The 460,137-nt window shown below is 62.7% G+C and carries 406 protein-coding genes and 15 pseudogenes; 157 read left to right on the top strand and 264 right to left on the bottom strand.

All coding sequences use genetic code 11. The annotated features are described in order from the left end of the window. Positions 1-138 precede the first annotated feature (138 nt). Positions 139-339 (bottom strand): hypothetical protein, encoded by a 201-nt coding sequence (locus IVB18_RS18200; protein ID WP_247990384.1) that lies wholly within the window; start codon positions 337-339, stop codon positions 139-141. Positions 340-583: 244 nt separating this feature from the next. Between IVB18_RS18200 and IVB18_RS18195 the strand changes: the two genes are divergently transcribed. Both IVB18_RS18195 and IVB18_RS18190 read left to right on the top strand, forming a co-directional pair. Further along, on the top strand, positions 584-1,021 hold the full coding sequence (locus IVB18_RS18195) for a DUF5658 family protein (protein ID WP_247990383.1): 438 nt from the start codon (positions 584-586) through the stop codon (positions 1,019-1,021). A gap of 323 nt (positions 1,022-1,344) precedes the next feature. After that, positions 1,345-2,262: a phosphatase PAP2 family protein gene (locus IVB18_RS18190; RefSeq protein WP_247990382.1), complete on the top strand. Its 918-nt coding sequence runs from the start codon at positions 1,345-1,347 to the stop codon at positions 2,260-2,262. Between the two features lie 110 nt (positions 2,263-2,372). Here IVB18_RS18190 and IVB18_RS18185 read toward each other — a convergent pair. Beyond that, a pseudogene (locus tag IVB18_RS18185) lies at positions 2,373-2,612 on the bottom strand (IS256 family transposase); the annotation flags it as partial. 91 nt (positions 2,613-2,703) lie between these two features. Between IVB18_RS18185 and IVB18_RS18180 the strand changes: the two are divergent. The 3 genes from IVB18_RS18180 to IVB18_RS18170 are packed head-to-tail and all read left to right on the top strand — an operon-like array spanning position 2,704 to position 5,173. Then, complete coding sequence (locus tag IVB18_RS18180) at positions 2,704-3,048, top strand: transposase (protein ID WP_188106852.1); 345 nt, start codon at positions 2,704-2,706, stop codon at positions 3,046-3,048. Further along, on the top strand, positions 3,045-3,392 hold the full coding sequence (gene tnpB, locus IVB18_RS18175) for an IS66 family insertion sequence element accessory protein TnpB (protein WP_082758020.1): 348 nt from the start codon (positions 3,045-3,047) through the stop codon (positions 3,390-3,392). The genes IVB18_RS18180 and tnpB (IVB18_RS18175) overlap by 4 nt, the downstream gene beginning before the upstream one ends. A gap of 44 nt (positions 3,393-3,436) precedes the next feature. Then, positions 3,437-5,173 carry an IS66 family transposase gene (locus tag IVB18_RS18170; protein WP_247989757.1) on the top strand — a complete coding sequence of 579 codons (1,737 nt, stop codon included), beginning with the start codon at positions 3,437-3,439 and terminating at the stop codon, positions 5,171-5,173. 78 nt (positions 5,174-5,251) lie between these two features. Here the strand turns inward: IVB18_RS18170 and IVB18_RS18165 are convergent. Further along, positions 5,252-6,283 (bottom strand): annotated as a pseudogene (locus IVB18_RS18165) (IS256 family transposase); the annotation flags it as partial. A 395-nt stretch (positions 6,284-6,678) separates the two neighbouring features. On the opposite strand from IVB18_RS18165, the gene IVB18_RS18160 reads away from it, so the two are divergent. Beyond that, positions 6,679-7,662: an acyltransferase gene (locus IVB18_RS18160; protein WP_247990381.1), complete on the top strand. Its 984-nt coding sequence runs from the start codon at positions 6,679-6,681 to the stop codon at positions 7,660-7,662. 7 nt (positions 7,663-7,669) lie between these two features. Here IVB18_RS18160 and IVB18_RS18155 read toward each other — a convergent pair whose 3' ends face one another. Together IVB18_RS18155 and IVB18_RS18150 are read right to left on the bottom strand one after the other, a co-directional pair. Further along, complete coding sequence (locus IVB18_RS18155; protein ID WP_247990380.1) at positions 7,670-8,545, bottom strand: sterol desaturase family protein; 876 nt, start codon at positions 8,543-8,545, stop codon at positions 7,670-7,672. A gap of 81 nt (positions 8,546-8,626) precedes the next feature. After that, positions 8,627-8,917: a DUF5658 family protein gene (locus tag IVB18_RS18150; protein ID WP_247990379.1), complete on the bottom strand. Its 291-nt coding sequence runs from the start codon at positions 8,915-8,917 to the stop codon at positions 8,627-8,629. A gap of 731 nt (positions 8,918-9,648) precedes the next feature. Here IVB18_RS18150 and IVB18_RS18145 point away from each other — a divergent pair. The 6 genes from IVB18_RS18145 (at position 9,649) to IVB18_RS18120 (ending at position 15,922) form a co-directional block, all read left to right on the top strand. Beyond that, the gene (locus IVB18_RS18145) at positions 9,649-10,449 is read left to right on the top strand and encodes a sterol desaturase family protein (RefSeq protein WP_247990378.1); all 801 of its coding nucleotides are present in this window, start codon (positions 9,649-9,651) and stop codon (positions 10,447-10,449) included. A 589-nt stretch (positions 10,450-11,038) separates the two neighbouring features. Next, positions 11,039-12,682 carry a hypothetical protein gene (locus IVB18_RS18140; protein ID WP_247990377.1) on the top strand — a complete coding sequence of 548 codons (1,644 nt, stop codon included), beginning with the start codon at positions 11,039-11,041 and terminating at the stop codon, positions 12,680-12,682. A 55-nt stretch (positions 12,683-12,737) separates the two neighbouring features. After that, on the top strand, positions 12,738-13,082 hold the full coding sequence (locus IVB18_RS18135) for a transposase (protein ID WP_188106852.1): 345 nt from the start codon (positions 12,738-12,740) through the stop codon (positions 13,080-13,082). After that, a complete protein-coding gene (gene tnpB, locus IVB18_RS18130; RefSeq protein WP_082758020.1) occupies positions 13,079-13,426 on the top strand; it encodes an IS66 family insertion sequence element accessory protein TnpB in 348 nt (115 codons plus the stop codon). Before IVB18_RS18135 ends, tnpB (IVB18_RS18130) begins: the two co-directional genes overlap by 4 nt. Positions 13,427-13,470: 44 nt before the next feature. Beyond that, positions 13,471-15,207, top strand: coding sequence for an IS66 family transposase (locus IVB18_RS18125; RefSeq protein ID WP_247989757.1), 1,737 nt, complete (start codon positions 13,471-13,473; stop codon positions 15,205-15,207). 148 nt (positions 15,208-15,355) lie between these two features. Further along, positions 15,356-15,922 (top strand): fused MFS/spermidine synthase, encoded by a 567-nt coding sequence (locus IVB18_RS18120; RefSeq protein WP_256476956.1) that lies wholly within the window; start codon positions 15,356-15,358, stop codon positions 15,920-15,922. A gap of 63 nt (positions 15,923-15,985) precedes the next feature. Here the strand turns inward: IVB18_RS18120 and IVB18_RS18115 are convergent, their stop codons facing one another. From IVB18_RS18115 to IVB18_RS17985, 27 genes and pseudogenes are all read right to left on the bottom strand, one after another. After that, positions 15,986-16,534, bottom strand: a complete 549-nt coding sequence (locus IVB18_RS18115) for a tetratricopeptide repeat protein (RefSeq protein ID WP_247990375.1) — start codon at positions 16,532-16,534, stop codon at positions 15,986-15,988. A 174-nt stretch (positions 16,535-16,708) separates the two neighbouring features. Further along, positions 16,709-17,110 carry a hypothetical protein gene (locus IVB18_RS18110; protein WP_247990374.1) on the bottom strand — a complete coding sequence of 134 codons (402 nt, stop codon included), beginning with the start codon at positions 17,108-17,110 and terminating at the stop codon, positions 16,709-16,711. 12 nt (positions 17,111-17,122) lie between these two features. Then, positions 17,123-18,778 (bottom strand): type II and III secretion system protein family protein, encoded by a 1,656-nt coding sequence (locus tag IVB18_RS18105; RefSeq protein WP_247990373.1) that lies wholly within the window; start codon positions 18,776-18,778, stop codon positions 17,123-17,125. Between the two features lie 422 nt (positions 18,779-19,200). After that, positions 19,201-19,611, bottom strand: a complete 411-nt coding sequence (locus IVB18_RS18100) for a TadE family protein (protein ID WP_247990372.1) — start codon at positions 19,609-19,611, stop codon at positions 19,201-19,203. After that, the gene (locus IVB18_RS18095; RefSeq protein ID WP_256477109.1) at positions 19,611-20,942 is read right to left on the bottom strand and encodes a pilus assembly protein TadG-related protein; all 1,332 of its coding nucleotides are present in this window, start codon (positions 20,940-20,942) and stop codon (positions 19,611-19,613) included. The genes IVB18_RS18100 and IVB18_RS18095 overlap by 1 nt, the downstream gene beginning before the upstream one ends. 16 nt (positions 20,943-20,958) lie before the next feature. Continuing rightward, a complete protein-coding gene (locus tag IVB18_RS18090; protein WP_247990370.1) occupies positions 20,959-21,393 on the bottom strand; it encodes a hypothetical protein in 435 nt (144 codons plus the stop codon). A 129-nt stretch (positions 21,394-21,522) separates the two neighbouring features. Then, the gene (locus tag IVB18_RS18085) at positions 21,523-22,122 is read right to left on the bottom strand and encodes a methyltransferase (RefSeq protein WP_247990369.1); all 600 of its coding nucleotides are present in this window, start codon (positions 22,120-22,122) and stop codon (positions 21,523-21,525) included. A 52-nt stretch (positions 22,123-22,174) separates the two neighbouring features. Continuing rightward, positions 22,175-23,071 carry a type II secretion system F family protein gene (locus IVB18_RS18080; RefSeq protein ID WP_247990368.1) on the bottom strand — a complete coding sequence of 299 codons (897 nt, stop codon included), beginning with the start codon at positions 23,069-23,071 and terminating at the stop codon, positions 22,175-22,177. Continuing rightward, positions 23,068-23,994, bottom strand: coding sequence for a type II secretion system F family protein (locus IVB18_RS18075; RefSeq protein ID WP_247990367.1), 927 nt, complete (start codon positions 23,992-23,994; stop codon positions 23,068-23,070). The genes IVB18_RS18080 and IVB18_RS18075 overlap by 4 nt, the downstream gene beginning before the upstream one ends. Continuing rightward, a complete protein-coding gene (locus IVB18_RS18070) occupies positions 23,994-25,460 on the bottom strand; it encodes a CpaF family protein (protein ID WP_247990366.1) in 1,467 nt (488 codons plus the stop codon). The genes IVB18_RS18075 and IVB18_RS18070 overlap by 1 nt, the downstream gene beginning before the upstream one ends. Beyond that, the gene (locus tag IVB18_RS18065) at positions 25,457-26,662 is read right to left on the bottom strand and encodes an AAA family ATPase (RefSeq protein ID WP_247990365.1); all 1,206 of its coding nucleotides are present in this window, start codon (positions 26,660-26,662) and stop codon (positions 25,457-25,459) included. Before IVB18_RS18065 ends, IVB18_RS18070 begins: the two co-directional genes overlap by 4 nt. Continuing rightward, the gene (cpaB, locus tag IVB18_RS18060) at positions 26,662-27,627 is read right to left on the bottom strand and encodes a Flp pilus assembly protein CpaB (protein WP_247990364.1); all 966 of its coding nucleotides are present in this window, start codon (positions 27,625-27,627) and stop codon (positions 26,662-26,664) included. Before cpaB ends, IVB18_RS18065 begins: the two co-directional genes overlap by 1 nt. A 1-nt stretch (position 27,628) precedes the next feature. Further along, entirely contained in the window at positions 27,629-28,135 is a 507-nt protein-coding gene (locus tag IVB18_RS18055) for a prepilin peptidase (RefSeq protein ID WP_247990363.1), read from the bottom strand. Between the two features lie 65 nt (positions 28,136-28,200). Continuing rightward, entirely contained in the window at positions 28,201-28,410 is a 210-nt protein-coding gene (locus IVB18_RS18050; protein WP_247990362.1) for a hypothetical protein, read from the bottom strand. 127 nt (positions 28,411-28,537) lie between these two features. Next, positions 28,538-28,747, bottom strand: coding sequence for a hypothetical protein (locus tag IVB18_RS18045; RefSeq protein WP_247990361.1), 210 nt, complete (start codon positions 28,745-28,747; stop codon positions 28,538-28,540). A 319-nt stretch (positions 28,748-29,066) separates the two neighbouring features. After that, positions 29,067-29,411: an ankyrin repeat domain-containing protein gene (locus IVB18_RS18040; protein WP_247990360.1), complete on the bottom strand. Its 345-nt coding sequence runs from the start codon at positions 29,409-29,411 to the stop codon at positions 29,067-29,069. A gap of 193 nt (positions 29,412-29,604) precedes the next feature. After that, positions 29,605-29,769 carry a hypothetical protein gene (locus IVB18_RS18035; RefSeq protein WP_247990359.1) on the bottom strand — a complete coding sequence of 55 codons (165 nt, stop codon included), beginning with the start codon at positions 29,767-29,769 and terminating at the stop codon, positions 29,605-29,607. Positions 29,770-29,869: 100 nt separating this feature from the next. Next, positions 29,870-30,586 carry an HlyD family type I secretion periplasmic adaptor subunit gene (locus IVB18_RS18030; RefSeq protein WP_247990358.1) on the bottom strand — a complete coding sequence of 239 codons (717 nt, stop codon included), beginning with the start codon at positions 30,584-30,586 and terminating at the stop codon, positions 29,870-29,872. Beyond that, a pseudogene (gene traG, locus IVB18_RS18025) lies at positions 30,585-31,643 on the bottom strand (IncP-type conjugal transfer protein TraG); the annotation flags it as partial. The pseudogene traG and the gene IVB18_RS18030, both read right to left, overlap by 2 nt. A gap of 36 nt (positions 31,644-31,679) precedes the next feature. Continuing rightward, a pseudogene (locus IVB18_RS18020) lies at positions 31,680-33,255 on the bottom strand (DUF3363 domain-containing protein); the annotation flags it as partial. Between the two features lie 13 nt (positions 33,256-33,268). Continuing rightward, positions 33,269-33,535 (bottom strand): annotated as a pseudogene (locus tag IVB18_RS18015) (replication initiator protein A); the annotation flags it as partial. A 23-nt stretch (positions 33,536-33,558) separates the two neighbouring features. Continuing rightward, the gene (locus IVB18_RS18010; protein ID WP_247990357.1) at positions 33,559-33,840 is read right to left on the bottom strand and encodes a helix-turn-helix domain-containing protein; all 282 of its coding nucleotides are present in this window, start codon (positions 33,838-33,840) and stop codon (positions 33,559-33,561) included. Positions 33,841-34,054: 214 nt separating this feature from the next. Further along, on the bottom strand, positions 34,055-35,338 hold the full coding sequence (locus tag IVB18_RS18005; protein WP_247989419.1) for an IS256 family transposase: 1,284 nt from the start codon (positions 35,336-35,338) through the stop codon (positions 34,055-34,057). After that, positions 35,311-35,793: a DUF2285 domain-containing protein gene (locus IVB18_RS18000; RefSeq protein WP_346732642.1), complete on the bottom strand. Its 483-nt coding sequence runs from the start codon at positions 35,791-35,793 to the stop codon at positions 35,311-35,313. Before IVB18_RS18000 ends, IVB18_RS18005 begins: the two co-directional genes overlap by 28 nt. A 187-nt stretch (positions 35,794-35,980) precedes the next feature. Next, positions 35,981-36,175 (bottom strand): DUF6499 domain-containing protein, encoded by a 195-nt coding sequence (locus IVB18_RS17995; RefSeq protein ID WP_247990356.1) that lies wholly within the window; start codon positions 36,173-36,175, stop codon positions 35,981-35,983. Between the two features lie 151 nt (positions 36,176-36,326). Further along, positions 36,327-37,595: an IS256 family transposase gene (locus tag IVB18_RS17990; protein WP_247984146.1), complete on the bottom strand. Its 1,269-nt coding sequence runs from the start codon at positions 37,593-37,595 to the stop codon at positions 36,327-36,329. Positions 37,596-37,745: 150 nt separating this feature from the next. Further along, entirely contained in the window at positions 37,746-38,018 is a 273-nt protein-coding gene (locus IVB18_RS17985; protein WP_247990355.1) for a DUF2285 domain-containing protein, read from the bottom strand. Between the two features lie 98 nt (positions 38,019-38,116). On the opposite strand from IVB18_RS17985, the gene IVB18_RS17980 reads away from it, so the two are divergent. The 3 genes from IVB18_RS17980 to IVB18_RS17970 all read left to right on the top strand — a co-directional run bounded on the left by IVB18_RS17980 (position 38,117) and on the right by IVB18_RS17970 (position 41,661). Next, complete coding sequence (locus IVB18_RS17980; protein WP_247990354.1) at positions 38,117-38,347, top strand: helix-turn-helix transcriptional regulator; 231 nt, start codon at positions 38,117-38,119, stop codon at positions 38,345-38,347. A gap of 795 nt (positions 38,348-39,142) precedes the next feature. Next, entirely contained in the window at positions 39,143-39,508 is a 366-nt protein-coding gene (locus tag IVB18_RS17975) for a sulfotransferase domain-containing protein (RefSeq protein ID WP_247990353.1), read from the top strand. A gap of 947 nt (positions 39,509-40,455) precedes the next feature. After that, positions 40,456-41,661, top strand: a complete 1,206-nt coding sequence (locus tag IVB18_RS17970; protein ID WP_247990352.1) for an EAL domain-containing protein — start codon at positions 40,456-40,458, stop codon at positions 41,659-41,661. Between the two features lie 84 nt (positions 41,662-41,745). Here IVB18_RS17970 and IVB18_RS17965 read toward each other — a convergent pair whose 3' ends face one another. Next, positions 41,746-42,165, bottom strand: a complete 420-nt coding sequence (locus tag IVB18_RS17965; protein WP_247990351.1) for a hypothetical protein — start codon at positions 42,163-42,165, stop codon at positions 41,746-41,748. Positions 42,166-42,369: 204 nt separating this feature from the next. Between IVB18_RS17965 and IVB18_RS17960 the strand changes: the two genes are divergently transcribed. The 5 genes from IVB18_RS17960 to IVB18_RS17945 all read left to right on the top strand — a co-directional run bounded on the left by IVB18_RS17960 (position 42,370) and on the right by IVB18_RS17945 (position 47,083). Beyond that, a complete protein-coding gene (locus tag IVB18_RS17960) occupies positions 42,370-43,185 on the top strand; it encodes a tyrosine-type recombinase/integrase (protein ID WP_247985119.1) in 816 nt (271 codons plus the stop codon). A gap of 272 nt (positions 43,186-43,457) precedes the next feature. Continuing rightward, positions 43,458-43,640, top strand: coding sequence for a hypothetical protein (locus IVB18_RS17955; protein ID WP_247531465.1), 183 nt, complete (start codon positions 43,458-43,460; stop codon positions 43,638-43,640). Then, positions 43,621-45,678, top strand: a complete 2,058-nt coding sequence (locus IVB18_RS17950) for a recombinase family protein (RefSeq protein ID WP_247986026.1) — start codon at positions 43,621-43,623, stop codon at positions 45,676-45,678. Before IVB18_RS17955 ends, IVB18_RS17950 begins: the two co-directional genes overlap by 20 nt. Before the next feature lie 46 nt (positions 45,679-45,724). Next, entirely contained in the window at positions 45,725-45,853 is a 129-nt protein-coding gene (locus tag IVB18_RS51620; RefSeq protein WP_256476955.1) for a hypothetical protein, read from the top strand. 12 nt (positions 45,854-45,865) lie between these two features. Continuing rightward, complete coding sequence (locus IVB18_RS17945; protein WP_247990350.1) at positions 45,866-47,083, top strand: IS91 family transposase; 1,218 nt, start codon at positions 45,866-45,868, stop codon at positions 47,081-47,083. Between the two features lie 422 nt (positions 47,084-47,505). Here IVB18_RS17945 and IVB18_RS17940 read toward each other — a convergent pair whose 3' ends face one another. After that, entirely contained in the window at positions 47,506-49,755 is a 2,250-nt protein-coding gene (locus IVB18_RS17940; RefSeq protein ID WP_247990349.1) for an ABC transporter substrate-binding protein, read from the bottom strand. Between the two features lie 1,831 nt (positions 49,756-51,586). Here IVB18_RS17940 and IVB18_RS17935 point away from each other — a divergent pair. Next, a pseudogene (locus IVB18_RS17935) lies at positions 51,587-51,871 on the top strand (ABC transporter substrate-binding protein); the annotation flags it as partial. 352 nt (positions 51,872-52,223) lie between these two features. Here IVB18_RS17935 and IVB18_RS17930 read toward each other — a convergent pair. After that, the gene (locus IVB18_RS17930; protein WP_247990348.1) at positions 52,224-52,946 is read right to left on the bottom strand and encodes a hypothetical protein; all 723 of its coding nucleotides are present in this window, start codon (positions 52,944-52,946) and stop codon (positions 52,224-52,226) included. A 91-nt stretch (positions 52,947-53,037) separates the two neighbouring features. Between IVB18_RS17930 and IVB18_RS17925 the strand changes: the two genes are divergently transcribed. The 3 genes from IVB18_RS17925 (at position 53,038) to IVB18_RS17915 (ending at position 55,789) form a co-directional block, all read left to right on the top strand. Beyond that, a complete protein-coding gene (locus tag IVB18_RS17925; RefSeq protein ID WP_247990347.1) occupies positions 53,038-53,826 on the top strand; it encodes an integrase core domain-containing protein in 789 nt (262 codons plus the stop codon). Positions 53,827-54,060: 234 nt separating this feature from the next. Continuing rightward, complete coding sequence (locus IVB18_RS17920) at positions 54,061-55,083, top strand: alpha/beta fold hydrolase (RefSeq protein WP_247990346.1); 1,023 nt, start codon at positions 54,061-54,063, stop codon at positions 55,081-55,083. A gap of 169 nt (positions 55,084-55,252) precedes the next feature. Then, complete coding sequence (locus tag IVB18_RS17915; RefSeq protein ID WP_247990345.1) at positions 55,253-55,789, top strand: hypothetical protein; 537 nt, start codon at positions 55,253-55,255, stop codon at positions 55,787-55,789. A gap of 153 nt (positions 55,790-55,942) precedes the next feature. On the opposite strand, the gene IVB18_RS17910 is transcribed toward IVB18_RS17915, so the two are convergent. Further along, entirely contained in the window at positions 55,943-56,518 is a 576-nt protein-coding gene (locus tag IVB18_RS17910; RefSeq protein WP_247990344.1) for a lytic transglycosylase domain-containing protein, read from the bottom strand. A 1,115-nt stretch (positions 56,519-57,633) separates the two neighbouring features. Between IVB18_RS17910 and IVB18_RS17905 the strand changes: the two genes are divergently transcribed. Beyond that, positions 57,634-58,584, top strand: coding sequence for a hypothetical protein (locus IVB18_RS17905; protein ID WP_247990343.1), 951 nt, complete (start codon positions 57,634-57,636; stop codon positions 58,582-58,584). Between the two features lie 219 nt (positions 58,585-58,803). On the opposite strand, the gene IVB18_RS17900 is transcribed toward IVB18_RS17905, so the two are convergent. The 6 genes from IVB18_RS17900 to IVB18_RS17875 form a co-directional block, all read right to left on the bottom strand. Continuing rightward, on the bottom strand, positions 58,804-58,998 hold the full coding sequence (locus IVB18_RS17900; RefSeq protein WP_247990342.1) for a hypothetical protein: 195 nt from the start codon (positions 58,996-58,998) through the stop codon (positions 58,804-58,806). Between the two features lie 399 nt (positions 58,999-59,397). Further along, on the bottom strand, positions 59,398-60,270 hold the full coding sequence (locus tag IVB18_RS17895; protein WP_247990341.1) for a complex I NDUFA9 subunit family protein: 873 nt from the start codon (positions 60,268-60,270) through the stop codon (positions 59,398-59,400). Between the two features lie 61 nt (positions 60,271-60,331). Further along, a complete protein-coding gene (locus tag IVB18_RS17890) occupies positions 60,332-61,084 on the bottom strand; it encodes a cupin domain-containing protein (RefSeq protein ID WP_247990340.1) in 753 nt (250 codons plus the stop codon). A gap of 242 nt (positions 61,085-61,326) precedes the next feature. Further along, positions 61,327-62,475 carry a CapA family protein gene (locus IVB18_RS17885; RefSeq protein ID WP_247990339.1) on the bottom strand — a complete coding sequence of 383 codons (1,149 nt, stop codon included), beginning with the start codon at positions 62,473-62,475 and terminating at the stop codon, positions 61,327-61,329. Between the two features lie 113 nt (positions 62,476-62,588). Next, the gene (locus IVB18_RS17880) at positions 62,589-63,596 is read right to left on the bottom strand and encodes an MBL fold metallo-hydrolase (RefSeq protein WP_256476954.1); all 1,008 of its coding nucleotides are present in this window, start codon (positions 63,594-63,596) and stop codon (positions 62,589-62,591) included. 310 nt (positions 63,597-63,906) lie between these two features. After that, positions 63,907-65,631, bottom strand: a complete 1,725-nt coding sequence (locus tag IVB18_RS17875; RefSeq protein ID WP_247983724.1) for an IS1634 family transposase — start codon at positions 65,629-65,631, stop codon at positions 63,907-63,909. A 208-nt stretch (positions 65,632-65,839) separates the two neighbouring features. On the opposite strand from IVB18_RS17875, the gene IVB18_RS17870 reads away from it, so the two are divergent. Then, positions 65,840-66,289 (top strand): YbhB/YbcL family Raf kinase inhibitor-like protein, encoded by a 450-nt coding sequence (locus IVB18_RS17870; RefSeq protein ID WP_247990337.1) that lies wholly within the window; start codon positions 65,840-65,842, stop codon positions 66,287-66,289. An 18-nt stretch (positions 66,290-66,307) separates the two neighbouring features. On the opposite strand, the gene IVB18_RS17865 is transcribed toward IVB18_RS17870, so the two are convergent. Further along, the gene (locus IVB18_RS17865; protein WP_247990336.1) at positions 66,308-66,526 is read right to left on the bottom strand and encodes a hypothetical protein; all 219 of its coding nucleotides are present in this window, start codon (positions 66,524-66,526) and stop codon (positions 66,308-66,310) included. Positions 66,527-66,959: 433 nt separating this feature from the next. Between IVB18_RS17865 and IVB18_RS51480 the strand changes: the two are divergent. The 6 genes and pseudogenes from IVB18_RS51480 to IVB18_RS17835 all read left to right on the top strand — a co-directional run. Continuing rightward, positions 66,960-67,004 (top strand): annotated as a pseudogene (locus IVB18_RS51480) (hypothetical protein); the annotation flags it as partial. Between the two features lie 44 nt (positions 67,005-67,048). Further along, positions 67,049-67,789 carry a thiamine pyrophosphate-dependent enzyme gene (locus IVB18_RS17860; RefSeq protein ID WP_247990335.1) on the top strand — a complete coding sequence of 247 codons (741 nt, stop codon included), beginning with the start codon at positions 67,049-67,051 and terminating at the stop codon, positions 67,787-67,789. Continuing rightward, a pseudogene (locus IVB18_RS51475) lies at positions 67,782-68,760 on the top strand (alpha-ketoacid dehydrogenase subunit beta). Before IVB18_RS17860 ends, IVB18_RS51475 begins: the two are co-directional and overlap by 8 nt. Before the next feature lie 20 nt (positions 68,761-68,780). Then, positions 68,781-69,881, top strand: a complete 1,101-nt coding sequence (locus IVB18_RS17845; protein ID WP_247990334.1) for a dihydrolipoamide acetyltransferase family protein — start codon at positions 68,781-68,783, stop codon at positions 69,879-69,881. Positions 69,882-69,924: 43 nt separating this feature from the next. Further along, positions 69,925-70,656 carry a protein-L-isoaspartate(D-aspartate) O-methyltransferase gene (locus tag IVB18_RS17840; protein ID WP_247990333.1) on the top strand — a complete coding sequence of 244 codons (732 nt, stop codon included), beginning with the start codon at positions 69,925-69,927 and terminating at the stop codon, positions 70,654-70,656. Positions 70,657-71,746: 1,090 nt separating this feature from the next. Continuing rightward, on the top strand, positions 71,747-73,507 hold the full coding sequence (locus tag IVB18_RS17835) for an IS1634 family transposase (RefSeq protein WP_247983291.1): 1,761 nt from the start codon (positions 71,747-71,749) through the stop codon (positions 73,505-73,507). A gap of 449 nt (positions 73,508-73,956) precedes the next feature. On the opposite strand, the gene IVB18_RS17830 is transcribed toward IVB18_RS17835, so the two are convergent. Continuing rightward, positions 73,957-74,289 (bottom strand): GYD domain-containing protein, encoded by a 333-nt coding sequence (locus tag IVB18_RS17830; RefSeq protein ID WP_247990332.1) that lies wholly within the window; start codon positions 74,287-74,289, stop codon positions 73,957-73,959. A 629-nt stretch (positions 74,290-74,918) separates the two neighbouring features. Further along, positions 74,919-75,404 (bottom strand): adenosine-specific kinase, encoded by a 486-nt coding sequence (locus IVB18_RS17825; protein WP_247990331.1) that lies wholly within the window; start codon positions 75,402-75,404, stop codon positions 74,919-74,921. Between the two features lie 132 nt (positions 75,405-75,536). On the opposite strand from IVB18_RS17825, the pseudogene IVB18_RS17820 reads away from it, so the two are divergent. Next, positions 75,537-75,709, top strand: a pseudogene (locus IVB18_RS17820) (CopD family protein); the annotation flags it as partial. Between the two features lie 228 nt (positions 75,710-75,937). On the opposite strand, the gene IVB18_RS17815 reads toward IVB18_RS17820, so the two are convergent. After that, positions 75,938-76,867, bottom strand: coding sequence for a glutamate cyclase domain-containing protein (locus IVB18_RS17815; RefSeq protein WP_247990330.1), 930 nt, complete (start codon positions 76,865-76,867; stop codon positions 75,938-75,940). A 669-nt stretch (positions 76,868-77,536) separates the two neighbouring features. Between IVB18_RS17815 and IVB18_RS17810 the strand changes: the two genes are divergently transcribed. The 5 genes and pseudogenes from IVB18_RS17810 to IVB18_RS17790 form a co-directional block, all read left to right on the top strand. Continuing rightward, positions 77,537-77,896 carry a GYD domain-containing protein gene (locus IVB18_RS17810; RefSeq protein ID WP_247990329.1) on the top strand — a complete coding sequence of 120 codons (360 nt, stop codon included), beginning with the start codon at positions 77,537-77,539 and terminating at the stop codon, positions 77,894-77,896. A 66-nt stretch (positions 77,897-77,962) separates the two neighbouring features. Then, a complete protein-coding gene (locus IVB18_RS17805) occupies positions 77,963-78,553 on the top strand; it encodes a malonic semialdehyde reductase (protein ID WP_247990328.1) in 591 nt (196 codons plus the stop codon). 249 nt (positions 78,554-78,802) lie between these two features. After that, positions 78,803-79,606 (top strand): saccharopine dehydrogenase NADP-binding domain-containing protein, encoded by an 804-nt coding sequence (locus tag IVB18_RS17800; protein WP_247990327.1) that lies wholly within the window; start codon positions 78,803-78,805, stop codon positions 79,604-79,606. A 32-nt stretch (positions 79,607-79,638) separates the two neighbouring features. Next, the gene (locus IVB18_RS17795) at positions 79,639-79,848 is read left to right on the top strand and encodes a hypothetical protein (RefSeq protein WP_247990326.1); all 210 of its coding nucleotides are present in this window, start codon (positions 79,639-79,641) and stop codon (positions 79,846-79,848) included. Positions 79,849-80,069: 221 nt separating this feature from the next. Continuing rightward, a pseudogene (locus tag IVB18_RS17790) lies at positions 80,070-80,279 on the top strand (adenylate/guanylate cyclase domain-containing protein); the annotation flags it as partial. Here the strand turns inward: IVB18_RS17790 and IVB18_RS17785 are convergent. The 7 genes from IVB18_RS17785 to IVB18_RS17755 form a co-directional block, all read right to left on the bottom strand. Next, entirely contained in the window at positions 80,256-80,516 is a 261-nt protein-coding gene (locus IVB18_RS17785; RefSeq protein ID WP_247991666.1) for a reverse transcriptase domain-containing protein, read from the bottom strand. The pseudogene IVB18_RS17790 and the gene IVB18_RS17785 overlap by 24 nt on opposite strands. Before the next feature lie 874 nt (positions 80,517-81,390). Then, on the bottom strand, positions 81,391-82,608 hold the full coding sequence (locus IVB18_RS17780; RefSeq protein ID WP_247990325.1) for an acyl-CoA dehydrogenase family protein: 1,218 nt from the start codon (positions 82,606-82,608) through the stop codon (positions 81,391-81,393). A 106-nt stretch (positions 82,609-82,714) separates the two neighbouring features. Beyond that, positions 82,715-83,143 (bottom strand): TIGR01841 family phasin, encoded by a 429-nt coding sequence (phaP, locus tag IVB18_RS17775; RefSeq protein ID WP_247990324.1) that lies wholly within the window; start codon positions 83,141-83,143, stop codon positions 82,715-82,717. A gap of 38 nt (positions 83,144-83,181) precedes the next feature. Then, the gene (gene phaZ, locus IVB18_RS17770) at positions 83,182-84,042 is read right to left on the bottom strand and encodes a poly(3-hydroxyalkanoate) depolymerase (protein ID WP_247990323.1); all 861 of its coding nucleotides are present in this window, start codon (positions 84,040-84,042) and stop codon (positions 83,182-83,184) included. A 67-nt stretch (positions 84,043-84,109) separates the two neighbouring features. Continuing rightward, positions 84,110-85,813, bottom strand: coding sequence for an alpha/beta fold hydrolase (locus IVB18_RS17765; RefSeq protein ID WP_247990322.1), 1,704 nt, complete (start codon positions 85,811-85,813; stop codon positions 84,110-84,112). A gap of 2 nt (positions 85,814-85,815) precedes the next feature. Beyond that, positions 85,816-86,289: a MaoC family dehydratase gene (locus IVB18_RS17760; RefSeq protein WP_247990321.1), complete on the bottom strand. Its 474-nt coding sequence runs from the start codon at positions 86,287-86,289 to the stop codon at positions 85,816-85,818. A 60-nt stretch (positions 86,290-86,349) separates the two neighbouring features. Then, positions 86,350-88,002, bottom strand: a complete 1,653-nt coding sequence (locus IVB18_RS17755; RefSeq protein WP_247990320.1) for a fatty acid--CoA ligase — start codon at positions 88,000-88,002, stop codon at positions 86,350-86,352. 523 nt (positions 88,003-88,525) lie between these two features. Here IVB18_RS17755 and IVB18_RS17750 point away from each other — a divergent pair. Then, complete coding sequence (locus tag IVB18_RS17750; protein ID WP_247990319.1) at positions 88,526-89,479, top strand: AraC family transcriptional regulator; 954 nt, start codon at positions 88,526-88,528, stop codon at positions 89,477-89,479. 23 nt (positions 89,480-89,502) lie between these two features. Here the strand turns inward: IVB18_RS17750 and IVB18_RS17745 are convergent, their stop codons facing one another. From IVB18_RS17745 to IVB18_RS17730, 4 genes are all read right to left on the bottom strand, one after another. Further along, complete coding sequence (locus IVB18_RS17745) at positions 89,503-90,570, bottom strand: adenylate/guanylate cyclase domain-containing protein (protein ID WP_247990318.1); 1,068 nt, start codon at positions 90,568-90,570, stop codon at positions 89,503-89,505. A 146-nt stretch (positions 90,571-90,716) separates the two neighbouring features. After that, the gene (locus tag IVB18_RS17740; RefSeq protein ID WP_247990317.1) at positions 90,717-91,871 is read right to left on the bottom strand and encodes an OpgC domain-containing protein; all 1,155 of its coding nucleotides are present in this window, start codon (positions 91,869-91,871) and stop codon (positions 90,717-90,719) included. Positions 91,872-92,692: 821 nt separating this feature from the next. Next, positions 92,693-94,405 (bottom strand): thiamine pyrophosphate-dependent enzyme, encoded by a 1,713-nt coding sequence (locus IVB18_RS17735; RefSeq protein ID WP_247990316.1) that lies wholly within the window; start codon positions 94,403-94,405, stop codon positions 92,693-92,695. A gap of 129 nt (positions 94,406-94,534) precedes the next feature. Further along, positions 94,535-97,399 (bottom strand): winged helix-turn-helix domain-containing protein, encoded by a 2,865-nt coding sequence (locus tag IVB18_RS17730; protein WP_247990315.1) that lies wholly within the window; start codon positions 97,397-97,399, stop codon positions 94,535-94,537. A 397-nt stretch (positions 97,400-97,796) separates the two neighbouring features. Between IVB18_RS17730 and IVB18_RS17725 the strand changes: the two genes are divergently transcribed. Continuing rightward, positions 97,797-100,409, top strand: a complete 2,613-nt coding sequence (locus IVB18_RS17725) for a LuxR C-terminal-related transcriptional regulator (protein WP_247990314.1) — start codon at positions 97,797-97,799, stop codon at positions 100,407-100,409. Between the two features lie 12 nt (positions 100,410-100,421). Here IVB18_RS17725 and IVB18_RS17720 read toward each other — a convergent pair whose 3' ends face one another. The 6 genes from IVB18_RS17720 to IVB18_RS17695 all read right to left on the bottom strand — a co-directional run bounded on the left by IVB18_RS17720 (position 100,422) and on the right by IVB18_RS17695 (position 108,824). Next, positions 100,422-103,301 carry a winged helix-turn-helix domain-containing protein gene (locus tag IVB18_RS17720; RefSeq protein WP_247990313.1) on the bottom strand — a complete coding sequence of 960 codons (2,880 nt, stop codon included), beginning with the start codon at positions 103,299-103,301 and terminating at the stop codon, positions 100,422-100,424. A 109-nt stretch (positions 103,302-103,410) separates the two neighbouring features. Then, positions 103,411-106,260: a winged helix-turn-helix domain-containing protein gene (locus IVB18_RS17715; protein WP_247990312.1), complete on the bottom strand. Its 2,850-nt coding sequence runs from the start codon at positions 106,258-106,260 to the stop codon at positions 103,411-103,413. Then, positions 106,257-106,844 (bottom strand): AraC family transcriptional regulator, encoded by a 588-nt coding sequence (locus IVB18_RS17710; RefSeq protein WP_247990311.1) that lies wholly within the window; start codon positions 106,842-106,844, stop codon positions 106,257-106,259. The genes IVB18_RS17715 and IVB18_RS17710 overlap by 4 nt, the downstream gene beginning before the upstream one ends. Before the next feature lie 93 nt (positions 106,845-106,937). Continuing rightward, entirely contained in the window at positions 106,938-107,093 is a 156-nt protein-coding gene (locus IVB18_RS17705; protein WP_247990310.1) for a hypothetical protein, read from the bottom strand. Beyond that, positions 107,094-107,894 carry an acetoacetate decarboxylase family protein gene (locus tag IVB18_RS17700; RefSeq protein WP_247990309.1) on the bottom strand — a complete coding sequence of 267 codons (801 nt, stop codon included), beginning with the start codon at positions 107,892-107,894 and terminating at the stop codon, positions 107,094-107,096. It abuts the gene before it with no gap. 129 nt (positions 107,895-108,023) lie between these two features. After that, a complete protein-coding gene (locus IVB18_RS17695) occupies positions 108,024-108,824 on the bottom strand; it encodes an acetoacetate decarboxylase family protein (RefSeq protein WP_247990308.1) in 801 nt (266 codons plus the stop codon). Between the two features lie 654 nt (positions 108,825-109,478). On the opposite strand from IVB18_RS17695, the gene IVB18_RS17690 reads away from it, so the two are divergent. Further along, a complete protein-coding gene (locus IVB18_RS17690; RefSeq protein ID WP_247990307.1) occupies positions 109,479-109,766 on the top strand; it encodes a hypothetical protein in 288 nt (95 codons plus the stop codon). Between the two features lie 151 nt (positions 109,767-109,917). On the opposite strand, the gene cyoD is transcribed toward IVB18_RS17690, so the two are convergent. Genes cyoD through IVB18_RS17665 form a run of 5 tightly spaced genes read right to left on the bottom strand, consistent with a single transcriptional unit; the run spans position 109,918 to position 114,865 of the window. Continuing rightward, positions 109,918-110,262: a cytochrome o ubiquinol oxidase subunit IV gene (gene cyoD, locus IVB18_RS17685; RefSeq protein WP_247991665.1), complete on the bottom strand. Its 345-nt coding sequence runs from the start codon at positions 110,260-110,262 to the stop codon at positions 109,918-109,920. Between the two features lie 47 nt (positions 110,263-110,309). Continuing rightward, positions 110,310-110,942 (bottom strand): cytochrome o ubiquinol oxidase subunit III, encoded by a 633-nt coding sequence (gene cyoC, locus IVB18_RS17680; protein WP_247990306.1) that lies wholly within the window; start codon positions 110,940-110,942, stop codon positions 110,310-110,312. After that, the gene (gene cyoB, locus IVB18_RS17675) at positions 110,939-112,927 is read right to left on the bottom strand and encodes a cytochrome o ubiquinol oxidase subunit I (RefSeq protein WP_247990305.1); all 1,989 of its coding nucleotides are present in this window, start codon (positions 112,925-112,927) and stop codon (positions 110,939-110,941) included. The genes cyoC and cyoB overlap by 4 nt, the downstream gene beginning before the upstream one ends. Beyond that, complete coding sequence (gene cyoA / locus IVB18_RS17670) at positions 112,924-113,763, bottom strand: ubiquinol oxidase subunit II (RefSeq protein WP_247990304.1); 840 nt, start codon at positions 113,761-113,763, stop codon at positions 112,924-112,926. Before cyoA ends, cyoB begins: the two co-directional genes overlap by 4 nt. 40 nt (positions 113,764-113,803) lie before the next feature. Beyond that, a complete protein-coding gene (locus tag IVB18_RS17665) occupies positions 113,804-114,865 on the bottom strand; it encodes a heme o synthase (RefSeq protein WP_247990303.1) in 1,062 nt (353 codons plus the stop codon). Between the two features lie 290 nt (positions 114,866-115,155). Here IVB18_RS17665 and IVB18_RS17660 point away from each other — a divergent pair, with 290 nt between their 5' ends. From IVB18_RS17660 to IVB18_RS17650, 3 genes are all read left to right on the top strand, one after another. Further along, a complete protein-coding gene (locus IVB18_RS17660) occupies positions 115,156-115,515 on the top strand; it encodes a hypothetical protein (protein WP_247990302.1) in 360 nt (119 codons plus the stop codon). A 121-nt stretch (positions 115,516-115,636) separates the two neighbouring features. Continuing rightward, positions 115,637-116,974, top strand: coding sequence for an NAD(P)/FAD-dependent oxidoreductase (locus IVB18_RS17655; RefSeq protein WP_247990301.1), 1,338 nt, complete (start codon positions 115,637-115,639; stop codon positions 116,972-116,974). Between the two features lie 58 nt (positions 116,975-117,032). Further along, positions 117,033-117,482 (top strand): hypothetical protein, encoded by a 450-nt coding sequence (locus IVB18_RS17650; RefSeq protein ID WP_247990300.1) that lies wholly within the window; start codon positions 117,033-117,035, stop codon positions 117,480-117,482. 20 nt (positions 117,483-117,502) lie between these two features. On the opposite strand, the gene IVB18_RS17645 is transcribed toward IVB18_RS17650, so the two are convergent. From IVB18_RS17645 to IVB18_RS17615, 7 genes are all read right to left on the bottom strand, one after another. After that, the gene (locus IVB18_RS17645) at positions 117,503-118,078 is read right to left on the bottom strand and encodes an NAD(P)H-dependent oxidoreductase (protein ID WP_247991664.1); all 576 of its coding nucleotides are present in this window, start codon (positions 118,076-118,078) and stop codon (positions 117,503-117,505) included. A gap of 2 nt (positions 118,079-118,080) precedes the next feature. Beyond that, positions 118,081-118,866 carry an enoyl-CoA hydratase gene (locus IVB18_RS17640; RefSeq protein ID WP_247990299.1) on the bottom strand — a complete coding sequence of 262 codons (786 nt, stop codon included), beginning with the start codon at positions 118,864-118,866 and terminating at the stop codon, positions 118,081-118,083. 83 nt (positions 118,867-118,949) lie between these two features. After that, complete coding sequence (locus IVB18_RS17635) at positions 118,950-120,176, bottom strand: CoA transferase (RefSeq protein WP_247990298.1); 1,227 nt, start codon at positions 120,174-120,176, stop codon at positions 118,950-118,952. Between the two features lie 39 nt (positions 120,177-120,215). Then, positions 120,216-121,067, bottom strand: a complete 852-nt coding sequence (locus tag IVB18_RS17630; protein WP_247990297.1) for an enoyl-CoA hydratase-related protein — start codon at positions 121,065-121,067, stop codon at positions 120,216-120,218. Between the two features lie 54 nt (positions 121,068-121,121). Continuing rightward, positions 121,122-122,342, bottom strand: a complete 1,221-nt coding sequence (locus IVB18_RS17625; protein WP_247990296.1) for an acyl-CoA dehydrogenase family protein — start codon at positions 122,340-122,342, stop codon at positions 121,122-121,124. Positions 122,343-122,429: 87 nt separating this feature from the next. Further along, a complete protein-coding gene (locus IVB18_RS17620) occupies positions 122,430-123,380 on the bottom strand; it encodes a 3-hydroxyacyl-CoA dehydrogenase NAD-binding domain-containing protein (protein WP_247990295.1) in 951 nt (316 codons plus the stop codon). Positions 123,381-123,401: 21 nt separating this feature from the next. Continuing rightward, positions 123,402-124,220, bottom strand: a complete 819-nt coding sequence (locus tag IVB18_RS17615) for a 3-hydroxyacyl-CoA dehydrogenase (protein WP_247990294.1) — start codon at positions 124,218-124,220, stop codon at positions 123,402-123,404. Between the two features lie 502 nt (positions 124,221-124,722). On the opposite strand from IVB18_RS17615, the gene IVB18_RS17610 reads away from it, so the two are divergent. Genes IVB18_RS17610 through IVB18_RS17600 form a run of 3 tightly spaced genes read left to right on the top strand, consistent with a single transcriptional unit; the run spans position 124,723 to position 129,081 of the window. Then, positions 124,723-125,784, top strand: a complete 1,062-nt coding sequence (locus tag IVB18_RS17610; protein WP_247990293.1) for an efflux RND transporter periplasmic adaptor subunit — start codon at positions 124,723-124,725, stop codon at positions 125,782-125,784. Next, positions 125,781-128,123 (top strand): ABC transporter permease, encoded by a 2,343-nt coding sequence (locus tag IVB18_RS17605; RefSeq protein WP_247990292.1) that lies wholly within the window; start codon positions 125,781-125,783, stop codon positions 128,121-128,123. The genes IVB18_RS17610 and IVB18_RS17605 overlap by 4 nt, the downstream gene beginning before the upstream one ends. After that, positions 128,110-129,081 (top strand): HlyD family efflux transporter periplasmic adaptor subunit, encoded by a 972-nt coding sequence (locus IVB18_RS17600; protein WP_247990291.1) that lies wholly within the window; start codon positions 128,110-128,112, stop codon positions 129,079-129,081. Before IVB18_RS17605 ends, IVB18_RS17600 begins: the two co-directional genes overlap by 14 nt. 116 nt (positions 129,082-129,197) lie before the next feature. Here the strand turns inward: IVB18_RS17600 and IVB18_RS17595 are convergent. The 3 genes and pseudogenes from IVB18_RS17595 to IVB18_RS17585 all read right to left on the bottom strand — a co-directional run bounded on the left by IVB18_RS17595 (position 129,198) and on the right by IVB18_RS17585 (position 130,528). Further along, positions 129,198-129,621, bottom strand: a pseudogene (locus IVB18_RS17595) (DoxX family protein). A gap of 178 nt (positions 129,622-129,799) precedes the next feature. Next, the gene (locus IVB18_RS17590) at positions 129,800-129,940 is read right to left on the bottom strand and encodes a hypothetical protein (protein ID WP_247990290.1); all 141 of its coding nucleotides are present in this window, start codon (positions 129,938-129,940) and stop codon (positions 129,800-129,802) included. Between the two features lie 435 nt (positions 129,941-130,375). Beyond that, on the bottom strand, positions 130,376-130,528 hold the full coding sequence (locus IVB18_RS17585; protein ID WP_247990289.1) for a hypothetical protein: 153 nt from the start codon (positions 130,526-130,528) through the stop codon (positions 130,376-130,378). Positions 130,529-130,813: 285 nt separating this feature from the next. Between IVB18_RS17585 and IVB18_RS17580 the strand changes: the two genes are divergently transcribed. Then, on the top strand, positions 130,814-131,251 hold the full coding sequence (locus IVB18_RS17580) for a LysR substrate-binding domain-containing protein (RefSeq protein WP_256476953.1): 438 nt from the start codon (positions 130,814-130,816) through the stop codon (positions 131,249-131,251). A gap of 602 nt (positions 131,252-131,853) precedes the next feature. On the opposite strand, the gene IVB18_RS17575 is transcribed toward IVB18_RS17580, so the two are convergent. From IVB18_RS17575 to IVB18_RS17495, 17 genes are all read right to left on the bottom strand, one after another. Further along, a complete protein-coding gene (locus IVB18_RS17575; protein ID WP_247990287.1) occupies positions 131,854-132,633 on the bottom strand; it encodes an ABC transporter permease in 780 nt (259 codons plus the stop codon). Beyond that, the gene (locus IVB18_RS17570; protein ID WP_247990286.1) at positions 132,630-133,538 is read right to left on the bottom strand and encodes an ABC transporter permease; all 909 of its coding nucleotides are present in this window, start codon (positions 133,536-133,538) and stop codon (positions 132,630-132,632) included. Before IVB18_RS17570 ends, IVB18_RS17575 begins: the two co-directional genes overlap by 4 nt. Then, positions 133,531-134,643 (bottom strand): ABC transporter ATP-binding protein, encoded by a 1,113-nt coding sequence (locus IVB18_RS17565; protein WP_247990285.1) that lies wholly within the window; start codon positions 134,641-134,643, stop codon positions 133,531-133,533. The genes IVB18_RS17570 and IVB18_RS17565 overlap by 8 nt, the downstream gene beginning before the upstream one ends. Further along, complete coding sequence (locus IVB18_RS17560) at positions 134,628-135,740, bottom strand: ABC transporter substrate-binding protein (protein ID WP_247990284.1); 1,113 nt, start codon at positions 135,738-135,740, stop codon at positions 134,628-134,630. The genes IVB18_RS17565 and IVB18_RS17560 overlap by 16 nt, the downstream gene beginning before the upstream one ends. A gap of 30 nt (positions 135,741-135,770) precedes the next feature. Beyond that, the gene (locus IVB18_RS17555; protein ID WP_247990283.1) at positions 135,771-137,087 is read right to left on the bottom strand and encodes an NtaA/DmoA family FMN-dependent monooxygenase; all 1,317 of its coding nucleotides are present in this window, start codon (positions 137,085-137,087) and stop codon (positions 135,771-135,773) included. Positions 137,088-137,502: 415 nt separating this feature from the next. After that, complete coding sequence (locus IVB18_RS17550; protein ID WP_247990282.1) at positions 137,503-138,906, bottom strand: FAD-dependent oxidoreductase; 1,404 nt, start codon at positions 138,904-138,906, stop codon at positions 137,503-137,505. Next, a complete protein-coding gene (locus tag IVB18_RS17545) occupies positions 138,903-139,514 on the bottom strand; it encodes a cysteine hydrolase (protein WP_247990281.1) in 612 nt (203 codons plus the stop codon). The genes IVB18_RS17550 and IVB18_RS17545 overlap by 4 nt, the downstream gene beginning before the upstream one ends. Then, positions 139,511-141,571: a hydantoinase/oxoprolinase family protein gene (locus tag IVB18_RS17540; RefSeq protein WP_247990280.1), complete on the bottom strand. Its 2,061-nt coding sequence runs from the start codon at positions 141,569-141,571 to the stop codon at positions 139,511-139,513. The genes IVB18_RS17545 and IVB18_RS17540 overlap by 4 nt, the downstream gene beginning before the upstream one ends. Next, the gene (locus IVB18_RS17535; protein WP_247990279.1) at positions 141,568-143,259 is read right to left on the bottom strand and encodes a hydantoinase B/oxoprolinase family protein; all 1,692 of its coding nucleotides are present in this window, start codon (positions 143,257-143,259) and stop codon (positions 141,568-141,570) included. Before IVB18_RS17535 ends, IVB18_RS17540 begins: the two co-directional genes overlap by 4 nt. An 11-nt stretch (positions 143,260-143,270) precedes the next feature. Further along, a complete protein-coding gene (locus tag IVB18_RS17530) occupies positions 143,271-144,170 on the bottom strand; it encodes an isocitrate lyase/PEP mutase family protein (RefSeq protein ID WP_247990278.1) in 900 nt (299 codons plus the stop codon). Between the two features lie 13 nt (positions 144,171-144,183). Then, entirely contained in the window at positions 144,184-145,563 is a 1,380-nt protein-coding gene (locus tag IVB18_RS17525) for an MmgE/PrpD family protein (RefSeq protein ID WP_247990277.1), read from the bottom strand. A gap of 2 nt (positions 145,564-145,565) precedes the next feature. Continuing rightward, on the bottom strand, positions 145,566-146,267 hold the full coding sequence (locus tag IVB18_RS17520) for an ABC transporter ATP-binding protein (protein ID WP_247991663.1): 702 nt from the start codon (positions 146,265-146,267) through the stop codon (positions 145,566-145,568). Positions 146,268-146,271: 4 nt separating this feature from the next. Then, positions 146,272-147,030 (bottom strand): ABC transporter ATP-binding protein, encoded by a 759-nt coding sequence (locus IVB18_RS17515; RefSeq protein ID WP_247990276.1) that lies wholly within the window; start codon positions 147,028-147,030, stop codon positions 146,272-146,274. Next, positions 147,027-147,998, bottom strand: a complete 972-nt coding sequence (locus IVB18_RS17510) for a branched-chain amino acid ABC transporter permease (RefSeq protein WP_256476951.1) — start codon at positions 147,996-147,998, stop codon at positions 147,027-147,029. Before IVB18_RS17510 ends, IVB18_RS17515 begins: the two co-directional genes overlap by 4 nt. After that, positions 147,995-148,864 carry a branched-chain amino acid ABC transporter permease gene (locus IVB18_RS17505; RefSeq protein ID WP_247990274.1) on the bottom strand — a complete coding sequence of 290 codons (870 nt, stop codon included), beginning with the start codon at positions 148,862-148,864 and terminating at the stop codon, positions 147,995-147,997. The genes IVB18_RS17510 and IVB18_RS17505 overlap by 4 nt, the downstream gene beginning before the upstream one ends. Before the next feature lie 99 nt (positions 148,865-148,963). Further along, complete coding sequence (locus IVB18_RS17500) at positions 148,964-150,190, bottom strand: ABC transporter substrate-binding protein (protein WP_247990273.1); 1,227 nt, start codon at positions 150,188-150,190, stop codon at positions 148,964-148,966. Between the two features lie 41 nt (positions 150,191-150,231). Then, positions 150,232-151,029, bottom strand: a complete 798-nt coding sequence (locus IVB18_RS17495) for a GntR family transcriptional regulator (RefSeq protein WP_247990272.1) — start codon at positions 151,027-151,029, stop codon at positions 150,232-150,234. 119 nt (positions 151,030-151,148) lie between these two features. Here IVB18_RS17495 and leuC point away from each other — a divergent pair, with 119 nt between their 5' ends. The 11 genes from leuC to IVB18_RS17440 all read left to right on the top strand — a co-directional run bounded on the left by leuC (position 151,149) and on the right by IVB18_RS17440 (position 160,691). Beyond that, positions 151,149-152,555 (top strand): 3-isopropylmalate dehydratase large subunit, encoded by a 1,407-nt coding sequence (gene leuC / locus IVB18_RS17490; protein ID WP_247990271.1) that lies wholly within the window; start codon positions 151,149-151,151, stop codon positions 152,553-152,555. A gap of 7 nt (positions 152,556-152,562) precedes the next feature. After that, complete coding sequence (gene leuD / locus IVB18_RS17485; protein ID WP_247990270.1) at positions 152,563-153,216, top strand: 3-isopropylmalate dehydratase small subunit; 654 nt, start codon at positions 152,563-152,565, stop codon at positions 153,214-153,216. Between the two features lie 199 nt (positions 153,217-153,415). Then, a complete protein-coding gene (locus IVB18_RS17480; RefSeq protein WP_247990269.1) occupies positions 153,416-154,192 on the top strand; it encodes a GntR family transcriptional regulator in 777 nt (258 codons plus the stop codon). A 199-nt stretch (positions 154,193-154,391) separates the two neighbouring features. Next, entirely contained in the window at positions 154,392-154,901 is a 510-nt protein-coding gene (locus IVB18_RS17475; protein ID WP_247990268.1) for an ureidoglycolate lyase, read from the top strand. An 11-nt stretch (positions 154,902-154,912) separates the two neighbouring features. Beyond that, positions 154,913-155,824: an allantoinase PuuE gene (locus tag IVB18_RS17470; RefSeq protein ID WP_247990267.1), complete on the top strand. Its 912-nt coding sequence runs from the start codon at positions 154,913-154,915 to the stop codon at positions 155,822-155,824. 34 nt (positions 155,825-155,858) lie between these two features. Next, positions 155,859-156,722, top strand: a complete 864-nt coding sequence (locus IVB18_RS17465; protein ID WP_247990266.1) for an ABC transporter substrate-binding protein — start codon at positions 155,859-155,861, stop codon at positions 156,720-156,722. A 76-nt stretch (positions 156,723-156,798) separates the two neighbouring features. Further along, positions 156,799-157,470, top strand: coding sequence for an amino acid ABC transporter permease (locus IVB18_RS17460; protein ID WP_247990265.1), 672 nt, complete (start codon positions 156,799-156,801; stop codon positions 157,468-157,470). A gap of 9 nt (positions 157,471-157,479) precedes the next feature. Continuing rightward, positions 157,480-158,151, top strand: a complete 672-nt coding sequence (locus IVB18_RS17455) for an amino acid ABC transporter permease (RefSeq protein ID WP_247990264.1) — start codon at positions 157,480-157,482, stop codon at positions 158,149-158,151. Between the two features lies 1 nt (position 158,152). Continuing rightward, positions 158,153-159,136 carry an NAD(P)-dependent oxidoreductase gene (locus IVB18_RS17450; protein ID WP_247990263.1) on the top strand — a complete coding sequence of 328 codons (984 nt, stop codon included), beginning with the start codon at positions 158,153-158,155 and terminating at the stop codon, positions 159,134-159,136. After that, complete coding sequence (locus tag IVB18_RS17445; RefSeq protein ID WP_247990262.1) at positions 159,133-159,909, top strand: SDR family oxidoreductase; 777 nt, start codon at positions 159,133-159,135, stop codon at positions 159,907-159,909. Before IVB18_RS17450 ends, IVB18_RS17445 begins: the two co-directional genes overlap by 4 nt. Continuing rightward, complete coding sequence (locus IVB18_RS17440) at positions 159,906-160,691, top strand: amino acid ABC transporter ATP-binding protein (RefSeq protein ID WP_276581219.1); 786 nt, start codon at positions 159,906-159,908, stop codon at positions 160,689-160,691. Before IVB18_RS17445 ends, IVB18_RS17440 begins: the two co-directional genes overlap by 4 nt. A 245-nt stretch (positions 160,692-160,936) precedes the next feature. On the opposite strand, the gene IVB18_RS17435 is transcribed toward IVB18_RS17440, so the two are convergent. The 16 genes from IVB18_RS17435 to IVB18_RS17360 form a co-directional block, all read right to left on the bottom strand. Further along, positions 160,937-161,218: an acyl carrier protein gene (locus tag IVB18_RS17435; RefSeq protein ID WP_247990261.1), complete on the bottom strand. Its 282-nt coding sequence runs from the start codon at positions 161,216-161,218 to the stop codon at positions 160,937-160,939. A 661-nt stretch (positions 161,219-161,879) separates the two neighbouring features. Beyond that, complete coding sequence (dhaK, locus tag IVB18_RS17430) at positions 161,880-162,869, bottom strand: dihydroxyacetone kinase subunit DhaK (RefSeq protein ID WP_247990260.1); 990 nt, start codon at positions 162,867-162,869, stop codon at positions 161,880-161,882. A gap of 39 nt (positions 162,870-162,908) precedes the next feature. Then, positions 162,909-163,340 carry a hypothetical protein gene (locus IVB18_RS17425; RefSeq protein ID WP_247990259.1) on the bottom strand — a complete coding sequence of 144 codons (432 nt, stop codon included), beginning with the start codon at positions 163,338-163,340 and terminating at the stop codon, positions 162,909-162,911. Beyond that, positions 163,337-164,935, bottom strand: coding sequence for a phosphoenolpyruvate--protein phosphotransferase (gene ptsP, locus IVB18_RS17420; RefSeq protein WP_247990258.1), 1,599 nt, complete (start codon positions 164,933-164,935; stop codon positions 163,337-163,339). Before ptsP ends, IVB18_RS17425 begins: the two co-directional genes overlap by 4 nt. A 5-nt stretch (positions 164,936-164,940) precedes the next feature. Next, positions 164,941-165,255 carry an HPr family phosphocarrier protein gene (locus tag IVB18_RS17415; protein WP_247990257.1) on the bottom strand — a complete coding sequence of 105 codons (315 nt, stop codon included), beginning with the start codon at positions 165,253-165,255 and terminating at the stop codon, positions 164,941-164,943. Then, a complete protein-coding gene (gene dhaM / locus IVB18_RS17410) occupies positions 165,248-165,649 on the bottom strand; it encodes a dihydroxyacetone kinase phosphoryl donor subunit DhaM (protein ID WP_247432257.1) in 402 nt (133 codons plus the stop codon). The genes IVB18_RS17415 and dhaM overlap by 8 nt, the downstream gene beginning before the upstream one ends. Next, positions 165,646-166,260, bottom strand: a complete 615-nt coding sequence (gene dhaL, locus IVB18_RS17405; protein ID WP_247990256.1) for a dihydroxyacetone kinase subunit DhaL — start codon at positions 166,258-166,260, stop codon at positions 165,646-165,648. The genes dhaM and dhaL overlap by 4 nt, the downstream gene beginning before the upstream one ends. Beyond that, positions 166,257-167,264 carry an ABC transporter ATP-binding protein gene (locus IVB18_RS17400; RefSeq protein ID WP_247990255.1) on the bottom strand — a complete coding sequence of 336 codons (1,008 nt, stop codon included), beginning with the start codon at positions 167,262-167,264 and terminating at the stop codon, positions 166,257-166,259. The genes dhaL and IVB18_RS17400 overlap by 4 nt, the downstream gene beginning before the upstream one ends. Next, entirely contained in the window at positions 167,257-168,354 is a 1,098-nt protein-coding gene (locus IVB18_RS17395) for an ABC transporter ATP-binding protein (RefSeq protein ID WP_247990254.1), read from the bottom strand. The genes IVB18_RS17400 and IVB18_RS17395 overlap by 8 nt, the downstream gene beginning before the upstream one ends. Positions 168,355-168,360: 6 nt before the next feature. Continuing rightward, positions 168,361-168,573 carry a hypothetical protein gene (locus tag IVB18_RS17390; RefSeq protein WP_247990253.1) on the bottom strand — a complete coding sequence of 71 codons (213 nt, stop codon included), beginning with the start codon at positions 168,571-168,573 and terminating at the stop codon, positions 168,361-168,363. Continuing rightward, the gene (locus IVB18_RS17385; RefSeq protein WP_247990252.1) at positions 168,570-169,523 is read right to left on the bottom strand and encodes a carbohydrate ABC transporter permease; all 954 of its coding nucleotides are present in this window, start codon (positions 169,521-169,523) and stop codon (positions 168,570-168,572) included. The genes IVB18_RS17390 and IVB18_RS17385 overlap by 4 nt, the downstream gene beginning before the upstream one ends. Then, a complete protein-coding gene (locus IVB18_RS17380; RefSeq protein ID WP_247990251.1) occupies positions 169,520-170,479 on the bottom strand; it encodes a sugar ABC transporter permease in 960 nt (319 codons plus the stop codon). The genes IVB18_RS17385 and IVB18_RS17380 overlap by 4 nt, the downstream gene beginning before the upstream one ends. Before the next feature lie 102 nt (positions 170,480-170,581). Beyond that, positions 170,582-171,928 carry an ABC transporter substrate-binding protein gene (locus IVB18_RS17375; protein WP_247990250.1) on the bottom strand — a complete coding sequence of 449 codons (1,347 nt, stop codon included), beginning with the start codon at positions 171,926-171,928 and terminating at the stop codon, positions 170,582-170,584. A 507-nt stretch (positions 171,929-172,435) separates the two neighbouring features. After that, positions 172,436-172,702 carry a hypothetical protein gene (locus IVB18_RS17370; protein WP_247990249.1) on the bottom strand — a complete coding sequence of 89 codons (267 nt, stop codon included), beginning with the start codon at positions 172,700-172,702 and terminating at the stop codon, positions 172,436-172,438. Between the two features lie 428 nt (positions 172,703-173,130). Next, on the bottom strand, positions 173,131-173,445 hold the full coding sequence (locus tag IVB18_RS17365; protein ID WP_247990248.1) for a hypothetical protein: 315 nt from the start codon (positions 173,443-173,445) through the stop codon (positions 173,131-173,133). Between the two features lie 206 nt (positions 173,446-173,651). Next, positions 173,652-174,254 (bottom strand): Arm DNA-binding domain-containing protein, encoded by a 603-nt coding sequence (locus IVB18_RS17360; RefSeq protein ID WP_247990247.1) that lies wholly within the window; start codon positions 174,252-174,254, stop codon positions 173,652-173,654. A gap of 292 nt (positions 174,255-174,546) precedes the next feature. Here IVB18_RS17360 and IVB18_RS17355 point away from each other — a divergent pair, with 292 nt between their 5' ends. Both IVB18_RS17355 and IVB18_RS17350 read left to right on the top strand, forming a co-directional pair. After that, the gene (locus tag IVB18_RS17355) at positions 174,547-174,777 is read left to right on the top strand and encodes a hypothetical protein (RefSeq protein WP_247990246.1); all 231 of its coding nucleotides are present in this window, start codon (positions 174,547-174,549) and stop codon (positions 174,775-174,777) included. A 40-nt stretch (positions 174,778-174,817) separates the two neighbouring features. Further along, positions 174,818-175,216: a hypothetical protein gene (locus tag IVB18_RS17350; RefSeq protein ID WP_247990245.1), complete on the top strand. Its 399-nt coding sequence runs from the start codon at positions 174,818-174,820 to the stop codon at positions 175,214-175,216. 143 nt (positions 175,217-175,359) lie between these two features. On the opposite strand, the gene IVB18_RS17345 is transcribed toward IVB18_RS17350, so the two are convergent. Beyond that, entirely contained in the window at positions 175,360-175,926 is a 567-nt protein-coding gene (locus IVB18_RS17345; protein WP_247990244.1) for an SET domain-containing protein, read from the bottom strand. Between the two features lie 163 nt (positions 175,927-176,089). Between IVB18_RS17345 and IVB18_RS17340 the strand changes: the two genes are divergently transcribed. Beyond that, positions 176,090-176,695 (top strand): hypothetical protein, encoded by a 606-nt coding sequence (locus tag IVB18_RS17340; RefSeq protein ID WP_247990243.1) that lies wholly within the window; start codon positions 176,090-176,092, stop codon positions 176,693-176,695. 52 nt (positions 176,696-176,747) lie between these two features. Here IVB18_RS17340 and IVB18_RS17335 read toward each other — a convergent pair whose 3' ends face one another. Then, complete coding sequence (locus tag IVB18_RS17335; RefSeq protein WP_247990242.1) at positions 176,748-177,473, bottom strand: WHG domain-containing protein; 726 nt, start codon at positions 177,471-177,473, stop codon at positions 176,748-176,750. Between the two features lie 109 nt (positions 177,474-177,582). Between IVB18_RS17335 and IVB18_RS17330 the strand changes: the two genes are divergently transcribed. From IVB18_RS17330 to IVB18_RS17310, 5 genes are all read left to right on the top strand, one after another. Further along, a complete protein-coding gene (locus IVB18_RS17330) occupies positions 177,583-178,980 on the top strand; it encodes a carotenoid oxygenase family protein (protein ID WP_247990241.1) in 1,398 nt (465 codons plus the stop codon). Between the two features lie 250 nt (positions 178,981-179,230). Continuing rightward, positions 179,231-179,806, top strand: a complete 576-nt coding sequence (locus tag IVB18_RS17325) for a hypothetical protein (protein ID WP_247990240.1) — start codon at positions 179,231-179,233, stop codon at positions 179,804-179,806. Positions 179,807-179,818: 12 nt separating this feature from the next. Next, a complete protein-coding gene (locus IVB18_RS17320) occupies positions 179,819-180,373 on the top strand; it encodes a septation protein IspZ (protein WP_247990239.1) in 555 nt (184 codons plus the stop codon). A 106-nt stretch (positions 180,374-180,479) separates the two neighbouring features. Further along, positions 180,480-180,776 (top strand): hypothetical protein, encoded by a 297-nt coding sequence (locus IVB18_RS17315; RefSeq protein ID WP_247990238.1) that lies wholly within the window; start codon positions 180,480-180,482, stop codon positions 180,774-180,776. 15 nt (positions 180,777-180,791) lie between these two features. Next, entirely contained in the window at positions 180,792-181,715 is a 924-nt protein-coding gene (locus tag IVB18_RS17310) for an SH3 domain-containing protein (RefSeq protein WP_247990237.1), read from the top strand. Between the two features lie 428 nt (positions 181,716-182,143). Here IVB18_RS17310 and IVB18_RS17305 read toward each other — a convergent pair whose 3' ends face one another. Continuing rightward, positions 182,144-183,814 carry a fumarate hydratase gene (locus IVB18_RS17305; RefSeq protein WP_247990236.1) on the bottom strand — a complete coding sequence of 557 codons (1,671 nt, stop codon included), beginning with the start codon at positions 183,812-183,814 and terminating at the stop codon, positions 182,144-182,146. Between the two features lie 244 nt (positions 183,815-184,058). Between IVB18_RS17305 and IVB18_RS17300 the strand changes: the two genes are divergently transcribed. The 4 genes from IVB18_RS17300 to IVB18_RS17285 all read left to right on the top strand — a co-directional run bounded on the left by IVB18_RS17300 (position 184,059) and on the right by IVB18_RS17285 (position 187,567). Beyond that, positions 184,059-184,538 carry a hypothetical protein gene (locus IVB18_RS17300; protein WP_247990235.1) on the top strand — a complete coding sequence of 160 codons (480 nt, stop codon included), beginning with the start codon at positions 184,059-184,061 and terminating at the stop codon, positions 184,536-184,538. A 157-nt stretch (positions 184,539-184,695) separates the two neighbouring features. After that, positions 184,696-185,877 (top strand): IS110 family transposase, encoded by a 1,182-nt coding sequence (locus IVB18_RS17295; RefSeq protein WP_247983422.1) that lies wholly within the window; start codon positions 184,696-184,698, stop codon positions 185,875-185,877. A 724-nt stretch (positions 185,878-186,601) separates the two neighbouring features. Next, entirely contained in the window at positions 186,602-186,775 is a 174-nt protein-coding gene (locus tag IVB18_RS17290; RefSeq protein ID WP_247990234.1) for a hypothetical protein, read from the top strand. A 117-nt stretch (positions 186,776-186,892) separates the two neighbouring features. Further along, positions 186,893-187,567 (top strand): isoprenylcysteine carboxylmethyltransferase family protein, encoded by a 675-nt coding sequence (locus tag IVB18_RS17285; RefSeq protein WP_247990233.1) that lies wholly within the window; start codon positions 186,893-186,895, stop codon positions 187,565-187,567. Positions 187,568-187,876: 309 nt separating this feature from the next. Here IVB18_RS17285 and IVB18_RS17280 read toward each other — a convergent pair whose 3' ends face one another. From IVB18_RS17280 to flgB, 10 genes are all read right to left on the bottom strand, one after another. Next, complete coding sequence (locus IVB18_RS17280; protein ID WP_247990232.1) at positions 187,877-188,584, bottom strand: glutathione S-transferase; 708 nt, start codon at positions 188,582-188,584, stop codon at positions 187,877-187,879. Positions 188,585-188,662: 78 nt separating this feature from the next. After that, positions 188,663-189,352, bottom strand: coding sequence for a lectin (locus IVB18_RS17275; protein WP_247990231.1), 690 nt, complete (start codon positions 189,350-189,352; stop codon positions 188,663-188,665). A 143-nt stretch (positions 189,353-189,495) separates the two neighbouring features. Continuing rightward, positions 189,496-190,497 carry a Tim44 domain-containing protein gene (locus IVB18_RS17270; RefSeq protein ID WP_247990230.1) on the bottom strand — a complete coding sequence of 334 codons (1,002 nt, stop codon included), beginning with the start codon at positions 190,495-190,497 and terminating at the stop codon, positions 189,496-189,498. Between the two features lie 267 nt (positions 190,498-190,764). Next, positions 190,765-193,341 (bottom strand): PAS domain-containing protein, encoded by a 2,577-nt coding sequence (locus tag IVB18_RS17265; protein ID WP_247990229.1) that lies wholly within the window; start codon positions 193,339-193,341, stop codon positions 190,765-190,767. A gap of 154 nt (positions 193,342-193,495) precedes the next feature. Further along, a complete protein-coding gene (gene flhB / locus IVB18_RS17260; protein ID WP_247990228.1) occupies positions 193,496-194,575 on the bottom strand; it encodes a flagellar biosynthesis protein FlhB in 1,080 nt (359 codons plus the stop codon). A gap of 9 nt (positions 194,576-194,584) precedes the next feature. Further along, a complete protein-coding gene (fliR, locus tag IVB18_RS17255) occupies positions 194,585-195,355 on the bottom strand; it encodes a flagellar biosynthetic protein FliR (RefSeq protein ID WP_247990227.1) in 771 nt (256 codons plus the stop codon). Between the two features lie 17 nt (positions 195,356-195,372). Continuing rightward, positions 195,373-195,636, bottom strand: a complete 264-nt coding sequence (fliQ, locus tag IVB18_RS17250; protein ID WP_018321865.1) for a flagellar biosynthesis protein FliQ — start codon at positions 195,634-195,636, stop codon at positions 195,373-195,375. Positions 195,637-195,901: 265 nt separating this feature from the next. Next, a complete protein-coding gene (gene fliE / locus IVB18_RS17245) occupies positions 195,902-196,210 on the bottom strand; it encodes a flagellar hook-basal body complex protein FliE (RefSeq protein WP_247990226.1) in 309 nt (102 codons plus the stop codon). Positions 196,211-196,227: 17 nt separating this feature from the next. Further along, the gene (gene flgC / locus IVB18_RS17240) at positions 196,228-196,653 is read right to left on the bottom strand and encodes a flagellar basal body rod protein FlgC (protein WP_247990225.1); all 426 of its coding nucleotides are present in this window, start codon (positions 196,651-196,653) and stop codon (positions 196,228-196,230) included. 18 nt (positions 196,654-196,671) lie between these two features. Further along, positions 196,672-197,076 (bottom strand): flagellar basal body rod protein FlgB, encoded by a 405-nt coding sequence (gene flgB, locus IVB18_RS17235; RefSeq protein ID WP_247990224.1) that lies wholly within the window; start codon positions 197,074-197,076, stop codon positions 196,672-196,674. Between the two features lie 353 nt (positions 197,077-197,429). On the opposite strand from flgB, the gene IVB18_RS17230 reads away from it, so the two are divergent. Together IVB18_RS17230 and fliP are read left to right on the top strand one after the other, a co-directional pair. Continuing rightward, positions 197,430-198,404 (top strand): flagellar biosynthetic protein FliO, encoded by a 975-nt coding sequence (locus IVB18_RS17230; protein WP_247990223.1) that lies wholly within the window; start codon positions 197,430-197,432, stop codon positions 198,402-198,404. After that, positions 198,401-199,156, top strand: a complete 756-nt coding sequence (gene fliP, locus IVB18_RS17225; RefSeq protein ID WP_247990222.1) for a flagellar type III secretion system pore protein FliP — start codon at positions 198,401-198,403, stop codon at positions 199,154-199,156. Before IVB18_RS17230 ends, fliP begins: the two co-directional genes overlap by 4 nt. A 552-nt stretch (positions 199,157-199,708) precedes the next feature. Here the strand turns inward: fliP and IVB18_RS17220 are convergent. The 5 genes from IVB18_RS17220 to fliL form a co-directional block, all read right to left on the bottom strand. Next, the gene (locus tag IVB18_RS17220) at positions 199,709-203,491 is read right to left on the bottom strand and encodes a tetratricopeptide repeat protein (RefSeq protein WP_247990221.1); all 3,783 of its coding nucleotides are present in this window, start codon (positions 203,489-203,491) and stop codon (positions 199,709-199,711) included. Between the two features lie 102 nt (positions 203,492-203,593). Continuing rightward, on the bottom strand, positions 203,594-204,355 hold the full coding sequence (locus IVB18_RS17215) for a flagellar protein FlbB (protein WP_247990220.1): 762 nt from the start codon (positions 204,353-204,355) through the stop codon (positions 203,594-203,596). A 9-nt stretch (positions 204,356-204,364) separates the two neighbouring features. Continuing rightward, positions 204,365-204,811, bottom strand: coding sequence for a DUF6468 domain-containing protein (locus tag IVB18_RS17210; RefSeq protein ID WP_247990219.1), 447 nt, complete (start codon positions 204,809-204,811; stop codon positions 204,365-204,367). Beyond that, positions 204,808-206,013 (bottom strand): flagellar motor switch protein FliM, encoded by a 1,206-nt coding sequence (gene fliM / locus IVB18_RS17205; RefSeq protein ID WP_247990218.1) that lies wholly within the window; start codon positions 206,011-206,013, stop codon positions 204,808-204,810. Before fliM ends, IVB18_RS17210 begins: the two co-directional genes overlap by 4 nt. Before the next feature lie 19 nt (positions 206,014-206,032). Beyond that, complete coding sequence (fliL, locus tag IVB18_RS17200) at positions 206,033-206,521, bottom strand: flagellar basal body-associated protein FliL (RefSeq protein ID WP_247990217.1); 489 nt, start codon at positions 206,519-206,521, stop codon at positions 206,033-206,035. Positions 206,522-206,905: 384 nt separating this feature from the next. Here fliL and flgF point away from each other — a divergent pair, with 384 nt between their 5' ends. From flgF to IVB18_RS17175, 5 genes and pseudogenes are all read left to right on the top strand, one after another. Continuing rightward, positions 206,906-207,667 (top strand): flagellar basal-body rod protein FlgF, encoded by a 762-nt coding sequence (gene flgF / locus IVB18_RS17195; RefSeq protein WP_247990216.1) that lies wholly within the window; start codon positions 206,906-206,908, stop codon positions 207,665-207,667. A 16-nt stretch (positions 207,668-207,683) separates the two neighbouring features. Then, positions 207,684-208,472 carry a flagellar basal-body rod protein FlgG gene (gene flgG / locus IVB18_RS17190; protein ID WP_247990215.1) on the top strand — a complete coding sequence of 263 codons (789 nt, stop codon included), beginning with the start codon at positions 207,684-207,686 and terminating at the stop codon, positions 208,470-208,472. Between the two features lie 10 nt (positions 208,473-208,482). Further along, positions 208,483-209,553 carry a flagellar basal body P-ring formation chaperone FlgA gene (flgA, locus tag IVB18_RS17185; RefSeq protein WP_247990214.1) on the top strand — a complete coding sequence of 357 codons (1,071 nt, stop codon included), beginning with the start codon at positions 208,483-208,485 and terminating at the stop codon, positions 209,551-209,553. 3 nt (positions 209,554-209,556) lie between these two features. Then, a complete protein-coding gene (gene flgH, locus IVB18_RS17180) occupies positions 209,557-210,324 on the top strand; it encodes a flagellar basal body L-ring protein FlgH (RefSeq protein WP_247990213.1) in 768 nt (255 codons plus the stop codon). Positions 210,325-210,621: 297 nt separating this feature from the next. Next, a pseudogene (locus tag IVB18_RS17175) lies at positions 210,622-211,464 on the top strand (IS110 family transposase); the annotation flags it as partial. Between the two features lie 607 nt (positions 211,465-212,071). Here IVB18_RS17175 and IVB18_RS17170 read toward each other — a convergent pair. From IVB18_RS17170 to IVB18_RS17160, 3 genes are all read right to left on the bottom strand, one after another. Continuing rightward, the gene (locus IVB18_RS17170; RefSeq protein ID WP_247990212.1) at positions 212,072-212,851 is read right to left on the bottom strand and encodes a fumarylacetoacetate hydrolase family protein; all 780 of its coding nucleotides are present in this window, start codon (positions 212,849-212,851) and stop codon (positions 212,072-212,074) included. Between the two features lie 520 nt (positions 212,852-213,371). After that, positions 213,372-213,737 carry an RNA polymerase-binding protein DksA gene (dksA, locus tag IVB18_RS17165; protein WP_247990211.1) on the bottom strand — a complete coding sequence of 122 codons (366 nt, stop codon included), beginning with the start codon at positions 213,735-213,737 and terminating at the stop codon, positions 213,372-213,374. A gap of 214 nt (positions 213,738-213,951) precedes the next feature. After that, positions 213,952-214,563, bottom strand: a complete 612-nt coding sequence (locus tag IVB18_RS17160; protein WP_247990210.1) for an NAD(P)-dependent oxidoreductase — start codon at positions 214,561-214,563, stop codon at positions 213,952-213,954. Between the two features lie 155 nt (positions 214,564-214,718). Here IVB18_RS17160 and IVB18_RS17155 point away from each other — a divergent pair, with 155 nt between their 5' ends. Continuing rightward, positions 214,719-215,090 (top strand): helix-turn-helix domain-containing protein, encoded by a 372-nt coding sequence (locus tag IVB18_RS17155; protein ID WP_247990209.1) that lies wholly within the window; start codon positions 214,719-214,721, stop codon positions 215,088-215,090. A gap of 4 nt (positions 215,091-215,094) precedes the next feature. Here the strand turns inward: IVB18_RS17155 and IVB18_RS17150 are convergent, their stop codons facing one another. Then, the gene (locus IVB18_RS17150) at positions 215,095-215,508 is read right to left on the bottom strand and encodes a flagellar assembly protein FliX (RefSeq protein ID WP_247990208.1); all 414 of its coding nucleotides are present in this window, start codon (positions 215,506-215,508) and stop codon (positions 215,095-215,097) included. Positions 215,509-215,777: 269 nt separating this feature from the next. On the opposite strand from IVB18_RS17150, the gene IVB18_RS17145 reads away from it, so the two are divergent. From IVB18_RS17145 to IVB18_RS17130, 4 genes are all read left to right on the top strand, one after another. Next, positions 215,778-216,902 carry a flagellar basal body P-ring protein FlgI gene (locus tag IVB18_RS17145; RefSeq protein WP_247990207.1) on the top strand — a complete coding sequence of 375 codons (1,125 nt, stop codon included), beginning with the start codon at positions 215,778-215,780 and terminating at the stop codon, positions 216,900-216,902. Beyond that, the gene (gene flgJ, locus IVB18_RS17140; RefSeq protein ID WP_247990206.1) at positions 216,902-217,270 is read left to right on the top strand and encodes a flagellar assembly peptidoglycan hydrolase FlgJ; all 369 of its coding nucleotides are present in this window, start codon (positions 216,902-216,904) and stop codon (positions 217,268-217,270) included. The genes IVB18_RS17145 and flgJ overlap by 1 nt, the downstream gene beginning before the upstream one ends. A 12-nt stretch (positions 217,271-217,282) precedes the next feature. Next, positions 217,283-217,780, top strand: coding sequence for a hypothetical protein (locus IVB18_RS17135; RefSeq protein WP_247990205.1), 498 nt, complete (start codon positions 217,283-217,285; stop codon positions 217,778-217,780). A gap of 159 nt (positions 217,781-217,939) precedes the next feature. After that, on the top strand, positions 217,940-218,299 hold the full coding sequence (locus IVB18_RS17130; protein ID WP_247990204.1) for a hypothetical protein: 360 nt from the start codon (positions 217,940-217,942) through the stop codon (positions 218,297-218,299). Positions 218,300-218,302: 3 nt separating this feature from the next. Here the strand turns inward: IVB18_RS17130 and IVB18_RS17125 are convergent, their stop codons facing one another. From IVB18_RS17125 to IVB18_RS17100, 6 genes are all read right to left on the bottom strand, one after another. After that, the gene (locus IVB18_RS17125) at positions 218,303-218,671 is read right to left on the bottom strand and encodes a hypothetical protein (protein ID WP_247990203.1); all 369 of its coding nucleotides are present in this window, start codon (positions 218,669-218,671) and stop codon (positions 218,303-218,305) included. 12 nt (positions 218,672-218,683) lie between these two features. Then, on the bottom strand, positions 218,684-219,052 hold the full coding sequence (gene flaF / locus IVB18_RS17120; protein ID WP_247990202.1) for a flagellar biosynthesis regulator FlaF: 369 nt from the start codon (positions 219,050-219,052) through the stop codon (positions 218,684-218,686). Positions 219,053-219,345: 293 nt separating this feature from the next. Continuing rightward, positions 219,346-221,628, bottom strand: coding sequence for a DUF1522 domain-containing protein (locus tag IVB18_RS17115; RefSeq protein WP_247990201.1), 2,283 nt, complete (start codon positions 221,626-221,628; stop codon positions 219,346-219,348). A 248-nt stretch (positions 221,629-221,876) separates the two neighbouring features. Continuing rightward, a complete protein-coding gene (locus tag IVB18_RS17110) occupies positions 221,877-224,165 on the bottom strand; it encodes a DUF1522 domain-containing protein (protein WP_247990200.1) in 2,289 nt (762 codons plus the stop codon). A 327-nt stretch (positions 224,166-224,492) separates the two neighbouring features. Next, a complete protein-coding gene (locus IVB18_RS17105; RefSeq protein WP_247990199.1) occupies positions 224,493-226,781 on the bottom strand; it encodes a DUF1522 domain-containing protein in 2,289 nt (762 codons plus the stop codon). A gap of 364 nt (positions 226,782-227,145) precedes the next feature. Continuing rightward, complete coding sequence (locus tag IVB18_RS17100) at positions 227,146-229,434, bottom strand: DUF1522 domain-containing protein (protein ID WP_247990198.1); 2,289 nt, start codon at positions 229,432-229,434, stop codon at positions 227,146-227,148. Positions 229,435-229,755: 321 nt separating this feature from the next. On the opposite strand from IVB18_RS17100, the gene flbT reads away from it, so the two are divergent. Beyond that, on the top strand, positions 229,756-230,181 hold the full coding sequence (gene flbT, locus IVB18_RS17095) for a flagellar biosynthesis repressor FlbT (protein ID WP_247990197.1): 426 nt from the start codon (positions 229,756-229,758) through the stop codon (positions 230,179-230,181). 73 nt (positions 230,182-230,254) lie between these two features. Here the strand turns inward: flbT and IVB18_RS17090 are convergent, their stop codons facing one another. The 9 genes from IVB18_RS17090 to IVB18_RS17050 form a co-directional block, all read right to left on the bottom strand. Beyond that, on the bottom strand, positions 230,255-231,754 hold the full coding sequence (locus IVB18_RS17090; protein WP_247990196.1) for an aspartate aminotransferase family protein: 1,500 nt from the start codon (positions 231,752-231,754) through the stop codon (positions 230,255-230,257). After that, the gene (locus IVB18_RS17085) at positions 231,751-233,004 is read right to left on the bottom strand and encodes a hypothetical protein (protein WP_247990195.1); all 1,254 of its coding nucleotides are present in this window, start codon (positions 233,002-233,004) and stop codon (positions 231,751-231,753) included. The genes IVB18_RS17090 and IVB18_RS17085 overlap by 4 nt, the downstream gene beginning before the upstream one ends. A gap of 1 nt (position 233,005) precedes the next feature. After that, positions 233,006-234,655, bottom strand: coding sequence for a hypothetical protein (locus IVB18_RS17080; RefSeq protein ID WP_247990194.1), 1,650 nt, complete (start codon positions 234,653-234,655; stop codon positions 233,006-233,008). Next, positions 234,645-235,427 carry a hypothetical protein gene (locus IVB18_RS17075; RefSeq protein WP_247990193.1) on the bottom strand — a complete coding sequence of 261 codons (783 nt, stop codon included), beginning with the start codon at positions 235,425-235,427 and terminating at the stop codon, positions 234,645-234,647. The genes IVB18_RS17080 and IVB18_RS17075 overlap by 11 nt, the downstream gene beginning before the upstream one ends. A 69-nt stretch (positions 235,428-235,496) precedes the next feature. Beyond that, positions 235,497-237,371, bottom strand: a complete 1,875-nt coding sequence (locus IVB18_RS17070) for a flagellar protein (protein WP_247990192.1) — start codon at positions 237,369-237,371, stop codon at positions 235,497-235,499. Between the two features lie 20 nt (positions 237,372-237,391). Beyond that, complete coding sequence (flgK, locus tag IVB18_RS17065) at positions 237,392-239,275, bottom strand: flagellar hook-associated protein FlgK (protein ID WP_247990191.1); 1,884 nt, start codon at positions 239,273-239,275, stop codon at positions 237,392-237,394. Between the two features lie 35 nt (positions 239,276-239,310). Beyond that, on the bottom strand, positions 239,311-241,563 hold the full coding sequence (locus IVB18_RS17060; RefSeq protein WP_247990190.1) for a flagellar hook-basal body complex protein: 2,253 nt from the start codon (positions 241,561-241,563) through the stop codon (positions 239,311-239,313). Positions 241,564-241,742: 179 nt separating this feature from the next. Further along, positions 241,743-242,255 carry a peptide-methionine (R)-S-oxide reductase MsrB gene (gene msrB / locus IVB18_RS17055; RefSeq protein ID WP_247990189.1) on the bottom strand — a complete coding sequence of 171 codons (513 nt, stop codon included), beginning with the start codon at positions 242,253-242,255 and terminating at the stop codon, positions 241,743-241,745. A gap of 86 nt (positions 242,256-242,341) precedes the next feature. Beyond that, a complete protein-coding gene (locus tag IVB18_RS17050; protein ID WP_247990188.1) occupies positions 242,342-243,802 on the bottom strand; it encodes an FAD-dependent oxidoreductase in 1,461 nt (486 codons plus the stop codon). 93 nt (positions 243,803-243,895) lie between these two features. On the opposite strand from IVB18_RS17050, the gene IVB18_RS17045 reads away from it, so the two are divergent. Both IVB18_RS17045 and IVB18_RS17040 read left to right on the top strand, forming a co-directional pair. Next, positions 243,896-244,432: a histidine phosphatase family protein gene (locus IVB18_RS17045; RefSeq protein ID WP_247990187.1), complete on the top strand. Its 537-nt coding sequence runs from the start codon at positions 243,896-243,898 to the stop codon at positions 244,430-244,432. Positions 244,433-244,503: 71 nt separating this feature from the next. Continuing rightward, positions 244,504-244,929: a universal stress protein gene (locus tag IVB18_RS17040; protein ID WP_247990186.1), complete on the top strand. Its 426-nt coding sequence runs from the start codon at positions 244,504-244,506 to the stop codon at positions 244,927-244,929. 169 nt (positions 244,930-245,098) lie between these two features. On the opposite strand, the gene IVB18_RS17035 is transcribed toward IVB18_RS17040, so the two are convergent. Beyond that, a complete protein-coding gene (locus IVB18_RS17035) occupies positions 245,099-245,335 on the bottom strand; it encodes a DUF1127 domain-containing protein (RefSeq protein WP_247990185.1) in 237 nt (78 codons plus the stop codon). A 184-nt stretch (positions 245,336-245,519) separates the two neighbouring features. Between IVB18_RS17035 and IVB18_RS17030 the strand changes: the two genes are divergently transcribed. After that, positions 245,520-246,863 (top strand): PLP-dependent aminotransferase family protein, encoded by a 1,344-nt coding sequence (locus IVB18_RS17030; RefSeq protein WP_247990184.1) that lies wholly within the window; start codon positions 245,520-245,522, stop codon positions 246,861-246,863. A gap of 15 nt (positions 246,864-246,878) precedes the next feature. Here IVB18_RS17030 and IVB18_RS17025 read toward each other — a convergent pair whose 3' ends face one another. Further along, positions 246,879-247,478, bottom strand: a complete 600-nt coding sequence (locus tag IVB18_RS17025; RefSeq protein ID WP_247990183.1) for a YdcF family protein — start codon at positions 247,476-247,478, stop codon at positions 246,879-246,881. Positions 247,479-247,543: 65 nt separating this feature from the next. Beyond that, a complete protein-coding gene (locus IVB18_RS17020) occupies positions 247,544-248,131 on the bottom strand; it encodes a hypothetical protein (protein ID WP_247990182.1) in 588 nt (195 codons plus the stop codon). Positions 248,132-248,196: 65 nt separating this feature from the next. On the opposite strand from IVB18_RS17020, the gene IVB18_RS17015 reads away from it, so the two are divergent. Then, positions 248,197-248,631 carry a hypothetical protein gene (locus IVB18_RS17015; RefSeq protein WP_247990181.1) on the top strand — a complete coding sequence of 145 codons (435 nt, stop codon included), beginning with the start codon at positions 248,197-248,199 and terminating at the stop codon, positions 248,629-248,631. A gap of 3 nt (positions 248,632-248,634) precedes the next feature. Here IVB18_RS17015 and IVB18_RS17010 read toward each other — a convergent pair whose 3' ends face one another. The 4 genes from IVB18_RS17010 to IVB18_RS16995 all read right to left on the bottom strand — a co-directional run bounded on the left by IVB18_RS17010 (position 248,635) and on the right by IVB18_RS16995 (position 255,164). Then, positions 248,635-251,031 carry an EAL domain-containing protein gene (locus IVB18_RS17010; protein ID WP_247990180.1) on the bottom strand — a complete coding sequence of 799 codons (2,397 nt, stop codon included), beginning with the start codon at positions 251,029-251,031 and terminating at the stop codon, positions 248,635-248,637. 98 nt (positions 251,032-251,129) lie between these two features. Beyond that, entirely contained in the window at positions 251,130-252,890 is a 1,761-nt protein-coding gene (locus tag IVB18_RS17005) for an IS1634 family transposase (RefSeq protein ID WP_247990179.1), read from the bottom strand. Positions 252,891-253,107: 217 nt separating this feature from the next. After that, positions 253,108-254,514: an MFS transporter gene (locus IVB18_RS17000; protein WP_247990178.1), complete on the bottom strand. Its 1,407-nt coding sequence runs from the start codon at positions 254,512-254,514 to the stop codon at positions 253,108-253,110. Positions 254,515-254,657: 143 nt separating this feature from the next. Continuing rightward, a complete protein-coding gene (locus IVB18_RS16995) occupies positions 254,658-255,164 on the bottom strand; it encodes a ferritin-like domain-containing protein (RefSeq protein ID WP_247990177.1) in 507 nt (168 codons plus the stop codon). Positions 255,165-255,563: 399 nt separating this feature from the next. On the opposite strand from IVB18_RS16995, the gene IVB18_RS16990 reads away from it, so the two are divergent. The 10 genes from IVB18_RS16990 to IVB18_RS16945 all read left to right on the top strand — a co-directional run bounded on the left by IVB18_RS16990 (position 255,564) and on the right by IVB18_RS16945 (position 268,569). Beyond that, positions 255,564-256,643 (top strand): YbhN family protein, encoded by a 1,080-nt coding sequence (locus tag IVB18_RS16990; protein ID WP_247990176.1) that lies wholly within the window; start codon positions 255,564-255,566, stop codon positions 256,641-256,643. A gap of 101 nt (positions 256,644-256,744) precedes the next feature. Next, a complete protein-coding gene (locus IVB18_RS16985) occupies positions 256,745-258,697 on the top strand; it encodes a hypothetical protein (protein ID WP_247990175.1) in 1,953 nt (650 codons plus the stop codon). Between the two features lie 159 nt (positions 258,698-258,856). After that, positions 258,857-260,209 carry an MFS transporter gene (locus IVB18_RS16980; RefSeq protein WP_247990174.1) on the top strand — a complete coding sequence of 451 codons (1,353 nt, stop codon included), beginning with the start codon at positions 258,857-258,859 and terminating at the stop codon, positions 260,207-260,209. 127 nt (positions 260,210-260,336) lie between these two features. After that, positions 260,337-261,242, top strand: a complete 906-nt coding sequence (locus IVB18_RS16975; protein ID WP_247990173.1) for a LysR substrate-binding domain-containing protein — start codon at positions 260,337-260,339, stop codon at positions 261,240-261,242. Between the two features lie 125 nt (positions 261,243-261,367). After that, entirely contained in the window at positions 261,368-262,312 is a 945-nt protein-coding gene (gene kdgD, locus IVB18_RS16970; protein ID WP_247990172.1) for a 5-dehydro-4-deoxyglucarate dehydratase, read from the top strand. Positions 262,313-262,338: 26 nt separating this feature from the next. Further along, the gene (gene gudD, locus IVB18_RS16965) at positions 262,339-263,682 is read left to right on the top strand and encodes a glucarate dehydratase (RefSeq protein ID WP_247990171.1); all 1,344 of its coding nucleotides are present in this window, start codon (positions 262,339-262,341) and stop codon (positions 263,680-263,682) included. Positions 263,683-263,739: 57 nt separating this feature from the next. Continuing rightward, positions 263,740-265,188 (top strand): aldehyde dehydrogenase family protein, encoded by a 1,449-nt coding sequence (locus tag IVB18_RS16960; RefSeq protein ID WP_247990170.1) that lies wholly within the window; start codon positions 263,740-263,742, stop codon positions 265,186-265,188. Between the two features lie 113 nt (positions 265,189-265,301). Next, positions 265,302-266,843, top strand: a complete 1,542-nt coding sequence (garD, locus tag IVB18_RS16955; RefSeq protein WP_247990169.1) for a galactarate dehydratase — start codon at positions 265,302-265,304, stop codon at positions 266,841-266,843. Positions 266,844-266,886: 43 nt separating this feature from the next. Further along, positions 266,887-268,092, top strand: coding sequence for a mandelate racemase/muconate lactonizing enzyme family protein (locus IVB18_RS16950; protein WP_247990168.1), 1,206 nt, complete (start codon positions 266,887-266,889; stop codon positions 268,090-268,092). Between the two features lie 207 nt (positions 268,093-268,299). Further along, positions 268,300-268,569, top strand: a complete 270-nt coding sequence (locus IVB18_RS16945; RefSeq protein WP_247990167.1) for a hypothetical protein — start codon at positions 268,300-268,302, stop codon at positions 268,567-268,569. A 241-nt stretch (positions 268,570-268,810) separates the two neighbouring features. Here IVB18_RS16945 and IVB18_RS16940 read toward each other — a convergent pair whose 3' ends face one another. Then, a complete protein-coding gene (locus IVB18_RS16940) occupies positions 268,811-270,535 on the bottom strand; it encodes an IS1634 family transposase (RefSeq protein ID WP_247983724.1) in 1,725 nt (574 codons plus the stop codon). 165 nt (positions 270,536-270,700) lie between these two features. On the opposite strand from IVB18_RS16940, the gene IVB18_RS16935 reads away from it, so the two are divergent. Then, positions 270,701-270,841: a hypothetical protein gene (locus tag IVB18_RS16935; RefSeq protein WP_247990166.1), complete on the top strand. Its 141-nt coding sequence runs from the start codon at positions 270,701-270,703 to the stop codon at positions 270,839-270,841. Beyond that, positions 270,835-271,186, top strand: a pseudogene (garD, locus tag IVB18_RS16930) (galactarate dehydratase); the annotation flags it as partial. The gene IVB18_RS16935 and the pseudogene garD (IVB18_RS16930), both read left to right, overlap by 7 nt. Positions 271,187-271,327: 141 nt before the next feature. Here garD (IVB18_RS16930) and IVB18_RS16925 read toward each other — a convergent pair. After that, positions 271,328-272,833 (bottom strand): CYTH and CHAD domain-containing protein, encoded by a 1,506-nt coding sequence (locus IVB18_RS16925; RefSeq protein WP_247990165.1) that lies wholly within the window; start codon positions 272,831-272,833, stop codon positions 271,328-271,330. A gap of 105 nt (positions 272,834-272,938) precedes the next feature. On the opposite strand from IVB18_RS16925, the pseudogene garD (IVB18_RS16920) reads away from it, so the two are divergent. Then, positions 272,939-273,312 (top strand): annotated as a pseudogene (gene garD / locus IVB18_RS16920) (galactarate dehydratase); the annotation flags it as partial. Between the two features lie 16 nt (positions 273,313-273,328). On the opposite strand, the gene IVB18_RS16915 reads toward garD (IVB18_RS16920), so the two are convergent. Both IVB18_RS16915 and IVB18_RS16910 read right to left on the bottom strand, forming a co-directional pair. Then, positions 273,329-274,069, bottom strand: coding sequence for a hypothetical protein (locus IVB18_RS16915; protein WP_247990164.1), 741 nt, complete (start codon positions 274,067-274,069; stop codon positions 273,329-273,331). A 6-nt stretch (positions 274,070-274,075) separates the two neighbouring features. Continuing rightward, positions 274,076-274,969, bottom strand: a complete 894-nt coding sequence (locus tag IVB18_RS16910) for a MipA/OmpV family protein (protein ID WP_247990163.1) — start codon at positions 274,967-274,969, stop codon at positions 274,076-274,078. A gap of 349 nt (positions 274,970-275,318) precedes the next feature. Between IVB18_RS16910 and IVB18_RS16905 the strand changes: the two genes are divergently transcribed. The 3 genes from IVB18_RS16905 (at position 275,319) to IVB18_RS16895 (ending at position 279,798) form a co-directional block, all read left to right on the top strand. Then, positions 275,319-275,999, top strand: a complete 681-nt coding sequence (locus IVB18_RS16905) for a response regulator transcription factor (RefSeq protein WP_247990162.1) — start codon at positions 275,319-275,321, stop codon at positions 275,997-275,999. Beyond that, positions 275,996-277,339, top strand: a complete 1,344-nt coding sequence (locus IVB18_RS16900; protein WP_247990161.1) for a HAMP domain-containing sensor histidine kinase — start codon at positions 275,996-275,998, stop codon at positions 277,337-277,339. Before IVB18_RS16905 ends, IVB18_RS16900 begins: the two co-directional genes overlap by 4 nt. 191 nt (positions 277,340-277,530) lie before the next feature. Then, positions 277,531-279,798, top strand: a complete 2,268-nt coding sequence (locus IVB18_RS16895) for a TonB-dependent siderophore receptor (RefSeq protein ID WP_247990160.1) — start codon at positions 277,531-277,533, stop codon at positions 279,796-279,798. A gap of 9 nt (positions 279,799-279,807) precedes the next feature. Here the strand turns inward: IVB18_RS16895 and IVB18_RS16890 are convergent, their stop codons facing one another. Then, on the bottom strand, positions 279,808-280,164 hold the full coding sequence (locus IVB18_RS16890) for a hypothetical protein (protein WP_247990159.1): 357 nt from the start codon (positions 280,162-280,164) through the stop codon (positions 279,808-279,810). A gap of 508 nt (positions 280,165-280,672) precedes the next feature. Between IVB18_RS16890 and IVB18_RS16885 the strand changes: the two genes are divergently transcribed. Then, on the top strand, positions 280,673-280,861 hold the full coding sequence (locus IVB18_RS16885) for a hypothetical protein (RefSeq protein WP_247990158.1): 189 nt from the start codon (positions 280,673-280,675) through the stop codon (positions 280,859-280,861). Between the two features lie 57 nt (positions 280,862-280,918). Here the strand turns inward: IVB18_RS16885 and IVB18_RS16880 are convergent, their stop codons facing one another. Together IVB18_RS16880 and IVB18_RS16875 are read right to left on the bottom strand one after the other, a co-directional pair. Beyond that, entirely contained in the window at positions 280,919-281,533 is a 615-nt protein-coding gene (locus tag IVB18_RS16880; protein ID WP_247990157.1) for a DUF2147 domain-containing protein, read from the bottom strand. Between the two features lie 105 nt (positions 281,534-281,638). Continuing rightward, the gene (locus IVB18_RS16875; RefSeq protein ID WP_247990156.1) at positions 281,639-282,667 is read right to left on the bottom strand and encodes an NAD(P)/FAD-dependent oxidoreductase; all 1,029 of its coding nucleotides are present in this window, start codon (positions 282,665-282,667) and stop codon (positions 281,639-281,641) included. A gap of 172 nt (positions 282,668-282,839) precedes the next feature. Between IVB18_RS16875 and IVB18_RS16870 the strand changes: the two genes are divergently transcribed. Continuing rightward, on the top strand, positions 282,840-283,307 hold the full coding sequence (locus IVB18_RS16870; RefSeq protein ID WP_247990155.1) for a thioesterase family protein: 468 nt from the start codon (positions 282,840-282,842) through the stop codon (positions 283,305-283,307). 22 nt (positions 283,308-283,329) lie between these two features. Here the strand turns inward: IVB18_RS16870 and IVB18_RS16865 are convergent, their stop codons facing one another. Then, positions 283,330-283,650 carry a 2Fe-2S iron-sulfur cluster-binding protein gene (locus IVB18_RS16865; RefSeq protein WP_007602043.1) on the bottom strand — a complete coding sequence of 107 codons (321 nt, stop codon included), beginning with the start codon at positions 283,648-283,650 and terminating at the stop codon, positions 283,330-283,332. Between the two features lie 172 nt (positions 283,651-283,822). Further along, positions 283,823-284,197 (bottom strand): Hpt domain-containing protein, encoded by a 375-nt coding sequence (locus IVB18_RS16860; protein ID WP_247990154.1) that lies wholly within the window; start codon positions 284,195-284,197, stop codon positions 283,823-283,825. Between the two features lie 391 nt (positions 284,198-284,588). Here IVB18_RS16860 and IVB18_RS16855 point away from each other — a divergent pair, with 391 nt between their 5' ends. Both IVB18_RS16855 and IVB18_RS16850 read left to right on the top strand, forming a co-directional pair. Next, positions 284,589-290,423 (top strand): negative regulator of septation ring formation, encoded by a 5,835-nt coding sequence (locus IVB18_RS16855; protein WP_247990153.1) that lies wholly within the window; start codon positions 284,589-284,591, stop codon positions 290,421-290,423. A 169-nt stretch (positions 290,424-290,592) separates the two neighbouring features. After that, the gene (locus tag IVB18_RS16850) at positions 290,593-291,774 is read left to right on the top strand and encodes an IS110 family transposase (protein WP_247983422.1); all 1,182 of its coding nucleotides are present in this window, start codon (positions 290,593-290,595) and stop codon (positions 291,772-291,774) included. 720 nt (positions 291,775-292,494) lie between these two features. Here the strand turns inward: IVB18_RS16850 and IVB18_RS16845 are convergent. The 3 genes from IVB18_RS16845 to IVB18_RS16835 are packed head-to-tail and all read right to left on the bottom strand — an operon-like array spanning position 292,495 to position 295,296. Then, positions 292,495-293,373, bottom strand: a complete 879-nt coding sequence (locus tag IVB18_RS16845; protein WP_247990152.1) for an MlaD family protein — start codon at positions 293,371-293,373, stop codon at positions 292,495-292,497. A gap of 16 nt (positions 293,374-293,389) precedes the next feature. Beyond that, the gene (locus IVB18_RS16840; RefSeq protein ID WP_247990151.1) at positions 293,390-294,160 is read right to left on the bottom strand and encodes an ABC transporter ATP-binding protein; all 771 of its coding nucleotides are present in this window, start codon (positions 294,158-294,160) and stop codon (positions 293,390-293,392) included. Between the two features lie 2 nt (positions 294,161-294,162). After that, on the bottom strand, positions 294,163-295,296 hold the full coding sequence (locus tag IVB18_RS16835; RefSeq protein WP_247990150.1) for an ABC transporter permease: 1,134 nt from the start codon (positions 295,294-295,296) through the stop codon (positions 294,163-294,165). Positions 295,297-295,429: 133 nt separating this feature from the next. Between IVB18_RS16835 and dgcA the strand changes: the two genes are divergently transcribed. Further along, the gene (gene dgcA, locus IVB18_RS16830) at positions 295,430-296,425 is read left to right on the top strand and encodes an N-acetyl-D-Glu racemase DgcA (protein ID WP_247990149.1); all 996 of its coding nucleotides are present in this window, start codon (positions 295,430-295,432) and stop codon (positions 296,423-296,425) included. Here dgcA and IVB18_RS16825 read toward each other — a convergent pair. Next, on the bottom strand, positions 296,395-297,591 hold the full coding sequence (locus IVB18_RS16825; protein ID WP_247990148.1) for a major facilitator superfamily domain-containing protein 6: 1,197 nt from the start codon (positions 297,589-297,591) through the stop codon (positions 296,395-296,397). The genes dgcA and IVB18_RS16825 overlap by 31 nt on opposite strands. Positions 297,592-297,666: 75 nt before the next feature. Between IVB18_RS16825 and IVB18_RS16820 the strand changes: the two genes are divergently transcribed. Then, entirely contained in the window at positions 297,667-298,962 is a 1,296-nt protein-coding gene (locus IVB18_RS16820) for a hypothetical protein (RefSeq protein ID WP_247990147.1), read from the top strand. A gap of 386 nt (positions 298,963-299,348) precedes the next feature. Here IVB18_RS16820 and IVB18_RS16815 read toward each other — a convergent pair whose 3' ends face one another. Together IVB18_RS16815 and IVB18_RS16810 are read right to left on the bottom strand one after the other, a co-directional pair. After that, complete coding sequence (locus IVB18_RS16815) at positions 299,349-299,708, bottom strand: hypothetical protein (protein ID WP_247991661.1); 360 nt, start codon at positions 299,706-299,708, stop codon at positions 299,349-299,351. A gap of 97 nt (positions 299,709-299,805) precedes the next feature. Beyond that, positions 299,806-300,249, bottom strand: coding sequence for an RbsD/FucU domain-containing protein (locus IVB18_RS16810; protein ID WP_247990146.1), 444 nt, complete (start codon positions 300,247-300,249; stop codon positions 299,806-299,808). A 201-nt stretch (positions 300,250-300,450) separates the two neighbouring features. Between IVB18_RS16810 and IVB18_RS16805 the strand changes: the two genes are divergently transcribed. Next, positions 300,451-302,247 carry a caspase family protein gene (locus tag IVB18_RS16805; protein ID WP_247990145.1) on the top strand — a complete coding sequence of 599 codons (1,797 nt, stop codon included), beginning with the start codon at positions 300,451-300,453 and terminating at the stop codon, positions 302,245-302,247. 68 nt (positions 302,248-302,315) lie between these two features. On the opposite strand, the gene IVB18_RS16800 is transcribed toward IVB18_RS16805, so the two are convergent. The 4 genes from IVB18_RS16800 to thiD all read right to left on the bottom strand — a co-directional run bounded on the left by IVB18_RS16800 (position 302,316) and on the right by thiD (position 306,232). Further along, positions 302,316-303,299 (bottom strand): threonine/serine dehydratase, encoded by a 984-nt coding sequence (locus IVB18_RS16800; protein ID WP_247990144.1) that lies wholly within the window; start codon positions 303,297-303,299, stop codon positions 302,316-302,318. A 63-nt stretch (positions 303,300-303,362) separates the two neighbouring features. Then, complete coding sequence (locus tag IVB18_RS16795) at positions 303,363-304,403, bottom strand: glycosyltransferase family 1 protein (protein ID WP_247990143.1); 1,041 nt, start codon at positions 304,401-304,403, stop codon at positions 303,363-303,365. Then, complete coding sequence (locus IVB18_RS16790; protein WP_247990142.1) at positions 304,403-305,215, bottom strand: UDP-2,3-diacylglucosamine diphosphatase; 813 nt, start codon at positions 305,213-305,215, stop codon at positions 304,403-304,405. Before IVB18_RS16790 ends, IVB18_RS16795 begins: the two co-directional genes overlap by 1 nt. Positions 305,216-305,431: 216 nt before the next feature. After that, positions 305,432-306,232: a bifunctional hydroxymethylpyrimidine kinase/phosphomethylpyrimidine kinase gene (gene thiD, locus IVB18_RS16785; protein ID WP_247990141.1), complete on the bottom strand. Its 801-nt coding sequence runs from the start codon at positions 306,230-306,232 to the stop codon at positions 305,432-305,434. A gap of 155 nt (positions 306,233-306,387) precedes the next feature. On the opposite strand from thiD, the gene IVB18_RS16780 reads away from it, so the two are divergent. The 4 genes from IVB18_RS16780 (at position 306,388) to IVB18_RS16765 (ending at position 308,794) form a co-directional block, all read left to right on the top strand. Beyond that, a complete protein-coding gene (locus IVB18_RS16780; RefSeq protein WP_247990140.1) occupies positions 306,388-306,633 on the top strand; it encodes an Lrp/AsnC family transcriptional regulator in 246 nt (81 codons plus the stop codon). A 108-nt stretch (positions 306,634-306,741) separates the two neighbouring features. Continuing rightward, positions 306,742-307,164: a PqqD family protein gene (locus IVB18_RS16775; RefSeq protein WP_247990139.1), complete on the top strand. Its 423-nt coding sequence runs from the start codon at positions 306,742-306,744 to the stop codon at positions 307,162-307,164. Further along, positions 307,115-308,146: a hypothetical protein gene (locus IVB18_RS16770; RefSeq protein WP_247990138.1), complete on the top strand. Its 1,032-nt coding sequence runs from the start codon at positions 307,115-307,117 to the stop codon at positions 308,144-308,146. The genes IVB18_RS16775 and IVB18_RS16770 overlap by 50 nt, the downstream gene beginning before the upstream one ends. A 24-nt stretch (positions 308,147-308,170) precedes the next feature. Then, positions 308,171-308,794: a glycosyltransferase gene (locus IVB18_RS16765; RefSeq protein ID WP_247990137.1), complete on the top strand. Its 624-nt coding sequence runs from the start codon at positions 308,171-308,173 to the stop codon at positions 308,792-308,794. Positions 308,795-308,812: 18 nt separating this feature from the next. On the opposite strand, the gene IVB18_RS16760 is transcribed toward IVB18_RS16765, so the two are convergent. Further along, entirely contained in the window at positions 308,813-310,462 is a 1,650-nt protein-coding gene (locus IVB18_RS16760) for a nucleotidyltransferase family protein (RefSeq protein WP_247990136.1), read from the bottom strand. Positions 310,463-310,585: 123 nt separating this feature from the next. Further along, on the bottom strand, positions 310,586-311,512 hold the full coding sequence (locus IVB18_RS16755) for a c-type cytochrome (RefSeq protein ID WP_247990135.1): 927 nt from the start codon (positions 311,510-311,512) through the stop codon (positions 310,586-310,588). Between the two features lie 153 nt (positions 311,513-311,665). Here IVB18_RS16755 and IVB18_RS16750 point away from each other — a divergent pair, with 153 nt between their 5' ends. Further along, positions 311,666-312,085, top strand: a complete 420-nt coding sequence (locus tag IVB18_RS16750; protein WP_247990134.1) for a CHRD domain-containing protein — start codon at positions 311,666-311,668, stop codon at positions 312,083-312,085. Positions 312,086-312,193: 108 nt separating this feature from the next. Here IVB18_RS16750 and IVB18_RS16745 read toward each other — a convergent pair whose 3' ends face one another. From IVB18_RS16745 to IVB18_RS16705, 9 genes are all read right to left on the bottom strand, one after another. After that, positions 312,194-312,817 (bottom strand): class I SAM-dependent methyltransferase, encoded by a 624-nt coding sequence (locus IVB18_RS16745; protein WP_247990133.1) that lies wholly within the window; start codon positions 312,815-312,817, stop codon positions 312,194-312,196. A gap of 123 nt (positions 312,818-312,940) precedes the next feature. Further along, a complete protein-coding gene (locus tag IVB18_RS16740; RefSeq protein WP_247990132.1) occupies positions 312,941-314,224 on the bottom strand; it encodes a cystathionine gamma-synthase family protein in 1,284 nt (427 codons plus the stop codon). A 385-nt stretch (positions 314,225-314,609) separates the two neighbouring features. Continuing rightward, the gene (locus tag IVB18_RS16735; protein WP_346732641.1) at positions 314,610-315,059 is read right to left on the bottom strand and encodes a cytochrome c; all 450 of its coding nucleotides are present in this window, start codon (positions 315,057-315,059) and stop codon (positions 314,610-314,612) included. Between the two features lie 94 nt (positions 315,060-315,153). Continuing rightward, positions 315,154-317,463 (bottom strand): xanthine dehydrogenase family protein molybdopterin-binding subunit, encoded by a 2,310-nt coding sequence (locus IVB18_RS16730; protein WP_247990131.1) that lies wholly within the window; start codon positions 317,461-317,463, stop codon positions 315,154-315,156. Between the two features lie 74 nt (positions 317,464-317,537). Then, positions 317,538-319,067 carry a murein biosynthesis integral membrane protein MurJ gene (murJ, locus tag IVB18_RS16725; protein ID WP_247990130.1) on the bottom strand — a complete coding sequence of 510 codons (1,530 nt, stop codon included), beginning with the start codon at positions 319,065-319,067 and terminating at the stop codon, positions 317,538-317,540. A gap of 43 nt (positions 319,068-319,110) precedes the next feature. Next, positions 319,111-320,262 (bottom strand): DegT/DnrJ/EryC1/StrS family aminotransferase, encoded by a 1,152-nt coding sequence (locus tag IVB18_RS16720; RefSeq protein WP_247991659.1) that lies wholly within the window; start codon positions 320,260-320,262, stop codon positions 319,111-319,113. Positions 320,263-320,314: 52 nt separating this feature from the next. After that, on the bottom strand, positions 320,315-321,322 hold the full coding sequence (locus IVB18_RS16715; protein ID WP_247990129.1) for a Gfo/Idh/MocA family oxidoreductase: 1,008 nt from the start codon (positions 321,320-321,322) through the stop codon (positions 320,315-320,317). 182 nt (positions 321,323-321,504) lie between these two features. Then, positions 321,505-322,917, bottom strand: coding sequence for a mannose-1-phosphate guanylyltransferase/mannose-6-phosphate isomerase (locus IVB18_RS16710; protein WP_247990128.1), 1,413 nt, complete (start codon positions 322,915-322,917; stop codon positions 321,505-321,507). A 7-nt stretch (positions 322,918-322,924) separates the two neighbouring features. Beyond that, a complete protein-coding gene (locus IVB18_RS16705) occupies positions 322,925-323,914 on the bottom strand; it encodes an SDR family NAD(P)-dependent oxidoreductase (RefSeq protein ID WP_247990127.1) in 990 nt (329 codons plus the stop codon). A gap of 204 nt (positions 323,915-324,118) precedes the next feature. On the opposite strand from IVB18_RS16705, the gene IVB18_RS16700 reads away from it, so the two are divergent. Together IVB18_RS16700 and IVB18_RS16695 are read left to right on the top strand one after the other, a co-directional pair. After that, on the top strand, positions 324,119-325,078 hold the full coding sequence (locus IVB18_RS16700; RefSeq protein WP_247990126.1) for a lysylphosphatidylglycerol synthase transmembrane domain-containing protein: 960 nt from the start codon (positions 324,119-324,121) through the stop codon (positions 325,076-325,078). Continuing rightward, positions 325,075-326,094, top strand: coding sequence for a glycosyltransferase family 4 protein (locus IVB18_RS16695; protein ID WP_247990125.1), 1,020 nt, complete (start codon positions 325,075-325,077; stop codon positions 326,092-326,094). Before IVB18_RS16700 ends, IVB18_RS16695 begins: the two co-directional genes overlap by 4 nt. Here the strand turns inward: IVB18_RS16695 and IVB18_RS16690 are convergent. The 6 genes from IVB18_RS16690 to rfaD all read right to left on the bottom strand — a co-directional run bounded on the left by IVB18_RS16690 (position 326,091) and on the right by rfaD (position 334,037). After that, the gene (locus IVB18_RS16690) at positions 326,091-327,029 is read right to left on the bottom strand and encodes an NAD-dependent epimerase/dehydratase family protein (protein ID WP_247990124.1); all 939 of its coding nucleotides are present in this window, start codon (positions 327,027-327,029) and stop codon (positions 326,091-326,093) included. The genes IVB18_RS16695 and IVB18_RS16690 overlap by 4 nt on opposite strands. Next, entirely contained in the window at positions 327,026-328,246 is a 1,221-nt protein-coding gene (locus tag IVB18_RS16685) for a glycosyltransferase family 4 protein (RefSeq protein ID WP_247990123.1), read from the bottom strand. The genes IVB18_RS16690 and IVB18_RS16685 overlap by 4 nt, the downstream gene beginning before the upstream one ends. Before the next feature lie 2 nt (positions 328,247-328,248). After that, entirely contained in the window at positions 328,249-330,162 is a 1,914-nt protein-coding gene (locus IVB18_RS16680; protein WP_247990122.1) for a nucleoside-diphosphate sugar epimerase/dehydratase, read from the bottom strand. 120 nt (positions 330,163-330,282) lie between these two features. Further along, entirely contained in the window at positions 330,283-331,566 is a 1,284-nt protein-coding gene (locus tag IVB18_RS16675) for an O-antigen ligase family protein (protein WP_247990121.1), read from the bottom strand. Then, positions 331,563-333,047: a D-glycero-beta-D-manno-heptose-7-phosphate kinase gene (gene rfaE1 / locus IVB18_RS16670; RefSeq protein ID WP_247990120.1), complete on the bottom strand. Its 1,485-nt coding sequence runs from the start codon at positions 333,045-333,047 to the stop codon at positions 331,563-331,565. Before rfaE1 ends, IVB18_RS16675 begins: the two co-directional genes overlap by 4 nt. A gap of 12 nt (positions 333,048-333,059) precedes the next feature. Continuing rightward, positions 333,060-334,037, bottom strand: coding sequence for an ADP-glyceromanno-heptose 6-epimerase (gene rfaD / locus IVB18_RS16665; protein WP_247990119.1), 978 nt, complete (start codon positions 334,035-334,037; stop codon positions 333,060-333,062). Positions 334,038-334,194: 157 nt separating this feature from the next. On the opposite strand from rfaD, the gene waaF reads away from it, so the two are divergent. Continuing rightward, entirely contained in the window at positions 334,195-335,265 is a 1,071-nt protein-coding gene (gene waaF, locus IVB18_RS16660) for a lipopolysaccharide heptosyltransferase II (RefSeq protein WP_247990118.1), read from the top strand. A 223-nt stretch (positions 335,266-335,488) separates the two neighbouring features. On the opposite strand, the gene IVB18_RS16655 is transcribed toward waaF, so the two are convergent. Further along, positions 335,489-337,213 carry an IS1634 family transposase gene (locus tag IVB18_RS16655; protein WP_247983724.1) on the bottom strand — a complete coding sequence of 575 codons (1,725 nt, stop codon included), beginning with the start codon at positions 337,211-337,213 and terminating at the stop codon, positions 335,489-335,491. Positions 337,214-337,390: 177 nt separating this feature from the next. On the opposite strand from IVB18_RS16655, the gene IVB18_RS16650 reads away from it, so the two are divergent. Continuing rightward, on the top strand, positions 337,391-337,870 hold the full coding sequence (locus IVB18_RS16650) for a hypothetical protein (protein WP_247990117.1): 480 nt from the start codon (positions 337,391-337,393) through the stop codon (positions 337,868-337,870). A gap of 252 nt (positions 337,871-338,122) precedes the next feature. On the opposite strand, the gene IVB18_RS16645 is transcribed toward IVB18_RS16650, so the two are convergent. Then, positions 338,123-339,160, bottom strand: a complete 1,038-nt coding sequence (locus tag IVB18_RS16645; RefSeq protein WP_247990116.1) for a glycosyltransferase family 4 protein — start codon at positions 339,158-339,160, stop codon at positions 338,123-338,125. A 126-nt stretch (positions 339,161-339,286) separates the two neighbouring features. On the opposite strand from IVB18_RS16645, the gene galE reads away from it, so the two are divergent. From galE to IVB18_RS16630, 3 genes are all read left to right on the top strand, one after another. Continuing rightward, positions 339,287-340,300 carry a UDP-glucose 4-epimerase GalE gene (galE, locus tag IVB18_RS16640; RefSeq protein WP_247990115.1) on the top strand — a complete coding sequence of 338 codons (1,014 nt, stop codon included), beginning with the start codon at positions 339,287-339,289 and terminating at the stop codon, positions 340,298-340,300. Between the two features lie 118 nt (positions 340,301-340,418). Beyond that, positions 340,419-342,227: an ABC transporter ATP-binding protein gene (locus IVB18_RS16635; protein ID WP_247990114.1), complete on the top strand. Its 1,809-nt coding sequence runs from the start codon at positions 340,419-340,421 to the stop codon at positions 342,225-342,227. A 46-nt stretch (positions 342,228-342,273) separates the two neighbouring features. Further along, positions 342,274-342,975: a fumarylacetoacetate hydrolase family protein gene (locus IVB18_RS16630; protein WP_247990113.1), complete on the top strand. Its 702-nt coding sequence runs from the start codon at positions 342,274-342,276 to the stop codon at positions 342,973-342,975. A gap of 92 nt (positions 342,976-343,067) precedes the next feature. Here the strand turns inward: IVB18_RS16630 and IVB18_RS16625 are convergent, their stop codons facing one another. The 5 genes from IVB18_RS16625 to IVB18_RS16605 form a co-directional block, all read right to left on the bottom strand. Further along, positions 343,068-343,526 (bottom strand): nuclear transport factor 2 family protein, encoded by a 459-nt coding sequence (locus IVB18_RS16625; protein WP_247990112.1) that lies wholly within the window; start codon positions 343,524-343,526, stop codon positions 343,068-343,070. Positions 343,527-343,558: 32 nt separating this feature from the next. Further along, on the bottom strand, positions 343,559-344,488 hold the full coding sequence (locus tag IVB18_RS16620; protein WP_247990111.1) for an aspartyl/asparaginyl beta-hydroxylase domain-containing protein: 930 nt from the start codon (positions 344,486-344,488) through the stop codon (positions 343,559-343,561). A 137-nt stretch (positions 344,489-344,625) separates the two neighbouring features. Beyond that, entirely contained in the window at positions 344,626-344,781 is a 156-nt protein-coding gene (locus tag IVB18_RS16615; RefSeq protein WP_014493894.1) for a hypothetical protein, read from the bottom strand. 168 nt (positions 344,782-344,949) lie between these two features. Beyond that, on the bottom strand, positions 344,950-345,999 hold the full coding sequence (locus tag IVB18_RS16610) for an alpha/beta hydrolase (RefSeq protein ID WP_247990110.1): 1,050 nt from the start codon (positions 345,997-345,999) through the stop codon (positions 344,950-344,952). Between the two features lie 136 nt (positions 346,000-346,135). Then, positions 346,136-347,059, bottom strand: a complete 924-nt coding sequence (locus IVB18_RS16605) for a LysR family transcriptional regulator (protein ID WP_247990109.1) — start codon at positions 347,057-347,059, stop codon at positions 346,136-346,138. 224 nt (positions 347,060-347,283) lie between these two features. Between IVB18_RS16605 and IVB18_RS16600 the strand changes: the two genes are divergently transcribed. Together IVB18_RS16600 and IVB18_RS16595 are read left to right on the top strand one after the other, a co-directional pair. Next, a complete protein-coding gene (locus IVB18_RS16600) occupies positions 347,284-347,994 on the top strand; it encodes an SDR family oxidoreductase (protein ID WP_247990108.1) in 711 nt (236 codons plus the stop codon). Between the two features lie 19 nt (positions 347,995-348,013). Then, complete coding sequence (locus IVB18_RS16595; protein ID WP_247990107.1) at positions 348,014-349,246, top strand: YbfB/YjiJ family MFS transporter; 1,233 nt, start codon at positions 348,014-348,016, stop codon at positions 349,244-349,246. 25 nt (positions 349,247-349,271) lie between these two features. On the opposite strand, the gene IVB18_RS16590 is transcribed toward IVB18_RS16595, so the two are convergent. After that, positions 349,272-349,649: a phasin family protein gene (locus IVB18_RS16590; RefSeq protein ID WP_247991658.1), complete on the bottom strand. Its 378-nt coding sequence runs from the start codon at positions 349,647-349,649 to the stop codon at positions 349,272-349,274. 173 nt (positions 349,650-349,822) lie between these two features. On the opposite strand from IVB18_RS16590, the gene IVB18_RS16585 reads away from it, so the two are divergent. Further along, the gene (locus IVB18_RS16585; RefSeq protein ID WP_247990106.1) at positions 349,823-350,164 is read left to right on the top strand and encodes a hypothetical protein; all 342 of its coding nucleotides are present in this window, start codon (positions 349,823-349,825) and stop codon (positions 350,162-350,164) included. A 14-nt stretch (positions 350,165-350,178) separates the two neighbouring features. On the opposite strand, the gene IVB18_RS16580 is transcribed toward IVB18_RS16585, so the two are convergent. Next, the gene (locus IVB18_RS16580; RefSeq protein ID WP_247990105.1) at positions 350,179-350,472 is read right to left on the bottom strand and encodes a hypothetical protein; all 294 of its coding nucleotides are present in this window, start codon (positions 350,470-350,472) and stop codon (positions 350,179-350,181) included. A 239-nt stretch (positions 350,473-350,711) separates the two neighbouring features. Between IVB18_RS16580 and IVB18_RS16575 the strand changes: the two genes are divergently transcribed. Then, the gene (locus IVB18_RS16575) at positions 350,712-350,999 is read left to right on the top strand and encodes a hypothetical protein (protein WP_247990104.1); all 288 of its coding nucleotides are present in this window, start codon (positions 350,712-350,714) and stop codon (positions 350,997-350,999) included. Positions 351,000-351,079: 80 nt separating this feature from the next. Here IVB18_RS16575 and IVB18_RS16570 read toward each other — a convergent pair whose 3' ends face one another. The 8 genes and pseudogenes from IVB18_RS16570 to IVB18_RS16535 form a co-directional block, all read right to left on the bottom strand. Further along, complete coding sequence (locus IVB18_RS16570; protein ID WP_247990103.1) at positions 351,080-351,184, bottom strand: DUF2934 domain-containing protein; 105 nt, start codon at positions 351,182-351,184, stop codon at positions 351,080-351,082. A 170-nt stretch (positions 351,185-351,354) separates the two neighbouring features. Next, complete coding sequence (locus IVB18_RS16565; RefSeq protein WP_247990102.1) at positions 351,355-352,623, bottom strand: glycosyltransferase family 87 protein; 1,269 nt, start codon at positions 352,621-352,623, stop codon at positions 351,355-351,357. Between the two features lie 998 nt (positions 352,624-353,621). Next, positions 353,622-354,269, bottom strand: a complete 648-nt coding sequence (locus IVB18_RS16560) for a hypothetical protein (protein WP_247990101.1) — start codon at positions 354,267-354,269, stop codon at positions 353,622-353,624. Beyond that, the gene (locus tag IVB18_RS16555; protein WP_247990100.1) at positions 354,232-354,894 is read right to left on the bottom strand and encodes an AAA family ATPase; all 663 of its coding nucleotides are present in this window, start codon (positions 354,892-354,894) and stop codon (positions 354,232-354,234) included. Before IVB18_RS16555 ends, IVB18_RS16560 begins: the two co-directional genes overlap by 38 nt. Positions 354,895-355,036: 142 nt before the next feature. Continuing rightward, positions 355,037-356,496 (bottom strand): annotated as a pseudogene (locus tag IVB18_RS16550) (NAD(P)/FAD-dependent oxidoreductase). A 158-nt stretch (positions 356,497-356,654) separates the two neighbouring features. Next, positions 356,655-358,076, bottom strand: coding sequence for an adenosylhomocysteinase (gene ahcY / locus IVB18_RS16545; protein ID WP_247990099.1), 1,422 nt, complete (start codon positions 358,074-358,076; stop codon positions 356,655-356,657). A gap of 122 nt (positions 358,077-358,198) precedes the next feature. Continuing rightward, complete coding sequence (gene metK / locus IVB18_RS16540; protein WP_247990098.1) at positions 358,199-359,395, bottom strand: methionine adenosyltransferase; 1,197 nt, start codon at positions 359,393-359,395, stop codon at positions 358,199-358,201. A 61-nt stretch (positions 359,396-359,456) separates the two neighbouring features. Beyond that, positions 359,457-360,812 carry a hypothetical protein gene (locus IVB18_RS16535; protein WP_247991657.1) on the bottom strand — a complete coding sequence of 452 codons (1,356 nt, stop codon included), beginning with the start codon at positions 360,810-360,812 and terminating at the stop codon, positions 359,457-359,459. A gap of 174 nt (positions 360,813-360,986) precedes the next feature. Between IVB18_RS16535 and IVB18_RS16530 the strand changes: the two genes are divergently transcribed. After that, positions 360,987-362,702: a caspase family protein gene (locus IVB18_RS16530; RefSeq protein WP_247990097.1), complete on the top strand. Its 1,716-nt coding sequence runs from the start codon at positions 360,987-360,989 to the stop codon at positions 362,700-362,702. A gap of 205 nt (positions 362,703-362,907) precedes the next feature. On the opposite strand, the gene IVB18_RS16525 is transcribed toward IVB18_RS16530, so the two are convergent. The 6 genes from IVB18_RS16525 to IVB18_RS16500 all read right to left on the bottom strand — a co-directional run bounded on the left by IVB18_RS16525 (position 362,908) and on the right by IVB18_RS16500 (position 368,789). After that, complete coding sequence (locus IVB18_RS16525; RefSeq protein WP_247990096.1) at positions 362,908-364,026, bottom strand: cobalamin-independent methionine synthase II family protein; 1,119 nt, start codon at positions 364,024-364,026, stop codon at positions 362,908-362,910. 19 nt (positions 364,027-364,045) lie between these two features. Beyond that, the gene (locus IVB18_RS16520) at positions 364,046-364,762 is read right to left on the bottom strand and encodes an ABC transporter ATP-binding protein (RefSeq protein ID WP_247990095.1); all 717 of its coding nucleotides are present in this window, start codon (positions 364,760-364,762) and stop codon (positions 364,046-364,048) included. Next, positions 364,755-365,510, bottom strand: coding sequence for an ABC transporter ATP-binding protein (locus tag IVB18_RS16515; protein WP_247990094.1), 756 nt, complete (start codon positions 365,508-365,510; stop codon positions 364,755-364,757). The genes IVB18_RS16520 and IVB18_RS16515 overlap by 8 nt, the downstream gene beginning before the upstream one ends. Beyond that, positions 365,507-366,535, bottom strand: a complete 1,029-nt coding sequence (locus tag IVB18_RS16510) for a branched-chain amino acid ABC transporter permease (protein WP_247990093.1) — start codon at positions 366,533-366,535, stop codon at positions 365,507-365,509. The genes IVB18_RS16515 and IVB18_RS16510 overlap by 4 nt, the downstream gene beginning before the upstream one ends. Before the next feature lie 8 nt (positions 366,536-366,543). Further along, positions 366,544-367,413 (bottom strand): branched-chain amino acid ABC transporter permease, encoded by an 870-nt coding sequence (locus IVB18_RS16505; protein WP_247990092.1) that lies wholly within the window; start codon positions 367,411-367,413, stop codon positions 366,544-366,546. 185 nt (positions 367,414-367,598) lie between these two features. Next, the gene (locus IVB18_RS16500) at positions 367,599-368,789 is read right to left on the bottom strand and encodes an ABC transporter substrate-binding protein (RefSeq protein ID WP_247990091.1); all 1,191 of its coding nucleotides are present in this window, start codon (positions 368,787-368,789) and stop codon (positions 367,599-367,601) included. A gap of 527 nt (positions 368,790-369,316) precedes the next feature. On the opposite strand from IVB18_RS16500, the gene IVB18_RS16495 reads away from it, so the two are divergent. Then, positions 369,317-369,601 carry a hypothetical protein gene (locus IVB18_RS16495; RefSeq protein ID WP_247990090.1) on the top strand — a complete coding sequence of 95 codons (285 nt, stop codon included), beginning with the start codon at positions 369,317-369,319 and terminating at the stop codon, positions 369,599-369,601. A 77-nt stretch (positions 369,602-369,678) separates the two neighbouring features. Here IVB18_RS16495 and purU read toward each other — a convergent pair whose 3' ends face one another. After that, positions 369,679-370,542, bottom strand: a complete 864-nt coding sequence (purU, locus tag IVB18_RS16490; RefSeq protein ID WP_247990089.1) for a formyltetrahydrofolate deformylase — start codon at positions 370,540-370,542, stop codon at positions 369,679-369,681. 139 nt (positions 370,543-370,681) lie between these two features. Between purU and IVB18_RS16485 the strand changes: the two genes are divergently transcribed. Beyond that, positions 370,682-371,524 (top strand): uroporphyrinogen-III synthase, encoded by an 843-nt coding sequence (locus IVB18_RS16485; protein ID WP_247990088.1) that lies wholly within the window; start codon positions 370,682-370,684, stop codon positions 371,522-371,524. A 33-nt stretch (positions 371,525-371,557) separates the two neighbouring features. Here the strand turns inward: IVB18_RS16485 and IVB18_RS16480 are convergent, their stop codons facing one another. The 4 genes from IVB18_RS16480 to IVB18_RS16465 all read right to left on the bottom strand — a co-directional run bounded on the left by IVB18_RS16480 (position 371,558) and on the right by IVB18_RS16465 (position 377,983). Beyond that, the gene (locus IVB18_RS16480; protein ID WP_247990087.1) at positions 371,558-373,003 is read right to left on the bottom strand and encodes an adenylate/guanylate cyclase domain-containing protein; all 1,446 of its coding nucleotides are present in this window, start codon (positions 373,001-373,003) and stop codon (positions 371,558-371,560) included. A gap of 170 nt (positions 373,004-373,173) precedes the next feature. Beyond that, on the bottom strand, positions 373,174-373,854 hold the full coding sequence (locus IVB18_RS16475) for a redoxin domain-containing protein (RefSeq protein ID WP_247990086.1): 681 nt from the start codon (positions 373,852-373,854) through the stop codon (positions 373,174-373,176). Between the two features lie 21 nt (positions 373,855-373,875). Next, on the bottom strand, positions 373,876-377,184 hold the full coding sequence (locus tag IVB18_RS16470; RefSeq protein WP_247990085.1) for an adenylate/guanylate cyclase domain-containing protein: 3,309 nt from the start codon (positions 377,182-377,184) through the stop codon (positions 373,876-373,878). Between the two features lie 121 nt (positions 377,185-377,305). Then, entirely contained in the window at positions 377,306-377,983 is a 678-nt protein-coding gene (locus IVB18_RS16465) for a Crp/Fnr family transcriptional regulator (protein WP_247990084.1), read from the bottom strand. A gap of 336 nt (positions 377,984-378,319) precedes the next feature. Between IVB18_RS16465 and IVB18_RS16460 the strand changes: the two genes are divergently transcribed. Together IVB18_RS16460 and IVB18_RS16455 are read left to right on the top strand one after the other, a co-directional pair. Continuing rightward, entirely contained in the window at positions 378,320-379,141 is an 822-nt protein-coding gene (locus IVB18_RS16460; protein WP_247391785.1) for an ABC transporter ATP-binding protein, read from the top strand. Continuing rightward, positions 379,138-381,069 carry a long-chain fatty acid--CoA ligase gene (locus IVB18_RS16455; protein ID WP_247990083.1) on the top strand — a complete coding sequence of 644 codons (1,932 nt, stop codon included), beginning with the start codon at positions 379,138-379,140 and terminating at the stop codon, positions 381,067-381,069. Before IVB18_RS16460 ends, IVB18_RS16455 begins: the two co-directional genes overlap by 4 nt. A 62-nt stretch (positions 381,070-381,131) precedes the next feature. On the opposite strand, the gene IVB18_RS16450 is transcribed toward IVB18_RS16455, so the two are convergent. Next, entirely contained in the window at positions 381,132-381,497 is a 366-nt protein-coding gene (locus IVB18_RS16450; protein ID WP_247990082.1) for an endonuclease domain-containing protein, read from the bottom strand. Between the two features lie 83 nt (positions 381,498-381,580). Between IVB18_RS16450 and IVB18_RS16445 the strand changes: the two genes are divergently transcribed. The 4 genes from IVB18_RS16445 to IVB18_RS16430 all read left to right on the top strand — a co-directional run bounded on the left by IVB18_RS16445 (position 381,581) and on the right by IVB18_RS16430 (position 385,863). Beyond that, the gene (locus IVB18_RS16445) at positions 381,581-382,474 is read left to right on the top strand and encodes a branched-chain amino acid ABC transporter permease (RefSeq protein ID WP_247990081.1); all 894 of its coding nucleotides are present in this window, start codon (positions 381,581-381,583) and stop codon (positions 382,472-382,474) included. A gap of 3 nt (positions 382,475-382,477) precedes the next feature. Continuing rightward, on the top strand, positions 382,478-383,551 hold the full coding sequence (locus tag IVB18_RS16440) for a branched-chain amino acid ABC transporter permease (RefSeq protein ID WP_247990080.1): 1,074 nt from the start codon (positions 382,478-382,480) through the stop codon (positions 383,549-383,551). 46 nt (positions 383,552-383,597) lie between these two features. Beyond that, positions 383,598-384,881: an ABC transporter substrate-binding protein gene (locus tag IVB18_RS16435; RefSeq protein WP_247990079.1), complete on the top strand. Its 1,284-nt coding sequence runs from the start codon at positions 383,598-383,600 to the stop codon at positions 384,879-384,881. A gap of 145 nt (positions 384,882-385,026) precedes the next feature. After that, positions 385,027-385,863 (top strand): ABC transporter ATP-binding protein, encoded by an 837-nt coding sequence (locus IVB18_RS16430; RefSeq protein ID WP_247990078.1) that lies wholly within the window; start codon positions 385,027-385,029, stop codon positions 385,861-385,863. A gap of 59 nt (positions 385,864-385,922) precedes the next feature. On the opposite strand, the gene IVB18_RS16425 is transcribed toward IVB18_RS16430, so the two are convergent. Next, positions 385,923-387,074: an AGE family epimerase/isomerase gene (locus IVB18_RS16425; protein WP_247990077.1), complete on the bottom strand. Its 1,152-nt coding sequence runs from the start codon at positions 387,072-387,074 to the stop codon at positions 385,923-385,925. A gap of 86 nt (positions 387,075-387,160) precedes the next feature. Between IVB18_RS16425 and IVB18_RS16420 the strand changes: the two genes are divergently transcribed. The 4 genes from IVB18_RS16420 (at position 387,161) to IVB18_RS16405 (ending at position 391,698) form a co-directional block, all read left to right on the top strand. Continuing rightward, the gene (locus IVB18_RS16420; protein ID WP_247990076.1) at positions 387,161-388,384 is read left to right on the top strand and encodes an AMP-binding protein; all 1,224 of its coding nucleotides are present in this window, start codon (positions 387,161-387,163) and stop codon (positions 388,382-388,384) included. 517 nt (positions 388,385-388,901) lie between these two features. After that, the gene (locus tag IVB18_RS16415) at positions 388,902-389,309 is read left to right on the top strand and encodes a hypothetical protein (RefSeq protein ID WP_247990075.1); all 408 of its coding nucleotides are present in this window, start codon (positions 388,902-388,904) and stop codon (positions 389,307-389,309) included. Positions 389,310-389,406: 97 nt separating this feature from the next. Beyond that, positions 389,407-390,702 (top strand): DNA methyltransferase, encoded by a 1,296-nt coding sequence (locus IVB18_RS16410; protein ID WP_247990074.1) that lies wholly within the window; start codon positions 389,407-389,409, stop codon positions 390,700-390,702. Positions 390,703-390,831: 129 nt separating this feature from the next. Next, positions 390,832-391,698, top strand: a complete 867-nt coding sequence (locus tag IVB18_RS16405) for a DUF5681 domain-containing protein (protein ID WP_247990073.1) — start codon at positions 390,832-390,834, stop codon at positions 391,696-391,698. Positions 391,699-391,705: 7 nt separating this feature from the next. Here the strand turns inward: IVB18_RS16405 and IVB18_RS16400 are convergent, their stop codons facing one another. Then, on the bottom strand, positions 391,706-392,836 hold the full coding sequence (locus tag IVB18_RS16400) for an IS630 family transposase (protein WP_247984173.1): 1,131 nt from the start codon (positions 392,834-392,836) through the stop codon (positions 391,706-391,708). 38 nt (positions 392,837-392,874) lie between these two features. On the opposite strand from IVB18_RS16400, the gene IVB18_RS16395 reads away from it, so the two are divergent. Beyond that, on the top strand, positions 392,875-393,156 hold the full coding sequence (locus IVB18_RS16395; RefSeq protein ID WP_247983521.1) for a helix-turn-helix domain-containing protein: 282 nt from the start codon (positions 392,875-392,877) through the stop codon (positions 393,154-393,156). 661 nt (positions 393,157-393,817) lie between these two features. Next, complete coding sequence (locus IVB18_RS16390; RefSeq protein ID WP_247990072.1) at positions 393,818-394,063, top strand: helix-turn-helix transcriptional regulator; 246 nt, start codon at positions 393,818-393,820, stop codon at positions 394,061-394,063. 259 nt (positions 394,064-394,322) lie between these two features. Here the strand turns inward: IVB18_RS16390 and IVB18_RS16385 are convergent, their stop codons facing one another. Next, positions 394,323-394,655, bottom strand: coding sequence for a hypothetical protein (locus tag IVB18_RS16385; protein ID WP_247990071.1), 333 nt, complete (start codon positions 394,653-394,655; stop codon positions 394,323-394,325). Between the two features lie 809 nt (positions 394,656-395,464). On the opposite strand from IVB18_RS16385, the gene IVB18_RS16380 reads away from it, so the two are divergent. After that, on the top strand, positions 395,465-395,692 hold the full coding sequence (locus tag IVB18_RS16380; protein ID WP_346732668.1) for a recombinase family protein: 228 nt from the start codon (positions 395,465-395,467) through the stop codon (positions 395,690-395,692). Positions 395,693-395,823: 131 nt separating this feature from the next. Further along, on the top strand, positions 395,824-397,167 hold the full coding sequence (locus tag IVB18_RS16375; protein WP_247985020.1) for an IS1182 family transposase: 1,344 nt from the start codon (positions 395,824-395,826) through the stop codon (positions 397,165-397,167). 950 nt (positions 397,168-398,117) lie between these two features. Here IVB18_RS16375 and IVB18_RS16370 read toward each other — a convergent pair. Next, positions 398,118-398,945: an HAD family hydrolase gene (locus tag IVB18_RS16370; protein WP_346732640.1), complete on the bottom strand. Its 828-nt coding sequence runs from the start codon at positions 398,943-398,945 to the stop codon at positions 398,118-398,120. Positions 398,946-399,077: 132 nt separating this feature from the next. Between IVB18_RS16370 and IVB18_RS16365 the strand changes: the two genes are divergently transcribed. Genes IVB18_RS16365 through IVB18_RS16350 form a run of 4 tightly spaced genes read left to right on the top strand, consistent with a single transcriptional unit; the run spans position 399,078 to position 401,917 of the window. Continuing rightward, positions 399,078-399,938, top strand: a complete 861-nt coding sequence (locus IVB18_RS16365) for a YqaJ viral recombinase family protein (RefSeq protein WP_247990070.1) — start codon at positions 399,078-399,080, stop codon at positions 399,936-399,938. After that, positions 399,922-401,109 (top strand): ERF family protein, encoded by a 1,188-nt coding sequence (locus IVB18_RS16360; protein WP_247990069.1) that lies wholly within the window; start codon positions 399,922-399,924, stop codon positions 401,107-401,109. The genes IVB18_RS16365 and IVB18_RS16360 overlap by 17 nt, the downstream gene beginning before the upstream one ends. After that, complete coding sequence (locus IVB18_RS16355) at positions 401,109-401,759, top strand: hypothetical protein (RefSeq protein ID WP_247990068.1); 651 nt, start codon at positions 401,109-401,111, stop codon at positions 401,757-401,759. The genes IVB18_RS16360 and IVB18_RS16355 overlap by 1 nt, the downstream gene beginning before the upstream one ends. Further along, on the top strand, positions 401,756-401,917 hold the full coding sequence (locus tag IVB18_RS16350) for a hypothetical protein (protein WP_247990067.1): 162 nt from the start codon (positions 401,756-401,758) through the stop codon (positions 401,915-401,917). Before IVB18_RS16355 ends, IVB18_RS16350 begins: the two co-directional genes overlap by 4 nt. 229 nt (positions 401,918-402,146) lie before the next feature. On the opposite strand, the gene IVB18_RS16345 is transcribed toward IVB18_RS16350, so the two are convergent. Beyond that, positions 402,147-403,121: a GDP-L-fucose synthase gene (locus IVB18_RS16345; RefSeq protein WP_276581218.1), complete on the bottom strand. Its 975-nt coding sequence runs from the start codon at positions 403,119-403,121 to the stop codon at positions 402,147-402,149. Next, positions 403,102-404,172 carry a GDP-mannose 4,6-dehydratase gene (gmd, locus tag IVB18_RS16340; protein WP_247990066.1) on the bottom strand — a complete coding sequence of 357 codons (1,071 nt, stop codon included), beginning with the start codon at positions 404,170-404,172 and terminating at the stop codon, positions 403,102-403,104. The genes IVB18_RS16345 and gmd overlap by 20 nt, the downstream gene beginning before the upstream one ends. A 308-nt stretch (positions 404,173-404,480) precedes the next feature. Here gmd and IVB18_RS16335 point away from each other — a divergent pair, with 308 nt between their 5' ends. Both IVB18_RS16335 and IVB18_RS16330 read left to right on the top strand, forming a co-directional pair. Further along, entirely contained in the window at positions 404,481-404,990 is a 510-nt protein-coding gene (locus IVB18_RS16335; RefSeq protein ID WP_247990065.1) for an HAD family hydrolase, read from the top strand. A gap of 4 nt (positions 404,991-404,994) precedes the next feature. After that, entirely contained in the window at positions 404,995-406,206 is a 1,212-nt protein-coding gene (locus tag IVB18_RS16330) for a glycosyltransferase family 4 protein (RefSeq protein WP_247990064.1), read from the top strand. Positions 406,207-406,723: 517 nt separating this feature from the next. Here the strand turns inward: IVB18_RS16330 and IVB18_RS16325 are convergent. The 15 genes from IVB18_RS16325 to IVB18_RS16255 form a co-directional block, all read right to left on the bottom strand. Beyond that, on the bottom strand, positions 406,724-407,779 hold the full coding sequence (locus IVB18_RS16325) for a glycosyltransferase family 1 protein (RefSeq protein ID WP_247990063.1): 1,056 nt from the start codon (positions 407,777-407,779) through the stop codon (positions 406,724-406,726). A gap of 134 nt (positions 407,780-407,913) precedes the next feature. After that, positions 407,914-408,834 carry an SDR family oxidoreductase gene (locus tag IVB18_RS16320; protein ID WP_247990062.1) on the bottom strand — a complete coding sequence of 307 codons (921 nt, stop codon included), beginning with the start codon at positions 408,832-408,834 and terminating at the stop codon, positions 407,914-407,916. After that, a complete protein-coding gene (locus IVB18_RS16315; RefSeq protein ID WP_247990061.1) occupies positions 408,831-409,682 on the bottom strand; it encodes a class I SAM-dependent methyltransferase in 852 nt (283 codons plus the stop codon). Before IVB18_RS16315 ends, IVB18_RS16320 begins: the two co-directional genes overlap by 4 nt. A 28-nt stretch (positions 409,683-409,710) precedes the next feature. Continuing rightward, positions 409,711-410,523: a methyltransferase domain-containing protein gene (locus IVB18_RS16310; RefSeq protein WP_247990060.1), complete on the bottom strand. Its 813-nt coding sequence runs from the start codon at positions 410,521-410,523 to the stop codon at positions 409,711-409,713. A gap of 43 nt (positions 410,524-410,566) precedes the next feature. Next, positions 410,567-411,652 carry a glycosyltransferase gene (locus IVB18_RS16305; RefSeq protein ID WP_247990059.1) on the bottom strand — a complete coding sequence of 362 codons (1,086 nt, stop codon included), beginning with the start codon at positions 411,650-411,652 and terminating at the stop codon, positions 410,567-410,569. Positions 411,653-411,665: 13 nt separating this feature from the next. Continuing rightward, entirely contained in the window at positions 411,666-412,235 is a 570-nt protein-coding gene (locus IVB18_RS16300; RefSeq protein ID WP_247990058.1) for an acyltransferase, read from the bottom strand. A gap of 24 nt (positions 412,236-412,259) precedes the next feature. Then, entirely contained in the window at positions 412,260-413,618 is a 1,359-nt protein-coding gene (locus IVB18_RS16295) for an oligosaccharide repeat unit polymerase (RefSeq protein WP_247990057.1), read from the bottom strand. 8 nt (positions 413,619-413,626) lie between these two features. After that, positions 413,627-414,757 carry an N-acetyl sugar amidotransferase gene (locus IVB18_RS16290; protein WP_247990056.1) on the bottom strand — a complete coding sequence of 377 codons (1,131 nt, stop codon included), beginning with the start codon at positions 414,755-414,757 and terminating at the stop codon, positions 413,627-413,629. Further along, positions 414,757-415,527, bottom strand: a complete 771-nt coding sequence (locus IVB18_RS16285; RefSeq protein ID WP_247990055.1) for a HisA/HisF-related TIM barrel protein — start codon at positions 415,525-415,527, stop codon at positions 414,757-414,759. The genes IVB18_RS16290 and IVB18_RS16285 overlap by 1 nt, the downstream gene beginning before the upstream one ends. After that, entirely contained in the window at positions 415,524-416,141 is a 618-nt protein-coding gene (hisH, locus tag IVB18_RS16280) for an imidazole glycerol phosphate synthase subunit HisH (RefSeq protein WP_247990054.1), read from the bottom strand. The genes IVB18_RS16285 and hisH overlap by 4 nt, the downstream gene beginning before the upstream one ends. Continuing rightward, positions 416,138-417,517 (bottom strand): oligosaccharide flippase family protein, encoded by a 1,380-nt coding sequence (locus IVB18_RS16275; protein ID WP_247990053.1) that lies wholly within the window; start codon positions 417,515-417,517, stop codon positions 416,138-416,140. Before IVB18_RS16275 ends, hisH begins: the two co-directional genes overlap by 4 nt. A 25-nt stretch (positions 417,518-417,542) precedes the next feature. After that, positions 417,543-418,649, bottom strand: a complete 1,107-nt coding sequence (locus tag IVB18_RS16270) for a DegT/DnrJ/EryC1/StrS family aminotransferase (protein ID WP_247990052.1) — start codon at positions 418,647-418,649, stop codon at positions 417,543-417,545. 13 nt (positions 418,650-418,662) lie between these two features. Then, the gene (locus tag IVB18_RS16265) at positions 418,663-419,142 is read right to left on the bottom strand and encodes an acyltransferase (RefSeq protein ID WP_247990051.1); all 480 of its coding nucleotides are present in this window, start codon (positions 419,140-419,142) and stop codon (positions 418,663-418,665) included. Beyond that, a complete protein-coding gene (locus IVB18_RS16260; protein ID WP_247990050.1) occupies positions 419,139-420,200 on the bottom strand; it encodes a Gfo/Idh/MocA family oxidoreductase in 1,062 nt (353 codons plus the stop codon). The genes IVB18_RS16265 and IVB18_RS16260 overlap by 4 nt, the downstream gene beginning before the upstream one ends. Positions 420,201-420,522: 322 nt before the next feature. Continuing rightward, positions 420,523-422,250, bottom strand: a complete 1,728-nt coding sequence (locus tag IVB18_RS16255; protein WP_247990049.1) for a hypothetical protein — start codon at positions 422,248-422,250, stop codon at positions 420,523-420,525. Positions 422,251-422,479: 229 nt separating this feature from the next. On the opposite strand from IVB18_RS16255, the gene IVB18_RS16250 reads away from it, so the two are divergent. Beyond that, the gene (locus tag IVB18_RS16250) at positions 422,480-423,436 is read left to right on the top strand and encodes a glycosyltransferase family 2 protein (RefSeq protein WP_247990048.1); all 957 of its coding nucleotides are present in this window, start codon (positions 422,480-422,482) and stop codon (positions 423,434-423,436) included. Between the two features lie 10 nt (positions 423,437-423,446). Here IVB18_RS16250 and IVB18_RS16245 read toward each other — a convergent pair whose 3' ends face one another. From IVB18_RS16245 to IVB18_RS16220, 6 genes are all read right to left on the bottom strand, one after another. Then, positions 423,447-424,367 (bottom strand): NAD(P)-dependent oxidoreductase, encoded by a 921-nt coding sequence (locus IVB18_RS16245; protein WP_247990047.1) that lies wholly within the window; start codon positions 424,365-424,367, stop codon positions 423,447-423,449. A gap of 45 nt (positions 424,368-424,412) precedes the next feature. Further along, positions 424,413-426,170 carry a thiamine pyrophosphate-binding protein gene (locus IVB18_RS16240; RefSeq protein WP_247990046.1) on the bottom strand — a complete coding sequence of 586 codons (1,758 nt, stop codon included), beginning with the start codon at positions 426,168-426,170 and terminating at the stop codon, positions 424,413-424,415. 15 nt (positions 426,171-426,185) lie between these two features. After that, positions 426,186-427,544, bottom strand: a complete 1,359-nt coding sequence (gene rfbH / locus IVB18_RS16235) for a lipopolysaccharide biosynthesis protein RfbH (RefSeq protein ID WP_256476889.1) — start codon at positions 427,542-427,544, stop codon at positions 426,186-426,188. Further along, positions 427,541-428,677 (bottom strand): CDP-glucose 4,6-dehydratase, encoded by a 1,137-nt coding sequence (rfbG, locus tag IVB18_RS16230; protein ID WP_247990044.1) that lies wholly within the window; start codon positions 428,675-428,677, stop codon positions 427,541-427,543. Before rfbG ends, rfbH begins: the two co-directional genes overlap by 4 nt. Next, complete coding sequence (rfbF, locus tag IVB18_RS16225) at positions 428,674-429,444, bottom strand: glucose-1-phosphate cytidylyltransferase (protein WP_247990043.1); 771 nt, start codon at positions 429,442-429,444, stop codon at positions 428,674-428,676. The genes rfbG and rfbF overlap by 4 nt, the downstream gene beginning before the upstream one ends. A gap of 158 nt (positions 429,445-429,602) precedes the next feature. Continuing rightward, positions 429,603-431,189 (bottom strand): hypothetical protein, encoded by a 1,587-nt coding sequence (locus IVB18_RS16220; RefSeq protein ID WP_247990042.1) that lies wholly within the window; start codon positions 431,187-431,189, stop codon positions 429,603-429,605. Positions 431,190-431,730: 541 nt separating this feature from the next. Between IVB18_RS16220 and IVB18_RS16215 the strand changes: the two genes are divergently transcribed. Then, a complete protein-coding gene (locus IVB18_RS16215) occupies positions 431,731-433,389 on the top strand; it encodes a hypothetical protein (protein ID WP_247990041.1) in 1,659 nt (552 codons plus the stop codon). Positions 433,390-433,414: 25 nt separating this feature from the next. Here IVB18_RS16215 and IVB18_RS16210 read toward each other — a convergent pair whose 3' ends face one another. Then, positions 433,415-436,033, bottom strand: a complete 2,619-nt coding sequence (locus IVB18_RS16210; RefSeq protein WP_247990040.1) for a M10 family metallopeptidase C-terminal domain-containing protein — start codon at positions 436,031-436,033, stop codon at positions 433,415-433,417. Positions 436,034-436,316: 283 nt separating this feature from the next. Here IVB18_RS16210 and IVB18_RS16205 point away from each other — a divergent pair, with 283 nt between their 5' ends. Then, positions 436,317-436,529 carry a hypothetical protein gene (locus tag IVB18_RS16205; RefSeq protein ID WP_346732639.1) on the top strand — a complete coding sequence of 71 codons (213 nt, stop codon included), beginning with the start codon at positions 436,317-436,319 and terminating at the stop codon, positions 436,527-436,529. 130 nt (positions 436,530-436,659) lie between these two features. Further along, positions 436,660-437,853: a CoA transferase gene (locus tag IVB18_RS16200; protein ID WP_247990038.1), complete on the top strand. Its 1,194-nt coding sequence runs from the start codon at positions 436,660-436,662 to the stop codon at positions 437,851-437,853. A gap of 653 nt (positions 437,854-438,506) precedes the next feature. On the opposite strand, the gene IVB18_RS16195 is transcribed toward IVB18_RS16200, so the two are convergent. The 7 genes from IVB18_RS16195 to IVB18_RS16165 all read right to left on the bottom strand — a co-directional run bounded on the left by IVB18_RS16195 (position 438,507) and on the right by IVB18_RS16165 (position 446,706). After that, positions 438,507-440,024, bottom strand: a complete 1,518-nt coding sequence (locus tag IVB18_RS16195; protein WP_247990037.1) for a tripartite tricarboxylate transporter permease — start codon at positions 440,022-440,024, stop codon at positions 438,507-438,509. A gap of 11 nt (positions 440,025-440,035) precedes the next feature. After that, the gene (locus tag IVB18_RS16190) at positions 440,036-440,578 is read right to left on the bottom strand and encodes a tripartite tricarboxylate transporter TctB family protein (RefSeq protein ID WP_247990036.1); all 543 of its coding nucleotides are present in this window, start codon (positions 440,576-440,578) and stop codon (positions 440,036-440,038) included. A gap of 162 nt (positions 440,579-440,740) precedes the next feature. Beyond that, positions 440,741-441,715, bottom strand: coding sequence for a tripartite tricarboxylate transporter substrate-binding protein (locus IVB18_RS16185; protein ID WP_247990035.1), 975 nt, complete (start codon positions 441,713-441,715; stop codon positions 440,741-440,743). Positions 441,716-442,004: 289 nt separating this feature from the next. Beyond that, positions 442,005-442,802 (bottom strand): enoyl-CoA hydratase/isomerase family protein, encoded by a 798-nt coding sequence (locus IVB18_RS16180; protein WP_247990034.1) that lies wholly within the window; start codon positions 442,800-442,802, stop codon positions 442,005-442,007. A gap of 41 nt (positions 442,803-442,843) precedes the next feature. Continuing rightward, positions 442,844-444,043 carry an aminotransferase class V-fold PLP-dependent enzyme gene (locus IVB18_RS16175; protein WP_247990033.1) on the bottom strand — a complete coding sequence of 400 codons (1,200 nt, stop codon included), beginning with the start codon at positions 444,041-444,043 and terminating at the stop codon, positions 442,844-442,846. Between the two features lie 120 nt (positions 444,044-444,163). Next, positions 444,164-445,447, bottom strand: a complete 1,284-nt coding sequence (locus IVB18_RS16170; protein WP_247990032.1) for an MFS transporter — start codon at positions 445,445-445,447, stop codon at positions 444,164-444,166. Positions 445,448-445,503: 56 nt separating this feature from the next. Next, positions 445,504-446,706, bottom strand: coding sequence for an alanine--glyoxylate aminotransferase family protein (locus IVB18_RS16165; protein ID WP_247990031.1), 1,203 nt, complete (start codon positions 446,704-446,706; stop codon positions 445,504-445,506). Between the two features lie 133 nt (positions 446,707-446,839). Between IVB18_RS16165 and IVB18_RS16160 the strand changes: the two genes are divergently transcribed. The 3 genes from IVB18_RS16160 (at position 446,840) to IVB18_RS16150 (ending at position 451,094) form a co-directional block, all read left to right on the top strand. Beyond that, positions 446,840-447,577 carry a GntR family transcriptional regulator gene (locus IVB18_RS16160; RefSeq protein ID WP_247990030.1) on the top strand — a complete coding sequence of 246 codons (738 nt, stop codon included), beginning with the start codon at positions 446,840-446,842 and terminating at the stop codon, positions 447,575-447,577. A gap of 105 nt (positions 447,578-447,682) precedes the next feature. After that, the gene (locus IVB18_RS16155) at positions 447,683-450,673 is read left to right on the top strand and encodes an FAD-binding and (Fe-S)-binding domain-containing protein (RefSeq protein WP_247990029.1); all 2,991 of its coding nucleotides are present in this window, start codon (positions 447,683-447,685) and stop codon (positions 450,671-450,673) included. Further along, positions 450,666-451,094 (top strand): heme-binding protein, encoded by a 429-nt coding sequence (locus IVB18_RS16150; RefSeq protein WP_247990028.1) that lies wholly within the window; start codon positions 450,666-450,668, stop codon positions 451,092-451,094. The genes IVB18_RS16155 and IVB18_RS16150 overlap by 8 nt, the downstream gene beginning before the upstream one ends. 247 nt (positions 451,095-451,341) lie before the next feature. On the opposite strand, the gene IVB18_RS16145 is transcribed toward IVB18_RS16150, so the two are convergent. The 9 genes from IVB18_RS16145 to IVB18_RS16105 form a co-directional block, all read right to left on the bottom strand. Further along, positions 451,342-452,166 (bottom strand): aspartate dehydrogenase, encoded by an 825-nt coding sequence (locus IVB18_RS16145; protein ID WP_247990027.1) that lies wholly within the window; start codon positions 452,164-452,166, stop codon positions 451,342-451,344. Next, the gene (locus IVB18_RS16140) at positions 452,163-452,861 is read right to left on the bottom strand and encodes an ABC transporter ATP-binding protein (RefSeq protein ID WP_247990026.1); all 699 of its coding nucleotides are present in this window, start codon (positions 452,859-452,861) and stop codon (positions 452,163-452,165) included. Before IVB18_RS16140 ends, IVB18_RS16145 begins: the two co-directional genes overlap by 4 nt. Further along, entirely contained in the window at positions 452,861-453,601 is a 741-nt protein-coding gene (locus IVB18_RS16135) for an ABC transporter ATP-binding protein (RefSeq protein ID WP_247991653.1), read from the bottom strand. The genes IVB18_RS16140 and IVB18_RS16135 overlap by 1 nt, the downstream gene beginning before the upstream one ends. A 5-nt stretch (positions 453,602-453,606) precedes the next feature. After that, a complete protein-coding gene (locus IVB18_RS16130) occupies positions 453,607-454,632 on the bottom strand; it encodes a branched-chain amino acid ABC transporter permease (protein ID WP_247990025.1) in 1,026 nt (341 codons plus the stop codon). Further along, the gene (locus IVB18_RS16125; protein ID WP_247990024.1) at positions 454,629-455,540 is read right to left on the bottom strand and encodes a branched-chain amino acid ABC transporter permease; all 912 of its coding nucleotides are present in this window, start codon (positions 455,538-455,540) and stop codon (positions 454,629-454,631) included. Before IVB18_RS16125 ends, IVB18_RS16130 begins: the two co-directional genes overlap by 4 nt. A gap of 17 nt (positions 455,541-455,557) precedes the next feature. Further along, entirely contained in the window at positions 455,558-456,733 is a 1,176-nt protein-coding gene (locus IVB18_RS16120; RefSeq protein ID WP_247990023.1) for an ABC transporter substrate-binding protein, read from the bottom strand. 26 nt (positions 456,734-456,759) lie between these two features. Then, complete coding sequence (locus tag IVB18_RS16115) at positions 456,760-457,302, bottom strand: 3-hydroxyanthranilate 3,4-dioxygenase (protein WP_247991652.1); 543 nt, start codon at positions 457,300-457,302, stop codon at positions 456,760-456,762. Between the two features lie 45 nt (positions 457,303-457,347). Continuing rightward, complete coding sequence (locus IVB18_RS16110) at positions 457,348-458,322, bottom strand: dihydrodipicolinate synthase family protein (protein WP_247990022.1); 975 nt, start codon at positions 458,320-458,322, stop codon at positions 457,348-457,350. Between the two features lie 95 nt (positions 458,323-458,417). Then, complete coding sequence (locus IVB18_RS16105; RefSeq protein WP_247990021.1) at positions 458,418-459,848, bottom strand: NAD-dependent succinate-semialdehyde dehydrogenase; 1,431 nt, start codon at positions 459,846-459,848, stop codon at positions 458,418-458,420. Positions 459,849-460,137: the final 289 nt, after the last annotated feature.

Here is a 460,137-nt window from a genome sequence, read left to right as displayed (position 1 = left end):
AACGCGGTTGCAGCAGGGAAACTGGAGGAAATGGGATACGAAGTCGCGACAAAAATTGCGACTGTACGCAGAACAAAATAAGATGCGTGACCTCTACGACCCCTAAATTGAGGTACCTCGTTAGGAGTAAATGCCTGATCAGATCTCGGGGCTAATGTAATCCCTGTGCAGGACGGTTGGTCGTTGGGCACCATCGAACAAAACGGTGATGCCCGTGGTACGGGGGCTTGCGTCGACAACGACGCCAACCTTGCCAGCCAGTTCTGGGCAACGAATTGTTCCGAGCTTGCTGATCTTGAAACGAATGCCGACTGCAATCCTGTCTGTTTTCAAATCCATGGTTTGCCTCGCAAAAAAGAGAACAGATCGACTTGAGAAAGCGCAGATCGAGTAGCAATATTCTTCAGAAATACCTCTGATTGTGGCCGCTATCAATTTTCGCGGCTTCACTATTTCGTTAGACGGGTCAGAGTCCTTGACGCAACAATCGCGCCTGCCGTCATTGGTTCCCACCGGCCCTGGGCTAGCCGGCGGTGCAGCGCACATGGCAGGTCCAGCAATATCGATGCCTTGAGCGGATGAAATGAAAGTCTGGATATATACGAATACGGGCAAGAACGTTGGCGACCCACAGCACCTGAAGGTCTTTGCGACTAAGGAGGCCGCGCAGCCTTGGTTTAGGCAGAACGACCCTGAGGGCGTCGCATTCGCTTACGAGATCATCTTGGGCCGCGGTTACTTGGCTAAGACGCTCCTGGTGCTCTCCGTCCTCCTGCTTGGGATCGCCGATCTATTCACCACCAACATGATCCTCAATCTTGGCCTCGGCGAGTTGAACCCGTTCATGCATATTGCTCAGACGTTGCTAGGTCCTTGGTGGCTTATCCCGAAGCTCGGTTTGACCTATTTCATGATGTGGCTGCTTTGGCGAAGCAATAATCCTTACAACATCGCTCTCGTGGTGGCTTTCTGCTGTACGCCTGTACTGAACAATCTACTCATCATCGCAAGTTCACATTGAAGCGCTCACAAGCCACCTCACAGTCCCACACTTGGCGTCACGCGAACCATTGCCCGGCGACGATGCCGTTACTGATGCCGCGCCATCGATTATAGAGCGTCGTCGTGGCGCTTTCGCCTTTTGCCAAGGCTACGCATTTATACAACCCACCCCGTCGCCACCTCGATGCCGGAGCATAGCGCCGCCCCGACAAACATCAACATCCACCGATTGCCGCGGTCGCACCGAAGCTGCCCCCGTTAACTAATGGGTCCCTGCTCCGTTGCCCAACCTGGAAATGCAATGATACACTAGTCGCCATTTCGTGACTCGGGCCTATTTTAATGACCAATTCCGAAACGGTATTGCCGTCGGTTTCAGCCGCCCGGAAGCAATCGGGGATCACAGAGGCGAATGTGCTTTGGCTGATCGTAGGCATCATGATCGCCATCGACGCAGTGTGGCTCAGACGGTCTGGGATCGGGATTTCCGTCGGACCAGCGTTTGTCGTGGGACTGACAACTCTGGTTGCCCTCCATCTGATCTACAGTAGGCTTCGGCCTAACAGGCGAATTGCACAGTTCGCACTGACGTCTATGCAGTTGGTGGCGTTTACCGCCGCCGGCACGGTTCTCGTCTACCTGACCGTGACTTCTAAATTCCCATTAATCGACCGACAGTTAGAGACGGCCGACGCTGCAATTGGCTTCAACTGGCTCACGTTCTTCGATTGGGTAAAACGTCATCCAGCGTTAGATCGAGCATTCGGTATCGTTTACGATAGCTCCATATTTCAAATATTCATTCTGCTCCTGATACTGAATGCCACCGGTCGATTTGAACAGGCGCGAGACTTCACTTGGCTGTTCGTTTTGACGCTCCTAATCGTCGTAGTCTTTGCATGGTTGTTTCCGGCCGAAAGTGCCTGGGCGCATTTCGGCGTCGAAGACCGTGTTGACGCCTACCATCTAGCAGATTTCTTTGCGCTGCGAGCGGGACAGATGAAAGAGATCACGCTGGCCAAGGCTAACGGTCTCATCACCTTCCCCTCCTTCCACGCTGCGCTTGGTTTGATTCTCATCCTTGCCACCAAACGGACCTTCCTTTTTCTGATCTTCTTACCTCTTAATGTTGCGATGATCGTTTCGGCGCTCACATCAGGTGGCCACTATTTGATCGACATCTTCGCTGGTCTAGCTGTTGTTCCGGTTGCTGCATTGATCTGGCGATCATTGAAGCGACTGACGGAAGCAACTAGTTGAAGACATGGTTGAACGGACTGACCGGACCAAAAGTATCCAACCTCGAAGCCTCGATCGTTACCGCGGTAATATTCGCCCTGAGCTATGCAGGATTTTGGGTGACGAGGCGATCAGGCGGCGTGGTTTGCCGGCATGTGGATGACCTCGATGCCGTCGTTGAATCTGACACCTGCGATGACCTTCGGCAACTGATTTGTGCCTTTGAGCCGCCGCCAGGTTTTCGATGCGGCGACGACCAGCTTGAACACCATCAGCCTTGCTGTCGTTGACGACAGTGATCCTTTCGTCCGCACGGTTCTGTGCCGCACGGTTGCGAACACGCTTTCGATGGGGTTGGTCGTGCGCAAGTGATCCGTACGCCCACGATGAAGGCCGCCTTGTTCTGAGAGGCGGATTGAGCACTCATAAGCACGTGTTTAAGAGCGAGCTTAAGAGCGATTGATGGGTCAGATTTCGGTGCTGACGGGGCCGGAACGCCGGCGGCGTTGGAGCGAGGATGAGCGGTGCCGGATCGTTGCGGAGGCCTTTGCGCCGGGATCGTGTGTGGCGCAGGTTGCGCGGGATCACGATATTTCAACGGGGCTGATTTACACCTGGCGGCGTCGGCTTCGCCAGGACCTTGCTGACCAGGGCTTTGTGGAAGCGGCGATGGAAGCGGAGCCGATCAAGGAAGCGGCACCGTCCGGTGAAGTGATCGTGGTGGAATTGACGGGGAGCGGACGGATCAGGATTTGCGGGTCGGCGCCGCCCTTGCTGGTGTCGGCGGTGTTGAAGGCGCTGCGATGATTCCGATCCCCTCTGGCGTGCGGGTATGGCTGGCGACGGGCCATACCGATATGCGGCGCGGCTTTCCGAGCCTGGCTTTGCAGGTGCAGGAGGTCTTGAAGCATGACCCACTGGGGGGTCATTTGTTTTGCTTCAGGGGGCGCCGTTCAGATCTGATAAAAATCATCTGGCACGATTCTCAGGGAGCGTGCCTGTTTACAAAAAGACTCGAAAGAGGAAGATTCATCTGGCCTTCGGCTGCCGGTGAAGCCGTGACGATCTCTCCGGCGCAGCTTTCTTACCTGCTATCTGGGATCGACTGGCGGAATCCTCAAGAAACTTTGCGTCCAACGCGAGTTGGATAGCATTCTGCGATTGAACCTACCGGGAAATCTGATTCACTGGCTTCATGAGTTTGAAGCCGGATGACCTTCCTTCGGATCTCGCCAGCGCCCAGGCGGCGCTGTTGATCGAACGTGAGGCGTTGCGGGCTGAACGCGACGCGCGGCTGAGGGTCGAGGTCGAACGCGATGCGGCCGCGGCGAAGGTCAGCCGGATACAGGCCGAAGCCATCAATTGGCAAGCCGAAGCGGCCAACGCGCGGGCGAAGCTGTCGGACAATGAGGCGCTGATCGCGCATCTCGAGCTGCGGATCGAGAAGCTCAAACGCGAACTGTACGGGCCGCGTTCCGAGCGCACGGCGCGGCTGATCGAGCAGTTGGAATTGGAACTTGAAGAACTCGTCACCACGGCGAGCGAGGATGAGCTCGCCGCGCAGGCCGCGGCGGCAAAGGCGCAGAGCGTACGCGCCTTCACGCGCAAGCGGCCGGTGCGCAAGCCATGGCCGGATGACATCGAACGCGAGCGCGTCGTCATTGAGGCTCCAACGAGCTGCGCCTGCTGCGGTGGATCGCGGCTGGCGAAGATCGGTGAGGATGTGACCAAGACGCTGGAGGAGATCCCGCGCCGCTTCAAGCTGATCGAGACGGTACGCGAGAAGTTCACCTGCCGCGATTGCGAGAAGATCAGCCAGCCGCCCGCGCCGTTCCATGCCACGCCGCGCGGCTTCATCGGCCCACAATTGCTGGCGACGATCCTGTTCGACAAGTTCGGCATGCATATCCCGCTCAACCGCCAGAGCGCGCGCTTTAAGGCCGAGGGGATCGACCTGCCGTTGTCGACCCTGGCCGACCAGGTCGGCCACGGGACCTTTGCCGTCATGCCGCTCTTCCACTTGATCGAACGCCATGTACTCGCGGCCGAGCGCCTGCATGGCGACGACACCACCATCCGTATCCTGGCGAAGGGCAAGTGCACGACCGGGCGGATCTGGACTTATGTGCGGGATGACCGGCCCTTCGCCGGGCCTGCGCCGCCGGCGGCGGTCTATTACGCCTCGAGCGACCGACGAGGCGAGCACCCCCAGAAGCATCTGGCCGCCTTCGCCGGTATCCTGCAAGCCGATTGCTACAACGGCTTCGAGCCGCTGTTCGACCCGCAAAAGAAAGCGATGCCGATCACACCGGCGTTTTGCCTGGCCCATGCGCGGCGGGGCTTCTTCGAGCTGGCTGACATCGAGAAAAATGCTCGGGAAGGTAAGAAGGGCAAACCGGTCTCTCCGATCGCGCTGGAGGCGGTCAGACGCCTCGATGCGTTGTTCGAGATCGAGCGCGCCATCAATGGCTGCGGCGCCGACGAGCGGCGCGCCGTGCGCCAGGAAAAGAGCAAGCCGCTTCTCGAGGACATGCACGCCTGGTTGCTGCGTGAGCGCGAAACCCTCTCGCGCTCCTCCGAGGTCCTGAAGCCTATGAACTACATGCTCAGGCGCTGGGACGACTTCGCCCGCTTCCTCGACGATGGCAGGATCTGCTTGACCAACAATTGCGCTGAGCGCGCATTGAGGGGCATCGCATTGGGAAGGCGCAACTGGACCTTCGCCGGCAGCCAGCGTGGCGCCGACCGTGCCGCCATCATGCTGACGATGATCACGACCTGTCGCCTCAACGACGTCGATCCCAAGGCCTGGCTCGCCGACGTCCTCGCCCGTATCGCCGATCTTCCCGCGTCGCGTCTGCACGAACTGCTGCCCTGGGAATGGAAGCTCCTGCGCCAAGCCGACAAGCCCGCCGGTCAGCAGGCCGCCTGACCTTCACGCAACGCCATCATAGAGCTCGCCGTGCCCGCGCGCATGCGTCAATCAGGCGGTCCTCGTCGTATGCGTACAGTGATCCCAATGCTCGGCAGGGAAGTCGTAGAAGGCCAGCAGCGCGTCACGGTCCTTGGCGAGGCATTCGACCGCCCGGCCGTACTTGACGCGGTATTTCTCGGCGAAGACGTCGATCGCCGCCTCGGCGGCCGCCCGGTTCGGCGCCCAGTAGATTTCGCGCAGGTCCTTCTTCATGTTGGCCTGCACCGAGAGTGGCACCTTGTCCAGGACGTTCACGGTCTTGTGCACCCAGCAGCGCTGGTGCCGCGTGCCAGGAAAGACCTCGTCAAGCGCCTTCCAGAAGCCGAGCGCACCGTCACCAACGGCAATTTCCGGGGCGATCTGCAACCCGCGCTGCTTGACGTCGATCAGGAGCTCACGCCAGCTCTGCGTGCTCTCCCGGACGCCGACCTGAAAGCCAATCAGCTCCTTCTTGCCTTCCGGCGTCGCGCCGATCAGCACCAGCATGCATTCGCCGTGGTCTTCCATGCGTGCCTGCAGGAATATGCCATCAGCCCACACATAGACGTAGCGCCGCGCCGACAGATCGCGCTTTTGCCAGCGCTCGTACTCGCCCTGCCACTCGGCCGTCAGCCGGGAGATGACCGCCGGCGACAGGTTCGGCGCGTCCTTGCCCAGTAGGGCCGTCAGCGCCTCCTGGAAATCACCGGTCGAGATGCCGCGCAGGTACAGCACCGGCAACAGCGCATCCAGGCTCCTGGTCCTCCGCGCCCACAGCGGCAGGATCGCCGAGCTGAAGCGGATCCGCTCGCCGTCACCGGCCGCCCCGCGGTCTCGAATCTTCGCCCGCGCGATCTCGACCGGGCCGATGCCGGTCGCAATCGTTCGCGCCGGGCCGTAACCATGCCGCACGACACGGGCGCGCCCGTCGGCAAGCTTCAAATCCTTCACCGTGGCAAGAAACGTCTCGACTTCGATCTCGACGGCCTGCGCCAGAAGCTGCCGCGCACCAGTTCGCAGAATATTGGTCAGTGGATCGTCGATATTGTCGGGCTGACGAAGGGCAACAATATTGCTAGTCTCGTTCATGGCGTATCGCTCTCCTTGAGAGGTTCTGGCAGGCTCGACACCCGCCTCGATACGCCGCCTATCTCATTCCGTCATCACCCACTTTCCCGCATAGCTCCATTCGCCCTGCTTTTACTAGCCACGAGTACAATCTGAATCGCTATCCGCAGGCGGCCGAACGAACAGCCTCCAGCTCTGCCGAACTGTATCCGATCGCGCCCCATCCGAAGCTATCGCGGATGTGGTCGATGCCGCCCAATGTCGCGGGCTTTAAGGGCGGCCAGGACTGGACGAAGCGCCTTAGTTGAATTGTCGCGTCCGCGCTGACAATCGCCAGGAGCAACGATCTGCGAGCGGCTTGGCGGCTGCTGAATGCGATGATAGCCTCGCTCCGTTTCCTACTTCTGGCCTCTTTCATGAGTAATTTGGCATTGAAATTCACTCTTCAGCGAAATCGCTCTGAGCCGCTTGACGCGCTCCGCGGCTTGGCCATTTCACTTGTCATCGCCCGCCACTACTTCGGCTTCAAGTATGGCATGCTTGGCGTCGACCTGTTCTTTGTTCTCAGTGGCTTTCTGATTGGCGGCATTTTGCTCGATAGCCGTGAACAGCCCGGCTACTTTTCGTCGTTCTACGGCCGACGAGCGTTCCGGATCCTGCCATTGTACTGGCTGCTGCTGGTGCTCCTGCCGCCTGATCATTGGGGCTACTATCTGCTCTTCGTGCAAGCCGTGCCTTGGTTACAGTTCGGCTTTCCTCAATCCGATCTAACATTCGTCACCTGGACGCTGGCCATAGAGGAACAATTCTATCTGATCCTGCCGATCTTGATTTACTGGCTACCGCAGCAATGGTTAGTCCGGGTTCTATGGGGCGGGATTCTGCTTGCGCCGGTCTGGCGCTGGCTGTTCCACTCCTATTTGCCGGATCAATCGTGGCAGTTTTTGCTTCCGGGACGCTTGGATGAATTGTTCGGCGGCGTCCTGCTCGCCTGTTTCGCGCGCGGCTATTGCCGTTCCGCTATCGCGTGGGCAATGTTGGCTTGTGTGCCACCGCTTTGCGATGTGGCGTATGCCGCAACAGTTGAAGCGTTCGCCTTTCTTTCGGTAACAGCGTTCGTATGCTGTGCCATCGTTTGGCTGGGCGCCAATATCGAGCGGCCCCAGTTGCTTCGTCCGCTCGTCTGGCCGGGACGCCGATGCTATTCGCTCTACTTATTTCATATGGTCGTTTACGACGTATTCTTTGACCTCGGCCGGCCGCTTTCTGGCCTCGTTGCACTTCCAATTGTGTGCGTCCTCGCAGAAATAAGCTGGCGCCTTATTGAGGCGCCTTTAATCAACTACGCAAGAAGAAGTTTTGCCAGAGTCGAAACGACTCCCCTGGGCTGCGTAGGTTGAGCTCGCACTACTGGGTCAAGCGGTCGCGGTCATTGGAGCTGAGAAGGCGCGCAGGCTTGATGTCAGAGTTAAGGTCTTCCTCTATTTCCGGTCCTACCGGATCGCCGCATCTTTGCCTCGATTTCCATTCGAGAAACGGGTGCGCCAAAAGTGCCAAATATCCTGACGGCATCGCACGATCGACGCCAAATGTCTTCGGCTTCTGCCCCTTCGGAAGGTAGACACTTCCAAACAGCAAATCATAGAACGAGAACATACCGGCAAAGTTCTTGTCTCTGGCTTCCATCTCGCTGCTGTGGTGCCAATGATGAAATTCCGGCGAAACCAGAATGTAGCGCAGAGGGCCGTAGTTCAAGCGCACGTTGGCATGAACGAGATAGGCCTGCCAGTAATAGACCAGGATGTAAGTCCCGATTGCTTCTGAGGAGAAGCCGAGCGCGAAGAGCGGAAACAGCGAGCCAGCCTTCATGAATACAACGTCCAGCGGGTGCTGATGCACCGCAGCCAGCCAGTCCAGTTCTTCGACAGCGTGATGAACGGCATGGATGTGCCACATGGCGGGCACGGCGTGCAGGATGCGGTGAGTCCAGTAGACCCCGAGATCGCCGATCAGGATCACCAAGACGAATTGGACCAAATAAGGAAGACCGTCGATCGCCTGCTTTACTACTGACGGCAGTATCGATTGATTGACCACAATGGCCATCGTGACGACAGCGATCACGCCGACGATGATCAGCCATCCGTTGAGAAACTGGAAGGCCATATCGGTTAGCAGGCCACGTCTGAAAATCTTCTGAGGCCTCGCAGCAAATAGTCGCTCGATCGGAACGAAGATCAAAAGCGTCAGCACAAATCTACTGAGTCCAAAAAGCTCGTCCATTCAAACGGCCGCCTTGAGAATGGCGAAAGCTTAGCACTTGCCTCCTCATTCGCCAATCGCGGAACAGGGGGAGTGATTGGTTCAGCTCGTGCCGGCGGTGATAAGGATGAGGTTGTTTAGTACGGGGGTGGAGCAGAAAGCCACTACAAGAGCCACATTGTAAACGTTCTTGCTGCGCCAAAGCAGCCACGTCACGAGAAGCGTTAAACTGAGCTTGGGAACAAGCCACCACACGCCGAGCCAGGTCTGAGCCAGCCTCATGAACGGGTTCAGCTCGCCCATTCCGAGGTCTAGGATCACGTTCGTCGTTACGAGGTCGGCGCAACCCAGTAACAAGCAGAAGACCAACAGGAGCGCTTTAACCCGGCTCATTTTTAAGCCCTCGATGCTGAAGATGCCTGACTAGGTCACATGACTCTCAAGATGCAAAGTTCGATTTCTAAGCCAAAAAACTTTACATTTCCTCAAACTCCGAGCGATTCACCCGCAGATCCAGCTCCGTCAATTTCATCCCCTCCGGATTGTTCCTCCTCACGCGCAGCGCAAAGACGGAAGAAATCCGCTCTCCCGTCGTATCGCGCCAGGGAGCTCGGGGGCGATTGCTTCGACGGCCCTGAAGACCATTTTCGACAAACTTAGTCAGGCGCCAAAACCTCATGCGCGTGGACTATTGCCGCTCGCGCAGTGTTAACAAAGCATGTCGAGCTGATGGATCATCCAGATCTTGACTGCGCTTCACCGGCACGGTCTGCAGAAAGCGAGTCCGGTCGATCGACTCGCCGAAGTGGGCTCGTATTCAAGCCACGGCATCCAGAACAAACAATGAACGCTCTCGATATCTCGGCCGAGCCAAAATCTGTCGTTCTACTCGCGAGCCTCCGGGACCGGCGGTCGAGGACCGGGCGTTGTGCATGCCCCGCTTACGCGAGGAAACTCCGTCAAAAAACGCTGCTTGCGCTCGCGCAACGTTTCAGGAAGTATGGGCTACTCGTTCTCTGAGGGCAGAGCTTCTTATTTTTTATCCCTTTTCTCATTGGTATTAGGATCTGACGAAGCCAAAGGGCTGCCTTACCGAACAACACTGAAGCGGCGAGTCATTCCTCATGTCGGGTGAGATCGCAGACGCCGCTCGTCTTGCGGCAATATATTTAGGTGTCATCTACGGTACTCGTCTCTTGGAGACATGGTGGCCCATTGCGCCCGTTCCGGGTCCCGAGTTTCGCGATGATTGGTTAGCCGTTATCGTGAGCATCGGATTGGAAAACCTGCTCGGTCCGATCGCGGCAATATGCGCAGGTACGATCGCGAGCTTCACCGGGCTTGGCTGGATTGCACTACCGACTGATGGTTATTGGTGGTACGCCTCCCTCGCACTCGTAGTGGTTGCTCTCGATCTCTACAAGTACACGTTCCATCGTCTTCAACATGCAATTCCCTTCCTTTGGGCTATGCACTCGTTTCACCACAGCGCGAATGCCCTTACGTTCATCACTGCTGGCCGGCATTTTTGGCTGGAGAGGGTCCTTTCCGACGCCTTTCTTCCAATTTTGGCGATCTTGTTTCGGATCCCAGCGGATATGGCATTGGTCGCTGGATTGATCTTCTTTGTCCCCGACACTTGTGCTCATCTAAACCTCCGCATCCCGCTCGGTCGGTTCGTGACATGGATTAACAACCCGCAATGGCACAGGATCCATCACTCGGTCCTGATGGAGCATCGAGACAAGAACTTTGCCGCTTTTTTTCCGCTTTGGGACTTTCTATTTGGCACGGCGTGGGTGCCGAAACCAGACGAGTATCCCGCAACAGGACTTGTGCCTGCTGAACGAGTGGACATCATCAACAGTGTGATCTGGCCGGTCCGGCATCTGCGGCATCAAGAGTCCAAGAATGACTTGGGCTGAAGGCCTCTTGGGCTCTTCCACGTGTCCTGGGTACGCCGACCTCGTGGCGGAAACGTCTCGCAAGATTCGACTGAAATTGGGAAGCGAGACGCCGCGCCAACATGACAAGCCCGAGGTGAACAAGAAAGACTGATGCCGGTAGCGAACAGGCCCGCGCTCAGTCTCTCGGGCAGGAGATTCGGTTCACAGAGAGTACTTCAGGGCCGCTCGTTCGGCGGACGCTTGGGAGCCTCCGCGCATCGTCGGTAAGTCCTATCACAGGTAAAATGATTCCATCGCCGTGCTCGATGACGAACAAGGTGCGACTGGTCTGCGCGAAATTTGAGAGTCGCAACGGGGCGATCATCATCGGAGGACGAAGCAGCCTCGGCTCGAAGGAGTACTGATTCCAAACTAGATTCGCGCCGCAGGACGTCGGCCTGCCTTGGGCGGCCCTCTGGTAAACTTTCCTGAACGCACGCGATGATGCTATACTGAACCTGTTTTCCTCCGGGACGAATTAACCTCCCGGCGATTTCGTCGACTTTTCAGTTTTCGACGTCGGCAAATTTTTACACGTGACTTTGGCACCGCATATCTCGGAAACACCATGCATTTTGATGGCCAGGTAAATCTTCGAACGATATCCGCACCTGCACTGCGTTTTGCTCCCGTGATATATCCTGCGGCGCTTTTTCTCTCTGCGCTGTTGCTGTTTGCGATCGAACCGATGTTTGCAAAGATGGTGCTGCCTCGGCTTGGCGGTGCTGCAGCCATCTGGTCTGTTGCAATGGTCTTCTTCCAGTCGGCGCTGCTGCTGGGCTACGCCTATGCTCACGTGCTCAGCCGCACATTGTCGCCTGGGCCATCGGCTCTCGTTCATCTAGGGCTCCTGGCAATTGCCGCCGCGACATTGCCGGTCGGCATCGCTCAAGGCTTCGAAACGGCGCCACAGCAAGGGCTCGAACTCTGGCTGCTGACATTATTTGCCGCCTCGATCGGCTTGCCGTTCATCGCACTCGCCGCGACCGCTCCCCTGCTGCAAAACTGGTTCGCGGCGAGTGGTCATCCGCAGGCTGCCAACCCCTACCTTTTGTATGCGACTTCCAATTTGGGCTCGTTCGTCGCGCTCATGACCTATCCCTTCATTGTCGAACCGCTGTTGACGTTGCGGACACAAATTCAGCTGTGGTCGCTCGGCTACCTTCTTTTGACGTTGCTGATCGTGGCCGCGGCGATCATTGTCGCCGGCGCGGGCAAGCGTTCTATCAACCAGGCAAGCCCCGGAACCGCCCCCACGACCACCGAACGAGCGATGTGGACCGTGCTGGCCGCGATCCCGGCGGGCCTTGTGATCGCCGTCACGGCTGCGATCTCTGTCGACCTGGCGGCAGCGCCATTCCTCTGGGTTTTGCCACTGTCCCTCTACCTTTTGACCTTCGTGGCGATCTTCCGCGACCGCGCCTGGGTTGCACACAGGACCGTACTGAAGCTGGTGCCGTTTGCTGCTGTGGCCCTCGTCGCAACCGCCTCTACGCTGGTGCGGCCGTATTTCGGCATCCTGCTTGCGGTGCATCTCACGAGTTTCCTGGCGATAGCGCTGGCTTGTCATGGCGAACTCTATCGCCGCCGGCCGGAAACAGCGCACCTGACTGAATTCTATTTGTGGACCTCATTCGGCGGGATGATTGGCGGCATCTTCGCCGGATTGATCGCACCGCACATATTCAACGGTGTCGCCGAGTATCCCATACTGGTGCTGGCTGCACTGCTGATAATGCCTGGCGCGTTTGACGGCGGGCTGCGCAGGCTTTTGCGGCGGAGTGGCCCCGGTCTGGCATTGGCCGCGTTGACTCTCGGCATTGTCTCGCTGCACGTTCGCATTCCAACCAACACCGCGCTGCCCGTCGATATCGCGCTCATTGTGCTGGCCGGGCTCATGGTGCTGGTGCGTCGGCAACCGGCCATATTTTTCGGCCTTGCGGCGCTCGGCCTCATGACCGCCAAGCTCGACCCGCTGTTCGCCCCCATAGAGCAAGTCCGCAGCTTCTTCGGTGTGCATCGCGTGGTCGAGGACCGCTCCGGGCAGTTTCGTCTCCTGATGCATGGAACGACCGCGCACGGGGCCGAGCGCGTGCGCAATGCGGATGGAACACCGGTCAAAGGCCGCCCCGAACCGACCACCTATTTTTATTTCGGAGGACCGATCGGCGATGCGATCGGTACGCCCACGATGAAGGCCGCCTTGTTCTGAGAGGCGGATTGAGCACTCATAAGCACGTGTTTAAGAGCGAGCTTAAGAGCGATTGATGGGTCAGATTTCGGTGCTGACGGGGCCGGAACGCCGGCGGCGTTGGAGCGAGGATGAGCGGTGCCGGATCGTTGCGGAGGCCTTTGCGCCGGGATCGTGTGTGGCGCAGGTTGCGCGGGATCACGATATTTCAACGGGGCTGATTTACACCTGGCGGCGTCGGCTTCGCCAGGACCTTGCTGACCAGGGCTTTGTGGAAGCGGCGATGGAAGCGGAGCCGATCAAGGAAGCGGCACCGTCCGGTGAAGTGATCGTGGTGGAATTGACGGGGAGCGGACGGATCAGGATTTGCGGGTCGGCGCCGCCCTTGCTGGTGTCGGCGGTGTTGAAGGCGCTGCGATGATTCCGATCCCCTCTGGCGTGCGGGTATGGCTGGCGACGGGCCATACCGATATGCGGCGCGGCTTTCCGAGCCTGGCTTTGCAGGTGCAGGAGGTCTTGAAGCATGACCCACTGGGGGGTCATTTGTTTTGCTTCAGGGGGCGCCGTTCAGATCTGATAAAAATCATCTGGCACGATTCTCAGGGAGCGTGCCTGTTTACAAAAAGACTCGAAAGAGGAAGATTCATCTGGCCTTCGGCTGCCGGTGAAGCCGTGACGATCTCTCCGGCGCAGCTTTCTTACCTGCTATCTGGGATCGACTGGCGGAATCCTCAAGAAACTTTGCGTCCAACGCGAGTTGGATAGCATTCTGCGATTGAACCTACCGGGAAATCTGATTCACTGGCTTCATGAGTTTGAAGCCGGATGACCTTCCTTCGGATCTCGCCAGCGCCCAGGCGGCGCTGTTGATCGAACGTGAGGCGTTGCGGGCTGAACGCGACGCGCGGCTGAGGGTCGAGGTCGAACGCGATGCGGCCGCGGCGAAGGTCAGCCGGATACAGGCCGAAGCCATCAATTGGCAAGCCGAAGCGGCCAACGCGCGGGCGAAGCTGTCGGACAATGAGGCGCTGATCGCGCATCTCGAGCTGCGGATCGAGAAGCTCAAACGCGAACTGTACGGGCCGCGTTCCGAGCGCACGGCGCGGCTGATCGAGCAGTTGGAATTGGAACTTGAAGAACTCGTCACCACGGCGAGCGAGGATGAGCTCGCCGCGCAGGCCGCGGCGGCAAAGGCGCAGAGCGTACGCGCCTTCACGCGCAAGCGGCCGGTGCGCAAGCCATGGCCGGATGACATCGAACGCGAGCGCGTCGTCATTGAGGCTCCAACGAGCTGCGCCTGCTGCGGTGGATCGCGGCTGGCGAAGATCGGTGAGGATGTGACCAAGACGCTGGAGGAGATCCCGCGCCGCTTCAAGCTGATCGAGACGGTACGCGAGAAGTTCACCTGCCGCGATTGCGAGAAGATCAGCCAGCCGCCCGCGCCGTTCCATGCCACGCCGCGCGGCTTCATCGGCCCACAATTGCTGGCGACGATCCTGTTCGACAAGTTCGGCATGCATATCCCGCTCAACCGCCAGAGCGCGCGCTTTAAGGCCGAGGGGATCGACCTGCCGTTGTCGACCCTGGCCGACCAGGTCGGCCACGGGACCTTTGCCGTCATGCCGCTCTTCCACTTGATCGAACGCCATGTACTCGCGGCCGAGCGCCTGCATGGCGACGACACCACCATCCGTATCCTGGCGAAGGGCAAGTGCACGACCGGGCGGATCTGGACTTATGTGCGGGATGACCGGCCCTTCGCCGGGCCTGCGCCGCCGGCGGCGGTCTATTACGCCTCGAGCGACCGACGAGGCGAGCACCCCCAGAAGCATCTGGCCGCCTTCGCCGGTATCCTGCAAGCCGATTGCTACAACGGCTTCGAGCCGCTGTTCGACCCGCAAAAGAAAGCGATGCCGATCACACCGGCGTTTTGCCTGGCCCATGCGCGGCGGGGCTTCTTCGAGCTGGCTGACATCGAGAAAAATGCTCGGGAAGGTAAGAAGGGCAAACCGGTCTCTCCGATCGCGCTGGAGGCGGTCAGACGCCTCGATGCGTTGTTCGAGATCGAGCGCGCCATCAATGGCTGCGGCGCCGACGAGCGGCGCGCCGTGCGCCAGGAAAAGAGCAAGCCGCTTCTCGAGGACATGCACGCCTGGTTGCTGCGTGAGCGCGAAACCCTCTCGCGCTCCTCCGAGGTCCTGAAGCCTATGAACTACATGCTCAGGCGCTGGGACGACTTCGCCCGCTTCCTCGACGATGGCAGGATCTGCTTGACCAACAATTGCGCTGAGCGCGCATTGAGGGGCATCGCATTGGGAAGGCGCAACTGGACCTTCGCCGGCAGCCAGCGTGGCGCCGACCGTGCCGCCATCATGCTGACGATGATCACGACCTGTCGCCTCAACGACGTCGATCCCAAGGCCTGGCTCGCCGACGTCCTCGCCCGTATCGCCGATCTTCCCGCGTCGCGTCTGCACGAACTGCTGCCCTGGGAATGGAAGCTCCTGCGCCAAGCCGACAAGCCCGCCGGTCAGCAGGCCGCCTGACCTTCACGCAACGCCATCATAGAGCTCGCCGTGCCCGCGCGCATGCGTCAATCAGGCGGTCCTCGTCGTATGCGTACTGCGATCGTCGCGGCTCGCCGTGTGCAGGGACGGCTGGCGCGGGTAGCGGCTCGGACTTGGCACCGGCAGCTTGGCCTGCCATCGACAGGACGGCGAGGACTGGACGTTCTTCGAGCTTGATCCGCAAGTGGCGCGCATCGCGCGCGACCGGACTCTGTTCCATTTCCTGTCGGAATGTGCACCAGATATCCGCATTGTGCTCGGAGATGCGCGGCTCACCCTGACTGCCTCACCGGAGCGCTACGATCTGATCGTGCTCGACGCCTTCTCCTCCGATGCGATTCCCGTGCACCTGCTGACCCGCGAAGCGTTTGCCGGATATCTGGCGCACCTCACCGCTCACGGCGTCATCGTTCTGCACATTTCGAACCGGCATATGGCGCTGCGGGGGCCGGCGGCCGCGGTCGGCCTTACAGAAGGCCTCGTCGCCTTTGGCAAACTTCAGATTCCTCCTGTGACGGCGCAGGAGGACGCCCGGGCTGCATCTGAGGTGGTCGTGTTTGCCCGCGATGTAAAGGATCTTGGCGAGCTGCCGATGCAGGGGTGGACGCCCCTCGAACCTGGCTCGCGGGTTGCATGGACCGATGATTATGCAAACATTCTCGGCGCCGTTCTCGACGCCAAGCTCGGGCGCTGATCAAGCAGCCCGCTACGTTCCAGAAGCCTCGATCAAGCTGCTGTTCCGCGGCGGTGGTCAAGCCTACGGCTGATTGTTCGGCGGCCTCTCGATGAACCTGCGGCTGCCATTGAGAAGCTCGAGGTTGTTAGCGATCACCGGGTTGCCCGGATCGAGCGAATACGCCTTCTCGAACTTTCGCCGCGCACCACCCAGATTACCGCGCAGCATGAGCGAATAGCCCTGATCGTTCAGGATCTGGACGGTCTCGCCGCCAAGCCGGATCGCCTGGGCATAGGCCTGATCGGCAAGATCGAAGCGACGCAACTTGTCGTAGCTAGCCGCGAGCCCGACCCAGGCCGTTACATCCTTCGGCGCTTTCTCGACGGCGTCCTTGAAATAGCGCTGCGAGATTCCATAGTTGCCGCGATTGTATTGCTCCAGGCCCATCCGCACCGGCTCATCGGAGGGATAGTACTTGACGTCGGTCGGCTCCTGCACGGGATCGCCGCCCGGCGGATCCACCGGCGCAACGATCGCCGCCTCCCGAATCGTGTAGTCGCAGGCCGCGAGGCCCGTCGCCAACCAGCAGCAGGCGAGCGCCGGAATGAGACGCCGTAATCCCCGTCCCACGCTCCAGCTCCGACAACTTCCCTGCGTCATTCGACAAACCATTTGTGAAAACTACCTGCGAGAAACAGACGGCGCGACGAATGCTGTCAGCGCCAGAACCCAACGTCACAGCGTCACTTCCAAACTCTCTGTCCCAGCAGACGGACGCACCTGAGAGGTTGAAGCTTCAGCTGGTTACCTGCCCCCTCCGCCTATCCCAACGGCCACCGATCCTCCGGTCCCCGCTCCCAATCCAGTTGTGTTGACATTCTGAATTGTCGTGACGGGCGGCGGCTGGCCCATCGCTTTGGTCGGATCGCCCATGTCGGGAAGCTGATCCAGCGGGCGTTGCTGATAGCCATAGCGCGTCACCGCACCGCCCGTACGCCGCGCGTCGTACGCGATCCGGCGATCGCCGACATATGCCGGCCATGGGTGGATGGTGTGGGTGACGGCGTTGACTTGTTTGGCGTTGCCGGCGCTCATCGTGATGGTGTCGGAACGCTGGAAGTAGCGATCCATTTCGTCGTGCCCCGCAACCCCGTAGCAGCCTCCGAGCAGGAGCGGTGCGAGCAGAGCCAGATATCTGATGGTCATTCCTCGCCTCCTCTAGTTCAGGGTCTTCACGACCGGTTGGTTCGCACCAACGACCGGTGGCGGAGCGGGCACAATCGCGTTCGGCGCGATGATGTGACCATAGGGTCCCTTTACCTCGCCGCCGGAATTGACGTAGTCGTCGTAACGCTTGCGAACGTCCATCTGGCCATTGAGGAAGAAATCGACATCGTTGGCCGGCAAGCGGGAGTCGAGCGGCGAGGCCAGTTGCTGGCCGGGCGCGGCCGGCGCGACCAGACGCGGCGTCACGATGATGACCAGATCGGTTTCCTCCTGCTGATACGACTTGCTGCCGAACAAAGCGCCAAGCACAGGCACCGAGCCGATCCACGGCAATTGCGACACGTCCTGCCGGTTACGGGTCTGCAGCAGGCCGGCGATGGCAAAGCTCTGGCCATCGCGCAATTCGACAGTGGTGCGCGCATCGCGGCGGGTCAGCGACGGAACGGTGGTGCCCTGGATCGTGACTGCATTGGAGAAGTCGAGCTCGCTGACCGAGGGCTCGACGCGAAGGTTGATAACGCCACGCGAAAGCACGGTCGGCACGAATGCCAGTTCGACACCGAACTTCTTGTAGTCGATCGACACGGTCGGAAAGCCGGCTGCTGACTGCGTCGGGATCGGCACCGGGAATTCTCCGCCGGCCAGGAAGCGCGCGGCGTCGCCGGACAGCGTGGTCAGGTTGGGCTCCGCCAGCCGGCGTGCCAAGCCCTTTGTCTCAAGTGCATTAATGAGAAGATCCACCGAGCCACCGTTGCTGGTCCTGATGAGACTGGTCAGCAGGCTTCCAAACGGGGCCGGAGCGACACCGCCCGCTGAACCAATGAGCGTCCCCAGCGTTCCAAGCACGGGAAGGCTGCCTGTGGGAGGAGAGCCAACCTGTCCTCCCCCGGCACCCAAGGCGCTGGTGTTGGTATTGATCCCGCCTATGGGAGTCCGGCCCACGTTTGTGGTGCCGCCCAGCCCCGTATTTGCGACGTTGGTCCCGTTGGCGTTCGCCGCATAAAGATTCACGCCGAGGTCACGTCCCGCTTGCCGGCTGACTTCGAGAAAGCGCACCTCAAGCATCACTTGCTGCGGCGCCGCAACGCTCATCGCGTTGACGACGATGCCGCCCTCGGGAACGCTGCCTTTGGCAATCGCGAGCGCCTTCTCCGCCGCCACCGCATCGGCAGCCATTCCGCTCAGCACCACCTGGCCTTCAGACGCAGAGACGCGAATGCCACGCGTGCCCGTGCCCGATGCGATGTTCTGCTGCAGATTGCCGATGTCGAGAGTCACCTCGACATCGAGAATGCCGATCTGCTTCATCGAGCTGTCGAACAGGATGACGTTGGTGGTGCCGGTCTTCTTTCCTTGGACGTAGATCAGGTGATCGCTCAGGGATTTCACGTCGACGATGTCGGGCGAACCGGCCACGATCGTCGCAAAGGCCGAATCGACCCTGAAGGTCCGTGACTTGTTGAGGCTCACCTTGACCCGCTGGACCTCCGTCGCCTCGCTGACGAAGACGCTGCCGGAGGAGAGCCGCCGCTCTGCCGCCCCTGCGCGGTCGGTAGAATCAAACAAGGCCACCGACGCGCCAAGAGCTGTCATGCTCAAGACGACAATCGCGTGTCCCGCGCCACCCAATACGCGACCACCAACCATCCGAATCCCCTTCGCCGCATTTCCGACGGCCAATTCCGTAGATTTACGGCCTCCGACTTCCTGATCACTCTCCTTCGCGCACCACGCCGCAGAGCTTACAGTCTGTCCGACTACAAATAGTTACCTGCTGTTCTCATTCCCTGGCACGCCCGAACCGGAGCACACCCGAGCTCGGTCCGGACACGCCCCGGAGCCAGGCCGCAAAACGCGGCCCAAGGATCATCCCCCGCCACGCCCCTTGATTGCAAGGAGAGAGGCCCGCCCGGCCATGGCAACCCCTGAGAAAAGTCCCCGATGTTGCCAGCACGCACCACTTTCGTAGTCCGCTTGGGCTAATCGTCGGCCTGCCCAACGGGCCGAGACCATTCGGGCGCCCGCCGGCGCCGGTGCGCTCCAGATCAGCCGCAACGAATCGGGGCACGTCAGAATGGAACCTGGGTGGACACGCTCGGCGTGTTGAAGGACGTGCCCCATACCGGCACCAGCATGGTGAAACCCGACTGCGATGCCGTTATGGTAAGCGCGGAGGCTCCCGCCGTGGTGGTCACTGTAGGCGAGAGACCGCCATTATACAGGAAGGGAACAATGGCCTGCTTCTCTGCGTCCGACAGATAGTCAGTGGTGCAAGCGGATGGTGATGTGCCGGCTATTACAGCAGGCGTGTAGCAATTGATGATGTTCGCCCGCGCGCCGGCACTCGCAAGCATGCGCAACGATTGCACCGTGATCGCATATCGTCCGAAATCAAAGATGGCGAAGATCAGGGTGAACAAAGCCCCGCCGACGAGACAAAACTCGAAGGCCGCCACCCCGCGCTGGTCGAGCTTTCTCATCACTGCACCAAACGCACGGTTTGAACATTCGGCTTTGCTGCGCCATCGGATATACACTTGCTGTTGTCCAGGGTCGTATTGCCGGAGAATGTCACAGCGTAGGCTATGACCTGGTAGCAGCCGGGGCCAGTCTGCGAGCTGTTGCCTCCGTACGTGACAGGAGTATTTGGTATATAAACCGTGCCCTTGAAATAGCTGCTTGTGTTGCCGGTGAGGTTGACGCCCCCCTTCGTATAAGCCTCGCCATCATAGATGAGCAGGTCTACCATCTTGCTGCTGACCGACGAAAGCACCGATGGCCCCGCAGGATTCTTCACTGCAGTGATCTGGATTAATGGGCCGCCATTGACCTGCAGCGTTGCGCTCCCGATGAATATTAAGGTGGTCCCAAGCGCTCCAGACGTGATAGTCGTCGAAGAGCTGCTGATTTTGATGGTTCCGCTGCAAAAGTAGTAGGTGCCGTTTAACGTGCCATTTAACGACAGGTTGCCCGTAGGGGCGTTGCAGCAGGAGCCAGCTTCATACGACAGCAATGATGCGCACTGCCCCGCCGTCCCGCCCGGGAAATCCGACGTCTTCAACATGGCTAACGCCGCGCCTACTGCACTGAGTGGATCGGGGATCGGCTGCTGGTAGGTCAGCACGCCGGTGCACTGAGTGCCGCCCGTCTGGGAACAGCCGCCAACCGTGTAGCTCGGCGCACTCACCTGGATGCCATTATTGCCGACGAAGCCAATCGCGTTTGACGCGCTGCTGTCCGACGAAATACCGCACGTTGTCGACGATACAGTGGGGGAACCTTGAAAGGTAACAGAGTCCTTCAAAGCCAGCACACATGGAGGTTTCGCCAAACTGTCAACACCGGCGACCGCCGTCGCGACCACGTTGACCGTCGATAGACCAAGCAACTGAGCCAGGTATGCCGGCTGCTGCTGACTGACGGTGGCCTGAACGTAATTTCCGGCGGTCCCGTTCCACGACGTCAGCGTGGCGATCTGGACCGACTTCGACACGCCTGCGGGAAGGCTCGTCGCGCAGGTGGCGCCGGGATAGGAGGTGTCGCCGGAATTGCAGAACGAGTTCTGAGCAGCAACCTGCTTGCCGCGATAATCAACTGACTGTGTAGTACTGCAGGTTGTGCCAGGCTGTGGTGCGTTGTCGCACGCTAGCCGCAAGGCCCCCGAATAGGCGGCTGCGTCGGCCGCACCCTGGGCGCGTTGCTTAGTGACGTACCAAGACCCGGCTTCTCCGCCGAGCGCCATCACTCCGATCAATGGCACCAATGCAACCACAGTTGCAAACGCTGCGGATCCTCGACGGCAACGAAGCATGTTACGCATGGGACACCTATTGAAATCGCTCTGAATAAGTCAGTGTGAACGAACAGGCATTGCCGGTGGTGCTCGTGCACAACACCGACGTCAACACGATCGGCGCCAACGTAATTGTTGTTGAGTACTGATAATACTTCGCCAGCGAAGGATCGGAGTTTCCTGACGCGCAGACAGCATTGCTGTCGCCGCAAATCAGCTTGATGCTGGGGATCGGAAAGCGGCTATCGGCCTTCGCGAGCGCGGTCGACGCCCAACTGGACGCGTTCGTAACGTCAGGTGGTGGGGAATACAGGATGGATTGCCCGAACGCGCGCAATGCCGCGAGCGCCGATATGTACCGGTAGCCGGCCACGGCAAGATCAGCCAGCGGCAGCAGGATCAGCATGATCAGGAAAAGGTAGACGAACGGCATCTCGAACGCGACAGCGCCGCGCTGATCTGCGATCAAGTTACGTCTGCCCCTCACGAGCCTCTTTCGGCAGAGCAAAGAATGCATCACGTTGGCACCTTTACGCTCCAGTTTAGGACCGATACGTCCCATCATGCATTGTCCACGACTAATTCACGAGCCAGCCGATCACCACACGTACGGAATGAATCTCCAGCGCGACGCTTCGTAGCTCGTGTACTCTGGACAGTTGCGCCGGAGCAGATCTTCTTCGTAGTAGATCCGGCATACTTGAACGCCGATATGCAGCACAAACAGGGTCAACGTCACCGGCGAAAGGACCTTTAGAACCACGCCGAGTATCACAATCTCTTCCGCCAAATAGAGTGGATGCTTGATCCATTGGTACGGACCCGTTTGCACCACGGAACGCGCTTGCGGCACCAGGCTGAACGATTTACCAAGATGCCTGATCGTAACGAGCATCATGGTCATACCCGCCAACACGCAAACCGTGGATGCAAGGTTTGGTAACGCCTTGTCCGTCTCGCTGAAGAAGCCGATCGTCCACGGCATATAGGTGCCAACGAAGGCGGCTACTCTCGGCAGCAAGCCATCAGCATGCGCCTTTGCCGGTGGCCGGGTCATGACCAGCACCCCGAGAAGAATGTAGAAGCTGGCGAGACAAAAACTTGACACGAGTATCAGCCAAGAATCGGAAAACAATCCGATTTTGATCGCGTAGACGAGCGCCAGCAGCATGAACCACATGCCGCCGAGCAACTGCATGGTCCGCTCGTAAGTCGACTTATTCGATAGAGTGATGGTGCTCATAAATTACCTACTTGAACGCACGAACGAGATGCAAAAATGGGCTCGCGCCCAGAATGACGAACATGGCCGGAAGCATGAACAGCACCATCGGAATCGTCAGCTTGGCGCCCAGCTTGTGAGCTCGCTCCTCCAGCTTGGTGATACGCTCCCGCCGAAGGTCGACAGCAATGCCGCGCAGAGCCTGCCCCAGCGGCGTTCCGTACTGCAGGCTTTGGCCGATCACCGTTCCAAAGCGGCGAAGGCCATCCGACTTGGCGCCCAGCTTCTCGAATGCGTCGGCACGGCTCGGCAATATGCGGAGATCGTCGAGTAGGCCGCGCAATACCTGAGCCATCGCCGGATTGGTTTCCTTCATCTCATCCGCGACGCGCTCAAGCCCGCCCTCGAGGCCCATCCCCGCCTCACTGCACACAACGAGCAAATCGATGGTATCCGGCGTTCCCAGCCGAACAGCCGTATCAACGCGCCGTTTCATGACGAAAAGGATCAAGCGAGGTCCCATGATTCCGATCACCACCCCGATGAGCGTGAAAATCATCACGTCGGAGAGCGGTTTTCCGAGAAGCTGTGTCGCAAGGAAGGCCGCAAACGGAAACAGGAACATGCTGACGGCTTTGACCCCGATCCAGATCGGCAGGGTTTGATAATGGTTGAAACCTGCCGACTGAATGATCGTTCGGAGCTGCTCCAGATTTTCCTCCGCATAGAAGCGCTTGTAGCGAGCGCCTATCGAGGAAAGCCAGCCGACCAGATCCTGCGTAGAGCTTGACCGGTCCGGGATGCCGAGCACCGCGTTCGACACGCGCGTATCCAGCGCGCGAATATGCACTTCGCGAATGACCAGGACAAACATTGCGGCCGCAACGACCGTGGCAAGCGCCGCGAATCCGAGACTGGCACTCATAGCGCCGTCTCCCTCTTGATCATCCAACGTATCACGAAGTGTCCAACAACTACCGACGCGATTGCGTACGCCAGCAGCATGTTTCCAGTCGGGTCATAGAACAGCATATCTATCGACTGTGGATTGACCAGGTAGAGTAATCCGCCCACGATGAGCGGCGCTAGCGAAAGGGCACGCGAAGAGAAGATGACTTCTCCGGCCAGAGCCTTCGCGCGCGCAGCCAGCGCAACTCGTTGGCTTACAGTGTCGGCCAGTATCTGAAGGGTTTCTGCCAGACTGCCGCCCGCCTTCAACTGGACCGCGAGCGTTACTGCGAACATGGCGTATTCAGCAACCAGCGTTCGCCGATAAATCCCTTCGACAGCCTCTTCCGGCGCCCTCCCCATAGCCACCTCGCTGCAGACGATCGCGAACTGGCCGGATGTTGGTTGTGGCATCTCGCGCGCAATGGCGCGGAACGCTTCATTGACGGGCAACCCCGATCGAACGGTGCTGGTCACCAACTGAATTGCGTCGGGAAGCTGACGGAAGAGCTGATTGATAAAGCGATTACGTTGCCATCCGAACAGACCTCGTACCACGAGGAGGGCGATGACAGCGGCACTGATCGATAGCGTGGGCGCGGAGAGTTGCAGCATGCGATTGGCATAAAAGACGCCACCTGCCGCCAAGGCTCCGGCGAGAAACACGTAGGCCGGATGCCAAGCGTGGACGATCTCGGCGTTGTAGTTCACGAGCCGATAGAACATTTGCCAACGCGAAGCCTTGGCCGCTCGCCGGATGGACACCAAGGTTGCAGCCTGAGATGCGGGCAGAGCAATTTCGAGCTGGCGGTCCATCCGCCTCTGTCGCCCGTCGAGCCACAGAGTATTTACCGTTGCACACAGCAGAAGCACCAGAACGATGATCAAGGGCGTCGTCATCAGATCTGCCTCATCGCCTCTGCCCAGGCCCGCTCAAGCCCGTAATAGACAAGGCGGCTCTTGAATTTCGGAACTGCGTTCGTGGATCGGTATGTGCCCGATATGCGCCCGTGTACATCCTCGTCCTTGTACTCGAACAGCGCAACATCGTTGGTGGTGATCACCTCGCCTTCTAGGCCAATCACCTCAGTGATCTGAACGATCCGGCGCTGTCCGTCCCGCATGCGTTCGACCTGCACGATGAGATCGAGGGCGGCGACAATCTGTGCGCGGATTGCGCGCGACGGCAGATTGACCTGGCCCATCTGCACCATATTTTCGACGCGCGTCAGCGCATCGCGCGCACTATTGGCATGCACCGTCGAGATCGATCCATCATGGCCGGTGTTCATCGCCTGCAGCATATCGAATGCTTCGGCGCCGCGGACCTCACCCACCACGATACGATCCGGGCGCATACGCAGCGCGTTCCACAGGAGATCACGTTGCGTTACCTGCCCCGTACCCTCCAGGCTGGGCGGCCGCGTCTCCAGGCTGATCACGTGCGGCTGCTGCAGTTGCAGCTCCGCTGCATCCTCGATCGTTACGATGCGTTCGCTGTGGTCGATGAACTGGCTAAGGGCGTTCAGCAGAGTTGTCTTGCCGGACCCCGTACCGCCGGAGACCAGGACATTGAGCCGGCACCGGGAGGCAATCTCCAGCAGCTGGCCGAGGGCGGGGGTCATCGATCCGTTCTCGATCATCCCAGCGATGTTCAAACGCCGGCTTGGAAATTTTCGGATTGAGACGCAGGGGCCGTGGATCGCCAGCGGCGGCAGGATGATGTTGACGCGGCTGCCGTCCGGGAGACGGCAATCCACCATCGGACTGGATTCATCCACGCGCCGGCCAACCTGCGCAGCAATCTTCTGCGCGACCGCGGCAATATGGTCGTTGTCCCGGAATCGCACCGCGACGCGCTCCAGCTTGCCGCTCCGCTCGACATAGACATTGCTCGGCCCGTTGATCATGATGTCGTTGATCGTCTGGTCAAGCAGAAGCTGACGGAGCGGGCCGTAACCGGTCATATCATCAGCGATTTCTTCCGCCAACCGGAGCTGCTCGCGACCGGACAGCTCCAGCCGCTCCTGGTTGGCGATGCCGTGGATGATTTCCTCGATCTGCCGCCGCAGGACCTCGCGCGAGACCGACGCAGCCACTGCCGGCTCGATCTGCTCGATGACCCGTTCGCGCAACGACGCCGACATCACCGTGTGATGGGTTGAAGATTCTTCGCGCTTCGGGGCCGACGCAGACAGCGCCGGGGGCTCCGAACTCGGCACGGATGCGGATGATGCCACGCTTGGCGCAGTTAGCGGCGTAGCGAGCAGCACCGGCGGGAGGCCGGGCGCCACCGTCGGCGTGCTCGCCATCAGTGTGGGCAAACGGGTTGGCATCTCGTCTGAGCGCCTGCCGAACTTTTTCATAACCCGAGCCACCTTCTCCACCGTCCCTTTCGCTTGGGCCCCCCCACGCCGGCGATCTCACGTACGATCGGAGCGAGGTGACGCCGCAGCGCGGATACATGCTTGAGGGCCGGAATCCCGAGGTTGACCGCCTGGGTCATTCCCTTGCCGAGATCCGGGATCACCATGTCCGGTTCTGCGCCCAGAGCCTTGACGATCGTCGCCCTGGGCAAACCGCCGGCGCGATCCGCACGATTGAGCAGGGTGAAGACCCGATCCTTGCCCGCGATGTTCGTGACCGCGTTGCGTAGCGCATGCGCATTGCGCAGACCGGTCACTTCCGCTTCCAGCAGAACCAGCACTTGACGGGACATCTGAATGACCGGATAGATCGAGGCCGGGAACGGCACCGGCACATCGACAACGACGTAGTTGAACCTCTGACGAAGCAGGCCGAGCACGTGGCGGACGCCAGCTTCGGTGATGTCGAGCTTGGCATCGAGGTCTTCGTCGCCGGAAATCAGGCAAACCCGATCATTAACCGCGATTGCCGCGCGCTCCAGAAACAGCGTGTCGGCCCGCATGGGATTTTCAAGAGCAATGCGCAGCCCGGGGCCCGGGCGCACACCCAGCATCACGGCGGTCTCGCCGCCCTGCAGATGAAGATCGAGCAGCGCCACCTTGGCCTTCGTGGTCTCGGCCAATTGCAGGGCGAGGTTGATGGCGATGCTGGTCGCTCCGGCGCCGCCCTGCGCACCGCAGATCGAGACCACATGTCCTCCGCGGTCATTATGAGCGGGCGCGACGGCGCCAAGCAGCTTCGGGCGGAGTTGGTCCAGCACCATATCCCGGGTGATCGGCGTTGGAAGATACTCGGTAACGCCGGTCTCCATCAGTTCGCGGTAGAAAGTGATCTCCCTGTTCTCGCCGATCAGGCATACCCGCACATCGGGCGGGCAGACGCTGGCTAGCCGTTCCAGGTCCGTGAAGGGATCATCGATCCCGCTGATGTCGGTCACCAGCGCGAACAGATCGGTCTCAGTCTCCAGCATGCGCGTCGCATGACGGATGCTGCCCCGCCGGATCACCAGATTGCTGCCGTCGAGCCCCTTGCGTAGCGCAGCAGCGCTCAGCTCGTCGTTCACGAAGCAGACGATACGGTTACGTGTGAGAGCGGACGTCGTCTCTCCGGGTGATTCCACCACTGCCATGTTCACACTCATCAACGTTTCTCCAGCATCTTGCCAGCATCGCCCACCGCAGCAGCCGTGAGGCGCGCAGCCTCCGTCGCCCCATCGCAGGCGACAAGAGCGTCGTCGTCCAGGTCCTGCTTCCTGACCGAGTATTGCTTTAGCTCGCGGCCGGAATAGATCGCGACCGTTGTGCTCTGGCCGGCAACCGCACTCTGGCGGGCCAGCTCTGGCGACACATCGCAGCTGGAAGTCGCACCCGTATCGGCCTTCTCCCACTGCTCGGCCGCAGATCGGACGACGAGCGAGAGCGTACCAAGCTGCTTTGCGACGGAGACCTTCTTGACCTGTTCCGGCTTAAGCTCCAACGAAACAGTTTGCGTCGTCTTACCGGGGAGAGAATTGCTGACGGGGCGCCCGCCTTGCGCCATCTCCTGATCGATCGCGATGACGCGCACGTTGGAAAGTACGGTTTCGCTGACAGCGCGACGCACCGGATCCGCCTTCTCGAACACCTGGGTCAACACGACGTCGACATTGTCGCCCGGCCTGATCAGACCCGAGACGCCAGTCTCCTCGTCGACCTTGAGGCTTATCGCGCGGCTGTCTGGCGCCAGGACGCTGGCGAGGAAGCCGCGATCCTTCGGGCGCAGGATGTCCTGCAATGTAATGGCGCTGCCGGCGTCGACGAACTTGCGAACCAGAGAACCAGGAAGTCCGGCCTTGGTGTCAGGCGTTTCGAGGATTGCCCCTGCAGGGACATGATCAGACACCGCCTGGCGCACGGTGAAATCTTCGTCCCGCGCCAAGGTTCCTTTCGAAAGCGGGCGTGCCGCAACAAAGTAGCCGACGGTGGCACGCGCGACTTGGGGCTTTTCCGCGACCACCTCCGCAACAACCGGATCTTTCGGCAGGTTCACGCTGTATGCAATGAGCCCGAGCGCCGTAGCAGCAAGCAACAGCACCACGATAATCGAGACGCGCAATGCGGACGACATGTCAAAATCCTTTGCTCAAAATAGTCCAGATACCGCCGCATGCGATGGCGACACCGTAGGGCAGCGGCGCATGTCTCAAATGACGCCAGCGCTCGACCGCATAGATCCGGCGTGCCAAGGACGATCCGGCGGCCGCCAGCTTCGGCTGCGGTAGGCGGCGCATCATCAGATGCACCGCGGCCAGGACGCCACCGGCGAGTGCCGTTACCGTCAACAGCTCAATCACGCCGGTTAACGGAAGACCGATCGCCAGAGCAACCAGCAACTTTACATCACCGCCGCCGATCATTCCGCGCTGATAGATCACGATGAGCAGCACGAACAGGATTGCGGCGACAATTAGTGACTGGGCGACCGGCATCGGGCTGGCCAATTGGCCGACGATCCCGAGGAATGCCAGCGCCAGACAAATTTCGTTTCGGATCAATCGTGTCGCGATATCGATCGTTGCGACATAGAACAACAATGCGATTTCCAGACACGAGGTCGTGGACGCAATCCAGCTCATGAAAAATTGCCTCAGACGAGACGGGGGCGCGTTGCAACGCCCCGGCGTCAGACAGTCTCTCTGCCTCAAGCGGCAGTAGTGACCGCGGTGGTGACCGTGCCGATCGCGGTGGTCAGCGCCGCGCCGATGCCGCTGGCAGTCGTGGTACCGAACGCAGCAGCCACTGCAGCGACGATGCAGGCGGCGACGATCACGTACTCGAACGACACAACGCCGACCTCGTCGGTGCGCAGAAGTGTCAGGGCTTCTTGCGCCTTAATGTAGTATTTCCGCATGGGAGTGAACTCCTGCTTTGATAATGAACCTTGTAAAAATTGCGCGGCGACCGTTGGCAGGAAAAGCTGCCAACGGCATCCGGTCGGAGACCAGCCCGGAGCTGGCCTCCCGGCTACAGGCGATCGATTAGGCGGCAGTGGTGACCGCAGTCGTGACCTTGCCGATCGCGGTGGTCAGCGCCGCGCCGATGCCGCTGGCAGTGGTGGTGCCGAACGCAGCGGCAACTGCGGCGACGATGCAAGCGGCGACGATCACGTACTCGAACGAGACAACGCCCTTCGAGTCCGTGCGCAGTTGCTTCAGCGCTTCCGTGGTATTGATGTAATAACGCAGCATAGGGAAAGCCTTTCTTTGAAGAGGAATTTGCAGAGACGCTTGGCAAATTTCAGCGGCTGCGGACGATGTCCGACCCGCCACTCCGTAAACTCTCTATTAAATATTAATCCTCGTCAATATTTAATAGATAATTCGTTTTAAAGGGTAAACGAGCGAGAATAATAAATGTAGATGGGCAGAGGTCAAGAAAACCACATACTTACAAAGGCATAGCCAAACCACGCGTCAGACTGCCGCACAGAGCCGAAGGCTCACCGGAATTATACGGGAGCCTCAAGGAATGGAAATTTTAATACTTGGAGATTTTGCCTTGAGATTATCAATTTGTATATTGAATCTGCACGCAGATCGATACGTGCCGACGGTGCTCAATCGATGACTTTGCGAAAGCCAGCTGGTAGAAAATATCGCAGACGACCATCGCGGTGCTGAGGTGCGAAGCGAAACGACGCACCAGGAGGCGTCGGGTGATCGCTCTGAAGAGACTGATCTCTAAGTTGCAGCTGCATGATTCCGCTAGTTGTAGTCGCGTGGCGCAATCATCAATCCGCGTTCGCGCAGCGATATCCGCGCCGTGAGCAATCAGGAGCTCGACCGCTTCGCCATCGTCGAGGCTCACGGCGTAGTGCAGCGTCGTCCAGTCGTTTAATCCGCGTTGCTGCACGTCAGCACCTCACGCAAGCAACAGGCGCACGATGTCCAGCCGGTCGTCACGCAAGGTCGACAGCGCGGCGATCAGTGAGGGAAAGCCGGACCGGTCGGGATAATTCGGATCGCCGCCGCAATCGAGCAATCGAGCAGCATCTCGATAAAATGGAATGGACTCCAGTAAATCGCATACTCGAGCGGGAATTCGGTCAAGCCGAGACCAAGGGGGGCAGGCTATTCGGAAACTCGGCGGGATGCCCCAGCGCCGTCAGCAAGGCGTTGAGGTCGCCTGTGCGGTAAGCGCCATCGTTGGCCTTGAAAGCCTCGTACCTTTCACATCGCTGCTCTTGTTCGGCCTTGGCTTTCGCCGCCATTGGTGCCGCTGACCGAGCTCGGCTCCGGGGATGAGGCATTTGTCCCTCTTCGCTGCGACCAGCGGCTAGCGACCCCTCTTCCTTCGCTTGCCTGGTCGCGTCATTTCTGACGGAACGACTGATTGAATGACATTGCAAGCGGCCCAACGATGTACTCGAACGCGGTTCGTTGAACTGTCGGGATCATGACGGTCGCCGGCATGCCAGGATACAGGCGAATGTTCGGCATGCCCGCCAACTCACCCTGATCAATCCGGACAAAGGCCGTGTAGTACGGCGCATTCGTTTTTGGGTCCGTGAGCCGGTCAGCCGAGACCTGAATGACGTCGCCATGAATGATCGGCACGATGCGCTGCTTGTAGGCCGTGAGATGGACTTCAGCGCGCATATCGGGATGCACGTCGCTGATGTCCTCGACCGCGACCTGGGCTTCGATGGTGAGTGCGTCTTCCGCGGGCACGATGTCCAGGATCTTGTCGCCGCGCTGGATGACGCCTCCCACGGCGAATACGGTCAATCCCACCACCCGACCGGTATAGGGCGCCCGAATTTCCATGCGACCAAGTACCGCCTTTGCACTCAGCGCCTTCGGAATGACCTCGAGGAGTCTGGCCTGCGTATCGCGGAGGTCCTTGCTGACATCGGTCATTCGATCATTGTCGAGTTGGGCAATCTGCTGATCCTGCTCGGCGATCGCCTGGCGCGCCTTCGCGATACTGGCTTTTGTATCGACGATCTGGCCTTCCAAACCGTACGCCGTCCGCTCCAGCTGGAGAATTCGGGGGCGAGCAATCAGGCCCCGTTCAACGAGCGGCAAGGTCGGCTATCCGCCAGTCGCAGCGGCAGGTCACCCGGGCCACGACAGGATCGCGGTAAAGACCGAGGAACGACATGGCAGTGGACAGGACGCCGGAGCGTTCATTCTCAGATTTGTTGAGCAGCTCTCGCGCTGTCGACGCAACGACGGGATGGGCGCCCTGTTCATCGAGATGCGGCGTGGTCATCATCGCCTTCAACGTTGCCTCGATCGGTCGCTTCGGGTCGGACAGGAAGGCGGCCACGCCAGCCAAGGTCTTATCCGTCTCGGCATAGAGAACGTGAAGGATGGCGCCGACCAGGAGCGAATGACTGGTCTTCTCCCAATGGTTCCGCTTGTCGAGCGAGCCTTCGGGGTCGACCAGGACGTCGGCGACGTTCTGGACGTCACGGACCTCCCATTCCCCGCGCCGGACTTCTAGCAGCGGATTGTAGGCTGAGGATTTGGTGTTGGTCGGATCGAACAACAGGACACGACCATGTTGCGAGCGGAAGCCGGCTGTCAGTTGCCAGTTCTCACCCTTGATGTCGTGAACGATGGCCGAACCCGGCCAAGCCAACAGCGAGGGAACGACAAGGCCGACACCTTTGCCGGACCGGGTGGGCGCAAAGCACAACACGTGCTCCGGTCCATCATGGCGAAGGTAATCATCGTCGAGCTTACCCAGCACCACGCCATCCGGACCGAGGAGACCGGCCGCGCTCACCTCCTTCGGATCGGCCCAGCGCGCCGAGCCATAGGTCTCGACATTCTTGGCCTCGCGCGCCCGCCAGACCGACATGCCGATCGCCACTGCGATCGAAATGAATGTCCCTGACGCTGCAATGAAGGCCCCCTCGACAAAGACCTGAGGCGCATAGGCGTCGTAGACGAACCACCACCAGAAGAAGATTGGCGGGTAATAGATTTTGAAGCCCGACAGCTCGAACCAGGGCCGCCCAAGCTCCGGTTGATAGGCGAGCCGCCAAGCCGTCCACTCGGTTGCTCCCCAGATGGCCAGCAAAACGATCAGGCCTACAACGATCACCTGGCCCCATAGGATCTTGGTTCCGGACATCCCGAAAGTCCTTTCACAACGAAGTTGGCAAGGTTGTTAGAGGCCCAAGTCGCGCTTGCGACCAAACCCCCATTCGATGCCTCCGCCGTCCTTCGCGACGCCGGAGACGTGCTGGCCGAACCTCCTTTCGAGATCGCGCGACCACGGCACGAGCTGGAAGCCGAGCCCATTGTCGATCATGGCGAAACGCCCCGACGTCAGCGTCAGCCGCTGGCGATACGTACCTGCCACATGCTCCCCAGACGCCGCCTTCACGTGAGGCAGGCCGGTGTCGACCGCGACCTTTGCTCCCACCTCGTCCAGTTCGCGTCCGCGCAACGTATTCAGGAGGTCGCGCTGCAGAATGATGCGCTGGCCCTGCCGCCGTGCCAGACCTTCCTGAATCAGATGCTCGGTCCGGGCTTCCATGGCGTCGCGACTCTCTCGACCGAAGCCACCCATTGCGAGTGGCATCGGATCGCGTTCGACCAGCCGGTGGTCGAGCCAGGTCGCTCCCTTAGCGGTGACCTGCTCACCGAGATCGAGATCGGAACGGGACGCGAGCACCAGGGTGGGACGCGGATCGCCGGCTTGACCGAGGCGCCGGACTTCGACGATGCCGCCGACCGGCGGCGCATGTTCAAAGGCCTCGATCCCGCGAAAGCGGACGTGGTGCGCGCGCCCGTCGGTTCCGTCGATCAGGACGTAGGCCTCGCCAGTCAGCTCGTCATGCAATCCCCGATCGACCAGCCGTCCGATGATCTGGGAAGTCGACTGTTCACCTTCGATGGCGTAGTCGGAAACTCCACGCGCTTCCCCACGTTCAGCGAAAGCGCGATGCATGGTCTTGATAATGTCGCCGCGCATGCCGAGGTCGCGCAAGTTGCGCTCGGCCTCGAGCCCGACCATCCATTCCCCTGACGCAGCTGATGTTGCAAGACCCATCTTCTCCAGATGCTGGAGGCGACCAACCATCAGGCGTCGGATTTCGGGATCGGAACTGCCGGGATTGTCGGGGCGAAGATCGATATAGCCGGTTTCGTCAGCCGCCATCCGGATCTCTCGATCGAGGCGCGTCCACCGCTCTGCCGTGACTTCCCTCTCCAGGGAATTACGGATTTCTTGCTCCGGCTTCGGACCGAGTTCGATAGAGACGAGTTCTTCGGCGCGCAAACGCAGGCCACGGCTGATGTAATCGCGAGAAATCACGAGTTCAGCGCCCTCTTCGTCGACTCCCCGAACGAGAAGATGGACCGTGAGGGTTGTCGGTGTTCCAGTGATCGACAGCTACCCAATCGAGCCGCGTGCCGAGATCAATTTCCATCTGCTTGGCAAGGTCTCGGGTGAAGGCCCTGAGGTCGGTCATCTCGCCGGCGTCCTCGGGCGAGACGATGAACCTGAAATGGTGACGGTCGTCCCTGCAACGTTCTGCGAAAGCCGCGCCATCGGCGCGGTCGCTGCCGGCGTCGAACATCTCGGCCCGCTCGCCACTCCGGGTGACGCCGTCCCGCTTCAAGTATGAAAGATGGGCCGTCAGTGGCGCTGAGCGGAAGGCTCGCCCTTTGTGGCGAACAACACGCGCCTTCACCACAACGCGACGCGCGGGACTGAACAACCGGCTGCGGCCAAAGGCAGGCGCGAGGTCTTCCGGCGTCTCGCGCTTCGACGATCTGAGATGCAGCCCAGATCAGGACATCTGCATCCCAGATGGTCGCCATCCCGTGTTCTGGCACGGCCTCGACACGAATGGAGATCACGCCGGCACGGAAATCAATCGGCACGACGCGTTTTGTCTTTGCGAGCGAAAAGAACGGATACGCCATCAGATCCTGTGCGTCGCGCGGCGCGAGGTCGCCGGGCAGCGCACGAAACAGCGCAAGCTGGTCGCGCTCGGATAGGTGTTTGCGCCGCATTGCCAATCTCTCTTCCCCGGCGATTAGCGGCGCTCCTGGCCCGCATACGGGCGCAGGGTCGGATGCTTTTTGGCGGGCAGCACCGTTCCCTTGCCAGGATCGGACGTCGATGTCTTGGCGCCGAGATCGGCCCAGGCCTTCAGATCATCCGGCGCGTAGACGACGCGACCACCGATCTTCCGGTAGGTCGGCCCAGTGCCGTAGGTGCGGTGCTTTTCCAGTGTCCGGCCGGAAAGGCCGAGAAATCGCGCGGCCTCGGGCGTGCGCAAGTATCGCGGCGGCAAGCCGGCGTTCGGATCGGGCATTTGATAGGCTCCGTGACCATTTGGAGCGCCAGCGCGAGCGGCGGCGCGTCGACGGTCACGATCGCGGAGAAGACCCGCGAAGGGGATGCCGATCATGGTGGGGTATGTTTTCGATACCCCCAGGCTGCAGATGCTATTTGTCCTTGCGCCTGGGACGTAGCAATTCGCGATAGCCGCCGAGCTATCGCCAATTTTTGGTGACGGCCGGAGCCGGTCAGGCGGCGGCGGTTGCGGGCTGACGGTCGGTCGGCTTGGCGATGACCTCGATCCCGTTGTTGAATGTCACACCGAGAACGAGTTTTGGCAACTGGTTGTGGCCATCGAGACGACGCCAATTTTTCTGGGCGCCCTCGACCAGTTTGAAGACCATCGCGAGCGCGGTCTTGTTGGATAGACAGCCCTTCGATCGGATCGTGCGATGACGCACGGTGGCGAAGGTGCTTTCGATGGGGTTGGTCGTGCGCAGGTGTTTCCAATGCTCTGCCGGGAAGTCGTAGAAAGCCAGCAGCGTGTCTCGATCCTTGCGCAGGCAATCGGCGGCCTTCTCGTATTTCAGCGCGTAGCTCTCGATGAAGGCGTCGAACGCCAGCTCGGCTGTGGCCTTGGTTTCGGCCATCCATATCTCCTGCAACGCGCGTTTGGCTTTCGGCTGCTGGCTCTTCGGCAGCTTGGCAAGTACGTTGGCGGTCTTGTGCACCCAGCAGCGCTGCTCGCGCGTTTTCGGCCAGACCTCACCGGCCGCCTTCCAGAACCCGAGTGCGCCATCGGCGATGACGAGCTGCGGGGGCACGTCGAGCCCGCGCCGCTTCAGGTCGAGCAGCAGATCGCGCCAGTCGTGCGCGCTCTCACGGGCGCCATCGGTGAAGCCGACCAGTTCCTTGCGGCCCTCCGGCGTCGCGCCGATCAGCACGAGGATGCACTGCTTTTCGTCTTCGAGGCGGGCTTCGAGATGGATGCCATCAGCCCAGATGTAGACGTAGCGCTTGGCCGACAGATCGCGCTTCTGCCACGCGCCGTGCTCGTCGAGCCAGCCGTCCTTCAGTCGGCCGATGGCGGATGCCGACAACCCGGCAGCATCCTTGCCAAGCAGCGCCGCCAGCGCTTCGGAGAAGTCGCCAGTCGAAATACCCTTCAGATATAGGATCGGCAACAGCGTTTCGATCGACTTCGAGCGGCGCATGTAGGGCGACAGGATCGACGGCGAGAACCGGATGCGGCCAGGATCGGCAGCGGCCACCTCACGATCGCGTACACGTGGCTGGCGGACGGCGACCGGACCGATGCCGGTCATCACCTCGCGCTCCGGCAGGTGACCGTGGCGGACGACGCGCTGGTGGCCGTCCCGGGTCTTCAAATCGGCATGCTGGCCGAGAAAGTCCGCGACCTCAGCCTCGACCGCTTTGGCGAGAAGGGCACGTGCCCCGTTGCGCAAGACTTCTGTGAGTTGATCGTCGAAGATTCCTGGCTGAATCAGTTGGATGACGTTATCGTTGGACACGGCATATCGCTCCTTCGGTGGAGAAGTGGAGGCGTCAAGCACCCCCACGATATGCCGCCTTCCCGATTCCCGCCGTCACCAACTTTCGGCGACAGCTCATAGCCGCCTCGCATCAACGCGAGGCCGCCTTGCACGAGGCGGATGGTTCGATTGCGCAGATCGTGCGTTTTCCAGGCGCGATCAGGGACGCGCTTCTTGCCGAATAGCGCCTCGGCGACCGACCGGTAAGTGCCGCCAGAATTGCGAGCATCAAGCGCGCGAATGGCAGCGCTCAGGCGCTCGCGCCGCTGTTTGGATAGCTCATGAAAGGCGGGCCCCGGCGTGCGCCCATTCATTGCGCGCCACAGCCGCCGGGCGGCGTACGCGCGCGCGTCGAAGTCGCCGTCAAACGGCACCTCCGCTGCATAGTTGGCGCCGATTGTTGGCGGCTCCTTCAGCCAGACGCGATGCTCCACTGCGCCAACATAAAGGACGGCGTGCCACCCGTCGGAGGCGTGTCGCACCTGACCTGCTGCGAGATCGAGCAGTGGTTGAGGCGCTTCACGGCCAGGTACAGGCGACGAGGTCGCTACGACTGGCACGACGGCCGGCAGCACCTCGGGCGCCCAAAAGATGGTCTGCTCGCCGAAAGACCCGTGCGGGTCATGAGCGAAAGCAGATACCCCACCTCCTCCTGAACTCTGGCGTCACTTCGCCGTCCGGGCTGTTGACGATCATCTTTCGGTAGTCGCGTTGGTAGTCGACATTGCGACGCAGACATTCCCAGGCGATGTCGGTGATGTCAGCTTCTTGTAGGCTCTTATATGACTCCGGCGATCGCCAGACGAATGCAGGCATGCTTCCGCCCCTTTGGCACAGCTAACGAGGATTGCGGCGCAATAATTCTGATCGATTTGGTTGTAGGAAGCCCCTAGTTTGGCACCACATGGTGCTCCGAGGTGACCACGAGCCTGCGGCGAGCTATGCAGGATTTTGGGTGACGAGGCGATCAGGCGGCGTGGTTTGCCGGCATGTGGATGACCTCGATGCCGTCGTTGAATCTGACACCTGCGATGACCTTCGGCAACTGATTTGTGCCTTTGAGCCGCCGCCAGGTTTTCGATGCGGCGACGACCAGCTTGAACACCATCAGCCTTGCTGTCGTTGACGACAGTGATCCTTTCGTCCGCACGGTTCTGTGCCGCACGGTTGCGAACACGCTTTCGATGGGGTTGGTCGTGCGCAAGTGATCCCAATGCTCGGCAGGGAAGTCGTAGAAGGCCAGCAGCGCGTCACGGTCCTTGGCGAGGCATTCGACCGCCCGGCCGTACTTGACGCGGTATTTCTCGGCGAAGACGTCGATCGCCGCCTCGGCGGCCGCCCGGTTCGGCGCCCAGTAGATTTCGCGCAGGTCCTTCTTCATGTTGGCCTGCACCGAGAGTGGCACCTTGTCCAGGACGTTCACGGTCTTGTGCACCCAGCAGCGCTGGTGCCGCGTGCCAGGAAAGACCTCGTCAAGCGCCTTCCAGAAGCCGAGCGCACCGTCACCAACGGCAATTTCCGGGGCGATCTGCAACCCGCGCTGCTTGACGTCGATCAGGAGCTCACGCCAGCTCTGCGTGCTCTCCCGGACGCCGACCTGAAAGCCAATCAGCTCCTTCTTGCCTTCCGGCGTCGCGCCGATCAGCACCAGCATGCATTCGCCGTGGTCTTCCATGCGTGCCTGCAGGAATATGCCATCAGCCCACACATAGACGTAGCGCCGCGCCGACAGATCGCGCTTTTGCCAGCGCTCGTACTCGCCCTGCCACTCGGCCGTCAGCCGGGAGATGACCGCCGGCGACAGGTTCGGCGCGTCCTTGCCCAGTAGGGCCGTCAGCGCCTCCTGGAAATCACCGGTCGAGATGCCGCGCAGGTACAGCACCGGCAACAGCGCATCCAGGCTCCTGGTCCTCCGCGCCCACAGCGGCAGGATCGCCGAGCTGAAGCGGATCCGCTCGCCGTCACCGGCCGCCCCGCGGTCTCGAATCTTCGCCCGCGCGATCTCGACCGGGCCGATGCCGGTCGCAATCGTTCGCGCCGGGCCGTAACCATGCCGCACGACACGGGCGCGCCCGTCGGCAAGCTTCAAATCCTTCACCGTGGCAAGAAACGTCTCGACTTCGATCTCGACGGCCTGCGCCAGAAGCTGCCGCGCACCAGTTCGCAGAATATTGGTCAGTGGATCGTCGATATTGTCGGGCTGACGAAGGGCAACAATATTGCTAGTCTCGTTCATGGCGTATCGCTCTCCTTGAGAGGTTCTGGCAGGCTCGACACCCGCCTCGATACGCCGCCTATCTCATTCCGTCATCACCCACTTTCCCGCATAGCTCCGCCTGCGGAAGACAATTGTGTTCTCGACGGGGATGATGTCGGTGAATTTCTTCTAGTTCGAACCGGCACCGCGCAAGAGACGCCCCTGTTCGGTCATCCACTTCGCGCGCGCGAGGTGACTCTGGTATGCGTTCCGCGCGCGGTCTGGTTCTCGCTCAGGATCGATATGCAAGACTATTCGAGCGACCTCCCGCCAGTCCGCCCCCTCACTCTCGGCCTGCAGAAGACGAACGTAGGTTACAATGTGCTGCTCGTCGTAAGATGTCGGCGCTGGCTCTGTGGGAGCCAGGTCAGCCACGTTAGGATCGAGCGGCGGGGTCTGCATGATCTACGGTCGCGGACTTTACTTCTAACGGTCGTGGGACCGCACTTTGTTAAGTATATCGAGGTGCAATATACTGAACAAGCGGCATCTTTGCCCGCATGGATTTGCGGGAGACATTCGCCACTAATTTGCGTCGTCTGCGCAATGCGAGGGGATGGTCTCAAGACGAACTTGCTTTGGAAGCTGAGATAAGCAGGAGCTATCTGAGCCAGCTCGAGAAGGGCGTATATTACGTCAGCATAAAGGTCATTGGCCGCCTTGCCGATAAGCTCAACGTCGAGCCTGATGAGTTCCTAAAGCGCACGGCAAAGAGAGGTCGCGCCAAGTAAGCGTGCCCCAACCGCGAGCCGGGCCGAAGGCCCGGCGAGCGCCGGACGCGGACACGCGTCATCGCCGCCGGTCCGGCTTACCGGACCGGCGGCGGTGCACCGGGGGTTATGTGGAAGTAGCCGCGCAACCGATCCCGATTGCGCGGCTCGTCCCCTCAGATTGCGCTCGCGCGGAGGTGTCCCGCTTCCGTGACAGGAATGGTGCTGAGCATACCTGGAGAGATCGCGAGCTAACGGCAGACGGCTCCCTTGCCCCTGGCAACGTGGCGATCGATAGCAAGCCGCGTTACTGCGACACTATCGCATTCAGACAATGTCTGCGTTGGGTCAATCGCGTCGGCCCGCCCCTTGGATCGTGAATTCCGATCTACAGCCGACTCCGGACATCTCGCTGCAACGCACTACTGACGTGATGTGATGTGCCTGATACGGAAATTCGAATTTCGAGCTGAGGTCTTACGAACAGACTGGTATCCCGTCCCTTGACGAAGCAATGGGACGGATGCCGGCCTACAGGCCGAACCCGCGGCTGATCTCGCGCACAAGCCTGAGCGCCGCGTCACTATGTCGGCCGTAGAAGAACGCCTGATCGAACTGGGAGAGAATGCTCAATCCAAATAGCGCTATAGGCAATGCCTCTAATCATGGTTATGGATCGGGGTTGAACGATGCTGCGCAAGTTCAAGAAAACGGCCCCAGCCGCAGGTTGGGAGGACAGCCGGGGCCGGCATTCCCATTCCATGTGCCGCAATCAGCGGTAATCGGCACGCCGCCAGTTAGGCCCGCGCCGAGGGCGTGTCGCGCGGCGATGGCATGGTGGGATTTGCCCTTAACGCGCTGAAGGAGGCATATTTTGGTACGCATACCAAAAATCTCATGCTGCTGCGTTACGAAACGTTGACGTCGAAACCCGCTGAAGCGATGAAGGCGGTCTATGACTTCATCGGCGAAAAACCTTTTCAGCACGATTTCGATAATGTCGAATTCGATGCCGACGAATTCGATAACCGGCTTGGCACTCCTGGGCTGCATCGCCTTGGCCGCCGGGTCGAGCAAAAGAAGCGCGAGATGATCCTGCCGCCCGACATTTTCCGCCGCTACGAGAACGACAATTTCTGGAACGGGCCAGGATTGAATACACGCTGCGTACGCGTGGTCTGAGCCGATAAAAGCCGAGGCATAAGTGTATTTGTGAGTGCGGCCTCATGTGCCGGCGCCGCGCCGTTGACGACGAAGGAAGCGCCTGGCAGAAACACAGATGAGAGTCTCACTTTTTCCGCCGCTGCCATCGGCGGATTCTGATGCCTCTGGCGGATAAGATACGATTCAAGGAACCCGGGTCGGGCCCGAAACCGGAAGCTCGGTACACCATTTTTGTGAGCGGGCAACGATCGAAACTATCAGCTCCAAACAGCTGCAGGTAGTGCAGCCAGTATCTGTGCGGGAGCGCCCTGTCTAAAGATGAGAGGTTGCCAGCACCTCACATCCACACCGCACCACGAAACGAGGCGGCCTTATACAGCAACGTAGTAAGCGTCGCGGCTCTCTTTGCGTGTCACGACTACGCAGGTCGTTCCGCGTAGACCGGGGCGCTGAACGGATAATTCCGCCGCCAACCTTTGTGCGGCGCGGAAGGCCGCCAGATCAGTTTCAAATGGCAAGCCAAGCCTATCCTCTAAATTCTGCGCCCCCTGGAGGCCAAAGAAAAAGCGCGTCATGTTTCTTTGGTCTCAACATCGGGAGGACAGAAGCTGATATCGGATGCCCCTCGCCTCGTCAACTTTGGCTTTCAGATCAGCCGCTCGTTGGATGAGCGCCCCAGCTACATCGGGATCAGCGCTAGATCTCGCGAGTTTTAACAGCGTTTCGGCCTGCCTAAGCAGATAGGTCTGACTGATCATCCAGAAGCGCCCCATCCCCCGATAAAACCAATATTACGCTCAGACCGTCAATTTGGTTCCGCGCCGCGTCGAGAATATGTGGCAGGCGGGACAACGTGGGTAAGAAGTAGCCAATTCCATCCGATTGATCGACTTCTGCGCTTGTCCCTTTTCCTTATCAAGTATTGCTGTGAAGGACTCGGTGTGGACTTTTTGACGGGGAACGCCTTGGAAAAAGAGACTGCCGTCAAACCGGCTCGGTTTGGGCAACGAAAAATCGTGCCACGCGCATGTGTCGCAGACCCAAAGAAGCACGTCCGAGCATTTCTCTGTGAAACGCTTGAAGAACTTGGATTTATTACCTGTGAATGCGCTCACTCACGTGAAGTAGCCGCAGTGATTGACCTCGAAGTGCCCGACCTGTTCTTGCTCGGGTTTGTTGGTGATGGAGTAGAGACAGCCAAAGTTTTGCAAAGCTTGGCGGATGAGAGGTTCCAGGGTCAAGTGCTTCTAGTCGGCCCCCGTAATTCGCTTGCATTGTCAGCGCTCGGGCAACTCGGATTGAGGCTTGGCCTAACGATGCGCCCCTTACTCGCAATGCCTTACGGCGAAAAGGAATTGCGAGCGAGTTTAGCTAATTTTATGCCTATACGAGTGCCGCCGCCTCCTGCTGTTGATGCCGCGGAAGCCCTCCATAAAGGGTGGCTTGAACTCTGGTATCAGCCCAAAATAAATGTACGTACTTTATCCGTGTGCGGCACCGAGGGGTTAGTTCGCATTCGGCATCCCTATTGGGGCATCGTGTCTCCGAGCTATTTCATCCCGGATCACCGTGATCCACATTTTGTCGCGCTATCCGAGTTCATCATCAACCAAGCCGTGGCTGATTGGCATAGCTTCATTTCCGAATCGGGATCAATCGAGATTGCGATCAATCTTCCGCTCTCATTCCTCACAAGTCCGGATGCGCTGAAGACAATTCGGCGCTTGCTTCCCAAGCATCCGGCGTTCTCGGGAATAATTGTAGAAATCACTGCCGCGGAGGTACTTCGAGACTTGAAGCTAGCAAAGGACATTGCAGAGCAGCTCAAGTGGCACAACATCGGTGTTTCCGTAGACGAGTTAGGTACGGAGTGGCCCTTGCTCCTAAATCAAGATAAATTGCCGTTCCTGGAGCTAAAGGTTGATCGGGAATTTATCCGGGGTTGCGCAGATCACCTAGTTAAGCAGACGGTCTGCCGCAGGAGATTGGAGGTATCTCATAGCTTGGGAACAAGGACCGTTGCTGAAGGGGCGGAGACCCGAGGCGACTTCCTCACGGCAAGGGAATTGGGTTTCAATGTGGTCCAAGGTTACTATTTCGGAAAACCGATGGAGCGCAAGATGTTCGCGCGGCACATTTTTCGCCGCTCGGGATCCACGGTCGCAGACTAAGCCGGCAGAGACCGTTGGGGCCCCCCGGTTGCGTGCTTCTCGACGCATTTCTTCTGGTCGATCTTCTGGATGGAAGCGCCAGGACTACAATTTCCCTACAGGGCAGTATGATTGGCTATCGCTGACGTCATGGGCTGCGCCTGTGTAGAGGCCGAGCGGTTCCGCCTGGCGGCGTATCGCGTCGGCAAGCTCTTCGGCGAAAAACGTTTCGCTGACCGCGCAACCCCACGAATACCCTTCGCTCTTGCGGGTCCGCCCCGCGGCATTGCGGATGTGGGAGTCGAGCGGGTTGGCACGATCGTAGTTGGGTACAAACAAATTTGGCGGCGGCCATTCGTCATTGGCAGCGAACACCGATCCGCTTTCTTGCTGCCACGCCTCGCGCACCTTTCGCCATCGCTCTTGATTGCCATCCGAAAGCAAGGACAGAATCCACAATGTTACCTTGAGATGGTAGCGCGTCCTGGCCGGGTTCCCGACCGCCTTCAGCTCGCCAGCCGTCATGAAGTTCTGACTGGTGAGCTGCTGGGCCAGCTCGGGACCCCAGTGCCACTTGAAGCGGGCGTAGTCGCTCAGCGTTGATAGCCCGCTGAAGCGGGGGGCTTAGCCGAGGGTGCGGGAACCTATGAGAGATCATCGGTAGCCGGCCGGTCGGCCTGTCTTGAAGATCGAGGGTGTCGTCAACCTCATCCAAGACAGGAGTTGCCCATGAGTACGGTTACGGTCAGCCCGTTGCGCCAGCGCATGATCGAGGACATGAATGCACGCAAGCTCTGCGCGGGGACGCAGAGGGGTCATATTCACAGCTGCAAGCGGTTTGCTAGGTTTCTCAAGCAGTCCCCGGACACGGCCACGGCGGAGGATATCCGCCGGTTTCAACTGCATCTTTCCGAGACGGGCGCGAGCATCTGCAATCGCAACCGCATCATGACCGGGTTGCGGTTCTTGTTTCGCGTGACGTTGCGGCGACTGGATCTTGCGGCCGAGATTTATCACCTCCGTGAGCCGCAGAAGATTCCGCTGGTGATGAGCCAGGACGAGACCCGGCGCCTGCTCGCGGTCGCGAGTAGCCTCAAGGTGCGCGTGCTGCTCAGTCTCGGCTATGGCTGCGGCCTGCGCGCCGGCGAGGTGGTCAGGCTGAAGGTCAAGCACATCGATAGCGCGCAGAGGATCATTCGGGTCGAGCAGTCCAAGAGCCGCAAGGACCGCAATGTCATGCTGTCGCCCGACACGCTCGACCTGCTGCGCCAATGGTGGAAGACGCGCCCGCCGAGTTACGATTCCACAACGCCCGTGGCGGAACGCTGGCTGTTTCCCGGCCGCAAGCCCGGTAAGCCGGTGACAACCCGCCAACTCAACCGCCTGTTCCATGAGGCGGCCGATGCGGCCGGAATCCGCAAGGGCGTAACGCTCCATGCGCTTCGACACTCCTTTGCCACCCATCTCCTTGAACGTGGCACCGATATTCGCGTCATCCAGGCGCTGCTCGGAAGGGCGACATACTGCCCGCGAACAACAGGCTGAAGCACGCATCACTTACCGATTTCATCCTCGCTTCGGGGAGACGGTAGGTGTCAGGCGGCGGCTTGAGCGAGGTGGCGCCGCGTTTCTCGTTGTTCACCAACTTGACGGCACCTTTGCCTGCCTTCCGGCGTGGATGACTGACGAGGCTGCGTCCCGATTCGAGATCAGCGTTGAGCCGCATTTTCCCCTGAATGTTCTTCGCTCCCTACGCAACGAGGTCGATGCGCTTCTAGGCTTTCTGGCGTCCGAATCAAAAACGGAGCGACTAGAGAATGACGCAGCGATCCGAGAATTTCCAGCCAAGCCTGTTCGAGGCCGAGCGACCGTGCGTCGAACTGCGTGCAGCTCAAAAGAGCGAGCTCGCGATGGTCATCGAGGTGCTGCTGCGCGAGATCGCGGCGGCGCTGGCAAAGGCGGCAAGCGGGGGGAGCGGCGATGACCAAAATCACGACTGAGCATCTCGCCCGCAACGCCTGCGTCTACATCCGGCAATCGACAGCAGACCAGCTCGCGCATAATCATGAGAGCCGACGGCGCCAATACGGCCTCGTCGATCGCGCCAAGCAGCTTGGCTGGAGCAACGTCGAAGTCATCGACGACGACCTCGGCCGGTCCGGCGGCGGCATCGCGCGTCCCGGCTTCGAGCGGCTGCTTGCAACGATCTGCGACGGCCGTGTCGGCGCTGTGCTCGCGATCGAGGCGTCGCGTCTTGCCCGTAATGGCCGCGACTGGCATACGCTGATCGAGTTCTGTGGATTGGTCGGCACGCTCATCGTCGACGAGGACGGAATCTACGATCCTCGCCATCCCAACGATCGGCTGCTGCTTGGCATGAAGGGCACGATGAGCGAGCTTGAACTCTCGATGTTCCGCCACCGCTCGCAGGAAGCGCTGAAGCAGAAGGCGCGCCGCGGCGCGCTGGTCCTCGGTGTCGCCGCCGGCTATGTGAAGATCGGTCGCGATCGCATAGAGAAGAATCCGGACAAACGCGTGCAGGACGCCCTGCAGCTGGTCTTCACCAAGTTCGCCGAGCTGCAAAGTGCTAGACAGGTGCACATCTGGCTGAGAGAGGAGGGCATCGAGCTGCCGGTCAAGTCGCGCCAAGGAGAGGCGCACGGCGTCGTGTGGCGACTGCCGGCCTACAACATCGTGCACAACATCCTGACCAATCCGATCTATGCAGGTGCCTACGCGTTCGGGCGCACGACGAGCCGTGTGAGTGTCAAAGGTGGACGCAAGCATGTCCGGCGTGGTGTGCAAAAGCCCATGGCGGAATGGGATGTCTTGATCAAGGATCACCACGCGGCCTACATCACCTGGGACGAGTTCGAGCACAACCTCGAGGTGATCGCCAACAATGCGACCGGCATGAGCAGCGCACTCGCTCGCGGAGCAGCTCGTAAAGGCGAGTTGCTGCTGCCCGGACTGCTGCGATGCGGCCACTGCGGCCGCAAGCTCCATGTGCACTACAGCGGCAAGATCGGCCGCTACAATTGCTACGGTGCGCGTACGAACCACGGTGCCGCGCGCTGCATTTCGATCAGCGGCTTGAGCATCGACGCAGCGATCAGTAACGAGGTCCTGCGCGTGCTGAAGCCGCTCGGCGCCGAGGCAGCACTCAAAGCGATCAAGGCGCAATCGAGCACGACGACCGCGGCCGAGCGCCAGCTGGAGCTGTCGCTGCAGCAGGCGCGCTACGAAGCCGCGCACGCGCGCCGACAGTACGACGCCGTCGACCCGGCAAACCGGCTGGTCGCCGGCGAGCTGGAGCGCCGCTGGAACGAGGCATTGCAGGCTGTCGCAAAGCTTGAAGGAGAGATCGCCGCCCTGATTGCGCGCCGTCCGCCGCCGTTCGGTGAGCCGGAGCGCCAGCAATTGGTGGCGCTCGGTGCTGATCTGGAGCGCGCCTGGTTGCATCCCGCTGCAACCGCCGCAACGCGCAAGCGTATCCTTCGCGCGGCACTCACGGAGATCGTCGTGCGCAGGGACGGCGCAATCATCCATGCGGTCCTGCACTGGCAAGGCGGCGATCATACCCAACTGCAAGTCAAACAGCGACTGAATGCGGCCGGCCGGCACAATCCACGCATCCCCGACGACACGATCGCACTCGTGCGTGAGCTGGCGCGGCTGATGCCCGATCGGCAGATCGCGCGCCTGCTCAATCGCGCTGGCGTGGAGACCGGGCACGGCAATGCCTGGACGCAAGAGCGCGTGTGCGGCTTCCGCAATCACCACGACATCGCCGTCTTCCGCGACGGCGAGTGGGCGGAGCGCGGCGAAATTACGCTCGAAGCGGCAGCAAAACTCATCGGCGTCTGCAACATGACGGCCTTGCGTATGCTCCGCCGCGGCGACATCAAAGGCCGACAAGCTTGCGCGGGCGCGCCTTGGGTGATCAGGGCCGAGGACTTGGCAGGTTTCGCCAAGGGAAAGCGTCGGAAGCCTCCGCTAACACAAAATACCACGCAGCGGGTCCTTGACTTTCAATGAGTTAGCCGAGGTGCATTATGAATCGTGACTACTGGGGCACGACAAATTGGACACGACGGCGCGCTACGCCCGCGTCGCCACCGGCATGATCGCTGGCATCAAGAGCCCGCTCGACCTGCTGTCGCAGCCTTGCAAGAAGCCGAAGAAGAACAGGAAAGACCAGCCGCCGACGTAGCGGCCAGCGGTCATGTCTCGCCCGGTGCTGGAGGTCGCGGATATCTTCCGCGACCACGGAGCGGCGTGGCGTCGTGCCAATGTCGGTCACGTCAGCCTCGACCAGATGAAGGTGATGTCGGCCATCGAGCGCTGCCGCACGGCGGCGCTCGGCGGCCATGTGGCGCGCTGCGAAGATTGCCCGCACACGGTCATCGCTTACAACAGCTGTCGTAATCGCCATTGTCCGAAGTGTCAGGGCACCGCTGCCAAGGAATGGCTCGCCGCGCGCGAGGCCGATCTGTTGCCGGTGCCGTACTTTCATGTGGTGTTCACGCTGCCGGCCGCCATCGCGGACATCGCCTATCAGAACAAGGCCGTGATCTACGACATCCTGTTCACGACCTCGGCCGAGACCATGACTACCATCGCGGCCGATCCCAAGCACCTCGGCGCCCGCATCGGCATCACCTCGGTGCTTCACACCTGGGGCTCGGCGCTGACGCATCATCCCCATGTCCACATGATCGTGCCGGGCGGCGGCATCTCCATTGATGGCACGCGGTGGGTACCGTGCAGGACAGACTTTATCCTGCCCGTGAAGGTTCTCTCGTGCCTGTTCCGGGGATTGTTCCTGGCCAAGCTCGTCGCCGCCCACCGGGCCGGACGTCTCAAGTTTTTCGGCGTCCACGCCCGCCTCGATAACATCAGAGCCTTCAAGGCGTATCTGGCGCCGCTGCGCAAGATCGATGGGGTGGTCTATGCCAAGCGGCCATTCGGCGGCCCCAGGGCCGTGCTCGCCTATCTGTCGCGCTACACCCACCGGGTCGCCATCTCCAATCGCCGCCTGATCGCGGCCGACCACACCGGCGTCACCTTCCGGTGGAAGAATTACCGGATCGAGGGGCCTGGCCGCTATCAGACCATGACGCTGTCGACCCGCGAGTTCATCCGACGCTTCCTGATGCACGTGCTGCCCGGGGGCTTCCACCGCATCCGGCACTACGGACTGCTGGCCAGTGGCAGCCGCGCCGCCAACATCGCGCGGGCGCGCGAACTGCTCGCCGTGCCGATCCGCTCCGAACAGCAAAATGCCTCAGAGGCCCCAGCGGCCGACGAACCCCGCATGCTGCCACGACCGTGCCCCTGCTGCGGCGGACGCATGTTCGTCATCGAGACCTTCGCGCGCGGCAGCGAGCCAAAGCACCGACCCACGCCCACGCCGGCCGCGATCAGAATCGACACCTCATGATGCTGTCATCGCTGATCCAGCACCGCACCGAAGCGCACCATTTTGGCCGGCTCTCGCCCGGCAGCACATCCACTTGCGCCGATCAGCAAGACTGGCCCGTGATCGCGCCGCAAATCCTGTCGAGCAACCTGCGATCCGCTCGCTCGCGCCAGCACGCACGCCCAAGATTCGAGCTAAAGCGATCCGATCGCCACCATCAGCTCAACTTCCGCAACACTCACGCCGAAGCCAAATCCCCATAGCACCCGCTGCACAGTCGGTGCCCCACATCCCGCGATTTCGTGCCTTGGCGCTTTTCGGGCGCCGGCTGTCCGAGCGTGGGGATGGTCTCGGCATGCCGGCATCCGAAAACCTGCACAGATCCGGACTCATGCTGCGAATTCAAGAAGGTGTGGCGGGCCGGCGAGGTATCCACGCTTGCCTCACACGGCATAACGCCGGTAGAGCACGACGATGATAGCGAGCACCGTCCCGGCATAAATGACCTGCGCTACGTGATCCAAAACAACAGCGACGCGCTTTCGGCCAGCGTCCCGAAGTTTTTCATGTCGGTAGCCCGCCAATATCGCCATCAGGCATAGTACGAAGAAGATGTAGAACATCTCTTCGACCACCACCGTGTATCCGACATCGCCGATCTGACTGTTCACCGCTACGAGCAGCACCGCGCTCGCCAGGATCGAGGTCACTGGGATCGTCACCCGTTCACGAAACATGGTTTCGGGAAAGAACAGCGTCGCGAATACGACGAGCACGAGCAGAAACAGCGGCAGCAGGTTCTTCAGCATGTAGATGGCGGAGCTGCGGCGCAGCATGATGGCCGCATCGAAGCCTGCAAATTCCGTCCTTGCCTCGGCACCAAACAAAGACGCCTTTCCGAGCGTCGATCCGCTGGACAGGGATTCGACGAAATAGTTCAGTCCGAGAAATCGCCAGAGCGGAAGTCCGGAATAGGCCCCGTCCTCGGCCCGCGAGCTTCCGTCGTCGGCGAGGCGCAAGCCGAACCGATCGATGACATAGGTGATGAGTTCCCGCCGCTGTTCCGTGTTCTGGAAATGTAGATGCAATTGCTGCGTGTCGAATGGATAATCATGGAGATCGAAACGGGCCTTGAAATCGCCGTTGATGCGATAGAGCCGGTAGCTCAGGCCGTCTTCCTGTCCAGCCTGAATCGGCCGAGCTGGATCGAACGCCCCGCGATCCAGCAATGCCGGGAATTCGACGTGCGTCTGCGCCTCATCGTCGCCAGCGAACCGCATCCAGAGATAGAAGTCGACGTTGAACGAATTTTGCTTCACGTCGATCCGGCTGACGCGAATGATGTCGATGCCGGTATAAACGACGCGCTGAATCCAGTAGCGCCGATCCTCGAACGCGATGACATGGCCCTTCTCCTGTTCCGCGGTGAGATCGATTCCATCAGGCTGATCGATGCGCACGAGTTGCTGCGGCGCCGTGACGAACCGACCGTAATGGAAGAAACCCATTCGGATCGGGCGCGGAATGTCGCGGTTCGCGTTGAAATAGAGCCGCCCCGTTAGTCCGACGACCGCCGATTTCGGACTGTCGATCGCGGCCAGTGCGACGCGCACTCGGTCGCGATCCGCAACCTTGCTGTCGGATCGTTTCTGAATCCCCTGCCCCATAAACCGGCGATGTACGGCAGCTCGTTTCAGCGCATCGATCATCAGGCGCGCGGCGTCATACGCGCCGCCGGCAACCCAGCTTGGCGAGGTTCCCGCTTTCGCTTTGTAGTCGGCGGCAAAGGCCTGCGCCGCCACGCCGGCACTGTCGAACATCAACGATGAAGCGGCATACAGATTCTCGCTGAAGAAACCCGGATGCGCTTTTTCCTCGGGCTCGTTGGCGAAATTTTGCAAATAGCTTTCGCGGGCCGCGCCTTGGGATGCGATGATCGTTCCCTTGATGCCGTGGCGGCGCAGCGCCTTGACGATGTCTGCGCTAAAATCGGGTGCCGCGCCGACGACGATAACGCCGGGTCCGGGCTCCTGCGCGGCAGCGTCTAGCGGCCCATCCATCAATCCGATCTGACCGACTGCGACGTCCAGTCCGAACACACGCAACTGCTCCGCCGGATAGGCCGCCGCAAATCCACGCTCAAAACTCTTGCCGTAGGAATCGCGCGTGTGAACGAGACGGACTTTTGGCTCCTTTATCACGGCGCGCAGATGTTCCGCGATCGAGCGCGCCTGTGCTGAGACCGGCGCCAGCGCGCGAAAATAGTAATCATTGGTGGATGTCAGATCGTCGGCGGCCGCGCTTCCCGTGAGCGCCGGAATCCGCGCATCCTTATATGCCGGCGCTGCCGCGAGCGACGCGGAGCTGAGATAATGTCCGAGCACAGCGACGCATGGGCTGTCGGCGATCGCCTGCGCATTCGCGCGCGCCACGGCTGGATTGCTTGCGTCGTCGAACAGAACGAGTTCAATCGGCCGTCCGTTGACGCCACCCTTGGCGTTCACCTCGTCGATTGCAAGCTGCATCGCGACCAGGCTTTCCGTCCCGGCCGAGGCGGATGGGCCAGAGAGCGAATTGGCGAATGCAATGCGAATAGGCTCCGGGCGGGTCCAGAGGATGGCGGCCCAGGCGACAGCGAGCACCAAGACGACGCCCGCAACAACGGCAGGCCACATTATGAGCCGCTGCTTCATGGTCGATCCTCGCATCGATCGGCATAAGCCGAGATTCTCCAGATCGAGGCCTCAGTCGGGCCGAGATTGCCGCCGCTGAGAGCGTTTTTCAAGCCCGCCCCATCGCCACCGGCACGATCTATGACCACTCAAAGCGGATGGAGGAAAAGTGCGTGGTGCCCGAAAATCCGGGCCGTCGGCCGTGGCCTCGGTCATTCACATACCCGGCCTGACACCGCCCGCATTCGCCGGATGGCTCGGAACGGCTTTCGTTCTCGTGTAAAGCGCAGCCGATGAGGCGTTTTGAGGGCGCGGTCCCGATCATTCGATTTGAACGGATGACCAGGACGGCTTGCCCCAGGAGCCGCGCCCCACGGCTGGTTTGGGTGCGTCACTGTCGTTCGATGTGTCGCGGGGCGAAAGTGTCGCAAGCGACGCCACGGCTGTTATTTGAAGTGTTCTGCATCCGATAGATGCTGCCTCGCCAATGTCGCGTTTGGGTCAAAAGCGGCGGTCCGGCGCTCGCATACGGCAGGTCCGATCTACCCTTGATAGCGGACCTACCCACACCCACGCGCCAACTATCCCTACGCCGATCCGCCCCCCAACCGCGCAACAGATCAGGACGCGCGCACGGCCATCTCGCGAGCAGCTACAGCCACCGCCACCGGTTGGACCTCGTGGTGGTTCGTCGGCATCGGGCGTTACCTTCGTGATTGCGGAAAGGCACAACCCGTAAATTTCCCAAGTGTCGGCAACCAGGCGCACTGGTTAAGTGGTGGCAGGCGCCGCTTCATGAGAGCACCAAAGCCAAAGCAATGGGCCGACCGCGAGGTCCAGCAATTGTCCAAGCTGGCCCGGGCAGGAGCTGGCGTATCGAAGATAGCTGCCAAGCTGGGCCGCCACGCCGGATCAGTGAGGCGAATGGCGCGAACGATGGGAATACTGTTGAAGAAGTAGCCGTCGAGGGACCTCGTATGCCCCGCCAGAATGAGCGCAGCGCGGCTGACCTACAGCCCAAAACCGCGGCTAATCTCCCGCACAAGCCTGAACGCCGCGTCAGTATTTCGGCCGTAAAAGAACGCCTGATCGAACTGGGAGAGAATGCTCATCCCAAATAGCGCGATAGCAATGCCTCTAAACATGGTTGTGGACCGGGTTGAACGATGCAGCGCAAGTTCAAACGGCCCCAGCCGCAGGTTGGGAGGACAGCCGGGGCCGGCATTCCCATTCCATGTGCCGCAATCGGCGGTAATCGGCACGCTCCCAGCTAGCCACATGAAAGCTAACGAACTGTTTCGAAGGACCCGAATTCGGATCGAAGCGCTTCGATGTCGAATACGCGTGCTTCGTAGCGCAACATAGCCAGCGTCGCCCGTAATTGTACGGAGCCCGAAGTGAAGCCATTGCCGTTGCGTGTCGCCCATCTTTAGCATCTACTTCAGATTGATTTTATGACGATCCAATTTTTCAGACGAGGGCGGCCCTTGAGCGTCAAAGCATGATGGCGACCATTCTTCAAGACCAGATGACGTTGCGCGGCGTGCACTCAATGACACGATCTGACTATGAAGAGATCGTGGACCTTTTGGTCGAGCAGCTCAGAGAGCTGGAGCTTAGCTGCGCGAGAATTAGCCGACAAGCGCGAGCGATAGTTGCTAGCCGCACCACGATCTGCGCGGTGGACAGCGCGCCGCGCTGCACACGTAGCGCTCCGCAAGCCCCTCGCTGATCATGATCTGCCCCACGTCGCGTCCGTCAACCAGTAAACTCCGCATAGGCGCCCATAGTTGCAGAGCTTGGTGCCCTCCTGACCCGGCTTGCAGGCGCATGCGACGCGGCTTAGGCGCGCCCGTTGGGCGGCAACGCCGGCACTCAGATGGGCGGTTGGTTTCGGAAGGAGATCAACAGCCTGGAAGACCTCAGCGGGCTTAAAATGCGGATTGGCGGCTGGGCCGGCAAAACGCTTTCCAAGCAAGGCACGGTCCCGCAGCAGATCGCGGGCGGAGACATCTATCCGGCATTGGAAAAAGGTACTATCGATGCGAGCGAATGGGTCGGGCCCTACGACGACGAGAAGCTCGGCTTCTACAAGGTCGCCAAATACCACTATTTCCCCGGATGGTGGGAAGGTGGTACGGCGCTGCACTTCTTCATGAAATTAGGCAAATGGGACGCCCTGTCGTAGATGGCGAGCAAGTGTTGCACCGAGAAGCAAAGCGTCGTTTCGCCATTACCGAACGAAGATGGAGAGTTGCTTTCCTGCGCAGTCGTCGAAGACGGACCAATGCATGCTCTTTACGCCGAATGGCAGCCCGTCTCGATAGCTTCGTCTGACCGGGATCTCGAAATCTGCGCATGCACTACGGTGGCATCGTCCATACGCATGCATTTCCTTGTCACAAGAACGGATCCACTCGCGTCGATCGTTGGGATAAGACGCACGCCGACATTCGACCGCCCCATTGGCGCAAATTGACTGACTCACGCTAGCTAGGCGCGCGGTCCGCGCCCAACGCTGAACGAGATGTCATTTCCATCACCTGCCGCAGAACTACGCGGTTCTTCAGAACCGCGAGGGTCTCGCGCGCAGATAACTCGTCAAACAGCTCCTCGAAGCTGTCGCTGTCCTCGATCTTGGCGCGGGCAATCGCGAGATCGACATCGATCGTGCCAGATTTTCGGCGCGGCGGCGGCAGCGATTCGATGTGTCGCCACAACAGCGCAGGGTTCCGTCGCAGCTCGTCGAGCGCGGCGGGCGCCTCGGTGAAGCCGGACGAGGCAAGCTCCCTCGCCCTAACCAATACCTCAGGCGAGAGATTGTCCTCCGGCGTCGCAAACAGCCGTCCTATTCTCGTTGGCGACGAGGTAACGATTCCGATGGGAATGGCGAGCGCGAGACCGATAATCACCGGAGACATCCAGAGCAGCAACGGCACGGAGGTTGCGAAGGCACTGACCGCCATCACGATCCCACACAGCGTCGGGACTGTGAACTTGCGGCAAATCTCGTCCCGCGTGAGGCCGCCGTTGCTGCGCCGCTGAACCTGCCAGCCTCCATCCCGACCAACCAGAATCTCTGCCACCGCCGTGGACTGAAAGATCATCATTGATGGCGCGATCAGCGCCGCCAGCAGGGTCTCCGCGACCACTGCCACCAAAACGCGAGTACCGCCACCAAAGGCACGCCGTTCCTCCCGGTGGGCGACCATGACGAGATAGGCCAGCTGGTTCTTTATCCAGCTGTATCGCTGGTTTCCATCAATCCTGCAGGTTCTCGCGATCATTAAGCCCGAGACCCTCGTGCGTTGGCATAGGGTCGGCTTTCGGCACTACTGGCGCTGGAAATCGCGGTCGTCAGGAGGCCGACCGCGGATCAACACCGAGCTGCGCGTGTTGATCCGGCGGATCAGCGTCGAAAATCCGCTTTGGGGTGCGCCGCGCATTCACGGCGAACTGCTCAAGCTCGGGTTCGAGGTCGCGCAGCCGAGCGTCGCCAAGTACATGGTGAAACGACGGGAGCCGCCCAGCCAGGGATGGCGGACCTTCCTGCGCAACCACGCGCCGGAGATTGCCGCCATGGATTTCTTCGTGGTCCCGACGATCGGTTTCGACCTGCTCTATGCCTTTGTCATCGTCCGGCTAGACCGTAGAGACCTCATCTGGATCAACGTCACGGCAAATCCCACGGCCGAATGGGTTGCACGTCAGATCACCGAGGCATTTCCCTGGGATGAGGCTCCGCACTTCCTCATCCGAGATCGCGACCGGATCTATGGCAGCGTCGTCACGCGCCGATTGCGCGCCATGGGCATCCGGGACAAGCCTACCGCACCGGGTTCACCTTGGCAGAATGGCTTTGCCGAACGGCTGATCGGGTCGATCCGCCGCGATTGCCTGGATCACATGGTCGTTTTCGGCGAGGCCCATCTCCGCCGGATCCTGCGATCCTACGCACGCTATTACAACGACCTCAGAACGCATCGATCATTGGATAAAGATGCACCGGTCTCTCGCCCGGTTCAACGGACCGGGAGCATCAAATCGTCCCCGATCCTTGGCGGTCTCCATCACCACTACGCCCGTGTTTAGTTTTCGGTACACACAGGTGTTTTCTTTCCATTAGCTCAGCGCCTTACGCCCTATTTGGGCCGCAACGGATCAGACATTCGAATGGCGAAATCAAAATCAGTTTGATTGTTCAACTATTTCAATCCGCATTTGGAAAAAGCGGCGTGGGGCGACCCGCCCTTTTCTCGCCGCCATCATCATTCAGGAACGTGCAGGGGGCGGGCTCCTCCAGGGGGCAGTTCCTGAAGGTTCTGCGTGATCATCCGACCTTTGCTGCAACACGAAGTGATTGCGTCTCGCCGTGCACTCCTTGGCGGGCTTGCGTCCTCAGCCTGCGTTGTCGCGCTGGGCGGATGCGCCAGCTTGGGTGCTACCGGCGCACGCTACGACGCTTCGTCGCTCTCGGTGGACCCTACATTGCTCGTCGCAACCACGCGCAAGCCAGTGAACGGCGGCCGGGCGAAGCCGTGGTTCGGGCCGGAGCGGGCTTCTACGATGACCGTCGCACGAGCGAAGCTCGTGCCGCCTGGTGACAGCCGTTTTTCTCTGGCTGCAGCCGGGCTTGGCGATTGGCGTCTTGATGGGGTCGAGCCGATGTCGGGCGAGGTCAGCAGTTTTGTCGCGCAGGCCGACGGCGGACCAGACGTCCTGATCTACGTGCACGGCTTCAAACAGACGTTCGAGACAGCGGCGCTCGATGCCGCGCATCTCTCCGATGGCATCAGGTTCCGCGGCCAGACGATGGTATTCTCCTGGCCCTCGAAGGCTGGACTGTTCGACTACGCCTATGACCGCGACAGCGCAATGTGGTCCCGCGATGGCTTCGAACGCGTGCTCCAGTCTGTCGTGGCGAGCTCAAGCGCCGGCCGCGTCCACATCGTCGCGCACAGCATGGGCACCATGCTGACGCTCGAAAGCCTGCGCCAGCTCTATGCGCGATATGGTGACACCGTTGCGGGTAAGATCGGGGCCGTGGTGTTCGCCGCGCCGGACATCGACATGGACGTGTTCTCGTCGTCGATCAACCGCATCGGTCCGCTTTCGCGCAAGATCACCGTCATCGCCGCGACGAACGACCGCGCGCTGGCGTTGTCGGGGCAAATCGCTGGTGGGATGACACGGGTCGGCGCTGCCGAGAAGACCGCCATCGAAGGGCTCGGGGTGCGCGTGGTCGATGCTTCCGAGGCGGGCTGGGGCGTTATCAACCACGACCTATTCCTGTCGAATGCGGAGGTGCGCCAGGTGATACGCCACTCAATTGATGCGGTGGCCGCGTGAGTCCGGCGTGGCGGAAACGATATCGCGGAGTTTCTGCTGGCCGCGATGTCGCGTTCGGTGGCTTCATCACGGTGCTCCCATGCACGGGACTTGTTCCCGGTTCCCAAGTTTCCCCAGCCGGTTTCCGGGAACACATCCTTGGCGCCCGCTTTGATACGGCGGAGGCATCATGAACCGCGTTTGGTACTCACCGATTTTCGTGATCGCGCTCGTCTACTTCATCATCGACGGCATCTTTTCCTATGTCACGCGGCCGATCACAGCATGGATTGCCAGACAGAGGCTGCTTGAGCGCGTACGGCTCTGGATCACTTCCTTGCCGCCATATCCTTCGCTTGCCCTTTTTGCGGTGCCGGTGCTCATCCTCGAGCCGGCCAAACCGTTGAGCGGCTATTTGATCGGGACCGGGCATTTCTTCGCAGGCGCGGTCATTTTTATTGCAGCGGAAGTCCTGAAGCTTACCGTCGTGGAACGGCTATTTCAGTTGAACAAGGAAAAGCTGCTGTCGATCCCGGCCTTCGCGTGGGGATATCGGTATTGGCGAGCCATGATGGACATGGTCGAATCTCTCGCAGTTTGGAAGGCGGCAAAAAGGGTAGTTGTTCGGGCCGGAAACGTGTGGCGTGCGGTTTTTTACCGATCCCGAGACGCGCGACGCGAACCAGGCCCGCATGACGCGCGGATTGTCCGCTCGCGAGCTGGCTGACCGATATCAAGGGCGCGCTTCGTGGGTCGCCAATTGTGCTGCTGAACTGTTCAGTCACGTAGGAGATGCTGGCGCGCCGGCGTATCGCCTTATTGCCCCGGAACTGCGGTACTCTATCAAACGCCGGAGCCACAAACGCATGCAGCGTGGCCTTCACGAGCGCCCCGCCGAAATTCCTACTGCCATCTTGCGATCGGCCCAGCTCTTGATATCGCCGACCGTCAGCATCTTGAGGAACGGATTGGCGTTGACCAGCTTTTCGCGTGTGGTCCGACCCGTCACGTCAGCGGCGGCCATAAGGGACGCAGCATCGGCACTTTCTGCGCCGGACAAGAGCGCCACGGCGCCTGCCGGTCCCGCGAAATGGGCCAGATAGAGAGAACCGGGCGTGATCGGCAGACCGCGCCTGTTCAGCATCGCGGCATACTCCTCGACCAACCGTGTGGCGATCTCTCGCGCAAGCTCGGCATCTCGCCGCAAGTCCAACACTTCCTTGTCGCTGCGGCCCTGGATCAGATCGCGTCGGTGCCTTCGAACGGCTTCGCGCCACGTGTCATCGAGATACTGGGCGGCGCCGGTCGCGCTCGACCGCTTGTTCCTGGCATTCGGGTCACCATTGGACTCGGCTATGATGATGCGCTCGACCAATGCCTTGGCGGTCGTCTTGTCGATCGATTTCCCCTTCAAATGAGCGTCGCGAAACAGGACGAAACCTGCGACGAAAGCCAAGCCTAGCGCCATTCCAAGAGCGAGCGTAATGGACTCCGCCGACAGCCAGTTCCGCGCGGCGACAACCGACCCGCGCTCGTCCGGGCGAGGCGACCGGATTTCGTCGGCACGGCTTGTTTGCCCTGACGCATGCGCGAGGAGCCGCGGGTTGCCGTCGGCCATCTCTCCGATGCAGAAGAATCGTGGGGCTAGGTCTGACATCCCGTTGACAGGTTCAATGCTTTGAATAGGCCATCGAAGACACCTGACCGGCAGGGCTTGACCTCCGCGACCGGTTTGGCGCGCTTGGCATTCGCAATTGCCTTGGAAGTTCCCTGCCCGGGCCGAGGTCTGGGCAGCATGACCGCGGATTTTCCCCCGCTTGCGGTGCGCTTGTGTGGCTCGATGATCTGCAAAGGCTCTTGCGCATCAGTCGCTGTTTGATCCGGCGAAGGCATCGGTTCGCTCGAGGAAACCGGCCGCGGAGGCGCTTCAAATTGCATGTGCGGGGTATCGAGCCGGTCTGCCGTCGTCAGCGTATCGTGTGAGGCGCGTAACCCGACGGTCGCCTGAACGGGCGGCTCGTTCACAGGCTTTGTCATGCGCGGCGATGTCTCAAGCTCCATCACCGCGAGTGTACCGAAGCCAACAAGGATGAGAGCGGCTCTCATCTGATTTCACGCTTTCCGAACGAGAAGCCTCGTTCAAAGCCTGCCGGAAATAAGCTCCCGAAAATCGGAGATCAATTGCAAACGTCCAGTAAGGCGGCTTAGCGGCAGAAGTGAACCAGCCGGCGCGGTTACGGGGACAAGATCAGAGACAGGGTTAACGCGGGTCATGCGAACTGGCCTGCTTGAGCAAAGACCGTTGCGGCATCATCAGTCTCGAACCGGCGTGTCCGGAATCATCCTGGAACCGGACCTGCGGCGGAGACGCCGGAATCGGCCAAAATACCCCTTAGGCGACCTCGTCTTCAGCTCCAATTTCCGCTTCGCGCCAATAGCTGCCCTTCCCGCGAGGTCGCGTCTTGCCCCTTTTTGCGGAGTGCTCGCTGGCGCCCAACGACTGGTACCTAAGGCCCCCCTTGAGCTTGCAATATGCTAATTTGAGCAGGCATTCAGCCCGGACGTTGCACAGTGACCGATGGTCGTCACCCGGCATGGACCGAGGAAAGCCGCTTCCGCGGTGCCCTCGACGATGTGATTATCATCCCACTTGTTGTTATCACGCTCGCCACAAACAAAATCCTGCGTTTCGTTCTTTCGATCTTGATGCGGATGCTTGACTACGCCTTCCCTTTGGCAATGCAGATGGTCTGGCTTCCGCTCTTCGCGGCCAAGGTTCTCGGCGATGTCATCGTTACTGTCATAGACGGCGCGGTGCGCTTCCTTCCCCTATCCGAGGCGAAGCGTCGACAGTGGAGTAGATCGATTCGTCGGAACTGGTTGTGGTTCCGGCGGAAGATTAACTATCGGGCGTTCGAGCAAGCCGTACACAATGCCTTTGAAGACGGCATGGCATGGGTGTTCAGAAAATGCCGGCATCTCACGCCGAACACCGCATTGCTCGTGATCCTGTGCGCGGTACTTTGGCTGCCGATCTCTTTCGGAGCTGCAACGGCGATGCACGCGATATTGCTTGCCAAGGTCACGTCCTGGCCAGCCTGGATGCAACTCTTGCATCCGCTCGCAACGGTCATCGCGAAGAGCAAGCTTTTGGTGCTACCGGTCTATCCGGCAGCCTGGCCGCAGGCCAAAAAACATCCACTCGTTCAGCTCGTCTTCAAGGGCTACGAAATCATCAAGCGCGTGTATGTGATCAGAAAAGTCGGCCTTCGCTATCGGCAGGCAGAGATCGCCGGAATCGCGGCGGTTGAGAGGCTCGAGCACACCGCCGGCCTCACATCGGCGGTGAGGTGGTTGCGCGAGGCGCATGTCGCAAAACATTTCCGCGTCGAGAAGCCCACTCAGGAATTGCGTTCGTTCTTCGCGCGATGGTCAATTAAGTTCTCAGCTGAATACTACGAAGCGAAGGAACGGCAAGCCTCAGGCGTCCATCATCAAACAGCAGCAAGCTGCGAACGCTGAGTTGATCATCAATCGCCAACGGCCTCACCGTGCTGCCGCCGCTGCCCGATCTCTCTTCAAAACGGACAGCTGGATCCGCTCTTTCCAAATGGAGCAACGGTGACGGCGATTTGACGAGCAATATCAGTTGGCTGGGGCGGGAGGGATCGAACCTCCGAATGGCGGAATCAACGCGGGCGCCGCCGGCGACAGATCGGCCCGGGCGGGCTCTGCCAGCCTTTAGCTGCGCATCGCGGCGCGGAAGCCGACGAAGCTCAACGCGCTCGCCACGGTGACGGCAATCCAGCTCGCCCAGAACGGCACATCGACGCCATTCAAGGTGACGGACCACCCCATCACAATCCGGATCAACTGCAGAAGCGCGATCAGGGCAAAGATGGCGGCGGCAAGCGTGCAAAAGGTTCTTATGGTCATTGCCCGTCTCCGATGGCACACGAGGACGTGCTCGTCCCCCCGCCCCCCGCAGCCAAAATGGGGAGGGGCCGGCGCGGCGGCCACTCCCCTTAAGCAAGGAAGCGGCTTAACAGAGCCATTCTCGATGTGTTGCACAATCGCCGTTTCGCGACGCCGCGAGTCGGGATCACTTCCGCCTTTGTGCAGGTTTGAGACATGCCGGCTCATCTGCTCATCAGGGATCAACGGAAGTGGCCGGCCTGGGCTCAAAACGGCGCATTTGATCCCTCTCGGACATCCAGTGGCTGAATGCGGGCGGATGTCGCGCTGAACCGTCAGCCGTTGAACGGATTAACCGAGTAGCCTCCTTCACCCGCAATTCGACAGCATCTTCTGGAGTATCGCCTCGACCGACTGCGGCTAAATCCCAAGTTCGGCAAATCCAGGCAAATCCGGCGATGACACGGTGTCGATTTGCATCAGTTCCACTTGATTGCGCGTGAGGAGCGGGCTTGGGAACATTTCGGAGACCCACGCGAGTGCATTCCAGGCGGCAAACGGGATTGGAACCAGTCGGGGCGCAAGTCCAGCCTGGCGCGCAACGGCTCCAAGAAACTCCTCGTAAGAGTAGACGCGCGGGCCACCGAACTCGAAGATTGTTGAAGGCATCTCCGCTTGCCGCATGACCCGGCCAATTGCCTCCGCAACATCCTCCACATGGGCCGGCTGCAATCTGGTCAGGCTGCGCCCAAACATCGGATAGATCGGAAGTCGGCGGAGGAGCTCAAGGATGGTAGTGAGAAACGCATCGTCTGGTCCGAGCATCACTGCCGGGCGGACGAAAAGTGCATCGCCGAAGGCGGACCGGACCGCCAGTTCGCCTTCGCCGCGTTTTCGGATGTAGCGCGATCGTGAGCCGGCATCGGCGCCAATTCCTGAAATGTGAATGAGCCGATCAACACCGGCACGACGTGCTTGAGCCGCGACCCGTTGCGCAGACTCGACGTGAACGGAATGAAAAGTCTCCTGTCCGCGCTCGGCGTAAAGGCTAACCGCGTTTACAACGCCACAGGCGGCGGCAAGCGCATCCGCGACTGACCGCTCGTCGTGAATGTTGGCCCACACTGATTGAAGCTGCGGATCATCGGGACCAAACAGTCTGTGCCCCCGGTCCGGATGCCTTGACACGGCCCGAACAGGAAATCCGTGAGAGCGCAGATGCCGAACGATGCGGCGGCCGAGAAAACCGGTTCCGCCGAACACGGTGACGGTGCGATCGTTCGTTGCCACCATGATTAAGATTCGCCAATTCATGCGAACGGCCGTCCGGATGCTGTGGGCGGCCCGCCGTCAGCTATTGTTTCTTTTCCGGTCCGCCCGGAAGCACAGCTGCCACACCTTCCGGATTGATGTTGAAGGCCAAAAATACCAACGGCTCGTTGCCCGGGTTTCCCCATCGGTGCACGAGCGCGTACGGTTCATAGATCAAGGAACCTGGTCCCCTTGCTTCCGTCTTGCCGTCGATCGTGTTCGCTCCGGTGCCGGAAATAATATAGTACAGAGCCGCTCCTGAGCGATGGTGCGGCGGGTTGGAGGGCATCCGCGCCGGAAATGTAACTCGCGTGAGATTGAGATCATAACCCCCTGGCTGCAGGTCGGGGATTGGAGTCGCGGTCCGATATAGCTCTATCACGGCGGCAGGTGCCGTCTCGACAGGCCGACCCAAATCCAAAGCGGGAGCAAGGAAAAAATGGAGGAAAGTAGATGGCTCTCCGCCGCCCGCCGTTAGCGCCGCGGCTTTTCCGCCAGCGATGAATAGCCCCTCGCCGGCGTTGAGCATTTTAGCCTCGCCATCGAGCGCGACCTCGGTCGATCCTGATAGCTGGTAGAGGATGCCGTCGGCCGCCGAGACGCCGCACTTCTCGTCCGCTTGAAGGGTGATGCTCACCGCTTTGAAATGCAGCGGCACGTCCGTGACGGTCGGCAGTTTGGTTGCAGCGACCACCGTTCGTGTAATTGCCGGTGGAGCGGGCGCGGTTTGTGCGGTCCCGGAGACGGGAAGCGCCATCGCGCCGAGCAACAGTAGTCCGGTTGTCCTGAACTGCATGACTGCCTCCAGGTTCAGCGGGTAATCGGACCACCATACGCTCTCGCAGTACCTCTTGGAATGGCTGGCAGCTTCGAGCGGCTACCGCGCCATTCCAGCCGGCGATCCTGGTATCGGCTCTAGAGAGGTTCTCCGAGTCTAGGATAGCTGCTGCCTTAGAATTGCGAGATCTTAGCGTTCGCTCGATTTTCGAGTTTTTCAAGAGTGTCTGCCAAAAGCGGTACCGGGGAGGCTGACGAGGGTTAAGTCGTCGCCCTCTGCCCGACAAGTGCAAGCTGCCGTTCGGCATCAAAAATGACTCTTGTTCCGAACTGCTGACATTCCCCATCCAGTGTATTCCGGATCCATTCAATGTCCTGCCGCGATGGAATGGAGAGACGAAATTTCTTGATCTGCAGGGGAACCAGTTTGAGCGCATGGAGGTTTCCGTTGGCCGGATCCAGGTCGGCGAAATACATCAACGCCAGGTCGTCACGGTAGCGCTCGTAACTACGGATCCCTTCATAGTCGTTCAGAAAATCACCGCAGCCATAGAGAATGAGACGATCTCGATAGATTTCGATTGCTCTCGGATGATGCGAAGAATGCCCGTGAACGATCGACACGCCCGCCTGATCGATGAGCGCCCGTGCAAAGACCTTCTGCTCGTCCGGAATGTGATATCCCCAGTTGGATCCCCAATGGATCGAAACGACGATGAGATCGCCCGGCCTCCTGAGTGCCATGACCTGGTTGGCGACCTGCAACGCGCTTACCTCGCATAGGTCAGGCAGCAAGTTGACGCCCGGAGCGTCGGGCGTCGCAGCCCACCCGAACGGGATGCCGCTCGATGTCGATCCGAACGAGAAGATCAGGAGCCTTGCTTTGGCAAGGTTCAACACTGCAGGTGCGCGCGCTTCGTGATCGTTGCGTCCTGCGCCCGTCGCTTTGACGTTGAGTTTCTGCAGAACAGTCAGCGTCTCCAGCAGGCCGGCGCGGCCCCAATCGAGCACATGGTTGTTGGCCAATACACAGCAGTCGATCTTGGCAGCCACGAGACATTCTGCATTCTCGGGGCTCACGCGGTAGTTGATGCCCTTGTTCGCCCGGTCATTGCTGCGGGTCACAGCCGTTTCGAGATTGATGATCCGCGCGTCCGGCTGCATGCGCTCCAATTGGTCCAGTGCAGCGCCCCAAACGTAGGACGACCCGTTGCGCCGCGAAATGGGCCCGTTCGCCTGCCCGGCGAGCAGCACGTAAGTCTCCGCCGTTCGCACGTGGCGTTCGTAAATCTCGGAGCTGCAGGGATGCGCCAGCACCTGGTCGATGCCGCGGCCGCACATGACATCTCCGCATAGAAAGAGCCGCACCGATTTCCGATGCCCAGCCGCCAGATGTCGTTCCTCGGCCATCAATTACCGCCTGGTGCGGTGGATTTGACATTCGCTACCTTGGCTCAGCGAAGCAGTCATGGCGAATGTCAAATCCACCGCACTAGAAGTGATATTGGACACTAGTCTTCGCGTCAGGCGTGAGATCCTCTGAACGCCGTCATCACCTCGGCCAGCATCCGCACCTCGTCTCCCGCATAGCGCGGAGAGAAGTGAAACGGCTCGACGCGGCGCACATTGGCTTGGCGCGCAATTTCTCCTGCAGCCATGGTTGTAAGATGGGCCCGGTTCCTCGCCAATGCGACGTCGGCCTCCGCAAATGCCGCCTCGATGAAGAGAATGTCCGCATTCTGAACGAGCGCTGTGATGGCGGCACGATTGGCCGGCGTGTCGGCGACATCGGTAACATAGGCAATTTTCTGGCCGACAGTGACCGTCAGGAGATCACGCAGGCTGCCAAGCGGGACAAGACGATCGTCCGAGGTCGCCGATCCGTCGATACGGATCAAATGATCGTCCGCGCGACGCTCGACAACGGCCTGCTTGAGCGAGCGCAACCACGGACCAACGGGAAGCCCATGCTCCGACAATCGGTTCTTCCAGATGTTCACATGCGCCGCCTCGCGCAGCGCAAAAGCAAGGCAGGGCGTGCCGTGTTCGAGGATCGCGGCTGACACGCGATGTGTCGGTTCGTCGCAGAGGACGCCAGCAAGGGTTTTGCGTGAGACTAACGGCTCCGCGGCAAAGGCCCGCCTCAGCCGGAACCGCGTGGTAGACATGGAATTCTGCGTTTCGAGTTCGCTCACAGCGAAAACGAGATCGCAAGGATAATTTTCGACCAGATTCCACCGATAGGCCTGAAGTTTGTGAAAGACGCGCTCGGCGAAGCCGGCCGGGCCGTAAAGCTGTACTGTTTTCTCGTGTCCCACGAGCAAACGGAGCAGATGATCAAAGCCAACGAAATGGTCGATATGCGCATGCGAGACGAAGATTTGGTCGACGCGTCGTATCTTCCGCGCTGACAGTGAGGCGATTTCTCCGACATCGAACAGCAGACTGTGCTTTTCGAACAGCGTCTCCACATAGACCGTCGGGTCTCCGCAGCGACCGTTGACAAGGCTCGGATTGAAGATGGGGCGCATGGCAGTCTATTCTGCAGCGGGTTTTTCACGCATTTCGGGCGTCACTCTGCCTCCACTGCCCAAGGATACCCTTTTACACCGGGTTGAGTTTGGGCATGCCCAACGAATTCCCGATTTGAGCAGACATTACTGATTCCGCGCTGGGCAAAATCAAGCTATACCGCCGCGATCCGATCGCGCTCGCGGGCGATGTCGTCTGCGAACCTCATCCTCAGCGCAGCCGATCTAGTCCGAACTTCCCCTTGAGTAGCGACGTAAGCATTTGAGCTGGCGTGTAATTCCAGCGGGCGTGACGGCGCGTCTGCCTACATTATGGGGCGATAGGAATGCCGAGCCGATTGAAGACGTCTTGTTGTAGTGGGGTTGGACTTGTGAGCATAGCGGCCGGGGCGTCCTGACCGATGCGAACGATGTTGCGTGTGAGCGTGGCGAGATCCTGCAACAGCGTTCGAAAGCTGTGCACGGGCCGGCCATCGTGGGTGTGCTTGCGATTAGCCTTGGTTCTGGCCGCGGCCGAGACTCTGGCCTTGGCGACGGGCGAGACGCGCGCGGCGTCGGCGGCCTCGCGGTCGTGATCGTCGAACAGGATCGGGGCCAGCGCGCGGCGCATGTGCCAGACGATGTAATAAGCGAGCATGCAGAGGAAGACGTGGGCGCGCACGCGGCCAGCGAGGCGATGGTGGATCGGGCGCACCTCCAGTTCGACGGTCTTGATGGTGCGGAAGGCGCGTTCGACCTGGGCCAGGCTCTTGTAGGCACGCACCGTGGCGGCGGTGTCGAGGTTCTCGGCCGGCACGTTGGTCCGTAGCACATAGAAGCCGTCGAGCGACGCTTCGTTGGCGATGGCATCCTCGATCCGACTGAAGTCGAACGAAGTGTCGGTGATGGCGAGGTGGAAGTGCTTGGCCATCTTACGCTTGCCCAGCACGGCGCCGACCTTCAGACCGATCTCATCCTCGCCGCGCAAGGGGTTGCGCTGACGCTGCACGGCGGCCTTGACGCGGGCGAGATCCTTCTCGGTCGCCGCCAGCAACTCGCCGCGCTTGCGCCGACGCTCGTCGGCCAGATCCGGGTTGCGGCACACGATCAGGCGCTCGCCGGGGAAGTCGGGGGACGTGATCTCGGCCATATCGCGATCGTCGAACAGCGACAATTGCAGCGGGCCGCCGTCCTCGGCGAGCTTGCGGATCGCCGGCGCCCGCAGAGCGGTGATCCAATCGAGCCCGGCCGGCATCAGATCGGCTTCGATACGGGCGCTGGTGATCATGCCGCGATCGCCGACCAGTACCACACGCGACAGCTTGAAGCGGGCCTTCAGTTTGTCGACTTGCGCGGCCAGCGTGCTCGGGTCGGCGGTGTTACCTTCGAACACCTCCACCGCCACCGGGCAGCCGTCGGCGGCGCACAGCAAGCCGAACACGATCTGCAGCTTGTCGGAACGACCGTCGCGGCTGTAACCATGCCGCGCCAATTCGCAATGTCGCCCCTCCAGATAGCTGGAGGTGAGATCGTAGAGCACCAGCGAGCCGTCATGCAGATGGCGCTTGGCGAGCGTCGCCTCGATCCCCGGTTGGGCCGTGCCGAGCAGGTCGAGCGCTTCGTAAAGCTCGTCCTCGTCGACGGCGCTGAGATCGAGCAGTTCGCCCAGCGAATGCGCCGCCGTCGCCTCGCTGAGCTGGCGCGCCGTGGCCAGCTTGGCGGCCGGTTCGATCACCCGTGCCACGATCAAGGCCAAAGCCAGCCTGGCCAACCGTCTGGGCTTGTCCGGGACAAGGCGATGCAGTCCGAGCTGGCGCGCCATGCCGAGCACCGCGGCCACGTGGCCGTGCGGCAGCGAGCGCTCGATCCGCAGTTGCTCGGCCGGCGAGACCAGCTCCTCGCCTTTCAGGACGCGGCGCAGCGCATCGATCTTCTCATCCGGCCAATGCGACAGGTTGGCCAGCGTGCGCGACTTGATCTTGTCGCCCTCGCGATAGCTCTCGCGCAACAGGATCGCGGGCGGTGAGTTGCGGTTGGGAATGCGGGCGACGAACATGCCGGAATCGAATCACGGAAACCTGCCATTCGCAAGCCAAAAATCATCATTTACATGCCTACAAAATCAGCCCGATCCAAACTTCTCAAATCCTCTCAACGCTCTAACAAAAATCCCGAGGGGAAGTTCGGTCTAGTGAGGTCGAGCCCGTCTCTGAGGAACTCGTCAAGCCCGAGCCAATGTCTCCCGCAGCCCGATGGAGAGAGCCATGAAGCTCGTTTCAAGCGCGTTCGCTGACGGAGCAGCAGTTCCACGGCGCTTCACCTGCGATGGAGAAAACCTCTCGCCACCTTTGCAATGGTCGGACGCGCCGGGGGGAACGCGGAGTTTTGTCCTGCTCTGCGACGATCCCGATGCACCTGCCGGCACATGGCACCACTGGGCGGCCTACGATCTTCCGTCGGCAGTCACGGAACTTGCTCTCGGTGCCGCGCAGAACAAGAACATCAAGCAGGCGGTCAACGATTTTCGCAAAATGGGGTATGGCGGCCCGTGTCCGCCCCATGGCCATGGACCTCACCACTACCACTTCCGGCTACTCGCGCTCTCGACCGACCATCTTTCGGCAAAGACCAATGCGTCCTGCCCTGAGGTCGAGCGAGCGGCACGCAAGTACGCCATCGCGGAGGCGACCCTCGTTGGTTGGTATGAGAGATAGTACCGGGAGAAGTGCCGCTCACCCGTGCGTGAAGTCACCGGGTTTCAATCCGAGCGCTTTGACAGCGGCTTCGGGAAGCGTCCCCAACGCTTCGACGCTCTCATTCGGGGCCATGATCGCTGCGACAATTGCTTCGGCCTTGGCAGGATCTCCCTCGGCCACGAAATAGACCGAGCGAAGGGCTGTGCCGCCACCTCGCGGTTCAGTTGTTACCAGGACAACCTGACCATTCGCCATGGTTTGATATACCACCGTGGCAGTGCCGCTTCCATGTCGCATGGAGCCCCATAACCGCAGTGCGGCAGTGCCCCCTGCGCGCCGAGGCGACTCGCCACGGTATTGCAACGTCGCGGCACCAGCACCAAGTGAACTCTGGGGGGCGAAATCGTTCCCGGAGCGAGACCGTGGCCAGCAAACGGGTGGCAAACGAAGGGCTCCCGGTGATCGCGCACTTCGAGGTGCGCCGCCGCAATTACCTCGCGTCAGACGGCTCTATAGACCGGCCGCTCCCTGCGTTCGCCACCGATGCCAAGCTGCTCGTCGGGCTTTATCGGGCCATGGTGCTCCTGCGGCTTTTTGACAGAAAGGCTGTCGCGTTGCAGCGCACCGGCCGGCTCGGGACCTATGCGGTTTCGCTCGGGCAGGAGGCGGTGTCGGTCGGCATCGCGCAATGCGGGAAGAAGACGTGCTGTTGCCCTCCTATCGCGACAATGGCGCGCTTATCTGGCGTGGCATCAAACTGGAGGAGATATTGCTGTTTTGGGCGGGGACGAACGGGGCAATCGCTTCTCCGGACCGGTCCACGATTTCCCGTTCTGCGTTCCCGTCGGATCACAGGCACCGCATGCTGCAGGCGTCGCCTATGCGTTCAAGCTGCGGAGGGAACCGCGTGTCGCCGTTTGTATGTTCGGCGACGGCGCCACCTCGAAAGGCGATGTTTACGAAGCGATGAATTTTGCCGGTGTGCACAAATTGCCGGTCGTGTTCGTCGCCACCAACAACCAGTGGGCTATTTCGGTGCCGTTGCGACTGCAGACTGGCTGCGAAACGCTGGCGCAGAAGACCATCGCCGCCGGGTTCGCTGGCGAGCAGATCGATGGGTGTGACGCGGTGGCGGTGCGTGCCGCAGCTGAGGAGGCCATTGCCGCAGCCCGCGACGGCAAAGGCCCCCGCTTCATCGAGGCGGTCACCTATCGGCTCGGCGATCATACAACTTCCGATGATGCATCACGCTATCGCTCGGCCGACGAAGTACAAGCTCATTGGAAGGAAGAACCGATAACGCGCTTGAGGACCCATCTTGTTGGCCAAAAAATGTGGACCAAAGCGGACGAGGACCAGCTTGCCGCCGAGTGCCATGAGCGCATCGAAGCGGCGGTCGAACGCTATCTGACAATGGAGCCGCGTCGACCCGAAACCATCTTCGATCACCTGTATGCCGATCTGCCCGAGGCCTATGCCGTGCAACGCCGGGAACTCGCGGGAGAGAACGATGCCTGAGGTAACCTTGGTCGAAGCCGTCAATCTGGCGCTTGCCCGCGCGATGGGGGATGATCCGGGTGTACTCGTTCTTGGCGAAGATGTCGGCGTCGATGGAGGCGTTTTCCGCGCGCCCGTGGGCTTGCAAAAGCGCTTTGGATCGGAGCGCGTCCTCGTACGCCGCTTGCCGAACTCCTCATCAGCGGGCTCTGCGTCGGCATAGCGGTGCAGGGGCTAAAACCAATCGGCGAGATCCAGTTCATGGGATTTCTTTATCCTGCTTCGACCAACTCGTGAACCACGCATCCCGCATGCGCAATCGCACCCAGGGACGGCTCATCTGTCCCATGGTCCTGCGCACTCCGCATGGGGCCGGCATTCGCGCGCCCGAGCATCATTCGGAAAGCATGGAGGCGATGCTCGCCCATATTCCTGGCTTGCGCGTCGTGATGCCTTCCTCGCCGGAACGCGCCTACGGACTTCTGCTCGCAGCGATCCGGAATCCTGATCCAGTGGTGTTTCTGGAGCCAACCCGCCTTTACCGCGCGGCGAAAGGCGAGGTGGAAGATGATGGCGAAGCCTTGCCGCTGGATCTCGCCTTTGTCCTGCGGGAGGGGCGCGACATCACGCTGATCAGTTGGGGCGCCACGCTGAACGAAACCATGGCGGCTGCCGATGCACTCTCGGCCGAGGGCATCGCCGCCGAGGTTATAGATCTCGCCACGCTCAAGCCCTATGATGAAGATACCCTGCTTGGTTCGGTCGCAAAGACCGGGCCTTGCGTCATCGTGCACGAGGCGGCACGCACCGGGGGATTCGGAGCCGAGATCGCAGCACTTATCGCGGAGCGCGGCCTGTCCTTTCTGCTTGCGCCCGTGACCCGCGTCACCGGCTACGATACGGTCGTCCCGATGGCACGCCTCGAGCAACACTACATGCCTTCGGTCGAACGTATCGTGACCGCCGCCCGCAAGGTTTGCCAGTTCAGCTAGATTCCAACGGACTGTGTCCCATGCACCAGTTCACGCTGCCCGATCTTGGGGAAGGTCTTGAAGAGGCGGAGATCGTCAGCTGGTATGTCAGCGAAGGCGATCACGTCGTCACAGATCAGCTGCTCCTATCCGTCGAGACCGACAAGGCGGTCGTTGAGATACCGTCACCATCAAACGGACGCATCGCGCACCTGTTTGGCACCAAGGGCGATATCGTGAAGGTCGGCATGCCGCTCGTCGAATTTGCCGAGGGCGCCGAACCGGACACCGGCACCGTTGTCGGCGAACTCGGCGGCGGCGAAGCTGCGCAGGCCGTAGGAATCCCTTCTGCGCGCCCCACCGGGCAGGATCTCAGGGTGTTTCCGGCAGTGCGCGCGCTCGCGAGCAAACTCGGCGTTGCCCTTGACCTCGTCGACGGCACGGGATCCGGCGGCACCATCACGCGGGCCGATGTCGAACGGGCTGCCAAGAGCATGTCCCATAGTGGACCAGCCGAGCCCCTGCGCGGTATGCGGCGCGCGATGGCGCAACGCATGGCGGCATCCCATGCCGAAATCGCCCCCGCCACTGTCACCGATGACGCCGACATTGACGATTGGCGGCAAGGCGAGGACGTGACGATCCGGCTGGCGCGGGCCATCGCCGCCGCCTGCAAGGCTGAGCCCGCGCTCAATGCCTGGTATAATTCCGCGTCCGGCGAACGGCGTCTGATCGAGCGCATTGATCTCGGCATCGCCGTCGACACCGAGGGCGGCCTCATCGTTCCCGTGTTGCGCAACGTCGCTGAGCGGGGCATACCGGATTTGCGGGCAGGACTCGACCGCCTGCGGGCTGACGCGATCGCGCGCTCGATACCCCCGGAGGAGCTACGCGGCGCCACGATTACGCTGTCGAATTTCGGGATGATCGGCGGGCGGTTTGCGAATCTGATCATCGTGCCGCCGCAAACGGCAATCGTAGGCGCTGGCCGGATCTCCCAACGGGTCGTCGCGCATCGGGGCCAGCCTGCGGTGAGACGCACGCTGCCGTTGTCGCTCACCTTCGACCATCGCGTCGTGACGGGCGGCGAAGCCGCACGCTTCTTGGTCGCGCTCACGTCAGATCTTGAGCGGATTTCGTGAACCAGCAGTTCGACGCGAATCGTGGAGCGATTGGAGCACGATCATGAAGACCTTGTTGCAGCTCGTGCTTTCCATTGTTGCCGTCGCGCAGGAAGCGACCGCGCAGGACGTAGAATGTGTCCGCGAGCGCGCCGCCATGGTCGAAACCATCCGGGCCTATGCCTGGTCCGACAACGGCGCCTTGGGACAGCAGGGTTTGTTGGAGAGAGTCCTGGAGGCCATGGGGCGAACGAAACGGCATCTGTTCATATCCGAGCGATCTTGCTCCATCGCATACGCGGACAGGCCGGTTCCGATCGGCTTCGGCCAGACCATATCGCAGCCGTACATCGTGGCCTTGATGACGCAGTTGGCCGAGGTCGCACCCGATCATGTTGTGCTCGAAGTCGGTACGGGTTCGGGCTATCAGGCCGCCGTCCTTGCGCGCCTGGCGCGAAAAGTTTGCACCATCGAGATTGTCCCGCCATTGGCCGAGGCCGCCGCGAAAACACTTAAGGACCTCGCGTATGACAACGTGAGCGTCAGGCTTGGCGACGGCTATGGCGGCTGGCCCGAATGCGGTCCTTTTGACGCCATCGTCGTGACGGCCGCGCTCGGGCAAATACCGCCGCCGCTGATTGAGCAGCTTAAAGTGGGTGGCCGGCTCGTCATGCCGGTGGGGCCCGCTTACACCAGTCAGCAGCTCACGGTCGTCGAAAAAATCGCGCCTGGCAAGACGACAACGCGCGCCGTCGCCCTCGTGCGGTTTGTGCCCTTTACGCGCTCACAAGACTAAAAGCCGGTAGCGGTCCAGTTCTTGAGGAGTAGGACTTGGGGGGCGCTATGTGGCTCGAGCCTTGCGGGAATGCACGTTTGGAATGGCAACAAATGGCGCGGAGGCGAAGATGGTCGGAAACCGCATAAGGTCCGCTGTAGAGGGTGGACCGGACTCGCGCTGTCACCAATTCGTGACACGCTAATCGAAGGCTTCAGCCACTTCGTTACCTCCATGACTGCTCCGATGCTTCCGGCTGGAGCGGTTGCCGGGTGGGGTTTGCACCCACTGGAAAGCGCCGCCTTTGCACGGCGCACACCCAACTCGGACATTGCCGGGCAGTTCGGCGATAGTGGTATCGGATCGGCGAAGATCACTTCGTCATCCACAAAAGCCATCGGGCGGGAAACATTGGTTCTACTGGTACGTGGCCGGAGCCGTCCTTTCGCTCGTCGTTTATCTGATCATGTCTGAGACGTGCTCGAAATCACTACTCGACGATGCGAAAGCTGATTGTTCTGCACCCACAGCAGATCTTTCAAGCCCTGCGCAGCAGTCAACGCTGAAATTTAGCGCCGGCGTTCGGCCGGTGGAGCGTGGCGTGACTGGGGTCCATCACGTAGGGTGCTGCCGCGCGCGGAGATGTCAACCGAGGGGCGCCGACGATGACGGGCGGCCGCAGTGGCCTTTCGAAACTCGCTGCCATGGCCAGTGCCATCGATGGCGCAGCGATAAGGCTCGCGAGAATGAGAGCAGTAAGCAACTTGTGCGTCCGCATGGGGATTCCGACAAAGGAGTTACTATGCACAAGCCAACGTAGGCAGCGCGTACGAAAAGTTACCACGTCGACGCTTGCATGACTGATGCGACGTCCGACCATCGGCCTGGGACTAACATAATATCGCAATGTCGCCTTTTGGCAGCGGTCACTCCGTGAACCTCATTCGATCCGCCAATCGAGCGTGTGTGTGTGTGTCGGACTAGACCGAAGTTTGCGCTTGGTTTGACCTGAAAGACGAATCCTTTCGGGCGGATGGGCGGAGAGTAGTTTGCAGTTTGTATCCATGTAACGGGGATTCCCAAATCAGTCGAGATGTGATTCGATTTGGGAATGTTCATCGAGACGATTCCCAATCGAGGCTCGCCGCCTGCGGTGCTGTTGCGGGAGGCGTATCGCGACGAGCATGGCCGCGCGCAGAAGCGGACCTTGGCCAATCTGAGCAAGCTGCCGGTGGATTTGATTGGCGGACTGAAGGCTCTGCTCAAGGGCGGCACGGTGATTGGCACCGGACCGGACGAGATTCAAATCGAGCGCTCACTGCCTCACGGCCATGTTGCAGCGGCGCTCGGGACGATCCGCAGAATTGCACTGGATCGGCTGATTTTAAGCACGACGAAGGATGAGGCATCGCGACGCCATTACGATCTGGTGGTAGCCATGATCGTTGATCGGTTGATTGCGCCACGCTCGAAGCTTGGCTTTGTACGGGCGGTGGATCAGGAGACGGCAATCTCCAGCCTCGGATCGGTTCTGCGCCTGGGCAAGGTGAAGGAGCGCGAGGCCTATGAGGCGCTCGATTGGCTGGTCGAGCGCCAGGCGCGGATCGAGACCGGCTTGGCGCGGCGACATCTCCAGGACGGCGTGCTGGTGCTCTACGACGTCAGCTCGTCCTACTTTGAGGGCCGCTGCTGTCCGCTGGCGCGCTATGGCCATAGCCGCGATCACCGGGGCGACCGGCCGCAGATTGTCTACGGGCTGCTCTGTACGCGTGAGGGGCTGCCGATTGCGGTTGAAGTCTTCGACGGCAACACGGCCGATCCGAAGACGCTGAGTTCTCAAGTCCAAAAGATCAAGGATCGCTTCGGGATCAGCCGTATGGTGTTGGTCGGGGATCGGGGAATGATCACCTCGGCACGCATCCGCGATGATCTCAAGCCGGCGGGCGTCGATTGGATCACCTGCCTGCGCGCGCCGGCGATCCAGGCTTTGGCGGCGGAGAACGGGCCGCTGCAGCTGTCGCTGTTCGATGACCGCGATCTCGCCGAAATCAGCGCCCCTGACCTGTTCCCAGGCGAGCGGCTGATCGTCTGTCGCAATCGCGATCTGGCAGCCGAACGAGCGCGCAAACGCGAGGATCTGCTGGCCGCGACCGAGCACGAACTTGCCCGCGTTCAAGCGCAGGTCCAGCGCAAACACTCTGCGTTGCGCAGTTCCGCCCAGATCGGCATCGCGGTTGGTGCGGTTTTGGACCGCAAGAAGATGGCCAAGCACTTCGACGTCGAAGTGGCCGATGGCTATCTCTCATGGCAGCGACGGATCGAGCAGATCGAGGAAGAGGCTCGCCTCGACGGCATCTACGTCATCCGAACCAGCATACCCGCTGGGCATCTCGACGCTGCAGAGGCGGTTCAGGCCTACAAGGACCTGTCGCGAGTCGAACGCAGCTTCCGGTCCATGAAAACCATCGATCTCGAAATACGGCCGATCCGCCACTGGACGGCACAGCACGTGCGGGCCCATGTCTTCCTGTGCATGCTGGCCTATCACGTCGAATGGCACCTGCGAGAAGCCTTGGCGCCGCTGTTGTTCCACGACACCGACCTTGAGGCCGCCCGGGGAGAACGGACCTCTCCCGTCGCCAAGACCGAACCATCTGAGGCGGCGAAGGCCAAGAAGGCAACAAAGCGATCAGCCGACGGCCATCACGTCATGAGCTTCGATGCGCTCATCGCCCATCTCGGCACGCTGGTCCGAAACACGATGCGCGTGCCCCTTCACACCAAGCATCGCTTCATGCTCCATTCCACACCAACCTCCGTCCAGGAGGCCGCGTTCAAGCTGCTCGATCTTGACCCGCTGCGTGTCCAGTAATTGAAAACACCGACCGTCAACTTATCGAGTCGGATCAATCCCTTGCACACTTCCCAAGCGAAAACTTCGGACTAGACTAAGTCAAACGACGCCGAAGGACTACGGCCCCTTACCGTCAACCGCGACACCTCGGTCGGCCCCTTTGAACTTCGTCCCTTTCAAGTGAAGCGTTCGAAGTCGGAGCCGTAGATAATCGCGGCAACGTCCCGCAAGCGCACAGCATTGCGGTATCATGGCGCGAGAAAGCTGCTCCGCCAGCGTCCGCTGCTACCTCACCGTCACGGGCAGTCGTTTCGTGAGCGGCCGTTGCGCCACGTCAGCAACTTCCTCGACGTGAAGCAACTTTCAACGTCTCCGACGCGCTGCATCGCGGTCTGTCGTTGGTGCTGAACTGACAAGGATGCCCGGAGTGCGGGGCACTCCGGGTCGTGCTTTCTTGCAGCCCGCAATCACCGCCCGGGCGGAACGTAAACTTCCGCACACCGGGAGGCCTTTTCGGCGATGCCCTTGAACTCGCCAAGCGTCCAGGCACGTACCGTTTCGATTTTGGCCACGGCGCCGCTTGCAGCTGCGGCCATTCCAACGGCGACCGCATCCGATCCATCAGCCTGCTCGGTCACGATCACCACGTCATGCGGGCCCGTCGTCATATAGGCCGCTACAAGCTTGCCGCCCGCCTTCTCGACCAGCGTCCGGATCGGATCGGTGCGATCTATCGGCTTATCGATAATGCCCTTGATGCCGGTGTTGGAATACGAGGCGTAGGTGATGAATAAAGGCATTTTCTCCTCCGTTCGAAGGTTGTCTGAAGATGCACTTTAAATTTCGATGCACCCGGAATCCGGGTCTAGATCGATGCCCGCCGACGGCATGCAGGTTGCCATTGAAATATCAAAGGGGAACTTCGGCACGTCCAACTGGCAACTCAAGAAATCACTATATCGCTTCTGCACCGCCAGCACATCAGCCGCATCGTGGTTTAAGTGCAAGTCATGTAATGTCGTTTGCTGCAATGCACGAGTCCGTGCTTGGCCCGAACGGGCCGCCTTCGCGCGCTACGCTTTGCGTCATCTTCACAAACCGCTTCTTACAGCGTCCCGGCGGTGTCGTTCTCGCGCCGCGGCCGGCTTTCGGATAGCGCGATGCAGATGGAGGGCATCGTCTCCAAGAACGTCGCGGCACCAAACCGGTCGGGCCGCAACGAATCCTGGCTGAAGATCAAATGCGAGCGTTGAAGGCAACGTGGTCGAGCCGAAATATGTGGCGGACGTGGAATACCGCGACGTCACTGCGGAAGACTACCTCCGGGCATAGCTCATTCAAGGGCCTGGCGAGGATCGTTGAAAGCAGACCTGACGCGCTGCAATCTTCGCCGCGATCCTGGCGCGTGCTTCGTCGCTTCATCCAGCCACTACAGCTTGTAGCCAATCTTTCGCAGCAGGTCTTTCCGCCACACAATGTCGGCGTCGGCTTCGACACCCAGCGGCGAGGCGCCATCCACCACGCCGAGCACGCCGCGGCCCAGCTCAGTTTGCGCGACGATCACCTGTGTCGGGTTGGCCGTCGCGCAGTAGATGCGGCAGACCTCCGGCACCGCGCGCACCGCAGCCAGCACGTTGACGGGAAAGAAGCCGTCGCCCAGGAAGATCAGGAAAGTGTGGCCGGCGCCGACGGCCAATGCGTTGTCGCGTGCGAGGGTAAGGGCGGCTTCGTCATTGCCCGACCAGCGCACCAGCCGCTTACCGGAGGCCTCGCAGAAGGCCAATCCGAAGCGGATGCCCGGAACCGCGCCCACCAAGGCCTCGTGGAGGTCTTCCACGGTCTTGATGAAATGCGACTGGCCGAAGACGAAGTTGGCGGCGTCCGGCTTGACGATGGGCACCACGGTGAGTTCCATGGCTGCGCTCCTTCAAGGTAGGAAACCCAATTCATGGTAGGCCACCGGAAGGCGATTGCAAGCCGCCACAGGCGGCCCATTTCACCGGTTGAAAGCGCCGGCGATCCGGCAATGTCACGGCCCTTGATCACCAACCCGGCGATGACCGTGACTGGCTCGCCGGCCTCTATCTCGCGTGGTCCGGCCATTGGTTTGCGTCCGGCTGGTTGCACGTAAAGTTGGCATTGGTGCTGGCGCTGTCCGCGGTCCACGGCTTTTTTTCCCGCTGGGTGAAGGATTCCGCCGCCGACCGGCGCGTGCGGAGCACTGTGCGGATGTTCCGCGCCACTTAGTGCATACAGTTGGCGTCACCGCTGAGCTGCTCCAGTAGCGCTTTGGCCTCCTTCAGAACCGGCGGGTTACGTGATGGTTCGCTGGGACAAAGATCCACTCTACGTGAATGCGCGACCGTGGGCGGGGAGTCCGCGATCGGAGGCTCTCGAGGGGAACGGCTTCGCCCTTGATCACTAGAATGGCCTATCAGTTCAGGGGGATCATCGCGCCTGCGACGCCACCACGGCGGAGATCTCCTCAAGAAGGGCCGCGTGCTGCTCCCAGGGTATGCTGTCGACACTCATCTGCGGTCGCCCGGGATTATCGACCCGGCTGTCATCGACCGCCTGCCCGGTTTCCACCGCAGCCGAAAGGATCCGGTGATCCATGTCGCGATTGAAATAACGCAGGAGAACTTCCCGTAACGCTGGCTTCGTGCAGGCCATTGCAGCAAGGAGCCCATACCCTCCCCAGTTCGACACACCGGCGACGATGAGCGAATCGACCGGAGTCGTCGCGGCGATCACCTTGCCATTGGGAATTCCGCTTTCGATGATTTCCTTGGGCAAGGATCCCATCCCAATCTCATTGCCCCCGTCCCCGATGCCGATCGTGTACCAGCGACGCTTTGCGGCGGGGTCGTCAAAGAGAAGATGGAGCGGTGCTGTTTCGCGCGACATGTCCCATCCGTGCTCCCTGTGGGGCTTTCCATCCGAAGCCGGAGAAACCCGCTCTATCGCGATCAAGTGAGTGATCGGCCGATCGCCTGTCTCTAGGTACTGCCGCAGGCGGAGAACCGAACTCTCCGTCGTCGACACGACCTCAAGATTGACGGGCATCGGCAGCGCATCGACCACGGCCCATACCGCCTTTGCACACGGTGTGTCGGTAATGACCGTGACCGGGATGCCTGCATTTGCGAGGCCTGCGGCTAAGTGGGCCATCCCGCCGAGCCCGTCCGTTTCTGGAGAAGGCGGCTCCGCGTGCTGGATGTAGAAGCCGGTAACAATGCCGACATGCGCGTTGGGCGTGTTCATGATGGCCTCTGCGGCGCGGGCGAGATTGCCTTTTGCCCACTCGGTCATCTGGTCGATATCGCGTTTGACTTTGCGCCCAATGATCGCCTCGATCCGGGCTACCGACTCGTTCACTGTATCCACCTCGACTTGGCTTCTCGAAGGTGCCGGTTGGTTCTGGCAGGCTTTTCCGGTCTCCCTGCAATGGCATCGGTCCTTCTGCTCCGTTCGCGTACCGAGCACAAGCACCCGAATTTCCGAATGTCATCCAAAGATCGTCAGGTTCGTGTTGGCTTCCGGGGATGGAATAGCTCTTCGACGGACTGTTTCGGGTCCTTGATCCGAGAGCGGTCCTTGCGATCGTTCTTGTGTGCTTCGAGGTTCTGCAGGAACCGGAAGCGCGGCGATCGAGTCGCGTGTCCCGATCGGCCGTGCTTGGTCATGCCGAAACCCTTTTGGCCACCATGCGTCATCTGATCACCAACGAACGCGTGCGGCTCGTTTCTTCCCCGGGAACCGCCACCGGGGCCGAGCTTCATGCAGTTCGCCGAAAGCACAATCAAAGGGAAAGATAGCCCTGATCGTCAAAAGGCGCGAGACTGGGGCGGTCGGTTTGGGAGAACAGAGCCAAGTAACCAGCGCGAGCGTGCCTTCACGGGAGTCGCGCGAAGTGCTACACTATTTTCAATATCAACACCGGTGCCGTGAGCTTGCCGTTGCGAGGAGATCGACAAAGATATCCCAACGCGGCAATGCGTTTTGCGCGTGAGCGAGGGGGCGGCAAACTCTGAAAGGAGACCCTCCATGGCTCTTTATGCCTTGCAGACGGCTTACGCCCCTGTCGGGTGGGCAGCCCTGCTCAAAGATCCTCAGAACCGCATGGAGGCCGTCAAACCCGTTGTTCAACGGCTCGGCGGCAGTGTCGTCGACGGCTGGTTGACGTTCGGCGATTACGACGTGCTGGTGATCTGTCAGCTGCCGGACAATGTGAGCGCCACGGCGCTGTCCATGGCGATCTCAGCTGGTGGGGCGGTTAAGAGTGTCAAGACCACGCCGCTCGTGACCTTCGACGAAGGGCTTGAGGCTCTCAAGAAGGCCAAGGACGCAGGATATACGCCGCCACCAGGCGAATTCCCGTACTTTGGCGTGTATCGCGGCGCGTGACGCCTCGACGAGTAGTGAACCGCAACTTGAATCAAAAGGAAAGCTTTAAGAGCGAGGAGGCATCTTATGGTGACGCTGCTCGATGATTCCGCGCTTGATACGATCTTTCGTGAGGCGCGTACCCAAAACAAGTGGTTCGATAAGCCGGTTTCGCGTGAGCAACTCGCTGCGCTGTACGATCTGATGCGCTGGGGTCCGACCAGCGCGAACTGCTTCCCCGTGCGCATCGTGTTCGTGACGACGCCGGCGGCGAAGGAGCGATTAAAGCCCCTCGTCCTCGAGGGTAACCGGCAAAAGGTGACAGACGCGCCGGTGACAGCGATCATCGGTTACGACACCAGGTTCTACGACTGGCTGCCGCGCCTGTTTCCGCACGTTGATGCCCGATCCTGGTTTATCGACAAGCCCGGTTTTGCCGAAACAACAGCTTTCCGCAACAGCAGCCTGCAGGGCGCCTACTTTATCATGGCGGCGCGGGCCATCGGGCTCGACTGCGGACCGATGTCTGGGTTCGACAATGAGGCTGTCGATCGGGAATTCTTCCCCGGTGGCCAAGTCAAATCGAACTTTATCTGTGCCATCGGCTATGGCGATCCGGCGGGCTTGTTTGAACGTCTGCCGCGTCCGGATATCAACGAGGTGTGCTCGTTCGTGTAACTGATGTGCGTGTGCAGCGTGATCGCGGTCGCCATGCTGGCTCGTTTGAGTGTCAATCGGCGTTGGATTGGGACCCTGTGTCGGCGCCCAAAAGGGCCCCCAGCCAGTGGAAGACCGGTCTGAGTAAGGGTTAGCGCCCGCCTGGTAGCGAATGTTGCGTGGCCCCTGGCGACAGTGGCCGCGAGGCGTACAGCGCGATTGCACACGGATCTGAAGATAGCTCTCCGGGCCTCGAGGAGGACCAACGTCGTGAAACGGGATTTCGACCTCATCGTCTATGGCGCGACGGGCTACACCGGCCGTCTCATCGCCGAATATCTGGCGACGTCCTATCGCGGCGACGATGCTCCGTCCTGGGCGATCGCCGGGCGCGCGACCGACAAGCTCCAGAAGGTGCGTGCCGACATCGGCGCACCAGACGATTTGCCTTTGGTGAAGGCGGATGCCGCCGAGCCGGCCAGCCTGCGTTCGATGTGCGAGCGTGCGGCCGTGATTATCACGACAGTCGGGCCCTATCAGCTCTACGGCCCCGAGCTTGTGGCGGCCTGCGCGGCCACGGGCACTGGCTATGTCGATCTGTGCGGCGAACCGGCGTGGATGCGGCGCATGATCGACGCCCATCACGAAGAGGCGAAACGGACCGGCGCGCGCATCGTCTTCTCCTGCGGCTTCGATTCCATCCCGTTCGATCTCGGCGTGCTCACGTTGCAGGAGAAGGCGCGCGAGAAATTCGGACGCCCGGCGCGGCGGGTTAAAGCCCGCCTTCGTAAGGTGAAAGGCGGTATGTCGGGCGGCACCGCGGCAAGCGCCCAGGCGACGCTGGCGGCTGCGGCGCGCGAGCCGTCCCTGATCCGGCTGCTGACCGATCCCTTCGCGCTGGCGCCGGGTTTCACTGGGCCGGCTCAGCCGTCGGGCCTTATCCCCGAATACGACCCGAGCATGAACGTGTGGCTCGTGCCGTTCCCCATGGCGCCGGTCAACACCAAGAACGTGCACCGCACGAATTCCTGTTGGGTCATCCCTACGGCACGGACTTCGTTTACGACGAGATGATGGTCGCGCCGGGATTTGGGGAAATCGGTCGCGTGACGACTGAGACGTTCGCCACGATTGTTTCCTTGTTCCGGACCGGCGGTCTCAATCCCGGCGCAGGTCCGACTCGGGACGAACGCGAGAAGGGCTTCTACGACATTCTTTTCCTGGGCGAGCTGCCGGATGGCGGACGGGTCGAGGCGGTAGTCACGGGCGACCGCGATCCGGGCTACGGTTCGACCAGCAAGATGATCCCGGCCTGATGATCTTGAAGGGCCCCGGCGTGGAATACGTCGGGGCCATTTGTTTAGGCTGTATCCATAAACCGCGCAGATATGGGCTCAGGGGCGCGAAGCGGAAACCATATGCCCGATCCGAGCGTTACCGGTTGTGACCTATCTCGGAAGTCGACCCTAGCCCGGCAGCCGCCCGATGTGCTTTGATGCCTTGCGACCGAAATCACCAATCTAGGGGCAATTCCTTGATGGGCGAACGGGTGGAAAGGCGGCTGGCGGCTGTGCTGGCTGCGGATGTGGCGGGTTATAGCCGCCTTATGGGTCTAGACGAGGAAGGCACGCTGGCACGACTAAAGGCTGCCAGAAAGGCTATCGTTGACCCCGCCATCGCCTCCCATCGCGGGCGCCTCGTTAAGACAACCGGCGATGGCTTGCTAATTGAGTTTGCTGCGGATGTCGGCATCGAGTACCCAGTTCACCGGCTCCGTCGTGATGGCTTCGCGCACCACCCGCAGCGCCTGATGAGCACTGCGTCTGGGTCGGAAGCCAAAGGAGCAATCGAGGAAGTCGGCTTCATAGATGGCGCTCAAGGCCTCCGCCACCGCGACCTGGACGATTTTGTCTTCCAGCGCGGGGATGCCAAGAGGCCGCTGACCGCCGTCGGCCTTTGGGATGTACGTCCGGCGAACCGGCAACGGCCGATAGTGGCCGCCATGGACCCTGTCGGCTAGCTAGATCGCGAAGATTTCCTTCGAGGTCTTGCCCGTAGGATTCCACTGTCACCCCGTCTACCCCGGGCGCCGCCTGCCGCCGCAGCCGTCGATACGCCCTTTCGAGCGCAGCGACGTCAACGTGGTGCAGCAGCGCCGTAAACCTGGTCTGGCGCGACCGTTTGGCCGCCTCATTCACCCTGGTGAGATTGGCTGACAGGATGACCCGGCTCTGTGTCCGGTCCCGTGCCTGCTCACCGGAGTTTCCCATCAGTCGGGGCCTTCCCTCCGGTCGACTCGTTGCCTTCGCCGCCATCGACAGTACTACGCCCCGATCCGCCACCCTGCCGTGCCTTGGGAACGGCCTCTGCTTTTCGCTCGGCCAGTTCTCCCTCCGGTGACGAGCCGGAGCACACGACAGGGCTTCTCAGGTTCCCATGATTTCTGTGCGCGCGTGATGTGGTCTCCGACCCCGGCGGCCCAAAACCTGCTCGCCTTTAGCGCAGATCCCGGTGTTGCCTTCGATTTTTGAAGCAGCCTCGGCGACCGCGACGATCCCATTACGTGGCCCAATACACACCCTGCGCGCTTGCTGTCTACGCTTGGTCCTGCCGTTACCGGTTTGGACCCAAGACTCGCTACGAGGCGTCTGGCTAAGACCTACCTCGGCAGAACTTTCATCCGCTAGACATCATGAGCTTCTCCTGACGCACTTCAAATCGGGGAGGCGCAACCACCGATACCGACATTTGCTTCAGGTTGCGATCTGACCGTCGGAGTGGGTCCGCCAAGGACGGCACTCTCCGGGATAGGACGACGCACGATGCTGTGCGCAAGTCGCGACGGCGTCCCTTTGGTATCAGACGAAGGCGCTCAGTCCGGTAATGGACTTGCCAACGATCAGGGTGTTCATCTCCCTGGTTCCTTCATAGGAATAGATCGCCTCCGCGTCGGCCACGAACCGCCCGATGTGGTTCTCCAGCAGGATGCCGTTGCCGCCGAGCAGCTCGCGTGCGTAGCCAACGGTCTCGCGGCATTTGACGGTGCAGAACGCCTTGGCAAGCGAGGCATGCTCGTCCCGCATCACGCCTTCGTCCTGAAGCTGCGCGAGCCGCAGCATCATCGCCTGGGTCGCGGTGACGTTGCCGAGCATGCGCACCAGCAGATCCTGCACGAGCTGGAAGCCGCCGATCGGCTTGCCGAACTGCTTTCGCTCGGTCGCGTAATGCAGCGCGTGCTCATACGCGCCCATCTGACAGCCAACGGCGAACCATGCCACGCCGGTGCGGGTCATCCGCAGCACCTTGGCAGTGTCCTTGAACGTGTTGGCATTCTGGAGGCGGTCAGTCTCCGGCACGCGGCAGTCCTTCAAGGTGATCAGGCCGTTCTGCACGACGCGGAGCGCCATCTTGGTCTTGATCTTCTCGACCGCGAATCCGGGATTGTCCTTCCCGACGACGAAGCCCTTGACCTGGTTCGTGTCCTCCTCGCGCGCCCAGATCACATTGATGTCGGCGAAGGTGGCGTTGCCGATCCACTTTTTTTGGCCGTTGAGGATCCAAACGTCGCCCTCGCGCCGGCAGGTCGTCGTCATCCCGCCCGACGTGGCGGAGCCGACCTGGGGCTCGGTCAGGCCGAACGAGCCGATCTTCTCGAAGCGCATCATGGCCGGCAGCCAGCGCTGCTTCTGCGCCTCGTCGCCGCACAGATAGATCGAGCCCGCCGACAACCCCGTATGCACACCCCAGAAGGTCGCGACCGAGGAATCGACGCGCGCGAGCTCCATGGCGACGAAGCCGTTCAGCAGCCAGCTGCCACCGGCCGCGCCGTAGCCTTGGTAACCGACGCCACCGATGCCGGTCTCCGCCATCTTCGGAATGATCGCGAACGGGAATTCATCGCGCCCCCAATATTCTTCGATCACCGGAGCGACCACGCCTTCCGCGAAGTCGCGAACGCGCCGGACCAGCGCACGCTCGCTGTCGTTCAGCAGACTTGCGATCCGATAGAAGTCACCTTCAATCGGCGGTGGCACATAGTCGGGCCTCCCCGTCCGTGTCGCCTGCGGGTCCGCCATGGTTCCCTCCCTCATGCGTGGTGAGGTTCCTTTGATGTTTCGTGGACCCGGCAGCACGATGGGCTCCCGCCGGGACGCATCTCGTCACAGATCCTGGACGGTGACGTCAAACCGATTTGTTCGGTCGAACGCTGGCGCGGATCTCCTCGAAGCTCTCCTTCACGCGATCGTGGATGATCTTCACCGCGTCCGTGGTCGATTGTCTCGCGGTCGATGCGCTTTCCTGCGCGCCCTGAACCGTGATTTCAAACACCTTTCTCGCGAATTCGGTCTGCAACGCGATGTTCTCGTGAACCTTGCCGAGCGGCTTGTATTCGCGCGCGAGCGTCGCCGCCTCCCGCAATCCCGCCTCCAGCACCTCGCGCTGCTTCTGCGCCACCGATTGCGCGCCTTGCGCGGCCAATTTCGCGCTTTCACTGAGGGCGTCGATGTTCTTCTTCTGGGTCTGGAGCAACTCGTCCACGTTCAGCTTCGGCAGGCCGAGATCGCTGCCGAACTTTCTCAGCATGTCGATGTATGAGGTCGTGTCCGTCATGATATCCTCCCTTGTGGTTATGCTTAGGACTGGCGGCGTCAGCCCCCGGACGTTGGAATGAGATTCTTGACGTAACTGGCCGTTCGCGACAGCAAGGATAACGGCTCGACCTGCCTGCTCTCATCGGCCAGGAATGCCTCGATCAGCGCCGCGGTTTCCGCAGGCCGGGTCACCAGGAACAGGTGCCCATCGTCGATCATGCAGAGTTCGGCGTTCGGGATCAGGCCTGCCAGGATGTGACCATTGATCGGAGGGACAAGAGGATCGTCGCTGCCCATCAGCACGAGCGTCGGCTGCGGCAGTGACCACAGCCATGGCAGGCTGGTCCAGCCCGCCATCGCGAGAAGCTGATAGAGGTAACCGATATTGCGCGTACCATGCATCGCGGCCGCATGCCGGCCGATCAATGACGGGTCGTCGCGAAACGCTCCACCATAGATGTCCGCCGCAATCCTGTTCATGTAGCCCTTGTCGATGTAGCGGCGCGGTGTCGCCATCTTCCACAACACCGAGGGGCTTGCCGGCACCATGGTGAAGCCGGGCGCCGTCGCGGCAAGCACCAGCCGTCGGCACAGTCTTGGATATTGATGCGCGAATTGCTGCGCGATTCCGCCGCCCCAGGACACGCCGGCGACGTCGACCTCTGCATAGCCCAGCTCCGCGACGAGCCCCGCCGCAAGCCGTGCCAGCGTCGACGGGCGATATGGCAACAGCGGTCTTGGCGAACCGCCGACGCCGGGAACGTCGAAGATGACAGTGGTCGTGCTCGTGAGCGCTTCGAGGAACGGCCTCGCCAGCTCCCAGTTGGCGCCGATCCCGTTGAACAGCAACAGCGGCGGCCCATGGCCGCTTCCATGCCTGACCGCGACCTGAAGCGGTTGACCGTCAATCGTGATCATTCGGGCTTCGATCCCGCCCGATTTCGCGACCACGGCCGGTTCGGCCCGGCCCCCGCTGGTGGGATTGTCATTCAAAGACGTAGGTCCCCGGAGCAGCACCAAGGGCCGGGTGGCGCGCGCTGCCGGGCGAAGCAGGCGCCGCCACTTCCTCGCCCGAGCGGGCATGCAGCCAATCGCGCCAGTCGAGCCACCAGCTTCCCTTCCGCTTTTCGGCCGAAGCCTGGAACGCGTCGGGTGAGCCCGTACCGACTGGCCCGATCATGAAGGACGCCTTCGGATTGGCCGGCGGATTGAGCAGGCTTTGCAGGTGTCCGCTGTTCGAAAGCACGAAGGTGGTGCCCTCGCCCATGATCTGGGCTGTCTTGTAGACCCCCTTCCATGGCGTGATGTGGTCGGTGACGCCGGCGACGACATAGCTGTCGGCCTTCACCTTGCTCATATCGACGATCTTGTCGTTGAGCGTGAGCTTGCCGGCATTCACGAACGGGTTGGTGGAATACAGGTCGAGATAGTCGCCGTGCAGCGCTGCCGGCAGCCGCGTCGTGTCGGCGTTCCAGTAGAGGATGTCGAAAGCCGGCGGCTGGTTGCCGAGCAGATAATTGTTCACCCAATAGTTCCAGATCAGGTCGTTGGGCCGCATCCAGGCGAACATCCGCGCCAGATCGTGGCCGTCGACGATGCCGCGCAGCCGCGAGGACTCCTTGGCCAAGCTCATGGTTTCGGGCGTCATCAGGCAGCCGAAGGTGCTCTCCTCGGCCGAGTTGGGATCGAGCAGGCAAACCGCCAGCACCAGGTTCTTGATCTTCTTCTCGGCTGCGCTGCCGAGGGTCGCGAAATAGGCGGTCGACGTGATACCGCCGGAGCAGGACCCCATCAGGGTGATGTCTTCACTGCCGGAGATCTCGCGGGCCGCATCGACAGCTTCGTCGAGCGCAGCGACGTAGGTATCCAGGCCCCAGTCGCGATGTGCCTCCGTCGGATTGCGCCAACTGACGGCGAAGGTCTGTATGCCGCTCTCGAGCAAAAATCTGATCAGGCTCTTGTCCGGAGAGAGATCAAGCGCGTAGTATTTGTTGATCTGCGGCGGGGTCACGAGCAGCGGCCGCTTCCAGACGGTCGCCGTCATCGGCGTGTACTGGATCAGCTCGAGCAGCTCGTTGCGCAGCACCACCGCGCCCGGCGTGACCGCGAGGTTCTCGCCGACCTTGAACGCGCTGGTGTCTACCATCGACGGCATGCCGCGATTGCGGGTGAGATCGTCGAAATAGTTTTTCAATCCACGCCACAGGCTCTGTCCACCGCTGTCGACGAACTTGCGGACTGCTGCGGGATTGGTCACCATCGCGTTGGTCGGTGCTACCGCGTCGATCAGGATCTCGGTGACCAGGCGCGCGCGCGCCTTGTCGATGTCGCTGAGGCTGGTCTTGTCGACAAGACCATTGACGGCCTCGCCCCACGCCAGATAGGCCTTGAGCAAGCCGCTGTGCAGCGAGCTCTCCTTCCATGTCGGGTCCGCGAACCGCTTGTCGCCGGCCTTTGGCGCGCGCTCGGACTTGCCGGCGACGATGGAGCCGAGCTCGCCGACGAAGGCGAGCCACTGTTCCGTTGCGACCTTCGGCTCGTTGATGACGGCCTTGAACAGGATGCCGGCGCTGTCGAGCAGATCCTGGCCTTGGATGGCGACGAGCGGATTGAGCGCCAGCGTATTCCTGGATGCCTCCTCGGATATTTCCGCCCGCGATGATGTCGGGCCGGGATTTTCCGTGCTCATGACTATCTCGTCTCCGTCGCGGGAATCAGCAATGCCAGCGTCTCGGCGATCAGGGCAGGCTTTTCCGACCCCTCCACTTCCAGCGTGTTCTGGGTCTTCATGACCACCTGCCCACGCTCCTTCGGCTCGACGCCGGCAAGAACGACACGCAGCCTGACCCGCGCGCCCGCCGGCACCGGCGCGAGAAAGCGCACCTTGTCGATGCCGTAGTTCAGGCCGGCCGCGGCGTCGACGGGGATGACGCCGACCTGCATCGACAGCGGAGCCACCATCGCCAGCGCCAGATAGCCGTGCGCGACCGGACCGCGAAACGGGCTTTCACGGCGCGCCCGTTCGACATCGACATGAATCCACTGATGGTCGCCGGTGCAGGCGGCGAACGTATCGATGCGCGCCTGGTCGATCACGGCCCAATCGGACAGGCCAAGTTCCTCTCCAATTCGTTCGCTCAAACCGGCAAGGGTGAGGTTGCCCACGTTTTCCTCCTTTGATGCTTTTCGCCGACCGGGATCGAACGGCTACCCGGGGTCGAACGGCTACATGTCGCCGTAGCGTTTGCGCAGCTCCTTCTTGTTGATCTTGCCGACGCTGGTCTTGGGGATGTTGTCGATGAAGAGGATCTTCTCGGGAATTCCGTATCGCGAGATGACGCCCTTGTCGGCGAACGCCTTGAGATGACTTTTCACGATCGCATCGGTGACATCATTTGTCTCCGCCGGTTCCTTGACCACGAGCGCAAGCGGACGCTCGCCCCAGCGGTCATCCTTGACGCCGATGACGGCCGCCTCCTCCACGCCGGGGCATTGTGTGATCAGGTCCTCGATCTGCAACGAGGACACCCACTCACCGCCGGTCTTGATTACGTCCTTGAGGCGGTCGGTGATGTGGACGTAACCGCCCGGGCTCACCACCGCGATGTCGTTGGTGTGCAGGTAGCCGCCGGCCCAGAGCTCTTCCGAGCCCTCGGGATTGTTGTAGTAACCCTGCGTCAGCCAGGGCGAGCGCAGCACGATCTCTCCGGACGACTTGCCGTCATGGGGGACATCGTTCATGTCCTCGTCGACGATGCGCAGATCGACCAGCGGGGCCGCCATGCCCGCCTTGGTCCGGAACTCCACCTCCTGGTCGTGATCGCCGCTCAGGTCGCGCGACCTGACGTGGGCCACCGCGGCGATCGGGCCGGTCTCGGACATGCCGTAGCCGGCGAAGATGTCGATGCCGGCGGCGAGCGCCTGCTTCGCCAGCGCTTTCGGCAACGCCGAGCCGCCGATCACCATCTTCAGGCCCGCAAGGTCTGTTTTCGTCGCCGCCGCGGCGTTCAGCAGCATTTGCAAAATCGTCGGAACGCCGTGGGTGAACGTGACGCCCTCGCTCTTGATCAGCTTGACGAGCATCGCCGGGTCATAGCGCCCGGGATAGACCTGCTTGACGCCGGCCAGCGTCGCGGCCCAGGGAAAGCCCCAGGCGTGCACATGGAACATGGGCGTGATCGGCATATACACGTCGTCGCGCGAGAACCGGCCCTGCTGGCTCGCCATCCCGAAGAACGCCAGCTCGCATAGCGAATGCAGCACAAGCTGCCGATGGCTGTAATAGACCCCCTTGGGCAAGCCGGTCGTGCCGGTGGTGTAGAAGGTCGTCGCCTGCGTGTCCTCGTCGAAATCCGGAAAGTCATAGTCGGGCGACGCGTCGGCGAGCAGGCGCTCATATTCGCCGGCAAACGGCAGGCTTCCGGTCTCGGCTCGGGGACGATCCGACATTACGACGAGCGTCTTGACCTTCGTGAGCTGCGGCCTGATGCCCTCCAGCAAGCCGACGAACTCGTCGTTGACGAGCAGCGTGGAGGCGCCGGCGTGATCGATCGTATACGCGATCTGGTCCGGCGACAGCCGCACGTTGACCGTCTGCAACACCGCCCCCATCATCGGGATCGCGAAGAAGGCCTCGAGGAACCTGTTACTGTCCCAGTCCAACACGCCGACCGTGTCGCCGGGCTCGATACCGAGCCGGCTCAGCGCGGAGGCGAGGCGGGCGATTCGCTCTCCGAGCTGCCGATAGGTCAGCCGCTTTTGATCGCGATAGACGATCTCCTGCTCGGGCGATTGCAGCAGCGGGGTATGCCATAGCTGCTTGAGAATCAGGGGATATCGATAAGCGGATTTGGCGACCTGGATCAGCCTTCCCACCATGGCGGCCTCCCTCGAAACGTTGCCTCGCGCTCGGCTCCTCGCGACGTCCGCAATTATGATCTGCGGATCGCCTCGGCCGGTCGTCCCTTACACGACGATTCCATCACCCGACGTGGACACCGACCGTCGCGTGACGCGTGGTGTTTGTGAAGGTCCGAAACGGACATCAACGGGGTCCAGAACGGACAGGTTACGACCACTCCGGCATTCGTTCTTGAATAACGCTGCTCATTTCGCGATTTGCGGCGGCGCGTCATCCGGCCGACGCGCCGCAAATCCGACATTGCTTCTGACGATCCAAAAAGCTGCTATCGTTGCCGAGGCCACGGGCTGGAGGGTGAACGGGAGCGCGCCCATTTCGGATGCTCCGTTACAAAGGCGGATCTGATTGCAAAAAATTCGGCAGCATCATTCTTCCCCGTCGTCACCACCGCCCTCGGACGGGGCGAAAGGATCGCCGATCGTTGGCTTAAGCGAACGCATATACGAGACGACCAAGCTTGCCGCGCTGTTCGACATGCTGTTGAACCAGGGGCACCCGGCCAGCGAGATATTGAAGAACGTCAATCTGCCGGCGAAGGAGGTGTATTCCTCGAAAACCCGGATCTCGCTCAAGCAATTGCTGACAGCCTGCAAGAATGCCGTCCGGCTCTCGAGGGATCCGCATCTCGCCTATCGGATCGGCGCATCCATCCATATCTCGACCTACGGGATGTACGGTTTTGCCATCCTGTGCTGTCCCGACTTTCGCAGGACGATGCAGTTCGCGACGCGGTACCACATGCTCGCCGCACCCTTGGCTGCGATCAGCTTCAGCGAGGAGAACGGATCCGCCACCTGGTCCATCGAGCCCAATCTGCACGCCACGACGGACCCCGCGCTGTATCGGTTCATCACCGAGATGCAGATCGGAATACACATCTCGCTGATGCGCGACGTCATGGGTCCCGCGTTCGCTCCGGACGAGATCTGCCTCGCCTACCCGGGCGTCGGAGACGCCGGCTTTCCGAAAGACGAACTGCGATGTCGCATTGGCTTCGCGAAACCCGCTAACAAGATCGTTTTCCGCTCCACATGGCTGGAGCAGGAGGCAAGTCTCGGCAACAAAACCACCTATCCGTCGATCGTCGCGCTATGCGATGACCTGCTCGACGATTTGATTTTGCGAATCGGCGTCGCCGGAAAGGTTCGCGAACTTCTGCTGACCGATATCGCCAACCCACCAACCTCCTCGGAGGCAGCCAGGCTTCTCGGCATGAACGACCGCTCCCTGCGCCGCAAGCTTCGGCAGCAGGGTCTTTCCTATCGCGGCTTGCTGGATGAGCTCCGCACCCAAATTGCGGTGAAGTATCTCCGCACGACCAGGCTCTCGAACGATGACATCGCCCTGGCGCTCGGATTCAGCGACGCCGCGAATTTCCGTCGCGCGTTCCATCGATGGACGAACAAGGCGCCAAGCGACATCAGGGCAGAATAGGCCACCTGGCTCGCCCATCCATTTCACCCGACTTCATCCGCCGGACGGCTGCAAACCAGCCTGTCGTCCGGTCGCTGGGCAGCCTTTCGCTCGCCTCTCACGCTAAGGAGGCGGATCGGCTCCTTGCAACCGCGCAAGACGTGGACACCTTCGTCGACAAACGCTTTCGCAAGATCCTGACTCCCCTCTGCCAACAGCGCCTCCAAGAATTGACCGGTCACCAGCACCGGAGCATCGAGAATTCGGCAATAAGATTCAACGCGGCTCGCGATATTCACGGTGTCCCCGACCAGGGTGAGCTCGAGCCGCCTTTCGCTGCCGACATCTCCCTGCACGACCTCGCCGTAGTGAATGCCGACGGCGATGCGGACGGCGTCCTCGTTGCAGCCGATGCGCTGCTGATTCCGGCATTCGATTGCGTTCACGATTTCCAGCGCGCATCGAGCCGCGTTTGTGGCATCTCGCCGACTCGTCAGGGGCGGACCAAAAAATGCCATGAGCCCGTCACCCAGATATTTGTCGACCGATCCGTGATTGGAGAAAACCGCCTCACTCAGGAGGTGAAGCAGATCGCGCAGCATGCCGATGACGAGGTCTGGAGGCTTTCCCGACGAATACGCGGTAAAGCCTATCATGTCGGCAAACAGGACAGTGGCGGGTTGACGGCGTGCGAAAGAGAAGGGCGTATGAATGCCGACAAGCTGGTCGACAATTTTCGGCGAGAAGAAGCGAGCAAGGTTTGCCCGTTCCTGCTCAACTTCCTTGACGCGCAGGTTTGCCGAAACGTTCCGGAGCACCAGGATGGTGGCAATCAGGATCGAAACCAGGCTCACCGCAAACCGCAACGGGGCGGCTCCATCCGCCTCAAGTCCGTGCATGAGCATGTAGCTGAGGACCGTAAGAAGTGCGCAAGCGACGCCCGTGATCACGATGCCGCGGCGACGAAGGTCATGAGCGGCAATCAAGACAACAGTCACGTAGAGCGACGCCACTGCAAAGTGGAGGGACGTCAGCGTGTCAACAAGAAAAATGCCGATCGCGAGCGCGGCCGCCACGGGAAGGGAACGGAGCCCGATAAGATAGCGCAGCATCGAACCATCGCTTTTCGTTCGTCGGATCTGCTGCCTATGCCGGAGCCAGAAGCCGGCACGTCAGCAAATTCGCGCATCGCCGATCGGACGAGACCTGGAACACGGCCGCCGGCCGAATCTGGTGTTCCCAACGCGGCCCCCGGCACTCAACCCGCCACCGCGGCGACCGGCTTGGCCTTCGCCGGTGCTTTGTCAGCGCTCTTCGACCAGGATCGGTAGTACGCAAGCGCGGTCATCATCAGGATGCCGACAATGCTGACCGCAATCTGCATCCAGATTGCGCCGGAAACCTCGACCAACACGACATGTGCAGCAAAGGACAGGAATATCCCGGCGCAAAACACTTCGAGCGACTGCTGACCGCATTTGATTGCGGGCCGAAAGATCGCCCATTCCAACCCCGGCCAATCGCGTGGCAGCAGACGAACGACAAAGAACGCGAACACAACGAAGTGCAGCAGGCGATAAGGCGCGAGGTTGGTCTTGTCGTTCGGATTGAAGGCGCCGTAGATCTCCGGTGGGATCAGTGCCCGCAGTTCGTCAAACCGGGCCGCCATTGTCATGATCAGAGCAAACAGAAGATAGGTGGTGCCGAGCACCAACGCGGTACGCGACCGGATGAACGGCATTGCCTGCGCCGATCCACCAAGCGCAAACCAGGCCCCAAACGTGAACAGAAACTGCCATGCGAATGGATTGAAATACCAGAGGCCAGTTGGATAGGCCGGGAGGTTCCAGCCGAAGTGCCTGGCCATCAAATAGAGCAAGGCCAAAGCGGCCAGGGTCATGTTGGGTCTGCGCAGCATCAGCCAAAGTATCGGCGGGAAGACGCCCATCAGCACGATGTAGAGCGGCAGCACGTCCATGTTCACCGGCTTGAAGCGAAGTATCAGCCCCTCGAACAAGAACTGCGCCGGATTTGCCAGGAAGCCCCGGATGTTGAAGTCATCGGTGAAACCGGAGTTACCAGATCGCTGCGCGACATATCCGATTTCGGCGAGGTAAAGCACGAAGAGGAAGACGTGGGCGATGTAGATCTGCCAGACGCGCTTCAGCAGCCTCGTCGCACCGATGATAAATCCACGTTCGAGCATCATCCGCGCAAAGACGAAGGCGACGGTGTAGCCGGAAATGAAGATGAAGAGATCCGCGGCGTCGCTGAAGCCGTAGTTCCGCGTCGTCACCCAGTTCACGATGTTGTTGGGGATATGGTCGAGGAAGATTCCCCAATTGGCCACGCCTCGGAACAGGTCCAGCCGGAGATCTCGGCCCTTCGACGGGAGCGTAGCGAGAATCTTCATCGTCAATGCACCGAAGCTCCAGCACGAGGCACCTGATCGCCCCAAGCATAACGGCCCATGACTGCCCGTATTGTACAATCGTGCGCATGCTGCGCGTGAGTTCAGCAGAAAGACCAAGATGCGAGGCTGGCAGAACAGCCCTGACTTTCAATTTGCCTCCGGGAAATGCCATCCTGTCCATGAGTCACGACGCGCGACGCGCTTGCGTGATGCAGCTCTCGACATTGCTCGCCTGTCCGTCGACTCAAACCAACAGCACTCCTCGCTCGATCCCTGGAGTTCATTGGGGCTACGGGCTCTAGCGACATGAGCCGATGGAGCCGCCCGGGCCTTCTTGCGCCTGGCTCGCATGGGCGGATGATCGGCGACGATCGGCCGCGCATCAGGTTTTCGTTCAGCCATGGAGCTAGCCAAGGCGTCAACGCGCGTTCGATCTGTCATTCTATCAGGCAGCCGCCCAGCCAATTCCTGGCTTGGTACCGCCTCAATGGACGATGGCGAGATTGTCGGCTGATTGGTGTCAAAGACCACCCTGTCCGGCCATTTGCGCGCGGATTCGATCCGGATGGTCGCCGCGTCGATGCTGTCCGGCCGATCGGGAAATCTGTCCGGCAGCTCCGGCAAAGACCAGCCGGCTATCAGCAGAAGAACGGCGAGTGCGCCCCCGACAACCGCAAGATACCTTGCCATCGGCAAAGCCGATGACTCCGGCGATTTCGGCAATCTCGATCGACCCATGACAGCAATGCTTGGCCACTCTCATGCTGTGCGGCGAAGCGATCGGGATGCCGCCACACTGCTGCTGAGGGAAGGCGACCCGACTAGAGGAAATTCTCCTTCACCATCTCCCAGACGTCTCCACCTCGGCCGTGCGGGATCGCGCGAGCAGAATAAAGCGCCATCCCGATTGCAGGTTCGACCTGCATAAACGGCGGCATGACGAGCTGCATCGGGTTGACGTGCACGTGCAGAAGCGCGGGCCCTGGTTGCGCCAGCCAGTCCTTGACCGCGGTCTCCAGCTGGTCCGCACTCGAAACGGTCTGGCCCCAGAGACCCAGCGCGCGCGCAACCCCGGCGAAATTCGGATTCTTCAACTTCGTGAAGGTATCGAGCATGCCCTCCGCCTTTTGCTCGATCTCCACAAAGCCAAGCTTGCCGTTGTCATAGACGGCAATCTTGATGGGCAACTCCTGTTGGACGATCGTCATCAGGTCTCCGAACAGCATCGAAATCCCGCCGTCGCCTGCCATGCACACGACCTGCCGGCCGGGTTCTGCCTTCTGGAGCCCAATGGACGATGGCATGCCATTGGCCATCGTTCCATGAAGCAGACTCGCGAAAATGCGACGCCGGCCGTTCGCCTCGATATGGCGATAGGCCCAGGCGGCTGGGGTGCCGTCATCGGCCGTGAACAACGCATCCTTTGCCGCATGGCAACTGATCATCTGCGTGAGATAGGTTCCAGGAATGCTTCCATCGTGACCGGCAGCAACCTTGGCCCGCTCCACCTCCCGATATTTCGCGTAGCGTTTGACATACGCGCTTTGGAACGAGGCGTCGGTGCGCTCGACCAGCTTCGGCAGCAACGCCTCCAGCGTTGCCTTCACGTCGCCGACGACGCCCTTCGTGATCGGATGACGCCGTCCCAGATGGGTCGGGTCGATATCGACCTGCACGATCTTTGCCTTGTCCGGGTAGAATTGCCGCCAGGCAAAGTCTGCGCCCAGCATCAGCAACGCATCGCAGTCCAGCAACGCGTGGTACCCGGCCTCGTTGCCGAGCATCCCGGTCATTCCGATATTGTAGGGATTGTCAAACTCGAGGAAGTCTTTTGCGCGCGACGTATGTGCGATCGGCGCCTTCAACTTGTTGGCGACCGCGAGAATCTCCTGATGCGCCCCCTGGCAGCCCGATCCGCCGTACAGAACGACATTTTCGCAGGTGTTGAGGATGTCTGCGATCTCACTGAGATCCGCATCGTTCGGTCGCGTGACAGGTTTGGCGACGTGCACGGCATAAGGAATCCTATCATCCACGACCGAGGCGGAGATATCGGCCGGCACGATCAGAACAGCAACACCGCGTTTGGCCAGGGCCGTTTGGCAGGCGATCACGGTCTTCCGGCGCGCTTGTTCCGGGGTATGGATCATATCGCAGAAGACGCTGCAGTCCCTGTAGACCTGCATGAAGTCGACCTCCTGGATGAACTCGAAGCCCAATTCGTCGCGAATGATCTGACTTGCGATCAGGATGACGGGCGCGCGGTTGCGATTGGCCTCGAATATCCCGTTGATGAAATGCAGGCTTCCGGGGCCGCAACTGCCGGCGACTGCGGTCAGGCGATCGGCGACCTGTGCCTCCGCTTGAGCGGCGAACGCCCCCGCCTCTTCGTGTCTCATCGATATCCACTCGATCTCGCTTTCTTCGAGCGAGCGGGCGATCAGATTGAGAGTGTCGCCGACGACGCCATAACAATGTCTGACGCCTGCACTTTGCAAGGTTTCAACAATGATATCCGCGACCAGCTTGCCCATGACATTCAACCCTGGCTGTGACCGTTCCTGCCACAGCGTGCACTCAACAGCACCGCCGGGGCTTGTATCGGAATGCGGGGACTTGAACCCGGCTGCGCAGACGACGCGCGGCCTCGGATAGCGCAGCTTTCAGCCGACGCAGTCGGTTCCGGATTGGAGTTGGCCGAGCATTTGCACGGCGCGCCTGCGAGCAGGGAACGAAATTCCGGCCGGCATTCGATCCAGACTCGCGCTGAGATATTCGTAAGCTTCTGGCAAGCGATCCTGTTTCAGTAACAGTGCGGCAAGGTCCGTCGCAGCCGTCAATTCGAACAGGGTGGCCGACTGTCGTTTCGCCCAGTCGATTGCCGATAGCAGGCTTTCTTCGGCATCGAAATGATCCTCCGCAGATCGGGACGCCAGGATGAGCCCTTTCATCCTGAACAGGGCGGGCATGTGCAACAATTTTCCGGCGCGCTGCTGTTGCTCGATTGCATTCACCGTGAGGGTCAGCGCTTGCTCGTGCTCACCAAGGTCAACAAGAGCTGCGGCCAGATCGCAGGTAAAATCCATATTCAGCATCTCGTGACGCTGGACGTGAAGCTCCTCCAGCGCTCTCTTCAGCAATTGGATCGCTTCGATGCGGTTGTCTTGAAGGAGCAACCATTGACCCTTCAGGCCAGCCGCTATGGCGCGATACGGCATCAGGGAATGCGCGACAGAGAGCTCGCTCAGTTCACCGATGTACTGGTCCGACTGCCTCAGGTCCGTCATGGTCAGAAACACAGGAAGGATCAAGGCGAGGGATCGGCAAAACGTGGCGGGGTTGCCTGACCTCTTGCCTTCCTCCCTGGCGCGCTTTGCATAGTCCAGCGATTGGTCGAGCAAGCCCCTGTACAGGAGAGAACGTGCCATGCCGACGAGCAGGAAGCTCGTATAATGAAAGAGATATGGTTCCGTTCGAGAGCGTGGTCCGGACGCCAGGTGCCGGAGGCCCGCTTCGCAATGCAGTTGTGTGGCCAGGTGATTTCCCAACAGATGTTCGGAGGCCGCCAGCATTGCTTCCGCCAGCGCCATGTCGTCGTGATTCCCCGTCATCGCCAATTTCTTGCTTCGGACGGCGATGTCGGTCGCACCCCGAATGTCCATGGCCCAGTGCGAATACATGAAAAGTCCGCTTAGAATCCTCAGCTCGTAGCCGAGATCTCCCTGTTCGATCGCAATCTCCAGCGCGCTCGCAAAGGCGGCCCGGACGCGTTGATCGTTACCGTCCGTATGCATCAAGGCCAGCGGTATTGATGCAGAGATTTCCATTGCGCGGCGGGAGTCTCGATGCGGATTGCCCAGGCTTGCCATCGCGCGTTCTGCCCATGCCTGGCATTCGATCAGCAGTGACAGCTCCAGAAACACCTGCGTGGACGCGGCGGCCAGTCTCGTTGCCGTCTCGGCATCGCCGTGCGGTCCAAAGCTCCATTCGAGCGCCGCACGGACGTTACTCAATTGGTCAGAATAGGCCGCAACTCTTTCAGAGCCTGGCAGAGCCGACAGAGTCTCCTTCAGCGATTCGAGGTGTTCGGCTAGGTATTCTGCGTGCCGGCGGAAGACCATGTCGACTTCGGCATGCTCCTCCAGTTTTGCGAGCGCGTAGGCCCGGGTCGTGTTCGACAGCCGATACTGTGCCTGCGCTGCATCGATCCGGGTTGCTATCAAAGACTTCTCAACCAGGCCTGCGACCGCGTCGAAGATTTCCTCGGCCCCCACGCCAGGTTCACCCGCGACGGACCGCGCGCCATCCAGGGTGAAATGGCCGAAGAACGGAGCGATGCGTCGAAAGACAATCCTCTCTGCGTCGGACAGCAGATCGTAACTCCAATCCATTGTCGCCTTAAGCGTCCGATGTCTGGCAACTGCCGTCCGATGACTCAATTTCAGCAATTCCAGGCGGGACATCAGGAGGTCAACCGTGTTCTTGAGGCCAAGGGCGGCGACCTGCCCCGCTGCCAACTCGATTGCCAACGGAATCCCATCCAGCTTTCGGCACATTTCCGCGAGGAATGGCGCCTCCTTGTCGCTGAGAACGACGCTGCCTGCTCTCGTGGCCACACGCCGTACGAACAACTGCACTGCCGGATATCGCAGCACCGCATTTGCCGTTTGCTCTGAGCCCTCCGGCGGAAAATCAAGAGGAAGAATCCGGCAGCAATGCTCACCCTCCACCTTCAACAGTTCCCGACTCGTGGTCAGAACATGGATCTCTTCCGTTTGCTGGTAGAGTTGTTCGGCAAGCGCGGCGACCGCCTCGATCACATGCTCGCAGCTATCGAGTATGACGAGAAGTTTCCGCGACCGAATGAGGTCGACCAGCTCCAGGCCGGGATCTTTCGATTTGAGTGCAAGCCCCAGGGAGGTCGCGACGGCCGCGGCGACATGGTGCGGATCGGTGAGGCTTTCCAGATCGACAAAATAGATCTCGCCGCCAAACCCCTCGGCGACGGCGCGGCCGACGGCCAGGGCAATGGTCGTCTTGCCGATGCCGCCGGGGCCGAGCAGTGTTATGAACCGGTCTTTTCGAAGCTTGTCGCTGACCTCCGTGACGACCGTCTCGCGTCCGATCATTGTGATCGGTCGCACCGGAAGTCTGCCTTGGTGCCGGGACTTGGCGTTCCTGCTTTCCGTGACGCCTCCGAGGGCGACCACTGTGCCGACGAACGAGTAGCCCCGTCCCTTGATGTTTGCGATATAGCGGTTGCCGAATTGGCCGTCACCAAGCGCCTTGCGGATCGCAGCCACGTGGACCCGGATGCTGCCCTCCTCGACGGTCACGTCCGGCCAGACGTGATCGATCAACTCCTGCTTTGCGATCACCTCACCCGGACGCTCGGCAAGGTGGATCAGGATGTCGAAGGCCCTGCTGCCGAGGGGCAGCGCCACGCCGTCGCGCCGAAGCACCCTCTCCCTGCTCGAAAGCTCGAAGGGGCCAAACCGCAGATTTCCACGAAGCTCATCGTCAGCCATGGCTCTTGGCACGGGCTTAGGGTGCTTTTCCAGGATATTCAATGATCCGCGCAAAACCCAAGCGTGCGTTCTTGATAGACATCAGCTTGCTCTCGGCTCCACGCGCGGACTTGAAGGGATCAGCACGCGGCGACCGGCATGCGAGCTGCATACAACCGACGATGCCCGGCGCTTCCCTCTCGCTAACAGAGATCGTACACTTTCACCATTGTTTGCATCCCCCGAATGGGGGGAAGACCGACGTGGATAGGGGGAGCCCTTGATACAACCGCGCTCCGGCCATCCGATACATGGAACGGGCACCTTGCCTGGCGGAGGACAGCTGCCATTCCTCGCGACCAAAATCTTGCCGGCACGATTCGGCGGTCTGGTCACACGTCCCCGGCTCCTCGCCATCTTGTCCGAGCTCCCGGCCAAGCGACTTGGCGTCATCAAGGCGCCGGCGGGCTTCGGCAAGAGCTCACTGGCGGCCACTTGGGCCGAGACGCTCGAGCAGAGCGGCAGTGCTGTCGGGTGGCTGACAATCGATTCAGACGACGACGAGGCCACGCGGTTTCTATTCTACGTCGCTCAGGCCTTGCACCAGGCCTGTCCGGAGGTCGGCGCCGGCGCGATTGGGCTGATCCTCGAGAACAACCTGATCGACCAGACGGCGATCCTGTCGAGCCTGATCAACGATCTGGCAGAGATAGAGGATGATGTTTATCTGTTTCTCGAGGACTATCACTGGGTCAGCGCTTCTCGCATTCACCAGACCGTGGCGTATTTTCTGAAGCACGCACCGTCCCACTGTCATGTGGTGCTGACGACGCGTACCGAACCTCCCCTGCCGCTCGCGACCTTGCGAGCCCAAAACCAGTTGATCGAGATCGATGCCGAAGCCCTGCGGTTCGACATGCAGGAGACACAGGCGTTTCTGGACGGCACCAAACCCGGCGTTCTGGAATTCCCCGACGTCCAACTGTTGCAGCGCAAGACCGAAGGGTGGCCCGCCGCGCTGCGAATTATCTCATCCATGCCATCGCAGTCCGGATCCGGCCTGAAGGAGTATGTCCACAATCTCTCGGGTTCGCAGCGTCCAATCGCCGCCTACCTGACGGAGATGCTGGATGGGCTTCCGGTCGAATTGGTCGACTTCATGCTGCGAACGGCCGTTCTTGATCGGCTCTCCGGCCCTCTCTGCGAGGCCGTAACAGGCTTGAGCTCGAGCCGCACGATCCTGGCATCGCTTGCCGAGCGCCAAATGCTGCTCACGCCGCTCGACAATGATGGTGTCTGGTTTCGCTATCACACGCTGCTTGCCGAATATCTGAGACAGCGGCTGGAGGCGGACCGCGGCATCGAAGTTCCTGAACTGCACGGACGTGCGGCCCTTTGGTATGCCTCCCACGAATTATGGACCGAGGCGGTCCAACATGCCATTGCAGCCGGCGCTCCTGATCGTGCGATCGGCTGGATCAACAATTGCGCGATGGCTTTGATAAAGCGAGGCGATCTCTTCACTCTGCTCGAATGGCAACGCCAGTTTCCCAACGAGCTCATGCGAGGTCAGTGCGAGGTCCGGTTGGCGATCGCCTGGGGATTGGCGCTCGCGCTTCGTTTTGATGAGGCCCTGAAGCTCGCAACTGACATAGAGGGCGATATCGCTGCAACGCCTCTGCCGGACGGCAATCTGCTGTGCGAATGCCAGGCGATCCGCTCTGTTGCTATCGCGCTGAAGGATGACAGCGAAAGCGCGCTGCCTCTGGCACAGGATTGCGTGAACCGGTCATCCGATCCCTGGACCGCGAACGTTGCCTCAAACGTCGTTCGTTTCAGTCATATGAAGGCGGGCAACCTCAAGCAATTCCATGCGACGCCATGGATTCCCTATTCGGTCGAGGAGGATCGCAGGAACGTATTTGCCTCGGTGTATCGACACTGCCTGAACGGGCTTGCAGAGGAGCGGCAGATACGTCTCGCAGCGGCAGACGAGCACTACCGCGAGGGCTTGCGGATAGCCGAGCAGGATGTCGGGCCGAATTCGATTGCCGCGGCCTTGCCGGCAAGCCTGATCGCGCGAATGAAATACGAGCAAGGCCAGCTCGATGAGGCGGAAGCCTGGGTCATCGATCGCGTCCCGCTGATCAACTCGGGGACAATGCTCGATTGCGTGTGGAGCACCTATTTCGTGATCTCCCGGGTCGCCGCCGCGCGGATGAATTTCGAGCGAGCGCGCACTCTGCTGGAGCGAGCTGAAAATCTGGGCGTCGCGCGGGATTGGGGCAGGCTCTCGGCCGGCGTGATCGCGGAGCAGGCGCGGCTCTACCTGAACGATGGCCGGCTGGATGAAGCCGCCGCATGCGTCGATCGCCTGGAACGCCTTGCGCGAAAATACCCCGCGCCGAGGCCTGGCGCCTGGTCGGAGATTGAGTGGTACCACAAATTGGCCCGCGCTCATTTGCTGGGCCAGCAAGCCCGTCCCGACGAGGCCATTTCCATCCTGCAACAATTGCAGCACGAAGCCGAAGCAATGGAGCACCGTCAGTTCCTGATCTGCGTTGCAATCCGCCTGTCGGCCGTTCAGCTCAGCGCGGGCAAGGCCGCGGAGGCGGTGAGCCGCTTTCGCCGCGTGCTTGCCGCGTGTGCTGCGGCCGGTCTTTATCAGACCGTCCTGGACGAGGGGCCAGTCATTTCCGAGCTTCTCCGGGCGACCCGGGAGGGAGGAAACGTCAAAACGGATCTGATCCCCTACGTCGACCGGCTCGCGGCGGGTCTGCAGCGAGCACGACAAGATCGCTCGGCGCCGAGCTCAAGCGCACGGATCCTCAGCGCATTGAGTCGTCGCGAGACTGACATTCTCACGCTGATCGCGGATGGATTGTCCAACAAGGAAATCGCCCGAAGCCTTGATATCGGCCCCGAGACCGTGAAGTCGCACCTCAAGAGCGTTTTCACCAAGCTGGGTGTGGAGAAGCGCGCGCAGGCTGTGTCACGCGCACAGACCCTCGGCATTGTCACCACGCAGTGACACTTCGTCCCCTCATCCAGCTTGCCGCGCACGAACACGCGTCTGCTCGAGGATCTGCCTCGCCAACGCGAGATCCGGCGTTCCGAAACCCTCGGTAAATCGGCCGTGAATGGGTTCAATGAGATCATGGGCTCTTCGGATTTGGCCCCGATCAATCCAAAGCCGCGCAAGCTCCAATCCCGCCCGCAGTTCGAACGAAAGCGCCGATTGTTGCCCTGCCAGGGTCATTGCCTCCTCAAAACACTCCACAGCCAGATCACGCTGTTGGGATTCTCCGCACACAAGGGCCGAGCCTTTCGCCAAGAACAGCGCCGGTAGGTGAAGAGGCCTCTTCGATCCAAGCTGCGTGGCGATCGAACCATCAATGAGAGCCAGCGCTTCCGCGCACTCGTTTTGTTTTGCCAGACTAACCGCCAATTCGGAGACAAAATCCGTTACGAGCATTTCGTATCGCAGTATCCGCAGCTTTTCCACGCTGTCCCGCAAATGACACATGCCATCCTCCGTCTGGCCGACGCGAATCAGATAGCGCCCCCGAAGACCCACGGCGACAGCGCGAAATGGCTCCAACGAATATTTCTCGGCGGTGAGCTCGAGCGCAGAGAGGTTCCGTTCGGCCTGACCCAAGTCGTCGATCCAGAAATAGAGAGGCATCGTCAGGATCAGGGCTCGACACAGCGCGATCGGATGATCCGATTTCTCGGCCTCCTCGATGGTTCTTCCGGAATAACCGACCGCCTTGTCGAGATTGCCAGCGAACCAATGCGATCGGGTCAGGTTGAACAGCGATGTGGTGCGCAGATCAAACAGATACTGAGTTGCGTTGAATCGTCGGGAAGCCGGCGACCTATGGAGAGCCCGCTCGAGGTATTTTGGCGCGCGGACGTGGTCCGCAAGCATATAATACGCTGCTCCGAGCATCGAATCCGCAAGCGCGGCATCTTCCGGACTTCCTGTCTTCTTCGCGACAGACTCTGCGCGTAGCGCAACTTCAAGACTGCCCGCCGCGTCGATCGTACGATGAAGATACATCGACAGCCCGCTGAGAAGCCGTAGTTGCTGGTAGGCATCCTCGCGCCGCTCTGCGAACGTCAACGCCGTATTGAAGGCATCGCGAACCCTTTCACTGTTCCCGGCGGTGAACATCAGCGACAAGGCAAGCGAAGCGTGGATTTCCATCTGGTCCCGCGGGTCGCAGTCCGCAGCAATCCGATCGATCGCCTTCTCCATCCAATCCCGGCACTCCACGAAAAGCGACTTGGCCACAAACAACTGCGAGGCCGCCGCCGCCATTCGTATGGCCGCGCCATCGCTTCCATCGGGGCCAAAGCTCCATTCAAGCGCGGTGCGGATATCTCCAAGATAGAGCTGTATCGCGTCTGCCAGGAATTGTCCGGGCCCCAGATCGAAAAGATTGCCCCGGGTGTTTTGCAATGACTGGCTCAAATAGCTCGCGTGATACGCCGCCATGGAATTATGTTCGCCGCTCGCAGCGAGTTTCTCCAAGGCATAGGACCGCGTGGTGTCGAGCAATCGGTAAAGCATCCGCCGGTAGCTGGGCCACGCCACTATCAGCGACTTGTTGACAAGGCTTTCTACCGCGCCCTCGATCTCGGTCCGGTCAATTCCTCCTTGCTCCGCAACAGCGCACGCCGCTTCCAATGAAAAGTGCCCGATGAAGATCGCGACACGTCGCAGCACAATTCGTTCGACCTCGGACAGGTGATCGTGGCTCCAGTCCAGCGTTGCCTTGAGTGTCTGATGCCGCGGATTCGCCGTCCGGCGACCGAACTTCAGAAGATCAAGGCGCGAACCCAACCTTGCCACGGTATTCCTGACGCCGAAGACCGCGGCTCTTCCGGCGGCGAGCTCGATGGCGAGCGCAATGCCGTCAAGCTTGCGGCAAATCTCGGCAACCATGGGAGCTTCGTCGTCACTGAGCGAAAAGTTGCCGCGGCGAGCACTGACGCGCTCGGCGAACAACCGTGCTGCCGGATAGGCAAGGACCTCTGACGCAGTCGGCCGCGGCTGCTCTGGTGGGCAGTCCAGTGGACAAAGACGAAATACGCACTCGCCGGGAACGCGCAAAGTTTCCCTGCTGGTCGCGAGTATGTAGATGCCGGGGGTATTCCGAAAAATATGGTCGGCGATCTCCGCAGTTCTCTCGATCAGATGCTCGCAACTATCGAGAATGACGAGCGCCCTGCGAGCGCGCAGAAAATTGAGCAACGCCTCCCTTGGATCGACCAACTGCGGGGCGAGCCCGACCGCCGAAGCGACAGCGCCGATGACCTGCTCATTGTCACTTGCCGTTGAAAGATCGACAAAGAATACTGCCCCGGAGAAGTCGGCCAGCGCCCTGTGCGCGACGGACAGGGCAATCGTCGTCTTGCCTATGCCCCCGGCACCCAAAATTGTAATCAGGCGCTGTTCCGTCTGGAGCAACCGCTGAATCTCAAGGACGACGTTGTTACGACCAACCATGCGGCCCAGTGCGGGCGGCAGGTTGGACAATCCCGAAGATGCGCTGCCCCTGTCGCTATCCGCGTGAAGTCGCGTGACCGGCGCAATGAAGCTATAGCCGCGGCCCTGGATGTTCGCGATGTACTTGTTGCCGAACTGACCATCACCCAGCGCTTTGCGTAGCGCCGATAGATGGACGCGAAGACTGCCTTCCTCGACCGTTACGTCAGGCCATGCCTTCGCGATCAGTTCGGACTTGGGAACGACCTCACCGGCGCTTTCGAGCAGGGCCATCAGGATGTCGTAGGCCCTGCCACCAAGTGGAACGATCTGGTTCGCCTTGCTGAGAGAGCGCTCGGCAACATTCAGCTCGAATGGGCCAAACCGAAGCCGCATTGCACGCGATGAGCCAATTGGTTGGACCGACATAACCTATTCCGCCAAGCCTCAACGTTCGGTCGTTACGCCGTTCGTCGTCGGTCTTGAGCAAATACCCAGCCCGTCAAGGGTTACCCGAAATCTCCTCCAGCAACAAGCCTCAGTGCATCGGGTTGGCGGCGCCATCGTGCAAATGTGAAACGGCTAATACCTGCTTGGCCAAGCGTAGATCGACGGTCTCAAGGCCCTCTCGGAACTTTGCGTGGGTGAGTTGCAACGCCTGGCACGCGCGCTCCCTTCGTCCGGCCGATTTTTCCGCAATAGCTAGGCTGGTCGCGGCCCTGAGCTCCCACGATAAGCTGGATTGGCTGGCGGACAGTTCGAGCGCAGACAAAAAATACTGTCTGGCAACTGCAAGCCCCTCGTCGTTGTACAGGGCCAGTTCGCCTCTGATGCGACGCAATTCCGCAGCGTACCATTGGGTCTCGTCGAGATTGATCTTAGCCCTTTCGAAGACAGCAAGTCCATGCCGTGGGTCGCCCGCGACGGCCGTACATCTTGCGAACTCCGCTTGCAGGATCCAATTGAAGACTCCATACCGCGCCGCAGACAACTTCTCCAAACCGCGGTAGAGCGTCGCAGAAGCTGTATCGCCCTCGCCCCGCCTGACGCCGCAGAGAGCCTGCATGCCAAGGCCGAAGCCGTGATAGCTCTCCACAGCGTATTTTCCGGCGTGGTCGACAAGTTCGTTGGCAAGCGATTCAGTCTCGGGATCGTCCGGACTTGTCAGATACGTGTTGAAGCTTGCCCAAGCCAACGCCACGCAGAGCGGTACCGCGTGATCCAGTTGGCGTGCCTCAGCGATCGACGTCAGTTTGAGGCGCCGCGCCTGATCAGGACAGCCCCGGAGCCAGGTCAGGTTGGCCAATACGGCCAGGGCGTCGACTTTCCGATCGTAGCCAAACCGCTTGATGAGAGACCGTCGGGACGCTTCATCATCGCGATGCAGGGACAATTCGAAGTAAGCTTCGGCCTGCAATATTCGCCCAATGTGGTGATATGTTACGCCGCGCATGTAATTGGCCGTTGCGACCGCGCCACGATTGTCACTCACATCAGCGACATCGCCGCATCGATCTGCCAATTCTGTCGCCTCGGCATAACTCGGAAGCCGTATCTGGTGGGCCCAAAGAACAAGCAGAGAATCGAGCTGGCATTCGGTGTCGTTGAGACACTCGGCAAGAAGGCGCGCTTTCGCCCAGCTTGCGTACGACTCTTCGGTCATACCGTCCGTGAACATCATGCAACTGGCGAGTGCGGATTGAATGATCATTTCTTGACGCGAGCCGGCACTCGCATTGTCGAGCCGACTGATGGCTTTCGTCATCCACTCCCGGCATTCGGTAAGAAGGGCCATTGCCATCCAAGTGCTTGCAGAGGCGGCGGCAAGTTCAACACCAATTTTTGCATCACCCTCGACCGAGAAAGCCCAGTTCAGAGCGGCTCTGACATTGTCGACCTCGCCCCCCAGCGCCCGGAGCCTTTCAGGAATGTCCATTGAAGCGCCTTGTTTGAACAAGTCGCCGAAGTAGAGGGCGTGACGCCGGCGCCAACTAACCTCCTCCGCACTTTCGGAGAGCCGTTGTGACGCAAAGGCATGAGTGGTGTCGAGTAAGTGGAGCCTCGCGCCCTGTCCCTGGGCGGCAATCATCGATTTCGAGCGTAGCTCCCAAAGGCAATCCGAGACGTTTGCTTCATCTATCGTCTCGTCAGCGACAACAGCGACCGCTGCTTCGAACGCAAATCCGCCAGCAAATACGCTGAGCCGATTCAATACGCGCTTCTCTGCCTCGCCGAGCAGGTCGTAGCTCCACTCCAACGTCGCGTTCAACGTCTGGTGCCTCGACGGGGCGGTTCTGCGCCCCACCCATGACAAGTTCAGTCGCTCGTCGAGCAGGCTTGCGGCCTTGCTGAGGCCAAATATGTCGACTCTGCCGGCTGCGAGTTCGATTGCCAACGGAATTCCGTCAAGCCGCCGGCAGATCCTTGCGGCAATCGGCGCATCCGCATCTGTTAGCTCGAAGTCACCACGTACGGCCCGCACGCGATCGACCAGCAGTTGGACCGCGGGATATTGCAGGACGTCGTGTGCCGACATGGTGCTGTCTTCCCGAGGACATGCGAGCGCGCAGAGTTCATAGACATGTTCACCTTCAACTCGCATCGCCTCCCGGCTAGTTGCGAGCAAATGCAGTGTCGGGGCGCGGCAAATCAGTTCTTCCGCCACAGCCGACGCCTCATCGATGAGGTGTTCGCAACAGTCGAGAACGATGAGCGTTGGCCTTCCCTGCAACCGATCGATCAGGGCTGGTACGACATTGTTTGTTTGTACCGACACGCCTAGTGCTGCGGCCATTGCTGGAGCGACGAGCGAAGCGCCGCCGAGAGCACTCAGGTCGACAAAATAGATCTGGCCATTGAAAGTGGTGCTCATCTCATGGGCAACCGCCACGGCTACGGTGGTCTTACCGATCCCGCCGGGACCGACGATCGTCACAAATTTCTGCTCGGCCAGCTTCATCTGGATCGCGGCGAGCGCCTCTGTTCGTCCGAGCATCCGCACCAGGCGCGCCGGCAGTCGGGGCCTCGAAGATGGATTGAGATCCCCGGATATTGGCGAGGAAAGTGACGTTACCGGTACGACGAAGCTGTACCCCCGCCCGGGCACGTTCGCGATATATCGCCTTCCGGGGTCGCTCTGATCGAGAGCCTTCCGCAGCGCTGAAATATGGACGCGCAGGCTGACTTGTTCAACTCCGCGCTTAGGCCAAACGCGCTCGATCAGGGTTCTCCTGCCGACGACCTTGTTTGCTTGCTCCACCAGGACAATGAGGAGGTCCATGGCGCGAGCGCCGAGCGGGACGGCCTTTGCGCCATTTGTCAGAATCCTGCCCCCGATCGACAGTTCGAAAGGGCCGAAGCTCAGCACTTTGCCGCGCTGATCGCTCATGGGATATTCTCGTCCAAGCCGGTTCTTAAGCTGACCTCGTCAGGGATGCCGCGCTCGCGTCGCCAGTTGGCCGGGCTCTGACCAAAAGCGTGTCTGAAGAGCCTGCATAGATGTGCCTGATCGGAAAAGCCTACGCTCAAGGCTATCTCGCTCAATGATACCGCACTGGTCATCATCAGGTGACAGGCTCTCTCCAGGCGCCTTCTCACCACATAGGCATGCGGTGATTCACCAACAGCCAATTTGAATTTCCGGGAGAAGTGCGCCGGGCTTCGACGTGCTACCTCACTCAGATCCCGAATGTGAATGGTACGGTGCAGATTGCTGTCGATGTAAGCACGTACGCGCAGGATCTGCCACGCCGCCAGACCGCCCCTTGTGGCGCCATTCGCGCCCGAGCAGCGCTCGATCGCCGCTTGCAGGATGTGGGACGCCGTGGCCAGCGACACCCTGGCCGCATCTCGATCACGCTCCAGCTCTCGCCTCGCCGTTTCAAGCAGCGTGGCCAGGCTGTTCGCGACCAGGCTGAACTGTTGAGCAGCTGCAAAGGAAGGTTCTGGGGCGGTAGCCGGAAGTCCTGCCATAGTTATTCCCTCGACGATCAGTCCGACAGCCCGGATCGGCGAGAGAGTGCAGCAAGGGGAGCCTCTTGGCTTGTTAAGTAACGTTCTGAACAGTTAAATACGGGCAAATGCTCCTTTACTGGGCAAATGCTCAAGAACAACAACAAAAAGTCTTTTATTTTCAAAGGGATCGTCGCCGACGAGATGCCGCAATGCCTTCTTGGCGAAGCGGCGGGCTGTGCGCTTCGCCGTTACGGCAGGAGTAGTCACTTATGAGCCACGGTCATCAAGGACCTTCAGATCGCTGGTCGAGTAGGAAAGCGAGTACCGGAATCCCGACTCGATCCGCCTCGGCACGAGCGAGTAGAGTTCTTCGCCATTCGTTTCCGGAAAATTGAGCTCTCCCGTTCCGATCCATGCGCCGGCAACGGTGAGATTGTCGGTGACCGACATCGCCAGTTCGTCGACCGCAGGCTTGTCCTGGCGGCCGGCGACCAGGCTCGGGAAGTATCGCAGCAAGACTGTGGGGCGGGTGAGCAGAGACAATCCGTCTTCGACCGGCTCGCGCAAGGTGACGCACGCTTCCGCGAGACGTTGGCCATGCGCCGAGAGGCTGGCGCCAAACCGGCTGCCGGGCGCAATCGGCGCCGCGGCGGGCCCTGAGGCCATAAAGGAGCGCGTCTGAAAGATGCTCCCCGTCTTCTTCGGAAATCCCTGCGTCCAGCCGCGCGCCAGCGCAGCGTCATTGTCGACAAAGATGTACGGACACCACATGACCGGCACGTTGGCATACATTGCGTCGACCAGGACAAACGCCTCGCGATATTGATAACGGGCCGGCTCAAGGTACTCGTCGTCCTGGGCGGTGAACTGCCAATCCAGAAACAGCATGACAGCATGACCGTTTGACTCCGGGTCCGGGGAAAGACCACTCGGCAATGTCGCCGCTGTCGCGTCGGGGTCCGTCCAGAACTCGACTCCGACAGCATCGCCGGCATAGTGCCAGGGTGGAGGCGGAGTTAGCGCGGCCAAGCCGAATGGCGACTTCGGAACTGTAAAGCCCTTGAGCATTCCCGCGTCCTAGTGCATCGCTTTCGGCACAGAGGCTACCGAAACCAGCCTCGCTTGATTTGATTGAAATGCGCCGGTTTGTTTATTCCTGCCGCAATCCAGAACACGCCTGTTGGCATCAGCCGACTGCTAGGCGGTCAGGTCTGCCAAAACCTCGATGTCGGTTACGGAATAGGAAAACGAGAACCGATATCCGCGTCCCACCTTGAGCGGCCCCAGCATCTCCAGCTCCTCACCATAGGCTTCCGGAAAATTGAGGTCACCCTCGCCGATCCAGATGTTTGTGATCAGGAGACGATCCGAAACGCATCGAACGAGTTCATCCACAGCCGGCTTGTCGTGCATGCCCGCGGAAAGCCGCGGAAAGTACCGCCGTCCCACAATGCGGCGATCGAGAAACCCGACAAGACGCTCGGCTTTTTCGCGCAAGGTAACGCTGGCCTGCACCAGCAAACGGCCGTGAGCGGACATGCAGGCCGAAAATCTGCCATCATGGCCGAGTGGAGCCGAAGCCATGTTCGCAGCGGCGAAAGTGCGGGTCTGGTGCACAGTGCCGAACTTTCTCGGATAGCCTTGAATCCAGCCTCTCATCACTGCAGCGTCGTTGTCCACATAGCAGTATGGGCACCACGCTATTCGTGTCCCCTTCCACATCGCGTCAAGGAGAACGCTGAACCCGCGACACTGATATCTGGCCGGGTCCAGATGCTCGTCGTTCTGCGCGGTGAACTGATAGTCCGTGAAGAGTGCAACAGAGCGGCCTCGACATTGCTCATCAAGCTCCACACCCGTCGGAAGGATATGGACCGATACATCGGGATCATTCCAGAATTCCACCGCGAGCACGTCACCCGCGAAGTGCCAGGGTGGCGACGGGACCAATGCCGCAATGCCCTGAGGCGACCGAGGAGCCGAAAATCCCTTGAGCATGTCGTCGCCCCGCCAGCAGTCCGTATTAGGCGTATCATTCCGACATAGAACGTAGCGTTGGTATCAAGCTCAACGCTTGGACAAACGTGTGATGATTTGGTGGTTTGTGCTACCCGACGTTGATGCAAACAGGTTGAAGCGAACAACTCCGTATTACCCGATCCCGCGCATGTCCATTCCAGGAGGTGGAGGGCCGCAGCAGGGTCGAAAGCTACAAATGCTGACATTTCGCGACAAGCCCGCGGTCCGGCGAGAGCGTATCGATGTCTCCTTGATGAGGTCGAATATCGGCCTCGATTAACCATCGCGAGAATTTGGATGAAAACGAAAAGCCAAGACGGACGGACACCGCGACAGGCAAGATCTTTGAAGCGGTGGTGCGTGTCCCAGTGCCTGCTGCTCGCAACGGCCTGGCCCGCCCCCTCGTTCTCGCAAGGGACACCGGAACAGCGCTTGGCATGCACGCCTGACGTGTTCAGACTGTGCAGCGCGTTCATCCCCAATGCGGACGACATAACGATTTGTCTCAGAGAGCGCAACTCCGAACTCAGCGATGCTTGCAGGCAGGTGATCCAGGTGGAAATCACGCAAATGCCCGGCACCAGAGACAGCAACAGCACTCGCAAACGCACCATAAGATAGACGGATTATTAGATGTCCATTTCCACAATGAAGTTTGTGGTGGTGAACAACATGGCGCCACGCAGTCCCGCTGTCTGCACGGCGTGTTCGCGATCGCTGGAATGGGGCTATTTGCACGACCTTTCCAGCTCAAAGCGCTATTGCGGGATGGGGTGCTACCCCAGGCGGACGATGATGAGCGGCTTCGCCGGATCGGTCGTTGCAATGAACCCGCTCGACCTCGTGGTCGCCTGGCCGACGCTGACCGTCGACGTGGCCTCAGCGCTGATCGAGAGCGTGTGGGGTAACGATCGCGTCTGACGCTTGAGACGCATCCATCTGACTCTGCCCTGAATCGGCGACCGCGCCGCCGAGTTCCCCCCGCCTGATCGATGAGCCCACCAAAACTATCGAAAACGCCATGCACAGGGACGGCATGCTCGATTGGCAGCAGCTATCCCCGCGACGCTCTTCAATGTTGCATCCTCATGCTCATCGGCGCGCCCGACGGCATCATCATGTTCGCGTTCATGTCTGCCACGATCCACATCGTGCCGGCGATCAGGACGAATACGATGAGAGCGCCAAAGGCGAGCGCGAGCACGTTGTTGGTGCTTTCCGGCCCGCTGCTGATGTGCAGGAAAAACACCAGGTGAATGCCCATCTGGGCAATGGCGAGGACAGCGAGCCCGAGGAATACGCCGCCCGGCCAGAGCAGCGTCGTGTTTGCAGTCCAGAACGACGTGGCCGTGAGAAGAACCGCCACAACTAGGCCGATCGTGTAGACGAGAAACTCGGATGGAGCCGATGCGTGCATCTCGCGGCTTGGCCTGTCTCCGGGTGCGCGTTCGTGTCGAGCTTCGGTCATGAACTCACTCCCATCAAATAAACCACAGTGAATACCCCGACCCAAACGATGTCGAGCGCGTGCCAGAACAAGGAGAAGCAGAGCAGGCGATGCTGCACCCTCGCAGCGAATCCGAATACCGCCACCTGCACCATCATCACGATCAGCCAGATCAGTCCGAGCGCGACGTGCAGCCCGTGGCATCCGACAAGCGTGAAGAATGCGGACAGAAAAGCGCTCCGCTGCGGCGCCGCACCGATGGCGATCAAGCTTGAGAATTCGCGGATCTCGAGACTAAGAAACGTGGCTCCGAGTGCGAAAGTGATCAGAGCCCCCAAATAGGTCCTGAAGTAGCGGCGCGAATTGATGGCCAAGGACATCAGCCCGCAAGTGTAGCTCGAAACGAGAAGGCAAACAGTTTCAATCGCGACCGTAGTCTGATTGAACAGCTGGGCGCCGGTCGGCCCGCCGGCTGTGGAGCGCACGAGGACCACGTAGCTCGCGAACAGCGCGGCAAACATGATGATGTCACTCAGCAGGAAGATCCAGAAGCCATATGCGACCACGACCCTCTTTGGAGCAGGTCCCCCTTCACTCGCACTTGGCAGTGCGTCTTGCGGAATCTGATCAATTGCGACGGCGATATTCATGCTGCAACTCCTGCCTGGTGGGATCGTACGAACCGGGCGATCTCCTCGGCTGGCACCTCAATTTCGTTGTGACGGCGGAATGAGAAGGCAAGCAACGTGATGAATGCGCCCAACACTCCGACGCTGGCCAGCCACCAAATGTGCCAGATGAGCGCAAAGCCGATGACGACAGCGAAGAAGGCAGTAACAAAGCCGGTGGCACTGTTCTTCGGCATTTCGACGGGCTCGTACTTGCGCGTCGGCGTCGGCTCGTCCTTCGTCGCTTGCGCGCGGTTCTTGCTGCTCCAGAACGCGTCCGGTCCGGCGACCTTGGGTTGGAACGCAAAGTTCCATGCCGGCGGCGGCGACGCTGTCGCCCATTCGAGCGTACGGCCGTTCCACGGATCGCCGGTCACGTCGCGCAGCTCCTCGCGATTACGGATCGACACAACGAGTTGCACGACTTGGCAAACGACGCCGACCAGGATGATAGCGGTGCCGAAGGCCGCCGCTATCAACCACGGCTGCCAGGACAAATTGTCGTAATGTTGCATGCGCCGGGTCATGCCCATCAGGCCCAGCACGTAGAGCGGCATGAAGGCAACATAGAAGCCGACGAGCCAGCACCAGAACGAGGCTTTGCCCCAGCGTTCGTCGAGCTTGAACCCGAATGCCTTGGGGAACCAGTAATTGTACCCCGCCATCACGCCGAACACGACGCCGCCGATGGCGACGTTGTGGAAGTGCGCGACCAGGAACACGCTGTTGTGCAGCTGGAAGTCGGCCGGAGGAACCGCCATGAGCACGCCGGTCATGCCGCCGATGACGAAAGTCACCATGAAGCCAATCGACCACAACACCGGCACCGAGAACCGAACTCGGCCACCGTACATGGTGAACAGCCAGTTGAAGACTTTCGCGCCCGTCGGCAAAGCGATGATCATGCTCATGACGCCGAAGAACCCGTTGACGTTTGCGCTGGCACCCATGGTGAAAAAGTGGTGCAGCCAGACCACGAAGGAGAGGATACAGATGGCCATCGTCGCGGCTACCATCGAGCGATAGCCGAACAACGGCTTACCGGAGAAGGTCGCCATCACTTCCGAGAATACGCCGAACGCCGGCAGGATCAGGATGTAGACTTCGGGATGCCCCCATACCCAGAACAGGTTGGAGTACAGCATCTGATTGCCCTGGCCTTCGATCGTGAAGAAGTGAAAGTCGAGATAGCGATCGAGCGCCAACATCGCGAGCGTCGCGGTCAAGACCGGAAAAGCCGCGACAATGAGCAGGTTAGCGGCAAGCGCGGTCCAGCAGAAGACCGGCATGCGCATATAGCTCATCCCTGGCGCGCGCAGTTTGAGGATTGTCGTGACGAAGTTGATGCCCGCCAGCAAGGTGCCGATACCGGAGATTTGGAGCGACCAAAGATAGTAGTCGACGCCGACGCCGGGCGAATATTGCATTTCGCTCAGGGGGGGATAACCCCACCAGGTGGCTTTTGAGAACTCGCCGACGGCCAGCGAAATGTTGACCAACAACGCGCCCGACGCGGTCAGCCAGAAGCTGACGGAATTGAGCGTAGGGAATGCGACATCGCGAACACCAAGTTGCAACGGTACTGCGAAATTCATCAGCCCTACCACGAACGGCATTGCCATGAACAAAATCATGATCGTGCCGTGCGCCGAGAAAATCTGATTGAAATGCTCCGGCGGCAGATAACCTTGTGCACCGCCGGCTGCGAGCGCCTGCTGCGCGCGGATCATGATCGCATCGCTGAAACCGCGCAGCATCATGACGAGCGCCAATATGCAATACATGGCGCCTATCCGCTTGTGGTCGACCGAGGTGAGCCATTCGCGCCACAGATAGAGCCAGGCTCCCTTCGCCGTGACGAATCCGAGAACAACCACCACGACCAGGACCATGAAGCCCGTTGCGCCCATGATGATCGGCTCATGGAGGGGAATCGCGTTCCAATCGAGCTTGCCAAGGAGATTCATCGCTCTGCCCTCTGCGACGTTGAACAAATTGATAGAGAGGAGTCTTGCGTACCCATGTCAGCGTTTACAATGCTGCTGAATAGATCGGGGGCGACGCTACGATAGGTGAACGGCGCGACCGCCTTGCTCGGCTTGACCAGGTCGGCGTACGCCTGCCTATCGAGCGCCGAACCAGTTTCGCGGGTCTGGCGAACCCATTGCGTAAATCTGTCGTCTGTCACTGCATCGACCGTGAAGCGCATGTCGGGAAAGCCGTCACCGCTGAACATGGCAGATATCCCTGCATAGGTTCCGAGATGGTCCGCCTGCAGGTGGAGGTGCGTCGCCATACCGGACATGGTGTAGATCTGGCTCCCGAGCTGAGGCACGAAGAAGCTGTTCATGACGCTCGATGAGGTCAGTTCGAAGCTGATCGGCGTACCAACCGGGACGACCAGCTTGTTGACGCTCGCGATCCCCTGCTCTGGATAGATGAACAGCCATTTCCAATCGAGCGAGACGACCTGAACGTTGACAGGCGTGACCGTCGAGCTAATCGGCTTGCCCGGATCAAGGTCGTGTGCGCCGATCCATGCGACGCCGCCGACCAGGAGCACCGTCATCGCCGGGATGGACCAGACCAGCAACTCAAGACGTCCGGAATATGTGAAATCTGGCCGATAGCGCGCACGCTCATTCGATGCACGAAACCAGAAAGCGAAGCCAAGAGTCGCAGCAATCACCGGGATCACGATCGCCAGCATGATGCCAAGCGCGTTGAACAGAATTTGCCGTTCGGCCAGCGCAATCGGCCCTTTCGGATCGAGCACACCCTCATTGCAGCCACCGAGCGTCATGGCCCCGATCAGGAGGACAGCCAGTAAGCCGTATCGCATGTTAGACCTCACTGAGGTTGGTGGTGCGCCATGCGGTGCGAACGGTCTCCGGCGGGAGCTCGGCACGCACCGGGATGCCGAGGCCAGCATGCAAGGCACGCATGCGCGGGGATGAATTGCCGCCATGGTCGACCAGGAGCGCCGCGAACAGCACGAACAAGTAGGCGATGGAAAACACGAACAGCCTGTGAGCAGGGCGGCGATCAGGCCCAACGCTTCTGTCCAGCTGGAATGCGAGTACAAGGAAGAGCGCCCCACAGATCGCAACGGTCACGCCATAGATCACACCCGCAAACCCCAGTGCCAAAGGCAGCTCCGAGGCGAGAGTCAGGAGGCTGCTGTAGATCAGGATCTGCCTCGTTGTAGCTGCGCGTCCCGCAACAACCGGCAACATCGGTACGCCGGCACGGGCATAGTCATCGGTGCGGTTGAGCGCCAGCGCCCAGAAATGGGGCGGTGTCCACAGGAAGATTATGAGGAACAGCGCAAGCGGCTCCAGTCCGACGTCCCCTGTTGCCGCGGCCCATCCGATCACGGGCGGAAGCGCGCCTGCGGCGCCGCCGATGACGATGTTCTGTCGCGTCGTCCGCTTCAGCCACGCCGTGTACACGACGACATAAAAGAGAATCGTTCCGGCCAACAATGCGGCTGCCATGAGGTTCGTCGCCAAGGCGAGAACCACCACAGCAAAACCGCCAAGAACGAGTCCAAGGACAAGCGCCTCGAACCGGGAGACCTTGCCGAGGGGAATTGGCCGCGTGGCCGTGCGGGTCATGATCGCATCGATATCGGCGTCGTACCACATGTTGAGCACGCCGGCGGCCCCAGCCCCGGCGGCGATGGCAAGAACCGCGGCAAGAATGGCCGGCACGTCAGGCCGAACCGGGGCGATGCTCATTCCGACGAGCGCGGTGAAGACGGCGAGACTCATGACGCGTGGCTTTGTGAGCGCGACGAAGTCAGACACGCTCCATTGACCGGCCAGCGAGCGAACGGAATGAGATGGTGATGCGGAGCGAGCTCGCCGTTCCCAAATCGTGCCGGCAAAGGATTTGACGTTCATCTCGCTGCTCCGGTTCATTCAAGGCGAGCGCTGACGTGTTCCGTTCGCACAGCCGTCAGTACACGCATTCAATATGCATTCTCGCTTTCGACCGTAATTGAACGTGGCTGCTCGATTGGGGCCAATCATGCTCAAAACTGTCCGCTGAAGAATCCCGATTTGACGATACGCGTTGCGATCGCACGATTCAGGACAATCTGAGCACGTTTCGACAAGCGCGCCGCGTCGGCTTTTTTCTAAAGCAGATCATCGTTCGGATATCCGCAACGCGCGGCTTTGGAGGACCATCCATGAAGACGTCGTCGCTTTGGATGATTGCAACTGTTTGCCTCATGGCCTCGGCGTCCGCCGCGCAGGCGCGATCCGCCTATGACGGCTCCTGGGATCTCGTCTTCATGACGCAAAGGGGCACATGCGATCCCAGCTACAACTTCACCGTCAATATTTCCGACGGCATCGTGACCCACCCCAATCTGGTGAAATTCAGAGGGTACGTCGCGAAATCCGGTTCCGTTCGGGCGTCAGTGACGGTTCACGAGAAATTTGCGTCCGGCACGGGCAGGCTTACGGGGACATCGGGCGGCGGGAGATGGAGCGGTCACACGGGAGGTGAGCGATGCTCTGGCTACTGGACCGCACAGCGCAATTGACCGATCTGAAAACATGGCGAGGCATGGCCGTTCAATGCGCCGCAGCGCCATCCAAGAATAGTCCGCAGCTCCCCTGTATCTATCCTGACGAGCCTGCTGGCCCTAAAGAGTCGGTACACCCATGACAACAGTTCTGACCAAATCGTTCCCGCAAGAAAAGCAGCCATTGACACAGCCGGCGCCGGACAAAAGGCGCGTCTTAATCGTCGGCGGTGGCTTTGCCGGTATCGCGGCGGCGCGGGCACTGAAACGAGCCGATGTCGAGATCACGCTGATCGACCGGCGCAATCATCACATCTTTCAGCCGCTTCTGTACCAGGTCGCCACCGCTGTTCTGGCGCCATCCGAGATCGCGGCGCCGATCCGACAGCTCGAGGCGAAACAGAAAAATCTCAGCGTGTTGCTGGCCGAGGTCAAGGGCATCAATCTCGGGGCTCGCACGATCGAGGCCATTTGCCCGGAGATTGGAAGTAGAAAACTCCAATACGACTTCCTAGTGATCGCGACCGGAATGCATCCGAGCTATTTCGGTCATGACGAGTTCGCGCAGTTCGCACCGGGCCTCAAGAGCCTGAACGATGCCGAAACGATCCGGACCAAGATCCTGAGTGCGTTTGAATTGGCGGAATCAACCAATGACGAGAAAGAATGCGCTCGCCAAATGACCTTTGTTTTGGTGGGCGCCGGTCCGACCGGCGTCGAGCTTGCCGCTTCGATCGCTCAACTGGTCTCGGTGACCCTGCGCAACAATTTCCGCAAGATCGACCCTGCCAAGAGCAGAATTGTCTTGCTGGACGGCGGCACTCGCATCCTGCCTACCTTTGCGGAGTCGCTGTCGCGAAAGGCAGCCAAGCGACTTACGAAACTCGGCGTCGAGGTGTCGACGGGGGTAAAGGTCGAGAAGGTCGACGACCAGGGCGTGATCGCGGCCGGCATCCGCATTCCCAGCGCCACCGTACTTTGGACGGCAGGCGTCAGCGCCTCCCCGGTCGTGAAAATGCTCGGGACCCAGACGGACCGCGCCGGGCGCGCAATCGTTGGCGCCTTCATGGACATTCCCGAGGCCCCTAACGTCTTTGTTGCAGGAGATGCTGCTATGATGACCCAGGATGGTCATCCGGTGCCCGGAGTGGCGCAGGCAGCCATTCAACAGGGACGATTTGTGGGGCAGGTCATCGCCAGCCGCGTCAGAGGACACAAGGATGGTCGACCGTTTCGGTACCGCAACAAGGGCAATATGGCGGTGGTCGGCAAAAACTTCGCGATCCTCGAGGCCGGCCATTTTCGCAGCAGCGGCTTTGTGACCTGGTGGGTGTGGGCCGCGCTGCACGTGCTCGCGCTGCCGCAGCTCCAGAACAGGTTTCGAGTCCAGACGCAGTGGCTCTGGTCGTATCTGTCGGGGCAACGGAGCTCACGGCTGATTTCCGAAAATCCGCGGTCGTCCTCGTCCTCGTCATAGTCGTGGTCTGTCAGGCCCGGTCGTAGTCGTTTCCGGCAATTGGTTAAGGACTGCATCCGTGGACGCCTCCATCATCTCCGCTCTCGCCGCTCTCACTGGAGCAGCCGTTGGCGGCTTGACGAGCGGAATAGCGAATTGGCGGAGCCAACGAAGCCAGGTCCGCGCCCAGTGGATTCTTCACGAGAAGGGTCGGCGGCAGACCCTTTACAGGGATTTCATCGAAGACACCGCCAAATGTTATATTGATGCGCTCCAGCACGATAAAGCCGACATCGCCGGCCTGGTCAGCCTTTACGCCAAGCTGAGTGCTATGCGAGCGGTGTCTTCAAGGCCGGTGGTCCATCATGCCGAAGACGTCGCCCGAAAGATCCTGGACACCTATCTGGAGCCGGACAAGAGCTTCGTCGAACTGCGCGAAATGGCCATCGACGGCACGATCGATCTGTTGCGTGGCTTCAGCCACGCGTGCCACGACGAATTCGAGCAAATGCGGCCAGTACGTTTTTAGCTCGCTCTTTCCGCAAGGCGTCAGGTTCGCTGCCCCTGAAATCGGAGCGTCTCGACCCAATTGGCGAGCGCCTGCATGAACTCCTGCAGGAATTTTCGGGTGCTGTCGCCGGCGAGCTTGCCGTGCTCATCGAAGAGCTTGTCGACATGACTAAGGTAGGCCTCAGGCTGCTGTAGGGTCGGCACGTTTAGGAACACGAGCGACTGCCTGAGATGATGGTTGGCGCCGAAGCCTCCGATCGCCCCGGGCGAGCCGCTGACGATCGCGCCAGGCTTGTGGTCCCAGACGCTGCGTCCATACGGCCTGGAACCGACATCCAGCGCATTCTTGAGGACGGCCGGCACGGACCGGTTATATTCCGGCGTGACGAATAAAACTGCGTCAGTAGCCTTGACGCGCTGGCGGAACGCGGTCCATTGCGCGGGCGGCGCTGCAGTCTCGAGATCCTCATCGTAAAACGGCAATTGCCCGATGTCGACGATATCGAGCTTCATCGAGGACGGAGCGAGCGAGATCAGTGCATTCGCCAGCATCCTATTGAACGACGCCTTCCGCAGGCTTCCAACCAATACGCACATATTCATCGGCTTATCCATGGTCATGCAGTTGCTTGAGATTTGATGTTTCGCGTGAAGTCGGGCTTGCGCTTTTCCCCGAAGGCCGTGAACGCCTCTCTTGCGTCTTCAGAGCGGACCTGCGTGCTGAACTCTTCGTTCTCGGCCTTCATTGCGGCCTTGATCTGCTCGCGAAATGGCTGCTTCATGAGCCTCTTGCTGGCCTGGAGTGCTGCGGCCGGCTTCGCTGCGAGTTTCCGAGCCGTGTCGGTTGCTTTTGCCCGGAGATCGTTGTCGGGGACGACTTCGGTAGCCAGACCCAACTCCACCGCGCGCCGGGCATCGAAGGGAGCTCCCAACAAGATCAGCTCGGCTGCACGGATATGACCGATCCGCGCCGGCACGGAGCAGCTCGATCCGAACTCCGGCACGACCGCCAGATTGATGAAGGGCATCTGGAATTTTGTGCTCTCGCCCGCGTAGACGAAGTCGCAATGCGTCAGCATGGTGGTGCCGCCGCCGATGGCGGCGCCGTGGACTGCGGCAACCAGCGGCTTGTCGAAGTTGATCAGCGCGTCCATCAGCCGGGCCTGTGGCGATTCTCCAGGCCCCGGCGGATTCTTCAGAAAGTCCTCGATATCGTTGCCGGCACAGAATGAATCTCCCGCACCATGCCAGAGGACGACCCGTGTGCTCTCGTCATTCGCGGCCGCGTTGAAGATGTCCGCGAGAGCCACGTACATCGCTGACGTCATCGCGTTCCGCTTTGTCGGACGGTTCAACTGGATGCGCAGGATGCCCGCGGCATGTTCGGTAACGATCTCGTCCATGGTCGAAATCCTGGTCCCTCTGGTGAATTTTACTGCAAGCGCAGGGACGCGGCGGCTTACGCCGCCACGACTCCGTCGTCGCGCTAGGCCGCGTGTTCCTTTGTCTTCGGAATGGTACCGCTCGCACGCAAGCCATCGATTTCGGCCGTGCTGAATCCCAGTTGCCGAAGAACCTCGTCGTTGTGTTCCCCGATCTTCGGGGCGCGCTTAGCGGACACCTTGGCAACACCATGCACCTGAAGCGGGCTGGAGATCGTAGACGTCAGCTTGCCGCCGGCCCCTTCGAGCGGAACGATGATGTCATTCGCCCGGAGCTGGGGATCGTTGATCACCTCCTGCGGTCCACGTACCGCGCCGAACGTCACGTGGACGCCGTTGAACACCTCGTACCAATGTGCCATCGGCTCGGCACAGAAGGTCTGGTCGAGAATCGCCGTGAGTTCCGTCATGTTCGCCATCAGCTTGGCCGGATCGGAGAACCGCGGATCAGTCAGGAGATCGGGGCGGCCGATCGCCTTCGCCACGGCTTCCACCTTGTCGGGCGTGATGATGAGAACGAACCAGGTATCATCCTTGGCGCGATACACATTCATGGCCGCATTTGCGGGGTGCATACGATCATGCAGCCCGAAGAATTTCGCATCGCACAGCGCGGCCTGGATCGAGACGCTGGCGGACCAGACGCCCTCGGCGAGCAGCGAGGTCGTGACATGCGCCCCCTCGCCCGTGCGCTCGCGACGATACAGGGCCGTGACGATCGCCGAATAGAGCCCGACGGCAGTGGCATTGTCGCCGCTGCCGGCAACTGGCCAGGTCGGCGGTGCGCCGGCATCGCGCGTCATCGACAGCAATCCACTGCGGGCCCAGTACGACGTGATGTCGAAGCCGGGAAGATTCGCATCCGGTCCCTTGTCGCCAAAGCCCGTGAGGTCTGCGTAGATCAGCCGCGGATTCCATCCCACCACATCTTCATATTCGAGCTTCAGTTTCTTGCGCGCGGGATGCGGCGTGTTGACGATGAGAACGTCGGCCCATTTGACGAGCTTCTCGAGAACCTGATGGGCGCTCGGAGATTTCAGATCAAGCGCCATGCCGCGCTTGTTGCGATTGGCCAGATGCCAGGGATAGGCATCGTCGGCGACCGGCTGCGGCGGGAGATGGTTTGCATGCCGCCACAGCTCGCCGCTCGGCGGCTCCACCTTGATCACGTCGGCGCCGAAATCGGACAAGATCACGGCCGCGCTGGGGCCCGCGATGAAGCTCGCGAGGTCCACCACCTTCAGTCCGGAGAAAATGTTGTCGTTTGCCATGGGTGTCCTTTCCAGATCCTCGTGGAGAGCGGCCTTGTTTCAGCGTCCGCGAAACTGCGGCGCACGTTTCTCGAGGAAGGCGGCGGTGCCTTCCTTCTTGTCTTCGGTGGCGGCGCAAATGCCGAAGAAGGAGGCTTCCAGCGCAAGGCCTTCGCCTTGGCTCGTCTCCATCCCCTTGTTGGCGGCTTCCAGCGAGAACTTCACCGCGATCGGCGCGTTGGCCATGATCTGCTTCAGGATCGTCTCGGCACGATCGATCAGGCCGGCCGCGGGAACGACCTCGTTGACGAGGCCGATGCGATAGGCTTCCTGCGCGGAAATCGTCTCGCCCGTGAGGATCAGCTGCAACGCTCGGCCCTTTCCGACCAGCCGCGGCAGCCGCTGCGTGCCCCCGCCGCCAGGCAGTAGACCCAACTTCACTTCCGGCTGCCCGAATTTGGCGTGCTCCGCTGCGATCCTGATGGTGCAGGCCATCGCGGTCTCGCAGCCGCCGCCAAGCGCAAAGCCGTTGATCGCCGCGATCACCGGCTTGCCGAGATTTTCGATGAGATCCAGCACACCCTGCCCGAACCGGCTGGATTCCTCGGCGTCGTAGGCGTCGACATGTGCGAGTTCACTGATGTCGGCGCCGGCGATGAACGCCTTGTCGCCTGCGCCGGTGAGGATCACGCCGCGCACAGACGCGTCGGCCTTTGCGTCCTCGAATGCGGCGTGCAGATCGGTCCAGGTCGGCGTATTGAGCGCGTTGAGCACTTTTGGCCGATTGACCGTGACGTAGGCTATCGCACCCTTTTTCTCGTACTGGACGTTCGCAAGGGCCAGCGCCGCTCTGGGTACGGAGTTTGGTGCTGTTGCAGGCGAAGAGGTGAACGGTGCAGTTCCTGAAACCATAGTCATGTCTCCTGGGTGGGCGGCCGACGCCGATGCGCCGGCGCCGCTGAGAGGTCAAAGGAAAGCGCCGTGACCGGTGATGGCCTTGCCCACGATCAGATTCTGCATCTGATAGGTGCCTTCGTAGGAGTAGAGCGCCTCGGCATCGGCGAAGAAGCGCGCAACGTTGTAGTCAGCGACGATGCCGTTGCCGCCCAGCACCTCGCGGCCCCATGAAACCGTCTCGCGCGATTTCGAGGTGCAGAACGCCTTCGCCAGCGCCGCGTGATGGTCGCCGAGCTTGCCTTCGTCATCGAGCTGGGCCAGGCGGAGCATCAGGCACTGGCACGCGGTCAGATTGCCAAGCATCTTGGCGAGCAGATCCTGAATCAGCTGGAACGAAGCGATCGGCTTGCCGAATTGCAGGCGCTCCTGGGCGTATTTGAGGGTTGCTTCGTATGCGCCCATCTGGATGCCGGTCGACGCCCAGCCCACCATGTACCGCGTCATCCGCAGCACGCGTGCGGTATCGCGGAACGAATTGCCGCCTTGCAGGCGGTTCGCTTCAGGCACCCGGACATCCTTCAGCGTGATCTGGCCGTTCTGGACCACCTTGAGCGCAATCTTGTGCTCGATCTTCTCGACGCTGAAGCCGGGCGTCGACTTGTTCTCGACGATGAAGCCCTTGACCTGATTGTCGGCAAGATCGCGCGCCCAGATGATGGAGATGTCGCACCACGGCGCATTGCCGATCCATCGCTTCTGTCCATTGAGAATCCAGGTATCGCCTTCCCGCTTGGCCGTCGTCGTCAGACCGCCGCTCGTTCCAGAACCGACCAGCGGCTCGGTGAGGCCGAAGCAGCCGATCTTTTCCCAGCGCGCCATTGCCGGCAGCCATTTCTGCTTCTGCTCCTCGGAGCCATCGAGATAGATCGAGCCCATGGCGAGGCCGCTATGTACGCCGAAGAACGTGCAGAACGACGCGTCGGTGCGCGCCAGCTCCATCGCGACGAAACCGAACAGCTTCTGGCTGCCGCCCGCGCAGCCATAGCCCTCGAAGCCGAGCCCACCGAGACCGAGCTCCTTGAACGATGGCAGCAGTTCGAACGGGAACGCGTCGTCCGACCAATACTTGTTGATGACCGGCTGGACCTTGGTCTCCATGTAGGTCCGCACCTTCTTGACGAGCGCTTTCTCCTCGGGGGTAAGAAGGTCGACCAGCTGATAGAAGTCGCCATCGGGTACGGGCGCCGCCTTCGGCGCCGCGGTCTTGCTTGCTGGGGTTGCGGTAGGCATTTGCGATCTCTCCTCGCTGCGGCTCGAAAGCCTGAAAAGTGAAGGACGTTGAACGTGTGATTGATCTCGCCGGGGCCGCCGATCTCGTCAGCTCGGCTTGGCAACTTTCTTGCGCAGCTCGATCAGGCCGAGCAGAATTTCGTCGCGCTCCGCCTCCAACTCCGCGATGGTGCGCGATCCGGCTTCGGCATGGACGCTGTCGATGAGCTTCTTTTGCACGTCCGGAGTCAGCACCGGCGAGCCGAGGGTCTTCCACCAGGCCGTCATCGGGCCGGTGAACTGCTGGAAGAAGTGCTCGATGCCGCCCGGACCGCCACCGAGATGGTTGAGCATCAGGCCGCCCATGACGCCCCAGCGCAGACCTGGACCCCAGGACAGGGCGGTGTCGACGTCCGCGGCGCTCACGACACCCTCGGCGACGAGGTAATAGATCTCACGGCTCAGCGCGGCCTGGAGCCGGTTAGCGACATGCCCCGGCATTTCCTTGTTGACGCGCACCGTCCGTTGCCCGATCGACGTGTAGAATTCATCCGCGCGCTGGATTGTCGCTGCCGAGGTCTTCGTCCCACCCACGATCTCGACCAGCGGGATCAAGTGCGGCGGATTGAAGGGGTGACCGATCACGCAGCGCTCGGGATGGGACGGGGCGCCCTTCTGGATTTCGCTCATGGTGAGCCCCGACGAGCTCGACGCGATGATCACGTCGGGCGGCAACAGCTCGTCGAGCTGGCCATAGAGCTTCTGCTTGAATTCGATCCGCTCGGGCCCGTTCTCCTGGACGAGGTCGGCACCGGCGAGTGCCTTGGGGAGATCGGCCGTGAACGTCAGGTTCGACTGCGACGCTCCGGGCGACAGGCCCAATCGCTTCAGCGCCGGCCACGCGGTGTCCACGAACTTCCTCAACGCGGCTTCGGCGTTTGGTGCGGGGTCCGTTGCGACGACCTGCAGTCCCTTGGCGAGAAACAGCGCGCTCCAGCTCGCGCCGATCACGCCGGTGCCGATGATGGCGATGCGGCGAATGGGCTTGGTGTCGGTCATGTCATTCTCTCCAATGCGTTGTCAGACTTCGGCGTAGGCGATGCCGGTGAGGTTGCCCTGGGCGAAGAGGAAGTTGCGCTCACCGGATCCATCGAGCCTTGCGGAGTAGATCGAGCCGGCAAAATCGGTCACGAACATGCGATCGTTCGGGACGTCGAGCGCGATGCCGATCCCCTCCATGAGATGGGTCACCACGATCTCGGACTCGGCAGGCTTGTTGTCGATCGAAGCCCGGTTCACCGTGTTGCCGCGCGGCGGGTCGCCGCGGTCGGTCCAGTAGAGAATTCGATTCTTGTGGTCGATCTCGAGATCGATCGGCTCCGGCAGGCCATCATAGAAGATCTCGATGTCGGATCTTGTGGCTGCGGTCTGGCCCGCGGGTATTTCGACATTGGCGCGGAAGATGCGGCCGAGCCCGGCATTGTCAGGGCCCTTCTGCGTCCAGTAGATGCGTCCGAATTTCGGATCGATCGCCAGCCCGACGCACCATCGTGTCTGGTCCTTGCGATCGGCATCGCCGTGTCCCGCCTCGATGAGCGTCTCCAGCCGCGAGCCGTCGAGATTGCAGCGCATGAGGCGCATACCCTCCCGGTCGCACCAGTAGAGCTTGCCGCCTTTCTTATCGAGAATGATCTGCTTCGGAGTGTGGGTCTCTCCCTGCGGCACGATGGTCTTGCGGTTCTTGCCGTCGATGTCGGCCCGCTCGACCGACCCGTCATTCAGGCTCGGGATGCCCATGTTGGTCCAGTAGATATGGCCCGCTTCGACATCCACGACGATGCCGTCCGGCAGGTGACAGCCCGTCACGATGGTCGTGCGATCGGAGCCATCCGCATTCATCAAGTGAATGCAACCCGCATTCAATTCGAGAACGAAGAGGCGTTGGACTGTGACGTTTGCGGAAGGACTCGTGACGGCTTTCGACATGTCGCACCTGCATTGTGACCCGACCGCGAACCGGGCCAGGTGAGCGCGACTATGACGCGATCGCCAACGTTCGGCTTGGATAGGAATGTCACCGCTGGAACGTTGCTGCTTGATCCATTGCGAGCTTCTCGCTCATCACGGCGGCGCGGACTCCACAACGCCCCACGCCATGGCGGGCCGTTGAATTCGCGATCGTTTCGCAGCCATCGCCACGAAAATTGGCCAGGCATCACGACGCGGCCGATGCGAGAGCAGCAGCTTTCAACAAGTGAAGCATCAAACATTCAAGCAGGCGAAATGGACAGGCCGCATGGTTGGCTCTCCTGCTCGATACGTCCGGCGCATCGGGATTGGACAGCGCCAAACAATCAACATTGGTAGATGGCTATCCCAGTCATGAGAAAGGAAGTCAGGCATGGGCATGCCGATCTCTGACAAGGACATACAGAATTCGTCCGACGCATCGGGTGACGGACAAAACAAAAGCACGCCAACCGCGACGCACACGCCCTCCATTATCGTCGGTGTCGTTGCAGCTGCCGTTGTCGGGCTTTCTGTCTTCTATCTGCTGCGGCCGGAACCACTGCTCGTCCAGGGCGAGGCCGATGCAACACGGCTCGACATCGCCGCGCGCGTCGACGGACGGGTCGGCAAAATTCCTGTCGAACGTGGCCAGAACGTTCCCGCGGGCGCGGTGCTCGTCCAGATCGACAATCCCGAAACGCTGGCCAAGCACGAGCAGATGAAGGCGGCCAAGGCTGTTGCGCACGCCCAGCTTGCCAACGTACTGGTCGGAACGCGGGTGGAAGTGATCGCGGCACGGAAGGCGGAAATGGAGCGGACGCAGGCGGCGCTGGTGCTGGCGCAAAAGACGTTCGACCGCACGCACACTCTGACCGATCAGGGCAACGCGCCGCAGGCCCGCCTCGACCAGGCCACCGATGCGCTGCATGAAAGCGAACGCGCGGTCGACCAGGCCAAATCGGCCTTTGAGCAGGCGGTCAACGGCTACACCAAGGAGGAGCGGGCCATCGCCGGGACCAATGTCGAAAAGGCCAGCGCCGATATCCAGAGCGTCCAATCGATCATCGATCAGCTCGTGGTCTATGCGCCCATAGCCTCGCAGATCTACCAGCGCAATGTGGAGCCTGGCGAATACGTGTCGCCGGGCGTCCCGCTCGTCACCTTGATCAATCTGGCCGACCTCTGGGTGCATTTCGATCTTCGCGAGGATCTCGTCAAAGGCCTGAAGGTCGGTGATCGCTTCGATGTCCGCATTCCGGCACTCGGCGACCGCTCCGTCGCGGTCGAGGTCAAGCTCATCGCAACCAAAGGCGAATATGCGAGCTGGCGGGCCACGCGAGCTTCCGGCGATTTCGACCTGCGGACGTTTTCGATCCGCGCCTATCCCGTGCAGCCGGTGCCCGAGCTGCGACCGGGAATGAGCGCCTATCTCGACTGGCGGTCGCGGCCATGAGGCCGGCGCCGAGGCCCGGATTACGGCCCGGATTTCTGCTGGTCGCGCGGCGCGAGTGCCGTTGGCTGTTTCATGATCGCGTGGCGCTGCTCCTGATCTTCGGTGTGCCTCTGTTTGCGTTCGTGGTGCTCACCACGGTGTTCAGCCATCCGGTCATCCGCGGGCTCGGCGTGACGATCGTCGACGAGGACAAGTCGGACGCCTCGCGTGCGCTGGTGGAATATGTCGCAGCGTCACCGAGCCTGAAAATCGTCGACCGCTCCGGGACATTGTCCACGGCGGTGCAGGACATACGCTCGGGCAAGGCTATCTCGGCTATTCACATTCCGCCGGATTTCGAGCGCGACCTGGAGGCCCAACGCCGCCCGCAGGCGGTCGGGTTCTATAACCAGCAGTTCCTGACGGCGGCCGGCATCGCCTCCTCGGGTCTGAGCGATGCGCTGTCCGCCGCGGCGGCCGTGGCCGCCCCCGCCAGGCGCGCCGCGCCCGCGGCGGCTTCGGTCGGGAGGCTCTCCGCCGAGACCATCGCGCTGGTCAATCCGCAGAAAAACTATGCGCAGTTCCTGCTGCGCGCGCTGCTGCCAACAATCATCCATGTGGTGATCACGCTCGCTGCCGGCTATTCCGTCGGCTCCGAATTCCGCCGCCGCGATGCGCGGGCCTGGCTCGCGAGCGCCGGAGGCGATCCGGTCGTCGCGCTTGCCGGCAAGCTCGCGCCGCTGTTTTGCATCTTCCTCGTGATCATGCTGGCCGAGCCGCTTGTCCTCGAGGGCGTACTGCAAGTCCCCTTTAGGGGAGACCTGCCGCTGATGGTCGCCGCCGGCTCGCTCTTGATCATTGCCTACCTGTCGCTGGGCGCCCTGCTCCAGCTCCTGGTCCGCGACTTGGCGACGGGGCTCGGACTTGCGGGCCTGTTTGCCTCTCCCGCATTCGGCTATGCCGGCGTCGGCTTTCCCACCGTCGGCATGAATGCGTTTGCGCATGTCTGGAGCGCGATCCTGCCGCTGCGCTGGTACATGGCCGTTCTGCTGGGACAGGCAGCGCGCGGATTGCCGGTGGCGGAATCTGCCGTCCCCTTCGCGGCGCTCGCGGGCCTCGCGGTGCTGTTTGCCGGCCTGGCATGGCTGCGCATGGCGAGCCTCACGCGCAATGGCTGGTTCGAGACGGCACGACCCGCCGAGCCACCCGCAATCGAGCGCACGCCGCGCGGCATCGGCGGCGCCTTCACGGCGGAGTGGCGGCGCGTGCTGGGAACGCGGAGCGCCTTCAGCGTGCTCTTCCTGGCGCCGCTGGTTTACGGCATCTATTATCCGCAACCCTATCTGAACCAGATCCTTCGCAAGCTTCCGATCGCGGTCGTCGACAATGATCTCAGCGATCTCAGCCGCCGGATCGTCGAGACGCTGGACGCGAGCGGCGCATTGAGCGTCGCCGTTCGCGCCCGCACGCTTGCGGAGGCGCACACCGCGATCGATCGCGGGGAGGCTTTTGCCGCCGTCGATATTCCGGCAGGCACCGAGCGCGACGTGCTCAAAGGCATCACGGCTCACATCCCGGTCTACGCGGACGCTACCTACCTCTTCATATTCAGGTCGACCGCAAGCGGCGTGGCCACCGCGGTCGGAGCCCTGACGTCCGAGTTCGTGTCGCGCGGCGGCCGCTCGGACGGAAGCCTGGTCAAGGCGAAGCTGGCGAGCTCTAGCCCGGCCGACGTTCTGCTCCAGCCGATCTTCAACCCGGTCGGAGGCTATGCAAGCTATGTCGTTCCGGCGGCGTTCGTGTTGATCCTCCAGCAAACCCTGCTGATCGGCGCAGCGATGCTGACCGGCTCTGCGCTGGCGGGCGCAGGCGGCGCGTTCACCGGCGTGCTCGGCCGCGGCGTCGCGCATCTGACCATCTACCTGCCGGCAGTCGCGCTCTATCTCATCGTGCTGCCGCGGATCTACGGCTTTTCGACGCTCGGCCATCTGCCGCAGATCTTCGCGCTCGCGACCATCTTCCTGCTGGCGACGAGTTTCCTGGGACAGGCGATCGGAGCCTGGTTCACCCGGCCCGAAAACGCGACCCTCCTCCTGCTGGCAACCAGCCTGCCCCAGTTCTTCACCGCCGGCTTCGCATGGCCGCGCGAAGCGATCCCCGACGCGGCCCTCGCGCTGGGCCGGCTGTTCCCGGCCGACTCCGCGATCGACGGCCTCGTCCGCATCAACCAGCTCGGTGCCGGCATCTGGGAGGTCGCGCATGACTGGCTCGGCCTCTGGTGCCTGGCGCTGGTCTATTTCGCGCTCGCGGTGATCTCGGCATTTGTTGTCAAGAGAGGACAGCGACATGCACAAGGCTAGGCTTGCCGCCATGGTTGCGATCCAGCTCGCGCTCGTCGCGGGCGTCCTGATCACCTCCGCGCGTCGTTCCGGATCGCCGCCTGCAATCGTCGGTGTCGTGCGCACGACCGAAGTCAGGGTCGAGCCGGAGGTGAGCGGCCAACTCCAGTCGATTGCGGTCGAGAAAGGCGCTTACGTGCGCGCTGGCGATATTCTGGCGCGGCTCTCCGCGGTGGAACTGACGGCGCAGGCGGACCAGGCGCGGGCTGCGCTCGCATCAGTGACCGCCAACCGCAACAACGTCTATGCCGGCGTCCGTCGCGAACAGGTCGACTCACTGAAAGCCGCCATCGCCAAAGCCAGCGCCCGCCTCGACTTTGTGCAGGCCCAGCTCACCAGGACCAGCACGCTGGCGCGCCAGAGCTTTGAATCCCAGCAGTCGCTCGACCAGGCCGAGAACGACGTTGCAAGCGCACGTGCCGACGTGGCGGAGGCCCAGGCCAATTACGAGGCGGCCGTGGCGGGACCGACCCGGGAGGAACGCGCGATCGCCGACGCGCAGGTGCAGGCCGCGGCCGCCGCGGTCACCGTGCTCGAGCGCCGCCTCGACAAGATGGTGTTGCGTGCGCCGGCCGACGGCGTGGTCAGCGTCATCGCCGCCGAGGTCGGCGAAAATGTTCGCGCGGGCCAACCGATCCTGATGGTCGAGGCGGCGGGCAGGCAATGGCTCTCGTTCAACGTGCGCGAGGATCATCTCAATCGTCTCTCGATGGGAGAAACAGCGAATGTGATGCAGAACGGCGCCGATGTCGCGACGAAGGCGGTCATCACCGAACTGCGACCGCTCGGCGTGTTTGCCACCTGGCAGGCCGAGCGGGTGATTGGCGATCATGACCGCAACACGCTTCGCCTGCGCCTCGACCCAAAGGGAGAGTTAGTAGGCCTTGAGCCGGGCATGACCGTCTGGATCGACCACTAACACCTGGTGATTTGCGCTCGCGGAACCAAGCCGTTCCGACCATCTGCAAAATGAAACCCCAGCAGTCATTGAGACTACTGGGGTTTTTCAACAGCCTTGCGGAGTTCGAATTCAGCCTAGCCGGTGACGGCGGCTTCGGCGTAGGGCGCCGTATTCTTCGCGCGGTTGTCGATGCTGAGAGCGCCCGCACCGAAAGCCGCGATCTGGAGCAGTCCGCCCGCCATCATCACGTTCTTCAGGAAGTGAATCATCTGGTTCTGGTCGGCGAAGTTGCTGTGAAATGAAACAGCGGTCGCGATCGAAAACACGGCCAACGCAAGCGCCACAGCGCGGGTCTGGTAGCCGGCGATCAGCAGCAGACCACCGCCCAGTTCGACGGCGACGGCCACGGCAAAAGCCAGCGGCGGCAACGGCAGCCCGGCCGAATTGATGAGGGGCCGTGGTCGCCGCATAAGCGCCCAGCTTGCTGAGGCCGCTCATGGCCAACGGGAGACCGATCAGAACACGGCCGGCGAAGGGAAGATAACGGTTAACACTCATGATGGTGACACCTTTCTTGAGTTGGTTGAAGTCGGCGAGCCAAGCTTTGGCCTCGCCGGTCGCGAACCACACCGGTGTTCGCTTCCCCCTTGGTATCGGTCTGAATCCGCCAAGCGATTAGTCGGCCAATTTCGGACGGATCGTTCTATCCGGTGAACGATCGCTGGGTAGCCGCGCTTCAGACGTCATCGCCCACGCAGGTCTTCGGCGTGGCGATGTCACCGTCGTCTCCGTCGTCGTCCCGCGCGACCGGCGTTAGACAAGCATGCTTGAAGCTCCGAAGCGCTTTGATCAGTTTGATTTTCAGCATGTCGAACATGATCAGTCTCCGTCAATGAGCCGGTTATAGAGACGATTGATCTGCCGCATTAGCCGGCGTGTGTCAGACAGAGCGTTCCATTGGCCGAACGACGTTGCGTTCGTCATTCGGTGCTTCATCGTTCACATGCTGGAACGGTGCGTCCGAACCTGATCGACTAGTCGCGGGCCTCCTGAGGCGCTCACATCGAGTCCGGGCATCAGGTGGAGATACCATGCGACAGCTCGGGGCGGCCTCGCTCGGAGGCGGCCTGATCGGGCAAACAGGCCGATCGCCGGGAATTTCTCGCGATGCCTGTCGATCGGCTTTCCGGTCGACAACGACGATTCGGCGTTGAAAACCGGGAGAAATTATGATGCGGATGAATGCCCTGATCCCGCCCGATGCGCGAGGAATCGATCTGGCAGCGCCTCCCATGCGGGACTTCAACGATCTCTATTTCTTCGCGGCCGTGGTGAAGCACGAGGGGTTTTCGGCTGCGGCTCGCGCACTCGGCTTGCCGAAATCCAGGATCAGCCGCCGTGTCGCGCTGCTGGAGGAGCAGTTGGGCGTTCGCCTGATCGAGCGCTCGACGCGCCGTTTGAGCATCACGGTCATCGGTCGAGACGTTTATCGGCACGCGCAAACCGTGGTTGACGCCGCAGAGGCCGTGGATGAAGTCGCCTTGCGGATGAAATCCGAGCCTCAGGGCCTCGTCCGCATCGGCTGCCCGGTTAGTGTCCAGAGGACGCTTGCGCCAAGATTGCCCGAGCTTTTCGCGAAGTATCCTCGCCTCCGGACTCAGTTCCTCATCACCAACCGGCCAATCAACCTGATCGAAGAGCAGGTCGACGTCGCTATCCGCATCGGGAAAATCTCGATACCGACAGCGAGATGCAAATGCGCAAGATCGGAATCAGCCGGAGGATTCTCGTCGCGAACGCCGCCCTCCTGAAGGAACATGGAACGCCCAAAGCGGCGAACGATCTTTCGCGGCTGCCGATTCTCGATGCGACCGAAACGCTAGGTCCGCGGACATGGGAGCTTTCAGGGCCCCGGGGGCAAAAGGCCTCGATCGCGGTTGAGCCGAAGGTCTCGGCCGGCGACTTTGCCATTCTCATTGAAGCGGCCCAGGCCGGGATCGGCGTAGCCCTGCTGCCCGAACTTCAATGTCAAGAAGCCCTGCGCGATGGACAGCTGATCCGCATTCTGCCGGAGTGGAGCGCCAAGGACGGCATCATCCATCTCGTCTTTCCCTCCCGGCGCGGCATGTTACCCGGCGTTCGCGCCACGATCGATTTTCTGGCCGCCGCGCTGAAGGCGCAGGTCTAGGGCGCCGTCATACGGCGTTGCGGACCCGATGGCCGAGGTTTTCCATAACCACCCATTCCGAGACCTGAGCCCTCGATAATTGACGCGCAAATTCGCGGCTTGCCGAACGAGATCACTCCCCGTCTCGAAACATCAACTCGCCGCTCAGACCGCAGCGCCTGCTCACGTTGGTTGTTGGTAGATTTTCTCTGATCTCCCGGTGCACACATCGTGCACATGCCGCCCTCCAATTACTTGAAAACTTGAACTTTCGTTCCAATCCATCATGTGCAAATTTGAGCCAATTCCAGCAAGCGAAATCTAACGAGATCCAAATCGTACTGGTCAGGCGCTACCATTAAGCGCAACGGATCGCAGATGATCGAAGGAAGGCGAACAAGATCGCAGAAGTTTGGTAGCGGGAGACCGCTACCGCCTTTCCCCACACGAACCAAATCTGCGATATTTCCTCCGATCGTCCGCCTGAAAGGGATGTTTTCGAGGAAACCTGAATCAAGCAGCGCCGCAAAGATTCCTGTGTACGGCTTGCTCGCCTTGCTCGGTCGCCAGACGTAACCTACACGCCCGGTCAAATTGCACGCGGCGTCTCGGCTGGGCCAAGGTCAAGCGGCCGCTCGTTTTCCAAGGAGGTGGGCGCAGCCCATCAACACGACCGTCAGCACGATGGTCAGGGTTGAGACCGCTGCGATGGTTGGCTCGATCTGATAGAGCAAATCGTCCCACATGCGGCGCGGCAGCGTGACCGCGCCGGAGCCGGATATGAACAGCGCAACGACCAGCTCATCGAACGATGTGATGAAGGCGAACAGGGCGCCGACCAGAACGCCGGGGCGGATCAGTGGCAGCGTGATCTGGAAAAAAGTGCCGGTGGGTGTAGCGCCGAGGCTAAGCGCCGCCTGCTCCAGGCGGGGGTCGATGCCCGCGAGGCTGGCGTTCACGCTGGTGACGACGAAGGGCACCGCAAGACAGGTATGGGCGAAGATCAGGCCGGCCGGCGTGCCGACCAAGCCGTAACGGGCGAAGGCGTAGTAGATGCCGATGGCCACGACGATCACCGGCACGATCAACGGCGACAGGATCAGCGCAGAGGCCAGAACGCGGAGTGCTTTGGGCAGGCGGGCGATGCCAAGCGCTGCCAGCGTACCGAGTAGCGTCGCCAGCACGACCACGGAGGCTGCGACCCAGAGGCTGAGCCAGGTCGAGCGCAACCAATCGTCGCTGGCGAAATAGACGCTGTACCAGCGCAACCCGAAGGCCGGCGGTGGAAACGTCAGGTAGGTCGCCGAAGAAAACGAGACCACCATCACGACGACGATGGGCAAGGCGAGGAACATGAGGATGAGGCCTACGAGCGTCGCCGGCAGCACTCGGGCGACTGTCATCGTGCGCTCGTTCGGAGCGTATGGCCGACACCAGGCAGCCGATAGAAAGCCGCGATGATGGCGAGCGCCGTTGCCAGCAGCAGGACCGAAAGGGTCGCTGCATAGGCCCAGTTGAGCTGATCGACCTGTTGGGCGATCAGCATCGATAGCGTGATCTCGCGCGTGCCGCCGACCATGGCCGGCGTGATGTAGAAGCCCAGCGCCAGCACGAATACCAGCAGCACGCCGGCGGCGACGCCCGGCATGGAGAGCGGCAGCGTTATCTGCCGAAAGGTCGCCCACGGCGTTGCGCCCAGCCCGGACGCCGCGCGCGCCAGCGACGGATCGATCTGTCGGAGCGCATTGGCGATCGGGAGAACCATGTAGGGCAGCAGGATGTGAACCATCGCGATCTGGGTCGCCAGCGGCGTATTGAGGATGCGCAACGGCTGGTCGATCATGCCTGCCGCGAGCAGCGCCTCATTGATGAGGCCGTGCCGGCCCAACAGCACCATCCAGGCGTAGCTGCGGACCAACACGCTGGTCCAGAATGGCAGCAGGATCAGGAACAGGATCACCGGCGCGTAGCGCGGCGCGCGCACCAGCGAGAGCGCGACAGGATAGCCCAGCAGCAGCGCCCCCGCAGTGACGGTCAACGACGTGTAAAGCGTGTTCGAGAAGACTTTCAGGAACACCGTGTCGCCCGTCAGGGAGGCATAATGCGACAGCGTCCAGTTGGGATCGTTGACGCTGCGCATCAACATCGACAGCACCGGCAATGCATAGAACACGAGCATGAACAGCAGAAGCGGTGCCGCCAGCAGCAGCGGCATGACCGGCCGCCAGGACAGCCGCCAGGGCAGCCGCACGCCGCTCTGCCGCGTGGCGGCCAGTCCTTCGAAACGGATTTCGACCCCCTCAGACAAGGATCGTATCCGCGACCGACCAAGCGATCTCCGTCCGCTCGCCGACCGCACGGCGCCGGATCGCCGCACTCGACGGTTCTTTCAGCACCATCGCGGTGCCGTCGCGTGCCTGCAACATGTAGCGGCAGCGTTCGCCGGCAAACACCGCCTCGGTCACGGTGACGCTGAGACGGTTCTGCGGCGCGGTCGAAGCAAAGGCGCCGTCGGCGAAGCGGATACGCTCCGGACGCGTCGTCAGCATGACCTTCTCGCCGGTGGCGGGCCGGCCGGGACACAAAGCACGGACGATGGCCCCTTCGCACTCGGCCACCACGACATCGTCCTCGACGCCGCGCACGATGGCCGGGAGGAAATTCGACTCGCCGAGGAAGGAGGCGACGAAACGGCTGCCCGGCCGGTCATACAGATCCTCAGGCCGTCCGACCTGCGCCACCAGTCCTCCATTCATGACGGCGATACGGTCCGACATGGTGAGAGCCTCCTCCTGGTCGTGGGTGACATAGATGAAGGTGATGCCAAGATCGGCATGAAGGCGGCGCATCTCCAGCTGCAGATTCTCGCGGAGCTGCTTGTCGAGCGCGCCCAAGGGTTCGTCCATCAGAAGAAGGCGCGGCTTGAACACGATGGCGCGCGCGAGAGCGACCCGCTGTTGCTGGCCACCGGACAATTGGCGCGGGTAGCGCTCACCATGGTCGGGCAATTGCATCAGCGCCAGCGCCTCGCGGACCAGCTTTTCCCGCTCGGCCTTGCCGACGCCGCGCTGCTTCAGCGGAAATCCGATATTGTCGGCAGCGGTGAGATGAGGAAATAGAGCGTAGTTCTGGAACACCATGCCGATGTTGCGGCGATAGGGCGGCATGGCGACGACCGACTTCCCGTCGATGGCGATGTCGCCGCCGGTCGGCGTCTCGAAGCCGGCGATCATCATCAAGGTCGTCGACTTGCCGGATCCGCTCGGTCCCAGTAGCGTCAGGAACTCGCCGGAGAGAATGTCTAGCGAAACGCCAGCCACCGCGGCCACGCGATCATAGCACCTTTCCAGCTTGCTGAGCGATACCGACGCGCCGCGGCCAGCCCCGGTCATCGTCGTCAGCTCAGCAGCCATTTGTTGAAGCGACCAACAACCGTGTCGCGATTGTCGATCCACCAATCATAGTCATAGTTCACGAGCTGCGATTTGATGGCGGGGGCGCTGGGCAGCACGGCCAGCCGTTCCGGCGGGATGTAGTCGTTCGACTTGGCGTTGACCTGACCATAGGGGATTCCGAAGGCGATGCGTGCCTGGGGGATCGCCATGGTCGAATAGGCTACGAACTTCATCGCATTCGTGGCGTTCTTGGCGCCCTTGGGGATGCCCCAGGCGTCGCGCTTCATCAGCCCCTGATTCCAGCATATTGCGGCGGGAACGTTCGCCGCCTGCAGCGCAGCCATGCGACCGTTCCAGACGGTTGTCATGGCGACCTCGCGGTCGGTCAGAAGCTGGACCGGCACGGCGCCGGTGTCCCACCATTTGACGACCGCCTTCTTGATCCCCTCGTAGCTTGCGAAAGCCTTATCGATATCGAGCGGATAGAGCTTGTCGGCCGGCACGCCGGCCGCCATCAGGGCGAATTCCATCTCGGGCCAGCCGCCGGCGCCGGTGCCGCCCATGGCCCGGTCGCCGGGAAATTTCTTGGTGTCCCAGAAGTCTGCCCAGCCTTTAGGCGCGTCGCCCTTGAAGGCGTCGGTCCGATAGCCCATCACCTGCGCCCACACCAGCATCTCGAGGCCGTATTCGAAGCGGTAGGCGGTGCCGACACCGTCGTCGACCAGGGAATAGTCGATCTTCTCGAAGTAGTCGCCTTGCTTCTGCAGGTTCATGATCGAGCCGCGGCTGAGCTGGGCGATGTCCCATTCGACGTTGCCGGTCTCGACCATGGCCTTGATCTTGGTCGGGTTGGTACCGGGAAAGGCATGCACCTTGATGCCGGACAACCTCTCGAACGGCTCGAAATAAGCCTTTTGCTGGGTCTCCTGCATCGTGCCGCCGAAGGTGGCGATGCGAACCTCGCCGCTGCCCTTCAGGATGTCGGGGATCGTGGTCTGCTCCGGCCACGCCGCCTCGGCGTGACCAGGGCGGATGAACGGCGCCGCAAGGCCTGCGCCCAGCAGACCGATTGCCGTGCGGCGATTGAATTTGGTCGGAGAACGATGATCGCGCATGACGGCTTTCTGCCTTCCTGCTTGGGGTGATCAGTACGCCAGAAGATTGTCGCGGAAATGCTTGTGCTCGTAGGCTTTGCGCATCAGGCCGCGATCCTGCAGCGCCGGCACCAGCCCGTCCTCGATCTCGGCGAGTGTGCGGCGGTTGACGTTGGGCATCGAGAACAGGAATCCGTCGCCGCCGACCTCCTGCATCACCTCGCCCATCTGTGCGGCGACGGCGTCGGGTGTGCCGCAGAGCTCGACCGACAGGTCGACCGCATTGAAGCTCGCCATCGTCTCCCGGATCGAGCGCCCTTTCGCCATCAGGCGGTACTGCTCGAGATTCTGCTGATGGCCGTTGGTGGTCACATCGTCGGGCAGCGGCTTGTCGAGATCGAACTTGCCGAAGTCGATATTGGTCACCTTGCCGAAATGCGCGAGCCGCTCGTCGATGCGTTCCATCGCGATGGCCGCCCGCCTCTTCTTGCGCTCTTGGGCATCCTGCATGGTGTCGCCGAGGATCGGGTTGATGAGATAGAGCACCTTGCAATCGGAAGGTTTGCGGCCACATGCGATCATGTGCTTGTGGACGTCGTCGCGGTAGGAACGCATCGCCTCGATGCCCTTGACGTGGACCACGATGGTGTCGGCATGGGCGGCGGCGAACTTGCGTCCGCGCGGCGAGCCGCCGGCCTGGGCGATCACGGGCCGGCCCTGCGGCGCCGGCCCCGAGTTGAGCGGGCCGCGTGTCTTGTAATACTTGCCGCTGTAATTGACGGCGTGGACCTTGGTGGGATCGACCAGCACGCCGCTCTTGCGGTCGGCGATGATGGCGCCCGGCTCCCACGAATCCCACAGGCCATTGCAGACCTCCATGTATTCGTCAGCCATGTCATAGCGCAGATCGTGCTCCGGCATGCCCGGCATGCCGAAGTTCATGGCCGCGAAGTCCGAACTGCCGGTGACGGCATTCCAGCCGATGCGCCCGCCCGACACCTGGTCGAGCGTCGCCACCAAGCGGGAGAGCAAATAGGGATGATAGGCGTATGTTCCAAAAGTAGGCACGATGCCGATGCGCGATGTCACCTGCGTCATCAGCGCCGCCACCACTGACGGATCCTGACGCGGCACCGCGATGCCGTTCTTGAGATAGATGTCGGTCGAGCCACCGAAGCTCTCGCCGACGTAGGACGAATCTTCGAGCAGGATGTAGTCGAAGCAGGCGCGCTCGAGCGCGCGCGCCGCGTTCAGGAACAGCTCAGGCTCCATCCAGGTCTGGCCGATATGTCCGGTCCAGGACTCGCCCCAGGCCTGCACGCTCGATCCCTGAAGGAACCAGGCCAAGTGAAATGGTTTGGTGGGCATCTCGGCTCCATAACCGCGATCAAATTGCAGGATCGACCGAATGAACTAAGCAAATACTGTGCCGACCTCCTATGCGCTGTCGTCGTGGAGGCTGATAACAGCACTCCGGTCCCGTGTCTGGAGAGGTGGTCCGTCCCAATCGCTTCGGGTCGTTTTTGGCGCCCCGTGCGTGCGGAAAACTTAAGCTCGGGCATAGTGGCTATGAAGTCCGCTCGGAATGGCGCGGTGCGCCTCACGTCGAGAAGAAATTGCACGCGACACGGCGACCGAGACCGCTACCGCTTCTCCCCACACGACGCAAATCTGCGATATTTCCTTCGATCGTTCGCGTGAAACTCGGAAGGCTTGTCGAACGGTAGGTTCAAATCGCGGAAGCGCAACCACCGCGTTGTTAACGCTGCTGCGGGCCTCACGTCTAACGAAGGCGGCTGCAGATTTTCGCAGCAGAGATGCCGGCAATGCGACCCAGCACCGTCGCCGTCAGCAGGCCATTGCCCGAAAGGTATCCGCCGGCCCGCGACCCGGAAACCCCGGCCGCCGCGCCACCCGCGGCGAAAAGGTTGGGCAATGGGTGGGCATCCCGGTCGAGCACGTGCGCGTAGCGATCGACGGCAAGACCTCCCTGGGTGTGAAAAAGCGCACCCGTCACACGAACAGCCTTGAAGGGCGGCGACAGCGGCGCGACGCCGGCAAAATTCCGCCCGAATGCGTCGGCGCCGTCACTTTGCTTGAGACGTGCGACCGTTGCGAAAGTTTCCCCAAGGGCATCGGCTGGCAATTTAAGACGCACTGCCAACGCCTCGATGCTATCAGCCTCGATCACCGCGCCGCTCGCCTTGGCGCGCCTGAAATCCTCGAACTGGCGTGCGATGATTGCAATTCGCTCGTCAAAAATAGTGAATGCAATCGACTCCGGCTCGGCAATGACCGCAGCCGCCTGCTCGGAATAGCCGAGGCTCTCGTTCGAGAAGCGTCGGCCGTTTGTGTTGACCTGAAAGCCCCCTTCCATGATCGTGGCCCAGGTAATCAGAATGCCATGGGGATGTGCCACCGATCCGTGGCCCTGATAGCCAGACATATGGAGGAGTTTTGTACCCAGCGCCTCGCCCCAGAGCGCGGCATCGCCGCGATTGCCCGGATGACCGAAATAGAGCGCGCCCTGCATCTCCGGGATGTGTTGCCCAACCAGGACCGGATTGCCGCCATATCCGTTGCAGGCGAGGATCAAAGTATCGCACCCGATCGCGTCCCGTGTTCCATCCGGTCGCGTTATCTCAAGCCCGTGAATGCGACGCTCGGCATCGCTAAAGAGCCCAGTGACGGTCGCTTGCACTATCAACGGCAAGCCAGCCTCCTCGACCGCCTGCCGCAGACGATCGATCAACTCGGCGCCGGATCGGCTCGGCAGACCATGCATCCGGCGCGCCGCATGGCCCGGATAGTCGAAATCATGCACCACGGAAAATGGCAGGCCATAGCGATCGGCAAGCCATTCGACCGTAGGACCAGATTGCGCTGTGACGAGATCGACGATCGCATCATCGGCCTCTCCATGTGCCTTCTTGCGGATATCACCAGCAAAGAGCTCCGGCGTATCGACGATGCCGTGCAATTTCTGAAACCGCGTTTCCGCAGCCGGTATCAGCCCGGCCGATAAAGCGGTCGAACCGCGCGGAAGGGGATCACGCTCGAAAATCGCGACCTCCGCGCCGGCCTCGTGGGCAGCGAGCGCGGCGCAAAGACCTGCCGCCCCGCCCCCGATGACAAGGACGGAAATGGTTGTCTCGAAACCCTCGGACGGAACTGGCTTGATGGTCACCGCTTCGTCTCCGCCAGCATGTCGGCTATGGTTGCCACCCGGGCAACCGTCTTCAATGCCGCGATGGCGGTCTGGTGCGTGGCATCGTCGAAGGCGGCACAGCCGTCGGACAGCACGACGGCTTCGATATCCCGCACATGCGCATCGCGCACCGTCGATGCCACGCCACCATTGGTGACGATGCCGCCGACGACCAGCCTGTCGATTGAAAACTTGCGCAGCAGCCATTCAAGCCGCGTCATGTAGAACGCCGAATAGGCGATCTTTTCGATCTGAAGGTCCGAAGGCCCGAGTTCATCAACCAGCGCATGACCCCAACTGCCCGGCGCGAAATCGCCCTTGCACAGGAATGGCCGCAGCGCTTTCAGATGCGGCGAGATCAGCGGTTCGCCATCTTTGCCGGGTACCAGCGTGAAATGCGTCGAGATGATCCGACCACCCGCAGCGCGAAAAGCGTCAGCGAGCGGCTTCAGCCTCAAAGGCAGGGCTACAATCGAAGCGGCGCCCTGCCCGCCTCGCGCGTAGGCGCCGTCGCGATGCAGGAAATCGTTCTGCAGATCGACGATGAGCAATGCTGTGCGCGTTATCGGAACCGGATCACCATTCATGCCGATTGCCTTTCGATGATGATGTTGCCGAGCGCATCCACGCGCGCAACAAGGCCCGGTTCAACCACGGTGGTGGCGTCGGGCTGCTCCAGGATCGCCGGACCGGAAATTACCGTACCGGTCGGCAGTTCGAGCCGCGACCAGATCGAGGTTCGATGCCAGGCGCCGTCGAACCAGACATTGCGGTCCTCGAGCTTCGCCTTGTCGATCGATGCATCGGGAGACGGTGCCAGTGCGGCGAGGTCGAAATGCGGCCGCCGGCCGATGGCGGCGGTACGTAGCGTAACGATTTTGACCGGAATGCCAGACAATTTGCGACTGAACTGCGCCTGATAGGAAGCCTCAAAGGCCTGTCTGATCATCCCGGCATCGATACCGGTGGTGTTGTCGCCGAAAGCGACCGGCAGCGTCACCCCGATGGTATGGGTTTGCCCGACATAGTGCATATCGAGTTCGTAGATCACATCGATGCGGTCGACTTGGACGCCCGCCGATGCGACCACGGCATGCGCCGCCTTGCCTTCCGCGATCATCCGCTGGTCCAGCCTCCTTGCGTCGAGACCTTCCAGCATCAAATTGACGGTCTGCACCTGGTCGTGCCGGAGATCGGCGATGACGCAGCCGAGCGCCGACGTGATGCCCGGAAAGCGCGGAACCAAAGCCAGCTTCAGCCCCACCTCACGCAGCAGCGCGCCCGCATGAAGCGCGCCGCCGCCACCGAACGGCATGATGGCGAAATTGCCGGGGTCATGACCGCGTTCGATCGACACCAGCCGGATCGCGCCGGCCATGCGCGCATTGGCGATCCGCACGATGGCTTCCGCGGCCGCCATCGCATCCAGCCCCAGCGGGTTCCCGACATGGCGAAGAATTGCCGCTTTCGCCGCCTCGACATCCAGTCGCGCGAGCTTGCCCCCGATCGGCCTCTCGGCGTTGATGCGGCCGAGCACCACATTGGCATCGGTCAGTGTCGGCCGATCATTGCCTGCCCCATAGCTGACCGGCCCCGGCACCGAGCCGGCGCTTTCTGGCCCAACCTGGAGCAATCCGCCGCGATCGACATGGGCGATCGAGCCACCGCCGGCGCCGATCGTCGTGATCTCGATCATCGGCGTGCGGATCACCAATCCGAAATCGATCGTGGTCTGCGCCGTAAGCGAGGCCTGGCCGCCGGCGATCAGGGACACATCGAAAGAAGTGCCGCCGAGGTCGCCGGTGATGACATTCTCAAAACCGGCGGCGCGGGCAATGGCCCCGGCAGCGATCACGCCGGCGGCGGGGCCGGAAAGCGCGGTGCGCACCGGGAATTTTCGTGCCATCGCCGTCGACATGACGCCGCCATTCGACTGCACGATATGAATCTGCCCTTTGAAGCCTTCACCGCTCAGAGCATCCTGCAGCTTGCCGAGATACCGGCCGACCAGCGGCTGTAGATAGGCGTTGAGCGCCGTCGTGGAGGTTCGTTCGAACTCCCGGATCTCAGGCAGGATTTCGCTGGAAGCAACCACGTCGTCATTGGGCCAGACCTCGCGTGCGGCAACGAGCGCAGCGCGTTCATTGGCCGGATTGGCATAGGCATTGATGAAGACGATCGCGAGCGCCTCGGCTCCCGCCGCCAGCAATTTGCGCGCCTGCGCCTGAATTTCCGCGGGATCGACGGCCATGCGAATGCTGCCGTCAGCCAATACCCGCTCGTCGACTTCAAGGCGCATGTTGCGATCGACCACGGGCACAAAATCGCCCCACAGGCCCCAGGTATGCGGCCGGTCGCGACGGCGCATTTCCAGCACATCGCGGAATCCCGCGGTCGTCATCAGGCCGATGCGAGCGCCCTTGCGCTCCAGCAAGGCGTTGGTACCGACCGTCGTGCCATGCACGATCGCGCCGAAGTCGCTGATCTGCCCGAGGACCTTAAGACCGAGCAGAAACCCTTCAGCCTCGTTGCCACGCTGCGAGGGCACCTTGGCGGTGCGGAATTGGGTGCGGTCCTCGTCATAGAAGAACAGATCGGTAAAAGTTCCGCCGACATCGACGCCAATGATCGAGGAGCCGCTCATGACTTCACTCTGGACGCCACGGCATCCGTGCTGACATAGCCAAGGCGAAGGTCGCGCTCGACCTTCGCCGGATCGCGACTGACAGCAGGACCGAATCCGCCGCCGCCGGGCGTTTCAAGCCGGACCCGCTGTCCCTTGGCGATCTTCACGTCGGTAATCTTTGACGCGAGCGGCGGTGACGACTTGCCGCCCGGCGTGTCAAAGACGAAGCGGTTCAGGGCCGCTGCACCCCCACCATTGACGCCAAAGGGCGCAAATTTTCCCCGCTCGCCCAGCAGGAAAACGTCGGCACCGGTCTCACCGAGCGCTTCGATCTCGTAGATCGCGCCGAGGCCACCGCGATGCTGGCCGGCACCGGCACTGTCCGGACGCAGCGCCCATTGGGTGAACATCACCGGATAGGACGCCTCCAGGATCTCGACGGGCGGGATCGTCGCCATCGAAATCGGATTGTTGCCGTGGTTCAATCCATCGCTGAGGGAGTTGCCGCCGAGCCCGCCGCCGAAAAACGAGAACATCACCCAGCGCGAACCGTCATTGCGATACCCAGCGAGCGACAAGGCGTTGATGGTGCCGAACGGCGCCGCCATAGCGCGATCCGGCGCGGCGATGGCTATGGCGCCAAAAACGACGCCGATGACGCGCAGGATAGTTTCGGTGTAGCCGCCGACCGGACGCGGCGCCTTGACGCCGAGCAGGGTCGTCTCAGGAATGATGAAGGTGATCGGCTCGAGACAACCGGCATTGGCCGGCACATCGGTAAAGACGTGCTTGAGCGCCACGTAACAGCAGGCGGCGGCGGTCGCATAGGCGATGTTGAGCGGGCCGGCGCACGGCGACGACGACCGGGAGAAATCCAGCACCATGGTCTCGCCGGCGATGGTGAGATCAAGCGCGATCTTCAGCGGCTCATCGGTGACGCCGTCATTGTCGAGAAAGTCCTCGAAACTGTAGACACCGTCGGGCAGGGCGCGGAGATTCTCGCGCATCAACGCCGACGCCCTGCGGGTGACGACATCAAGCGCCGCCGAAATCGTGTCCTCGCCATAGTCGTCAAGCAGGCTGGCAAGGCGACGTTCGCCGAGCGCCAGAGCATTGAGCTGCCCGTTCAGATCGCCGAAATTCGATGTCGGCACGCGGCTGTTGGCGGCAAGAATATCGATCATATCTTCGTTGATCACGCCAGCGCGAAACAGTTTTATCGGCGGAAACCGCACACCCTCCTGAAAGCTTTCGGTGGCGCGAGAATTGAAGCCGCCAGGCACATTGCCTCCGATGTCCAACCAATGGCCAACCGAGGCAATCCAGCAGAACACCCGATCGTTGCGGTAGATCGGCCTGACCAGCCGGAAGTCGTTGAGATGCGTTCCACCCTCATAGGGGTCGTTGAACAGGAATGTATCGCCGGGCTGCAGATGATCACGGCCGGAGGCGGCATCACGCGCGACCTTGTCGATCACGGCTTTGACGGCAAAAGCCATCGCGCCGACAAAGATCGGCAGGCCGGTGGTCCCTTGAACCAAGGTCGCGCCGGTCTCGGCGTGATAGAGACCGTGACAGGCATCGCGGGCCTCGGCGATGATCGGATTGAAGGCCGAACGATAGAGCGTGGCGTCCATCTCGTCGGCAATCTGCTCGAGGCGACCCTTGAGCACAGCCAGGGTTACGGGGTCGATCGTTTTGGTCATCTGTGCCGCCCTCATCTGGTTTTGTCGCCGGGTCCGTTCGCCGGGAATTCGTAGCTCTGCCCGAGTTCCAGCATCTGCGGCGTGCCGATGATCGCGTTCAGTGCGTCGAAATCGAACATGTCACTGCGAAAGGCTTCGGTGGTGCCATCGCGCGCCAGCGTCTCGTAAAACGCTTTGGCCGCCTTGGCGACCGCACGAACGATGCCGCCTGGAAAGATCACCAGCGAAAAGCCCAGCGCCAGCAGCTTGTCCTTGCCGAGGATGGGTGTCTGGCCGCCTTCGACCATGTTCGCCATCAAGGGCAGCCGGTCGCCAAGTCTCTGTGAGATGGCCCGAAGCTGCGCCTCGTTGCGCGGCGCTTCAACGAACAGCACGTCCGCGCCGGCTTCCGCATACCGCCCGGCGCGTTCGACGGCCTGCTCAAAGCCTTCGACCGCCACCGCGTCGGTTCGCGCGATCACCAGGGTTTCGTTGCTGAGGCGCGCGTCGGTCGCCGCCCTGATCTTGCCGACCATCTCCGTCGTCGGAATGAGACTCTTGTCCTGCAGGTGACCGCAGCGCTTTGGAAAGGTCTGATCCTCGAGCTGGATCGCGGTCGCGCCGGCGCGCTCGAACAGACGCACGGTGCGCTGGACGTTGAGGGCATTGCCATAGCCGGTATCCGCATCGACGATCAAAGGCGTGGCGACACGATCGCGGATCAAACTCAGCGTCTCGGCCACCTCCGACATGGTCACGAGCCCGATATCGGGGCGCCCCAGCCGCGTGTAGGCAATACTGGCGCCGGACAGATAAAGCGCACGAAACCCCGCATCGGTTGCCAGCGAAGCGGTCAAGGCATCGTAAACACCGGAAGCCAGCACGATGTCCGGCCCGTGCAGCATGGTCTTGAGAGACGTTTGATCAGACATCATGCCCTCCCGATCAAGCTGCGAGCAGACGGCATAGAGCGACAAGATCGGGCGATCGGTCCAGATTTTCGACCGCTTCGAGAATCGATGAACAATGCGCGTTGCTCCAGACCGATCCCGCGACCTCGCGGAACTTGTCCCGGACTTCCTCCGCGCTGTACGGATCTTCGGTATCGCCCTTGTTGGTGAACGCTTCGGCAGTGAGAATGCGACCATCAACCAGCGTGATCTTCACCCGCGCCGGTCGAAGGCCCGGCAGCATCGCGGTGAGCGCCTTGTCCTCGCGGACCACAACTCGCCCCGCCAGGGCAAGCGTCACGGCATCGCGCCGCGCGTCATCGCGAAAGGCGGCAATCGAGGCCGCACCATTGACAATGGTCGTCGCCAGCGAAAACGGCAGCGAGAACTTGGCGGCCAGCATGTTGCGAGGTTGCTGACCATCGAGCTGCGCCGCCCAAATGTAGGTATCGACCTCGATTCGAGCGATATTATCCGGCTTCAGATCGCCGCCGGCCTCGGCAACAAGACTTTGCAACGCATCGAGCGCGCCGTGGTTGTAACGGCACGCGGCGTGACGCTTGAAATAGTTGCGCGCAATCTCCCAGCGCAAGCCGAGATCGGCGATCATTTCCTCAGGCTGGAACTGATCGGCGATGACGGTGCCATAGATCGTGCCGATGCCGTCCGCTTCGCCGACAAATCCGGCATCCACCATCTCCCAGGCGCGCAGGCCGATTTCGTTCGAGAAGCCGGCGAAGCTGTTACGCACGGTGCCGCCTTCCAGCATGGTCCGGCGGCTTGTCGCCAGCCCGAGCGTCGATGAGACGTTGATCACTTCGGCCATCTGCTCCCGGGTCGCGTTGCGCAGTTTGGCCACGGCCACCGCCGCCCCCACCGTGCCCCAGGTGCCATGCGGGTGCATCGTGACGCGCAGCTTCGATGCGATGCCGACGCGCGAACCGATTTCGTAGCCGAGTGCGATGGCCAACAACACGTCCGAACCGGTGCTGCCAAGCTCTTCGGCAGCCGCCAGGACGGCCGGCACGACATGAATCCCGGGATGACCGCGCGCGAACTGATTGCCTTCGTCGATTTCCAGCATGGTGCCGGCCGTTCCGTTCAGGAAGGCCGCGAGACCGGCCGAGGTTCGACGGCCGGCGCCAATCACCGGAGCAGCATCGTCGGCACACGCACGGCAGAGACGTGCCGTCAGCCGTTGCATCTCCGGTTCCTGCGCACCGGCGGCAATCGCCCCGATGCAATCAAACAGCACCTGCTTGGTACGCGCCACGACATCCCCGGGAAGCTGCTCCGCCGTCACCGCCACAGCGAAGTCGGCCCATCGGTCCAGCCATTGTGGCCGCGCGGTTTGGAAGGAAGCATTCTGCAACATCATCACATTCCCAAATAGGTCTTGGCCAATTCGCTGTTTCCGGCCAGTTCGGCTCCGGTCCCGGAAAGCACCAGGCAGCCGTGCTCCATCACGTGGGCGGCATCGGCGAGTTCCAGCGACTGCATGACGTTCTGCTCAACGAGAAGGATCGTCAGTCCGACTTCATTCAGGCGACCGATCAGCGTGAACATCTCCTCGACCAGACGCGGCGCCAACCCGAGCGAGGGCTCGTCCAGAATGAGAAGCTTTGGTTGCCCCATCATGCCCCGGCCGATCGCAACCATCTGCTGCTCGCCGCCGGAGAGCGTGCCGGCGCGCTGCGCGAACCGTTCCTTCAGGCGAGGAAACACGGTCAGCACCTGCTCCATGGTCCGGGCCCGCTCGGCTTTGCCGCGCCGGTAGGAGCCAAGCTCCAGGTTCTCGCGCACGCTGAGATCGGGAAACAGCTTGCGGCCCTCAGGCACGTGCACGAGGCCTGCCGCAACGATATCCGCCGGGCTCTTTCGATCGATGCGCTGCCCGTCGAAGATCACCTCGCCTCGTTGCGGACGGACGATGCCCGACAGGACCTTGTTCAAGGTGGTCTTTCCGACGCCGTTGGCGCCCAGCACGGCGACGATCGATCCGGCCTCGACCTTGAGGCTGATGCCGCACAGCACGGAGGTGCCGTCGTAGCCGGCCACCAGGTCTTTCACTTCGAGCAGAGCTTCAGCCATGGCTCGTCGCCTCTGACGCGATCCGCGCCGCGGCGCCCGGCCCGAGATAGGCCTCGATGACCTTCGGTTCGCGCGTCACTTCGGCTGGGGTGCCCTCGGCAATCATCCGGCCTTCGGCCAGAACATAGACGTGATCGCACAGGCTCATCACCGCCTGCATGACATGCTCGACCATGAGGATGGTGATGCCGTCGGCGACGAACGTCCTGATGACGGGAATGATATCGCGCACTTCAGACGGGTTCAGTCCGGCCAGAACCTCGTCGAGCAGCAACAGGCGCGGCCTGGTCGCAAGCGCGCGGGCCAATTCCAGACGCTTGCGCGCGGAAACCGTAAGCCCGGCCGCCGGCGCATCCAGCCGGCTTGCCAGGCCGACACGTTCGGCAATCGCAGCGGCACGGTCCATCGCCTCATCGCGACGACGGCAGTGCAGATAGGCGCCGACAGCGATGTTCTCGCGGACGCTAAGGCCGGTGAAGGGCTGGACGATCTGGAACGTCCTGGCGATACCGAGCGACGCCCTGCGATGCGGAGGCAGGCCGGATATCTCCGCCTCGTCAAAAACGATCGAGCCGGATGTCGGCGGCTCAAATCCGGAAATCAGACTGAAGAGCGTCGTCTTGCCGGCGCCGTTCGGCCCGATCAGACCGGTAATCCCTCCAGCCTTCACGATCAGGCTGGCGTTGTCGACGGCCAGGAGACCGCCGAACCGTTTGCTGGCATTGCTGACGCTAAGAAGGGGAGCCGTCATGCCGGCCTCCGCGCGCGCCAAAGCTGAGACAGCCTAGTCAGAAGACCCTGCAATCCATCGCGCGCAAAGGCGATGATCAGCACCAGCAGGATACCGAACAGCGCCAGATCGATGCCGGGAACCCGGCCCGCCACGGCTTTGGCTAATTCGCCAAGGAAATGCAGCGCAAGGGCGCCGAGCAACGGGCCGAACACGGTGCCCAATCCACCGATGATCGGCCCCAACAGCGCTTCGACGGAAATCCAGGTGCCGAAGGCGATCGACGAATCGACGAACAGGAAATACTGGACGTAAAATGCGCCCGCCAATGCGGTCATCGCTGCGGACAACGTAATCGCCCTGAGTTTAACATCGAGCGTATCAACGCCGAGCGCCGCGGCGGCATCTTCGTTTTCGCGCACCGCGACGAGGTAGGCGCCGAAGCGACTCCGCTCAATGCCGCGCACCAGGAACATGACGGCGGTTACCATTGCGAGGATGATCCAGAAATAGATCGCCCGGCTCGCAAACTGAAAATTCGCGGCGGAGACCTGCAACTTGATCAAGGTGCCCGCGGCGCCGCCCGTGACGGGCGTGGCATTGGCGATAATCCGGAACACCTCGGCGAAGGCCAGCGTGATCAGGGCAAAATAGGAACCGCGCAGCCCCGACCGGAAACTCAAATAGCCGATGACGGCGCCAACGACCGCCCCGATCGCCGTCGCCGCCAGCATTGCCGCATACGCATTGATACCGTAACGGGTTTGCAGGATCGCATTGCAGTAGGCGCCGGCTCCGAAGAACGCGGCATGGCCGAAGGAAAATTGCCCGCCGTAACCGGCCAGCAAATTCCAGCCCTGCGCCGCCAGCGCGATGATCATCGCCGTGACCAGCGCGTTGATGACCGTATTGGACTGGACCATCACTGGCAGCAACGCCAGCAGCAGGGTCGTGATCGCGATTGAGCCATAGGCCCGGGCCACGCTCATGCCTTCGCTCCGAACAGTCCGGTCGGGCGGACCAGCAGCACCAGGATGAAGATGACGAAAATTCCGAGCTGACCGAGGCTTTCGCCAAACATCAGGCCGGAAAGGCTCTCGACGACGCCGACGAACAATCCGCCTGCGATCGCGCCGGGGATAGATCCCATGCCGCCGAGTACCACGATGGTGAAGGCCACGAGCACATAGGCATTGCCAACGCGCGGATGCACATAGTAGGTCGGCAGCAGCAGACACGCCGCGATGGCAAGACATGCCGCGCCGAGCCCGAAGGTCACCGCATAAATATGGGCGACATCGATGCCGGCCAGCGACGCGCCAAGTTTCTCCTTGGCGACCGCGCGGGTCGCCTTCCCGGTATCGGTCTGCGCCAGGAGAATCCATAGCAGCACGGCGACCAAACACGAGACGCCGAAGGCCACCGCGCGCGGCACGGCGAGGAACGTGAAGCCGAGATCGAGCGTGGAAAACCCATAAGCGACATCGACGGTCCTGGTATCGGAATTGAAGACCGCGAGCAGCAGGTTCTCGATCACGATCGACAATCCCAGCGTGATGAGCAGGATGTTTCGATCATCGCCGTGGCTGGCAGGCCCGATCACCAGGCGCTGCAAACCATAGCCGAGTCCGAAAAAGATCAGCGCCAGCGGAACCATTGCGACATAGGGGTCGACCCCGGCTTGGAACGCCAGATAGGCTGCAAACATCGCCGCGCTCAGGATGGCGCCATGAGCGAAGTTGATGATGTGCAGCACACCGTAGACCAGCGTCAGCCCGACCGCGATCAGCGCATAGACCGCCCCGGACATCAGGCCGTTCAGCACGGCTGCAGCCAGTATATCGAGCGACGTCATAGATCTTGAGCCTTGGGCCCGGTGGGCCGTTTGCAAGAGCGCCGGAATTGGCGACCAAACCCGGCAGACCGGGCTTGCCGTTTAATGCGATGGAGATGATCAGGCCGGGACCGGGAACACCGGCTTGGCGTCGGCGAAGCTCGCCGGGAAGATGACTTTGATGTCGTTGTCCTGAACCTGGGTGTTGACGGGCGCAGCACCTGTGTTCTGCCCGCCGATGAATTGCGTTGGACCATAGGGCATGATGTGACCGGCAAAGGTCGAGGATGCGAGAGCCGCGACGATCGCCTTGCGGTCCGCGGACGCGGCGCGCTCGATCGCATCGGCAAGCAGCAGGACGCCCGAATAATTCAGGGCGACGTTGTAGGTGAAGAATTTACCTGACGCATCCACCTCTTTCTTAAGAGCCTGCGCCACCGCGTTGCGCGGATCGTACCAATGATTGCAGTCCATGACGTTCTGTGCCGCTTCTGGAAATTCCTTGACGAAGCGGTAGTTGGAGGCAGCACCGTTGAGCACGCAGAACACCCCCTTCGGCTTGATCTTCTGCTGCTGCATGGTGCGCGCCAGCAGGACGAACTCGCCGTAATAGCTCGACGGAATGATGAGATCCGGATTCTTGGAACGGATCTGCAGTGCCACGTTCGACATGTCGCGTGCCGGCGTCGGATGCGCGATAGTATCGAGGATCTCGAAGCCGCGCTTGGGCAATTCGGCCTGCATAAGCTTGGCAAGGCCCGAACCGAACAGGCCGTCCTCATGCACCAGCACCACGGTCTTGGCCGGCTTGCCGGCGGCATCGTTGATGGTCACCAGGTTGTCGAGCGCACTCTTGGTGACGATGCCGAAGCCGGGCGCGAAGCGAAAGGTGTTGGTCAGACCGCGCGAGACGATCTGGTCCGAGACGCCGACATCAACGATGTAGCCGAGATCATAGCGCGAGGCCGCCTGTGTTGCGGCAAGGCAGATCGGACTGGCGAAGCCGCCGACGATCGCTACGACGCCCTCTGCCGCCATGCGCTCGACTTCCGCGGTGCCGCCTTCGGGTGTCGAACGCGCGTCGCCGAACACCATTTCCAGCTTGGCGCCGCCCAGCGACTTTATGCCGCCCTTATCGTTGATCGCCTTGATTGCCGCCGCGGCACCGATCTGGCCTTGCGCGCCATCGAAGGCCAGCGCACCGGTGACCGGCTGCAAAATGCCGATCTTGACCGCAGCGCCCTGCGCCCGCAGATAAGCCGGCATCGCCACGGTTCCGGCGACCACAGCCGCACCAGCCTTGAGGACGCGGCGGCGCGACAAACCGGTCTTGCCTGTCTTGGACATACTGTCTCTCCATCCGATTGCGGCCGGTGTACGGGCCGAGGTCATGAGGCTTTCTTGGTGATCTGATCGCCAGCCGCCGGCGCCAGCACGGTAGCCCAGCGGCGCACCCCGGCGGCTTCGGTGCGAACCATTTCCATGTGCAGCGAATATCGATCCGGCCGATACAGCGCGCTGAGATGCTCGACACCGCTGCCGTCGGCTGCAAAGACCGTCCTCGTCGTAGCTAATAGCGCCGACCCGACTTCGACATCGAGCGCGGCAGCGACGTCGGGCGTCGCCAGCACCGCAGTCACTTCCTGCGTCGCGCGCTCGATCTGCACGCCTGAGCGTTCGAGCAGGGAAAGTAGCGGTCGAGCGGCAAGATCGGCCTCGGTGTAGGTGACGCCGATGCGCTGGGGAACATGCGTCGTCAAATGCGAGAAGGGCTGACCATCGATCAGGCGGATCCGCACCGAGAACTGGGTCTTCTCACCGGCGCTGAGCTTGAGCGTGGACGCAATCGCTGCCGACGGCTCGCGATAGTCGAAGGCAAGCAACCGAACTGCGGTTTCACGGCCCATCGCCACCAGATTGGCCAGCACGTCGGAAAAATCCGCCACGATCGGCTTGGCTCCGGCGGCGCCGAGCACGAAAGTACCCGCGCCGCGGCGGCGAGCGATCAATCCCTCCTGCTCCAGCTCGGCAAGTGCGCGCCTGACGGTGACGCGCGACACGCCATATTCGGCCGCCAGCGCCTGCTCGGGCGGCAACGTTCCCTGATCGTCGAGCCGGCCACCGGCGATCCGGTCGCGCAGCACCAGATAGACTTGTCGGGTCTTCGACGGCTCGACACCGGCCATGCAGCAGCTTGTATCTAGAGCCACAAGCCCATAGATCGCGCAGGAGAGTTGGAAATTAGCGGCAGATCTGGTCGGAAAACAGAATATCGGTGGGAATTAGCGGCGAACTCGGAAGCCCCATGACGGATACGCAACCCGCAAGTATCATCGACAAGCTCTGGGATGCCCACGCCATCACAACGCGTGAGGATGGCCAGACCCTGCTGTTCATCGACCGGCACCTCGTGCATGAGGGCTCGTTTCACGCCTTCGATCAATTGAGGAATCGCGCCGCGACGATTGCGCGGCCCGACCTGACCTTCGGGATCGCCGACCACTATGTGCCGACCCGGCCGGCATCTAGCGCCGCCAACACAGAGGCGGCGGGCATGATCGAACAACTGGCCCGCAACGCCCGTGAGCACGGCATCTTGTCATTCGGTCAATTCGACCAGCGCCAGGGCATCGTTCACGTCGCGATACCCGAGCAGGGCTTGACATTACCCGGACTATCGATCGTCTGCGGCGACAGCCATACCTCAACCCATGGCGCTTTCGGCGCTTACGCTTTCGGCATTGGCGCTTCGGAAGTCGCACATGTCCTGATGACACAAACGCTGTGGCAAAGGCGGCCGCGGCGGATGCGCATCGTCGTGGACGGTCAACTGCCCGCAGGAACCGGTGCCAAGGATATCGCCCTGACGATCATCGCCAGGATCGGCGCAGACGGCGCACAGGGCTACGCCATCGAATACGCCGGCAGCGCCATCATTGCGCTGTCGATGGAAGGCCGGATGACGCTGTGCAACCTCTCCATCGAGGCGGGCGGACGGCTCGGTCTGATCGCGCCAGACCCGACAACGTTCGACTATGTGCGAGGCCTTCCGTTTGCACCGCGCGGTGATGATCTCGACCGCGCCATCGCAGATTGGCGCCTGCTGGCAAGCGACGCTGACGCGGCGTTCGATCGGGAAGTCGCCCTCGACGCCAGCGAGATCGCGCCCGTCGTGACATGGGGAACCAGTCCGGAACAGTCCGCCCCCATCGATGGGTCGGTACCGGACCCGACGAGGATGGACGATGAGAACAAAGCAAAGGCTGCGCGCGAAGCGATCGGCTACATGGATCTTCGTCCAGGGCAGGCGCTGAGCGAGATCCGGATCGATCGGGTTTTCATCGGCTCCTGTACCAACAGCCGGATTGAAGACCTGCGCGCTGCTGCTGCAATCCTCGCAGGCCGGCGCTCGCGCGTGCCAGGCTTGGTATCGCCCGGATCGCTGGCGGTAAAGCATCAGGCGGAGCAAGAGGGCCTCGATCAGATATTTCGGGATGCCGGGCTGGAATGGGTCGCCTCGGGCTGTTCGATGTGCGTCGGAATGAATGGCGATACGGTCCCGCCCGGCGAACGATGCGCCTCCACCACCAATCGAAATTTCAGGGGACGCCAGGGGCTGGGAAGCCGGACGCACCTGATGTCACCGGCCATGGTCGCCGCCGCCGCAGTCGCCGGTCACCTCATCGACAGCCGTCTTCTCGCCCGGGAATAGAATTCAGATGCGTCCGTTTACGACCATCACCGCCCTCGCCTGCAAGCTGGCGATCGATAATATCGATACGGATCAATTGATCCCTGCGCGCTTCATGCGGCGCCCTCGCTCCGTGGGCTACGGCAACTTTCTGCTGCACGACCTGCGCTTCGATACCGACGGCGCACCGAAGCCGCAATTTCCGCTGAACGATCCGAACATTTCCGGATGCGAGGTAATCCTCGCCGGCCGCAATTTCGGATGCGGATCGTCCCGCGAGGCCGCGGTGTACGCACTTGCCGATTATGGAATCCGCGTCGTGATTGCTTCGAGCTTCGGCGATATCTTTGCCTCCAACGCGGTCAAGAACGGCGTTCTCCCGGCTCAAATCAGCGAGGAGGATTCCGCACGGCTGTTGCTCGCCGACGAATTGGTCGAGCGCCGGCCTTTGACGATCGACCTTGTCGCGCAGACCATCACCGTCGGCAATCTCGTCGTGACCTTCTCCATCGACCTGGTTTGGAAGAAACAGTTGCTCAACGGTTGGGACGACATCGACATGACCCGGAGCGAAGCCGGGACCATCGCACGGTTCGCCGAACAGGACGAAATTCGACGTCCCTGGATGAAGCCTGCCGGTGCGCCCCCTCCAATCCCCTCGCGACGCGGTAAGAACCGGTAGAAGCCTCACATCTGCGATGTGGCGCTCAAACCGCTGCGAGCCCGGAAGATGGCACAGAGGTTACGTCGACCTGAACGCGGCCGCCGGCCGCCTTGCGCCAGAAGCGGCCGTCTGGAGATCCAAAGACAGCGGAGATTCGCAAAGTCTTGCATAAAGGTGGACACCAATTGAGAATGGATGGCTAATCCAGAGCTTCGGCTTGGCCAGCGGCGAGAGCGTAACGTACGTCTACCGATATGGCGGCATTTCTATCCAATCGTCGAAAGCAACGTCCGTGCCTTCTATCAACAAAGCAAAGAAATCAATCAGCAAACGCCCGGCACGGACCAATGGCAGCATAACAGACGCAACCTATCTGAAGCTGCGCAACCTGATCGAGTCGCGACAGCTGCAGCCCGGCGAGGTGATTGAAGAGCGCCGACTTGCACTCCGGCTCAAAGTCTCGCGGACACCGCTGCGGGCTGGCATCAGCCGGTTGCTGGGTGAAGGCAGGCTCGAGCAATTGTCCAACGGCACCGTGGTGGTCCGCACAATCGAGATGGCGGAATTGCTCGAATTGGTCCATCTCCGCATGGTGCTGGAGAGCGAAGCGACGTTCATTGCGGCGACCCGCATCGCGCTGGATATCCTTGGACCGATCAGGGCCACGCTGGAGAAGATCATTGCTGCGTCGACGGTGTCCAGGACGGTTCAATGGACGCTTGACGACGAAATTCATGACCAGATCGCGCGGCATTGTGGCAATCGATCGCTCGAGAAGCTGATTGGAGAAATCCGGCAGAAGATCCGGATGTGCAATGTGGAGCGCCACCCTGGCCGGCTGCTACCTGCCACCCGCGAGCATCTTGCGATTATCGATGCCATCATCGATCGTGATGCCGCCGCAGCCCGCCAGGCGATGATCCTGCATCTCACCAATGTGCGGCAGGGATTGCTCGAGCGATTCGGGATCTTCCTGCCCGAGCCTCACGGCTAGGTCGAGATCAGACAGAATCCCTGGGGCTGCATGTCCGAAAATTCTGCAGCTGCCCGCAATTCTGTCGGACTCCGTCTAAATTTAACGCAGCTTCCTGGGCTTCGCTGCTTGACTGAAATCAGCAGGAGCGGTTCACTGGTATACCATTGGAGTATTGAGCCGCTTCGCAGCAGGCCGACCAACTAGATGTGCCGGCTGAATGACGCCGAACCAAACTGCTTCCCACACCGTCGTGGCCGAATCGCTGTCCCCGGCCGCCTTTGCCGCCTTCGGCGACGTAGCCGAGCGACCGATCGACGTGCGCCGGCGCTATCTTCCGACATCGGACGATCGCACCGCGGACGCCGCCACCTTTTCCATCTGGATCAGCAGCGCCGCCAGGCTCGGCAGTCTGCCCCTGCCAATCACGACGCTGGAGCGTCATCCGTTCTCCGCCCAGACCTTCATCCCGCTCGGCAGCAGCCAATACCTGGCGATCGTGTGCGATTCCGGCACGGATGGCCTGCCTGACGTGGCCACCCTGCGGTGCTTCATCGCCGGAGCGCATCAAAGCATCACCTTCGCCCGCAATGTCTGGCATCATCCCATGACCGTTCTCGGCGCGGCCATGGAATTCGCCGTCGCCATGGGCATGACCGGCCGGCGGGACGACGACGTGTTCGTCGATATCGCTGGCGACGTTTGCGCGGTGATGCCGCAGAGCGCATAGGGATCGCAACAATGCCGCATGATGATCACCTCACCCGCGACTTCGTCGGCTACGGCCGCACCCCACCGCATCCGCAATGGCCGGGCGCAGCAAGAATCGCACTCAACTTCTGCATCAACTACGAAGAAGGCTCCGAGCCGTCGTTCGCCGATGGCGACGGCGTCACCGAAGCGGCCCTGACTGAAGGTGGCGGCGGCGGCTTCGAGGGCCGCGACCTCGCCGCCGAGTCGATGTTCGAATATGGCAGCCGCATAGGCTTCTGGCGTGTGCTGCGCCTTCTGTCAGAGCGCGGCATGATCGCCACCGTCATGGGCTGCGCGCTGGCGCTGGAACGCAACGACGAGGCCTGCGCCGCCATTCGCGAATATGGCTACGACGTCTGCGCCCATGGCTGGCGCTGGGAGCGGCATCCGTTGCTGTCCGAGGCCGACGAGCGCGAGCGCATTCGCAACACCGTCGAGAGCCTCAAGCGCACCACCGGCGAGCGTCCGCTCGGATGGTATTGCCGCTATGGGCCGAGCGTGAACACGCGGCGCCTCGTGGTCGAGGAAGGCGGTTTCCTCTACGACTCCGACGCCTATAACGACGAATTGCCGTACTGGACACGTGTGCTCGGCAAGCCGCATCTCGTGGTGCCTTACGGTCTTGCCAACAACGACGCCAAGTTCAGCCGCGGCGCGATGGCAACGGCGGATGATTTCTTCGTCTATCTGCGCGACGCCTTCGACATGCTCTACGCGGAAGGCGCCACCGCGCCGAAGATGATGTCGGTCGGACTGCACACCCGCCTGATCGGCCATCCCGGCCGCGCCGCTGGCCTGCAGCGCTTCCTCGATCACGTCGCCAAGCACGACAACGCTTGGGTCTGCCGGCGCGGTGACATCGCCCGTCACTGGCAGGCCACTCATCCCCCCATGCCCTGATCTACATCACATCCGCCCCCGAAAGGACGTCCCCATGAGACTGAAACCCACGCATTGGCTGTTCGCGCTGATGCTGTCGACTGCGGCATTCGCCGGCGGCGCCAGCGCCCAGGAAGCCGATCATCCGTCCGACAAGCCGATGGTGGTCGCGTCCGACTTCGGCGTCGCGCCGTGGATGGTGCGCGGCCCTAACGGCCCCGAGGGTTTCGGTGCGGATCTGATCAACGAGATCGGTAAAGCTCTCGGCCGCCCGAAGGTCGAGATCGTCGACATCAATTTCTCCGGCCTGTTCGCGGCATTGTTCGCTAAGCGCGCCGAATTCCTCGTCAACCCGCTCAACCTCACTGCCGAACGCTCCGAGCGCATGCTCTATACTGAGCCGCTATTCTCCACCGGCAACGGCTTCATCGTCCGCGCCGCCGAAGAGATGAAGGGCTTCGAGGATCTCAAGGGCAAGGCCGTTGCCGTCAACCGCGGGACCATCTCGGATACCTGGGCCACTGCCAACGCCGAGAAATACGGCTTCGAAGTGCAGCGCTACGATGTATTCCCCGATACGGTGCAGGCCGTGCTCACGCGCCGCGCCTTCACAGCGCTAAATGAGATCCCGACGACCGTCTATGCCGCTAGCCAGAACAAGGCGATCAAGGTCGGTTTCAAGGACTTCAACGGCCGCAACTTCGCCTATGCGTTCCGCCTGGAAGACACCGAGTATCGCAACAAGGTCGAGGCGATCATCGAATGCATGAAGTTGGACGGCCGCCTGCGCAAGCTGCACGAGAAATGGTATGGCGTAGCGCCCGATGCCGGCTCGGCCATCGACACTGTGTATTTCGGCTATGGCCCTCCCGGCTTCAAGGGTTTCGAGCCCACCTCGCACGTTCCGGCGTGCAGGTAGCACGCTTGCTCTGACGAGATAGGTGTGAACACCGGACCGGCGCCAAGCCGGTCCGACCGCGGTTGGCGGAGACCCGATGGACCGGATCGTCGAATACTACTTCAATGCAGAGGTCATCGCGCGCGCCTTCCCCCAGGTGCTCGCGGGCTTTCGCACGACGGTCATCGTATCGCTTTTGATTATTGTCTGCGGCACGCTGTCCGGCCTGTCGCTGGCACTGCTGCGCTGCGCCAACCTACGTCCGGTCAATTTCTTCATCACCGCTTATGTCGACGTGCTGCGTACGCTGCCACAGCTCGTCGTGATCGTCTTCATCTATTTCGGCCTGCCTTATCTCGGCCCGGCGCTGTCCCCCTTCGCGACCACTGTGCTGGCGCTCGGCATGGTCTTGTCGGCCTTTTCCACCGAGATCTTCTGGTCCGCGATCGTGGCGCTGCCGCGCGGACAATGGGACGCCGCCAGCGCGCTCGGCTTCAGCCGGCTGCGGACGCTGGTCACCATCATCCTGCCGCAGGCCATTCGCCTCGCTATCCCACTTCTGACCAATCGCGCCATCTCCATCAGCAAGGGCACAGCGCTCGGCACCGCCGTGTCGCTCCCGGAAACGCTCGGACAGGCGCAGAGCGTGATGGCGTTGGTCGCCAATCCCTCGCCGCTGACGCTGGCCGCGGCGTTCTACCTCACCTTCTTCCTGCCGTTGGTGATCGCCAGCCGGTGGATCGAATATCGCTACAGCACGGGACGGTGAGCGGATCGCATGCAGGATTTCCTGGACAATTTCGCCAACTGGGAGTCGCTGTTGCGGGTCTATCCGCTGCTGCTGCAGGGGCTGATCTATACAGTCTGGCTCGCGGTGGTGGCGCTGCCGCTCGGCATTCTCGCCGGCCTCGCCATCGCCGTGCTGTACAGCTTCAAGAACCGCTGGGTGAATATCGCGTTGCTGATCTATATCGACCTGTTCAGGTCGTTTCCCGTGGTGGTGCTGCTGATCCTGATCTTCTACGGCATGCCGTTTCTGGGCCTGACGCTCGGCGGCTTCACCGCGGCGGTACTGGCCATCGTACTCAACAATTCCGGCTATTACGGCGAGATCTTCCGCGCCGGCATCCTGTCCGTACCCCACGGCCAAACCGAGGCTGCCCGGGCGCTCGGTTTCAAGCCGCTGCATGTGGTGTTCTCCATCGTGCTGCCGCAGGCGATCCGCAACGTGCTGGCGCCGCTCGCCAGCAATTCGCTGGAACTCGTCAAGGCGACACCAATTGCCGCCTTGGTCGCGCTGCCTGAACTGCTGCGCTCAGCCCGCGTCGCCCAGGAGCAGACCTACAACCCGACGCCGCTGATGGCGGCCGCCGTGATTTTCTTCGTCATCCTGTATCCGTTCGCGCGCTGGGTGGCGCGGCTGGAGCGGCAAGCACTGAAAGCTCGCTAACATGACCACACTGATCACCGGCGGTAGCGGCTTCATCGGGCTCGCGCTCGCCGAGCGCCTGATCGCCGACGGCGAGACCGTCATCCTTTTCGATCTCTCAGCACCCGGCCACGACATGCTGGTGCGTCCCGAACTCGCCGGCGCCACGCTGGTCACCGGCGATGTCACAAGCTCCGATGACGTCGACCGCGCGTTGAATACTGTCGGCATCGACCGCGTGATCCACACCGCCGCGATGACGCCGAATGCGCAGCGCGAGCATGACGCTGCGCGCCAGATCGTCGATGTCAATATCGGCGGCACCGTCAATCTGCTCGAACGCGTAACATTGCGGCCCGCCATCAAGCGCGTCACCGTGCTCAGCTCGGTCGCAGTGTACGGCTTCTCGCAACCGGCTGCGTCGGGCCTGTTCGAGGAGGATTTGTCGCCGCCGGCACCGGCCGCGCTCTACGGCATCACAAAGCTTGCATCGGAACAGGCGGCGCTGCGGATCGCCGACCTTCACAACCTCGATGTGCGGGTGATTCGGCTCGGGCCGGTCTTTGGCCCATGGGAATTGCAGACCGGTGTCCGCGATGCGCTGAGCCCGCATTATCAAGTGCTCCGCATGGCCTTCGACGGCCGTGAAGCGATTCTCCCGCGCAGCATGGCCGGCGACTGGATTTATTCCCGTGACGCCGCCCTCGGCGTCGCGAGGGTGAGCGCCTCCGACGCGCTGAACCACCGCACGTATCACGTCAGCGGCGGTGTGCTGTCCGATCTGCCACGATGGTGCGAGATCATCGCGACGCACATGCCCGGCTTCCGCTGGCGGATGGCGGAGATCGAGGCGGAGGGCAACGTGATCTATGGCCTGCCGAAGGACCGTGCGCCGCTGAACATTGCACGCCTGGCCGCGGATGCCGGCTTCAAGCCTCAATTTCATCTGGAAGATGCGGCGCACGACTATCTCGGCTGGTTGCCGCAGGCAGGAGAACCCGCATGAGCAAACGTCTGGCTGGAAAATCCGTCCTGATCACCGGCGCCTCCTCGGGCATCGGCCGCGCCATCGCCCGCCGATTTGCTGCCGAGGACGCGAGACTCATGCTCGCGGATCTCACCATGGACGTGCGCGAGGGCGGCGCTCCGACACTGGATCTGCTGCGTGCAGACGGTTATGAGGTCGATTTCATCCAGATCGACGTGGCCTCGGAGGACGATACCGTCCGCGCCGTCCAACAGACCGTTGCGCGCTACGGCCGCCTCGACGTGCTCGTCAACGACGCCGCCATCGGCACCGGCAAGCGTCTGACCGACACCAGCCTCGCCGAATGGGACAGGACGCTGGCGGTCAATCTCACCGGCGTATTCCTGATGTCGCGCGCCGCTGTCAACCAGATGCTGACGCAGGATATCCGCAACGAGGCCCGCGGCCGCCTCGTCAACATCTCCTCTCAGCACGGTATGATCGCCTGCCCGGAAGACATCGCATATGGCACCTCCAAATCCGGGGTCGTCTACATGACGCGGCAGATCGCGGCGGACTACGCGAAGGATCACATCATCTGCAACGCAGTCGCGCCCGGCAAGATCGTCACCGGCAAACCGGGCCGTGCTGCGGAGCCGCGATGGATGGACTACTCCACCAGCCGCACGCCGATGCCGCGGCTGGGCCGCCCCGACGACGTCGCCAATGCGGCGCTGTTTCTGGCCTCCGACGAGGCCACTTTCATGACCGGCGAAAACATCCTCGTCGATGGCGGCTGGATGGCGTCATGAGCAACGTTTCGGAGAGCACCATGGTGCAAGCGCCTGCAGAAACGTCCGCGCCGATCATTCAGATGTCCGGCGTCACCAAATGGTATGGCGACGTCCAGGTGCTCAAGGACATCGACTTCACGGTAACGCGCGGCGAGCGCGTCGTGATCTGCGGGCCTTCGGGGTCCGGCAAGTCGACCATGATCCGTTGCATTAACCGGCTGGAAGAACATCGCGACGGCCGCATCATGGTCAATGGCGTCGAGCTGGATCACTCGACGCGCAATGTCGACGTGGTCCGCCGCGATGTCGGCATGGTATTCCAGCAGTTCAACCTGTTTCCGCATCTGACTGTGCTGCAGAACCTCACCATCGCGCCGCGCAAGATACGCGGCGCAACCAGGCAGGAGGCTGACGAGGTCGCGCGCTATTTTCTTGAGCGCGTGCGGATCTCCGAACAGGCCGATAAATATCCGAACCAGCTCTCCGGCGGCCAGCAGCAGCGCGTCGCCATCGCGCGTGCGCTGTGCATGAAACCGCAGATCATGCTATTCGACGAGCCGACCTCGGCGCTTGATCCGGAAATGATCCAGGAGGTGCTCGACGTCATGGTCGGCCTCGCCCGCGAAGGCATGACCATGGTCTGCGTCACCCATGAGATGGGCTTCGCGCGCACGGTCGCCGACCGCGTGGTGTTCATGGATGCCGGCCGGATCATCGAGGAAGGCGTGCCGGCCGATTTTTTCTCGGATCCGAAGCAGGATCGAACCCGCGCATTCCTCAAACAAATTATGCATCGATGACCGAAGCGGCCGATTTGCGCCATTAGCGGTCACCCGGCTATAAACCTGCGTCGATGCGGCCCCGCGGAGAAGCATTTCGAAGCTTTCGTCGGTGATCCGCGCAGCTTTCGGAACCGACTGTCGCAGAAGTTTAGGAAAGGAAACGTTGCGAACGGCCGTGCGGCCTTCGCGTGCGGCGAGCCAAAGCGCATCCGCGCCAATTCCGCAGGCGGACACGGCACCCAGCCCGGTGACGACGACGCGGGTCAAGAAGCGATCCCTTGATTGTGTTCCATAATCTGCTTAGTGACGACTTCGAGCATTGCGCCGATAGTACGTGCTTCCGACAATTCACCATCGACCGACAGATACACGCCAAAATCTCCTTCGATGGCCATCAGCACCAGAACAAGGTCCGCTGACTTGATCCCGAGCGCATCAAGCTCGGCATCATCTACCAGCTTTGCGCGATCGACCATTCCTTCCTCAGCAACGATATCCAGCAACCTTTCTCGAAGGGCATTTCCCTCCAGTCGCGTGTTACCCATGGAGGTCGCATTCCTGTCCGAGCAGAGTGAATTTCGACTGGCGGAGATTCTCGCTATTCTTAGAGCGAGACCCTGCCTGCACGCAAAGCGGTCTCCGCTGCACGCGGGCCGGCAAATATCTGGCAGGAGAGCGGAGTCATTCAGGACATCTTCTCGCTATCTTTCGCTCGACTGCGGTGCGCGGGTCCGACGTTGGTCGTCAGCAATCTCTCGTTGCCCAGCCCTGGAATTTGATTGTGCAAGGCACGAACCACAGGCTCGCTCGCCCCAGTTCAACGCCTGTTCACGATAGCTGTGATGGGATTTTGCTTGATCTCCCGGTGCACACATCGCGCACACGCCGCCTTCTAACCTACTGAAAAAATTGAACTCTCGCTCCAATCCATCATGGGGAAGTTTGAGCTAGATCCAGCCAGCGGGAGCTATTCAGATCAAGCATCAACACCCCAACGTCTCTTTTTGGGCCATGAACGGATCCTCCGATTGGGTCGTTTTGTCGATTCATGCTTCCCATTGCCTTCGATCAAGTGCGCTACCTTGGCGGCGTAGATGCCCGATCGATCGAGCCCGACGAGAGAACACCTTCCTTAGAAGAACTAGCTTCGCCGGAGCGGAGTCGATAGGTCTTTGTTTGTGATCAAAACTATGCCGCGAGCTGAGATCAGACGCCCCAACGCAGAGCTGCCGTCTGCACCGGGGCATCCCATAATTTCGTCGCCTTGCTATCGAGCACAGATACGGTGATCGAGACACCGGCCATGTCGAGGGACGTGACGTAGGAGCCGGTCAGGAAACGCGTCACCGTGATCCCTGCGCGATCCAGAGTCCGCTTCGCCGCATTTACCATCAGATAGAGTTCGATCAGAGGCGTCGCGCCAAACCCGTTAACGAGAAGCAGCACTTCACTGCCCTTGCTGGGCACAAGATCCTTCAGGATCGCGTCGAGCATCTCGGCGGCGATCGCATCGGCGGAAGCCAACGGCACCCTACGCCGGCCTGGCTCGCCATGAATGCCGACGCCCATTTCCATCTCGTTGTCGGCCAACGTGAAATTTGGCCGTCCAGCAGCCGGCACGGTACATGGCAACAGCGCTACCCCCATCGAGCGCGTACGCCGGTTGACCTCATCGCCCAGCGCCTTGAGCGCCGCAAGCGTCGTTCCGGTCTCGGCCGCGGCGCCGACCATTTTTTCCACGATCAACGTTCCCGCGACGCCGCGACGACCGGTCGTGTAGGTCGACTTCTCGACTGCCACATCATCGTTTGTCACCACACTCGCAACATCTCGGCCGGCCATTTCAGCTGCCATGGTGAAATTCATCACATCGCCTTCGTAGTTCTTGACGATGAAAAGCACACCTGCGCCGGTGTCGACGGCCTCCGCAGCCTCGATCATCTGATCTGGCGTCGGCGAGGTGAAGACCTGGCCGGGGCAAGCGGCATCGAGCATGCCGAGGCCGACAAAGCCCGCATGCAGCGGTTCATGGCCCGAGCCGCCACCCGAAATCAGCGCGACCTTGCCCGGCTTCAACGTGCGGCGGCGCACGAATTTGCGCTCGGCACCAAGAAGCAGGATATCTGCATGGGCTGCCGCGAAACCGTCCAGACTTTCTTCGAGTATCGTATCGGTGCTGTTGATCAGCTTTTTCATCAACGTCCTCCCGTCTCGTCTAAAGTTCAAATCAATGGCTCAACCCACACTTTCGGCATAGCGCGCGAGTTGCGCGGCGAAATCCACGATCAGCTGTTCGAGCGCGCGGTTCTTCTTGTCATCGCCGAGGTCGGGTACGGTCACCGAGACGGTGCGGGTGCGCGGCTCGCGGTGGGGTGCGCGCAGCCGGCCGGGATGCGCGCGTCCATAGGCTTCGAGAAACGCCGCGCGCTCGGCGCCAGACAGATGGCAGACTTCGAAGATGATCGCGACATGTTTCGCCGGAATAGGCACCAGATACGCCGGATTGGTGATCTGGGTCACGAAGGAGCGATTCTTGCCCAGCGCCGCCGCCAGCTTCAGCCGCGTCCCCGAGGGTCGATTGTCGAGCACCCGTCGCAGGATGGCCTTGTAATCCGCCACATTGCTGTCACCAGGCGCGCGGGTATCCTCGCCTGCTTCGTCCGTCATGAACGCACCTTTGCGATTGCGGCCTTGAGCCGTGCGACGGCAATCGGCGACACCGAGAGAGTTGTCAATCCGGTGGCGAGCAGCGCCGTCGTCAGGCGGGTATCGGCCGCGGCGTCACCGCAGAGCGAGACCTCCACGCCACGCTTTCGTCCGGCCTCGACGGTCTGGGAGATCAGCGCCAGCACCGCCGGATTGCCGGTATCGTTGAGGTCCGCGACGGCACCGATGTCGCGCGCCGCCGCCATCGTGTACTGGGTCAGGTCGTTCGAGCCGATGGAATAGAACGCCGCGCCGAAATCCTCGGCGCGGAGCGCCGCCGCCGGGACCTCGACCATGATGCCGAGCGGCGGTCGGGCGCAGGCGATCCCTTCTGCCCCGAGCGCCGTGAACTCCGCATCCAGCAGGGCACTCGCACGGTCGAGCTCCGAAGGGACCGCGATCATCGGCAGCATCACCTTCAGCGCTCCGTGCACGGCCGCGCGGCACAGTGCCCGCAGTTGCACCCGAAACACTTCCGGCCGCGCGAGCGAGAGACGTATGCCGCGCAGGCCGAGGAACGGATTGCGCTCGTTATCGATCGTCAAGCCGGCGATTGGCTTGTCGCCGCCGGCATCGAGGGTGCGGATCGTGACCGGCTTTCCCTCGGCCCAGTCGAGAATGCGCCGATAGACTGCATATTGCGCATCCTCGTCCGGCAGGCCTTGAGACGCCTCGAACAGAAATTCGGTACGCACGAGGCCGATGCCGTCGCAGATTGCAGGATCGAGGCCAGCGAGGTCTTCGGGCGCGGCGATATTGAGAAGGACCGCGATCCGCCGGCCGTCGGCCGTGCGTGCCGACTCAAGGCGGCCGGCATCGACGGCGGCTTGCGCGGCATTCGCAACCGCCATGCGGTGCTCGAACAGACGGCGCGTTTCCGGCTCGGGATCGAAGATCACGGTGCCGGCATCGCCGTCGACGAGTGCCAACGCCGGTGGCTGTCCGTTCCACGACAGTGGGCCGAGCCCAACGACCATGGGCGCCCCGCGCGCCCGCGCCAACATCGCAACATGCGAGGAAGGTGAGCCCGCAGCCAGCGCGATGGCGCCGCCGCGCGACCAGTCAGCGGCAAGAAAAGCGGAAGGCGTGATGTCGTCAGCCGCCACGATCGAGCCACCGGTAATCCTGGCGACCGTATCCACGCCGCTCAGATGCGCGAGCACGCGGTCGCGGATGTCGACAATATCGGCCGCACGGGCACGGAAATATTCATCTTCAGCAGCGCGATAGCCAGCTATCTCCACGTCGAGTGCCAAGCGCCAGGCGTGGTCGGCAGCGATCCCCTCCGAGATGACCCCATATGCCGGATCCGCCAGCGCATCATCCTCAAGCATGGCGACCTGAAATTCCAGAATGTCGGCCACCTCGCCCTGAATCGTCTTGATCTGCTCGGCGATCTCCGACCTCGCGCCTTCAATCGCCGCCCGCAGTGCCGCCGCCTCCTGCGCGGGATCGTCGCTCGCTGTTCGCCTAGCCACAGCCGCAGTCAGCGTGGTGACCGGTCCGATCGCGAGACCCGGCGAGGCGGCACGGCCGATGAGATGGATCTCTGCCACCGCGATCAGGCCTCGCCGAAACCATCATGCACAAGCGCCAGGACGGCAGCAAGCGCTGCCTTGCCATCGGGGCCGGCGACGCGGAAATGCAGCGTTGCGCCCTGCGGCGCCTTCACGCGCATCACCTTCACCGGGCTCTTGGCGTCCGTCCAGGGTCCGTCCGCCGCGAGGGCAAGCTCGATCTTCGCGGTAAAACCCTTCGCGCACTGCGTGAGCTTGACCGACGGCCGCGCGTGAAGACCGACTTTGTTGACGAGAACCGCCGAGGCCGTCAGCGGCACCGGCGTTTCGCCCGGCCGGCTGGCGTGAGCATCATGCATAGAATTCCTCCGCGCTACGCTTGACGGCGGCAAGCGGCGAGCCACCCGAAGACTCGGTTGCCGCGATCACGGCTCCCTCGACTACCGGGGCATTGCAGACGACGACGCGCGCCCGTCGATCTTCAGGCAGCATTTCCACCGCCATCTCGGAATTTGTCTCCGCCCCACCAAGATCGACCAGCACCGCCACGCCTGCCGGCGACCAGGCCGTCTCGATCGCCTCGAGGATTCCGGCAACATTTGTGCCGAGCCCTCCATCGATATCGCCGCCTGTCCAGGCGAGCGGCACGGCGTTGCCGACCATCTGGCGCACCATATCCGCCGCGCCTTCCGCGATCTTGGGGGAATGCGAAACGATGACGATCCCGACATTGCCGGAACTTGAACTGTTCATGAACTTGCCTCGAATTCCAGTACCTTGACTGCCGCACCGATCAAAAGGGACGCCGAACGCGAACCAGGGTCCATATGACCGATGGAACGTTCGCCGAGAAAGGACGCACGGCCGCGGATCGCAAGCATGGGCGTGGTGCGATCGGCCGCTTGCGCCGCTTCCGCCGCTATCGCCCTGGCATCGCCGCCCCCCGCCAACACGACCTGCACCGGCACCAGGACATCCAGCAAGGTTTTCTGCCCCGCTTCCGAGCGCCCGCGCGCTTTGACGGCATTAATCGCCTTCTCCGTCGCCGCGACGAGATCCGCTCGGGTCGACTGTTCCGGAAGCGCTTTGCCTAGCTCCATGAAGAAAGTGCCAACCAGCGGCCCGGAAGCGCCGCCGACCTTCATGACCAGCGTCATTCCGATCGCCTTCAGCATTTCCGGCAGCGATTTGTCAGCAAGGCCGGGCAGTGTCGCAAGCACGGCCTCGAAGCCGCGCTTCATGTTCAGCCCGTGATCGCCGTCGCCGATCGCCTGATCGAGGCGGGTCAATTCGTCGGCGTGTTGGATCACCGATTCCGCTAGCGCCCGCACCAGCTTTTCCCTGGCCGCCCGATCGAGACTCATGCCGCGACCCTCCCGCCGGCCGCATCGAAGAACAGCGGCTTGTTGAGACGGAGCGACACGGTGTCCCCCGCGCCCAACCTCGCCTCGGGGTCGGCCAACGTCACGACCGGTTGGCCGCCGAGGTCGAGGTGGAGATGGCTTTGGTCGCCGAGATGTTCGACTCGCGTGACGGTTGCCGACACGTCTCCGCCGCTTCGTGCGATCATCAGGTGCTCGGTACGCGCGCCGATGGTCTTGGCGCCGGGCGGAATGCCGGCAAATAGAGCCGCCGGCAGCAGGTTGATCATCGGCTGGCCAAGCCGCGCGGCGACATGGGCGTTGATCGGATTCTCGTAAATCTCGCGCGGCGTACCGATCTGCATCAACCGGCCGGCCTCGATCACGCCGATGCGCGAAGCCATGGTCATCGCTTCCGTCTGGTCATGGGTGACATAGAGGATCGTGGCGCCGAGATCGGTCTGGATGCGCTTGAGTTCGAGGCGCATTTCGCCGCGCAGCTTGGCGTCCAGCGAGGAGAGTGGCTCGTCCATCAGATAGATCGAGGGCGAGCGCACCAGAGCGCGGCCGATCGCCACGCGCTGCATCTGCCCGCCCGACAACTGCGTCGCCTTGTTGTGGAGCTTGGTTTCGATATGGAGAAGACGCGCAACCTCCTCGACCTTCGCGCGAATCTCGGCCTCGGGTACGCGGCGGATCGGCGCACGTAACGCAAAGGCAATGTTATCGAACACGCTAAGATGCGGATACAACGAATATTGCTGGAAGACGAAGGCGACGTCGCGATCGGCCGGCGCATCGCCGGTCACGTCACGTCCACCGATCCGGATCGAACCGCTGTCTGGCGTCTCCAGTCCGGCGACAAGACGCAGCGCAGTCGTCTTGCCGGCGCCCGTCGGCCCCAGCAAAGCAACGAATTCGCCGTCTCCAACGGAGAGGGACAGATCGACGACCGCCCGCGTCTGGCCGAACGCCTTGGAGACCGCCCTGATCTCGACTTCAGCCATGCGCTCCTCCTTCATACAACGCAGTGCGGATTGCCCGGCCCGACTCCTGGTCGAAGATCGACAACGTATCGGGGCGAAAGTCGAGCCCGACATTCTCTCCAGTCCGAAAGGACATGCTGGCGGGCGAGCGGGCCTTGAGCGCACCGTAGCGCGTCGTCACGGTCACGATCTGCGTCGTGCCGAGATATTCCGACCCATAGACCTCGCCCCGCACCATGCCGCGATCGGTAAAACGCACATGCTCGGGCCTGACCCCGAGGACGAGATTGCTCTCCGCCAATGCTTCGCGTGCGGCGGGTATGGCAACTTCGCGATCGCCGAGCCGGATTGCCTGCGCGCCGGTCTGCAGGCTGCCGCGAAACGGCAGGAAGTTCATCGGCGGCGAACCAATAAAGTCTGCGACGAAGAGCGAAGCAGGCCGGTCATAGATGTCGCGCGGGCTCGCAACCTGCTCGACCACGCCATTGTTCATCACGGCAATCATATCCGCCATTGCCATAGCTTCCAGTTGGTCATGCGTAACGTAGACCGTCGTCGCGCCGAGCCGGTCATGCAGCGCGCGCAATTCATGAATCATCGCCTCGCGCATTTCGGTATCAAGCGCCCCGAGCGGCTCGTCCATCAGGAAGCATTTTGGCTTGCGGACTATGGCTCGCCCAAGTGCGACGCGCTGCCGGTCGCCGCCGGCGAGGCCCGACACCGACCGGTCGAGGAGATGGGAGATGCGCAGAATACGCGCGGCCTCCACCACCCGCCGGTCGCGCTCCGCCGCTCCGATGCCCTCGCATTTCAGGGGAAAGCCGATATTGCGTCGGACATTCATGTGCGGATAGAGCGCAAACAGCTGGAACACGAAGGCGATATCGCGCGCCGAGGCGCGATTCATCGTAACATCCTCGCCGCCGAGCCTGATGGTGCCGGCCGTCGGCAATTCCAGCCCCGCAATCATGCGCAGCGTCGTCGTCTTGCCGCAGCCGGAAGGCCCGAGCAGGCAGAGGAACTGGCCGTCTTCCACCGTGAAACTGGCGGCCTTGACCGCATGAAACGTCCCGAAGGATTTGTCGAGCGTTTCGACCCTGATCTGTGCCATAGCGCTTTACTCCCTGACCTTCGAGACGATGGTGAACATCACCGTCCCGAACAGCGTGGTCGCGAACGACCAGGAATAGAGCGTGAGGAAAAATGGCTGCATCAGCATGACGACGCCCGCGGCGATGATCGTCGTCGCGATGGCCTCCAGCGGACCGCGTCGCAGAATCTTGTCTGCGGGGCCGCGTCGGAGCGTGGATGTGTTCGCATCGAGACTCATTTGCGGACGGCTCCAAAGGTGATGCCGCGCAGAAGATGCTTGCGCAACAGCACCGTGAACACGACGATCGGCACCAGGAAGAACGTCGTACCGGCGGCTACTGCTGGCCAGTCTTGCCCGCCCTCGCCGATGATGATCGGAATGAAGGGCGGAGCCGTCTGCGCGTTGCCGGAGGTCAGAAGCACCGCAAAGGCGTATTCGTTCCACGCGAAAATCAGGCAGAAGATTGCCGTCGCTGCGATTCCCGTCGTCGCCTGCGGCAGCACCACTTTCACGAATGCCTGAAAGCGCGTGTAGCCGTCGATCATCGCCGCCTCCTCGTACTCCCGCGGGACTTCGTCGATGAAACCCTTGAGAAGCCAGACGGCGAGCGAAACGTTGACCGATGTGTAGAGCAGGATCATCCCGAGTCGAGTATCCGACAGTCCGACGGTGCGGTACATCAGGTAAATCGGGATCGCGACCGCGATCGGCGGCATCATCCTCGTCGACAGAATGAAAAACAGCAGGTCGTCCTTCAGCGGCACGCGGAACCGCGAGAAACCATAGGCCGACAATGTGCCTAGTGCGACGGCGAGCACCGTCGAACCGAACGCGATGATCAGCGAATTGACGAAACGCGGCACATAGTTCGACGGTCCGGCGACTACCATGTTGCGACTGCGCGCGATGCTGTCGCAAAGCCCCTGCGGCGGGCCCAGCGTCTGGATGAATTCCGGCGTCTGGCGCGAGCGCGTTGTGAATAGATTGCAGTAGCCTTCGAGCGACGGCTTGAACAGTATCTTCGGAGGATAGGAGATCGCATCGTCGGGCGACTTGAACGAGGTGAGCACGATCCATACCAGCGGAATCATCGTGATGATGGCATAGAGTATTACGAGCAGGCCGGCGAAGCGGCGTGTGCCGGCCGACGGTTCGACGACTGAATGGGCTGCATTTGCGACACTCATCGGTTTTTCACCCGGTTCAGCGCCTTGACGTAGATGTTGGCGAGGCCGAACACCGTCACGAACAGAATGATTGCGAAGGCCGAGGAATAACCGGTTCGCCAACTCTCAAACGCTGCCCGCTTAAGCGTGATCGAGGCGACTTCCGTGGTCGAGCCCGGCCCACCCCCGGTCAGTAGGTTGACCATGTCGAACATCTTGAAGTTCTCGATGCCGCGAAAGAGCACCGCGAGCATGATAAACGGCAGCGCCATCGGCAGCGTGATCGACCAGAACTGCCGCCAATTCGACGCGCGGTCGACCTCCGCCGCCTCATAAATGTAGTCCGGAATCGAGCGCAGTCCCGCCAAGCAAATCAGCATCACATAGGGCGTCCACATCCAGGCATCGACGATGACGATGGCCCAGGGACTGAGTGTCACGTCTCCCAGCATCTGGAACGACGAAGCGTCGCGGCCCGTGAAGAAGGCGACCACATAATTGAACAATCCGATCTGCGGCTGATAGAGAAAGGTCCAGAAATTGCCGACAACAGCCGGTGAAAGCATCATCGGCAGCAGAATGATCGTGGTCCACATGCCATGGCCGCGGAATTTCTTGTCGATGAGGAGGGCAAGACCAAATCCGAGCACGGTCTCGATGAGCACGGTCCAGATCACGAAATGCGCCGTAACCTGCATCGCCGCCCAGATGTCCGGATCGGTCAGGATCGACTGGTACCAGTCGGTGCCCAGCCATATCGTCGGCGCGTTCGCCCGATTGGCGCGGAAGTTGGTGAACGAGAGATATATCGTCCACATCAGCGGGAAGATATTGATCGCCAGCAGCAGCACGATCGTCGGCGTGATGAAGAGCCAGGCGAGCGCCTGGTCCGACAGGCCCCGGATACGCCGCGCCACGGCTGGCCGGACCGGGACGGCCCGATAGGTGATCTGCGATGGGGCACTCAAATCGTTCATGGCTTTGGTCGATCCTCGCGCCGGGACCGTCAGCTATGCGACAGCTGCCGATATTGCCGAAGAGAGCCTGGAGCGCGCTCGCGTGCGCTCCAGGCGGTTGCCTTAGAACTTCTTGCCTTCTTCCTTGAAGATGGCCTTCCAGTCCTTCACCAGACCGTCGAGCGCTTCCTGCGCGGTGCCCTTGTCCGCCACCACGTAGTCATGCACGCGCTTCTGTTCGGCTTGCAGGAGTTGCGCATAGGAGGGCTCGGCCCAGAAGTCGACGACCATTCCCATCGACTTCAGAAACTCCCCGGCGAACGGCGCGCTGTTCGGGAAGCTCGGATCGTTCAACACGGACTTGGCGCAGGAATAACCGCCCAGCGCCCACCACTTCTTCTGCACATCCCCGCCGGAGAACCATTTGATGTATTGCAGCGCTTCGCCCTGGTTCTTCGAATAGGAAACAACCGAGATACCCTGTCCGCCGAGCTGCGTCGCCTGTGTCGCGGGGCCGGCGGGATTGCTGAAGAAGCCGATCTTGTCGCCACCAACGTTCGGATCCTTGTAGAGGCCCGGGAAGAAGGCGAAGAAGTTCATCTGCAGCGCGACCTGGCCCGATTTGAAGGCATCGAGACCTTCCGACATGTAGGAATTGGAGGCGCCGGGTGGCGTGCAGCACTTGTAAAGCTCCTTGTAGGCCTCAAGCCCCTTGACGGCGCCGGGCGAGTTGACGAACCCGTCCATCGCATAGGGCTTGTTGGGATCCTGATATTGGAAGCCGTAACCGTAGAGATAGTTCGAAACGCCCATGGTGATGCCTTCCGAGCCGCGCTCGGTATAGATCGAAGCGCCATAGACCTTTTTGCCGTCGATCTCACGGCCCTGGAAGAACTTCGAGATGTCTCGCAGTTCGTCGAGCGTCTTCGGCGCAGCGAGATCGCGGCCGTACTTGGCCTTGAAATCCTTCTGGATCTCTGGCCGCGCAAACCAGTCCTTGCGATAGGTCCAGCCCACCGCGTCCCCCATTGCGGGCAGCGCCCAATAGTTTGGTGTATTCTTCGGCCACTCCGAATAGCCGACCACGGTGGCCGGCATGTAGTCGTCCATGCTGATCCCTTCCTTCTTGAAGAAATCGTTGAGCTTGACGTACTGGCCGTTCTCCGCGGCACCGCCGATCCATTGCGAATCGCCGATGATGAGATCGCACAACGAGCCGTGCGAATTGAGCTCGTTCAGGAAACGATCGGCATAATTGGTCCATGGCACGAATTCGAACTTCATACCGATACCGGTCTTGGCGGTGAAGTCCTTCGACAGTTCGACCAGCGCGTTGGCAGGGTCCCACGCGGCCCAGCACAGCGTGATGGTCTTGCCCTGCGCCTGCGCGGGCGTGCTCCCGGCTCCGACGCAGAACGCGGAGGCAAGAGCTCCGCTTGCAACAACGAGCGCCTTCAATGTTCGTTTCATTACGCTTTCCCTCCCAGTGGTGCCGGCCATCGACATGGCACGACTTTCCAACCCGCTCGAATGCTTCGAGCAGAGCGACACAGTCCTTGACGGGCTGAATGACTAAACGGACGTTTCCTCGCGCCTGCCGGAATTCTTAGGGATTCAGGCAGCCTCGATTTGTTTAGTGAACCACGAGATACTAAACATTGCAAGTAGGCTCATCTGAGATGGAGTACCGCGCGGCCGCAACTCTGAATATCGAGCGACAAGGCCGATCAGAAGGAAGGCCGGCGCATCAAGTGCCCGATGCCGCATCTGTGGGCTTCCGGCGGACCACTCGATACATTCTGCGAGCCGGATGGGGGCGCATTGGGTGTCTGGAGAAAGTGGGCCGATGATGTGCATGGCCAGGCCGTCAAGGGCGGTCACTTTTTTCCTGAGGAAAACCCCACCGACACAACGGCGCTTCTGACCAAGTTCCTGTCGGCTTAGCGCACGAAGGGAGGGCGTTGCATCCCGCCGCTTCTAGCCCGTGACCGAAGAAAACTCTAGGATGGGTTTGCCGCAATTGCCTCGATGCTCGCGGGCCAGTTCCGTGCAGCGGGCCCGCCATGAACCTGTGTCCATGCTGGCAATCGTCTTCCTGGCAATCTCGAAGAGCTGCCAGCGGACGTTAGCCAAGAATGGGCGACCACCGTTGAAAACCAGCGAGGCGACAACGATCGCCAGAGGCCGCAACGTCTCAACGGTCACGTGAGCACGATGCGGCAGCTTCTCGGCCGAGCCGCGCATTGCCCTTCGGGTCTCGAGTGAGTCCGACCGCTTCAACCGAAGGACAGTCAGTTCAGGTCATTCGAGCAGCCGCACCTTGAAGGCGTTCCGCCCGCCGTGCCGGATTGAGCGGAGCTATGCGAACGCCGCTGAAGGGGTGAGCCTTTCCACCTTCGGCAACTGAATCTGCTCGTCGGCACCCGCACGTCTCCCCTGCCCTCGGGGATTCTTTGTGGTGCACGTCTCCTACCCGCGCTGCCTCTCCCACTTCAAAGGGCTTGCTCACGTTGGCTATCGCAAGATTTCTCTTGATCTCCCGGTGCACACGTCGTGCACACGCAGCTCCCTAACCGATTGAAAAACTTGAACTCTCGCTCCAATCCATCATTGGACGGCTTGATACGCATTCAACAAAATTGGTCACGCCAAAAGATGACACGAAAAGCCGGTCACCGGAAAATGATCCCTATGTTCTTCTCCGATCTCACTAGCTCACAATGATCCTCTACTCCTTCAGCTGTCCCAAAATACTCGAAGCTTTCCATGCTTTCACTAGAATGACGAGCGAACGCCGTGATTGAATGAATTGACGCAGAGCCTTCTTGCCGCGACAGCGGCACGACATGGTCCCATCCGGTTTTCATCTTTGCCGCCGGTATGGTCCATCGTTTGGCATCCCAATCGACTTCAGCCCATTCCATGTCGTTGATCATGCCGGGGCGAGGAATCGTCAATGCATCGACCCGAAGGGCATCACCGACCACGTCGCCAAATCTGGCCTTCTCCCATGGCGGCATGATCAGTCTGAAGAGACGAACGACATCCTGCGGCTCAGTGACGCCGGGCCGTGGTGTCGAGACGTTGATAGTGAGTTGCTTCTTGCAGGCACGGAACGGATTGTAGCCATCGCCTTCAAGGTCGGCGTAGTCGCAAACTTGCTCACCGATACTGTGGACCCGATCGCGGGTCTCTAGCCTCCTTCAGCCTGCATTGCCCGAAAGAAGGCAAGCACGTCGGGGCGTTTGATGTCTTGCCGGAAGAGCTTGCCGAAACGATCCTTCAGATAACCAGCCCATCTTTCGAGTAGGGCGATCGTTTCGGGACTGCGCACGGTGACAAGTCTGCCACGCTTGATCTTCTCGGTCTTCTTCTCCGCAAGCCATTCGTCGACCCACACGCCGAAAGGGCGCTCAGCTGCCTGGCGATGCCGTTTGAATTGCTTTTCGATCGACGGGTCGACCGGGGGGTCTTGTGCGAGCAGGACCCTTGCGGCGTCGCGTTTTTGGCGAGCCGTGGCGAGCGAGACGGTGCCGTCGTTCCCGTTGCCGTAAGGCCCGACGGAGTAGGTCTTCTGCCTGCCGTGAAAGCGATAGGCGATCCGCCAGAGTTTGGAACCGGCCTCCCCCGGCCTGTTCGAGTCGGGCGTGACCAATAGATGAAGACCGCCCCCGGTCACGTCGGAAATCTTAGTGGCGCTCCACGCGCCGTTCTCAAATTTCGGTCGAGCGGCGCGGCAGTCGAGGTCGTTCCTGATCTGCTCTGGGTTGGCCTTCTCATCCTTGTTGCGTGCCATCTCCTTCGGATTTCCTTCTTGTTCGGAATATCACAAGTGGCCGAGAACGTTTGTTCTCCCGATACCAAAGATACCAACAAAAATACCAACAAATCGGACGGCTGGGGGCGAATGAGAACAAACAGTGATAGACAGCAACGTACGTGGAAGCGCCTGTTTTTCAAGGGATTTTGCGCGCCTCGCGAACAGCAGAGAACATCTAAGAACTATCTTGAATAAGTGCCTTTCTTACCCCTGAGGTAATCGAATTGGGCCTTGGGCCGGCGCATCTTCCGCAGCAGAGGAGATGACCATGATCGCGCTGCTGCTCTATCGCACCCTTGCAGACCACCTTCTTCCCTGGGCCGCGACATTTGCAACCCGGATGCTGGCTCGCGGTCTCAACATGCCCGAGCCGTTGGTGCATTCGACCGGCGACTATGTCGTCGCGCAGGTCGTCGCTTTCGAACATGGCGTCGCCAACAGCCTCTGCCCCTTCCGCCTCGCCCGCCTGCTCCGGGCCTGGTGGCACGGACTGCGCTGAGTTTTCACCCCGAAGCCCAACCAGACATGGAGATCCTACGATGATTGATGCATCCACTTTCCTTCGCCGCGCCCTGCTCGCCGACGCTGTCTTCAGCGGCGTCGCTGCCCTCGGATTCACCTTCGGTGCAAACGCGTTTGCGACGCTGTTCAATCTGCCTGAAGCGCTCCTGCGCGAGACCGGCCTGTTCCTGATCGCCTACACTGCGCTGGTCGGCTGGCTCGCCTCGCGCGCAGCGGTGCCGAAGCCACTTGTCCTCCTGGTTGTGGTCGGCAATGCAGCCTGGACGGTCGGCAGCATCGCGCTGCTGCTCTCGGGTGCGGTGTCGCCGAACCTCGCCGGCGAGATCATGGTCGTCGCACAGGCGATCGCCACGGGTGTGTTCGCCGAGCTGCAATATGTGGGCTTGCGGAGGAGTGGGAATGCCGCAATGGCATGACGCTTGGCCCGACCGGCCCACCACGAGCAGTCGTCGCTCGGCTTGGCCGGGCGACCCAGTATTCCAGAGACAGTCATTGTTTATGGAGACGCCACAGCGTACTGGATGCCCCGCCTTCGCGGGGCATGACGGCGGAGCGGTGGCTACGCCCGCGAGCGCCCGACCTTGCCGTCGAAATGCTTGCCGTTCAGCTTTTTCTTCTTCGCGGCCGGGGCCTTGCCCGCAGCCTTCTCGGCCTTGCGCTCCGCGCGCGCCTTCACCTTGGCGCGTTCGGCCCGCGCCTCGGCACGCAGCTTCTTGCGCTTCTTCTCGCAAGACTCGCACTTGCAGCCGATCGGCTTCAGATAGGCTTTGAAATAATCGGTGCCGTAGTCGTAGTTGATCTCGTCGCCGGGCTCGATGTGCTTGATGGCGCGGATATAGACCTTGCGCTCGCGCGGACGGACGTCGGATTCGGCGTTGGGCCGGCAGGAATGGTTGATGTAGCGGGCGAGGTTCTTACGCACCGAGCCGTCGATGGTCCAGCGGCCGTTAAGCTCGAACAGGTACTTGTTCTCGATGTCATCCTGCGCGGGGATGCGCGAATCCAGGATCGGCCCGAAATAGCGGACGATTCGGGTCCCCTTCTTGATTGGTTTGGTGGCGAAGAGGCCGAGTCCGGTCTTGGAGCGGCCGACGCGATAAGGTTTGTTCGACGAGGTGGCTGGCATGATCAGTAGAACAGAGGACGCGAACAAGGCTCGATGAAGCCCAAGCGAAGTCGCTCTTCTAGAACGATTCCGCGCCCCTGTCAGGTATCTCCCGGGCTTGTTTGAACCTTGCCCACAATGAACACGTCAAATGGAGCGAGTTCCGTTGCAGCAGAGCCTCATGATGACCCGCATCGCAACGCTATATCTGACTGTGTTGCTCATGTGCACCGGCCTCGGTTGCGCCGGCGCCCAATCGCTGGGCAGCACCTATACCTCCACCGCGCCAAAGAATTGCCGCCAGGTTGGCAAGCCCAGCGACCTCGACGGCAGCACCACGCGGGTGTGTTCGGGCAAGGCCGGTCTCGTGGTCCTGATCGCCGAGGATGATTTGCGCGAAGTCGTCTCGGTTGGCCGCAATCGCAAGGTCGCGGCCGAGGAACCGGCGGAAAAGGTCTGGTTCGGTCCATTCAACTCATCCGAAACCACCGTCGAATGGCGCGCTGCGGGCGCAAAGCCCTTTGCGATCATCCAGCGCTGGCACATCGCCGACGGGTCCGATCTCGACAAGCAGGGACGGCCGAACACCAAGGCCATGCTCGTCGTGACGCGGCTGCCGCCTGGCCCGGTCTGCCACGTCGCCTATGTCGATGCCGTTGCCAATCCGAATGCCAACGAGCTCGCCCGCAAGGCCGCGGATGAGTTCGCGCGCGGCTTCCACTGCGGCAAGGACGAAGTGAAGATCGTCGGCACGAGCGGTCGTGCGGTCGAACTCGTCACTAGGCGCTAGGCGCTCGCCTTGGTGCGGCGATAGCGCGCCAGCAGGCGTTCGACCGGTTCGATCAGGGGCCCGGCAGCTTCCCGCTCATCGGCGACATCAGCATCGTCTCAAAGAGCTGCTCAGCCGTCGTGCCCTCGGGCAGGCGCTCCAAAATATCCTCGAGCCGACCGTCGAGCAGCAGCATGGTGAAGCCGTGCACCATCGACCAGGCGCGCGCGATCGCCGCACCCTGGTTCAGCGTCAGCGCATCTTCGCTGATCTGCTCCTGCCGCATCGCGCCGATGGCATTCGCGAGCCCGGCGAACGAGGCCTCGGCGGCCTCGTGCAGCGAGGGTCTGGAATAGTCGAGACGCTCGGTGCGGAACATCAGACCGTACATGCCGGGATGGGCCTGAGCGTAGGCGACATAGGCTTTCGGCCGCGCGAGCAGGCGCTCGAGCGCCGTGGCGGCGGCATCACAGGCCGAGACCATCGCCGCGTTGAACTGGCGGAATCCGATGGCCGCGAGCTCGCTGACGAGCCCAGTGAGATCGCCGAAATGATGCGTCGGCGCGGCATGCGACACTCCGGCCTCGCGTGCCACCGCGCGCAATGTCAGACCGGCGAGGCCCTCGCGCTCCAGCACCCGTTCGGCGGCCTGGAGCAGCGCCTCGCGCAGGGCGCCGTGGTGATACGGCGTCTCGGTCTTCGAACTCGCCGGGCGACGCGCGGGACGGGCCGGTGCGCTCGATGCTGACGATGTCTTTCTCGGATTGCGCGGGCGGCGGGCTGCTTCGGTCTTGGTCATGGCACAAGCTATAGGACGCAATATTGACAGTGTAAAGATTTCGCTTGACGGGTACCGCTATCGGCATTATCTAATCTTTACGATGTAAAGATATAGGGAGGAATACGCCGTGCAGCAGGTCGCCGTCACTGAGCGCCGCAACAATCTCGGGCCGATCCCGTTCGAGGCCGACGCGCCCTTCCTCAAGATCGTCGGCGAATTGCCGCGCGAGCTGAACGGCACGCTTTATCGCAACGGCCCCAATCCACAGTTCAACTCTCCCGGCGCGCACTGGTTCGTCGGCGACGGCATGCTGCACGCGTTTCATCTCGATCAGGGGCGCGCCAGCTACCGCAACCGCTGGATCCGCACCCCAAAATGGCTGGCCGAGCACGATTCCGGCCGCGCGCTGTTCGGCGGCTTCGGCCGCAAGCTGCCGGATGCGCCGGCGAACCTCACCGACAGCGGCGTCGCCAACACCAACATCATCTTCCACGCCGGCAAGCTGCTGGCGCTGGAGGAAGCGCATCTGCCGACCGAGATCGAGCCTGGCACGCTCGCGACCCGCGGCTACCACAACTATCAGGGCCGCGTCGCCGGCAGCTTCACGGCGCATCCGAAGATCGATCCCACGACCGGTGAGCTCGTGTTCTTCGGCTACAACGCCGCGGGGCCGCTGACATCCGCCCTCTCCTACGGATCGATCGACGCGTCGGGCAAGGCAACGCGCTTCGAGCGTTTCGAAGCCCCCTATGCCAGCATGGTGCATGACTTCATCGTCACCGCAAACCATGTGCTGTTTCCGATCCTCCCCATCACCGGCAGCATGGAGCGCGCGACAAGCGGGCGGCCGCCTTATGCCTGGGAGCCGGACAAAGGCGCCTATGTCGGCGTGATGAAGCGCAAGGGTACAGCGAAGGACATCGTCTGGTTTCGCGCTGAAGCCTGCTACGTCTTCCATGTCATGAACGCCTGGGAGGACGGCGATCGCATCATCGCCGACGTCATGCAGTTCGAGGAGGCACCGCTGTTTCCGCATCCCGACGGACGGCCGACGGATCCCGAGAAGTCGCGCGCGCGTCACTGCCGCTGGACGTTCGACCTCGCCGGGAATACCGACCGCTTTCAGCAGACCTATCTGGACGATCTCACCGGCGAATTCCCGCGCATCGACGACCGCCGCGCCGGACTGAAGAGCCGTCACGGCTGGTACGCCTGCGCCAATCCGAGGCTGCCGACGTTCGGCGCGCTGTCCGGCGTCGTCCATGTCGACGGCGCCGGCAGGCGGCTCGGCCATTATCTACTGCCGGCCGGCGACACCATCTCCGAGCCGGTCTTCGTCGAGCGGTCGAAGGACGCTGCGGAAGGAGAAGGCTGGCTGCTCGCCGTGGTCTGGCGTGCGCGTGACAACCGCAGCGACCTCGCCGTGTTCAATGCCACCGATGTCGAGGCCGGCCCCGTCGCGCTGGTGCAGCTCGGCCACCGCGTGCCCGACGGCTTTCACGGCAATTGGGTGGGGGCGGCGTAATCTCCCCTCGTCATTCCGGGGCGCGACGAAGTCGCGAGCCCGGAATCCATTTCGCCGTGTGTCCTTGCCGTCCGATGGATTCCGGGTTCGCGCTGGCGCGCGCCCCGGAATGACGGCGGGGGCATTGAAAACGCAGCCAAATTTCCTGATCTCACATCATTTTGACACTGTAAAGATTTCGCTTGACCCGGCCCTCTGTCTTAATTACTCATCTTGACAGTGTAAAGATCGGCCCCAATGGAGGCGGCCCATGGCGATTTTCCTGATCCTCGCGCCTTACGGCGCCTACACCTTCCTGATGCTCGCGACCTCGGCCACGATCAGCGTGTTCGTCGCCTCCGCGATCTGTCTCACCACAGTCGCGATCGACGTTGCACGCGGCCGCTCGGTGAAGATCCTGGCTTCGGGCTCGGCGATCGTGTTCGCCGCAATCGGCATCTACCTCGCGTTGCTCGATCCGGCGCTGGGCACGCTCGGCGTCAAGTTATCGGTCGACGTCGGCATCTTCGTCATCTCGCTTGGCTCGATGCTGATCCGCCGTCCCTTCACGCTGCAATATGCGCTTGAATCGGTCCCCGCTGAAACCGCGGCGATACCCGGCTTCGTCCAAGCCAACTACATCATCACCGGCGCCTGGACCTTCGCCGCGCTGTTGATGATGGCCGCCAACATCGTGCTGCTCTACTTCCCGGGCCTGCCGCTCTGGTCGGGTCTTGCGGTCGCCTTCACCGCCCGCAACAGCGCTATCTACTTCACAAAGTGGTATCCCGAGTATCGCCAGATCAAGTACGGTACGCCGGCTGGCGCACTGCCCGCCCCTCGCTAAGCAGGATCGACGATGAAGGACGTATTTGCCCGCCTTGCTTCCGACTTCCTCTCGGCCATCATCTTCCTGGTCATCTACCTCATCACCGACAACGTGATCCTGGCGACGTCGGTGGCGATTGCCGGTGCGATCGCACAGGTGATCTACGCCCGCGTGAAGGGGCAGCAGCTGAGCTACATGACCTATGCGAGCCTCGCGCTCGTCGTTGTGCTGGGCACGATCACGCTGCTGACCAACGATCCTCGCTTCATGCTGGCAAAGCCGGCGATCGCGCATTTCGCGATCGGCGTCATCATGCTCAAGCGCGGTTGGATGCTGCGCTACATGCCGCCGATCGTCACCGAGACCGTCCCGGAATATGTAACGGCCGCGGGCTATGCCTGGGCCGCGCTGATGTTCGCAATCGGCGCCGGCACGATCGCGGTCGCCTCTACCGGCGATCTGAAGCTGTGGGCGCTCTACATCTCCGTCGTCGCGGGCGGTGCCAAGATCCTGGCCTTTGCCGTGCAGTACGTCGTGCTTCGGCTCATCGTCACCAGCCGCAGGCGTGCCGCGGCCCGCGCCTGATTGCCGCTCATACGGTGTTAGGCAGCTGCTGCGAGTTGCGCTATAGGCTCAGACCTGGACCCGGCCGCGGATCGTCGCGGTTCATCCGGATTGTTGGGAGACACGAATGGCCATTGACGGAAACTGGAATCTGACAATGACGACGCCGATGGGCGAGCGCCAGGCGACGCTGACCCTGTTGAGCTCCGGCGGTACGCTGGCGGGCACGCAGGGCGCCGATGGTAATTCCGCCGAGATTTTCGATGGCACCATCAGCGGCGACGCCGTCAACTGGAAGGTCTCGATCACCAATCCGATGCCGTTGACGCTCGAGTTCATCGGAACAGTTTCCGGCGACAGCATGAGCGGCGAGATGGGCATCGGCCCAATGGGCAGCTTCCCCTTCACCGGCATCCGCGCGTAAACCCCCACAGCAACCATGCGCGCACTCCGTCTCGTCGCGGCGGCGATCCTGTGTGTCGCGACACAAGCCGCAGCGCGCGCGGATGACACCGAACCGGCGTGGCGCGCAAGCGCGCTCGCCCTGGTGCCGGCAGGCTATGTCGCCGGCGAAGCATATCGGACTGACGGTTCGACCGGCTATTTCGCGGTCTATCCGATGACGTCGAACGATCCGAAGGAGCCCGCTAGCGTGTTCGCTGCACGCCAGGCGCTCGTCGTCACACTCACACCGGATGGGAAGCGCGCCGTATCGGCTGAATTGAAGCCGCGTACAGCGCCGGATCCGGACAACGACGACACCGATTTGGCAAAACTGCACGCCGATCTCGCGGCCAAGCGGGCAACGCTGCCCGAGGGCACCGATCCCTGCGATCTCGGCGCCTGGTCGATCGACAAGGACCCGAACGGCCTCAACGTGCGCGCCGAGCCCTCGGTGAAGGCGCGCGTGCTCGGCACGCTGCCGCCACCCTACCGGCTAAAACTCGGCGGCAGCGAGAACACGCCCGACGGCGGCTGGCTGACCGAATTCCGCATCATCGGCTTCAGGGACGGCTGGTTCCTGATCGAAGGCGCCAAGCCGCCGGGCAAAGACTACGAGGACGAGAAAAGATATCCGCCCAATGCGCCAAAGCCCTATGCAGGGCGTGGCTGGGTCGCGTCCAGCAAGGTTGGCGCGGCCTACGCCAATGGCGGCACGCGCATGGGCGGGCTGTTTCAGGCGCCCTTCGTCGACGCCAGATGGATGCCGGCCCAGCGCGAGCTCGGCGGCGCGATCGACACCGATGGCGGCCCGAAGCGCCTGCTCGCTTGCAGCGGATTTTGGGGGCTGGTCGAGAGCCAGGACGGCGTCCGCGGCTGGTGGCGCGGGCTGTGCTCCAACCAGGTCACGAATTGCAGTTAGCGAGGGAGTGCGAGGGCTCCGAAATATGGGCGCAGGCTCGCCTCGCACTCAGGCGTCATCACCGGGCTTGTCCCGGTGATCCACGCTTGTCCGCGATCCCGGAAGGCCGTGGATGGCCGGGACAAGCCCACGGCTGTCCGGTTCAGGCAAAACGGTTGCAACGAGACGCATCGACTCGTAATGAGCGCAAAATTCATTGATGTGACTCACGATTTTTGCGCTCTCGTTTTAGCCGAGCGACCCGCAGCGGAGTATGCTGAGGTCCGCAATGAAGAAAATTTGCGGTGTTCTCGCGAACAACAAGTATTCGCAGCTATGCCCCGACGCCATTAATTGACTCTAGCGACTCGCTTTTTGACGCCGAAGCCTGAACCGGACAGCCGTGGGACAAGCCCGGCCATGACGAGTTGAGAGAAAGATGACCTCCCTCAGCCCAAATTCAACTCCTTGAAGAAGTCGTTGCCCTTGTCGTCGATGATGATGAAGGCGGGGAAGTCGACGACCTCGATGCGCCAGATTGCTTCCATGCCGAGCTCGGGATATTCGAGCACCTCGACCTTCTTGATGCAGTGCTCGGCGAGGTTCGCCGCCGCACCGCCGATCGAGCCGAGATAGAAGCCGCCATACTTCTTGCAGGCCTCGCGCACGGCCGGCGCGCGGTTGCCCTTGGCCACCATCACCATCGAGCCGCCGGCGGCCTGGAACTGGTCGACGAAGGAATCCATGCGGCCCGCAGTGGTCGGACCGAACGCGCCGGAGGCGTAGCCTTCGGGCGTCTTGGCGGGACCGGCGTAATAGACCGGATGGTTCTTGAAGTAGTCCGGTAGCGGCTCGCCCTTCTCCAGCCGCTCGCGCAGCTTGGCATGCGCGGAGTCGCGCGCCACGATCATGGTGCCGGTCATCGAGACCCGCGTCTTGGTCGGATAGTTCGAGAAGGTCGCCAGAATGTCTTTCATCGGCTGGTTGAGGTCGATCTTGACGACCTCTCCGCCGAGCGACTGCTCGACCTGCGGCAGGTATTGCGCGGGGTTGTGCTCGAGCTCCTCGAGATAGACGCCGTCCCTGGTGATCTTGCCGAGGACCTGGCGGTCGGCCGAGCAGGACACGCCAAGCCCGATCGGCAGCGAAGCGCCGTGGCGCGGCATGCGGATCACGCGCACATCGTGGCAGAAATATTTTCCGCCGAACTGCGCGCCGACGCCGAGCGACTGCGTCATCTTGTGGATTTCCTGCTCCATCTCGATGTCGCGGAAAGCGTTGCCGTCAGGCGAGCCATGGGTCGGCAGCGCATCGAGATAGCGGGCCGACGCCAGCTTCACCGTCTTCATGCAGAGCTCGGCCGAGGTGCCGCCGATCACGATGGCGAGGTGATAAGGCGGGCACGCCGCGGTGCCCAGCGTCAGGATCTTCTCCTTGAGGAAGGCGAGCAGCCGATCCTTGGTCAACACCGAAGGCGTGGCCTGGAACAGGAAGCTTTTGTTGGCGGAGCCGCCGCCCTTCGCCATGAACATGAACTTGTAGGCCGAATCTACTTCTGAAGAGCCGCCCTCGGCGTAGATCTCGCACTGCGCCGGCATATTGTTGGCGGTGTTCTTCTCCTCGTACATCGAGAGCGGCGCGACCTGCGAGTAACGCAGGTTGCGGCGCAGATACGCGTCGCGCGCGCCTTCCGAGAGCGCCGCCTCGTCGTCACCGTCGGTGATGACGTTGCAGCCCTTCTTGCCCATGATGATCGCGGTGCCGGTGTCCTGGCACATCGGCAGCACGCCGCCGGCGGCGATGTTGGCGTTCTTCAGGAAATCCAGCGCGACGAACTTGTCGTTCGGGCTGGCCTCGCCATCCTCCAGGATCGCGCGGAGCTGCTTCAAATGGCCGGGCCGCAGGTAATGGTTGATGTCGCCGAAGGCCGCTTCGGATAGCGTCCGCAGCGCCTCGCGCGACACCACTAGCATGTCTTTCCCGAGGACCTTCTCGACCCGCACGCCCTCGGCCGTGATCTTCTTGTAGGGCGTCTCGTCCTTGCCCAGCGGGAATAGCGGGGTGTGCTTGTAGGGTGGAACGGGCTTTGACGGGTCGGGGAAGACGGTAGGAGCGTTCATGGGGTCGATCTCGGGTTTTGGAGCCCTCGTGGGGCCTCTAGCATAGAAGCGTTCTAAGCTTTTTTGCCGTAAATGGAAGGCGCTCTGGTGCGGTCGAGGCATCCCGATTCGGTGCCACGACGGCCATCTCCGGTCGCTATCCGCCAGAGACAGGGATCGTAATCTTGCCCGATACGGCTTGGCTGCACCCCTTGCGCTCTGCGCCCGCCGACGATTGAATACGCGCTCTCAGGGGCTTTTCATCATGATTTTCAAACTGAACGTCCACGGCGCGCTTCTGCTTGCCGCCGCCATCACCGGCCTTGTCACCCTCGCCGCGCCTGCGCGCGCTGACCAGTGCGACGACATCGCAAAGCAGCTCGCCAGCGGCGTCGACAAGCTGAAGGTCAACTTCAAGGCCGCCAACATCATCTATCTCACCCACCCGGCGGCGAAGGAGCTGTCGCTCGGCTGCCGCGCGCAGGGGAAGACTTACTCCAACGAGCTCTATGCCAAGGGCGACCGCAAGCCGACACCGCAGTTTTATGACCTGGTTGCCTCGGCCGCCGCGATCACCTTCACCCTGCCGAAGGACGACACCACGACCGGCGCCACGCGCTGCCTGAAGCGCATGGGCCTCTTGCGCGGCGACAAGGTGACGATGCGCTACAAGCGACTGAACATGGAATGCACGCGCACGAAGACGGACGCCGCGATCTCGATCACGCGCCCAAAGGACGAATAGATCGGCGCAGTCCTCGCTCTTGCCCCCCGCGCGAGTCGCGACGCAACCGGCCACATGCTCCGTCATTGCGAGTGAAGCGAAGATTCCATGGGGAGTGGATAGCGACCAGGTCTGAGGCCAGACTGAGGTTGCTGACCCCCTCAACCTGGAGACGACGATGTTGCTCGATCATCCTTCCGACGGACCGACCGCTATCCGGACGCAGTTTGGCGCAATTTTTGTGTCTTTGGAACTGAGCCGTTCGACGTGGGTGATTACGTCACTTTCGCCTGGTACGGGCGAGAAGATGTCCAGGCACAGCGTCACGGCCGGCGATACGGCTGAGCTGATGAAGCTGTTTGCGGAACTCAGGCGCAAGGCGGAGGCCAGGACCCGCGAGAGCTATCCGATCATCACGATCCAGGAAGCTGGGCTGGACGGGTTCTGGCTGCACCGTGTTCTGCAACAGAACGGCATTGAGAGCCACGTGGTCGATCCCGCCTCGATTGCGACGTCGCGACGGCGGCGGCGGGCCAAGACTGACAGGCTCGATGGCGAGGCGCTGTTGCGGGCGCTTCTGGCCTACAAGCGCGGCGAGCCGCGGGTCTGTGCGATGGTGGTTGCGCCCTCGCCTGAAGAGGAGGACCGGCGCAGGCTGTGTCGCGAACGAGCGACGCTGATCGCCGAGCGCATCACGCATGTGAACCGGATCAAGGGTCTTCTGTTCGCGCAGGGGATATCCGACTACGTGCCGCTGCGGCGCAATCGGCGGGCGCGGCTTGAGGCCTTGCGCACGGGCGACGGGCGGGAGCTGCCTTCGCATTTGAAGGCGCAGATCGGCCGCGAGCTCGATCGGGTCGAACTGCTTCTGGAACAGATCAAGGCGGTCGAGGCCGCGCGAGATGCTCTGCTGGCCGCAGCCCGGAAGCCTGCAGACAAGAACGCTGCAGACAAGGTCGCGCCGGATCCGGTGGCGATGCTGCTGGCCTTGAAAGGGCTCGGCGCCAACTTTGCGGCCGTGCTCTGGTCGGAGGCGTTCTACCGGCAGTTCTCCAACCGCCGCCAGGTCGCCGCCTATGCGGGGCTTGCGGCGACGCCGTGGCAAAGCGGAGGCATCCGGCACGAGCAGGGCGTGTCGAAGGCCGGCAATCCCAGGCTGCGGACCACAATGATCCAGCTCGCCTGGCTGTGGATACGTCACCAGCCGCAGTCGGCCCTGACGCGCTGGTTCAAGGAGCGAAGCCCGCAAGGCCGCAAGCGCGCGATCGTGGCGCTGGCGCGCAAGCTTCTCGTGACCTTGTGGAAGTATGTCACCGCGGGCGAGACCATCGAGGGGGCCGTGATGAAGCCCGCCGCCTGATCCGGACCGCACCAAGCGGCGTGCTTCGCCGCCCGCGCGCAACGAAAGAACCATAACCCATCTGCCGAGGCCCGATCAGTCTCGGAAGATCCGGGTGGACGAACCGATGGATTGCATGGCTTCAAACGCCGCAACGAAGAATGGCCTCGTCCTCTCGAGCCTGCCCGCCGCAAGCGGAATCGTGGTGCAGTCGCCTTGTGCGACGACCGAATGTGAGTTTGATCTGGCAAGCAACCCAGATCGTCGAACCGGCTCGACCCTTGGATCGCAAATGCGAGGATGGCAGATGCCCTGACAGAACCGCCAACGCGAGGAGCTCCTATCGGCCCAACGCACCAAGCATGATGGCGTGCTCGCTCAACTCAAGGCCAAGCCGCTTCGCGGCGGCCCTAACAGGCCGGCCTTGACTTGATCTGCGCGCGCCATCCTGCAGAACCCGCGGTCGGGACGAAGAGGTGGCTGCAGTCGAACAAAAAGGTGACTGCTCATCCTTGACACACACATTCCCCATGTGAGCAATCCAGGCTGTCTCCGCGGAGGGACTCTGGATTGCGTCGCTGCGCAATGACGGAGGAGAGCGCTAGCGTCCCCCTCGGATGCAATTGCGGACGCGAAGACTGCGCGTCTCACCGCACCAAATCCCTCGCATTTTAGCTATTGCCTTGACGGAAGTTTCGGCCCTCGCAGGCCAGTGTGGATTGTTTCCATCTGTGAGGATTTGTGGATGAGTGTTTCCAGCGTTGCACCGCCGCCGATCGCGATCGTGGTGCCGAGCTACGACACGACCAAGCAGCAGGACGATCAGGCCAAGACCAAGGACACTGACCCGACCTATCAGCCGCCGCCGGCGGCGCCGCTGCCGCCGGGACAGGGCACGCGGATCGATCAACTCGCCTGATCAAATCTCCTGAAGATGAATCGCCCGATCCGGTCGATCGGGCCTTTCGCGCGTCCTGGCCGCATCTTCGCCCGATAGCGGGACCAATATCGTGCGCGGTTGACCCAGGACCTGCGCATGATCGCAAGACTGCTGTTGCAGAACACGATCGTTACCGTCGCGATGGGCGCGCTGCTGTTCGCGTGCGCCGGGACGCTCCATTGGCCTTCCGCCTGGGTATTCCTGATCACCTCCGCCCTGCTCGGCCCGCTCTGCGGCTGGTGGCTCTATCGGGTCGATCCGGCGCTGCTCGCCGAACGTCTGCGGCCAGTCCTGCAAAAGGATCAGCCGGCCGCCGACAAGGTGTTCATGGCCGTCTTCGTTGTGGCGATGCTGGCCTGGCTGGCGCTGATGGGCCTCGACCGGCGCCAGCTTGCCTCCGACATGCCGGTCGCGTTGCAGGCGCTCGGTTTCGTGCTGTTTCTGCTCTCGATGCTGTTCACGCTCTGGGTGTTCCGCGAGAACTCGTTCGCCGCCCCCGTGGTGAAGCTGCAAGCGCAGCGCGCACAGCGCGTGATCTCGACGGGGCCGTACGCGCATGTGCGCCACCCGATGTACAGCGGGATGATCCTGTTCTTCGCCGGCGCGGGGCTGTTGCTGGGCTCGTGGTGGGGACTGGCGATGGTGCCTCTCTTCCTCGTCCTGTTTGCGGTCCGCATCCGCATCGAGGAGCGCACGCTGCGCGAGGGCCTGCCGGGCTATTCCGACTATGTGACGCGGGTGCGCTATCGCCTGCTGCCGGGCGTGTGGTGAGCGCGCATCACTGCGTTGCGCAATAGCCGACACCTCCCGCAAAAGCGCTCGCTCTCCTCCGATCGGCCGACGCCGCCGCAACCGGACCCCGCTAGAGAAGGCGTGCCCACGCAACGGGAGACGCGACGATGTTCTGCAAGCCCCCTGTCCCGACGAGCATGCCCTCCCTCCCGTTGCCGATCATTCGGGCGATCGATTGGATCCGGAGCGTTCACGAACGCTCAGGAGCTATGATGTCTTCGGGCGATTGATCGCGCCCGAAACGGCCGGTCCGGAACGGCGGCTGCCGCCAGCCGCCGTCCGGACCGGCTAACCATCGAGTTCGCGGTAGCGCCGGAAGATGCCCTGCTCGTTGAAGGGGATGCGGCGCTCGCTGGCGAGATAGGCCTTGACGTTCGGCCGCGCGGCGACGCGGTCGTGCAGGCCGACGAGGCCCGGGATAGCGCCCTCAAAAGCCTTCATGCGCTTGGGGAACGCATAGCGCAGGCCGTCGACGATCTGGAACAGCGAGAGATCGACATAGTTCAGCCTGCGGCCGGTGACATAGGCGCCGCCATTGTCGGCGAGAAGCTGCTCGAAATAGCCGAGAAACTTCGGCACGCGCTCGCTCCAGAAGTCGGCCGTTCGCTTCTTCGCCGGCGGCTTCTGGTCCTCGTAATAGAGCGAGGGCCCGAGCGGATGATGGGTGTCGTGGATCTCGACGACGAGGTCGGTAATGGTGAGCTGAAGCTGGTGCACCCAGAGTTGGCCAGCTTCCGTCTTCGGCGCGAGCCCATGGCGGGCACCGAGATAGAGCAGGATGTTCGCGGTCTGCCCGATGACAAGCTTACCGGACTTGAGGAACGGCGGCGCAAACGGCGGCGTGCCGCCATGCGCGTCCATCATCTTCATCATCGCGCCGGTGCCGCGCGGACCGCGTGCGACATCGACATAAGCCGCACCCGCCTCCTCCAGCGCCAAGCGCACATATTCGCCGCGGCCCTGAATCTCGGGCCAGTAGTAGAGTTCGTACTTCATGGAAGCAGTCCGTGATTGCGTTGCGGCGAGTTTAGCACGCAACCACGAACTCCATGACGGTGGCGAGAGTTCCGCGCCTCAATTCGACGCGAAGCAATATAGCAACCCATCGCCGCCCGTGCTCTTCAAGTCGGCCTGCGAGCAGCCGCCATCGGGCCCGCGCGAGGGGTGCGAGCTGTTCCACGATTTCGACGGCTCGTCGTCGCGCAGGCCCTGCCGGTCGGCATGGCCGACCACCGCGGCACCTTGCGTGCTGGACGACCAATTCTTGCAGGTCTTGTCGTCGCCCGTGGCAAATGCCGTGCCGTCGGGCTGCGATCCCGTGAGGATGTCGTGGCGGTTCGGCGTATCGCCGCTGCCATTGATGACCTCGCCCTTTTCGCTGAGCGCCGTTTGTTTTGTGAGGTTGTTGGCGGGGCCATGCAGGTCGGCAACGTCCTTGGCGATGATCGCGCCCTTGGCATTTTGCCACGGCCCCCTGCCGATGCGGTCGCGCGCATTGATGGCCGGCTTGCCGTCGGCGGCCTGCGTCGAGAGATAGGCGCGCCAAATCTTGGCGCCGGCGCCGCCGGCCTGAGCGAGCTTCTGGCACTGCGCATCGGCCCCTTCCAGGCCGCCGAGATCGGCTCCCCTGCCGGGGCCGCTTGAGGTCACGAAGAAGGTCATGTCGGCCGACTGCCCCTGCGCGGATGGCGCCGCAAGCAAGGCAAATGCGGCCACGGCAAGAACAAGAGCTGGGGATTTCACGGATCTGTCGAAACGGGTCATCTCTTCCTCCGGTTGTGTTTGTCGTTGGCTGCCTGACTTGAACGAACCCGAGGCATGCCCTGTTATTCCGTGATGCGAGGTGCCCAAATCAAAAGGGGCGCCGTGCCGAAGCACGACGCCCCTGTTCGTCAAATCGCGTGCGATCAGTTGGTCTGCTGGATCGCCGACAATTCCCAGCCGGCGCTCGGCCGACGGGCAAACGTCCAGACTTCGGTGACTTCGCCCGGCTGCTCGCTGCCGGCCACCAACGCACCGGTGTTGCGGTCGACCGTCTTGTCGGTGAGCGCGAAGCGCAGCGCCACCGTCGCATAGTCGGTCTCGCCTTCGCGCCAGGCTTCCGCCAGGTCGCCCTGCAACAGCTTGACGTTGGTCACCTTGTTGACGGCGTTGCGCGCGCGGTTCTGGGCGAGGTCCTGCTCGAAATAGGAGACCATTTCCGGCGTCGCGAGCGTGTGCAGCTTGGCCACGTCCTCGTTCGACCAGGCGGCCTGGACATCGCCGAGCAGACGCTCGAACGCCTCATAGTCGTCCGGCTTGATTTCGAGCGGCGCGTTGTTGGCACCGAACCCGAAGCCGCCAAGACCGCCACCAAGACCGCTGCGATTGTTCGTCTGCGGTCCCGGACCGGCACCGGCATCAGCGCTGGCATAGGCTGCCCGCGGCGTGTGGCGGCGCTGCCACCACGACATCGCCAGCCGCACCACGACCACGACGAGCACGATCTGGATGATCAGGCCCAGGATCGACGACAGGCCGCCGAGGCCGCCGAACAGACCGCCACCGAACAGCATGCCCAGGAGGCCTGCACCGAGGAAGCCGGCCGCCAAGCCGCCCAGAAAGCCACCGCCGCGGCCGAACAGGCCGCCGCGCGCGGGTGCGGCTGCGGCCGAGTTCATGCCTGCGCCCGGCTGGGTGTAAGTGCGGTTGAACTGCGACGTCGAGCCCGGCGCTGTCGAGGTCGACGGCGGCGCCGAGTAGGTGCGCGAGCCGCGCGAACCCGACGAGAAGCCGCCACCGACGCGGGCGTCAGCGGACGAGATGGCCAGCGCAGTCGGCAGCGCTAGCGCCAGCACGACGGCGATCGTCTTGAAGAGACTGCGGCTGCGTTGCGAGAAATTCATCTGTGTTTTCCAAATCCCCGGCATGGGGACGTGCCCCTAAGATGGTCAGCCTTCCCGAAAAGTGAAGCCGGTTTCGGAACATCTGGCTGCGGCCCTCAGTCGCGGGGATGTGGCAAAAGCCCATATTTGGCGGGGTTTGGATTTGGCGGGGTTTGGCGGGAAAGCGCGGCGGAACCGTGGTCGCCGGTTACCGGCACCCTTTGCGACGGGGGATTCGGCTCCCTCCCGCGTTGGAGCGATTATGCGCGATTTCTCTCCGCTGTCGTCCGATCTTTCGATCGAAACATGCTCTCACCCCGCCTTTGCCATCGTCTCCTTCACCGCCGCCACGAGCTGGCTGAGCGTGAACGGCTTTGGCAGGAAGTCGAACTGTTGCCCTTCGGGCAGGCTCTTCTCGAAGGCGTCCTCGGCGTAGCCGGAGACGAAGATGAACTTGATGTCGGGGTTCTTCTCTCGCATCGCCTTCAGCAGCGACGGGCCGTCCATCTCCGGCATCACGACGTCGGAGACGACGAGATCGATCCCGCCGCTCTGCTCCGCCAGCACCTCCATGGCCTCAACGCCGTTCTCGGCCTCAACCACGGTGTAGCCGCGCGAGCGCAGGCCGCGCGCATTGAGTGCTCGCAGGCCCTCTTCGTCCTCGACCAGGAGGATGGTGCCTTGGCCCGTGAGATCGGTGCGCGGCTTGGCTTCCGCCGCGGGCGCAGCCTCCCTCGCGCCATTGGTTGCACCAACCGCCGCCGGCTGCTCGACCTGCGCTTCCGGCTCGGCATGGTGGCGCGGCAGGAAGATGTGGAACGAGGTGCCCTGTCCCGGCTCGGAATCCACATAAATGAAGCCGCCGGTCTGCTTGACGATGCCGTAGACCGTGGAGAGCCCGAGACCGGTGCCCTTGCCGACTTCCTTGGTCGAGAAGAACGGCTCGAAAATCTTGTCGCGGATGTCGGCAGGGATGCCGGTACCGGTGTCGGCAACCTCGATGCGGACATAATCCGCGGCCGGCATGCCCTTGTAGGCGAGCTTGGCCGCTTCTTCCGCGGCGACGTTGGCGGTGCGGATGATCAGCTTGCCGCCATCAGGCATCGCATCGCGCGCGTTGACCGCGAGATTGACGATCACCTGCTCGAACTGGGAGACGTCGACCTTGACCGGCCAGAGGTCGCGGCCGTGGATGGTCTCCTGCTTGACCTTCTCGCCGATCAACCGGCGCAGCAGCATGGCAAGGTCGCTCAGCGCATCGCCGAGATCGAGCACCTGCGGCCGCAGGGTCTGCCGCCGCGAGAACGCGAGCAACTGCCGCACCAGGGTCGCGGCGCGCGTCGCGTTCTGCTTGATCTGCATGATGTCCTGGAATGACGGATCGGTCGGCTTGTGCGCGTTCAGCAGGAAGTCGTTCGCCATCATGATGGCGGAGAGCACGTTGTTGAAGTCGTGGGCGATGCCGCCGGCAAGTTGGCCAACCGTCTCCATCTTCTGCGACTGGTTGATCTGGTTCTCCAGCGCGCGCCGCTCGGTGGTCTCAAGCATGTGGACGATCGCAGCTTCGGTGTCATGCTCGGCTTCGTCGACCGGCGTGACGAAGAACTGCCCCCAACGCTCCTTCGTACCCTCGAGCGCCACCTCGACCGGCGCGACATCGCCATGGCCTTCGGCGGCCTGGTTGATGGCCGCGATCAGCAGGTGCCGGTCGCGCGAATTGACCGCGCGGAAGATCGATTTGCTGGCGCTGTCGAGCCCGAGGGCCTGCCCTAGCTTGGCGTAGCGCGCATTGGCGCGCACCACATTGCCGCCGCGATCGACGGTCGCGATCGCCATCGGTGTGTGGTCGAAGAAGCGCATGAAGCGCACTTCGGCCGCGCGGTCGGGATCACTGCGCTCGTCGCGGGCACGGCTGATGACCAGCGTGCGCGAGGGCCCCGGCGCGCCGTCCGCGCCGAAGGCGAGCTTGTGATAGAGCCGCACCGGCATGGTCTTGCCGGTGCGCATGCGCAGGTCGATGTCGAAGACTTCCGTCTTCACCTCGCCCGGCACCGCCACGATCGCGGTGAGCAGCGAAGCGCCGTCACCGGAGACGATGTCCGTGAGCTTCAAGCCGCCCGAGCCGATCTCGGCGAGGTCGTAGTCGAGCCAGTTCGCCAGCGTCGCGTTGACATAGGCGAGCTCGCCGGCCGGACTGACCGAGAAGAAGCCGCAGGGCGCATGATCGAGATATTCGATCGCGTGCTGGAGTTCCTGGAACACGTCCTCCTGGCGCTCGCGGTCGCGGGTGATGTCGGCGATCGACCACACCGCATACTTCGTCTCGCGCTTGCCGGTGCCGAGCGGGCGCACCCGCATGCGCAGCCAGCGGCCCTGGCTGCCGTCATGGCCGGAGATGCGGACCTCTTCCTGCTGCCGTTTTCCCTCGCGCGCGGCTTTCAGCAGACGGAACACCGCCTCGGAGACGTCGGGATTGCCGATGAAGACGCGCTCGACCGGACGCACGTCCTGCGGGCCGGTGGCGCCGGTCAACGTCAGATACGCCGCGTTGGAATAGACCACATGGCCGCGCGGATCGGTCACCGCCAGCCCGTCGAAAGCGTGGTCGGCGATGCGCCCCATCACGGGATCGTCGAGATTGCGGTCGACGAACCGAATGATGCCGGCGGCAAAGGCGAACAGGTTGAACAGGCCGACCATCGCCAGCACGGCGAGGATGCCGAGGATATAGGGCTGTGCCTGCGCACGCCCGAGCGTCATCAGCCCGACGGCGACCGCGACGAGGCCGGCGGCCACCAGCAGCACCAGCGCGATACTGCCCGAGCGCGGCGACGGCTCGTGCGCCGCAACGGGCTCTCGTGTGAGGTCGTGGTCGGTCTCGGCAGTCATTTCAAGCTGGCTCAGCCTGTCGGCAGAGAATCAACGCGCTACGGCGCGCGCGGGGTCTTCCCTGCCTGAATCGGACCCGCAGGCGCAAGGGCGGCAGGGGCGAAACGTACGCTGATTCCCAGATTACGGCCATTTCCGGTACTTTTCGGGTATTTTATCCGCGTCCGGCGCTAAATCCGCGCTTCATCCGCATGACGTAGCCGATGACTTCGGCGACCGCATGATAGTGCTCCATGGGAATTTCCTGGTCGATTTCGACGGTGGCATAGAGCGCGCGGGCGAGCGGCACGTTCTCGACGATGGGGATGTCGTGCTCGCGCGCGATCTCCCGGATCTTGAAAGCGAGGTTGTCGACGCCCTTGGCGACGCAGATCGGCGCCGACATGCCGCGCTCGTAGGACAGCGCCACCGAATAGTGGGTCGGGTTGGTGATGATCACGGAGGCCTTGGGAACCGCCGCCATCATGCGCTTCCTGGAGCGCTGCTGACGCAGCTGCCTGATCTTGCCCTTGATGTGCGGGTCGCCTTCGGACTGCTTGAACTCTTCCTTGATCTCCTGGAGCGACATCTTCTGCCGCTGGAACCAGCTCCGATACTGGAAGAAGTAGTCGGCGATGGCGACGATCGCGAGCGCTGCGACCACCGCACCGAGCAGATGGACGGTCATGCTGGTGGTGGTGCCAAGCATAGCCGCCGGATCGAGCTTGACCATCGCCTCCATGCGGTGGCGCTCCGGCCACAGGATCATGGTCATGACCACGCTGAGCGCGATCAGCTTGCCGAGACCTTTGAGGAAATTCGCCGCCGCCTGCTTGCCGAAAATGCGTTTGAAACCGGCGCCGGGCGAAATCTTGCTGAATTTGGGTTTCAGGGATTCGGCCGACCATACCAGCCGGTGCTGGAGCATATTGCCGGCAATGGCCGCCAGCGCCAGCATCAGCAGGGGCACGCCGACCGCCGCCAGCACTGCGAGTTCGATCTGCTGCATCAGCGCGAGCAGGGCCCTGCCGTCAGTCTTGATCATCCAGGAGTTGGCGAGCAGGTTGCGCATCGGCGTCACCAGCCCGCCGCCCACCGATCCCGAGAAGGTCGAGACCACGAGCGTGCCGCCGGCGATCATGAACCAGGTGTTGATCTCCTGACTTTTGGCAACGTCACCACGCTCAAGAGCGTCTTCGAGACGTTTTTGTGTCGGGTCTTCTGTTTGGCTCTCTGGATCGTTGTCTTCCGCCATCGACCCCTCTTATTTCAGCGGCATCATCTGGTGCATGACACCGATGAAGTAGTCGAGGTAGGTGCCCATCATCGCCGTGAGCACCACGCCGAGCACCAGAAAGCCCGCGAAGATCGACAGCGGCACACCGACGAAATAGACCTGCATTTGCGGCATCAGCCGCGCCAGCACGCCGAGCCCGATGTTGAAGACGAGGCCGAACACCAGGAACGGCCCCGAAAGCTGCAGGCCGAGCAGGAACGCAGCGGCGAAGGCGCGGGTGGCAAGCGAGGCGATGTCGCCGCTCGACACGGTCTCGCCCGGCGAGAAGATGGTGTAGCTGTCGTTCAGCGCCGCGATCACCAGATGATGGCTGTCGGTGGCAAACAGCAGCGTCACACCGAGCATGGTCAGGAAGTTGCCGACCAGCACGCCCTGCTGGCCCTGGGTCGGATCGACCGAGGTGACGAACCCCAGTCCCATCTGCTGCGCGATCACGGCGCCTGCGACCTGGAGCGCCGAGAGCGTCACGCGCGCGGTCGCTCCCAGCACGATGCCGATCGCGATCTCGTGCAGCATCAGCACCAGCAGCGAAGCGATCGAGCCCATGTCGACGTGATAGGCGTTGCGGTGCAAGGGCAGGATGATCAGCGTGAGCATCAGCGCGATCGACAGCTTGACCCGCGTCGGGATGTTGCTCTCGCCCAGCCCCGGCAGCAGCATCACCATCGCACCGACCCGGGCGAAGGCGAGCATGAAGGCCGCGGCGAGCGCCGGCAGCAGCGAGACGTCGATGCGCATAGCGCCAGCATTGTGCCTTAGCCGCCGATGATTCGCGACGATATCCGCAACATGTGCGCGTGGAGCGCGTCGGCCATGAAAGGTAGCGCCAGCAGCATCGTGGCGAAAATGGCCAGGATCTTCGGCACGTAGATCAGCGTCTGCTCCTGGATCTGCGTCAGCGCCTGGAACAGCGACACGATGACGCCGACCACGAGGCCGACCACCATCAGCGGCGAAGACACGATCACGATGGTCCAGATCGCATCACGCGCGACGTCGAGGGTCTCAGGTCCGGTCATTGCAAAGTTCCTCCGTTCATTTCTCGCCTCCCCACCGCATTCCAAGCGATGCGAAGACCTATCCCCGTCATTGCGAGTTGGGACCGGCGTCGAGGCGCCGACCCGACTGAATGAAAATGGGTCAGCATCTCTGGTCGAATTTGACCCAGAACCTACCCACTTTCTTCCTAGCGTAGCGAAGCAATCCAGAATCTTTCCGCGGAGACAGTCTGGATTGCTTTCGCTGCGCTCGCAATGACGATTGGGGCGGGCGTGAGCGCCGAAGTCAGATCGGCATCTTCATGATGTCCTCATACGCCGCGATGACGCGGTCACGGACCGAGACCAGCGTGGACACCGCGACGTCGGTGTCTGCGACCGCCGTCACAACGTCCATCACGTTGGCCTTGCCGGCGGCCATCGCCACCGTCTGCGCGTCGGACTTGCGGCCGGACTCCATGACGCTGCCGACAGCGTCTTTCAGGAGCGAAGCAAAGGATTGCCCGTTTGCCTCGCTGCCCTTGCCTGCACCGCTGTTCTCCAGCACGCGAGCAAGGTTGGCATAAGCATTGGCGGCGATTGTCGGTGATGCCATGGCCTAAGAATTCCTGTTCAGCTCTTGAGGATGTCGAGCGTGCGCTGGATCATCCGGCGCGTCGCACTGATGATGTTGACGTTGGCCTCGTAGGACCGTTGCGCGTCGCGCATGTCGGTCATCTCGACCACCGAGTTCACATTGGGATATTTGACGTTGCCGGTGGCATCTGCCGCCGGATTGTTCGGCTCGTATTTGACGCGGAAGTTGGACTGGTCGGGCCGTATCTTGCCGAGAGTGACGACCTGCGCGTCGAGCGTACGGTCGAGCGCAGAGGAGAAGGTCGGCACCTTGCGCCGGTAGGGATCGCCGCCGGCGGACTGCGACGTCGAATCCGCGTTCGCGATGTTCTCCGAGATCACCCGCATGCGCCCAGCCTGGGCGCGCAGGCCGGAGGTCGCGATCGCCATCGAGCGGGCAAAGTCGCTGCTGTCATTCGCCATGATCTGTTTCCCCTAGCCCTAGCCTTTACCGATAGCGGTCTTGAGCAGATGCAGGCTCTTCGAGTAGAGCGAGGTCGCCGCCGCATAATCCATCTGGTTGCTCGCGGACTTCATCATCTCTTCCTCGAGATTGACCGCATTGCCCGCGGGACGGGTCTCGAAGCCCGCATTCTTGTTCTGGTCGAAGCCCGAGGCCGCGCCGGATGGCGTCATGTGGGAGCCGCTGGTTCGGGTGAGCGCAAGGGGTCCCATCGAGCCGGTGACCGCACCGGCCTTGTCGAGCTTCGGCTCGACCAGGTCGCGGGGCCGGAACTTGGGCGTATCGGAGTTGGAGACGTTCTCGGACAGGACGCGCTGGCGTTCCTGGTGCCACTGCATCTTGGTGCGAAGCGCCGACAGCACCGGAAGGTCGTTGATGGACATCGTTGCGGCTCCTTCCGCCTCTCGGACCTGAAGTCCGAAGCTAGGCAGAATTTGCCGCGTGTATGGTTAACAGGTGGTTAAGGCGGCCGCCGACCGATGTTTACAATTGGGACAGGCCTCAGCGCCCCCCCCCGTGATTCTACGCACGCAAAAGCGGCATTAACCCAACCTTTTGGCGGCGCGTGCAGAGGCCAAGAAGTCGTTTTGGATCGGGCGATTCATAGGTTATTAAGAGTTGGGGACGGCAAAACTTGCCGTGGGACATTAAGAGATCGCAGTTTGGGGCATCGCACGCCAGTGGTCGGCGCATCTGACCATGGGCACGAGAAAAGCGCCATTTGTCGGGGACAAGTATGCAAGGCAGCCCTATCACCTTCATCGTCGCGTTCATCGTCGTTCTGGCGTTGATCGGCGTCGCTGCATGGCTGGTTCGCCGATTCGCCACCAGCCGGCTCGGAGCCAACACCCAGCGCGGCAGGATGCCCCGGCTCGCCGTGATCGATGCCGCCGCTGTGGACGGCCGCCGGCGCCTGGTGCTGGTCCGGCGCGACAATGTCGAGCATCTCCTGATGATCGGTGGTCCCACCGACATCGTCGTCGAGCCGAACATCGTGCGCGCCGCGCCCGGCCGCGACCAGCTCCCGCAGCGTCCCAACGCCGCCGAACCGCCGCGTCTTGCCCCCATGCCGGACACCAGCAGCTGGGCCGACGAAGCGCCGCGACCCGAACTTCTCGATCATCCCGAGCCGCAAATGCCGGAGCCGCCGCCGCGGCCCGCGCGCCCGTCATTCGCCGACGAAGTGCGCCGGCCGGCTCCCGCTCTGGCCGAGCGCCGCAACGATCCCCTAGCCGGCTTTACGCCCGAGCCGATCGCGCCGCGCCCCGAACGCGAGCCGCGTCCTGAACCGGCGCCCCCGCGCGTTGCCCGCAGCGAACCGCCGTTGATGCCGCGTCCGCCGCGTCAGAGCGAGCCGGTGAAGGTCCCGCCGGTGCGCGCCGAGCGCGCGGCCGCGCCGCCGCCTCCTCCGCTTGTACCGCAGGCCCCGCCCGTTCCGCCGCCGCCGGCTCCCGCCCCTGCGCCCTCAAGCGCCGAGCAGAATCTCGCCGAGATGGCGCAGCGGCTTGAAGCCGCGCTGCGCCGCCCGGCCGGCGAGACGGTCGCGCCTCCGGTTGCGCCCGAGCCGCCGCCGGCGCCGCCACGCCCAGCACGCAGCGAGCCGCCGGCACCACCGACTCCGCCCGCGAAACCGGTCGCGGAAAAGACCAGCTTCGAAAACCTCGAAGACGAAATGGCCTCGCTGCTCGGCCGTCCGAAGCCGTCTTCGTGAGGCTGCCGGCCCTTCCGCGTAGAGTTCTTCTTCTTTCTGTCCTGATCGGCGCGGCTTCGCTCGCAAGCCCTGCGCATGCGCAGGATATCAGCATCAATCTCGGCGCCCAAGGTGGCGGCGGCGTCACCGAGCGCGCGATCCAGCTCATCGCGCTGCTCACGGTGTTATCGATCGCGCCCTCGATCCTGATCATGATGACGTCGTTCACCCGCATCGTGGTCGTGCTGTCGCTCCTGCGCACCGCGATGGGCACGGCGACCGCGCCGCCGAACTCGGTGATCATTGCGCTGGCGATGTTCCTCACCTTTTTCGTGATGGGGCCGGTGCTGCAAAAATCCTACGACGACGGCATTCGCCCGCTCGTCGCCAACCAGCTCGGCGTCGAGGACGCGCTCCAGCGCGCCTCCGTGCCCTTGCGCGGCTTCATGCAGAAGAACGTGCGCGAGAAGGATTTGAAACTGTTCCTGGATCTCTCGGGCGAGCCGCCGCCCGCCACGCCCGACGAGCTCGGCCTGCGCATCCTCGTCCCCGCCTTCATGATCTCCGAGCTGAAGCGCGCCTTCGAGATCGGCTTCCTGTTGTTCCTGCCCTTCCTGATCATCGACCTCGTCGTCGCGTCCGTGCTGATGTCGATGGGCATGATGATGCTGCCGCCCGCGACGATCTCGCTACCGTTCAAGCTGATCTTCTTCGTGCTGGTCGACGGCTGGTCGCTGGTGGCAGGGAGTTTGGTGCAGAGCTACGGGGGATAGCGACCACCACATACGCGGTCATGCCCCGGCTTGACCCACGGCTGTCCGGTTCAGGCAAAACGGTTGCAACGAGACGCATCGACTCGTAATGAGCGCAAAATTCATTGATATGACTCACGATTTTTGCGCTCTCGTTTTAGCCGAGCGCCCCGCAGCGGAGTATGCTGAGGTCCGCAATGAAGAAAATTTGCGGTGTTCCCGCGAACAACAAGTATTCGCAGCTATGCCCCGACGCCATTAATTGACTCTAGCGACTCGCTTTTTGACGCCGAAGCCTGAACCGGACAGCCGTGGGCTTGACCGGGGCATCCAGTACGCCGCGGCTTCTCGATTCAATCACTACCGTCTCTGGAATGCTGGATCGCCCGATCAAGTCGGGCGATGACAGTGAGAGTGTGGCGATGAGGCGTCCTGGGACGCCCGCCCTACCCCTTTACGTTATGCTGCTTGCTGAGGTGGTCGCCGATCTGCACCAACATTGCCACGCTTTCGGGAAAGCCAGGCCTGTCTTTCGTCGCCTGATCGGCGTCGGCGCGGAAGGTAGCAGGGTTCCTACCGCGTCATCTTGATCTGCCGCACGACCGGGATCTTCGGCAGCGAGCCGGTGTGCTCGGCTTCGTCCTTGGCTTGCGGGGCCGCCGGCGCGCGGGCGGTGGCGTCGGGGAAGCGCTGCTTCATCTCGCGCAGGAAGCCGTCGAGGGTGTCGACGCTGGCGGCGAGCTTGGCGATCTCGGCGAATTCGGCGCTGGAGGCTCCGGCCGGCTTGCTCGCGATGTCGAAGGCGAGCCGATCGGCGCTCTCGCTCATCAGGGGCGCGTATTTCTCGCGGAAGCGCGACAGGCCGATCGAGTCGTCGGCGAGCGCGTAGCCCACGGCGGCGCGGATGATATCGCTCTTCTCCACCGCATTGAGCGGCTTGAAGTCGCGGAAACGCTCGCCGTAATAGAGTTCGATCTGCTCGGCGGATTCACGCCAGCGCCGCGCCGCCCAGAAGATATCGGAGCGCAGGCGTAGCACCTCGCGCCCCAGGACGTTCGAGACGATATCGAGCGCGAGATCGTGGCGGCCGACGTCGCTCTGCGCCCGCGCCTCCAGCAGCAGGCGCTGCTGCCGCAGCTCGCCGGAGAGATCGCTGATGCGGCTCGCGCGCAGCGCCGAGATCGCCATGTCAGGCTTGCGGTTGGCGAGATAGATCATGGAAAGGCGCGCGGCGACCTGCGCGCGCGCAGCACCTTCGAGGCGGTGGTCGACCTGGTATTGCAGGAGCTCGGCGGCCTGGTCGAGCAGATCGATCGAAGCAAGACGATCGGCCAGGCGGCGGATCAGCTCGTCGCCGCGCCGGCCGATCGGCGTCAGCTCGCGGAATTCATAGAACATCCCGAGCGCCTCGATCGGCGGCAGTTCGTCGCCCTTGGGACCCAGGAAGATCTGCGTGAACAGATCGGAGGCGAGATCCTGCGCCTGCCGCGAGGCCTCGGCGTTCGGCTGGAGCTTGGTCGCGGTGCGCGCCGCGGTGAGCGCGTCCCGGTAGCGCCCGTTCTCGGAGTACATCTGCGATAGCAGCTGGAGCGTCTTGACCTCGATCGCGTCGCCTCTCCAGGTCATCGCCAGCGTCTCGAGGTCGCGCAGCGCGTCTCCCTTGCTGATCTCGTCGCGCTTCTGCCGCAGCGCGACTTCGAGCTGCTTGGCCTCGGCCGCAGCCGGACGGTCGTTCGAGGCGACCGCGACGTTGTAATCGTCGAGCGCATCCTTGTCGTGGCCGAGCGCCTCGGCGAGCCGGCCGCGCAGCACGGCGAAGCCGGGCGCAGCCTCGGGCGATACGCCGATCACCTCGATCTCGCCGCGGCGTTTGGAGGCTCCGGCATAGTCCTTGACCTCGAGCGAGGCGCGCATCGCGTCCATCGTCACGATACGCTGGACGTCCAGCGGCAGCGAGGCTATGGCGAACTCGACGTTCTTGAATTTTTCGCGCGCATCGGCCCATTTGCCCTGGCGCGCATAGGCGAGCGCCTTCCAGAGCTGGGAGTCGTGGCTGTTGCCGATCACGGGATTTGCGAGGTCCTTCAGGCCCTGCGCCGGCCGGCCGATCAGGATGCTTGCGATCGCATGCATGATCAGCGCGCTGCTCTCCTCCTTGTTGAGGGGATCGGTCAGCATCACGTCGGTGACGGCCTTGGCCTCGTGATACATGGCGCGCGACATGTAGAACTGCGCCAGATCTAGCCGCGGCAGCGAGCGCAGCGCCGGTTCGACGGCCGAGATCGCCGTGATCAGATCGCCCTGGCGCGCTATGAAGTTTTCCGACTGGCCCTTGCGCCAGTTTTCGGGACTGAAGATCGGCCGCACCGCGGTCGGCGCCCGCTCGGCCGAGATGTCGACCGGCGACAGCGTCAGCCCGCCCTTCTTGCCGAGAATGACCTTGTCGGACCCGACCTCGACCCCGACCTCGTCGGAATTCGGCCGGATCGCGATGCCGTGCGCGGATTCCAGCAACGCGAGATCGACGAGGTCCTGCCGCTTGATGAAGCCGCGGACCGGCCGCCGCGCGGTGACGATGTAGAGCGTATCGCCGGCGTCGGGATCGGTGAGCTTGTGCAGGAGGCCCGGATTGGCAAAGGGAATGGCGATGTTGGCGAGTGCAGGATCGGTGATGTTGCGCGACATCATCAGCGGCAGCGGCGTCGCCTGGATCTTGTCGGCGAGCGTCAAGAGCCAGTTCGTCTCCTTGCCGACCTCCTCGCTCGTCAGCGAGTAAACCAGCGGCCGGGTGAGGCGGATGCGTACCGCCTGCCCCTTGTCGAGCGGCATGCGGCTGACCTCGCCGATCATCGCGCCACCCCGGGCACGGATCGCCTCGACGTCGATCGGCTTCGGCGTATCGAACACCAGCCAGATCGTGTCGCCGCGGCGGAAAGCTGCTGCGGGCGTAGCGACCTGGAGCGGGAACGTCACGCGCAGACCGTCGCTGTCGCGGCTCGCATCGACGCTGGCCGCGGCAGGCTGCGGCGTGGCCGGAACCTCGGCAGCCTTGGTTGTTTCCTTGATCGTTTCCTTGATCGTTTCCTTGGCAGCCTCCATGGGCGCGTCTTTGGCCGGCTCCTTCGCGACCTCCTTGGGCGCCTCGGCAAGCGCGGGTGCCGCCAGCTTGGCGGGCGCAACCGCTGCTTCCGTTACCGGCATCGCAGGCTTGGGCGCCTCCGCAGCATGCGGAGCTTCGGGCATGGCCGCAGGGGGGGCCGACACGGGTTTCGGCGCTTCGGCGGGCGGCGCAACGGCGGCAGCTTCCGGCTTGGCGTCGGGCTTCACTTCGGGCTTGACATCGATCCTGGCTTCGCGCGCGATCGTGTCGGACGTCGGCGGGGTTATCTCGCGATGGGCGTCCTTCTCGACCGCCGGCTTCTCTGGAGCCGGTGCAGGTCCGTGGCCTTGGCCGGCCGGCTTTGCCTGCGCGATCGCCGCTTCGGGCGTCGCGGCAGTCTTGGCCTTGTCCGGCTGGAAGGCGACGTCGACGACGTAGTTCTTCTCGTCGCGGAAGGAGTGCACGTCGGAATCGCCGATCAGCAATATCTCGACCGCGGTCTGGTCAAGGTCGGCCTTCTGCTTGATCGAGGCGACGTTCGGCGGCGCCGCGACGACCGCATCGGCGAGATCGAAATTCAGATTGGCGTTGAAGGCCAGCGTGAGCTTCTGCTCGTTGAGCACGGAGGAGACGCCGACGCCGTCGGGCATCTCGAACACGAAACGCACGAAGGTCGGCTGCACCGAGGCGCGCACGCGGATCTGCGGACGCTTCTTGGTCTCGGCGGCGGCACGCTGGGCGCGGAGCGCGCGTTCGGCGACGCGCGCGCGCTCGGCGAGCTCCTTCACCACGTCCATCGGCAAGCTCGGCGGCGGTCCCTTCCATCCCTCCGGCAGGAGGTCGATGAAGGTGCGCTCGCCGGCATTCATGGTGTTGACGGTGACACGCCGCGCCAGCGACAGCCGGATCGCACCGCCATCGGGATCGCGCCGGGCGGAGTTGACGTAGTCGGGCCCGCCTTCCGGGACACGGTCGACGGGAACGTCGACGGCGCGGTCGAAGCGGATGATGAGGATGGAGCCCGCGGTCGTCACCTCGGAGGGAACATCCTCGCCGAGCTTGATCACGAGACGGGCAAAGCCGCCGCCGGCCGCGAAAGTCGCCTCACCGCGGATCGGATCGGCGGCCCGGGCAGCCGCGCCGAGGCCGATCAGGAGGCAGGCCGCCAATAGGGATGCCTTGCGGACATGACGCATCACGCCCCGCGCCAACGCGCGGGCTCGCGTCACAAATCCAGCGGCAGCCTCTCGCGCCATTGGCGGCATTTCTTCCGGTTCGACAGTCCCTGCCGGCAAGGACGCCGGCCAGCGCCGTCGACTGTAGGTTTTGCCCATTAAGGACTAATTAAGTATGAGCCCTCAATTCGGCTTTTGGGTCGGCTTGCCGTCGATCTTGGGGAGATCGCCGGCCGAGGCGGATTGGTCCCCGCCGCCATTGGCACGGCGGGCCATCTCGACCGTCAGCCGCTCGGCGGCCTCGGGCGACATCAGGCCCATGATGTCCGACATCTTTCGCGGGGCGATCTGCGAGGCGATCTCGATCAACACGCCCATCTCCAGCCGGTCGAACACCCGCGCGGCGTCCTTGGGCTTCATGCCCTCATACATGGTCACGAGGCCCTTCATGCGCTGGGCTTCGGCGGCTTTCTGCTCGGCCTGGCTCGTGGAGATGCGGGATTCCACCGCTTTCATCTCCTCGACCTTGGATTCGATGCGCTTCTCGGCCGACTTCAACAGGCTCTCGCGGATGTCGATCTCGCGCTGGCGGGCCTCGATCTCCTGGCGGCGCCCCTGCAACCGTTCCAGGATCGCGCGCTCCGAGGCCGAGATCTGCGGCGGGGCCTCCTCCACCTTGACCACGGCACCCTCGGACTTGGTCTCCGGCGCGGCCGGCTTGGGCGCCTCCTTCGGCGCGCCATGAGTCGATCCCGTGATGTCGGGGTCTTCCCGCCCCGTCGGGAAATTCAGGTTCTCCTCGGCCCACGACTTCTTCGCCGAATTCGGCTTGTAGTCGAAGACATAGCCGCCGTTGACCGCGAGGCCCGCGATCTTCAGCGTGGCGAGACCAGCGACCGCAACCAGGACGACGGGAATGACGCGGATGTTACGAAAGGACTTCATACCCGCACTTTATGCAGCAAGACCGCTGGACCTTCGGCGCTCGGAGAATGCTTCGGCCGCAGCCGCCACCGCCTTCGCCGCCGAGGGCTTGGCCGCGGGCGCGGCAGCCGTTTCCGGATTCGTCACCGGTCGCGCAGCGATCGCGATCTTGGAGAGGCGCCGCACCACGTTGTCGGCTTCCCCGAGCTGCTTGTAGAGCTGGTCCGACATATGGGTGGCGGCAGCAAGCTGGCTGCCGAGATTCTCGTTGACGTCGCGCACGGCGAGCTTCAGGCCGCCGATCGCGCGCTCGGCGATCTCGGTCGCGGTGATCAGCTCGGCGATGACCGCCTTCAGCGAATGCTCGTCCGCCTTCAGCCGCGTCAGCCGCTTGTTGAGCAGGATGCAGTAGCCGATCGTGAGCATCAGCAGGATGGCCACCAGCGTCTCGATCGCCATTCCTAGGGAGTGGTTCATGGGGCCTCCATCATCTTGTTCTGCTCGTCCACCTTCTCGAACATCGCAAGTGTCGTACTTGGCTTGCGCAGGGGTTTCGTCACGCGGATCGCGACGCGGTCGCCGACCCGGCCCATCCGCCCTTCGGTCAGCGCGACGTCGCCGCAGCGCACCGTCACATTGGCATCCGCGCGCATGTCCAGGGGCAACGTGTCGCCAACCTTCAGCCGCATCAGCTGCTTGAGCGGAATGTCGGCCTCGTAGAGCACGGCGTCGACGGAGATCTCGGCCTGCCCGATCTCGGTGGCGAAATGGCCTTCCCAGATCTGGTCGCGGCCGAACTTTTCGCCCATGAACATCTGGAGCAGGACGCCCCGGATCGGTTCGATGGTCGCGTAGGGCAGCAGCAGCTCGATGTTGCCGCCGCGATCTTCCATGTCGATGCGCAGGCGCACCAGGATCGCGGCGTTGGCGGGACGGCTGATCGCGGCGAACCGCGGATTGGTCTCCAGCCGGTCGATCGTGAAGGTCACCGGCGAGAGCGGCCGGAACGCCTGCTCGGCGTCGGCCAGGACCACCTCGACCAGGCGCTTGACCAGCTCGGTCTCGATCGTGGTGTAGGGCCGGCCCTCGATGCGAAGCTGGCTCGTGCCGCGGCGGCCGCCGAGCAGCACGTCGATCATCGAGTAGATCAGGTTGGAATCGACCGTCGCCATGCCGAAGTTTTCCCACTCCTCGGCCTTGAAGACGGTGAGGACGGCCGGCAGCGGGATCGAGTTCATGTAGTCGCCGAAGCGCACCGAGGTGATGCGGTCGAGCGACACTTCGACGTTGTCGGAGGTGAAATTGCGCAAGCTGGTCGTCATCAGCCGCACCAGGCGGTCGAAGACGATTTCGAGCATAGGCAGACGCTCGTAGGAGACCATCGCCGAATCGATGATCGCGCGAATGCCGGAATGGTCGTCGAGCGTGACGTCGCCGACGGTGAAGCCGAGGAGATTGTCGATCTCCTCCTGTGACAACACCCGCTCGCCGGAGTTCTTGCCGGTGCCGAGATCGCGGCTGCCGTCCTCGACCATCGCCGCCCATTGCAGGGCCATGGTCTCGGATAATTCGTTCTCGGCGGCAGCCTTCGCGGCCTCAGCGGGATCCTCGGAATCAAGCGAGGCCTCCCATTGGGCGGCAATTGCATCCTGGTCGACTTGGTCGTTGTTGCCCGCCATGATCCCTAGTCCACCATGCTCACTGGATCACGACTTCCTTGAACAGCACCGCGCTGACCTGGATCGGCGCGACCGCCGCGTTGACGCGCCTGGTCAGTTCTTCCTTGAGGCGGAAGACGCCCGCGGAGCCGTTGAGGTCGGAGGAGCGAAGTTCCCGCACATAGGTCTGGAAGATGTCGGTGATGCGCGGCATCGTCGGCTTGATCGCCTCGATCTGCTTCTCTTCCTTCAGCTCCAGCACGACCTTCAACTTCAGATATTGCACGCGCTCGCCCGGCGCGCCGGCGAGGTTGACCATGATGTCGGGCACATCGACGAAGGCCGGCGGTTTCGGCGGGGGCGCCTCGGCATGATGCTCGTCGTCGCCGTGACGAAAGAAGAAGAACCAGGTCGCAGCACCGCCGCCGAGGACGGCGAGCAGGCCGACGGCCATGATCATGAGCTTGAGCTTGTTCTTCGGCGCAGCGGCTTCCGCACCTTCGCCGCCTTCCGCTTCATTCTCTGCCATGGTGGCCGGGCTCGCTCATCTCATAAACGGATCGAAAGAGCGAAGCCTCCTGGCAGACAATGACGCGATACAAATGCCCCAGCGCAAAGCGCTCCTCTTGCACGCAAACGCTACGGTAATAATGGTTAACGGAACCTTTCGATTGGGCCTCCACTAGGAAAAATCTGCCGGGCAAACATGGTCAACAGAACCTTTCTGCCGCCCGCCGGCGCCTCCGAAAAATAAGCAAGTTATTGTAATAATTTTGTTTTCTGCGTTGGCACGGCTTTCGCTGAGAGAGGACCGAGACCGACGGGTTTGGGAGAACCTGACAGTCTCGTTCACGGGGTCCGCCAAGGCGCTTGGGAGAGCGACGCAGCAGATCTCACTCAGGGGAGATTTCCGATGCAGAACGCGCTTCTGATCGGCTTGTCACGGCAGATGACGTTGGAACGGCAGATGGATGTCATCGCCAACAACGTCGCCAATGCCAACACCAACGGCTTCAAGGCCGACCATTCGCTGTTCGAGGAGTTCCTCAACTCGAACGCGCGCGAGGACAATTTCGTCAGTTCCGACCGTCGCGTCTCCTATGTGCAGGACCGCGGCACCTTCCGCGACGTCGGCCAGGGGCCGATGGAGGCGACCAAAAACCCGCTCGACATGGCGATCAATGGCAACGCCTATTTCGCGGTGCAGGCCAATGGCGGCGAGCGCTACACCCGCGACGGCAAATTCTCGCTCAACAGCACCGGCCAGCTCGTCACCTCCGACGGCAACCTCGTGCTCGGCACCGGCGGCCCGATCACCTTCCAGCCGACCGACCACGACATCAATGTCGCGCCGGACGGCACCGTCACGGTGCTCGAAGGCACGGCAAAGAACGACTCGATCCGCGGCAAGATCCGCATGGTGTCGTTCGACGACCCGGCCAAGCTGACCAAACTCGGCGCCAATCTTTATGGCGCCGGGTCCGCCGCACAGCAGGCCGACACCAAGTCCACCGTGCAGCAGGGCTACATCGAGAAGTCGAACGTCAACGCGGTCGGCGAGATGAGCCGCATGGTCGAGGTGATGCGCAGCTACACCGCCGTCGCCAATTTGCTCCAGCAGCAGAGCGACCTCCACAAATCGGCGATCGAAAAGCTCGCCGACGTTCCGGCCTGATTAGGGGAGAACTAACATGCAGGCGCTTCACACCGCAGCGACCGGGATGGCGGCACAGGAACTCAACGTTCAGGTGATCTCCAACAACATCGCCAACCTGCGCACCACCGGCTTCAAGAAGCAGACCGCGGCGTTCCAGGACCTGATCTACGAACACGTGCGCCGCGTCGGCGCGCAATCGTCGGACCAGGGCACCATCCTGCCGGTCGGCGTCGATATCGGCGGCGGCGTCAAGACCGTCGGCACGCCGCGCAGCATGACGCAAGGCACGCTGTCGCAGACCGGCAACGATCTCGACACCGCGGTCTCCGGCGAAGGCTTCTTCAAGATCCTGATGCCCGACGGCAGCTACCAGTACACCCGCGACGGCACCTTCCAGATGGACAATCAGGGCCGCATCGTCACCGCGCAGGGCAACCCGGTACAGCCGACGATCACGATCCCGAACAATGCCTCGGGCCTCACCGTCAACGTGCAGGGCCAGGTCTCGGTGACGCTGCCGGGCTCGACGAGCAATACCGTTCTCGGCCAGATCGGCCTGACCCGTTTCATCAACAAGGCGGGCCTGCAGCCCGTCGGCAGCAATCAGTTCACCGAGACGCCCTCTTCCGGCCCGCCGCAGGATGGCACGGCGACCGCCGAAGGTTACGGCACCATCACGCAAGGAAGTCTCGAGCAGGCCAATGTCGACGTCGTTTCGGAGATGAGCGACCTGATTGCCGCCCAACGCGCCTACGAGATGAACGCCAAGGTGATCAGCGCCGCCGACCAGATGATGCAATCGACCACGGCGCTGTTCCGCTGAGGTGATGACGATGATCCGCACGACGCTCGCCACGATCTCCGCCCTCGTCGCGCTGGCGCTGCCGGCGCAGGCCGCCGACGACGCCATTGCCGCGCCGACGCTGCGTGCCAGCGTCACCGTCACCTCCGACGTGGTGCGGGTCGGCGATCTCATCGACAATGCCGGTTCGGCCGCGCTGATCGCGGTCTACCGCTCGCCCGATCTCGGCACCACCGGCGCGCTGCCGGTCGCGCAGGTCCTGAGCGTGCTCCGCGCAAAGCAGGTGATCGGCGTGATGACGGGCGACATCAAGGAGGTCGCGGTCACCCGCCTCGCCCGCACGCTCGCCAACAAGGACCTCGAAAACGCGGTTGCCACCGCGCTCGAGCGCCGCTTCGGCCTGGGCGACGCCGCCAACATCACCGTCACCTTTGACCGCGGCGTCTCCGAGATGCGGCTCGATGCCTCCAACAGCGGCGCGCTCCAGCCGGTCGCCACGCGTTACGACGCGCGCAGCGGCCGTTTCGATCTGGCCTTCGAGATCAACAATGACAACAACCCGGCGCCGACCAAGCTGCGCTTCACCGGCACCGCGATCGAGACCGTGGAGGTGGCCGTGCTGACGCGCGACATCGAGCGCATCGAGATGCTGAAATCCTCCGACGTCGCGCTGGAGCGCCGGCCGAAGGCGGAGGTCACCGGCGAGCCCGCCTCGCGCGACCGCGCGGTCGGCATGCAGCTCCGCCGGCCGATGCGGGCGGGCACGCCGATCCGGGTCGCCGACATCGCAAGGCCCGAATTCGTGCAGCGCGACCAGAGCGTCACCATCATCTACCAGGTGCCCGGCCTCTACCTCACCACGCGCGGCAAGGCGGTCGACAGCGGCGCCGAAGGCGACATCGTGAGCGTGCTCAACGTCCAGACCAAGCGCACGCTGAGCGGCGTCGTCACCGGCCGCGGCCAGGTCACGATCCAGGGCGCCAGCCAGTCCGTACCGATGGCCCCTGCGGTCGAGCAGACCTCGTCGCTGCCACGTGAACCGTCCGCGCCCGTCGCGCTCGCCCAAAGCCAGATTTCGCCCGCTCCAGCCAAGTCAGAGTAAGTCATGTTCGCTTTCAGGTCGGCTTCCCGTCTTCGTCGCATCGCGCTCTCTGGCCCTCTGCTGGCAATTTGTGCGCTCGCGAGCGGCTGTTCATCGATCGACCGCCTGTCGCAGATCGGCGAGCAACCGAAGATGTCGGCGATCGACAATCCGACGACGCAGCCCGGTTATAAGCCGGTGCAGATGCCGATGCCGAAACCGGAAGTCGCCTCCTACAATCCGAACTCGCTGTGGCGCAACGGCAGCCGCGCCTTCTTCAAGGACCAGCGCGCCCACCAGGTCGGCGACCTCCTGACCGTGACCGTGAACATCACCGACAAGGCCAACATCGCCAACGAGACCCAGCGCAGCCGCACCAACTCGGAAGACTCAGGGATCACCGACTTCATCGGCGCCAAGACGCTCGGCGCGCAGGCGCAGAAGGTGCTGCCCGGCCGCATCCTCACCGCCGACTCCACCGCCTCCAGCGACGGCAAGGGCTCGGTCAATCGCCAGGAAGCGTTGCAGACCAACGTCGCCGCGGTCGTGACGCAGGTGCTGCCGAACGGCAACCTCGTGGTCGAAGGCAAGCAGGAGATCCGCGTCAACTACGAGATCCGCGAGCTCGTGGTCGCCGGCATCGTCCGCCCCGAAGACATCCAGAGCGACAACACCATCGACTCCACCAAGATCGCCCAGGCCCGCATCGCCTACGGCGGCCGCGGCCAGATCATGGACGTGCAGCAGCCGCGCTACGGCCAGCAAGTCATGGACGTGCTGCTGCCCTTCTAGCCTTCTCCCGAGCTCCCACATCGTGTTCGCGAACCTAGGCGCGAACGACGATGTACTACGCGGCCCTCGCTAGCTCCCCTGGCGAGGGCCGCATGTATTTTGGCGATGGTGCGGCTGCGTACAGCGAGTCAGGTCCGCGCAATTGCAGCGACGCCGCTGCCCCAAACTCCGTCATTGCGGGAGCGAAGATTCCATGGGGAGTGGATAGCGACCAGGTCTGAGGTCAGACTGAGGTTGCTGACCCCCTCAACCTGGAGACGACGATGTTGCTCGATCATCCTTCCGACGGACCGACCGCGACGGCGGCGGCGGGCCAAGACTGACAGGCTCGATGGCGAGGCGCTGTTGCGGGCGCTTCTGGCCTACAAGCGCGGCGAGCCGCGGGTCTGTGCGATGGTGGTTGCGCCCTCGCCTGAAGAGGAGGACCGGCGCAGGCTGTGTCGCGAACGAGCGACGCTGATCGCCGAGCGCATCACGCATGTGAACCGGATCAAGGGTCTTCTGTTCGCGCAGGGGATATCCGACTACGTGCCGCTGCGGCGCAATCGGCGGGCGCGGCTTGAGGCCTTGCGCACGGGCGACGGGCGGGAGCTGCCTTCGCATTTGAAGGCGCAGATCGGCCGCGAGCTCGATCGGGTCGAACTGCTTCTGGAACAGATCAAGGCGGTCGAGGCCGCGCGAGATGCTCTGCTGGCCGCAGCCCGGAAGCCTGCAGACAAGAACGCTGCAGACAAGGTCGCGCCGGATCCGGTGGCGATGCTGCTGGCCTTGAAAGGGCTCGGCGCCAACTTTGCGGCCGTGCTCTGGTCGGAGGCGTTCTACCGGCAGTTCTCCAACCGCCGCCAGGTCGCCGCCTATGCGGGGCTTGCGGCGACGCCGTGGCAAAGCGGAGGCATCCGGCACGAGCAGGGCGTGTCGAAGGCCGGCAATCCCAGGCTGCGGACCACAATGATCCAGCTCGCCTGGCTGTGGATACGTCACCAGCCGCAGTCGGCCCTGACGCGCTGGTTCAAGGAGCGAAGCCCGCAAGGCCGCAAGCGCGCGATCGTGGCGCTGGCGCGCAAGCTTCTCGTGACCTTGTGGAAGTATGTCACCGCGGGCGAGACCATCGAGGGGGCCGTGATGAAGCCCGCCGCCTGATCCGGACCGCACCAAGCGGCGTGCTTCGCCGCCCGCGCGCAACGAAAGAACCATAACCCATCTGCCGAGGCCCGATCAGTCTCGGAAGATCCGGGTGGACGAACCGATGGATTGCATGGCTTCAAACGCCGCAACGAAGAATGGCCTCGTCCTCTCGAGCCTGCCCGCCGCAAGCGGAATCGTGGTGCAGTCGCCTTGTGCGACGACCGAATGTGAGTTTGATCTGGCAAGCAACCCAGATCGTCGAACCGGCTCGACCCTTGGATCGCAAATGCGAGGATGGCAGATGCCCTGACAGAACCGCCAACGCGAGGAGCTCCTATCGGCCCAACGCACCAAGCATGATGGCGTGCTCGCTCAACTCAAGGCCAAGCCGCTTCGCGGCGGCCCTAACAGGCCGGCCTTGACTTGATCTGCGCGCGCCATCCTGCAGAACCCGCGGTCGGGACGAAGAGGTGGCTGCAGTCGAACAAAAAGGTGACTGCTCATCCTTGACACACACATTCCCCATGTGAGCAATCCAGTATCCCTCCGCGGAAACAGCTTGGATTGCTTCGTCGCAAGAGCTCCTCGCAATAACGGAAAATGTTGAAGCGCTGTGCACCTCTTACGTAAACTCCGCCTCCACCACCCCCAGCCCGTCCAGCTCCATCCGCACCTTGTCGCCGGCCTTCAGCCACAGCGTCTTCACCAGACTTCCCGTCAACACGAGCTGCCTCGCATGCAGACCCTTACCATCGGCGGCGAGATGGTTGGCGAGCCAGGCGAGCGCGTTGTGGGGGTGGCCGAGCACGTCGGCGCCGGTGCCGTGGCTCACCTCCTCGCCGTTGACGATGGCGCGGCCTTTCACCGCCTTCAGATCCGGCACGGACGAGCGCGGGACCGACGGCCCCAGCACGCAGCCGGCGGCGAAGAAATCGTCTGCGATCAGCGTGGCTGCGCCCATCGTCTCCCATTTCACATAGCGGTCGTCGACGATCTCGATCGCGGGATGATAGGCTTCGACCGCCTCGCCGACCCATTCGGCCGTGAACGGCGCCTCGCCGGGCGCGAGGTCGCGCTTCAACCGTACAGCGATCTCGCATTCGACACCGACACGGACATAGCCGGAGGCGGCGAGCTTCACCCCGCTATCGTGCACGCCCTTCTGGAACACGCCGCCGCCGCAGGGGTGGGGGATGCCGATATAGTCCTGCATCACCTGGCTGGTGCAGCCGATCTTGTAGCCGACCAGCGGCCCGACTTGCGGCAGCAGAAGATCGTGCAATGCGCGCTGGACCTGATAGCCCTCGGCCTCGTCGGCGGGCGGACGCTCCAGCGCCGCGAGCGGCGCATGGTTGCGGCGCGCCAGCGCGATTGCCTTTGCGGCTTGGAGAATTTTGTCCATCGGCGCCGCCTCCCACGCTACGCGATTGTGCGGGGCAGTGGAGCATCCCGGCCCCGCCCTGACAAGCTCAGGCCGCGCCTCACGCCTTGACCAAGCCAAGCGGGATCAGCCGCAAGAGCAGGTAGACCAGCTTGCGGAACACTCGGCGCCTCTTGCCGGCGTTTAAGGAAATATTGAGCTGGTCCAGGCTTTATGGAGGCGCGCAGCTCACAGCCTCGCAGATGCCGCAGCAGGCGTGATTACAGCGATGCTCGATGTTGTTCGATCAGCATCTCAACGACTGAGTTGATCTCGTTGATGCGACTCGCAAAATCTCCCGCACCTGACGTGAAGGCTGTTTCTCATCTGAACTCACGTGAGCTCGGAGGAATCGAGTCTAGCCCATTGATCGCGATTCACTTTTCGCGATTGCGCGTGTGAGCTGACGCGCGCCGCTGCGAACAGCAGACAACATGCTGACCACGACGCGAAGCGGCGCCTCTGCCTCAAAAATAAAGAGCCGCACTAGGCGGCTCGGACTCTATTCGTCGCGATAGACCTTCTCGCGTTTCTCGTGGCGCTCCTGCGCCTCCACCGAGAGCGTCGCGATGGGCCGGGCCTCGAGCCGCTTCAACGAGATCGGCTCGCCGGTATCCTCGCAATAGCCGTAGGTGTTGTCCTCGATACGCTGGAGCGCGGCGTCGATCTTGGCGATCAACTTGCGCTGACGGTCGCGGGCGCGGAGTTCGATGGCACGGTCGGTTTCGGACGAAGCCCGATCGGCGAGATCGGGGTGGTTCACGTTCTCCTCCTGCAAGGCTTGCAGGGTGAGCCTGGACTCTTTGAGGATCTCATCCTTCCAGGCGAGGAGCTTCAAACGGAAGTACTCCTTCTGCCGATCGTTCATGAAAGGCTCTTTTTCGGTCGGTCGGTAGTTTTTCAACTTTTCCAAGGGCGGCCTATCTGTCTAAACAACGACTCGCAACGGAACGAGATCCGTTGAGCGGGGCGTTATATAGCGGCCTCCCGTGACAGACAATATTTCCTTAACTCCTCGGTTACCGCCCCCAAACCCTTGCACAGGAAGGTTTATCCGCAGAGGCCCGGGGGCGGCCGAGAACTCAGTAGCCGACCGTGAAGCGCTGCCTCAGATGGGCCGGCCGCTCGATCTCGTCGGCGAGCGCAATGGCGTAGTCGGCGAAGGTGATCCAGCTTTTCCCGCTCGCATCTGCGAGAAGCTGGTCGGACCCGAGCCGGAACTTGGCTGTCCGTTCCCCCTCGACGAACAGGGCCGACGGCGAGATGAAGGTCCAGTTCAGGTCCTTTTCCTGCCGCAGCAGGTCAAGGAAGGCCCCACCTTTTTCGGCCTCAGCTTTGTATTGGGCTGGAAAACTCGGGGTTGTGACCAGTTTCACGCCTGGTGCGACCTCGAGGCTGCCCGCCCCGCCGACGACGAGGTAGCGCCCGACACCGGAGTCTTTTGCGGCGCCGATCAGCTTGTGCGGATCGCTGGCCAGGAAGTGCACGGAACTGACGGCGACGTCATGCCCTGCCCACAGCTTGGTCAGGCCGGCCTGGTCCAGCACATCGCCCTTGGTCGGCGTGACGTTCGGCAGGCCCGCGATCTTCTCGGGGTTCCGCGCTATGGCGGTAACGCTATGGCCGCGGCGGGACAGTTCCTTGGTGATCTCGGCTCCGGCCCGGCCCGAGGCGCCGGCAACTGCGATTTTCATGGAAGGCTCCTTTGCTTCTGTGGTAACTGTCGGTGACTAGATATCGCAAAGAATGCTGGTGTTAAGAGAGCACTTTGTGCTTACCTGATTACGCTGGAGTAACCGGCAACGCGTAGCCGGCAAGCGTAACCGGAACGGTTCGCGAGGAACGGACGATGAAACCCGACGTCTATGCCGCCAACTGCCCGACACGCCAGATCCTCGACCGCGTCGGCGACAAATGGGCGGTGCTGATCCTGTTGCTGCTGCGGGAGAAGCCGATGCGCTTCAATCAATTGCGCCGCACGATTGAAGGCATCTCGCAGAAGATGTTGAGCCAGGTTCTCAAATCGCTGGAGCGCGACGGCCTGATCAAGCGCCGCGCCATCGCGACCGTGCCGGTGACGGTGGAGTATTCGATCACCCAGCTCGGCGTGACGCTCGCCGCCGCCGTCGATCCCCTGCGCGACTGGGCCGAACAAAATCTGAAAGACGTGCTCGCCGCCCAGCGCCGCTACGATTCACAGCTGAAAGAGGAAGCGGCGTAAGGCGCTACGCCTGCCCGGCCTTGGCGAGTTCGACCTCGACGCGCAGCTCGATCTCGGAGAGCACCGCGTCGAGGCCGGGATCGCCGGAGGTTGATTTCAGGTTTGCCGCCGCATCCCGGAGCCGCAGCACGGTGGACGAGTCGAGATTGCCGGATAGAAGCCCCATCTTGAGATCGTCGAGCACGTCGAGCGCCGACTTGCCGCGGGCCACCGAGCGCTTGCGGCGCTCGACGGGATCTTCCTCGATGCCCTGCATCGCAAGCAGCGCGTCGATGTTGGCTGCGGCCTTTGGCGCTGCGGCCGCGCGCGTCTCCTGCGCCGACGAGGCGTCCGGCAGCACGAAGGTGCCTGAGCCCGTCCGCCTGGCCTGGCTGGCCGGCGTTCCAAGCGTGGTGCCGTTCGGTCCGTAGATGCGCATCGAAGCAATCCGGGTGATCGATGCCGTCACCTTCGCTGTTTTATGGTTAACGACCCGTAAACAGCCCGGCAAAATCTGCCGACAGGCGGCAGTTTCGCTCCTCAGGGAGAACGCCTACTGACATCGGTCAAAACAGATTTATTCAACCTATTCAATCGCCTGACCCGGCTGCCCGACGTTGGCACAACGCTCGCAAGGAAAGCGCCGGACCAGCTCGGCATGGGAGTGTCGAGAAGGTCCGAGATTTGAGGAGCCTCGGGGAGCAGAGGATGCCAGGCGTTCGTTGGGTGAGGATTGTCGGAGTGGCCTGCGCCGCGCTGTCAGCGTTGGTGCTCTCGGTCACGTCCGCGGCTGCGACCTCGCGCATCAAGGATCTCGCCAATATCGAGGGCGTGCGGCAGAACCAGCTGATCGGCTACGGCCTCGTCGTCGGCCTCAACGGCACCGGCGACACGCTCAACAACATCCCCTTCACCAAGCAGTCGCTGCAAGCGATGCTCGAGCGCATGGGCGTCAACATCCGCGGCGCCACCATCCGCACCGGCAACGTCGCCGCCGTGATGGTGACCGGCAACCTGCCGGCCTTCTCCACGCAGGGCACGCGCATGGACGTCACCGTGTCCGCGCTCGGCGATGCCAAGAACCTTCAGGGCGGCACCCTGCTCGTCACCCCCCTCCTCGGCGCCGACGGCAACGTCTACGCGGTGGCGCAGGGCTCGCTCGCAATCTCCGGCTTCCAGGCCGAGGGCGAAGCCGCGAAAATCGTGCGCGGCGTGCCGACCGTGGGGCGCATCGCCAACGGCGCCATCATCGAGCGCGAGATCGAGTTCGCACTCAATCGCCTGCCGAACGTCCGGCTCGCGCTGCGCAATGCCGACTTCACCACCGCCAAGCGGATCGCGGCCGCGATCAACGACTATCTCGGCGTCAAGAGCGCCGAGCCGATCGATCCCTCCACGGTGCAGCTTGCGATCCCGCCCGAGTTCAAGGGCAACGTGGTCGCCTTTCTCACCGAGATCGAGCAGCTCCAGGTCGACCCTGATCTGGCCGCCAAGATCGTCATCGACGAGCGCTCCGGCATCATCGTGATGGGCCGCGACGTCCGCGTCGCCACCGTCGCGGTCGCCCAAGGCAATCTCACCGTCACGATCTCCGAGAGCCCGCAGGTCAGCCAGCCCAACCCACTGTCACGGGGGCGCACCGTGGTGACACCGCGCACCGGCGTCAGCGTCACCGAGGACGGCAAGAAGTTCGCGGTCGTCAAGGACGGCGTCTCGCTGCAGCAGCTCGTCGACGGCCTCAACGGCCTCGGCATCGGCCCGCGCGACCTCATCAGCATCCTCCAGGCGATCAAGGCCGCGGGCGCGATCCAGGCCGACATCGAGGTGATGTGATGCAGACGAGCATGGTCAATACCCCGCACGTCGTGACCTCCTCGGCCTTCTCCGTGGAGAGCCGCAACGGCCGGCCCGATTTCGAGCTCGCCGCCGCGCTGCAAAAGGTCCCGCCGCAGCAGCAGACCAAGGCGCAGAAGACCGCCACCGATTTCGAGGCGATGTTCCTCAACAGCATGTTCTCGCAGATGACCTCGGGCCTGAAGGGCGAAGGCCCGTTCGGCGACACGCCGGGCACCGGCGTGTGGCGCTCGATGCTGACCGAGCAATATTCCAAGAACTTCGCCAAGGCCGGCGGCGTCGGCGTCGCCACCGAAGTCTACCGCACCCTCATCCTGCAGCAGGCGAAAACCATCCGCACGGCATAAGGTCCTTTCGACATGAACCAATTCAATGCCTCACGTCAGCCGATGCCCGCGCAGCGCCCGAACAACACGCCGGGCAGCGCCGAAGCGCGCAAGCTCGCCGAAGACCTGATGGACGCGATGAACGCCCTGCTCGGCCTGATCGAGCGCGAGACCGAGCTCGTCCGCGCCGGCAAGGTCCGCGAGGCGATGACACTCGAGAGCAAGAAGCAGGAGCTGTCGCGAAACTATGTCGGGGCCATCAGCCAGCTGAAGGCGAACCAGACCCAGCTCGTGAAATCCGCGCCCGAGTTGCTCTCGACGCTGCATCGGCACCACGACGCGTTCCGCGCGATGCTCCAGGTCAATCTCACCGTGCTCGCGACCGCGCATGCGGTCTCCGAGAGCGTCGTGCGCGGCGTCAATGCCGAGATCCAGAAGCGCAACGTGCCGAACACCTACACGGCGGCGGGTCGTCGCGCAGCGCCGGGACCGCGCCACATCACCCCGCTCGCGGTCAGCCGTTCGCTCTGAGCGCACGCGAAAACCACTGACAATTTTACGAAAGATCGTGCGGCGATCTCGTCGCGCGATTAGGCACGTTTGCTTACCGGATCTTCAATTCTGGTGTTCCATGCTTGCGCATTGAGAGGGGTTGGGATTTGACTCACACTAGGCAACCAGGAGGCTGCCATGAGTACAGATTTCAGCATCAGGCCGGTGGGGATACCGGCTCCAGCGCAGATCGTAACGACGTCGAACGCGGCGGCGAACGAGGCCGTGCAAACTGATTTGCCGGTGAGCCAGACGGTCGCCGCTAGCGATACGAGCGCGGCCGTGCGCAACAATTTGCAGAGCAACGAGAACATCTCGCGCCAGGTCGTGTTCGACCAGGCGGCAGCGTCCTTTGTCTTCCAGGTCGTCAACGACAGGACCGAGGCGGTGGTCAATCAATTCCCCGACGAAGCGATGCTGCGCCGGCGGGCCTATTTCCATGCACTGGATCTGAAGTCCGAGCCCTCGCGGCCGCTCAGCACGGACCGTAGCGCTTGACGATCACGCGTCGAGCGTGGCGACGGCGGTGTCGAGATAGGTCGAGCCGGTCGCGGGATCGGTGACGACGTTCTTGATCTGGGCCTTGCCGGTGTCGGTCAGCGTGAACTTGGTATTTCCAAAGCGGAACGAAGAGTCCTTGATCAGCACCTGCTGATACTGCGACGTGCCCTCGCTCTGGTAGTGGACCTGCGCACGAAAACCGTTGACCTGCGAGACGCCGAGCGAGAATTTCTTGCCGTCCGGGTAGGTCCCGGTCCAGCTACCCTGATAGAGCGACGAATCGACCGCGACGTATTTGGACGAGCCCGTCGTGCTGGAAAGAACGTTGGACTTATACGCGGTCGACAGGATGCTCATGATGTCGGCCATGACGAGCGTCCATTACGGCCGGCCGGACAGACCGGCGGCGATATTGCGGTTGATCTCGATCAGCGGGCGGAAGTGATCGAACTGCGGGCTCATCTGGAGCGCGGCGGTCTGGCTCAGCACGAACACGCTGATGTTGGCGATCTTCTGCCGGACGTCGAGCGGCTGCGGACTGTTGTCGCGCATCGCCTCGCTGAGGAAGATGGTCCAGAGCTTGCGGTTGAACATCAGGGCATGCGTGGTCTGCTCGCTGAACGGGTCGGCGTTGTTGACCGCGTCCTGCAGCTTGTTCGCGGCCTTGAGCAGCGTCTGCGCTTCGATGTCGCGAGGAGAAGCAGTGGTCGTTGCAACGCGCGCGTAGGCCGAGGCAGCAGAATTCGACATCAATCATACCCTGGAGGTTTCCTAGCCCGTTGAAGGGGCTTAAGGATTTCTTTCCCAACCCTAGGCAGCACCGCTTAAGATTTGCTTACGTGAGCGCTTGGAAGCACTCCGGATTATTACGGGTTACGGCGTCTTCCATCGTCGCAAGGCTAGTCGTGCGCACGCACGCTGTAAACTTGGTTCGCATGATGCAAAACGATCTGGGCTAATCTTGTCTTAGCGATCTCAATCAAAAGAACGGCGGGGCATTAGCCCCGCCGCGACGTTTCGAATAGCGATCTTGCGCTGCGAAATTAGCGGAGCAGCTGCAACACGCTCTGCTGCGACTGGTTGGCGAGCGACAGCGCGGAGACCGCGATCGACTGGCGCGTCGACAGCGCCTGGCTGTTGGCCGCTTCCTCGTTGGTGTCCGCGAGCGTCAGATTGGACGAGCCGGTCTGCAGCACGTTGATCAGGTTCTTGGAGAAGTCCTGACGCACCTGCACGATCGACAGGTTCGAACCGAGCGCGGAGCCTTCCGACCGCAGCGTGCTCGAGGCGGCGTTGAGGCTGGTCAGCACCTTATTGGTGGCGCCGTTGTCGATGAAATCCGTGCCCGGGACGAGATTGCTGAGGCCGAGACCCGCCGCGTTGAAGACCACGCCGTTGATGCCGAGTGTGGAGCTGCCGGTCTCGTTGAAGACCAGCTTCAGCGTGTCGCCGTTCAGGAGGTTGACGCCGTTGAAGGACGAGTCCTGCGACGTGGTGTCGATCTGCGCCAGGATGTTGTTGAACTGGCTGACCAGGCCGGAGCGCGCGGTCTGCGCGACGGGATCCTGGACCGGCGGCTGCGCAGTGGTGAAGGCGAGCACGCCGGTGAGCGTACCGCCGACCGCGCCGCCCGCGGTCGTCGAACCGAGGGTCGAGGAGGCGTATTCGTTGACGGTGGTCACCGTCAGCACGCCGTTGGCATCGATCGTTGCCGTCAGGTGGTTCGCCTGAAGCTGCGTATTGAGCTGGTCGAGCGTCTTGACCGTACCGTTGGTGCCGTCGCCGAAGGTGACATTGACGGGCGTGCCACCGTTGAAGGACGAGAAAGTCAGAGTCTTGCCGCTGACACCACCAACACCGGACGCGCGCGCCGCGCTGAAAGCCGTCGCCGTTCCGGTATTGCCGCTGAGGCCGAATGCGCTCAGAGCATTGCCGGTGCCGGTGATGGAGAGATCGGCGTTGATGCCGGTCGAGAGCGCCAACTGGCCGCTGGTGTTGACCGACGACGGAATCTGGCCCGCTGTGGTCGAGAGACTTGCCGCGCCATTGAAGATGCTGGCGGTCTTCACACCCGTGGCAAGGTCGAACGAATTGAGCAGGTCGGTCAGCGTCGCGCTCTGGAGGTAGACCGTCGAATTGCCGTTGCCATCGGTGACGATGTTTCCGTTGACGCCGCCGGAGGTCACGCTTGCCGCCGACTGGGGAGTCTGGGCATTCTTGAAGGTGATGGTGTGACCGTCAATGTTCAGCGTCGAGCCGTCCTGAACGAGGGTACCGAGCGAACCCGCGGTGGTGGACCGGTCCGCGCTGACGCTGGCATTGCCAGCGCCTGTCGCCAAGGTCACGCCGAGGGCCTTGAGGAAGTCGGCCTTGCCCGTCACGCTCAGATCGGCACCAGTTGAGCTTTTCAGCGTCACCACGCCAGCCGTAATGGACGATGCAGTCTGGAGCGTACCAACGGTCGTGCCGCTCACAGAGATGGTCGCCGCGCCGGCGCTGATTGCAGCGCTCTTGACGCCGCTCGCGAGGTCGACCGCAGTGAGGAGGTCGTTGACCGTACCCGTGGGAGCGCCGGTCGTACCCATGTAGACGATCGAATTGCCATTGCCGTCGGTGGCGATATGGCCGCTCGGGTCGAGACCCCAGCCGGTCGGTTGCGTGCTCGGAGCCGCACCGGTACGGAACGTGACGGTCTTGCCGTTGACGGTGATCGAATCGCCATCCGCGGGGGACGCGCCGAACGTCGTCGATGCCGTGGAACCGATTAGGGTGTTGGTGCCGCCGAGCGCGGTGGTGCCGTCAGCAGCCTTGGCGGCCCCGCCGGTCAATGTGCCGGCGGTCGAGCCCAGTGACGCACCGAGCGAGGCGCCCGACGTTACGGGCGTCACGCCACCAGGTGCACCAGTATAAAGCACGTTGCTGTTGGCGGTCGCGCTCGCATAGGAGGTCGTACCGCGCAGGTCGGCCGGCGTCGCTCCGGGAATGGTGGTCGAAACATTCGACTTGGTCGAGTAGCCGACGGTGGTCTGAAGCGCCTGGTTGGCGATCGATTTCGCACTGTCGATCAGCTTTTGCAGCGAGGTGATACCGGTGTTGGCGGCCTGGAGCACCTGCACACCGTTGTTGATACCATCGAGCAGGTTGCTGATGTCGCTCGCCCGGTTGTCCAACCCCTGCGCGGTGAAGAAGTTGGTGGGATTGTCGAGGGCGGTGTTGACCTTCTTGCCGGTCGACAGCCGCTGCTGCGTCGTGGCCAGCAGGTCGGCCGTCGACTGCAGCGACAACAGGTTCTGGCGCACTGATGCGGAAAGAACGATGTTGGACATTGGCGGGTCTTCCTTTTGAAGCGCAGAACCGGGTACGAATCGGGCTCGCCGGTCTGGAAGGCGGGCTTTTGTCCAGTCTTAGGGGGTGTCCTTTAAAGTATGGTTAACGCCGCTTTAAGCGATAGGGTTAACGAGAGGTTAACGCCCTGCCCGGCTGTGGATCGGCTGATCCGGAACGCCTGTAGTCAACGAAAAACGGCGGGGCCGAAGCCCCGCCGCTGTATCAGTTCTGCGATATCTGCCGCGATTTAGCGGAGCAGCTGGAGCACGCTCTGCTGCGACGTGTTGGCCAGCGACAGCGCGGAGACTGCGATCGACTGGCGGGTCGACAGCGCCTGGCTGTTCGCGGCTTCGACGTTGGTGTCGGCCAGCGTCAGGTTCGACGAACCGGTCTGCAGCACGTTGATCAGGTTCTTGTTGAAGTCCTGACGAACCTGCACCACCGAGAGATTCGAACCGAGCGCCGAGGCTTCTGACCGCAGCGTGCTCGATGCAGCGTTCAGATTGGTCAGCACCTTGTTGGACGCGGCGTTGTCGATGAAGTCGACGCCGACGGTCAGCGCGGCGAGGCCGAGACCCTTGGAGTTGTAGGTCACGCCGGTGATGTTCAGGTTCGACTTGCCGGTCTCGTCGAACACCAGCTTGAGCTGGTCGCCGTTCAGGAGGTTGACACCGTTGAACGAAGAGTCCTGCGAGGTCGTGTCGATCTGGTTCAGGATATTGTTGTACTGAGAGACCAGGTTCGCACGGGCCGTCTGCGCAACTGCATCCTGGATAGGCGTGGATGCCGTCGAGAACGTCAGCGCCGAGGTGAGCGTGCCGCCGATCGCACCGCCCGCGGTGGTCGAGCCAAGCGTCGAAGACGCGTAGTCGTTGGACGCGGTGATGGTGAGTTGACCGTTGGCATCGATCGTGGCGGCCAAGTTGTTGGCCTGAAGCTGCGTATTGAGCTGGTCGAGCGTCTTGACCGTGCCGTTGGTGCCGTCGCCGAAGGTGACGTTGACCGCCGTGCCGCCGTTGAAGGCGGTGAAGGTCAAGGTCTTGCCGGCAATGCCGCCGATGCCGGAGGTGCGGGCCGCCTGGAAAGCCGTCGCCGCACCGGTGTTGCCGGCGAGGCCGAGCGCGTTCAGCACGTTGCCCGAGCCGGTAATCGAGAGATCGGCATTGATGCCGGTCGCGATCTTGAGCTGACCGGAGGTGTTGATCGACGAGGCGGACTGACCGGTGGCGGTCGACAGCGTCGCAGTGCCGTTGGCGGCAATGCTTGCGCTCTGCACGCCGGTGGCGAGATCGATCGCGTTCAGCACGTCGGCGACCGTGCCGGCCTGGAGATAGACTATCGAATTGCCGTTGCCGTCGGTGATCACGTTACCGCTCTTGCCGGAGCCGGTCGGGATCGTCGGAGCGCCCGCGGATCCCGGAACGGGAGCGTTCTTGAAGGTGATGGTATGACCATCGACGTTCAGCGACGAGCCGTCCTGGATCAGCTGACCGAGCGAAGCGGCGCTGGTGGTGCGGTTGACGTTCACCGTGGCATTGCCGCCGCCGCTGGCGGTGCTCAGGCCGAGAGCCTTCAGCAAGTCGGCCTTGCCGGTGACGCTGAGGTCGGCGCCGGTCGAGCTGCGTAGCGTGACCTTGCTGGCCGTCGTGGTGCCGACGTCGGACGCGGTCTCGCCGGCGCTGGTCGCGATCGTCGCAGCGCCGGTGCTGATCACAGCAACCTTGACACCGCTTGCGAGGTCGATCGCGGTGGCGAGATCGCCGGCCGTGGCAGCCGGAGCGGCGGTGGTGCCGAGATAGACGGTCGAGTTGCCGCCGCCGTCGGTGACGATGTTGCCGCTGACGCCCGAGCCGCTGGTCACTGCGGTCGAAGCCGGAGCAGAACCCGCGCGGAAGGTGATGGTCTTGCCGTTAACGGTGAGCGTGTCGCCGTCTGCGGGCTGGGCATTGCCGATCAGGCCAGTCGCCGTCGCCGCGCCGTTGGCGATCAGGGTGATGCCGGCGCTCAGAGCCGTCGAACCGTCACCGGCAGTCGCCGTCAAACCGGTATCAACGCCCTGGGTCGCGCCGAGCGTGACGGACGAGGTCGCCGCATGCACGCCGCCTGCCGTGCCGTCATACAGCACGTTGCTGGAAGCGACAGCGCTGGCAAAACTGGTGGTACCGCGCAGGTCGGCAGCCGTCGCACCCGAGATCGTGGTGGAGACGTTGGACTTGGTGGAGTAACCGACCGTGGTCTGCAGCGCCTGGTTGGCGATCGACTTTGCGCTGTCGATCAGCTTCTGCAGCGAAGTCAGGCCAGTGTTGGCGGCCTGCAGCACCTGCACGCCGTTGGCGATGCCATCGAGCAGGTTGTTGATGTCGCTGGCGCGGTTGTCGAGCGACTGTGCGGTGAAGAAGTTGGTCGGATTGTCCAGGGCCGAGTTGACGCTCTTGCCGGTCGACAGACGGTTCTGTGTGGTGGCGAGGAGGTCGGCGGTGGACTGGAGAGACAGCAGGTTCTGACGAACCGACGCAGAGAGAACAATACCGGACATGACTTTTACCCTTCTGGCTTACGCGTCTTCGTTCGATCGCGATGTGATCGAGTGACGGGCACAGCCTGCGTGGACATGTCTAACAAAGGGTGAAACGAGTCCCGCCTGCATAATCGCCGGTTCACCATAAACCGGCGAGAGACGTTGGCACGGCCGACAATCAGACTGAAATCATTGGCATTTCTCTGCGCTTACGCTCCATTAACCATAACCGACCGTTACTTTTTAAGGGCTGAGCAAGGCATCTCAACTCCCCTCCCGGCAAAACAAAAAACGGCGGGGCCGAAGCCCCGCCGCCTTAACTTGTCTTGCGATGTCTGCCGCGACTTAGCGGAGCAGCTGGAGCACGCTCTGCTGCGACTGGTTGGCCAGCGACAGCGCGGAGACCGCGATCGACTGACGGGTCGAAAGTGCCTGGCTGTTGGCCGCTTCGACGTTGGTGTCGGCCAGCGTCAGGTTCGACGAACCGGTCTGCAGCACGTTGATCAGGTTCTTGTTGAAGTCCTGACGAACCTGCACGATCGTCAGGTTCGAACCCAACGCGGAGGCCTCCGAACGCAGCGTGCTCGACGCGGTGTTCAGGTTGGTCAGCACCTTGTTGGTCGCGGCGTTGTCGATGAAGTCGATACCGCCGGTCAGTGCAGCGAGGCCGAGACCCTTGGAGTTGTAGGTCACGCCGGTGATGTTCAGGTTCGACTTGCCGGTCTCGTCGAACACCAGCTTAAGCTGGTCGCCGTTCAGCAGGTTGACACCGTTGAACGAGGAGTCGAGCGAGGTCGAGTCGATCTGCTGCAGGATGTTGTTGTACTGGTTGACCAGGTTCGAACGCGCGGTCTGGGCAATCGTATCCTGAGTGGGCGTGGACGCCGTCGAGAACGTCAGCGCGGTGGTGAGCGTACCACCGATGACGCCGCCCGCGGCGCTCGAGCCGATCGTCGAAGACGCGTAGTCGTTGGTCGTCGAGATCGTCAGCAGGCCGTTGGCGTCGATCGTCGCAGTCAGGTTGTTGGCCTGGAGCTGCGAGTTGAGCTGATCGAGCGTCTTGACCGTGCCGTTGGTGCCGTCGCCGAAGGTGACGTTGACCGCCGAACCACTGTTGAAGGAGGTGAAGGTCAAGCTCTTGCCGGCAATGCCGCCGATGCCGGAGGTGCGAGCCGCGGTAAAGGCGGTGCCCGTGCCGGTGTTGCCGGCGAGGCCGAGCGCGTTCAGCGCGTTGCCCGTGCCGGTGATCGACAGGTCTGCGTTCACGCCAGTCGAGATCTTGAGCTGGCCCGAAGCGTTGATCGAGGAGGCGGACTGACCGGTGGCGGTCGACAGCGTCGCAGTGCCGTTGGCGGCAATGCTGGCGGTCTGCACGCCGCTGGCAAGATCGATCGCGTTCAGCACGTCGGCAATGGTGCCGGCCTGCAGATAGACCGTCGAGTTGCCGGCGCCGTCGGTGATGACGTTGCCGCTCTTGCCGGAGCCGGTCGCGATCGCCGGAGCACCCGCGGAGCCGGGAACCGGGGCGTTCTTGAAGCTGATGACGTGACCGTTCACGTTCAGCGTCGAGCCGTCCTGGACCAGCTGACCGAGCGAGGCGGCGCTGGTGGTACGGTTCACGGTCACCGTCGCATTGCCGCCGCCGCTGGCGGTGCTCAGGCCGAGAGCCTTCAGCAAGTCGGCCTTGCCGGTGACGCTGAGGTCGGCGCCGGTCGAGCTGCGTAGCGTGACCTTGCTGGCCGTCGTGGTGCCGACGTCGGACGCGGTCTCGCCGGCGCTGGTCGCGATCGTCGCAGCGCCGGTGCTGATCACAGCAACCTTGACACCGCTTGCGAGGTCGATCGCGGTGGCGAGATCGCCGGCCGTGGCAGCCGGAGCGGCGGTGGTGCCGAGATAGACGGTCGAGTTGCCGCCGCCGTCGGTGACGATGTTGCCGCTGACGCCCGAGCCGCTGGTCACTGCGGTCGAAGCCGGAGCAGAACCCGCGCGGAAGGTGATGGTCTTGCCGTTAACGGTGAGCGTGTCGCCGTCTGCGGGCTGGGCATTGCCGATCAGGCCAGTCGCCGTCGCCGCGCCGTTGGCGATCAGGGTGATGCCGGCGCTCAGAGCCGTCGAACCGTCACCGGCAGTCGCCGTCAAACCGGTATCAACGCCCTGGGTCGCGCCGAGCGTGACGGACGAGCCGGCAGCGTGCACGCCACCCGCCGTACCATCATAAAGCACGTTGCTGGTGGCAACCGTGCTTGCATAAGACGTCGTGCCACGCAGGTCGGCAGCCGTCGCACCCGAGATCGTGGTGGAGACGTTGGACTTGGTGGAGTAACCGACCGTGGTCTGCAGCGCCTGGTTGGCGATCGACTTTGCGCTGTCGATCAGCTTCTGCAGCGAAGTGATGCCGGTGTTGGCGGCCTGCAGCACCTGCACGCCGTTGGCGATACCATCGAGCAGATTGTTGATGTCGCTGGCGCGGTTGTCGAGCGACTGTGCCGTGAAGAAGTTGGTGGGATTGTCCAGAGCCGAATTGACGCTCTTGCCGGTCGACAGACGGCTCTGCGTGGTGGCGAGGAGGTCGGCGGTGGACTGGAGAGACAGCAGGTTCTGACGAACCGCCGAGGAGAGAACGATACCGGACATAAGCTGTTACCCTTCTGGTACGCAACGCGACAAAACTTCGATTAGGATTAATCGATGACCGAGACGGTGAACGGAGGTGGCTAACAAAGCATGAAGCGTGTCGCGCCAGTCCTTGCGCGGATTCACCATATGCGCGATCAAAGCAGAACCGGGCTCAGACGCATCATCATGATCGGATGATACTTTTTCGCGTTAGCGCCGGACGTTTGCCACTTGTCAACCATAACTGAGAGTGAGCAAACGGCTGCATCCGAATGCATCGTCTTCGCTTCGTCGCACGACGTCTTCGAACGCTGGCGCAAAAAAGAAAGCGGCGGGGCCGAAGCCCCGCCGCCTTAACTTGTCTTGCGATGTCTGCCGCGATTTAGCGGAGCAGCTGGAGCACGCTCTGCTGCGACTGGTTGGCCAGCGACAGCGCGGAGACCGCGATCGACTGACGGGTCGACAGCGCCTGGCTGTTCGCGGCTTCGGTGTTGGTGTCGGCCAGCGTCAGGTTGGACGAACCGGTCTGCAGCACGTTGATCAGGCTCTTGTTGAAGTCCTGACGAACCTGCACCACCGAGAGGTTCGAACCGAGGCTCGACGCTTCCGACCGCAGCGTGCTCGAGGCAGCGTTGAGGTTCGACAGCACCTTGTTGGTCGCGGAGTTGTCGATGAAGTCGACACCGCTGGTCAACGAAGCGAGGCCCAGACCCTTGGAGTTGTAGGTCACGCCGGTGATGCTCAGGTTCGACTTGCCGGTCTCGTCGAACACCAGCTTGAGCTGGTCGCCGTTCAGCAGGTTCACACCGTTGAACGAAGAGTCCTGCGAGGTCGTGTCGATCTGGTTCAGGATGTTGTTGTACTGGCTGACCAGGTTGGCTCGCGCCGTCTGCGCAACCGTATCCTGGACGGGGCTGGAAGCCGTCGAGAACGTCAGCGACGAGGTGAGCGTACCACCGATGACGCCGCCCGCAGCACTGGAGCCGATCGTCGAAGACGCGTAGTCGTTGGTCGTCGAGATCGTCAGCAGGCCGTTGGCGTCGATCGTCGCAGACAGGTTGTTGGCCTGGAGCTGCGAGTTGAGCTGATCGAGCGTCTTGACCGTGCCGTTGGTGCCGTCACCGAAGGTGACATTGACCGCCGTACCACTGTTGAAGGAGGTGAAGGTCAAGCTCTTGCCGCTGATGCCGCCGATGCCGGAGGTGCGAGCCGCGGTGAAGGCGCTAGCCGTACCGGTGTTGCCGGCGAGGCCGAGCGCGTTCAGCGCATTGCCCGTTCCGGTGATCGACAGATCGGCGTTCACGCCGGTCGAGAGCTTGAGCTGACCCGATGCGCTGATCGACGAAGCGGTCTGGCCAGTGGCGGGCGACAGCGTCGCAGTGCCGTTGGCGGCAATGCTGGCGCTCTGCACGCCGCTGGCAAGATCGATCGCGTTCAGCACGTCGGCGACCGTACCGGCCTGCAGATAGACCGTCGAATTGCCGGCGCCGTCGGTGATGACGTTGCCGCTCTTGCCCGAGCCGGTCGCGATCGCCGGAGCACCGGCGGAACCCGGAACCGGGGCGTTCTTGAAGCTGATGACGTGACCGTTCACGTTCAGCGTCGAGCCGTCCTGGACCAGCTGACCGAGCGAGGCGGCGCTGGTGGTACGGTTCACGGTCACCGTCGCATTGCCGCCGCCGCTGGCGGTGGTGAGGCCGAGAGCCTTCAGCAAGTCGGCCTTGCCGGTGACGCTCAGGTCGGCGCCGGTCGAACTGCGCAGCGTGACCTTGCTGGCCGTCGTGGTGCCGACGTCGGACGCGGTCTCGCCGGCGCTGGTCGCGATCGTCGCAGCGCCAGCGCTGATGGTCGCAACCTTGACACCGCTTGCGAGGTCGATCGCGGTGGCGAGATCGCCGGCCGTGGCAGCCGGAGCGGCGGTGGTGCCGAGATAGACGGTCGAGTTGCCGCTGCCGTCGGTGACGATGTTGCCGCTGACGCCCGAGCCGCTGGTCACTGCGGTCGAAGCCGGAGCAGAACCCGCGCGGAAGGTGATGGTCTTGCCGTTAACGGTGAGCGTGTCGCCGTCTGCGGGCTGGGCATTGCCGATCAGGCCAGTCGCCGTCGCCGCGCCGTTGGCGATCAGGGTGATGCCGGCGCTCAGAGCCGTCGAACCGTCACCGGCAGTCGCCGTCAAACCGGTATCAACGCCCTGGGTCGCGCCGAGCGTGACGGACGAGCCGGCCGCATGTGCGCCGCCAGCCGTGCCGTCGAACAGCACGTTACCCGTCGCAACCGTGCTTGCATAAGACGTCGTGCCACGCAGGTCGGCAGCCGTCGCACCCGAGATCGTGGTGGAGACGTTGGACTTGGTGGAGTAACCGACCGTGGTCTGCAGCGCCTGGTTGGCGATCGACTTTGCGCTGTCGATCAGCTTCTGCAGCGAAGTGATGCCGGTGTTGGCGGCCTGCAGCACCTGCACGCCGTTGGCGATACCATCGAGCAGATTGTTGATGTCGCTGGCGCGGTTGTCGAGCGACTGTGCCGTGAAGAAGTTGGTCGGATTGTCCAGAGCCGAGTTGACGCTCTTGCCGGTCGACAGACGGTTCTGCGTGGTGGCGAGAAGATCAGCGGTGGACTGGAGGGAGAGAAGGTTCTGACGAACCGAGGAGGAGAGAACGATACCGGACATTGGGTGTTACCTTTCTGGTAAACGACGCCTACTGTTACGCGTCTGCTTGGATCGAGATTGACCCAGCGACCGGCGGACCGTGGCGCGGAGTCCTCTAACGAAACATGAAATGAAATCGGCGCTTTTGCTGAGTCGGCGCGCGATTCGGCCGATCTGCGGACCGGCAACGCTGCTCCGCCGGGTGATTTTGTCTTTGATATAATTGAGTTTTTCCGCGGCGATGGCCGGGATTCACAACTCGTTAACTAATGTTGATGGAGTATTGCGCCCTGATCCGCCGCAACACACGCTCGGTTACGAAAGCGTTGATGGAGAACAGGCATGGCCCTCAAGGTCGAGCTCAGACCGCACGAACGCATCATTGTCGGCAACTGCGTGATTACCAACACCGACCAGCGCGCCCGCCTTCTGATCGAAGGCGAGAACGTGCCGATCCTGCGCGAGCGCGACATCCTCACGCCGGAGACCGCCGACACGCCGGCCAAGCTCGTCTATCTGGCGGTCCAGCTCATGTACATCTCGCCGGATCCGCAGACCCAGCACGGCACCTATTTCAACCTGGTGCGCGATATCGTCACCGCCGTGCCGAGCTCCTGGCCGATCATCGAGGGGATCAACAACCACATCATGAGCGGCGATCTGTACCGGGCCCTCAAGGATGCCCGCAAGCTGATCGCCTATGAAGAGAAGCTCCGGGATCAGTACGAGGCCAGCCATCCCAAGAACGACGTCAGCTCGGCCGCCTGAGCACGTTTCGTACATTCGAACGAAAACGCCCCGGACCATGTCCGGGGCGTTTTTGTTTCAGTCGCCGTTGACCTCACTGCGCCGCGAGCGGCGGCGCCTCGACCTCGATCAGACCATTGCCGGCCCGCCGCGCGCCAAACTCCAGTACCGCCGACACCAGCGCGTCGATGTCCGTCTCGTTCGTGCGGTGATTGACGATCGCGGCGCGGATCGCGAACTTTCCGGCGAGCGTCGTGCTCGACGGCGCCGCAACGCCGGACTCCTGGATGTCGGCGACGATCTCCCGATTGATCTCGTCGGCGGCGCGGTAGCGGAAGCAGACGATGTTGAGATTGACCGGCGCCAGCAACTCGAGCCGCGGCTCGGCGAGCACGCGCGTCTCCAGATATTTTGCCAGCGCGCAGCTTCGCGCGATCACCCCGCCCAGCCGTTCGGTGCCGAACGTCTTCAGTGTGAACCACGTCTTCAGCGCGCGGAAACCGCGCGACAGATCGGGGCCGAGATCGCAGGGCCAGACCGCGCCCGCGGCCAGGCCCCTCGCCTCGCGCCGCAGATAAGCTGCCGGCTGCGCAAAGGCCTGCCGGTGCCGTTCGCCGTCGCGCACCAGCAGGAAGCCGGCATCGTAAGGCACTTGCCCCCATTTATGGAAATCGAGCGCGATCGAATCCGCAAGCTCGATGCCGGCGAGTAGCGGCGCGAGCTCGGGCGAGAGGATCGCCAGCGCACCGAACGCGCCGTCGACGTGAAACCAGATTCCTTCCTCGCGGCACAGCGCCGCAACCGCCTTGAGATCGTCGATCGCGCCGATATCGACCGTGCCGGCGGAAGCTGTAACCAGGAACGGCTTGAAGCCGACCTCGCGATCGATCGCGATCTGCGCGCGTAGCGCAGAGACATCGATGCGATGATCGGCATCGACCTCGATCTTGCGCAGCGCATCGGTGCCGAAGCCAGCAATGTCCATCGCCCTTGAGATGCAACCGTGCGCCGCCTTCGAGGCATAGGCCGTGAGCAGCGCGCCGTCATTGCCAATGCCGTGCTGCCGCGCCAGCGTGCCGAGCGCGCTGGTACGCGCCACCAGCACCGCCATCAGATTGGCCATCGAGGTACCCGTGACGAAGATGCCGCTCGCGCCCTCCGGAAAGCCGAAAAGACCGCGCATCCAGTCGACGATCTGGCGTTCGACCTCGATCGGCATATGGTCGCGCCCGCCGAGATTGGCGTTGAGTCCCGCCGCGAGCATTTCCGCTAGCATGCCGACCGCCGTGCCGCCGCCATGCACCCAGCCCATGAAGCCGGGATGGACGTTGCCGGTCGCATAAGGCGCGACGCTCTCCGAGAACTCGCGATAGACCTCGGCCAGATCAGTCGGCTCGCGCGGAACGTCAATCCTGAACGCCGCGCGAACATCGTCGGGTATCGGCTGCCAGACCGGGCGCGCGCGAACATTGGCAATGCTGTCGATGGTCTCGTCCAGCATGCGATGGGCGAGCGCGCGAAATTCGTTCCAGTCCTGCGGATCGAGCGAAGTATGGGTGACGGCCGGTTGCGTCTTGCGGACGATCTCGTTCATGTTGCACTCCCCTCGCCTGCCTTTGCGTGGCGCGACAGCATCGCCGTGAACGCGGCAAAGATCTTGCGCATCTGCCGCGGCTTGTACGGAAACACCACCGGCGAATCCATGTTGTGCACGACGGCGGTGTTGTCGGCTTCGAAGACCAGCAGCTCGCGGTTCTGGTTCTCGGCACAATCGACGATGAAATAGTCGAGGCCAACGCGCCTGCTCATTTCGTCGAGCGCACTTTTGTGTCGCGCAGCGAAGGCTTGGTCGAAGTCGAGCATGAAGATCGCTTCTTCGGCCCGCTTTTCCTCGCTGAACGCCATGTAAGCGTTGAGATACCAGATGTCCCAGCGATCGGCGATGGCCATGTGACAGGCGTAAGGTTTGCCGTCGACCATGGCGAGTCGATATTTGCGATAAAACCCGTCGGGGCTCACATAATCGACGAAACACGCGACGAAGAAATCCTGCTCTTCCCGATCGGCAAGATAGGCCGCGAGCACCGAAGCATCGTCGAGCTTCGCGAGCCCGACGCCAGCATGCGAGCCACGTGGCCGCGCGATCATTGGAAAGTGCAATTCGCCCGCGATGTCCTCGCAATTGATCCGTCGTTGCGACAGATCCGACAATTGCGCACGCGTTGCATGAACGGTCGCGGGAATGTCGAGACCGGCGACACCCGTCAGCAGCCGATACAGCTTGTCGCGATCGAGGTTGCCGATGAAATCAGGGCGATTGAGCAGCGGCCGCGGCCAGTGCGGCGCGGCCTTCTCGATGAGCGCGAGCGCCTCCCGGCATTCCTCGGAATCGGATGCTACCACGATGGCGACGTCGTGATCGGGCAATGTCTCCGGCAGGCCGACGCCGTCGACGACATAGAGCGTTAACAGCTCGATGTCGGACTCCTCGAGCAGAAACTCGATTGGCGTGTTGCCGCCCATGTCGATCGCGGCCGCGAGCGCGAGCACGCGCACGCGCGGCTTCTCGACCGCGCAGGGCGCGCGAAACAGCCGATGGAAGGTGAGCACCTCCGCCTGGATCGCCAGGCCCGCCTGCTTGTCACCGAGAAGCTGGACGATCAGCGACAGATCGAGCCCCTCGCCGGCGTGCGCCGCGCCTTCGGAAATCTTGGCAACGAGATGGTCGCGCAACAGGTGCAGATCCACGCCCTCGAAGGCCTGGCGCGTCAACTGCGCAAAGCCGATGCGGTCGGCATGCTGCGCCGCGGTGGTGCCGATCGGCGATAGAACTGAATGTTGCATCTCAAACCCCGAGGATAGGCGTGTCCGGCGATACCGCGCCGGCGGCGCGGTCAAGCAGCAGTTCGATCTTCACCAGGACATGGGCGATCCGATCGAGTACATGCTGAAGATTGCGTCGCGCTTGCGCCTCGTCCGCGGACCAGGCCTCCGTCACGAGCCGTGCGCCGACGCAGAGGCGCAGCACGGCCTGGGGCGCGTCGTCCTGCCGCTCCAGCCGAACCGGCTGGCCGATCAGGCAGCGTTGCGCGGCAACCTGCCGGTCCGCGGCGCTGCCGCTGATCCCGTCGTTCATGTCGGCCGCCAGCGCGCGATGAACGGCGCTGGTCTCGGCAATCGAGACCGGTCTGCCGTCGCGCAGCAGCGTGAACGGAAAGATCGTGGCTTGAGCGAATTCCTCATCGTCCACGCCGGCCTTCTCATGCACGGCTGGAACGGCCTGGAGCGACGGCGACAGCGCGATCATGCTGTCGATGCCCGCCGCGAGCTCGGCCAGCGCCTTGGTACGGAAATCCCCCGGCACGGCGTAGTAGCTGCCGATCTCGGCGAGTGCCGCCTCCCAGCGCAGCCATTGGCCGAAATTCGGCCGGCGCTCGAAACGCGAACGCAAGGTGGTCCAGGCCTTCGGCCAGTCGCTGCGGCCGGCATAGTCGAAGAATCCCGGCGCGATCCCATCGACCCGGTCGATCGCCCGCGAAAGACCTTTCGGCACCAGCAGCGCGCCGCTGAAGGCTGGCCCGCCGAAGAACTTCGAGCCGGTCATCAGCACCATGTAGCCGCGCTCCAGATAGGAGCGCAGCCGTCGGCGCCCGAGCCGCGCCTGGCAGGCATCGACGACGACCTGGATCTTGCCGGGCCACCGCCGCGCGATCTCGTCGAGGCAAGCCGCGCTCGGCGCGCGCCAGCCGAGCTTTGACGAATCCATGATCTGGAGCAGCACGGGCGCGCCTCGCGAGATCGTGGCTTCGACCGCACGCAGCACTGGGGCATCCGCATCCGGACGCATCGCCGTCCCAAGCGCGGTATCGAGCAGCGGCAGCGCGATGCCGTCGCCGGCGAGTCCCGCCACCGCACCGTCCTTGCGCACCGAAATTCCGCTTGCTGTCATCGAGCTGAAATGGTGTCCGCGCGCGGTGTACGCCGTGCCGCTTCCGGTCTGGTCGGCTCCGACCACGATCGTCACCGGCGGCGCGCCGAGCACCGCGCGGGCCAGGAACAGGGCTTGGAGCTGGGAGTCCGTGCCGGACGGCGAGAACACGATGTCCACCCGCGGCGAGAGCTGGAGGTGGCCGCGCAATTCGTCGCGCATGTCTTCGCAGCGCGCATCGAAGGCGACTTCGACCTCGTCGAACAGGCATTTGTGCACGAGCTCCTCGCGCGCCAGTGCGGCGCGGTCATAGGCGGCCTTCGAGATCGGTGATGCCGTTGAGGAGGCGAAATTCCAGATTTCGGGCGACGGCGACGGCGCGCAGCCATAGGCGTTGACGCGGTCTCTCGGATCGAGCGCCAGCCGCGGGTCTCCGCCGGAGACAAGCAGCGTATCGAGCGGCGTGAAGAGATCGCGCAGGCGGTAGCGCGAGCCGCCGTCGGACGCGCGCTCGGTGGCTGGCAGACGGGATGCGCCGGCGCTCATCCCTGGAGGCTCACGCCGCATCGGCTGCCGCTGCGGGAGCCGGCGCGAATTGCGAGGCGATATCGCCGTGGAACACCGACGGTCCGACATGATCGAGCGAGCTCTGGAGGTCGGCCCAGATCTCGCCGCCGACGTCGGTCCAGCGCTTGCAGAAAGCGAAGTCCTCGGAAAGATAAGTGCCGGTCACCGGATCGATCATGCATTCGAACAGCGCGAACCGGTTCTGGCTCGTCGCCAGCGAGTCGTGCGAATGCTCGCGGAAGAACTGCAAACCAGCGTAGTTTGGATGGCGGCACATCGCCTCCAGCACGTGGCGCCGGATCATCAGGAAGCCGGTGCCGGCATAGCGCACGCGGGTAAAGCCGTTGACCACGACGATGCGGTCGGGATCCTCGATCTCGAGCACGTAATCGAGCGAGGCCGCCGGCAAATCGGCCCTGCCCGCCTCGATCGCCCGCTTCGCCTTGTCCCAGTTGACGCGCTTGATCGGGTAGCAGCCAGCGACGACATCAGCTCCGCATTCGATCAGCCGGAACACCTGCTCCGGCTTGAACCCGATGTCGGCATCGATGAACAGGAAATGCGTCGCCTTGGGATCGTCCAGGAACATTGCGACCAGATTGGCCCGCGCGCGCGTGATCAGCGCATCACCGTCGCGCAGCAGCACCTTGAGCTCGAGATTGGACATGCCGTGCACGGCGCGCTGGAGCGCAAAGATCGAGCTCGCATAGATGCTCGACACCTGCCCGCCGAAGCACGGCGTGGCCACCACCAGTTGCATCCTGTCCGACATCGACGGCCCCGCCCGTTCAAATCCTCACCGAGAGGTAAACAGGCATGGTTAACGCCGCCTTAATGGTCCCTACAGGAACTTGACGAGCGAGAGCTGCGCGAGGTTCGAGGTGGTCTGGTAGGACGCCTGGAGCGCGTTTTGCAGCGACAAAATTTCACTCGCCACCTGGTCCGGGGAGGCCGACTCCGCTTGGTCGATGATGGTCTGGAGCTGCGCCTTGGCCTGAGTCTGGCGCGTGCTCGCATCCTTCATCGTGTTCTGGGCCATCGCGATGTCGGTCTGGATATCCTCGACATGCTGCTGCCCGGGCTGCTGGGTCAGCGCCTGCGTCACCCGCAGGCTCAGCGCCGAAACCTGGCCACCCGAATAGGTCCCGGTCGGCGAGGTCGAGAACGTGCCGAACACGGCGACCGCCTGCAACTGCCGCCGGATCGCATCCTCGTCGGCCTGCGCGCCATATTGTACGGTGATGGAATCGTCGACCCGCGCCACCGCGGTCGAGCGCGGCGAGCCGGGGCTATCATTGCCCTGGTACCATTTCACGGTATTGGCCGAGCCGTTCACCAGGGTGGTAGCGGAACTCGCCGGCGACGAACCGACGCGCAGTGGCGGTTGTTGGGCGGTGACCGGAGACGAGCTGAAACCGAGCGAACCCAGCGCCCCCGTGTTCGAGCTCGAAATGTTCAAAGTGGCCGCATCGTCCGTGTTGATCGTGATCGCGCCGCCATGGATGGTCGACGGCTTCGACGTACCCGTGATCGAGTCGATCTTGCCCAGCAGGGTCTGGATGCTGTCGGTGACGTTGAGCTGATTGCCGGTCGCGCCTGAATTGACGAAGCTGAGCGTGGTGCCGTTGACGGTGATGCTGTCGCCGGCGACGAAGCCGGGCGAGATCGAGTCCGAAGGGCTCGCCCCGGACAGCGCGGTCGCGCCGGTGATGGGCGCAGGCGTCGCCGCCTGGTTGTTGACGGGCGCGCCGATCGCCGAACTCGCGGTGTTGAAGAAATTGTCGCCGGCGACGATGGCGGATGCGGCCACCAGCGAGGTGTTGGCGAGCTTCTGAATCGCGGTGTTCAGCGCCGTATTGAGGTTCGAGGCGGTGTTGGTCGGGGTGATCGCATCGATCGCGAAGCTGCCGAGTGGGGTCGGCGTGGCGGTGGAGGCGGTCAGGTCGATCTGCTCGGTCGTGCCGTCCGGCAGCGTGAACTTGACGCTCAGCTTGTCGCCGTTGCTCGGATTGGTGCCGTTGAGATCGACCGAGAACGACACCGGCGAGCCGCTCGGGCCGGTGACGGTCGCGCCCGTCAACGTCGAGGAGACCGCTGCGATCTTGAGCCCGAACGGCGATCCGGCGACGTCTTCTGACACCTGCACCGAGCTCGGTGTCGGCTGCGTCTGCACCAGCCGTCCCATCCCGTTGGCGCCGAGGTCGGCGGCCTGGCGCTCCGCCATGACGGTCTTGAAGCCCGACTGCGTCGTGGTGCCGTTGATGATGTCGCCGGCGTCCGCGACCGACTGCGTGCTGACCGCGGTTCCGGAGAACAGATAGCGGTTGCCCGACTGCGTGTTGAGAACGCCGACCATCGAGCCGAACTGGGCCGCAGCGGTGTTCTGCGCGACGGTCTGGCCGTTGACGTTGAGGGACTGCGCCGTATTCGCGGCGCCCGTCTGCACGGTGCTGCGGATCGTCGTCAGCGCCTGCAACGCCGTGTTGGCGAGGTTGATGTTGACGTTGACGTTGGTCATCGTGTCCGTGTACGCGGCGATGTTGGACAATTGCGAGCGTGAGGCGATTGCAAAACCCTCGTTGGTTCCCATCCCCGAATAGTTCTGCGACAGCTTGCCCGTCGCGAGCTGCGTCGACAGATCGGTGAGCTGCTGATTGATGTTGCGGATCTGCGAACCCAGAACCGACGAAGAGTAGTTGATGCTGCTGATCGACATCTTTCAGAGCCCTGTACTGGTTACCCTTGAGCCTGGAGCAAGGTGTTCATCATGCTCTGCACCACCGACATCACGTGGGCGTTGGCGGCATAGGCATTCTGAAGCTGGATCAGGTTCGACATCTCCGAGTCCAGGTTGACGCTGGAGGTCGAGTTGAACTTGGCCTGGAGCGTCGAGACCACGACGCTCTGGCCCTCCTGGAGCTGGGTGGCCTGGGTCGCGGCGTTGCCCTGGACACTCAGGAACTGCTGGAGGTAGTTCGAGACGTTGCCGCTGAACGGCTGGCTCGACGAGCCGAGGCCGGTCTGCGGCGAATATGAGAACACCGCAGTGGTGAGCTGCGAATAGAGAAAATCCGAGCGCGTGGTGTCGCCCGCGGGCGTTACCGGCGAGGTGCCGTAGACCGACATCCTGGTCGGGTCGGTGGTCAGCTGTGTGTTCACGGCGATGCGCCCGGCAAGGCCGGTCATCTGCGAACCCGACGCCGTGATCGCACCGGTGTAGAGCGCCTGCCCGCCGTCGGTGAACAGCGGCAGTTGCGGATTGCCCGAGGTCAGCGACGAGATCGTCTTGGTGATCGAGGACGAATTGACCTTGGCGAGGCCGGTGTTGTCGTCGGTCACCCGCAGCGTGGTGGCCGTCGCCGGCGACGGGGCGGCGGCGAACGACAGATGCGAGCCGGACAGCGCGGTGTTGAGCGCGGAGGCGATCGCGCCGATGCCGCCGGAGAAGTTCACCCCGATCTGCATCGGATTGGCGTTGGTGGCGTTCTGGAGCGGCAGCGCCGCCGGATCGGTCACGTTGACCAGCGTGATCTGGCGCTGCGTGTTGGTGGCCGTGTCCGTGTAGGCGATGTTGACGCTGTTGCCCGGCGCTGCCCCGGCGAGGTCGAGATCGAACCCGGCCGGCGGACCGGAGACCGTGCTGCCAGCCGTGGTCTTGTCCGACAGCGCGCTCGACATCGTCGCGGCGAGCTGGTCGATCTGGTTCTGCGCCTGCACCAGCGTCTGGTCGCGCAGCTTCAGATCGGCCGCGATCTGGCCCGAGGAGACCACGTTGTTGGCGACGACGTCGACCGACGATCCGTTCGGAAGCTTGATGTTGAACGCACCGACGCCGGACTTGGCCGGATCGATGTTGTAGAGCGATGTCGCCGAAAGGGCACCGGCAGAAGCAAAGGTGAAGTGCGAGGCAAGCCCGGCGCCGACCAGCTGGATACCGGTGGTGGTGTAGATGTTGGCCTGGTTCGAACCGTCGGTGGTGACGCGGACGTCGACATATTTCGACAGCGTATTGATGGCCTGGTCGCGCTGGTCCATCAGCGTCGCAGCCGAGGGGTCGTTCGCCGACAGGCCCTGGAGCTTGGTGTTGATGTCGGCAACCTGCTGCATCGCCGCGTTGGCCTGCTGCGCCGAGGTGCCGAGATCCTGCTCGACGTTGGAACGGAGCGACTGGATGCCCTTGGTGGTGAGGTTGAGCTGCTGCGCCAACGTCTGCGCCGCGCCCAAGGCGACCGTCTGCGCCGACGACGAGCCCGCGCTCGTCGACAGCGCCTGGAGCGCGGTGGTGAAATTGTTCAGCGCGGTTTCGAGCGTGCCGCTATTGCCGGGCGTGCCATAGACGTTCTGAAGCTGCTTCAAGATGTTGGCCATCTGGTCGGCGTAGCCGCTGCCGCCGGTCTCGGTGCGCAGCTGATTCAGCACGTAAGTGTCGAGCTCCCGGCTGACGCCGGTCGTCATCGCCGTCGAGCCGAAGTCGCCGGTGGTGACTTCGATCTGGTTCGGCGTCTGGACGACGTAACCCGGCGTCTGCGAATTCGCGACGTTCGAGGACACGATCGAGAGCGCGGCTTGATTGGCGCGCAGACCGCTCATCGCACTGGCGAGGGCTGAACTCAAACCCATTTTGACTAGCCGCCTTTGGTTACGTTACGCGCCGATCAGCGCAACACGTTCAAGAGGTCCTGCACCATCGAATTCGCCGTCGTGATCACCTTGGTGTTGGCCGAATAGGCCTGCTGGGTCACGATCAGCTTGGTGAATTCGTCGGCGATGTCAGTGTTCGAGCCTTCCAGCGACGAGCCGCTGATGGTGCCCGAAGCGCCGTCGATCGCAGGCCCCGACTGTTCGGTCGCGGCGTAAGCGCCGCCATCGAGCGCCTTGAGATAGTTGGTGCCGTTGAAGTGCGACAACGATACCTGTGCGAGGTCGAGGTTCTGGCCGTTGGAGAAGGTGCCGACCACGAGGCCGTTGTTGTTGACGGCGACCGAGCGGAGCTGACCGGCGGCGTAGCCGTTCTGGGTGATGGTGTTGATGGTCACCGCGCCGCTGGTGCTGGCATATTGCGTCAGCCCGCCCGAGGAGATGTTGAAGGAGACCGAGCCGAGCGACTGGCCGCTGACGCTGACGTTGTTGATGGTGATGCCCGAGCCGCTCGGCGAGGTGAGCGAGCCGTCGGCGGCAAAGGTAAAGGCCTGGCCGGTGTTGACCCAGCCGACCGTCGTGCCGGTCGCATTCGGGTCAGTCTGGTAGAACATGTTCCAGGTATCGGCATGGCCGGTGCCAAGCGAGGCACTGTCGGTCTTGGCCCAGCGCAGCTGCAGGTTCACCGGCGTGCCGGCGGCGTTGTAGGCGGTCACCGCACCACCGCTGATCGATTCCTTGGTGAAGGTGGCGATGTCGTTGCCGATCACGCCGCCGGTGCCGGCGGTGCCGCCACCGTCGCGATTCTTGGTGATGGTCGAGGTGAAGCCGAGCGCGGCGAAAGCCGCGCTGTTGGAGCTGGACACCGACAGGTTGGAGACGGTGCCCGTGTTCAGCGTGATCACGCCGCCGCTGCTGACCGAAGATCCTGACGCACCGGAGAGAAAGTCGATCTTGCCGAGCAACGTCGTGATGTTGTCGGTGATGTTGATCTGGTTCGCAGTCGACGCGCCCGAAGTCATGAAGGTCAGCGTCTGGCCGTCGACCGTGATGGTATCGCCAGCCGCGAAGCCCGACGAGAGCACCTCGGCGCCGCCGGCGGTCGCACTGCCGCTCAACACCGTGGCGCCGGTGATCGCGGGCGAGGACAGCACGTTGCCGCCGCGCGTTACGCTGCTGATGCCGAGGGCCGTGGCTGCCGTGCCGCTGTTGACCGGTACGTCGGTGCCGGTACCGGTCGATATCTGGATGTTGCCGCTGGCAGAGAGCGTGGCCGTGACGCCGGCGCCGCCGGCGGTCTGAATCGCGTTCAGGATGCTGGCCACCGTGGCCGTTGTGCCCGCACCGAGGCCGATCGTGGTGTTGCTGCCGACGGTCGAGACGGTGGTGCCGCCGTTGAAGGTGATCGTGTTGCCATTGACGGTCAGCGTCTGGCCGCTCAGCGCGGTGAGAATGCTGGAGGCGAGATGCGTGCCCACGGTGTTGTCGAGGGAGGTGGACGTCGAAGCCACCGCGGACGAGTTGTTCTGGAGCGGAACCGTGCCCGTCCCTGTCGTCGACGAATAGGCCGAACGGATGTTGCCGGTGGCGGCTGCACCGGACACCGTCGCGTTGGTATAGGGCGCGGGCGGTGTGCCCACCGGCAACGGGTTGGCCTGGAAGTCCGACGGATTGAGGCCGCCAGCCGCAAGCAGCGAGCCACTCGCCGCCGTGGTGCTCGCCACCGTGTTCGGCTGGGTCGGCAGGTTCGCCGCGTACTGGATCGAGGTGGTCGCCTGCGCCGGGATGAAGTTGTTCTGGAATTTCAGGACTGTCGCGACGTTGCCCTGCGGGTTGCCGGTCTTCGGGTCGACCGTGACGCCCATCAGGTAATAGCCGGCGCCGTTGACCAGGTTGCCGTTGGCATTGAGCTGGAAGTCGCCGCGCCTCGTGTAATAAGTGACGCCGCTGAACACCGGGGAGTTGTCGACGATGCCGGTCGCCTTCTGGATCGAGAAGAAGCCGTCGCCGGTGATCGCCATATTGGTGGCGACGGTGGAGCCCGAGATCGTGCCCTGCGTGGTGATGGTGGCCTTGGCGTTGGCCGTCACGCCGCCCGCGACCTGCTTGCTCGGCACAGAGGAGTCGGGAATGAGATCGACGAAGCTGGTCCCGATGCCCTTGTAGCCGGTGGTGGATGAGTTCGCGATGTTGCCGGAAATGTTCTGAAGCGCGTAGGACTGCGCCTGCAGGCCACCCACCGAGGTGTTCATTGCATCGAAGATACCCATAACTTTGTCTCCAAATCCGATCTCGACGGCCGGTCGACCATGGCCGCAGTCGGGGGAGACAGTCGCAAGGGCTATGCCAATGCGGGTATTCTCAGGAAATCAACGACTTAAATAGGAAGGCCCCGGTCGGACGACCGGGGCACAATTGCCGGCCCGGCAACAATTGCCGAGATCAAACCTCACGTAGCGGATGGCGCCGCCGGGTGGAAGACCAGCCCGAAACCGTCGATGCAGTAGCGCAATCCGGTCGGCTTTGGGCCATCATCGAAGACATGGCCGAGATGGCCGCCGCAGCGGCGGCAATGCACCTCGGTACGGAGCATGCCGTAGGTGCGGTCCTCGGTCTTGCCGACATTGCCCTCGATCGGCTGGTAGAAGCTTGGCCAGCCCGTGCCGCTCTCGAACTTGGTGTCGGAAGCGAACAGCGGCAGGTCGCAGCCGGCGCAGGCAAAGATGCCCTTGCGGTGCTCCTTGAGCAGCGGGCTGGAGCCGGGCCGCTCGGTGCCCTCTTTTCGCAGGATCTCAAATTGCTGCGGCGTGAGCTGGGCGCGCCACTCGGCCTCCGTCTTCTCGATCTCGAATTTCTCCGCGACCTTCTCGCCAGCCTCGGCCGGGGATCCTCTCAGCCAGCGGAAGGCCGAAAGGCCGAACAAGCCGGCGACGGTCGTCATCAGGATGCGGCGATCAAACATCTCATTCTCCGTGCGCGAGAAGTCCACGCCCTGAGATACGGGGTCTAACGGCCGACGTTACACTTCCGGGCGGGATTTTTCTCAACTTATTGAGAGACGCCCTGGTCGTGGGAGGCTGGTTCCGCGCCCTCAGCCGCTTGCGGCGTCGGCGGTCGGGCCAGCCGGGGTCGAACACCGGGCGGCGGACGGCGCGGACCAGTGCCGGCGGCCCTGTTGGCCTCTGCCAGCCGCGCCTCGCGTTCCCCCTCCTTGACCCGCGCCCGCTCGCGATAGCGGGCAAGCGAACCCGCGGCAGCGGAACTCGCCCTGCCCCAGATCCCGACCATCTGGCCCGCGACCCGCCCGGTCGTGCCGCCCGCCCAGACCAGCTCGAACGGCGAGAACAGCCGCCAGCGCTCATCGCCCCACAAGATGCTGCGGGCGATCAGCTGTCCGGCCATGGCCGAGGTGTTCATGCCCTGACGTCCGAACCCGCTCGCCACCCACAGACCTTTGCGCAACTGGCCAATCTGCGGCATGCCGTGCACGGTCTGGCCGGTGGCGCCGCCGAACGTATCAGTGATTTCGACATTGCCGAGACCGGGAAAGATGGTGCGGATCCTGCGCCTGATGGCTCCGGCAAAGCGCTGCGGGCGCGCGGCCCAGGTGGTCTCCGGGCTTTCCCACATCAGGCGGTCGCCATCGACGAGGCGGAAATGGTCGACGCCGTCGGAATCCATCACCGATCCCTTGAAGGCGATGATCTCATGCACGCGCTCACCGAGCGGCGCGGTAATTCCGGCATAGCGCCAGACCGGCAGCAGCGTCTCCGACAGGCGCTTCAGCGGCGCACCGAGATGGATGTTGCCGGCGAGCACGATGTGGGTGGCGCGCAGCCGCGCCGAGGGCGTGACGATGCGCTTGCGGATACCGGAATGATCGATGCTGACGACCGGCGTATCCTCGAAGATGCGGGCACCCGCCCGCCGGGCCAGCGCCGCGAGGCCATGCACATATTTTCGGCCATCGACCTGGAATGCCCGGGGATAGTAGACACCGTGGAAGTAGTGATCGGTCTTGAGCACCTCGCGGACGCGATCGGCTTGCCAGCCCTCGACCTCGGTGTCGAAATACTCGGTGAGCATCTGCAATCGGCTGATCAGCCGGTCGCCAGCATCGACGTTGGAGACCTCCAGCACGCCATTGCTCGGGCCGATCCCCGGCATGTTCTCTTCCGTGGCGTTGGCGCGGACGAACTCGGCGCCCTCCTTCGACAACGCCCACAATTCGCGCGCGTCTTCGAAGCCGATGCGTTCGATCAGCTCGGTGAGCGGCAGCGCAAAGCCCGGCATCACGGTGCCGAGCTGATTGCCGGAGGCGTTCCAGCCGATATGGCGGCCCTCGAGCAGGGCGACGCTGGCCCCGAGCCGGGCCGCCTCGAGCGCGATGGAGAGCCCGGCAAGCCCTGCTCCGATGACGCAGATGTCGGCGTCGAGCTCGAACGACAGCCGGGCGCGCTCGCGAAAGCCGGCTTCTTCCTGGGACACGCTTGTGAAAGTCTCGTTCATGTCGTTTTCTTAAAGGACTGTGCGTGCGCTTGTCACCTTGTCCTCAGCCGGCGCCGGTAGATTATCCTGGATGCGTAACGATTCGAGAATGCCATGCGCCGTTTGATGCTGCTGCGTCACGCCAAGACCAAGACTGACGCGCCCAGCGGCCGCGACCAGGACCGGCGGCTCGACGATCGCGGCCACAAGGATGCCGCAGAGATCGGTGACTGGATCGCTGCCCATCCGCCCTTTCCCGACGTCGTGCTGGTGTCTCATGCCGTCCGGGCCCGGCAGACCTGGGACATCGTCTGGGAGGCGATGAATGACCGCGTCGCGGCGCCACAGGTCGAGATCCTGCCAGAACTCTACGGCGCCGACCCCGCGCAAATTCTCGAATCCATTCGCACTGCAACCATCCCGGCCGATCCGCGGCACTTAATGCTGGTCGGGCACAATCCGGGCATGCACGAGGTAGCGCTGATGCTGACGGGCGGCGGTGATCCGGCCGGCGCCAAGGCGCTCGCCGGCAATCTGCCAACCGCGGGGCTTGCGATCTTCGACTTTGACGTCAAGGATTGGGGGGACGTGGCCTACCGCCGCGGCAAACTGGTGCTGTTCGTCAGTCCTAGGCTGCTTCGACTGGGATGAGACGCGCGGGCGCCGTCTCGACCGGTTGATCCGGCCTGATCGCAAGACGACCCGAAGCTTTGGAGGCGCAGATGTTCAATTCCATCCTCGTGCCCATCGACCTCGCCGATACTGATCTGGCAAAGCCGGCGATCGCGACCGCGGCAACGCTGTCGCAGACCTGGAGCGGCGCGGTACGCCTGCTCAACGTGCTGCCAATGACGCCGGTGATGCTGGCAGAATACGTCCCGGCCGATTTCGACGAGCAGCAGCGCCAGACCTCGGAGGAGGCGCTCGCCATCGTCGCGCGCGAATCCGGCATCGACGCCTCCCGCATCTCCAGCGTGGTGCGCCAGGGCGGCATCTATCACGAGATACTGGAGGAAGCCGCGCACGTGAAGGCAGATCTGATCGTGATGACCTCACACCGGCCGGCGATGCGCACCTATTTCCTCGGCTCCAACGCCGGGCATGTGGTGCGCTATGCGAAGTGCTCGGTGCTGGTGGTCAGGCACTGACTGTCGCAACAAACTCTGTCATTGCGAGCGCAGCGAAGCAATCCAGACTGCCGCCTCGGAACGATTCTGGATTGCTTCGCTGCGCTCGCAATGACGACGTTGAGGCATTGTACGCCTCCGGCAATGCCATCGTGCCCGGGTCTATCCCGAGCACAATTGTCAAAGCGCCTTACAGATATCGCGTCAGCTCGGCTTTGACCTGCCCGTAGACGGCGTCCTCGATCTGGCTGCGCGTGATCCCGATGTCGCGCAGGGCGCGGTCGTCGAGTTCGTTCAGCGTCTTGACGGCCGAGCGGTGCTCCAGGCGCTCGAACAGCGCATAGACACCGCTGGCGAGCGCGCGGAAAAATCCGCCCGATGAGGATGGGCGTAAACTCCGCCCCGAAGTTTGCGAGATCGTGGTCATTTTTCTTCTCCGGCCTAGTGTCCCGCGCGGCGAAGCCGATGCCGTTGGCGCAAACGCTGAGCGTCTGCACCTCATATGCCTTCGGATTGCTCTCGCTCTCCTCGGCTCAATCGCGGGCCTTGATGGAACTTAAATGCTCCAGTACAATCATCGGTACAAGGAAAACATTGCTCTCGGTGCAATAATGTCCAAGTTCGAGTACGTGAAGCTTGCCGATGCCATTGCCGTCGATATCTCTAACGGCACGTTAAGACCCGGCGACCGGCTGCCGCCGCAGCGCAATTTTGCCTATGACCGTGGCATTGCGGTCTCGACTGCGAGCCGGGTTTATACGGAGCTTTTGCGCCGCGGGCTTGCCGTCGGCGAAGTCGGTCGCGGCACCTTCATCTCCGGCGACGTCAGGCGCGAAGTCGAGACGATGAGCGAGCCGCGCGATGCGCGCATCGACTTCGAGGTCAATTACGCGATGCTGCCGCAGCAATGGGCGATGATCGCCAAGAGCCTCGCGGGGCTGGAGCGCGTCGACGCACTCGAATCCGCGCTGCGCGTCTCGACCAGCACCGGCACCAAGAGCGCGCGCAATGCCGCCGCCGCCTATCTGGCGCGCAAGGACTTTACGCCGCAGGCCGAGCAGATCGTCTTCACCGCCAACGGCAAGCAATCGCTGGCGGCCGCACTCGCGGCCCTCGTTCCCACCGGCGGCCGCTGCGGCGTCGAGGCGCTGACCTACCCCTACGTCAAGAGCATCGCGGCGCGGCTCGGCGTGACGCTCGTCCCAATTCCGATGGACGAGCACGGCGCGCGGCCCGACGCGATCCAGAAAGCGCATCGCGAGGCACACCTGTCGGCGCTGTATCTCCAGCCCATCATCCAAAATCCGCTCGGCGTCACCATGAACGCGACACGGCGGGCCGATATCATGCGCGTCGCCGAAAAGCTCGACCTCACCATCATCGAGGACGCCGTCTATGGCTTCCTCGCCGACGACACGCCGCTGGCGGCACTCGGACCGGACCGCTGCATCGTGGTCGACAGCCTGTCCAAGAAGGTCGCGCCGGGCCTCGCGCTCGGCATCCTCGTCGCGCCGCCGCATCTGCGCGAGAGCGTGATGAGCGCGGTCCGGACCGGCGGCTGGATCGCCTCCGGCCACGCGCTCGCGGCCGGGCAGCGGCTGATGGCCGACGGCACCGTCGCCGAGCTGACGCGGCTAAAGCGCATCGACGCCGCGCGCCGCCAGCAGACCGCGGCAAAGCTGCTCGCCGGCTATCAGATCGCGGCCGACCCGCGCTCCTATCATCTCTGGCTGACGCTGCCGTCGCATTGGCGCTCGCAGACCTTCGTCGCGGCAGCAGCCCGGCGCAGCATTGCGCTGACACCGTCCTCGACCTTCGCGATCGCGCATGGACATGCGCCGAACGCGGTGCGGCTCGCGCTCGCCCCGCCCTCGCTCGAGCAGCTCGATTCCGGCCTGCGCACGATCGTGTCCCTGCTCGGCACCAAGGAAGAGGATTTTGACTCGACTGAGTAGTGTCCCCTTGTCCCATCACTCCTCCGGCCACTCCGCGATGAAGTCCCTTGCCTTGTAGGGCTCGATCTTGTCCCATTCGTGCAGAATGCGGCGACGAAATTCGGCATCGGTGTGCCAGAGCGCGCGCGGCGTCGTGAAATTGTCGACGGTGAGCAGCATCTTGGTAACCTCCGGCCAGTGCCGGTGCAGCGTCATCGGATAGCGCCGCGCGGTCCAGGTGTTGCCGACGCAGATCACGCTGCGGACATTATGCAGTCCCAGCGCGGCAGCGATGATCGGCAGCGAGAGGATCACGTTCTCGCCCGTGTTCATCGCGCGATGTTCCTCCAGGATCCGGTCCGCGGGAATGCCTGCCGCGGCCATCGCCGCCTTGATGATAGTGCACTCGGATTGCTCCGAGCCCGGCGTCACGCCGCCGCTGACGATCGACCAACGAAAAAAACCCTCGCGCCAGAGCCTCGCAGCGGTCTCAACACGTAGTGCAACGTCCTCGCGGGTCCCGAACATGAACAACAAGTCGGCCGGCGAGAGTGGCGTTTCGATCAGATGTCGCCGGTTGATCTCGGCGACCTCATCCGCCGTCGGTAGGCGGGTGCTGCGATCCATGGCTGACATGGCCGCACGATGCGACACCGGTACCCGGCCGCGAAGTCACGTTTGATTGCGGCGGATTGCAATCCCTAAGGCAGCAGCGATACCGGCACGCGATCGAAGCCGTAGCTCTGCGGCTGATTGCGCCGCACGAAGCCGCCGACCTGCCAGGTGAACAAGGCCGCAAAGCCGATGATGAACAGCACTCCCGCGAATTCGCCGATGATCAGCGCGCGGATCAACAGCCCCGCCATGGCCACCGCCAGCACCGCCAGGAATGCCAGCACAGCCGCATAGGTCTTGCGGCCGAGGCCCGCGGTCAACTCGGCACGGCTGCCGGCCTTCGCCATCCGCGCGTGCAGCTCGACGATAAAATCGCGAAAACCGTTGTCCTGCGGCGCCATCAGCGCCGCGGTCTGCCAGCTCGTCGACAGGATCGCGATACGGCCGCCGCCGGCACGGCGGACATCGGCGCGAAAGCGGTGCTGCTGCATCGACACCGGGCGGAACGACAGCCGGATCGCGCTGATCTCGTCGTAGCGCCACAGGCCGGAGCGGCCGCCGATGCGCCAGGACAGGCCGTCATCGGTCAGCTCGAAGCGATGCGCCGAGCCGATCAGCGACGCCCTGTAGGCGTAGCTCGTGGCCGACGCAGCCTGCGCCTCGGAAAGTTGCATCTTCACAATCGATCCCGTCCGCGGTCGGCTTGCGCGATCGCCCTCGCCCATCCTACAAGCGGGGCATGGCTGAGACGACCTTTTTTCCGCGCCGGCTGATTCTCGGCGCCGCCGTGATCTCCGGCGTGCTGCTCGCGCTCGCGGTTCACATGCTCGGGGCGCGCTACGGTCTCGACTTCGGTGGCCTCTGGCGTTCCGACACGCATGAGTTCATGCCGGCGGGCGCGGCGATCGCCTGGTGGCTGATCGCAACCGTCGGCTTCTCCGGCGGCTATTTCACAGCGACATTGATGCAGAGCGCCGTCTCCGGCCAGATCCCGCAAAGGATGCGGCAATTCCTGATCGCGGTCGGTGTGCTTCTGCTGGCGGGTGCAGGGCAAGCGGCCTCAGCGCCGAGCCCGATCCCGACCGTCTCCGGCGTGCTCGCCGGCCTTGCCGCGCTGTGTCTCGGCGCCGTGATGGCGTTCTGCGGCGCGCATTTCGCGCTGCGCCGCAGCTAGGCTTTACGCCGACGCGCGCAGCCGCGGCCGGTCCAGCATCATCGCCACGTCGGACGCAGGACGCGGCTTGCTGAACAGATAGCCCTGCGCCTGGGTGCAGCCCTCGCGCCGGAGCAGTTCGAGCTGCGCGTCGTTCTCGACCCCCTCCGCCGTGGTGACGATGCCGAGGCTGCGCCCCAAACCGGTCACGGCGCGGATGATCGCCATGGAATCCTCGCGCGTCGCGAGCTCCGACACGAAAGAGCGGTCGATCTTGATCTTGTCGAAGGGGAAGCTGCGCAGATAGCTCAGCGACGAATAGCCGGTGCCGAAATCGTCGAGCGAGATGCGCACGCCCATGGCGCGGAGCTCATGCAGCGTGGTCAGCGTCGCCTCGCTGTTCTGGAGCAGCACGGATTCGGTGATCTCGAGCTCGAGGCGGCGCGCCGCGAGCCCCGACAATGCCAGCGCATCGGTCACGGATGCGATCAGATTCGGGTTCTTGAACTGCACCGGCGACAGGTTGACGGCGACGTCGACATCGTCCGGCCAGGTGACCGCATCAGTGCACGCAGAGCGCAACACGAAGTCGCCGAGCTGGACGATCAGTCCGGTCTCCTCGGCGAGCGGAATGAAGCTCAGGGGTGCGATCAGCCCGCGCTGCGGATGATTCCAGCGCAGCAGCGCCTCGAAGGCGACGACGCGACCGCTGGCGACGTCGCGGATCGGCTGGTAGTAGGCTTGGAACTCGTCGCGCTGCAACGCCGCGCGCAGGTCCATCTCCAGCAGGCGCCGCGCCTGCGCGCGCGCATCCATGCCGGTTTCGAAGAAACGATAGGTTCCGCGGCCGTCCGCCTTGGCGCGGTACAGCGCAAGGTCGGCATTCTTCAACAACTCGTCCGGATTGTCGCCGTCTTGCGGCGACAACGAGATGCCGATCGACACGCCGATGACGATCTGATGATCGTCGATCTCGTAAGGCGCGGAGATCACTTCGACGAGACGGCCGGCAAGCAGCGCCGCAGCGGCCTCCTCGGACCGGCCGAGCTGGACCACGGCGAACTCGTCGCCGCCGAGTCGCGCCACGGTGTCGTTCTGGCCGACGGAGGCCGCGAGCCTGCGGCCGACCTCCTTGAGCAGCGCATCGCCGATGGGATGGCCGAGGGAGTCGTTGATGTCCTTGAAGTGATCGAGATCGAGGCAGAGCACCGCGAGCTGGTCGTGCGACCTCGCCCGGCGCAGACCCTGCTCGAGTTGCTCGTGGAACAGCACGCGGTTCGGCAGGTTGGTCAGCGCGTCATGGCGCGCCATGTGCGAGATCTTCGCCAGCGCCGCCAGCCACTCGGTAATGTCCTCGAAGGTCGCGACCCAGCCGCCGCCCTGCATCGGCTGGTTGACGACACGGATGGAGCGGCCGAACCTGCTCACGACGTCGGTCGTGGTGCGGCCCTCGCGCGCGTCGGCGACGAGGCGCGCGAAGAATTCGCCCGCATCGCCCAGCCACTGGCCCTTGGCCTGCTCCTCCCGCAGCACGTCGACGAGCCGGCGACCGGTGAGCGGAATATCGGTGCGGCCGAGCATCGCGGCGTAGCGCTCGTTGAACAGGATGATCTTGCCGTCCGCATCGAACATGCACAGCCCCTGCGACATGTTCTCGAGCGCGGTGTCCAGCACGATCTGCTGGCGCCCCAATTCACCCTTGGCGCGGCGGTCGAGCAGCGCAGCGACGAGCGCGATCGCAATGATCGCGACCGCGGCGCTGGCCGTGAGGAAGGACAGCGAGGCCGGCGCGATCGACATCGCGCTGATCGCAAGCGTCGGGTCCGGCGTCAGCAGCACCGCGCCCATCGCGGTGAAATGATGCGCGACGATGGCGAGCGTCAGCAGGGCGGTCGCGGCCAGCGCGTAGGAAAGATCGTCGCGGCGCGCGGCGACGAACAGCGCCAGCGCCGCAAAGACGATGCCGAACAGGACCGAGGCGACAACCGTGCCTTCAGCCCAGCTCACGCGCGCGGGAATTTCCAGCGCCGCCATACCGGTGTACATCGCCGCGACGCCGCCGCCGACGATGGCGCCACCGAGAACGATCCATCGCGTCCGCGCGGAAGATACCGCGATGCTCAATCCCACGAAGGTCACGGAGATCGCGAAGATCAGCGACAGGATCGTCACCGGAATGTTGTAGGCACCATCGGCACCCGGCCCATAGGCCAGCATCGCGATGAAATGCGTCGCCCAGATGCCGCATCCGCTGACGACGGCATCCAGGCTGATCCAGGCCAGGCGCCCGGGTCCCTGCGTCGCGCGCGCCCGGTGAAACAGGCTGATCGCCGCCGCGCTTGCGAGCAGGCACACCGCGCCGCCGAGCGCAACAAGCTGCCAGTCATGCTGGTCCGTGAGACAGTAAAGAACTTGATACATTGCCGGCCCCTATAGGACCTGCACTAGACCGAAGTTTTCGCTTGGGAAGTGTGCAAGGGATTGATCCGACTCGATAAGTTGACGGTCGGTGTTTTCAATTACTGGACACGCAGCGGGTCAAGATCGAGCAGCTTGAACGCGGTCTCCTGGACGGAGGTTGGTGTGGAATGGAGCATGAAGCGATGCTTGGTGTGAAGGGGCACGCGCATCGTGTTTCGGACCAGCGTGCCGAGATGGGCGATGAGCGCATCGAAGCTCATGACGTGATGGCCGTCGGCTGATCGCTTTGTTGCCTTCTTGGCCTTCGCCGCCTCAGATGGTTCGGTCTTGGCGACGGGAGAGGTCCGTTCTCCCCGGGCGGCCTCAAGGTCGGTGTCGTGGAACAACAGCGGCGCCAAGGCTTCTCGCAGGTGCCATTCGACGTGATAGGCCAGCATGCACAGGAAGACATGGGCCCGCACGTGCTGTGCCGTCCAGTGGCGGATCGGCCGTATTTCGAGATCGATGGTTTTCATGGACCGGAAGCTGCGTTCGACTCGCGACAGGTCCTTGTAGGCCTGAACCGCCTCTGCAGCGTCGAGATGCCCAGCGGGTATGCTGGTTCGGATGACGTAGATGCCGTCGAGGCGAGCCTCTTCCTCGATCTGCTCGATCCGTCGCTGCCATGAGAGATAGCCATCGGCCACTTCGACGTCGAAGTGCTTGGCCATCTTCTTGCGGTCCAAAACCGCACCAACCGCGATGCCGATCTGGGCGGAACTGCGCAACGCAGAGTGTTTGCGCTGGACCTGCGCTTGAACGCGGGCAAGTTCGTGCTCGGTCGCGGCCAGCAGATCCTCGCGTTTGCGCGCTCGTTCGGCTGCCAGATCGCGATTGCGACAGACGATCAGCCGCTCGCCTGGGAACAGGTCAGGGGCGCTGATTTCGGCGAGATCGCGGTCATCGAACAGCGACAGCTGCAGCGGCCCGTTCTCCGCCGCCAAAGCCTGGATCGCCGGCGCGCGCAGGCAGGTGATCCAATCGACGCCCGCCGGCTTGAGATCATCGCGGATGCGTGCCGAGGTGATCATTCCCCGATCCCCGACCAACACCATACGGCTGATCCCGAAGCGATCCTTGATCTTTTGGACTTGAGAACTCAGCGTCTTCGGATCGGCCGTGTTGCCGTCGAAGACTTCAACCGCAATCGGCAGCCCCTCACGCGTACAGAGCAGCCCGTAGACAATCTGCGGCCGGTCGCCCCGGTGATCGCGGCTATGGCCATAGCGCGCCAGCGGACAGCAGCGGCCCTCAAAGTAGGACGAGCTGACGTCGTAGAGCACCAGCACGCCGTCCTGGAGATGTCGCCGCGCCAAGCCGGTCTCGATCCGCGCCTGGCGCTCGACCAGCCAATCGAGCGCCTCATAGGCCTCGCGCTCCTTCACCTTGCCCAGGCGCAGAACCGATCCGAGGCTGGAGATTGCCGTCTCCTGATCCACCGCCCGTACAAAGCCAAGCTTCGAGCGTGGCGCAATCAACCGATCAACGATCATGGCTACCACCAGATCGTAATGGCGTCGCGATGCCTCATCCTTCGTCGTGCTTAAAATCAGCCGATCCAGTGCAATTCTGCGGATCGTCCCGAGCGCCGCTGCAACATGGCCGTGAGGCAGTGAGCGCTCGATTTGAATCTCGTCCGGTCCGGTGCCAATCACCGTGCCGCCCTTGAGCAGAGCCTTCAGTCCGCCAATCAAATCCACCGGCAGCTTGCTCAGATTGGCCAAGGTCCGCTTCTGCGCGCGGCCATGCTCGTCGCGATACGCCTCCCGCAACAGCACCGCAGGCGGCGAGCCTCGATTGGGAATCGTCTCGATGAACATTCCCAAATCGAATCACATCTCGACTGATTTGGGAATCCCCGTTACATGGATACAAACTGCAAACTACTCTCCGCCCATCCGCCCGAAAGGATTCGTCTTTCAGGTCAAACCAAGCGCAAACTTCGGACTAGAACCGGCAGAGATGGACAGTCGGTAACCGGCTACGAGCCGGTTCCGGGAATGGTGAACGGACGATGTGCGCGTTCGCTCACATTGTTCATCCTCGCGCCCGTGCGCCGAACCCGATCACGGCGGCGGCCAGCAACAGGACGACCGCGGAGATCGCCAGCGACAGATGCAGGCCTTCCATGAACGCGCCTTCGCCGGCGATCAGCGAGCCGAACAGGGCCACGCCAAGCACGCTGCCCGTTTGCCGGGTCGCGTTCAGCACCCCTGCCGCGATGCCGGAGCGAGCCTTCTCGACGCTGCCCAGCAAAGTCGAGGTCAAGGGCGGCACCAGGAGTCCGAGCCCGCCGCTGATCGCGATCATCTGCGCGCAGATCGTCCAATAGCTCGTCCCGGCTTCGATCCAAAGCAGTCCTAGGCAGCCGAGCGCCGAGATGGAGGCGCCGACGACGATGGTCGGGCACGAGCCGATGCGCTCGGCGAGGTGCGGCGCCAGCAGATTAACCGGCAGCACCGCAGCCATCATCGGCATGAAGGCGAGCCCGGTCCACCAGGCCGACAGCCCGTTGACGCGCTGGAAGTACAGGCTGAGCACGAAGATCAGGCCGTAGATCGCGATGTTCACCAGCAGGCCAACGATCGTGGTCAAGGTAAACAGCCGGTGACTGAACAGCGATAGCGGCAGCATCGGCTGAGCCGTGCGGCTTTCCTGCCATACGAACAGCGCTGCGAGAATCGTTGCGGCGGCGAAAGCTCCGACCACGGCCGGATGCCCCCAGCCGAGCGCGCCGCCCTCGATGATCGCGCCGGCGAGTGCTCCGAGCGCGCCGATCGCGGCACACTGGCCAAGGAGATCGATTTCGCGCGAGCGTAAGCGCGTGGTCTCGGCGGCATAGCGCCAGGTCAGCCACAGGCCGGCGAGCCCGACCGGCAAATTGACCAGGAAGATCGCGCGCCACCCGACCAGCGTGATCAGGCCGCCGCCGACGAAGGGACCCGCGGTCAGCGCCAGGCTCGCACCGGCGGCCCAGATCGCCACGGCGCGACCGCGCTGGCGGTCGTCCGGATAGGCATGATTGAGCAATGCCAGCGAATTCGGCACCAGGATCGCAGCCGCCAGGCCTTGGACGAGCCGCGCGCCGATCAGCGCGACGGCATTGGGCGACACCGCGCAGGCGAGCGAGGCCGCGGTGAAGATGGCAAACCCGGCCATGAAGACGCGTTTGGCGCCGATGCGGTCGCCGAGCGCTCCCGCCGTCAGGATGAAGGCGGCAAAGGCGATGGTGTAGGCGCTGACCACCCATTGCAGCTCGGCGACGCCGCCGCCGAGCGTCTTGCCCATGGCATCGAGCGCGGTGTTGACGATGGTGACATCGAGCTGCACCACACCATAGCCGAGGCTCATCGCGGCGAGTGTGAGAGACGTCGCGAGACGCGTAGCACGCGAGGCGCCTTTGGAGTCGTCGAAGGATTCGAATTTGAATGTATCGGCTCGCATGCTGCACCTCGATCGCAGCCCCATGCGAAACATACGCTTCCGGCCCGCCACCATATTTCGACAATGGCCGAAGGATGTTTGCCAAAAAGAAAGCGCCGCGCGTCGGCCGTGCGGCGCTTTCTTCTTTCCTTGCTATACTCTCACTAGCCGGCCGCGCGCAGGTTCACCTTGCTCTCGGCGAGCACCGTGAGCTTCTTGTCGGTCGCCTTTTCTTCCTCGAGCGTCTTGGCGAGCACGCTGGCGCAATCGGTGCGACCGAGCTGCTTGGCCCAGGCGATCAGGCTGCCGTAGCGCACGATCTCGTAGTGCTCGGCGGCCTGCGCCGCGTTGATGAGCGCGGCGTCGAGCACGGCCTTGTCGGCGACTTCGCCCGCGGTCTCGTCGGCTTCCTCGATAATGCCGTCGATCGCCGGGCAATCCACCGCCTTCACTTGCGCGCCATGCATCTTGAACACTTCCTCGAGACGCTTGACGTGCTGCTTGGTCTCTTCGAGGTGCGTCAAAAAGCCCTGCTTCAACTGCGGATCGGTGGCCTTATCTGCCATTTTCGGCAGCGCTTTGGTGAGCTGCTGCTCGGCATAATAGATGTCCTGCAGCTGATGCACGAATAGGTCGTTCATGGTCTTGATGTCTTTTGTGAACAGTCCCATCGTTCCAATCCTCGCACGTTCGGGAACAGGACGGCACGTCTTCGCACGCGAAGCCGCATCCTGCCATGTTCGATTGCTGATGCGCCCCTAACCAGCACGCCGCGACGATGTTCCGAAAAAAACCTGCATCGCTTGCGCTGGAACAATGCCGGCCGCGCCAGGAGCTGGGATGTGAGCGGCTGGCGCGACTCGAATGCTTAACGCGCCGCCAATGTGTACCAGATGTGACAAGGGCGGCCGGTTCAACGCAGAACCTATCCTTGTCAAGGGCTGCACAAGCCGCCCTTTTTGCCTTAAATGAGCTAGATTATACCTAGCGATCGACGCCCGCCTTGGCAGCGATCGCACCCGACGCGCCAATGCCTGGGCGGGTCGGACTTGCCCCCGCCGGGAGGATGAATGCACGGACTGCTGCCCGCGTTGCAACGCGGCTTCAAGAGATGGATCGGCTGGCGACGGCTTGGAATTGCCGCGAGCGTCTTCATCATTGCCTTCGCGATCGCCACGCTTGTGCGGACCCTCAAGGGCATCGATACCGGCGTCATCCTGACGGCGTTAACCGAGATTCCCCGCGGCAATATCGGGCTGGCGGCGATCTGCGTGTTTTTCGCGTTCTGTACGCTGACCTTCTATGACTTTTTTGCACTGCGAACGATCGGCAAGAAGCACGTGCCCTATCGCATCGCAGCGCTCTCCAGCTTCACGTCCTATTCGATCGGCCACAATATCGGTGCCACCGTGTTCACCGGCGGGGCGATCCGCTTCCGGATCTATTCGGACTACGGGCTGAACGCGATCGACGTCGCAAAAATCTGCTTCCTGTCCGGCCTGACCTTCTGGCTCGGTAACATCTTCGTGCTCTCGATCGGCATGGCGATCCATCCGGCTGCCGCCTCCTACATGGATCAGCTCCCGTCGTCGATCAACCGGCTGATCGCGCTCGGCGGCCTTGCCTCGATCGGCGCCTATCTGGTCTGGCTCTGCATGGGCGAGAAGCGCCGCGAGCTCGGCCAGAAGGGCTGGAAGGTGGTGCTGCCGTCCGCGCCGCTGACGCTGGTGCAGATCCTGATCGGCGTGGTCGATCTCGGCTTCTGCGCGCTGGCGATGTACCTCCTGGTGCCGGCCAATCCGCCGATCGATTTCCTGTCGCTCGCCGTCGTGTTCATCCTGGCGACGCTGCTCGGCTTTGCCAGCCACGCCCCGGGCTCGCTCGGCGTGTTCGACGCCGCCATGCTGGTGGCGCTGCCCGAATTCGGCCGCGAGGAGTTGCTGGCGACCCTTTTGGTCTTCCGCATCCTCTATTTCGTGATCCCGTTCGGTCTTGCCATCTCCATCATGGGCGCACGCGAGCTCTGGATGAACGTCGTGGAGCCCTGGCAGGAGCGCCGGCGGCTGGCGGAGGCCTGCGCGCAGGCCAACCTGCCCAAGCAGGTAGCAGCGATGGAGCGCGAACGGTCGCTGCGGCAGGCCAAACGCTAAGCCGCTGGACGGCGGCCCGCAAAACCGTCAGACAAAGTTGCAGGCGGGGGAGCAGTTCCTCTCTTATTTCCGCCTCAACTTTGCCGTTGAAGACGCGGGCCATGATCCCTGTATCCCTTCGCCCTTTCCTCGCGGGCGCCCTGCTGCTCGCGGGGCTCCTCACCGCTTTGCCGTTCGAGCGCGTGGCCGCGCAGGATTCCGGCGCCATCCAGATCAGCTGGGAAGTGCGCAACCGCTTCCGGCTGTTCCGCGAGGAGCGCGACTTCCTGCTTCACGCCGAGAACGCCCGCAACCGCAGCATCCTCGCCACTGAGCAGTCGCTGGAGCTGCAGAGCGAGGGCCGCGGCTGGGCCCGGAACATGGTCAACCGGCTCTGCATCGACCTCCAGGGCCGGGTCAACCAGCCCTGCAATCGCGACAACGTGAAGGAAAACTACCTCACCCCGATCGACCACCCCGTCACCGTGCGCCTGACCGGCGCGGTGCCGGTCGGTGCCACCTGCGCCTGGTCGTTCGACGACGGCGACGGGCAGCAAGCCTCGACCTTCGACTGCGCCGAGCCGGTGAATTTGCGCGTCCGCTACGGCAAGCAGACGGTGGCGAGCGTCGACGTCTCCTCCGGCTCAGATCCAACCCAGCGTGTCCAGGCCGAGATCCAGGTCCGCGATATCTTCGTCGCCGGCTTGGGCGACAGCATCGCCTCCGGCGAAGGCAATCCGGACCGCCCGCTGGCGCTGTCGGATGAAGGCTTCTGCTTCCGCTCCTATCTCGGCACCGCCGGCGCGCAATATTACCGGCCGAGCCGCGCTGGATATAAGGGCGGCCGCGCCTGCGAGGCGCCGGATACGCTGGCCAACTGGCAGCGCTACGGCGCGCTCTGGTTCAACTCCCCTTGCCACCGCTCGCTCTACAGCTACCAGGCTCGCACGGCGCTGGCGCTCGCGGTGCGCTATACGCATATCGCGGTGACATTTCTGCCGCTCGCCTGTACCGGCGCCAGCATCGGCGATGGTCTGCTCGGCTCGCAGCGCGCCCGGGAGTGCCTCCCCGGCAAGAGCGGCGCCTGCCAGACCAGCGTGAACGCGCAAATCGCCGAGCTGCGCGAAGCGCTCACCGCCGCCAAAAAGCGCCAGCCCGACCGTACGCTCGACCTCGTGCTGCTCTCGATCGGCGCCAACGACATCTACTTCTCCGGCCTCGTCGCCGACGTCATCGTCGAGACCGCAACCGAGCGCGCGCTGTTCCGACGCTCCGGCGTGATGGCGAGCGTCGACGATTCCCGCGACGCGCTGGCCCGCGAGCTGCCGCAGAATTTCGTCAAGCTGCGCGAGGCGCTGAAGCCGCTCGTCGGCGGCGACCTCTCGCACGTCGTCTATGTCTCCTATGCCAATCCGGCGCTCGCGGACGGCGGCGTGCCCTGCCGCGGCGGCCGTGCCGGCTTCGACATCCATCCCGCCTTCAACGCCGACCCGCAGCGTCTCGCCCGCGTCTCGACCTTCGTCGATACCGAGTTCCTGCCGCAACTGAAGGGCCTCGCTACCTGCACGCGCGGCGCGCTCTGTCGCGATCCCGAAGCCGACCGCATGACCTTCGTGGATTCGCATCAGGTCGCGTTCGCGGATCACGGCTTCTGCGCGCATGCCGGCAACGATCCCGAATTTGACCGCACCTGTTTTGCCGAGAACGGCCAGAGCTTCAATCCGGACATCGTGTCGGCCGCGAGCCAGCCGATGCTGTGCGGCCGCAGCGCCTCCGAATATCGCGCCTACCTGCCCCGCGCGCGCTGGATCCGCGACGCCAATGACAGCTATTTTGCGGCGATGACCTATCCGCAAGGCTTGCCGGCCGCGAGCCAGCCGACCGACATCCACGACGCGACCTGGGGCGTGCTCTCCGCCGTCTATGGCGGCGCCGTGCATCCCTCCGCCGAAGGCCACGCCGCAATGGCGGACGCCACGCTGCCAGCCGCGAGCACCGTGCTCGGGCTGGATGCTGTGCCGCCCGGCGTGACGCGCGGACTGTTGCCGCAGCTGCTGCCGCGCGCGCAGCAGTAAACCGCGTGAAGACACTCTCTCCACGTACCGTTCCCGCCACCTGCCGTTCCATCAATCCAAAAACGGTATCGATCGATACCCCCTTGAACTTGGACACTTTGCCACGCGTGCCTCTAGGAGTCGTCGCGAGGAAACATTCAAGTTCTAAGGAGGCGCATGATGAGCGCAGTTGTGTCCGCAGCGGACGTGAGGAGGTCTCGCGTCAGGCTGCTCATCGTGACCATGTTGTTCCTGGTCACCACGGTCAACTACGCCGACCGCGCCACGCTCTCGATCGCGGGCCCCGCGCTGTCCAAGGAGCTCCATCTCGACCCAGTCGCCATGGGCTACATCTTCTCGGCCTTCGGCTGGTCCTATGTGATCGCACAGGTGCCGGGCGGCTGGCTGCTGGACCGCTACGGCTCGCGCCTCGTCTATGCCTTCAGCATCATCGTCTGGTCGCTGTTCACGATGCTGCAGGGCTGGGTCGGCTTCTTCAGCGCCGGCACCGCGATCGTCTTGCTGTTCGGCTTGCGCTTCCTGGTCGGCATTGCGGAGGCGCCCTCCTTCCCCGCCAACGCCCGCATCGTCGCGGCCTGGTTTCCCGGCAACGAGCGCGGCACCGCGTCGGCTTTCTTCAACTCGGGACAGTATTTCGCGACCGTGATCTTCGCGCCGTTGATGGGCTGGATCGCGCACGACTACGGCTGGCGCTACGTTTTCTTCGTGATGGGCGCGCTCGGCGTCGTGATGGGCTTCGTCTGGATCAAGACCATCTACGGCCCGAAGGAGCATCCCGGCATCAACGAGGCCGAATTCGACTACATCAAGGAGGGCGGCGCACTGGTCGATCTCGACGCGCCCAAGGATGATCTGAAGAACGAGCGCGCAGCGGCCTCCGGCCCCGGTTGGGATCACATCCGCCAGCTTCTCTCCAACCGCATGATGCTCGGCGTCTATCTCGGCCAGTACTGCATCAACACGCTGACCTACTTCTTCCTGACCTGGTTCCCGGTCTACCTCGTCAAGGAGCGCGGGCTGTCGATCCTGCAAGCCGGCTTCGTCGCGACCCTGCCGGCGCTGTGCGGCTTCATCGGCGGCGTGCTCGGCGGCGTCATCTCCGATGCGATCCTGCGCAAGACGGGCTCGCTGACCATGGCGCGCAAGATCCCGATCGTCGGCGGCATGCTGCTGTCGATGTCGATCATCGCCTGCAACTATGTCGACGGACAGGCGCTCGTGGTCGGCTTCATGGCGCTCGCCTTCTTTGGCAAGGGCATCGGCGCGCTCGGCTGGGCGGTGGTCTCCGACACCTCGCCGAAGGAAGCCGGCGGCGTCTCCGGCGGCCTGTTCAACACCTTCGGCAACCTCTCTTCGATCAGCACTCCGATCGTGATCGGCTACATCCTGGCGGCGACCGGCTCCTTCAACGGTGCGCTGGTGTTCGTCGGCGCCAATGCGCTGGTCGCCGCGTTCGCCTATCTCGTGATCGTGGGCAAGATCGAGCGGGTGGTGCTCAAACGTTCCTCCTGAGCCCTCCGAGACCATCGGAGCGGACCAGGCAACTCAACGGCGGCTTAAACAGCCGCCGTCTTTGTTTCGGGGGAGATCGATGCTAGAAGCGCCGGGGAAACGCCTTATCCATCTAAGGCATGTATCGATGTTCGACCTCAACCAGCTCCGCTGTTTCGTCACAGTGGCCGAAGAACTGCATTTCGGCCGCGCCGCGGCGCGGCTGAACATGACCCAGCCGCCGCTGTCGCGGCAGATCCAGGTGCTCGAGCACATCATCGACGCGCCGCTGCTCGAACGCACCAGCCGTTCGGTGCGCCTGACCCCGGCCGGACGCAGCTTCCTGCCGGAGGCGCGGCGCATCCTGAAGCTCGCCGAAAGCGCTTCTCAGGTCGCCCGCCGCATCGCGCTCGGCAAGATCGGCTCGCTGAAGATCGGTTTCACCGCGGCGGCGGCCTACGGCTTTCTCCCGGAGCTCGTCGCGGCCTGCCGGGCAAGACTGCCCGAGGTCGATTTCTCGCTGAAGGAAATGGTCTCGGGCGACCAGTTCGAGGCGCTGACCTCAGGCCAGATCGACGCCGGACTGTTGCGGCCGCCGATCGCGCGCCCCGAACTTGCCAGCCGCCGCGTCGTCGCCGAGCCGCTGCTCGCCGCGATCCCGAAAAAGCATCCGCTGGCGAACGCAGAAAGCATCACCATCAAGGATTTCGACGGCCAGCCCTTCGTGATGTATTCGCCCTATGAGAGCCGCTACTTCCATGACCTGCTGGTGGCGCTGTTCACCCGCGCCGACATCCTGCCGCGCTATGTCCAGCATCTGAGCCAGATCCACTCGATCCTCGCCATGGTGCGCGCCGGCCTCGGCCTTGCGATCGTGCCAGCGGCGGCGGCGAGCTTGAAGATCGCGGACGTGCGCCTGAGGCCGCTGAAGCTGCGCACCCGCGTCCCGGTCGAGCTGTTCATGGTGTGGCGGCGCGACGATGAAAATCCGCTGCTCTCGGCCTTGGTGAAGATCGCGAGCGAATTGTCCTCGGCGGAGATGATGGAAGATTGATGCTGATTTCGCATCATTCGATATAGGCTTTGGCTTGGACGCGCATCGAACGGTCTCTTAAAGAACGGCGCATGGACGCACGGCTTTGTTGCGTCCTCGACAACAGACAGAAGGGAGCAGCGCCCATGAGCAAGATGACCCCGCAGGAGATGGCCCAGAAGATCGGATCCGGCCTCCTGTCCTTCCCCGTCACGCCGTTCAAGGCTGACTACTCCTTCGACGAGGCGACCTACCGCGCCAACATGGACTGGCTGTGCGGCTATGACGTCGCCGGCCTGTTCGCCGCCGGCGGCACCGGCGAGTTCTTCTCGCTGACGCCGACCGAAGTTCCCCACGTCGTCAAGATCGCCGTCGACGAGACCAAGGGCCGCGTGCCCGTGCTCGCCGGCACCGGCTACGGCACTGCGACCGCGCGCGAGATCGCGATCGGCGCCGAGAAGGCCGGCGCCGACGGCCTGCTGCTGCTGCCGCCCTATCTCACCCATTCCGAGCAGGATGGCCTCGCCGCCCATGTCGAGGCGATCTGCGCCTCCGTGAAGATCGGCGTCATCGTCTACAACCGCGACAACGCCATCCTCCAGCCCGACACGCTCGCCCGCCTCGCCGAGCGCTGCCCGAATCTCGTCGGCTACAAGGACGGCATCGGCGACATCGAGCTGATGACCCGCGTCTACACCAAGCTCGGCGATCGCCTGACCTATATCGGCGGCCTGCCGACGGCGGAGACCTTCGCGCTGCCCTATCTCGACATGGGCGTGACGACCTATTCCTCAGCCGTGTTCAACTTCGTTCCGGAGTTCGCCACCAATTTCTACGCCGCCGTGCGCAAGCGCGATCACGCGACGATCCACGCCGGGTTGAAGGATTTCATCCTGCCGCTGATCGCGATCCGCAACCGCAAGAAGGGCTACGCGGTCTCGATCATCAAGGCCGGCATGAAGGTGATCGGCCGCGACTCCGGACCGGTCCGTCCGCCGCTCACGGATCTCACCGAGCAGGAGGTCGCGGAACTGACCGCGCTGGTGAAAAATCTGCCCGCCATCCGATCGACACAACAGGCGGCAGAATAACAGAAGACAACAGGGAGGAGCGTGCGATGGCCCAGACTGACATCTCTGGTGCACCGGTCGTCACATCGATGCAGGTGATCCCGGTCGCCGGCCGCGACAGCATGCTCCTCAACTTAAGCGGCGCGCATGCGCCGTTCTTCACCCGCAACATCGTCATCCTCACCGACAATGCCGGTCACACCGGTGTCGGCGAGGTGCCGGGTGGGCAAAAGATCTGGCAGACGCTCCAGGACGCGCGCGATCTCGTGACCGGCAAGACCGTCGGCGCGCTCAACAACATTCTCGCCGACATCCGCACCGCCTTTGCCGACCGCGACGCCGGCGGCCGCGGCAAGCAGACCTTTGACCTGCGCGTGATGATCCACGCGGTCACGGCGATCGAGTCCGCGCTGCTCGACCTGCTCGGCCAGCATCTCAACCTGCCCGTTGCCGCGCTGCTCGGTGAAGGCCAGCAGCGCAAAAGCGTCGAGACGCTCGGCTATCTCTTCTTCGTCGGCGACATCAGCAAGAGCAAGCTCGCCTACGTCAAGGGCGAGACCGGCACGCCCGAATGGTTCAACCTCCGCCATCAGAACGCTATGACGCCGGAGACCGTGGTGCGGCTCGCGGAAGCCACCCATGACCATTACGGCTTCGCCGATTTCAAGCTCAAGGGCGGCGTCTTGCGCGGCGAGCAGGAGATCGAGGCCGTCACCGCGATCGCCAAGCGCTTTCCGAACGCGCGCGTCACGCTGGACCCGAACGGTGCCTGGTCGCTGGACGAGGCGATCCGGCTCTGCAAGGACATGCACGGCATCCTCGCCTATGCCGAGGACCCCTGTGGTGCGGAAGGCGGCTTCTCGGGCCGCGAGATCATGGCCGAGTTCCGCCGCGCCACGGGCCTGCCGACCGCGACCAACATGATCGCGACGGACTGGCGTCAGCTCTCCCATGCGCTGCGCCTGGGCGCGGTGGACATTCCGCTCGCCGATCCCCACTTCTGGACCATGCAGGGCTCGGTGCGCGTCGCCCAGGCCTGCCGTGACAACGGCCTGACCTGGGGTTCGCACTCCAACAACCATTTTGACATTTCGCTCGCGATGTTCACCCATGTGGGCGCCGCTGCCCCCGGCAAGGTGACCGCGATCGACACCCACTGGATCTGGCAGGACGGCCAGGCGCTGACCAGGGAGCCGCTCCAGATCAAGGGCGGCAAGATCGCCGTGCCCGAGCGGCCGGGCCTCGGCATCGAAATCGACCGTACCGCCATTGAAGCCGCGCATGGCCTCTACAAGCAGCATGGACTTGGCGCCCGCGATGACGCTATTGCCATGCAGGACCTGATCCCCGGCTGGGCCTTCGACGACAAGCGTCCCTGCCTCGTGCGATAAAACTTAGGCATGATCCCGGAAAAGGATCATACCCCTTGAATGACTTGGAGGAAAAACATGACAGCGATCCTGAAGAACTTCATCGGCGGCGAATGGGTCGACGGCTCCGGCGTCACCAAGAACATCAACCCCTCCAACACCAACGACCTCGTCGGCGAATATGCCAAGGCCGACAAGGCGCAGACCGAGAAGGCGATTGCCGCCGCCAAGGCCGCCTTCCCCGCCTGGGCACGCTCGACGCCGCAGGAGCGCTATGATGCGCTGAACAAGATCTCGACCGAGATCCTCGCCCGCAAGGAAGAACTCGGCCGCCTGCTTGCCCGCGAGGAAGGCAAGACCCTGCCCGAGGGCATCGGCGAGGTCGGACGTGCCGGCCAGATCTTTGCGTTCTTCGCCGGCGAGGCGCTGCGCCTGACCGGCGAGAAGGGCGCCTCCGTCCGTCCCGGCCTCGACGTCGAGCTCACGCGCGAGCCGGTCGGCATCATCGGCATGATCACGCCCTGGAATTTCCCGATCGCGATTCCTGCCTGGAAGATCGCGCCCGCGCTCTGCTACGGCAACACGGTCGTGTTCAAGCCCGCCGAGCTGGTGCCGGGCTCCGCGCATGCGCTGTCCGAGATCATCACCCGCTCGGGCATTCCCGCAGGCGTGTTCAATCTCGTCGTCGGCTCCGGCTCGGTGGTCGGCCAGACCCTGCTCGAGCACCCCGATGTCGCCGCGATCTCCTTCACCGGCTCGGTGCAAACAGGCCGCAAGATCGCGCAGGCCTGCGTGCTGTCGAACCCGATGAAAAAGTTCCAGCTTGAGATGGGCGGCAAGAATCCGCTGGTCGTGCTCGACGACGCCGACCTCAAGACCGCCGTCGAGGTCGCCGTCAACGGCGCCTATTTCTCGACCGGCCAGCGCTGCACCGCCTCCTCGCGCCTGATCGTCACCGAAGGCATCCACGACCGCTTCGTCGCCGCGATGACCGAGCGCCTGAAAGGCCTGTCGGTGGACGACGCACTCAAGGCCGGCGTGCATATCGGCCCCGTGGTCGACCAGAGCCAACTCGACCAGGACCTGCGTTATATCAAGATCGGCCAGGACGAAGGCGCCAAGCTCGCCTGGGGCGGCGAGCTGCTCAAGCGCGAGACGCCCGGCCATTACCTCCAGCCGGCGCTGTTCACCGAAGCCAACAACAACATGCGCATTGCGCGCGAAGAGATCTTCGGTCCGGTCGCGACCGTCATCCGCGCCAAGAACTACGAGGAGGCGCTCGCGATCTCCAACGACACCGAGTTCGGCCTCGCCTCCGGCATCTGCACCTCTAGCCTGAAATACGCCTCGCATTACAAGCGCAACAGCGAGTCCGGCATGGTGATGGTCAATCTGCCGACCGCCGGCGTCGACTATCACGTGCCGTTCGGCGGCCGGAAGGGATCGAGCTACGGCGCCCGCGAGCAGGGCTCCTATGCGCGCGAGTTCTACACCACGGTAAAGACCGCCTATACCTATCCCGGCTGATAGGCTGACATCGTAGGGTGGGTTAGCGCAGCGTAACCCACCAACACCACGACGCATCAAGCAGGGGTGGGTTACGCGTTCCGCTAACCCACCCTACAAATCCCGGAGTCCGCATGGACCAGTCAGTCGCAGCGAAAGAGCAGCCCCGCTACATCAAGCTCAACGATCGCGACAATGTCGCCATCGTCGTCAATGATTTCGGGCTTCCCGCCGGCTCCCGCTTTGCCTGCGGGCTGACGCTGCGCGCCTTCGTGCCGCAAGGGCACAAGACGGCGCTGGTCGACATCGCGGAAGGCGCGGCGATCATCCGCTATGGCGAGGTGATCGGCTACGCGCTCTCGCCGATATCAGCGGGTGAATGGGTCGACGAAGCCCGCATCCGCATGCCGGAGGCCCCTGCCCTCGACAGACTGGAAATCTCCACCGCCGTCCCCGCGCCGCTTCCGCCGCTCGAGGGTTTTACCTTCGAAGGCTTCCGCAATCCGGACGGCTCGGTCGGCACCAAGAACATCCTCGGCATCTCCTCCTCCGTGCAATGCGTCAAGGGCACGATGGAATATGCGGTCAAGCGCATCCGCACTGAGCTGCTGCCGAAATACCCAAACGTCGACGATGTCGTGCCGCTGACGCATGCCTATGGTTGCGGCGTCGCGATCAATGCGCCCGACGCGGTCGTGCCGATCCGCACACTGCAAAACCTCGCGCTCAACCCGAATTTCGGCGGCGAGATTTTGGTCATCAGCCTCGGCTGCGAGAAACTGGCGCCGGAGCGGCTGGTGCCCGAAGGCGTCAGCGATGCCATCGTGCGCATGCAGGACGAGGCGTTCGACGGCTTCGGCGCCATTGTCGACGCCATCATGACCCAGGCCGAGGCGCGCCTGAAAATCCTCAATAAGCGCACCCGCGAGACCTGCCCGGCGTCCGATCTCGTGATCGGCCTGCAATGCGGCGGCAGCGACGCCTTCTCCGGCGTCACCGCGAACCCCGCCGTCGGCTTCGCCGCGGACCTTCTGGTGCGCGCCGGCGCCACCGTGATGTTCTCCGAGGTCACCGAAGTGCGTGACGCCATCCAGTTGCTCACCCGCCGCGCCATCAACGAGGACGTCGGCCGGGCGCTGGTACGCGAGATGGCCTGGTATGACTCGTATCTCGCCCGCGGCGGCGCCGATCGCAGCGCCAACACTACGCCCGGCAACAAGAAGGGCGGGCTTGCCAACATCGTTGAGAAGTCGCTCGGCTCGATCGTCAAGTCCGGCTCGAGCGCCATCACCGGCGTGCTCTCGCCCGGCGAGAAGGCGACGCAGAAGGGCATGCTGTTCGCGGCCACGCCCGCGTCCGACTTCATCTGCGGCACGCTGCAGCTCGCCTCCGGCATGACGCTGCAGGTGTTCACCACCGGCCGCGGCACGCCTTACGGTCTTGCGGCCGCGCCCGTCATCAAGGTCGCGACCCGCAGCGAGCTTGCGCGGCGCTGGAAGGACCTGATCGATTTCGACGCCGGCCACATCGCCACCGGTGAGAAGACGATCGAGGAAACCGGCTGGGACCTGTTCCGCTTGATTCTCGAGGTCGCGAGCGGCCGCATCAAACCGTGGTCGGACCGCTGGGGCATCCACAACGACCTCACGCTATTCAATCCGGCGCCGGTGACCTGAGCCCGGGTCACGGCGTCGGCAAAAAACCCAAGAGGACGTCTGAATGTCCCGCATCACGACCCTGCGTACGATCCGCATCGACGAGCGGCCGAACCTGATCTGGATCGAGGTCGAGACCGACGAAGGACTGACCGGCCTCGGCGAAAGCTTTCGCGGGGCGCAGGCCGTTGAGGCTGCCGTACATGAGCTCGCGGCGCCGCTGGTGCTCGGCCAAGACTCCCGCCGGATCGAGGCCATCTCGCGCCAGTTGCTGACGCCCTATCTCGGCTTCCACAGCGTTAGCGCCGAAGTGCGCGCCGCCAGCGCCATCGACATCGCGCTCTGGGACATCAAGGGCCAGCGCCACGGCATTCCCGTGCACGAGGCACTCGGCGGCGCGAGCCGGCTCGAAATCCGCGCCTACAACACCTGCGCCGGCTACGCCTACAATACCAAGAGCGCCAAGCGCCGCGAGATCGGCGCGGACGATTCGGTGCTCGGCCCCTATGACGACCAGATCGCCTTCATGCGCGACGCCGGAGCGCTCGCCGAAAGCCTTTTGAGCGAAGGCTATGGCGCCATGAAGATCTGGCCGTTCGACCCCTTTGCCGCCAATGGCGGCCATTCGATTTCGCTGACTGACCTCAAGACCGGTCTCGAACCGTTCCAGAAGATCCGCGCCGCCGTTGGCGAGCGCATCGAGATCATGTGCGAGCTGCACAGCCTGTGGGGCGCGCAGACCGCCGAGCGCATCTGCCGTGCGCTCGAAGATTACGGCGTGTTCTGGGTCGAGGATCCCCTCGGCAAGATGGACGATGTGCAGGGCCTTGCCGACCTCAGGCGGCGCGTGAAAACGCCGATCTGCGGCAGCGAAACGCTGGCGGGCGCGGCGAGCTTCCGCAATCTGCTTGCGGCCGACGCCATCGACGTGGTGATGCTCGACATCGCCTGGTGTGGCGGCTTGAGCGAGGCGCGCAAGATCGCCGCCCTCGCCGAAGCCTACAACAAGCCGCTCGCCCCGCACGATTGCACCGGCCCGGTCGCGCTGATGGCGGGGCTGCATCTGGCGCTGCATGCGCCGACCGCGATCTTCCAGGAGGTCGTGCGCGCGACGCTCTCGACCTGGTATCGCGATCTCGTCACCGCCGTTCCGACCGTGAACAACGGCATCGTGTCTGCGCCGCGTGCGCCCGGCCTCGGGCTTGCGCTCAATCCGGACGTGCGTCGCCGCGCGGATGCAGTGGTGCGAGAGTCCAGTTTCGGCGCGTAGGGCACGGCCAACGCGTCACCGCGCGACGGCGCCCGCGAAATCGTCCGGAAACATTGGCGCGGAAAACTTCTTCCTCGCTTCGTCGCTCGCGCATCACGCAACCAAATATCTCCGTCGCCGGCGGTCGAATGTTCGCATACGAGCGAACCTGTCGCAGCATCGCCGCGACCAAACCTCCGATTGACATCTTCCACGGAGACTTTCCAAATGCGTGTTCTTTCGATGATTGCCGTTCTCGGCGCAGTGATTGCGAACTCGGCCGGTGCATTCGCCGGCGAGCTTCCCTCTTACGAAGTGAATTCGTTTCCGATCTCGGCGACGCAGGTCCAGGTCCTCGGCGGCGCCGGCGTTGAGGAGCAATCGGCGACGCCCGCGATGATCGTCGCCAGCATGCCCGCATCACCCGCGCAGATCTCGGTGCTGTCGCCGCGCGTCAAGCGGCTCGCCAGCGCCAACCCGACCAGCGAGCAGCGTTGACCGGCGCTGCGCGAGGCGCACCACGCCATTCTTTCATTCACGCATCCGCGCGCCGACATCAATCGCCGCGCGCCCGATTTATATGAATACTAATTCCAAATCTGACGATTAGGGCCATTGCGTCCCTGCTGCACTTCAAGCTCCAGATCGCGCTTGTTAATCCGAACTTCCCCTTGAGTAGCGACGTAAGCATTTGAGCTGGCGTGTAATTCCAGCGGGCGTGACGGCGCGTCTGCCTACATTATGGGGCGATAGGAATGCCGAGCCGATTGAAGACGTCTTGTTGTAGTGGGGTTGGACTTGTGAGCATAGCGGCCGGGGCGTCCTGACCGATGCGAACGATGTTGCGTGTGAGCGTGGCGAGATCCTGCAACAGCGTTCGAAAGCTGTGCACGGGCCGGCCATCGTGGGTGTGCTTGCGATTAGCCTTGGTTCTGGCCGCGGCCGAGACTCTGGCCTTGGCGACGGGCGAGACGCGCGCGGCGTCGGCGGCCTCGCGGTCGTGATCGTCGAACAGGATCGGGGCCAGCGCGCGGCGCATGTGCCAGACGATGTAATAAGCGAGCATGCAGAGGAAGACGTGGGCGCGCACGCGGCCAGCGAGGCGATGGTGGATCGGGCGCACCTCCAGTTCGACGGTCTTGATGGTGCGGAAGGCGCGTTCGACCTGGGCCAGGCTCTTGTAGGCACGCACCGTGGCGGCGGTGTCGAGGTTCTCGGCCGGCACGTTGGTCCGTAGCACATAGAAGCCGTCGAGCGACGCTTCGTTGGCGATGGCATCCTCGATCCGACTGAAGTCGAACGAAGTGTCGGTGATGGCGAGGTGGAAGTGCTTGGCCATCTTACGCTTGCCCAGCACGGCGCCGACCTTCAGACCGATCTCATCCTCGCCGCGCAAGGGGTTGCGCTGACGCTGCACGGCGGCCTTGACGCGGGCGAGATCCTTCTCGGTCGCCGCCAGCAACTCGCCGCGCTTGCGCCGACGCTCGTCGGCCAGATCCGGGTTGCGGCACACGATCAGGCGCTCGCCGGGGAAGTCGGGGGACGTGATCTCGGCCATATCGCGATCGTCGAACAGCGACAATTGCAGCGGGCCGCCGTCCTCGGCGAGCTTGCGGATCGCCGGCGCCCGCAGAGCGGTGATCCAATCGAGCCCGGCCGGCATCAGATCGGCTTCGATACGGGCGCTGGTGATCATGCCGCGATCGCCGACCAGTACCACACGCGACAGCTTGAAGCGGGCCTTCAGTTTGTCGACTTGCGCGGCCAGCGTGCTCGGGTCGGCGGTGTTACCTTCGAACACCTCCACCGCCACCGGGCAGCCGTCGGCGGCGCACAGCAAGCCGAACACGATCTGCAGCTTGTCGGAACGACCGTCGCGGCTGTAACCATGCCGCGCCAATTCGCAATGTCGCCCCTCCAGATAGCTGGAGGTGAGATCGTAGAGCACCAGCGAGCCGTCATGCAGATGGCGCTTGGCGAGCGTCGCCTCGATCCCCGGTTGGGCCGTGCCGAGCAGGTCGAGCGCTTCGTAAAGCTCGTCCTCGTCGACGGCGCTGAGATCGAGCAGTTCGCCCAGCGAATGCGCCGCCGTCGCCTCGCTGAGCTGGCGCGCCGTGGCCAGCTTGGCGGCCGGTTCGATCACCCGTGCCACGATCAAGGCCAAAGCCAGCCTGGCCAACCGTCTGGGCTTGTCCGGGACAAGGCGATGCAGTCCGAGCTGGCGCGCCATGCCGAGCACCGCGGCCACGTGGCCGTGCGGCAGCGAGCGCTCGATCCGCAGTTGCTCGGCCGGCGAGACCAGCTCCTCGCCTTTCAGGACGCGGCGCAGCGCATCGATCTTCTCATCCGGCCAATGCGACAGGTTGGCCAGCGTGCGCGACTTGATCTTGTCGCCCTCGCGATAGCTCTCGCGCAACAGGATCGCGGGCGGTGAGTTGCGGTTGGGAATGCGGGCGACGAACATGCCGGAATCGAATCACGGAAACCTGCCATTCGCAAGCCAAAAATCATCATTTACATGCCTACAAAATCAGCCCGATCCAAACTTCTCAAATCCTCTCAACGCTCTAACAAAAATCCCGAGGGGAAGTTCGGGTTAATCGTCCCGTCGCAAATGATGGGGTCGCGAATGACAAATTATCTGAGGACGACGGCGGGATTGATCGGCGGCGCACTGCCGCTGTTGGCGGGCTTGCCGGACGCTACGCCCGCCGAGGCGCAATCATCATCGCAGGAGCTGCCCGCTGTCGTGGTCGAGCAGGCGTCGTGAAGTCAGGCTCGAGCGCCATCACTGGCGTGCTCTCGCCCGGCGAGAAGGCGACGCAGAAGGGCATGCTGTTCGCGGCCACGCCCGCGTCCGACTTCATCTGCGGCACGCTGCAGCTCGCCTCCGGCATGACGCTGCAGGTGTTCACCACCGGCCGCGGCACGCCTTACGGTCTTGCGGCCGCGCCCGTCATCAAGGTCGCGACCCGCAGCGAGCTTGCGCGGCGCTGGAAGGACCTGATCGATTTCGACGCAGGCCACATCGCCACCGGTGAAGACGATCGAGGAAACCGGCTGGGACCTGTTCCGCTTGATTCTCGAGGTCGCGAGCGGCCGCATCAAACCGTAGTCGGACCGCTGGGGCATCCACAACGACCTCACGCTATTCAATCCGGCGCCGGTGACCTGAAGGCACGAACCGTGGCTGAAGCGGCAACGACGAGACTGGAGACGCGCCGGTCAAATACTCCGTCTCCCATCAGCGGCCCCTTTAGAGCCCCTCCAGTGCCCGCGCCTCGCGGGCCGCGACCGCCATCAACGGCCTGACGGCACGATCCTCACGGCCAACCACCACGCCCGACGCGAACGCGCCGGCGCGCCCGTTCCGTCGCGGCATGTGAAGTGCGGCATCGACGGCCATCTCGCGATGCGCGATGAAGTCATTGAGCGAACCCAGCGCGTCCTGAATCCTCTTCAAGTGCTTCGATATGCGCGCAAGCCGTTTCCGCTCGCCTTTGCCGTCGAAGAGGCTGCCGAAGAACTCCGTCGCATATCTGATCTTCTTGGCTCGGATTCTGAACTTGTGCCGCGCACCGGGAGACATCCTGTCTAGATGACGACCATCCTTACGCGCCTTCCTGATGCGGCGATCGAGCACGGCAGATACGAACTCTGCGATCGGCATCTCCGCTCTTTTGGTCGCAATCGTTCGGTCCAATTCGATCCATTCGAGCGTATCGATCAGCAGCGAACGAAAGCGTTCGGAATTCACTGCCTTCCTGGCGCGGTCGAAGGCGAGATCCCGCCTATCGCAAAACTCCCGCTTGATCGCCTTGCCGCCGCGGCGCAGCAATGCGTCACGGCTTACCTGCTCGATGTTCTCCTTCACGAACACGTCGATTTCGCGCGCGGGAGCGAGTTCGCCAGTGAGCCATTTCAGTTCGGACTTGATGACTTCGACTTTTGTGCCGGATAGGACTTTCGAGAACAGAGAGACCGCGGCACGCAATCGACGCAACCCCACGCGCATCTGGTGGATACCCTCCGCATCGCCATTGCGGACCGGCTCGGTATTGCCCGAAAAATGGCGCGCCGTCGCAACCGCAATGGCCCGGAACGCCTCGCCCGCGCTCATGTCGCCCTTCAGCTCAATGGCGCCGGCAAATACGACCGGATGCTCCTTGCCATGCGCAAGCGCATAGCCACGATCCGATTTCGAGAGGAGGTCGAGTTCGGCCCGGGATTTTCGTCCGATCCCCCTCGCAACACGGAACAAGTCCCTGAGCCGACCGCTCTTCAGCTCGAGTTCGAGTTCCCCGATCGGGCTCGCGCGGCGCCCGGAGACGATGCGGCCGCGATCGACGGCAAGCTCGATCTCGCTCCTCCTGGTACGAATCGGCAGCGTGATGCGCCGTACCGACGTTTCGAACACCGGTTTCAGCTTGCGTCGCAACTTCTTTGAAGCGATCGGCGCCAGCGGCGTGCCGCGCGCTTTGCCGAGATCAGGCGCGTCGCCGGCAATCTCCGTTTCCCATTCGCCGCGGCCGAGCTGCGCCCCGTTCGCCGACTTGACGGTCTGGAGACGCCTATCACCGTCGCGGCGCACGCGAAGCGTGAGGCCGTGCTGCTTCAACTTGCGTTTGCGGGTATCGAAGTAGGTCGACACCAAGTCGCGCTGCGCTTGCTCACCGACCCTGCCGCCGGCAACGCGTCCGCTCGCGACCGTCCCGAGATGACGTGCGGGCACCCGAAATTTCAACTCCGTCTCGACAGCCATGGCTGACTCCGCCGTCCTCGCCGCCGCCGGCTCATCAAGGATAACGCACGAGAGGCGCTCAGGGTGCCGCGATGGCCGCCGATCGTTCCCATCTTCTTGCTTCGCGCGCCCGGCGAGAAGGCGACGCAAAAGGGCATGTTGTTCGCGGCCCCCCGCGTCCGACTTCCTCTGCGGCACGCTCCAGCTTGCCTCCGGCATGACGCTGCAGGTGTTCACCACCGGCCGCGGCACGCCGTACGCTCTCGCGGCTGCGCACGTGATCAAGGTTGCGACCCGCAGCGAGCTGGCGCGACGCTGGAAGGACCTGATCGACTTCGATGCGGGCAGCATCGCCAACAGCAAGAAGACCATCGAGGAAACCGGCTGGGACTTGTTCCGCCTGATCCCTCGACGTCGCCAGCGGCCGCACAAAACCGTGGTCGGATCGCTGGGGCATCCACAACAACCTCACGCTGTTCAATCCGGCGCCGGTGACCTGAGGCCGGCCAGCCGGCTTCACTGACCGTCGATCAGATGCATGTCGCCCAGCGTGACCGGCAGGCTGCGGGTGACGAGATCGGCAATCGCCGCGCGAAGCCGCTCGCTCGAAGCCGGACCGTCGAACGCGTCGTCGACCGGCCCGCTCGGACCGGCGAGCCGCATGGTCCCGGTGTTGTCGAGCGGCGCGGCTGCCCTCTTCTCGATCACGTCGAACGTCTTGCCGTCGATGACGCGGACTTCGTACAGCGCGTGGATCAGTCCGTAGTTTGCAAGCAGCGTCCGGTATTCAGCGAACCCGATGCCGTCGACCGTGCGGCCGTTTCCGAGTTTCGATTTTGCTCGCGTGATGACGATATAGGCGTCAAGCCCTTGCGGGGCGACATCGGTGCGAACCAACTCCCTAAACGGATCGCTGCGCAGGAGATTGACGGGCGCAACCGCCGAATCCCTGATTGCGGCAAACGCGGCGCGCCTGTAGCTCACCGCTTGCACGTGAAAGCGTCCGCCGAGCAGCTTCGTCGCCTGCTGGACGATCATCTCGTCGAGCCCCCATGCGCTGATCGAGACGCTTTGCCCGGTATTGCCGAGCGCGATCAGGCCGGCTTGCGTCAGGCTCATCTCTTCGCCGATAGCCGAGACGATGCCGACGGTCTTGATCGCCTGGAGACGGCGCGCGCGCGTCTCGAACGCCGCGGCGGCGCCGAGGGCGACGCAAGCGGCCGCCAAGCCAACCCAAAGAAAAGCAGTGCGGCGCATGGCGACCTATCGAATCCTGAAATCGAACGAATAGGACGCGCCAAGGCCCACGGCGGTCTGGTTTGACGATCCCCGCAACTTCACGAGCGGGCTGTCTGCGGCGTCGCCAAGCAGCTTCTCGTACTCGACATAGGCATGGACTTCCCACTGCGGATTGATGCGATAGGAGATCTGGCTGCCGAATCCGACCGAATGCGCGCCGCCCTTGGCATCGTACATCGGCAATCCCGACGCCAGGGACTGCGCGGCGTCGACGCTGAAATAGGGCGCGGTCGCCTTGTTGCTTTTCCAGGTGAAGCGCGGGCCGGCCGAGATCGTGAGCCTTTGAATCAGGGGAACAATGACGTCGGCGGAGACATCGGCCACGGCGCCGATATGGCCGCCCATGCCCTGGCGCAATTCGCTGCGCAGGCGCAGCCAGTCGACCGGAAAATATTCGACGAACCCGCCGAGCTCGTATGCGGCCTTGACGTCGCCGAGGCCGGTCAGCTCGGCATATTTGTCGCTCTTGCGCGAAGAGACGTATTTGAACGCAGGCCCGGCGCGAAAATTGCCTACATCGAGCAGCGCAATGCTGGCGCTGTCGCGCGGCCCGCGAAACTGGTCGACCGATCCGGCACGGCGGATGGAGAAGATCGGGATCGGGAGAAACTTCCCGTTCTTCGATCCGACGAAATCCGGCGTGTACTCTCCGCCGATGCCGACCATGACGGTCCAGTTTCCGGAAGGTGAAGGCAGCAACGGCACGTCGAACGGCGGGGCCGGCAGCGTGAACGCCGTCTGCGCCGCTGCGGACTGAGGGATCACCATGACCGCGCCGAGGGCGGCAAGGAAAGCGGTCAGCAAGGTCTGCCGCGGGTTCGCCGCATGGTCGAGAGCGGCTTCGTCAAAATGCTTCATTACTGGGCCCCGGACCGGCCTTCCTGGCCTGGTCGACTCGTGTGGTTAGGAGCCACAGCATGTGGTCCGGCAAAATTGCCCCAAGATTGCAAGGCGCAAACAGCGCCCCGATCCATTCCTGGCGCATGCCGGGCGCGCCGCCGGATCAACATTGCCCGAACATTGCCGGGCCGCGCTCACGCTTCCAAACTTTGACCGCCGGGGCCGGTCGACGCCCTCGTTCCTGCCTTTTATTCGCCAAGCTCGCTGCCTTAATGGGAACCCTGCGCACGAGCCGAAACACCAGACTTCGGCCAGGGAGCGTCACGGTCAGGGTCTCGTTGCCCCAGCAGAGTCAAGGACGACCCGCGTGCGCTCCCTCGTGATCGAAGACGAACCGCAGATCGGCGCCTATGTCAGCCGCCTGCTCGGACAATTGCACGGTATCGTCGACCTCGTCGGCTCGATCGCCGATGCCCGTCAGGCGCTCGACAACTTCAAATATGATCTGGCGATCGTCGACCGGATGCTGCCGGACGACGATGCGCTCCAGGTGGTCACGGCGCTGAGCCGATCGCCGGAACGCCCGGCGATCATCATGCTGACGTCCAAGGATGCCAAGGAGGATGTGGTCGATGGCCTCAACGCCGGCGCCGACGACTATCTCGGAAAACCTTTCGAGCCGCAGGAGTTGATTGCGCGGGTGCGCGCGGTGCTGCGCCGGCCCCGGCTGCTCGCCCCCTCGGTGCTATCGCTCGGCAATGTCGAGCTGCATCTCGGCAGCAACGAGGCGGTGGTTGCCGATACGAAAATCCTGCTGCGGCGGCGCGAGGCGCTGATCCTCGCGGCGCTGTTGATGCGGCGCGACCGCGTCATCACCCGCGCCGCCCTGATCGAGGAGATCTACGGCTTCGACGACGAGATCGAATCGAACACGCTCGAAGCGCAGGTCTCGCGCTTGAGGAAGAAATTGGCCGAACTCGGCGGCGACGTCGAGATCCGTAGCATGCGAGGCATCGGGTACATCCTGCGGCTGGCAAAACCTCGATGACGTCGATCGCCCGGACCTTTGCATTGTCGCTCGGCATTGCGGCCACGACCATTTTCCTGATCATGCTCGGTATCTTCATTTGGCGATATCCAATGGAGGAACGCGAGTTCAGGGCCTGCCGGGTTGTGGCTGCAGTTCTCGACCGCGCCACGGTGATCGAAGGGAAACACCTGACCGTCCGCCCGACTCCCGCCCTCGAGGAGCTAAAAGCAGATAGTCCAAATCTCTGGTACGTCGTGTCCGCGGGCGATCTCGTCAGCGAGTACGGCAGCGAACACCGGCCGGCCCTTCCCTTTGCGTTTCCCTATCACGGGCCCGTCGGCTCGTCGGTCTTCAGCACACTCGACCAGAAGAGCACCTTCTGTCTCGCCGTTATGCAACGGGGTTCGTTGCAGCTCGCGATGATGGTTGGCGAGCCTCAGGTCCGCTTCGGCCGGATTGCGAGGAACTTCCTCGTCCGCAGTGTTTTTTCGATCATTCTGCTGGCGCTGGCCTTTGCGGCGACCGTTGCCATCGGCTCGGCGCTGGCCGCACGTTTCGTCTCACGCGGCATCGAACGGGTGGCGCGTCGCGCGCTCGCGATCGACCCATCGGCCCCGCAAGGCTTGATATCCTTGTCCGAAGTCCCCTACGAGCTGAAGCCGTTGGTCGAGGCGCTGAACCGCGCCTTCGGCGAGATCGACGCCTATATCAGGATGCAACGCCGCTTCCTCGGCAATGCCGCCCATCAGTTGCGCACGCCGCTGACACTGCTGCGTGCGAAGATCGAGGACGTGTCCGAGCCGGCCCTGAAGGTCGAGCTGGTACGCGACGTTCGGCGCCTGACGTCGCTGGTCTCCGCCATGCTCGACCTGGCGCGGTTACAAAATCATGCGATCGAGAAGCGGCCGATTGATCTTGCCGAAATAGCGCTGGACGTGCTCGCCGATTTCGGTCCGTCGGCGCTGGATGCCGGAATCGAGCTTGCGCTGGAGCAGGCCGATAAAGGTCCGTTCCTGGTGCAAGGCGTGGACGCCGCCGTTCGCAGCGCGCTCGCCAATCTCGTTGGCAACGCACTCATCCACGCCCGTGGTGCGCGACGCATCGTCGCCACTCTCGGCCACGGTAGCATCTCGATCTACGATGACGGCGCGGGCCTGCCCCAAGGCACTGAGCACAAGCTGCTCGAGCCGTTCCAGACCGGTAACTCCGCGGGCGACGGCGCCGGCCTCGGCCTGTCGATCGTCCGCGAGATCATGGCCGCCCACGGCGGCGAGCTGGTCATCTCCTCCGAGCCCGGCAGCGGCACGACAATGAGCTTGCGCTTCCCCGAAGCCACCGCGACTAGCGAGCCGCGTTGATAGGCGCTGCGCCGAGGCGCGCCACCCCATTCTCTCATTCACGCATCCGCGCGCCGACATCAATCGCCGCGCGCCCGATTTATATGAATACTAATTCCAAATCTGATGATTAGGGACTATTGCGTCCCTGCTGCACTTCAAGCTCCAGACCGCGCTTGTTAGTCGTCCCGTCGCAAATGATGGGGTCGCGAATGACAAATTATCTGAGGACGACGGCGGGATTGATCGGTGGCGCACTGCCGCTGTTGGCAGGCTTGCTGGACGCTACGCCAGCCGAGGCGCAGTCATCATCGCGGGAGCTGCCCGCTGTCGTGGTCGAGCAGGCGTCGTCGCGGCCGGCGGCGCACACACGTCCGCTTCGCTCCCGCCAGGCCGCGCAAGCCGCGAGCCGCCGTCGTCAGGCCGAGCGGGCGCCGTCGAACGCCGATGCGCCGGCAGTCGGCGCGAGCACGGGCGCGGAGACCGCGACGGGCCCTGTCCGCGGCTACGTCGCAACCCGCAGCGGCACCGGCACCAAGACAGACACGCCGCTGCGCGAGACGCCGCAATCGATCAGCGTGGTGACCGCCGACCGCGTCACCGACCAGGGCGCGACCACCGTGCAGGAAGCGCTGCGCTACGTGCCAGGCGTGTTCGCCGACGCCTATGGCGCGGACTCGCGCGGCGACTATCCGCGCATCCGCGGCCAGGACCCGAACATCTATCTCGACGGCACGCGCATGGTGAACACCAACAATTTCAACGAATGGCGGCCCGAGCCCTATACGCTGGAGCGCATCGAGGTCTTGCGCGGCCCCTCGTCCGTGCTCTACGGCGATACCTCGACGGCAGGCTTGTTGAACCTGATCTCGAAGCGCCCGCAGGCCGAAGCCGCCAGCGAGATCGGCGTGCAGTTTGGCAGCTTCAACCGCAAGCAGGTGCAGCTCGACTCCACGGGAAAGCTGACCAAGGACGGCGAGTGGCTCTATCGTTTTGTCGGCGTGTTCCGCGACAGCAACACGCAGACCGACTACGTCAAGGACGACCGCATCGTGCTGGCACCGTCGCTGACCTGGCGGCCGACCAACAACACCAGCTGGACCGTGCTCGGCACCTATCAAAAGGACACGACCGGCTCCTCCACCGCGTTTCTGCCGCATGAGGGCACGCTGTTTGCCGGCCCCAACGGCTTCATTCCGGTGCGCCGTTTTGCCGGCGAGCCGGGCTTTGACAAATACCAGACCGAGACCGGCGCGATCAGCAGCCTGTTCGAGCACAGCTTCAGCGATGGCCTGAAGATCCGGCAGAACCTGCGTTACGCCCATGTCGAGGGCATCTACCGGTCGACGTGGCCGGATCTGAATTTTGTCGATCCGAGCAATCCGGATTACCCGTTCCTCGATTCCAGCAGACGCACCGTGGCACGCAGCATATGGAGCCGCGAGACGGTCAAGGACAGCCTGACCTCGGACAGCAATGCCGAGCTGAAATTGCACACCGGGGCGGTCGCACACAAGGTGCTGTTCGGCGTCGATTACCGCCAGTTCAGCGAACGCGCGCAATCCGGCTTCGCTACCGACTCGACGCCGTTCGATCTCTACGCACCGGTCTACAGCGGCGTGACTGCGCCGCCGATGTCACCCGAACCGGATCTCCGCCAGAGCCAGCTCGGCCTCTACGCTCAGGACCAGTTGCGGCTCGGACCGTGGCTCGCCGTCCTCGGCCTGCGCCACGACTACGTCACCAGTGACACCCAGGGCTCTCCGGTCGAGAATTACCGGGCGACCACGGGCCGCGCCGCGCTGATGTACGAGCTGCCGTTCGGCGTCACGCCTTACGTGACCTATGCGCAGTCGTTCAACCCGGTCTTCGGCAGCGGTGTCTGCGCCACGGTCTGCGCGCCGCAGCGCGGTGAGATGGTGGAGCTCGGCTTCAAGTACAATCCGGCGCCGGGCAATGCGATCAACGGCGCGATCTTCGACACCGTCGAACGGAACCGGCTGGCCAACGACCCCGACAATCCGCTGTTCTCGACCCAGACCGGCAAGGTCCGCATCCGCGGCGCCGAGCTCGAGGTGCTGGCGCGCATCACGCCGGAGCTCGACTTGATCGGCGCCTACACCTATCTCGACGCCCGCGTGGAGAGCGGCGACAACGCCGGCAAGCATGTCGAGACCGTGCCGGACCACCAGGCCTCGCTCTGGGCGAAGTACCGCCTCTCCCTGCTCGGGCTGCCCGGCGTCACGCTCGGCGGCGGCGTGCGCTACATCGGCACCTCATGGGACGGCACCGACACCATCCGCACGCCCGACTACACCCTGTTCGATGCCATGGTCCGCTACGAGACCGGCCCCTGGCGGCTTCAGGTCGATGCCAGCAACCTCTTCGACAAGCGTCATGTCACCACCTGCCTGGCGCGCGGCGACTGCTTCCTCGGCATCGGCCGCACCGTGCTCGGCAGCGCGACCTATAAATTCTAGGAGCGACCTCTACGTCATGCTGCCCGGCATGAAGCAGCGCACGCGCGGGTGGCCGTCGATATAGTGCTTCCACACCATGGTGCGGCCGATCTTGTTCGGCTCGGTGATGACGGCGCCGTCGGGCACGACGACCCACTCCTGGTCGATGTGCACCCGGTAGTGCCCTTGATCGGATTCCCAGTCGACGTCGGCAATGACGTAGCCGTCGGCGTCGGAGCAGCATTGCCCGTATGCGCTGTGCAGGCTCTCGAACCAGGGTTTTAGCGGCGAGTTGGCGTAGCGCCCGTCGTCGCGCGCGAGCGCCGACGTCGTCAGCAGCGTCATCAGCGCCAGCAGGATCGCCGCACACGGTGTTGCAAGTCTCATGTCGTCTCCGCGGATCGAAGTCAGCGCCGCTCGGGACAAACAACGCCGCCCGCCCCGCTCACGGCGACGGCGTGGAAATGGCGACTCGTGCCCCAGCAGCTTTGCCGCCAGCTATGCAAATCCGGCGCCAGTGCGCATTCCGGAGAACTACTGGCGCGAGGTGCTGCCCGCGACCACCGTGCGTGTCCTGCATGTGGAGCGACCGCGCAGGAATTTCCTTGAGACGCAACGCCCGCCAACGCGCCAGCCTGCGTCAAGCCTTCCGAGTGCGACGCGATTTGCTCTTTCGGAGGCTTACCTTGTTGCGCTAGGACATAGAAGAAATTGCTGCTGACGCGATGGCATTACTTAATCAATGGTCTCAAATGGATAATCGGGTGGCGAAAATCGTCAGAGAATTCTCGACCGACGCCGCAGGCAAGACGCTGAGCGGCGGAGACGACGTCGGGGTCATCCGCAACACGTCTCCTACCCGTTTCGGACAGCGCCGATTCCAGCGACACCCGAGATGTATGAACTTCACGCTGGAGATTCAGAGCCGGAGCTTGCGCCGGGACACTATGTCCTGAGCCTGGGAACGCAGGCCTACTATTTTCAGGTCGACGGTGACATCACCGATCCCCGGCAATGCCTGGAGAGGGTTGTTGCCGGCAACGGCACGTTCTATTCGGCGTGCAAGAAGGCGCGGACTTATTGACGATCCCCAATGTCGTCTTAGCGAAAGCCAGGACGACACCGAGAATGCGAAAGCAGCCTACTGCTTCGGCGCCGGCGCCATCATCGCGCCGCCCTTCTTCGTCGCGGGTGCGGGCGGCGGTTTTGTCACGGCGGCCTGCGCGGGCAGATATTTCGCGACGATGGCGGGATCGACCTGCGCGAGGTTGGTATCCGGCAGGCGCGTCCAGGTCTCATCCTTGCCGAACAGGGAAATGCCGAGGAAGCCGCGCATGGTCAGCGTCTGCCCGTCCGGGCTCACCGACATCTTGGCCTTCCAGATGTTGCCGTCGCGCGGATTGACCACGTTACCGCCATCATATTTCAGTCCGTCGCGCTTCATGTCGCGGATGAAGGAGAGCCCGAGCACCGGTGCGTTCTTGCGATCGTCCGTGCATTTCGCGCAGACCTCGTTCGGGTCGTCGCCGGGACGCGGAAAGGTCTTGGCGATGACGCCTTCGAACACACCGTTGTGGTCGACGAAGAGGAACCATCCCACCGTCTTGCCATCTTCGACCTTTTGCCAGAGGCCTGCCGCAGTTGGCTGGGCCTGCGCCGCAGCCGGGGCTTGCGCAGCAGCCGGGCTCACCGCGCCGAACGACAGCGCGAGCGTGAGGAGCGAGAGCAGTCGAAAGCTGGAAAACAGATTCCGCATTATGATCACCTTGCTAACCCACGACTGGAATGGCCGCAGACTACGGCGATTTCGCGAACGGTTCCAGCACCAGAAACATGGGGCATCGCCTCCCGCCCGCCGGCGTCAGTTGACACCGAGCTTCTTTTGCAGACTGGAGGACGACGTCGTGTACTGGAACACCAGCCGCTTCTCCGGATAGACGTAGCGGTGGGCTTTTTGCGACATCAGCGCGCCTTCGTGGAAGCCGCACAGGATCAGCTTGAGCTTGCCGGGATAGGTATTGATGTCGCCAATCGCGAAGATGCCGGGCACGTTCGTCTCGAAAGCGGATGTCTCGACCGGCACCAAATTGTTCTCGAGCGCAATGCCCCAGTTCGCGACGGGACCGAGCTTCATGGTGAGGCCGAAGAACGGGAGCAGGGTGTCGCAGGCGATCTCGGTGACGCTGTTGTCGTTGCCCTTGAGGGTGGCGCCGGCCAGCTTGCCGTCGGCGCCGGAGAGCGCGGTGACCTGGCCGAGCCTGAGATCCATCTTGCCATCAGCAACCAGCGCGCGCATCTGCTCGACGCTGTGGGGAGCTGCGCGAAACTCGTCGCGACGGTGCAGAAGCGTGATGCGCTTGGCGAGCGGATGCAAATTGAGCGTCCAGTCGAGCGCGGAATCGCCGCCGCCCACGATCAGCACGTTCTTGTCGCGGAACGTTTCCATCTTGCGCACGGCGTAGTAGACCGAGGTGCCTTCATAGGCTTCGATCCCCGGCACCGGCGGGCGCTTGGGCTGGAACGAGCCGCCGCCGGCTGCGATCACCACCACCTTGCACTCGAACACCTTGCCGGCGTCGGTGGTGCAGCGAAACAGGGGATCGCCGATCCTCTCGATCGTCTCCACCATCTCACCGAGATGGAAGGTCGGATGGAACGGCTTGATCTGCTCCATCAGCGCGTCGGTGAGACCCTGCCCCGAAACCTTGGGAATGCCGGGAATGTCGTAGATCGGCTTTTCCGGATAGAGCTCGGCGCACTGACCGCCGATCTTGTCGAGGATGTCGACGAAATGCGTCTTCATGTCGAGAAGGCCAAGCTCGAAGGCGGCGAACAGACCGCAGGGGCCGGCGCCAATAATCAGCACATCGGTTTTGATCGCGTCGCTCATGTCGTCTCTTTATCGGTTGGACGGCGCCCGGCGGGCAGAGGGGACCCTGCCTGTCTAGCCAACGGGGATGGATCAGGGAAGGCATAAAAGCAGGAGCGCCCCGCAGCCGCGCCCACTTGCCGGGTCAAAATAACTGGGCTGTAACGAGGAAGGATATGACGGAGATCAATCGGTGAACGCACCAAGCCGCCTCGATACGACGCCGCGCCTGGAGGACTACCCCTACCGCCTCGACGACAACGTCCGCTTCGGCGATCTCGATCCCAACCAGCACGTCAACAACGCGGTCTACGCCACCTATTTCGAGACCGGCCGTGTCACGCTGATGAAGAGTCCGGAATATGGACTGACGCCGCCGGGGCTCGCCTGGATCATGGTGCGGCTCGACATCCATTTCCGCGCCGAACTGCACTGGCCCAACGCCATCGAGCTCGGCCTCGGCGTCGTGAAGCTCGGACGAACCTCGGTGACCTTCGAGCAGGTCGTGTTTTCGGAAGGGAAATGCATCGCGTCGGCGACGTCGGTCGGCGTCATGCTCGACGAGGCGACGCGGCGTCCGGCGCCGCTCACTGCGGAGATCGTCGAGAAGCTCAGGCCCTGGCACAAGCGCGGGATCGAGGTCGCACCGCCCGCCGCATAATGCATAATAAGGAGGGGAGTACTTAGGCCTGGCGTTCCGGCGTCGCCACAACGAGCCCGTCGAGGTCGTCGGAGACCTTGATCTGGCAGGACAGGCGCGAGTTCGGCCGCACGTCGAAGCCGAAGTCGAGCATGTCCTCTTCCATCGGCGTCGGGCTGCCGACCTTCTCGCGCCAGGCTTCGTCGACATAGACATGGCAGGTCGCACAGGCGCAGGCGCCGCCGCATTCGGCTTCGATTCCGGGAATGCTGTTGCGGATGGCGGCTTCCATCACGGTCGCGCCGTTCTCGACGTCCACCGTACGGGTTTCGCCCTTGTGATCGACAAAGTGAATTTTGGCCATGTGTGCTCGTGCTGCCGCGATCTTGGGGATAAAGGAGGTCCGGGCTGTCCTATAACGGGTCGATCAGCCCGGCGCCATAGCGTTTTGATGCGAAGTGGATACCGGTTCGCGTGAAGAAAACGCGTCAAAACAAAAGACTAGAGCCCCGTTCCAATCGAGATCGGAAAAGGCTCTAGTGCTTCAGGATCGCCTCGATGGCGGCACGGACCTCGGCCACCGCCTCTTTCAGCGCGGCGAAGGCGTGGGGCCGGTTGTGGCCGATCCGGATCGCGATCTCCAGGCTTGCGGCGGCGTCGGCCACTGCAAAGGCGCCGATCCCGCGCGCCGAACCCTTGAGCTTGTGCGCGAGCGCACCGGCCTCGGCCGGCAGCGCCGTCATCGCCGCGATCAGCCGGACCGCCTGCTCGGCGAACATCCCCAGTACTTCCTGTTCCAGCTCGGCATCGCCGAGCGTCATGCGCGAAAGGTGGTCGAGATCGAGCGGGCTGTCGATGGGCGCAAGCGGGGGCGAGGGCATCCATTCCATCCGTTGCAGATCAGGCGTCATGGCGCAGGCCCCGGCATCACGCGACGTTCCGCCGGTCCGGCGGTGAGTTTCGCCCCAACCCAAGCACGAAAATGGTTAACGAAATGTTTGGGCTGTTTCGCGCAATTCTGCCGGTTTATTGACGAAAAGTTGCCGCAATCGGCCAAGTTCCGTGGAGAATTTCATTTGTTGCTAAGGCGTTACGCCGCGATCCTGTTAACGATGATTAAGATTGTCTTAATCGCGGGCATTTCATTCGCGACGCTCTGCCAATAGGATGTTGCAGAAATTGGCGGACAAGCCGTCCGGGTGGGGACGGCTCGGAGATCCGCGCAAGCGGCATGATCCGGACTGTGGGCTTGCACAGGGCTCGCGGGGGGACGCGTACAAGTAACGAGGGCTCGGACTGAACATGGCGAACACTCCGAAAAAGTTCAAAGACCCCACAGAAGATGCGCTTTCTGCGATCCAGGAAGCCCTGAATATCAGCGACACGGCTGCGGACACCAGCCGCAATGCCTCGGCACGGACGGAAACCGGGTCTTCGATGGCGCCGCCGATGCCTCCCGTGTTCGACGAGCCGGTCTTCGAGCCGCGCCCCGCCGCCAACGAGCGGGCGGTGTTCGACCCGATCGAGGAACCGCGCAGCTCTCGCCGCGCCGCCAATGACGACCGCGAGACCATCGGTCAATTGCTCCAGGCGCTCCAGAAGGGCCGCCCTGCCCGCAGCGTCTACACCTTCGCCACCATTTTTGCCGGCATCTGGCTCGCGGCCTGCGCCGCGCTGACCATCGGCTTCCTGCCCTCGATCCAGGCCGCCATGGGCCAGAGCAGCGGCGTGCTGGTGCTTGCCGGCCTCGTCGCGCTGTTCTTCGCGCCCATCATGCTGTTCTACTTCCTGGCGAGCCTGGTCTGGCGCGGCCAGGAAATGCGCATGATCGCGCAGGCGATGGCACAGGTGGCGATCCGCTTCTCCGAGCCGGAAGGCTCGGCTTCCGATTCCATGGTGACGGTCGGCCAGGCCATCCGCCGCGAGGTTGCGGCGATGGGCGATGGCATCGAGCGCGCGATCGCGCGCGCCGGCGAACTCGAGACGCTGGTCGCCAACGAGGTCGCCGCGCTTGAACGCGCTTATTCCGACAATGAAGTGCGCATCCGCGCCCTGCTCCAGGACATCGCGCACCAGCGCGACAACCTGGTCGGCCAGGCCGAGCAGGTCCGCAGCGCCATCTCCGGCGTGCAGATCGACCTGCGCCACGACATCGCACTGATTTCGGACGCGATCGCCTCGCGCGTCGACGAGGTCGCCAAGAGCATTACCGGCGCGCTGGAAGAGCGCGGCGCCCATATCACGGGGGCGCTGAGCAACGCCGGCGACAACATGATCCTGGCGCTCGGCGAGCGCGGCGGCGACCTGCTCGACCGCCTCGAGGAAGCCAGCAACGAGACCACGCGCGCCGTGCTCGACGCCAGCGAGCGGCTGACCACCAGCCTCAACTTCAAGACCGGCCACGTCCACGACGAGTTCGTCGATCTCGCCGACCGCGTCCACGAGATGCTGAACGAGCGCATCGACCGCATCACCGGCGAGTTCGAGCAGCGCTCCGCCGCGATCGTCGACGGCATCTCCGAACGCACCGAGCAGGTGCACGATTCCTTGAAGAATTCGTCGGACTCGCTGCTGCTCGAGCTCGAGCTGCGCTCCAACGACCTCTCCGCCAAGATCGACGACGCCGGCAACCGCCTCGCCGGCCAGATCATGACCTCCGGCGACAAGGCGAGCGAGGCGCTCGACGCCACCGTCAACACGCTGGTCGCCAAGGTCGTGAGCCAGACCGAGACCGCGCACGACTCGCTGTCGCTCCAGATGAGCGCATTCGACGAGCTGGTGAAGAACCAGGGCTCCGAGCTGGTCGAGAAGTTCGCCCGCGACTCCGGCACGCTGGGCGCGCTGATCACGCGCCACATCTCCGAGTTCGACCGCACCGTGAGGACCTTCGGCGGCGAGATCGTCGAGCGCATGGGCCACCGCACGCAAGACATCGCCGAGACGCTGAAGACCTATGTCGACAATTTCGACACCCGCTTCACCTCGAACGGCGGCCAGATCACCGCAGCACTCGATCAGCGCCTGGTGCAGTTCGAGACGACGATCGGCGAGCGCGTAACCAACCTCGATTCCTCGCTGAAGGGCAAGATCACCAGCCTCGACGGCACGATCGAAGGCCACATCAAGACCTTCGACGAGCAGTTCGGCGGCCGCGTCACCGCGCTCGAACAGTCGTTCGATACCCGCGCCAGGTCGGTGACCGAGACCATCGACGGACGTCTCAACACGCTCGCCACGTCGCTGACCGACGGTGCCGCCCAGGCGATCCAGTCGGTCGATACGCGGTTGACACACCTCACGACGACGCTCACCGGTGGCGCCTCGCAGGCGCTCGAGTCCATCGACTCCCGCCTCACCCACCTGACGACGTCGCTGACCGACGGCGCATCGCAGACGATCCAGGCGATCGATACGCGGCTGACGCATCTCACGACCACGCTCACGGGCGGCGCTTCGCAGGCGCTCGAGTCCATCGATACCCGCCTCACCTACCTGACGACCGCGCTGACGAACGGCGCCTCGCAGGCCGTGCAGTCGATTGACACGCGCCTCACGCTGCTGACTTCGACGCTCACCGACGGCACCGCGCAGGCGATCGAGGCGGTCGACCGCCGCATCACTGGCGTCACCGAGGTCATCGACGGCCGCAGCACGCATCTGACCGACACGGTCACGGCGCGCTTCCAGGATATCCACTACGCCATCGAGACCAAGGTCGGCTCGGTCGCCAACGACATCGACGTGCGCGTGGCGCAGTTCGAAGACCTGCTCGGCTCGCGCGTCGAGGCCGTCGCCGGCCGCATCGAAAGCAGCGGTCGCCAGGCAAGCGAGGACATGATGTCCCGCGCGGAGATGATCTCGACCGCCATCCGCTCGCATGTCGAGGACGCCGAGCGTTCCCTCACCAATCTCGTCGTCAACACCAGCGAGACGATCCAGACGGGCGCGCGCACCGCCCAGCAGTCGCTGATGACGGTCTCCTCCGACGTCAACGCCCAGCTCAAGATGACCTCGACCGAGGTCGAGCGCGCGCTGACCGCGGTCGGCACGGGTGCTGCGAACTCGATCCTGAGCAGCGCCCGCGAAGCGCAGTCGACCCTGGTCGCGGCATCGGGCGATGCGTCCAACCAGATCAAGTCGCTGTCGGCCGACGTCGAACGCACGCTGTCCGCGGCAGGCTCGGCCACGGCGGCCTCGATCCTGGCCGGCGCGCGCGAGGTGCAGACCACGCTCGTCACCGCCTCCTCGGATGCGGCCAACCACGTCAAGACGCTCACCGCCGACGTGCAACGCTCGCTGTCGATGGCCGGCTCCGCCACGGCGGAATCGATCACCGCCGGCGCACGCGATGCGCAGAGCACGCTGATCGCGACCTCGACCGAGACCGCCAACCAGATCAAGGCACTGTCGTCCGACGTACAGCGCTCGCTCTCGATGGCGGGCACCTCGACGGCCGAGACCATCACGACCGGCGCCCGCGAGGCCCAGAGCACGCTGATCGCGACCTCGACCGAGACCGCCAACCAGATCAAGGCACTGTCGTCCGACGTACAGCGCTCGCTCTCGATGGCGGGCACCTCGACGGCCGAGACCATCACGACCGGCGCCCGCGAGGCCCAGAACACCCTGGTCACGGCATCCTCGGACGCGGCGAGCCAGGTCAAGTCGCTCGCGGCGGAAGTGCACCGCTCGCTCTCGCAGGCTGGCCAGTCGACCGCCGAGACGATCACGACCAGCGCTCGCGACGCCCAGAGCACCCTGCTCGCGGTCTCGGCCGAACAGACCGGCCAGGTCCGTTCGCTGGCGGCCGAGATGCAGCGCGCGCTGGCGACCGCCGGCGGCGCCACCATCGAGGCGCTCACCAGCGGCGTCCGCGAGGCCCAGGGCACGCTGATCTCCGCCTCGACCGATGCGGCGAGCCAGATCAAGTCGCTAACCGCGGACATCGAGCGCACGCTGACCTCGGTCGGCGCCGATACCGCCTCCACGATCCTCAACAGCGCACGCGAGGCGCAGACCTCGCTGACCTCGACGTCGGCCGACGCCGCGAGCCAGATCCGCACGATCTCGACCGAAATCGAGCGTTCGCTCAGCACGGCCACGACCAACGCCACGAACGACATCCAGACCAGCGCGCTCAACGCCCAGAATGCGCTGATCAACGCCTCCAACGAGGCGAGCTCGCGGGTCAAGTCGAGTTCGGCGGATGTCGAGCGCTCGGTGCTCGCCGCCAGCAGCAGCTTCGGCCAGGCCATGACCGGCAAGACCGACGAGATCGTCACCTATGTGCAGCAGCAGTCCGATCGCCTCGCGAACATGATCGACGCCAAGCGCGGCTCGCTCGTGGACGCGATCGGCTCGAAGACCAGCCAGCTTACGCTCGACATCGACCGCGTCACCTCCGACGCGCTGAAGTCGATCGAGACGCGCGGCCACGCCTTCTCCCAGACGATGATGGGCAACGGCTCCGAGGTGGCGCGGACCATCAACTCGGCGAGCGAGATGGCGACAGGTGCCGTCAACAAGTCGCTCAAGGACCTCGAGCAGGCCTCGCGCGCGGCGATCGACCAGTCGCGCCAGGTCTCGATCGCGGCCGTCACCGAGATGCAGGAGACCAGCAAGATCCTGCGCACCGACACGGTGGCGCTGTTCGAGCGGCTGCGCGAAGGCAACATCCTGCTCCAGGAGGTGCTGACCGGTGCGCACGACAACCTCAACTCGCTCGAGCGGGCGCTGGTGACGCGCGTTGCCGACTTCGTCTCGGCGATGAACGACGTCACCTCGCGCAACGGCGCGGCGACGCAGAACCTCGAAGACCAGCTCAACGTCTTCAACACGAAGACCACGAGGGCGCTCCAGGATCTCGGCGAGCTGTCGACCCAGTTCGACGCGCACGGCAAGGCGCTCGTCGATGCCGCGGCCGTGGTCGAGCAGAGCAACAAGAACACCACCGCTTCGCTTGCCGAGCGCAAGCAGGCGCTGGAATCGCTCGTCACCACGATCGACCTGCGCACGACCGATCTCGACCAGCGGCTGTCGCGCTTCACCGGCCTGCTCGATGAATCGCTTGCCGCCGCCGAAGAGCGCGCCCGCGACATCGCCCGCGTGGTGGCGGAGACCGCCGGCGCCGGCTCGGCCGCGATCACCCGCCAGTTCGAGGCGGTGCGCGCAGCGTCCGAAGAGGAACACCGGCAGACCGTCGAGTCCATGCACGACATCTACCGCCAGACCACCGACGAGGCCGATGCGATGTTCAAGCAGTCGACCGAGAAGTTCAGCAACCTCGTCTCCAGCATGAAGCAGATGGCGTTCGAGATGCACAACGAGCTCGAAGCCACCCGCAACGAGCTGCGCCGCGGCGTGCTCGAGATGCCGCAGGAGGCCGCCGAGAGCACTGCGCAGATGCGCAAGGTGATCGTCGACCAGATCGAGGCCCTCGCCGAACTCAACCGCATCGTCGCCCAGCATGGCCGCGGTCTCGACGTCACCACGACGAGCCGTGCCACGGTTCAGCGCCAGGAAGAGCCGGCGCTGGCAGCCGTCGGCGGCCGCGGTGCCGAGACGCGCATGCGCGACACCGGCAGCGCCTCGACGCTGCCGCCGCCGGACCTCGGCATGCCGGCCCCGCGCCGCACCGAGGCGCCGCCGGTCGCGCCCGCGGGCAACGACCAGGGCCGCGACGGCTGGCTGTCCGACCTGTTGAGCCGCACGGACGCCAACCAAGGTGCTCCGACCGGACGTGAGGCCCCGCGCGGCCGCGCTGCACCCGCTCCGCAACCGCAAGCGCCGCAAGGCGGCGGCAATCCGCTGGAATCGCTGTCGCTCGACATCGGCCGGCTGATGGACCGCAACCTCGCGTCCGAGATGTGGGACCGCTACCAGCGCGGCGAGAACAAGGCCTTCACCAAGCGCCTCTACACGCCCGCCGGCCAGAAGGCCTTTGACGAAGTGGCCCGCAAGTACCGCGCCGACCGCAACTTCAAGGCAACGGTCGACCGCTACATCGGAGAGTTCGAACGCCTGCTCGACGAAGTCGCCCGCGACGGCCGCGGCCCGCAGGAGCTGCGCAACCACCTGACCACGGAGACGGGTCTGGTCTACACCCTGCTCGCGCACAGCGCGGGACGGCTGGGGTAAGCGGCAAGTAGCAACAGCGAATAGAATGAAAACGGAGGCCTCACGGCCTCCGTTTTTGTTTTGAGGTCATCGTTGCGAGAGCGAAGTGACGAAGATTCCATGGGGAGTGGATAGCGACCAGGTCTGAGGCCAGACTGAGGTTGCTGACCCCCTCAACCTGGAGACGACGATGTTGCTCGATCATCCTTCCGACGGACCGACCGCTATCCGCACGCAGTTTGGCGCAATTTTTGTGTCTTTGGAACTGAGCCGTTCGACGTGGGTGATTACGTCACTTTCGCCTGGTACGGGCGAGAAGATGTCCAGGCACAGCGTCACGGCCGGCGATACGGCTGAGCTGATGAAGCTGTTTGCGGAACTCAGGCGCAAGGCGGAGGCCAGGACCCGCGAGAGCTATCCGATCATCACGATCCAGGAAGCTGGGCTGGACGGGTTCTGGCTGCACCGTGTTCTGCAACAGAACGGCATTGAGAGCCACGTGGTCGATCCCGCCTCGATTGCGACGTCGCGACGGCGGCGGCGGGCCAAGACTGACAGGCTCGATGGCGAGGCGCTGTTGCGGGCGCTTCTGGCCTACAAGCGCGGCGAGCCGCGGGTCTGTGCGATGGTGGTTGCGCCCTCGCCTGAAGAGGAGGACCGGCGCAGGCTGTGTCGCGAACGAGCGACGCTGATCGCCGAGCGCATCACGCATGTGAACCGGATCAAGGGTCTTCTGTTCGCGCAGGGGATATCCGACTACGTGCCGCTGCGGCGCAATCGGCGGGCGCGGCTTGAGGCCTTGCGCACGGGCGACGGGCGGGAGCTGCCTTCGCATTTGAAGGCGCAGATCGGCCGCGAGCTCGATCGGGTCGAACTGCTTCTGGAACAGATCAAGGCGGTCGAGGCCGCGCGAGATGCTCTGCTGGCCGCAGCCCGGAAGCCTGCAGACAAGAACGCTGCAGACAAGGTCGCGCCGGATCCGGTGGCGATGCTGCTGGCCTTGAAAGGGCTCGGCGCCAACTTTGCGGCCGTGCTCTGGTCGGAGGCGTTCTACCGGCAGTTCTCCAACCGCCGCCAGGTCGCCGCCTATGCGGGGCTTGCGGCGACGCCGTGGCAAAGCGGAGGCATCCGGCACGAGCAGGGCGTGTCGAAGGCCGGCAATCCCAGGCTGCGGACCACAATGATCCAGCTCGCCTGGCTGTGGATACGTCACCAGCCGCAGTCGGCCCTGACGCGCTGGTTCAAGGAGCGAAGCCCGCAAGGCCGCAAGCGCGCGATCGTGGCGCTGGCGCGCAAGCTTCTCGTGACCTTGTGGAAGTATGTCACCGCGGGCGAGACCATCGAGGGGGCCGTGATGAAGCCCGCCGCCTGATCCGGACCGCACCAAGCGGCGTGCTTCGCCGCCCGCGCGCAACGAAAGAACCATAACCCATCTGCCGAGGCCCGATCAGTCTCGGAAGATCCGGGTGGACGAACCGATGGATTGCATGGCTTCAAACGCCGCAACGAAGAATGGCCTCGTCCTCTCGAGCCTGCCCGCCGCAAGCGGAATCGTGGTGCAGTCGCCTTGTGCGACGACCGAATGTGAGTTTGATCTGGCAAGCAACCCAGATCGTCGAACCGGCTCGACCCTTGGATCGCAAATGCGAGGATGGCAGATGCCCTGACAGAACCGCCAACGCGAGGAGCTCCTATCGGCCCAACGCACCAAGCATGATGGCGTGCTCGCTCAACTCAAGGCCAAGCCGCTTCGCGGCGGCCCTAACAGGCCGGCCTTGACTTGATCTGCGCGCGCCATCCTGCAGAACCCGCGGTCGGGACGAAGAGGTGGCTGCAGTCGAACAAAAAGGTGACTGCTCATCCTTGACACACACATTCCCCATGTGAGCAAATCCAGACTGCCCCTGCGGCGGCAGTTGCCGCTGCGGCGCACTCCTTTTCCTTCTCCCCCTGTGGGAGAAGGTGGCGCGAAGCGCCGGATGAGGGGTTGTCCCCTCATGTTCAACTGAGAGAGATTCGTGCGCGGAGAGAAACCCCTCATCCGACGCGCTGCGCGCGCCACCTTCTCCCACAAGGGGAGAAGGGTTCCCGCCTACTGCCGCTTGCGCTCGTTCGCGGGCGCGGACCTCGGCGGTTCGGCCGGCGGAGCCGCCTGTTGCGCGCTGTTGCTGGCGCCGAATAGCACGCGGGTCGGGTTGCGATCAAAATTGTTCACGGCGCGGCTGATATCGCCGAGGGTGCGGCGGCCGTCGGTCATCAGCGCGCCGGAGCGCTTGTCGAAGTCGTCGGCGAGTTCGCGGATCGACTTCACCGCCTGGAACAGCTCGCCGCCGTCCTTGCCACCGGCGAGCGTGTTGAGGCCGAGCATGAGGCTGTCGGCCTTGAGTATCACGCCGTCGACCTTGGCCATCACGCCATCGATCTTTTCGGAGTTGCGCGCGAGCGAGTTGGTGAAGGCCTCGAGGTTCCTCAGCGAGTTCTTCACCGTCTCCTGATTGTCGGCAACGATCTTGTTGATGTTCTGGAGCGTGCCCCGGATCGCCTCGGTGACGTCCTGGAGCTTGTTGGGGTCGGCCGTCAGCGACGGGATGCCGTCCTCGTCGAGCGGCGGCGGAGGTGCTGCCTCCTCGCCGCCCTTGAGCGAGATCGCGGCAACGCCGGTCAGGCCCTGGAATTCGAGGCCGACCATGGTGTCCTTGCGGATCGGGGCGTTGTTCTCGACCATGGCGAGTGCGACAACCCGCCGCGGGTTGTCGAGCTTTACCGAGACCACTTCGCCCACCCGGATACCGTTGAAATTGACGCTGCCGCCGTTGCGCAGACCCGCGGCGGGGCCCTCGAACACAACGCGCAGGGGGCTGCGCTGCTTGGTGGTGTGCAGCGACTGGAACCACAGCACGAAGCCGATCGCCGCGGCGATCACCGCCAGCGTGAACGATCCGATCAATACGTAATTTGCCCGCGTTTCCATCAGCTACTCCGGCACCTCAGCCCATCACCGCGCGAGCGCGCTTGCCATGGAAATATTGCCTCAGCCAGGGATGCTGCGAGGCCTGCATGTCGGCGATCGACCCTGCCGCAATGATCTTACCGTTCCCTAAAACGGCGATGCGGTCGCAAGCTGTGTAAAGGCTGTCGAGGTCGTGCGTTACCATGAAAACGGTCAGCCCCAAAGTACGCTGGAGCGTCCTGACCAGTTCGTCGAAGTCGCCGGCGCCGATCGGATCGAGGCCGGAGGTCGGCTCGTCGAGGAAGACGAGGTCCGGATCGAGCGACAGCGCGCGCGCCAGCGCGACGCGCTTGATCATGCCGCCGGACAGTTCGGACGGAAAGCGCTCGGCCACTTCGGGCTTGAGGCCGACCATGGTGAGCTTGGCGATGGTGATCTCGTCCATCAGCCGCTGCGACACCCTGAGATATTCGCGCATCGGAAACTGGATATTCTGCCTGACGGTCAGCGAGGAGAACAGCGCGCCCTGCTGGAACAGCACGCCCCAGCGCCGCTCCACGTTGCGGCGCTGCGATGTGTTGGAGGAATCCAGATCGACGCCGAACACCTCGATGTGGCCTGCGACCTTCGGCACGAGGCCGATGATGGTGCGCGTCAGCACCGACTTGCCGGCGCCCGAAGGGCCGACGAAGCCGAGGATCTCGCCGCGCTTGACGTCGAGGTTGAGGCCGTCGAGCACGCGCGTCGTGCCGAACTGCACGGTGATGTCGCGGACGCGGATGATGGGGTTTTGGATCTCGCCTGCCATCATCACATCCCGATCGAGGCGAAGAAGATCGCGAACACGCCGTCCATGACGATGACGAAGAAGATGCCCTTCACCACCGACGACGTCGTGTGCTGCCCCAGCGATTCCGCACTGCCCTGTACGGCCAGCCCTTCGACGCAGGCGACGATGCCGATCACGGCGGCCATGACCGGTGCTTTCACCATGCCGACGATGAAATGATCGATCGAGATGGCGTCGCGCAGGCGCAGCAAGAAGGCTTCGGGATCGACGCCGCCATAGAGCCAGGCGACGAGACCGCCGCCATAGAGCGCGGCCATGGCGCCGAGGAAGGCCAGAATCGGCAGCGCCATCACCAGTGCCAGCATGCGCGGCAGCACCAGGACCTCGATCGGGTCGAAACCCATGGTGCGCAGCGCGTCGATCTCCTCGCGCATCTTCATCGAGCCGAGCTCGGCGGTGTAGGCGCTACCGGAACGGCCGGCGACCATGATCGCGACCAGCAAGACGCCGATCTCGCGCAGCACCAGCACGCCCAGCATGTCGACGACGAAGATGTCGGCGCCGAACCTGCGGAAATGGAAGATGCCCTGCTGGGCGATGATGCATCCGATCAGGAAGGTGATCAGCACGACGATCGGCACCGCGCGCCAGCAGACCTGCTCGAGGTGATGCACGGTCGAGGTCAGGCGGAGCGAGCGCGGATGGATCAGCACGCGCGCGCCCGCCGCGAGCACCGCGCCGAGCATGTCGATCAGGCCCGCGACCGTGCCGGCAACACCGGCCACGGCCCGGCCGATCTGCTCCAGCATACCGGTGATGGTCACCGCACTGGTGTCGATCACGGGCGTCGCCCTGACCCGCCTCACCTCGTCGACGAGGCTCGAATAGTTCGCGGAGAGCCCTGCGATCTGCGCCTCGACGGCGCCCTGGGTAAGGCTCCGGCGCAACCGCTCGATCAGCCAGGCACCAAAGGTGTCAAGCTTGGCGACCTCGGAGACGTCGATGAAGATGCTTTGCGAACCGCCGGCGAGCTTCTCGGCGTCGGCCACCATCCGCTCCAGGACCGGCGCGAAGCTCGCGGTCCAGGTTCCGGTGGCGCAGAGCGCCAGCGCATTGCCTTTGGCAATCCGTTCCAGCTTCGGATCGCCGCTCAAGATGTCCGCTCCCGTGCCGGGTCGGAGGAAAAGTGATGGTTGCGCACGCGCCCTTACCTAGAGAAGGTACCCCAGCTGGCCATTGTTAGTTGCAACAGGTAACTAGCAGGTTCAGATTTCGCCAGAGTTCAAAATGACTTCCAGCAAAGTTCCGGCCCTGGTTGCGCGAATCGAGCGCTTCCCGATCGCCGGCAGCTTCACGATCAGCCGGGGCGCCAAGACCGAGGCCGTGACTGTCGTCGCCGAGGTCCGCCGGGACGGCCTGACCGGTCGCGGCGAGTGCGTACCCTATCCCCGCTATGGCGAGACGCCCGAGGCGACGCTTGCGGCCATCCAGGCCATGCAGGACGCCGTCGCAGGCGGCCTCACCCGCCAGGCCCTGCAAGCCGCCATGCGGCCAGGAGCTGCCCGCAACGCGCTGGATTGCGCCCTGATCGACCTCGAGGCCAAGGTGGCGGGCTTGCGAGCCTGGAACCTGCTCGACCGCCCGCTGCCGGGCGAGCGCACCACGGCCTACACCATCTCGCTGGGCACACCCGAAGCCATGGCGGCGGCGACCGCCAGGGCGGCGCACCGGCCGCTGCTCAAGATCAAGCTCGGCGGAGAAGGCGATGACGCCAGGATCGCGGCTGTGCGCAAGGCTGCCCCCGAGTCGGAGCTGATCGTTGATGCCAACGAGGCCTGGACCGAGGCCAACCTGGAACACAATCTCGCCGCCTGCGACGCGGTCGGCGTGACCCTGGTGGAGCAGCCGCTGCCGGCCGGCAAGGACGACGCGCTGGCACGGATCCGGCGCCCGCTCGCGGTCTGCGCCGACGAGAGCGTGCACGATCGCAACTCGCTCGCACCGCTGCGCGAGCGCTATGACGCCGTGAACATCAAGCTCGACAAGACTGGCGGCCTCACCGAGGCGCTCGCCATGGCGGATGCGGCGCAGGCGCTCGGCTTCGAGATCATGATCGGCTGCATGGTCGCAACCTCGCTGTCGATGGCACCGGCGATGCTGGTGACGCCGCAGGCGCGCTTCGTCGATCTCGACGGTCCCCTGCTGCTGGCGCGCGACCGCGAGCACGGGCTGCGGTATGACGATAGCCTGATCTATCCGCCGGACTCCTCGCTCTGGGGATGAGCCTTGAGCCGGTGCCGCGCCGACCAGATCAAAAGCGCGCCGGCACCCGCCATCGCGGCCATGACGTAATACAGGCTATCGCCGATGCGGGCGTAGATCGCGCCCGAGGCGATCGAGGTCGTTGCGCCCAACAGCCCGATGCACGCGGCATAGTAGCCCTGCCCCCGCGCGATCTGATGCGACGGCACGCGCTGCACCAGGAGATTCATGGTGCCGAGGACGGTCATCCCGAAGCTCAGGCCGTGGCCAAGTTGCGCGATCGCGAGCAGCGCGAGCGGCGGCTCGTTGGCGGTAATGATCCAGCGCACGACGGCACTCGCGCCACCGATCGCCATGAGCGAGGACGGATGCAGTGAAAAACGCGGCGACAGCGCGAAGACGAGGATTTCGGCGATCACGCCCAGCGTCCAGAGGCCCGCGATCGTCAGCCCACCGAGGCCGTGGGCCTGCCAGTTGATGGCCGAGAACGTGTAATAGGCGACGTGACTGCCCTGGATCAGCGCCGCCGAGACGATGATGGCCCAGAACCCGCCATCGCGCAGCAGCGCCTTGCTGGCATACGTCTCCACGGTCCTTCGCCGCACATCGTCCAGCGGCTGGAGCAACAGGCCGGCGAGCCCCGCAACGACAGCCCATGCGACGATGATCCAGATCAGCTCGCGCGCAGCGATGCGGTCGACGAGATAGCCGCAGGCGAGCGAGCCGGCGGCGAAGGCCGCCGAGCCCCACAGCCGCACCGGCCCGTAGTCGAGGCCGTAACGGGCGACGCCGCGCAGCGCATAGGCGTCGGTCAGCGGGATCGTCGGCGTCCACATCATGCAGGTCAGCACATAGATCAGGAACAGCGCCAGCGGCTGCTGCTGCAAGCCGACCGCTGCAAAGCCCACCGCCGTCGCGAGCACCGAAACCATCATGCCGGCGCGAATGGCATGCCTCTTTTCGGCAAATGCGGTTGCATAAGGCAGCGTGGTGAAGCGCGTGATCGCCGGCAGCGCGTTGATGACGCCGATCCATGCGGCGTCGATGCCGATCGCCTTCAGCCAGACCGGAAAGAACGGCAGATGCGTGCCCGAGACCGCGAACACCGCCGAATAGAACAGCGCCAGCCGCACGGCGAATCGCTGCTTTTCGGACGCTGCGATGGGGATTTGTGATTCGCCTGCCATCAAACCAATTGCGATTCGGTCGATATCGTGATGATCGTTAGCTTAACGCGCCGTGATTTGCGCGACGAGATTGACATGGCCTCTGAAGCATTCGCCCTCTCGCCTATGTCTGCCCGTGCGGCCGAGCCGAACGAGCAGGATTACGACGCGATCCGCGAAGCCTTCCTGGAGACCGCGCGCGGCCGCTGGTTCCTCGGCGAATATGCCAAGCGTAACCGCAATGCGGATACCCGCATGGTGCTCGATGCGGTCGCGAAAATCGAGGAAACCCTTGCGGCACAGCGACAACCGGTCGTCGAGGACCGCCTGCCCGAGGCGCTGGTCGAGATCCGCCGCGCCATCCGGGAGGCCGAGACCATCGCGATCTCAGCCTTCGACCAAGCGGCGATCGAGCAGGGCCTCGCGCCGATCCAGCGCGGCATCCGCATCATCAAGGAGATCTCCTGGCGCTGGCGCGAGATCGGCGCCGACGGGCGAATCTGCGACCTGATTGATTCGCAGCTCTCAGCCATCGAGGCGGCCTGCGCGCAGGTTTCGACCATCGACCCCCGCGCCGACCTCAAGGCCGCATTCGATCTGTTGAAGGACCGGGTCGAGCAGACCGACGCGGACGGCGACGCAGCGCCGCAGGCGGCGGCGCGTCCCTCCCCGGCGCCGGTGCAGGAAGCGCCGTGGGTGGCGGAGGCTCCGCAAGACATCGCCGCGGCTCCTGAGCCTGAAACCACCGTTGAAGCCGCCGGGGTCGTTGAAGCGATGTCCGTTGCTACAGCGATGGACGTCGCCGTCGAGCCGGAGATCGTCGCCGAAAGCCATGCGGCGGTTGAAGAGGGCGGCATTGCGATTGAAGCAAGCTTCGCCGAGCCTACCGCCTTTGCGGAGACGGCCGAAGAGCTTCCGTTCGATGCGGCTGCGGAGGCCGAGGACGAAGCGGTGCTCGAGCAGATCGCAATGGAGATGGCCGCGCCCGATCCGGACTTCGACGAGATCGTCGAGCCCGTCGAGATGGCTGCCGCAATTCCGGAGCCGATTGTCGCGGAGGTCGCAGCGCCGATCGCCGTCGAGATCCCGGAGCCGATCGCGCCGGAGCCGATCGCGGAAGAGCCGCAGGCAGCCGAGACGCCGATCGCGATGGAATCGCTCGCGCGCCTCACCGATGCCATCGCAGCGGCCGCCGCCGAGGTGATGGAGCATCCGGCGCCGGAGATGGCACCGACCGCAACGCTGCCGATGCCGTCACCCCTTTCCGAGGCCTCGCTCGGCGCGACCATCCTCGCCAGCGGCATCCTGCAAAAGCCCCGCGCCCCCGCCAACGATCCCCTGGCACCGCTCCGCCGCATGACCCAAGCGGAAAAGATCGCGTTCTTCTCGTAAGGCGAGCGCAACTCCCAGTTCCGTCATCCTGAGGCGCGAGGCTTGCGATGCGAACGCATTGCAAGCCGAGCCTCGAAGGATGAACGGCCGAGATGCTGCCGGGCCGCCGCCCTTCGAGGCTTGCCCTGCCGCGCGCTTGCGCCGCAGGGCGCGTACCTCAGGGTGACGGCGATAGATGGAAGCGCGCTGCTGATCTCGTCATTGCGAGCGCAGCGAAGCGATCCAGAATCTTTCCGCGGCGGCGGTCTGGATTGCTTCGCTGCGCTCGCAATGACGGAGTGTGGGGCAACAGCTCCGCTCACTCTCGTGTCCCGGGCATGCTGCGACGCCTATAGCGCGTCGAAGGATCCTAAGCTCGTTTTGACCGATATATGAAGATCAGCCGATCACCCGCAATTCCAGACCGCGCCGATCGGGGTCCGTGTCCAGCACGGACCGAAGCTGCCGCCATTGTAGCGGCCACCGCCAAAGCCGGGACGGCCGAAATAGCGCCACTCGCCATCCCAGCCGTAATATTGGGGGACCGGGTCAATGTACCAGTGGCGGCGGTCGTTGCGCGAAAGGCGCCGCATCGCGTCCTTCTGCTTATAGAGCGGAATGCTGTTGCTGAGCGGCTGGCGATAGCCCGGCAGGAAGCCGTAGCCATGCCAGGCCGCTGCCGGCCGTTTCGTGATTGGCGCAGCTGATGCTGCGACCGACAGCAGCGACAGAATGATAGCAACAGATAGACACACAAGGCGGGACATGAGTTGACGATAGACAGTCGAGTAGGAGAAGGCCATTCAAATTCGAGTGCAAAGCGATTGCGGGATCACGGACCAATCGAATCGTCCGGAACTTGCCCTAGCTGATCACGCCCTTGCGGATCAGGAAGCATCCATACCCGCGACTGTCCCCCACCTGCACGACACCAAAACTCGCAGCGGCCGCGCGATAAAAATCCGGTCTCGAAAGCTTGCCGCGGCCGACCGGGCGGCCCACGGAGCGTTCGATCTCTGCCATCACGGCGCGCTGCACGTCGGGGACGCGGTCGGGATCGTCGACGGGCATCATCACGCGCACCGGATCCGGATCGAAATCGTCGAGCGGATAGAGCGTCATGATGGCGCGGACGGCGGTCTCCATGCTCATGCCCGGCAACTGGATCAGGCGTTGCGACGACGTCGTTCGGGCGATGTGCGTTGCCGGGTGATTGGCGTCGACGACCACGAGGTCATCGCCATGACCCATGGAGGCCAGCAGCCAGAGCAGATCGGGCGTGAGGATCGGATCGATCGATTTCAGCATGTGACGAGCTATCCCCCAAACGTGTCTTTCGCCGGCGAAACCGGCGCAGTCGGCAAGCGAGCGCTTAACCATAGCTGGTTCCAGCGTGATTCAGATCACGCAGCATACCATGGTGATCGCGATCACGGACCCAGGGCTCGAACGCGGCCAAGCTTCCTCGCAACCAATCTCGTATCGAGATGAGTGCCAAAGGAGCACGCCATGTTCCGCCTAAAGCCTTTCCTGATGTATGCGGGCCTGCTGGGGAGCCTGGTCGGCTTCGCCTGCGGCCCTGTTTCCGCGCAAGTTGCCCCGGTCGAACCGGCCGCCCCGACCGCACTGCAAGGTCCGGAGCAGCGGGTTGCGCTGGTGATCGGCAATTCGAACTACCAGAACGCGCCGCAGCTCGCCAACCCCGATAACGACGCGCAGTCGATGGCGCATTTTTTGAACTCGGCCGGCTTCGAGGTGGTCGCCGCGACCGACCTGACCCAGAACGACATGCTCCGCGTGGTGCAGGACTTCTCGGCCAAGGTTTCCGCGCGTGGTCCGAACACGGTGGCGATGGTCTACTACGCCGGTCACGGCGTGCAGCTCGCCGGCGAGAACTATCTCGTTCCCGTCGATGCGAAGGTTTCCAGCCCGACCGAGCTCATCAACAACTCGGTTCGCCTCGTCGACGTGATGTCGACGCTGGAGACGATCCCGAGCCGCATGCGCATCGTCATCCTCGATGCCTGCCGCAACAACCCGTTCCCGACCGTCAACGACGCCGGCCGCGGCCTCGCCATTGTCGATGCGCCGAACGGCTCGATCGTGGGCTATTCGACAGCGCCGGGCGCGGAAGCGCAGGACGGCACCGGCGGCCATAGCCCCTATACGCAGGCCTTCCTCAACGTCGCGCGCGAGCCCAATGTGCCGATCGAGCAGCTGTTCAAGCGCGTGCGTCTCGAGGTCAACCAGACCACCAGCGGCGCGCAGATCCCGTGGGAGAGCTCGTCGCTGACCTCGGACTTCACTTTCTTCGGCGACACGGCTGTCGCCGCCAACCGTGCGCCGGTGAACGCGCCGGTGGTGCAGATGGCCTCCAATTTGCCGAGCCGCTCCACGCGTCAGGCCTATGACTATGTGCTGTCCGAAGGTCGCCCCGAATACTATCAGGAGTTCATCCAGATGTATCCGCACGACCCGCTGTGCGATCACATCCGCTGGCTGCTGTCCAACCTCCTGCTCTCCCAGGCTTGGCACAAGGCGGTGCTTGCAAACTCGCCGCTCGGCTACAAGAGCTTCTATGACAGCTACGGCAACAGCCCCTATGCGCAAGTCGCGCTGAAGCTTCAGACGCAGCCGAAGCTGATCCCGCTGATGCAGGCGACCAAGTTTTTGGCCCCGCAGAATATCGACCCGACCTTCAAGATCGGCAATCTCGGCCAGCCCAAGTACATGCCGCTGACGCAGCAGGGCAATGGCGGCACGATGAACGGCAACCTGCCGGTCGTGCAGAAGCCGATCGACAACAACGTCATCGGCAAGCTCGGCAATGGCGGCCAGATCGTCAACCTGCCGGCGGGCAACCAGCAGAACGGCACGCCGTCGCAGACCCCGGGCAAGATCTTGACCCTGCCCGCGCCGACCAACACCACGACGAACAATGGCGGCATCGGCAAGATCGTGACGCTGCCGGCGACCAACACCACGCCCAATGCCGGCAATGCCAACGGAAACCCGGGCAAGATCGTGAGCATGCCGGTGAATATCGGTAAGGTTGGCTCGAACATCGACGTGAAGCCGATCAACGTTCAGACGCAGAGCAATCCGATCCGCATCAACAACGGCGTCAAGCTCAACAACGACCTGGTGAACAAGGTGCAGGTCCAAAACAGCCAGCAGAACAACCGTCCGCAGTTCAACACGACCAACCGGATCGATAACGGCGGCGGCAACAACTTCCGGCAGTCGATGAATCAGGCGCCGAGCATGAACAGCGGCAACAATCGCCGTGGCGGCTTCATGCACTGATCGCGCCCTGAGCGCACACGATAAAGGGGCAGAGCGGCGACGCTCTGCCCCTTCTTCATCTCAGAAAATCACGCAACAAGCTCGGCGAACAAATCGGCGTCGACATTGCCGCCGGAGAGCACGATGACCACGTTCTTGCCGGCGACGTCGAGACGCCCCGCAAGCAGCGCGGCGAGTCCGACGGCGCCGCCGGGCTCGACCACGAGCTTCAGCTCGCGATAGGCAAAGGCGACGGCGGCGCCGACTTCCTTGTCCGATGCGGTCACGCCGCGCGCCAAGAGCTTGCTGTTGATCGCAAACGTCATCTCGCCGGGGATCAGCGCCATCAGCGCGTCGCAGATGGTGCGGCCCGCGGGCGCATGCGGCTCGCGATGGCCTGCCGTCAGCGAAAGGCTGTGGTCGTCGAACGCCTCCGGTTCGGCCACCACGATCTGGGCCAGCGGATAACGCGCCTTCACCGCGGTCGCGACGCCCGCGATCAGGCCGCCGCCGGAGGCTGGTGCCACCACGATGTCAGGCGCAATGCCGAGGCTCGCCATGTCCTCGGCGATCTCACGGCCGGCGGTGCCCTGGCCGGCGATCACAAACGGATCGTCATAAGGTCTGACCAGCGTCGCGCCGCGCTTCTCGGCGATGCCGCGCGAGATCGCCTCGCGGTCGTCGCGGTCACGGTCATACAGCACGACCTCGGCGCCGTAGGATTTGGTGCGCTCACGCTTGGAGAGCGGCGCATCCGCAGGCATCACGATGGTCGCCTGCATGTCGAGAATCTTCGCCGCCGCTGCCACGCCCTGGGCGTGGTTGCCGGAGGAGAACGCGACGACACCGCCTGCGCGCTTGTCCTGCGGGATCGAGGCCACCTTGTTGAAGGCTCCGCGGAACTTGAAGGAGCCGGTGCGCTGGAGCATCTCCGGCTTCAGGAAGACCTTTGCGCCGACGCGCTCATTGAGCACGGGAAAGGACAACAGGGGGGTGCGGATGGCGAAGGGCGCGATCACGCGCGCTGCGGCGTCGATATCGGCGGGGCCGATCGGAAGGGGCTGTTCGGTCATAGCCGATGTTATCGCGGCTGATGAGGCGCGGGCAAGACACCTCAGCGAGAGGATTTTGTCCCGTCAGGCGACGAAGCGCGCCAGATCCGCCCCGTTCCGGCCGGGCAGCACCGCGCCGACCGCCAAAATGCTGTCGACGAAGGCCCGGGCCGAGGCCTCCCAGGTATAATCGGCGGCGAATTCGACACAGGCCTGCCTTGAAACGTCGAGTGCGGCGAAGCAAGCGCTGCGCAGATCGTGATCCAGCGCGCCGACCGGCGCATCGCCGATCACGTCGCGGGGCCCCTTCACCGGGAAGGCCGCGACCGGCAGGCCGCTCGCCAGCGCTTCCAGCAGGACCAGGCCGAACGTGTCGGTCCTGCTCGGAAACACGAAGACATCGGCCGCCGCGTAGATGTCCGCCAGTTCCTCGCCGTGCTTTTCGCCGAGGAAGATCGCATCCGGATAAGCCTCTTCGAGCGCGACACGCGCCGGCCCATCGCCGACGATCACCTTGGTGCCGGGCAGATCGAGGTCGAGGAAGGCCTCCAGATTCTTCTCCACCGCGACCCGGCCGACCGGGAACACCGGCACCGGCAGGCAGAGATCGATGGCGCGGGGGTGGAACAGGCTGGTATCGACGCCGCGCGGCCACAACACGACATTGGTAAAGCCGCGCTCGCCGAGTTCACAGGCGAGCGCCGGCGTTGCGGCCATCACGGCCCGGCTGCTGCTGTGGAAACGGCGCAGCGCCCGCCAGATCAGGGATTCCGGAACCGGCATCCTGGCACGGACATATTCGGGAAAGCGGGTGTGGAAGCTGGTCGTGAACGGCAGCTTGCGCTGGCGACAATAGCGGCGGACCATTAAGCCGATCGGCCCTTCGGTGGCGATATGGATGCTGTCGGGACGGGCCTCTTCGATCAGCTTCGCGATCTTCGCCGGCCGCGGCATCGCAAGACGCACGTCGCGATAGCTCGGCATCGCGAAGGTGCGGAACGATTGCGGCGTCAGGAACGTGAACGCGACGCCAAGCGCCTCGGCGGCGTCAGCGAGCTTGGTCAGCGTCCGAACCACACCGTTGACTTGCGGGTGCCAGGCGTCGGTCGCGACCAGGATGCGCATCAAGCTGCCCTTGCCGCCACGGGCACGACCGGGACCGCCTTCTGCAACTGATCCGCCCAGGTGATGATCTCGAAACGGCCGTCGTCGTGCTCGACCAGCGCCGTGCAGCTCTCGACCCAATCGCCGCAGTTCATGTAGCGGATACCGCCCTCGTCGCGGATCACGGCGTAGTGGATGTGGCCGCAGATCACGCCGTGGGCGTCGTGGCGGCGCGCCTCGGCGGCGAGCGCCTGCTCGAACGCGCCGATATAGTTGACGGCGTTCTTGACCTTCTGCTTGGCCCATTGCGACAGCGACCAGTACGGCACTTTGAACATGCGCCGGAAGAAGTTGACGAAGCGATTCATCTGGATCGCGAAGTCGTAGGCCTTGTCGCCGAGATGGGCGAGCCAGCGCGCGTTCTGCACCACGAGGTCGAAGATGTCGCCGTGGATGACGAGATAGCGCTTGCCGTCCACTCCGGTGTGGACGGTGTTCTCGACGACGTCGATCCCGCCGAAATGCGTGCCGTAATAGTTGCGCAGGAATTCGTCGTGATTGCCGGGGATGTAGATGACCTTGGCACCCTTGCGCGCCTTGCGCAAAAGCTTCTGAACCAGGTCGTTATGCGATTGTGGCCAGTGCCAGCTCGATTTCAGCGCCCAGCCGTCGACGATGTCGCCGACGAGATAGATGGTATCGGCGTCGTGGAAGCGCAGGAAGTCCAGCAGAAGGTCGGCTTGCGAACCGCGGGCTCCGAGATGAACGTCGGAGATGAACAAGGTGCGAAAGCGCCTTTCAGGGCTCTCGTCACTCACATCGTAACTTCCCATGCGACAGCCTGTAACAATATCCCGTGACAGGGGGATGACCGATTGAACCTTTGAGGCACCCTCAGATAACGAATCAAACCTCGCCTCGCTCTCCCCGCGAATATCAGTCGCATGCGACAATCAGGCGACATGGCGCCGCACAGGCCTCCGCAAAACCCGGAGGGACATGGCCTTACTGGTTAACGACGGGAGCCGACGCAGCGCGCGAAGCCGACGTCAGTAAAACCTGTGGAAATGATGGATCGGCCCGTGGCCGTGGCCGACGCTGAAGCGGTCGGCGGCCGCAATCGCCGCGCTGATCCAGGCCTTGGCGTTGCGCACGGCGCCCTCGAGATCCTCGCCCTTGGCAAGCCCCGCCGCGACCGCTGAGGACAGCGAGCAGCCGGTGCCATGGGTGTTTTGGGTGGCGACGCGTGGCGCGGCGAGCGCGATCGTTCCTTCGGCGCTGACGAGATAGTCGGTGCTCTCGGCGCCCTCGCCGTGGCCGCCCTTGATCAGCACCGCGCGACAGCCGAGCGCCAGCAGGCGGCGCCCCTGGCCTTCGATGTCGGCCTCGGTTCGCGCGACGGGTTCGTCGAGCAGAGCGGCAGCCTCCGGCAGGTTGGGTGTGATCACCGAAGCCAGCGGCATCAACTTCGTGCGCAGGGCGTCGACGGCGTCGGACGCCAGCAGGCGATCGCCGGAGGTTGCGACCATGACGGGATCGAGCACGACGTGGCGGGGTGCCCAGCGCGACAGCGCGGCTGCGATCGCATCGATGCTGGCGGCCTGCGCCACCATGCCGATCTTCACCGCGCCGACGTCGAGATCGGAGAACACGGCATCGATCTGTGCGGTGACGAAATCGGCCGGCACCGCGTGAATGCCGGTGACGCCTTTTGTGTTCTGCGCCGTCAGTGCCGTGATGACAGAGGCGCCGTAGACGCCGAGCGCGGCAAAGGTCTTCAGATCCGCCTGGATACCGGCGCCACCGCTCGAATCGGAGCCGGCGATGGTGAGCGCCACGGGCGTCGTCATGGGGCGATTTTCCGCTGGTTCGGGGCCATGATCCGTCCTACCGCGCATGCCGGGAGGCAGCAAGTTTGCTTGCGCCCGGAGGCAGCAAGTTCGCTTGCTAAATCCGGCCGATTTTGGCCTATTAGCCCGCCAGATATGACTTCGGAGTGACTGCAATGGTTCCCTTTTTCGTCCAGATCAAATGCAAGCTCGGCCAGTCCTATACGGTCGCGAATGCGCTTGCCGAGGCCGAGATCGCTTCCGAGATCTACTCCACGGCCGGCCATTACGACTTGCTGGTGAAGTTCTACGTCGACAAGGACACCGACATCGGCCACTTCATCAACGAGAAGGTGCAGGTGCTGCCCGGCATCCAGGACACCCTCACCATCATCACCTTCAAGGCGTTCGGGGCGGTCTAGCTGCCCGGAATTGTCGCAATTGGCGCAGTTCTCGCAGCCGAACGCCTATGCTAGCGTGCGGCCCTTGGAATTGCGGTTCTTGGAATTGAAGTGAGTACTGAGCAAGTCATGGCCCTCACCGTTTCGGTGCCGCTGCTGATCAGCCAGCAGTTTGATAGTGAAGTGGTGTTGGCCAACTATCAGAACGGCGTCTACTACAACCTCGACGGCAGCGCCGCCCAGGTCTGGCTCGGCATCAAGGCCGGCCGAACGGTTGAGGAGATCGCGAGCGCATGTGCCGCCGCGACCGGCGGCGATCCCGCCTCCATTGCGCAGCAGGTGCAAGCCTTCATCGACAGCATGCTGGCGGAAGGCCTCATCGCGAATGGCGAGGCCGATCCGCGCGCCGAGAGATGGTCGCCGGTGCTCAAGGACGAATTCGCCGCCCCGGAATTCCAGCGCTTCGACAATCTGCGGGAGCTCTTGCTGATGGATCCCGTGCATGACGCCGGCGACGAAGGCTGGCCGCTCCGCGAGCCCCATGAAGGCTAGCGGTCTCATCCGGCAGCAGATCACGGCGGTTTTCGCCAGAGCGGCATCGGAGCCGATCGAAGCCTACGCCCGCTGCGGCCCGTTCGGCTTGCGTCTCGAATTTGCCTCGCAGGATTTGGCCGGCACGTTCCTGCCCGCTTACATCCTGCGCGCACCAGGCAATTTCGATCTCGACCTGCGCTTCATCACCGCCGCCGACCATGATCTCTCCGCGCTGGTGCCGGAAGCCGCCGAGCGCCCGCGCCTGTTGATCGAGGACGGGATCTATTCGGTATGGCAGCCGGCCGTCATTCCCGTGCTGTTCGCGATCGACCTGGTCGCACGGCACGGCATCGCGTGGCTGCCCAAGGGCGAGGCACCGCCCTGGATCCGCAGCCGTCCGGCGATCTCGCTGATCCATGCCATGATGCACGATACGCCCTGGTGTGCCGTTCACGCCGCGGCGGTCGGAAGCACGGCGGGGTTCACGCTGCTGGCCGGCGAAGGCCACAGCGGCAAGACCACCGCGACGCTCTCCTGCGCGAAGGCCGGCTGGCACTATGCGGGCGACGATTTTGTCGCGGTCGACAGCGAGACCGGACAGATCGAACCGCTGTTCTGCTCCGCGCGGCTGCGCCCTGCCCTGGTCGACACGTTTCAAAGCTTCATCGGCGAGACCACGCCGGTCTCGGACTTCAACGGCGAGCCGCGCCACGAGCTGAGCCTTGCCGATCTCGGGAACCGGATCGGCGGCGGCCGGCTGCGCGCGATCTTCATCCCCCGCAGGCGCGGCGCGGCATCGCCCCAATTCGCGCCGGCCCGGCAGTCGGACGCGTTTCGCGCGCTGCTGCCGACCACGGCCTACGAATTGCCGGGATGGCCCAACGTGATCGCCGACAAGGTCGCGCGGATCGCAGGCCTCGCACCGGTGTTCTTCGCCGACACCGGCACCGCGCCGATGGACATTCCCTCCGCCTTCGCCCGCCAACTGGAACGGCTCTGAGGCTACGCCGACATGCAGGTCTCCGTGGTGATCGCCGCCTACAACGCCGAGGCCTACATTGCCGAGGCGATCGAGAGCGTGCTCGGCCAGACAGTCCCGCCCGGCGAGGTCATCGTCATCGACGACGGGTCGATCGACGGCACGCGCGGCATTCTCGACCGGTTCGGCGACCGCATCGTCGCGCTCGCCCAGAACAACAGCGGCCAGGCCATTGCCGTCAACAGGGCCCTGGCGATGGCGCGCGGCGAGCTCATCGGGTTCTGCGATGCGGACGACCTCTGGACTCCGCGCAAGCTGGAGCTGCAATCGGCACTGCTCGAACATCACAGCGACGTCGAGGCCGTGTTCGGCAAGGTGCAGCAGTTCGTCAGCCCCGACGTACCGGAAGACCAACGCCAGCGCCTCATGCCGGCCCTCGAGATCATGCCGGGCGAGCTCAAGCAATGCATGCTGATCCGCCGCGCCGCGCTCGACCGGATCGATGCATTCGATGAGACGCTGCCCGCGACGTTCTTCATCGCGTGGCTCGGCCGCGCCAAGCAGAGCGGCCTCAAAACCGCGCATGTCGACGATATCGTCGTCCGGCGCCGGCTCCAGCTCGGCAATGGCGGCCGCACCAATACCGAGGCGCAAGATCTCGAGCACTGATGGCGCTGCGCAAGGCCATCAAGGCGCGGCGCCCGCCGGAGTGAAGACCGGCGCGCCGTTGATCGAGACCGATTTCACGAACAGCCCGAGCAGGCGAGGATCGATCGAATGACCGATGTCGCTCGGCCGCTTGGCGTCGCGCATCCGCAGCGCGACGATGATTTTCCGCGGCGCCGAGCCGACCACCTTCGCGTTCAGTGAAAATCTGAACGGCATAGGGTCTTCACGTCCTGCTCTTACCTGCAGCTTGCCGCCGGTACCGGCGTAGGCCTCGAAGCGGAACGGCTCGTTATCCGGGGGCAGGAACGGCACGACCGCAAGCTCCACGATCACGGAGGTTTGGGCCGGCGCATCGACGCTCGCCTCGATCGTGGCGAACCCGCGGTCCGTCCACCGTCCCTCCTCCTCCGGAATGGAAAAGCCGTGTCCGAACCAGACGTCCGCGCCCTGCAATGGATGGACCGGTGCGGCCGCCTGCCGCCACAGCCGCGCGAGGACCGCGCCCTTGAAGACGGGAAAATGCGCAGCACTAGCATCGAGCGCCGCGACGGCGGCGCCGGGAAGCCTTGGCCAATCGCTTCGCAGAAATGGCGCCTTGAATTGCGCACGCAGCGCGGCGAAGAACGCGACCAGGAAATGCTGCCACGACGAGCGCTGCCCCGCCGGCACCTTCCGAACGGAGATCTCGATCGCGCTTCGCGGCGGGCTATAGCTCCAGAGCTGCGCAACCAGTCCTGCCGGCACGAGACCCTGCGTTTCCCGCGCGACGACATCCAGCAACTGGGCGGCAAACAGGCTGCCGCCATACCGTGTGACGAGCGCGCGAAACCGCTCCCAATCGACCTTGCCGCCGTAATTTTGCAGCACATGCACGATCTCGAGCGCGCGGAAGACGATCTCCTTCTGGTCCTCGGGTTCAGGCCGCATGGCGGCGATCGCCAGATGTTCGGCCAGACCCGGGATCAGCAGATCATGCGTCAGCAACGTCGCTGGTTCGGCGGTCGTGAACAGCTCCTCGGTGAAGCTGTCGTCATCGAGCCAGAAAATCGCACGCCAGTGCAGATCGATCGCGCGGCCGAACCCGGCCCGCGACATCGCGACGGCATGGATGTCGCGATCGAAGTCGGATTCCGAGAACAGCTCGACTTTCATGCCATAGCTGCGAAACGACGCCTGCCGCAGCACCTCGATCGCGCGGGCCGCATCCTTGCGGCGAACCAGGAGATCGTAATCGCCCGTCATGCGCTTCGCCATGTAGCTCTCGTCGCGCGCAAACAGCGCACCGCCCTTGATCAGCAGCGCCGCGATGCCGGCGTTTTCGAGCGCCGTATTGGCCTCGACGAGATCGCGGACCCGCGTCGCGTTCGACAACCACACATGCTTGACGACGCCGCGCATCCGTTTGGTGTCGGCATCCGCGATTCCGGCCCGGTCGGCCGTGGCCACGAGGAGCGGCATGGTCCGGTAAACCACTTCGTCGGCCGCATCGAGCGGCTCGGACGCGCGCCAGGCGCGATAGGCGTCGATCGCCGCCGGCTCCTCACCAAGAGCGGCCCTGAAGAGCGTCAGAAAACGCAGATCCAGCACCGTCGGGAGTTTTGGCGGACGCGCCATCTCAACCGAACGGTTGAGCCGCGAGTCGCGTGCCGTCGGGCCCGGCGAAATCACGCGTCGAAACGATCAGCCGCAATCGCGCAAAGACTCGACACCCCATCGTCACGCAATTCCAATTCCCGTTCGGCAGCAAGGATGGGGGTGCAACCACCTCGTGTCAATCGGCAAGGTCCGGCCTCAGGCGCCACCTTGCTTGCGTTTTGGCGGCGTCGGCCCATCGACCGGCGGCAGCGACTTCAGATAGGCCGCCATCGCGGCGCGATCCTGCGCCGTGAGCTGCGCCAGATTCTTGATGACCGGCCGCATCGCGCCTGACGCGCTGTCGCCTTCGGGCATCTCGCCGGTTTCGAGAAAATCAGCGATCTCTTTCTCGCTCCATTCCCCGATGCCCTTTTGCGTGATGTTGGGCACCCAACCCTCGCCTTCCGGATTGGGGCCGCCGGCAAAGCGCTGCGCGGTGATGATGCCGCCGAGGACATTGCGCGGGCTGTGGCATTCCGCGCAATGGCCGAAGCTATTGACGAGATAGGCGCCGCGATTCCATTGCGGCGAGCGCGTTGCATCCGGCACGAACGGCTTGCCGTCCATGAACAGCAATTTCCAGATGCCGACATTGCGGCGGATGTTGAAAGGAAACGGCAGGTCGTTATCGCGCACCCTGCCCGGCACGGCCGGCAAGGTCTTCAGATAGGCGAAGAGATCCCGAACGTCGTCCAGCTTCGCGATATGATAGGACGCGTAGGGAAGTGCCGGGAAGTAATGCGTTCCCTCCGGCGAAACGCCCCGCATCACGGCGCTGACGAAATCGGCCTCGCGCCAGCGCCCGATGCCGTCGGTTGGATCAGGGGAAATGTTGGGAGCGTAAAACGTCCCGAACGGCGAGCCGAGCGGCAGGCCGCCGCCGAGCCGCAGACGGTCGGGCTGGTTGGGCACGGCATGGCAGGACGAGCAGCCGCCGACGTTGAATATCTCCTGCCCGTTGGCAAGATCAGGCGCGCGGGACGGCAGCGGGACCGCCAGCGCAGCCGGCGCCGTCAGCCACCAATAGGCGCCGAATGCCGCGACGGCGGCAAGGAGGGCGGCAAGCAGTGTTCGTCGCAGCATTGAGGCATTCCATCCAGATCAAACCAATTTACGGGTCAGTTCGCGGCCGCTCCAGCCACGAATAATTTAGATGGCTTGATCCGTCGGCGGGAATAAAATCAAACCCGCACTGTTTGCAGATTGACACCATCAGACGTCAACAGGGAGACGACCATGAACAAGCCCGTTTTTGTCACGCTTGCACTCGGAGCGGCCATCGCTTTTGCCGGTCCGGCCTGCGCGGAGAAATTGAAGGCGACGCTTGACGGCAAGGCCGAAGTGCCTGCCACGACCACCAGCGGCACCGGCACGGCCGATCTGGACTATGACGCCGCCAGCAAGAAACTCTCCTGGAAGGTGACCTATTCGGGACTCTCCGGCCCCGCCACCGCCGCCCACTTCCACGGCCCCGCCGAGACCGGCAAGAACGCCGGCGTCGCGGTTGCAATCCCCAATGCCACCTCGAGCCCGGTCGAGGGCAGCGCGACGCTGACCGATGCGCAGGCCGCCGATCTCCTCGCCGGCAAGCTCTACGTCAACATCCACACCGCGGCCAATCCGGGCGGCGAGATCCGCGGTCAGGTGACCAAGTAAGCGACCAACTGCTTCCTCGCGGAAAGGCCGGGCGCTGGAGGGGGCGCCTGGCCTTTTCGATTCCGGGCTGGTGCAATGTGCGCCCAATAGCCCGGATGGCGCAAAGTCTCAGACGGGACGCTTCCGCACTGCGACCTGGTGGCTCTTGAGGATCACTTCGGCATCGGGGTGCCAGGCGAGGAAGGTGTCGACCGCGGGCGCGACACGTTGTGCTTCGGGATTGTCCGGCATCCAGGTGTAGTCGTCCATCAACATCACGCCGCCATCGCGCAGCAGGCGCCAGGCACCGAGGCAATCGATCATCACGTCGTCGCGCTGATGGCTGCCGTCGACATAGATGAAATCGAACACCGCCTTCTCTTCGCGCAGGGTGCCGAGCGCCTTGATCGAGGTGCCCGCGATCTTGCGGAGGCGCGTGCCATAGGCGGCAAGGTTACGGTCGAATCGGTCGGTATATTCCTCGTCGAAGAGGTCGACGCAGGTGAGGTCTGCGCCGGCGAAGAACTCGAGCCAGAACACGGCAGATCGCCCCTCCTTGGAGCCGATCTCGAGCACCCGGCTGGTCGTATCGCGCATATCCTCGAACAGCATGCTCCAAGCGACCGTGCGAGCGGCCACGTAGTCGCGCCGAAAGTCCTTGCCCGCAAAGATGCGAGCGTATGGGTCCTGGGCCCGCGCCAGCTCGATGACCCGCGCGCGAAGTTGCGTCAGTCGGGCAGAGGGGTCGCTCATCAGAGGCCGGACCTTGGCTGCGCGACGGCGCCGATGATCGGGCGATCGCTTTGGGTCAAAGGCCGACATTAACGCCCGACGAGCCCCCGCGTCTGCCCCAATCTCGGAGCAACCGCCGCGCGCTTAAGCCGCGTTCAACGCCTGCGCGAGGTCCGCGATCAGATCCGACGGGTGCTCGATGCCGATCGACAGCCGGATCGTGGAATCGAGGACGCCGATTTTCTGTCTGATGTCGGCGGGAACACCGGAATGGGTCATGGTTGCGGGCAGGCTCGCAAGCGATTCCGTGCCGCCAAGGCTCACCGCCAGCTTGAGGATCTGCAGCGCGTTGAGGAATTTGAACGCCGCCTCCTTGCCGCCGACGATGTCAAACGAGAACGTCGATCCCGCGCCGAGGCATTGCCTCGCGAACACACGTCCGGCCGGCGAAGCCTCCTCGTGATGACCAAGGTAATGAACCTTGGCTACCTTGGGGTGATCGCGCAAATAGTCCGCCACGAGGCGCGCGTTCACATCGGCTTTTTCCATACGAAGGCTCAGCGTCTCGAGCGACCGGTTGATCATCCAGCAGGAGTGCGGATCGAGCTGGGTGCCGATGGCGCCCCGGAGCGCCTTGATGCCTTTCATCATCGCCTTCGAACCGAGCGCGGCGCCCGCGATCAGGTCGGAATGACCGCCCACATATTTGGTCAGCGAATACAGCGAAAGGTCCGCGCCGTGCTCGATCGGCCGCTGAAACACCGGTCCGAGCAGCGTATTGTCGCAGGCGATGATCGGAATGTGTCCCTGGGTCTTTCCGATGTCCTCGGCAACACGGCGGATCATCGCGATGTCGACCAGGCCGTTGGTCGGATTGGCGGGGGTTTCGATCAGAATCATCGCGACCCGGCCCTTCCGCACGGCCTCCTCCGAGGCCTGCCTGACCACGGCCTCGTCGACACCATCGGCGAAGCCGACGGCGCCGATCGAGAGACGTGCAAGCGTGTTCGTCAGCAAAGTTTCCGTCCCGCCATAGAGCGGCTGGGAGTGCAGAATGACATCGCCAGGGCGGACGAAAGCCAGGATCGTGGTCGCGATGGCCGCCATGCCGGATGAGAACAACGCACAGCTCTCGGTGCGTTCGTAGATCGAGAGCCTGTCCTCGACAATTTCGCTGTTGGGGTGATTGAAGCGCGAATAGACGAGGCCGGCGCCCATCCCTTCCGGCGGCTCGCGACGGCCGGAGACGAAATCGAAGAAGTCCTGTCCGTCTTCCGCCGTTTTAAACACAAAGGTCGAAGTCAGGAAGACCGGCGGCTTGATGGCGCCTTCCGACAGTTGCGGATCATAGCCATAGGTCAGCATCAGCGTTTCGGGATGCAGCATATGGTTGCCGATGTGGGTCTTCGACGGAAACGGTTTTGCCATGGCCTGTCTCGCTGTTCTTGATGCAGATCCTCGCCGTGCGTTGGAACTCCGAACGTCGTGAGGCAGTCAGGAGCGAGATGCGCCCGCATTCGACAGCTCGCATCAACGCGGCGGCTGGAATCGAAGATAGCCGCTCTGACAGCGATCCGTCAGGCCTTGCAAATAGAATTTGCTGCTGCCTGTTCCATGGCTGTCATTCCCCGCGACCCGGCTACGCCAAGGCTACGCTGGGGCTTGCGGTCTCGGGGCGCCGAAGCTTTAGCGAAGGCGGCAAGCGGGGAATCCAGTATTCCAGAGACGTCAAACGGTCCCTGCACTGCCACGGCGTACTGGATCGCCCGCTTTCGCGGGCGATGACGCTGAACTTGTGGTGTCGTGCGTGCCGCTACTTCAGCTTGAGGCGATACGTCTCGTGGCAGTCGGTGCAACGGTCGTTCATCGCGGTATAGGCGACCTTGAGGCTCGCGAGATCCGTGATCTTGCCTTTGACGTCGGCGATCGCCTTCTGCACCGGCGGGATCTTGGAGTCGAAATCGGCCTTGCTCTGCCAGACTTTTGGTGACGCGCCGTAGGTGGCGTTCACCACGTCCTGCTTGGGATTGACCTCGAAGGTCTTGGCGATCTTGGCCACATCGGCCTCCAGATTGGCGATCGCCTCGTCGACGACCTTCTGGTTATAGGGGATATCGCCCTTGGTCATCTTGAGGATGATCGTGTACAGGCTCTTGGCCTGGGAGCGCATCAGATTGTCCTGCTGAACCGCAATCTCCTGCTGCGCCATCACGGCGCCCGCACCCAGCAAGAGGGTGCTCACGACAATCATCGTCCGTTTCATCGGCTAGTTTCTCCGGCTCGCAGAGGTCTGGGGGTGGGCCATCCAAGGATAGAACCCGGCGGCGGGCGTTTATTCCCGCCGCGGAGATCGCGGCTTAGAGGCTGTGACGGCGATGGTGCTCGTTGATGGCGATCCACACCCGCTCCGGCGTTGCCGGCATGTCGATGTGGTCGATCTTGTACTCGCGCCAGAGCCCGTCGACGATGGCGTTGACGACGGCCGGACAGGAGCCGATCGCGCCGGCTTCGCCCGCCCCCTTCACCCCCAGCGGATTGGTCTTGCAGGGGACGTTGGCGGTCTCGAACACGAAGGACGGACCGTCGGCCGCCCGCGGCAGCGCATAGTCCATGTAGGTGGCGGTGATGAGCTGCCCGTCACTCGGGCCGTAGACCACCTGCTCCATCAGCGCCTGGCCGATGCCCTGCATGGCGCCGCCATGCACTTGCCCAGCCAACAGCAGCGGATTGAGCGTCTTGCCGAAATCATCGACGATCACATAGTTGACGATCTTGATGATGCCGGTGGCCGGATCGATCTCGACCTCCGCCAGATGTGTGCCGTTGGGATAGGTGCCGTCGGCGCTGGCGAAGGTTGCGCTGCCGTTCATCTTCGACGGATCAGCCCCGGGGCGCTTGGCGAGATCGGCAAACGAGATCGAGCGGTCGGTGCCCGCGATGCGGATTGCGGCGCCCGAAATCTCGAGGTCGCCGGCGCTGGCCTCCAGTGCCTGCGCCGCGATTTCCTTCAGCTTCTTGCCCAGCTCGCCCGTGGCACGCTCCACGCAGACGCCGCCTGTCGGGATCGAGGCCGAGCCGCCGGTGCCGAGACCGGTCGCGATCTCGGCGGTATCGCCCTGGCGGACATGCACGCGCTCGGGCGGCAGGCCGAATTGCTCTGCAACGATCTGGGCGTAAGCGGTCTGGTGACCTTGCCCGCTCGACTGCGTCCCGATCAGGACGGTGACGTCGCCGTTGGGATCGAGCCTGACGTTGGCGGTCTCTTCCCCCATCACGCCGCAGACCTCGACATAGCTCGCCAAGCCAATGCCGCGGATCAGGCCGTTCTTCCTGGCGAGCTTGGCGCGCTTGGGAAACTCCTTCCACTCGCCGATCTCCATCGCCCGCTTCAGATGCGCTGCGAAGTCACCGGAATCGTAGACCTTGCCGGTCGCGGTCTTGTAGGGCAGCGCCTTCGGCTGGATGAAGTTTTTGCGGCGGATGGCGTCAGGCGTCATGTCGAGCTTGCGCGCGCAGGCATCGACCAGACGCTCGATGACATAGGCGGCCTCGGGCCGGCCCGCACCGCGATAGGCGTCGACGGGAACGCTGTTGGTAAAGATCGTGCGCACCCGGCAATGGAAGGCCTGGATGTCGTAGAGGCCCGGCAGCATGCCGGCGCCGCCATGGGGAATGTAGGGCCCGAAGGTCGATAGATACGCGCCCATGTCGCCCATCAGGTCGCAATCCATGGCGAGGAATTTGCCGTCCTCGGCGAGCGCCATCTTCGCGGTGGTGACGTTGTCGCGGCCCTGCGCGTCACCCATGAAATGCTCGGTGCGGTCGGCGGCCCATTTCACCGCCTTCTTCAATTTGCGCGCGGCGACCGCCAGCAAGGCGTATTCGCGGTACGGAAACAGTTTTGTGCCAAAGCCGCCGCCGACGTCGGGGCAGATCACCCGCATCTTGTCGGTTGGGATATTGAGCACGTTCTGGCAGAGGATATCGCGCAGACGGTGGCTGCCCTGGCTGCCGACCGTCAGCGTCAGATGATCGTTCTTCGCGTCGTATTCGCAGACCGCCGCGCGGGTCTCCATGAAGCTCGCAACCACGCGCGGATTGACGATCGAGATCTCGGCGACCGCATGCGCTTTCGCGAAGACGGCTTCGGTCGCGGCCTTGTCGCCGATCGAGACGTCGAACAGCGCATTGCCGGGTTTGTCCGACCAGACTTGCGGCGCGCCCTTTTTCACGGCGTTGACGACGCCGGTCACCGCCGGCAGCGGGCTCCATTTGACCTCGATCGCCTCGATCGCGTCGCGGGCCTGGTCGATGGTCTCGGCGACGACGAAGGCGATGGAATCGCCGACATGGCGCACCTCGTCCTTGGCGAGGATGGGGTAAGGCGGGCCGGTGAACGGATCGGTCTCGAGATTGAACAGGCAGGGCAGATTGCCGAGATCCCCGACGTCGTCGGCGGTCAGGATCAGCGCGACCCCTGGCAGCGTGCGGGCGCGGCTCGCATCGATGGTGTACTTGGCATGCGCATGCGGCGAACGCAGCATCAGGCAGCGAAGTGCGGCCTGCGGCGCGTAATCGTCGGTATAGCGGCCCTTGCCGCGGATGAGTGCGTCATCCTCCTTGCGCAGCACGCTTTGGCCAACGCCGAACTTGATGGGAGCAGCCATTTTATCTTCCCGTGGTTGTTTTGCCGCATATTGCCGTGGAAAAAGTGGCAAGGCAAACGGCTTGACGACAAAAACTAGTTGCGCACCAGCGAGAACAGCCAGCCCCGCCCGAACAGGACGAGGATACAGAAGGCGTAGATGAAGGTGCCGGTGATTATCAGCAGCGCCAGCGTCATTTCGTCCCGGAAGCTTGGCATGGTCGAGAAATAGATTGCGCCAAAATGCGCGGTCAGCCACAGGCCGGCGGCGAGGATCAGGCCGGTCACGGCGAATTTGGCGAGCGAAGAGGTCAGCGCCTTGTCGAATTCGAGGTAGCCTCGCCGCACCGCAAAAGCGAACAACAGCAGCAGATTGGTCCACTGGCCAGCGGCAGTCGCCAGCGCAAGTCCGATTTGGGCAAGCGTCCCCATCAACGCAAGTTTCAAGGCGACATTGATTGCAACGCCGCTCAGCATGGCCCGGACCGGTGTCGCTGTATCCTTGCGGGCATAGAAGGTCGCCACTGCGCTCCGGATCATCACGAATGGGATCAGACCAACGGCGTAGGCCGCCAGGGTTGCGGCAGCAGCGGCGGCATCGGCCTTGGAGAAGGCCCCGCGCGCAAACATCGCGCGCACAATGACATCGGGCACGGTTGTGAAGGCAGCCACGAACGGCACTGAGAACAGCAGCGTGAAGTCGAAAGCGCGCCGCTGCGACTTCATCGCGCCGTCATGATCGTTGGCCGTGATCCGCCGCGACATCTCTGGCAGCAGCACCGTGCCGATGGCAATGCCGATGACGCCGATTGGCAACTGGTTAAGGCGGTCCGCGTAATAAAGCGCGGACAACGCGCCCACCGGCAGGAACGTCGCGATAATGGTGTCGGCGAACAGCGCGACCTGCGTGCCCATCGAGCCCAGCGTCGCAGGCCCGAGCGCCCTAAAGAAACTCCGGACGTCCTCGTCCAGCCTAAGCGGTGCAAAGCGCGGCAGGCCGCCATGGCGCGCGAGATCGCCGGCGAGCAGGAAATATTGTAGGAAACCGGAGATCAGGACGCCCCAGGCCGCGGCGTGCCCCGCATTGGGAAACCAGGCGGCCAGCGCCAGCGTCATCATCATCGAGATGTTGAGGAAGATTGACGCGGCCGCGGCGCTGGCAAAGCGCTGCATCACGTTGAGCATGCCGCCGTAGAGCGTGACCAGCGTGATCAGCAGCAGATAGGGAAAGGTGATCCGGGTCAGCTCGATCGCGAGCCTGCGCTGCTCGGCGTCCTCGCTGAAGCCGGGCGCCAGGATGCTCATGGCCTGCGGCATGAACAGCCAGGCGACGACCAGCAGCACGACTTGCGAGGCGAGCAGCAGCGTGAAGATGCGGTCGGCGAACAGTCTTGCGGTCGCCTCCCCGCGCTCGCCGTGGACGTGGGCATAGGCGGGCACCCAGGCGGCGTTGAAGGCGCCCTCGGCAAAGATCGCGCGGAAGTGATTGGGCAGTCGGAGCGCCACGAAGAAGGCGTCGGCCACGGGGCCGGCGCCCAGGATCGCCGCGAGCATGATGTCGCGGGCAAATCCCGTCAGCCGCGAGAGCAGCGTATAGCCGCCAACCGTGAAGATCCGTCCGAGCATGCGTCTCTTCTAGAGCAAGAGGCGGCGCAGCAAAACGGCGAAATCAGGTTGAAAGCGCGCCGCGCACTGCCGCGATGATTCGCTCCTGGGCGGCCTCGTCGAGATAGGGGTGCATCGGCAGGCTGATGACGTCCTCCGACAGACTTTCGCAGGCAGGAAGGCCCCCGTCCGCGACCGGATACTGCTTGTAGGCGGTCTGCTGATGCATCGACTTCGCATAATAGATCGCGGTCGGCACGCCCTGAGCCTTCAGCGCAGCGGCAAAGCCGTCCCGGTCGGTGCCTTTGGGCAGGCGGATGGTATATTGCGCCCAGACCGAGGTGCAGCCGGGCGCAAGCCGCGGCACGGTGACGACGTTGGACAGGCCGCGCGCATAGCGTTCCGCGACCTTGTTGCGGGCGGCGATCTCGTCGTCGAAAATTGTCAGCTTCTCGATCAGGATCGCGGCCTGCATGGTGTCGAGCCGGCCGGTCAGGCCGAGCCGGACGTTGTCGTATTTGTCCACGCCCTGCCCGTGCACGCGGATGCTGCGCAGCGTGGCGGCGAGTTCGTCATCATCCGTGAAGATTGCGCCGCCGTCACCGAAGCAGCCGAGCGGCTTTGCCGGGAAGAAGCTGGTCGTGGTGGCGAGCGCCAGGGTGCCGAGCTTGCGGCCCTTGTAGCTCGCGCCAAACCCCTGCGCGGCGTCATCGAGCACGAACAGGCCCTCGGCCTTGGCGATCTCGGCGATGGCATCGTGATCGGCAGGCTGTCCGAACAGGTCGACAGGGATGACCGCGACGGGCTTCAAGCCGGCCTTCCGGGCGGTCGCAATGCCGCGCTTCAACGACTCGGGGCTCATGTTGAAGGTCGCTTCGTCGACATCGACGTAGACCGGCGTCGCGCCGGTCCGCGCCGCCGGCGAAGCGGTCGCAATGAAGGTGAACGACGGACACAGCACGGCATCGCCGGGCCCGACATTCTTCGCCATCAGCACCATCAGAAGCGCATCAGTGCCGCTGGCGCAGCAGATCACGTGCTTGGCGCCGCAATAGGCCGCAAGCTGTGCCTCGAGCTCGGCGACCTCCGGGCCATTGACGAACTGGCAATGGTCGAGAACGCGCTTAACGGCCGCATCGAGCGAGGCGCCGAGCCGGCGGCGCTGCGAGCCGACATCGATGAAGGGAATCGGATCGGAACGCAGATGCTGGTTCATGGTGCCTTGCCGATTGTCTTGCGAGGTTTGAGCGGTCGACATGGGAAGAGGATCAGCCGGCGACGCGGCGCGGGCCCGTGCGGGCTGGCGACGACGTGGCTGCGGGCCGCGATGGCGTTTCGAGGCACTGCGTGGCGATTTCGAGGCTGGCGACGCCCTCGTCGCCGGTCACCGCCGGCGTCTCGCCGTGGCGCACGGCCCTGAGGAACGCGATCAGCTCGGCGCGCAACGGCTCGTCATGGCCGACCGGCAAATGCCGCATCGAATAGCTGCCGTCCGGCTTGAAGCCGAAACATTCGGTGACCTGGCGCGTCAACAGATCGCCCATCACGTATTTGCCGCGGGTCGCGACCGTGACGCTGCGCGCCTTGAACGGCGTCAGCCAGTTGGTGTTGATATGGGCGAGCACGCCGGAGGCGGTGCGGAACTGGAGCAGCGCGATGTCCTCGCGCTCGGCAATCGCGCTCGACAATTGCGGCTGCACCTCGACGATGTCGGATTCGGTGAACCAGCGGATCAGATCGATGTCGTGCACGGCGAGATCGATCACGACGCCGACATTGGACATGCGCGGCGGGAACGGGCCGACACGCGTGATCGCGATCGACAGGATGTCCTCGCCCGCGATCGCCTGCTTGACCGCGGCGACCGCCGGATTGAAGCGCTCGACATGGCCGACCATCAGCGTGACGCCGGCCTTTTGTGCGGCGGCGACGATCTCGCGCCCTTCCGCAACCGTGGAGGCGATCGGCTTCTCGACCAGCACGTGGATGTTATTGGCGATGCAGGCGAGCGCGACCTCGTGATGCAGGTGGGTCGGCGCCGCGATCGTGACTGCATCGACGCCCGTGGCGAGGAGCTGATCGAGCGTCTCGAAACCCTGGCAGTTGGCAAGCTCGGTGGTGCGGGTCCGGTGCGCCGGCGAGGGATCGACCACACCGACCAGGCTGACGCCGGGAAGCCCCGCGAGCACGCGCGCGTGGTTGCTACCCATCACGCCCGCGCCGATGACGCCGACGCGCAAGCCCGCTTTTGCAGGTGCAGACTCTCTGGAACTCATCTGATCGAACCCCGATTCAACGCAAAACCCCGGGCCACTCCTAGCACGGACGCCACATTTGTGGCGAATACCGAGATAGCGGGCCGGACACGATTTGATTCAAAAAGTTACACGTTCCCCGGGCCTTAGCGCCAAAAGACAGCGCCTTTTCGGCCCGGGCCGCGTGATTCGGAGTGTGCTGGTTACGACCTTTGATAGTCGTCTTCAATCCGGATGATGTCGTCTTCCCCGAGATAGCTGCCGGTCTGGACCTCGATCAGCTCCAGCATGATCTTGCCGGGGTTCTCCATCCGGTGCACCGCGCCCATCGGGATGTAGATCGACTCGTTCTCGTGCACCGTCTTCACGGTCTCGTTGACGGTGACCCGGGCAGCGCCGCGGACCACGATCCAGTGCTCGGCCCGATGATGGTGCTTCTGGAGCGACAGCCGCCCGCCGGGCTTGACCACGATGCGCTTGACCTGATGGCGCTCGCCATTGTCGACCGACTGGTAGCTGCCCCAGGGCCGGTGCACCTTGAGATGCTCCTCGGTAACCTTCGGTGCGACCGCCTTGAGCTTGGTCACCAGGCGCTTCAGGCCGTTGGCATCCTTCTGGCGCGAGACCAGCACCGCGTCCGCAGTCGCGACCACGACGAGATCGTCGACGCCTTCGAGCGCGACCAGCGCGGAATCGGTGGTGACGTTGCAGTTGCGGGAGTCTTCGAACACCGCGGCGCCGTGCGCGGCGTTGCCTTGCGCGTCCTTCTCCGACAGCTCCCACACCGCAAGCCAGGAGCCGACATCGGACCAGCCGCAAGCCACCGGCACCACCGCGGCGCGCGAGGTCTTCTCCATCACCGCATAGTCGATCGAGATCGCCTTGGCCGAGCCGAACGCCTGCGGCTCCAGCGTCACGAAGCCGAGATCGCGGCCGGCATGGGTGACCGCATTGGCGACCGCATCCACGCTCGCCGCGTCGACCCTGCGATATTCGTCGAGCAGCAATGCGGCCGGGAACATGAAGTTGCCGCTGTTCCAGAGATAGCCGGAGTTGACGTAGTCGGCAGCCTTCACGGCGTCAGGCTTCTCGACGAAGCGCGCGACCGCATGCACCTCACCGGTGATCACCTCGCCCGGGCTGATATAGCCGTATTCGGTTGCCGGCCGCTCCGGCTTAACGCCGAAGGTGACGATGCGCCCGGCACTCGCGGCCGTGAGGCCTTCGCGGCAGGCGGCGACGAAGGCGGCATTGTCCTGCACCACATGGTCGGCGGCGAGCGCGAGCACGATCGCGTCGGCGGCGCGGTTCTGCGCGAACACCGCGCCCGCAGCGATCGCGGGCCCGGAGTCGCGCCGCATCGGTTCGAGGATCACGTCGGCCTCGATGCCGATCTCGGCCAGCTGCTCCAGCACCATGAAACGGTAGGATGCATTGGTGATGACGATCGGACGATCGAACAGCGCGCTATCCGAGACGCGCAGCAGCGTGTCCTGGAAGGTCGAGCGGGTGCCGAACAGCGGCAGGAATTGCTTGGGCCGCACCTCGCGCGAGGCCGGCCACAGCCGTGTGCCGGCACCGCCGCACATGATCAGGGGGATAATGCGTTTGTCCATCGTCATCTCAAACCTTGAAGTAGTCCCGATACCAGGTGACAAAATTACGGACTCCGTGCTCGATCGGCGTTGACGGCGCAAAGCCGGTGTCGCGCATCAAATCCTCGACATCCGCGAACGTTTCCAGCACGTCTCCAGGCTGCATTGGCAGCAGCTCTCTGTTCGCCGTCAGGCCCAGCTCCCGCTCCAGAAGAGCGACGACATGCATCAGTTCCTCGGGGCGGTGGTTGCCGACATTGTAGATCTTGGACGGCGCATTTGCGGCTGCCGGATCATCCGCGGGCAGGCGATCAATCAGCTTGGATACTACACGGGTCACGTCGTCAATATAGGTGAAGTCGCGACGCATCCTGCCATGGTTAAAGAGCCGGATCGCCCTGCCCGCCATGATGGCGTTCACGAACAGAAACATGGCCATATCGGGCCGTCCCCACGGGCCGTAGATGGTGAAGAAGCGCAGGCCCGTGACCGGCAGCCGGTAGAGATGGCTGTAGGACTGCGCCATCAGCTCATTCGCCTTCTTGGTCGCGGCGTAGAAGCTCACGGGATGATCGGTCCGGTCCTGCACGGCAAATGGCAGTTTGGTGTTGGCGCCATAAACGGAGGATGACGAAGCGTAGACGAGATGACGACAGCCATTATTCCGGCAGCCCTCGAGCACGTTGAGAAAGCCCTGGAGGTTGGAATCGGCGTAGGCGTGCGGATGGTCGATCGAGTAGCGCACGCCCGCCTGCGCCGCGAGATGCACGACTTTGGCAAATTCATGTCGCGCAAACAGCGCCGCGATCGTCTCACGGTCGGCGAGATCGGCCTGCACGAAGGAGAAGCGGGGATCGTTTCGCAATAGCTCCAGACGCGCCTGTTTCAGTGCCGGATCGTAATAGTTGTTGAGATTGTCAAGCCCGATGACGGGCCGGCCTTCAGCCAGGAGCTGCCGGGCGACGTGAAAGCCGATGAAGCCGGCGGCACCCGTGACCAAAATCGCCTGATCCATCATCCTGTTCCCGAGCGATCCTTCGCCTCAGCCCGCGGCACCTGTTTAGCCGCCGCGTCGAGGGGGCCGCAATAGCCCCATTATGATGCCAGCTCTCTTCACGACAGCTATTGCAAGATCGGCGCCAAAACCATACCAAAGCGGCCGAATTCGGTGCCACGCGCCGGGTTGCCACAAATCTTCGCAAACCCTGTTCATGCGGGCGAGATGCGCCGAATCCTGCTGTCGACGGCCAAAATCCTGATTTCCGCGGCACTGCTCTATCTGGCGCTGCGCAAGGTCGATCTGTCCGAACTGTTTTCGCGTTTCACCGTGACCAGCCTGTTCTGGATCGGCACGGCGATCGCGATCACCTTCCTGCAAATCTTCGTCGGCGTGCTGCGCTGGCGCGAGATCAGCGCCGAATGCGGCGCACCGCTCGAGCTTCGCCGGGCCATGCGCTACAACGTGATCGGCGCATTCTTCAACCAGACACTGCCGTCGGCGATCGGCGGCGATGCGGTCCGGCTGTGGCTCGTCGCGCGCGCCGGCGCCGGATGGCGCGCTGCGACCTACTCGATCTTCGTCGACCGCGCGATTGGTTTGATCGCGCTTGCGATCATCATCGTCGCGAGCCTGCCCTGGAGCTACAATCTCATCACCGATCCGCACGGGCGCTCGGCACTGCTGCTTGTCGATCTTGCGGCGCTCGCGGGCGGCCTCGGCTTCCTGATTTTCGGCGCGCTGAAATGGCCCTGGCTGAAAACCTGGTGGGCCACGCATCACATTCACGCCTGCGCCGTGATCGCGAACCGCGTGATCTTCAGCCGCTCGCGCGGACCGACGATCGCGATCCTGTCGCTCGCCATTCACGTGCTCGCCGTCGTTATCGCCTGGTGCGTGGTGCAGTCGATCTCCGCACCTGTCAGCTTCGCCCAGGTCTTCCTGCTCGTCCCGCCGGTCATGCTGATCACCTTGATGCCGATCTCGATCGCCGGCTGGGGCGTGCGCGAGGCGACCATGGGCTTGGCCTTCGGCTTCGCCGGGCTTGCCGCCAACGAAGGCGTCAACGTCTCGCTGCTGTTCGGTGCGGTCTCGTTCATCGTCGGCGCGTTCGGCGGCCTCGTCTGGATCCTCAGCGCGGAGAAAGCCGCACAAGGGTCGGCGCCGCTCGGGGTACCGGAGTGAACCCGGCCACCGATGCTCTCGCAGCCGCGCCGTCGCTGCTTGCCGTCGCGATCGCCGCGCTGATTTCGGCCCTCGTCACCTGGATCAGCCGTCCCCTGCTCCAACGCTACGCACTGGCGCGGCCGAATGCGCGTTCCTCGCATCGCATCCCGACCCCGCAGGGTGCGGGCATCGCGGTGATCGCCGCGACGCTGCTGGTTGCTTCGATCTGGGCGGCGTGGGCGAACGTCGCGATCCCTTCCGCGCTGTTGGGCGCGACGGTGCTGATCGCATTGGTCGGCCTTGCCGACGACATCATGTCGCTGCCGGTGCTCGTGCGGCTCGTGCTGCAGGCCGCCGCCGTCGGCGCCGTCGTGTTCACCGCGCCCGAGACCGCGCGTATCGTGCCTGCGCTGCCGCTCGCGCTGGAGCGCGGCCTCATCCTGCTCGCCGGCGTCTGGTTCGTGAACCTCGTCAACTTCATGGACGGGCTCGACCTGATGACGGTGGTGGAGGTGGTACCGGTCACCGCGGCGCTGCTGCTGCTCGGATGGCTCGGTGAGGTGTCATGGCCGGCCGCGCTGATCGCCGCGACGCTGTGCGGCGGCATGCTCGGCTTCGCGCCGTTCAACCGTCCGATCGCAAAGGTGTTCCTGGGCGATGTCGGCAGCCTGCCGATCGGCCTCCTGCTCGGATGGTGCCTGCTCGAACTCGCCTGGCACGGGCAGCCGGCCGCGGCGCTGTTGCTGGCGGCCTACTACCTCGCGGATTCCACCCTCACGCTGTTTCGGCGCATCGCGCGGCGCGAACCGTTCTGGTCGGCGCACCGCACGCACTTCTACCAGCGCGCCACCGACAACGGCTTCGAGGTCTCGCGGGTGATCGGCGAGGTCTTCCTGCTCAACCTGGTACTCGCAGGGCTTGCCATCCTCACCATTCGCGCCGGTTCGACGGCGATCACGGCGCTCGCGCTGCTGGCGGGCGCGATCGCGGTTGGATTGGTGCTGCGGCGGTTCTCGCGCGCTCAGGCGTCCTAAGCCGACAGTGCAAGCCGCAAGCCCTCGTCGAGAGTGACCTGCGGCTGCCAGCCGGTCTCGATCGCCTTCGAGACGTTGAGCTCGAGCGAGCCGATCAGGCTATCACGCGTATCCTGCTGGCCGATCACGCTGAGAAGCGTGCTGAGCAGCTCCGGCGGCACGCCGAACAGCCGCGGGCTCTTGCCGGACGCCATGGCCAGGCGCTCGATGAATTCGGGCGTCGAGACTTGCTCCCTGTCGGCCACCAGAAAGATCTCGAAATTGCTCGCGGGGTCGGGATGGGAGAGCCGGCGCAGGATGAACGACGAGAGATTCTGCACCGCGAGGAAAGCGCGATGATTGCGGATCGCGGCAAAGGGCAACGGCAGTCCCAGATTCACCGCACGCGTCAGCAGCGCAAAATTGCCCTTGGCGCCCGCACCATAGACCAGCGGCGGCCTGATCACCGAGATCTTTACGGCGCTGTCGCGCGCCAGCGTTCTCAGCCCCGCTTCGGCCGCCGCCTTGGACATGCCATAGAGGCCGCGCGGCGTGAGGATGTCGTCCTCGCTGAACGGCGCCCGGCCCTCATTGCTGCGGCCATGCACGAGGACCGTGCTGACGAAGATGAACTGGCGTACGCCGGCCGTCGCCGCGCTGCGCGCCAGGTGCAGCGTGCCGGCGATGTTGACGTTGCGGTAGAGCTGGACCGCGTGCTCCTCGTGCTTGTGATGCACGCGGGCGGCGAGATGAACCACGGCATCGACGCCTTCGAGCGCGGCCTGCCAGTCGGTTTCGGGGCCGATCGTTTCAATGACGACCTCATCGTCGATGCCTTCCGCGCTGCGCACCGCGCGGCGGACCGACCATCCCTCGCGCGCCAGCGCGGGCACGACATGACGGCCGACGAAGCCGCTCGCTCCCGTCACCAGCACGACCGGTTTACCCTCGCTCATCGCTGCTCCGCCAATTCGGGGTTGCGCAACAATTCGTCGACCAGGGCGGCATAGGCGTTCATCGCGGTGGCGCGATCGAACTTCGATGCCGCCTTTACCGCCCGCTCCGTCATGGCGTCACGGTCGGAGCGAGACGCGTTGCGGATCGCCTCGGCCAGTTGATCGGCACGGCCCGGCGTCACGACCCAGCCGAGCCCGTTTTCCACCACCGTCAGCGCGGCTTCGGCTTCTGGCTCGGAGACCAGCACGACGGGACGCCCGACCGCCAGCAGATTGTAGAACCGGCTCGGCACCGACACCCCGGCAACGTCCTTCCGGTACGGGATGATCCAGAGGTCGGCAGAGGTCAGGAACGCCTCGAGCTCCGCATCCTCGACGCGCGCCACCAAGCCGATATTGGGCAGGTTCGAGACCGCCTGCAACTGCTTCAACCGCTCGAAGCCGATGCCCCAGCCGGAGAGCAGGAAGTGAATGTCCGGATCGTCCTTCAGCAGGCGCGCCGCCTCGAACACGATCTCCGGATCATGGGTGAAGCCGAGATTGCCCGAGAGGCCGACGACGAAGCGGGCCGACAGCGCCTTGCGAAACGGATTGTCCGGTGTCACCGGCCGTGGCGCGGGCACGAGCGTCGTCCAGTTCGGGATGAAGCGGATCTTGTTCCGCGTCATGCCCCGATAGCTCAGCAGCGGCCGTTCCGCATCGCGGCCGATCGTGATGACGGCATTGAGCGCCCGGAACATCAAGGCATTTGCGGCGCGCATCATCTTGGCCACGAGCGAACCGGGCTTCAGGAGGCCCGCCATCACGAGCACGTCGGGGAAGAGATCGTGCAAGATCAGAGCGGACCGCGCACGCTTGAGCTTCGCCGCCGCCGCAACCGCGTAAGGCAGCATGAACGGCGCGGTCACGGTCAGCACCACGTCGCCCTGCCGCAGCTCCCGTATCAGCGCGACGAAGGTGCGCACCACGAACAGGATCTCGGCGGCGGCGCGCCGCGCCAGCGCGGCCTTCCCCGTCATCCGGTTCTTGACGGCAACGACGCGCGGCTTGCCCGGTCCGGTTTGCGAGGCGGGCAGCGCGCCGGTCGATCCCGACAGCACGACGACCTCGTGATCCACGGCGAGGCGGCAGGCAATTTCCGCCATGATCGCCGCTGTTGTGCTCGGATCCGGCGGATAATGCTGGCTCGCGACGACGATCTTGCCGGAAGGCTGCATGGTCAGGCCGCGGTCGATCCGAATTCCGGCACCGCATCCTTCAGGATGGTCCTGATGGTGGCCCGATCGTCCCGCGCGATCGCCTGCTCGAGTGCCGTGATCCATTTGCGCAGGGTTTGCATCGGCGGCTCATTCGGCTGCGCGGCCATGATGCCGGCGACGCCGATCTCGACTGTCGGCTCCTCGGACGCGAACAGGATCTCATGCAAGCGCTCACCCGGCCGCATTCCTGTGAAAACGACCTCGATGTCGTAGCCGGGCTGAAGGCCGGACAGGCGGATCATGCGTTCGGCGAGATCGACGATCTTGACCGGCTGGCCCATGTTGAGGACGTAGACCGACACGTCCGAACGCACGGTTCCGAGTGCATGCGTCGCCGCCGTGATGACGAGGTCGCAGGCCTCGCGGATGGTCATGAAGTAGCGGACCATGTCGGGATGCGTGACCGTCACCGGGCCGCCGGCCTCGATCTGGGCCTTGAACTTCGGCACCACCGAGCCGTTCGAGGCCAGCACGTTGCCGAACCGGACCGAGATCAGGCGCATTGGAGGCTTGGCGCGGCCGGCCCCGGCCGCGAGGTCGTGATCCAGCGCCTGGCAATACATCTCCGCGAAGCGCTTGGTCAGGCCGAGCATCGACACCGGCTCGATCGCCTTGTCGGTGGAGATCATCACCATCGCTTCGGCGCCGGCGCTGAGCGCCGCGTCCGCAACGTTGATGGAGCCGAAGATGTTGGTCTTGACGCCCTCGCTCCAGTCGCGCTCGAGGATCGGCACGTGCTTGAGCGCCGCGGCATGGAACACGATGTCCGGCTTGAACTCGGCCATCAGGCGCACGATGCGCTCGCGGTCGCGGATGTCGGCGATCCGCCCCTCGATGGCGGCCCCGGTGCCGTGCGCCGCGATCGCTTCCGTGACCGCGTAGAGCGCCGGCTCGGAATTTTCCAGGATCAGGAGGCGCGCAGCACCGAAGGCGACGATGCGTTCGCAAATCTCGGAGCCGATCGAGCCGCCTCCGCCGGTGACGATCACCGCCTTGCCCCTGATCAAGGATTCCAGCCGCGCATAGTCGATCTGCTCGCTCGGCCGCAGCAGCAGGTCCTCGACCGCGACGGCAGTCAGCCGCGGCGTATCGCCGCTCTCGAGCGAGGGCATGCGGTTGACGATCACGCCGAGCTTTCGCGCCCGCATCAGGATCGCTTCCGGACGAGCGTCCGGCTCGAACGCGGACGGCGTCATCACCAGGCGCCCGATCGGCTTGTCGCGCTTGGCGAAGTCGGCGATGACCTCTTCGATGTCGTCGATGTCGCCCAGCACCGGCACGTTGCGGATGAACTGGCCACGATCGGCTCTCGACGGCGACAGCACGCCGACCGGCCAGATGCGCTTGATCGCCCCGCTCTCGATGCCGCGCAACAGTACCTCGGCATCTGCGGCGCGGCCGATCAGCAGTGTCGGCGCGGCGTCCTCGGTTCGGGCGTGACGCCGCACCCGCGTATAGCGGAAGTAGCGATAAGCCATGCGCGACGCGCTGAGGAAGGATATCTCAAGGAACCAGTAGAGGACGATCGTCACCTTGCCGAGGAAGAAGGCACCGCGGACGTTGGGAGCGACGAAGATATAGTCGAGCGCGAGCAGCGTCACCGTCAGCACGGTCGCGACGCGGATGATATTCAGTGCGTCGGGCAGCGAGATGAACCGCCATTTCGTCGTGGTCAGATTGAAGATGAAGAATACGACCACGCTGAAGGCGAGGAAGTAGGGCAGAATCTGGAACAGCAGCGGCAAGCGGTCGAAGAAGCCGTCGCCGCCCTCGAAACGCAGGTAGAACGCGGCGAACAGCGCCGCCGTGGTCGCCAGGAGGTCGTGGAGCGCGATCAGGAAATTGCGCAAGGTGAGATGCGAAAGACGCGTCATCCGCCGACCGATAAAAATCCAGTTAGATGCAACCTGACCGCGCTGATAGCCCATCTCGGCAAGACTTGCTAGCTCAAGACTCGCTAGCAGAAGACTTGCTAGCACAAGCCGCGCGGCCGCTCAGGAACCGGCTTCCCCGACCTTCGGCTCCGCGCGGCCCGCGCCGAGGACCATGCCGCCGGCAACGCCGACGCCGATGACGTACATCCAGCCCTCGTGGAAATCGAACAGGTGGGAGTTGAACAGCGAGGTGAAAACGTTCTGCACCACGACCAGGAGGCCGACCCAGTTGGCAAGTCCGTCGCCGCGGAACAACAGGAGATGCAGGATCCACATCGCGTAGAGAACGACGACGCCGATGATGCCCCATTGCACGGCTACGGCCAGGGTCTGGTTGTGAGGATTCGGAAAGACCCTGACGCCATGGACCCATTCGGCGCTCCTGGAGACCTTGTCGAACAGACCGAACATGGAGCCCGTCCCATTCCCCGCGAGTGGAGCCTGCCGGAAAAACTGAATTGATTTCTGCCAATATTCGAGGCGCTCGCCGATCGACGTCGGAACGTTCTCCTGCGTGTAGAGCCGATAGTCGCTGGAAAAGGTGTCTACGGTCTTGCGCAATTGCGGCGAGGCCTGCCAGGCGAGAGCGGCGCCGACGAGCAGGGCAGCGGAGATGATTGCGATGCTGCGCCACTTCAGGTGCAGCAGCGCGAACACGCCGAGCATGATCGGAACGGTGACGAGCGCGGTGCGCGACACCACCACGTAGGCCATGTTGACGAAGAAGCTCAGCGCCAGCGCCGTCAGCAACCCGGCGAGCCAGTACCGCTTCTCCCGCAGCAGCATCACGATCGGATAGGCGAGCGCGACCGCGCACAACGTGAATTCCTGGCTTTGGTCGATGTAGTTCTTGACGAAGATGCCGCGCTCGACGTTGTCCGGCTTGATCGAGAGGTTCGGGTAGAACGCCACAAGCCAGGACATCACCGACAACAGCGCGCAGGAGACGAGAAAGGCGACGAACACCCAATGCCCGCGCGAGGATCGTTCGAAATGGTAGAGCAGAACCGGAAGCACCAGCAGCTTCACCGTCGGATTGACCGCATAGAGCCGCGCGCCCCAGGGCGCATCGGACCACAGCGTCCCCAACAGCGCGAGCAGGACCAGCGCGATCGGCGCCGCGCAGATCGGACGCTTCAGCGATTGCAGGAATGCCTTGACGTCGAGAAACGGCACCATGCAGAGTAACAGCGCGGCGTTGAAGATCGCCGCGAGCGACGTCGACCATGGCAGCGAGGCCACGGTCAGGATCGCGAACAGATCGACCGTCTCGCGCCAGGCCGCCGGGCTGCGCAGGCGCCGCCACAGCATCACGCCGGTGGTTTCGCGGGCAAGCGCCGTCACTTGCCCCCTCCCCGTGCACGATGGACCAGCGCCGTTGTGCTGAAGCCTTGCAGGATGTCGACCAGCACGACCATTCCGCCGGCGGCCTCGACGACTTCGTAGCCGACCACCTGCTCGCGGGTGTAGTCGCCGCCCTTCACCAGCGCGTTCGGCTTGATGCGGGTGATCAGGTCGATCGGCGTGTCCTCTTCGAAAATGACGACGAGATCGACGGCTTCGAGCGCAGCCAGCACTTCGGCGCGCGCGCGCTCGTCCTGGACCGGACGCTCCGCGCCCTTCAGTCGCCGCACCGAGGCGTCGCTGTTGAGACCCACGATCAGGCGATCGCAGGCGGCGCGCGCTGCGGTCAGCACCTTGACGTGACCGGGATGCAGGATATCGAAACAGCCATTGGTGAAGCCCACGCGCTGTCCTTGCCGGCGCCATTCGGCGAGCTGGGCATCGAGTGCGCTCGGATCGAGCACGATTTTTTCTTCGGCAGCGAGATAGGCATGCGGCAAGATTTTTTGCCGCAGCTCGCCCGCGCTCACGCTGGCCGTGCCCTGCTTGCCGACGGCGACAGCGGCTGCCGCATTGGCGATGCGCAAAGCGGTATCCCAGTCCGCGCCAGCCGCGAGCGACACCGCGAGCGCCGCGGCGACGGTGTCGCCGGCGCCGGAGACGTCGCGCACTTTCACGGGGAAAGCTGGAACATGAACGGGATCGCCATTGCGCGGCACCAGCGTCATGCCCTGCTCGCCTTGCGTGACCAGGATCGCCTCGCAATGGGCGAGCCGCATCACATCCTCGGAGGCATCGACAATGCTTTGCGCCGTGTCGGCGCGGCTGCGGGTGGCTTCCGCGAATTCCTTGCGGTTGGGCGTGAGCAAGGTGGCGCCGCGATAGATCGCCCAGTTGAGGCTCTTGGGATCGACGATCACGGGCTTGCCGAGTTTTCGCGCGGCATCGATGGTGTGGCGGATCACGCGGGCGGTCAGGACGCCCTTGGCGTAGTCGGAGATCAGCACGATGTCGGCGCGGGAGATCTGCGGCAGGATCGCCTCGATCAGCCTGGTCTCGATCTCGTCGGAAGCCGGCGACGCCTGCTCCCAATCCGCGCGCAGCATATGGGTGGAGAAATGTTCCGAGACGAAGCGGACTTTTCGCGTGGTCGGCCGCGACGGATCGCACACCAGCACGCTTTCGATGCCGGCCTGCTCTGAAAGTGCGACCGCGAGCCGCTTGCCGGCATCGTCCTGGCCGACGAGGCCGACGAAGATGCAGCGCGCGCCGAGGGACGCGACATTGCGCGCGACGTTGCCGGCGCCGCCGATATGGATCTCGCTGCGCTGGGCGGCAATCACCGGCGCCGGCGCTTCCGGCGAGATCCGCGACACCTCGCCATAGACGAACTCGTCCAGCATGATGTCGCCGATGCACAGCACCGTGCGGCCGCTGATGGCTTGCGCGAGGGCATCGAAATCGAGAATGGGCGTCGGCATGGTCAAAGGGCCTCAGCGAAAGCGATCGGGCCGGTCGAGATAATCCCCGACATAGGCCTTCACCGCATTCTCCAGCGTCGTGAAGCCGCCGTTATAGCCGGCACGGTGGAGACGATCGACCTCGCTCTGGGTGAAGTATTGATAGCTGCCGCGGATCGCCTCGGGCATGTCGATGTATTCGATGTTGGGCCTGGTGCCGAGCGCCGCATAGGCCGCGAGCATCAGGTCCTTGAAGCTGCGCGCCTTGCCGGTACCGACATTGAAGATGCCGGACACCGATGGCGTCGCCAGCAGCCACATGATCACCCGCACGACGTCGTCGACATAGATGAAATCGCGGCGCTGATCGCCATCGGCGATACCGTCGCGATGCGACTTGAACAATTGCACGACGCGGCCCGCTTTGACGTCGTCGAAGCGGCGCGCCAGCACGCTCATCATCGAGCCCTTGTGGTACTCGTTCGGGCCGAACACGTTGAAGAACTTCAAGCCCGCCCATTGCGGCGGCAGCTTTTCGCCGCGCGTCGCGCGCTCGGCGACGGCGAGATCGAACAGCTGCTTGCTCCAGCCGTAGAGGTTCATGGGCCGCAGCTTCTTCAGCGCGGCCAGCGAGGCGTCGTCGCCAAAGCCTTCCGTGCCGTCGCCGTAGGTCGCCGCCGAGGACGCATAGATCAACGGCACCGCATTCGCCGTGCACCAGTCGAGCAGGCGCATCGACAGGCGGAAATTGGTTTCGATCACGAGATCGCCGTCGGTCGCCGTGGTCTCCGAGATCGCCCCGAGATGGATCACGGCGTCGAGCTTGCGGCCGTTCAGCCATTCGAGCAGCTCGGCCGGGGGGACGATATCCACAAGCTGCCGCTTGGCGAGGTTGCGCCACTTGCCGTCGGTGCCGAGGTGATCACAGACCACGACGCTGCGACCGGCCTCGTTCAGCGCGGCGACGACATTCGATCCGATAAAACCGGCCCCGCCGGTCACCAGCAACATTCCAAAATCCCTGCCCGAATTTTGCGGCCCGGTCCTGCCGTAGCGCATGATCCGCCAAAGTGTAAGCGGTTTCGGGATCGGTCCTCAGCCGGCTTTACGTTCCGTCTCGGAGCGGCTAACCGAACCGCGACATCAGCGCCGGCGGCCATCTTAAACAATGAATAAAGATTCGCAATTTAGCGGAAATGACGATCGGAGCGACACGCGCCCGATCCTGATCGTCCCCTATATGTGGATCGGCGATTTCGTCCGGAATCACACCGTCGTGCGGGTCCTGAACGAGCGCTGGCCGAATCGGCCGGTCGATCTCCTGACCACGTCCCTGTGCGCGCCGCTGGTCGATTATATGCCCGGCGTGCGCCAGGGGATCGTCTGGGACCTGCCGCGCCGTCGCCTCGCCGTGGGCCGCCAGCTCGGCCTGGCGAAGCTCCTGCATGAGCGGAACTACGGGACCGCCCTGGTGCTGCCCCGGACCTGGAAAGCCGCCATCGCCCCGGCACTGGCGGGCATCCCCGAGCGGGTCGGCTTTGTCGGGGAGTTCCGGTTCGGCCTGCTCAACCGCTGGCGCTGGGGCGAAAAGCGGCTCCCTCGCTTCATCGACAAGAACGCCGCCCTGGCCCGGCCCGATGACGCACCGCTGCCCCCGGAATGGCCGGTGCCGCAATTGCGGGTTCCGGCCGAAGACATCGTCCGCTGGCGGCAGGCCAACGGCCTGAGCGCGGGTGCCGCCGTGGCGCTCGCCCCGGGCTCGGTCGGCGTCTCAAAGCGCTGGACCTACTATCCGGAAGCTGCCCGGCTGCTGGCCGAGCGGGGGCTGGAAGTTTGGGTGGTTGGCGGCCCCGGGGAAAAGGGCCTCGCCGAGGAGATCGTCGCCGCGGGCGGGCCGGGGGTGCGGGACCTGACCGGGACCGACCTGCGCAACGGCGTCCTGGCCATGGCGGCCGCCAGCGTCGCGATCTCCAACGATTCCGGGCTGATGCACATCGCGGCCGCCTTGGGGACACCGACCATGGGCATTTTTGGCCCGACCAGCCCTTACCTCTGGGCCCCCCTCAACGGCCTTGCCGCGACCGTGGTTCAGGACAAGAGCGTGCTGTCCTGCCAGCCCTGCCAAAGCACGATCTGCCGGATGAACGACCACCACTGCATGCGCGATATCGCGGCGTCAGAGGTCGTTGCGATTGCGCAGCGGGTGCTGAGGGAGGCCGGGACGCGGGCGATGACCTGAGCCGGCATCAGACCTCTGATTGCCTGACATACTTGCAGTCGCGCCCGCTCACCTAGCGTGATCTGTCTCGCTCAGCAGCCTCTATCGCTGGTGCAAAAAAGATTCCGTTGAAGAACCCAAAGGTCAATTCGCCAAACGCTAGTCCGAACTTCCCCTTGAGTAGCGACGTAAGCATTTGAGCTGGCGTGTAATTCCAGCGGGCGTGACGGCGCGTCTGCCTACATTATGGGGCGATAGGAATGCCGAGCCGATTGAAGACGTCTTGTTGTAGTGGGGTTGGACTTGTGAGCATAGCGGCCGGGGCGTCCTGACCGATGCGAACGATGTTGCGTGTGAGCGTGGCGAGATCCTGCAACAGCGTTCGAAAGCTGTGCACGGGCCGGCCATCGTGGGTGTGCTTGCGATTAGCCTTGGTTCTGGCCGCGGCCGAGACTCTGGCCTTGGCGACGGGCGAGACGCGCGCGGCGTCGGCGGCCTCGCGGTCGTGATCGTCGAACAGGATCGGGGCCAGCGCGCGGCGCATGTGCCAGACGATGTAATAAGCGAGCATGCAGAGGAAGACGTGGGCGCGCACGCGGCCAGCGAGGCGATGGTGGATCGGGCGCACCTCCAGTTCGACGGTCTTGATGGTGCGGAAGGCGCGTTCGACCTGGGCCAGGCTCTTGTAGGCACGCACCGTGGCGGCGGTGTCGAGGTTCTCGGCCGGCACGTTGGTCCGTAGCACATAGAAGCCGTCGAGCGACGCTTCGTTGGCGATGGCATCCTCGATCCGACTGAAGTCGAACGAAGTGTCGGTGATGGCGAGGTGGAAGTGCTTGGCCATCTTACGCTTGCCCAGCACGGCGCCGACCTTCAGACCGATCTCATCCTCGCCGCGCAAGGGGTTGCGCTGACGCTGCACGGCGGCCTTGACGCGGGCGAGATCCTTCTCGGTCGCCGCCAGCAACTCGCCGCGCTTGCGCCGACGCTCGTCGGCCAGATCCGGGTTGCGGCACACGATCAGGCGCTCGCCGGGGAAGTCGGGGGACGTGATCTCGGCCATATCGCGATCGTCGAACAGCGACAATTGCAGCGGGCCGCCGTCCTCGGCGAGCTTGCGGATCGCCGGCGCCCGCAGAGCGGTGATCCAATCGAGCCCGGCCGGCATCAGATCGGCTTCGATACGGGCGCTGGTGATCATGCCGCGATCGCCGACCAGTACCACACGCGACAGCTTGAAGCGGGCCTTCAGTTTGTCGACTTGCGCGGCCAGCGTGCTCGGGTCGGCGGTGTTACCTTCGAACACCTCCACCGCCACCGGGCAGCCGTCGGCGGCGCACAGCAAGCCGAACACGATCTGCAGCTTGTCGGAACGACCGTCGCGGCTGTAACCATGCCGCGCCAATTCGCAATGTCGCCCCTCCAGATAGCTGGAGGTGAGATCGTAGAGCACCAGCGAGCCGTCATGCAGATGGCGCTTGGCGAGCGTCGCCTCGATCCCCGGTTGGGCCGTGCCGAGCAGGTCGAGCGCTTCGTAAAGCTCGTCCTCGTCGACGGCGCTGAGATCGAGCAGTTCGCCCAGCGAATGCGCCGCCGTCGCCTCGCTGAGCTGGCGCGCCGTGGCCAGCTTGGCGGCCGGTTCGATCACCCGTGCCACGATCAAGGCCAAAGCCAGCCTGGCCAACCGTCTGGGCTTGTCCGGGACAAGGCGATGCAGTCCGAGCTGGCGCGCCATGCCGAGCACCGCGGCCACGTGGCCGTGCGGCAGCGAGCGCTCGATCCGCAGTTGCTCGGCCGGCGAGACCAGCTCCTCGCCTTTCAGGACGCGGCGCAGCGCATCGATCTTCTCATCCGGCCAATGCGACAGGTTGGCCAGCGTGCGCGACTTGATCTTGTCGCCCTCGCGATAGCTCTCGCGCAACAGGATCGCGGGCGGTGAGTTGCGGTTGGGAATGCGGGCGACGAACATGCCGGAATCGAATCACGGAAACCTGCCATTCGCAAGCCAAAAATCATCATTTACATGCCTACAAAATCAGCCCGATCCAAACTTCTCAAATCCTCTCAACGCTCTAACAAAAATCCCGAGGGGAAGTTCGGTCTAGTGAAATCGCTAGGGTACTCGCGATACGGGATGAGGGTTAGCATGGTTATTGCGGAAGCGATAAGTGGTCTCGGCGCTGTCAAGACCGCGTTTGATATGGCCAAGGCTTTGGAGAACATCCACGAGACCGTCGCTCGTGACCGGGCGATCATAGATCTCCAGAAGGAAATTCTCGCGGCACAAGCGGTGCAATTTGCGTTGCTGGAACGTGTAGGCAAGCTTGAAAAAGAAGTGACTAGCCTTGAAGCATGGGATGCAGACAAGCAGCGCTACCAGCTTGCCGAACTCGCTCCTGGCATTTTCGCCTATTCGCTGAAAGAAGGAATGGCAAACGGAGAACCACAGCATCATCTCTGTACTGCCTGCTATGATACCGGTTTCAAGTCTCTCCTGAAGCGCGAAACGTGGAATCCTGGTCGATGTGAGATGATCGTTTGCCATGGTTGTGGTTGGTTCGCCTATGAGCATGGCTCAGCCGACCCAGCCCACAAAGGCCTGCGACCTACGCCCTACCGAGGGTGATTGCTGTTTAATGAACGTGTCGCCCTGGCGTTCCCGAGCAAACGGGAACAACAAAGCCGCGAACGGTGACAGTGCGGGCTCGACGATTTCTGCGATGATGCCTGTTTACAGGTGTTTTGCCCGACGGGTCAAACGGCTTCGTAAAATCCGCAAGGCACCGCACCGACCGCCAAGCCATTGATTCAGCTGTCACCGGCTACTGTGCATGGGGTTGTTTTCGAGTTTTTTGTCCGCGACCACGAAATCGGTGGTTCAAAGCAGCGGACGATAGACGTCTCCGATCCTGGCGGCCTCCGCATCGAGGCTGAATTTTGCCAACACGCGCTCGCGCCCGCGCTCACCCATCGCGGTGGCGGCGTCCACATCCCGCATCAGCGGCTCGAGCGCGGCGACCAGCGCCTCCACATCGCCATTCGGAATCAGCACACCAGTCACGCCGTCCTCGACGACAAGCTCGGCCGCGCCCGCGCGTGAGGCGACGAGCGCGCTGCCGGCCGCCATCGCCTCGATCAGCGTCAAACCAAAACCTTCGTTGCGCGAGGTGAAAGCATAGATCGTCAGCCGCCGGTACCACCGCTGCACCTCCTCAATCGGCAGTTCGTCGGTGATGACGATGCGCGATTGCAGGCCGGCAGCTTCGATCCGCTTTTTCAGGTCGTTCGCGAAGGGAAGCTGCTCGGGCGTGACCTGGCCGACGATAACGGCAGTGAAATCCGGATAGCGCGGCAATAACCGGCACATCGCGTCGACGAACACATCCGTGCCTTTCTGCGCACGCACGCGTCCGAAGCAGCCGATCGCATAGCGGCCGGGCAAACCGCATTCGGCGAAGGCCGCGGCGCGATCGAGCGGCGGCGCATAGACGTCGGTGTCGACGCCATGCGGGATCACCGTCGCCTTCACTTTCAGGAACGAGGCCGAGATATCTGATGTCGCGATGATCGCGTCCATGCGCCGGATCAGCCAGCGCGTGATCCAGCTATGGTGCCGCTGCGCCGCCGAGGTGAAGACGAGCTTGAGCGGCCAGCCCAGCGCGCGCAGCAGGACGCTCGCGATCATCTCGTTGTTGCGCCGCGCATGCCAGATCAGCGGCGCGCGGCGCCGCCACAATTTCAGGAAATCGGCAACACTGAGCCGTGCAATCTCCTCCGGCGCGTCGGAGCCGAACCATGCGGCGCGAAACAGTTTTGCCAGCCGCGGCGCCACCATCCGGTTGGTCGCGGTGACCCCGGAATAGCGCCTGTGCAGATTTGGCACGATCACTTCGAGATCGCCGGGGAAATTCGCCACGTCACGCTCCGTTTCGCGGAGTCCCTATACGCAACATTAAGCATAGTGACCAGTTCAGCCGCGCCGAAACCCCCTCTTCACCGCGGAAACGTTAGCTTCGAGCGTTGATCGAAGACGGGTGAGATCATGACTGTGCTAGTCACCGGCGGCGCCGGTTATATCGGAAGTCACACGGTTCTGGCGCTGGCGGAAGCCGGCGAGGACGTGGTCGTGATCGACGATCTCTCCACCGGTTTCTCCACCTATCTGCCGGAAGGCGTGCCGCTGTTCATTGGCGATGCCGGCGACGAGAACCTGCTCGAAGGCGTGATCACCCAGCACAACATCGAGAGCATCATCCATTTCGCCGGCTCCGTCGTGGTGCCGGATTCGATGCGCGATCCGCTCGGCTATTACCGCAACAACTTCATGACCGCGCGCAACCTGCTCAACGTCGCAGTCAAGCGCGGCATCAACCGCTTCATCTTCTCCTCGACCGCCGCCGTCTACGGCAATCCGGACCAGGTGCCCGTGCCCGAGCACGCGCCGACGCGGCCGCTGTCGCCCTACGGCTCGTCGAAGCTGATGACCGAGATCATGCTGCACGACGTCGGCTCCGCCTACGGCATGCAATATGTGACCTTGCGCTATTTCAACGTCGCCGGCGCCGATCCGCAGGCCCGCATCGGGCTTGCCACAGTCGGCGCCACGCATCTGCTCAAGATCGCGGTCGAGGCCGCCACCGGCCAGCGCGCCAAGATCGACGTGTTCGGCACCGATTATCCGACCCAGGACGGCAGCTGCATCCGCGACTTCATCCACGTTACGGATCTTTCGCAGGCCCATCGCTCGGCGCTCGCCTATTTGCGCAATGGCGGCGCCTCGACCACGCTGAATTGCGGCTATGGCCGCGGCTATTCGGTGCTGGAGACCATCGATGCCGTGCGGCGGGTTTCCGGCCGCAGCTTCGCCGTGCAATACGCGCCGCGCCGACCCGGCGACATCATGACCATGGTCGCCGACACCAGCCGCATCCGCGGCCTGCTCGACTGGAAGCCGCAATACGACGACCTCGAGACCATCGCGGCGCACGCGCTGGCCTGGGAGGACAAGCTGTTCCGCGAGCGCCATGGCGAGCTCCGCCACGCCGTCTCGGCCTAGATTCCATCCAAGCGCAAGCCCTTAATTGGGCTTGAAAAGCCCCGCTTTAGCGGGCACAGAGGCCCTTCGATCCCTGACGTGCGGGCAGGCTTTTCCCTGCGCCGTCAATGGACTACGGATGGCCCAGTTTCCAAAGAAAATCACCGACGATCCCTATGCGGCAGCGGTCCTGATTCGCCGCCTCGTCACGGAACAGGGGGTCATCTACTGGCGGCGCTACCTCGTCGCCTTCGCGCTGATGGCGCTTGCCGCCGGGTCGACCGCGGCCGCGACCTACGTCCTCGGCCAGGTCATCAACCAGGCCTATGTCGACAAGAACATCCCGGGCATCGCGATGCTCTCGGGGGTGACGGTGATCCTGCTCTTCATCAAGGGCGTGGCGACCTATGGCCACATGGTGATCCTGACCAAGATCAGCAACGCCATCCTCGCCACCAACCAGCGCCAGCTCTTCGCCAAGCTGATGCGCGAGAGCGTCGGCTTCTTCTCCGAACGGCATTCCTCGGAATTTTTGGCGCGGCTGACGGCCGGCGCAAAGTCCATCACCGACGTGCTCAACATGCTGGTCAACGCCGTCGGGCGCGACCTCATGATGCTGCTCGCCATGATCGGCGTGATGGTGTGGCAGGATCCGCTGATGTCGTTCATCGGCCTCGTCGCGGTGCCGCCGGCCATGCTGGTGCTGCGCAAGCTGGTCAAGCGCATCAAGGGCCTCGCCTACAACCAGTTCACCGGCACCGCCGACATCCTGGAGACGATGCAGGAGTCGCTGCAGGGCATCCGCACCGTGAAGGCGTTCACGCTCGAAGACGCGATGCAGAACCGCATCGACGAGAACATCGCGATCGTCGAGCGCAACGCCAATAAGATGGCTCGCGTCGCCAACCGCTCCAACCCGCTGATGGAGATGCTCGGCGGCTTCGCGGTCGCCGGCTGCCTGCTCTATGGCGGCTACAGCGTGGTCGCGCTCGGCGCCACGCCCGGCCAGTTCTTCTCCTTCATGACAGCGTTCCTGATGGCGACCGAGCCGGCCAAGCGGCTGGCGCGGCTCAACATCGACCTCAACAGCCAGCTCGTCGGCGCGCGCATGCTGCTCGAAGTCGTCGACAGCCCGGCGAGCGAACATTCCGACGACGACAAGCCGGCGCTGAAGCTCTCCGAAGCGAAGATCGAGCTGCGCGATGTCAGCTTCGCCTATCGCACTGGCGAGACCGTGCTCAACCGCATAAGCTTCACGGCCGAGCCCGGCAAGGTCACCGCATTGGTCGGGCCGTCCGGCGGCGGCAAGTCGACGGTGCTGTCGCTGCTGCTGCGCTTCTACGAGGTGAGGCAGGGCGACATCGTGATCGACGGCCAGTCGATCGGCTCGATTTCGCGAAAGTCGCTGCGCGCGCAGACCGCCTATGTCGGCCAGGACGTCTATTTGTTCCGCGACACCATCCGCAGCAACATCGCCTTCGGCAGGCCGGGCGCGACCGAAGAGCAGATCATCGACGCCGCCAAGGCGGCCTGCGCGCATGATTTCATCATGGGCTTCCCGCTCGGCTACGACACGCCGGTCGGCGAGCACGGCACGCAGCTGTCGGGCGGCCAGCGCCAGCGCATCGCGGTTGCACGCGCGCTGATCAAGAACGCGCCGGTCATTCTGCTCGACGAGGCCACCGCCGCGCTCGATTCCGAATCCGAGAAGCAGGTGCAGGAGGCGATCGAGCATCTCTGCCAGAACCGCACCACCATCGTGATCGCGCATCGCCTGCACACCATCATGCATGCCGATGCCATCCTGGTGGTCGAGGGCGGCGAGATCGTCGAGCAGGGCCGGCACGACGAGCTGCTCCGCCGCTCGGGCCGCTACGCCTCGTTCTTCCGATTGCAACATCACGACATCGGCGCCTTGGCGCTGGCGCCGGTCAGCGCAACTGCATAGAATCGTATTCACCCCAAGATCACCTCAAGAGCAGCGAGACCGCCTCATGAACGCCGCCTCCTACGTCATCCCGCTTCCGCCCCAGGCTTCGCTTCCGGTCGTTGGCGAAAGCGGCCGTTACCCGGTGCGCCGCATCTGGTGCGTCGGCCGCAACTATCTCGAGCACATCCGCGAGATGGGCAATGACGAGCGCGCGCCGCCGTTCTTCTTCGCCAAGCATGCCGACATGCTGGTCCCCGATGGCGCCACCATTCCCTATCCGCCGCTGACCAAGGACCTGCATCACGAGGTCGAGCTGATCGTCGCGATGAAGAGCGGCGGCCTCAACATCCCCGCCGACAAGGCGCTCGACCATGTCTACGGCTATGCCGTCGGCATCGATCTCACCCGCCGCGACCTTCAGCTCGCCTCGCGCAAGAAGGAGCGTCCCTGGGAGATCGGCAAGTCGTTCGACTATTCCGCGCCCTGCTCCGCGGTGCAGCCGGCCGCGAAGATCGGCCATCCCGCCGAGGGCAAGATCTGGCTCACGGTCAACGGCAAGGAAGCGCAGAAGGGCGACCTCACCGAGTTGATCTGGAACGTGCCTGAAATCATCTGGCAGCTCTCGCAGCAGGTGAAGCTCGCCGCCGGCGACATCATCATGACGGGCACGCCGGCCGGCGTGTCGCAGCTCCAGCCCGGCGACAAGCTCGAATGCGGCGTCGACGGCGTCGGCTCGCTGAAGGTCTCGATCGGCCAGCCGGAATAAAGCTGCGCGGCATCAGGACATCGAAAGGCCCGGAGATTTCCGGGGCCTTTTGTATTAGGATCGCCCGACGCGAAATGCTGGATGGATTCGATCTACCAGGCCTTCACCGGTCGATTGGCGTGGCTCACCTGCGGCACGCCGCGGTTGAGCGACATGTGGGAATGCACACACAGCCAACCGTCGGCACTCCTGGAGAACACCATGGTGGCCCGGCCAGGCCGCGGAAACGGGCTGCCATCGGGGTGATAGCCCGTGCTCGTCCACGGCGCGATCACGGTCGCCATCGCGCCGTCGGGGGACGCCAGAATCGCAGTCTCCTCGAGGACAAAACGGAAGTCGGTCGTCTTTGGCCAGACGTTATCCCATTGCGTCGCGACCCATTGATCCAGGCCAGGGATGACATCGTTATGCGTGCCGAAGGCAAGCACATCCGGATGGAAGAGCGGCCTCGCAGAGGCGTAATCGACTTCACGGACATAGCCTGCGAAGGTTTCCAGCCATTGGTGGAAGAACTGCGCGATTTCCGTATTCGCGGTCGGCAAGGGGGCCATTGCCTGCTCCATGTTGGGCGCGACTGCTCCGATCACCCCAACGCCGACATCACGAGCAGGCCGAGGATCAGCGCCGTCAGCGAATATTTCAGCGTGTAGTAGACGTTGCGGTTCCATTCCTTGACCTTGCGGCTTCCAAGGTGGATCTCGTAGAGCTTGCCGAACACCTTGTTGAGCACGCCGACGCTCTCGCCGTCGACGTTCTGGGTCGCCGACGCCTTGACGATGTGATGGCTGACCCAGCGGTTGATCGCGGTCATGAAGCCGTACTTCATCGGGCGCTCGACGTCGCAGAACAGGATGATGCGGTTGACGTCGGTCGCATTCTCCGCGCTGTGGATGAAGGTCTCGTCGAACATGAAGGCCTCGCCGTCGCGCCAGACGCATTCGACGCCATCGACGAGGATGCGGCACTTGTTCGAGTTCGGCGTGACGAGGCCGAGGTGATAGCGCAGCGAGCCCGCGAAGGGATCGCGGTGCGCGCCAAGCTTGCCGCCCGGCGGCAGCATCGCGAACATCGCACCATGGACGCTCGGGATCGAGTTCAGCAGCTCCACCGTCTTCGGGCACAGCGTGCGCGCCGAGGGCAGGAAGTCGTCGTACCATTTCAGGTAAAAGCGCTTCCAGCCGCTCTTGAAGAACGAGTAGAAACCCCAATCGTTGTTCTTGGCCGCCGCGCGAATGAAGCCTTCGTCGAACAGGCGCACGGCCTCGTCGCGGATGGTTTCCCAATTTTCGCTGAGCGGCTTGAGCTCGGGAAACTGATCGACCGAGATCACCGGCTTGTTCGGCACGGCCGAGCCCGCATACATCAGCACGTTGTAGGGCGCGAAATAGGTTGAGTGATCGCCGAGCTGGCGCGCGAAGCGCAGTCGCTGCTTGCCCCGGAAGTGCACGTAAATCGTCGATGCCGCAAGCACATAGAGAATGACAAGCTGCGGCGCAAAAAGCTGTTTCAGCATATCCCCCGTTCCCCAGTGATACAGCTGGGGACGTCATCTACTCCGACCCGGCGCGAGCGGCAAGATATTCGCCGTCGGGGTAGCGGTCATTCAGTGGGCGGCGATGGGACCGGAAGTTGGCGCCGAAACGAGCCCAATCAAGCCCGGGACAGCGCCTGGAGACCCTTGAAGGTCAGGCGCTTGGGATCGGTGACGCCGGCGAGATAGAGCCGGCGGATGAAGGCGATGACGGCGTCGCGGTCGCAATCGGTCAGCGCGACGACGGCGTCGACCGCGATCTTCTGGGCTTCCATTGGGCTCACCTCGGCCTGCGAGTAACCCGGCCGAGACAGGCTAGGACTCACCGGTTAATCCGGCGTTAACCGTTTGGGCAGGATGGCCGATTCAGTCCGGCGTCCGAATACGCAAAACAACGCATTGGCGCGGGTTCGGCGGCCGGCAGGCGCCGGCCGCCCGCGCCTTCAACTCCCGGCGATATCAGCGACCGCCTGCGCGAAGGCCTGCGGGGCCTCCTGGGGCAGGTTGTGCCCGATGCCGCCGCTGACCGTCCGGTGCTCGTATTTGCCCGAAAACTTCTGGGCGTAGGCAGCGGGCTCCGGATGCGGTGCGCCGTTGGTATCGCCCTCCATGGTGATGGTCGGCACGGTGATCACCGGCAGGCTCGCCAGCCGCTGCTCAAGCTCGGCATATTTCGCTTCACCCTCGGCGAGACCAAGGCGCCAGCGATAATTGTGGATCGTGATGTCGACATGATCGGGATTATCGAGCGAGGCTGCGCTGCGGTCATAGGTGGCATCGTCGAAATTCCACTTGGGCGAGGCGAGCTTCCAGATCAGCTTGGCAAAGTCGTGCCGGTTCTTGGCGTAGCCTTCACGGCCACGCTCGGTGGCGAAATAGTATTGATACCACCATTGCAGCTCGGCGCTCGGCGGCAACGGCATCTTGCCTGCCGCCTGGCTCGAGATCAGATAGCCGCTGACCGAGACCATCGCCTTGACGCGCTCAGGCCAGAGTGCCGCGACGATATTGGCGGTCCGCGCCCCCCAATCATAGCCGGCGAGCGTCGCCTGCTTGATCGCGAGCGCATCCATCAGCGCGACGATGTCGACGGCCAGCGCCGCCGGCTCGCCGTTGCGCATCGTCTCGGCCGAAAGGAAGCGCGTCGTGCCATAGCCGCGCAGATGCGGAACGATGACGCGATAGCCAGCCCGCGCGAGAGCAGGTACGACGTCCACGAAGCTGTGGATGTCATAGGGCCAGCCGTGCAGCAGGATCACCAGGGGACCGTCGGCCGGCCCCGCCTCGGCATATCCGACCGTGAGAACGCCGGCATCGATCTGCTTGAGCGCGCCAAAGCCCGTATTCGCGCCCGGCTTGATCGCGGGCAGGCTTGCCGCTCCCACCTCGCTGGTTTGCGCCGCAACCGCGTTACTGAAAACCAGGGGAGCAGCGATGCCGATCGCGGCCGTCGTGATGAAGCGGCGGCGATCGTCGTTTATTTCTTCTGACATATTCATCTCGTGCATTTTCGAAGGCGCGCAATGCAGCCGACAGGCCGCTCTATCGCCACACATCTAGCGCAATCGAGACGGCGGCGAATGGCCAGCCTGCGATAAACACTCTTCCGCGCGGCGAACGCTTCATAATTCAGCGAGAGTCGATAGCTTTCTTCAGAAGCGCAAAGTGCTTCTTCAGCCGGGGCACGGCAAAGTCGGTGAAGGCGCGCACCTTAGGCACCGAGAGCCGGCCTTGCGGACAGATCAGGTGTGCCGGCATCTCCGGATCCTCGTCACCGGCCAGCACGATCGTGAGATCGCCGCGCGCGACCTGCTCGGCCACCTGGTACGAATACATTCGCGCGACGCCGCGCCCCGAGACGGCGGAAGCCACGGCTGCATAGGTGCTGTTGACGACGAGCCGCGGCGTGAACTGGACCGTACGCGGTACTGACGAGCCTGCCTGTGGCGCAAACGTCCAGGAATTGGGGAGATGGGCCATCGCCACGATCTGGTGTTTCGCGAGATCTCCGGGCTCATCGATGCGCGGATGCTGCTTCAGATAGCGCGGCGCCGCCACCACGACGCGGCTTATCTCGCCGACCCGCATCGCGACCATCGCCGAATCCGCAAGGTGGCCGATGCGAAGCGCGACGTCGACGCCCTCCTCGATCAGATTGACCGCGCGGTCGAACAGCAGGAGCTTTGCCGACACCGTCGGGTAGGCGTCCAGGAACGCATCGAGGATCGGCCGCAGGACCATCTCGCCTGACACCACCGGGGCTGTGATCGAGAGCAGGCCGCGGGGCGCAGTGCGCGGTCCTGCCGCGATGTCATCGGCCTCTTCGAGCTCGGTGAGCACGCGGCGGCAGATCGCGGCATAGCGCTCGCCCTCCTCGCTGAGCTTGATCGAGCGCGTTGTCCGGTGCAGCAGCTCGGCGCCGACTTGCCCCTCCAGGAAGGCAACGGCGCGGCTCACGGCCGCCGGCGAGCGGCCGAGCTTGCGCCCCGCGGCCGCGAGGCTCCCCTCGTCCACTGCGACGACGAAAACCTTCATTGCGTCGAGACGATCCATGCCCCCGGCCAACCCCTTGAGCTCCTGTTCTGCAAACTAGGGCGTCGCCCGCGCCCAGACAACCGATCCGGCTGCCTGACCGGCATTCGTTCGCGGCACGAAACAGTGTCTGCCGGACGGCGTGTCTTCGCAGCCGAGCCGCCGCGGCGTAGCTCAGCGGGCAAGCCAGCTGCTGCATCGCAGCCGACCGGCACAGTTTCTCAAGCCAACAACAGGAGCCCACCATGGGTATCGAGCAGAAGGTCGCCATTGTCACCGGTGCTTCGCAGGGCATCGGCGCCGCCCTGGTCCAGGGTTTTCGTGATCGCAACTACCGCGTGGTAGCAACGGCGCGCTCCATCAAGCCGTCAAGCGACGACGACGTTCTCACCGTACCCGGCGACATCGCCGACTGGAACACCGCCGAGCGCGTGGTCTCGGAAGCCGTTGCCCGGTTCGGCCGCGTCGATACGCTGGTCAATAATGCCGGCATCTTCGTCGCAAAACCGTTCACGCAGTACACGGCCGAAGACTACGCCGCGGTGATGGGCACCAACGCCGCAGGCTTCTTCCGCATCACGCAGCTCGCCATCGCCGAGATGGAAAAGCAGGGCTCGGGCCATGTCGTGCAGATCACGACCAGCCTGGTCGATCAGGCCAATTCGAACGTGCCGTCGGTGCTGGCGTCGCTGAGCAAGGGTGGGCTCAACGCCGCCACCAAGTCGCTCGCGATCGAATATGCCAAGCGCGGCATCCGCGTGAATGCGGTTTCGCCCGGCATTATCAAGTCGCCGATGCATCCGGCCGCAACGCATGCCCAGCTCGGCGCGCTGCACCCCATGGGGCACATGGGCGAGATGTCCGACATCGTCGATGCCGTACTCTATCTCGAGCAGGCCGGCTTCGTCACCGGCGAGATCCTGCACGTCGACGGCGGCCAGAGCGCCGGCCACTGAGCCCGCGCTGGAGTACGACATGACCGAACTCAATGCAGATGCCAAGCACCACGCCCGGCCGCGTCAGCGGCCGGGATCGACTTCACAATCGACCTGGCGGTATGCGGTGGCGGGATTGTCGGCATCGCTTGTCGGACTCGGCCTTGCCCGCTTTTCCTACACGCCGCTGATCCCGGCGTTGATTGCGGCCAAGTGGTTCAGTGCATCCGACGTCGTTTATCTCGGCGCTGCGAACCTGGCCGGCTATCTCGCCGGGGCGCTCGCCGCGCGGGCCGTGGCGGCCCACATCGGCACGGTCTACTCGTTGCGCGCGATGATGCTGCTCGCGACCCTCTCCTTCTTCGCCAGCTCAGCCCCCGTATCCTTCGGCTGGTTCTTTGCATGGCGCTTCATCGCCGGCCTTACCGGCGGAATCATCATGGTGCTGGCGGCGTCCGTCGTGCTGCCGTACACCTCGCCCGCCAAGCGCGGCATCATCGGCGGCGTGATCTTTGCGGGCGTCGGTCTCGGCGTCGCGGCATCGGGCACGCTGGTGCCGCTGCTGCTGCAACAGGGCTTGCAGCAAAGCTGGTACGGCCTCGGCGTTCTCGCCGGTCTGCTGACGCTGGCGAGCTGGTGGAACTGGCCTGCGGACGCGAAGGGTGATGTCGCGCCTACACCCCATCGCGCGCAACACGGTCATGCGTCGAAGGCGATCAGCGCGCTGCTGATCCAGTACGGCCTCAATGCGGTGGCGCTGGTGCCGCACATGGTCTTCATCGTCGATTTCGTCGCGCGCGGCCTCGGCCAGGGCATCGCCGCGGGATCGCGCTACTGGGTGCTGTACGGCCTCGGCGCAATCGTCGGCCCGCTCGTCACCGGCCATTTCGGCGATCGCGCCGGATTTGGACCGGCGTTACGCGCGGCCTTCCTGATCGAGGCGGCTGCCGTGCTGCTGCCCACCGTGAGCACCGCACCGGCTTCGCTGATCGTGTCCAGCGTGGTCGTCGGCGGCTTCACCCCCGGCGTCGTGCCGCTGGTGCTCGGACGCATCCACGAGCTCGTCCCACACAGCATCGAGCAGCGCGCCACCTGGAGCCACGCCACCACCAGCTTCGCGCTGTTCCAGGCGGCCGCCGCCTATGGCTTCTCCTGGTTGTTCGCTCAGAGCGGCGGCGACTATCTGATCCTGTTCGGGCTCGGCGGTGGCGCGGGGGTGGTGGCGCTTGCGATCGATCTCGGGCTCACCCTGATTGTCCCGCGCCGATCCTGAGCGCGATGACGGCAGGCGAGCGGCGCTACCTGGCACCGGGTTTTGTCATGTTTTGAGCAAGCAATCTCAGCAACTCGGTTTGCTTCAGGACCAACTCACATTGCTTTCGCGCATGCGTGCTCGACAGCTCAACCAATTCCGCCAGCGTTCTCGCACCGCCCAACTCCCGCGCATACTCCAGGGTCGCGCCCGCATTCACTTTCATCAGTTCGAGCACGACGGCGCGACACTCAGCTGCCGTTCCAATCGCCTCGATGAGGTGGCTGTCCGCGGCGGCGGCTCCTCCGGCCTCCGATGTCCCACCGGCTGGCCGTGGCTTGGCGAGGTCCTTGGCATAATCCAGCGCAGCGTGAGCACCAGCCTTCATGCCGTCCAAAGCACGGCCCTGAAAATCCTTGGCCATGTCCACGATGAGATCGGTGGTGGTGCTGCTCGGAGGTTCAGGTCTTGCAACGATGACGCTGGCCCAACCTGATCAGCCTCGGCCGGTCCTGCGGCCTGCATATAGTGCTGATAGCCAGCGGCCGGCGAAGCTATACGAGGACAGCCCTCACCCAAGTCGAGAGGCTGATCGCCATGCGCCTGATTGCGGCACAGGACCGCAAGGCGATCGAGGAATGGATCGCCGACCAGGCCGACAAGGAAACCGGAAAGGACATCATCGCATCCCTGCCCTCGCTCAAGGCTGGCGAGGCCTGGTGCTGGTCTCCGGAGGCGCACTTCCTCAAGCGCGTCCAGTTTCCGATGCCGGCGACGTACGACTCGAGCAAGCCGCTAGCCGCCGGCAGAACAGCCAAGCGGCTGTCGCCGATCGACGTCGAGCAGCTCCAGGAGAAGTTCGCGCGCGTCAAAACCGAGGCCGAGGCCAGGACCCGAAGATCCTGCAGAAGCGTGTCACCTAGCTCGAGCAGCAGCTGAAGAAGGCGCAGGCCTCACCGGCGCCGGCGGCGGACCCCGGCGCGATCCCCGCGGCCGAGCTGCGCGGCTTCGAGCAGGCACGGAAGAAGCTCACGGCCGAAATGGAGCGCGAATTGCACCGCCGCACCCTGGCCTGGCTGGCCGGCATCGGCGAGCGCGTCGGCCCGCTGATGACCTATCTTGGCGAAGGGGCGAAGACTGCCAAGGCGCAAAAGTCCGCATTCAAGATCGATTTCACCCCATCGGGCGAGCAGGCGGCGAAGCAAGCCGCCGTGGATGCCCCGAAACGCGAGCCGGCTGTTTCTCACGGTAACGCGCGTAAGTCACCGTCGGCGCCTGCTGGCGGCGGTGACATTTCCTTCGCTCGGCGCCGAGCGGCGGCCGTTGGCGACCCTCGCCGCGGTCCATCCCGCCGGCATGACCGAGGCGCAATGGACGGTGGCGGCGGGCCTCAAGCGCAAGGGTGGAACCTGGAGCACCTACCTGTCGCGACTGCGCACGGCCGGCTGCATCGAGCGTCGCGGCGACGAGTATTTTGCGACGGCGGATGGTCTCCTCCCTCGGCGACACGCCGATCGCGGTCCTTCCTCCGCCCGGGCCCGAGCTGGTGGGCTTCTGGAAATCGAAGCTCTCCGGCGTCGGACCGATGCTCGACGTTCTCGCCGGGCACTACGCTAACGCGATCGCGCGCGAGGAGCTGGCAATAGAGCTCGGTCTCGCCGCAGGCGGCGGCACGTTCAGCACCTACATCTCGCGGCTCCGATCCCCGGGCCTGGTCGAAGTCAATGGCCCCGGAATCCGGCTGGAGTCGGCCCTGACGGGTGACGCGGCATGACCGACCTCGAGAGATAGCCGACGGAGCCGGCGAAAGAGCGTGGTCTAAGCCCGGATCTGATCGGTCCTCGCGCTGATTTCCTACTCAGCCTCAAGCCAAAACTCCAAATCTCTCCCCGCGGGGCGTCCAGCCTGTCCCCACAGCTCATAGGCGCGCGCTCTCCAATCAGAACGATGCGAACGCATCGGGTTCCGCGATGACCCGCATGCGCCTGCCGAAATGCAGGCTGTGTCCGCCTGTCAGATGCTATCCATGAATACGGCCAGCGCGGCAAGACGATCGGTCTCTCTGCCTCAGGCTGGGCGCGCGCCGCGCTTGGCGGCGTGGCGCTGGCTTTGCAGCGAATCTGGAGACGCTATTCCGCGGCTTGTGCGGCCTGCGGCAGGGCGGTCACAAGCTGCGTTCCGCGCCACAGCAGCCTCAGGAGCAGAACGAGCAGCGAGATCAGCGCGAAACCACCGATGGCAGGCGCGAACTTCTCGTCCATATCGGCATCGTTTCCGAATTGGGCCGCCAGTCTCGCTGACTGGAGCATTCCGTAGGCGCCCGCGAGCAGTATCAGCCCATAGATGACGCTACGTTCGCGCGCGCTGGCAACCTTGGCAATATCGGGAAGCAGCAACGCTAGGCCAATCCCCACCATCGGCAGGTCGTAGTCATAGGCATAGGGGCTGATCATCACCGAGACCATGGCGGTGATGCCGAGCGCGAATGTGGACGACATTTTTCGCGCGTCGCCAAGCCAGACGGCGAGCACGACCGCGAACAGCGCGAAGCACGCGGCGATCGCTTGGGCCCAGAAAGCGAAGGTCGGAGGAAAGCCGGCTCGGCCGAGGGCCGCGTAGGCCGAGATCATGCGAAACAGCGGATAAAGGCCGTGCTCCAGGAAGATGGCCGATTCCCGGATAGCGCCGAGCCACGCGGCCCAGATCTGCCATCCGAACACCAGCGTGCAGACGAGCGAGCTCGCCAGCACGACCATGGTGGCGGTCGCGAGCGCCACCCAGCGGCGCGTCGCCAGAATGTAGACGCCGGCGGCAATGGCCAGATGCGGCTTGATCACCATCGCGCCCAGCGCGAGACCGGCGAGGACCTGGCGCCGCTCCACGTTGAGGCAGGCCAGGCCGATCAGTGCGCCTGTGAGGAAGCCGTTCTGCCCGCAGCCGACCGTGATCGCGAGTGCAGGAAACATGACGACCATGATCTGCGCGAAATTCTTGCCTGCGATGGCGCGAAGCGTCACGAGATAGATGGTCAACGTCGCTGTGATAAAGAGGAGATAGGCGAACCCGGCGGGCAGAAGCGCAAACGGTGCCACCAGCAGGTCGAACTGCGGCGGGTAGGTCCAGGGCATGAAGCTCGTTGCCCCATTGGATGCTTCGGCCTGAAGCTTGATCAGCGTCTCGAACCGGTAGACCAGATCGAGCTGGCCGCGCCACACCTGCTGCGCGATGATGTAAAAGGCATCAAAATCCGAGAGCTCGCGGACCTGCCAGGCGCCCCAGCGGCCAAACCTCAAGGTCTTGAACAGGACTATCAGGGCCAGCGCAGCCAGCACGAACCGGACATAAATCGTCCGCTTCGACGGCGAGGATTGAACCGCTTCCAGCGTCTCGGCAAACATCTGCGACGATCCCGAATTTGACCAATCCGCGGCCTGGCAGGCAGGTCTGCGGATCACCGCCAAACTGCCACCAGAAGTTTAAGAGACTATAACGGGCGCGGGAAGATTTTGGGAGATTGTGCATGGGTCGGCCCCGGGCCGGCCTTAAATTGCTCTTCCACCAAGCCACGACATTGTGTGCGGTAATTGCACCGAGGTTCTCGCCGACGGTGTTTCACCGTCACCGTGCGCGGCCCCTATTTGTGGGACGAGTGATCTCCTGCCGCTGAAAGGCACGAAAGGTCAGGATAGAAAGAAGTGACGCAAGAAGCGCCCGCGCTCTTTTCGCGGGCGCAACCTCGGGCGCGCCAACCAAATCAGAGCGATTTGGTGCTGCACATTCTATATCTTGCCGTTGTGGTTCAATCGGCACTTCCGCGACCATCCACACTGACGCTTGTGCTAACGTTGCCATCGCGCAAGCGTTGCAATATTCAATGTGTTCCGAAGGCGCCTGGAGGCGGGATTGTCACCGGCTCGACTTCGGCGGGATCGGCAACAATCGACGCGAGGATAGGGACCAGCTCGCCGCTCTTTCCATTTCGAGTTCATGCCTTGCGCGTCCGCTTCAACGAGAGCGACACGTTCTCCACGCTGCACGCTGCCACTGCCACTGCCAATCCAACGGACAGCGTACTCTTACCGCTTCCGCCCCTCTGCGTGACCAGGGCAAGCACATACATGTTCCGCGTTCTCCTGAAGACTGCAGCGACGCGGAACTCAGACGTGGTCGAGAATAACTTTCCTGCAACGCAAAAATACTAACGTAAGTCGCGATTAGTCAAAAGCGATCGTGAGCCTCCTATGGCTTCTCCTGGCTGTTCGCTCAGAGCGGCGGCGACTATCTGATCCTGTTCGGGCTCGGCGGTGGCGCGGGGGTGGTGGGCTTGCGATCGATCTCGGACTCACCCTGATTGTCCCGCGCAGATCCTGAGCGCGATGACGGCAGGCGAGCGGCGCTACCTGGCACCGGGTTTTGTCATGTTTTGAGCAAGCAATCTCAGCAACTCGGTTTGCTTCAGGACCAACTCACATTGCTTTCGCGCATGCGTGCTCGACAGCTCAACCAATTCCGCCAGCGTTCTTGCACAGCCCAACTCCCGCGCATACTCCAGGGTGGCGCCCGCATTCACTTTCATCAGTTCGAGCACGACGGCGCGACACTCAGCTGCCGTTCCAATCGCCTCGATGAGGTGGCTGTCCGCGGCGGCGGCTTCTCCGGCCTCCGATGTCCCACCGGCTGGCCGTGGCTTGGCGAGGTCCTTGGCATAATCCAGCGCAGCGTGAGCACCAGCCTTCATGCCGTCCAAAGCACGGGCCTGAAAATCCTTGGCCATGTCCACGATGAGATCGGTGGTGGTGCTGCTCGGAGGTTCAGGTCTTGCAACGATGACGCTGGCCGCTTCCTGTGCCGGAACGGTCATCGGAGCAGGCGCTGCTTGCGCGATCTGCGGCGCATCTGGGAGGAAGACGGTGACCGAGCCCGGGGGCATCGCCAAGCCCTCGTCGACGGCACGGCCCACGTCCGCCGTCAGCTGCACCAGCGAGCGACGCCTGGTGCGGGCAACGTCAGCAGGCGGTCTTGAGCGTGGCTTGCCCATGATCATTCGACTCCACGATAAGGCGCTCCGAGATCCAACCCCACAGGGCCACAATTTCCTCCGAGGCTTTTCCCTCCGGCGCGAACTCGGTCACGCCCAGCCCTGCCCCGAGCGCATCCTGGTGGTCGTTACGCTGCCCAATGAAGGGGAGCGCAAGCACGCCGAGCGAGTTGAGCGACGTGGCAGCTTCGCCCAGCCGGCAACCCCGCGTGGGCGTCTGATTGAGGATGAAGGCAAACCGGCGATTGAGCCTGCGAATAGCGATCAGCGTAGGTATTGCGGCTTCGATATCGGCCGGGCTCGGACGAGCCGGGATGAGACAAAGATCGGCACTGGCAATGGCGCGCGTCGCCAAGGCATTGTTCGTGGCGGCTGTGTCGATGATTGCGAGCCAGACCCCTTCGGCCTGGAGGCGGGATATCACCGGCTCGACTTCGGCGGGATCGGCAACGCAATCGACGCGAGGATAGGGAGCAGCTCGCCGCTCTTTCCATTTCGAGATCGTGCCTTGCGCGTCCGCTTCAACGAGAGCGACACGTTCTCCACGCTGCATCGCTGCCACTGCCAATCCAACGGACAGCGTACTCTTACCGCTTCCGCCTTTCTGCGTGACCAGAGCAAGGACGTACATGTTCCGCGTTCTCCTCAAGACTGCAACGACGCGGAACTCAGACGTTGTCGAAAATAACTTTCCTGCAACGTAACAATACTACCGCAAGTCGCGATTCGTCTCAAGTGATCGTGAGCTTCCTCCGGAACTTTACGTAGCAAGATCAGGAGTACTGCATCACGCCGTCGTCGATTTTTCCGAAGCGCAGGGAGACGATGTCGAGGGCGTAGTTCTGGTGGAGCCGCCACGGGCGCTTCGAGCCTTGCTTCGGCATCTGCGCGACCGAGCACTGGACATAGCCCGATGTGAAATCGAGCGACGGCTGCGCCGTGATTGTCTGATCGTCATTGTGCGGCACGCACTGGCGGAAATTGTGCCGGTCCATATAGTTGATGAGCCGGCAGACATATTCACAGGTGAGATCGCATTTCAGCGTCCAGGACGCGTTGGTGTAGCCGAAGGCCGAGGCAAGGTTGGGCACGTCGGCATACATCATGCCCTTGTAGGTCAGCGTGTTGGCGAAATCGACGGCGCGGCCATCGACGCTTACTTCGAGGCCGCCAACGACCTGGAGCACGAGCCCCGTTGCCGTCACGATGATGTCGGCGGCAAGCTCGCTGCCATCCCTCAAGCGGATGCCGTCGTGTGTAAAGGTGTCGATCTCGTTGGTGACGACGGCGGCGCGCTGCTCGCGGATCGCCTTGAACAGGTCGCCGTCGGGCACGAGACAGAGCCGCTGATCCCAGGGATTGTAGCGCGGCGTGAAATGGGTCGCGACGTCGTAGTTGGAACCGAGCGCCATCTGCACGCCCTTGAGGATCAGGTCCTTCACCTTCGCGGGCCGGCGCCGGCTGAGCTGGAAGAAGAACATCCCCCACATCACGTTGCGCCAGCGGATCAGATGATAGGCAAGTCGTGTCGGCAGATTGCGGCGCAGTTTGTTGGCGACCGGATCCTGCGCCGGACGCGACACCACGTAAGTCGGCGAGCGCTGGAGCATGGTGACCTGCGACGCCTTCTTGGCGAGCTCCGGCACCAGCGTCACCGCGGTCGCGCCCGAGCCGATCACGACGACGCGCTTGCCCGAGTAGTCGATGTCCTCGGTCCATTTCTGCGGATGCACGATGCGGCCGGCGAAGTCCGCTGCGCCCTTGAACTCCGGCGTATAGCCTTGCTCGTATTTGTAGTAGCCCGGGCACATGAACAGGAAATTGCAGGTGAAGCGCCGATCTCGGTTGCGCCTTCACCCGAGATACGCTCGGCCTCGATCGTCCAGCGCGCTTCACTCGTCGACCATGCCGCGCGCTTGACGCTGTGGCGGAAGAGGATGTGCTTCTCGATGCCGTTCTCGGCGGCAGCCTCGCGCACATAGTCGAGGATTTGCGGGCCGTCGGCGATCGCATTCGGATCGGTCCACGGCTTGAAGGAATAGCCCAACGTGAACATGTCGCTGTCGGAGCGGATGCCGGGATAGCGGAACAGGTCCCAGGTGCCGCCGATGCAGTCGCGTCCCTCAAGGATGACGTAGCTTTTGCCCGGGCACTTGGTCTGAAGATGATAGCCCGCGCCGATGCCGGACAGGCCGGCGCCGACGATCAGCACATCGAAATGTTCTCGTGGTATGGTTTCCTCCGCCGAGCACAATTGTCCACCTGCGGATGTTCCCCGTCAACTAGCAATTGGCTCCGGACACAACCGGAACGAAACGCACGCCATCTTCAAAACAACGAAGCCCCGGATCACTCCGGGGCTTCGCGTCGATGATCGATGAGATCAGCGTCTCAGTAGCGGTAGTGATCGCTCTTGTACGGACCTTCCTGCTTGACGCCGATGTAGTCGGCCTGGTCCTTGCGCAGCTCGGTGAGCTTGACGCCGATCTTGGCGAGGTGCAGGCGCGCGACCTTCTCGTCGAGCGTCTTCGGCAGCACGTAGACCTTCTTCTCGTACTTGCCGTCCTTGTTGTTGGCCCAGAGCTCGATCTGCGCCAGCGTCTGGTTGGTGAAGGACGCCGACATCACGAAGCTCGGATGGCCCATGGCGTTGCCGAGGTTCACGAGGCGGCCTTCCGACAGCATGATGATGCGATGCTTGTCGGGGAATTCGATCTCGTCGACCTGCGGCTTGATGTTGGTCCACTTCAGATTGCGCAGGGACGCGATCTGGATCTCGTTGTCGAAGTGACCGATGTTGCAGACGATGGCACGATCCTTCATCGCGCGCATGTGCTCGATGGTAATGATGTCCTTGTTGCCGGTCGCGGTGACGAAGATGTCGGCGCGGGGCGCGGCGTCTTCCATCGTCACGACCTCGTAACCTTCCATCGCGGCCTGGAGCGCGCAGATCGGATCGACCTCCGACACCAAGACCCGGCAGCCGGCCTGGCGCAGCGAAGCAGCCGAACCCTTGCCGACATCGCCGAAGCCCGCGACCATCGCGACCTTGCCTGACAGCATCACGTCGGTACCGCGGCGGATGCCGTCGACCAGCGATTCACGGCAGCCATAGAGGTTGTCGAACTTCGACTTGGTGACGCTGTCGTTGACGTTGATGGCGGGGAACAGCAGCGTGCCCTTGTTCGCCATCTCGTAGAGGCGATGCACGCCCGTCGTCGTCTCTTCCGAGACGCCCTTGATGTTCTTGGCGATCTCGGCGAACCAGCCCTTCGGCTTCTCCTTCAGCAACTTCTTGACCAGCGCGTAGAAGATCTCCTCTTCCTCGGAAGTAGGCTTGTCGAGGAAGGCGGTGTCGCCCTTCTCGGCGCGGACGCCGGCATGCACCAGCATGGTGGCGTCGCCGCCGTCATCGAGGATCATGTTCGGCGTGCCGCCGCCATGCCAGTCGAACAGCTTTGCGGTGTAGTCCCAGTATTCGGTCAGCGTCTCGCCCTTCACGGCGAAGACGGGAATGCCGGCGGCCGCGATCGCGGCGGCGGCGTGATCCTGGGTCGAATAGATGTTGCAGGAGACCCAGCGGATGTCTGCGCCGAGAGCGGCCAGCGTCTCGATCAGCACCGCGGTCTGGATCGTCATGTGCAGCGAGCCGGCGATGCGCGCGCCCTTCAGCGACTGCTTCGGGCCGTACTCTTCGCGGGTGGCCATCAGGCCGGGCATCTCGGTCTCGGCGAGCGAGATCTCCTTGCGGCCGAAATCGGCGAGCGAAATGTCCTTGACGATGTAATCGGTGAAGCCGGGCTTCGCGTTCATGAGAGGTTCCTGTTTGTTTAGCTCGTCATTCCGGGGCGCTCGTGAAACGAGCGAACCCGGAATCCAGAAGTTCGAGATTCCGGGTTCGCCGCTTTCGCGGCGTCCCGGAACGACATCGGTGACTAGAGCGCGCGCTTGAGCGGCTCGACCAGGTCGGTCTTCTCCCAGGAGAAGCCGCCCTCGTTGTCGGGCGTGCGGCCGAAATGGCCGTAGGCCGAGGTACGCGCGTAGATCGGACGGTTGAGGTCGAGATGGCTGCGGATGCCGCGCGGCGTCAGGTCCATCGCCTCCGCAACCGCCTTCTCGAGCTTGTCCTCGGGCACCTTACCGGTGCCGTGGGTATCGATGTAGATCGACAGCGGCCGCGCCACGCCGATGGCGTAGGCGAGCTGGAGCGTGCAGCGGTCGGCGAGACCGGCCGCGACGACGTTCTTGGCGACGTAACGCGCGGCGTAGGCAGCCGAACGATCGACCTTGGTCGGATCCTTGCCGGAGAACGCGCCACCGCCGTGCGGCGCCGCGCCGCCATAGGTGTCGACGATGATCTTGCGGCCGGTCAGGCCGGTGTCGCCATCGGGGCCGCCGATATAGAACTTGCCGGTCGGGTTGATGTGCCAGATCGTCTTCGGCGTGATCCAGTCCTTCGGCAAGGCCTCGCGCACATAGGGCTCGACGATGTCGCGAATCTGCTTGGACGAGATGTCCTCGACCAGATGCTGGTGCGAGACCACGATCTCACGCACGCTGACCGGCTTGCCGTTCTCGTACTGCACGGTGACCTGGCTCTTGGAGTCCGGACCGAGCACCTTCTCGCGGCCGGAGTGGCGCGCTTCGGAGATCAGGCGGAGGATCTTGTGGGCGTAGAAGATCGGCGCCGGCATCAGGTCCGGCGTCTCGTTGGTGGCGTAACCGAACATGATGCCCTGGTCGCCCGCGCCCTCCTCCTTCGTCTCACCCGGCTGCAGCGCATCGACGCCCTGCGCGATGTCGGCCGACTGCGGATGCAACAGGATCTCGATGTCGCAGGTCTTCCAGTGGAAGCCTTCCTGCTCGTAGCCGATGTCCTTGATCGCGTTGCGGACGACACCTTCGATCTGCTCGTTGGTGACGGATGCGGGACCGCGGGTCTCACCCGCAATCACCACCTTGTTGGTGGTCGCGAGCGTCTCGCAGGCGGCGCGAATCTGCCACGGATCGATGCCGGCTTTCGGCCCCTCGCGGTAGAACAGATCGACGATCTCATCGGAGATACGGTCGCAGACCTTGTCGGGATGGCCCTCGGACACGGACTCGCTGGTGAAGAGATAGGACGCGCGCATCAGTAACCCCTTGTTCCGCCGCTAGCCGGCGGTCGTTGGCGATGTTTACCTTTGGATTATGTCAATCACGCCGGCGCGAGATGACGTAGGATTCGTCGAAAAACCAGAGCCCGTTATACTTCCGCAGCACGTCTCGGGCGGCATCCAGAGTGCGGCCGTTTTGAGTCATTTCTGTCAACCGGTCATCCTCAATCTGAGCGACATACACTGCCGCATTCCAGGCTGCAAAGGCTGTCGAGGTTCCGATGGCACCGGTCACCTCGTTGGGCAAAGCTTCCATATCATACCTGAAGATCGAGCGGTTATCAGCGTATGCATTAAAATTTAGGTCACGGCCCAACGATCCGAGCTCGTACTTCACGGCGCGCAATAGCTCATGACGGCTGACCGCGAAAGGATTTTCTCCAGGCCAGATCGCCTGGATCATTTCCATGCCCGGATCCTGACCATGGGAGTGGATACCGATCAGGCGGCCACCTGCCCGCAATGCCCGCGCCAGGGGCGCAATGATCCGTTTTGCCCGGAAATTAACCGAGGACAGGGCTCGGTAGGGCTGGGATGCAATGACGAGGTCGAAATTGGCTTCGGTCTGGCCCGGCCGCGGAATGGTCGAATCCAGCAGGAACCTATGGTCCTCGCGATAGAGCACCAGGACGACGGGCCGCTCGTACCGCGGCATGGCCGTCCGTGGACTGATCGCCGCGCGCCAGTTCTGCTCCAAAAACGGCTTCAGCTCCGCGATCTGCGTCTCAAACTCGCCAGATGAAGCGCCCTGCAGCGGAACTTCGTGCCAGACGGTGGCGGCGGCGGCCGCAGGCGACGCCGGCGTGAGCCAGGGCGCCTCTGCGTAAAACATGTTGGTGAAGACGAACACCGAGGCCGGGTGCTCGAACAGCCGGTCCGGCACCTTCTCCAGCGTCAGGCGCACGTCCTCAAGGCTGAGCTCCTTGCCGGCGACATAGAAGGGCATGTGCGGAAAGCGCTGGTGCATCGCGCGCAGCACCCGCGCGAGCACCGTGCCGTCGCCGACGCCGGCGTCAAACACGCGCAGGGCCGGTGGCCGCGGATGGATGGCGGCAAGCTCCAGCGCGACCCTGTCAGCAATCACCCGCTTCTCGCTGCAGGTGTGGACGAACAGCAAATATTTTTGCCGGTTCTCGAAAAAACGGAAATTGCCGCGCGGATCGCGCTTTTCCGGCGGCACCTGAAGTCCCCGCGGCGGCGGCATGCCGCCGGTCGTCGATGCGGCCATGTAGGCCTGGATCCGGTCCAGCGTGTCGATGGTGATGCGCTTGCCCTCGCGCAGCCGATGCACCAGCTTGCCGTCGTTCACCGCGCGCCGGCCAAACGTCGATTCCGCCATGTCCGCCTTGCGGCAGAACTCGGTGATTTGGCTCAGGATTTCGTCGTTTTTCATTGGGTGGGACGAGGTGGGCAGAAGGGTTGGGTCCTGCCTCGTAGCAAATTCTGCCCACTGAGGGAATACCTGGTCGAAGAACCTCGTTCGCGGCGTCCGCAACGATGGGAGCAGTGAACCCCGGCGCCCTGCCGGGCAACAAACAATCGCTCCTCCTCCTACGGGACCGCCGCCATGCGCCGCCTGCTCGTCGCGCTCTCGCTGCTCGCCGCAATTCTGTGGTCCGCGCCTGCACTAGCGCAGGCGCGCAGCCAGCTCGGGCCGCTCTGCACCACCGACACCACGCCGGCGGACCAGATGATCGACGCCTGCAACAAGATCATCGCGCTGAAGGTGTTCAAGGGCGAGCAGCTCGCCACCGTCTATTTCTGGCGCGCGGTGGGCTGGAACAAGAAGGGCGACTACGCAAAAGTCATCACTGACGCCACCGAGGCGATCCGGCTCCAGCCGAACCAGGCGGCCTACAATCTCCGCGGATCGGCCTATTACGACAGGGGCGAGTACGACATCGCGGTCGCAGATTTCGACGATGCGCTGAAGCTCGGCCCGCCGAGCGGCACCATCCTCCACAACCGCGGCAATGCCTGGCGCGGCAAGGGCGATTACGCCAAGGCGATCGCCGACTACGATGCCACGATTAAGCTGGAGCCGAAATCGGCATTCTCGTTCCAGAATCGCGGCATCGCGAAGGAGGCGCTCGGCGAGCTCGACGGCGCGCTTGCCGACATCAATCAGGCGATCCGGCTCGACCCGACGCTGCCGCAGCCGCTGATCAACCGCACCGCGATCTGGCGCGCCAGGGGCGACCTCGATCGCGCCATTGCCGACGGCAGCGAGGCCATCCGGCTTGCGAAGGAGAAGCTGCCGGTCAACATCATGACGCCGCCGAACAGCGTGCTGATCTCGGGCTACACCCACCGCGCGCTGGCCTATGAGGCGAAGGGCGACTACGACCGCGCGAGGGAAGATTACAAGGCGACGCTGGCGATCGTGGCCTCGGATGTCGGCAGCAAAGCCAATCAGGCGACCGCAAAAGTGCGGCTGTCCCTGGTCACGGATGCAGCCGCGCCGATCCCGCGCGATGCGCCGTCGCCGACGACGCAGCCGGCGGCCCCGGCGCAGCAGCAGACCGGCGCAGCGCCAGCCCCCTCGCCTGCTCCGGCCGTTCGCGGCACGCGGATGGCGCTAATCATCGGCAACGGCGCCTATGCGCACGTCAAAGCGCTGCCCAATCCGGCCAACGACGCCCGTGCCGTCGCCAAGAGCCTGCGCTACATCGGCTTCATCGTGTCGGAGGGCGTCGATCTTGACCGCACAGCGATGCAGAAGATGACGAGCGACTTTTTGCGCGAGGCCGCACGGGCGCAGGTCGCTGTGGTCTATTATGCCGGCCACGGCGTGCAGGTCGACGGCCGCAACTATCTCATTCCCGTCGACGTCGAGCTGAAGGCGGGTATCAGCATGACGGAGGCGATGATCGACATGGACACGATCATGGCCGGCCTCGACGATCAGGTCCGCACCAACATTTTGATTTTCGATGCCTGCCGCAACAATCCGATGGCGCAGCAAGTCGCGTCCGCCGGTGCCAATCGCGGCATCGAGAGCGCATCAGGCCTCGCCGCGCCGACGAGCCTAGGTGCCGGTGCAACGCTGGGCGCCGGCACGCTGATCGCATTCGCAACCGCGCCGGGCCAGGTCGCCCTCGACGGCGAAGGCGCCAACTCACCGTTCTCCGCCGCCCTCTCCCGTCACCTCGGCACGCCGGGGCTGGAAGTGCAGCAGATGCTGACGCGGGTGCGGGCCGAGGTAGTCTCGACCACGAAGAGCAAGCAGGTGCCGTGGTCGAACTCGTCGTTGCTCGGTGAGGTGTATCTGGCGGAGAGGTGACTGCGGAGTTGGCGAAGACCACGCCTAAAAACTCGATGTCGTCCCGGCGAAGGCCGGGACCCGCAGGAAGTGGTTTGACGAAGACTAGTAGTTGCCAGCTCGCTCCACGACTTCTCCCTGGGGGTATGGGTCCCGGCCTTCGCCGGGACGACACCGAGAGCGTGGTGAGGCCTAGCCGTCACTCACGTGACGGACTGCGTGGGGCCTAGTTGCCCCAAACTTCCTTCGCGATCTCGACCGCGAGGCCGAGCTTGGCCCACTGCTCTTCTTCAGAGAGAATGTTGCCTTCCTCGGTCGAGGCGAAGCCGCATTGCGGGGAGAGCGCGAGCTGCTCCAACGGTACGAACTTGGCGGCTTCTTCCAGACGGCGCTTGATGTCGTCCTTCTTCTCGAGCTCGCCGAATTTCGAGGTGATGACGCCGACCACGACGACCTTGTTGCCCTTGGGCAGGAAGCGCAGCGGTTCGAAGCCGCCGGCGCGGTCGCTGTCGTATTCGAGGAAGTAGCCGTCGTAATTGGTGCCGGCGAGCATGGTCTCGGCGACCGGCTCGTAGCCGCCCGAGGAAATCCAGGTCGAGCGGAAATTGCCGCGGCAGACATGCGTCGTCACCACCATGTCGGCGGGCTTCTCGGCCAGCGCGTAGTTGATGACGCGCGCATAGATCTGCTGGAGGCCTTCCGGATTGTCGCCGCGCTCGCGCGCCTTCTGCAGTTCGTCGGGCGAGCAGAGATAGGCCCACACGGTGTCGTCGAACTGGAGGTAGCGGCAGCCGGCGTCGTAGAAGGCCTTGACGGCTTTCCGGTAGGTCTTGCCGAGGTCCTCGTAGAAGGCGTCGAGATCGGGATAGACGTCCTTGGAGATCGCCTTGCGGCCGCCGCGGAAGTGCAGCACCGCCGGCGACGGGATCGTCATCTTGGCGGTGACGTGGGCCTGGTCGGTATACTTCTTCAGGAAGCGGAAGTGATCCAGCATCGGGTGGTCGTCGGGAAAGTCGAGCTTGTCGATCACCCGCACCGCGTCGTGACGGGTCTGCACGCCCGCGAACTGGATGCCGGTGTCGGGGTGAAACAGCTCGCAGCCGGTGAGCTTGGCCAGGAAATCGAAATGCCACCAGGAGCGGCGGAATTCGCCGTCGGTCGCGAGCTTCAAGCCGACCGAAGCCTGCTTGTGCACGACCTTCTCGATCTCCATGTTCTCGATCTTGCGCAGGTCATCGGCCGAAATCTCGCCCTTCTCGAGCCTGGCGCGGGCTTCCTTGATCTTGGCCGGACGCAGGAGGCTGCCGACCTCGTCGGCGCGGAAGGGGGCTTTGGTTCGCTGCATTTCTGACTCCCAGGGCTTCTTAGTGGGCCGCCGCCCCTGCGACGCCGAGATGACGCTCGAGGACCGACGGGTCGGCCTTCAGCGCGGCGCTCGGGGCGTCGTGGACGATCGTTCCGCGCTCCAATATCACAACGCGGTCGGCCAGCCCCAGAATCTTTTGCGCATTCTGCTCGACGATGATCGAGCAGATGCCGCCCGCCCGGGTGATGGCGCCGATCGCCTTCAACAGTTCCTCGACGATGATGGGGGCAAGGCCCTCGGTCGGCTCGTCCAGCAGAAGGACCTTCGGGTTGAGGGTCAGCGCGCGGCCGATCGCCAGCATCTGCTGCTCGCCGCCGGAGAGCTGGTTGCCAAAATTGCTCCGCCGCTCCTTCAGCCGCGGGAACATCTCGTAGACCCTCTCGACCGTCCAGGGGCCGGGCTGCGCCACCGCGGTCATGTTCTCCTCGACCGTCAGGGAGCGGAAGATATTGCGCTCCTGCGGTACCCAGCCGATCCCGGCGCGCGCCCGCTGGTCGGGCCGCAAGGTCGTGACATCGCTGCCGGCGAGCGCGATGGTGCCGGCGAAGCGGCGGGTGACACCTACGATGGAGTTGATCAGCGTGGTCTTGCCGGTGCCGTTGCGCCCCAATAGCGCCAGCACCTGCCCCTCCGCAAGGCGCAGGGACATGTTCGGCAGCACGACCGCCTCGCCATAGCCGGCGCGCAGGGCTTCGATCGCGAGCAGGTCAGACATTGACCGCCTCCTCGCCGAGATAGACCGCCTTGACCTGCGGGTCCCGCGCGACCTGTTCGGGCGGGCCCTCGGTGAGCAGCGCGCCCGAGACCAGCACCGAGATGCGATCGGCAAAGGAGAACACGAGGTCCATGTCGTGCTCGATCAGCAGCACGGTGACGTCGCGCGGCAACGCGCCGACGACGGCGAGAATGTCGTGGCGCTCGCTTTCGGGCACGCCGGCGGCGGGCTCGTCGAGCAGCAGCACGCGCGGCTTGGCCGCGATCGCCACCGCGATCTCGAGCAGGCGCTGTTTGCCGTAGGGCAGCGTCACGGTCTCTTCGTTCATGACGTCGAGCAGATGGAAACGGGCGAGCAAATCGGCGATCTCGTCATTGACGTCATTGCGCGTGCCCATCCGCCGCCACCAGTCACCGCCATGACCGAGGCGCTCGGAAACCGCGAGGCCAATGGTCTCGAGCGGAGTCAGGTCGGGATAGAGCTGGTTGATCTGGAAGGTGCGCGACAGGCCGCGCAGCACGCGCTTGTGCACGGCAAGGTCCGTGATGTCCTGGCCTTCGAGCAGGATACGCCCCGAGTTCGGCTTCAGCACGCCGGTGAGCTGATTGATCACCGTGGTCTTGCCGGCGCCGTTCGGGCCGATCAGCGCATGGCGGGCGCCCTGCTCGATCTTCAGGGACAGATCGCGGGTGACGCGCAGGCCACCGAACTGCTTTTCGAGGTTCTGGGTTTCAAGCGCGATGGTCATGCGTCGCTCTCCGGTACGGCGACGACGGCCTTGCGTCCGGCAATCTGCTTGATCACGAGATTCGGCGCGTACAGCACCCAGCGATGCAGACGCTGGCGGCCGACCAGCACGATCACGACCAGCACCAGGCCGATCCAGAACTGCCAGTATTGCGGCGTGATGGTGGCGAACAATTCCTGGAGCATGCGGAACAGCACCGCGCCGATCAGTCCGCCATAGAGATAGCCCGTGCCGCCGATCACGAGCACCAGCATCAGGTCGGCGGAGCGCTCGAAGGCGAACACATCCAGCGAGGCGATCGCGGTGGTCTGGGTGAACAGCGCGCCGGCAATTCCCGCGTAGAAAGCCGCGAGCGTGTAGATCGCGATCAGGCGGCGGTTGACGGGAATGCCGATCGCCGCGGCACGTAGCGGATTGTTCTTGATCGCGCGCAACGATAGGCCGAACGGCGAGTGCACGACGCGGCGGGCGAACAGGAACAGCAGGAACAGCACGGCCAGCGAATAGAAGAAGCCGGTCTTGCCAAACATGTCGAACGGGATCTCGCCGAAGATCGGCTGCATCTCGATCCCTTGAAGACCGTCGGTGCCGCCGGTGATGCTGGAGAAGCGCTCGGCGAGCGCTTCCAAGAGCAGCGCGATGCCGAGCGTCACCATCAGCCGGGTAAGGTCCACGCCGCGGATCACCAGGAAGCTGGTGGCGAAGCCGAGCACCATCGCGGCAAGCCCTGCAACGATCAGCGCAAGCACGGGCTCGTTGATGATCCCATGCAAGGCAAGAAGCCCCGCGGCATAGGCGCCGACGCCGAAGAAAGCGGCATGTCCGAGCGAGACGATACCGGCATAGCCGAGGATGAGATCGAGCGACATCGCAAACAGCGCCAGCCGCAAGATGTCGGTCATGATCAGATAGCGCGTCGGAAACAGGAAGCCGCAGGCCAGCACCGCGAGCCAGAAGGCGGCTTCGCCATAGTGCCAGCGTGCCCGACGCTGGGCGTGATGACCGACGTCGGAAGAAGCGTTCATCGGCGAACTCAACGCGTGGCCGTGCGGCCGAACAGGCCGTTCGGGCGCCAGATCAGGATCACGATCATCATGGTGTAGATCACGAAGGGGCCCATCTTCGGCACGTAATACTTGCCGGCGACGTCGCCGATGCCGAGCAGGAGCGAGGCCAGGAACGGGCCGGTGATCGACGACGAGCCGCCGACGGTGACCACGATCAGGAAGTAGATCATGAATTTCAGCGGGAAATACGGATCGAGGCCGAGTATCTCGGCGCTGAGCGCGCCGCCGAGGCCGGCGAGGCCACAACCGAAGGCAAAGGTAAAGGCGAACACCTGCGGCACGTTGATGCCGAGGCCGCTCGCTGCACGGGGATCATCAACCGCAGCGCGCAGGCGGCTGCCGAAACGCGTCTTGGCCAGCACCATCTGGAGCGCGATGGTGAGCAGACCGCAGATCACAATGATCATCAGCCGGTAGCGGCCGATGCCGACGCCGAACAGGTCGAATTGGCCCTGGAGCGCGGCTGGCAGATTGATGAAGACGCGCGACGATCCCTGAATGTAGTCGACGGCCGCGACCGACATAAACGTCAGACCGATCGTGAACAGCACCTGGTCGAGATGGCTGCGCGCATAGAGGTGCCGATAGAGCAGACGCTCGAGCACGATGCCGATCGCGGCGGCTGAGACGAAGGCGAGCGGCAGTGCCGCAAAGAACGGCCAGCCCATCCGGTTGACCAGCACCATGCAGACATAGCCGCCGGCCATGGCGAAGGCGCCGTGGGCGAGGTTGACGAAGTTCATCAGGCCGAGCGTGACCGCGAGCCCGCAGGCGAGCACGAACAGCAGCATGCCGTAGGCAACGCCATCGAACAGGTTGGTGAGGATTGAGGTCATCGGCTCAGCTTGGAGTTAGTCGTCATGGCAGGGCAAAAGCGCAAAGCGCGTCTCCAAATAAATGTCCGGCCATCCACGTTGTTGTTTCGGCTCTCGCGTGGATTCCCGGGTCATCAAGCGCGAAGACGCGCTTCTGCCGGGGCATGACGAGAGCGGGAGCCCCGGGGATGACGCGCTTTGGCGCGTCATTTCTTGGTCTTGCCGAGATCCTTGACAGCTTCGAAGGTTGCGAACTCGACATTGTAGAGTTCGCCGTCGACCTTCTCGACCTTGCGGATGTAGATGTTCTGCACGATGTCGCGGGTCTCGGGATCGATCGAGATCGGGCCGCGCGGGCTCTCCCACTTCTGGCCCTTCATGGCCTCGACCAGCTTGGTGCCGTCGGTGTCGCCGTTGGTCTTCTTCAGCGCCTCGTAGATGAGGTGAATGCCGTCATAGCCGCTCACCGCCATGAAGCCTGGACGGGTGCCGTACGCCTTCTTGTAGGCGGCGACGAAGTCCTTGTTCATCGGCGAGGGATGGGCTGCCGAATAGAGATGCGCAGTGACCGTGCCGAGCACGGCGTCGCCCATGTTGTTGAGGAGATCATCGTCGGTGACGTCGCCCGGTCCGATCACCTTGATGCCGGCCTTGTCGAGGCCGCGCTCGGCATATTGCTTCATGAAGTTGCCGCCCTGGCCCGCCGGCACGAACACGAAGATGGCGTCGGGCTTGGCGTCCTTCATCCGCTGCAGAAACGGCGCGAAGTCGGGGTTGGCCAGCGGAGTCTTGACCTCCTCGACCACTTCGCCGCCGCCGGCGGTGAAATTCTGCTTGAAGAAGTTCAGCGCGTCATTGCCTGGCGCGTAGTCCGAGGTGAGCGTCGCCACCTTCTTGATGCCGTTCTTCACCGCCCAGTCGGCGATGATGGTGGAGGACTGCGCCAGCGTGAAGCTGGTGCGCACGATATAGGGCGAGCGCTCGGTGATGATGGAGGTGCCGGCCGCCATCACGACTTCCGGGATCTTAGCTTGCGTCGCAAGCGGAGCAGCAGCGAGCGCGGCCGGCGTCACGCCGAAGCCGGCGATGAAATTGACCTTGTCGTTGACGATCAGCTCTTGGGCGGCGGTCTTGGTCTTGTCCGGAATCGCAGCATCATCCTTGAGGATGATCTCGACCTTCTTGCCGGCGACGGTGTCGCCCTTCTGCTGCATATAGAGCTTGATCGCGTTCTCGATCTGCTTGCCGGTCGAGGCTTGGCCGCCGGTCATCGGCAGGATCAAGCCGACCTTGACGGTGTCCTCGGCCTTGGCAGGCGCGACGGCCGCAAGGCCCGCGATGGCGGCCGCCGCGGCCGCCCAAGAGACCTTATAAGAAAGCTGTTTGCGTTCGAACATCAGACGTCCCTCCCCTTAATTCCTGACCTCTTGTGCGCCGGATCGAGTGCCCGATCCTTGCCTCACCTTTAGCTTACGCACGAGCCCTATCGCGCGCCACATGGCGTCCTTGGCGTCCCCATTGTCAATCGGACGTTTGGCGACCATTCGGCGCAAGCCGAGCGTTCCGATTGCCGAGGGCGGTGAGCGATGTCGCGGTTACGCCCGGGTAACCCGAACACCCCCGATGCTGGCCGCTTCGATTTGTACGATTGTACAAACAAAATGGACCTGTCAACGAAAAAGCCTCCTCGCCGACCAAGTCACTAGTCGCGAGTCCCTTGCCGCAGTCTAGAAACGCGACCGACCGCGTGGATGGAGGATTTCATCTTTCTTTTGCAGAATTTGTACATCGGCGAGGCCTTGGCGGCCGCGACTCGGTAACCAATTACCGATCTCGAATAAGTCTATTTTACCTTGTTGAAGGCTACTCTCCCGGCACCAGCCTGACCTGGCGTCCCACCAACCAACCCCCGCGCGCCCACACAATGCCGAAGCCCTTCCGCTCCCTCCTGGCCCTCGTGGCGGTCGCGGCCGCGCTGTCCGGCTGCGGTACGGTCAACGAAAAACTCTCTGCCGGCATGGGCGACTACGTCCCGCAATGGGCCGGCGGCCTGCCGGCCGACGCTCCGCCGCGGGCAGGCACGGCGCAATACGACGCCTACATGAAAGAGCGTGAGCGCAAGCGACTGCTGCCGGCAGCCGATCGCGAGAAGGAAGAGCAGGCGCAGAAAGGCGCGACAGGCTCGGCGTCCGGGAACGCGGTGCGATGAGGAGGCGAATGGCGAATAGGGAGTAGAGAATAAGGAGGCTACCTTTTTTCTATTCGCTACTCGCCACTCACCATTCGCTAATCCATAAACACCACGGTCTTGCGGCCGTTGAGGATGACGCGGTCGTCGAGATGGTAGCGGATCGCGCGGGCGAGCACGCGGCGCTCGATGTCGCGCCCCTTGCGGACGAGATCTTCGGGCGTGTCGCGGTGACTGATGCGCTCGACGTCCTGGTCGACGATCGGGCCCTCGTCGAGATCGCGCGTGACGTAATGGGCGGTCGCGCCAATCAATTTCACGCCCCGCTCATGGGCCTGGTGATAGGGTTTTGCGCCCTTGAAGCCCGGCAGGAAGGAGTGGTGGATGTTGATGCAACGGCCGGAAAGGCTGGCCGAGAGATCGTCCGACAGGATCTGCATGTAGCGGGCGAGCACCACGAGATCGGTCCCGGTCTTGGCAACGAGATCCAGGATCTGCCCTTCCTGCTCGCGCTTGGTCTCCTTGGTGACCGGCAGATGGTGAAACGGGATTCCGCCGAAATCGAGCCCGGCATAGACCTCGCGCGGATGGTTGGAGACGATCGCGGTCGGGATCATCGGCAACTCGCCAGTGCGCCAGCGATAGAGAATATCGACCAGGCAGTGGTCGGACTTCGACACCAGCAGCATCACCTTGCGGTGCGCGGCACGGTCGCGCATCTGCCACTCCATGCCGAAGCGCTCGGCGATCGCGGCAAAGCCGGTCTGAAGTGCCGACAGCTCCACGGCGAGATCGGCCGCGGTGAACACCACCCGCATGAAGAACTTCTTGGTCTCGATGTCGTCGAACTGCTGGGCGTCGAGAATGTTCTGTCCATTGTGAGCCAGGAAGGTCGACACCGCCGAGACGATGCCGGGGCGATCCGGACAGGACAGGGTCAGGACATATTGATGATCGGGCATGGCCTTGCTGAAGGTTTGGGCAAAGGGTGCGGAACCCCGCGATTTGCGCCCTGCTCTATCACCGACCCCGCCCTTGCGCCAATCCCGAGCGCGGAGTCAGGATGAACAGACGATTGCGAATTCTGACCGGAGCATCCCCATGGCCGACCGCTTGAACGGCTACCGCATCCTGATCCTGGAAACCCGCGAGGAGGCGCAGTTTTCAAAGCTTCTGGCCGAGCAAGGCGCCGATGTCGTGCAGTGCCCGATGTTCACCATTCACGACGCGCCCGACCCCGCCCCGGTCGAGGCCTGGATCCGCCGCGCCATCGACGGGCCGTTCGACGACCTCGTGCTGATGACCGGCGAGGGCCTGCGGCGGATCATGAAGGTCGCGCGCGAACGCGGGCTCGACCAGGCTCTTGTCGCGGCGCTCGCCAGATCGCGAAAGTTTACCCGCGGCCCGAAGCCGGGCAAGGCGCTGCGCGAGATCGGTCTCGAGGCGCAGCAGACCACGGAGAAGCCGACCACCGACGGCGTGATCGAGATGTTGGCGGAGCTCGACCTGAAGGGCCGGCGCCTCGGGCTCCAGCTCTATCCCGACAAGGACCACAGCGCGCTGATCGGGTCGCTCTCGGCGCAAGGCGCCGATGTCGATACCGTGCTGCCTTATGTCTACGACCCCAAGGCGGCGGACGCCAACATCGTTGCCGCCATCGACGACATGGCCGGTGGCCGCATCGATTGCGTCGCGCTCACCAATCTCGGCCAGGTCCGCCGCCTGATCGAAGCCGCAAAGGCGCATGGCAGCGAGGCGCGCTTGCGAGCAGGCTTGAAGCGGACGCTGATCGCGTCGGTCGGACCTGCGGTCTCAGGCGAACTCGCGGCGCATGGCCTGCAACCCGACATCGTGCCGGCGGAGGACGCCTATTTCATGCGCCCGCTGATCTCGGTGATGGCCGTAGTGCTGGCGGAGAAGAAGCCGAAAGTGTCGGTGAAGTGAAAATCTTCAGCAGGGTCGTGCCGGAGCAGGATTCTATCCACGCACGACACGATACACGCACGCATTTCCTTCGACGCCGCGGAGAGGTGCATCAAACTCAACGACGGCGTGACCGGCGAGGAGACCGCTGACGCCCGGCGCCGAATAAAGCGCTTCCGAGACACAGATTTCGCCGGCATCGGCCAGCGCTTGCACGCGCGCCGCAACATTCACAGTCTGCCCGAAGTAGTCCAGATTTTCGTTGAGGGTCACGGCAATCGACGGACCACAATGCGCTCCGATCTTGAGGATGATGCTCGGATCACCATGCTCGCTGTTGTAGCGTTCTATTTGTCCGAGCATATGCAGCGCCGCGGAGACCGCGTCTGTCGGGCGGGAGAAGACCGCCATCACGGCGTCTCCGATCGTCTTGACGATGGCGCCGGAATGCTCCTGGACGGTCGCTCCCAGCAAGGCAAAAAGCTCGCGGACCAGGGCATAGGCATTCAGATCGCCGAGACGCTCGTACATTGCGGTCGAACCCTTGAGATCCGTGAACAGCAAGGTCACCTGCCGGATGCCGAGGCCTTCCCGCTCGTCGACGCGTTCCGAGCGGAACAGGCGGCGGAAGGTATGCCGCGCAAGCAACATGCCACCGGACATATACGGTTCGAACTCGAGCGCAGGCTTGGTCGTCTGAGCCAGGACTTCGGCCGGCCAATTGATCAGGAGCAATGAGCCACGCACTGGGCCGGAGTTCTCCACGTCGATCACAATGGGGCCAGCCGGGACGGCGGACAGAGAAGGCGAAAAACGCCGCCCATCATATCGGACTCGCAGGACGGTCGGCGCGGTCGCGGGTTCGCCTGCGACCGAGACCAGGAATGCAGCCTGCGTTTGGACGTTGACGCCGGCCAGAGCACCGGGACCGAGTTCGGCGCGAAGAGTGGTGGTCGAGCCGGGCGGCAAGAACGCGAGTCCGCGAACCAATCCATGCAGGAAATCGAGAAATCGGACCTGCTGGCCGGGCAAGCGCGCGTCGCCCAAGAAACGAAGCTTCCAGTGGAAATCCTCGACCGAGAGGGAATGAGGATCATGAAATGGAAGCCGCCGGAGTTGCGGCGAGACCGTAAACGTAACCTCAATGAAATCGTCGAGGTTGGTTTCACCGCTGACGTCGCATAGGCCGCAAACGTAATGGGTCTTCAGGGTGCGCAGAGCGCCAAAGCTGTCGAGCACCATGCCGGATTGGGGACAAACAACGTCCCAACTCATCTCGAACAACCCGCTCCTTGTCGCGTGGAGAAACAGGTCGATGCTTTCCGCCTCGGTGATGGTCCGATCACGCGCGAACGCAAGAGGATTGATCCGGTAGAGGGAGAGATCGTCACCGCTCCTGATAAGCGTTTCAAATTTCGAGATCACGCGTGGGCTCCAGGATCGGGCCTGCTCAATCTCGGTCATCTTGCTTTCGAGGAGCCGCTCCTGGATGTTGGTCATTGTGCGCCCTGGGTCATTGCAATGTCATGAGCAGGAATGGCCGTGGTTCAAACTGATGCGCATGTCACGCGGCCACCGATCTCCGCGATGGCAACAGCGCCGGCGGAGAGGAAGCCGCGGATTGCAGCGCGTTGGGCGCAGCATTTGCACCGCCAACCAAGCAACGATGCCTAGCCTGCCACCTGCGAGGCGGCCGACATCAACTCCTGCGGGCTCGGCATGCCGAACATGCGCTGGCCGCCTTCAGGAACCTCGGTAAAGGTCCAGCGCACGATCCCTTCCCGATCGAGCAGGAACTGGCCAAACAGCTGGCCCTGGCCGGTTGCCGCCATGCGCTGATCGGCTTCCATCATCTGGTAGCCATCCTTGTTGTTGAGCTGCTCGGCAGCCGCCAAACGATTCATCGGCCCGGACAATTCTCCGGGAATGTCGACCTGCATGCTCATGACCACATCCATGCCCACTTTGCGCGGCCATTCGGTTTCCTTCTCCGTGAACTCGAGATTGGGCAGGCCGAATGCACGGTGCGAGACCCGCTCGGGATCGGACGCGGCGAGCAGATTGGGCAATGGATGATAGCGGAAGTAGAGCCGCGCGCGCTCGATCGGCGTATTGACGACCGTGAGACTTTCGACGCCCTTGTCGCGCAGAGCCGTGTCAAGCTGCGCCTGTGCCGCAATATGGCGGCGACAGAACGGGCAGTGCAGGCCCCGAAACAGGCCGACCAATATCGGACTCTGCCCGCGAAAATCCTCGAGCGCGATCTTCCCTTCGCGCGTGATGGCGTCCAGCACGATGTTCGGTGCGCGATCACCCGGTTGGAGCGGTCCATCGACATGACGTTCTGACATGGTTGAACTCCTTCACATGGCCTAGTCAAGAAATGGCAGTACGATCAATCCGGCGGGATCAAGCCCGTGCCTGGTGCAGACGTCATCCGCCAGTGCGAAATACCGCTCGGCCTCGGGCATATTGCCGCGATCAAGGTTCAGCGTCGCGAGACCATCATAGCATGGAAAGAGCTGCTGCGGCTCGCCGGTTTCGCTCGCGACCTCGATGGCCTCATTGTAGCAGCGGGCGGCCTGATCGGGCCGGAAATGGCATTGATGGATTTGGCCGAGCACGATCAGGGGCACCGGGAGATGCTCGCGCTGATCGAGCGCGCGATCGATCTCGATCGCCTTTTCGGCAGCCGGCACACCTTCATCGGTGCATTTGTCCGTGAAGGTGCAACAGGCAACGGCAAAATTGGCAAGAAGGCGCGCCTGGAACCCGAGATCCCCGATACGACGCGCGACGTCCAGTCCGCGGCAACAAACCTCCATCGCCTGCGCCGGGTCGACAATCGTATAGAGCACGCCGAGATTGGTGTAGCCGCGGCAGGCCACGTTGAGAAGGCCGGCGGCTTCGGCTGCTGCGACACTTTGCTCCACTTCGCGCACCGCTTCCTGGTGCCGTCCAAGCCGCGCCAGTGCGACCGCCTTGGTGTTGAGTGCCTCGGCAATGGCGCGCGCCGCCTCGAGTCCGGCTTGCTCGTCCGCGTCCGCTGGCACGGATCGGGCGTAGCCAAGCGCCTCGTCCGCCCATTTCGCGGCGGCCACGTGATCGCCCATGCGAAAGGCAAGACGGCCGCGCTCCTGCAGCAGGTGCGCCCAGTCGATGGGCGCATTGGTCCCTCCAAGCAGTTCTGCCGCCTCGGCGTAATGCGTCTCTGCCTTGATCCGCTTGCCGGCGTCCCATAACAACCGGCCAAGCTTGCGAAGAATTCGCGCTTCGCCGATGCGGTCCGCTGCGGCGCGGTGCCCCTCCAGCGCACTCTGGTAGTGCTCCTCAGCCGTGTTGCGGCGGCCGGCCGCGCCACAGAGGTCCGCTATCCGCTCATACAGAACCAGGCGCTCCGGCTCGCGTTCGCCGCTCAACAACAACACGGCGAGGGCCTGCTGGTAGAGACGGATGGCATCGTCATTGGCATAGGTCGCGCGTGCGCGATCGCCGGCCGCGCGCAGATAGCGCGCGCCTTTCGGCTTGCGCGCGCTGAGGCTGAAGTGATGTCCGAGCAGGATCAGGTCTTCGAGCCGTTCGGGCTCGCTGCCATAGAGCCGCTCCAGCGCGGCACCAATGCGCCCATGGAGCTCGATCCGCCGCTGCAAGAGCAGGTTCTGATAGATCACGTCCTGAAGCATGGTTTGCGTGAAACGGTAGGATCGCAGCGAAATGGAATTTGCGCCGGCGACCTCCTCGACGATCTCGGCATCGCAGAGAAGTTCGAGCCCCGCTTCGACCTTGGCCCCGCCGGTTGCCGTCGCACTGAGCAGAGCCGCGTCGAGGCGCGGGCCGATCACCGCGGCCTCCTGGGCCAGCCGGCGCACCTCATGCGGCAGCCGGTCCAGGCGCGCCAGCAACAGCGCCTGAATGCTCGCCGGGATATCGGCGGCGGCTTCATCCGACTTTATCCGCCACTGCGAGCCGTCACGCGCCAAGGCGCCAGCTTCGATGAGACCGCGGATGATCTCCTCGAGGAAAAGTGGATTGCCGCTCGCGCGTTCCAGAATTCGACTGAACAGATTTCCCGGCGGCTCGCGCCAACCGTGACTGAAATAAGCCGCGAGCAGCTTTTGTCCGTCAGCATCACCAAGCGGAGGCAATCGAAGGGTTGTGTGGCTGATCCGACCAGAACCGAACTGATCCAGTTCCAGCATTGGCCGATGCGTAAACAACAGCATCAGCCGCGTGCGCTCCAGTCGATCCATCAGGAACCGCAGCGCTTCGAGAGACACGGCATCGGCCCAGTGCAGATCCTCGACAATGATCAGAAGCGGCGACAAGGCCAGACGCCGTTCGAAGACGGTCCGGATCGCAAAGAATATCTGCCGCCGGAGCTGTTCGGGCTCGACATGCTGCAACACGGCGTCCGGGCCGCCGAGGCCAAGAACGTGGACATAGAGCGGCATCAGCCGCTCTGCCTCTTCGGCCGCGAGGCCAAGCTCTGACAGCGCTTCAGCCAGCCTGGCCTCGGCCTCCGCGGTGCTGGCCTTCTGCGCGATGCCATAGGCGCTGCGCAGCACCGCAGCGAGCGTGCCGTAGGATTGTTCGCCGAGCGGCGAGCAGACGGCCTGCCGGATCGCCATACCTGCGAAGCGCTCTTCATCGCGGATGCGGGCCACGAATTCGTTCACCAGGCGCGTTTTGCCGATGCCTGCTTCGCCGACCAGCCGCACCAGTTGCGCCGCGCCGCCGCACGCGCGATCGAGGCTGCCGATCACGCGGGCAAGCTCGGCGTCGCGCCCGATCAGGGGCGCACTGAGGCCCAGCGTGTCGAGGCCTCGTGCCGCACGCGGCATGTCGAGCGGCCCCTTCAGACGATGGACCAGGACGCTGCCCATCTTGCCCTTGAGCGAGACCTCGCCAAGCGATTCATACGAGAATGCATGCCGGGTAAGACGGTAGGTCAACGGCCCGACCAGCACCTCGTCCGGCGGCGCCATCGACTGCAATCGCTGAGCAGTATTCACCGTGTCGCCAGTCACCGAAAAGGATTTGGCAACGCCCACACCCAGTCCGCCCGCAACCACTTGCCCGGTGTTGATACCGATATGGAGCAACAGGGGTGAACCGGCGCGGACCTTCGCACGTTCGCTAAGCTGCTCCGTCCGTTTGATCATATCGAGGGCAGCGCGGACCGCCCGCTCCGGATCGTCCTCGTGCGCAGCCGGCGCACCGAACAGCGCCAGCAGCGCATCGCCGATGAATTTGTCCACGAAGCCGCCAAAGCCTTGCACGGCAGCCGTCAGCTCCTCGAACAATTCGTTCTGAAGCGTCTGCATGACCTCGGGGTCAAGGCGTTCGCTCATCGCGGTGAAGCCGCTGAGGTCGGCAAACAGCACGGTAATGGTGCGGCGGTTGGCTTCACTGTCGATCTTATCCGGCTGCGGTCGAAATGCCTGTTGAGGGTCGGCCGTCGGCGCGAGCGGCGGCGAGGAGGCCTTGATCGGCACTACGGGCCGCGCCTGTCCTCCGGCTTTGGGGGCCTCACTGACGAGGGCGCCGCATTTCGGGCAATACGCGAAATCCGGTGCGCATGCATAGCCGCAGCCGGGGCACGCGTTCGGCTGCTTCGTGCCGCATTTCGGGCAGAAAGCAAAACCGCTCTGAACCTCGGAACCGCAGCAAGAGCAGTTCATGGGTAAAGCCGCGATGACGCGATTTGCTGGACCCTCCGGATGGGCCCAGGGACCCGGCAAGCATGGGCTCGTCACACTGGAAGAGCAAGCGGTGGTTGGTTAACGGCGGCGGAGCGCCGCCTCACTCCTCCCCATACCCGCGCAGCCGCTCGATATCGAGAATGGTGACGCCGCCATATTCGAGCCGCAGCAGCCCCTCCTTCTCCAGCTGGTTCAACGCGCGGTTGGCATTTTGCCGGGACATGCCGGAGAGTGCGCCGATCTCCTCCTGCGTGATATCCAGATGCGCGGTCGATTCCGGGTAGAGGATCGGGTTGAACAGCGAGGCGATGCTGCGGGCGAGGCGTGCGGTGGCATCCAGCGTGCGGTTGACCTCGAGCATGCCGATGAACTGGCCGAGCCGCTCGTTGAGCTGGCGGACCAGGAAGCGGTTGAAGCCGACGCTGTTCTCGAACAGCCACATGAAGGCGCTGCGCTCCATCAGCGCGACGCGGCTATCGCGAAGTGCGACCACGTCGTAGCGGCGCGGCTCGTTCTTGAGCACGCTGCCCTCCCCGAACCAGGCGCCAGCGGTCAGCCCCGCAAGGCTCGTCTGCTTGCCGTCGCGCGAGACCCCGCCCATCCGGGCGAGGCCGCTCACCATGCCGGCCCAGTAATCAAACTTGTCACCCCGCATAAAAACGGTCTCGCCGGTGCCGTAGGACCGCTCCGTGATTCCGCCGCGGGCGACCTCGATCTCCCGCTCGGTGAGCTCGCGCGACCAGGCGGTGACGCGCTTCAGTTGATCCTCTGAAATCATGATCCCGAAGCCAGCCGCATTGTCTTGTCACTCCACCCGTTTGTTGCACTGCAACACGACCACCTCGACCGCCATCCGATGAAGATGGAGGCCGCTCCCACCCAACAAACTTTGTCGCCGAATTGTCAGGCGGAAGACATTTCAAAATAGCGCTTTCCCCTATTGAGGACCACCTCGGGCAATGCGGCTTTTAATCCCGAACGGGAACGAAAGCCGCGCGGTCCGGTCGAGACCAATAGCTGCATGGCCTCACCGGCACGGCCGTACTAGGATCGCCCGAAAGGAACGGATGAAGAGCGCTACTGAAAGCGCCATCACCGGGGAGGGATTTGTTTGGTGGCTACCAGTCTTGAAGTGCGCGGCGTGTCCCTGCGGTTCGGCGGCGTTCGTGCGCTGACCGATGTCGGCTTCGCCATCAAGGAGGGCGAGCTGTTCTCGATCATCGGCCCCAACGGCGCCGGCAAGACCTCGATCGTGAACTGTATTTCCGGCCGCTACAAGCCAACCGAAGGCCAGCTGTTCTACCAGGGCCGCGACATCACCGGATTGACGCCGAATGCGCGGGCCTCGCTCGGCATCGGCCGCACCTTCCAGAACCTCGCGCTGTTCCACCACATGAGCGTGCTCGACAACATCATGGTCGGCCGCCATCACCTCCTGAAGAACAATTTTTTCACGGGCTCGCTGTACTGGCTCACCGGTGCGCGCAAGGAAGAGCTCGAGCATCGCCGCAAGGTGGAAGAAATCATCGACTTCCTCGACCTCCAGTCGGTGCGAAAAGCGCAAGCCGGCACCCTCTCCTACGGCCTGCGCAAGCGCGTGGAGCTCGCACGCGCCATGGCGTTGGAGCCCCGCCTCATTCTCCTCGACGAGCCGATGGCCGGCATGAACTTCGAGGAGAAGGAGGACATGGCCCGCTACATCGTCGATCTCAACGAGGAGTTCGGGATGACGGTGGTGATGATCGAGCACGACATGGGCGTAGTGATGGATATCTCCCATCGCGTCATGGTGCTGGATTTCGGCCGCAAGATCGCCGAGGGCGATCCGGCCGCCGTGCTCGCCGACCCCCATGTCAGGCGCGCCTATCTCGGCGAGGAGGACGAGGTGCTGGTCGATCCCGACGATGCGCCGCCGGCGCAGGAGAGCGCGGCATGATGGACTATGCGGGCCGCGTCGCGCAGGCCGATACCTATCCAAAGATGCTCCGGCTCAACGCGAAAGAGTACGGCAACGAGATCGCGCTGCGCGAGAAGGATCTTGGGCTGTGGCGCCCGTTCACCTGGAGTGACTACCACACCCGCGTGCGTGATTTTGCACTGGGCCTCATCGAGTTGGGCTTGGGCCGCAGCGACGTCATCGGCATCATCGGCGACAACCGGCCGGACTGGGTCGCGGCCGAAGTCGCCACCCACGCGATCAGCGGATTGAGCCTCGGGCTCTATCGCGACGTGCTCGACGAGGAAGCCTCCTACCTCCTCAATTATGGCGAAGCGCAGCTCGTCTTCGCCGAGGACGAGGAGCAGGTCGACAAGCTGCTTGTGCTTGCCGAGCGCGTGCCGAGACTGAAGCACATCATCTATTCCGATCCGCGCGGCATGCGGAAATATGACGATCCGCGGCTGATGTCGGCGGAAAAATTCGCCGAGCTCGGCCGAGCACGGGCCGCACGCGAACCGGAGCTTTACGACCGGCTGGTGGATGCCACCAAAGGCGAAGACGTCGCGATCCTCTGCACCACGTCGGGCACCACCTCGCATCCAAAACTCGCGATGCTCGCCGCTGGCCGCGTGCTCAGCCATTGCGCCACCTATCTTGCCTTCGATCCGAAGGGGCCGGACGACGAATATGTCTCGGTGCTACCGCTCCCCTGGATCATGGAGCAGGTCTATGTGCTCGGCAAAGGGCTGCTGTGCCGGATGAAGATCAACTTCGTCGAAGAGCCCGACACCATGATGAACGACCTGCGCGAGATCGCGCCGACGTTCGTGCTCTTTGCGCCACGCGTATGGGAATCCATCGCCGCCGACGTCCGGGCCAAGGTGATGGACGCAACGCCGTTCAAGCAGCGCCTGTTCGATGTGGGCATGAAGACGGGCCTTGCCGCGCTCGAACAAGGCAAGCGCTCCGGCCTTGCCGATGCGATCCTGTTCCGTGCGCTGCGCGACCGCCTCGGCTTCACCCGCCTGCGCTCGGCGGCTACCGGGGGCGCCGCGCTTGGCCCCGACACCTTCAAGTTCTTCCAGGCCATGGGCGTTCCGCTACGCACGCTCTACGGCCAAACCGAGCTGCTCGGCGCCTACACGCTGCATCCCGAGGGCAAGGTCGATCCTGACACCACCGGCGTGCCGATGGCCGACAGCGTCGAGATCCGCATCGACAATGCCGACGTCCACGGTGTCGGACAGATCGTGGTGCGGCATCCCAACATGTTCCTCGGCTATTACAAGAACCCGGAGGCGAGCGTTGCCGACATCAGGGACGGCTGGATGCTGTCCGGTGACGCCGGCTATTTCAACGACAACAAGCAGCTCGTGGTCATCGACCGTATCAAGGACCTCGCCGAGACCTCGCGCGGCGAGCGCTTCTCGCCGCAGTTCATCGAGAACAAGCTGAAATTCTCGCCCTATATCGCGGAAGCCGTGGTGCTCGGCGCCGGCCGCGACGCGCTCGCAGCGATGATCTGCATCCGCTATTCCATCATCTCGAAATGGGCGGAGAAGAACCGGCTCTCGTTCACGACCTACAGCGACCTCGCCTCGCGGCCCGAGGTCTATGCGCTGCTCCGCAAGGAGGTCGAGACCGTCAACGCCACGCTGCCGCCGGCGCAGCGCATCTCGCGCTTCCTGCTGCTCTACAAGGAGCTGGACGCCGACGACGGCGAGCTCACCCGCACCCGAAAAGTGCGCCGCAGCGTCATCAACGAGAAATACGAAGGCATCATCGACGCCATCTACCGCGGCGACGCCGACATCCCCGTCGACACCGTGATCCGCTTCCAGGACGGCACCACGCAGCGGGTGCGCACCAGGCTGCGGGTGGTGGATCTCGGCGGACGCGACCACATGGCGGAGGCAGCGGAGTGACGTCGGGAGAGCGCACCGCTGCCCTTCGCCTCTCCCCGCTTGCGGGGAGAGGCCGGAGCGCGTCAGCGATCCGGGTGAGGGGGAGTCTCCGCGAGGGCGGTGACGATCGTCTCGAGGACGCCGGCCAAATTGCGGGACACATCGTTGTTCCAGAAGCGCAAGATGCGATAGTTGCAGTCGGCCAGCCATTTGTCGCGAACGGCGTCACGCGGGCTGTCTGCATGCTGCCCACCATCCACCTCAATGATCAGGCGGGCTTCGCGGCAAATGAAATCTACGGTGTACGGCCCGATCGGTTCTTGTCGGATGAACTTGTAGCCATTCAGCCTGCGGGCGCGCAGGCGATACCAGAGCGTTCCCTCCGCGTCCGTCGATGCGGCCCGCAGGCCTCTGGCGCGTTCGGTCTTGGACTCATCAGCACCGCGCATGCGGAGACTCCCCCTCACCCGCCGCGCGTTCCGCGCGTCGGCCTCTCCCCGCAGGCGGGGAGAGGCGAAGGACAGCATATCACATGAACACCGCCTTCCTCATCCAGCTCCTGGTCAACGGCCTCGTGGTCGGCACGCTTTATGGCGTGGTCGCGATGTCGTTTGTGCTGATCTACAAGGCCACCCAGGTCGTCAATTTCGCGCAGGGCGAGCTGTTGCTGGTCGGCGCCTGGGTGTGCTGGACCTTGCTCGCGAAATACCAGGTGCCGTTCTGGATCGGCATGCCGATGACGCTCGTGTTCATGTTCGTGTTCGGCATCGCGATCCAGGTGCTGATCCTGAGGCCGATGATCGGTGAACCCATCATTTCGGTGATCATGGTGACGATCGGCCTCTCGACCGTGCTCCAGGCCACGCTGAAATGGATGTTCGGCGTCAATCCGCAGCCGTTCCCACGGGTGTTCGAGAGCCAGTCGCTCAGCCTGTTCGGGCTCCAAATCCAGACCGTCTATGTCATGAGCCTCGTGGTGTCGGTCGCCATGATGATCGGCATGGCCTGGTTCTTCCGCGCCTCCAAGTACGGCCTTGCGATGCGCGCCACCGCGTTCAACCAGCAGGTGGCGCAGTCGCTCGGCATCTCCGTGAAGAGCGTGTTCGCGATGGCCTGGGCGATCTCGGCGACGGTGTCGGCGGTCGCGGGCGTCGTGGTCGCCGTGGTGAACGGCGTGTCGTCAGGCCTTGCGGCTTACGGCATCAAGGTGTTTCCGGCGGCGATCCTCGGCGGGCTCGATTCCGTCGGCGGCGCCGTGCTCGGCGGCATCATCATCGGCTTGCTCGAAAACATCGCGCAATATGTCGACAGCGAGTATCTGCACTGGGGCAATCTCTACGAGATCGCGCCGTTCTACGTCCTCATCATCGTGCTGATGATCAAGCCCTATGGCCTGTTCGGCACCCACGACATCGAGCGGATCTGACCCATGGCCGGCCCTGCCCTTATCCCTGCTGGTGACTTCCGCACATCCTACGCCGCGGACACCACGATCTTTCCGACCTCAACCAGCCGCAACTTTGCGATCGCCGGCGTGCTGCTGTTCTGCCTCGCGCCACAATTCCTTGGCGGATACTGGCTCAGCATCCTCATACAGATCGGTATCTTCTCGATCGCTGCGCTGGGGTTGAACATCCTGGTCGGCTTCACCGGCCAGATCTCGATCGGGCACGCCGCCTTCTTCCTGCTCGGCGCCTTCACCTCGGCCTATATCTCCAACAACGCGCCGATTCCGGTGTTCTTCGCGATCCCGCTCGCGGGTGTCGTCACCGCGCTGGTCGGCCTGATCTTCGGCATTCCGGCGGCGCGGCTGAAGGGGCTCTACCTCGTCATCGCGACGCTGGCCGCGCAATACATCCTGCTCGATTTCTTCTCCCGCGCGGAGTGGTTCACCGGCGGCTCGGTGCCGGCCAGCGCCAATCCGTTCTCGATCTTCGGCTTTGTCTTGCGCGGCGATAAGCAATATTTCTATGTCGTGCTGGCTTATGTGATCGCGAGCTACGTCCTCGTCACCAATTTGATGCGGACGCGCGACGGCCGCGCGCTGGTGGCGATCCGCGATCACTACCTCTCCGCGGAAATCATGGGCATCAACCTCACCAAATACCGGACGCTGTCGTTTGGGCTGGCCGCGTTCTTCGCCGGCATCGCCGGCGCGCTCTATGCGCATTACCAGCTCGTGGTGTCGCAGGAGGGCTTTGGCATCGAGCGCTCGATCCTGTTCCTGGCCATGATCATCATCGGCGGCACCGGCTCGATCATGGGCACGCTGATGGGCACCGCCTTCGTGGTGTTGCTGCCGGAATCGATGGAATTTCTCAGCGTCTACTTGAAGGGCGGCGCGATCGACAAGGCGCTCTCGCTCAACAACAATATCACCTTCCTGCGCGAGATCGCGATCGGAGTGATCATCATCGCGTTTTTGATGTTCGAGCCGGACGGGCTCGCGCATCGCTGGCGGCAGATCAAGGCCTACTGGAAACTCTACCCGTTCTCGCATTGAGCGCGGGCAACTCGCTAACCAACAAATAAACAGGAGGAGGCAACCAATGAAGACAAAATCCCTTTTGAGCACCGCATCGCTTGCGCTGGCGATCGCAGCCTTTTCGGCGAGCGCGCAGGCGCAGATCGCGATCGGGCACCTCGCCGATTATTCCGGCGGCACCTCCGACGTCGGCACACCCTACGGCCAGGCCGTCGCCGACAGCTTCGCCTGGGTCAACAAGAACGGCGGCGTCGCCGGCAAGCAGCTCAGCGTCGACACCAATGATTACGGCTATCAGGTGCCGCGCGCGATCGCGCTCTACAAGAAATGGTCGGCGCCGGACTCCAAGGTCGCGGCGATCATGGGCTGGGGCACCGCGGACACCGAGGCGCTGACCGGCTTCCTCGCGCAGGACAAGATCCCAGACATCTCCGGCTCCTACGCCGCAGCCCTCACCGACCCCGAAGGCGTCAGCGGCAAGGCCAAACCCGCGCCCTACAATTTCTTCTACGGCCCGAGCTATTCGGACTCGCTCCGCGCGATGCTGATCTGGGCGGCCGACGACTGGAAGGCCAAGGGCAAGCCCGGCAAGCCGAAATTCGTGCACATGGGCGCCAACCACCCCTATCCGAACGCGCCGAAGGCCGCCGGCGAAGCCATGGCGCAGGAGCTCGGCTTCGAGGTTTTGCCGCCGCTGGTGTTCGCGCTGGCACCGGGTGACTACAGCGCGCAGTGCCTCAGCCTGAAATCCTCGGGTGCCAACTACGCCTATCTCGGCAACACCGCGGCTTCCAACATCTCCGTCCTGAAGGCCTGCAAGACCGTCGGCGTCGACATCCAGTTCCTCGGCAATGTCTGGGGCATGGACGAGAACGCCGCCAAGACCGCGGGCGATGCCGCCGACGGCGTGATCTTCCCCTTGCGTACCGCGGTGAGTTGGGGCGGCGATGCGCCCGGCATGAAGACCGTGATGGAGATCTCGAAGATGTCCGATCCCACCGGCAAGGTCTATCGCCCCGTGCATTACATCGCGGCCGTCTGCTCGGCGCTCTACATGAAGGAAGCGTTCGACTGGGCCGCCAAGAACGGCGGCGCCACCGGCGATAACGTGGCCAAGGGCTTCTACCAGAAAAAGGACTGGGTGCCGGCCGGCATGGAAGGCGTGTGCAGTCCCTCGACCTGGACCGACAAGGACCACCGCGGCACGCTGAAGGTCGACCTCTATCGCACCAAGATCGCAGGCGCGACCGACGGCGACCTCAACGACCTCATGGCCAAGGGCACGATCAAGCTCGAGAAGGTCAAGACCGTCGAGCTGCCGCGCAAGCCGGAATTGCTTGGGTGGTGAGCCTAACGCTCACCTCACACACAACCGTCATCCCCCGCGAAGGCGGGGGATCCAGTACGCCGCGGCTTCTCGGTGAAGCTTCGGCGTCCCTGGAATACTGGGTCGCCCGGTCAAGCCGGGCGACGACAGCGGAGAGTTATAAAGCATGACCCAGACCGCAGAAGCTGTTCGCACCCCCAGCATCGTACCCGCACCGCCCCTGCTCGGCGTGCGCAACATCGAGGTCGTCTATGACGACGTCATCCTGGTGCTGCGCGGCCTCAGTCTCGACGTGCCCAAGGGCGCGATCGTGGCGCTGCTCGGCGCCAACGGTGCCGGCAAGTCGACGACGCTGAAGGCGATTTCGGGGCTGCTCAAGACCGAGGACGGCGAGGTCACGCGCGGCGAGATCCTGTTCGAGGGCGAGCGCATCAACGGCATCGATCCCGACAAGATAGTCCGCCGCGGCATCTTCCAGGTGATGGAGGGCCGGCGCATCGTCGCCGACATGACCTCGCTGGAAAACCTCAAGCTCGGCGCCTTCACCCGCAGGGACCGCGAGGTCGGTGCCGATCTCGACATGGTCTTCAACTATTTCCCGCGCCTGAAGGAGCGCACCGGGCTCGCCGGTTATCTCTCCGGCGGCGAGCAGCAAATGCTCGCGATCGGCCGCGCGCTGATGGCGCGCCCGAAGATGATCCTGATGGACGAGCCGTCGATGGGCCTGTCGCCGCTGCTGGTGAAAGAGGTGTTCTCGATCATCCAGAAGATCAACCGCGACCTCGGCGTCACCATCCTGCTGGTCGAGCAGAACGCGCGCGCCGCGCTTTCGGTCGCGAGCCACGGCTACATCATGGAGCAGGGCAAGGTCGTGCTCGACGGCACCGCGGACGAATTGCGCGACAACGAGGACGTCAAGGAATTCTATCTCGGCGGCGCCGGCGACCAGCGCAAGAGCTTCAAGAACCTCAAGAGCTTCAAGCGGCGCAAGCGCTGGCTATAGCGTTTCAAGCGAAGTGGGAACCGGTTCGCGTGAAGAAAACGCGTCAAAACAAAAGACTCTTAGCTCAGCACCTGCTCCGCTTCCGTGACTGCGCAGAGAACATGATAGAACGACGACGCAGGAATGGTGTCGATCAGCGATTTGCCGTCGCGATCGAACCGATCGTACCAGCCACCTTTGACGGGATGGCTGAGATAATGCCGTTCGAGCCGCACCAGCGCCGCGCGCGCTTCCTCCGCCGCTCCCGCCTCGCCGGACTCGGCCTGCGCGATCCACGCCTTGGCAATCTCGGTCTGCGGCCACAGCCGGCGCGAGCCGCGGCGGATGTTGCCGGTGTCATCTCCCTCGTCGATGAGGCAGCCGGTGGCCTCATCGCGATAGCGCAGCGCGGTCGCGAGGAGCTCGGATCGCCGCTGCCCGGTCGGGCATCCCGTGATCCGCTCGAAACCCTTCAGCAGCCAGACCCATTCCGCCTGATGGCCCGGCTCGACGCTGACCGGCTCGATCTTCGACCAGTCCTCCTCGAAATATTCGCCGAGCGCGCGCTTCTGCTTGTCGTAGAGATTGGCGAGGAACAGCGCGAAGAACTCGCCGGCGCGGTTCTGGAACGACAAATCGTGGGTCGCGTCGAAGCAGGCGATCATCGCCTCGAACAGATGCATCTGCGGATTCTGCCGGCGCGGCAGCGAGACCGGCAGGCCCTCGTGGACGCCGCCATGCGGCGAGCGCAGATGACCGTCGAGGAAGGCGAGCAGCGCATCGATCTCGGCGCGGACCTGGGCGTCCTTGTCGAGCGCGTAGACGGTCGCGAGCGCAAACAGGATGAAGGCGTGGTCGTAGGCATCGCGCCGCGCATCCAGCACCGCCCCCTCCGGCGTCAGCCGGTGCACGTAGCCGGGCCGGCCGTCCGGCGCCTTCGCTCTTGCCAGCAGGTGCTCGAGCCCCTTCAGCGCGATGGCGCGGCCATCCGGATACCAGCCCATCTGCGCCGCCTTGGCGTAGCAATAGATCTGGCGCGCCTGCACGAACACGCGCCGCGGCGTGGCCGCGTCCGCCGTGCCGTCGCGGTGCAGCCGGTCGATGAAGCCGCCCGCGGCATCGTCCCAGCCGACGGTCGACCACAGCGGCAGCGCCTCGTCGACCATGCGTCGCTTCAGGCGCGCGACGACGTCAGCTGTCTCGTCTGCCGCAATGATTCCTTCGTCCGCCATCGCGCTCTCTCCACGCCCCGACCATGGCCGTCTGATACCCATGCCGGCGGCCGCGTGCAACGGATGCCAACCCGGAAAGACCAGCCATGACCGCCCATTACGACGCCCTCGAGACGCGCGAGCAAGCCGCGCGCGAGGCCGAGCTGTTCTCCCGCCTGCCGGGCGTGCTGCGCAGCGCGATGACCGCGCCCGCCTATGCCGAGCGGCTCAAGAGCTGCGATCCGGCCGCCGTGACCTCCAGAACGGCGCTGGCGCGACTGCCGGTGCTGCGCAAGTCGGAACTGCCGGCGCTGCACAAGGCCTGCGTGCCCTTCGGCGGCTTCGTGGCGGCGGCACCTGGGTCGTTCGCCCGCCTCTTCACCTCCCCGGGCCCCATCTTCGAGCCGGAGGGCCGGCAGGCCGATCCCTGGCGCGGCGCGCGGGCATTGTTCGCGGCCGGGTTCCGCCCCGATGACATCGTGCTCAACACCTTCAGCTACCACCTCACCCCCGGCGGCTTCATCTTCGATTCCTCGGCGCGTGCGCTCGGCTGCGCGGTAATCCCGGCCGGGCCCGGCAATACCGAACAGCAATTCGAGCTGATCGAGGCCTACCGGCCGGTCGGCTACAGCGGCACGCCCGACTTCTTGAAGATATTGCTCGATGCCGCGGCGACCTCGGGGCGCGACCTCTCCTCGATCAAGCGCGCGCTGGTCTCGGGCGCCGCCTTCCCGCCCTCGCTCCAGGCCGAGATCAAGGCGCGCGGCATCGATGCCTACCAGGCCTTCGGCACCGCCGATCTCGGCCTCATCGCCTTCGAGACCGCCGCGCGCGACGGCATGGTCGTGAACGAGGACCTGATCATGGAGATCGTCAAGCCAGGTACCGGCGATCCGGTTACACCGGGCGACGTCGGCGAGATCGTCGTGACCTCGCTCGACCCGCACCATCCCTGGATCCGTCTCGCGCTCGGCGACCTCACCGCGGCGCTGCCGGGCACGAGCCCCTGCGGGCGCACCAACATGCGCATCAAGGGCTGGATGGGCCGCGCCGACCAGACCACCAAGGTCAAGGGCATGTTCGTGCGTCCCGAGCAGGTCGCCGAAATCGGCAAGCGCCATCCCGCGCTCGGGAGGCTGCGCCTCGTCGTCACGCGCCAGGGCGAGACCGACGCGATGACGCTGAAAGCGGAAACGGACTTACCAAGCGATTCACTTCACGAGGAGATCGCCGCCAGCCTGCGCACGCTGACAAAACTCGGCGGCGCGGTCGAGCTGGTCAGCCCCGGCACACTGCCAAACGACGGCAAGGTCATCGCGGACGAACGGTAGCTGACCTTCGTTTCTTCGTAACAGCGAATATTTCAGCAAAGATGCGGCCTGTTCGGGTTGCAGATCTGCGCAAAAACCGCGGTATATCCGAGACTTACACGCACTTTAGCCAGCCGCAGGCTGAAAATAACAGGGAATGTCTAACCGCTATCAGGGAATGCTCTCGCAAAGAACAGGGAATTTGCGGAGCCGAAGCAGGGAAGCCAATCACGAAGCGGGGCGAGAATGCCTTTGTGATCGCCTCACCGGCCATGTCTCGGAACGGAGCGCCCCAAGCTTCCATCGAGCGTTCTGCCGATACGTGGGGGACCCAGCATCTAGTCACGCCGTTGTGATGGAGTTCGAAAACGCAATGGGAGGCCTCTACATTCGTCAATTGGAATCGGCCGCTACCCCCACAGCGCACCGAATCCGCAATATCGGATTTGAGCGTTTACCAACGGAGTCAGCGGCGTTCTGCTGAAGCTCCACAATGAGCTAACTTTCTCCGGGTCAGCGAACCGAAGGAGAAATGAAGATGGGCGTTCCGTTCGATCAGCAGCACCTTGACGACGATCCACCATGGCTCGTCCGGCACAATCTTCCCACCCACAGGGTCCGCGGTCGCCCACCGAACCATCCCGCACGGCAGGACTTTACGCTTGAGCAGATCGACAGGATTTATCCGTGGCTGTGCAGGCGGCTAAAGGCCGATCGGGCGGTGCAGACGCGGTGCGCCGAGCTCGCGCCCAGCGAGCGCGCCTATGGGCTCTTGGCATACTGGGCGCGGAAGCGCCTTTTGAATATCGACTGGACCACCCTTCGTAACAAGCACACCTTGTGGAAGCACGGGCAGCTTCATCCGATCGTGTACTGCATCGACTCCGAGGACTTTGAGGCAGAGATCGAACGCCAGTTTCCTCCTCCCACCCAGCGCACTCCGTAACCGCTAATTTTCGTGAGCGAATTCCGCGGCCTGATCTGAAAAAACCTCTCCGGGCGCCAATCGCCGCCTTAAGCGCAAACTTACCCGGAGAAAACCTTTGCAGATCGAGCCCCTTTCAATTGACTTGTTGAAGCCCTACGCCGCCAATGCCCGCACGCATTCTGCAAAGCAGATCAAGCAGATCGCGCAGAGCATCGAGCGGTTTGGCTTCAACAATCCTGTCCTGATCGACGATGACGGAATGGTCATTGCCGGCCATGGCCGCCTTGAGGCCGCAAAGTTACTCAAGATGACGACGGTGCCCTGTGTGCGTCTCTCGCATCTTAGCAAGGACGAACAGCGCGCCTACATCCTTGCTGACAATCGTCTCGCCGAAAAGGCCGGATGGGACAATGAAATCCTCGCGATCGAACTCAAGCAGCTCGCCGAGCTAGGTTTCGACGTTGACCTTACGGGGTTTGAGCCCGCCGAGGTGGATCTCATCATCGAGGGCGTGGGGGACGAAAGCGACCAGCCCGAAAACCGCATTCCGGAACGGAGCGAAAGCGACGCCGTCAGCCGTCCGGGCGATACGTGGCGGCTCGGCAAGCATATCCTGGTCTGCGGCGACGCTACGGATCCGCACGCCTATGATCTTTTGATCGGCGATGAGAGCGCTGACTTCATCTTTACCGATCCGCCATACAACGTTCGGATTGACGGCAACGTTACCAACATTTCGGGCGCGAGCACGATCAAGCACCGCGAATTTGCCATGGCCTCAGGCGAAATGAGCGAGGCCGAGTTCACGACCTTTCTTGCCCGATCGTTCGAGCTCCTGTGCCGCTATTCGAAGGACGGCTCAATCCACCAGATCTGCATGGACTGGCGGCACATGCGGGAAATCATAGCAGCCGCCGATCAGCACTATACCGAGTTGAAGAACTTCTGCGTCTGGAACAAGACCAACGCAGGCATGGGATCGTTCTATCGGTCCAAGCACGAATTGATCTTCGTCTGGAAGAATGGGTCCGGGACGCATATCAATAATTTCGGACTCGGTCAGCACGGCCGCTATCGAACCAACGTCTGGGACTATGAGGGCATCAATAGTATGCGCGCAGGACGCATGGAGGACCTCAAGCTGCATCCAACGGTCAAGCCCGTGACGCTCGTGGCTGACGCCATCAAGGACTGCTCTAAGCGCGGTCAAATCATACTCGATCCGTTCTGCGGGAGCGGGACGATCCTGATTGCCGCGGAAAAGACCGGACGCCGCGCTCGTGCAATCGAACTCGATCCCGGCTATGTCGATGTCGCAATTCGGCGCTGGGAACAGTATACGGGAAAGACCGCCTATCTCGAACCCATGCGCGAGACCTTTGAGGAATTGTCCGAGGAGCGCGCGGCCTAGGTCTGCGGGTATTTGTCCCTCAAAGCACGGCGTCAGCGCTACCATTCACAAATTGCCGTTCCGAATTTTCCGTGAGCGAGACCAAAGCCCCATTTTCGTAAGACAGGCTCCGGCCAATCCGGAGGCCATATGACCGACAACACTATCTCGCCGGACCCCCGGCCCGCACTTACAGAACTGCCAGATTCGCCATTTGAGGTCGGCTACAAGCGGCCTCCTAAAGATAAGCAGTTCGTCAAAGGTCGGTCCGGCAATCCAAAGGGGCGACCGAAGCGGCCCGAGGGCATCCTGATCCGTGAGATCTTTGATAGCCCCCAGCTGCTAAAGGATGGGAGCAAGATCTCGACGCGAGAGGCGTCTGTGCGCCAGATCCTGAAGGGCGCGATGGACGGGAATGCAAGGGCGTTCCGGAGCTTTCTGAGGTTGATGAACGAGGCTGGCCTTTTCCGGAAGGAGGCGATAAAGCATCCGCACGTCATCTATTACGACGATAATAGTCCGTCGCAATTTCCTGCGCAATATGAAGCCTGGAAGCAAAAGAACGCGGCGGAAAAAGCAGAGCAGGCCAAGAAGGAGCAGGCAGTTAACGGGTCTGCAACGGAAGCAAGCCCTTTAGACCAACGGCCCAATGCCCGGGGCAGCGTGTCCACGCCCGGCCGAAGGAGCTCCTTGGCGAAGGACGAAAACATGATCGCAATCTTCAAGCGGCTTGTCGCCGAGCGCAAAACGTTCACGCAAAATGGCAAGAAGCGAACCGTGACCGTAGCTGAAGCCATCCTCCTTAAGAACTGCAACACCGCCTTGCAGAACCATTCAATAGCATTCAACAATATCTTACGTTTGGCCGAACAGGGTGGAGAATTTCTCGATCGCAATGATCCGGCAAAGGTTGGCAAGCCCCTTTTGATGCCGCGTAAGCGCTTCGAAAGCACGGAAGAGCTCCTGGCCTTTCATGGCGCCGATATCGTCCATCTACCCAAAAAGCCTGAAGACTAGTGGCTCATCACAGTGATTTTGACTCTTTGGCGGTGGCTGGATAGGCGCGGCCGAGTTTGGCGCGGGCCTTGTCGGTTGTGAACATCCATTTGATGCGGGCTCGGGTTTTATTCCGCCGCTTTTGCCATGCTGCGATCTCGTTTCGGAGCCTTTTGGGGTCGTCGATGCGGCGGCCGAGGCACTGGCGCTGGAGCACGCTGATCTCGCACTCGACCATATTGAGCCAACTGGCGTGTTTCGGGGTGAAGTGGAATTCGAGGCGGCGCAGGATGCGACGGGCCTCAGCAGGCGCAAATGCTTGATACAACGCGCCGGCGGTATGGATCGACAGATTGTCCTGCACGAGGCGGATGCAGTCGGCGTCGGGATAATGGACGTCGACGAGTTCGCGCATGCAGTAGGCGTAGTCCACGGCGGCGCGGTGCTCGGTGACCTTGACGTTGCGCCAGCCACGATGCGGGTCGAAGGTAACGAAGAGATTGACGGTGCCGTTGCGGCGGTACTCGTAATCGTAACGCTCGCGCTGTCCCGGCTCGGCTGGAATCGGCTGACGGACCTCGCCGATGAGCTGGACGGGGGTCTCGTCGAAGCAGACCAGCGGCCGGACGGGATCCGGCGCCTCGGCGTAGAGGTCGAGCACGTCCTCCATGCGGGCGACGTATTCGCCGTCGACATAGGGGATGCACCACATGTCCCTGCGCCATGGCTTGAGGTCGTTCTCGGCCAGCCGGCGACGCACGGTCTCGCCCGACAGGCTGTCATGATCGGTGAGCTTGACCATCGTGTCCGCCAGCAGCGTCAGCGTCCAACGTTTGCGGCCGGCGGGCGGCTTGGCGCACGCCGTCGCCACCAGCAGGGCCTCCTCCTTGCCGGTCAATTTGCGCTCTGCGCCCGGACGCGGTTCCTCGCTCAAGGCCCGCTCCAGATTGCCTTCCACGAAGCGGCGCTTGGTCCGGCCGATGCTGGACAGGCTGACCCGGACAGACCGGGCAATCTCCGCGTCGCAACTGCCGGCATCGGCCGCCAGCAAAATCTGCGCCCGCTTGAGCTTGCGGGCAGCATGCTTCCCGCCGCCCAGCATCGCCGTCAGTTCGTCCCGCTCGATTTGGCTCAATTCGACCCGATAACGTACATTCATGCTTCGCCTCCTTGTCGGAGGCCGGGACGAATCCAGCGATGAGTCAAAAATCAGGCACGCACTTCACGGAGAAGCAGGGACACTACCTGGCCTTTATCTACACCTACGCGCACATGTTCGGACGCCCACCCGCCGAAACCGACATGCAGCGCCATTTCCGCGTCAGCCCGCCTTCGGTCCACCAGATGATCGTCACCCTCGAACGAAACGGTTTCATTCGCCGTCAACCTGGCGTCCCCAGAAGCATCGAAATCCTCGTGCCGCCGGAAAGCTTGCCGATCCTCGAATGGCTCGGTATCAAAACGTCAAAATCACTGTGATGAACCACTAGTTCGTCGGCGCCTCCAACAAACTCGAAGCAGGATTTGCCGAGCTGCCGATGCAGCGGCCGCTCGGCCTTTTCGCCCCTGCTGTTGGCCCGTGAATGCCGACTGACCCGCGAGCCCAGCGCGGGCAATCGAACTCCGGGCGGACCGCCGAACCAGAGATAGCGCTCAACCTCCAACGTGCAGCGGTCGACCTCAAGCCAAACCACGCAACCGCTCGGCTTCTCCGAAAGCCTGGTGCACACGCTGACCTCCCGCACCGTAGAACCCACAATGCTGGATTTGAGCTGCACGTGACGGATTATCCCGCCCGCCTCCAATACGAGGTCGTATCCTCCCCGGTCGACCTCGCCCTTCAACACCTCGAGATCATGGCGTCCGGCCCGCCAGCGCGCTGCCGTGAGCTGCCAGAGCAAGAAATGAGACAGCGCCTGTTCGCGGAGGCTCGAAGCCTCGGAATGTGGAGCCGCCTGGGAGCCCATTCGCTGTATCTGAATCATAGCATGCCAGTGCGCTCGGTTCGCGGCGGAAGTCCAGCGCGAACCTCCCGCCTCCAGACCAGCATCGCAACCGGCGGTTAATATTATCCTTTTTTGGGATAATCCGCTTCCAGGATCAGATTGACGGCCGCCGAATCGAGACGCGCCCGGCGGCCATGGAAAAATCTCTCAAATCCGCCGACTATGCCCGCCTCATCGCGCTTCTTGTCGCAACGCGACATAAGGCCGGCATCCGACAGCAGGCGCTCGCCAAGAAGCTCGGCAAACCGCAGTCCTTCATAGCCAAATTCGAAGGCGGGGAACGCCGTCTCGACGTGATTGAATTCATCACCATCGCGGAGGCGATGGGTGTCGATCCGGTCAAGCTGTTTCGGCGGCTCGTGCAAGCCAAGACAAAATAGCTGGTGGACATGCTTCTCGTGCGCCCGCTCAACAAGCTGCGCATCACTGCGAAACCAGCGCCACGTCGCCAAACGTGACTGCCATCGCCGCCCTCGCGCGAACCCAGCCCGAGGCAGATAGACCGATTGTGCTGCCGCGCTAGCGGCCCTCGGCCAACGTGCCACCGGCGGCCGTTCGGGTCCGTTTATGGCCCCTTTTCGGCCTGAGGCGATGCCCGGTTTGAGTCTGCTACGCCGGATACCGGCGGGTCCGACAACGTTAGCGCTTCGCTGCGTTGCCGGCTAGTTCCATCGCTAGATCAAGAGCTGCAACCCCAATTTGATCTGAAGAATTGGATTTGCAGCGCCGGTCCATCCAAGCAACAATCGCGGTGAAATCGCCGCCGCCAACAATTTCTCTGTCACCACTGACATTGAGCCCGCTGATGAAGCCCATGACCCAGGATTCAAAGGCTCCCTTCACGACAGGGTTCTTGTTTCTGTTCGTCCAGGCGGTGCAAGACTGAGAGCCGGCGCCGACGATCGTTGATCCAGCGTTCGGGCTCGTTATCGGCAGAAGTAGTATCACCACAATAGCGAGCACTTGTTTCATCTTTTTCTCGAACCGAAAACGGCTACTTCCAACGAGGCAATATCTGACAATCGCTTATGTCAGCTTGGACGCTGCCCGGCAAAGAAGCCGCTCAGCCTTTGCAAGGCAGGGGCGAATTTGACCTGAAAGATCCGCGTTAGGCAGGCGACCACCGTTGGGATAACTCTAATGGGACGGACGGCCAACGCGCTGCTCGCATCTTCGAGCGGATCACTGATCTTGAGTTCGAGCTGACCGCACGTGACTTCGCATCCGCAAGCCGCAACTAGCTTTCTCGCGTCTTCGACGGTGCTACTTCCACGTAGCGGGCATGTAGGGTGATGTAGCGCTTGGACCCATCCAGCAGAACTTGGACTTGGCTGGCGGTCGAACCTTGGCCAATAACAATGCCGCGCCGACCGCCTAGGCGAGGCCCTGCTGAAGCTGTCACAACAATCCGACGACCTCGCGCCAGCCCGTCCTTGACTACTGATAGGTCTGCTGAGCTCGGCAATTTGCCGTACGTACTGCGCGGCATAGCTTATCACTAGCCCATAGTAGCTCTGAGAAAAAGGGGGCTCCAGGACGTTGACGAAGCACGCACAAATTTGCGCGTTTGCGCGCCCTCACCACATTCTCGGAACTTGCGGCCCTTTCGATTTGCCGAAACCACTTGCCCCGTCGGGCAAAACAGGAGCTTATAGGGTGCTGGTCCTGCGAAGTTGAAGGAGCAGCCGGATGGCAGAGGAAGTCCAAGCGCCTAGCGAGCTGTCGAAGATCGCCCAGCTCAATGGCGACTTCAGACGAAATTACGGCCTTCTCCTCGGCGCATTTTTACGGACCACCAGCGATACTCGACGCAAAACCAGGCGGCTGCCATAGCCGTTTATGCCGCGCAGCACGATCTGATCATTATTCGCACCTACGCGGACGAGGGTCGGAGCGGTCTTCGCATTCACCGCCGCGAAGGGTTGATCGAGCTGATAGACGACGTCCGCAGCGGCCGGGCGGAGTTTGATCATATCCTGGTTTACGACGTCAGTCGCTGGGGAAGATAACCGCCCAAAGCAGTCTTCAAGACTTGAACGCCTTGCTCCCGCAAGGCGTGTGGCCCTTTTCGGTCCTAGGAGCCTGTCCGAGTAATCGGATTTTTCTCGACGAAGCACAAGCGTCGTGATTCAAACGGCGGATGAGCAAGACATTTCGTCCTTGGGACGTTGATCAGGTTTGGCTGCTGCCGCCGTCGGTCCAGGATTTGGTGCCTCCCGGGCACGTGGCCCACTTTGTTCGCGACACGGTTCGCACGGGTTTGGACCTGTCGGCGATCATGGATGCCTACGACGAGGAGCGCGGCTTTCCGCCCTATCATCCTGGCATGATGGTGGCGCTGCTGCTTTATGCTTACAGCCAGGGGATCTACTCGTCGCGCAGGATCGCTCGGGGCTGCGAGGAGCGGCTGGATTTTGCGGCAGTAACGGGGATGCAGCGTCCGGACTTCCGCACGATCAGCGAGTTCCGCAAGCGCCATCTGGCCGCGCTATCGGGCCTGTTCCGGCAGGTCTTGAAGCTGTGCCGCGAGGCCGGCCTTGTGAAGCTTGGCCATGTGGCGCTCGATGGCACCAAGATCAAGGCCAATGCCGGGATCAACAAGGCGATGAGCTATGGCCGGATGAAAGAGGCCGAACCGAGGCTTGCTGCCGAAGTCCAACGCTGGTTCGCCGAAGCCGCTCAGACCGACAAGGCCGAGGACCGCCAGTTCGGAGCCTTGAAGCGCGGCGACGAGATGCCGGACTGGATGGCCAATAAAGAGAAGCGGCTCGAGAAGATCCGGGCCGCCAAGGCCGCGCTGGAAGCCGAAGCCAAGGCTGCTGCCGAAACCAAAGCCGCCTCGAAGCCGGACGACGACGGCTCCGGCGACGGCGGCAGGGGCCGGCCGGGACGCAAGTCCAAGCCTGTCACGGCAGAGCCGAGCGACAAGGCGCAACGCAACTTCACCGATCCCGACAGCCGCGTGATGCCGACCAAAAACGGCTTCATCCAGGGCTACAACGCACAGGCCGCCGTCGATGGCGCCCATCAGATCATCGTGGCGCACACGCTGACCAACTCGCCGAGCGATCAGGCGCAACTCGCACCCTTGCTCGATGCCATCAAAGCCAATCTCGGGACGAACCCGGATGAAGCATCGGCCGATGCGGGCTATTGCTCGCAAGCCAATCTTCGCACGCTCGTTCGACGCCGGATCGAGGGCTACGTCGCCACTGGACGGCAAAAGCACGGCACCAAGGCGGCCACGGCAAAAAGGAAGCTCAAATCCGGCACGCTGATCGCCAGAATGAGCACAAAGCTCAAGCGCGCAGGCTATCGAAGCCGGTATCGATTGCGAAAACAGATCGTCGAGCCCGTCTTCGGCCAGATCAAGCAGGCAAGAGGCTTCCGCCAGTTCCTCCTGCGCGGCATCGACAAGGTCAAAGCCGAATGGGCCATGATCTGCACCGCCCACAACCTCACAAAACTCGCAGCAGCACGCTAAGGAGAAACTTGTCTCCAAAAAAACGCTCAGAACTCGATTCGCTTGATCCCAAGTCCATTACCGGGACAGGCTCCTAGTGCAATGTTCGTTTCTGCGCCGCTGTTTGGGATTAAGCGAACATCGCGGACTTATGAGTACACGCCTTGGCCGGCTCGCAAAGTTTGTCACCGCACATTCGGCTTTCTATGCAGTTGCACATGGCCGACCGGCGGACGCTTGTACGGTCGCTCGCCCCACCGAAAGCCGGCGCAAGTCGCTAAGGCTCCTATCTCAAATCGGAATCGGACCAGCGAGGGACCTTTTCGGCGGGCCAGGATCGACGCCAGTTCTGTCGCACCATCGCGTAGAGCACGAAAAGGCCGATCGTGATGGCCAAAGCCAGCAGCGGGAAGATGAAGTTCGTGTAGCCTCCACGGCTTCGAAGATACTAACAGTGCTGCCACAGGTCGAGCCATTTAGCCCGCGCAATGACCCGCTGCGATCGGTCCCTACCCACTTTGTGGTCCTCATCCGTTGCACCGCCTCACGCGCTTGAGGCCGCGTCGCTGCCGCGAAAGGGCAGCCTTCTCGTACCGCTCCAGCCCCGACAGTTCTCTCATTTGCGTTCGGTCAGCACCCTCAATCACGGCCATGATCAGATGTAGCCTAAGAGCGCGGAGGCGATCCTGTCGATTCCTGGCTTGAGCAAGATCTTGAAGTGCGACTTCCATTGACACGCCGTTGAGTTCCTCCGCAAGGGCTGTATCGAACCCGGCCGAAGCAGAACCAGCGGCTTCGTTCCAACAAGATAAACCATGCCGATAGGCGTTGCGGCTTGATGCTGCTTTACCAGCGCTTGTTTGCGGGCCAGTACTCTTCGCTGCGTTTGCCCGATTGGCTTTGATTTGTTGCTTTGACGTCAACTTGCCCCTTGGTTTCATTGGTTGAGCAAACGTTCCGCAAAATCGACATCAATCCTCCGTCCCGCACGGCCCCTGTGCAACCCTGGTCGGTGCGGGGACATCGGGGGACCGATCTGTCAACAGTGGCGCGATGAACGCATGGAGGTTCGATCCATCAAACAGATAAGCTGAGATGCCCGCTGCGTGGGCCGCAGCCAGATCGCTCTGCTTGTCGCCGATCATGAAGCTAGCGGCAACATCCACCGGATACCGCTCGAGCAATGCTTTGATCAGCCCGGGTTGCGGCTTGCGGCAGCTGCAGAGGACACGGTATCGCGCAATCAAACCATCGGGATGATGGGGGCAAAATTCGAACGCATCGATATGCGCACCAACAATAGCAAGCTCACGCGACATCCATTGGTGCAGATTGAGAACGTGCTGCTCCTCGTAAAATCCTCTGGCGATTCCTGATTGGTTGGTCACGACAAACGCGAAATAGCCAGCATTATTGACTGCCTTGACGGCCTGCTGAGCTCCTTCCACCCAACGGATCTTATTCGGATCGAAAGCATAGCCATCATCCTCATTGAGGACACCATCGCGATCAAAAAACTGCCGGACGCATAAAGTCCTACTACCCAAGTTGAACCGAAACACACTCCATATCTTCCGACAATCATCGTTTCTTTTCAATACGCAGCGCGTTGCGGCAGGATCGTACTTTGCCTCCGCGCCGTCTTGCCTACCTTGATGCCCGCTGTTCCGATTGGCTTCGTTTTGTCGCTTTGATGCCGATTTAAAGTTCCTTCTCCTTTGCCCTGAAAGCGGCGGGCAATCGGCGCCACTTTCATCGCTAAAAGCGAGCAATAATCTTGCTGCAGAAAGGACTGGCATTCGTGCGCAATTGGAGCGTTACTGATTCCAGCAGGCGCTAATCCTGATCCCAGCGCCAGTATCTCGCCTCGCGCACGCGGGGCTTCAGGCAGTGCGGCAAGTAATGCCGCTTTGCTTGCGTAGGAGATACCGGTGACAACGGTTCAAACAAACGGCGCCGATGCGCCCAATCACATCATCAAGTTCAACGCGCACGACCGCCGCCATTTTATCGGCGGCTCGGATGCCCGCATCATCATGGGTGATGATCAGGACAACCTCACCCGCCTCTGGCAAGAAAAACGCGGCGAGGTCGCGCCAGAAGACCTTTCGGACAATCTCATCGTCCAGCTCGGCACGATCACGGAGGTCCTGAATCGCGCCTGGTATCAACGTTCAACCGGACAAACGATTGCTGATATCCAGAAGCGCGTTCGTCATCCCGTGCACAAATGTATGGCGGCGACGCTCGATGGCATGGTCGAGCAGACCGGCGCGGTGTTCGAGGCCAAGTTCATGCTGCCATGGGCGTTCACGGAAGAGGCCGCTGCCGAGAAGCACATGGCGCAGCTCCAGCATAACATGTGGGTGGTCGCCGCTCGGTCGTCCGTCCTCTCGATCATCACCGGTGGCGGCAAATGGGTCGAGATCAAGATTCACGCCGACCCGCTCTATCAGCATCTGCTCCTCACCGCCGAGAAGAAGTTCTGGCGCTGCGTCCAGAGCGGCGAGCCGCCTCTGCTCTTCAACATCGAAACGCCGCGACCAAGGCTGGAGGCCGTCAAGGTCGTGGACATGGCATCGTCCAATGCCTGGGCCGAGTTCGCTGCAACCTATCTCCGCACCAAGGACGCCTACGGGGAGCACGAGCTTGCCAAGGCTGAGTTGAAAAAGCTCATGCCCGAGGATGCCAAGGAGGCAATCGGCCACGGAATCAAGGCCAAGCGCTCCAAGTCGGGCGCCATCAGCTTTGACGCTCTCGCGTGGGAGGCCTCCGATGCATCAGTCCAGTGAGCGGATCGGGGCGATAGCGGGCGCCCTCGCTCGGGCGCAGGCCGAGCTTACCAACCCGGAAAAAACTCTGACGGCGGTGATCCGGTCCCCCTTCCCGCGGGAGGACGACCGGACCTTCCGCTATGCCTCCTTGGCCTCCGGCCTGGACATCGTCCGCAAGACGCTGAGCCAGCAGGAGATCGCCACCGTCCAGACCACGCGGATCGATTCCAGTAGCGGCCAGGTGCATCTCACAACCCTGCTGGCCCATGCCTCCGGCGAATGGATTTCGTCCGATTGGCCGGTCTGCGCCGCAAAGGAGGTCGAGGCCCCGCATCGCATGGGCGCCTCCTTGACCTATGCCCGCCGCTACGCCCTGTTCGCTCTCGTTGGCATTGCCGGTGAGGACGACCTCGACGCCCCCGATGCGATCGCCGGACCGCCCGCCGCCCCCGAGCCGCAGATGGCTGCGGGCTCAAAGGGAAAGCCCGCCAAAGCCGTCTTGAACCGACCGGCGGTCCTGAAGCCTCAGCAATCCGCTGAGCTGCGGGATCGCCTCCTAGCCGAGCTGGCGGCCTTAAGGGATAGCGACAACCTCTTGGCCTGGGCCAAAGCCAGCCTTCCCCTCAAGAACACGCTGCTGGAGGCCGACGCCCGCGCCCTGGAGGCGGCCTATCAGATGAGGCTCGAGGAGGTGGCTCGGCCTGAGACCGAAGCCGATATGCCGCCATCCGAGGCTGGGCACACACTGGGACAGGGACCGGTGCAAGAGCCCTCGGGACCCCAAGCCGTTAGCCCAAGCCCCGACGGGCCGGCGGATCAGAGCGGACTGGGCCTCGCCTTCCCCAAGGAGCCTCCGCGCAAGCGAAGCAAGGCCCACCTTGCTTTTGTCCGCGAACAGCCTTGCCTGGTCTGCAAGCAGGCTCCCTCCGACGCCCATCACCTCAAGTTCGCCCAGCCGCGAACGCTCGGGCGCAAGGTCAGCGACGAATTCACCGTCCCGTTATGCCGTTCTCACCACCAGGCTCTCCACCGGCATGGCAACGAAAAGGCATGGTGGATGGATATGCAGATATCGCCCTTGCCTGTTGCCAACGAGTTATGGGCGACGAGTCCCATTCATGACCCCGCCAAGCCAAACATCGCCACTTATGATGCTTCATCGCAGGCCCGGCTGGAGGCCACAAGCTAATGAACGGCCCCTTCAGCAACGCCCCGCCGCCAGCCGCACCCGCTATTCCGGTCGAATTCCAGGCATTGTGTCCTGCTCCTCAACTCCTGCCCGGAGAAAGCATCGACCACTATCGCGCGCTCCAGGCCGCAATCTTCCAAGACATAGCGCCGCAATCGGCTATCGAGTGGCTGCTTGCCATTGATGTTGCGGAGCTGTCCTGGGAGCTCCAGCGCTACCGCATTTTGCGGCACAAGCTGCTGGAATCCTATCGTCAAAAAGCAATAGAGATGACGCTTCGTCGGATCGATGTCGCCGGCATCGCGCCAAGCTTCAAAGAAGACGGTGAACGCTACACCATTCAGAACGCGCTCGATTGGCGCCTCGATCCTATTGCGGCGGACGAAATCGAAGCGCGTCTCGCATCATACGGCTTCGATCAGCACGCCGTTAGCCTGGAGGTTTACGTGCAGGCGCGTGAGATCTTCGCGCTATTCGAGACATTGATGAACGCGGCGCAGCTTAGACGACTGTTCTTGCTCAAGGAGATCAACAACCGCCGCCGAATGCAGGACCTGCCCAACTTTATTCCGGGCCAACCGAGGATCCGATCGAGAGCGGGGCAAATTTCGCTGCTGCGGAGCCAAGCCGGCGAGGCCTCCCGATCATGAAGATGGAGACCATCGAACCTGCTATTCAAGGCTGCCTCTGCGAGATTCACACAAAGCTTAAAGAGGCGGAAAAACTTGCCAGGGCTGCCCATGCTTGTGCAGACGCCGGCAGCATCGCGGAAGCAATTCAAATCTCAATGGACGAGCAGCTCGTCTGAGGTCGGGCGACTCCATGATGCCGCCTGTCTGCTGGCTCGGATTGCCTTAGCGTGGGAGGATAAAACTCGCTTGAGCTTGCGCTGCTGGCGAACGAATAGCGAGTCTCTGCTCAATGCCCTCTCGTCAATTTGATAAGCCCCCCTGAGTCGATCAACTCGGAATTGGAAAGCTCCTGTATCGCTCGCGCGGACCACAGGTACAAGCACCTGATCCGATCTGCGCCACCTTTCAATGGGACTCTTGAGCAGCAACAGCCGACAAGGATTCATTGGACAAATAGGCTTCGTAGGCTCGCCGGATTCCGTCCTCGAGCGAAGTCTGCGCGCGCCAGCCGAGCTTGGCGAGACGGCTGACGTCGAGCAGCTTGCGCGGTGTTCCATCGGGACGCGACGTGTCGAAGGTGATCTCGCCGCCGTAACCGACGACCTCTGCCACGACCCGCGCGAACTCGGCGATGGTGATGTCCTCGCCGGTGCCGATATTGATCAGCTCCGTGCTCGAATAGGTCTTCATCAGGTGCACGCAGGCATCCGCCATATCATCGACATAGAGGAACTCGCGCCGCGGAGTGCCGGTACCCCAGACCGCGACGCTGCTCGCACCTGCGACCTTGGCCTCATGGAAGCGACGGATCAGGGCGGCGACCACATGGCTCAATTCGGGATGATAATTGTCGCCGGGGCCGTAGAGATTGGTGGGCATGACGCTGATGAAGTCGCACCCGTACTGGCTGCGATAGGCCTCCGCCATCTTGATGCCGGCGATCTTGGCAATCGCATAGGGCTCGTTGGTCGGCTCCAGCGGGCCGGTCAGCACGGAGTCCTCGCGCAAGGGCTGCGCCGCCAGCTTCGGATAGATGCAGGACGAGCCCAGAAACATCAGCTTTTCGGCGCCGCTCTGATGCGCGGTGTGGATCACATTCGCCGCGATCGCGATATTCTGGTAGATGAACTCTGCGCGCAGCGTGTTGTTGGCGACGATGCCACCGACCTTGGCGGCAGCGAGGAAGACGACTTGCGGCCGCATCTTCGCGAACCAGTCGAAGACGGCGGCCTGGTTGCAGAGATCGACCTCGCGCCGGTCCACCGTGACGAGCTTGACGTCCTCCCGCGCGAGGCGGCGCACCAGCGCGCTGCCGACCATGCCGCGATGTCCGGCGACGTAGACGGTCTTGCCTGTCAGCTCAAACGGTGCGTTTGCCACCGGCCGCGTCCCGTTTTGCCTCCGCCAGATCGCTCGCCACCATTTCCTCGACGAGCTGGGCAAAGGTCCGCTTCGGCGTCCAGCCGAGCACCTGCCGCGCCTTGCTGGCATCACCGACGAGCAAATCGACCTCGGTCGGGCGGAAGTAGCTCGGATCGATCCGCACCACGGTCTTGCCGCTCTTGGCATCGACGCCGGTCTCGTCGACGCCCTCGCCGCGCCACTCGATGCGGCGACCGACCTGCGCGAACGACAGCTCGACCATCTCTCGCACCGAGCGCATCTCGCCGGTGGCGAGCACGAAGTCGTCGGGCTTGTCGGCCTGCAGGATCTTGTGCATGCCTTCGACATAGTCCTTGGCATGACCCCAGTCGCGCTTGGCCTCGAGGTTGCCGAGATAGAGCGTCTTCTCCAGACCGACCTCGATACGGGCGACCCCGCGCGTAATCTTGCGGGTCACAAAAGTCTCGCCGCGGATCGGGCTCTCATGGTTGAACAGGATGCCGTTGCTCGCGAACATGCCGTAGGCTTCGCGGTAGTTCACCGTGATCCAGTAGCCGTAGAGTTTTGCCACGCCATAAGGCGAGCGCGGATAGAACGGCGTGGTCTCCTTCTGCGGGATCTGCTGGACGAGACCGTAAAGCTCGGAGGTCGAGGCCTGGTAGAACCGCGTCTCCTTCTCCATGCCGAGGATGCGGATCGCCTCGAGCAGCCGCAGCACGCCGATGGCGTCGGCATTGGCGGTGTATTCCGGGCTTTCGAAGCTGACGGCGACGTGGCTCTGGGCGGCGAGATTGTAGATCTCGGTCGGCCGGATCTGCTGGACCAGGCGGATCAGATTGGTTGAGTCCGTCATGTCGCCGTAATGCATCAGGAACGGCACGTCGCCGACATGCGGGTCCTGGTAGAGATGATCGACACGGGCCGTGTTGAACGAGGACGAGCGCCGCTTGAGGCCATGCACGACATAGCCCAGCGACAACAGGTATTCGGCGAGATAGGCGCCGTCCTGGCCGGTGATGCCGGTGATCAGAGCGACCGGTTTACTCATTCTCTGCCTTGTTCCCACAATATGTGAAAATCGGCCGCGACGCCGATAAAGTGCCACGTAAACGTGGCCTTGCGATCCTTCTTGGACATATCAAGAGTTTCTGGTCAACCCCCTGGCGCAGGACGGACGCCCGGGGGCCGCAATACGCGTCCCACGGGGTCGGCCCCGGCAACGACCGCGCTACGATCCAATCGAGATAGCTGGCCGTTCTGGAACATGTTAGTGGTGAACTCGGAACTCGCGACCTTCAAAAGACCACGACGACGGCCGGAATGACCAGAGATCAAGAAAATACGGCCACTGGCCAAATGCTGCGCCCGGCAGTTTTTTTCGACCGTGACGGCGTTCTGAATGTTGACGACGAGTATGCGTACGAGATCGACAAATTCGTCTGGATCGACGGCGCGATCGAAGCCGTGAAGGCGGTCAACGATGCCGGATATTTCGCCTTTGTCATAACCAACCAATCGGGCGTGGCCAGGGGCTTCTTTGATGAGACCGACCTGCATATTCTGCACGATTGGATGGTCGGCCAGTTGGCCGGCCACGGCGCACGGATTGATGCTTTCGAATACTGCCCGTTTCATCCGGACGGAGTGGTCGAACGCTATCGGCGTACAAGCGACCGCCGGAAACCACAACCCGGCATGATCATCGATCTTCTGAACAGATTTCCCGTCGACGTCGCCAAAAGCTTCGTCGTCGGCGACAAGGCGTCCGATATCGACGCAGCGCGCGCCGCGGGATTGTCCGGCTATCTTTTTCAGGGTGGAAATCTGCGGGACTTCATCACGCCGCTGCTCGTGCGGAACGGGTAGCGCCGTGCAGGAGGCTCCTACGTTCATCCTTGCGACCGAGTTCTATCCGCCGGACGAAAGCACGACGGCAACCTATCTTGGTGCGATTGCGCAGGCGATCGCCTCGGATATGAAGGTGGTCGTTCTGTCCGGAACGGCGGGCTCGGCCGGACAGCGAACGGCTGGAGAAACCGCGCTCGATGTCGTCGAGATCGCGAACTGGAAGCCGCCCAAGCACGCGCTTGGCAGGCGCCTCGTCGCCAGTTCGGCACTGGCGATCCGGATGTTCTGGGCGGTCTACCGGCGCGCGCGCGCGGGCGATGTCGTCATGTCGGTGACGAGCCCCTTCACGCTGCCCTATACGATCACGCTTGCGGCGAGGCTGCGACGTGCCAAAACCGCGCTGTTGATCTACGACCTCTACCCGGAGGCGCTGGTTGCAGCCGGCGTTGCGCGGCGAACATCGCCTGTCGCACGCGCCTTGCGTTTCGCCAATGCGTGGCTCTTCAGATCCTTGAGCGCGATTTTCGTCATCGGCCGCGATGTGCCTCCCCTTCTGCTGCGCTACCGGGGCGTGAGCGCGAACAATATCCATTTCGTGCCGAACTGGACATTGCTGCCGATCGGCTTCCGCGAGCCGGATCAGGCGAATCGCTTCAGAGAAGCCCATTCCTCGCAATTCGTTGTCGGGCTGTGCGGCAATCTCGGCTTCACACACGCGCCTCGCGCCGTGTTCGAAGCCGCACGGCTGTTGCGAAACGAGAAGAACATCCGTTTCGTTCTCTCCGGATGGGGAATCGGATGGGCGGAGTTGAAGGCTCTTCAGGCCTCCGAGCAGCTCGAGAACGTCACCCTGCGGGAGCCGGTGCCGGAGGACCAACTCGCCGAATTCCTGTCAGGAGCCGATGCCTGGGTCATTCCCTACCGGCACAACGTCGCCGGCGTTTCGATTCCGAGCCGCCTCTACAATTTTCTCGCCGTCGGGCGGGCCGTCATCGTCGGTACGGAAGCGAATTCCGAGGCCGGCCTCGCGGTGATGGAGGAAGATATCGGCTGGGTCGTGCCCCCGGAGGATCCAGTTGCTCTTGCTCAAACGATACTGCAAGCAGCGGCCGATCGCAGCGCAACTATTGACCGGGGCCGCTTGGCCGCCGCTTCTGCAATGAAATATAGCGCGCAAGCCTCATTGCTTCGGTATCGGGAGATCTTACGACGGCTGCTGGATGACGTTAAGTGACCAACAAGGTAATATAGGGTGACAGCCCTGAAGGAAGCTCTCTTGAGGAGGACAGGTATGAGCTTGCGATTTCTTGGTACAATCATCGGAGGTTCTGTCGTGTGCGGCTATATCGGAGTTCGAGTTGGAGCTGCGATAGGCGCCTATGCCGGACTTGATGTGGGTTGGGCTACGGCAGCGGTGGGAATAGCGACTACAATCATTGCCACGTCGGCGCATGTACATGGTACCGTGATGAACTTGCTTCTGCTAATATGCCAAGCATGCCTCTTCATAATTCAACAGACTGTCACGAGAACTCTAGCGCGGCCCGAATACCCGGGAAGGCAAACGATGTTTCGCCACCTGACGAGTTGACAGGAAGCTAGATCTGACTTCCTTTTATCTCAAAAGGTAACGAATGTCCTCCGGATCGAAGAGCCCATGGACGTCAGCCGCTCTGTCAAACGGACTTGAGGTCGTCGATCTCGCGCCATTGTGCCGAAAACTGTCAGCGCCGACAGGCGCGACGGCGTTCTTACTTGACGCCCCGTGAAGGCACAGCGCTCGCTGCGGCAGCGCGCTTGATGGCATCGACAAACTCTTCGGCGAATTTGGCGACCCGGTTTTCGACAGAGAATCCCAACTGCCTCACATGGAACGGCTCGTCTTTGGCCACTGCTTCAGCCAGGTACCCGGCAAGAGCTGCCGCATCGTCGACATTGAAGTAGGCGGCCGAGCCGCCGGTCTGTTCGCGATGCACATCCAGGTCCGATACGATCATGGGCACTTCTAACGATTTCGCCTCTTCCACCGTCGTGCTCCAGCCTTCGAACCGCGAGGGGTTTATGAGCGCCCGGCACGACCGGAGTAGCGCATAAACATGCGCGAGGGGTATCAGACCGAGGTAGCGAAAGTTTTCCTTGAGCCCGCGCTCCTCAATGTCCCGCATGATACTGTTGAAGTACGCAGGCGGCTCGTCGGGACCACCCGATACCGCTACGACAGCCTTTACCCCCCGGCCCGCCAAAATTGTCAATGCTTCGACAACCAATCGATGATTCTTGTGGCGCCAGAATTGATTGGGCAGATAGAAGTATACTTCAGGCAGCTCGTAGAGACGGATAATCTCGCGAGGATTCGCTGCAAGAAGGTCATCGGTCGGGCGACTGGCGAATTTGACGACTGACATTTGATTTCTAGCGCGCTCATAGTAGCGCCTGCAGTCATTAAGGGCGCTTTCGCTGCTCAGGATGATCGAACGTCCCGACGCAAGCTGCGCGCGGAAACCAATCTCGCGACGCCACCACGCTGCCCTCGAAAAGAGATGGGGAAGACTCCTGTGCTGCAGGTCCGGAAACCACGCAACGACAGGCAACGGAAGCCGCCAGCCGAAAAAGCGCGCGTGCTCAAACACAACGTCAATGTTCGCCGAACGAAACGCGGCGGCAGCGGCGAAATCGATCCCGGCGAGGAGCGCGTTCGGCACCCCGGAATGATCACGTTCAAAGGCTCTGTCCTTCACGACCCCGACGCGCGGGATTGCCGCAAAGGTCGCCAGTTCATTGTCGTCGTCCGACAAACCCGCAAACATCACGGGCTCCAGTTCGCCGGGACAATATCTATCGAGCGCCGTAAACAGGTTTCGGAGATAGTTGAATCCTCCTGCATGGAGGCGGCGCGGAATGAACGTGAATGCAACCCTGAGAGACGATCGGCTCAACGGAATTACTCCTTGAACCAAGCCACGTACTCGGCAACGCCTGCTTGGTAAGAAATGCTCCAGTCAAAGGGCAGAGCGTTCAAGCGAGCAGGGTCAGCGACCAGACTGAACGGATCGCCCGCCCGGACCGCCCCCGAAAACTCAACTTGAATTCCGCCCCCCCAACTGTTCGCAAGAGATTGCGCAACATCCGCAACAGTGGTCGCAATGCCCGAGCCACCATTTATGATGTCGACCGGTTGCACGGGAGAATTGCTGCCAACGCGCGCCAATAGCCGCGCCACGTCACGCACTTCGGTCCAGTCGCGTTTCTCTCCGCCGGTGCCGCCGAGAGTCAACGCGCAGGCACCATCACGCAAACGCACGCAAAGATCCCAGAGAAGTTGCTTGCGCAAGTTCGCTCCGTAAACAGAGAACAGCCGCACGATCGTGCTGCGTAATCCAAACGTCGTCGCGTAACTGCGGCAAAGGTGCTCGATCATCAGCTTGTGCTCTCCATACGGAGATACCGGCTCCGTCGCAGCGCTTTCAGCAATGGGGCCCTTGTGTGCGGCGCCGTAGACCGCCGCACTGGAAACGACAACGAGCCGGCATTCCGGTGCAGCGGTCCGCAGCCAATCCAGCAGGCGCGCGGTCGTCACCACTGTGCGTGAAAAGTCCTCATACGGTTGCGTAATGGATGCTCCCACGGAGGATCCGCCGGCCAAATGAAATGCGACCGTGGGCATACCGGTCTGGGCAGCCAGTGCGTTGAGATTGGCCGCTTCGATCTCGCCGTTAAGCCAATGGCGCATACCCAGGAGTTGCTTATCGGGCTCCCCAATCGCGCCATGGCCAACGCCAGATACAGCTTGGCCGGAATCGGCCAGTGTCCGGGTCAGATATCGTCCGATGAAGCCGTTCGCGCCAGTTACCCAGGTAGTCATGCGGCCGCCTTGTGCGCGATGAATGAATAGAGGCGCCCCGGCCGATGATCAAAACGTTCGGCAGCTGACAACATAACACGAAAAAGCGGATCCCACCTCAGGATCGTTTGCCACACCGAACGAAGCGGAAGCACTCGGCACAACCGCTCCGCGATCAGTTCTCGCAACGTGCCCGACGTATGCGGGAATAGGTTGATCGGGCTCCGGAGCGGCGTGAGAACAGTCACATCGCAAAAGCCAGCTCCCTTAACTGCGTCCAGATAGCTACTCAACAGGAAAGCGTGTTCGCCTCCGTAGAGATGATGAAGCGGATGTTGATTCAGGAAGGCTTCGAGATCGGATTCCCGGCTGATCACGTGCTCACGCACGGCGACGAAAATCCCTCCCGGCTTGAGGACACGATGCATCTCCTTGCAGGCTGCATTCAGATCTCGGGTGTGATGAAGTACTGCCCGGGCAAAAACCACATCGAAGGAGCTATCGTCGAACGGCAGGCGCTCCGAGAATTCCTCAACGACCTCGATCGCAAGCGCGTTTCTGTCAGCCAGCTCGCGTATGGCTCCTGCTCCTACGACGCGGCCAGGGTCGGGCTCCAGCGCAACGACCTGGAATCCCTCACGTGCCAGAGCGTAGCTGGCAATGCCTCGTCCCGCCCCGACGTCGAGCGCGGTCCCGGTTCGACCGTTCAAATAGGAGGATATGTGACGCCACTCCTCGCTCGAACGATACCGTTCAGCCGCATCGAGCAGGGGATCGTCGTAGTAAGCGTCAAGAACCAGCTGACAACGATCCGGCTGGTCCCGCAACCAGAGCACGGCCTCCTCCCAAGACGAAAACTTCTGGTTCATGCACTATTCACAATATCAACGTTCGCCTCTACGCCACAAGGCGCAAGCAAGCGATTGCCCTCGACGACGCCGCGCGGTCATCACCTTTTCCGGTTCCACTATGCACGTCGAAAGGAATCGACCGTTCGACTTCAACGGCCGAAGCACGCCGCCATCCTTGCTTGGTATAGGAGAAGTATTCGACGCTGTGCTCGCTAGGTCCATAAGCCTCGACAATCTGCTCTACCATGGCGTCGTCAAAGACTTGGTACCATCCTAAGTTGAGCCGGGCTCCATAAGGAAAAGAAATGTAGCACACGCCTCCCGGTTTGATGATGCGGCGGAATTCCTTTGCGGCGGCGACGAAACCCCTTTCATCGCACTCCGCACGCTCACGGTCCGACGTGTAAAGTAGAGTGTTGTCGAGCCCGACATGCTCAATGGTCGAAATGCAGACAATCGTGTCGAAAGCCCCGTCCTTGAAGTAGGTGTCACGCAGATCGCCAAAGACGTAGGAAATCCCACTATGCCAGAAGCACTGCTTCTCGGGCGCGAGCGTCATAATGGTGAGATCGCTTCCCTGCAGTGGCGGTCGACGCAAGAGATAGTCGTGGTTGAAAATGGAGCCTGCATCAAGGAGCCGGCCGGTCGGCCCGGCTCGCCGAAGATGACCGAAGACCCACGCATATTCAACGACCCGCTCGTCCAGAGCTGCGCCGAACATTGGAGGAAGCTCTTTGCCCACAGCCACCGCATCGGTGTCGATCGCGGCTTCGATCGCGCGTTGTTTTGTGGTGTGATAACCAAGGGTCCAAGGCTGCGAACCTCGCAGCCGATAGAACGGAATGGCCGCAGCATCCACGGCGCGCTTAAGTCGGAAGGTCAGAGGGTGAAGATGCATCGGTTCACATATTCGCTACGATTTCGTTGAAGCGCTGCCACTGCACCGACTTGTTGTAAAGTCTATTTACGGTTTCCCGGCCCATTCTCGCGATTCTTGAGCGTGCCTCCGTGTCGGAAAGGTAGTTCTGGGCCAAACTCCTGGCCTCCTCCGGGCTTTGGTACGCCGCGAACGTTTTGCCGTCCTCCATCCCGTCCGGATACCGGCCGGCGTCCGAGAGCAGCAGCGCACCACACCCCATCGCTTCAAAGCAGCGCATATTCCCTCTGTCGTTGCCCGCCATGTCAATAGCTCCGTTGAGCACGATCTTCGCTTGCCCTAGCAGTTCGTAAGCCTGCCTGCCCCAAACCGGGGCCTGCGCGACGGCCACAACCGCGGGCGGCCGGCGGTACTTATCAAAATACCCGAGACTTGCCAGCGGAAAGGCCTCTGCAAGCTGCGTCGATCGAGACGCATCCAGGCAGTAGACAATCTTCCACTCGCCTCTCAACTGCGCCACCCCGTCCAAGACCTTGGCACGGGCCAGGTGATGACGCGAATAGCTGCCGAAGAACAGCACGTCTATTTGACGATCTCCGAGGACATACTCCGCCATGATAGGGTCCACCGCCGGATGGAAATATTCAGCGCGGCAGCCCCTCTCCCGCCAGTCGGCCAAGATCGACGGAAAATTGCAAACGACGAGATCGTACCCGCTTAGATCCGCATTGCCGGATGGCGCAGCGCGCCAGCAGAGTGTCTTTTTCACACAGCCCGGGAGTCTGCGGACAAACGCGCTGCCATAACGCAGGGGATCCAGATTGTAGAATACTTCCGTTCGGTGGTGCTCGATCTGCGCGAGCAATATTTCCTCGAGATCTCTCGTCGCCAGCCCATGTTCGGCGGACCACAACGATTGCATTTGGGGCTCGTCTCCCAATGCGCAGAACGCGTTCGACTGCCTCGTCTCTACCGGCTCAAGAATGTGCGCAGCTCCATAGCGATGTTCGAGAAACTGCACTATGCCTTCGTCAAACGAACGCGGCGACGCGAGCTGGCGAAATACCTTCGAATAGGCTGGGCCGAGTCCGATATTCTCGAAAAGACGCATCCATCGCCCCCCGTCAGCGTTCATCTGCCGAGAGTTCTCGCACGATCGAAGCCGGATTGCCGGCCGCAATACAGTAAGCGGGAACGTCGCTTGTAACCACCGCGCCCGCCGCGACAATCGCACTTCGTCCGATCGTTACACCACGCAGGACGAAAGATCCCGCACCGACCCAGGCGTCATCTTCAATCATGACCGGCTTCTCGCCGAGGGCGAGCTCACGTGGATGGCCCGTTTGCGCGATCTGCTTGAACTGGGAGTGACGCTCCGCCGCGCGAATGGGATGAGTGAGATTGTCGAATATGTTGACCGAGTGCGCGATCAGCACCCTATGGCCAATGGTGATCTCCGCCGCGGACCAGATACGAGAGTGTTCGCCGACGTAACACCATTGCCCGAGCCTTATCCGTCCCCCGTGCGCGAATGTGAGAAGCTCACCTTGGATTATGCTGCCTCGGCCGATCGTAATAAGCGAACTGTCGCCCGCGATGTTGCGCACGCGCGCTTTACTCGTTAACCGAGCCCCGACATCGAGCTTGCATGTCGCACGAAGCAACAGACGCTGAGCCCAGTAATCCAGATTCATGTGCCGAACCGCTTCATCGTTCAGCTACCTTAGCTCGGCGTTTGACGTTTGGCCCGACGCGACTGCGGCGATCTTCGAACGACCATCCAGGAAATGCTGCACCTTCAGAATCATGACCGCTATGGCGGGTCCGCTCACTAGTCCCCCCGAAAGCAGAGCCGCCGGCAACGCGGATATCATCAGGTGGTAGACTCCGATAAACGTGCTCGCCAGCACGGCAAGTGAAAGCACCGTCTTGCCGCGCACCAGGAAAAGGATGTCGATGGCCCGACAGATCGTCCCCGCGAGGACGCTGAACACGATCACGCCGACATAGGAGAAATCGACCCAGGCGTCAGCAATAAACATCGCCGTCACGCTCGAACCGCCGCCGCCATGCCAGAGCCGTAGGACTTCGAGATAGGATGGCGCATAAACCCGACCCAAGAGGTAAGCGACGGGGCGGATGTTCGCCCCCCAACCATGAGGCATGTGGTGCGGGAAAGTGGCGAAGAACTCCAGAGCGGCCTCGTTCGAATTGTCAAAGATCCGATAATAAAGAAAGCCCAGCGTGTTCCAGGCGTCCACTTCGGGCACGGCAACCCGAATGACCGGATAGAAAATGATACTCACTGCAACCAGGCCCGCGAGTGCGACCCTCCAGCTCACGTCGTTGCGGCGGATCAGGAAGCCAACCAGGACGAGCTGAATGATGAAGAGCGCAGCCGGCGCCTTGCTGAGTGTGTCGAGCTTTCCAACGATGGTCAATGCGAACAACCCGACGGTCAACAACGACAGCAGCCACCACCTTTGAATCCATGCTGAGAGGCCCGCCCACACGATCAGCATCGGCGTCAGGGAACTAAGAAGCACTCTGTACGGATAACTCTGGCTCCCACCAAATTGCTGGCGATAGGCAATCTTGTCGAACTCACTTCCCACCACCGCCAGATAGCCTCGAATAACCGACAAATGATGCTCGCTGATCGAGATCGTTGCCATGAAAGCCACCATCAAAGCAACGACACCGGCCAACAGCCAAGGACGGTGGTGACCAGCCTCGATTCGTTGAGCATTCCACGCTTGCAACGCAGCCCGGAGTTGTCGGGCTCGGAACGGCGACAGTCGATCCACCAATTCAATGCCGACGATCATGCCAATGAACATCAACGCGATCGAAACATTGAGCGAGAGAATGACGGCCTGCAGATCCTGCGCTCCGTTGATACTTTCATATATCGTCGATCCGGGAGCGCGAGCGAGGATATAAACGAGGTAGGCCGGTCCGTGGACGAGCAGGAGAAAGCCGAGCAGAATGGACGATGCCGTCACATACCGCCCTAGGCGGCACCACAGATACAAAGCTGCGCACGAGATTGCCAAACCGGCTGCAATGTAACTCATTGCAAGCATCACAAGCGCCCCCTCACCAGCTTGCGCAACACGCCGTTGAAGCGATACAGAGTTTGGCTGTTCGCGTATTTCTGGTGCGGCACAGGAGGCAGAGCCACAAGACGGTCCAACTCCTCGACCGAAATTCGAAGCTTTTTCGCCACAAATCGCTTGTCCCTCGCCGCCTGCTCCGGGGTCGTCAGCGGCCGTTCGAGTTGTTCAAGCGCTTCGTCGCGCGTCATTTGCCCGGCAACGATCAAGGCCGAGCAGTGGAGCCGGCGCTTGTCGAAACCGTAGCGTACCGGCAGGTAAATTTCCTGATAGAACTTCGTAAAGCGGCTTTCCTGATGCTTGGCGCCGTAGTCGACGAAACCGTACGTCGCGATCAATTCGCGCTTTGCAGCCTCCTTGTCATAGGGAAGGTAGTCGAGCGGCTTCACGATTTGAAGTTGCTTCCGAATACGCGCCAGCCAAAGATAGTGCAGCGGCTCAAGCAGAGGGAAGGTGTCGAGGGTGCCGACACCGTGACTGCGGTGAATGGCGCGCAGATTGCGCGCGTCCATGGCGGGATACCCGCCCCGAGGAACATGCACGCTCTCGCCGCTGAAGTTGACGCCGCTAAGGAAGAACTTCTGCTCGAACCTTTTCGAGAGGCGGTACAGGGTCGAGAAAAACGCATGGTCCTGAGGCGCGTCCTGATTGAAGACCGACGCTTTCAGGTAGGCAAGTTGCAGGTCCCGCATTTCCTCCCACTCGACCACGTGGGTGTAGAGATCGATGTCGAGTTGCCTGACGATCTTCTCTATGTTGCGGACTGCTGCTTCCGTATTCCAGCCGCCGTCAACATGAACGGCGATCATCCGGAGGTTGAACTTACGCTTGAGAAGATGGGCCAGGTAAGCGCTGTCCACGCCGCCGCTCAGGCCGATCATGACATCGTAGGGCTTCGCTGCCATCTCCCGCTTGATGCGCTCGACCGTTTTCTCGAGCCGGTTGTACCCTTCCTTCGTCGGCCACCACTCATGCGGCTTACGCGCGAGGGCGTCCCGACAGCACACGCACTGGCCGGATTCATCGAAGGTCACGCCAGGATTGTTACTGTCCATCACACAGATCGAACACACCTGGTATCGCTGGCTGTTTTGCGACATCAGCACTCCCTCTGGAGGTTCGCTCGCATCTGCTCGATGTCGCCCGTCGAAGGGTACGTAATGAGGACCGCCCGCAGCCGCCCGAGAAACACGAAGGTGCTGCCAGAGGCCACGGCCGATGCGCCGGCGACGAGGGCTTCCACCAGGTGCCGCAGCTCGCCTGCACCTCCCAGCGCCATCAAGGGGAGCTCCACGGCCCGGGACACTCGATAGATCAGCTCGAGATCGTACCCGCTGCGCTCTCCGTCGCGATCAACATTCTGCAACAGGATCTCGCCAGCGCCGGCAGCTTCAGCCTCCTGCGCCAACCTGACCGGATCGAGGGGCGTCACGACAAGACCGCGGTCGACCACAGCCCGCCACCCCTCTGGGGTGTTCTTGCAGTCGACGCAGACCGTCACGGCTTGAGATCCGAATTCATCGGCAAGCGCCCGGATTATTCGCGCGTCCGTACCCGCGCGACCAAGCACAATCTTCTCGACACCAGCCGCGAAGATCGGGGACGCATCCGACACCGAGGTCACGCCGCCGCCGTAACTCAGCGGCATGAAGCACTCACTCGCAAGCTCGCGAATGAACCCTACATCCGGCCGCCTTTGCTCGACCGTAGCGTTGATGTCGAGCACGCAGATCTCGTCTACTTCCTTCTCGTTGAAGATGCGGATGACATTGAAGGGATCGCCGACATAGATCGGCTCGCCGAAACGGCGCGTCTTGACAAGGCGACGCCGGCTATCGAGCAGCAGGACCGGAACGACGCGAGGTCTCATCCTACGGTTCTCTCGACAAAGTTGCTGAGCAGCTTCATCCCGAACCGATGGCTCTTTTCCGGATGGAACTGGACTCCGTAAATGTTATCGTGCTGCACGGAGCAGACGATGGGCTGGTCAAACTGGTAGGTCGCCGCCACGTCGGCGGCATCGTGACATTGCATGCGATAGCTGTGAGTGAAGTAGAAGCGAAACTGACTATCGTCAGTAAACAATTTGGCGCCTTGCACGGCCTCGATATCCGCCCATCCCATAAACGGCACCTTGAGTTTGAGGGCGGAATCCGGTCGCATCCGAACCGTGTCCGCCTGGATCCAGCCGAGTCCATCGGAGGCGCCCTCTTCACTGCCGCGGCCGAGCAGCTGCATGCCCAGGCAGACACCTAGCAGCGGGGTTCCGCGGACAAAGGTCGCCTTCTCGAGTGCGGGAATGAGATTCGAAGCGCGCAGCCTCTGCATTGCAGCATCGAACGCACCAACACCGGGCAGCAAGAGGTGACTGGCCTCGAGAATGGCTGACGGTTGGTTGGTAATTCGCGCCTCATAGCCGATGAACTCCAGCATGTTCACGAGAGCGCCGGGATTTCCCACTCCATAATCGACGATGGTAATCATCCCAACTCCCTCCTTGCCCGCAACAGAGCGAAAGCGGTTATGACGCCGGCCAGCAGGATGCCAAATACAATCACCGCGACAGGTTCGAGCAGGCGCGCAAGCACGGCAAGCAGGGCGAAAACGGCTGCGCCGAGGATGCAGGCGACAGCGATCGACCTCACCAATCCCGAACTGGACCAACCCGCCGCAGCATAGCAAATTCGCAGGACTAGAACGTAGCTGACAGTCAGCGCAGCGCTTTGCAGAGCAACAGCTTCCGACAACGATCGACCGGACGCAAGAACGGCCCACAGACAACCGACAGAGCTGATCGCAGCAACGGCTTCCAGCCTCAGATTGAGATCCTGACGGCCAATCGAATCGAGAAGCCGGTCCATCCAATTCGTCAGCATGAAGAACGACGCTGGCAGCACGAGGAGAGCAGAGAGTCCCCCCGCCCCCTGCCATCGAGGCCCGAGAACGAATCCGAAGAGTTCGTCACCTCCAAACACGAGCAGGGCGATCCATGGACTGCTCACAATGAGCAGCCATCGTATGATCCGGTCGACCGCTTCGTGTTGAGCGGCAAGTCCTTCGGTGGCCGCGCGGTGAAAAAACACGGGCCTCAATGCCGAGCTGGTGAATGCTGACGGAAGGTGCGTCAATCTCCAGGCCTGGCTGTAGAGGCCGACCTGCGCAGCCGTACCGAATGCTCCAGCGATGAGGACCGGCGCACGCTCGCGGAGCAGTGAAAGCACCGTGAAGGGAAGCGAGAACTGCGGGAAGCGCCTGTTGGAGACCAGAGCAGCCATCATCGCGTTCGCATTCATGGAACAGATCGGGGCGTCGGCGGACTGCTGGACGCTGCGAGCATAGAAAAGCGTTGCGGCCGCCTGTCCAACAACACTACCAACCACCAGCCATACGCCGTCACCGCTGAGAGCCCCACCGAGCTGGACGAGATTGGTTGCCAGCGCATTCAGCACAACGCCAGTCGAGATTTTGGCAAATGCTCCCTCACGCATCAACCAAGATTGAAGCACGACGCCGAACCCGACGAGGGACAACCAGCCACACCCCAACGCTGCAGATGCCGGGCCGATTCCGAACTCTTGGATTGAGCTCATGGATATGGCGGTCAGGGAGCCGAGCACGAGCGACATGACGCAAACGACGCATACGGTCGCAAAAAAGAGGTCGCTGGCGACGGCGGAGTCGCGCTCAATCACCAGACCCAAGTCAAAGCGAAAGGAGAGCAGCGAGCCGGCGGTAATCGCCGCCGCCTGGATAGCCGCCCAAACGCCAAAATCAGCGGGAGCGTAAAGACGGAACAGGACCGGAAGAAGTGCGATCGCAAACGCCTGCGACGCGAGGGGACCGAATCCCGCCGCGATCAAGGATCGGCCCAGGCGATTGGACGATCTAGGATGGGCCAAACGTAGCAACCAGATCAATGACAACACTTTGCTGAGCAGTTGTGATCTCGGAGAACATGGGCAGCGAGAGAATACGGCTTTGATGGCGATGCGCGTTCGGGAATTCCTCCGGCCGCAGACCCAGGCGCTTGTAGCTCTGAAGAAACGGCAAAGCAGTCGGATAGTTGACCGCCGTCTGGACGCCATTTGCGTTCAAATGCCGGGCCAGTTCGTCACGACGCGGGTGCTGGACCGTGTACAAGTGGTAGACGTGCTCACGCTCGGCCGCGAGATAAGGAATAGTCAGATTTTGTATTTGGCTCAATCCGGCATCATAGATTGCGGCAGCTGCCCTGCGCGCGTTCGTCCAGGCCGAGAGGTGTCGCAACTTCACTGACAAGATCGCGGCCTGCAAGCCGTCGAGCCGGCTATTGATTCCTTCCACCTCATGCTGATGCTTGGTCAACCCGCCGTGCCGCGCAATTTTGGCCATGCGGGTCGCAAGGGCAGCATCGTTGGTTACGATGGCGCCGGCGTCCCCCATCGCACCGAGGTTCTTGCCAGGATAAAACGAAAACGTCGCGGCCTCACCGAAGGTGCCGACCTGCTGGCCCTTATATCGCGCCAAATGGGCCTGCGCGCAGTCCTCCAGAACCCAGAGCTTGTGTTTGCGCGCGATCGCCATGATCGCGTCCATGTCCGCAGGTTGCCCGTAGAGGTGAACCGGGATGATTCCGACCGTCTGCGGCGTGATCGCGTTTTCGATCGCGGCCGGGTCTATCGTGAAGGTGCGCGCGTCGGTATCACAGAAGACCACATTGGCGCCGCTATGGGTGATCATGGACGAAGTACTTATCCATGAATGCGCGGTCGTGATGACTTCGGCCCCGGCTGCGATACCGAGAGCCCGCATCGCGATATAAAGAGCATCCGTTCCGTTTGCACAGGAGACACAATGGCTCACACCGACGGCTTCAGCGAACTCCTGCTCGAAGGCATCGACGTAAGGCCCACGGATAAATGCACTGTCGCGAATAACCGAAGCGATCGCCTGGTCGATTTCGTCCTTGATGGTGTGATATTGAAGATTGAGATCCGCAAACGGTACGTTCATCGCGTCCCCTCAGTCACAGCTGTCTGATCTGTTTCCGGACGAGGCTTCGAGCGGGATTTCCCACATAGAAGCCGGGCTCGGTGATATCGCTGGTCACGACGGCCCCGGCTCCAATGACCACATCATCGCAGATCCGGACGGGAAGGATTGTGGCATTTGAACCGATCGATACCCGATTGCCAACGGATGTCGCGCGCCAAAGCCCCTTGTCGCCGCGAGCGGGCCCCCCCGTCGAAAAGGTGTCGTTGATGAAAACAGCTCCGTGACCGATGAAGCAGTCTTCACCGATGGTCACGAGCTCGCAGACAAACGCGTGTGACTGGACGCGCGTCCTGGCCCCTATCTTCGCCGTCTTCTGAATTTCCGTGAACGGCCCTATGAAGCAATCATCACCGATCTCGCAACCATAGAGATTGCAGGGCTTGACGATCTTGACGCGAAATCCGAACGTCACATCGCGGACGTCAACCTCGGTGACGTGCGGCACGTTCATGATCCCACGCCCAGCCGACATTGCTTGGGATTGAAGTAGAGCTCGACTTCCTTGCCGGTCTCGATCGATTCGTACAGAGCCGAGATGAGCTCCAGGCTCTTGCGTCCTTCGAGCCCATCAACCAGCGCTGGGCTGTGGTTTCTCAAACAATCGACAACATGCTCGTAATAGGCCTGATGCCCGAACCCATACACGTTGGGAGGATTGACCGAGAAGTTTTCGATGACGTCCGCGTCGGAGGGCAGCTCGTCGCGAAATTGCCAATGCCGGATCTTGTTGACCGCGAACCCCGCAATCTCGACCGTTCCCTTTTCGCCCAAAATCGAGAGCGAGCCTTCCAGATCCTTCGGCCGCACTGCTGTTGTAGCCTCGATGATACCCAGCGCACCGTTGCGAAATTTCAAGGTCGCAATAGCCGTATCCTCTGCCTCGATGTTCACAAGCGCCGTGGCGGCTCGCGCATGCACGCTCACGACGTCGCCGAAAAACCATTCAAGCATATCGACGTGATGGCTGGCCTGATTGGCAAGGACCCCGCCGTCGTAAGCCCAGGTTCCACGCCATTTGTCCTGATCGTAATAGGCCTGATCCCGACACCATCGCACACGCACGGTGCCGAGAATCAACTTGCCGAACCTGCCGGTCAGCAACGCCTCACGGGCCTTCAGTACCGGAATGTTGAAGCGGTTCTGCTTCACGACGAATAGCTTCACACCCGCCGCATCGCAGGCCTGGATCATGGAATCAGCATCCTCAAGCCGTAAGGCCATCGGCTTTTCGACGATGACGTGCTTTCCCGCCTTCGCGGCCTCGATTGCATGCAGGGCATGCAATCCACTCGGCGTAAGAATGGAAACCATATCCACATCGGACCGATCGAGGAAATCCGCGATGCTGTGGTACGCAGGAACCTGATACCGGCTTGCAAATTGATTTGCCCGCTCCGGGAGTTCATCGCAAACGGCGGCAAGGACCGCACCTTTGATATGCCCACCGCCCAGCAAATCCGCGTGACGCTTGGCTATGCGCCCACAGCCAAGCAGGCCAACTCTGATCATGCCTGCAATATCCCCGATAGATTGACGGATGCGGACCGCGATTGGATGCCCCAGCCCGATCGATGATCGTTTATTACCAGCATCTTACCGGTTAGCGCAAGGGAACTAACCGATTCCACGCCGCCTAGTTGACCTGTTGAATCAAAGGCTTACGGACGTTGCCGCAACATCCCGGCTGGCATGGCGTGCCGCTTGGCGTATGCTTGAGAAGGGAGCATTAGCCTGAGAAATCCCTTCTCACCGGCTGTCATTCTAGAGGATCGACCGCTGCCAATTTGCACGGACGTATCGATGAGCCGATCTATTCTCGTTTCGCCCACGGCTAGCAGGGGTGAAGTTGTGGCGGCGCGAATAGGCTCACAGGATAACCCGTGACCGGATGGTCTAGTTTGACCACACGCCTATAAGAAGACAAGTCGATACCAATCGCCTGGATCTGAGCTGGCGTGAAAGTGCGAGGTGATTCGCTGAGGACGAGCCACGTGCGAGCAAGTACTTGCGGATCAGTCTGACCGATAACTTGTTGAGCAAATCGTTCCGAGAACGAGTATCCCGCAAAGATCCATGGGAATGTGGGCGCACGCCCGCCAATCGCAAAAACCACTCCAGGTGAAGCACTCCCGAGATCCAATACTGAATCACCGTCACAAAACCCGCTAACTTTCGCACGTTCCTGCAGGTCGGTTACAAACTTGCTCGTTTTCTCATCGAGCTTGACCATTGACCCGTTTCCTACTCGAGTGGGATTGAGTTGCATCTTGACTGGTGACGCCAGCCTATACGGCTCAGCCAATCCGATTTGAACGGCAGCAGATACAAGCACTACCCACGCCACAGTGATACCTGCGCACCAGAACCGGTGCAGCGCGCGATAAGACGCAACAGTAGTTATGATGCCCCAGATCCCGCAGAAGAAATTGAGCTGCTCGGAAATGCGATCGGTACTGCCGAAGGTAGCCGCGAGCGGAATAAGCGAAGCCCATCCCATAAGAGTTATAAATCGTTGATCTGCGTCTGCTCGAAGGCGACAAATTGAGAGAACCGTATAGGCGATGGCTCCTGTAGTCGGGCCAATCCGATACACGAAATTGCTTGTGGTGAGATTGAGAACCACGTCCAGTGCAATGGCCCCGCTCGCGCAAATTTGTAAGACTGCCAGCCATGGGATCAGACGCTCGTACCTGTGTAGTACTGACGTGATAAGAAAGATTAGCCCTGAGCACAGAAACAAGAGACCGCTGGTCTGAAAAAAGCTCGCAAGGCTTACAAGGAGACTTGAATGAACTGGATGGCTTGCTCCGAATGTTGCTAAGTATGACTGAATTTGTCGCAAGACGATGTTGAGCGGCATCCACCACGCAACCATTGTCAGAAGCGCCACTGTCCATACGCCCGCGGCTAGCAGAAGCTTGCTTACGCGCCTTGTGTTGGAGGCGAAAAACAGAGCCGCAGCCAAATAGACGCACCCGTAAGCTAAGGCGTTCTGCGGCCGGGAAAACAGTATCAATGTTGCAGAAACGCTCGCGAAAAAAGCGGATCGGGGTAGTCGCTCGGATCTGAGAAGATCGGCCAATGCGCAGACCAAAAAAAGTCCACTGATGAGCGCGAACCAATTATATGAAGGGGTAGGGATCCAGAATACGTAGTATGAAAACGGAAGTAGAGCCGATGAACTCAATATCTGGAGAGCAGCCGGACTCCGAAGTGGAATACGCACGTAGCTCAGCATCGTCAGCGACGCGAGCGCTCCCAGCGCAGCAGCGATAAGCGCTGCGAGTCGCCGCAGGCCCGCAACCGATTCTCCGACCAATTCGAAGAGCGGGTGCAGGCCGTAGCCGAACAATCCGTATGCTATCTTGAACCGCGCTGGCTCTTGGGCCCACATGAGGTAAAAGGCTTCGTCCGTGAAGTCGAAGCCGCGGTCCATCCACCAGATGGTCCAACAAGCACTAAAGAGCGAGCACCCGGCGATTACCACAGAAACGACCCAGCCCACATTGCCACGGCCGATACATGTCAGAACTGAACTGAGTTGGGGACGATCGCTCACTCTCTATCTCGGTCGAATTGGCACTGCGGTGGTTCGGGGCAGCGCTCATGATTTCATTGGGAAAAGAGGGCAAGCGATAGTGGGTGCCTAGCTTCCTTCCCAGCTTCGTGGCAAGTTCACTGCTTGTCTTGTCAAGTCTAACCCTGTTGGTCAAATTTTAAATTTCGGACGTAGGCCCGTGTGATAACAAGACTCGCTTGCGTGCCGCCAATCCATCGGGGATTCAATAGTGAAGACCATCAGTATCGTTACCCCGTGCTTCAACGAAGAGCTCAATGTCAGGGACTGCTACGAGGCAGTTCGCCGGATCTTTGACGACAAGCTCCACGGCTATCAGCGCGAACACATCTTCTGCGACAACGCCTCGGACGATCGTACCCTGGAAATTCTGCGGGACATCGCTGCCACCGACAAATCGGTGCGGATCATCATCAATGCGCGCAATTTCGGGCCGCTCCGCAACACCTTCAACGGCGTGATGTCCTCGAGCGGCGATGCCGTGCTTCTGTTCATGCCGGCCGACCTGCAGGATCCGCCGGAGTTGATCCCCGACTTCGTCAAGCTGTGGGAAGCCGGCAACGAGATCGTCTACGGCATTCGCGCGGTGCGGGAGGAAGGACGGCTGATGCGCGGCTTTCGCGGCGCCTATTACCGGATGCTGACCCGCTTCTCCGAGATCAAGGTGCCGCCAGGCGTCGGCGACTTCCAGCTCGTTGACCGCAACGTCGTCGAGCGGATGCGGCGCGTCCGCGACGGCTACCCGTTCATGCGCATGATGACCTTCGAATGCGGCGGCCGCGCCGTCGGCGTGCCCTACACCTGGCGCGCACGCAAGAAGGGGCTGTCGAAAAACCGCGCGGCAGCGCTCATCGACCAGGGCATCAACGGGCTGGTCTCCTTTACCTCGGCGCCGCTGCGCTTCGGCCTCTATGCGGGCTTCGTGCTCTCCTTCGCGAGCATCGCCTACGCCGTCATCAACCTGCTGCTCGGCCTGCTCCTCTATCAGCGCCTTGCCGAGCCCGGCATCCTGACCCTCATCGTCGCGATGTTCTTCTTCGGCGGTGTCCAGCTCTTCTTCATGGGCATGCTCGGGGAATACATTCTGGCGATCTACGGCCAGGTCCGCGAAAAGCCCGTCGTGTTCGAGCGCGAGCGCGTCAATTTCGACGAGCCGCCCAAAACTTAAACCTTCAGGCTCACTTCGCGCCCTGCTCCGCGGCTTCGTGCCAGGCTAACGTTTCACGCAGCCCCTGATCGAGCCCGACCATCGGACGCCAGCCCAAAGCTTCCAGCCGCGCCATGTTCGCAGCCAGCACCATAACCTGGTCCGGCCGATACGGCACTTCGCCAAAGCCAAGTTCGCCGGCGCCGATCAGCTCGTGCAGCCGCATCACGGTATCGCGAAGCTGTGGGGCGTCGGGACTGCCGAGATTGTAGACGCCTTGCGCCACCGGGCTGCCAAGGACGAGGCGGACGGCGGCTGCCGCATCGCGGGCATGCAGGAAGCCCCAGCGCTGTTCGCAGGCGGTCAACGCCATATGTCCGTCGGCGCGCAGGGTGCGGATCAGGTTCGGAATCAGCCACGCCTCGCCATCTTTCGGACCGTAAGTCGAGAATATGCGCAGCCAGGCGAAGCGTAGCTCGCGCTCGGCACAGCGCCGCTCGGTCATCAAACCGCTCGCGAGCTTGGCAATGCCGTAGAGTGTCGTCGGCCGCGCCACGTCGCTCTCGGCGATCGCGCGATCGTAGGGGCCGTATTCGGCCTGCGATCCCGCGCCCAGGAAAATCGTTGCACCTGCCTCTGCGGCGAGCTCAGCCAACTCCACGGCATCGACGATGTTGCGCGCCTGATCCCCGCTGTTGCGTTCGCTGTTGCCAACCCCGCGCCAAGCCATGTGCACGACGGCATCTGGCGCGAAGGAATGAAGTCCAGTCCCGAGCGCTGCCGGGTCGTCCAGCGCCCCCTCGATGACGGTGAGGCGGTCCAGGACCGGCGCCAGCCGCCACGGCCTGGTGCCGGGTCGCAGCAGCACCGCGACGTCATGTCCCTGCGCGACCAGGTCTTCTGCGACGTAAGACCCCAGAAAGCCCGTGGCGCCCGTCACGAATATACGCATCGCGATCCCGCCAATGCTCTGATGTGACCTGTCGCCGGATCCATCCTACGTGGTTCGCAACGAAGCCGGTCTCGGATAGTCCACGAAGCGGTTGCCTGCCGCGTAGTCGCTCTCGCCGAGATAGGGAAACTGATCGTTGATGGGACGTCCCATCTCGAGCTTGGGCTCGATCAGCGTGTGTTCGCTCAGCATCACGTCGATCACGATCGGCCCGCCCGAGAACAGTCCCGGCTCGATCTGCTCGAGACGCTCGATGCGAGCGTAGCGCAGGCCGTAGGCTGCCGCGAGCGCCCCGAAATCCGGAAAGCTCAGGCCGTCGCGCGAGGCGCTGTAACGGCTCTGCATGTAGCTGTCCTGGAACTGCTTGATGATGCCGTACGATCCGTTGTTCATGACGATGATCGCGATATCGAGCTTGTTGTGCCGGACGGTCTGGAGCTCCTGGATGTTGAGATGAAAACCGCCGTCACCGTTATAGGAGATGACCTGTCGGTCCGGGCGGTCGATCTTGGCTCCGATCGCGGCCGGCAACGCGTATCCCATCGGCGAGTTGCCGCCCGGATTGAACAGGGTGTGACGCTTCACCTTGAACGCCTGATAGAGCCAGCAAACCGCGGCACCGGTGTCGCCGATGACGATTGCGTCCTCCGCGACGATCTCGTTGACCCGGCGGATCACGTCGTAGGGCGACAATGAGTTCAATCGCGCCGCCGAGGTGCTGACCTCCTTGTGGTAATAGCGCTGCTTCATCTCGGCGACATAGCCACCCCACTCCCGGCTCGGCGGCCGGGTATCGAGCCCGCCCAACACTTCCGGCAGCTCGGCAAAATCCAGGTGACTGACGCGATAGCCGTCGTTGCGATATTTGGCCAGTTCCTCCTGGTCGATGTCGACGACGTGGACGGTGGCGCCGGCCGCGAACTGCTTGGTATTGCCGGAGCGTTGGCGGTTGTCGAGCCGGCTGCCGAGCACGATCACGGCGTCAGCGTTCTGCAGAACGAAGTTCGCGCCGCGATTTCCGTAAACGCCGATCTGTCCGAGGAAGCCCGGATGATCATGATCGAAGAAGCTCAGGCCGGCCCAGCTCGAGACGAACGGCAGGCCGCTCTGCCGCAGCCAGTCCGCAACGTCGCGCTCGACACCAGCGAGCCCCACGCCTGCTCCCCATAGAACGACCGGGCGCGCCGCATCGGCCAGCGTCTGCTTCAGATCCGCGAGCACCTTCGCCGGCTCCTCGGCCGCCGGCGCCAATCTCGACGGAAGCAGGATGTCGTCTCCGACTTCGGCCTGCTGGATGTCCATGGGGACGTCGATCAGCACCGGACCCATGCGGCCTGACATTGCGATCGAGTAGGCCTTGGCCAGCTCTTCGCGCAGCTCGGCCACGCTCGTGACCATCACGGCATATTTCGTGACCGGCCGGACCATCTCCACGATCCTGGTTTCCTGGAACCCGGCCTGACGCACATTCGCGCCGTGGAATGCGCTGCTCTCGCGCTGGTTCACCTGACCGGTGATGTGCAGGGAGGGAATGGAATCGAAATGGGAGGTGGCGATGCCCGTGATGAGGTTGGTCGCTCCCGGGCCCGAGGTCGCCAGGGTCACGCCGACCTTGTGACTGACACGCCACAGCGCGTCCGCGGCCATCGCCGCGCCCTGCTCGTGCTGGAAGCAGGTATAGTGGAGCTTCGGATGCTGCGCGATCGCATCGATCATGAACGCGCAGGCGCCGCCCGTCAGGAGAAAGACCCGATCGCTTCCGACCCGCGCCAGGAATTCCGCAATGTACTGTGCTCCGGTCATCGCGTCATTCCCACCCTAGGCGCCGCGGGTCTGGGCGGCGCAGAAATCCTGGATCACCTGAAGCACGTAACCGATGTGCTCATCGCCGAGTGCCGGATAGACGCCGATCCAGAAGGTCTGGTTCATGATCGTATCGCTGTTGGCGAGCGAGCCGTGCACGCGGAAATTCCGTCCGGCCATGTAGGGTTGCCGCACCAGATTGCCGCCGAACAGCAGCCTTGTGCCGATCCCGCGTTCGTTCAAATGGCGCACAATCGCGTCACGCTTGAACGGCGCCCCCTCGCGGACCGTCAACACGAAGCCGAACCAGGAGGGTTCGCTGTTCGGCGTCGGCTCAGGCAGGATGAAGAATTCCTCGAGCGGCTTCAGCCCGCTCTTCAACAGAGCGAAATTCCGCCGCCGGGCGGCGATGAAGTCTTCGAGATGGTCGAGCTGGGACACGCCGACCGCTGCCTGCATGTCGGTGATCTTCAGGTTGAAGCCGAGATGGCTGTAGATGTATTTGTGGTCATAGCCATGGGGCAGCTCGCCGAGCTGCCAGTCGAAGCGGCGTTGACAGGTGTTGTCCTTGCCGGGATCGCAATAGCAGTCGCGTCCCCAGTCGCGGAACGTTTCCATGGCCCGCCGCAGTGCCGGATGGCTGGTGAAGACCGCGCCGCCCTCGCCCATCGTGATGTGGTGGGCCGGATAGAAGCTGAGCGTGCCGATGTCGCCGAACGTGCCGACATGACGTCCCGAAAACGTCGCACCGAGCGCATCGCAACAATCTTCGATCAGCCAGAGTTTGTGCCGCTTGGCGATATCGGCGATCTTGCCGACATCGAAGGGATTGCCGAGCGTATGCGCCACCATGATTGCGCGCGTGTTCGGCGTGATCGCCTCTTCCACGCGTTCGGGAATAATGTTGTAGGTGGGAATGTCGACGTCGACGAACACCGGCACCATGCCCTGCGTGATCGCGGGATTGACGGTCGTCGGGAATCCGGTCGCCGCCGTGATCACCTCGCTTCCGGCTGGAACCTGCCGGTCGCGCAGCAAGGGCGAGGTCAGCGCCGAGAAGGCGACGAGGTTGGCCGAGGAGCCGGAATTGACGGTCATCGCGTAACGCGCGCCGACACGTTTGGCGAGCTTCTGCTGGAACTCCTCATTGAAGCGCCCGGTGGTCAGCCAGAAATCCAGAGCGGAATCGACCAGCGACTTGACGTCGCTCGCATCGAACACGCGTCCCGACACGGGCACGGGCGACTGGCCGGCGACAAATGGTTTCGTCGCATGCGCCAGGGCGGAGTATTCCTCCACCAGTTCCATGATCGATGCCCTGATCTCTTCCGGGCTTCGTTGAGCCGCGCGTGCGGATGCTGGCGCCGATTTCATGTGAATGACTTCGCGTTGACTGCGGCGACCTCGCCGCGAGATGGTTCGGATACCGACTGCGATGTGCCGTTCGCAACGGCGCCATCGAGGACGAGGTCGAGTTGTTCGAGAGAGATTTGGCGTAAATCCCGGCCGCGCTGATGCGCCTTGTACCAGTCGACAGTGAGACCCAGCCCCTGCACGAGGTCGAGACGCGGCGTCCAGTTCAATTGTGAGCAGGCGCGTTCGCAGTCAAGCCTCAGAAAGGCGGCTTCATGCGGATGCGGACCATCATCGCTGGTCCAACCGGCGCCATCGCCCCACATTGCTTGCAACTGCTCGACGACGTTCCGCACCGGCTGCTCGCTTTCGGCATTCGGACCGAAGTTCCAGCCATCGGCAAAGCTCGCGTCGGCGACCAACTTCTCGACAAGGGTGAAATAGCCCAGGATGGGATCGAGCGCATGCTGCCAGGGCCGCACCGAATTGGGATTGCGAATGCGCAGCGGCTGACGGTCCAGGAACGCCTGCATCGCATCCGGTACCAGGCGGTCACGCGCCCAGTCGCCGCCGCCAAACACGTTTCCGGCCCGCGCGCTCGCGATGCGCGCCGCGCCGTTCTCGGCAAAGAAGCTTCGCCGATAGGAATAGGTCACCAGTTCCGCGCAGGCTTTGCTGTTGCTGTAGGGGTCGTTGCCACCTAGGCGATCGCCCTCGCGGAAGGCAGCCTGGCCGCCATCGTTCTCGTAACACTTGTCGCTGGTGACGATCAGCACGGCCTTCACGGACGGCAGATGCCGCGCCGTCTCCAGCACATGCACCGTTCCCATGACATTGGTCGCGAAAGTCTCGACTGGCTCGGCGTAGGACGGCCGTACCAGCGCCTGTGCCGCCATGTGAATGATCACGTCCGGCTGCGCTTCCAACAGCGCCGCGCGCAGCCTGTCGAGATCACGGATGTCGGCAAGGCATTGCTTGATGTCGTCGGCGACCCGCGCCGCCATGAACAGCGACGATGGATGGGTCGGCGGCAAGGCGTAGCCATAGACACTGGCACCGAAGCGTCGCAGCAGCAGCGATGCCCACGCACCCTTGAAGCCGGTATGTCCGGTCAGAAAGACCTTCTTGCCGCGCCAGAATGCCGGATCTGTCACCAGATCCTCCACTTGGCGCGGTTGTTGGCCCACTCGTCCTCGAGATAGTTGCGATCGCGCAAGGTATCCATCGGGTGCCAGAAGCCGGGATGCACGAAGGCACGGAGCTGGTCGCCGCGGGCAAGCTGCTCCATCGGCTCGCGCTCCCACACGGTCTGGTCGCCTGCAATCAGATCGCCGACGGAGGGCGAGAGCAGGAAGAAACCACCATTGATCCAGCCGCCATCGTCATGGGGCTTCTCCTCGAAATTGACCACCCGGCCGTTCTCGATCGTCACCGCGCCGAACCTTCGCGCCGGCCGCACCACCGAAACGGTTGCGTCGCGGCCATGTTCCCGGTGGAATGCGATCTGGGCTGCGAGATCGATGTCGGCGACGCCGTCGCCATAGGTTAGCGCAAAGAACGGCTCGTTCGCGACGTAAGGCAGCACCCGCTTCAGCCGGCCGCCGGTCTGGGTGTCCTCGCCGGTGTCGACCAGCGTCACCCGCCAGGGCTCGGCGGTTTCGCGATGCACCTCCATCCGGTTCTCGGCGAGATGGAAGGTGACGTCGGACATGTGCAGGAAGTAGTTCGCAAAGTACTCCTTGATCATGTAGCCCTTGTAGCCGAGGCAGATCACGAAATCATTGAAGCCGTAATGGCTGTAGATCTTCATGATGTGCCAGAGAATGGGCCGGCCGCCGATCTCGACCATCGGCTTCGGCCGCGTGCTGGTCTCTTCCGCAATACGGGTGCCCAGACCACCCGCCAGAATAACCGCTTTCATCTTGTGATCCAAGGATTGCCAAATTGCCATGATAGCTGATCAAAGAGTTTTCGGGAATACTTGCTCGAGGCGCTGAAACGTTCCATCCGCTTTTCTACATGTGTATGGAATGAGTGATATGGGCCGGCTACGCAAGCCCTACGCAGCCGAAATGCACTCTAGTTGCGTTTGAACGCAATGGCTTGATCATCTTCATAGGAGGTCGTCCAATTTTCATCCTTAAGCAAATCGGCGATCAGTTCCTTGGATTCCGCCGCGCGATCCCCGTAGGATGTATTCACGCTGAATCTCATATCCTTGAATTTGGACCCGCTCATTTTCCAAACCATTCGACCAGTCGTGACCTCGTTGAATATAATTATGTCGGGTTTTGAACGGACGATGTCCCCTCGCGTGATCCCGCCAACAAATTCCACTGAGGCGAACTTGGGTGGGAGATAAGTGTACATGTCGGCCAAGATTCTTTGCGATGTATCGAACCGACTGGCCAAAGAATTACCTGCAACAAGCATCGGATCTTGAGGCTTTCTCGTGTCCCTTCCTAAGTTGCGCAAGTCATACCACATCTGGGGTGCGGCCACGCCGATAAGAAGCGCTGACATGAGCAGCGATGAGCGCAGTCGACTGCCCGCGACTTGGGCAAGGAACTCATACCAACCGACGAGCGCCAACGCTATCCAGCAGGGCAACACGTGGTAGGCATATCTAGGCACACGAATGCGGACGGTGAGAACTAGATGCAGCAACGCCGATACAACAAAGATGATAAGGATGAGCCGCCTCTGGAAGCGCGGGCAACGAAGACTGGAGCGAATACCGTCTAATTTCAATGCAGCGAAGATCTGAATGACCAACAGCACGAGGCCAAGCAACAAGAACCCGATGCCAAAATATCCGAACTCCTGGGTTGCCGGCACTAGCCAAGCAAACGGATCGGCGATCTCTACCTTTCCATGACCCGTACCAACATAGTTCGCCATGAAGGACATCGTCTGGCGAAATTCGGAAAAATCCCTTACCGCATAAGGATTGGTGAAAGCGAAAACACTAAGAAACGCAAGAACGACAATCACAAATTCCGCGAACAACCTCGCAACCAGCCTTCTGTCGAACTTGCAGCCTAAGTGCGGCAGGAACAATGCGGAAAGACAAATGGGTAAGACCAACACGCCGGAATACTTGGTTGCGAACGCTAAACCGGCTAGAATTCCGCCCCACAAGGAGGCGATAAATCCGGGTTTCCGCAAAGTGACTAAAATGGCAACGACGATCAATGCCGCTTGAAGCGTGTCTGGGTGAACCGTCTTCATGTAGACAGTGAAGTCCGGCATCGTAAGCAGCAACAATGAACCGCTCGCAGCGACCGTTAAAGGAACCTCGAGCAAGATCGCAAGGTAGGCAAGAGACAACGCGGCCAACACTCCGAAACACAGCGACAGGAAGCGTAGCACCAGCCCTATAAGGTGGACGTCTACATTCCAACCTGCCCAATGCAGTGCGGTGAGTGTTACGTAGCCGATTGAATCATAGAGATTGCCATAGATATAGAACCCGTGGGGATCTAAGCTTCGCTCCTCAAGATGTCTCTGCATGAGAGACAACATCCGGTGCTCGTCCAATTCGAATACTTGAACAACACGCAAGTTCTCCAAACCATAGCTCGCTGCGATACCTGCCGCGGCAATAATCGCTAGATAGAATAAGACAACAAGCGGCAATGGTATTCGATTGACGTAGCGAAGCATCTTCCGACGTCCTTAGCCTCAAGAAAATGGCTGGCTCGGCTGGCCTGAATAAGGGCCCGTATCACGACCGACTTCTTTGTGACGTCAAGCGGCGCTTGGCCGACATCCCTTCATCCGCCCCTAGCACACCATCTCTCCCATGGACGCGGCAGTAATGTTTCGCGATCACGCTGCGTGCGTTCGGTACAGGGGATGCTGATCGCGAGCATCCCAAACGCTGTAAGACAATGGCGGGAGCGCCGCCTTCCGGAAGGACCACCGTCCCGAATGGGCCCGCCGCCGATCTCGACCATCGGTTTCGGGCGCGTGCTGGTCTCTTCGGCTATACGCATGCCCAGAGGTGACTACCTTCATTTAACTTCCCACCATCTCATTACGGCGCAGATTCCGCGGCAAGTAGAACAAAACCCTGCGCAAAGTCATCAAAATTGTTGAAAGATTTGCAGTTTTAGCCATTTCCTGACAACTACCATAGGGGGAAACCGGGTTCGCCGCACAGCGAGTTCCCGGCTTTCAGTGGGGCTATCACCGAAGAAGAGCCATGAACGCGCGCAACGACATTTCAGATCGACGGTCAAGCCTTGGAACTGCAAGCCTTGTAATTGCAAGCCGTGGATCTGACGGGCAAGTGGGACCCAAGAACAGGCTCATCCTGTTCATTCTTGCGTTCGTACTAGCGGCTTTCTTGGCAAAGATTGTCCTTCCCATGATCGATCACGCGAAACCGAGCTTGATCGACGACCATGATATCGTTCTTGCCCTCGACGGCGGAAGCACGGTCACGTTGAGCTCCCTTGGGGCGTGGCTCGGTCAGACACCCGAATATCAAGAACTTCTGACGTCAGGGAAGACCTCGCGATTTCGCCCCAGCTATTATGCGCTCAAGGCCATCGAAATCTATACTTGGGGAGACAACATGCGGCTTTGGTATCTCTTTAGATACCTAGCTGATATCGGAACAACTCTAATAATCGCCGCACTCTTCCTTCGGACATTCGGTCTCGCGTCTGCACTCGCGTTCGTGGTCCTCTATTTGGGTCACCAAAGCTGGAGTGACTTGATACCACGGCTTGGTCCAACTGAATTCCAGGGCAATTGCGCTGCGGCTCTTATAGTGTGGTCGGCGTGGAGGCACGTGACAGATCAGCAGCCTTCCCGCTGTCTGCTCTGGCTTACCGCGAGCGCATCATTTCTGTTTTCTACTCTGAAGGAAGTCAATTCGCTCTACTTGCTCGAAGCATCTGCGCTCGCGGTTGCCTGCGGCCTTGTTCTGCGGGAACAGCGCCTGCTCAAGCTAGGACTGCTCTGCGGCTTGATTGCCAGCATAGTGTTTGCCTACCTCTTGATGATAGTGCGGGAAGTATCGTCGGCGGTCACCGTAGCGGGCGCGCTTTCAGACTATTCAAGGTATTTGCTTTGGGACCCGGTGTTTCGAACCATCGGAATAGCCGCAAGCGGTCTCTTGGTCGTCCTGTTGTTGGCCGACATTAGGAAAGGGCGCGTGGAAGGAAAGAGCTACGTCCTTCTTCTCTTGACGCTTGCTCTGGAGCCCACGCGGCTGGCGACCTATTTCCTTACTCATTCCATTGCAGGCGTCGACGGATTCGATGCATTTTCTATGCGCTATGCATTTCCATTTGTAATGATGCAAGCGTTGATCATCGCGCTAGTCGTGGGAGGCTTGGCCGAACGCCTGACGACGCTCTCAATCCCGAAGGTTTCGACGAACGTGTCGGTGGGATCGATGTTCTCAGCAGCGATTGTCGTCGCTGTGCTGATTAGCAACCGAGGGCTGTTCCATCCCTCGGTCAAGTCATCGGTCAGCGAGTGGCAACAGTTCAATCTGAGCGCAGACAAAGCCATCGAGGAGGCTGGCCGCAAATTTCTCGAGCAGCGGCTGGCGATGAATCATCCCGCACTCTTTGTAAGCGGTCCAACAGCGGGGATATGGGAGCCAGCGCTTGCTCTTGCGCTGTATCTAAAGCTTAGACTGTGGGGAACACCTGTCTACGTTGATGTGACTGGACTGGCCCCAGTTGAGTACGGGTACACAATCGATAAAATGAATAGGTACGGGGCCACACCGGTTGCCGACGAAGAGGCTGCGAAGTTGAAGACGAGCTGCATCGAAGTTCATGTCGATGTCAAAAAAATCACGAATTCGAATTGCGACATCATTCAGATAATAAAGCCATTTTGATCGACGTTCAGCCTCACTGAAGAGATTAACGGACGATGAAACCACCTATATGGCTATCAGCGAAATAAGTGATGTGTTGATCAAACGTGTCGTGCTTGACGTTCGCCTCATACAGATTTGTGAACGCGTCGTGCGAAACGGCGAACCGACCGGCTAGTGCACCATCCGTCAGCTCTCGTATCGTCTCGATCACGCTGGATTTCGCTTCCGCTGCAGTCGAGGGGACCACATCACTTCGAACCTCAGCAAAAGAGAAGTTTTGAGGTACATAATTAGGGCTTCGGGAAGCCGCAGGAAGCCCTACAGTTCCGTCTCCATTCAAGTCCTGATGAAAGCTTGTCTCTAGATTCTGTAGGACCGTGCTGCTTCCGAGCACAATTCCGGTTAGATTGTTCAGGTAGTTGCCAGAGGCGTCAGTATTCCACACCGTGAAGGAGTTGGTGCCTGGCTGCTTAAAGGCGATCTCGTAACCTGTCGCGGTCTGCTCGGCACCAATCAGCGTCCAGGGGCTGAATTGACCGGAGACGACTGCTGAACCGCCATACTTCAACTCGGGGCCCGTGCCCCCGCCAACCGGATTGAGGAAATAGCCGTCACCAACCTGAACCAAACTAGTTGAGCCGGCGGCCTCTATGACCGTACCGGCTGGTGCTGCCGCAACACCAAGTGCACCATCGCCGTTCAGATCCTGGTGAAAGCTTGTCTCCAGATTTTCAAGTGTCGCACTGCTCCCGAGCACAATGCCAGTGGGGTTGCCTAGGTAGTTGCCGGAGCTGTCCGTATTCCAAATCGTAAAATAGTTCGTGCCCGGTTGTTTGAAGGCTATCTCGTAACCCGTTGCGGTCTGCTCGGCGCCGATCGGCGACCAGGGATTGAATTGACCAGAAACAACTGCTGACCCACCATATTTTAGTTCGGGGCCCGCGCCACCGCCAACTGGATCGAGGTGATAGTTGCTACCAACCTGAACCAGACTAGTCGAACCGAACGACTCTATGGCCGTGCTAGCCGGCGCGGCCGGAACGCCGACGACTCCGTCTCCGTTTAGATCCTGGTGAAAGCTTGTCTCCAGGCTTTCAAGTGTCGCGCTGCTCCCGAGCACAATACCGGTGGGGTTTCCCAGGTAGTTGCCGGAGCTGTCCGTATTCCAAATCGTAAAATAGTTTGTGCCCAGTTGTTTGAAGGCGATCTCATAACCTGTTGCGGTCTGCTCAGCGCCGATCAGTGTCCAAGGATCAAATTGACCAGGGACAACTGCCGAACCTCCGTACTTCAGCTCAGGACCCGTCCCCCCGCCAACCGGGTTGAGAAAGTAGCCGCCGTCCTGCTGCACCAGGCTCGTCGTCCCGATCGACTCGATCACGACCGGCGTGAGCTGGATAAGCGCGGCGCTCGTCACCGTGCCGTCGGCAAACTGGAAGGTCTCGGCGCCGGACACCGTATCAGTGCCATCAGGCGTACCGGAGCGCTGGTCTACCAGCGTGAAGGTTTGCGTCGCCGCATTGTACGAGATCGCGTAATTGGCCTTGCTGCCCGAATACACCGCGATGTCGGTACCAGCGCCACCGATGATGGTGTCGTTGCCGCCGCCGCCGGTGATGGTGTCGTTGCCGGAGCCGCCGTTCAGCGTGTTGGCGATGGCGTTGCCGACGATGGCGTCGTTGCCGGTACCGCCGATGGCGTTGTCGATGTAGGAGCGCGCATCGTTGTTGTAGAGATAGGCGTTGTAGACGTTGCCCGACGCGTAATGGCCGTTTCCGAGATTGGCCAGCTGAACCGACGAGAACACGGACGACGCACCGGGATTGAGGTTGATGCTCAGGTTCGTCGTGTAGTTCGACAGGTCGTAGGTATCGACGCCGCCGCCGTCCCAGATCGTCTCGAAGATGCGGTTGGCCGAGCCGCCGGCACCGCCATTGTCGGCCGGCTGGCCGACGCCGTTGATGAACTCCTGCCCGGTGGTCGCGCTCCAGGTATAGACGGTGGTCCCGCTCTGGGTCGTGAAGTTCGCGCCGTACATCGTCTGCAGCGCGAGGATATCGTTGGCCATGTAGGTCTGCGGATAACCATAGGCCTCGTTGGTGTAGCCCGTCAGCGGACCGCCGACATAGCTGCGATAGCTCATGACGGTATATTCGCTGTCGTCATGCGCGCTCGGCACCGCGACGTTGGCGACGCCGCCCGTTTCCTGGCTGTGCTTGAGGCCAAAGGCGTGTCCGAGCTCGTGCAGCGCAGTCGTGTAATAATAGTTGCCGAGCTTGGCCTGCGTATAATCGTATTGTGTCCCAAACCACACGTCGCCACCGGGCGCGTAGTTGCCGGGGTAATAGGCGTAGGAGGTGGGATTGGCCGCTGGCGACTGCGCAATCATGATGTCGGCGCTGCCCGTGCCATTGTACGTGATGCTGGCGTTGGTGTAGCCGAGGATCAGTCCGATCGCGTAGTTGATCGCCGCCTGCATCTGGCTCGGCGCCGAGGCAAAGCCTGCTGTGGTCGGCTCATTGTCGCCGCCGCTGTAGGGATTGGCGTAGTCGCTGGGCGAGTCGGGAAAGCTGTAGGTGATCGTGCCGGACCATTTGTAGCCCGACAGCATGCCGTCGATGTCAGCGTTGTTGGTCTTGCTGATGGTGACAGAGGTAGCCAAGGGAATCTCCGAAGCAGCAAGCCCCGTTCGATTCGGGGAGCAGACAGATGATTCTAGCTTGAGAGCTAAACGTTTGGTTTAAATTTGGCGACCACTCCCAGACCTATTTCTTAATGCCATATTAGCCTTCAAACCCCGTAGTGATACGGGCAAGTGCGGGTTCCGCACGCCTGCGTGATTTGCAAGGGAAATCATGAAGCTACGCCCACTCTCAGTTGGCCTGTTAGGTGCCTTGGCGGCGCTTTCAGGAGCGGGTCAGCTATTCATCGGAGGACTGCCTGTCATGGTCGGGAATGCCAATGCGAACGACGCCGGCAAGGCGATACGAGCGCCCTCGGTTCCACTTGCCCGCGACCCTTCGGCGGCGGTCGCCGAGGAGTATGAACTCGCCAGACAGAAGGACACGCGGGAGGCGTTCGAGCTCTTCATCGCGCGCCACGGCGACGATCCCCTGGCCGAGAAGGCGCGTGCCGAGCTGAAGCGCCTGTCGCGCTGATCCTTCGCGCATCGCAGCAAACCCTCGTCAGGCATTGCATTTTCACAGGCGGCATCCGCGCCGGACCAGACTTGCCGCATGATCTTTCGGCCCTATGGTAGGCACGCAATCTGTCCCGGAGCCTATCAAGATGCCCTTTCCGCATGCCTCGGAAGCCCTGTCGCGCTTCACCGTGCTCGATCTGACCCGTGTCCGGTCCGGGCCCACCTGTGTGCGGCAGCTCGCCGACTGGGGCGCCAACGTGATCAAGATCGACGCGCTCCTGGAGGATGGCGGCGGCGAGCAGCCGGGCGGACCGCGGCAAGGCTCCGATTTCCAGAATTTGCACCGCAACAAGCGCGCGATGACGCTCAACCTGAAGGACGAAAGAGGCCTCGACGTCTTCAAGCGGCTGGCCGCCAAGGCCGACGTCGTGGTCGAGAACTTCCGTCCCGACGTCAAGAAGAAGCTCGGCATCGACTATGAAAGCCTGCGCGAGATCAATCCGCGCATCGTCTATGGCAGCATCTCCGGCTTCGGCCAGGACGGCCCCTATCACAAGCGGCCGGGCTTCGATCAGATTGCGCAGGGCATGGGCGGGCTGATGTCGATCACCGGCGCGCCCGGCGAGGGCCCGATGCGGGTCGGCATTCCCGTCGCCGACCTCACGGCGGGCCTGTTCTGCGCCATGGGCATCCTCACCGCGCTGCTCGAGCGCGAGGTTTCCGGCAAAGGCCAGTGGGTGCAGACCTCGCTGCTCCAGGCGCAGATCTTCATGCTCGACTTCCAGGCCGCGCGCTGGCTGATGGAGAAGGAGGTCGCCAAGCAGGCCGGCAACAACCACCCGACCAGCATCCCGACCGGCGTGTTCAAGACCTCGGACGGCTACATCAACATCGCCACCACCGGCGGGCGGATCTGGGAGCGCTGTGCGCAGGCGATCGGCGCGCCGGAGCTCTACAGCCATCCCGATTATGCGACCGCACCCGCCCGCTCCAAAAATCGCGATGCGCTCAACGCCGAGATCGAGAAGCGCACCTTGACGAAGTCGACCGAGACCTGGGTCAGCGAGCTCAACGAGGCCGGCGTGCCATGCGGGCCGATCTACGCCATCGACCGGATGTTCGAGGACGCGCAGGTCCGCCATCTCGGCATCGCGCAGGACGTGCCGAATGAAGAGGACCGCCGCATCCGCCTGGTCGGCCAGCCCGTCACGCTGTCGCGCACGCCGAGCAAGATGGTGGCGCGGCCGCCGGAATTCGGCGAGCAGACCGACGAGGTACTCACCGAGTTCGGCTTCAGCGCGGACGAGCTCGCCGGGCTCAGGAACGCCAAGGTGGTTTGAGCCCCTCGCGCCCCGGCACGATGGCGCAAAACGGCAAAGCCCGGCGCAGGACCGGGCTTTGCTTCTTGTTCGACGCCTCAGCCGATTTTAGTACCTGGGGCCACCGAACTGTTAGTTGATGCCGGCGCGCAGGATGTGGTCGGTGAAGCGCGACGAAACGTTGGCGCCGATCGTCGAGGCCGGCGCGAGCGTGAACGAACCGGACGAGAAGCGTCCGAGATCCATGTAGAGATATTCGAGCTTGGCGCTCGCGTTCTGGGTGATCTTGCCTTCGACACCGGCACCAGTTGCGGTGTTGTAGTAGGAGACGTCGGTCCACGAGCGGCCCCAGCTATAGCCACCATTGGCGCCGACTTAGAAGCCGGTCCAGCTCCACACCGGATCGACCATAACCGGAGCCTTTAGGGCCTCGCCGCCAAGTCTGCAGCCAGTGCGCCCGTCGCGAACAGCGACATCGCCGCCGTCATTCCAATCACAATCCGCTTCATGGAAATTCCCTCCGCACAATTTTGTGATCAAAACATACGCCCCGTCACACGTAGAGGCTCTGCCGCAATAGCAACATTCGGAAACAATCGGGTCCCAAGGTGGCGCGGGATCGGAATACTGGCAGCGGGCTATATATTTGATTCAGAAGACATTATTCTAATCGCCTAGCGCGGCGCCGGTTTCGCCCGCTGCATCCATCCGACGCGACTCAACAGCCCGTCGATCACCGGCCAGAAAAGCAGCAGAATGGCCAGGGTCGTGATCGAGCCGACCAAGCCGTTCGACCAGAACACCTTGAGGTCGCCGCCGGAGCCGATCATCGACAGGCGGAAGGCATCCTCGGCGCGGTTGCCGAGCACGAGCGCCAGCGTGAACGGCGCCAAGGGAATGCCGATCTTCTTGAAGACGTAGCCGACGACGCCAAAACCCAGCATCAGCCAGACGTCGAACATCGCATTCTGGATCGCATAGGCGCCGATCGCGCAGGACACCACGATCATCGGCGCCACCGCTGCAAATGGCACGCGCAGGATCGAGGCGAAGATCGGCACCGTCGTCAACACCAGCACGAGGCCGACGACGTTGCCGAGATACATCGAGGCGATCAGGCCCCAGACGAAATCCTTGTGCTCGACGAACAGCAGCGGACCGGGATTGAGCCCCCACACCATCAACCCGCCGAGCAGGATCGCGGCGGTGCCGGAGCCGGGAATGCCGAGCGCCAACATCGGCAGCAGCGCCGCGGTGCCGGAGGCGTGCGCCGCCGTTTCCGGCGCAAACACGCCCTCGATGCGGCCCTTGCCGAAACTCTCGGGGTCCTTGGCGAAACGTTTTGCGAGGTTGTAGCCCATGAAGGACGCCGCGATGGCGCCGCCCGGGGTGATGCCGAGCCAGCAGCCGATGAAGGAGGAGCGCAGCAGCGTCACCCAGTATTTCGGCAGGTCCTTCCACACGCTCAGCACGACACGGAGCGAGATGCTCGCCGCGTGGCCGCGCAGCGCCAGCCGCTCCTCCATCGTCAGCAGGATCTCGCTGATGCCGAACAGGCCGATGACGGCAACGAGGAAGTTGATGCCGCGCAAAAGCTCCGCCGAGCCGAAGGTCATGCGCAGCTGGCCCGACACCGTGTCCATCCCGACTCCCGCGAGTAGCAACCCCAGCGACATCGAGATCACCGTCTTGTGCTTGGCTTCGCGCCCAAGGCCGACGAAGGAGCAGAACGTCAGGAGATAGACCGCGAAGAACTCGGGCGGGCCGAACTTCAGCGCAAAGGACGAGATCATCGGCGCCAGGAAGGTGATCAGGAGCACCGCGACCAGCGAGCCGATGAAGGAGGACGTGAACGCCGCGGTCAGCGCTTCCGCCGCCCTGCCCTGCTGCGCCATCGGATAGCCGTCGAAGGTGGTCGCGACCGACCAGGCTTCGCCGGGAATATTGAACAGGATCGAGGTGATGGCGCCGCCGAACAGCGCGCCCCAATAGATGCAGGACAGCATCACGATCGCCGAGGTCGGATCCATCGTGAAGGTCAGCGGCAACAGGATCGCCACGCCGTTGGGACCGCCAAGGCCGGGGAGCACACCGACGAAGATGCCGAGCACCAGCCCGACCATCATCAGGACGAGTGTCTTCCACGTGAGCAGGACGGCGAAGCCGTGAAGCAAAAGGCCGAACGCTTCCATCGCAACCCGCCCTAGTAGCCGAAGGCCGCTTCCAGCGGCCCCTTCGGCATGATGACGTCGAAGGCGATGTCGAAGGTGACGAACATGATCGCCGTGAAAAGCAAGGCGGTGAGCAGCGACTTCCACAGCGCGATCTTGCCGACCAGCCGCATGAAGCCGGCGATCAGGAAGAAGCTCGCGACATAGAGGCCGAGGAACTGCGTCACCAGGCAGAACGAGAGCGTCGGCACGAACACCGCCATCACACGGCGAGCTTGCGCGCGCGTGACGAAGGTTTCGGACGCCACGCGGCGCGCAACAAGCGCTGTAATCAGGCCGTAGAGGCTGCCGCCGCCGAGGATGATCGAGAGATAGAACGGGAAGTAGCCGGGCTCGGGCCCGGTCGAATCCCAGGAGATGCCGGTGCGCCAATTGTCATAGCCGAGCGTTACGGCCAGCGCGAGCAACAGGAGGCAGACGACGATCTCGACCGTGCCGGAGCTGACGACGGAAGGCGAGTCCTGTTCAGGCGCGGTCGGATCGTCGACGACGATTTCAAGATCGGTTTGGGACATGAGCTGTTAGGGACGGACTGGGTTTAGTTCCCCCTCTCCCGCTTGCGGGGAGAGGGTTGGGGTGAGAGGGAGGCTCCGCGGGGACGGCGAGGATTGGACTCGCGGAGAGAGCCCTCGCCCCAACCCTCTCCCCGCAAGAACGTGGCGAGGGAGTAGAACACCTTACTTCGCGACGAATCCGGCTTCCGTCATCAGCGCCTTGTTGATCGCATCGTCCTCCTCGAGGAATTGCACCATGTCCTTGCCGGTGAGGAAGATCGGTTTCAACGCCTGCTTCTCCATGTAGTCCTTGTATTCCGCGGTCTGCGTCACCTTGTGGAACAGCTCGACATAGAACGCCTGCTGCTCAGCCGTGACCTTGCCGGGCAGGAACATCGCGCGCAACATCAGATATTGGACGTCGACGCCCTCCTCCTTGCAGGTCGGGATGTCGGCCCAGGACTGCGTGTCCGTCACCTTGCTGGTGTAGGAGATGCGCTCCTTGTCGAACACGCAGAGCGGACGCACCTGCCCCGCGCGCCAGACCTCGAGATTTTCGCTCGGATTGTTGACGTTGGATTCGGTGTGGTTGCCGACGAGCTGGGTCGCGGCCTCGCCGCCGGACTTGTAGGGCAGATAGGAGAATTTCGCGCCGGTCTTCTGCTCGAGGAACACGGTCAGCACATGATCCTCTCGCTTGGAGCCGGTGCCGCCCATCTTGAACGGCGAGCTCGCGGCCTTCGCGGCCTCGACGAATTCCTTCACCGTCTTGGGGCCGGCGCTGTTGTCCCACAGCACGAACTGGTCGAGCGCGACCACCGAGACCGGGGTCAGTTCGCGCCAGTTGAACGGGATCTTCGCCGACAGCGGCAACATGTAGATCAGCGAGTAGGCGATCAGCACCTTGTTCGGGTCGCCCTCGCTGGATTTCATGTACATCAGCGCTTCCGCGCCCGAAGCGCCGCCCTTGAGCGAGACCACCATCGGCTGCTTCATCAGATTGTTCTTCTGGATCGCGGCCTGCATCATCCGCGCCATCTGGTCGGAGGCACCGCCCGCGCCTGCCGCCACCACGATCTCGACGGGTTTTGTCGGCTCCCAGCCGGCAGAGGCCGGCGCGGCGCAAAGCGCGGCTGCCAGCGCAATTGCGGCCTTCATTCCATGTCCCACGCGCATCTTCCCTATGTTCTTGTTCGGATTGGCAATTCGCGAAGCAAGCCGAATTGCATTGTGCGGGCGAACGCCGGCCAGTTCAAGCCGCCCGGCGCCGCCCCGCTTATGACTTTGGAATGAGATCGATTGCAAGCGCGGCGGACTGAAAAAACGCGAGCCGCTGCAGCGTACAAGGCCGAGCAACATCGCCGAGGGCGAGAATCTATGTCTGCCGAGTCGGGCGATCGCACCGACACATGCGGTTGCCTACGCACCGCACAGGACTTAAGCCGCGCTACTTGCCCTTCCAGTTTGGTGTGCGCTTGTTGAGGAAAGCGTCCATGCCCTCGCGAAAATCTTCGCTCATATAGGCTTTCAGGATCAGATCCTCACCTTCCTCGCGCGACAGCGTGCGGCGGATGCGGCGCACCGCTTCCTTGGTGGCTTCGAGGGTGAGCGGGGCATGGCTCGCGACCAGTTTCGCGGTCTCATCGGCGCGGCGCTGCAGCGTCTCGACGTCGGGCACTACCTCGTTGAGCAGGCCGAGCGCCAGGGCCTCCGGCGCCTCGACCAAGCGCGCCTTGAAGATCAGGTCCTTGGTGCGGGCCGGACCGACCAGCGAGACGACGCGGCTGATGTTCGACATCGACAGGCAGTTGCCGAGCGTGCGCGCGATCGGGAAACCGATGCGGGTGGTTTCGGTGCCGATCCGGAGGTCGCAGCAGGCCGCAATTCCGGCGCCGCCGCCGGTGCAGGCACCGGCGATCGCCGCGATCACGGGCACGCGGCACTGCTCCAGCGTGCCGAGCACGCGGTCGATCCGCGCCTCGTAGTCGAGCGCGTCTTGAGCGGTTTTGAAGGCGCGGAATTGCGAGATATCGGTGCCGGAGGCGAACGCCTTGTCGCCGGCTCCGGTCAGGATCAACGCCTTGATCGAGCGGTCGGCGTTGATCTCCTGACAGATCTCCGCCATGCGCTCGTACATGGCGAAGGTCAGCGCGTTGCGCGCCTGCGGGCGGTTGAAGGTGATCCGCGCGATGCCGTCCGTGACAGAGTAGAGCAGGTCTTCGTTGGTCGTCGTCGGTGCGTTCATCGCGCGCTCACTTTCTACGTTAGTTCAGGCCAGCTGAGCCTTTAGGCCACCTGAGCCTTGGCCATCGGCACCACGTCGCGTCCCTTCAGGACATCCATGGCCGCCAACACGCCACCGCTCCGGTGCGGGATCTTTGCAAGATCGAGGCCCATCTCGACGCCGGCGAGCGTGCCCATCAGCATCAGATCATTGAAATGGCCGATATGGCCGATGCGGAACACCTTGCCCTTGACCTTGTTCAGGCCGGTGCCGAGCGACATGTCGAAGTTCTCCAGCACCACCTTGCGGAAGGTGTCGGCGTCGTGGCCTTCCGGCACGCGCACGCCGGTCAGCGCCGGCGAATGCGCGGCAGGATCGGCGCACTGCGTCTCGAGACCCCAGACCTTGACCGCCGCGCGCGTTGCCGCGCTGTGGCGTTTATGGCGGGTCCAGACGTTCTCGAGCCCCTCCTCCTCAAGCATCTTCACCGCTTCACGCAGGCCGAAGAGCAGGTTGGTTGCAGGCGTATAGGGAAAGGTGCCGAGCTTGTTGAAGGTAATGACCTCCTGCCAGTCCCAATAGGAGCGCATCCCCGGATTGGCCTTCGCAACGGCGAGCGCCTTCTCCGAGACGGCGTTGAAGCCGAGGCCCGGCGGCAGCATCAGGCCCTTCTGCGAGCCCGCGACCGAGACGTCGATGCCCCAGCCATCGTGTTCGTATTCCATCGAGCCGAGGCCGGAGATGGTGTCGACCATCAACAGCGCCGGATGCTTGACGCGGTCGAGCAGCTTGCGCACCTCCAGCGGCGCCGTCACGCAGCCGGTCGAGGTCTCGTTGTGCACGACGCACACCGCCTTGATCTTGTGCTGCTTGTCGGCGACCAGGCGTTGCTCGATCTCGGCGAGATCAGCGCCATGACGCCAGTCGCTCGGAACGAAGTCGACGTCGATCTTGAACTTGTCGGCAATGCCGCGCCACAGGATGGCGAACTGACCGGTCTCGCACATCAACACCTTGTCGCCGGGCGCAAGCACGTTGACCATCGCCGCTTCCCATGCGCCGGTACCGGACGAGGGAAAGATGATTACGGGCTGCTTGGTGCGGAACACCCGCTGCATCGACGCCAGCACCGCAAAACCGAGCACGGCGAACTCCGGACCGCGATGGTCCAGCGTCGGCATGTCCATCGCCCGCAACACCCGGTCGGGCACGTTGGTCGGGCCTGGAATCTGGAGAAAATGCCTTCCAGTATGCACGGTCATAGGCGTCCTTCCCGGTCTTGCCTTGATTTTGGTGAGCCGCCGAATAGCACCATTTGACCGGCTTGTCCCCTCTCCTTAAGGCGCCTCCCATGCATAGGACCTCAGTCCGGACGCCGCCCGCTACTCCGCGGCCACCACCTTTCCGGACGGCACCCGCCCATCGACGTCCTCGAAGGGACGCTCAGGGTGCATCAGGAAGGCGGAAAAACCGCCGAGCAACAGCAGCCCCATAGACATCAGGAACGGCAGGTACCAATTGCCGGTCGCATCGATCACGAAGCCCGCGACCAGCGGAGAGACGATCGCTGCGAATGCCGACCCCGTGTTCATGAGTCCCGAAGCCGTGCCGGAGTATTTCGGAGCAATGTCCATCGGGATCGACCACATCGGCCCGATCACCAGCTCGGCACAGAAGAAGCCCGCGGACAGGCAGAGCGCGACAACGGTGATGTCGTGGACGAACAGGATCGGGAGCAAGGACAAGAGTGCCCCCGCAAATCCCGCAACGGTCACGCTGAGCCGCGCCAGGCGGATGTTGCCGGTGCGGTCGAGAATGCGATCCGACAGCACGCCGCCGACACTATCGCCGACCACGCCGGCGAAGAAGACGCCCGAGGCGAACAGCGCCGAATTCTTGATATCGAGATTGTAGTTGTTCTTGAAGAACAGCGGCAGCCAGTTGAGGTAGAGCCACAGGCTCCAGCCGTAGCAGAAATAGGTGAGCGTCACCGGCCACATGCGGCCGAACAGCGGGCCCCACGGCACGCGCGGCCGTTCGCCGGCGGGGCGTGTCGGCAGCGCCGCGAGCTCGGCTTCCGTGATGGAGGCATGCTCCTTCGGCTCGTTGCGGAAATACCAGACCCAGATGACGCCCCAGACGAGGCTCACGAGGCCCAGTACGACGAACGTGCCGCGCCAGGTCAGCCAGAGGATCAGAAGCGCGACCACCGGCGGCGTCACCGCATTGCCGAGCCGGGCGAACGAATGCGTCAGCCCTTGCGCAAAGCCGCGCCGGTTCGCGGGAGTCCAGTATTGCATCGCACGCGTCGCGGTCGGAAAGGTCGCGCCCTCACCGAAGCCGAGCGCGAAGCGCGCGATGAACAGCGCGGCAAGACCGTGCACGAAGCCGGTCATGATGGTTGCCGCAGCCCAGATCATGCCGCACCAGAACAGCGTCTTGCGCGGCCCGAAATGATCGCCGACCCAGCCGCCGATCACCTGGAACAGCAGATAGGGATAGGCGAAGGCGGAGAAGACCAGGCCAAGCTGGGTATTGCTGAGACTGAGCTCCTTCTGGATCTCGCTCGCCGCCGTGCCGATGTTCACCCGGTCGACATAGGTGATGAAATACATCGCGCAGAGCATCGCCAGCACGACATGCGTAGCCTTGAACCGAACTCCCATCTCCACCCCTCCCTTGTTGCTGCTCTGTTATGGATTGTCGGTACGCGGCTCGCGCCTTAAGTGCCGACCACCTTCAGATGCGGCGAGGAATTACTTTGCGTACGCTGCTCCAGCAGCTTCATCGCGGCCTCCACGCCGCCCGAACGGTGCGGCACGCCCGCGACCGATAGGCCCATCTCCACGCCGGTGAGCGCGCCAAGCAGGGTGAGCGCATTGCATTCGCCGAGATGGCCGATGCGGAAGACCTTTCCGGCGACTTTCGACAGGCCTGCGCCGAGCGACATGTTGTAGTTGTCGAGCACCGTCTTGCGGAATTGATCCGCATCATGCCCCGGCGGCATCAGCACCGCCGTCAGCACCGGCGAGAATTCGGCAGGCTCCTGGCACAGCACCTCGAGGCCCCAGTGATTGACGGCGGCGCGGGTCGCCGCGGCGAGCCGCTCATGCCGCGCAAACACGTTGTCGAGTCCTTCTTCGAGCAGCATCGCGATCGCTTCGCGCAAGCCATAGAGCAGGTTGGTCGCCGGCGTGTAGGGGAAGAAGCCTTTTGCATTGGGCTTCAGCATCTCCTCCCAGTCGAAATAGGAGCGCGGCATCCTGTTGGTTTTCGACGCCGCGCGCGCCTTCTCAGAGATCGCGTTGAAGCCGAGGCCGGGCGGCAGCATGAAACCCTTCTGCGAGCAGCTCACGCTCACATCGACCTTCCACTCGTCATGCCGGTAGTCGACCGAGCCGAGCGAGGAGATGGTGTCGACCATCAGCAGCGCCGGATGGCCGGTGCGGTCGATCGCGGCACGGATGTCGGCGACCCGGCTGGTCGCGCCGGTCGAGGTCTCGTTGTGCACGACCATCACCGCCTTGATGGCGTGCGACGTGTCAGCCGCGAGCCTGGCCTCGATCTGGGCGGGGTCGGCGCCACGGCGCCAATCACCGGGCATGAAGTCGACCTCGACGCCGAAGCGCCCCGCCATCTGTCGCCACAGGGTCGCGAAATGCCCGGTCTCGACCATCAGCACCTTGTCGCCCGGCGACAGCGTGTTGACGATCGCGGCCTCCCAGGCGCCCGTCCCCGACGAGGGGAAGATCACCACCGGGCCCGCGGTCTGGAAGATTTTCTGGCTGCCTTCGAGCACGGCCTTGCCGAGCTCGCCGAATTCCGCGCTGCGGTGGTCGATGACCGGCATGTCCATAGCGCGCAGAACGCGGTCGGGGACCGGGCTGGGGCCCGGAATCTGGAGGAAGTGGCGTCCCTGATGCATGAAAACCTCCCTATCGGCGGACTCTGGCCGGCTGCGTCATCTATTTTGCATTCATTTTTTGTCATTTCAATCAAATTTTGGTATTCGATTGTGGACGTCGACGCGATCAAGCGAGCAAACTATTGTGCTGCAAATGAAATCCACGATTCCCGACACCGGGGTTCCGATTACCCCGCCGGCCGGCAATGGCAGCGACCGCCAGGAGGCCTCGCTTCACGGCGAGATCCTGCTGCGGCTGCGCGACTACGTTGTGGAAGGCAACATTCCCGAGGGCGCACGCGTTCCCGAGCGGCAGCTCTGCGAGATGCTCGGCATCTCACGGACACCCTTGCGCGAAGCGCTCAAGGTGCTGGCCGCCGAAGGCCTGATCGAGCTTTTGCCCAACCGCGGCGCGCGGGTCCGCCAGCTCAGCCAGCGCGACCTCGCGGAGCTATTCGACGTGATGGCCGGGCTGGAAAGCCTTGCCGGACGACTGGCCTGCGAAGCCATTACGGACGAGGAAGTCATCGCGATCGAGCAGCTGCATTACGAGATGTACGGCCGCTATCTGCATCGCGACATGCACGGCTATTTCCAGGTCAACCAGCGCATCCACGAGAGCATCGTCGCGGCCGCGCGCAACGAGACGCTGAAGACGGCCTACGCCAACTTCGCGGGAAGGATCCGCCGTGTCCGCTACTCCGCCAATTTCGCCCGCAAGCGGCAGCGCTGGGCGGAAGCGATGCGCGAGCACGAAGCCATCCTCGATGCGCTGCGCCGCCGCGCCGGCAGCGAATTGAGCGACATCCTGTTCCAGCACCTGCGCAACAAGCGGATGGCCGCCATCGAGCACCTGACCGAAGCCCACGAGGACGCGCCGGCCTCACCCTAAGGGGCGACCAGCTTGCTCATTATGAATTCATAATATAATCGGTCGCGAACAAGAATGAATAATCCAAGGGGCCAAGCGTCCCGCTGGATCACCTCGGGATCAGGGATGACGAACGCCTCATCGCTCGAACGGCGCCTGCGCGCGGAATTGACCGGCGACGTCCTGTTCGACGCCTTCAGCCGTGGTCGTTATGCGACCGACGCCTCGTTCTACCAGATCATGCCGGCGGGCGTGGTGGCGCCCCGGACCATGGACGAGGCGCTGCGGGCGCTGGCGATTGCCCGCGACGAGGGACGGAAGGTTACCCCCCGCGGCGGCGGCACCTCGCAATGCGGCCAGACCGTCAATGACGGCCTCGTTGTCGATCTCTCAAAACACCTGAATCGCATCCTGTCGCTCGACGTCGAGAACCGGACCTGCGTGGTCGAGCCCGGTATCGTGCTCGACGATCTCAACCGCCAGCTTAGAAAGCACGGCCTTTGGTTCCCGGTCGACGTCTCCACGGCCTCGCGCGCCACCATCGGCGGCATGGCCGGCAACAATTCCTGCGGCGGCCGCTCGCTGCGTTACGGCACCATGCGCGACAACACGCTGTCGATGGAAGCAGTAATTGCGGACGGCACACTGAGCCGCTTCGGCGAGGTGCCGCACGATCTCTCTGACATCGATCTGAGCGACAGCGCGCGGGCGCTGTTCCGCGACATGCTGACGCTCGGCGCGCGCGAAGCCGACGAAATCGCCGCGCGCTTTCCAAAAGTGCAGCGCCGCGTCGGCGGCTACAATCTCGATGCGCTGGTGCCGCGCAACGCGCCGAACAACATGGCGCATCTGCTGGTCGGCTCTGAAGGCACCCTCGCCTTCACCACCAAGGTCGAGCTGAAACTGTGGCCGGTGATCCGCAACAAGGCGCTCGGAGTCTGCCATTTCGGCAGTTTTTACGAGGCGATGGATGCGGCTCAGCATCTCGTCAAGCTCAAGCCGATCGCGGTCGAGCTGGTCGACCGCACCATGATCGCGCTCGGCCGCGACATCGCGATGTTTCGACCGATCATCGGCGCGGCCATCAAGGGCGATCCGGACGCCGTGCTGGTGGTCGAGTTTGCCGAGGAGGACCAGGCCGACAATCTCTTGCGCCTCAAGCAGCTCACCGAGCTGATGGGCGATCTCGGCTTCGGCTGGAATAACGACAAGCGCAAATGGGGCGGCGTGGTCGAGGTCACCGAGCCCGCACTTCAGGGCGGCATCGCCGATTTCCGCGCCGCCGGCCTCAACGTCATGATGTCGATGAAGCAGGAAGGCAAGCCGGTGTCCTTCGTCGAAGACTGCGCCGTGCCGCTGCCGCATCTCGCCGACTACACCGCACGGCTAAATGAGGTCTTTGCCAAGCACGGCACCAATGGCACGATGTATGCACACGCATCCGAAGGCTGCCTGCATGTGAGGCCGGTGCTGAACCTGAAGCTGGAGAAAGACGTGAAGGCGATGCGCGCCATTGCGGAAGAAGCCTTCGCCATGGTTCGCGAGTACAAGGGTTCGCATTCCGGCGAGCACGGCGACGGCCTGGTGCGATCGGAATTCCACGAAGCGATGTTCGGCGAGCGCCTCGTCGCCGACTTCAAGGAAGTGAAGCAGCGCTTCGATCCCGGCAACGTCCTCAACCCCGGCAAAATCGTCGACGCGCCGAAGATGGACGACCGCTCGCTGTTTCGCTACCGGCCGGACTATCGCATCAGCGAGCTGAACACCAAGCTCGATTGGTCCGCATATCCGGGCGCCGGCGGCGGTTTCCAGGGAGCGGTCGAGATGTGCAACAACAACGGCGCCTGCCGCAAGCTCGAGGGCGGCGTGATGTGCCCGTCTTACCGCGCGACGCGCAACGAGAAGGACGTCACCCGCGGCCGCGCCAACACGCTGCGGCTGGCGATCTCCGGCCAGCTCGGCCCCGATGCGTTGTCGTCGGATGAGATGATGGAGACGCTCAAACTCTGCGTCTCCTGCAAGGCGTGCCGTCACGAATGCCCAACCGGCGTCGACATGGCCAAGATGAAGATCGAGGTGCTTGCCGCACGCGCAGCCTCCCACGGCCTGACGCTGCGCGACCGCCTGGTCGGCTACCTCCCGCGCTATGCCGGCCTCGCCGCGCGCTTCGCGCCACTGGCGAACTTGCGCAACCACAGCCCGCTGCTGCGAAAGCTGTTCGAGCGCTTCGCCGGCATCAGCGCGCGCCGCGCGCTCCCGGCTTTCCGCCGCGACGTCTTCTCGCCGCCTGCTGACAGTGTCGGACCGGAGGGTGGCCGCGAGTTGGTTCTCTTCGCCGATACCTTCAACCGCATCTATGAGCGCGAAAATCTCGAGGCCGCGCTGCGCGTGCTCGCGGCCGGCGGTTATCGCGTGCATCTGCCAAAGGCGTCCAGCGGCAGCCGGCCGCTGTGCTGCGGCCGCACTTTCCTCTCGGCCGGTCTTGTCGAGGAGGCCAGAACCGAGCTTGACCGGCTGGTGGCCGCCTTTGCGCCCTTCGCCGCGCGTGGCGTGCCGATCGTTGGCCTCGAGCCGAGCTGCCTGTTGACGCTGCGCGACGAGCTCACCTCGCTCCGCAAGGACAATGAGGCCAAGGCTGTCGGCGCCCATGCGCTGACCTTCGAGGAATTTTTGGTGCGCGAGGCGGAGGCCGGACGGCTACAGCTGCCGCTCGGCGCCGTCGCCGACAAGGCGATGGTGCACGGCCATTGCCACCAAAAATCCTTTGGCGCCTTCAAGCCGGTCGAGCAGGTGTTGCGCCTGATCCCAGGCCTGAAGGTCGAAACCATCGAGTCGAGCTGCTGCGGCATGGCGGGCGCGTTCGGCTACGGCGCCGAGACTTATGACGCCTCGATCGAGATGGCCGAACTGTCGCTATTGCCGGCCGTGCGGCGCGCTGACCAGGCGACGCTCGTTGTCGCCGATGGCACATCCTGCCGGCATCAGATTCACGACGGCGCGGAGCGCGAGGCGCTTCACGTCGCGCGCGTGCTGGCAATGAGCCTCGATCGCGCTCAAACCGGTTCCGAGGACAATTCGACGGCCTCTCTTATTGCAAAGGAAACCATCCATGGCTGAACTGACCCTCGACACCGCCCGCAAAATCCTCGACGCCGCCTTCGCAAAGGCCAATGAACTGAAGCTAAAGCCGCTCGTCGTCACCATTCTGGATGCCCGCGGCGTGGTCAAGCTCGCCGCCGCGCAGGACGGCACCAGCCTGATGCGCGCCGAGATCGCCCACGGCAAGGCCTATGGCGCGCTCGCCCTGGGCATGGGATCGCGCGCGCTGTACCAGCGGGCGCAGGAGCAGGCCTATTTCATCGACGCCGTGAACACCATCGCCAAGGGCGCGCTGGTCCCGGTCCCCGGCGGCGTGCTGATTCTGGACGGCACCACCCTGCTCGGCGCCGTCGGCGTGTCCGGCGACACCTCCGACAATGACGAGGCCTGCGCGGTCGCCGGCATCCAGGCCGCCGGGCTGAAGGCGAACGCGGGATAGCGCGCGTCCACGTTCGCCATCATCCACTGCGTGTCTCGAGCGCGGTGAACACCTACTATACTCTCGTGGTGCAGCCGCTTAGCGTGCCGCCGCGGTCGGCCGCATTCGCCATTAGCAGCGCGGAGATGCGCTCGACATCGTGGAGGGTGGCCGGGCGTGTGGTGATCATGCTGTTGAAACTCGCAATAGTCGCATGCGTTGACGGCAACTTCATGCCGCGGCAGTACCGCGGACACGAGTTCGCTCCCTATATCGCGATCGCACGGGTTTTGCTCTCGATCAGACGACCCAAGCTGAGCGCAGTCAACTCCGACGACTTCGGATTAGCGGCGAAGGGACGATTTTCGATCATGACGTTGAGTGTGCCAAAATCCCCTCGCGCCGTCAGGTGATGGCAGTTTTGCGTCGTGGCCGGATCGGCCACCAGCGCTACACTGGTACGCTCGAAGCCAATGCCGGCCAGCGCCGAGATCGCTGCGACATTGGCATTAGCGGGAAACCGGCTCGCCGCCTCCCGCGCTGAACCGTGAAAGAAGACATGTGCAGAGGTGAGCGTATCCAGATCGACGAGGCCTTCTGCAGGTGTGCTTTTCCAGGCGCGCGGCGGCTTGATGATGCGGTGGGTGACACTCTCGAGCGGCAGCCGCGACGCCGCGGCCAGCGCATCAAGGCCGGCCAGCGCGCCCGACGGAATCAGGATCTGGCTGCCGCAGCGCTCGGCCTCATCCACCAGCCGCTGCAGCACCGTGTCATCGCTGAAGGCACTGGTCGACGACACCACGAAGCCCGGCGCGCAGCGCAGGCTCGCAAGTCCCCAGGGCTCGACCGCGGCACGGCCAGCGGCCTCCACCACCAGATCGGGTGCGAGATCGCGCAGGTCGTCCGGTGCGGACAACCAGCGCGCACCTTCAGGCAAACCGCTGCCTTGTTGCGGTGCATTGCGCGTGGCGATGCCGATCACCGTGATATTGTCGTTGCGCTCCTGCAGCAGATCGGCCACCCGGCGCGCGATCGCGCCCCAGCCGACGATGGCGAGGCGCAGCGGTTTCCTTCCCGATCCGCCGTGTGTCATATCCCGATGTATCGCTGAATCTTCGCCGCGTCCCGCTCGAGCGCTGCGGCATCCCCTTTCCAGACGGTGCGGCCCTTCTCCAGGATATAGTGATGATCCGCCAGCCGCTTCAAGGCATGCATGTTCTTGTCGATCAACAGGATCGATTGTCCCTGCGCCTTCAGCGCCTCGATGCACCGCCAGATCTCGCCGCGTACCACCGGTGCCAGCCCTTCTGTGGCCTCATCGAGGATCAGCAGTTTCGGGTTCGTCATCAGCGCCCGGCCGATCGCCAGCATTTGCTGTTCGCCGCCGGACAGCGTCCCGGCGTATTGCCTGGCCCGCTCCGCAAGCCGAGGAAACAACTGGTAGATCCGGTCCTGCGTCCATGGCTGGGGACGGCCCGCGCGATTGGCGGTCGTGGCAATCAGGTTTTCGCGCACGGTCAACGTCGGAAACACCATGCGTCCTTCCGGCACGAGCCCAATGCCCCGCCGCGCCACGGTCTCAGGCGCGCTGCCGGCAATCGACTGGCCGTCGAAGCTGAGACCGGAGCGCGCTGGGACCAATCCCATGATGGCACGCACCGTCGTGGTCTTGCCCATGCCATTGCGACCGAGCAGCGTGACGATCTTGCCATCGGGCACATCGAGGCTGACGTCGAACAGCACCTGGCTCGATCCGTAGGCGGCCTGCACATGGGTCAGCGTCAGCATCAGTCGTCGCCCTCGCCGAGATAAGCCACGCGCACCTCCTCATTGGCCCGGATCTCGTCGCTATCGCCGGTCGCCACGATCCGGCCGTAAACCAACACCGAGATGCGGTCGGCCAGCGCGAACACCGCATCCATATCGTGTTCGACCAGCACGATGGTAACCTTGCCCTTGAGTTTTGCGATCAGATTGATCATCTCCTGACTCTCCAGCGGACTCAGCCCCGCCATCGGCTCGTCGAGCAGCAGCAGCGACGGCCTTGTGGCAAGCGCGACCGCGAGCTCGAGCTGTTTGCATTCGCCATGGCCGATCTCGGACACAAGTGAGGACGCCCGTGATGCCAGCCCGACGTCCTGCAGATACTGCCCTGCCTGTTCGCGGGCATCCGGATTTTTCCGCGGATCGGCAAAGAACCGGAAACTGAGTCCCTGTCGCACCTGAACCGCGAGCGCGACATTATCAAGCGCGGTGTATTGCGGCAGCAACTGCGTGATCTGAAAGGTCCGTGCGAGTCCCCGGCGCACGCGCTCCCACGCCGGAAACGCGCCGATCTCGGTGCCGCCGAGCCGGATCGTGCCCATGTCCTGACGCAGATCGCCGGCCACCTGGTTGATCAGCGTGGTCTTGCCGGCCCCATTGGGGCCGATCAGCGCATGCAGCGAGCCGGTCGCCACCGACAGGCTGACATTGTCGGTGGCGGTGAGGCCGCCGAAGCGTTTGGACAGGCCGCGCAACTCCAGCATTGCCGTCATGAGCGGATCCCCGACAAGCGGCTGAACAGCGTGGCCAGACCGCCTCGCGTCAGCATCACGATCGCAAGCAGGATGCAGCCCATATAGAGCTGCCAGTTCTCGGTCTGGGCGGCCAACAGGGTTTCCAGCAGCACCATCGCCGCCGCGCCCAGCAACGGGCCAGCCAGTGTGCCGGCGCCGCCGAGAATAACCATCATCATCAGCTCGCCGGATTTGGTCCAGTGCATCATGTCGGGGCTGACGAAGCGCAGGTAATTCGCCATCAACGCGCCGGCCAGTCCAGCGCCAGCGCCGGCAATGACGAAGGCCACCAGCCGGTAGCGATAAGGCGCGACACCGATCGCCGCCATGCGGCGCTCATTCTGGCGCAGACCCGAGAGCACGAAGCCGAAGCGCGATCGCACGATACATGCGGTCAGCACGAACCAGCAGGCCGCCGCGACGAGACAAAGATAGTAATAATTGGTGTCGCCGCGGGCGTTGAAGAAAGGCATTACGTCGCGGCGGCGCATCATCAGACCGTCGTCGCCGCCATAAGCTTTCAGCGAGACGAACAGGAAGAACACCATTTGTGCGAAAGCCAGCGTGATCATGATGAACGGCACGCCGCTGGTCCGCAGCGACAGGCTTCCGATCACGGCGGCGCCGATCGCGCTGACCAGCATCGCAGCGGCGATCGCGATCAACAGTGAATCACTGCCCGGTACCAGCCCGAGAAAAGCACTGTTGTCGGCAAAGTGCTGGTACAGAATGCCGACGGTGTATCCGCCCAGGCCGAAGAAAGCTGCATGACCGAAGGTAACCATGCCGCCATAACCGAGCACCAGATTGAGACTTATCGCGGCGATTGCATAGATCAGCATTTGCGTCGCCAGCCCGACCACGGAGGGAACATTGAAGACCGCGACCAGCGCGGGCAACGCCAGCAGCGCCGCAACCGCCACCAGCATCATACCGATGCGCGATGTCAGGATCGACGACATCCGCTCCGCAGCCCGCGTTTCGAGCGAATCCGACGTCATGTCTTTCCTGCCAGCAGGCCGTGCGGCCGAACCAGAAGCACGAACGCCATCAGCAGATAGATGCTGATCGACGACATGCCGCTCGCCAGGGCGTCGGCATTCGAGCCGCCCATCAGATGACGGAACAGCATCTGCAGAAACGCGCGCGACATGGTGTCGACGAGGCCGGCGGCGAGCGCGCCGAAGAATGCGCCGCGCACCGAACCGAGCCCGCCGATCACCACCACGACAAAGGCGAGGATGAGAATCTGCTCACCCATGCCAACCTGCACCGCGGTGATCGGTCCGGCGATGACGCCCGCGAGCCCGGCGAGCAACGCTCCAAGGCCGAACACCACTGTGTAGAGCCGCCCGACATTGACGCCGAGCGCCCGTACCATCTGACGATGGGTGGCGCCGGCCCGCACCAGCATGCCGACGCGCGTGTAATGAATTAGCAGGAACAGTCCCGCAGCAACCGAAAGGCCGAGCACGATCACCGCCAATCGGTAGACCGGATAGGCCAGACCCGGCAGCAGTGTAACCGAGCCCGACAATGCCGCCGGCATCGATACGAACAGCGGTTGGCGTCCGAACAGCATGCTGGCGCCCTGGTTGATGATGAGGATCAGCGCGAATGTCGCCAGCACCTGATCGAGATGATCGCGCTCATAGAGCCGCCGCACCACGATGAACTCGATGACGATCCCGCTGACCGCCGCCGCCGCTATCCCACCCAGCAGTGCGAGGCCGACCGAGCCGATGTGGGCGGCCACCAGCGCCGCCGCATAGGCGCCGATCATGTACAGGGAGCCATGGGCGAGATTGATTACGCCCATGATGCCGAAGATCAGCGTCAGGCCGGCCGACATCAGAAACAGCGTGATGCCGAATTGCACGCCGTTGAGGAGCTGCTCGAGGACGATCATGCCATCACGATTTGGCGCTAGAACTTGCAGTCTTTGGCATAGGCATCACCATGGCCGGAGAGAATCTTGGCCTTGGTGTTGAGCGCGAGTTTGCCATCAGCGGTCTTTTCCGCCTTCAGCGCCCACCAGTCCTGTACCGGATGCTGGTTGGGGCCGAACTTGAAGGCACCGCGGGTCGACTGGAAATCCGCCTTCAGCATGGCCTGACGAAACGCTTCGACGTCGTCCAGCTTGCCGGCGACTCCTTTCAAGGCTGCACCGATCGCCAGCGCCGTATCATAGCCCTGGCTTGCGTAATAGGTGGCCGGACGATGGTAGGTCTTGTCCCAGGCCGCCACGAACGCCTTGTTAGCGGGATTGTCGAAACCGGAATTCCAGTGCGAGGTGACGTTGACGCCGAGTGCGGCCTCTCCCACCACCGACAGCGTCACCGCATCGAGCGAGGGCGCCGCCACCACCATCGGGATCTTGTCCTTCAGGCCGGCCTGCTCGTACTGCCGCAGAAACGCGATTCCGAGGCCACCGGGCTCGAACTGGAATACCGCTTCCGGACCGGCCGCGCGGATCTGCGCAAACTCCGCGGCAAAGTCGGTCTGATCGAGACGAGTAAAGCTCTCGCCGGCAATCTTGCCCTTGTAGAACCGCTTGAAGCCTTCGAGAGCATCCTTGCCGGCCTGATAGTTGGCCGCAACCAGATAGACGCTCTTGTAGCCCAACTCGTTGGCGAGCTGGCCGGCGCTCTCGTGCAGCGAATCGTTCTGCCACGACACCACGAAGTAGTTCGGATGGCATCCCTTGCCGGCGAAGGTCGACGGCCCAGCGTTCGGGCTGACATAGATCGCGCCGGCATCGAGCACGTCCGGCACCGTGGCACCGGCAACGTTGGAAAACACAATGCCGGTGAATATCCTGACCTTCTCGTTCTTCAGCAGGCGATCCACGATCTGCTTGCCCTGCCCAGGCTTGGCCGCATCGTCCTCCACCATCACCTGCACCGGAACGCCGCCGAGCTTGCCGCCGTTCATATCGATCGCGAGTTCGAAACCGTCGCGGATATCCTGGCCGAGATAGCCGCCGGGCCCGGACAGCGAGGTGATGACGCCGATCTTGACCGGCGTTTGGGCCAGCGCCGGAACGGCCAGTCCGATCTGGGCCGCAAGACACGCGCCTGCAGCAATTTTCAACACGTTCATGGTGACGGCCTTTCCCCAGGAAGACGTTAGAGCTTGACCCAGCCTGCCGGCGGATCCTTGCCGGGATGCAGGGTTTTGCAGTGCGGACAGGTGCGGGCGTCCTCGTTGCCGTAGAATTCGCGGTACAGCGGCGGCAGATCATCGACGATGCTTTCGAGATCGACCTCGACGCGATGCACCAGCCCCTCGCATTTGAAGCAGTACCATTCGAAGGCATCGAGCACGCCGTCGGCGCGCTTCGGCTCGACCACGAGACCGACCGATCCCTCCTGCGGCCGCTGCGGCGAGTGCCGGACATGCGGCGGCAGCAGGAAGATCTCGCCCTCGCGGATCGGCACGTCGTAGTGCTTTCCGTTGTCGACCACCTTCAGCATCATGTCGCCGCGCAGCTGATAGAAGAATTCTTCCACCGGATCGTCGTGGAAGTCGGTGCGGCGGTTCGGACCGCCGACCACGGTGACCATCAGATCCGCGTCCTTCCAGATCTGCTGATTGCCGACCGGCGGCTTCAGCATGTGCTGATGCTTGTCGATCCATTTCGAGAAATTGAAGGCCCGCAACCGTCCCAGTTCGCTCATCTGCCATTCTCCCGCATTGTCGCTGATCGTGTTCATTCAGCCCGCCTTGCGCGCCGCGCCGGTCTGCAATCCACACGCCTCGAAGGCGCGGCGGGTGGTCGCCCGCTCCTCCTCGGTCAGCCCCAGCAGCGGCGGGCGCACCGCGCCGCCGACCTGGCCCAGCAGTTCCTGCCAGTATTTCTGGTGCGCATGCGGCTTCTCCGGCGGCCGCGTGCCGCGCAGCGCCGCTCGCACCGGATTGAGGCTGTCGCGCACCGCGAGCGCTTCCTCGATCCGGCCGCCGAACGCCAGATCCGTATAGGTCCGCATCCGCCGATCCGTCACCGACTGCAGAAGATACGGCGGCGACGAACACAGATAAAGCTGCCAGCCGAACTCGACGATGTTGTCGAACCACTCTTCTTCGGACGCCGTGCTGATCAGGATGCGGTCGCCCGCAAGCCGGGTCAGTTCCCTGTACATCGGCCGCTCGACACTGTATTTGATCGCGACCACATTCTCGATATCAGCGAGCTGGTTGCATAGCTGCGGCGACATCACATAGCCGCTGTCCGGGTGGCTCCACAGCGCGATCCCTATATCCACCTTGCTGGCGATGGTCCTGTAGTAGTTCAGCACGGTCTCGTCATGGGCCTTGAAGAAATGCAGGACCGGCGCGTGCACCACGATATAGTCGGCGCCAATCTTCTGCGCATGGCGGGCCAGATCGATCACCACATCCATGTTCTGGTCTGAGCACGACATGATGGTTGCGCCGCGTCCGGCAGTGGCGGCGACCGCCAGATCGAACGCGCGCTTGCGCTCCTCGATCGACATGGAGAAGAACTCGCCCTGCTTGCCGGCGATGAACAGCCCGTCGATGCCAAGCTCTTCCGTCCAGTGCGCGACGTTGCGGCGAAAGCCGTCCTCATCGATCGACAGGTCGGCCTTGAACGGCATCAGGGCCGCAGCCCAGATTCCCTTCATCTGCTCACGCGCAAAGGTTTTTGCGTCTTTCCTTGAATATTTCATGCGCCTATCGGGTCCTTTGCCAGATTTCCTTTGGTCCGCGTTCCCTATTGATGATTTAGTCAAAACGGTCGCCCCTCGATTTCCACTTCGGCCGACTACATCATGCGGTGCGACACGTTCTTGATGATCGTGTAGTGCGAAAGTCCCTCCATGCCGCCTTCCCGGCCGTAGCCACTTTCCTTAACGCCGCCAAACGGCGTTTCGGCGACCGATGCTTCCAGAGTGTTGATCGAAACATTGCCGGCCTCAATGCCCTCCGCCAACCGGTCTGCGTTGCGTGCCGAGTGAGTGAAAGCGTAGGCGGCCAAGCCGAAAGGCAGTGCATTCGCTTTCTCGATAGCCTCGTCGATGGACGAGACGGGATTGATAAGTGCGAGCGGCCCGAACGGCTCCTCGCGCATTGCGCGCGCGTCGTCCGGTAGGTCGGCCAACACCGTCAGCGGGAAGAAGTATCCGCGATTGCCCAACCGCTCACCGCCGGCGAGGACACGCGCACCCTTGGCTTTGGCGTCGGCGACCAGAGTTTCCAAGGCCTCGATGCGCCGATGATTGGCCAACGGCCCCATCTGAGTGCAAGAGTTCAAGCCATTGCCAACCGTCACTGTTCGGGCCTTCTCAGCAAAAGCCTTGGAAAATGCATCGTAGAGCGGCTTCTGAACATAGAACCGTGTCGGCGATGTGCAGACTTGACCACTGTTGCGGGCCTTGCGGATCGCTGACGTAATCGCGGTGACTACGGGCTCCACATCGTCGCAGACGATCACGGGCGCATGCCCGCCAAGCTCCATAAGGACGGGCTTCATATGGCGTGCTGCCATTTCCGTCAATTTTTTACCCACCGCAGTGGAGCCGGTGAACGCGATCAGTCGGGTCTGGTCCTTGGGAATGAGGTATTCGGAAATTTCCGAAGGTACTCCGAAAACAAGATTGAGAACGCCAGGCGGCAGGCCGGCATCGTGGAAGGCGCGCGCGATGTGAATGGCGCCGGCAGGCGTTTCCTCTGCTGCCTTCAGAATAATGGAGCAACCTGTCGCAAGAGCGCCACCTATCTTGCGCGCCGGTTGGCTCAAAGGAAAATTCCACGGAGAAAATGCCGCGACCATGCCGATCGGCTGGTGCATTACAATGTACTTGATGCCTGGTTCGCTGGGAATCAGGCGGCCATAGGTGCGTTGACCTTCGGCCGCATCCCACTCGAAAAATTCGCACCCTCGCACGACCTCAAGGCGAGCCTGAGCGATGGGTTTGCCATGCTCCAGTGTGATCGCGTATGCGATTTCTTCCACTCGCTCACGCATAAGCCTCGCAGCCCTAAGCATAACTTCCGCCCGTTTTGCTGGCGACGTCCTGCTCCATGTTCTGAAGCCATCGGCCGCTGCGGCGAGCGCTGCGTCCAGATCTGACCGGCTCGCGATCGGAACCATTCCAATCACGCTCTCATCGGCGGGATTGAGCACTGGCTGCCCTTCCGCTGCTTTCTTCCAAGCGCCGCCGATATAGAGTTGAAGATCAGGATACTGCGTCATTGCGGGGCCCAATTGAGCGTTTTTCGGAGAGAACGATCGGAAGTCGTGGAATTGGAACCGGCACGATCGCCGGAGGGTATCGAGAAAAATTGCGGAAACGCTGGGAGATACGAGGTCTGCAAAGCGGAGAACCCGAGCCACACGAGCCCCGTCTCAACGAGACCGGGAGACAGGGTTGCCAACAGAGCAGCCAACGCAGCGGACGAACTGTGTGTTTTCCGTCGCCAGTCCCGGCGCCCGATCCGAATGTCGCGGAGCGCAGCTAAGGGCTGCACTTTGACCGCTGTCC

It is taken from the genome of Bradyrhizobium sp. 186 (assembly GCF_023101685.1).
Classification (GTDB): Bacteria; Pseudomonadota; Alphaproteobacteria; order Rhizobiales; family Xanthobacteraceae; genus Bradyrhizobium.
Note: the sequence above shows the minus strand (reverse complement) of the source record. Positions and strands in the feature narration are given on the sequence as shown.

What these genes read in the sequence shown, in the direction of transcription:
- IVB18_RS18200 (WP_247990384.1), bottom strand. Translation starts at nt 339, where the DNA reads ATGGATTTGAAAACAGACAGGATTGCAGTCGGCATTCGTTTCAAGATC.
- IVB18_RS18195 (WP_247990383.1), top strand. Translation starts at nt 584, where the DNA reads ATGAAAGTCTGGATATATACGAATACGGGCAAGAACGTTGGCGACCCA.
- IVB18_RS18190 (WP_247990382.1), top strand. Translation starts at nt 1,345, where the DNA reads ATGACCAATTCCGAAACGGTATTGCCGTCGGTTTCAGCCGCCCGGAAG.
- IVB18_RS18180 (WP_188106852.1), top strand. Translation starts at nt 2,704, where the DNA reads ATGGGTCAGATTTCGGTGCTGACGGGGCCGGAACGCCGGCGGCGTTGG.
- tnpB (WP_082758020.1), top strand. Translation starts at nt 3,045, where the DNA reads ATGATTCCGATCCCCTCTGGCGTGCGGGTATGGCTGGCGACGGGCCAT.
- IVB18_RS18170 (WP_247989757.1), top strand. Translation starts at nt 3,437, where the DNA reads ATGAGTTTGAAGCCGGATGACCTTCCTTCGGATCTCGCCAGCGCCCAG.
- IVB18_RS18160 (WP_247990381.1), top strand. Translation starts at nt 6,679, where the DNA reads ATGAGTAATTTGGCATTGAAATTCACTCTTCAGCGAAATCGCTCTGAG.
- IVB18_RS18155 (WP_247990380.1), bottom strand. Translation starts at nt 8,545, where the DNA reads ATGGACGAGCTTTTTGGACTCAGTAGATTTGTGCTGACGCTTTTGATC.
- IVB18_RS18150 (WP_247990379.1), bottom strand. Translation starts at nt 8,917, where the DNA reads ATGAGCCGGGTTAAAGCGCTCCTGTTGGTCTTCTGCTTGTTACTGGGT.
- IVB18_RS18145 (WP_247990378.1), top strand. Translation starts at nt 9,649, where the DNA reads ATGTCGGGTGAGATCGCAGACGCCGCTCGTCTTGCGGCAATATATTTA.
- IVB18_RS18140 (WP_247990377.1), top strand. Translation starts at nt 11,039, where the DNA reads ATGCATTTTGATGGCCAGGTAAATCTTCGAACGATATCCGCACCTGCA.
- IVB18_RS18135 (WP_188106852.1), top strand. Translation starts at nt 12,738, where the DNA reads ATGGGTCAGATTTCGGTGCTGACGGGGCCGGAACGCCGGCGGCGTTGG.
- tnpB (WP_082758020.1), top strand. Translation starts at nt 13,079, where the DNA reads ATGATTCCGATCCCCTCTGGCGTGCGGGTATGGCTGGCGACGGGCCAT.
- IVB18_RS18125 (WP_247989757.1), top strand. Translation starts at nt 13,471, where the DNA reads ATGAGTTTGAAGCCGGATGACCTTCCTTCGGATCTCGCCAGCGCCCAG.
- IVB18_RS18110 (WP_247990374.1), bottom strand. Translation starts at nt 17,110, where the DNA reads ATGACCATCAGATATCTGGCTCTGCTCGCACCGCTCCTGCTCGGAGGC.
- IVB18_RS18105 (WP_247990373.1), bottom strand. Translation starts at nt 18,778, where the DNA reads ATGGTTGGTGGTCGCGTATTGGGTGGCGCGGGACACGCGATTGTCGTC.
- IVB18_RS18100 (WP_247990372.1), bottom strand. Translation starts at nt 19,611, where the DNA reads ATGAGAAAGCTCGACCAGCGCGGGGTGGCGGCCTTCGAGTTTTGTCTC.
- IVB18_RS18095 (WP_256477109.1), bottom strand. Translation starts at nt 20,942, where the DNA reads ATGCTTCGTTGCCGTCGAGGATCCGCAGCGTTTGCAACTGTGGTTGCA.
- IVB18_RS18085 (WP_247990369.1), bottom strand. Translation starts at nt 22,122, where the DNA reads ATGCAGTTGCTCGGCGGCATGTGGTTCATGCTGCTGGCGCTCGTCTAC.
- IVB18_RS18080 (WP_247990368.1), bottom strand. Translation starts at nt 23,071, where the DNA reads ATGAGTGCCAGTCTCGGATTCGCGGCGCTTGCCACGGTCGTTGCGGCC.
- IVB18_RS18075 (WP_247990367.1), bottom strand. Translation starts at nt 23,994, where the DNA reads ATGACGACGCCCTTGATCATCGTTCTGGTGCTTCTGCTGTGTGCAACG.
- IVB18_RS18070 (WP_247990366.1), bottom strand. Translation starts at nt 25,460, where the DNA reads ATGAAAAAGTTCGGCAGGCGCTCAGACGAGATGCCAACCCGTTTGCCC.
- IVB18_RS18065 (WP_247990365.1), bottom strand. Translation starts at nt 26,662, where the DNA reads ATGAGTGTGAACATGGCAGTGGTGGAATCACCCGGAGAGACGACGTCC.
- cpaB (WP_247990364.1), bottom strand. Translation starts at nt 27,627, where the DNA reads ATGTCGTCCGCATTGCGCGTCTCGATTATCGTGGTGCTGTTGCTTGCT.
- IVB18_RS18055 (WP_247990363.1), bottom strand. Translation starts at nt 28,135, where the DNA reads ATGAGCTGGATTGCGTCCACGACCTCGTGTCTGGAAATCGCATTGTTG.
- IVB18_RS18050 (WP_247990362.1), bottom strand. Translation starts at nt 28,410, where the DNA reads ATGCGGAAATACTACATTAAGGCGCAAGAAGCCCTGACACTTCTGCGC.
- IVB18_RS18045 (WP_247990361.1), bottom strand. Translation starts at nt 28,747, where the DNA reads ATGCTGCGTTATTACATCAATACCACGGAAGCGCTGAAGCAACTGCGC.
- IVB18_RS18035 (WP_247990359.1), bottom strand. Translation starts at nt 29,769, where the DNA reads ATGGCGGCGAAAGCCAAGGCCGAACAAGAGCAGCGATGTGAAAGGTAC.
- IVB18_RS18010 (WP_247990357.1), bottom strand. Translation starts at nt 33,840, where the DNA reads ATGCCCGATCCGAACGCCGGCTTGCCGCCGCGATACTTGCGCACGCCC.
- IVB18_RS17995 (WP_247990356.1), bottom strand. Translation starts at nt 36,175, where the DNA reads ATGCCTGCATTCGTCTGGCGATCGCCGGAGTCATATAAGAGCCTACAA.
- IVB18_RS17990 (WP_247984146.1), bottom strand. Translation starts at nt 37,595, where the DNA reads ATGAACGAGACTAGCAATATTGTTGCCCTTCGTCAGCCCGACAATATC.
- IVB18_RS17985 (WP_247990355.1), bottom strand. Translation starts at nt 38,018, where the DNA reads ATGCAGACCCCGCCGCTCGATCCTAACGTGGCTGACCTGGCTCCCACA.
- IVB18_RS17980 (WP_247990354.1), top strand. Translation starts at nt 38,117, where the DNA reads ATGGATTTGCGGGAGACATTCGCCACTAATTTGCGTCGTCTGCGCAAT.
- IVB18_RS17965 (WP_247990351.1), bottom strand. Translation starts at nt 42,165, where the DNA reads ATGACGGCTGGCGAGCTGAAGGCGGTCGGGAACCCGGCCAGGACGCGC.
- IVB18_RS17960 (WP_247985119.1), top strand. Translation starts at nt 42,370, where the DNA reads ATGAGTACGGTTACGGTCAGCCCGTTGCGCCAGCGCATGATCGAGGAC.
- IVB18_RS17955 (WP_247531465.1), top strand. Translation starts at nt 43,458, where the DNA reads ATGACGCAGCGATCCGAGAATTTCCAGCCAAGCCTGTTCGAGGCCGAG.
- IVB18_RS17950 (WP_247986026.1), top strand. Translation starts at nt 43,621, where the DNA reads ATGACCAAAATCACGACTGAGCATCTCGCCCGCAACGCCTGCGTCTAC.
- IVB18_RS17945 (WP_247990350.1), top strand. Translation starts at nt 45,866, where the DNA reads ATGTCTCGCCCGGTGCTGGAGGTCGCGGATATCTTCCGCGACCACGGA.
- IVB18_RS17940 (WP_247990349.1), bottom strand. Translation starts at nt 49,755, where the DNA reads ATGAAGCAGCGGCTCATAATGTGGCCTGCCGTTGTTGCGGGCGTCGTC.
- IVB18_RS17930 (WP_247990348.1), bottom strand. Translation starts at nt 52,946, where the DNA reads ATGGTCGCCCACCGGGAGGAACGGCGTGCCTTTGGTGGCGGTACTCGC.
- IVB18_RS17915 (WP_247990345.1), top strand. Translation starts at nt 55,253, where the DNA reads ATGAACCGCGTTTGGTACTCACCGATTTTCGTGATCGCGCTCGTCTAC.
- IVB18_RS17900 (WP_247990342.1), bottom strand. Translation starts at nt 58,998, where the DNA reads ATGACCATAAGAACCTTTTGCACGCTTGCCGCCGCCATCTTTGCCCTG.
- IVB18_RS17895 (WP_247990341.1), bottom strand. Translation starts at nt 60,270, where the DNA reads ATGGTGGCAACGAACGATCGCACCGTCACCGTGTTCGGCGGAACCGGT.
- IVB18_RS17890 (WP_247990340.1), bottom strand. Translation starts at nt 61,084, where the DNA reads ATGCAGTTCAGGACAACCGGACTACTGTTGCTCGGCGCGATGGCGCTT.
- IVB18_RS17885 (WP_247990339.1), bottom strand. Translation starts at nt 62,475, where the DNA reads ATGGCCGAGGAACGACATCTGGCGGCTGGGCATCGGAAATCGGTGCGG.
- IVB18_RS17880 (WP_256476954.1), bottom strand. Translation starts at nt 63,596, where the DNA reads ATGCGCCCCATCTTCAATCCGAGCCTTGTCAACGGTCGCTGCGGAGAC.
- IVB18_RS17875 (WP_247983724.1), bottom strand. Translation starts at nt 65,631, where the DNA reads ATGTTCGTCGCCCGCATTCCCAACCGCAACTCACCGCCCGCGATCCTG.
- IVB18_RS17870 (WP_247990337.1), top strand. Translation starts at nt 65,840, where the DNA reads ATGAAGCTCGTTTCAAGCGCGTTCGCTGACGGAGCAGCAGTTCCACGG.
- IVB18_RS17865 (WP_247990336.1), bottom strand. Translation starts at nt 66,526, where the DNA reads ATGGCGAATGGTCAGGTTGTCCTGGTAACAACTGAACCGCGAGGTGGC.
- IVB18_RS17845 (WP_247990334.1), top strand. Translation starts at nt 68,781, where the DNA reads ATGCACCAGTTCACGCTGCCCGATCTTGGGGAAGGTCTTGAAGAGGCG.
- IVB18_RS17840 (WP_247990333.1), top strand. Translation starts at nt 69,925, where the DNA reads ATGAAGACCTTGTTGCAGCTCGTGCTTTCCATTGTTGCCGTCGCGCAG.
- IVB18_RS17835 (WP_247983291.1), top strand. Translation starts at nt 71,747, where the DNA reads ATGTTCATCGAGACGATTCCCAATCGAGGCTCGCCGCCTGCGGTGCTG.
- IVB18_RS17830 (WP_247990332.1), bottom strand. Translation starts at nt 74,289, where the DNA reads ATGCCTTTATTCATCACCTACGCCTCGTATTCCAACACCGGCATCAAG.
- IVB18_RS17825 (WP_247990331.1), bottom strand. Translation starts at nt 75,404, where the DNA reads ATGGAACTCACCGTGGTGCCCATCGTCAAGCCGGACGCCGCCAACTTC.
- IVB18_RS17810 (WP_247990329.1), top strand. Translation starts at nt 77,537, where the DNA reads ATGGCTCTTTATGCCTTGCAGACGGCTTACGCCCCTGTCGGGTGGGCA.
- IVB18_RS17805 (WP_247990328.1), top strand. Translation starts at nt 77,963, where the DNA reads ATGGTGACGCTGCTCGATGATTCCGCGCTTGATACGATCTTTCGTGAG.
- IVB18_RS17780 (WP_247990325.1), bottom strand. Translation starts at nt 82,608, where the DNA reads ATGGCGGACCCGCAGGCGACACGGACGGGGAGGCCCGACTATGTGCCA.
- phaP (WP_247990324.1), bottom strand. Translation starts at nt 83,143, where the DNA reads ATGACGGACACGACCTCATACATCGACATGCTGAGAAAGTTCGGCAGC.
- phaZ (WP_247990323.1), bottom strand. Translation starts at nt 84,042, where the DNA reads ATGATCACGATTGACGGTCAACCGCTTCAGGTCGCGGTCAGGCATGGA.
- IVB18_RS17765 (WP_247990322.1), bottom strand. Translation starts at nt 85,813, where the DNA reads ATGAGCACGGAAAATCCCGGCCCGACATCATCGCGGGCGGAAATATCC.
- IVB18_RS17755 (WP_247990320.1), bottom strand. Translation starts at nt 88,002, where the DNA reads ATGGTGGGAAGGCTGATCCAGGTCGCCAAATCCGCTTATCGATATCCC.
- IVB18_RS17745 (WP_247990318.1), bottom strand. Translation starts at nt 90,570, where the DNA reads ATGCTGCGCTATCTTATCGGGCTCCGTTCCCTTCCCGTGGCGGCCGCG.
- IVB18_RS17740 (WP_247990317.1), bottom strand. Translation starts at nt 91,871, where the DNA reads ATGAAGATTCTCGCTACGCTCCCGTCGAAGGGCCGAGATCTCCGGCTG.
- IVB18_RS17735 (WP_247990316.1), bottom strand. Translation starts at nt 94,405, where the DNA reads ATGGGCAAGCTGGTCGCGGATATCATTGTTGAAACCTTGCAAAGTGCA.
- IVB18_RS17730 (WP_247990315.1), bottom strand. Translation starts at nt 97,399, where the DNA reads ATGGCTGACGATGAGCTTCGTGGAAATCTGCGGTTTGGCCCCTTCGAG.
- IVB18_RS17720 (WP_247990313.1), bottom strand. Translation starts at nt 103,301, where the DNA reads ATGTCGGTCCAACCAATTGGCTCATCGCGTGCAATGCGGCTTCGGTTT.
- IVB18_RS17715 (WP_247990312.1), bottom strand. Translation starts at nt 106,260, where the DNA reads ATGAGCGATCAGCGCGGCAAAGTGCTGAGCTTCGGCCCTTTCGAACTG.
- IVB18_RS17710 (WP_247990311.1), bottom strand. Translation starts at nt 106,844, where the DNA reads ATGGCAGGACTTCCGGCTACCGCCCCAGAACCTTCCTTTGCAGCTGCT.
- IVB18_RS17700 (WP_247990309.1), bottom strand. Translation starts at nt 107,894, where the DNA reads ATGCTCAAGGGCTTTACAGTTCCGAAGTCGCCATTCGGCTTGGCCGCG.
- IVB18_RS17695 (WP_247990308.1), bottom strand. Translation starts at nt 108,824, where the DNA reads ATGCTCAAGGGATTTTCGGCTCCTCGGTCGCCTCAGGGCATTGCGGCA.
- IVB18_RS17690 (WP_247990307.1), top strand. Translation starts at nt 109,479, where the DNA reads ATGTCCATTTCCACAATGAAGTTTGTGGTGGTGAACAACATGGCGCCA.
- cyoD (WP_247991665.1), bottom strand. Translation starts at nt 110,262, where the DNA reads ATGCACGCATCGGCTCCATCCGAGTTTCTCGTCTACACGATCGGCCTA.
- cyoC (WP_247990306.1), bottom strand. Translation starts at nt 110,942, where the DNA reads ATGAATATCGCCGTCGCAATTGATCAGATTCCGCAAGACGCACTGCCA.
- cyoB (WP_247990305.1), bottom strand. Translation starts at nt 112,927, where the DNA reads ATGAATCTCCTTGGCAAGCTCGATTGGAACGCGATTCCCCTCCATGAG.
- cyoA (WP_247990304.1), bottom strand. Translation starts at nt 113,763, where the DNA reads ATGACGCTCGGTGGCTGCAATGAGGGTGTGCTCGATCCGAAAGGGCCG.
- IVB18_RS17665 (WP_247990303.1), bottom strand. Translation starts at nt 114,865, where the DNA reads ATGAACGTCAAATCCTTTGCCGGCACGATTTGGGAACGGCGAGCTCGC.
- IVB18_RS17660 (WP_247990302.1), top strand. Translation starts at nt 115,156, where the DNA reads ATGAAGACGTCGTCGCTTTGGATGATTGCAACTGTTTGCCTCATGGCC.
- IVB18_RS17655 (WP_247990301.1), top strand. Translation starts at nt 115,637, where the DNA reads ATGACAACAGTTCTGACCAAATCGTTCCCGCAAGAAAAGCAGCCATTG.
- IVB18_RS17645 (WP_247991664.1), bottom strand. Translation starts at nt 118,078, where the DNA reads ATGGATAAGCCGATGAATATGTGCGTATTGGTTGGAAGCCTGCGGAAG.
- IVB18_RS17640 (WP_247990299.1), bottom strand. Translation starts at nt 118,866, where the DNA reads ATGGACGAGATCGTTACCGAACATGCCGCGGGCATCCTGCGCATCCAG.
- IVB18_RS17635 (WP_247990298.1), bottom strand. Translation starts at nt 120,176, where the DNA reads ATGGCAAACGACAACATTTTCTCCGGACTGAAGGTGGTGGACCTCGCG.
- IVB18_RS17630 (WP_247990297.1), bottom strand. Translation starts at nt 121,067, where the DNA reads ATGGTTTCAGGAACTGCACCGTTCACCTCTTCGCCTGCAACAGCACCA.
- IVB18_RS17625 (WP_247990296.1), bottom strand. Translation starts at nt 122,342, where the DNA reads ATGCCTACCGCAACCCCAGCAAGCAAGACCGCGGCGCCGAAGGCGGCG.
- IVB18_RS17620 (WP_247990295.1), bottom strand. Translation starts at nt 123,380, where the DNA reads ATGACCGACACCAAGCCCATTCGCCGCATCGCCATCATCGGCACCGGC.
- IVB18_RS17615 (WP_247990294.1), bottom strand. Translation starts at nt 124,220, where the DNA reads ATGAATGCGGATGGCTCCGATCGCACGACCATCGTGACGGGCTGTCAC.
- IVB18_RS17610 (WP_247990293.1), top strand. Translation starts at nt 124,723, where the DNA reads ATGGGCATGCCGATCTCTGACAAGGACATACAGAATTCGTCCGACGCA.
- IVB18_RS17605 (WP_247990292.1), top strand. Translation starts at nt 125,781, where the DNA reads ATGAGGCCGGCGCCGAGGCCCGGATTACGGCCCGGATTTCTGCTGGTC.
- IVB18_RS17600 (WP_247990291.1), top strand. Translation starts at nt 128,110, where the DNA reads ATGCACAAGGCTAGGCTTGCCGCCATGGTTGCGATCCAGCTCGCGCTC.
- IVB18_RS17590 (WP_247990290.1), bottom strand. Translation starts at nt 129,940, where the DNA reads ATGTTCGACATGCTGAAAATCAAACTGATCAAAGCGCTTCGGAGCTTC.
- IVB18_RS17585 (WP_247990289.1), bottom strand. Translation starts at nt 130,528, where the DNA reads ATGCTCAAACGGCGCGTCGAGCGCTCGATCAGGCGAACGCCCAACTGC.
- IVB18_RS17580 (WP_256476953.1), top strand. Translation starts at nt 130,814, where the DNA reads ATGCAAATGCGCAAGATCGGAATCAGCCGGAGGATTCTCGTCGCGAAC.
- IVB18_RS17575 (WP_247990287.1), bottom strand. Translation starts at nt 132,633, where the DNA reads ATGACAGTCGCCCGAGTGCTGCCGGCGACGCTCGTAGGCCTCATCCTC.
- IVB18_RS17565 (WP_247990285.1), bottom strand. Translation starts at nt 134,643, where the DNA reads ATGGCTGCTGAGCTGACGACGATGACCGGGGCTGGCCGCGGCGCGTCG.
- IVB18_RS17560 (WP_247990284.1), bottom strand. Translation starts at nt 135,740, where the DNA reads ATGCGCGATCATCGTTCTCCGACCAAATTCAATCGCCGCACGGCAATC.
- IVB18_RS17555 (WP_247990283.1), bottom strand. Translation starts at nt 137,087, where the DNA reads ATGCCCACCAAACCATTTCACTTGGCCTGGTTCCTTCAGGGATCGAGC.
- IVB18_RS17545 (WP_247990281.1), bottom strand. Translation starts at nt 139,514, where the DNA reads ATGAATGGTGATCCGGTTCCGATAACGCGCACAGCATTGCTCATCGTC.
- IVB18_RS17540 (WP_247990280.1), bottom strand. Translation starts at nt 141,571, where the DNA reads ATGAGCGGCTCCTCGATCATTGGCGTCGATGTCGGCGGAACTTTTACC.
- IVB18_RS17535 (WP_247990279.1), bottom strand. Translation starts at nt 143,259, where the DNA reads ATGACCAAAACGATCGACCCCGTAACCCTGGCTGTGCTCAAGGGTCGC.
- IVB18_RS17530 (WP_247990278.1), bottom strand. Translation starts at nt 144,170, where the DNA reads ATGTCTGATCAAACGTCTCTCAAGACCATGCTGCACGGGCCGGACATC.
- IVB18_RS17525 (WP_247990277.1), bottom strand. Translation starts at nt 145,563, where the DNA reads ATGTTGCAGAATGCTTCCTTCCAAACCGCGCGGCCACAATGGCTGGAC.
- IVB18_RS17515 (WP_247990276.1), bottom strand. Translation starts at nt 147,030, where the DNA reads ATGACGGCTCCCCTTCTTAGCGTCAGCAATGCCAGCAAACGGTTCGGC.
- IVB18_RS17510 (WP_256476951.1), bottom strand. Translation starts at nt 147,998, where the DNA reads ATGAGCGTGGCCCGGGCCTATGGCTCAATCGCGATCACGACCCTGCTG.
- IVB18_RS17505 (WP_247990274.1), bottom strand. Translation starts at nt 148,864, where the DNA reads ATGACGTCGCTCGATATACTGGCTGCAGCCGTGCTGAACGGCCTGATG.
- IVB18_RS17500 (WP_247990273.1), bottom strand. Translation starts at nt 150,190, where the DNA reads ATGTCCAAGACAGGCAAGACCGGTTTGTCGCGCCGCCGCGTCCTCAAG.
- IVB18_RS17495 (WP_247990272.1), bottom strand. Translation starts at nt 151,029, where the DNA reads ATGGCCGGTGTCGAGCCGTCGAAGACCCGACAAGTCTATCTGGTGCTG.
- leuC (WP_247990271.1), top strand. Translation starts at nt 151,149, where the DNA reads ATGACGGATACGCAACCCGCAAGTATCATCGACAAGCTCTGGGATGCC.
- leuD (WP_247990270.1), top strand. Translation starts at nt 152,563, where the DNA reads ATGCGTCCGTTTACGACCATCACCGCCCTCGCCTGCAAGCTGGCGATC.
- IVB18_RS17475 (WP_247990268.1), top strand. Translation starts at nt 154,392, where the DNA reads ATGACGCCGAACCAAACTGCTTCCCACACCGTCGTGGCCGAATCGCTG.
- IVB18_RS17470 (WP_247990267.1), top strand. Translation starts at nt 154,913, where the DNA reads ATGCCGCATGATGATCACCTCACCCGCGACTTCGTCGGCTACGGCCGC.
- IVB18_RS17465 (WP_247990266.1), top strand. Translation starts at nt 155,859, where the DNA reads ATGAGACTGAAACCCACGCATTGGCTGTTCGCGCTGATGCTGTCGACT.
- IVB18_RS17460 (WP_247990265.1), top strand. Translation starts at nt 156,799, where the DNA reads ATGGACCGGATCGTCGAATACTACTTCAATGCAGAGGTCATCGCGCGC.
- IVB18_RS17455 (WP_247990264.1), top strand. Translation starts at nt 157,480, where the DNA reads ATGCAGGATTTCCTGGACAATTTCGCCAACTGGGAGTCGCTGTTGCGG.
- IVB18_RS17450 (WP_247990263.1), top strand. Translation starts at nt 158,153, where the DNA reads ATGACCACACTGATCACCGGCGGTAGCGGCTTCATCGGGCTCGCGCTC.
- IVB18_RS17445 (WP_247990262.1), top strand. Translation starts at nt 159,133, where the DNA reads ATGAGCAAACGTCTGGCTGGAAAATCCGTCCTGATCACCGGCGCCTCC.
- IVB18_RS17440 (WP_276581219.1), top strand. Translation starts at nt 159,906, where the DNA reads ATGAGCAACGTTTCGGAGAGCACCATGGTGCAAGCGCCTGCAGAAACG.
- IVB18_RS17435 (WP_247990261.1), bottom strand. Translation starts at nt 161,218, where the DNA reads ATGGGTAACACGCGACTGGAGGGAAATGCCCTTCGAGAAAGGTTGCTG.
- dhaK (WP_247990260.1), bottom strand. Translation starts at nt 162,869, where the DNA reads ATGAAAAAGCTGATCAACAGCACCGATACGATACTCGAAGAAAGTCTG.
- IVB18_RS17425 (WP_247990259.1), bottom strand. Translation starts at nt 163,340, where the DNA reads ATGACGGACGAAGCAGGCGAGGATACCCGCGCGCCTGGTGACAGCAAT.
- IVB18_RS17415 (WP_247990257.1), bottom strand. Translation starts at nt 165,255, where the DNA reads ATGCATGATGCTCACGCCAGCCGGCCGGGCGAAACGCCGGTGCCGCTG.
- dhaM (WP_247432257.1), bottom strand. Translation starts at nt 165,649, where the DNA reads ATGAACAGTTCAAGTTCCGGCAATGTCGGGATCGTCATCGTTTCGCAT.
- dhaL (WP_247990256.1), bottom strand. Translation starts at nt 166,260, where the DNA reads ATGAGTCTCGATCGGGCGGCCAGGGAAAAGCTGGTGCGGGCGCTAGCG.
- IVB18_RS17400 (WP_247990255.1), bottom strand. Translation starts at nt 167,264, where the DNA reads ATGGCTGAAGTCGAGATCAGGGCGGTCTCCAAGGCGTTCGGCCAGACG.
- IVB18_RS17395 (WP_247990254.1), bottom strand. Translation starts at nt 168,354, where the DNA reads ATGGCACAGATCAGGGTCGAAACGCTCGACAAATCCTTCGGGACGTTT.
- IVB18_RS17390 (WP_247990253.1), bottom strand. Translation starts at nt 168,573, where the DNA reads ATGAGTCTCGATGCGAACACATCCACGCTCCGACGCGGCCCCGCAGAC.
- IVB18_RS17385 (WP_247990252.1), bottom strand. Translation starts at nt 169,523, where the DNA reads ATGAGTGTCGCAAATGCAGCCCATTCAGTCGTCGAACCGTCGGCCGGC.
- IVB18_RS17380 (WP_247990251.1), bottom strand. Translation starts at nt 170,479, where the DNA reads ATGAACGATTTGAGTGCCCCATCGCAGATCACCTATCGGGCCGTCCCG.
- IVB18_RS17375 (WP_247990250.1), bottom strand. Translation starts at nt 171,928, where the DNA reads ATGAAACGAACATTGAAGGCGCTCGTTGTTGCAAGCGGAGCTCTTGCC.
- IVB18_RS17370 (WP_247990249.1), bottom strand. Translation starts at nt 172,702, where the DNA reads ATGCGCGGCTCGGCCGAGAAGCTGCCGCATCGTGCTCACGTGACCGTT.
- IVB18_RS17360 (WP_247990247.1), bottom strand. Translation starts at nt 174,254, where the DNA reads ATGGCACGCAACAAGGATGAGAAGGCCAACCCAGAGCAGATCAGGAAC.
- IVB18_RS17355 (WP_247990246.1), top strand. Translation starts at nt 174,547, where the DNA reads ATGATCGCGCTGCTGCTCTATCGCACCCTTGCAGACCACCTTCTTCCC.
- IVB18_RS17350 (WP_247990245.1), top strand. Translation starts at nt 174,818, where the DNA reads ATGATTGATGCATCCACTTTCCTTCGCCGCGCCCTGCTCGCCGACGCT.
- IVB18_RS17345 (WP_247990244.1), bottom strand. Translation starts at nt 175,926, where the DNA reads ATGCCAGCCACCTCGTCGAACAAACCTTATCGCGTCGGCCGCTCCAAG.
- IVB18_RS17340 (WP_247990243.1), top strand. Translation starts at nt 176,090, where the DNA reads ATGACCCGCATCGCAACGCTATATCTGACTGTGTTGCTCATGTGCACC.
- IVB18_RS17335 (WP_247990242.1), bottom strand. Translation starts at nt 177,473, where the DNA reads ATGACCAAGACCGAAGCAGCCCGCCGCCCGCGCAATCCGAGAAAGACA.
- IVB18_RS17325 (WP_247990240.1), top strand. Translation starts at nt 179,231, where the DNA reads ATGGCGATTTTCCTGATCCTCGCGCCTTACGGCGCCTACACCTTCCTG.
- IVB18_RS17320 (WP_247990239.1), top strand. Translation starts at nt 179,819, where the DNA reads ATGAAGGACGTATTTGCCCGCCTTGCTTCCGACTTCCTCTCGGCCATC.
- IVB18_RS17315 (WP_247990238.1), top strand. Translation starts at nt 180,480, where the DNA reads ATGGCCATTGACGGAAACTGGAATCTGACAATGACGACGCCGATGGGC.
- IVB18_RS17310 (WP_247990237.1), top strand. Translation starts at nt 180,792, where the DNA reads ATGCGCGCACTCCGTCTCGTCGCGGCGGCGATCCTGTGTGTCGCGACA.
- IVB18_RS17305 (WP_247990236.1), bottom strand. Translation starts at nt 183,814, where the DNA reads ATGAACGCTCCTACCGTCTTCCCCGACCCGTCAAAGCCCGTTCCACCC.
- IVB18_RS17300 (WP_247990235.1), top strand. Translation starts at nt 184,059, where the DNA reads ATGATTTTCAAACTGAACGTCCACGGCGCGCTTCTGCTTGCCGCCGCC.
- IVB18_RS17295 (WP_247983422.1), top strand. Translation starts at nt 184,696, where the DNA reads ATGTTGCTCGATCATCCTTCCGACGGACCGACCGCTATCCGGACGCAG.
- IVB18_RS17290 (WP_247990234.1), top strand. Translation starts at nt 186,602, where the DNA reads ATGAGTGTTTCCAGCGTTGCACCGCCGCCGATCGCGATCGTGGTGCCG.
- IVB18_RS17285 (WP_247990233.1), top strand. Translation starts at nt 186,893, where the DNA reads ATGATCGCAAGACTGCTGTTGCAGAACACGATCGTTACCGTCGCGATG.
- IVB18_RS17280 (WP_247990232.1), bottom strand. Translation starts at nt 188,584, where the DNA reads ATGAAGTACGAACTCTACTACTGGCCCGAGATTCAGGGCCGCGGCGAA.
- IVB18_RS17275 (WP_247990231.1), bottom strand. Translation starts at nt 189,352, where the DNA reads ATGACCCGTTTCGACAGATCCGTGAAATCCCCAGCTCTTGTTCTTGCC.
- IVB18_RS17270 (WP_247990230.1), bottom strand. Translation starts at nt 190,497, where the DNA reads ATGCCGGGGATTTGGAAAACACAGATGAATTTCTCGCAACGCAGCCGC.
- IVB18_RS17265 (WP_247990229.1), bottom strand. Translation starts at nt 193,341, where the DNA reads ATGACTGCCGAGACCGACCACGACCTCACACGAGAGCCCGTTGCGGCG.
- flhB (WP_247990228.1), bottom strand. Translation starts at nt 194,575, where the DNA reads ATGGCGGAAGACAACGATCCAGAGAGCCAAACAGAAGACCCGACACAA.
- fliR (WP_247990227.1), bottom strand. Translation starts at nt 195,355, where the DNA reads ATGCGCATCGACGTCTCGCTGCTGCCGGCGCTCGCCGCGGCCTTCATG.
- fliQ (WP_018321865.1), bottom strand. Translation starts at nt 195,636, where the DNA reads ATGACCGGACCTGAGACCCTCGACGTCGCGCGTGATGCGATCTGGACC.
- fliE (WP_247990226.1), bottom strand. Translation starts at nt 196,210, where the DNA reads ATGGCATCACCGACAATCGCCGCCAATGCTTATGCCAACCTTGCTCGC.
- flgC (WP_247990225.1), bottom strand. Translation starts at nt 196,653, where the DNA reads ATGGCGAATGACAGCAGCGACTTTGCCCGCTCGATGGCGATCGCGACC.
- flgB (WP_247990224.1), bottom strand. Translation starts at nt 197,076, where the DNA reads ATGTCCATCAACGACCTTCCGGTGCTGTCGGCGCTTCGCACCAAGATG.
- IVB18_RS17230 (WP_247990223.1), top strand. Translation starts at nt 197,430, where the DNA reads ATGCAAGGCAGCCCTATCACCTTCATCGTCGCGTTCATCGTCGTTCTG.
- IVB18_RS17220 (WP_247990221.1), bottom strand. Translation starts at nt 203,491, where the DNA reads ATGGCGCGAGAGGCTGCCGCTGGATTTGTGACGCGAGCCCGCGCGTTG.
- IVB18_RS17215 (WP_247990220.1), bottom strand. Translation starts at nt 204,355, where the DNA reads ATGAAGTCCTTTCGTAACATCCGCGTCATTCCCGTCGTCCTGGTTGCG.
- IVB18_RS17210 (WP_247990219.1), bottom strand. Translation starts at nt 204,811, where the DNA reads ATGAACCACTCCCTAGGAATGGCGATCGAGACGCTGGTGGCCATCCTG.
- fliM (WP_247990218.1), bottom strand. Translation starts at nt 206,013, where the DNA reads ATGGCGGGCAACAACGACCAAGTCGACCAGGATGCAATTGCCGCCCAA.
- fliL (WP_247990217.1), bottom strand. Translation starts at nt 206,521, where the DNA reads ATGGCAGAGAATGAAGCGGAAGGCGGCGAAGGTGCGGAAGCCGCTGCG.
- flgF (WP_247990216.1), top strand. Translation starts at nt 206,906, where the DNA reads ATGCAGAACGCGCTTCTGATCGGCTTGTCACGGCAGATGACGTTGGAA.
- flgG (WP_247990215.1), top strand. Translation starts at nt 207,684, where the DNA reads ATGCAGGCGCTTCACACCGCAGCGACCGGGATGGCGGCACAGGAACTC.
- flgA (WP_247990214.1), top strand. Translation starts at nt 208,483, where the DNA reads ATGATCCGCACGACGCTCGCCACGATCTCCGCCCTCGTCGCGCTGGCG.
- flgH (WP_247990213.1), top strand. Translation starts at nt 209,557, where the DNA reads ATGTTCGCTTTCAGGTCGGCTTCCCGTCTTCGTCGCATCGCGCTCTCT.
- IVB18_RS17170 (WP_247990212.1), bottom strand. Translation starts at nt 212,851, where the DNA reads ATGGACAAAATTCTCCAAGCCGCAAAGGCAATCGCGCTGGCGCGCCGC.
- dksA (WP_247990211.1), bottom strand. Translation starts at nt 213,737, where the DNA reads ATGAACGATCGGCAGAAGGAGTACTTCCGTTTGAAGCTCCTCGCCTGG.
- IVB18_RS17160 (WP_247990210.1), bottom strand. Translation starts at nt 214,563, where the DNA reads ATGAAAATCGCAGTTGCCGGCGCCTCGGGCCGGGCCGGAGCCGAGATC.
- IVB18_RS17155 (WP_247990209.1), top strand. Translation starts at nt 214,719, where the DNA reads ATGAAACCCGACGTCTATGCCGCCAACTGCCCGACACGCCAGATCCTC.
- IVB18_RS17150 (WP_247990208.1), bottom strand. Translation starts at nt 215,508, where the DNA reads ATGCGCATCTACGGACCGAACGGCACCACGCTTGGAACGCCGGCCAGC.
- IVB18_RS17145 (WP_247990207.1), top strand. Translation starts at nt 215,778, where the DNA reads ATGCCAGGCGTTCGTTGGGTGAGGATTGTCGGAGTGGCCTGCGCCGCG.
- flgJ (WP_247990206.1), top strand. Translation starts at nt 216,902, where the DNA reads ATGCAGACGAGCATGGTCAATACCCCGCACGTCGTGACCTCCTCGGCC.
- IVB18_RS17135 (WP_247990205.1), top strand. Translation starts at nt 217,283, where the DNA reads ATGAACCAATTCAATGCCTCACGTCAGCCGATGCCCGCGCAGCGCCCG.
- IVB18_RS17130 (WP_247990204.1), top strand. Translation starts at nt 217,940, where the DNA reads ATGAGTACAGATTTCAGCATCAGGCCGGTGGGGATACCGGCTCCAGCG.
- IVB18_RS17125 (WP_247990203.1), bottom strand. Translation starts at nt 218,671, where the DNA reads ATGGCCGACATCATGAGCATCCTGTCGACCGCGTATAAGTCCAACGTT.
- flaF (WP_247990202.1), bottom strand. Translation starts at nt 219,052, where the DNA reads ATGTCGAATTCTGCTGCCTCGGCCTACGCGCGCGTTGCAACGACCACT.
- IVB18_RS17115 (WP_247990201.1), bottom strand. Translation starts at nt 221,628, where the DNA reads ATGTCCAACATCGTTCTTTCCGCATCAGTGCGCCAGAACCTGTTGTCG.
- IVB18_RS17110 (WP_247990200.1), bottom strand. Translation starts at nt 224,165, where the DNA reads ATGTCCGGTATTGTTCTCTCTGCGTCGGTTCGTCAGAACCTGCTGTCT.
- IVB18_RS17105 (WP_247990199.1), bottom strand. Translation starts at nt 226,781, where the DNA reads ATGTCCGGTATCGTTCTCTCCTCGGCGGTTCGTCAGAACCTGCTGTCT.
- IVB18_RS17100 (WP_247990198.1), bottom strand. Translation starts at nt 229,434, where the DNA reads ATGTCCGGTATCGTTCTCTCCTCCTCGGTTCGTCAGAACCTTCTCTCC.
- flbT (WP_247990197.1), top strand. Translation starts at nt 229,756, where the DNA reads ATGGCCCTCAAGGTCGAGCTCAGACCGCACGAACGCATCATTGTCGGC.
- IVB18_RS17090 (WP_247990196.1), bottom strand. Translation starts at nt 231,754, where the DNA reads ATGAACGAGATCGTCCGCAAGACGCAACCGGCCGTCACCCATACTTCG.
- IVB18_RS17085 (WP_247990195.1), bottom strand. Translation starts at nt 233,004, where the DNA reads ATGCAACATTCAGTTCTATCGCCGATCGGCACCACCGCGGCGCAGCAT.
- IVB18_RS17080 (WP_247990194.1), bottom strand. Translation starts at nt 234,655, where the DNA reads ATGCGGCGTGAGCCTCCAGGGATGAGCGCCGGCGCATCCCGTCTGCCA.
- IVB18_RS17075 (WP_247990193.1), bottom strand. Translation starts at nt 235,427, where the DNA reads ATGTCGGACAGGATGCAACTGGTGGTGGCCACGCCGTGCTTCGGCGGG.
- IVB18_RS17070 (WP_247990192.1), bottom strand. Translation starts at nt 237,371, where the DNA reads ATGTCGATCAGCAGCATCAACTACTCTTCGTCGGTTCTGGGTTCGCAG.
- flgK (WP_247990191.1), bottom strand. Translation starts at nt 239,275, where the DNA reads ATGGGTTTGAGTTCAGCCCTCGCCAGTGCGATGAGCGGTCTGCGCGCC.
- IVB18_RS17060 (WP_247990190.1), bottom strand. Translation starts at nt 241,563, where the DNA reads ATGGGTATCTTCGATGCAATGAACACCTCGGTGGGTGGCCTGCAGGCG.
- msrB (WP_247990189.1), bottom strand. Translation starts at nt 242,255, where the DNA reads ATGTTTGATCGCCGCATCCTGATGACGACCGTCGCCGGCTTGTTCGGC.
- IVB18_RS17050 (WP_247990188.1), bottom strand. Translation starts at nt 243,802, where the DNA reads ATGAACGAGACTTTCACAAGCGTGTCCCAGGAAGAAGCCGGCTTTCGC.
- IVB18_RS17045 (WP_247990187.1), top strand. Translation starts at nt 243,896, where the DNA reads ATGCGCCGTTTGATGCTGCTGCGTCACGCCAAGACCAAGACTGACGCG.
- IVB18_RS17040 (WP_247990186.1), top strand. Translation starts at nt 244,504, where the DNA reads ATGTTCAATTCCATCCTCGTGCCCATCGACCTCGCCGATACTGATCTG.
- IVB18_RS17035 (WP_247990185.1), bottom strand. Translation starts at nt 245,335, where the DNA reads ATGACCACGATCTCGCAAACTTCGGGGCGGAGTTTACGCCCATCCTCA.
- IVB18_RS17030 (WP_247990184.1), top strand. Translation starts at nt 245,520, where the DNA reads ATGTCCAAGTTCGAGTACGTGAAGCTTGCCGATGCCATTGCCGTCGAT.
- IVB18_RS17025 (WP_247990183.1), bottom strand. Translation starts at nt 247,478, where the DNA reads ATGTCAGCCATGGATCGCAGCACCCGCCTACCGACGGCGGATGAGGTC.
- IVB18_RS17020 (WP_247990182.1), bottom strand. Translation starts at nt 248,131, where the DNA reads ATGCAACTTTCCGAGGCGCAGGCTGCGTCGGCCACGAGCTACGCCTAC.
- IVB18_RS17015 (WP_247990181.1), top strand. Translation starts at nt 248,197, where the DNA reads ATGGCTGAGACGACCTTTTTTCCGCGCCGGCTGATTCTCGGCGCCGCC.
- IVB18_RS17010 (WP_247990180.1), bottom strand. Translation starts at nt 251,031, where the DNA reads ATGTATCAAGTTCTTTACTGTCTCACGGACCAGCATGACTGGCAGCTT.
- IVB18_RS17005 (WP_247990179.1), bottom strand. Translation starts at nt 252,890, where the DNA reads ATGTTCATCGAGACGATTCCCAATCGAGGCTCGCCGCCTGCGGTGCTG.
- IVB18_RS17000 (WP_247990178.1), bottom strand. Translation starts at nt 254,514, where the DNA reads ATGCGAGCCGATACATTCAAATTCGAATCCTTCGACGACTCCAAAGGC.
- IVB18_RS16995 (WP_247990177.1), bottom strand. Translation starts at nt 255,164, where the DNA reads ATGGGACTGTTCACAAAAGACATCAAGACCATGAACGACCTATTCGTG.
- IVB18_RS16990 (WP_247990176.1), top strand. Translation starts at nt 255,564, where the DNA reads ATGCACGGACTGCTGCCCGCGTTGCAACGCGGCTTCAAGAGATGGATC.
- IVB18_RS16985 (WP_247990175.1), top strand. Translation starts at nt 256,745, where the DNA reads ATGATCCCTGTATCCCTTCGCCCTTTCCTCGCGGGCGCCCTGCTGCTC.
- IVB18_RS16980 (WP_247990174.1), top strand. Translation starts at nt 258,857, where the DNA reads ATGAGCGCAGTTGTGTCCGCAGCGGACGTGAGGAGGTCTCGCGTCAGG.
- IVB18_RS16975 (WP_247990173.1), top strand. Translation starts at nt 260,337, where the DNA reads ATGTTCGACCTCAACCAGCTCCGCTGTTTCGTCACAGTGGCCGAAGAA.
- kdgD (WP_247990172.1), top strand. Translation starts at nt 261,368, where the DNA reads ATGAGCAAGATGACCCCGCAGGAGATGGCCCAGAAGATCGGATCCGGC.
- gudD (WP_247990171.1), top strand. Translation starts at nt 262,339, where the DNA reads ATGGCCCAGACTGACATCTCTGGTGCACCGGTCGTCACATCGATGCAG.
- IVB18_RS16960 (WP_247990170.1), top strand. Translation starts at nt 263,740, where the DNA reads ATGACAGCGATCCTGAAGAACTTCATCGGCGGCGAATGGGTCGACGGC.
- garD (WP_247990169.1), top strand. Translation starts at nt 265,302, where the DNA reads ATGGACCAGTCAGTCGCAGCGAAAGAGCAGCCCCGCTACATCAAGCTC.
- IVB18_RS16950 (WP_247990168.1), top strand. Translation starts at nt 266,887, where the DNA reads ATGTCCCGCATCACGACCCTGCGTACGATCCGCATCGACGAGCGGCCG.
- IVB18_RS16945 (WP_247990167.1), top strand. Translation starts at nt 268,300, where the DNA reads ATGCGTGTTCTTTCGATGATTGCCGTTCTCGGCGCAGTGATTGCGAAC.
- IVB18_RS16940 (WP_247983724.1), bottom strand. Translation starts at nt 270,535, where the DNA reads ATGTTCGTCGCCCGCATTCCCAACCGCAACTCACCGCCCGCGATCCTG.
- IVB18_RS16935 (WP_247990166.1), top strand. Translation starts at nt 270,701, where the DNA reads ATGACAAATTATCTGAGGACGACGGCGGGATTGATCGGCGGCGCACTG.
- IVB18_RS16925 (WP_247990165.1), bottom strand. Translation starts at nt 272,833, where the DNA reads ATGGCTGTCGAGACGGAGTTGAAATTTCGGGTGCCCGCACGTCATCTC.
- IVB18_RS16915 (WP_247990164.1), bottom strand. Translation starts at nt 274,069, where the DNA reads ATGCGCCGCACTGCTTTTCTTTGGGTTGGCTTGGCGGCCGCTTGCGTC.
- IVB18_RS16910 (WP_247990163.1), bottom strand. Translation starts at nt 274,969, where the DNA reads ATGAAGCATTTTGACGAAGCCGCTCTCGACCATGCGGCGAACCCGCGG.
- IVB18_RS16900 (WP_247990161.1), top strand. Translation starts at nt 275,996, where the DNA reads ATGACGTCGATCGCCCGGACCTTTGCATTGTCGCTCGGCATTGCGGCC.
- IVB18_RS16895 (WP_247990160.1), top strand. Translation starts at nt 277,531, where the DNA reads ATGACAAATTATCTGAGGACGACGGCGGGATTGATCGGTGGCGCACTG.
- IVB18_RS16890 (WP_247990159.1), bottom strand. Translation starts at nt 280,164, where the DNA reads ATGAGACTTGCAACACCGTGTGCGGCGATCCTGCTGGCGCTGATGACG.
- IVB18_RS16885 (WP_247990158.1), top strand. Translation starts at nt 280,673, where the DNA reads ATGTATGAACTTCACGCTGGAGATTCAGAGCCGGAGCTTGCGCCGGGA.
- IVB18_RS16880 (WP_247990157.1), bottom strand. Translation starts at nt 281,533, where the DNA reads ATGCGGAATCTGTTTTCCAGCTTTCGACTGCTCTCGCTCCTCACGCTC.
- IVB18_RS16875 (WP_247990156.1), bottom strand. Translation starts at nt 282,667, where the DNA reads ATGAGCGACGCGATCAAAACCGATGTGCTGATTATTGGCGCCGGCCCC.
- IVB18_RS16865 (WP_007602043.1), bottom strand. Translation starts at nt 283,650, where the DNA reads ATGGCCAAAATTCACTTTGTCGATCACAAGGGCGAAACCCGTACGGTG.
- IVB18_RS16860 (WP_247990154.1), bottom strand. Translation starts at nt 284,197, where the DNA reads ATGACGCCTGATCTGCAACGGATGGAATGGATGCCCTCGCCCCCGCTT.
- IVB18_RS16855 (WP_247990153.1), top strand. Translation starts at nt 284,589, where the DNA reads ATGGCGAACACTCCGAAAAAGTTCAAAGACCCCACAGAAGATGCGCTT.
- IVB18_RS16850 (WP_247983422.1), top strand. Translation starts at nt 290,593, where the DNA reads ATGTTGCTCGATCATCCTTCCGACGGACCGACCGCTATCCGCACGCAG.
- IVB18_RS16845 (WP_247990152.1), bottom strand. Translation starts at nt 293,373, where the DNA reads ATGGAAACGCGGGCAAATTACGTATTGATCGGATCGTTCACGCTGGCG.
- IVB18_RS16840 (WP_247990151.1), bottom strand. Translation starts at nt 294,160, where the DNA reads ATGGCAGGCGAGATCCAAAACCCCATCATCCGCGTCCGCGACATCACC.
- dgcA (WP_247990149.1), top strand. Translation starts at nt 295,430, where the DNA reads ATGACTTCCAGCAAAGTTCCGGCCCTGGTTGCGCGAATCGAGCGCTTC.
- IVB18_RS16825 (WP_247990148.1), bottom strand. Translation starts at nt 297,591, where the DNA reads ATGGCAGGCGAATCACAAATCCCCATCGCAGCGTCCGAAAAGCAGCGA.
- IVB18_RS16820 (WP_247990147.1), top strand. Translation starts at nt 297,667, where the DNA reads ATGGCCTCTGAAGCATTCGCCCTCTCGCCTATGTCTGCCCGTGCGGCC.
- IVB18_RS16815 (WP_247991661.1), bottom strand. Translation starts at nt 299,708, where the DNA reads ATGTCCCGCCTTGTGTGTCTATCTGTTGCTATCATTCTGTCGCTGCTG.
- IVB18_RS16810 (WP_247990146.1), bottom strand. Translation starts at nt 300,249, where the DNA reads ATGCTGAAATCGATCGATCCGATCCTCACGCCCGATCTGCTCTGGCTG.
- IVB18_RS16805 (WP_247990145.1), top strand. Translation starts at nt 300,451, where the DNA reads ATGTTCCGCCTAAAGCCTTTCCTGATGTATGCGGGCCTGCTGGGGAGC.
- IVB18_RS16800 (WP_247990144.1), bottom strand. Translation starts at nt 303,299, where the DNA reads ATGACCGAACAGCCCCTTCCGATCGGCCCCGCCGATATCGACGCCGCA.
- IVB18_RS16795 (WP_247990143.1), bottom strand. Translation starts at nt 304,403, where the DNA reads ATGCGCATCCTGGTCGCGACCGACGCCTGGCACCCGCAAGTCAACGGT.
- IVB18_RS16790 (WP_247990142.1), bottom strand. Translation starts at nt 305,215, where the DNA reads ATGGGAAGTTACGATGTGAGTGACGAGAGCCCTGAAAGGCGCTTTCGC.
- thiD (WP_247990141.1), bottom strand. Translation starts at nt 306,232, where the DNA reads ATGACGACGCCCGTGGCGCTCACCATCGCCGGCTCCGATTCGAGCGGT.
- IVB18_RS16780 (WP_247990140.1), top strand. Translation starts at nt 306,388, where the DNA reads ATGGTTCCCTTTTTCGTCCAGATCAAATGCAAGCTCGGCCAGTCCTAT.
- IVB18_RS16775 (WP_247990139.1), top strand. Translation starts at nt 306,742, where the DNA reads ATGGCCCTCACCGTTTCGGTGCCGCTGCTGATCAGCCAGCAGTTTGAT.
- IVB18_RS16770 (WP_247990138.1), top strand. Translation starts at nt 307,115, where the DNA reads ATGACGCCGGCGACGAAGGCTGGCCGCTCCGCGAGCCCCATGAAGGCT.
- IVB18_RS16755 (WP_247990135.1), bottom strand. Translation starts at nt 311,512, where the DNA reads ATGCTGCGACGAACACTGCTTGCCGCCCTCCTTGCCGCCGTCGCGGCA.
- IVB18_RS16750 (WP_247990134.1), top strand. Translation starts at nt 311,666, where the DNA reads ATGAACAAGCCCGTTTTTGTCACGCTTGCACTCGGAGCGGCCATCGCT.
- IVB18_RS16745 (WP_247990133.1), bottom strand. Translation starts at nt 312,817, where the DNA reads ATGAGCGACCCCTCTGCCCGACTGACGCAACTTCGCGCGCGGGTCATC.
- IVB18_RS16740 (WP_247990132.1), bottom strand. Translation starts at nt 314,224, where the DNA reads ATGGCAAAACCGTTTCCGTCGAAGACCCACATCGGCAACCATATGCTG.
- IVB18_RS16735 (WP_346732641.1), bottom strand. Translation starts at nt 315,059, where the DNA reads ATGAAACGGACGATGATTGTCGTGAGCACCCTCTTGCTGGGTGCGGGC.
- IVB18_RS16730 (WP_247990131.1), bottom strand. Translation starts at nt 317,463, where the DNA reads ATGGCTGCTCCCATCAAGTTCGGCGTTGGCCAAAGCGTGCTGCGCAAG.
- murJ (WP_247990130.1), bottom strand. Translation starts at nt 319,067, where the DNA reads ATGCTCGGACGGATCTTCACGGTTGGCGGCTATACGCTGCTCTCGCGG.
- IVB18_RS16720 (WP_247991659.1), bottom strand. Translation starts at nt 320,262, where the DNA reads ATGAACCAGCATCTGCGTTCCGATCCGATTCCCTTCATCGATGTCGGC.
- IVB18_RS16715 (WP_247990129.1), bottom strand. Translation starts at nt 321,322, where the DNA reads ATGAGTTCCAGAGAGTCTGCACCTGCAAAAGCGGGCTTGCGCGTCGGC.
- IVB18_RS16710 (WP_247990128.1), bottom strand. Translation starts at nt 322,917, where the DNA reads ATGGACAAACGCATTATCCCCCTGATCATGTGCGGCGGTGCCGGCACA.
- IVB18_RS16705 (WP_247990127.1), bottom strand. Translation starts at nt 323,914, where the DNA reads ATGATGGATCAGGCGATTTTGGTCACGGGTGCCGCCGGCTTCATCGGC.
- IVB18_RS16700 (WP_247990126.1), top strand. Translation starts at nt 324,119, where the DNA reads ATGCGCCGAATCCTGCTGTCGACGGCCAAAATCCTGATTTCCGCGGCA.
- IVB18_RS16690 (WP_247990124.1), bottom strand. Translation starts at nt 327,029, where the DNA reads ATGAGCGAGGGTAAACCGGTCGTGCTGGTGACGGGAGCGAGCGGCTTC.
- IVB18_RS16685 (WP_247990123.1), bottom strand. Translation starts at nt 328,246, where the DNA reads ATGCAGCCTTCCGGCAAGATCGTCGTCGCGAGCCAGCATTATCCGCCG.
- IVB18_RS16680 (WP_247990122.1), bottom strand. Translation starts at nt 330,162, where the DNA reads ATGACGCGTCTTTCGCATCTCACCTTGCGCAATTTCCTGATCGCGCTC.
- rfaE1 (WP_247990120.1), bottom strand. Translation starts at nt 333,047, where the DNA reads ATGCCGACGCCCATTCTCGATTTCGATGCCCTCGCGCAAGCCATCAGC.
- rfaD (WP_247990119.1), bottom strand. Translation starts at nt 334,037, where the DNA reads ATGTTGCTGGTGACCGGCGGGGCCGGTTTTATCGGATCGAATGTCGTC.
- waaF (WP_247990118.1), top strand. Translation starts at nt 334,195, where the DNA reads ATGAATAAAGATTCGCAATTTAGCGGAAATGACGATCGGAGCGACACG.
- IVB18_RS16655 (WP_247983724.1), bottom strand. Translation starts at nt 337,213, where the DNA reads ATGTTCGTCGCCCGCATTCCCAACCGCAACTCACCGCCCGCGATCCTG.
- IVB18_RS16650 (WP_247990117.1), top strand. Translation starts at nt 337,391, where the DNA reads ATGGTTATTGCGGAAGCGATAAGTGGTCTCGGCGCTGTCAAGACCGCG.
- galE (WP_247990115.1), top strand. Translation starts at nt 339,287, where the DNA reads ATGACTGTGCTAGTCACCGGCGGCGCCGGTTATATCGGAAGTCACACG.
- IVB18_RS16635 (WP_247990114.1), top strand. Translation starts at nt 340,419, where the DNA reads ATGGCCCAGTTTCCAAAGAAAATCACCGACGATCCCTATGCGGCAGCG.
- IVB18_RS16630 (WP_247990113.1), top strand. Translation starts at nt 342,274, where the DNA reads ATGAACGCCGCCTCCTACGTCATCCCGCTTCCGCCCCAGGCTTCGCTT.
- IVB18_RS16625 (WP_247990112.1), bottom strand. Translation starts at nt 343,526, where the DNA reads ATGGCCCCCTTGCCGACCGCGAATACGGAAATCGCGCAGTTCTTCCAC.
- IVB18_RS16620 (WP_247990111.1), bottom strand. Translation starts at nt 344,488, where the DNA reads ATGCTGAAACAGCTTTTTGCGCCGCAGCTTGTCATTCTCTATGTGCTT.
- IVB18_RS16615 (WP_014493894.1), bottom strand. Translation starts at nt 344,781, where the DNA reads ATGGAAGCCCAGAAGATCGCGGTCGACGCCGTCGTCGCGCTGACCGAT.
- IVB18_RS16610 (WP_247990110.1), bottom strand. Translation starts at nt 345,999, where the DNA reads ATGTCAGAAGAAATAAACGACGATCGCCGCCGCTTCATCACGACGGCC.
- IVB18_RS16605 (WP_247990109.1), bottom strand. Translation starts at nt 347,059, where the DNA reads ATGGATCGTCTCGACGCAATGAAGGTTTTCGTCGTCGCAGTGGACGAG.
- IVB18_RS16600 (WP_247990108.1), top strand. Translation starts at nt 347,284, where the DNA reads ATGGGTATCGAGCAGAAGGTCGCCATTGTCACCGGTGCTTCGCAGGGC.
- IVB18_RS16595 (WP_247990107.1), top strand. Translation starts at nt 348,014, where the DNA reads ATGACCGAACTCAATGCAGATGCCAAGCACCACGCCCGGCCGCGTCAG.
- IVB18_RS16590 (WP_247991658.1), bottom strand. Translation starts at nt 349,649, where the DNA reads ATGGCCAAGGATTTTCAGGGCCGTGCTTTGGACGGCATGAAGGCTGGT.
- IVB18_RS16585 (WP_247990106.1), top strand. Translation starts at nt 349,823, where the DNA reads ATGCGCCTGATTGCGGCACAGGACCGCAAGGCGATCGAGGAATGGATC.
- IVB18_RS16575 (WP_247990104.1), top strand. Translation starts at nt 350,712, where the DNA reads ATGGTCTCCTCCCTCGGCGACACGCCGATCGCGGTCCTTCCTCCGCCC.
- IVB18_RS16570 (WP_247990103.1), bottom strand. Translation starts at nt 351,184, where the DNA reads ATGCGTTCGCATCGTTCTGATTGGAGAGCGCGCGCCTATGAGCTGTGG.
- IVB18_RS16565 (WP_247990102.1), bottom strand. Translation starts at nt 352,623, where the DNA reads ATGTTTGCCGAGACGCTGGAAGCGGTTCAATCCTCGCCGTCGAAGCGG.
- IVB18_RS16560 (WP_247990101.1), bottom strand. Translation starts at nt 354,269, where the DNA reads ATGATCATGGGCAAGCCACGCTCAAGACCGCCTGCTGACGTTGCCCGC.
- IVB18_RS16555 (WP_247990100.1), bottom strand. Translation starts at nt 354,894, where the DNA reads ATGTACGTCCTTGCTCTGGTCACGCAGAAAGGCGGAAGCGGTAAGAGT.
- ahcY (WP_247990099.1), bottom strand. Translation starts at nt 358,076, where the DNA reads ATGAACGCGAAGCCCGGCTTCACCGATTACATCGTCAAGGACATTTCG.
- metK (WP_247990098.1), bottom strand. Translation starts at nt 359,395, where the DNA reads ATGCGCGCGTCCTATCTCTTCACCAGCGAGTCCGTGTCCGAGGGCCAT.
- IVB18_RS16535 (WP_247991657.1), bottom strand. Translation starts at nt 360,812, where the DNA reads ATGAAAAACGACGAAATCCTGAGCCAAATCACCGAGTTCTGCCGCAAG.
- IVB18_RS16530 (WP_247990097.1), top strand. Translation starts at nt 360,987, where the DNA reads ATGCGCCGCCTGCTCGTCGCGCTCTCGCTGCTCGCCGCAATTCTGTGG.
- IVB18_RS16525 (WP_247990096.1), bottom strand. Translation starts at nt 364,026, where the DNA reads ATGCAGCGAACCAAAGCCCCCTTCCGCGCCGACGAGGTCGGCAGCCTC.
- IVB18_RS16520 (WP_247990095.1), bottom strand. Translation starts at nt 364,762, where the DNA reads ATGTCTGACCTGCTCGCGATCGAAGCCCTGCGCGCCGGCTATGGCGAG.
- IVB18_RS16515 (WP_247990094.1), bottom strand. Translation starts at nt 365,510, where the DNA reads ATGACCATCGCGCTTGAAACCCAGAACCTCGAAAAGCAGTTCGGTGGC.
- IVB18_RS16510 (WP_247990093.1), bottom strand. Translation starts at nt 366,535, where the DNA reads ATGAACGCTTCTTCCGACGTCGGTCATCACGCCCAGCGTCGGGCACGC.
- IVB18_RS16505 (WP_247990092.1), bottom strand. Translation starts at nt 367,413, where the DNA reads ATGACCTCAATCCTCACCAACCTGTTCGATGGCGTTGCCTACGGCATG.
- IVB18_RS16500 (WP_247990091.1), bottom strand. Translation starts at nt 368,789, where the DNA reads ATGTTCGAACGCAAACAGCTTTCTTATAAGGTCTCTTGGGCGGCCGCG.
- IVB18_RS16495 (WP_247990090.1), top strand. Translation starts at nt 369,317, where the DNA reads ATGCCGAAGCCCTTCCGCTCCCTCCTGGCCCTCGTGGCGGTCGCGGCC.
- purU (WP_247990089.1), bottom strand. Translation starts at nt 370,542, where the DNA reads ATGCCCGATCATCAATATGTCCTGACCCTGTCCTGTCCGGATCGCCCC.
- IVB18_RS16485 (WP_247990088.1), top strand. Translation starts at nt 370,682, where the DNA reads ATGGCCGACCGCTTGAACGGCTACCGCATCCTGATCCTGGAAACCCGC.
- IVB18_RS16480 (WP_247990087.1), bottom strand. Translation starts at nt 373,003, where the DNA reads ATGACCAACATCCAGGAGCGGCTCCTCGAAAGCAAGATGACCGAGATT.
- IVB18_RS16475 (WP_247990086.1), bottom strand. Translation starts at nt 373,854, where the DNA reads ATGTCAGAACGTCATGTCGATGGACCGCTCCAACCGGGTGATCGCGCA.
- IVB18_RS16470 (WP_247990085.1), bottom strand. Translation starts at nt 377,184, where the DNA reads ATGAACTGCTCTTGCTGCGGTTCCGAGGTTCAGAGCGGTTTTGCTTTC.
- IVB18_RS16465 (WP_247990084.1), bottom strand. Translation starts at nt 377,983, where the DNA reads ATGATTTCAGAGGATCAACTGAAGCGCGTCACCGCCTGGTCGCGCGAG.
- IVB18_RS16455 (WP_247990083.1), top strand. Translation starts at nt 379,138, where the DNA reads ATGATGGACTATGCGGGCCGCGTCGCGCAGGCCGATACCTATCCAAAG.
- IVB18_RS16450 (WP_247990082.1), bottom strand. Translation starts at nt 381,497, where the DNA reads ATGCGCGGTGCTGATGAGTCCAAGACCGAACGCGCCAGAGGCCTGCGG.
- IVB18_RS16445 (WP_247990081.1), top strand. Translation starts at nt 381,581, where the DNA reads ATGAACACCGCCTTCCTCATCCAGCTCCTGGTCAACGGCCTCGTGGTC.
- IVB18_RS16440 (WP_247990080.1), top strand. Translation starts at nt 382,478, where the DNA reads ATGGCCGGCCCTGCCCTTATCCCTGCTGGTGACTTCCGCACATCCTAC.
- IVB18_RS16435 (WP_247990079.1), top strand. Translation starts at nt 383,598, where the DNA reads ATGAAGACAAAATCCCTTTTGAGCACCGCATCGCTTGCGCTGGCGATC.
- IVB18_RS16430 (WP_247990078.1), top strand. Translation starts at nt 385,027, where the DNA reads ATGACCCAGACCGCAGAAGCTGTTCGCACCCCCAGCATCGTACCCGCA.
- IVB18_RS16425 (WP_247990077.1), bottom strand. Translation starts at nt 387,074, where the DNA reads ATGGCGGACGAAGGAATCATTGCGGCAGACGAGACAGCTGACGTCGTC.
- IVB18_RS16420 (WP_247990076.1), top strand. Translation starts at nt 387,161, where the DNA reads ATGACCGCCCATTACGACGCCCTCGAGACGCGCGAGCAAGCCGCGCGC.
- IVB18_RS16415 (WP_247990075.1), top strand. Translation starts at nt 388,902, where the DNA reads ATGGGCGTTCCGTTCGATCAGCAGCACCTTGACGACGATCCACCATGG.
- IVB18_RS16405 (WP_247990073.1), top strand. Translation starts at nt 390,832, where the DNA reads ATGACCGACAACACTATCTCGCCGGACCCCCGGCCCGCACTTACAGAA.
- IVB18_RS16400 (WP_247984173.1), bottom strand. Translation starts at nt 392,836, where the DNA reads ATGAATGTACGTTATCGGGTCGAATTGAGCCAAATCGAGCGGGACGAA.
- IVB18_RS16395 (WP_247983521.1), top strand. Translation starts at nt 392,875, where the DNA reads ATGAGTCAAAAATCAGGCACGCACTTCACGGAGAAGCAGGGACACTAC.
- IVB18_RS16390 (WP_247990072.1), top strand. Translation starts at nt 393,818, where the DNA reads ATGGAAAAATCTCTCAAATCCGCCGACTATGCCCGCCTCATCGCGCTT.
- IVB18_RS16385 (WP_247990071.1), bottom strand. Translation starts at nt 394,655, where the DNA reads ATGAAACAAGTGCTCGCTATTGTGGTGATACTACTTCTGCCGATAACG.
- IVB18_RS16375 (WP_247985020.1), top strand. Translation starts at nt 395,824, where the DNA reads ATGAGCAAGACATTTCGTCCTTGGGACGTTGATCAGGTTTGGCTGCTG.
- IVB18_RS16370 (WP_346732640.1), bottom strand. Translation starts at nt 398,945, where the DNA reads ATGCCAGTCCTTTCTGCAGCAAGATTATTGCTCGCTTTTAGCGATGAA.
- IVB18_RS16360 (WP_247990069.1), top strand. Translation starts at nt 399,922, where the DNA reads ATGCATCAGTCCAGTGAGCGGATCGGGGCGATAGCGGGCGCCCTCGCT.
- IVB18_RS16355 (WP_247990068.1), top strand. Translation starts at nt 401,109, where the DNA reads ATGAACGGCCCCTTCAGCAACGCCCCGCCGCCAGCCGCACCCGCTATT.
- IVB18_RS16350 (WP_247990067.1), top strand. Translation starts at nt 401,756, where the DNA reads ATGAAGATGGAGACCATCGAACCTGCTATTCAAGGCTGCCTCTGCGAG.
- gmd (WP_247990066.1), bottom strand. Translation starts at nt 404,172, where the DNA reads ATGAGTAAACCGGTCGCTCTGATCACCGGCATCACCGGCCAGGACGGC.
- IVB18_RS16335 (WP_247990065.1), top strand. Translation starts at nt 404,481, where the DNA reads ATGCTGCGCCCGGCAGTTTTTTTCGACCGTGACGGCGTTCTGAATGTT.
- IVB18_RS16325 (WP_247990063.1), bottom strand. Translation starts at nt 407,779, where the DNA reads ATGTTTGCGGGTTTGTCGGACGACGACAATGAACTGGCGACCTTTGCG.
- IVB18_RS16320 (WP_247990062.1), bottom strand. Translation starts at nt 408,834, where the DNA reads ATGACTACCTGGGTAACTGGCGCGAACGGCTTCATCGGACGATATCTG.
- IVB18_RS16315 (WP_247990061.1), bottom strand. Translation starts at nt 409,682, where the DNA reads ATGAACCAGAAGTTTTCGTCTTGGGAGGAGGCCGTGCTCTGGTTGCGG.
- IVB18_RS16305 (WP_247990059.1), bottom strand. Translation starts at nt 411,652, where the DNA reads ATGCGTCTTTTCGAGAATATCGGACTCGGCCCAGCCTATTCGAAGGTA.
- IVB18_RS16300 (WP_247990058.1), bottom strand. Translation starts at nt 412,235, where the DNA reads ATGAATCTGGATTACTGGGCTCAGCGTCTGTTGCTTCGTGCGACATGC.
- IVB18_RS16295 (WP_247990057.1), bottom strand. Translation starts at nt 413,618, where the DNA reads ATGAGTTACATTGCAGCCGGTTTGGCAATCTCGTGCGCAGCTTTGTAT.
- IVB18_RS16290 (WP_247990056.1), bottom strand. Translation starts at nt 414,757, where the DNA reads ATGTCGCAAAACAGCCAGCGATACCAGGTGTGTTCGATCTGTGTGATG.
- IVB18_RS16285 (WP_247990055.1), bottom strand. Translation starts at nt 415,527, where the DNA reads ATGAGACCTCGCGTCGTTCCGGTCCTGCTGCTCGATAGCCGGCGTCGC.
- hisH (WP_247990054.1), bottom strand. Translation starts at nt 416,141, where the DNA reads ATGATTACCATCGTCGATTATGGAGTGGGAAATCCCGGCGCTCTCGTG.
- IVB18_RS16270 (WP_247990052.1), bottom strand. Translation starts at nt 418,649, where the DNA reads ATGAACGTACCGTTTGCGGATCTCAATCTTCAATATCACACCATCAAG.
- IVB18_RS16265 (WP_247990051.1), bottom strand. Translation starts at nt 419,142, where the DNA reads ATGAACGTGCCGCACGTCACCGAGGTTGACGTCCGCGATGTGACGTTC.
- IVB18_RS16260 (WP_247990050.1), bottom strand. Translation starts at nt 420,200, where the DNA reads ATGATCAGAGTTGGCCTGCTTGGCTGTGGGCGCATAGCCAAGCGTCAC.
- IVB18_RS16245 (WP_247990047.1), bottom strand. Translation starts at nt 424,367, where the DNA reads ATGCGTATATTCGTGACGGGCGCCACGGGCTTTCTGGGGTCTTACGTC.
- IVB18_RS16240 (WP_247990046.1), bottom strand. Translation starts at nt 426,170, where the DNA reads ATGACCGGAGCACAGTACATTGCGGAATTCCTGGCGCGGGTCGGAAGC.
- rfbH (WP_256476889.1), bottom strand. Translation starts at nt 427,544, where the DNA reads ATGAAATCGGCGCCAGCATCCGCACGCGCGGCTCAACGAAGCCCGGAA.
- rfbF (WP_247990043.1), bottom strand. Translation starts at nt 429,444, where the DNA reads ATGAAAGCGGTTATTCTGGCGGGTGGTCTGGGCACCCGTATTGCGGAA.
- IVB18_RS16220 (WP_247990042.1), bottom strand. Translation starts at nt 431,189, where the DNA reads ATGCTTCGCTACGTCAATCGAATACCATTGCCGCTTGTTGTCTTATTC.
- IVB18_RS16215 (WP_247990041.1), top strand. Translation starts at nt 431,731, where the DNA reads ATGAACGCGCGCAACGACATTTCAGATCGACGGTCAAGCCTTGGAACT.
- IVB18_RS16205 (WP_346732639.1), top strand. Translation starts at nt 436,317, where the DNA reads ATGGTCGGGAATGCCAATGCGAACGACGCCGGCAAGGCGATACGAGCG.
- IVB18_RS16200 (WP_247990038.1), top strand. Translation starts at nt 436,660, where the DNA reads ATGCCCTTTCCGCATGCCTCGGAAGCCCTGTCGCGCTTCACCGTGCTC.
- IVB18_RS16195 (WP_247990037.1), bottom strand. Translation starts at nt 440,024, where the DNA reads ATGGAAGCGTTCGGCCTTTTGCTTCACGGCTTCGCCGTCCTGCTCACG.
- IVB18_RS16190 (WP_247990036.1), bottom strand. Translation starts at nt 440,578, where the DNA reads ATGTCCCAAACCGATCTTGAAATCGTCGTCGACGATCCGACCGCGCCT.
- IVB18_RS16185 (WP_247990035.1), bottom strand. Translation starts at nt 441,715, where the DNA reads ATGAAGGCCGCAATTGCGCTGGCAGCCGCGCTTTGCGCCGCGCCGGCC.
- IVB18_RS16180 (WP_247990034.1), bottom strand. Translation starts at nt 442,802, where the DNA reads ATGAACGCACCGACGACGACCAACGAAGACCTGCTCTACTCTGTCACG.
- IVB18_RS16175 (WP_247990033.1), bottom strand. Translation starts at nt 444,043, where the DNA reads ATGACCGTGCATACTGGAAGGCATTTTCTCCAGATTCCAGGCCCGACC.
- IVB18_RS16170 (WP_247990032.1), bottom strand. Translation starts at nt 445,447, where the DNA reads ATGGGAGTTCGGTTCAAGGCTACGCATGTCGTGCTGGCGATGCTCTGC.
- IVB18_RS16165 (WP_247990031.1), bottom strand. Translation starts at nt 446,706, where the DNA reads ATGCATCAGGGACGCCACTTCCTCCAGATTCCGGGCCCCAGCCCGGTC.
- IVB18_RS16160 (WP_247990030.1), top strand. Translation starts at nt 446,840, where the DNA reads ATGAAATCCACGATTCCCGACACCGGGGTTCCGATTACCCCGCCGGCC.
- IVB18_RS16155 (WP_247990029.1), top strand. Translation starts at nt 447,683, where the DNA reads ATGACGAACGCCTCATCGCTCGAACGGCGCCTGCGCGCGGAATTGACC.
- IVB18_RS16150 (WP_247990028.1), top strand. Translation starts at nt 450,666, where the DNA reads ATGGCTGAACTGACCCTCGACACCGCCCGCAAAATCCTCGACGCCGCC.
- IVB18_RS16145 (WP_247990027.1), bottom strand. Translation starts at nt 452,166, where the DNA reads ATGACACACGGCGGATCGGGAAGGAAACCGCTGCGCCTCGCCATCGTC.
- IVB18_RS16140 (WP_247990026.1), bottom strand. Translation starts at nt 452,861, where the DNA reads ATGCTGACGCTGACCCATGTGCAGGCCGCCTACGGATCGAGCCAGGTG.
- IVB18_RS16135 (WP_247991653.1), bottom strand. Translation starts at nt 453,601, where the DNA reads ATGCTGGAGTTGCGCGGCCTGTCCAAACGCTTCGGCGGCCTCACCGCC.
- IVB18_RS16130 (WP_247990025.1), bottom strand. Translation starts at nt 454,632, where the DNA reads ATGACGTCGGATTCGCTCGAAACGCGGGCTGCGGAGCGGATGTCGTCG.
- IVB18_RS16125 (WP_247990024.1), bottom strand. Translation starts at nt 455,540, where the DNA reads ATGATCGTCCTCGAGCAGCTCCTCAACGGCGTGCAATTCGGCATCACG.
- IVB18_RS16120 (WP_247990023.1), bottom strand. Translation starts at nt 456,733, where the DNA reads ATGAACGTGTTGAAAATTGCTGCAGGCGCGTGTCTTGCGGCCCAGATC.
- IVB18_RS16110 (WP_247990022.1), bottom strand. Translation starts at nt 458,322, where the DNA reads ATGAAATATTCAAGGAAAGACGCAAAAACCTTTGCGCGTGAGCAGATG.
- IVB18_RS16105 (WP_247990021.1), bottom strand. Translation starts at nt 459,848, where the DNA reads ATGACGCAGTATCCTGATCTTCAACTCTATATCGGCGGCGCTTGGAAG.